318 protein-coding genes, 7 tRNA genes and 8 pseudogenes (2 of these 333 cut by a window edge) are annotated in these 461373 nt (G+C 68.3%); 201 read left to right on the plus strand and 132 right to left on the minus strand.

Going from position 1 to position 461373, the window contains the following annotated elements; translation table 11 throughout:
* On the plus strand, positions 1-47 hold the final stretch of the coding sequence (locus OZ403_RS17160) for a DUF2314 domain-containing protein (protein WP_174259283.1). The gene continues 1129 nt to the left of window position 1, outside the view; 47 of the gene's 1176 nt are visible here — the last part of the coding sequence; its start codon lies off the left edge, out of view; the stop codon is at positions 45-47.
* A gap of 56 nt (positions 48-103) precedes the next feature.
* Positions 104-1804 (plus strand): FHA domain-containing protein, encoded by a 1701-nt coding sequence (locus OZ403_RS17165; RefSeq protein ID WP_268784623.1) that lies wholly within the window; start codon positions 104-106, stop codon positions 1802-1804.
* A 15-nt stretch (positions 1805-1819) separates the two neighbouring features.
* Here the strand turns inward: OZ403_RS17165 and OZ403_RS17170 are convergent, their stop codons facing one another.
* Positions 1820-2731: a DMT family transporter gene (locus OZ403_RS17170; protein ID WP_140796475.1), complete on the minus strand. Its 912-nt coding sequence runs from the start codon at positions 2729-2731 to the stop codon at positions 1820-1822.
* Positions 2732-2806: 75 nt separating this feature from the next.
* Here OZ403_RS17170 and OZ403_RS17175 point away from each other — a divergent pair, with 75 nt between their 5' ends.
* On the plus strand, positions 2807-3718 hold the full coding sequence (locus OZ403_RS17175) for a pseudouridine-5'-phosphate glycosidase (protein WP_140791212.1): 912 nt from the start codon (positions 2807-2809) through the stop codon (positions 3716-3718).
* A gap of 21 nt (positions 3719-3739) precedes the next feature.
* Here the strand turns inward: OZ403_RS17175 and OZ403_RS17180 are convergent, their stop codons facing one another.
* Positions 3740-4225, minus strand: a complete 486-nt coding sequence (locus OZ403_RS17180; RefSeq protein WP_268784624.1) for a GAF domain-containing protein — start codon at positions 4223-4225, stop codon at positions 3740-3742.
* Between the two features lie 99 nt (positions 4226-4324).
* Here OZ403_RS17180 and OZ403_RS17185 point away from each other — a divergent pair, with 99 nt between their 5' ends.
* Positions 4325-5062, plus strand: a complete 738-nt coding sequence (locus OZ403_RS17185) for an SIR2 family NAD-dependent protein deacylase (RefSeq protein ID WP_268784625.1) — start codon at positions 4325-4327, stop codon at positions 5060-5062.
* 60 nt (positions 5063-5122) lie between these two features.
* Here the strand turns inward: OZ403_RS17185 and OZ403_RS17190 are convergent, their stop codons facing one another.
* Entirely contained in the window at positions 5123-6682 is a 1560-nt protein-coding gene (locus OZ403_RS17190; RefSeq protein ID WP_268784880.1) for a serine/threonine protein kinase, read from the minus strand.
* A gap of 254 nt (positions 6683-6936) precedes the next feature.
* Between OZ403_RS17190 and OZ403_RS17195 the strand changes: the two genes are divergently transcribed.
* Positions 6937-8904, plus strand: coding sequence for an ABC-F family ATP-binding cassette domain-containing protein (locus tag OZ403_RS17195; RefSeq protein WP_268784626.1), 1968 nt, complete (start codon positions 6937-6939; stop codon positions 8902-8904).
* A gap of 23 nt (positions 8905-8927) precedes the next feature.
* Here OZ403_RS17195 and OZ403_RS17200 read toward each other — a convergent pair whose 3' ends face one another.
* Together OZ403_RS17200 and OZ403_RS17205 are read right to left on the minus strand one after the other, a co-directional pair.
* Positions 8928-9590 carry a TFIIB-type zinc ribbon-containing protein gene (locus tag OZ403_RS17200; protein WP_140791220.1) on the minus strand — a complete coding sequence of 221 codons (663 nt, stop codon included), beginning with the start codon at positions 9588-9590 and terminating at the stop codon, positions 8928-8930.
* An 85-nt stretch (positions 9591-9675) separates the two neighbouring features.
* Positions 9676-11919: an ATP-binding protein gene (locus tag OZ403_RS17205; RefSeq protein ID WP_140791222.1), complete on the minus strand. Its 2244-nt coding sequence runs from the start codon at positions 11917-11919 to the stop codon at positions 9676-9678.
* A 107-nt stretch (positions 11920-12026) separates the two neighbouring features.
* Here OZ403_RS17205 and OZ403_RS17210 point away from each other — a divergent pair, with 107 nt between their 5' ends.
* From OZ403_RS17210 to OZ403_RS17245, 8 genes are all read left to right on the plus strand, one after another.
* Positions 12027-14432: a lytic transglycosylase domain-containing protein gene (locus tag OZ403_RS17210; protein WP_268784627.1), complete on the plus strand. Its 2406-nt coding sequence runs from the start codon at positions 12027-12029 to the stop codon at positions 14430-14432.
* A gap of 230 nt (positions 14433-14662) precedes the next feature.
* Positions 14663-14866 (plus strand): cold-shock protein, encoded by a 204-nt coding sequence (locus OZ403_RS17215; protein WP_011553379.1) that lies wholly within the window; start codon positions 14663-14665, stop codon positions 14864-14866.
* 135 nt (positions 14867-15001) lie between these two features.
* The gene (gene selA / locus OZ403_RS17220) at positions 15002-16399 is read left to right on the plus strand and encodes an L-seryl-tRNA(Sec) selenium transferase (RefSeq protein ID WP_140854599.1); all 1398 of its coding nucleotides are present in this window, start codon (positions 15002-15004) and stop codon (positions 16397-16399) included.
* Positions 16396-16989 (plus strand): HNH endonuclease, encoded by a 594-nt coding sequence (locus tag OZ403_RS17225; protein WP_140791228.1) that lies wholly within the window; start codon positions 16396-16398, stop codon positions 16987-16989. Before selA ends, OZ403_RS17225 begins: the two co-directional genes overlap by 4 nt.
* Positions 16990-17209: 220 nt before the next feature.
* The gene (locus tag OZ403_RS17230; RefSeq protein WP_268784628.1) at positions 17210-18163 is read left to right on the plus strand and encodes a P-loop NTPase; all 954 of its coding nucleotides are present in this window, start codon (positions 17210-17212) and stop codon (positions 18161-18163) included.
* Positions 18160-19986, plus strand: a complete 1827-nt coding sequence (locus OZ403_RS17235; protein ID WP_140854603.1) for a helix-turn-helix domain-containing protein — start codon at positions 18160-18162, stop codon at positions 19984-19986. The genes OZ403_RS17230 and OZ403_RS17235 overlap by 4 nt, the downstream gene beginning before the upstream one ends.
* 85 nt (positions 19987-20071) lie before the next feature.
* A complete protein-coding gene (locus OZ403_RS17240; RefSeq protein ID WP_011553384.1) occupies positions 20072-20335 on the plus strand; it encodes a hypothetical protein in 264 nt (87 codons plus the stop codon).
* A gap of 8 nt (positions 20336-20343) precedes the next feature.
* On the plus strand, positions 20344-21381 hold the full coding sequence (locus OZ403_RS17245) for an RluA family pseudouridine synthase (protein ID WP_140854605.1): 1038 nt from the start codon (positions 20344-20346) through the stop codon (positions 21379-21381).
* On the opposite strand, the gene OZ403_RS17250 is transcribed toward OZ403_RS17245, so the two are convergent.
* Both OZ403_RS17250 and OZ403_RS17255 read right to left on the minus strand, forming a co-directional pair.
* Positions 21362-22672 (minus strand): HD-GYP domain-containing protein, encoded by a 1311-nt coding sequence (locus tag OZ403_RS17250; protein ID WP_140791236.1) that lies wholly within the window; start codon positions 22670-22672, stop codon positions 21362-21364. The two genes, OZ403_RS17245 and OZ403_RS17250, sit on opposite strands and share 20 nt — an antisense overlap.
* A gap of 4 nt (positions 22673-22676) precedes the next feature.
* Positions 22677-24443: a HEAT repeat domain-containing protein gene (locus OZ403_RS17255; protein WP_268784629.1), complete on the minus strand. Its 1767-nt coding sequence runs from the start codon at positions 24441-24443 to the stop codon at positions 22677-22679.
* Between the two features lie 158 nt (positions 24444-24601).
* On the opposite strand from OZ403_RS17255, the gene OZ403_RS17260 reads away from it, so the two are divergent.
* Complete coding sequence (locus tag OZ403_RS17260; protein ID WP_140791240.1) at positions 24602-24937, plus strand: hypothetical protein; 336 nt, start codon at positions 24602-24604, stop codon at positions 24935-24937.
* Between the two features lie 163 nt (positions 24938-25100).
* Here the strand turns inward: OZ403_RS17260 and OZ403_RS17265 are convergent, their stop codons facing one another.
* From OZ403_RS17265 to OZ403_RS17295, 7 genes are all read right to left on the minus strand, one after another.
* A complete protein-coding gene (locus tag OZ403_RS17265; protein ID WP_140791242.1) occupies positions 25101-27563 on the minus strand; it encodes an OPT family oligopeptide transporter in 2463 nt (820 codons plus the stop codon).
* A gap of 161 nt (positions 27564-27724) precedes the next feature.
* On the minus strand, positions 27725-28612 hold the full coding sequence (locus OZ403_RS17270) for an RNA polymerase factor sigma-32 (protein ID WP_020478755.1): 888 nt from the start codon (positions 28610-28612) through the stop codon (positions 27725-27727).
* Between the two features lie 432 nt (positions 28613-29044).
* Entirely contained in the window at positions 29045-31099 is a 2055-nt protein-coding gene (locus OZ403_RS17275; RefSeq protein WP_268784630.1) for a transglutaminase TgpA family protein, read from the minus strand.
* The gene (locus OZ403_RS17280) at positions 31096-32064 is read right to left on the minus strand and encodes a DUF58 domain-containing protein (protein ID WP_268784631.1); all 969 of its coding nucleotides are present in this window, start codon (positions 32062-32064) and stop codon (positions 31096-31098) included. Before OZ403_RS17280 ends, OZ403_RS17275 begins: the two co-directional genes overlap by 4 nt.
* Positions 32061-33041 (minus strand): AAA family ATPase, encoded by a 981-nt coding sequence (locus OZ403_RS17285; RefSeq protein ID WP_140854613.1) that lies wholly within the window; start codon positions 33039-33041, stop codon positions 32061-32063. The genes OZ403_RS17280 and OZ403_RS17285 overlap by 4 nt, the downstream gene beginning before the upstream one ends.
* A 95-nt stretch (positions 33042-33136) precedes the next feature.
* Positions 33137-33460, minus strand: a complete 324-nt coding sequence (locus tag OZ403_RS17290) for an STAS domain-containing protein (protein WP_020478756.1) — start codon at positions 33458-33460, stop codon at positions 33137-33139.
* Between the two features lie 185 nt (positions 33461-33645).
* On the minus strand, positions 33646-34386 hold the full coding sequence (locus OZ403_RS17295) for a lytic transglycosylase domain-containing protein (RefSeq protein WP_268784632.1): 741 nt from the start codon (positions 34384-34386) through the stop codon (positions 33646-33648).
* Positions 34387-34689: 303 nt separating this feature from the next.
* On the opposite strand from OZ403_RS17295, the gene OZ403_RS17300 reads away from it, so the two are divergent.
* From OZ403_RS17300 to cglE, 14 genes are all read left to right on the plus strand, one after another.
* Positions 34690-34848: a lmo0937 family membrane protein gene (locus tag OZ403_RS17300; protein ID WP_020478757.1), complete on the plus strand. Its 159-nt coding sequence runs from the start codon at positions 34690-34692 to the stop codon at positions 34846-34848.
* Positions 34845-35411 carry a hypothetical protein gene (locus OZ403_RS17305; RefSeq protein ID WP_140791252.1) on the plus strand — a complete coding sequence of 189 codons (567 nt, stop codon included), beginning with the start codon at positions 34845-34847 and terminating at the stop codon, positions 35409-35411. The genes OZ403_RS17300 and OZ403_RS17305 overlap by 4 nt, the downstream gene beginning before the upstream one ends.
* A gap of 47 nt (positions 35412-35458) precedes the next feature.
* Positions 35459-36529: a HupE/UreJ family protein gene (locus OZ403_RS17310; RefSeq protein ID WP_140791254.1), complete on the plus strand. Its 1071-nt coding sequence runs from the start codon at positions 35459-35461 to the stop codon at positions 36527-36529.
* Between the two features lie 58 nt (positions 36530-36587).
* Positions 36588-37061, plus strand: a complete 474-nt coding sequence (locus OZ403_RS17315) for a hypothetical protein (protein ID WP_140791256.1) — start codon at positions 36588-36590, stop codon at positions 37059-37061.
* Between the two features lie 66 nt (positions 37062-37127).
* Complete coding sequence (locus tag OZ403_RS17320) at positions 37128-37898, plus strand: hypothetical protein (protein ID WP_140791258.1); 771 nt, start codon at positions 37128-37130, stop codon at positions 37896-37898.
* Between the two features lie 146 nt (positions 37899-38044).
* A complete protein-coding gene (gene rplC / locus OZ403_RS17325; protein ID WP_268784633.1) occupies positions 38045-38719 on the plus strand; it encodes a 50S ribosomal protein L3 in 675 nt (224 codons plus the stop codon).
* A gap of 387 nt (positions 38720-39106) precedes the next feature.
* Positions 39107-39928 carry an outer membrane beta-barrel domain-containing protein gene (locus OZ403_RS17330; protein ID WP_268784634.1) on the plus strand — a complete coding sequence of 274 codons (822 nt, stop codon included), beginning with the start codon at positions 39107-39109 and terminating at the stop codon, positions 39926-39928.
* Positions 39929-39940: 12 nt separating this feature from the next.
* A complete protein-coding gene (locus tag OZ403_RS17335) occupies positions 39941-41269 on the plus strand; it encodes an outer membrane beta-barrel domain-containing protein (protein WP_140854617.1) in 1329 nt (442 codons plus the stop codon).
* A gap of 23 nt (positions 41270-41292) precedes the next feature.
* Positions 41293-42831, plus strand: a complete 1539-nt coding sequence (locus OZ403_RS17340; RefSeq protein ID WP_268784635.1) for a tetratricopeptide repeat protein — start codon at positions 41293-41295, stop codon at positions 42829-42831.
* A gap of 214 nt (positions 42832-43045) precedes the next feature.
* Entirely contained in the window at positions 43046-46654 is a 3609-nt protein-coding gene (locus OZ403_RS17345; protein WP_268784636.1) for a tetratricopeptide repeat protein, read from the plus strand.
* A gap of 47 nt (positions 46655-46701) precedes the next feature.
* Positions 46702-48096 carry a tetratricopeptide repeat protein gene (locus OZ403_RS17350; RefSeq protein WP_268784637.1) on the plus strand — a complete coding sequence of 465 codons (1395 nt, stop codon included), beginning with the start codon at positions 46702-46704 and terminating at the stop codon, positions 48094-48096.
* A gap of 220 nt (positions 48097-48316) precedes the next feature.
* Positions 48317-48601 (plus strand): hypothetical protein, encoded by a 285-nt coding sequence (locus OZ403_RS17355; RefSeq protein ID WP_140791270.1) that lies wholly within the window; start codon positions 48317-48319, stop codon positions 48599-48601.
* Positions 48602-48656: 55 nt separating this feature from the next.
* On the plus strand, positions 48657-50708 hold the full coding sequence (locus OZ403_RS17360) for a TonB family protein (protein WP_140798358.1): 2052 nt from the start codon (positions 48657-48659) through the stop codon (positions 50706-50708).
* Positions 50709-50860: 152 nt separating this feature from the next.
* The gene (gene cglE / locus OZ403_RS17365) at positions 50861-51463 is read left to right on the plus strand and encodes an adventurous gliding motility protein CglE (protein WP_140791273.1); all 603 of its coding nucleotides are present in this window, start codon (positions 50861-50863) and stop codon (positions 51461-51463) included.
* Between the two features lie 89 nt (positions 51464-51552).
* On the opposite strand, the gene typA is transcribed toward cglE, so the two are convergent.
* The 3 genes from typA to OZ403_RS17380 all read right to left on the minus strand — a co-directional run bounded on the left by typA (position 51553) and on the right by OZ403_RS17380 (position 56124).
* Complete coding sequence (gene typA, locus OZ403_RS17370) at positions 51553-53400, minus strand: translational GTPase TypA (RefSeq protein WP_140798359.1); 1848 nt, start codon at positions 53398-53400, stop codon at positions 51553-51555.
* A gap of 199 nt (positions 53401-53599) precedes the next feature.
* Positions 53600-54541, minus strand: coding sequence for an alpha/beta fold hydrolase (locus tag OZ403_RS17375; protein ID WP_268784638.1), 942 nt, complete (start codon positions 54539-54541; stop codon positions 53600-53602).
* Positions 54538-56124, minus strand: coding sequence for a sigma 54-interacting transcriptional regulator (locus OZ403_RS17380; RefSeq protein ID WP_140791279.1), 1587 nt, complete (start codon positions 56122-56124; stop codon positions 54538-54540). The genes OZ403_RS17375 and OZ403_RS17380 overlap by 4 nt, the downstream gene beginning before the upstream one ends.
* A 116-nt stretch (positions 56125-56240) precedes the next feature.
* Between OZ403_RS17380 and OZ403_RS17385 the strand changes: the two genes are divergently transcribed.
* The 5 genes from OZ403_RS17385 (at position 56241) to OZ403_RS17405 (ending at position 60721) form a co-directional block, all read left to right on the plus strand.
* Positions 56241-57245 carry a cation diffusion facilitator family transporter gene (locus tag OZ403_RS17385; RefSeq protein WP_140791281.1) on the plus strand — a complete coding sequence of 335 codons (1005 nt, stop codon included), beginning with the start codon at positions 56241-56243 and terminating at the stop codon, positions 57243-57245.
* A gap of 91 nt (positions 57246-57336) precedes the next feature.
* Positions 57337-58371, plus strand: a complete 1035-nt coding sequence (locus OZ403_RS17390) for a hypothetical protein (RefSeq protein ID WP_268784639.1) — start codon at positions 57337-57339, stop codon at positions 58369-58371.
* A gap of 25 nt (positions 58372-58396) precedes the next feature.
* Positions 58397-58954, plus strand: coding sequence for a 16S rRNA (guanine(966)-N(2))-methyltransferase RsmD (rsmD, locus tag OZ403_RS17395; RefSeq protein WP_268784640.1), 558 nt, complete (start codon positions 58397-58399; stop codon positions 58952-58954).
* Between the two features lie 46 nt (positions 58955-59000).
* Entirely contained in the window at positions 59001-59483 is a 483-nt protein-coding gene (coaD, locus tag OZ403_RS17400; protein WP_140791285.1) for a pantetheine-phosphate adenylyltransferase, read from the plus strand.
* Positions 59484-59530: 47 nt separating this feature from the next.
* Entirely contained in the window at positions 59531-60721 is a 1191-nt protein-coding gene (locus OZ403_RS17405) for a pyridoxal phosphate-dependent aminotransferase (protein WP_140791286.1), read from the plus strand.
* 4 nt (positions 60722-60725) lie between these two features.
* Here the strand turns inward: OZ403_RS17405 and OZ403_RS17410 are convergent, their stop codons facing one another.
* The gene (locus OZ403_RS17410) at positions 60726-61496 is read right to left on the minus strand and encodes a hypothetical protein (RefSeq protein ID WP_268784641.1); all 771 of its coding nucleotides are present in this window, start codon (positions 61494-61496) and stop codon (positions 60726-60728) included.
* Between the two features lie 122 nt (positions 61497-61618).
* Between OZ403_RS17410 and carB the strand changes: the two genes are divergently transcribed.
* Positions 61619-64870, plus strand: coding sequence for a carbamoyl-phosphate synthase large subunit (carB, locus tag OZ403_RS17415; RefSeq protein ID WP_268784642.1), 3252 nt, complete (start codon positions 61619-61621; stop codon positions 64868-64870).
* A 77-nt stretch (positions 64871-64947) separates the two neighbouring features.
* Here the strand turns inward: carB and OZ403_RS17420 are convergent, their stop codons facing one another.
* Entirely contained in the window at positions 64948-66033 is a 1086-nt protein-coding gene (locus OZ403_RS17420; RefSeq protein ID WP_140874992.1) for an NADH:flavin oxidoreductase, read from the minus strand.
* Between the two features lie 254 nt (positions 66034-66287).
* On the opposite strand from OZ403_RS17420, the gene OZ403_RS17425 reads away from it, so the two are divergent.
* Positions 66288-67439 carry a fatty acid desaturase family protein gene (locus tag OZ403_RS17425; RefSeq protein ID WP_140791293.1) on the plus strand — a complete coding sequence of 384 codons (1152 nt, stop codon included), beginning with the start codon at positions 66288-66290 and terminating at the stop codon, positions 67437-67439.
* Positions 67440-67454: 15 nt separating this feature from the next.
* Here the strand turns inward: OZ403_RS17425 and OZ403_RS17430 are convergent, their stop codons facing one another.
* From OZ403_RS17430 to OZ403_RS17440, 3 genes are read right to left on the minus strand one after another with little or no spacing between them, the layout of a single operon-like run.
* Positions 67455-67937: an SRPBCC family protein gene (locus OZ403_RS17430; RefSeq protein ID WP_140874996.1), complete on the minus strand. Its 483-nt coding sequence runs from the start codon at positions 67935-67937 to the stop codon at positions 67455-67457.
* A gap of 29 nt (positions 67938-67966) precedes the next feature.
* Positions 67967-68446: a hypothetical protein gene (locus OZ403_RS17435; RefSeq protein WP_140798362.1), complete on the minus strand. Its 480-nt coding sequence runs from the start codon at positions 68444-68446 to the stop codon at positions 67967-67969.
* A 17-nt stretch (positions 68447-68463) separates the two neighbouring features.
* A complete protein-coding gene (locus tag OZ403_RS17440) occupies positions 68464-69702 on the minus strand; it encodes a TonB C-terminal domain-containing protein (protein WP_268784643.1) in 1239 nt (412 codons plus the stop codon).
* A 305-nt stretch (positions 69703-70007) separates the two neighbouring features.
* On the opposite strand from OZ403_RS17440, the gene OZ403_RS17445 reads away from it, so the two are divergent.
* Entirely contained in the window at positions 70008-70721 is a 714-nt protein-coding gene (locus tag OZ403_RS17445) for a ferritin-like domain-containing protein (protein WP_237080388.1), read from the plus strand.
* 22 nt (positions 70722-70743) lie between these two features.
* Positions 70744-71349 (plus strand): peptide deformylase, encoded by a 606-nt coding sequence (gene def / locus OZ403_RS17450; RefSeq protein ID WP_268784644.1) that lies wholly within the window; start codon positions 70744-70746, stop codon positions 71347-71349.
* 18 nt (positions 71350-71367) lie between these two features.
* On the opposite strand, the gene OZ403_RS17455 is transcribed toward def, so the two are convergent.
* Positions 71368-71862 carry a PaaI family thioesterase gene (locus OZ403_RS17455; RefSeq protein WP_140791301.1) on the minus strand — a complete coding sequence of 165 codons (495 nt, stop codon included), beginning with the start codon at positions 71860-71862 and terminating at the stop codon, positions 71368-71370.
* A 104-nt stretch (positions 71863-71966) separates the two neighbouring features.
* Between OZ403_RS17455 and OZ403_RS17460 the strand changes: the two genes are divergently transcribed.
* Positions 71967-72815: an MBL fold metallo-hydrolase gene (locus tag OZ403_RS17460; protein WP_140796478.1), complete on the plus strand. Its 849-nt coding sequence runs from the start codon at positions 71967-71969 to the stop codon at positions 72813-72815.
* 166 nt (positions 72816-72981) lie between these two features.
* The gene (locus OZ403_RS17465) at positions 72982-74109 is read left to right on the plus strand and encodes an FAD-dependent monooxygenase (protein ID WP_237078344.1); all 1128 of its coding nucleotides are present in this window, start codon (positions 72982-72984) and stop codon (positions 74107-74109) included.
* A 19-nt stretch (positions 74110-74128) separates the two neighbouring features.
* On the opposite strand, the gene OZ403_RS17470 is transcribed toward OZ403_RS17465, so the two are convergent.
* The 6 genes and pseudogenes from OZ403_RS17470 to OZ403_RS17495 form a co-directional block, all read right to left on the minus strand.
* On the minus strand, positions 74129-74839 hold the full coding sequence (locus tag OZ403_RS17470; RefSeq protein WP_268784645.1) for a hypothetical protein: 711 nt from the start codon (positions 74837-74839) through the stop codon (positions 74129-74131).
* A gap of 93 nt (positions 74840-74932) precedes the next feature.
* The gene (locus tag OZ403_RS17475) at positions 74933-76489 is read right to left on the minus strand and encodes a DUF4139 domain-containing protein (RefSeq protein WP_268784881.1); all 1557 of its coding nucleotides are present in this window, start codon (positions 76487-76489) and stop codon (positions 74933-74935) included.
* Positions 76489-78698: pseudogene (locus OZ403_RS17480) on the minus strand (DUF4139 domain-containing protein). Before OZ403_RS17480 ends, OZ403_RS17475 begins: the two are co-directional and overlap by 1 nt.
* Positions 78699-78821: 123 nt before the next feature.
* A complete protein-coding gene (locus OZ403_RS17485; protein ID WP_174258801.1) occupies positions 78822-79370 on the minus strand; it encodes a M15 family metallopeptidase in 549 nt (182 codons plus the stop codon).
* Positions 79371-79454: 84 nt separating this feature from the next.
* Positions 79455-79859: an MGMT family protein gene (locus tag OZ403_RS17490; protein WP_140791311.1), complete on the minus strand. Its 405-nt coding sequence runs from the start codon at positions 79857-79859 to the stop codon at positions 79455-79457.
* Between the two features lie 73 nt (positions 79860-79932).
* A complete protein-coding gene (locus OZ403_RS17495) occupies positions 79933-80463 on the minus strand; it encodes an FHA domain-containing protein (RefSeq protein WP_140791313.1) in 531 nt (176 codons plus the stop codon).
* A 185-nt stretch (positions 80464-80648) separates the two neighbouring features.
* On the opposite strand from OZ403_RS17495, the gene greA reads away from it, so the two are divergent.
* The 5 genes from greA to thrC all read left to right on the plus strand — a co-directional run bounded on the left by greA (position 80649) and on the right by thrC (position 86844).
* Positions 80649-81167, plus strand: coding sequence for a transcription elongation factor GreA (gene greA, locus OZ403_RS17500; RefSeq protein ID WP_140791315.1), 519 nt, complete (start codon positions 80649-80651; stop codon positions 81165-81167).
* 112 nt (positions 81168-81279) lie between these two features.
* Complete coding sequence (recG, locus tag OZ403_RS17505) at positions 81280-84177, plus strand: ATP-dependent DNA helicase RecG (RefSeq protein WP_268784646.1); 2898 nt, start codon at positions 81280-81282, stop codon at positions 84175-84177.
* Between the two features lie 27 nt (positions 84178-84204).
* Positions 84205-84843: a protein-L-isoaspartate(D-aspartate) O-methyltransferase gene (locus OZ403_RS17510; protein WP_140798369.1), complete on the plus strand. Its 639-nt coding sequence runs from the start codon at positions 84205-84207 to the stop codon at positions 84841-84843.
* 100 nt (positions 84844-84943) lie between these two features.
* Positions 84944-85507, plus strand: a complete 564-nt coding sequence (locus OZ403_RS17515; protein WP_140791319.1) for a hypothetical protein — start codon at positions 84944-84946, stop codon at positions 85505-85507.
* Positions 85504-86844 carry a threonine synthase gene (gene thrC / locus OZ403_RS17520; RefSeq protein ID WP_140798370.1) on the plus strand — a complete coding sequence of 447 codons (1341 nt, stop codon included), beginning with the start codon at positions 85504-85506 and terminating at the stop codon, positions 86842-86844. The genes OZ403_RS17515 and thrC overlap by 4 nt, the downstream gene beginning before the upstream one ends.
* 33 nt (positions 86845-86877) lie before the next feature.
* Here thrC and ribB read toward each other — a convergent pair whose 3' ends face one another.
* Positions 86878-88029, minus strand: a complete 1152-nt coding sequence (gene ribB / locus OZ403_RS17525; RefSeq protein WP_140791323.1) for a 3,4-dihydroxy-2-butanone-4-phosphate synthase — start codon at positions 88027-88029, stop codon at positions 86878-86880.
* Positions 88030-88206: 177 nt separating this feature from the next.
* Between ribB and OZ403_RS17530 the strand changes: the two genes are divergently transcribed.
* Together OZ403_RS17530 and tmk are read left to right on the plus strand one after the other, a co-directional pair.
* Entirely contained in the window at positions 88207-88545 is a 339-nt protein-coding gene (locus OZ403_RS17530) for a hypothetical protein (protein WP_268784882.1), read from the plus strand.
* On the plus strand, positions 88542-89207 hold the full coding sequence (tmk, locus tag OZ403_RS17535; protein WP_268784647.1) for a dTMP kinase: 666 nt from the start codon (positions 88542-88544) through the stop codon (positions 89205-89207). Before OZ403_RS17530 ends, tmk begins: the two co-directional genes overlap by 4 nt.
* Before the next feature lie 153 nt (positions 89208-89360).
* On the opposite strand, the gene OZ403_RS17540 is transcribed toward tmk, so the two are convergent.
* The 7 genes from OZ403_RS17540 to OZ403_RS17570 all read right to left on the minus strand — a co-directional run bounded on the left by OZ403_RS17540 (position 89361) and on the right by OZ403_RS17570 (position 99240).
* A complete protein-coding gene (locus OZ403_RS17540; protein WP_268784648.1) occupies positions 89361-91826 on the minus strand; it encodes a heavy metal translocating P-type ATPase in 2466 nt (821 codons plus the stop codon).
* 354 nt (positions 91827-92180) lie between these two features.
* Positions 92181-92681: a DUF305 domain-containing protein gene (locus OZ403_RS17545; protein WP_237080392.1), complete on the minus strand. Its 501-nt coding sequence runs from the start codon at positions 92679-92681 to the stop codon at positions 92181-92183.
* Positions 92682-92947: 266 nt separating this feature from the next.
* Complete coding sequence (locus tag OZ403_RS17550; protein WP_268784649.1) at positions 92948-93976, minus strand: YncE family protein; 1029 nt, start codon at positions 93974-93976, stop codon at positions 92948-92950.
* A gap of 95 nt (positions 93977-94071) precedes the next feature.
* Positions 94072-95472 (minus strand): sigma-54-dependent transcriptional regulator, encoded by a 1401-nt coding sequence (locus tag OZ403_RS17555; RefSeq protein WP_140791333.1) that lies wholly within the window; start codon positions 95470-95472, stop codon positions 94072-94074.
* Positions 95469-96896, minus strand: coding sequence for a sensor histidine kinase (locus tag OZ403_RS17560; protein WP_140791335.1), 1428 nt, complete (start codon positions 96894-96896; stop codon positions 95469-95471). Before OZ403_RS17560 ends, OZ403_RS17555 begins: the two co-directional genes overlap by 4 nt.
* Positions 96897-97058: 162 nt before the next feature.
* Positions 97059-98411: a multicopper oxidase family protein gene (locus OZ403_RS17565; protein WP_237078350.1), complete on the minus strand. Its 1353-nt coding sequence runs from the start codon at positions 98409-98411 to the stop codon at positions 97059-97061.
* 373 nt (positions 98412-98784) lie between these two features.
* Positions 98785-99240, minus strand: coding sequence for a cupredoxin domain-containing protein (locus OZ403_RS17570; RefSeq protein ID WP_140791339.1), 456 nt, complete (start codon positions 99238-99240; stop codon positions 98785-98787).
* Between the two features lie 354 nt (positions 99241-99594).
* Between OZ403_RS17570 and OZ403_RS17575 the strand changes: the two genes are divergently transcribed.
* The 5 genes from OZ403_RS17575 to OZ403_RS17595 all read left to right on the plus strand — a co-directional run bounded on the left by OZ403_RS17575 (position 99595) and on the right by OZ403_RS17595 (position 106492).
* Positions 99595-101880, plus strand: coding sequence for a heavy metal translocating P-type ATPase (locus OZ403_RS17575; protein WP_140791341.1), 2286 nt, complete (start codon positions 99595-99597; stop codon positions 101878-101880).
* 187 nt (positions 101881-102067) lie between these two features.
* Complete coding sequence (locus OZ403_RS17580; protein ID WP_140791343.1) at positions 102068-102448, plus strand: cupredoxin domain-containing protein; 381 nt, start codon at positions 102068-102070, stop codon at positions 102446-102448.
* 523 nt (positions 102449-102971) lie between these two features.
* A complete protein-coding gene (locus OZ403_RS17585; protein WP_140791345.1) occupies positions 102972-104432 on the plus strand; it encodes a TolC family protein in 1461 nt (486 codons plus the stop codon).
* Between the two features lie 133 nt (positions 104433-104565).
* Entirely contained in the window at positions 104566-105798 is a 1233-nt protein-coding gene (locus OZ403_RS17590; protein WP_442929790.1) for a multicopper oxidase family protein, read from the plus strand.
* A 58-nt stretch (positions 105799-105856) separates the two neighbouring features.
* The gene (locus tag OZ403_RS17595) at positions 105857-106492 is read left to right on the plus strand and encodes an RNA polymerase sigma factor (RefSeq protein WP_140791349.1); all 636 of its coding nucleotides are present in this window, start codon (positions 105857-105859) and stop codon (positions 106490-106492) included.
* A gap of 176 nt (positions 106493-106668) precedes the next feature.
* Here the strand turns inward: OZ403_RS17595 and OZ403_RS17600 are convergent, their stop codons facing one another.
* Complete coding sequence (locus OZ403_RS17600) at positions 106669-106893, minus strand: heavy-metal-associated domain-containing protein (protein WP_140791351.1); 225 nt, start codon at positions 106891-106893, stop codon at positions 106669-106671.
* A gap of 558 nt (positions 106894-107451) precedes the next feature.
* Between OZ403_RS17600 and OZ403_RS17605 the strand changes: the two genes are divergently transcribed.
* The 3 genes from OZ403_RS17605 to OZ403_RS17615 all read left to right on the plus strand — a co-directional run bounded on the left by OZ403_RS17605 (position 107452) and on the right by OZ403_RS17615 (position 110601).
* Positions 107452-107613, plus strand: coding sequence for a heavy metal-binding domain-containing protein (locus OZ403_RS17605; RefSeq protein WP_268784883.1), 162 nt, complete (start codon positions 107452-107454; stop codon positions 107611-107613).
* Positions 107610-109118 carry a TolC family protein gene (locus tag OZ403_RS17610; RefSeq protein WP_268784651.1) on the plus strand — a complete coding sequence of 503 codons (1509 nt, stop codon included), beginning with the start codon at positions 107610-107612 and terminating at the stop codon, positions 109116-109118. Before OZ403_RS17605 ends, OZ403_RS17610 begins: the two co-directional genes overlap by 4 nt.
* A gap of 274 nt (positions 109119-109392) precedes the next feature.
* Positions 109393-110601 carry a multicopper oxidase family protein gene (locus tag OZ403_RS17615; protein ID WP_328285533.1) on the plus strand — a complete coding sequence of 403 codons (1209 nt, stop codon included), beginning with the start codon at positions 109393-109395 and terminating at the stop codon, positions 110599-110601.
* 118 nt (positions 110602-110719) lie between these two features.
* Here OZ403_RS17615 and OZ403_RS17620 read toward each other — a convergent pair whose 3' ends face one another.
* The 3 genes from OZ403_RS17620 to OZ403_RS17630 form a co-directional block, all read right to left on the minus strand.
* Positions 110720-111877: an aldo/keto reductase gene (locus OZ403_RS17620; RefSeq protein WP_268784652.1), complete on the minus strand. Its 1158-nt coding sequence runs from the start codon at positions 111875-111877 to the stop codon at positions 110720-110722.
* A gap of 14 nt (positions 111878-111891) precedes the next feature.
* Positions 111892-112134: a hypothetical protein gene (locus OZ403_RS17625; RefSeq protein ID WP_201799759.1), complete on the minus strand. Its 243-nt coding sequence runs from the start codon at positions 112132-112134 to the stop codon at positions 111892-111894.
* 261 nt (positions 112135-112395) lie between these two features.
* Positions 112396-113301: a LysR family transcriptional regulator gene (locus OZ403_RS17630; RefSeq protein ID WP_140791361.1), complete on the minus strand. Its 906-nt coding sequence runs from the start codon at positions 113299-113301 to the stop codon at positions 112396-112398.
* Between the two features lie 221 nt (positions 113302-113522).
* Between OZ403_RS17630 and OZ403_RS17635 the strand changes: the two genes are divergently transcribed.
* The 3 genes from OZ403_RS17635 to OZ403_RS17645 all read left to right on the plus strand — a co-directional run bounded on the left by OZ403_RS17635 (position 113523) and on the right by OZ403_RS17645 (position 116156).
* Positions 113523-114626 carry an alpha/beta hydrolase gene (locus tag OZ403_RS17635; RefSeq protein WP_268784653.1) on the plus strand — a complete coding sequence of 368 codons (1104 nt, stop codon included), beginning with the start codon at positions 113523-113525 and terminating at the stop codon, positions 114624-114626.
* Positions 114627-114735: 109 nt separating this feature from the next.
* Complete coding sequence (locus tag OZ403_RS17640) at positions 114736-114921, plus strand: hypothetical protein (RefSeq protein WP_268784654.1); 186 nt, start codon at positions 114736-114738, stop codon at positions 114919-114921.
* Positions 114922-115118: 197 nt separating this feature from the next.
* On the plus strand, positions 115119-116156 hold the full coding sequence (locus OZ403_RS17645; protein ID WP_237081914.1) for a (R)-mandelonitrile lyase: 1038 nt from the start codon (positions 115119-115121) through the stop codon (positions 116154-116156).
* Positions 116157-116471: 315 nt separating this feature from the next.
* Here the strand turns inward: OZ403_RS17645 and OZ403_RS17650 are convergent, their stop codons facing one another.
* Complete coding sequence (locus tag OZ403_RS17650; protein ID WP_268784655.1) at positions 116472-116888, minus strand: hypothetical protein; 417 nt, start codon at positions 116886-116888, stop codon at positions 116472-116474.
* Positions 116889-117052: 164 nt separating this feature from the next.
* Positions 117053-117643, minus strand: coding sequence for an AAA family ATPase (locus OZ403_RS17655; RefSeq protein WP_268784656.1), 591 nt, complete (start codon positions 117641-117643; stop codon positions 117053-117055).
* Between the two features lie 317 nt (positions 117644-117960).
* Between OZ403_RS17655 and OZ403_RS17660 the strand changes: the two genes are divergently transcribed.
* From OZ403_RS17660 to OZ403_RS17685, 6 genes and pseudogenes are all read left to right on the plus strand, one after another.
* Positions 117961-118098 (plus strand): hypothetical protein, encoded by a 138-nt coding sequence (locus tag OZ403_RS17660; RefSeq protein ID WP_161606768.1) that lies wholly within the window; start codon positions 117961-117963, stop codon positions 118096-118098.
* 28 nt (positions 118099-118126) lie between these two features.
* A pseudogene (locus OZ403_RS17665) lies at positions 118127-118675 on the plus strand (transposase); the annotation flags it as partial.
* Between the two features lie 284 nt (positions 118676-118959).
* Positions 118960-119301, plus strand: a complete 342-nt coding sequence (locus OZ403_RS17670; RefSeq protein WP_140791367.1) for an ArsR/SmtB family transcription factor — start codon at positions 118960-118962, stop codon at positions 119299-119301.
* Positions 119302-119304: 3 nt separating this feature from the next.
* Positions 119305-119826, plus strand: coding sequence for an SRPBCC family protein (locus OZ403_RS17675; RefSeq protein WP_237078352.1), 522 nt, complete (start codon positions 119305-119307; stop codon positions 119824-119826).
* A complete protein-coding gene (locus OZ403_RS17680; protein WP_237078488.1) occupies positions 119826-119966 on the plus strand; it encodes a hypothetical protein in 141 nt (46 codons plus the stop codon). Before OZ403_RS17675 ends, OZ403_RS17680 begins: the two co-directional genes overlap by 1 nt.
* Complete coding sequence (locus OZ403_RS17685) at positions 119963-120133, plus strand: hypothetical protein (RefSeq protein WP_328285534.1); 171 nt, start codon at positions 119963-119965, stop codon at positions 120131-120133. The genes OZ403_RS17680 and OZ403_RS17685 overlap by 4 nt, the downstream gene beginning before the upstream one ends.
* A 335-nt stretch (positions 120134-120468) precedes the next feature.
* Here the strand turns inward: OZ403_RS17685 and OZ403_RS17690 are convergent, their stop codons facing one another.
* Both OZ403_RS17690 and OZ403_RS17695 read right to left on the minus strand, forming a co-directional pair.
* On the minus strand, positions 120469-121026 hold the full coding sequence (locus OZ403_RS17690) for a dihydrofolate reductase family protein (protein ID WP_174260050.1): 558 nt from the start codon (positions 121024-121026) through the stop codon (positions 120469-120471).
* 295 nt (positions 121027-121321) lie between these two features.
* Positions 121322-121900, minus strand: a complete 579-nt coding sequence (locus OZ403_RS17695) for a hypothetical protein (RefSeq protein ID WP_237080397.1) — start codon at positions 121898-121900, stop codon at positions 121322-121324.
* A gap of 297 nt (positions 121901-122197) precedes the next feature.
* Between OZ403_RS17695 and OZ403_RS17700 the strand changes: the two genes are divergently transcribed.
* Both OZ403_RS17700 and OZ403_RS17705 read left to right on the plus strand, forming a co-directional pair.
* Positions 122198-123811, plus strand: a complete 1614-nt coding sequence (locus OZ403_RS17700; protein WP_268784657.1) for a M20/M25/M40 family metallo-hydrolase — start codon at positions 122198-122200, stop codon at positions 123809-123811.
* Positions 123812-123937: 126 nt separating this feature from the next.
* The gene (locus tag OZ403_RS17705) at positions 123938-124771 is read left to right on the plus strand and encodes a hypothetical protein (RefSeq protein WP_268784658.1); all 834 of its coding nucleotides are present in this window, start codon (positions 123938-123940) and stop codon (positions 124769-124771) included.
* Between the two features lie 49 nt (positions 124772-124820).
* Here OZ403_RS17705 and OZ403_RS17710 read toward each other — a convergent pair whose 3' ends face one another.
* The 3 genes from OZ403_RS17710 to OZ403_RS17720 are packed head-to-tail and all read right to left on the minus strand — an operon-like array spanning position 124821 to position 130412.
* Entirely contained in the window at positions 124821-128822 is a 4002-nt protein-coding gene (locus OZ403_RS17710; RefSeq protein ID WP_268784659.1) for an IPT/TIG domain-containing protein, read from the minus strand.
* Positions 128823-128873: 51 nt separating this feature from the next.
* A complete protein-coding gene (locus OZ403_RS17715; RefSeq protein WP_268784660.1) occupies positions 128874-130004 on the minus strand; it encodes a peptidoglycan-binding protein in 1131 nt (376 codons plus the stop codon).
* Between the two features lie 18 nt (positions 130005-130022).
* The gene (locus OZ403_RS17720; protein WP_268784661.1) at positions 130023-130412 is read right to left on the minus strand and encodes a hypothetical protein; all 390 of its coding nucleotides are present in this window, start codon (positions 130410-130412) and stop codon (positions 130023-130025) included.
* A gap of 413 nt (positions 130413-130825) precedes the next feature.
* Here OZ403_RS17720 and OZ403_RS17725 point away from each other — a divergent pair, with 413 nt between their 5' ends.
* Positions 130826-131566, plus strand: a complete 741-nt coding sequence (locus OZ403_RS17725) for a competence/damage-inducible protein A (RefSeq protein WP_140798386.1) — start codon at positions 130826-130828, stop codon at positions 131564-131566.
* Positions 131567-131591: 25 nt separating this feature from the next.
* Here the strand turns inward: OZ403_RS17725 and OZ403_RS17730 are convergent, their stop codons facing one another.
* The 4 genes from OZ403_RS17730 to OZ403_RS17745 form a co-directional block, all read right to left on the minus strand.
* Positions 131592-136670, minus strand: a complete 5079-nt coding sequence (locus OZ403_RS17730) for an Adventurous gliding motility protein K (RefSeq protein WP_268784662.1) — start codon at positions 136668-136670, stop codon at positions 131592-131594.
* Between the two features lie 165 nt (positions 136671-136835).
* Positions 136836-137387, minus strand: coding sequence for a GNAT family N-acetyltransferase (locus tag OZ403_RS17735; RefSeq protein ID WP_140791385.1), 552 nt, complete (start codon positions 137385-137387; stop codon positions 136836-136838).
* A gap of 62 nt (positions 137388-137449) precedes the next feature.
* Positions 137450-137650, minus strand: coding sequence for a hypothetical protein (locus OZ403_RS17740; protein WP_140791386.1), 201 nt, complete (start codon positions 137648-137650; stop codon positions 137450-137452).
* 62 nt (positions 137651-137712) lie between these two features.
* Entirely contained in the window at positions 137713-139857 is a 2145-nt protein-coding gene (locus OZ403_RS17745; protein ID WP_140791387.1) for a M13 family metallopeptidase, read from the minus strand.
* Between the two features lie 244 nt (positions 139858-140101).
* Between OZ403_RS17745 and OZ403_RS17750 the strand changes: the two genes are divergently transcribed.
* The 3 genes from OZ403_RS17750 (at position 140102) to OZ403_RS17760 (ending at position 142093) form a co-directional block, all read left to right on the plus strand.
* Positions 140102-140707 carry a DUF4136 domain-containing protein gene (locus OZ403_RS17750; protein ID WP_140791389.1) on the plus strand — a complete coding sequence of 202 codons (606 nt, stop codon included), beginning with the start codon at positions 140102-140104 and terminating at the stop codon, positions 140705-140707.
* A gap of 101 nt (positions 140708-140808) precedes the next feature.
* On the plus strand, positions 140809-141333 hold the full coding sequence (locus OZ403_RS17755) for an aromatic ring-hydroxylating oxygenase subunit alpha (RefSeq protein ID WP_268784663.1): 525 nt from the start codon (positions 140809-140811) through the stop codon (positions 141331-141333).
* Between the two features lie 109 nt (positions 141334-141442).
* The gene (locus OZ403_RS17760) at positions 141443-142093 is read left to right on the plus strand and encodes a TetR/AcrR family transcriptional regulator (RefSeq protein ID WP_268784664.1); all 651 of its coding nucleotides are present in this window, start codon (positions 141443-141445) and stop codon (positions 142091-142093) included.
* Between the two features lie 25 nt (positions 142094-142118).
* Here OZ403_RS17760 and OZ403_RS17765 read toward each other — a convergent pair whose 3' ends face one another.
* On the minus strand, positions 142119-142526 hold the full coding sequence (locus OZ403_RS17765) for a hypothetical protein (protein ID WP_268784665.1): 408 nt from the start codon (positions 142524-142526) through the stop codon (positions 142119-142121).
* A gap of 173 nt (positions 142527-142699) precedes the next feature.
* Here OZ403_RS17765 and OZ403_RS17770 point away from each other — a divergent pair, with 173 nt between their 5' ends.
* Positions 142700-143914 (plus strand): MFS transporter, encoded by a 1215-nt coding sequence (locus OZ403_RS17770; protein WP_268784666.1) that lies wholly within the window; start codon positions 142700-142702, stop codon positions 143912-143914.
* A gap of 12 nt (positions 143915-143926) precedes the next feature.
* Here OZ403_RS17770 and OZ403_RS17775 read toward each other — a convergent pair whose 3' ends face one another.
* Entirely contained in the window at positions 143927-145285 is a 1359-nt protein-coding gene (locus OZ403_RS17775; protein ID WP_237078355.1) for a hypothetical protein, read from the minus strand.
* 481 nt (positions 145286-145766) lie between these two features.
* Here OZ403_RS17775 and opgC point away from each other — a divergent pair, with 481 nt between their 5' ends.
* The 8 genes from opgC to uvrA all read left to right on the plus strand — a co-directional run bounded on the left by opgC (position 145767) and on the right by uvrA (position 157075).
* Positions 145767-146879 carry an OpgC domain-containing protein gene (gene opgC / locus OZ403_RS17780; RefSeq protein ID WP_237078356.1) on the plus strand — a complete coding sequence of 371 codons (1113 nt, stop codon included), beginning with the start codon at positions 145767-145769 and terminating at the stop codon, positions 146877-146879.
* 68 nt (positions 146880-146947) lie between these two features.
* Positions 146948-148156 carry a TolC family protein gene (locus OZ403_RS17785; RefSeq protein WP_237081916.1) on the plus strand — a complete coding sequence of 403 codons (1209 nt, stop codon included), beginning with the start codon at positions 146948-146950 and terminating at the stop codon, positions 148154-148156.
* Positions 148153-149262 (plus strand): efflux RND transporter periplasmic adaptor subunit, encoded by a 1110-nt coding sequence (locus OZ403_RS17790; RefSeq protein WP_268784668.1) that lies wholly within the window; start codon positions 148153-148155, stop codon positions 149260-149262. The genes OZ403_RS17785 and OZ403_RS17790 overlap by 4 nt, the downstream gene beginning before the upstream one ends.
* Positions 149259-151652, plus strand: a complete 2394-nt coding sequence (locus OZ403_RS17795) for an efflux RND transporter permease subunit (protein ID WP_268784669.1) — start codon at positions 149259-149261, stop codon at positions 151650-151652. The genes OZ403_RS17790 and OZ403_RS17795 overlap by 4 nt, the downstream gene beginning before the upstream one ends.
* Entirely contained in the window at positions 151619-152347 is a 729-nt protein-coding gene (locus tag OZ403_RS17800; RefSeq protein WP_268784670.1) for an efflux RND transporter permease subunit, read from the plus strand. The genes OZ403_RS17795 and OZ403_RS17800 overlap by 34 nt, the downstream gene beginning before the upstream one ends.
* Positions 152348-152369: 22 nt before the next feature.
* The gene (locus OZ403_RS17805) at positions 152370-153050 is read left to right on the plus strand and encodes a response regulator transcription factor (protein ID WP_174258803.1); all 681 of its coding nucleotides are present in this window, start codon (positions 152370-152372) and stop codon (positions 153048-153050) included.
* Positions 153047-154405 carry a sensor histidine kinase gene (locus OZ403_RS17810; RefSeq protein WP_140798394.1) on the plus strand — a complete coding sequence of 453 codons (1359 nt, stop codon included), beginning with the start codon at positions 153047-153049 and terminating at the stop codon, positions 154403-154405. The genes OZ403_RS17805 and OZ403_RS17810 overlap by 4 nt, the downstream gene beginning before the upstream one ends.
* Positions 154406-154522: 117 nt before the next feature.
* A complete protein-coding gene (uvrA, locus tag OZ403_RS17815; protein WP_140791408.1) occupies positions 154523-157075 on the plus strand; it encodes an excinuclease ABC subunit UvrA in 2553 nt (850 codons plus the stop codon).
* 73 nt (positions 157076-157148) lie between these two features.
* Here uvrA and OZ403_RS17820 read toward each other — a convergent pair whose 3' ends face one another.
* Positions 157149-159248 carry a methyl-accepting chemotaxis protein gene (locus OZ403_RS17820; protein WP_418764026.1) on the minus strand — a complete coding sequence of 700 codons (2100 nt, stop codon included), beginning with the start codon at positions 159246-159248 and terminating at the stop codon, positions 157149-157151.
* Between the two features lie 347 nt (positions 159249-159595).
* On the opposite strand from OZ403_RS17820, the gene OZ403_RS17825 reads away from it, so the two are divergent.
* Positions 159596-160462: a 2-oxo acid dehydrogenase subunit E2 gene (locus OZ403_RS17825; RefSeq protein WP_140791412.1), complete on the plus strand. Its 867-nt coding sequence runs from the start codon at positions 159596-159598 to the stop codon at positions 160460-160462.
* A gap of 22 nt (positions 160463-160484) precedes the next feature.
* On the opposite strand, the gene OZ403_RS17830 is transcribed toward OZ403_RS17825, so the two are convergent.
* From OZ403_RS17830 to OZ403_RS17840, 3 genes are read right to left on the minus strand one after another with little or no spacing between them, the layout of a single operon-like run.
* A complete protein-coding gene (locus OZ403_RS17830) occupies positions 160485-161534 on the minus strand; it encodes a formylglycine-generating enzyme family protein (protein ID WP_140798396.1) in 1050 nt (349 codons plus the stop codon).
* Positions 161525-162826: a radical SAM protein gene (locus tag OZ403_RS17835; protein ID WP_140791416.1), complete on the minus strand. Its 1302-nt coding sequence runs from the start codon at positions 162824-162826 to the stop codon at positions 161525-161527. The genes OZ403_RS17830 and OZ403_RS17835 overlap by 10 nt, the downstream gene beginning before the upstream one ends.
* The gene (locus OZ403_RS17840; protein WP_140875049.1) at positions 162823-163419 is read right to left on the minus strand and encodes a hypothetical protein; all 597 of its coding nucleotides are present in this window, start codon (positions 163417-163419) and stop codon (positions 162823-162825) included. The genes OZ403_RS17835 and OZ403_RS17840 overlap by 4 nt, the downstream gene beginning before the upstream one ends.
* A 275-nt stretch (positions 163420-163694) precedes the next feature.
* Here OZ403_RS17840 and OZ403_RS17845 point away from each other — a divergent pair, with 275 nt between their 5' ends.
* The 7 genes from OZ403_RS17845 to OZ403_RS17875 all read left to right on the plus strand — a co-directional run bounded on the left by OZ403_RS17845 (position 163695) and on the right by OZ403_RS17875 (position 177110).
* Positions 163695-164186: a GFA family protein gene (locus OZ403_RS17845; RefSeq protein ID WP_174258804.1), complete on the plus strand. Its 492-nt coding sequence runs from the start codon at positions 163695-163697 to the stop codon at positions 164184-164186.
* A gap of 113 nt (positions 164187-164299) precedes the next feature.
* Positions 164300-165415, plus strand: a complete 1116-nt coding sequence (locus OZ403_RS17850) for a Gfo/Idh/MocA family protein (protein ID WP_174259287.1) — start codon at positions 164300-164302, stop codon at positions 165413-165415.
* Between the two features lie 134 nt (positions 165416-165549).
* The gene (locus OZ403_RS17855) at positions 165550-167055 is read left to right on the plus strand and encodes an SDR family oxidoreductase (RefSeq protein ID WP_140798399.1); all 1506 of its coding nucleotides are present in this window, start codon (positions 165550-165552) and stop codon (positions 167053-167055) included.
* A gap of 23 nt (positions 167056-167078) precedes the next feature.
* Complete coding sequence (locus OZ403_RS17860; protein ID WP_268784671.1) at positions 167079-173825, plus strand: type I polyketide synthase; 6747 nt, start codon at positions 167079-167081, stop codon at positions 173823-173825.
* Between the two features lie 24 nt (positions 173826-173849).
* On the plus strand, positions 173850-174956 hold the full coding sequence (locus OZ403_RS17865) for a fatty acid desaturase family protein (protein ID WP_140791426.1): 1107 nt from the start codon (positions 173850-173852) through the stop codon (positions 174954-174956).
* 27 nt (positions 174957-174983) lie between these two features.
* Entirely contained in the window at positions 174984-175832 is an 849-nt protein-coding gene (locus OZ403_RS17870) for a class I SAM-dependent methyltransferase (RefSeq protein WP_268784672.1), read from the plus strand.
* Positions 175833-175955: 123 nt separating this feature from the next.
* On the plus strand, positions 175956-177110 hold the full coding sequence (locus tag OZ403_RS17875; RefSeq protein WP_268784673.1) for an alkaline phosphatase PhoX: 1155 nt from the start codon (positions 175956-175958) through the stop codon (positions 177108-177110).
* Positions 177111-177243: 133 nt separating this feature from the next.
* On the opposite strand, the gene hutH is transcribed toward OZ403_RS17875, so the two are convergent.
* Positions 177244-178770 (minus strand): histidine ammonia-lyase, encoded by a 1527-nt coding sequence (gene hutH / locus OZ403_RS17880; RefSeq protein WP_140791431.1) that lies wholly within the window; start codon positions 178768-178770, stop codon positions 177244-177246.
* A gap of 135 nt (positions 178771-178905) precedes the next feature.
* Between hutH and OZ403_RS17885 the strand changes: the two genes are divergently transcribed.
* Positions 178906-180183 carry an aspartate kinase gene (locus tag OZ403_RS17885; RefSeq protein ID WP_140791433.1) on the plus strand — a complete coding sequence of 426 codons (1278 nt, stop codon included), beginning with the start codon at positions 178906-178908 and terminating at the stop codon, positions 180181-180183.
* A gap of 4 nt (positions 180184-180187) precedes the next feature.
* Positions 180188-180604 (plus strand): ComEA family DNA-binding protein, encoded by a 417-nt coding sequence (locus OZ403_RS17890; protein ID WP_140791435.1) that lies wholly within the window; start codon positions 180188-180190, stop codon positions 180602-180604.
* 104 nt (positions 180605-180708) lie between these two features.
* Here OZ403_RS17890 and OZ403_RS17895 read toward each other — a convergent pair whose 3' ends face one another.
* On the minus strand, positions 180709-181035 hold the full coding sequence (locus tag OZ403_RS17895; protein ID WP_237078360.1) for a hypothetical protein: 327 nt from the start codon (positions 181033-181035) through the stop codon (positions 180709-180711).
* Between the two features lie 652 nt (positions 181036-181687).
* Between OZ403_RS17895 and OZ403_RS17900 the strand changes: the two genes are divergently transcribed.
* Both OZ403_RS17900 and OZ403_RS17905 read left to right on the plus strand, forming a co-directional pair.
* Positions 181688-182929: a tetratricopeptide repeat protein gene (locus OZ403_RS17900; protein WP_268784674.1), complete on the plus strand. Its 1242-nt coding sequence runs from the start codon at positions 181688-181690 to the stop codon at positions 182927-182929.
* Positions 182930-183095: 166 nt separating this feature from the next.
* Positions 183096-184277, plus strand: a complete 1182-nt coding sequence (locus OZ403_RS17905) for a glycosyltransferase family 2 protein (protein ID WP_268784675.1) — start codon at positions 183096-183098, stop codon at positions 184275-184277.
* An 18-nt stretch (positions 184278-184295) separates the two neighbouring features.
* On the opposite strand, the gene OZ403_RS17910 is transcribed toward OZ403_RS17905, so the two are convergent.
* Positions 184296-185144, minus strand: coding sequence for a CHAP domain-containing protein (locus OZ403_RS17910; RefSeq protein WP_140791439.1), 849 nt, complete (start codon positions 185142-185144; stop codon positions 184296-184298).
* 51 nt (positions 185145-185195) lie between these two features.
* On the opposite strand from OZ403_RS17910, the gene OZ403_RS17915 reads away from it, so the two are divergent.
* The 6 genes from OZ403_RS17915 to OZ403_RS17940 all read left to right on the plus strand — a co-directional run bounded on the left by OZ403_RS17915 (position 185196) and on the right by OZ403_RS17940 (position 191685).
* Positions 185196-186971: a HEAT repeat domain-containing protein gene (locus tag OZ403_RS17915; protein WP_442929792.1), complete on the plus strand. Its 1776-nt coding sequence runs from the start codon at positions 185196-185198 to the stop codon at positions 186969-186971.
* Positions 186972-187015: 44 nt separating this feature from the next.
* Positions 187016-189094 (plus strand): ATP-dependent helicase, encoded by a 2079-nt coding sequence (locus OZ403_RS17920; RefSeq protein WP_268784677.1) that lies wholly within the window; start codon positions 187016-187018, stop codon positions 189092-189094.
* Between the two features lie 90 nt (positions 189095-189184).
* Positions 189185-190807 carry an Hsp70 family protein gene (locus OZ403_RS17925; protein ID WP_140791445.1) on the plus strand — a complete coding sequence of 541 codons (1623 nt, stop codon included), beginning with the start codon at positions 189185-189187 and terminating at the stop codon, positions 190805-190807.
* An 8-nt stretch (positions 190808-190815) separates the two neighbouring features.
* Complete coding sequence (locus OZ403_RS17930; protein ID WP_140791447.1) at positions 190816-191241, plus strand: SCP2 sterol-binding domain-containing protein; 426 nt, start codon at positions 190816-190818, stop codon at positions 191239-191241.
* Positions 191242-191253: 12 nt separating this feature from the next.
* The gene (locus OZ403_RS17935; protein ID WP_268784678.1) at positions 191254-191523 is read left to right on the plus strand and encodes a hypothetical protein; all 270 of its coding nucleotides are present in this window, start codon (positions 191254-191256) and stop codon (positions 191521-191523) included.
* 90 nt (positions 191524-191613) lie between these two features.
* A tRNA-Val gene (locus tag OZ403_RS17940) sits at positions 191614-191685 on the plus strand.
* 147 nt (positions 191686-191832) lie between these two features.
* Here OZ403_RS17940 and OZ403_RS17945 read toward each other — a convergent pair.
* Positions 191833-192792 (minus strand): TerC family protein, encoded by a 960-nt coding sequence (locus OZ403_RS17945; RefSeq protein ID WP_268784679.1) that lies wholly within the window; start codon positions 192790-192792, stop codon positions 191833-191835.
* Between the two features lie 349 nt (positions 192793-193141).
* Between OZ403_RS17945 and OZ403_RS17950 the strand changes: the two genes are divergently transcribed.
* Positions 193142-194230 (plus strand): carbohydrate-binding protein, encoded by a 1089-nt coding sequence (locus OZ403_RS17950; protein WP_268784680.1) that lies wholly within the window; start codon positions 193142-193144, stop codon positions 194228-194230.
* A gap of 268 nt (positions 194231-194498) precedes the next feature.
* Positions 194499-196105 (plus strand): annotated as a pseudogene (locus OZ403_RS39475) (Rieske 2Fe-2S domain-containing protein).
* A gap of 145 nt (positions 196106-196250) precedes the next feature.
* Here OZ403_RS39475 and OZ403_RS17965 read toward each other — a convergent pair.
* From OZ403_RS17965 to OZ403_RS17980, 4 genes are all read right to left on the minus strand, one after another.
* Positions 196251-196820, minus strand: a complete 570-nt coding sequence (locus tag OZ403_RS17965; protein WP_268784683.1) for a hypothetical protein — start codon at positions 196818-196820, stop codon at positions 196251-196253.
* Positions 196821-196984: 164 nt separating this feature from the next.
* Positions 196985-198124 carry a hypothetical protein gene (locus OZ403_RS17970; protein WP_268784684.1) on the minus strand — a complete coding sequence of 380 codons (1140 nt, stop codon included), beginning with the start codon at positions 198122-198124 and terminating at the stop codon, positions 196985-196987.
* 51 nt (positions 198125-198175) lie between these two features.
* Positions 198176-199276, minus strand: a complete 1101-nt coding sequence (locus tag OZ403_RS17975) for a hypothetical protein (protein ID WP_140791461.1) — start codon at positions 199274-199276, stop codon at positions 198176-198178.
* The gene (locus tag OZ403_RS17980; protein WP_140791462.1) at positions 199273-200526 is read right to left on the minus strand and encodes a glycosyltransferase; all 1254 of its coding nucleotides are present in this window, start codon (positions 200524-200526) and stop codon (positions 199273-199275) included. Before OZ403_RS17980 ends, OZ403_RS17975 begins: the two co-directional genes overlap by 4 nt.
* A 201-nt stretch (positions 200527-200727) precedes the next feature.
* On the opposite strand from OZ403_RS17980, the gene OZ403_RS17985 reads away from it, so the two are divergent.
* Entirely contained in the window at positions 200728-201504 is a 777-nt protein-coding gene (locus tag OZ403_RS17985) for a 4'-phosphopantetheinyl transferase family protein (protein ID WP_140791463.1), read from the plus strand.
* Between the two features lie 9 nt (positions 201505-201513).
* Here OZ403_RS17985 and OZ403_RS17990 read toward each other — a convergent pair whose 3' ends face one another.
* A complete protein-coding gene (locus OZ403_RS17990) occupies positions 201514-202299 on the minus strand; it encodes a thioesterase II family protein (RefSeq protein ID WP_216608500.1) in 786 nt (261 codons plus the stop codon).
* A 106-nt stretch (positions 202300-202405) separates the two neighbouring features.
* On the opposite strand from OZ403_RS17990, the gene cysC reads away from it, so the two are divergent.
* Positions 202406-202963 (plus strand): adenylyl-sulfate kinase, encoded by a 558-nt coding sequence (gene cysC, locus OZ403_RS17995; protein WP_268784685.1) that lies wholly within the window; start codon positions 202406-202408, stop codon positions 202961-202963.
* 58 nt (positions 202964-203021) lie between these two features.
* Here the strand turns inward: cysC and OZ403_RS18000 are convergent, their stop codons facing one another.
* Both OZ403_RS18000 and OZ403_RS18005 read right to left on the minus strand, forming a co-directional pair.
* Positions 203022-204611, minus strand: coding sequence for an MBL fold metallo-hydrolase (locus OZ403_RS18000; RefSeq protein WP_140791466.1), 1590 nt, complete (start codon positions 204609-204611; stop codon positions 203022-203024).
* A 557-nt stretch (positions 204612-205168) separates the two neighbouring features.
* Complete coding sequence (locus OZ403_RS18005; RefSeq protein ID WP_140798410.1) at positions 205169-205441, minus strand: hypothetical protein; 273 nt, start codon at positions 205439-205441, stop codon at positions 205169-205171.
* A gap of 344 nt (positions 205442-205785) precedes the next feature.
* Here OZ403_RS18005 and OZ403_RS18010 point away from each other — a divergent pair, with 344 nt between their 5' ends.
* The 5 genes from OZ403_RS18010 (at position 205786) to OZ403_RS18030 (ending at position 210666) form a co-directional block, all read left to right on the plus strand.
* Positions 205786-206517, plus strand: a complete 732-nt coding sequence (locus OZ403_RS18010; RefSeq protein WP_140875079.1) for a hypothetical protein — start codon at positions 205786-205788, stop codon at positions 206515-206517.
* The gene (locus tag OZ403_RS18015) at positions 206514-207590 is read left to right on the plus strand and encodes a S66 peptidase family protein (RefSeq protein ID WP_268784686.1); all 1077 of its coding nucleotides are present in this window, start codon (positions 206514-206516) and stop codon (positions 207588-207590) included. The genes OZ403_RS18010 and OZ403_RS18015 overlap by 4 nt, the downstream gene beginning before the upstream one ends.
* On the plus strand, positions 207587-208984 hold the full coding sequence (locus OZ403_RS18020) for a His/Gly/Thr/Pro-type tRNA ligase C-terminal domain-containing protein (protein WP_268784687.1): 1398 nt from the start codon (positions 207587-207589) through the stop codon (positions 208982-208984). Before OZ403_RS18015 ends, OZ403_RS18020 begins: the two co-directional genes overlap by 4 nt.
* Positions 208985-208996: 12 nt before the next feature.
* Positions 208997-210037 carry a hypothetical protein gene (locus OZ403_RS18025; RefSeq protein ID WP_268784688.1) on the plus strand — a complete coding sequence of 347 codons (1041 nt, stop codon included), beginning with the start codon at positions 208997-208999 and terminating at the stop codon, positions 210035-210037.
* Between the two features lie 86 nt (positions 210038-210123).
* Positions 210124-210666, plus strand: a complete 543-nt coding sequence (locus tag OZ403_RS18030) for a GNAT family N-acetyltransferase (protein WP_268784690.1) — start codon at positions 210124-210126, stop codon at positions 210664-210666.
* Between the two features lie 34 nt (positions 210667-210700).
* Here the strand turns inward: OZ403_RS18030 and OZ403_RS18035 are convergent, their stop codons facing one another.
* The 5 genes from OZ403_RS18035 to OZ403_RS18055 form a co-directional block, all read right to left on the minus strand.
* The gene (locus tag OZ403_RS18035) at positions 210701-211657 is read right to left on the minus strand and encodes an asparagine synthetase A (protein WP_268784691.1); all 957 of its coding nucleotides are present in this window, start codon (positions 211655-211657) and stop codon (positions 210701-210703) included.
* 213 nt (positions 211658-211870) lie between these two features.
* Entirely contained in the window at positions 211871-212782 is a 912-nt protein-coding gene (locus OZ403_RS18040) for a hypothetical protein (protein ID WP_140875091.1), read from the minus strand.
* Positions 212779-214638 (minus strand): hypothetical protein, encoded by a 1860-nt coding sequence (locus tag OZ403_RS18045; protein WP_268784692.1) that lies wholly within the window; start codon positions 214636-214638, stop codon positions 212779-212781. The genes OZ403_RS18040 and OZ403_RS18045 overlap by 4 nt, the downstream gene beginning before the upstream one ends.
* Positions 214639-215276: 638 nt before the next feature.
* Positions 215277-217001, minus strand: a complete 1725-nt coding sequence (locus tag OZ403_RS18050; protein WP_268784693.1) for a B12-binding domain-containing radical SAM protein — start codon at positions 216999-217001, stop codon at positions 215277-215279.
* Positions 217002-217162: 161 nt separating this feature from the next.
* Positions 217163-218104: a class I SAM-dependent methyltransferase gene (locus OZ403_RS18055; RefSeq protein ID WP_268784694.1), complete on the minus strand. Its 942-nt coding sequence runs from the start codon at positions 218102-218104 to the stop codon at positions 217163-217165.
* Between the two features lie 733 nt (positions 218105-218837).
* Between OZ403_RS18055 and OZ403_RS18060 the strand changes: the two genes are divergently transcribed.
* Positions 218838-218978 (plus strand): hypothetical protein, encoded by a 141-nt coding sequence (locus OZ403_RS18060; protein ID WP_268784695.1) that lies wholly within the window; start codon positions 218838-218840, stop codon positions 218976-218978.
* A gap of 197 nt (positions 218979-219175) precedes the next feature.
* Here the strand turns inward: OZ403_RS18060 and OZ403_RS39740 are convergent.
* A pseudogene (locus OZ403_RS39740) lies at positions 219176-220764 on the minus strand (IS3 family transposase).
* Positions 220765-220924: 160 nt separating this feature from the next.
* On the opposite strand from OZ403_RS39740, the gene OZ403_RS18075 reads away from it, so the two are divergent.
* From OZ403_RS18075 to OZ403_RS18115, 8 genes and pseudogenes are all read left to right on the plus strand, one after another.
* Entirely contained in the window at positions 220925-221479 is a 555-nt protein-coding gene (locus OZ403_RS18075) for a Mu transposase domain-containing protein (protein ID WP_140875099.1), read from the plus strand.
* 46 nt (positions 221480-221525) lie between these two features.
* Entirely contained in the window at positions 221526-222239 is a 714-nt protein-coding gene (gene istB, locus OZ403_RS18080) for an IS21-like element helper ATPase IstB (protein WP_268784696.1), read from the plus strand.
* An 877-nt stretch (positions 222240-223116) separates the two neighbouring features.
* Positions 223117-224619 (plus strand): IS21 family transposase, encoded by a 1503-nt coding sequence (gene istA / locus OZ403_RS18085; RefSeq protein ID WP_268781592.1) that lies wholly within the window; start codon positions 223117-223119, stop codon positions 224617-224619.
* The gene (istB, locus tag OZ403_RS18090; RefSeq protein ID WP_140876531.1) at positions 224616-225377 is read left to right on the plus strand and encodes an IS21-like element helper ATPase IstB; all 762 of its coding nucleotides are present in this window, start codon (positions 224616-224618) and stop codon (positions 225375-225377) included. Before istA ends, istB (OZ403_RS18090) begins: the two co-directional genes overlap by 4 nt.
* 73 nt (positions 225378-225450) lie before the next feature.
* Positions 225451-225621 carry a hypothetical protein gene (locus OZ403_RS18095; RefSeq protein WP_268784697.1) on the plus strand — a complete coding sequence of 57 codons (171 nt, stop codon included), beginning with the start codon at positions 225451-225453 and terminating at the stop codon, positions 225619-225621.
* A gap of 48 nt (positions 225622-225669) precedes the next feature.
* Positions 225670-226178 (plus strand): annotated as a pseudogene (locus tag OZ403_RS39745) (transposase); the annotation flags it as partial.
* Positions 226179-226222: 44 nt separating this feature from the next.
* A complete protein-coding gene (locus OZ403_RS18110; RefSeq protein WP_140791477.1) occupies positions 226223-226477 on the plus strand; it encodes a hypothetical protein in 255 nt (84 codons plus the stop codon).
* A 782-nt stretch (positions 226478-227259) separates the two neighbouring features.
* The gene (locus OZ403_RS18115) at positions 227260-227805 is read left to right on the plus strand and encodes a hypothetical protein (RefSeq protein ID WP_268784699.1); all 546 of its coding nucleotides are present in this window, start codon (positions 227260-227262) and stop codon (positions 227803-227805) included.
* A gap of 222 nt (positions 227806-228027) precedes the next feature.
* On the opposite strand, the gene OZ403_RS18120 is transcribed toward OZ403_RS18115, so the two are convergent.
* The 4 genes from OZ403_RS18120 to OZ403_RS18135 all read right to left on the minus strand — a co-directional run bounded on the left by OZ403_RS18120 (position 228028) and on the right by OZ403_RS18135 (position 232799).
* Positions 228028-228101, minus strand: a tRNA-Arg gene (locus OZ403_RS18120).
* A gap of 175 nt (positions 228102-228276) precedes the next feature.
* Entirely contained in the window at positions 228277-229305 is a 1029-nt protein-coding gene (locus OZ403_RS18125; RefSeq protein ID WP_140875112.1) for a fatty acid desaturase family protein, read from the minus strand.
* A 182-nt stretch (positions 229306-229487) separates the two neighbouring features.
* Positions 229488-230144, minus strand: coding sequence for a cell wall protein (locus OZ403_RS18130; RefSeq protein WP_140791483.1), 657 nt, complete (start codon positions 230142-230144; stop codon positions 229488-229490).
* A gap of 477 nt (positions 230145-230621) precedes the next feature.
* Positions 230622-232799 (minus strand): ATP-binding protein, encoded by a 2178-nt coding sequence (locus OZ403_RS18135; RefSeq protein ID WP_268784700.1) that lies wholly within the window; start codon positions 232797-232799, stop codon positions 230622-230624.
* Positions 232800-232950: 151 nt separating this feature from the next.
* Between OZ403_RS18135 and OZ403_RS18140 the strand changes: the two genes are divergently transcribed.
* The 6 genes from OZ403_RS18140 to OZ403_RS18165 all read left to right on the plus strand — a co-directional run bounded on the left by OZ403_RS18140 (position 232951) and on the right by OZ403_RS18165 (position 238034).
* Positions 232951-234219: a CCA tRNA nucleotidyltransferase gene (locus tag OZ403_RS18140; RefSeq protein ID WP_268784701.1), complete on the plus strand. Its 1269-nt coding sequence runs from the start codon at positions 232951-232953 to the stop codon at positions 234217-234219.
* Positions 234220-234315: 96 nt separating this feature from the next.
* On the plus strand, positions 234316-235362 hold the full coding sequence (mnmA, locus tag OZ403_RS18145; RefSeq protein ID WP_140791488.1) for a tRNA 2-thiouridine(34) synthase MnmA: 1047 nt from the start codon (positions 234316-234318) through the stop codon (positions 235360-235362).
* A 28-nt stretch (positions 235363-235390) separates the two neighbouring features.
* A complete protein-coding gene (locus OZ403_RS18150) occupies positions 235391-236173 on the plus strand; it encodes a hypothetical protein (RefSeq protein WP_268784702.1) in 783 nt (260 codons plus the stop codon).
* Positions 236174-236247: 74 nt separating this feature from the next.
* A complete protein-coding gene (locus OZ403_RS18155; RefSeq protein WP_268784703.1) occupies positions 236248-236631 on the plus strand; it encodes an integration host factor subunit beta in 384 nt (127 codons plus the stop codon).
* A gap of 134 nt (positions 236632-236765) precedes the next feature.
* A complete protein-coding gene (locus OZ403_RS18160) occupies positions 236766-237644 on the plus strand; it encodes an SPOR domain-containing protein (RefSeq protein ID WP_268784704.1) in 879 nt (292 codons plus the stop codon).
* A gap of 27 nt (positions 237645-237671) precedes the next feature.
* Positions 237672-238034 carry a cupin domain-containing protein gene (locus OZ403_RS18165; protein ID WP_011553533.1) on the plus strand — a complete coding sequence of 121 codons (363 nt, stop codon included), beginning with the start codon at positions 237672-237674 and terminating at the stop codon, positions 238032-238034.
* Positions 238035-238058: 24 nt separating this feature from the next.
* On the opposite strand, the gene OZ403_RS18170 is transcribed toward OZ403_RS18165, so the two are convergent.
* Positions 238059-238658, minus strand: a complete 600-nt coding sequence (locus tag OZ403_RS18170) for a hypothetical protein (protein WP_140798420.1) — start codon at positions 238656-238658, stop codon at positions 238059-238061.
* A 94-nt stretch (positions 238659-238752) separates the two neighbouring features.
* Here OZ403_RS18170 and OZ403_RS18175 point away from each other — a divergent pair, with 94 nt between their 5' ends.
* The 9 genes from OZ403_RS18175 to OZ403_RS18215 all read left to right on the plus strand — a co-directional run bounded on the left by OZ403_RS18175 (position 238753) and on the right by OZ403_RS18215 (position 248343).
* A complete protein-coding gene (locus tag OZ403_RS18175; RefSeq protein ID WP_002640579.1) occupies positions 238753-238932 on the plus strand; it encodes a ribbon-helix-helix domain-containing protein in 180 nt (59 codons plus the stop codon).
* 23 nt (positions 238933-238955) lie between these two features.
* On the plus strand, positions 238956-239915 hold the full coding sequence (locus OZ403_RS18180) for a UDP-glucuronic acid decarboxylase family protein (RefSeq protein ID WP_140796491.1): 960 nt from the start codon (positions 238956-238958) through the stop codon (positions 239913-239915).
* 45 nt (positions 239916-239960) lie between these two features.
* Positions 239961-240905 (plus strand): NAD-dependent epimerase/dehydratase family protein, encoded by a 945-nt coding sequence (locus OZ403_RS18185; protein ID WP_268784705.1) that lies wholly within the window; start codon positions 239961-239963, stop codon positions 240903-240905.
* 271 nt (positions 240906-241176) lie between these two features.
* Complete coding sequence (gene lepA, locus OZ403_RS18190) at positions 241177-242988, plus strand: translation elongation factor 4 (protein WP_140791498.1); 1812 nt, start codon at positions 241177-241179, stop codon at positions 242986-242988.
* A gap of 3 nt (positions 242989-242991) precedes the next feature.
* Positions 242992-244248: a signal peptidase I gene (gene lepB, locus OZ403_RS18195; RefSeq protein ID WP_140791500.1), complete on the plus strand. Its 1257-nt coding sequence runs from the start codon at positions 242992-242994 to the stop codon at positions 244246-244248.
* 85 nt (positions 244249-244333) lie between these two features.
* The gene (locus OZ403_RS18200) at positions 244334-245227 is read left to right on the plus strand and encodes an aspartate carbamoyltransferase catalytic subunit (RefSeq protein WP_140791502.1); all 894 of its coding nucleotides are present in this window, start codon (positions 244334-244336) and stop codon (positions 245225-245227) included.
* Positions 245224-246537, plus strand: coding sequence for a dihydroorotase (locus tag OZ403_RS18205; RefSeq protein WP_140791504.1), 1314 nt, complete (start codon positions 245224-245226; stop codon positions 246535-246537). Before OZ403_RS18200 ends, OZ403_RS18205 begins: the two co-directional genes overlap by 4 nt.
* Positions 246537-247661 (plus strand): glutamine-hydrolyzing carbamoyl-phosphate synthase small subunit, encoded by a 1125-nt coding sequence (gene carA, locus OZ403_RS18210; protein WP_268784706.1) that lies wholly within the window; start codon positions 246537-246539, stop codon positions 247659-247661. The genes OZ403_RS18205 and carA overlap by 1 nt, the downstream gene beginning before the upstream one ends.
* A gap of 16 nt (positions 247662-247677) precedes the next feature.
* Positions 247678-248343, plus strand: a complete 666-nt coding sequence (locus OZ403_RS18215; RefSeq protein WP_090491433.1) for a hypothetical protein — start codon at positions 247678-247680, stop codon at positions 248341-248343.
* Between the two features lie 57 nt (positions 248344-248400).
* Here OZ403_RS18215 and pyk read toward each other — a convergent pair whose 3' ends face one another.
* The 3 genes from pyk to OZ403_RS18230 all read right to left on the minus strand — a co-directional run bounded on the left by pyk (position 248401) and on the right by OZ403_RS18230 (position 251231).
* Positions 248401-249801 (minus strand): pyruvate kinase, encoded by a 1401-nt coding sequence (gene pyk, locus OZ403_RS18220; protein WP_140791508.1) that lies wholly within the window; start codon positions 249799-249801, stop codon positions 248401-248403.
* Positions 249802-249988: 187 nt separating this feature from the next.
* The gene (locus OZ403_RS18225; protein WP_140791510.1) at positions 249989-250675 is read right to left on the minus strand and encodes a bifunctional nuclease family protein; all 687 of its coding nucleotides are present in this window, start codon (positions 250673-250675) and stop codon (positions 249989-249991) included.
* Between the two features lie 181 nt (positions 250676-250856).
* The gene (locus OZ403_RS18230; protein WP_174257006.1) at positions 250857-251231 is read right to left on the minus strand and encodes a hypothetical protein; all 375 of its coding nucleotides are present in this window, start codon (positions 251229-251231) and stop codon (positions 250857-250859) included.
* An 80-nt stretch (positions 251232-251311) separates the two neighbouring features.
* Between OZ403_RS18230 and OZ403_RS18235 the strand changes: the two genes are divergently transcribed.
* Positions 251312-253132, plus strand: coding sequence for an AMP-dependent synthetase/ligase (locus tag OZ403_RS18235; RefSeq protein ID WP_268784707.1), 1821 nt, complete (start codon positions 251312-251314; stop codon positions 253130-253132).
* A gap of 102 nt (positions 253133-253234) precedes the next feature.
* On the opposite strand, the gene OZ403_RS18240 is transcribed toward OZ403_RS18235, so the two are convergent.
* From OZ403_RS18240 to aroF, 8 genes are all read right to left on the minus strand, one after another.
* Entirely contained in the window at positions 253235-254536 is a 1302-nt protein-coding gene (locus tag OZ403_RS18240; protein ID WP_140791512.1) for a citrate synthase, read from the minus strand.
* A gap of 77 nt (positions 254537-254613) precedes the next feature.
* Positions 254614-255906 (minus strand): 3-phosphoshikimate 1-carboxyvinyltransferase, encoded by a 1293-nt coding sequence (locus OZ403_RS18245; protein WP_174259291.1) that lies wholly within the window; start codon positions 255904-255906, stop codon positions 254614-254616.
* Complete coding sequence (locus OZ403_RS18250) at positions 255903-256973, minus strand: 3-dehydroquinate synthase (RefSeq protein ID WP_140791516.1); 1071 nt, start codon at positions 256971-256973, stop codon at positions 255903-255905. The genes OZ403_RS18245 and OZ403_RS18250 overlap by 4 nt, the downstream gene beginning before the upstream one ends.
* Positions 256970-257989, minus strand: a complete 1020-nt coding sequence (gene aroC / locus OZ403_RS18255; RefSeq protein ID WP_140854816.1) for a chorismate synthase — start codon at positions 257987-257989, stop codon at positions 256970-256972. The genes OZ403_RS18250 and aroC overlap by 4 nt, the downstream gene beginning before the upstream one ends.
* Positions 257986-259257, minus strand: coding sequence for a shikimate dehydrogenase (locus tag OZ403_RS18260; protein ID WP_268784708.1), 1272 nt, complete (start codon positions 259255-259257; stop codon positions 257986-257988). The genes aroC and OZ403_RS18260 overlap by 4 nt, the downstream gene beginning before the upstream one ends.
* Entirely contained in the window at positions 259254-259799 is a 546-nt protein-coding gene (locus OZ403_RS18265; RefSeq protein WP_237078364.1) for a shikimate kinase, read from the minus strand. Before OZ403_RS18265 ends, OZ403_RS18260 begins: the two co-directional genes overlap by 4 nt.
* 37 nt (positions 259800-259836) lie before the next feature.
* Complete coding sequence (gene ubiE / locus OZ403_RS18270; protein WP_140854820.1) at positions 259837-260526, minus strand: bifunctional demethylmenaquinone methyltransferase/2-methoxy-6-polyprenyl-1,4-benzoquinol methylase UbiE; 690 nt, start codon at positions 260524-260526, stop codon at positions 259837-259839.
* The gene (aroF, locus tag OZ403_RS18275) at positions 260523-261422 is read right to left on the minus strand and encodes a 3-deoxy-7-phosphoheptulonate synthase (RefSeq protein WP_228559141.1); all 900 of its coding nucleotides are present in this window, start codon (positions 261420-261422) and stop codon (positions 260523-260525) included. Before aroF ends, ubiE begins: the two co-directional genes overlap by 4 nt.
* A 116-nt stretch (positions 261423-261538) precedes the next feature.
* On the opposite strand from aroF, the gene OZ403_RS18280 reads away from it, so the two are divergent.
* Genes OZ403_RS18280 through menE form a run of 6 tightly spaced genes read left to right on the plus strand, consistent with a single transcriptional unit; the run spans position 261539 to position 269048 of the window.
* The gene (locus OZ403_RS18280) at positions 261539-262849 is read left to right on the plus strand and encodes an isochorismate synthase (protein WP_140791529.1); all 1311 of its coding nucleotides are present in this window, start codon (positions 261539-261541) and stop codon (positions 262847-262849) included.
* Positions 262833-264602, plus strand: a complete 1770-nt coding sequence (menD, locus tag OZ403_RS18285) for a 2-succinyl-5-enolpyruvyl-6-hydroxy-3-cyclohexene-1-carboxylic-acid synthase (RefSeq protein ID WP_140875122.1) — start codon at positions 262833-262835, stop codon at positions 264600-264602. Before OZ403_RS18280 ends, menD begins: the two co-directional genes overlap by 17 nt.
* On the plus strand, positions 264593-265450 hold the full coding sequence (gene menH, locus OZ403_RS18290; RefSeq protein ID WP_140791533.1) for a 2-succinyl-6-hydroxy-2,4-cyclohexadiene-1-carboxylate synthase: 858 nt from the start codon (positions 264593-264595) through the stop codon (positions 265448-265450). The genes menD and menH overlap by 10 nt, the downstream gene beginning before the upstream one ends.
* Positions 265447-266370: a 1,4-dihydroxy-2-naphthoate polyprenyltransferase gene (locus OZ403_RS18295; protein WP_140791535.1), complete on the plus strand. Its 924-nt coding sequence runs from the start codon at positions 265447-265449 to the stop codon at positions 266368-266370. Before menH ends, OZ403_RS18295 begins: the two co-directional genes overlap by 4 nt.
* 9 nt (positions 266371-266379) lie before the next feature.
* Entirely contained in the window at positions 266380-267540 is a 1161-nt protein-coding gene (gene menC / locus OZ403_RS18300) for an o-succinylbenzoate synthase (RefSeq protein ID WP_140875128.1), read from the plus strand.
* 59 nt (positions 267541-267599) lie between these two features.
* Positions 267600-269048 carry an o-succinylbenzoate--CoA ligase gene (gene menE / locus OZ403_RS18305; protein WP_268784709.1) on the plus strand — a complete coding sequence of 483 codons (1449 nt, stop codon included), beginning with the start codon at positions 267600-267602 and terminating at the stop codon, positions 269046-269048.
* Positions 269049-269076: 28 nt separating this feature from the next.
* Here the strand turns inward: menE and OZ403_RS18310 are convergent, their stop codons facing one another.
* On the minus strand, positions 269077-269289 hold the full coding sequence (locus OZ403_RS18310; protein WP_090491451.1) for a hypothetical protein: 213 nt from the start codon (positions 269287-269289) through the stop codon (positions 269077-269079).
* A gap of 492 nt (positions 269290-269781) precedes the next feature.
* On the opposite strand from OZ403_RS18310, the gene OZ403_RS18315 reads away from it, so the two are divergent.
* Complete coding sequence (locus OZ403_RS18315) at positions 269782-271407, plus strand: bifunctional 3-(3-hydroxy-phenyl)propionate/3-hydroxycinnamic acid hydroxylase (protein ID WP_268784710.1); 1626 nt, start codon at positions 269782-269784, stop codon at positions 271405-271407.
* A 75-nt stretch (positions 271408-271482) separates the two neighbouring features.
* On the opposite strand, the gene OZ403_RS18320 is transcribed toward OZ403_RS18315, so the two are convergent.
* The gene (locus OZ403_RS18320; RefSeq protein ID WP_237078365.1) at positions 271483-272229 is read right to left on the minus strand and encodes a hypothetical protein; all 747 of its coding nucleotides are present in this window, start codon (positions 272227-272229) and stop codon (positions 271483-271485) included.
* Between the two features lie 5 nt (positions 272230-272234).
* Positions 272235-274385, minus strand: coding sequence for a hypothetical protein (locus tag OZ403_RS18325; RefSeq protein WP_237078366.1), 2151 nt, complete (start codon positions 274383-274385; stop codon positions 272235-272237).
* A 408-nt stretch (positions 274386-274793) separates the two neighbouring features.
* Here OZ403_RS18325 and OZ403_RS18330 point away from each other — a divergent pair, with 408 nt between their 5' ends.
* The 17 genes from OZ403_RS18330 to rsmI all read left to right on the plus strand — a co-directional run bounded on the left by OZ403_RS18330 (position 274794) and on the right by rsmI (position 290743).
* Positions 274794-275345, plus strand: a complete 552-nt coding sequence (locus OZ403_RS18330; RefSeq protein WP_268784711.1) for an ATP-binding protein — start codon at positions 274794-274796, stop codon at positions 275343-275345.
* Positions 275346-275623: 278 nt separating this feature from the next.
* On the plus strand, positions 275624-276922 hold the full coding sequence (icd, locus tag OZ403_RS18335; RefSeq protein WP_140791549.1) for an NADP-dependent isocitrate dehydrogenase: 1299 nt from the start codon (positions 275624-275626) through the stop codon (positions 276920-276922).
* A gap of 33 nt (positions 276923-276955) precedes the next feature.
* Positions 276956-277900 carry a malate dehydrogenase gene (gene mdh, locus OZ403_RS18340; RefSeq protein ID WP_140791551.1) on the plus strand — a complete coding sequence of 315 codons (945 nt, stop codon included), beginning with the start codon at positions 276956-276958 and terminating at the stop codon, positions 277898-277900.
* A gap of 222 nt (positions 277901-278122) precedes the next feature.
* Positions 278123-280000, plus strand: a complete 1878-nt coding sequence (sdhA, locus tag OZ403_RS18345) for a succinate dehydrogenase flavoprotein subunit (protein WP_140878366.1) — start codon at positions 278123-278125, stop codon at positions 279998-280000.
* Positions 280001-280044: 44 nt separating this feature from the next.
* Positions 280045-280854, plus strand: a complete 810-nt coding sequence (gene sdhB, locus OZ403_RS18350) for a succinate dehydrogenase iron-sulfur subunit (RefSeq protein WP_140791553.1) — start codon at positions 280045-280047, stop codon at positions 280852-280854.
* Between the two features lie 286 nt (positions 280855-281140).
* Positions 281141-282301: an ADP-forming succinate--CoA ligase subunit beta gene (gene sucC, locus OZ403_RS18355; RefSeq protein ID WP_140791555.1), complete on the plus strand. Its 1161-nt coding sequence runs from the start codon at positions 281141-281143 to the stop codon at positions 282299-282301.
* Positions 282302-282330: 29 nt separating this feature from the next.
* A complete protein-coding gene (gene sucD / locus OZ403_RS18360; protein ID WP_140791556.1) occupies positions 282331-283230 on the plus strand; it encodes a succinate--CoA ligase subunit alpha in 900 nt (299 codons plus the stop codon).
* Positions 283231-283263: 33 nt separating this feature from the next.
* Complete coding sequence (gene ndk / locus OZ403_RS18365) at positions 283264-283701, plus strand: nucleoside-diphosphate kinase (RefSeq protein WP_140791557.1); 438 nt, start codon at positions 283264-283266, stop codon at positions 283699-283701.
* Positions 283702-283898: 197 nt separating this feature from the next.
* Positions 283899-285035, plus strand: a complete 1137-nt coding sequence (gene rlmN / locus OZ403_RS18370) for a 23S rRNA (adenine(2503)-C(2))-methyltransferase RlmN (RefSeq protein WP_268784712.1) — start codon at positions 283899-283901, stop codon at positions 285033-285035.
* Between the two features lie 90 nt (positions 285036-285125).
* A complete protein-coding gene (gene rpsP / locus OZ403_RS18375) occupies positions 285126-285386 on the plus strand; it encodes a 30S ribosomal protein S16 (protein ID WP_011553574.1) in 261 nt (86 codons plus the stop codon).
* Between the two features lie 11 nt (positions 285387-285397).
* The gene (locus tag OZ403_RS18380) at positions 285398-285682 is read left to right on the plus strand and encodes a KH domain-containing protein (RefSeq protein ID WP_011553575.1); all 285 of its coding nucleotides are present in this window, start codon (positions 285398-285400) and stop codon (positions 285680-285682) included.
* The gene (gene rimM / locus OZ403_RS18385) at positions 285679-286245 is read left to right on the plus strand and encodes a ribosome maturation factor RimM (RefSeq protein ID WP_140791561.1); all 567 of its coding nucleotides are present in this window, start codon (positions 285679-285681) and stop codon (positions 286243-286245) included. The genes OZ403_RS18380 and rimM overlap by 4 nt, the downstream gene beginning before the upstream one ends.
* Entirely contained in the window at positions 286242-286985 is a 744-nt protein-coding gene (gene trmD, locus OZ403_RS18390) for a tRNA (guanosine(37)-N1)-methyltransferase TrmD (RefSeq protein WP_268784713.1), read from the plus strand. Before rimM ends, trmD begins: the two co-directional genes overlap by 4 nt.
* 117 nt (positions 286986-287102) lie before the next feature.
* On the plus strand, positions 287103-287486 hold the full coding sequence (rplS, locus tag OZ403_RS18395) for a 50S ribosomal protein L19 (protein WP_140791565.1): 384 nt from the start codon (positions 287103-287105) through the stop codon (positions 287484-287486).
* An 81-nt stretch (positions 287487-287567) separates the two neighbouring features.
* Positions 287568-289469, plus strand: coding sequence for an ATP-binding protein (locus OZ403_RS18400; RefSeq protein ID WP_268784714.1), 1902 nt, complete (start codon positions 287568-287570; stop codon positions 289467-289469).
* A gap of 50 nt (positions 289470-289519) precedes the next feature.
* Complete coding sequence (locus OZ403_RS18405; protein WP_140791569.1) at positions 289520-289900, plus strand: YraN family protein; 381 nt, start codon at positions 289520-289522, stop codon at positions 289898-289900.
* A gap of 12 nt (positions 289901-289912) precedes the next feature.
* Entirely contained in the window at positions 289913-290743 is an 831-nt protein-coding gene (rsmI, locus tag OZ403_RS18410; RefSeq protein ID WP_268784715.1) for a 16S rRNA (cytidine(1402)-2'-O)-methyltransferase, read from the plus strand.
* Positions 290744-290786: 43 nt separating this feature from the next.
* On the opposite strand, the gene OZ403_RS18415 is transcribed toward rsmI, so the two are convergent.
* The 5 genes from OZ403_RS18415 to encB all read right to left on the minus strand — a co-directional run bounded on the left by OZ403_RS18415 (position 290787) and on the right by encB (position 296137).
* The gene (locus tag OZ403_RS18415) at positions 290787-292082 is read right to left on the minus strand and encodes a hypothetical protein (protein ID WP_140791572.1); all 1296 of its coding nucleotides are present in this window, start codon (positions 292080-292082) and stop codon (positions 290787-290789) included.
* 96 nt (positions 292083-292178) lie between these two features.
* Positions 292179-293216 (minus strand): peptidoglycan DD-metalloendopeptidase family protein, encoded by a 1038-nt coding sequence (locus tag OZ403_RS18420; RefSeq protein WP_174258811.1) that lies wholly within the window; start codon positions 293214-293216, stop codon positions 292179-292181.
* Between the two features lie 76 nt (positions 293217-293292).
* On the minus strand, positions 293293-294717 hold the full coding sequence (locus OZ403_RS18425) for a sigma-54-dependent transcriptional regulator (RefSeq protein ID WP_268784716.1): 1425 nt from the start codon (positions 294715-294717) through the stop codon (positions 293293-293295).
* A gap of 30 nt (positions 294718-294747) precedes the next feature.
* On the minus strand, positions 294748-295611 hold the full coding sequence (gene encA / locus OZ403_RS18430; protein ID WP_141254361.1) for an encapsulin nanocompartment shell protein EncA: 864 nt from the start codon (positions 295609-295611) through the stop codon (positions 294748-294750).
* Between the two features lie 46 nt (positions 295612-295657).
* Complete coding sequence (gene encB / locus OZ403_RS18435; protein ID WP_174258812.1) at positions 295658-296137, minus strand: encapsulin nanocompartment cargo protein EncB; 480 nt, start codon at positions 296135-296137, stop codon at positions 295658-295660.
* A 105-nt stretch (positions 296138-296242) separates the two neighbouring features.
* Here encB and murJ point away from each other — a divergent pair, with 105 nt between their 5' ends.
* From murJ to mepA, 7 genes are all read left to right on the plus strand, one after another.
* Positions 296243-297940: a murein biosynthesis integral membrane protein MurJ gene (gene murJ / locus OZ403_RS18440; protein ID WP_140875145.1), complete on the plus strand. Its 1698-nt coding sequence runs from the start codon at positions 296243-296245 to the stop codon at positions 297938-297940.
* Between the two features lie 272 nt (positions 297941-298212).
* Positions 298213-300153 (plus strand): S1 RNA-binding domain-containing protein, encoded by a 1941-nt coding sequence (locus OZ403_RS18445; protein ID WP_268784717.1) that lies wholly within the window; start codon positions 298213-298215, stop codon positions 300151-300153.
* A 101-nt stretch (positions 300154-300254) separates the two neighbouring features.
* Positions 300255-300328 (plus strand) — tRNA-Met (locus OZ403_RS18450).
* A 67-nt stretch (positions 300329-300395) separates the two neighbouring features.
* A tRNA-Met gene (locus OZ403_RS18455) sits at positions 300396-300469 on the plus strand.
* Positions 300470-300534: 65 nt separating this feature from the next.
* Positions 300535-300608 (plus strand) — tRNA-Met (locus tag OZ403_RS18460).
* A 219-nt stretch (positions 300609-300827) separates the two neighbouring features.
* Complete coding sequence (locus OZ403_RS18465) at positions 300828-301772, plus strand: aromatic alcohol reductase (protein ID WP_268784718.1); 945 nt, start codon at positions 300828-300830, stop codon at positions 301770-301772.
* Between the two features lie 601 nt (positions 301773-302373).
* The gene (gene mepA / locus OZ403_RS18470; RefSeq protein WP_140791586.1) at positions 302374-307716 is read left to right on the plus strand and encodes a myxosortase-dependent M36 family metallopeptidase MepA; all 5343 of its coding nucleotides are present in this window, start codon (positions 302374-302376) and stop codon (positions 307714-307716) included.
* Positions 307717-307887: 171 nt separating this feature from the next.
* On the opposite strand, the pseudogene OZ403_RS18475 reads toward mepA, so the two are convergent.
* A pseudogene (locus tag OZ403_RS18475) lies at positions 307888-308780 on the minus strand (patatin-like phospholipase family protein).
* A 78-nt stretch (positions 308781-308858) separates the two neighbouring features.
* Between OZ403_RS18475 and OZ403_RS18485 the strand changes: the two are divergent.
* Positions 308859-310538 carry an amidase gene (locus OZ403_RS18485; RefSeq protein ID WP_268784721.1) on the plus strand — a complete coding sequence of 560 codons (1680 nt, stop codon included), beginning with the start codon at positions 308859-308861 and terminating at the stop codon, positions 310536-310538.
* A 1-nt stretch (position 310539) separates the two neighbouring features.
* Here OZ403_RS18485 and OZ403_RS18490 read toward each other — a convergent pair whose 3' ends face one another.
* Both OZ403_RS18490 and OZ403_RS18495 read right to left on the minus strand, forming a co-directional pair.
* Complete coding sequence (locus tag OZ403_RS18490; RefSeq protein WP_140791590.1) at positions 310540-310917, minus strand: DUF1330 domain-containing protein; 378 nt, start codon at positions 310915-310917, stop codon at positions 310540-310542.
* Positions 310918-310943: 26 nt separating this feature from the next.
* Positions 310944-311669 (minus strand): 2OG-Fe(II) oxygenase, encoded by a 726-nt coding sequence (locus OZ403_RS18495; protein ID WP_140791592.1) that lies wholly within the window; start codon positions 311667-311669, stop codon positions 310944-310946.
* A gap of 166 nt (positions 311670-311835) precedes the next feature.
* Between OZ403_RS18495 and OZ403_RS18500 the strand changes: the two genes are divergently transcribed.
* From OZ403_RS18500 to OZ403_RS18515, 4 genes are all read left to right on the plus strand, one after another.
* Positions 311836-312816, plus strand: coding sequence for a methyltransferase (locus tag OZ403_RS18500; RefSeq protein WP_140878370.1), 981 nt, complete (start codon positions 311836-311838; stop codon positions 312814-312816).
* A gap of 421 nt (positions 312817-313237) precedes the next feature.
* Positions 313238-314080, plus strand: coding sequence for a hypothetical protein (locus OZ403_RS18505; protein ID WP_140875152.1), 843 nt, complete (start codon positions 313238-313240; stop codon positions 314078-314080).
* 114 nt (positions 314081-314194) lie between these two features.
* Positions 314195-316357, plus strand: coding sequence for an SPFH domain-containing protein (locus OZ403_RS18510; protein ID WP_174258814.1), 2163 nt, complete (start codon positions 314195-314197; stop codon positions 316355-316357).
* Between the two features lie 142 nt (positions 316358-316499).
* Positions 316500-322067, plus strand: a complete 5568-nt coding sequence (locus OZ403_RS18515) for a DNA repair ATPase (protein WP_268784722.1) — start codon at positions 316500-316502, stop codon at positions 322065-322067.
* A gap of 15 nt (positions 322068-322082) precedes the next feature.
* Here the strand turns inward: OZ403_RS18515 and OZ403_RS18520 are convergent, their stop codons facing one another.
* Positions 322083-322778, minus strand: a complete 696-nt coding sequence (locus OZ403_RS18520) for an expansin EXLX1 family cellulose-binding protein (protein WP_140791597.1) — start codon at positions 322776-322778, stop codon at positions 322083-322085.
* Between the two features lie 92 nt (positions 322779-322870).
* Positions 322871-324655, minus strand: coding sequence for a vWA domain-containing protein (locus OZ403_RS18525; protein WP_268784723.1), 1785 nt, complete (start codon positions 324653-324655; stop codon positions 322871-322873).
* A 143-nt stretch (positions 324656-324798) separates the two neighbouring features.
* On the opposite strand from OZ403_RS18525, the gene OZ403_RS18530 reads away from it, so the two are divergent.
* On the plus strand, positions 324799-325287 hold the full coding sequence (locus tag OZ403_RS18530; protein ID WP_171410362.1) for a VOC family protein: 489 nt from the start codon (positions 324799-324801) through the stop codon (positions 325285-325287).
* Position 325288: 1 nt separating this feature from the next.
* On the opposite strand, the gene OZ403_RS18535 is transcribed toward OZ403_RS18530, so the two are convergent.
* From OZ403_RS18535 to OZ403_RS18545, 3 genes are all read right to left on the minus strand, one after another.
* On the minus strand, positions 325289-326410 hold the full coding sequence (locus tag OZ403_RS18535; RefSeq protein ID WP_140854842.1) for a heparan-alpha-glucosaminide N-acetyltransferase domain-containing protein: 1122 nt from the start codon (positions 326408-326410) through the stop codon (positions 325289-325291).
* Positions 326411-326430: 20 nt separating this feature from the next.
* Entirely contained in the window at positions 326431-327882 is a 1452-nt protein-coding gene (locus OZ403_RS18540; protein WP_328285535.1) for a metallophosphoesterase, read from the minus strand.
* 113 nt (positions 327883-327995) lie between these two features.
* Positions 327996-328919: an SDR family oxidoreductase gene (locus OZ403_RS18545; RefSeq protein WP_140791606.1), complete on the minus strand. Its 924-nt coding sequence runs from the start codon at positions 328917-328919 to the stop codon at positions 327996-327998.
* A 391-nt stretch (positions 328920-329310) separates the two neighbouring features.
* On the opposite strand from OZ403_RS18545, the gene OZ403_RS18550 reads away from it, so the two are divergent.
* From OZ403_RS18550 to OZ403_RS18560, 3 genes are read left to right on the plus strand one after another with little or no spacing between them, the layout of a single operon-like run.
* Entirely contained in the window at positions 329311-330477 is a 1167-nt protein-coding gene (locus OZ403_RS18550; RefSeq protein ID WP_268784725.1) for a hypothetical protein, read from the plus strand.
* The gene (locus OZ403_RS18555; RefSeq protein ID WP_268784726.1) at positions 330467-331144 is read left to right on the plus strand and encodes a hypothetical protein; all 678 of its coding nucleotides are present in this window, start codon (positions 330467-330469) and stop codon (positions 331142-331144) included. Before OZ403_RS18550 ends, OZ403_RS18555 begins: the two co-directional genes overlap by 11 nt.
* Before the next feature lie 11 nt (positions 331145-331155).
* Entirely contained in the window at positions 331156-332706 is a 1551-nt protein-coding gene (locus OZ403_RS18560; protein WP_140791610.1) for a hypothetical protein, read from the plus strand.
* Between the two features lie 13 nt (positions 332707-332719).
* Here OZ403_RS18560 and OZ403_RS18565 read toward each other — a convergent pair whose 3' ends face one another.
* Together OZ403_RS18565 and OZ403_RS18570 are read right to left on the minus strand one after the other, a co-directional pair.
* Complete coding sequence (locus OZ403_RS18565) at positions 332720-333277, minus strand: DUF3105 domain-containing protein (RefSeq protein ID WP_140854848.1); 558 nt, start codon at positions 333275-333277, stop codon at positions 332720-332722.
* Positions 333277-334476 carry a hypothetical protein gene (locus OZ403_RS18570; RefSeq protein WP_268784727.1) on the minus strand — a complete coding sequence of 400 codons (1200 nt, stop codon included), beginning with the start codon at positions 334474-334476 and terminating at the stop codon, positions 333277-333279. Before OZ403_RS18570 ends, OZ403_RS18565 begins: the two co-directional genes overlap by 1 nt.
* Before the next feature lie 245 nt (positions 334477-334721).
* On the opposite strand from OZ403_RS18570, the gene OZ403_RS18575 reads away from it, so the two are divergent.
* From OZ403_RS18575 to OZ403_RS18585, 3 genes are all read left to right on the plus strand, one after another.
* On the plus strand, positions 334722-336596 hold the full coding sequence (locus tag OZ403_RS18575; protein ID WP_140791616.1) for a M2 family metallopeptidase: 1875 nt from the start codon (positions 334722-334724) through the stop codon (positions 336594-336596).
* Positions 336597-336711: 115 nt separating this feature from the next.
* On the plus strand, positions 336712-336915 hold the full coding sequence (locus OZ403_RS18580; protein ID WP_011553608.1) for a cold-shock protein: 204 nt from the start codon (positions 336712-336714) through the stop codon (positions 336913-336915).
* A 33-nt stretch (positions 336916-336948) separates the two neighbouring features.
* Entirely contained in the window at positions 336949-339159 is a 2211-nt protein-coding gene (locus tag OZ403_RS18585) for a hypothetical protein (protein WP_268784728.1), read from the plus strand.
* Position 339160: 1 nt separating this feature from the next.
* Here the strand turns inward: OZ403_RS18585 and OZ403_RS18590 are convergent, their stop codons facing one another.
* The gene (locus OZ403_RS18590) at positions 339161-339895 is read right to left on the minus strand and encodes an FKBP-type peptidyl-prolyl cis-trans isomerase (protein ID WP_268784884.1); all 735 of its coding nucleotides are present in this window, start codon (positions 339893-339895) and stop codon (positions 339161-339163) included.
* Positions 339896-340124: 229 nt separating this feature from the next.
* Here OZ403_RS18590 and OZ403_RS18595 point away from each other — a divergent pair, with 229 nt between their 5' ends.
* The 14 genes and pseudogenes from OZ403_RS18595 to OZ403_RS18660 all read left to right on the plus strand — a co-directional run.
* A complete protein-coding gene (locus OZ403_RS18595; RefSeq protein ID WP_171410519.1) occupies positions 340125-340460 on the plus strand; it encodes a PilZ domain-containing protein in 336 nt (111 codons plus the stop codon).
* 120 nt (positions 340461-340580) lie between these two features.
* Positions 340581-341396, plus strand: a complete 816-nt coding sequence (locus tag OZ403_RS18600) for a hypothetical protein (protein ID WP_268784729.1) — start codon at positions 340581-340583, stop codon at positions 341394-341396.
* A gap of 22 nt (positions 341397-341418) precedes the next feature.
* Positions 341419-341781 (plus strand): PEGA domain-containing protein, encoded by a 363-nt coding sequence (locus tag OZ403_RS18605; protein WP_140791624.1) that lies wholly within the window; start codon positions 341419-341421, stop codon positions 341779-341781.
* A gap of 281 nt (positions 341782-342062) precedes the next feature.
* Positions 342063-343166, plus strand: a complete 1104-nt coding sequence (locus OZ403_RS18610; RefSeq protein ID WP_418766709.1) for an AI-2E family transporter — start codon at positions 342063-342065, stop codon at positions 343164-343166.
* Positions 343163-343870 carry a uracil-DNA glycosylase gene (locus OZ403_RS18615; protein ID WP_140791626.1) on the plus strand — a complete coding sequence of 236 codons (708 nt, stop codon included), beginning with the start codon at positions 343163-343165 and terminating at the stop codon, positions 343868-343870. Before OZ403_RS18610 ends, OZ403_RS18615 begins: the two co-directional genes overlap by 4 nt.
* 73 nt (positions 343871-343943) lie before the next feature.
* Positions 343944-344015: transfer RNA gene (locus OZ403_RS18620), tRNA-Val, on the plus strand.
* Between the two features lie 73 nt (positions 344016-344088).
* Positions 344089-346017, plus strand: a complete 1929-nt coding sequence (gene thrS / locus OZ403_RS18625; protein WP_011553616.1) for a threonine--tRNA ligase — start codon at positions 344089-344091, stop codon at positions 346015-346017.
* 167 nt (positions 346018-346184) lie between these two features.
* Positions 346185-346391 carry a 50S ribosomal protein L35 gene (gene rpmI, locus OZ403_RS18630; protein WP_140791628.1) on the plus strand — a complete coding sequence of 69 codons (207 nt, stop codon included), beginning with the start codon at positions 346185-346187 and terminating at the stop codon, positions 346389-346391.
* Positions 346392-346490: 99 nt separating this feature from the next.
* Positions 346491-346838 carry a 50S ribosomal protein L20 gene (gene rplT / locus OZ403_RS18635; RefSeq protein WP_013940187.1) on the plus strand — a complete coding sequence of 116 codons (348 nt, stop codon included), beginning with the start codon at positions 346491-346493 and terminating at the stop codon, positions 346836-346838.
* Positions 346839-346998: 160 nt separating this feature from the next.
* Positions 346999-348048, plus strand: coding sequence for a phenylalanine--tRNA ligase subunit alpha (gene pheS, locus OZ403_RS18640; RefSeq protein ID WP_140791630.1), 1050 nt, complete (start codon positions 346999-347001; stop codon positions 348046-348048).
* A gap of 61 nt (positions 348049-348109) precedes the next feature.
* A complete protein-coding gene (gene pheT, locus OZ403_RS18645; protein ID WP_268784730.1) occupies positions 348110-350524 on the plus strand; it encodes a phenylalanine--tRNA ligase subunit beta in 2415 nt (804 codons plus the stop codon).
* Between the two features lie 90 nt (positions 350525-350614).
* Positions 350615-351004 carry an integration host factor subunit alpha gene (locus OZ403_RS18650; RefSeq protein ID WP_002639669.1) on the plus strand — a complete coding sequence of 130 codons (390 nt, stop codon included), beginning with the start codon at positions 350615-350617 and terminating at the stop codon, positions 351002-351004.
* Between the two features lie 88 nt (positions 351005-351092).
* A tRNA-Pro gene (locus OZ403_RS18655) sits at positions 351093-351169 on the plus strand.
* A 66-nt stretch (positions 351170-351235) separates the two neighbouring features.
* Positions 351236-351780 (plus strand): annotated as a pseudogene (locus tag OZ403_RS18660) (IS3 family transposase); the annotation flags it as partial.
* Between the two features lie 154 nt (positions 351781-351934).
* Here the strand turns inward: OZ403_RS18660 and OZ403_RS18665 are convergent.
* From OZ403_RS18665 to OZ403_RS18675, 3 genes and pseudogenes are all read right to left on the minus strand, one after another.
* A pseudogene (locus OZ403_RS18665) lies at positions 351935-352624 on the minus strand (IS3 family transposase); the annotation flags it as partial.
* A 69-nt stretch (positions 352625-352693) separates the two neighbouring features.
* On the minus strand, positions 352694-353518 hold the full coding sequence (locus tag OZ403_RS18670) for an IS3 family transposase (RefSeq protein ID WP_268784731.1): 825 nt from the start codon (positions 353516-353518) through the stop codon (positions 352694-352696).
* 48 nt (positions 353519-353566) lie between these two features.
* Positions 353567-355164, minus strand: a protein-coding gene (locus OZ403_RS18675) for an ISNCY family transposase (RefSeq protein WP_268784732.1) whose coding sequence is annotated in 2 segments (ribosomal slippage) — positions 353567-354198 and positions 354198-355164 — 1599 coding nt in all. Because the reading frame shifts where the segments join, the coding sequence is not laid out codon by codon here.
* Positions 355165-355576: 412 nt separating this feature from the next.
* Here OZ403_RS18675 and OZ403_RS39750 point away from each other — a divergent pair.
* From OZ403_RS39750 to OZ403_RS18710, 8 genes are all read left to right on the plus strand, one after another.
* Positions 355577-356005, plus strand: coding sequence for a CHAT domain-containing protein (locus OZ403_RS39750; protein ID WP_442929814.1), 429 nt, complete (start codon positions 355577-355579; stop codon positions 356003-356005).
* Between the two features lie 94 nt (positions 356006-356099).
* The gene (locus OZ403_RS18680; protein WP_268784734.1) at positions 356100-356822 is read left to right on the plus strand and encodes a hypothetical protein; all 723 of its coding nucleotides are present in this window, start codon (positions 356100-356102) and stop codon (positions 356820-356822) included.
* Between the two features lie 9 nt (positions 356823-356831).
* On the plus strand, positions 356832-360965 hold the full coding sequence (locus OZ403_RS18685) for a protein kinase domain-containing protein (protein WP_268784735.1): 4134 nt from the start codon (positions 356832-356834) through the stop codon (positions 360963-360965).
* The gene (gene pglX / locus OZ403_RS18690) at positions 360965-364549 is read left to right on the plus strand and encodes a BREX-2 system adenine-specific DNA-methyltransferase PglX (protein ID WP_268784736.1); all 3585 of its coding nucleotides are present in this window, start codon (positions 360965-360967) and stop codon (positions 364547-364549) included. Before OZ403_RS18685 ends, pglX begins: the two co-directional genes overlap by 1 nt.
* Complete coding sequence (locus OZ403_RS18695; protein WP_268784737.1) at positions 364546-368184, plus strand: hypothetical protein; 3639 nt, start codon at positions 364546-364548, stop codon at positions 368182-368184. Before pglX ends, OZ403_RS18695 begins: the two co-directional genes overlap by 4 nt.
* A 3-nt stretch (positions 368185-368187) precedes the next feature.
* On the plus strand, positions 368188-370794 hold the full coding sequence (gene pglZ, locus OZ403_RS18700) for a BREX-2 system phosphatase PglZ (RefSeq protein ID WP_268784738.1): 2607 nt from the start codon (positions 368188-368190) through the stop codon (positions 370792-370794).
* On the plus strand, positions 370791-372143 hold the full coding sequence (brxD, locus tag OZ403_RS18705; RefSeq protein ID WP_268784739.1) for a BREX system ATP-binding protein BrxD: 1353 nt from the start codon (positions 370791-370793) through the stop codon (positions 372141-372143). Before pglZ ends, brxD begins: the two co-directional genes overlap by 4 nt.
* A gap of 3 nt (positions 372144-372146) precedes the next feature.
* On the plus strand, positions 372147-374267 hold the full coding sequence (locus OZ403_RS18710; RefSeq protein ID WP_268784740.1) for a DEAD/DEAH box helicase: 2121 nt from the start codon (positions 372147-372149) through the stop codon (positions 374265-374267).
* Positions 374268-374348: 81 nt separating this feature from the next.
* On the opposite strand, the gene OZ403_RS18715 is transcribed toward OZ403_RS18710, so the two are convergent.
* From OZ403_RS18715 to OZ403_RS18750, 8 genes are all read right to left on the minus strand, one after another.
* The gene (locus tag OZ403_RS18715; protein ID WP_268784741.1) at positions 374349-377030 is read right to left on the minus strand and encodes a DEAD/DEAH box helicase; all 2682 of its coding nucleotides are present in this window, start codon (positions 377028-377030) and stop codon (positions 374349-374351) included.
* 722 nt (positions 377031-377752) lie between these two features.
* Positions 377753-381553 (minus strand): AAA family ATPase, encoded by a 3801-nt coding sequence (locus OZ403_RS18720; protein WP_268784742.1) that lies wholly within the window; start codon positions 381551-381553, stop codon positions 377753-377755.
* Positions 381554-381589: 36 nt separating this feature from the next.
* Positions 381590-382258 carry a hypothetical protein gene (locus OZ403_RS18725; protein ID WP_268784743.1) on the minus strand — a complete coding sequence of 223 codons (669 nt, stop codon included), beginning with the start codon at positions 382256-382258 and terminating at the stop codon, positions 381590-381592.
* 271 nt (positions 382259-382529) lie between these two features.
* Positions 382530-382922 (minus strand): helix-turn-helix domain-containing protein, encoded by a 393-nt coding sequence (locus tag OZ403_RS18730; protein WP_268784744.1) that lies wholly within the window; start codon positions 382920-382922, stop codon positions 382530-382532.
* A 108-nt stretch (positions 382923-383030) separates the two neighbouring features.
* Positions 383031-383333 carry a hypothetical protein gene (locus OZ403_RS18735; RefSeq protein WP_268784745.1) on the minus strand — a complete coding sequence of 101 codons (303 nt, stop codon included), beginning with the start codon at positions 383331-383333 and terminating at the stop codon, positions 383031-383033.
* Positions 383334-384113: 780 nt separating this feature from the next.
* Positions 384114-386246, minus strand: coding sequence for an Ig-like domain-containing protein (locus OZ403_RS18740; protein ID WP_268784746.1), 2133 nt, complete (start codon positions 386244-386246; stop codon positions 384114-384116).
* Between the two features lie 302 nt (positions 386247-386548).
* On the minus strand, positions 386549-400252 hold the full coding sequence (locus OZ403_RS18745) for a non-ribosomal peptide synthetase (protein ID WP_268784747.1): 13704 nt from the start codon (positions 400250-400252) through the stop codon (positions 386549-386551).
* A gap of 59 nt (positions 400253-400311) precedes the next feature.
* Positions 400312-404919 (minus strand): type I polyketide synthase, encoded by a 4608-nt coding sequence (locus OZ403_RS18750; RefSeq protein WP_268784748.1) that lies wholly within the window; start codon positions 404917-404919, stop codon positions 400312-400314.
* Positions 404920-405434: 515 nt separating this feature from the next.
* Between OZ403_RS18750 and OZ403_RS18755 the strand changes: the two genes are divergently transcribed.
* Both OZ403_RS18755 and OZ403_RS18760 read left to right on the plus strand, forming a co-directional pair.
* The gene (locus tag OZ403_RS18755) at positions 405435-409958 is read left to right on the plus strand and encodes a type I polyketide synthase (protein WP_268784749.1); all 4524 of its coding nucleotides are present in this window, start codon (positions 405435-405437) and stop codon (positions 409956-409958) included.
* Between the two features lie 55 nt (positions 409959-410013).
* Positions 410014-413208: a type I polyketide synthase gene (locus tag OZ403_RS18760; protein WP_268784750.1), complete on the plus strand. Its 3195-nt coding sequence runs from the start codon at positions 410014-410016 to the stop codon at positions 413206-413208.
* Positions 413209-413455: 247 nt separating this feature from the next.
* On the opposite strand, the gene OZ403_RS18765 is transcribed toward OZ403_RS18760, so the two are convergent.
* Together OZ403_RS18765 and OZ403_RS18770 are read right to left on the minus strand one after the other, a co-directional pair.
* The gene (locus tag OZ403_RS18765; protein WP_268784751.1) at positions 413456-414694 is read right to left on the minus strand and encodes a GNAT family N-acetyltransferase; all 1239 of its coding nucleotides are present in this window, start codon (positions 414692-414694) and stop codon (positions 413456-413458) included.
* Between the two features lie 31 nt (positions 414695-414725).
* Positions 414726-415412 (minus strand): glutathione S-transferase, encoded by a 687-nt coding sequence (locus OZ403_RS18770; RefSeq protein ID WP_140791645.1) that lies wholly within the window; start codon positions 415410-415412, stop codon positions 414726-414728.
* A gap of 71 nt (positions 415413-415483) precedes the next feature.
* Here OZ403_RS18770 and OZ403_RS18775 point away from each other — a divergent pair, with 71 nt between their 5' ends.
* Positions 415484-417820 carry a lantibiotic dehydratase gene (locus tag OZ403_RS18775; RefSeq protein ID WP_268784752.1) on the plus strand — a complete coding sequence of 779 codons (2337 nt, stop codon included), beginning with the start codon at positions 415484-415486 and terminating at the stop codon, positions 417818-417820.
* Positions 417821-417875: 55 nt separating this feature from the next.
* The gene (locus OZ403_RS18780; RefSeq protein ID WP_268784753.1) at positions 417876-419315 is read left to right on the plus strand and encodes a hypothetical protein; all 1440 of its coding nucleotides are present in this window, start codon (positions 417876-417878) and stop codon (positions 419313-419315) included.
* Positions 419316-419330: 15 nt separating this feature from the next.
* On the opposite strand, the gene OZ403_RS18785 is transcribed toward OZ403_RS18780, so the two are convergent.
* The 9 genes from OZ403_RS18785 to OZ403_RS18825 form a co-directional block, all read right to left on the minus strand.
* The gene (locus OZ403_RS18785; RefSeq protein ID WP_140791651.1) at positions 419331-420197 is read right to left on the minus strand and encodes a cupin-like domain-containing protein; all 867 of its coding nucleotides are present in this window, start codon (positions 420195-420197) and stop codon (positions 419331-419333) included.
* Between the two features lie 22 nt (positions 420198-420219).
* The gene (locus OZ403_RS18790) at positions 420220-420549 is read right to left on the minus strand and encodes a hypothetical protein (RefSeq protein ID WP_140791653.1); all 330 of its coding nucleotides are present in this window, start codon (positions 420547-420549) and stop codon (positions 420220-420222) included.
* 26 nt (positions 420550-420575) lie between these two features.
* Entirely contained in the window at positions 420576-421328 is a 753-nt protein-coding gene (locus tag OZ403_RS18795; protein ID WP_268784754.1) for a thioesterase II family protein, read from the minus strand.
* Positions 421325-422602, minus strand: a complete 1278-nt coding sequence (locus OZ403_RS18800) for a glycosyltransferase family 4 protein (RefSeq protein ID WP_268784755.1) — start codon at positions 422600-422602, stop codon at positions 421325-421327. The genes OZ403_RS18795 and OZ403_RS18800 overlap by 4 nt, the downstream gene beginning before the upstream one ends.
* Positions 422603-422635: 33 nt before the next feature.
* On the minus strand, positions 422636-425695 hold the full coding sequence (locus tag OZ403_RS18805) for a type I polyketide synthase (RefSeq protein WP_442929815.1): 3060 nt from the start codon (positions 425693-425695) through the stop codon (positions 422636-422638).
* Positions 425696-425734: 39 nt separating this feature from the next.
* The gene (locus OZ403_RS18810; RefSeq protein ID WP_268784757.1) at positions 425735-430339 is read right to left on the minus strand and encodes a type I polyketide synthase; all 4605 of its coding nucleotides are present in this window, start codon (positions 430337-430339) and stop codon (positions 425735-425737) included.
* Positions 430340-430485: 146 nt separating this feature from the next.
* Positions 430486-431517 carry an LLM class flavin-dependent oxidoreductase gene (locus tag OZ403_RS18815; protein ID WP_140875402.1) on the minus strand — a complete coding sequence of 344 codons (1032 nt, stop codon included), beginning with the start codon at positions 431515-431517 and terminating at the stop codon, positions 430486-430488.
* Between the two features lie 229 nt (positions 431518-431746).
* Positions 431747-433195: a hypothetical protein gene (locus OZ403_RS18820; protein WP_268784758.1), complete on the minus strand. Its 1449-nt coding sequence runs from the start codon at positions 433193-433195 to the stop codon at positions 431747-431749.
* Between the two features lie 85 nt (positions 433196-433280).
* The gene (locus tag OZ403_RS18825) at positions 433281-433424 is read right to left on the minus strand and encodes a hypothetical protein (RefSeq protein ID WP_268784759.1); all 144 of its coding nucleotides are present in this window, start codon (positions 433422-433424) and stop codon (positions 433281-433283) included.
* A gap of 74 nt (positions 433425-433498) precedes the next feature.
* Here OZ403_RS18825 and OZ403_RS18830 point away from each other — a divergent pair, with 74 nt between their 5' ends.
* Both OZ403_RS18830 and OZ403_RS18835 read left to right on the plus strand, forming a co-directional pair.
* Complete coding sequence (locus OZ403_RS18830) at positions 433499-450652, plus strand: non-ribosomal peptide synthase/polyketide synthase (protein ID WP_268784760.1); 17154 nt, start codon at positions 433499-433501, stop codon at positions 450650-450652.
* Positions 450645-461373, plus strand: partial view of a non-ribosomal peptide synthetase/type I polyketide synthase gene (locus OZ403_RS18835; RefSeq protein ID WP_268784761.1) — the 5' portion only. 2417 nt of this gene lie beyond the right edge of the window; only the first 10729 of its 13146 coding nucleotides appear in the window; the start codon lies at positions 450645-450647; its stop codon lies beyond the right edge, outside the window. Before OZ403_RS18830 ends, OZ403_RS18835 begins: the two co-directional genes overlap by 8 nt.

The following is a 461373-nucleotide window of genomic DNA, read 5'->3' on the forward strand; positions in this document are numbered from 1 at the left end:
ACGAGCGGGAACTCCGTGAACTCCTGAACGCCGAACGGCCGATGTAGCAAGCGGCGCCGGGGGGCCTTGCCCAGCCATCGCGGGGCGCTAGGCTCCGCGCCCCATGCCCGCCCTCCTGCTGCTCACCGGTCCTTCCGCGGGGCGTCGTCACGACGTGCTCGCGGAGGTGACGATTGGCCGCAGCCCGTCGTGTGAAATCCCGCTGGATGACCACCAGGTCTCCCGCAAGCACGCGCTGATTTCCGTTCTCGACGGGCAGGCGCGCATCCGCGACTTGCGCTCGCGCAACGGGACGTTCGTCAACGGCGAGCGCCTCGTGGATGAGGTGGTGCTCAAGCCCGGGGACCAGGTGCGCGTGGGCGCGACGACGGCCCTCTTCGAGCCGCCCCCGGTGACCCTGGTGGCCGACGGGCCGGAGAAGATGGGGCAGGTGCCCATCGAGGAAGTGTTGCCTCACGTGGGTACGGCGGCGGCGATTTACTCGGCGGGCATCGCTCTGCTGGGAGCGACGAGTGGCGCCCTGGTGCTGCGGCGCCTGGCGGATGAGGTCGCGCACGCACTCAATGCCGACCGCGCGGCCGCGCTGCTGGGGAGCAGTGATGGCTTGCTCACCGCGGCGGTGGCGGGCGCGGAGGCGCTGACGATGCCGCGCGCGCTGGCGCAGGCCGCGCTGGAGCGCAAGGAGTTGGTCCAGACGGATGACGTCCTCTGCGCGCCCCTGGTCGCCTCAGGCGGCATGCCCTTCGGCGTGCTGTACGTGACGCGGGCGGAGCCGAAGTTCAGTGAGGGCGAGGGCCAGTTGCTCGCGGCGCTGGGACGGTTGGGTGGCGAGGCCTACACCACCGTGCGCTCCCGCGTGGATGCGGAGCCGCCCGTGGCCGCGCTCTCCGGTACGTCCCGGCCGCTGCGGGCCTTGCTGGAGCTGGCGCGCCGCGTGGCCGCTAGCGCAGCGCCGGTGGTGATTCATGGCGAGCCGGGTGTGGGCAAGTCGCTGCTGGCTCGCTTCGTCCATGCGCGTTCACCTCGGGCCCTGGGGCCTTTCATCGTGGTGGACTGCCGGGAGCCGGCCGAGGCCGTGGAGGAGGCGCTGTTCGGCAGGGCGAGCGCGCCCGGGCAGCCGCCTGTCGTGTCCGCGCTGCTTCGCGCGGACGGGGGCTCGCTGGTGCTGCTTCATGTGGAATCGCTCGCGCGGCCAGCTTCGGAGCGGCTTGCGAGGGCCCTGGCGCGTCGCTCGGCGCCCGCGCGGCAAGGCGGCGAGGAGCCCGTGGACGTGCGGGTGCTGGCCACCGCGCCTGCGTCGGTGTCGTTGCTGGCGGCGCGCGGCGACGTGGAGTCCTCGTTGGCTCGGGCGCTGTCGGGCTTCGAACTGGACGCTCCGCCCATCCGTGAGCGGCGCGCGGACGTGCTTCCGCTGCTGGAGCAGTTCGCGGCGCGCGCGGCCCGCCGGATTCGCAAGGAGCCACCGACGCTCAGTCCCGAGGCCCGGCGGCTGCTGACGGAGTACGCGTGGCCGCAGAACCTGCGGGAGCTGGAGCTGGTGGGGGAGCGACTGGGCCTGCTGTACGCGGCGAGCCGAGTGGGCGCGCTGCAACTGCCCCCGGAGTTCCAGGAGGGCGGCGACGAGGGCGCGAAGACGCTGCAGGGACGCGTGGCTCGGCTGGAGCGCGATGCCATCGCCGAGGCTTTGCGCGAGGCGTCGGGAAAGAAGGTTCGCGCCGCGGCGCTGCTCGGCATCAGCCGGCCCACGCTGGACAAGAAGATCGAGGAGTACGGGCTCGCGGTGGAGCGGGGTCGCCGGGAGTGAGTCGGGCCGCGGCGCCTACGACTTCCGCCGGCTGAGCAGCACGCCGGAGAGGACGAGTCCCGCTCCGAACACCTGCATCCAGGTGGGCCGCTCTCCACGCACGGCCCACGCCGTGAGGGCGGCCACCACGGGGATACCCGTGTTGTAGAGCCCCGCGCGGCTGCTGCCCACCTTCTGCACGGTGCGGCCCCAGATGAAGTACGCGAGCACCAGCGGCACCAGCGCCGAGTACACGACGCCTGCCCAGGCGCTGGCGCGGATGTTCTCGGTCTCCAGGCGCAACAGCTCGGGCACTCCCGCGAGCACCACGCCCGGTGCGCCCGTGAGCATGCTGATGGCGGTGATGCGCAGCGCGGACACCTCCGGACCCACGGTGCGGATGCCCACCGTGTAGATGGCCCAGCAGAGGCTCGCGCCGACGATGAGCCCGTCGCCAAGCAAGGACGCGCCATGTTCGGACGCGCCGCGTCCCCCCAGCACCAGCAGCATCCCCAACACGCCCAGCGCCAGTGCCGCGACGAGCGGGCGGGTGAGTCGATCCACGCCGAACATGGCGCCGAGCGTGGCCACCAGCACTGGCGTCACCGCCGTCAGCATCCCGCTGTTCGCCACCGAGGTGTTCGCCAGGCCGAGGATGAAGCACAGCTGGTACACGGTGTTGCCCACCAGCCCCAGCCCCAGCAGCTTGAGGAACACCGGGCGGGGAAGCGGCTTCCAGCCTTCGACGCCGAGGAGCAGCGCGCCCATGGCCAACGCCGCGATGGTGAAGCGCAGCGACATGAAGGCCAGGGGAGGGAGCGTCTCCATCGCCTCCTTCACCACCGTGTAGTTGGTGCCCCAGGCAATCACGACACCGACGATGGCCAGGTCGGACACGGAGAATCCGCGTGAGGGGGCGGGCACAACGGCGGTGGTGGGCGTGGACACGGCGGCAGGGGAATAGGCCCGAGGGGTCGCGCGCGCAAGCCGACGTTTGGAGCCGGGCATGCTAAACGCCTGGGCATGGACCTACGCTTTTCGGAAGAGGTGCGCCGCGCGCTCGAGGCCGGCCAACCGCTGGTGGCCCTGGAGACGAGCGTCGTGGCCCAGGGCCTTCCGTATCCGGACAACCTGGCCGCGGCCCGGGCATGCGAGGAGGCCATCCGCCGCGCTGGCGCCGTTCCCGCCGCCACCGCCCTCATCGACGGGCAGCTGTGCATCGGGCTGGAGGAGCCGGAGATGCGCCGGCTGGCGGAGGGCAAGGAGCGCCTGCTCAAGGTGGGGTCCCGGGACCTGGCCATCGCCATGGCCACGCGCGCCACGGGAGGCACCACCGTGAGCGCCACGTGTGAGATGGCCGCCGCCGCGGGCATCCGTGTCTTCTCCACCGGTGGCATTGGGGGTGTGCACCGCGGGGCGTCGGAGCACTTCGACATCTCCCAGGACATCGCCGCGCTGGCTCGCTTCCCCGTCGCCGTGGTGTGCGCGGGCGCGAAGTCCGTGTTGGACCTGCCCAAGACGATGGAGCTGCTCGAGACGGCCGGCGTGCCCGTCATCGGCGTGGGGACGGACGAACTGCCGTCGTTCTACAGCCGGGGTTCCGGCATTCCCCTGGAGCACCGCGCGGATGACGTGGACACGGCCGCCCGCATCGCCCGCGCCCGCTTCGAGACACTGAAGCAGGGTGGGGTGCTCTACACCGTGCCTCCACCCGAGGAGACGTCCCTGCCTCGCAACGAGGTGGAGTTGCACATCGCCGCGACGCTCGCCGACGCGGACCGGCAGGGCATCCGCGGCAAGGCCGTGACGCCCTTCCTCCTGACGGAGATGGCGAAGCGCACCGGGGGCAAGACGCTCAAGGCCAACCTGGCGCTGCTCACCAACAACGCGCGCTTCGCCGGTCAGCTCGCCGTGGCGTACGCACGCGCGAGCTGAGTGTCCGGACGCGGGCCGCCGCTACTTCTGGAACCAGCGCACCAGATCTTCCAGTTCGCGGCGGTCCACCTCGTCGAAGATGCCCTTGTGCTCGGAGTCGATGTCGAGCACGGCGAGCAGCTCCCGGTTGCGGCCGAACACCGGGACGACAATCTCCGACGCTGAGCGTCCGTCGCAGGTGATGTGACCGGGGAAGGCGTGGACGTCCGCCACCACCACCGTCTCGCCCTTCGCCGCGGCGGCGCCGCACACGCCCTTTCCGAAGGGGATTTCCAGGCACCCGAGCGTGCCCTGGTAGGGGCCCACGCGGAGCAGCTTGCCCGGCGTGACGACGCGGTAGAAGCCCGTCCACAAGTGCCCGAAGGCGTGGTGCAGCAGGCAGCTCATGGTGGCCATGCCGGTGATGTCGTCATCGATGCCCTCGAGCACCGCGCGCGCATGCTGCTTCAGCTCGGCGTAGGCTTCGGCCTTGGGCATGCCGCGCAGATCCAGGGTGACTTCCGCCATGATGGGACCTCGCAAGGCGACCCCCCGCGAGCGTCAGGCCCCGGTAGGGTCAGCGCCCCATCCATAGCTTGATTCGCTTTCCACCGCACAGGAGCCGACATGGATTCGCTCATCCTCGATTCGAATACCTGGCTGCTCGTTCTCACGGGCGCGGGAGTCTCCGCTGAAAGCGGAGTTCCCACCTTCCGCGGGATGAGCGGACTCTGGGAGGACCAGCCCGTGGATGCCGTGGCGTCGCCCGAGGGCTTCCGGAAGGACCCGGCGCTGGTGTGGCGCTTCTACTCGGAGCGCCGCAAGGCCGCCGCCGCCGTCCACCCCAACCCGGGCCACGAGGCGCTCGTCGCCTGGGAACGCCATCTGGGGGACCGCTTCCTGCTCGCCACCCAGAACGTCGACGGCCTGCACACGCGCGCCGGAAGTCAGCGGGTGGTGGAGATGCACGGCAACCTCTTCAAGACGCGCTGCAGCGGCTGCGAGCGGCCCCCGTTCGAGGACACCACCGTGTACCCCACGGGGTCGGTGCCCGAGTGCGACGCGTGTGGAAAGCGGCTGCGGCCCCACATCGTCTGGTTCGGCGAATACCTGGACCCGGCGGACATCCAGCGCATCGAGGACTTCTCGCTGCGGGCCGCCACCTCGGGTGGACGCTTCGTCTTCCTGGCGGCGGGGACTTCTGGCGCTGTGTACCCGGCCGCTGGAATCGTGGACCAGGTGCGCAAGGCGGGCGGGAAGACGTGGCTCGTCAACCTGGACCCGGCGGAGAACTCCAACCGCTTCGAGCACCGCGTCGTAGGCAAGAGCGGGGAAGTCCTCCCGACACTCGCGAAGCTCGCCTGACGCGGGTGGCGGAAGGACAGGCGGGCACCGCGGCGCTTCCGCGTGCCACCCATGGGGGGACTACTCGAAGACGGAGATGTCCGGACCGGACGGGCTCGACGGCTTCGGCGGGGGGCGAGGCGAACGCCCAGGGGCCGCGGCTCGCACGGGCTCCAGCACCACGTTTGCCGTCTGCGTATCCCCGGCCACCCGGCGCAGGTTGAGCGTGAGCTCCTTGTCCTGGTGCCCCAGCATGCGGAAGCTGAAGGAATGCACCTTGTCGCGGCGGAGCTGGAGCTTCGTGGGCGTGGTGCCCACCATCTCTTCGCCTTCGTAGATGGATGCGCCGGACGGCGTCGAGTCGAGGCTCACCGTGAGGACGGACGACTCCTCGGGCGTTCCCGTCGTGCCGGTCGCGACCTGTGTCGTGGTCGGTGACGCATCGCGGGGGACGTTCACCACCACCGGCGTCGCGGGTGCGCTGCCGCCACCCTGGTTGCCCAGGACCACGGCCGCGCCAATACCCAGCAGGACCAGCGGCACGGCGATCAGGGCCACCTTCTTGCCGGTGGACATGCCCTCCGGCTCGGGAGGCGGGGGAGGCGGCGCGGACCGCGACGTCTGTGCGCGGACGCGGCTGGGAGAGGACGAGGTGGCGCCACCGCCGCCCTGGGCCCTGGCGACGACGACGTTGGACGGCGTGGAGCCCCGGCCCAGGGTCGGCGAGGCGCCCACCCGCGAGGAGCGGATGCCGCTCTGGCTGCCCTGACGGCTGGAACGGCTGCGGCTGTTGCTGCCGCGCTCGCTGGCGCTGGCGACGCCGCCGCTCGGCATCGCGTCGAGCTCCTCGGAGGAGAGGTCCGCCACGGTGTCCAGCATCGCGTCGATGAACTCCTGCGCGTTCTGGTACCGGTCCTCCTTCTCCGGGGCGAGCGCCTTCTTGAAGAAGGCATCCAGCGTGGCCGGCACGGGGGCGCCCTGGCGCTTGGTGTTGACGGAGGGCACCGCCTGGGTGAGCGACGCCGTCAGCGCCTTGCGCACCGTGTTCGCGCCGAAGGGCGAGCTGCCGGTGAGGCAGAAGTAGAGAACGCCCGCCATGGAGTAGAGGTCGGAGCGTTGGTCCACGGACTCGCCGCCGGCCTGCTCGGGCGGCATGTACTGGGGCGTGCCCAGCACCTGTCCGGTCGAGGTGAGCTGCTCCTCCTCCTCGGACTCCATGGCCTTCACCAGCCCGAAGTCCAGCACCTTGACGAAGTCCTGGCCGCTGAGCTGCTGCACCATGATGTTGTGCGGCTTCAGGTCGCGGTGGACACAACCTTCCGCGTGCGCGTGCGCCAGGCCCTGCGACGCCTGCTCCACGAGGCTCAATGCCCGGCGCAGGGACATGGGGCCCTGGCGCTTCACCGTCTCCTTCAGGCTTTCGCCTTCCAGGAGCTCCATCACGTAGTAGCAGGTGCCGTCCGGCGACCGGCCGAAGTCGAAGATGGTGATGACGTTGGGGTGCCGCAGTCGGCTGGCGAGCTCCGCCTCCCGGCGAAAGCGCTCGAAGAACTGGGGGGCGGCGGCCAGCGACGGGTTGAGCGTCTTCACCGCCACCGGTCGTTGCACGGACGTCTGGGTGGCGCGGAACACCATGCCCATGCCGCCCTGGCCCAGGACGCTTTCGATTTTATAACGGCCGTCGAGCACCTGGCCGAGGAGCTGGAGGCTCTGGCCTGAGCAGAGGTGGTCGACGCCGTCGGTGCTTCCACAATGGGGACAGGGGGCAGCCATGTAGGGTCGGAGTATAGACAGGCCCCGGCCCAACCCGGAAAGCCCCTGTAGGGCCCAAGGGCGAACGGGCAGGCACATCCGACATTCCCGAGGGGCTCGCGGGCTGTTACATCCCCGGCGCCATGAGCCTCGTCATCGCCCAGGACCTCAGTCTCTCCTACGGAAAGAAGGTCCTCTTCGATCAGGACAGTTTCACGCTGGGTCCCAGGGACCGGGTGGGCCTCGTAGGGGCCAACGGGACGGGCAAGAGCTCGCTGATGAAAATCCTGGCGGGCGTGGCCCAGCCCGACTCCGGGACGGTGCAGTACAGCCGCAAGGCCCGGGCGGGCTACCTGCCGCAGGAAATCGCCGGCCTGCCGGATGGCACCGTGGTGGAGGCGGTGATGAGCACCGTGCCCGGCCGCGATGCCATGGAGGCGCGCCTCAAGGAGACCGAGGAGGCGCTCGCCGCCGCCACGGACGAGGAGGACCAGCTGGAGCTGTCGCAGTCCCTGGCGGACCTGCACGCGGAGCTGGACGACTTCGAGAACCGCTACGGCCGCCACCACGCCGAGCGCATCCTCAAGGGCCTGGGCTTCCGCGACGCGGATCTGGCCAAGCCCACCTCCGCGCTGTCCGGCGGCTGGCGGATGCGCGCGGCCCTGGCGGGATTGCTGCTCCAGGACCCGGACCTGCTGCTGTTGGACGAGCCCACCAACCACCTGGACGTGCCCACGCTCACGTGGTTCGACGACTTCATGCGCCGCTCCAACAAGGCGCTGGTGCTCATCTCCCACGACAAGGACTTCCTCAACCGGCAGATCAACCGGGTGGTGTCCCTGGAAGTGGAGGGTGTGCGCGAGTACGCGGGGAACTACGACGAGTACAAGCGCCTGCGCGCCGAGGAGAAGGAACTGTTGAGGGCCCGCGCGGAGAAGGTGGAGTCGCGCCGCGCGGAGCTGCAGGGCTTCATCGACCGCTTCGGCGCCAAGGCCACCAAGGCGCGTCAGGCCCAGAGCCGCGCCAAGATGTTGGAGAAGCTGGAGAAAGTGCAGGTCCTGGAGGAGCGGACGTCGATGAAGTTCCGCTTCCCCGAGGTCGAGCGGAGCGGGCGCGACGTGGTGACGCTGGAGGGCATCACCAAGCGGTACGGCGCGCAGACCATCTACGACGGCCTCACCGGGCGCGTGGAGCGTGGGCAGCGCATCGCCGTGGTGGGCGCGAATGGCGCGGGCAAGACGACGCTCCTGAAGATGGTCGCTGGCGAGCTGGCGCCGGACACCGGGACGGTGACGCTGGGGCACAACGTGGTGGTGGGCTATTACGCGCAGCACCACGCGGACAAGCTGAACCGGCAGAACACCATCATCGAAGAGGTGCGCCCGCTGGCCGCGGACAAGCCGGAGAGCTACGTGCGCGGCGTGCTGGGCGCGTTCCTCTTCAGTGGCGACGATGTGGAGAAACCCATCGGCGTGCTGAGTGGTGGTGAGCGCGCGCGGGTGGCGCTGGCCAAGCTGTTGCTGGTGCCGTCCAACTTCCTGCTGATGGACGAGCCCACCAACCACCTGGACCTGGACTCGGCAGAGATGCTGATTGACGCATTGAAGGGCTACGGCGGCACGTTGCTGTTCGTCAGCCACAGCCGGAGCTTCATCAACGGCCTGGCGTCGCACGTGTGGGAGGTGGCGGACGGGAAGCTCACGCCGCACCCGGGCAACCTGGACGACTACCTGTACCACCAGCAGAAGCTCCAGCAGGCGGAGGCCTCGGCCATCGCGGCGGGTCAGGCGCGGGGCGAGAAGGTGGCCTCCGGGCCGATGACGGAGAAGGACCGCAAGCGGCTGGAGGCGGAGGCGCGCCAGCGCCGCAGCGTGGTGGAAGGGCCCCTCAAGAAGGAGATCGCGAAGCTGGAGGCGCGCATCGCCGAGGTGGAGGCCGGACAGAAGGAGCGCGAGGCGCAGCTCGCGGACCCGGCCCTCTACAACGACTTCGCGCGCGCCAAGCCGCTGATGGAAACGCACCGCGCGGGCAAGGAGGAGCTGGAAGACCTCTATGCCCGCTGGGAGGCCGCGCAGGAGAAGCTGGCCGAGGCGTCCGCGTCACTGGGGTGAGGGCCGCGTGGCGCTCGCCCGGCTCATTGGGTGAACATCCGGTGGAGCAGCCACATCAAGCCCTGGGAGGCATACCCGCCCAGGTTGAAGGCCTGGCCTCCACGCCGGGTGGGGACGAACATCGGCATGTCGTGGCTGCTGAACCTTTCCCGGTAGGGGGTGGCGCCACTGGGCGCGCAACTCCCGCAGTAGAGGCGCTCCTCCGCGACGAAGCCGTGCTCCAGCCGTAGCTTGCGTCGGCACGCGGCACAGCAGGGGGGCCCTTCGAGCCGCACCGTGGCGCGGGCATCCAGCGGCTCGTTGCGGTACGTCTCCACAGCGTCTTGCAGTTGCTGGAGCTCGCCCGCGTCCAGGGCCACGCCCGCGCAGCCCGAGCACACCTCCATGGGGACCCCGAACACCTCCACTACGGGCAGGGGCGCGCAGCCACAGCGTGGACAGGTAGGGGCGCGGGTTCCGCAGTGTGTGCACTCCGGGACGAACTGGAGCTCGCCCTGACAGCCCTTGCAGCATCCTGGGCGGTTCTTCGCGCGTCGCAGGAGCGCATCCGACACGGAGCCTCCCATGACTTTCGTGAGCGCTTCGCCCTCGAACCACACCGCGCCACAGGCGCCACAGGTCTCCAAGGGAAGCTCACCGCTGGGCGTGAGCTGCATTGAGTTCTGGCAGAAGGGGCATGCGCTCATGGGGATGATCTATAGGCGCTCGCCCCCAGGGGCGAAAGCAGCAATGTCCGGAAGGTGCGTTCCCCAGGCTCGCCGCCCGGTGTCGTCAAGCGCGGAGCCGCTTGCGGCGCTCCCGCTTGGCGCGAGCTTCCGCGTGCGATGGCTTGCCCGCGTCGCGCAGTTCGTCGGACACGGGCAATGACTGCGACGGCCGCTTCCCGTCAGGCAGGCCGTCCACGGAGGTGGCCTCCGCGGGTGGTTGCTCGGAGGGGAGGGCGGGGAGGCGGATGACGAACATGGTGCCTTCGCCCACCTTGCTCTGCACGGAGATGCTGCCGCCGTGGTTCTTCACGATGCGTTGGCAGATGGCCAGCCCCAGGCCGGTGCCTTTCTGCTTCGTCGTGTAGAAGGGCACGAAGATGTGCGGGTGCTGGTCCGGAGGAATGCCGGGCCCGTTGTCGGACACCTGTACCTCCACGAACTCGGCGCCGGCGCTGCGCAGCTCACCGAAGCGCTCCGGCTTCTCCGTGCGCACGCTGATGCGGCCCTCGCGCGTCTCGAGCGCCTGCACCGCGTTCTGCACCAGGTTGATGAGCACCTGCTTGAGCTGTTCCGCGTCGCCGTCCACGCGCGGCAACATCAAGTCCAGCTCCACGGCCAGGTGGAGGTTGGGCGGCACGTCGTTCTGGATGAGCCGCATGGTGCGCGTCACCACCTCGTTGAGGTCGGTGGTGCCGAAGCTCTGCTTCAGCGGGCGCGCATAGTCGAGGAACGCCGTCACCACGCCGTTGAGCCGGTTGACCTCCTCGACGATGACTTCGAGGAACTCGGCGTCTTCGCCCTGGAAGTGCGCCGGGTCCAGGCACTGCGCCGCGCCCTTGATGGCGCCCAGCGGATTGCGAATCTCATGCGCGAGACCCGCCGCCATCTCACCCAGCGCGGCCAGGCGGTCCCGCTCGCGAATCTTCTCGTAGAGCTTGGAGTTCTCCAGCACCGTCGCCAGCCGCTCCGCCACCTCCAGGATGATGGCGATTTCGTCGGACGCGAAGGCCTCCGGCACCCGTTCGTCCCACAGGTTGAGGAACCCGATGACGCGGTCATTGCCCATCAGCGGCACGGCGATGCCGGCCTTCACCTGCACCAGCGCCGTGCGCGTGTCGTTGAGCCGCTTGAGCTCGTCCCGGTAGCGCTTGCCCTCCACCGCCTGCAGCCGCATGGTGGCCATGCGGCGCTCCACGTTCTCCCGCAGCACCGCCTTCTGCCCGCTGGCCGCCGCGAAGAGCAGGCCGCGCGCCGCCGCCGTGTCCAGGAAGGCCACCGGCAGCGGGCCGCGCGAATCCAGCAGCCGGTATCCGGGCCGGTCCTCCGCCAGCAGGTACACGGAGGCGTGCGTGACGCGGCCCGTCTCGTGGAGCGTGTCCAGCACCAGCCGGGCCAGCTCGGAAATCTCGATGACGTTCGCCATGCGCGCGCGCAGCGAGCCCAGCGAGTCCAGGAGGGCGAAGCGCTCGCGGAAGAAGATGCGCACCACCATCTCCTCCACCTTCACCTTCAGCGGCTCCAGGAGGATGAGGATGACGAACGCGGCCACCACCGTGTTGAAGAGGAAGAGGCCGGTGTTCTCCTTCCCCCACGCCGTCAGCACCGTGAAGACGGCGGCCAGGATGCTGGCCAGCACCGTCTGCGAGGCGATCTTGCCCAGCAGCTCGTGCAGGTCCATGAGCCGCAGACGCAGCAGCGTGTGGGCCAGGAAGAACAGGTACAGCGTGGAGAAGACCGACCCCAGCGTGGGGAAGGGGATGCCGAAGCTGACCAGGAAATCCAGCGCGGAGAAGAGGATGGCCGCGCCCGCGCCAATGGCCAGGTACGCCAGCCGGAACTTCTCGATGCGCGACTCCGTGGTGCGGACCCGGTGGAGCAGCAATGAACCGTAGGTCAGCAACGTGCCCAGCACCCACACGCCCATGCCCACCCGAGCCCAGAGCTTGTCGGCCAGGGGGGTGACAGCCACGGTCAGCCCCAGGACGGCGGACAGCAGGGCGAGCCGGCGGCCCACCAGGTTTGTCCCCTTGCTGACGCCCAGGAACTCCAGGAAGAAGGCAACGGCCGCGCCCGGCACCAGTGAGCCCACCAGGATGGTGGCGCCCACGAAGATGCGGGATGTCCACGGGTAGTCGCCGGCCGGGAAGACGCTGTGAAAGAAGAGCGAAAGGTAGTAGCCGGCCACCGTCAGCGCGAAGACGGAGTACAGCGTCAGTACCCTGGGCCTGCCGGGCCGCAGCAACATGGACACGCCCAGGGCGAGCCCGATGATGGATGCCAGCAGCGCGCTCTGTGTCCGGATGTCCATGAGGAGGCGGACAGTCTAACCTGTGTCAGCCTCCGGAAATTTTCCATGACCTGCCGGTTGTCCTGGGGCGAGCCCGCGCGCATTTCCCTGGGACCCAGCCCCCGCGTATGAAGCCCTTCCTTTCCAAGCTCGCCGTCGCCGCCTCCGCGCTCCTGATGACCGCGCAGGCACCCGCCCCGAAGGCGGTTTCGTCCACCCCGGCCGAGCCCGAGGCGTCCGAAGCGCCGGCCCAGCACCCCAGCAACGCGCCTCCAGAGGCGCAGCTGTCGCCCCCTCCCGACTCGGAGAAGGCGCCGCTGCCGGTGGGCTACGTGGAGGTGCTCAACCCCGCCTTCCCCAATGCCGCGCCGCCCACGCCGGTGGTGCACCGGGGCCGCCGCTACGCGCTGGAGGACCTGGCGCCGTACTTCGGCGAGGGCAAGAAGAAGGAGGCCCGTGACGCGTTCGACCGTGGACAGTACACGCGCGCCCGCGAGCTGCTGAAGGACGAGGGCGACAGCCCGCCGGTGCGCTACCTGCGCGCCCTGGCCGCCGTCCGCGCCGGAGATGACGCGTCCGCCGCCAAGGAGTTCGCCGAACTGGCCCCGGACTACCCCGCGCTGAAGGACCGCTGCCTGACGCATGGCGGCGTGGCGCTGGAGAGCCTGCGCCGCTTCGATGAGGCCGCGGTGCTGCTGGAGCAGGTGCCACCCGAGTCCAAGCTGTACGTGGACGCGCGGCTGGCCCTGTCGCGCGTGCTGCGCAAGAAGAAGGACGCGGCGGGCGCCATGGCCGCGCTGGAGCCGCTCACGTCGCGCGCGGCGCCCAGCTGGGGCCGCAACGTGGGCGCCGAGGCGCTGATGGCCATCTCCGACATCGCCGCGGAGAAGAAGGACAAGGCCGCCGAGCGCGCCGCGCTGTGGCGCCTGTGGGCCGCGCACCCGCTGTCCGCCTTGTCGAAGCAGGCCGAGAAGCGCCTCAAGGGGCAGACGCCGCCCGTCGATGCGAGGGTGGGGCGTGGCGAGGCGCTGGTGGAGTTGCACCGGAACAAGGCCGGCCTGGAGCAGTTGGAGCCGCTGCTGCCGAAGCTGGAGCTTCCGGACCCGCTGGCCTGCCGCGCGCACTTCGCCTTCGGCAAGGGCATGCGCAAGGAGCGCCAGCACACGCGCGCCATCCAGGTGCTGACGCCCGTGGCGGAGAAGTGCCAGGACCGGGACCTGCTGGCGCGCGTGCTGTACGTGCTCGGCTCGTCGCGCTCCATCGTCGACCAGGCGCGGGGCACGGAGACCTACGAGCGGCTGGCGCGCGAGTTCCCGGACCACTCGTTCGCGGATGATGGCCTCTTCTACGCGGCCGACCTGTACCTGAAGACGGGCCGTCCGAAGGAGGCCATGGCCCGCCTGGACACGCTGGCCCGGCTGTACCCGCAGGGGGACTTCCTGGGCGAGGCGCTCTTCAAGGCGTTCTGGATTGCCCGCACCACGGGCGTGGAGGACTCCGGCCTGTCGTTCCTGGACCGCATCGAGGCGCAGTTCGCCAAGGCGGACGAGAGCTACGACGTGGAGCGCGCGCGCTACTGGCGGGCGCGGACGATGCAGGAGAAGGGCAACATCCAGGGCGCGGCGGAGCTGTTCGAGAAGCTCTCCGTGGACCACCCGGCGACCTACTACGGGCTGATGGCGCGCTCGCAGCTGGCGAAGGTGGATCCGCCTCGGCTGGAGAAGGTGTCCGCCGAAATCTTCACCGTGCCCGAGGCCGCCAGCCCCTGGCCGCTGTTCGCCGGCCCCATGGGCGAGGACCCGCACTTCCGCGCGGGCGTGGAGCTGTACCGCCTGGGCTTCAAGGAAGCCGTGTCGTCCGAGATGCTGGCCGTCAACCGGACCAATCTGCCCGCGGAGTCCGTGCGCCTGCTGGTGCTGGTGCTGCACGAGGCAGGGGACGAGCGCTCCGCCCACGCGGTGGCGCGGCTGGCGCTGCGGAAGGACTTGAGCGGGCGCATCACGCCGGAGACGCGCGTGGTGTGGGAGGTGGCGTATCCCAACGCCTTCCGCGACAGCATCGAGAAGCACACCGCGGACGTGGGCGTGGAGCCGGACCTGCTCCAGGCGTTGATGCGGGAGGAGAGCGCGCTGGACCCCAAGGCGCTCTCGTGGGCGGGCGCGATGGGCCTCACCCAGTTGATGCCGTCCACCGCGAAGGGTGTGGCGCGCGAGCTGAAGCTCAAGCGCTTCAGCGTGGACCAGTTGCTCCAGCCCGACCTCAACATCCGCATGGGGGCCCACTACCTGGGCGGCTTGCTCAAGCGCTTCAACGGGCACACGCCCTATGCAGTGGGCAGCTACAACGCTGGCCCTGGCGCGGTGAATCGTTGGAGGTCCGACAGGCCGGACCTGGCGCTGGACGCATGGGTGGAGGAAATCCCCATCTCCGAGACGCGCGGCTACATCAAGCGCGTGCTGCGCTCCTTCAACACGTACCAACTGCTGTACGGGCGGGCGCCCAAGCTGCCGGTGCTCAAGAGCGCCGCGAAGTAGGTGGGCCGCCGGCATTCGGGCGCATGCTGGGTGGTGTCGGTGGAGAATTCGTGCGGAATGGGGCGCGAATGCCGCGGGTTATGTCCACGCCCGGAAAAAGGGTGCCTACGTGTGGGGGACCCCCTATGCAACTGGCCGGAAACGTGACACATGGCCAAGGCCGCACCCTCACACGGCGTGGCAACCAGCTCAATTCATGAAGCTGGTAGAGAAAGACGAAGAGAAGCGTAATGGCGACTGGTACCGTGAAGTGGTTCAACGACGCGAAGGGCTTTGGGTTCATCATGCAGGACGGCGGGGGCGAGGATCTCTTCTGCCACCACACTGCGATTCAGACCCAGGGCTTCCGCACGCTGCAGGAAGGCCAGAAGGTCGAGTTCGATGTGGCCCGTGGCCCCAAGGGCCTGCAGGCTCAGAACGTTCGCCCGGTCTGAGTACCTACTGAGCGCTCATAGCGCTTAGTCCGAAGGCTCAGTCTCCCCGAGGGAGGCTGGGCCTTTTCCTTTTTGTCACCCCGATGTTCCAGGGCTCGCCTGGAACTTGCCCGGCGGCTCCCCTAGACTCCGGGCGTGGGCGCCCCGTCGAACAGTGGAGACGGTGGGAAGAATGCGCTCTTGCGCGCGCTCCCCTCCGTCGAGCAGCTCCTGCGGCGCCCGTCGCTGGAACCCCTGTTGAGTGGAGTTCCCAGGGCCCGTGCCGTGGCCGCGCTCCGGCTGGCGGTCGACCGGGCCCGGGGCCGGTTGGTGGCCTCAGGCGGGCCAGGCTTCGAGGATGCGGACGTCCAGCACGCCCTGGACACGCTGGCCACACCGGGGCTGCGGCCCGTGCTCAACGCCACCGGGGTGGTGCTGCACACCAACCTGGGACGCGCACCCTTGGCGGCCTCGGCCGTGGCGCGCGTGGCCGAGGTGGCACGGGGGTACTCCAACCTTGAGTACGACCTGGATGAGGGAGAGCGGGGCAGTCGCTACGCTCCGTTGGTGGGCCTGCTGCGCTCACTGACAGGCGCGGAGGACGCGGTCGTCGTCAACAACTGCGCGGGCGCGGTGCTGCTGGTGCTGGCGGCGCTGGCGTCCGGCCGCGAGTGCGTGGTGTCGCGCGGTGAGCTGGTGGAGATTGGCGGCGGCTTCCGTGTCCCGGAGGTGATGCGGCAGTCGGGCGCGAAGCTGGTGGAGGTGGGCACCACCAACCGGACGCGGCTGTCGGATTACTCGGCGGCGCTGGGCCCGGAGTCGGCGCTGCTGGTGAAGGTGCACCGCTCCAACTTCGCGTTGGTGGGCTTCACGGAAGAGGTAGCGGTCGCGGAGCTCTCGGCGTTGGGCCGCGCGCGCGGCGTGCCGGTGTTCCAGGACCTGGGCGCGGGCGCGCTGGTGCCGCTGCAGGGCGAGGGCCTGAGCCAGGAGCTCACGGTGGCCCAGGCCGTGGCGGCGGGCGCGGACGTGGTCGCCTTTTCGGGAGACAAGCTGCTGGGAGGACCCCAGGCGGGCATCGTGGTGGGCCGGTCCGTGCTGCTGGCACGCATCAAGGCCCACCCGCTCATGCGGGCCCTGCGGGTGGACAAGCTGACGGTCGCCGCGCTCGAAGCCACCCTGGTGCTGTACCGGGATGGTCGGGCGGAAGAGGTTCCGGTGAATCGCCTGCTTGCCCAGTCGCCGGAGGACCTTCGCGCCCGGGCGGTACGGCTGCAGGGCCTGCTGGCGGGGCGGGGTGTGCGTGCGCGGGTGGCCAGCGTGGTGGGGCAGGTGGGTGGGGGTGCCATGCCGCTGGCCAGGTTGCCGTCCTCCGCGTGCATCCTCACCCTAGAAAAGCCGGAAACATTCCTGGACTGCCTGCGCGGGGGAATGTCGCCGGTTATTGGCAGGATCGCGGATGGCGAGGTGCTCCTCGACGTCCGGTGTCTCAAGGAGGAGGAGCTCCAGGCTGTCGCGGATGCCGTCGCGGCCGCCATTCCAGGGAACCCGCCATGATCAACAGCGCCGTGCTTGTCCTCAACCGGTACTACCAGCCGGTGCATGTCACCTCGGTGAAGCGGGCGTTCTCGCTCCTGTACCTGGGGGTGGCCAAGGCCATCGACTCGCAGTACCGGCTCTACGAGTTCGCGGATTGGGCGGAGCTGAGCGCGACACAGGACTGCATCACCACCATCGAGCGCACCATCCGCGTTCCCCGTGTCCTGGTGCTCAGCGCGTATGACCATCTGCCCCGAGGGCGGGTGCGCTTCTCCCGGCTCAACATCTACGCGCGCGACAACGACACCTGCCAGTACTGCGGCAAGAACCTGCCGCGCAGCGAGCTGAACCTGGACCACGTCATGCCGCGCACGCAGGGCGGCAAGACGACGTGGGAGAACGTCGTGTGCTCCTGCGTGCCCTGCAACCTGAGGAAGGGTGGGCGGACGCCGGAGCAGGCCCACATGAAGCTGCTCAAGAAGCCCGTGCGCCCGCGCTGGACGCCGCTGTTCCGCGGCGCCTCCCGCAAGGTGACGTACCGGGAGTGGCTGCCGTTCCTGCACCTGGCGGATGCGTCGTACTGGAACGTCGAGCTGCTCGACGAGTAGCGCCTGCCTGGTGGGCATCCGGGCTCGCCGCAGGGGCTGGAAACACCGGGAGTGACGGGTTTCCGGCGCATGCGCGGGCCAGGATGTTCCACTGAACGGATGCAGAAGGTCGGGGAGTCGACGCGACCCCGGGTTCGGGATTTGATGGGGGGGCATGTCCCAACCCTCGCGAGCGCCCCGGACCGAATCCCGTGTCCTGGGCCCCACGGAACCAAGCCCCATGGTCTCCGGTCCTCCTGGTCTGTCACGCCGTCCTCGCCCCCGGCGCATCATCGCCGTAGGAGGCGGGAAGGGCGGTATTGGCAAGTCCATGGTGTCCGCCAACCTGGGCGTGGCCCTGGCCCAATCCGGGGCCAACGTGCTGCTCGTGGACGTGGACCTGGGCGGCGCCAATCTCCACACATGCCTGGGGGTGGGGCAACCCAACGCGACGCTGTCCGACTTCCTGCGGCGGAACAAGGCGCAGCTGGAAGAGGTCATCGTTCCGACGGGCGTGCCCCGGCTGTCGCTGATCGCCGGCGCGCAGGATGCGCTGGACGCGGCCAACCTCAAGTACGCGCAGAAGCAGAAGCTGCTGCGGACGTTGATGGGCACGTCGGCGGACTACCTCATCCTGGACCTGGGCGCGGGGACGAGCTTCAACACCATCGACTTCTTCATCCTCGCCGACCACGGCGTGCTGGTGATGCTGCCCGAGCCCACGTCGGTGGAGAACGCCTACCGCTTCGCGAAGGCGGCCTTCTTCCGCAAGCTCCAGCAGGTGGAGTCGCAGTACGGCATCGAGGACCTGGTGGAGGATGCGCTCACCACCCGCGAGGGGGCGCTGCGCACCCTGCATGACGTGCTGGCGCAGGCCCGGCGCAAGGACCCGGTCATCGCGGACCGCCTGGAGCGCGAGCTCTCCGCGTTCCGCATCCGGCTGATCGTGAATCAGGCGCGTACGGACGCGGACCTGTCGGTGGGCGCCTCGGTGGCCGCCGCATGGAAGAAGTTCTTTGGCATCGAAATGGATGTCCTGGGTGCCATTCGCTACGACGACGAGGCGTGGCGAGCGGTGCGCAAGCGCAAGCCCGTCCTCATCGAGCGACCGGATTCCGCGGCGGCCACTGCCATTCAGGGCATCGCAACGCGTATCCTCACACTCGACGGCTCCCCCCAGCGCTCCACACCATGAAGCCCTTCGAGCAGCAGACCTATTACGAGATTCTCGAAGTCCCCGTCACCGCTCCGATGGAGGAGATTCGGGCGGCATACGAACGGCTGATGGAGCTGTATTCGCCGGACTCCATCGCCGTCTATGCGCTCGTGGACGAGGGCCAGGTGGATGGGCTCCGCACTCGGATGGCCGAGGCGCTGGAGATTCTCTCCGACGAAGAGCTGCGTGCCGAGTACGACAAGGATCTGGGGCTCCCGGCCCGCCGGTTGATGGACGCGGTGTCGACCGGGGGCGAGGTGGCCCACGCCGAGGCGCCGGTGGAAAAGCGTGCGGAGCCGGAGCTTGTTGGGGTTGCCGCATCCGGCGCGGAAGATCAGACTGGCGGCCTTTTGACACAGGTCCCCGAAACGGGGACGAACGGGAGGCCAGAAGCAGTGCGAGACGTGCCGGTGGAGGACTCGGAGACCGCGATGACGGGGCGGGACGGGGAAGGGGAGGCCGCGGCCAATGCGACGGAGCCTCGAGTGGAGCCGGTGCCGGCGTCCTCGGGGCAGGCGGACTTCCGGGCGTCGTTCTTCCGTGGGTTCTCGTTCGCGTATGTGTCCAGCTCGTTGCAGGACACGCAGCGGCTGGGGAGCGCGGTGGATGTTCCCGCTTCGTCGATTCAGCCCCAGGTTTCCGGTGGTGGGACGGGCACGATGGCTGTGAGCGCTGAGTCGCAGCGCGAGGCCTCCGGGGCGGTGCCTGCGGCGTCGGTGGGTGAGACGGCTGTGACCCAGGGGGCTGCTGCGGTGGCGCCTGTCACTGTTCCGGCCAGCGAGGCTGCTTCGGTTTCCCCGAGCGCCCCTTCGGTAACGGGCAGCGCGCCGATTCCGGCGACGTCTCCGCAGGTCAACGTCAGCGTCCCTGCTTCGGGCAGTGATGCCTCGGTGCCTGCTTCTGCCGCTGTGCCGACGCCTGCTACGGCAGCCACTGTCAGCGCGCCGGCTTCGGTCAGCGATGCACAGGTGACTGCTTCTGCCGTGCCGCCGCCTGCATCGGGAGCGGCCGTCAGCGCGCCGGCTTCAGTCAGTGATGCCCCGGCGACGGCTTCGGCCGTCGCACCGACTCCCGCCTCGGCCGCTCCCGTCAGTGCCCCGGCGTCGGAAAGCAGTGCCACGGTGATTGCCCCGGCAGCTCCGGCCAGTGGCCCAGCCGCCGCGTCGGTTCCCACGCAAAGTGCCACGGTCAGCGCCGTAGCGGCGCCATCCCCCTCGGCGCCTGCTACCGCCGCGCCTGGCGCCCCGACATCGGAAGCCAGCGCGGAGCCCCTCCCGCCGGTTCTAGCGAGCGCCAGCCCGGTACCTCCGGCCCCCCAGGCACCCGAGGCCGACTCGACCGCCCTCGTCCCTGTCCGTCCGTCGCCTGCCTCGGAGGCTCCGTCCGAGCCGGGCCGGGCTGGGGCGCGTCCCGGGCGGCCCCTGGGAGACGCGCCGCAGATCGCCCAGGACTCCGCCATCGCCACGGCGGAGGCGGCGCTGGCGCAGGTGTCCCAGGCCGCGTCGAGGGCCCGTGAGCCCCGGCCTCGCGTCCCGGACATCCCATCCGACGCCGAGTTCAACGGCGAGCTGCTCCGCCAGGTCCGAGAGGCCCGGGGGATGACCCTCCAGCAGGTGGCCGACCGCACCCGCATCACGCGCATGCACCTGGAGAACGTCGAGGCGGACCGCTACAACCTGCTCCCGCCCTCGGTCTACCTGCGAGGTATCCTGATGAGCCTCGCCCGCGAGCTGGGGTTGGATCCACTCCGCGTCTCCAAGAGCTACCTGGCCCTGTCTTCTGAGAAGTCAGGCCGGAAGTAGGGGAGGCGCCCGGAAGTGCTCGGATGTCACCGGCGTTGCGAGGAAAGTTGACTCGCCTCCAGCCGCTGCCTAAGTAGGTAGCACGATGACGGACGAGGAAAAGGTCAAGGCGATGCGGCTCGCCCGTGCGATTGCCTCGGATATCTCGCTCTACAACGAGCAGAAGATCATCAAGGGAATCGAACAGGACAACCTCTTCGAGGTCCTCAAGGAGGAACTGGAAGAGGGCCGCGAGCTCTACAAGAGCCGCGTCAGCCAGGAGATCTTCACGAAGATGAATTTCTTCGAGCGGGCGATCAACGACATCGTCCTGCGCTCGAAGGCGCATGTGAAGTCGAAGATCTGGTAACCCCTCCCGTGGTAGCGCCTGACACGCGAGAGCACCGCGCTCCGCCCGAAGCTCGCGGCGAGCGCGTCGATCAGTACCTCGCGCGCGCGTTCCCGGACCTCACGCGCTCTCGCATCCACGGCCTCATCGAGGCCGGGCATGTGCTCGCGGACGGCCAGCCGGCGAAACCGGCCCGGCGTCTGCGCGGCGGTGAGCTGCTCGTCCTCCACATTCCGGCGCCCGTTCCCGCCGTCCCGTTGGCGGAGGAGCTCCCGCTCGCGCTGCTGCACGAGGACCGCGACCTGGTCGTCGTCGACAAGGCGGCGGGCATGGTCGTCCACCCCGGCGCGGGCCATGCCTCTGGCACCCTGGTCAACGCGCTGCTGCACCGGGTGAAGGACCTGGCCGGTGTCGGGGGCGAGCTGCGGCCGGGCATCGTCCACCGGCTCGACAAGGACACCACCGGCTGTCTCGTCGTGGCGAAGAACGAGCAGACGCTGGTGGCGCTCCAGAAGGCCTTCAAGACGCGCGCGGTGGAGAAGACGTACCTGGCGCTGGTGCACGGCGTGCCGCCGGCGGAAGGGCGCATCGAGACGCTCTACGGCCGTCACCCCATCCACCGCCAGCGCTTCACGGGCAAGGTGAAGGAGGGCAAGAACGCCATCACCGTGTTCCGCGTCCTCGAGGCCTTCGATGGCGCCGCGCTGGTGGAGGTGGACCTGCTCACCGGCCGCACGCACCAGATTCGCGTGCACCTCGCAGAAGCCGGCCACCCCCTGCTGTGCGACGCGCTCTACGGCGCCGGACGCAAGGCGAAGGGCGCCGCGTCGGAGGCCCAGGAGCGGCTGGGGCGGCAGGCGCTCCATGCGTGGCGCCTGTCCTTCGCGCACCCGCGCTCGGGCAAGGTGCTGAAGCTGGAGGCGCCCATTCCCGCGGACCTGGAGGCGGCCCTGACGCTGCTCCGGGCCACCGTCCCCGCGCCGGAAGCCCCGCCTGCCACCCGGAAGCAGCCCGCGCCCCGGAAGGCGGCGGGCGGCTCGAAGCGGACTACAGGCCGGACACGCTGAGCGACTGCTGGCGCTTGGACAGCACCTTCACGGGCTGGATGGCCATCACCCGCATGAAGACGGCCAGCAGCTCCGGGTCGAACTTGTTCCGCATCTCCGACCACATCAGCATCAGCGCCACCTCCGGGCCGTAGGCATCCCGGTACGGGCGCTTCGAGGTGAGGGCGTCGTACGCGTCGCAGATGGCGATGATTTTCGCGTACGCCCCGAGGTTCGTCTTCGGGATGATCATCTGGATGTTGCCGCGGGAGTCGCGCACGGCGGTACCGAAGTCCGTCTTGTGCTCGAACGTCGTCACCACGCGCAGCAGCGTGGAGCGGCTGAAGCCCTTCTCCATCAGGATGTTGCGCACGGAGATGAGCGGCGCGCGCTGCACCGTCTGCTTCTCCTCGGGCGTCAGCGCGCCTCGCTTCGTCGACAGCTCTTCCGACAGCGTGGCCATGCCGGCGTCGTGGAAGAGGGCGATGTAGCCCAGGTCACGCAGTTGCGGCTTCGTCAGCCCCAGCTCCGCGCCGAAGACGACGCTCATGAGGCACACGTTGACCTGGTGGTACACGAGGTAGTCGTCCTCGCGCCGCATGGTCGTCATGCCCAGGAAGTGTGTCCGCTGCTCGTAGGAGATGTCGACGAAGTCCTGCACCAGGCGCAGCGCCTTGGAGGCGTTGATGGGCTTTCCGGCGCGCACCGACTGCAGGTACTTCGTGAGGAAGAACACGGCGCGCGCGTAGATGGTCATCGCGTACTTCTTGCGGTCCACCTTCTGGTCGCCCGGGTTGTCCAGGTCCTTGTTCAGCTTCTCCTTCAGCTTGGAGAACTTGGCCACCCGCATGTTGAGCAGCTTGCGGTTGGACAGGCCGTCCTCTTCGGACGCGGTCGTCTGCTCCTTGCTGAAGATCCAGATGAAGTTCTTCAGCTCCGGAACGGTGACGGGCTTGGTGAGCGTGAAGCCGCCCACGTCCTTCGAGCGCAGCTCCGTCAGCAGGTATCGCTGGTTCTCGATGGAGTTGAGGTCCACCTTCACCAGCATGCCGTTCAGGTAGAACGACTCCTTGACGCCCGTGAGCTCCAGGCGGCCTTCCTTGCCGATGATTTGATTGATGATGTCCTGGAGCTGGTGCAGCGGCTTCTGGAAGACCGCGTTCTCCGGGTCATACATCTTCACCGAGCGCACCAGCATGTACATGCCGGCCACCAACGAGCGCGCCAGGCTCTGGAGCTTCTCGTTGTGCTCGCGGCCGAACTCGCTGGTGTTCTCGTCCTGCGACTGGGTGATTTTCAGGTTGTCGGCCATACGCCTATGCCTCCTCCGACAGCGCCGAGTCTCCGAAGAGCGCCTTCTTCGTCTGGTACATCGCCTTGCGAGCCGAGGTGAGGACCTCCAATGGCTGGTTCTTGTCCTCCACCACCGCCTGCAACAGTTTGTAGCCCTGGATGGAGCACGCGCCGCCCAGGCCGTGGATGGCCAGCAGCTTGTCCTCCAGCACGCGCTTCTTGTTGAGCAGCGAGGGCTTCGTCGCGAGCATCTGCTGCATCATCGACAGGGCGCCCGGGGTGCCCGTGGAGCCGATGGCCGCGTACACCGCGGCGCGCTCGTCGGGCGTCTTCTTGTCGAAGCCGGGCTCCCGCACCAGGCGCATCAGGTCCGCGTAGCCCTTGTCGCGGTCGAACTCCGGCAGCAGCTTCGCCGCCAGCATGCGCACCTGGGAGATGGAGTCCGTGAGTGCGTCCATGATGATGCGCCGGGCCTCGCCCGTGCGGCCGCGGCCGATGATGTTGAGCACCTCCAACTTCACCACCAGGTTGGGGCTCTTGAGCACCTGGCCGAACATCTTCACCCGGTCCGGGTGGTTGCTCTTCTCCAGGATGTAGACCATGTCGCGTACTGTCTGCGGCCGCTCTGACATCAGCCGCGCGACGAAGGGCTCGGGCACCTCGCGCGCGAAACCCGCGAGGGCGTCACATAGCAGGGTGCGGTTGTCGGCGACCTCGATGCTCTCCAGCACCGACAGCAGGGGGATGATGGAGTCCCGGTCCAACACCTGGAGGTAGCGCGACACGTCCGCGGGGTTCTTCGGTCGCGTCGACTTGAGCGACTCGCCCACCCGCATCAGTCGCTGCTCCTCGCCCATCTTGTGGAGGAAGTTCTCCAACATCTTCGCCAGGTCCTCGCTGCCTTCGCGCTGGGACAGCGCGCGCAGCTTGAGGACGATCTGGTTGATGGTGCCGAAGTCGTCCTGGAGGAGGAGCATGTCCAGCAACTGCACGAAGATTTCCTCGAGCAGGGACGCGTCATCCACGCCGCCTTCCACCACCTGGAACACGGCGCTCACCAGCTTGGGAAACAGCCGGGAGTTCTCCTCCTCGGAGACTTCGCGCTGCAGCTTCGCCTTCAGCTCGTCCGAGGCATGCCGTCCACCCACCACGAGTCCGCGAATCTGCTCCACGCCGTCCAGCTTGGCGTCCAGGTCCTCCGCGGACACGCGCGCGAAGCGCAGGTAGTCATCCGAGTTCGTCTGCAGGCGCGAGTAGAGGTAGCCCACCACCTTGTCCACCTCGACCTGCACTTCCTCCTCGCTGGCGTTCTCCATGGAGAAGCCTTCCACCACCACGTACTCCACGTGCTCCATGCTCGCGCGCCACAGCTGCGCCAGCACGTCCTCCGCGCCGCGCTCCGGCTCGGACAGGGCGATGAGCGTGAAGGTGGTCAGTTCCTCCACCGTGAGACCCGGGCGGAAGATGAGCTGCCGGATGCCGTCGCGGAAGAACTTGTAGGGCAGCGGGGTGTCCTCGGAGAAGAGCGACTCACCGAGGAGCAGGAAGTTCTGCTGCTCCACCTTCATCGACAGGGGACCGAACTTGTCTGTGTAGGAGGCAATCGACTCGAGCGCCTTCCCGAGGAACTCCGGGAAGCGCGACTCGTTGTGGCGATACATCCCGATCTGCTTGATGCCCTTGAGCAGGTGGAAGGCGAACGTCTTCGCCAATTCAACCTTCTCGCGTGCCTCAGGCGAAAGCTGGGGCTCCGCGCTGGATTCTTGGATGGCTTTAGGGGGGTGGGCCATGCTGTCGCCCAAGCCTAACCCGATTTTGGACGGCGACCCAGGAGACGGCCCGTAGCAGTCTCATGGCTTGGGTGTCGTCCCCGTGACGGGGCATGAGAATGACGGGGATTCCCGGTTGTGTTGCCACATGCGTCATCCGCCGGAACGGGGCGACGTCCATGGCGCGGTTGCTGACGTGCTCGCTGCTGCTGCTTTCGTTGACGGGGTGTTTCCGGATGAGCCTCCGTTCCGGCGCGCCGCGCGGAGGCGCGCCCGAAGAGCAGACCGGCGTGAGCCTGGTCGCCGGGCTGACGACCTCGAATGTGGTGACGCCGGAGTGCCAGCACGGCTTCTCCCGCGTGGATGTGTATTGGCCGTGGTGGGGCCCCGTCGTCTTCGCGGCGACCTTCGGCATCGTCGCGCCGCTGCGCACGGAGTACGTGTGCGCGGAGGCCGCGGAGGCCGCTGGCCTCGTGCCGCCGGAGCCCGTGCCGTCCTCCCACTCGCCGCTCTGAGCGTGACGGCCCGGGTGGGTGCTCGCCGCCTCCTGGACGGGGTTTCAGGAGGCACGCCGCACCCGCCCCGGAAATGAGCGAGGCGGCGAGGATTGCGCCTCGCCGCCCCGGGTGTCTCAGCGGTGTTTCACCTGGCCTCCAGGCGGAGGCCCGGGCACGTGGCCTACGCCTCCTTCTGCGGCGGGGACACGGCGGCGCTCGGGCCCTTGAGGGCGGAGCGCAGCAGGAACAGCGTCAGGCCGGCGAAGAAGAGCAGGCCCCAGAGGTTGGACCACAGCGGGTGGGCGTGCTCGCTCTCGCCTACCATGTTGAGGAAGCTGCCCAGGCCGCCCTGGTTGCCCAGCAGGGCCGGCAGGTTCAGCGCGCGGGTGCCTGCTCCGTCGGTGACGATTTCCAGGAAGGCGATGAGCACGCCCGCGATGGAGCCACCGGCGATGAAGCCGGAGGAGAGCAGGGTGCCCGGCGAGAAGTCGGACTCGCCGCCGCGGATGCGGTCCACGAAGTAGCGCACCATGCCGCCCACGAAGAGCGGCGCGCTGCTGCTGATGGGCAGGTACACGCCCACCGCGAAGGGCAGGGAGGACACGCCGCACAGCTCCAGCATCAGCGCGATGAAGACGCCCAGGAGCACCAGGTCCCACGGCAGCTTCTGGGTGAGGATGCCGTCGATGATGAGCGAGAACAGCTGCGCCTTGGGCGCCGCGTAGCGCGTCAGCTGCTGGCCTTCGTAGACGCTGATGCGGCCGCCGATGCCCGGGTCCACCACGTACTGGATGGTGTCGGACTCATCGAGCAGGTACTTGCCCGCGGGCACCGGCGTTTCCGCGCCGCGCACGTAACCTTCCTTGTACGTGCGCTCCGGTCCGTCCGTGACGGCGCCCAGGTCCGCCACCTTGATGGGGGCGCCGCTGGGAACGTTGAGCGTCACCGCGCCCACGTCCTGCGAGGACACGTCGCGCCAGCTGCGCAGCTCCATCGCGCCGCTCTGCGTGTTCAGCTCGTAGCCCTTCGCCCAGACGGCCTTGCGCAGCGCCGCCTCGTCCAGGCCGCGGGCCGCCATCGTGTCGGCGGAGACGGCCCAGGGGAAGGTGTGCTGGACGCGCGTCTCGTTGGAGAACTCCGTCACCTTCACGCCCGGGTGGGGCTCGGGGATGGTGACGGTGGCGCCGCGGTTGAGCGTCACCAGCACCAGGCCGATGAACATCGCGCTGGTGAGCACACCGACGAACAGCGCCATCTGCTGGCGCCGGGGCGTGCCGCCCACCAGGAAGGCCGTCTTGAGGTCCTGCGCGGTGGTGCCGCCGTTGGACGCGGCGATGCCGACGATGGCCGCCGTGGTGAGGGCCATGAAGCGGTCCTCGGACGACGTCCAGCCCATGAGCAGGTACACGAGGCAGGTGATGAGCAGCGTGGCCACCACCATGCCGGAGATGGGGTTGGACGAGCTGCCAATCTCACCGGTGATGCGCGCGCTCACCGTGACGAAGAAGAAGCCGAAGATGACGATGAGGATGGCGGAGATGAAGTTCACCTCCAGCGGCGGCGCAAGCCAGATGGCCAGCACCAGCAGCGCGCTGCCACCCAGCACCACGGTGATGGGCAGGTCCTGCTCCGTGCGCAGCAACTGCGGCATGGCGCCCTGGCCCCGCGACGCCTTCAGCGACTCCAGGCTGCGCTTGAAGGCCCCGATGATGGTGGGCAGCGAGCGGATGAGGCTGATGAGACCGCCCGTCGCCACGGCGCCCGCGCCGATGTAGAGCACGTACGCATTGCGAATCTGGTCCGGCGACATGTCCCGGATGAGCTGGCCGTTGTGCATCAGCAGCGGCGTCTCCAGCCCGCTGCCGAAGAACGAGATGGCCGGGATGAGGATGAGGTAGCTCAGCACACCACCGGCGAAGGTGATGGCCGCCACGCGGGGGCCGATGATGTAGCCCACGCCCAGGAGCTCCGGGCTCACCTCGGTGGAGAGGGTGGCGCTCTTGAGCCCCTGCAGCGGCGTGCTCAGCACCTCACGGAACAACTTCATGCCGGAGTAGGCGAGCTTGTAGACGCCGCCCACCACGAAGCCGGTGATGACGGTGCGGGCGTTGGTGCCGCCCTGCTCGCCGACGATGAGCACGTCCGCGCTGGCGGTGCCCTCCGGGTAGGGCAGCTTGCCGTGCTCCTGGACGATGAGGCCCTGGCGCAGCGGAATCATCATCAGCACGCCGAGCACGCCGCCCAGCGCCGCCGTGAGGAAGGCGTGGGTGAGGCTGATGTCGTAGCCCAGCAGCAGCAGGGCGGGGAGCGCGGCGGCCACACCGAAGGAGATCGACTCACCGGCCGAGCCCGTCGTCTGGACGATGGTGTTCTCCAGGATGCTGGAGTTGCCCAGGGCCCGGAAGATGGCGATGGAGAGCACCGCGACGGGAATGGACGCGGAGACCGTGAGGCCCACCTTGACGGCCAGGTATACGGACGAGGCGGCGAACACGATGCCCAGCACCGAGCCGAGCACCAGGGCTCGTATCGTCATCTCCGCCGGAGACTTGTCGGGGGGGACGTACGGGGTATGGGCGACTGTCGCGAGCATTTGCGCGATCGGGACGCGATCCTCGGAGATCGGCGGCGAACCGTGGGCCAAGCAGGGGGCTCCTTCGAAGGGAAACCGGCTCTTTCTAGCAGGCCCCCGGCTGGCCGTGAAACAACGCCCTCAAAAGGCAAGCGCCCCCGCCGGTAGGGCGGAGGCGCCTTGATGCGGGCCTGCCCCGGAATGCCGGGACAACTGGCCGGGTCAATCCAGGCTCACTGCTGGGCGGCGACGGCCTCCGGGTCCACCTCGGCCATGAGCGCGGCCAGCTCCGACTTGAGCTTGTCCTTGGCGCGAATCTCCAGTTGGCGGGCGCGCTCGCGCGAGAAGCCGAAGTGCTCACCCAGCTCCTTGAGCGTCATGGGGCGCTCGTTCATGACGCGTTGCTCGATGATGAAGCGCTCACGCGGGTCCAGGCGCATCAGCGCGGTACGGACGCGGGCGTTGATGAGGCCTGCCTCCTCCTTGTCCGCGAACTCGTCGTCCTGCGGGGCCGCGGCGCTCACCACGAAGTCCACGTGGCTGTTGCCGCCGTCCTCGCCCATGGGCGCGTCCAGCGACAGGTCACGGCCACCCATGCGTTGCTCCATCTCCCGCACCTCGCCCGGCTTCACGTGGAGCCTGCGGGCGATGTCATCCACGTTCACCGCCGCGTCACCGCTGCCGAACTTCTCCAGCTCGCGGCGCGTGCGGGCCAGACTGAAGAACAGCTTCCGCTGCGCCTGGGTGGTCCCCAGCTTCACGAGCGACCAGCTCTTGAGGATGTAGTTCTGGATGTACGCGCGAATCCACCACACCGCGTAGGAGATGAGGCGGATGCCCTTGTCCGGATCGAACTTCTGCACGGCCTTCATCAGGCCGATGTTCCCCTCCTGGATGAGGTCGGACATCTTGATGCCGTAGGAGCGGTACTCATAGGCGACCTTCACCACGAAGCGCAGGTTGGCCGTCACCATCCGGTGCCCGGCCGCCAGGTCGCCCTTGAGGAAGCGGCGAGCAAGCTCCTGCTCCTCCTCCACCTTGAGGAGGGAGTAGTGGTTGATCTCCGAGAGGTACATCGCCAGGGAGCCGGAGTTGGACGACTGCTCGGTGGATGCCTGCATGAATGATTTCTCCGACGGTGAGCCTCGCGGTGAGGCTGGGATGGATGGATTTCGTCTGACGACGTGACGAAGGGAGCTTGAGCAACAGAAATGCCAACCTGCCCCGAAGGGCCATTCCCAATGTCTGCGAGGGGTTGGCGTGCTCCAGCGGCGTGTACAGCGCCGCAATCCTGTAACCGTTACGTTGCACCGGCATGAATCGCCGGATGCGCTAGCTGTAGGAGATTCAGAACTGTTCGCATTCAAGCCTCCCGGGGGCTGCGCAGGGCCGTGCTCCCAGTGAGGGCGCGGCCATTGGAGCGATGCCCGTCACACGACGTGGCCGCCCCGCGGGAAAAGGCGTAACGACGCCTCAGGCCGCTGACACACCCGGGCCGCCGGCACGCGCGGTGAGCGGCCTGGCGGTCAGGCGCGAGGACCGAGGTCTGGGTGTCAGGAAGCGCGCGCTTGGGGCGGGCGAGTGCCCTCGCTGGCGACGCGCTGGGACTCCGTGAGAACAGCGCGTCTCAAGTCCGTCAGCAGCCGCGCAGCCTCTCCCTGCTGGAGCGGGCGACCGCCGAAGCGGGCTTCCAGGTAGCGCCGGGCGACGGGCGCCAGGGCGGGGGACAGCGGGTGCCGCTCCCGGGCAAGCCGAGCGTCCAGTGCTTCCAGTGTCTCCCCGTCGACGCGTGTGATTCGCGCGGAGGCGAGCTGCGCCTCCACCGCGTCCGCGAAGCGCGTGGCCTCCAACGGCCGCTCACGCGACAGGAACTGCGTCAGCAACCGCCAGGCGGTATAGGCCGCGGCGGCGGCGAGCAGCGCGGCACCAAAGGCCCGGGGGGGCGGCGCGCGGCTGGGCGGCTCGTCCTTCTTCGGGACCTCGTGCGAGCGAGTGAGCGAGCGGACGACCGTCAGCTGATCGCGGAAGTTGTAGTCCAGGACGACGTCACGCCACTGCGACTCCACGACTTCATAGAAGTTGATGAGCTGCTCCAGCAGGCGAGGGGACTGGTTCGCGCGGTGGGCCGGCGGCGTCGCGTCCACGGTGATGAAGCCGCGCCCCGGCACCAGCACGTGCGTCCAGGCATGCGCATCACCCGCGCGGACCACGTAGCCGCCCGTCACGCGCTCGCCGCCGAAGAAGCCGGTGGCCAGCCGCGCCCGCATGCCCTGGGTGCGCAGCATCAACGTGAGCGCGGTGGCGAAGTGCTCGCAGTGGCCCTGCTTGCGCTGGAAGAGGAAGTCGGCGACCGGGTCCGGCACGTCGCCGCTCAACTCCAGCGTGTAGCTGTATTCGCGTTGCAGCCACGCGGACAGCTTCCGCGCGGCGGCCAGCGGGTCGCGTTCGCCATTCAGCACCCGCGCGGCGGTCTGGCCAACGCGGACGTCCAGTCCCTCCGGCAGCGACAGCAGCGCATCCTGCTCCTCCGGGGGCAGGTCCTGGACGTCGTCGCCGCTGGCACCGGGCGGGAGGCTGTAGGCCTCATAGGAATACGAGATGCCGGAGTCGCGGAAGCGCACCTCGCCGCCGCCCAGTTCGTGGATTTGCGTGCGCCGGGAGCCCACCTGCGTGTTGGCCACGGCGTTGCCCAGCCGCGAGGGCGTCTCCAGCGCCACCAGCGTGCGCGCGCCGTACGCGGGCATCAGCTCCACGCGCTGATGGATCAGGTTCTCCCGGCCCGGCCGCAGCGTCGTCATGGACTCGGAGCCGTCGCTGGTGGCGCGCGCGTTGGACCACTCCATGCCGTCGAAGACGTCATAGGTGCGGCCCACCCAGTACGCGTCGAGCGCTTCCTTCTCCGGGTCCGGGGACAGGGTGGCGCGCAGCACGATGCGCGGGTTGCCCTTGATGGTGCCCGCGCCGCCCAGGCGCACGGTGTTGGAGAAGCCCGCGGTGGCCACGCCCAGGCCGGGCGAGGCGCTGGGGCCAATCATGTTCCAGTTGAGGCGAGGGAAGAGGATGAAGAAGGCCACCGCGCCCAGCACGGCGAAGCCCACGCCCGTGGCCAGCGGGCCCATCACCGCGCGCACCGGCACCGGCTCGCCTTCGGGGACCGCGGACTCCACCACGCCCAGCGCCAGGGCGATGCTGGCCAGCACGCCGAAGGCAATCAGGAAGAGGCCGTAGACGAGCTCGCCAGAGAGCGCCGCGCCGCCCGCCACCATCAACAGGCCGGACAGGTGGACCTGGCCGTCGGTGGCCGCGTCCGGCGTGGACAGCAGCCGCTGCGCGGAGATGAGGCCCGCGAAGGCACAGGCCGCCACCACCAGATTGAGCGAGCCCGCGAGCACGTTCGTGCCCAGCGTCAGCGCCACGGCCAGCAGCAGCAGCGCGGTGAGCGTCACCCGGTTGGCGAAGGGCCGCCGCCCCGCAAGCGCGACCACCAGGGCCACGCCGTAGAGGACCAGCGACCAGATGGGGAGCTGGCCCGACACCGCCATGGAAGCGAAGGCGAACCCGGAGCCCAGGTCTCGCAGCACCAGCCTCAGCCGCGTGCCCTTCCTCATGCCGCCTCCTCGTCACCGCGAGGGCGCTCGTGCCCCAGCCACGCCAGCGCCCGCAGGAGGCGCCGCTCCTGGGCCATGCCCGCAGCGGGCCGGATGCGCTCCTCCGGCGTGTCCAGGCCCACCTCGTGACCTTCCTCGATGAGCCGGCGGGCAAGCGCTGCCACTTCCTCGCAGCGGCGCTCGAGCGCCTCCGCGTCGAGCCCGTCCGCTACCGTCAGCACGAAGGTGCGCCGCTCCTCGCGTTCGCGCTCCACCCGCAGCAACTTCCCGGCGGAGGCGCTCTTGAGCCAGTGGATGCGCCGCGCGTCCTCACCCGGCGCAAGCTCCCGCAGGCCGCTCAGGTCCCCGTTGCCGTCATTGCGGTGGGGATTGCCCGCGTCGCCCACGGGGCCTTGCTCCGGCGCGCCCGGGTCCTGACAGGCGTAGGTCCGCCGCGGGTAGATGAGCAGCGTGCTCTCCAGCGGAAAGGTGCGTGTCTTGGCGAACAGCCCCAGCGGCCAGGTGGTGGTGACGCGCACGCCCGTGAGCCGCACGGGACCTCGCTGAGGCGCGGAGAGGTCCGCTCGCACGACGTGGTCCACACCCGTGGGCAGGTAACCCACGCCGCCCGCACCGGTGAGCGGCGAGTCCGCCTCCGACAGCGTGAGGGCGAAGGCGTGGCCCTGTCCGCGGGAGATGGCCCACCGGAAGGTGAAGGGCTCCTGGGCGAAGGCCGCGTCCGCGCCCACGCGCCGCACCGACAGGTAGCGCAGGCAGCGCTCGGACAGGACGCCCGACACCACCACCATGCTCAGCAGCAGGCCCAGCAGCAGGTAGAGGAGGTTGTTGCCGGTGTTGAGGGCGCCCAGGCCCACGCCGAACGTCACCACCAGATAGGTGCGTCCGATGCGCGTCACCTTGAGGGTGCGCGGCGGGCGGAGCCGCGAGCGAACCCGGGCCCACCATGACGGCAGCCGGGGCTTCACCGGGGTGCCGGGACCTTTCGGGCAATCTCCTCCAGCAGGTGCGCCGCCTCGTCGCGCGCGGACACGCCCTGCACGGCGCTGCGCAGCAGGATGCGGTGGGCCCAGCAGGGCACCAGCACCGCGTGGACGTCGCCGGGCGTGGCGAAGTCCCGGGCGTCCCACAGCGCGTTGGCCCGTGCGGCCGCGCCCAGCGCCAGCACCGCGCGGGTGGAGGCGCCTCGCTCCAGGTCACCGTGCGAGCGCGTGGCCGTGGCCAGCCGCACCACGTAGTCCGCCACCGACGCGTCCAACCGCAGCGCCGCGGCGAACGAGCGCAGCGCCGCCAGCTCCTCGGGCCCGGAGACGGTCTCCACCGCGTCCAGGGGCGGCGTGCCGTCGCGGGTGACGAGCAGCCCGGCCTCCACCTCCGGCGTCGGGTGGCCCAGGGACATGCGGACCATGAAGCGGTCCAGCTGCGAGTCCGGCAGCGGGTAGGTGCCGGAGAAGTCCACCGGGTTCTGCGTGGCCACCACCGTGAAGGGCGCGGGCAGCGCGTGCGTGGCGCCGTCCAGGGAGACCTGCCCCTGGGCCATGGCCTCCAGCAGCGCGGACTGGGTGCGTGGCGGGGCGCGGTTCAGCTCATCCGCCAGCACCAGCTGCCGGAAGAGGGGACCGGGACGGAACTGGAAGGTGGCCGTCTGCGCGTGGAAGACCTGGGCGCCCAGCACGTCGGCGGGCATCAGGTCCGCGGTGAACTGGACGCGGGCGAAGCTCAGGCCGCAGGCCTTGGCCATGGCCTCGGCGAGCGTCGTCTTGCCCACGCCCGGGACGTCCTCCAGCAGCACATGGCCGCCGGCGACCAGGGACGTCACCACGAGCTGGAGTTGGGAGGATTTTCCCTGCACCGCGCGGCCCAGCTGGGTGGCGATGCGTTCCATCGCCGAGCGCGCGTTTGCGAGGGAAGGCACCGGGGAGAGGGCGCGGGCAGGCTGGTTCATCTGCCGCCACTGTAGCCGACTCCCTCGATTGCCAACACGCCTCGCGTCCGGGCTTGCTCCGCGGACGCTCCCTCCCTCCCGAGGCGGCGAAGCGCCTACGCCAGGAAGACGTCCTCGGGCGTGTAGTAGGCAGGGCGCGGCGACGTCCCTGTGCCCACACCGAAGTACCGGAACATCCGCTCGTGGTGGGTGGCCAGGCCGCGCAGCTGGACGGGGCGCTCCACCAGGCCTCGTGTCAGGACTCCCACGGCGCTGTCCTTGAACTCCCGCAGGTGGGCGAAGTCCAGGACGACCTCACACCCACTCAGGGCGCTCAGCGAGGTCCGGACCTCTTCTGCCGTCTTGCCGTCCAGCGTGCCTTCCAGTCGCAGCGTCACGGAACCTGCGGACTCCTCACGATGGATTTGTAGCCCCGACATTGCTGTGCTCTCCAAGTTGGCGCGGAGCCCTGGTTGGAGCGTCATCGCTCCAGTCCTTCCACGGAGGACCCGTGGGGTTCTCCCGCCCGGCGCACAGTGCACATGGTCCGCGGGTTTGGTTACCCCCCACATCGCAACTTTCTCGCGACTGTCGTGCAGCCGTCGCAAGGCTTGTTGCTCAGCGCTCAGCTCTTCTGGCCATGCGCCTTCTGGGCCTCTCGCAGTGTGAGCTGCTTCTCCTGCGCGGCCTTCAGCTTGCGGAATTCCTTCACGACCTTGGCGGGGTAGCCGGCCATGAACTTCGTGCGCGCTTCCTTCTTGGCCAGGATGCGGCGGGCCAGCCCGGGGCCGGCGTTGTAGGCGACCAGGGCCTTCTCCACGGTGCCGAAGCGCTGGATGAGGTCCGCCAGGTACGCGGTCCCCAGCTCCACGTTGGTCTCCGAGTCGAAGAGGTTGCTGGTGCGGCCCAGCCGCCGGCCGGCCTTGTCCGCCAGCCAGGTTCCAGTGTCCGGCATCACCTGCATCAGGCCCATGGCCCCTACGTGGGACACCGCGTAGTTGTTGAAGGAGCTCTCGCAGCGGATCACCGCCACCACCAGGAGCGGGTCGACGTTGTTGCGAGCCGCCTCGCGGACGATGGCCACCGCCAGCCGGCGCTGCTGCCGGGCGGGGAGGCCAGAGGCCTTCACCATCTCCGTGATGCCCAGGGCTTCGGCCTCGGCGTAGTGGGCCTCATCCTCGTAGAGGTGCAGCTTCGCCAGGGTCGCCTTCAGCTCGGCGTCGCGCTCGGCCAGCTTTGCGCGCAGCTCCGTCACCTCCGGCCCCTCGCCCTGGGCACCTTCCGGCACCTGCACCGGAAACGCGACCGCCGCCGTCCCCGTCCCCACCCACCAAGCCGCCGCCACCGCCACCGTCCAGCCCCTCATCCCACCCCTCCCGGCGCCGCCGTGCCGCTCGCGCCCCGTGCGCTCATACGGATGTACAGACCTGCCGACGGAGCAACGCCTAAGCAGCCCGCGTGCCAGAGGTCGCACGCGGCGTGTCTCTCCTTAAGAGCGCCAACGAATTTGCCGTTACTGGCGCGCTGGATTCCCCGGCGGATCTGAAAAAATGCCCGGGTGGAGAAGTGCCGTTCCCAACGGGAGACTGTGAAAAGGACCGGGTTGCCCGTCCGGGTTCCTGTTCCTAGGTTTGCCCGCGCCAGGCTGTGGTGCGTGTGGAGGTGCGGCGTGTACTGGACGATGGGAATCATCCTGTTGGTGTTGTGGGGGCTGGGGCTGACCACCGGCTCCACCGAGGGTTACTGGGTCCACCTGCTGCTGCTGTTCGCGATGGTGGCGCTCCTGCTGGCGGTGGTGTCTCAGGGCCGTCGGGCGGCCTCGGCGTGAGGCGCGGGGCGCCGGAGGTGACGGGGGTAGAGCTGCCCCGGGACTCCGTGGGCTTCACGCGCCGCGAGTGCCCGGAGTGTCAGCGGCCGTTCAAGACGCGTCCGGGGCCCATGGACTCGCGCGCGGTGCTGCACAAGCTCCTGGGCTTCTTCCCCTTCGAGAATGCCCACGAGTGCGTGGAGGGCATTCCCGTCTGGGGCTGCCCGTACTGCGGCTACCGCGCGGAAGCGGACGCCTTTCTCACGCCCGCCCAGCAGGGGCACCTGGAGGCCGTGGCGCGCGCCTGGGCCAACCACGTGCGGTACGAGCAGCTGGCGCACGTGGCGCGCACGCTGTCCGTCAACCCCAGGCCGACGTTCGTGGCGGTGGAGCCGGAGGCCCTGCCGGGCCCCATGGAGCCGGAGCCGGACGAGCTGCTGCGCGTCATGCCCATGCTCTGCTGTGGCGAAGAGGTGAAGGTGGTCTGGGAGTGGGACCAGGCACTCCACTGCTTCTCCTGCGGCGCGCGGCATGATCCGATGAGCGGCCGCCAGCAGGTGGAGCTGCGCTTCGTCTCGGAGTAGCGCCCGGGGTGGACGCGGGCGGGCGGTGACGGCAGGCTGGAGGGGACATGACGTGGGTCTCCCCCCGGGCCATGCTCGCGTGCCTGCTCTTGGCCGCGGGCGCCGCCGCCGCGCACGACGCCGACATCCTTTATGTAGAAGCGCACCGCGCCCGGCCCGAGGCGCCCGAGGTCCGTCAGATTCTGACGATGACGCCGGAGACGCTGGCCTTGCTCCTGGCCGACGCGGATGGGGGCTCGCTCCTCACGCGGAATGGACTGGACGCGCGTCGTGACGCCATCGCCACGGGCATCTGGGATGCGATGCCGCTGGCTTCCGGAGGCTTGCCGTGCGTGCGGACCGCGCACGCCGCGGCGCCGAGGCAGTCCTTCGTGGAACTCTCCGCCACCTTCACGTGCCCGCCGGGTGGAATGCGCCAGCGCTTCCTGGTGCTGACGCGGCTGCCGGCGGAGTACCGGGTGATCCTGGGCAGCGTGAGGGAAGGGGAGGTTCCAGGCGCCGTGTTCGCGGATGCCACGCGGCCGGAAGTGGACGTCCCGGAAGGCGGACGCGGCACGCCGCTGCTGAGCCGCTTCGCGGGCTGGGTGGGCCTGGGCATGCGCCACATCTTCGAGGGCGTGGACCACCTGGCCTTCCTGCTGGCCGTGCTGCTGGTGGGGGGCGGCTGGAAGCGGGTGTTGTTGCTGGTGACGTCCTTCACGGTGGCGCACTCGCTGACGCTGGGGGCCGCCGCGCTGGGCTGGGTGGTGTTGGACGGAGCCCAGGCCCGGTGGGTGGAGGCCGCCATCGCCGCGTCCATCATCTATGTGGCGGTGGAGAACCTGGTGCTGCGCGAGCACCGGCACCGGGTGCTCGTCACCTTCCTCTTCGGGCTGATCCACGGCTTCGGCTTCGCGGGCGTGCTGGCCGGCTACGGCCTGGGCGAGTCCGTGGTGACGGCGCTGCTGGGCTTCAACGTCGGCGTGGAATTGGGCCAGGCGGTGGTGGTGGCGGTGCTGCTGCCCGTCCTCCGCATGGTCCAGCGCCGTCCGGCTTTGCACACGAGGGCCGTGAGGGGACTGTCCATCGGAATCCTCGCGGCTGGTGGGTACTGGATGGTTGAACGCGCCCTCGGTTGAATCCCGCGCGAGGCGTTCCTACGTTGGCGGATTGAAGGTAGGGAACAGGGGGACGTCAATGGGTGCGAGGCATACCCGGTTGGCCGCGGCGCTGGCCGCCGCGTGGGAGGCGGAGGTCGTCTCCGCCCGGCGGATGACGGCGCTGGCGGAGCGAATCGCGGATGCGAGGGTCCGGGCACGGCTGATGGTGTTGGCCGCGTTCTGCCGGGCTCACGCGTCGCGATTGCTCGCACGGCTGGCCGCGCTGGGCCGAGGTCCACTGCCGGTTCCTCCCGAGGACATCGAGCTGGATTCGGATACGTTGCTGGAACTGCGCCGGGAGGGGGCCTTCGCCCGCGCGTCGGCCGCCCGCTACGAGACGACCGCGGAGCTGGCCCGTCAGCAGGCGGACCTCTCCTCCGCGTGGGTCTGCGAGCTGAACCGCACCGAGGAGCAGGACCGCTCCCGGGAGCTGCTGTCCCTGGCCGAAGGGGCCCTGGGGCCCGTGGTCCACGCCGACGCGCCGGCCAGCGCCGTCCCGGGTGACTCCTGAGGGAATGACACGGGTTTCTCGCTCTGCCGGTGACAGTTACCGAGCATTGGGCGTAGAAATCCGTTCATGGCGAAGGAGAGCTACAACGATCTCATCTTCCAGCTGGGCGATCTGGCTCGGGACAGGTTGCCGGGCAAGCCCACCTGTCCTCGTTCCATGGACCGCGTCTACCGCGCCGAAGAGGCCGTGGTGGCGCGCCGGGATGAACTGGCGGCGCTCGAGCAGGAGATGAACGACGAGGACGCGGCGTATTCGGACTTTCTCGCCGTGCAGGACGAGGAGCGGGCGAAGCACGCCGTCATCGTCAAGAAGTGGAAGAAGGCGGTGGACGCCATCGACGGCAAGGTGAAGGAGCTGCGCAAGACGCTCGCGTCTCGCAAGGCCGAACAGCGCTACGCCGAGGATGGTCTGGTCAAGCTCGAGAAGAAGATCAGCGACATGGAGCTGACCGGCGAGCCGCCCGACAAGATCGAACTGGCCCGCGGCAACCTCAAGAAGAACCGGCTCCAGCAGATGCGGCTCGGCCGGCAACTGGAGGATCTGGAGTCCAACCTGGCCACCGCCCTCACGCCCGTGCCCGGTCAGCCCGGCGCGGCCGGCATCCTGGCGCACAAGCGCATGCTGGAGATGGAGGACGAGGCGGAGGAGCGGAAGCTCGACCACGAGCACCGCATGGCGGAGATCGACCAGGCAATCGCCGCCAAGGAGGAACAGGTCCAGGCCTCGGAGGATTATCTGGATCAGGCACTGTTCCTTCTGGGCGAAGACGTGTATGCACAGCGCATCAACGATGCGCAGCTCGCACCGTTCTACCCGCGGTTGGATCGCGCGCAGTGAGAGAGGCACCCGCCCGTAGTGCTTGACGGCGGGGACCTGTCTGCTACATTGCGCCGCTTCCTGGCGACCGCGGGGACGCGTGCAGTCCAGGTCATTGAACTTATTGGGTTTTTCCGCGCCACCAGCGCGCTGGCAGTGAGGACGACGTGAAGGGTCTGATTGGCAAGAAGATCGGCATGACCCAGGTGTTCAACGATGAGGGCAACCTCATCCCGGTCACGGTGATCGACGTGGGCACCTGCCAGGTCGTTGGCAAGCGCACCCCGGAGAAGGACAGCTACTCCGCGGTGACTCTGGGCTTTGGTGAGATCCGCGAGAAGATTCTCAACCTGGCCGAGCGCGGCTTCTTCAAGAAGGCCAACGCGCCTTACCGCCGCCACCTGAAGGAGTTCCGCGTTACGCCGGAGGAGGCTGCTTCCTTCAACGTGGGCGACGCCGTCAAGGCGGACATGTTCACCAAGGGCGAGCTGGTCGACGTGACCGGCATTACCAAGGGCCGCGGTTTCGCCGGCGTCATGCGCCGCTGGAACTTCAAGGGTTCGCAGACGAAGACGCACGGTACGCACGAGTACCAGCGTCACCCGGGCGCCATCGGTCAGCGTAAGACGCCGGGCCGCGTGTACCCGAACAAGAAGATGCCCGGTCACTACGGCGTGGATCAGGTCACCACCCAGAACCTGACCGTGGTGGACGTGGACGTGGAGAAGGGCCTGGTGCTCGTGAAGGGTGCCGTCGCCGGCCACAACAACGGCGTCGTCTACATCCGCCCCAGCATCAAGGTGGCCATGCGCGCGCAGCACAAGGCCGCGCGCGGCGCGTAGTTCGCTGCTGAGCGTCTGAACGCTCGAAGCGCCCCGCTTCCGGGCCCGATTCGTCGGGCATCCGGGCGGGGCGTTTGTCTTGCGGGGCAGGGTGGCGTGCGGTTTCCGCGGGTGGGCAGGTGTCTGCCCCGCGTGACGACCCGCCTGCTTGCTTCATCACGTCCCGTGCCGCGGGATGCCCCGGAAACGTTGACCGGTGGGCGTCCGGTGGGGACGACCGTGAAAAGAATTCCGACTCCAGGCCATCTCGGCTTGTCGGTCGTGGAAGCCGTGCGCACATCCAGGCCCCACGAAGGAGTCTGAGCGTCAGGTGACGCGGACTCCGTGGCTCGGGGAGTTCCTTGCACTCCCGCTCATGGCGGCCCACCCCACGGGCCGGGCAGGATTATGATCGCACGCACGCTCTGCGTCTTTGCTTCGTTGGCCGTCTCGCTGGCGGCACCGGTTGCCGCGGCACAGGACGACGAGAACGTCCTGGACAACGTCGTCGTCCGCAACCGGCTGTACGAGCCGGGCGGCAAGTTGGAGGTGTCCTTCGGGGTCGGTCTGCCGCTGCAGACGCACCTGACGGCGCACTACGTCTTCAACGCCGGCGTGGCCTACAACCTCTTCGACACCTTCGCGGTGGAGGCACGGGCCGGCTACGCGGCCAGCCGTCACACGGGCCTGGCGCGTTCCATCTCCGAAAGCTTCCTCAACCGCGAGGACAAGCGCGTCACCGACGAGCTGGAAGACCTCTGGCAGATGAACGTGCACGGGGTGGCGGGTGTCCGCTGGGCGCCCATCTACGGGAAGCTCAGCCTGCTGTCGGACCTGCCAGCCCACTTCCAGGCCTACGTCTGGGCGGGCGGGGGCCTCGCCTCGCTCAAGCGCAACTCCGTGATCCAGTGCGCGCAGGTGGTGAACCGCGAGCTGGGCATCTGCGACAACCGCACGTCGGTGGATGATCGCGGGTCGGCCACCCAGAACTTCTGGGTGAGTGAGTCGCGGGTCGCCCCGGTGGTGTCGGCGGCGGTGGGCTTCCGCTTCTTCATCCTGGACAAGCACGGCGTGCGCCTGGAGCTGCGCGACTGGGTCTTCCGGGACAACTACCGCGTCAACCTGGTGCGCGATGCGTGGGAGGCGGGGCAGGCGACGGGTGAGCCCGCGCGCAGCCCTGGCCTCACGCACCTGATGCAGTTCGACCTTGGCTACACCTTCTCCTTCTAGGTCCACCTGACTATGCGACCGTTCCTGTCCCTCGCGCTCCTTGTCGCCACGGCCACGCAGGCCGCGCCACGCGTCCCGGCTCCGGCCTTCGCGCTGGCGCAGGTCCAGCAAGTGCCCGCGCCCGGTGCGGAGACGTCCGTGCCGCCACCATCCACGCAGTCCCAGTCGCTTCCGGAGGCCCCTGTCGGGCCCTCGTCCCGGCCCGAGCCGCTGGTGCCCGCCGAAGCGACGGAAGCGTCCGCGCCGCCCGCGGGTGTCCGCCCCAACTCGGCCCCGGCGCATGGCACCGACGAGGTGCCCGCGAGCGAGCCTTCCCGTGTTGACGACACCGCGCCGGTGCCCGCCGCCGAGCCCACGCCCACCGTGGAGACGGACTCTGCTCCCGCGACGACGGGCATGGCCGGGCAGGAGGCGCCGCCGGCTCCCGATGATGCGCCGGTGCTGGCGTCCGACCTGGGCTCCGATGCGCCGCGCACCACGGATGCGCAGCAGCAGCGACTGGTGAACGGAGCGCCGCTCTACAACCCCAACGTGTCGGTGCACATCGTCCAGAAGAAGCGCTTCGCGGACGAGGGCCGTCACGAGCTGACGGTGTACCCGGCCACGGTGCAGGTGAACGGGAAGTACACCCACCACGTGGGCACGGCGGCGCACTACACCTATCACCTGCAGGAGAACTTCGCCCTCCAGGTGATGGGCCAGTACAACTGGCACTCGAACGAGAGCGCCTTCAACATGGAGCTCATCGACAAGGTCCGTGAGCAGGCGCAGGCGGCCTCGTCGCTGCTCCTGGTGTGGGGCGCCCATGCGGGCGTGGAGGTGACGCCGCTCTACGGCAAGTTCGCCTTCCTCAACAACTCGCTCGCGCAGTTCAGCGTGGTGCTCAGTGGCGGCGCGGGCATCGGCTCCACGCGCCACCTCATCCGCCCCGAGGTGACGAACGATGTAGAGGGCGAGTCGTTCCGGGTGCCCGCGCGCTTCGGTGACACGGGCACCAAGTTCATGGGCTCGGTGGGTGGCGGCTTCCGGCTCCAGTTCGGCGAGTCGTACGCGCTGCGCGTGGAGGTGAGGGACCTCATCTACACCGCGCGCGTGGACCGGGTGGATGGCTGCAACCTGGCGGACTTCGAGGCGCTCGAGGCGGCGCGTTCCACCAACCAGTCCTTCGCCTCGCTGAACCTGAGCGGCGGCTGCCGCTACGAGAAGTTCGACGGCATCGACCCGAAGACGAAGAAGAACTACCGCGAGGACATCATCCTGGGCCGCGACCTGGTGGCCGAGCCGTCCTCGGACGTCCTCAACAACGTGAGCTTCTACGCCGGCTTCTCTGTCCTCTTCTGATGCGCAGGAAGGCCCGAACCGCCATGAAACGACTGCTCAGCCTCTTCGTCGCCCTGGCGCCGCTCGCGGTGTCCGCCCAGCCTGATTCGGGTGGCTACAACCGCGCGCTGGCCGCCTTCAACGCCGGTGACATGGACACCGCCGCGCCCCTCTTCTTCGAACTCGCGGAGAGCACCTCCGACGCGGAGGTGAAGGGCAAGGCGGAGTACTTTCTCGGACAGGCCCTGGCCCAGAAGGGCCTGCCCGTGGCCGCCTTCATCGCCTATGCGGCCATCGTCAACGCCGGGCCCTCGCACCCCTCGTATCTCAAGGCGGTGGAGGGGCTGGTGGACATGCAGCAGCAACTGGATGAGCACAACCTCATCCCCAGCATCCTCAACCAGGCCTACACCGACGAGGTGCGCGACCGCTGGGTGACGCTGCCCAAGGAAGTGCTCGCGCGCATCAACTACCTGGTGGGCACGGTGAGCCAGCGCAAGAGCCGCTTCGAGGAAGCGCGCTCGCTGCTGGAGGCGGTCCCCCAGGACAGCCGCGTGTACGCGAAGTCGCGCTACCTGCTCGGCGTGGTGCTGGCGGACCCGCGCTTCCCGGGCCGTCCCGGCGAGTCCACCGGGTTGGACAAGGACGCGCTGGCCGCCTTCAACGCGGTGCTGGCCGCGAAGGAGGGGCAGCTGGACCTGCGCGCCACGCAGCACCTGGCGCTCCTCGCCCTGGGCCGGCTCCATTACCGCCGCGGCGAGTACGCCAACGCTAGCGCCGCCTATGAGCGAGTGCCGCGCTACTCGCGCTACTGGGACCAGGCCCTCTTCGAGAACGGCTTCGCGCGCTTCCAGAACGAGGACTTCGGTGGCGCGCTCGGCAGCCTCCAGGCGCTGCACGCGCCGCAGTTCGCCGGGGCCTTCCAGCCCGAGTCGTGGATCCTGAAATCGACTGTCTATTACTACTCGTGTCTCTACGACGAGGTGAAGACGACGCTGGCGGCCTTCGACGAACTCTACGGCCCCATGGAGAAGCAACTGGAGCCCTTCACCGGGGAGGACGTGCCGCTGGTGCAGTCCTTCAATCTGGTGGCGGCGGAGAACCGCCGGCTGCCGCGCCCGGTGTACCTGTGGCTGCGCAACAACGAGCGCATCCGCGAGGTGATGCGGATGCTGGAGCGCGTGGACAACGAGAAGCGTGCGCTGACGAACGGACGCTGGCGCGGCACGCCGCTGGCGGCGCAGTCCACCGCGTCGCTCGAGGAGGTGCGCGGGACGCTGCTGCAGGTGGGCGGAACGCTGGCGCAGAGCCGCATCCGTGAGGCAGCGGACAATCTGCGGACCTTCTCCGACCAGGCGGAAATCATCCGCGTGCAGACGGCATTGGATGAGAAGGATTTGCTGCAGGCCGGCGTGGACCAGAAGGCGCTGCTGACGCGGCAGTCGCTGTATCGCCCGAAGATGCCAGGCGCGGCCTGGAACTACTGGAAGTTCCAGGGCGAGTTCTGGATCGACGAGATTGGTTATTACCAATACACGCTGAAGCGCGGCTGTCCGACGAAGACCGCTGAACAGCAGCCGTAGGTTCACGAGCGCCGCTGTCACGCATGCACGTACCTTGAGGGGCCGGCTCCACGCGACACCGCGTGGAAGCGGCCCCTTCGTCGTTGTTGACAGTGCGCAAGCACCGTTCCACCGCCACTTCTCAATCCAGAAGTGCGCATCTACTTTCCGTCGTCCCTCGTCAGTGGGTGCTGGATTGCCCGCATGCCGGGTCGGCTTCACGGCAGGAGCTCGCATGAAGGTGGTTCTTCGTTTCGGTGCGCTGGCGGTGGGCGCGGTGCTCATCACTAGCGGGGTGGGAGAGGCGGCGGAAACGCAGGCCCGCAAGGGGGGGAAGAAGCCCGCCGCGGCGTCCGCGTCGAAGACCTCCGGTGCGTCCAGCAAGGCGGGCGGGAAGAAGAAGTCCGCGAAGGCCCAGGTTGACCGCAAGGCAGGGGAGAAGGCGCCGCCGCCGGGTGTCGCGCCGGAGGACGTGCGGCAGGGGCCCGCGCGTGTTCAGCCCGCGTCGGCGAAGTTCGCGGAGCTGCCCCGCATCCCGGACGCCAAGCGGGACGCGCTGGCGGACAAGAAGCGCGACGAGGCCATCGCCGCCTTCAAGCGCCTCATCCCCAAGCTGCGGGACGGCAATCCGCAGAAGGCGGAGATGCTCTACCGCCTGTCGGAGCTCTACTGGGAGAAGTCCAAGTACCTCTACCAGCTGGAGATGACGCGCTTCCTCGCGGCGGAGAAGGAATACGACGCGGCCGTGGCGCGCGGCGAGAAGGTGGAGCCGCCCCAGAAGAACCACGCGGACAGCGAGCGCTACCGCACCGAGACGATGGACATCTACGAGGACATCCTCCGCGCGTACCCGGACTATCCGCAGCGCGACGAGGTCCTCTTCTCCATGGGGTACAACTACTACGAGCTGGGACGCCGCGAGGACGCGGTGGCCCGCTACGAGGAGTTGATCCGCGACTTCCCCAAGTCGCAGTTCGTGCCGGACGCGTACATCCAGCTCGGCAACCACTACTTCGAGAACAACAAGCTCATCCCCGCCAAGGCGAACTACGAGAAGGCGCGGGACTCGCGCGTGCCGAAGATCTACGGCTACGCCGTCTACAAGCTGTCCTGGTGTGACTTCAACACCGGCGACTACGAGCCCGGCCTGAAGAAGCTCCACGAGGTGGTGGACTACGCCGCGAAGAGCCCCGAGCTGGGTGACCTGCGCACCGAGGCGCTCAACGACCTGACGGTCTTCTACGTCCAGTTGGATCAGCCGAAGGAAGCCATCGCCTACTTCAAGGAGAAGGCGCCGGCGCAGCGCGTGGGCCGCCTGCTGGCCAAGACGGCCGCGGGCCTGGTGGACGCGGGCCACTTCGACAGCGCCATCCTCACGTACCGCACGCTCGTGGACGACGCGCCCATGGGCGCCAACGCGCCGGAGTACCAGCAGGCCATCGTCCGCGCCCACGAGGGCCTCCGCCAGCGCCAGCTGGTCCGCAAGGAAATGAAGCGGATGGTGGACCTCTACAGCCCCGGTGGCGAGTGGTGGAAGGCCAACGAGGGCAAGACGACCGTCCTGCGCAATGCCTTCAACGTCACCGAAGAGGCCATGCGCGTCATGGTCACCGAGTACCACCAGGAGGCGCAGAAGACGCGCCAGGTGGAGACCTACCGGCTGGCGCGTGACATCTACAAGCAGTACGTGGAGGCGTTCGCCTCCAACGCGAACCCGGACTTCGTGGCGGACTCCGCCTTCAACCTCCGCTTCTTCTACGCGGAAATCCTCTGGGCCCTGGAGGAGTGGGAAGCGGCCGCGGCCGAGTACGACGCCGTGGTGGCCTTCAAGATTCCGGACCGCGACACAGCGCGCGAGGTCTCCAACGAGACGTACCGCAAGAGCGCTGCGTACAACGCCATCCTCGCCTACGACAAGCTGGTGAAGATCGAGCGCGGCCAGCTCGCCAGGAGCGACCTGCGTGACGGCCAGAAGGTCGACGAGAAGAAGGACAAGGGCGACGTCACCAAGCAGAAGATCGTCAAGCGCGACGCGAAGGACCGCCAGGAGGAGGCGCTCACGAAGTTCGAGGACCGGCTGGTCGCCGCGTGCGACGTCTACGTGAAGCTGTATCCGAACACGCAGGACGAAATCGACCTGCGCTACCAGGCCGCCGTCACCCTCTATGACCGCAGCCACTTCGTGGACGCGGCCCGGCGCTTCGGCGAAATCATCGAGAAGTTCCCAGAGGAGCGCCGCTCGCGCGACGCGGCCGACCTCACCATGTATGTGCTGGAGAGCCGCGAGGAGTGGCTTGAGCTGAACACGCTGTCGAAGAAGTTCCTGGAGAACAAGAAGCTGTCCAAGCCCGGAACGGACTTCGCCGTGCGCGTCAGCCGCGTCGTCGAAGGCAGCCAGTACAAGTGGGTGGACGAAGTCGTCTACAAGAAGGAGAAGAACCCGAAGAAGGCCGCCGAGGAGTTCCTCCGCTTCGTGTCGGACTTCCCCAAGTCGGAGAACGCGGACCGCGCGCTCACCTACGCGATGGTCATCGCGCAGGAGGCGGGCGAAATCGACAAGGGCTTGGCCGCGGGCGAGCGGTTCCTCAAGGAGTACCCGCGCAGCCCCTTCGAGCTGAAGGCGCGTTACTCGCTGGCGGGCCTCTACGAGAAGGTCGCTGAGTACCGAAAGGCCGCCGTCATGGCGGAGTCCTTCGTGGCCAGCTACGACGCCGCGATGAAGGTGGACGACGCCAACGGCAAGCGCAAGGCGACGAAGACGGCCGCCAAGGCGGCTGTCGCTCCGGGCGCCGAGGACGCGGAGTCCAAGCGCGAGCGGAAGGCCGCCGAGCGCAAGGCGCTGCTGGAGGAGGCCGACGCCTGGGTGGCGGATGCGCAGTTCAACGCGGGCGTCTGGTGGGAAGGCGCGGGCGAGCCACAGAAGGCCGTGGCCGCCTACAACTCCTACGTGTCCCGCTTCAAGGACCGCAAGGACGTGCCGCAGGTGGCCTTCGCGGCGGCGCTCGCGTGGGAGAAGGAGAAGCGGTGGAGCGAGGCGGCCCGGGCCTTCGGCGTCTTCGCGGAGACGTACGGCCGGGACTCGCGCTCCAGCTCCGCGCAGGTGTACCAGGCCCGCTACCACGAGCTGCTGGCGTACGAACAATTGAAGAACGCGCGCGAACAGGAGCGCGTGCAGGGCGAACTGGTGCGGGCCTGGAACCGGTTGCCGGAGAGCGCGCGCAAGGACACGGCGGTCCTCAATGCCTACGGCCATGCGCGCTTCCTGTCGCTGGAGCCGGCGTGGAAGCGCTACACGGGCATCCGCTTCTCGCGGGTGAGCACCATCCGCCGGGACCTGGCGGCGAAGCAGAAGGAGATCCAGCGGCTGGAGAAGGAGTACCTCGCGGTGCTGTCCACCGGCTCCGGTGACTGGGGCATCGCGGCGCTCACGCGCATCGGCCTGGCCTATGCCGACTTCGCGCGCAACATCATGGACTCGCCGGACCCGTCCGGGCTCGACGAGGAGCAGCTCGCCATGTACCGCGGCGAGCTGGAGAACCTGGCGCTGCCGCTGGAGGACAAGGCCTCCGAGGCCCTGGAGAAGGCGCTGGAGAAGGCCTACGAGCTGGGCGTCTACAGCCCGTGGACCCTGGCCGCGCAGGACCAGGTGAACCGCCTGCGTCCGGGGGCCTACGCGCAGGTGCGGCAGGTGAACTACCGCGGCAGCGACACGCTCGTCCGGTCGGACCTGGTGCGCGTGCTGGAAGGCGCCACCGCGACGACGCCGGTCCCGGCGGATTCCTCGAAGCCCTCGGATGGCGAGGCGCAGGCACCCACGGCGGCGCGCGGGGAGGTGCTGCGATGAAGCCGTTTCGCATCGATTCCTTTCAGGTTGGGGCGGGGAAGACGCAGATGACCTGGTTCCGTTCGCTCCTCGTCGGCTCGCTGGCCTTCACGGCGGCGTGCGCGTCGGGGCCTCAGAAGAAGCAGACCGCCGTGCCGGAGGTGCCTCCGCCCGCGGCGCAGCAGCCCGCGCCCGAGCAGAAGCCGGTGCCGCCTCCCGCGCAGAAGTCCGGCAGCGCGAAGTCCGCCTTCGCGGCGGCGCTCCAGTCCTATGAAGCGGGGGACCTGGACGGTGCGCGCAAGGGCTTCGAGGCGGTGGTGGATGAACTGCCGCAGAGCCTCAACGCGCAGTTCAACCTGGGCGTCATCGCGGAGCGCCAGGGCCGTCCGGATGACGCGCGCGTGGCCTACGAGAAGGTCCTCCTGCTGGACCCGGCGCACGTGCCCGCGGTGGTCAACCTGGGCGTCATGTACCGGGAGCAGGGGCGGCTGGACGAAGCCATCGCGTTGTTCGAGCGGGCGCTGAAGATGCCTGGTCGCGAGTACGACGCGTCGCTGCTCAACAGCCTGTCCATCACCTATCGCGTCGCCGGAAAGCTGGACGAGTCCGAGGCCGCCGCGCGCCGCGTGCTGGTGCGCAACAAGGACAACCCGGGGGCGTACAAGAACCTGGCGCACGTGGCCTACGCACGGGAGAAGTACCGGCTGGCGGAGTTGCTGGCCGGCAACGCGCGCAAGCACTCGGAGAATGACCCGGCGCTCTACAACCTGCTGGGCATGGTCTACCTGAAGCTGGACGACCGGGCGCGCGCGCTGGTGCAGTTCCAGAAGGCCATCTCCCTGGATGCGAAGTTCACCCCGGGCTACCTCAACCTGGGCGCCCTGGCGCTGAGCTTCCGCGACTACGTGGGCGCCGAGCGCTCCTTCGGCAAGGCCGCGGAGCTGGAGCCGGGCTCGCCGGACGTGACGCTGTACCTGGCCTGGGCGCTGGACGGGCAGAAGGGGCGCGACCCGAAGAAGGGCCTGGCCGCGGGCGAGGCGTTCGAGAAGGTGCTGGCCACGCGCTCGGACCTGCCGGAGGCCGTGTGCGGCGCGGGCTGGGCGTATGCGTCGGACCGCGCGGGCTGGCAGAAGGCCATCGCGTTCCTCGACCGCTGCAAGGGTCTGGAGACGACGACCGACAATGACAAGCAGATGATCACCGCCAAGGTCCAGGGCCTGCAGAACATGCTCAAGGCTCCACCGCCCGCCACCGCGCCCGCCACCGCGGAAGGCGAAGGCGATGGCGCTCCGGCGGATGAGGCCATTGGCGGCGGCGGTGCGCAGCCCGCGCAGGGCGCCGAGGGTGTGGCGCCTGGTCAGGGCTCGGATGTGGCGCCGAAAGGCGATGCCACGGGCGGCGCGGGCGCACAGCCAGGGCAGGGCGCGGGCACCCAGCCCGAGCAAGGCACCACGGGCGAGTGAAGCGGCTGCCCTTGGGGAGCGGCGTGCGTCGCTAGCACCGTGGGCGGGGGCTGGGTTGGACAGGCACCCGTGGCATCACCCCAGCAGGCAAGCTGGAGTTTTGACGAAGAGGGACGGAACTTTTTTCCTCTCTCCAGGCTGCAACACCCGGATGAGCAGGCGAGCTCCTCTGGATTCAAGGACTTGAGGTTGGATCGCGCTGTGCATTGGGAGGTTGAGCATGAGGCGACTGGTATCAGCGGTGGTGGTGCTGGGTCTGTGGGCGGCACCCTCGGTGGCGATGGCACAGGCGTCGAAAGATACGGTGAAGGTCGTCCAGGAGGAGGACCGCACTGTCTTCCAGAAGAAGACGGTCATCGACTTCACGGATGTCGCGGTGGAAGGCGAGCTCACGAAGCCTGAGGGCTCGTACGTCCTCCACCGGAAGAAGACGGACTTCCAGAGCCTCATCAAGGTCCGGGACAACTTCGATCCAGAGTTACAGAAGTCAGTCGACAACCTCTAGCGGCAGTGGGCGGCGGCAGTCGTTCTAAGGGCGGAAGGGAAGAGGGAAAATCCTCATGGCGGCGGCGAAGAACAACGGCTTGACGCTTCGGATCACCGGGCCGGATGGCTCCACGGCGGAAGCCGTGTCGGAGGCCGAGAGCGTCATTGTGGGGTCGGGCGCTCAGGCGGCAGTGAAGATTCAGGACCCGGGGGTCTCGAATCTCCATGTGATGCTGAAGGTGGACAAGGATGGCTCGGTCACGGCCATCGACCTGGGGAGTGAGGGTGGCACGGAGGTGCGTGGACAGCGGCTCGTCCTCCCCACGGCGCTCAATCCCGGGGATGTGTTGTTGGTGGGCGGCAGCCGGGTGGAGGTGCTCTTCGGAGCGACCCAGCCCGAGCGTCCGCTTCCCGCGGGTGCGCGGGTGGCGGGGCCGGTGTTCCAGGGGCCGGTGGCCACGCCACCGCCGCCGCCGCGTGCCATGCAGATGCAGACGCAGGCGCGCGCGGATCTACCGAACCTGGTTCCCACGCCGCCGCCGCCCATGCGCCAGGTGTCCACGGCGCTGGGCAACCGCGTGGAGCGGGTGGCCTCTCCCGGTGTGATTCCGGTCGAGCCGCCCCGGCAGGTGCCTCCGGGGCTCCAGCCTCGCACGACACCCTCCACGGCGCGGACGTCCACGCCGAACGCGGCGAACACGGCCACGACGCGGCGGACGGTGGCGCCGCACCTCCAGGAGCCGCTGCCTCCCGAGGCCATGCCCACGCCCGAGGCGCGCGTCCTCCAGGTCGCGCTGCTGTGGGGCGACACCATGCTGGAGGTCCAGCACTTCAAGGACGGCGTGCCCGTCACCATCGGCGAGGCGAAGAAGAACTTCTTCAACGTCTTCGCGCCGTCGGTGGGCAAGAGCCATGTGCTGGCCGTCAGCGAGAAGGACGTGCTGGAGGTGCGCGCTCCCGCGGGCTCGCGCGCCTTCGTCACCAACCAGGGCAACGTGCGCACCAAGGACGCGCTGCGGGCCGCGGGCGCGCTCTCCGGCCAGGCCGGTGACGACGCCGAGCAGCGCTTCACCCTGGGGCTGCACGACCGGGTGGAGGTGTCGCTGGGCACGGTGTCCTTCGTCGCGCGCTACGTGAAGCCGTCTCCGGTCATCACCGCCGCGTCGCTGAAGGACTCCGACTTCACGTTCTTCAAGATCACCAGCATCTGCATGCTGACGGGCCTGGCGGTGGTGCTGGCCATGGTGCTGACGCCGCGCCAGGAGCTGCCGCAGAGCGCGGACATCTTCGAGTCCCAGCAGCGCGTGGCGAAGTTCCTCATCACCCCGGAGAAGAAGCTGGAGGCGAAGAAGCTCCAGCTGTCCGCGCCGGAAGAGGGCGCCAAGGCGAAGGACGAGGAAGGCAAGTTCGGCAAGGAGGAGGCGAAGCAGCAGGAAGCGGCGCCCTCCAAGCCCGGCACGCCCGTGGTGGACAAGAGCAAGAAGGAGAAGGACCGTCAGGCGGTGGGCAAGGCCGGCCTGCTGGGCGCCTTCAAGGGCATGAAGGGTGGGGCATCGGACGTGTTCGGTCCCGGCGGCTTCGGCACCGGCATCAACGACGCGCTGGGCGGCCTCAAGGGCGGCGCGGCCATGGGTGACGCGCAGGGCGTGGGCGGCCTGGGCTCGCGTGGCACTGGCAAGGGCGCTGGTGGCACCGCGCTGGGCATCGGTGGTCTCGGGACGCAGGGCACCGGCCGTGGCACGGGAGGGTCGGGCGGCATCGACCTGGGCGGCCGTGGCAAGTCCATCACCAAGGTCATCCCTGGCAAGACGACGGTGGTGGGCGGCCTGGACAAGGACGTCATCGCCAAGGTCATCCGGCGGCACCAGGGGGAGATCAAGTACTGCTACGAGTCGGAGCTGAACAAGGACCCGAGCCTCGCCGGCAAGGTGGCGGTGGCCTTCGTCATCGACCCCACGGGCGCGGTGTCCGACGCGAGTGTCTCCGAGACGACGCTGAACAACGCCGCGGCGGAGCGCTGCATGCTGTCGCGAATCCGCCGCTGGAAGTTCCCGGAGCCCAAGGGCGGCGGCGTGGTGTCGGTGACGTACCCCTGGCTCTTCTCGCCCGCGGGCGCGGGAGGGTGAGCGGCGGTAACGGCCCGTGAAGCATTCGAGTGGCGTGGACGAAACGGTCCACGCCACTTTCGTTTTCCCCCACTGCCGGTTCCGGGGGGGCGTCATTAACGTCTGCGGCGCTCCCGCGTTGCGCTGGGAGGGCACGTCTGTCGGGAGGACCCGTGAAGAAGTCTCAGTTGATTGCCGCGCTCGCGCTGCTGTCGTCTCCGGTTCTTGCGGCCACACCGCCGGAAGGGGTGGCGTTCGAGCCGCGCCGTGGTTTCTTCACCGAGACGGACATCGGCGTGTTCTTCACCGTGGGCGGGGAGAACGTCTACTCCAACGCCCAGACGTACCTTCAGCTCGGCGTGGGGTACGACCTCACGGAGAAGCTGTCGCTGGGGGCGCACTTCGGGCTCGGCTCGTCCGCGCAGAACTGCTTCGCGGGCTACTTGCCTGGCACGGAGACGTGCGCGCTGTCGGACAACTTCACCATGGCCTTCTTCAACGCGTCGGCGGCCTACCACGTGCGCGTCATGGACCGGCTGTTCCTCACGCCCAAGGTCGTGGCGGGCTACACGCGGCTGGATCCGGCGCCCGTGGACCCAGGCGAGGGCGACCCGGGACGCGCCGTCAGCGCGCCCAACGCGGGCCTGGGCTTCGGCGTGGAGTACGCCACGGGCATGGACCACTTCTCCGTCGGCGCGGACCTGCTGGCCCGCTACATCATCGGGCCCAACATCACCTCCTTCGCCATCTTCCCGAAGGTGAAGTACACGTTCTGAAGCCCGCATACACGAAGGGCCCGTCCCCAACGCAGTGGGACCGGGCCCTGGTGATGCGGGGCGCCCAGTGAGCGCCCCTGAGCGAAGGCTTACTCGCCTTCGGCCGCGCGCTCCTCGCGCTTGCGGTCACGCTCGGCGCGGTAGCGCTCGCCCACCGCCAGCGCCTTCTTGCGCATGCGGATGGACTTGGGCGTCACCTCGACCAGCTCGTCGTCGGCGATCCACTCCAGCGCCTTCTCCAGGCTGATTTCCCGCGGCGGGGTGAGGATGACGTTCTCGTCGCGGCCGGCGGCGCGGATGTTGGTGAGCTTCTTCTCACGGCAGCAGTTCACGTTCAGCTCGGACGCGTGCGAGTGCTCGCCGATGATCATTCCCTCGTACACCGTGGTGCCGGCGCCGATGAAGAGCGAGCCACGCTCCTGGATGCTGAAGAGCGCGTAGGGCACGGTGTCGCCCAGGCGGTCGGAGACGATGGCGCCATTCTGCCGCTTGGGGATGTAGCCGAACCACGGCTCGTAGCCGTCGAACTGGCTGCTCATGATGCCCTCGCCACGGGTGATGGTGAGGAACTCCGAGCGGAAGCCGATGAGGCCGCGCGCGGGGATGCGGAACTGGAGCCGGGTGCGGCCCGAGCCCAGGGTGCCCATGTCCACCATGCGGCCCTTGCGGGGCCCCAGGCGCTCCGTCACCGCGCCCACGCTGTTCTCCGGCACGTCGCAGAAGAGCAGCTCCATGGGCTCGTGGACCTGCCCGTCGATCTCCTTGGTGATCGGCTCCGGGTTGGAGGCCGTCAGCTCGTAGCCCTCGCGGCGCATGTTCTCGATGATGACGGCCAGGGCGAGCTCGCCGCGGCCCACCACGCGGAACGCGTCCGGCGTGTCGGTGTCCTCCACGCGGACGCCCACGTTGCGGTAGGCCTCGCGGTAGAGGCGCTCGCGCAGGTTGCGGGAGGTGACGAACTTGCCTTCCTTGCCCGCCAGCGGCCCGTCATTGACCTTGAAGACCATCATCATCGTGGGCTCGTCCACGGTGATGCGGGGCAGGGGCACCGGCTTCTCCGCGTCGGCGATGGTGTCGCCGATGGAGATCTCCTCGATGCCGGCGATGGAGACGATTTCACCCGGACCCGCGTCCGGGATCTCCACGCGCTTCAGGCCGGAGAAGCCGTACAGCTTGACGATCTTGCCCGGCTGCACCTTCCCACCCTCGCGGCAGACGGCCACGGGCATGTTGGCGGTGATGCGGCCGGCCTGCACGCGGCCCACGGCCAGACGGCCGACGTAGTCGTCGTAGTCCAGGTTGGCGACCAGCAGCTGCAGCGACGTCTCGTCCGACTTCGGCGGAGGCGGGATGTGGTTGATGATGGCGTCGTACAGGGGCTCCAGCGTCTTGCCGGGGACCTCCAGCTGCGTGGACGCCTGACCCTGGCGGGCGATGGTGTAGAGGACGGGCATCTCCAACTGCTGCTCGTCCGCGCCCAGGTCGATGTAGAGCGAGTACACCAGGTCCAGCACGTCCTTCGCGCGGGCGTCCTGGCGGTCGATCTTGTTGATGACCAGCACCGTCTTCAGGCCCATGGCCAGGGCCTTGCTGAGCACGAAGCGCGTCTGGGGCAGGGGGCCTTCGGCGGCGTCCACCAGCAGGATGACGCCCTCAACGAGGCGCAGACCACGCTCCACCTCACCACCAAAGTCGGCGTGACCCGGGGTGTCGATGATGTTGATCTGCATGCCCTTGTAATTGACCGCGGTGTTCTTCGCGAGAATGGTGATGCCCTTCTCGCGCTCGAGGTCGTTCGAGTCCATCACCCGTTCGGCGACGTGCTCGTTGCTACGGAAGGTGCCCGCCTGGCGAAGCAGGTGATCGACGAGCGTGGTCTTGCCATGGTCGACGTGAGCGACAATGGCGACGTTACGAATATTTTCGCGAGGAATCATACGAACCGAACTGTGATGGCTGGTGGGGAACGCCCGAGGAGGCCGGGGCTTCCGAACCCCACCGGAACCCGGGAGGTCGGCGCTTATATGCCGCGAGTGCGTCCCCTGCAATGCAGCCGGAAGCCCAGCGTCCGTGCGGGCGGGTTTTCACTCCTGTCACCCATGAACAACGCCAGGGGCCCGGCCTCTTCCGGAGGGCTCAGGGGCCAGCGGGAGGGCTCACCACCGGTGTAGGCGTGGGCGAGGGGGGGCCGGTACGCACGTTCAGTCGCTCCCGGAGGAAGCGCTCGACGCGGGCCTCCACCCGCCCGGGGGCTTCGAGTGGGGTGGTGTGGGTGCCGTCGGGGATGAGCTCCAACTCGGCGCCGGGGATCCGGTCGGCCATCTCCTCGGAGATCCAACCCGGCGTGAACTTGTCCTGGCCGCCCGCCACCACCAGGGTGGGGACGTCCACGTAGGGCAGGTGGTCCCACGCGTTGTGCTCCGCCATGGACTCCAGGGTGCGCACGAAGACGACGGGGTCCATCCGGGCCAGGTGGTCGAAGTAGGGCGCCAGGTCGTTGCGGGCGATGCGCTCCCGGTTCATCTCCAGGGTGATGGCCAACTGCACGGCCAGCTCCGTGCGCAGCACCGTGTGGATGATGCGGGCGGACTGCCCCGGGTAGCGCTCCACCACGCGGCGGATGAGCGGGAACGCCCGCTTGAGCACGGTGGAGTCGTGGAAGGTGTCCAGCGGGTTGCCGTAGCTGCCGCACACCAGGACGAGCCCGCACACGCGCTGGGCGTAGCGGCGCTGGAACTCCAGCGCCACCTGGACGCCCATGGAGTGGCCGAAGAGGACGACGCGCTCCATCCCCACGGCGTCGAGCATCCGCCGCAGGTCATCGCAGGTGTACAGCATGCCGATGCGAGAGCGGTCCTCGGGGACGGTGGAGCGGCCGTGGCCCCGGTAGTGCCAGCGCAGCACGCGGTGGTTCCGGACCAGGTAGGGCGCCAGGTACTTCCAGGCGAAGCCGTCACAGCCCAGGCCGTCACAGAAGACGATGCCCGGAAGGCCGTCTCCCTGGACCTGGTAGTACAGCTCCGCGCCGTCCGGGACGCGCAGGCGGTCCTGGTGGAAGTACCGCGCGCCGGGACTCATGCGTCGCCCATCTCCGCCTCGTCCTCGGGCAGGCCCTTGTCCAGGCCGTAGCGGGAGATCTTCAAGATGAGGTTGGAGCGGCTGATGCCCAACTCTCGCGCCAGCCGGCTCTTATTGTGGCGCGTGCGCATCAGTCCCTGCTGGATCATCTCCCGCTCCAATGCCTCCACGGCCTCGTGCAGCTTGCCGTGGGCGCGCGGAGAGATGAAGGGGCCTCCGCCGGGCAACACGGCGTCGCGGATGCGGCTGGAGATGAGCTCGGCGGGAATGGACTCCAGCTCGCCCCCCAGCACGAGCAGGCGTTCGATTTCGTTCTCCAACTCGCGGATGTTCCCCGGCCACGCGTAGGCGCCCAGGATGGCCAGTGCCTCCGCGTCCAGCCCTCGCGCGCGCTGGCCCTCGCGGTGGTGCTTGCGCAGGAAGTGGTCGATGAGGACGGGCATGTCGTCGCGCCGCTCCCGCAGGGGGGGCAGCTGCACGCGGATGACGTTGATGCGGTAGTAGAGGTCCTCGCGGAATTCGCCCCGCTTCACCAATTCGCCCAGGTCCTTGTGGGTGGCGGCGATGACGCGGACGTTGACCTCCTTGAGCTGCGTGCCGCCCACGGGCAGGAAGGTGCCCTCCTGGAGCACGCGCAGGAGCTTCACCTGCAGCGCGGCGGACATGTCGCCCACTTCATCCAGGAAGAAGGTGCCGCTGTCGGCGACCTCGAAGAGGCCCTTCTTGTCGCGCAGCGCGCCGGTGAAGGCGCCGCGGGTGTGGCCGAAGAGGGCGCTCTCCAGCAGGTTGTCGTTGAAGGCGGAGCAGTTCTGCACCACGAAGGGCTGCTGCGCGCGCGGGCCGCTGAGGTGGATGGCGCGGGCCACCAGCTCCTTGCCGGTGCCGGACTCGCCGTTGATGAGGACGGTGGAGTCGGAGTTGGCCACCTTCTCCATCAACCGGAACACCTCCATCATGGGCCCGGAGCGCCCGATGATCTTCTCGAAGCGGTAGCGGTCGCTCAGCTCGCGGGACAGCACGGGCGCGCCGTCCTCCTGCCGGGAGGCCTCCGCCGCTTCGTGGTTGGCGATTTCATTCGCCGCGCACTCGAGCAGGTCGGACAGCTTGCTCAGCTCGGCGCCGTCCAGGACGGGGACCTGCTCGCTCAACCCGTCCAGATCCACGTGCGACGGGGCGAACTGGCGCACCTTCGACTTGAGGACGTCCGCTTCGCGCGCGTCAAGAGGCTGACGGGCAAAGCCCTCGACGAAGAGGAAGCCCTCGTATTCGTTGGCGATGTAGAGGGGCGCGCCCACGATGCTGAAGTTGAGGTGGCAGTCGTGGATGAGCGAGCGGCGCACCTTCTTGTTGGCTTTGAACTTCTCGTTCAGTACACGGACGGACTGGCCGCAGCGCCGCAAGCCCTCCTTCGAGGTCAGGGCGGCACGGCAGAAGGCGTTCGGCGGCGGGCTGACGTCCCCGCGCTGCCACTCATGCACCACGCCGTGGCGGTCCGCGAACGCCAGCTCGACCTGCCACCACTTGCGGATGACATCCCTGAGCATGATGATGGTGTGCAGGTTCAGATGCTTCCCGTAGTCCATCCCCACCTCCGTCGCGTCTCCCCACGCTCCGGAGCAGGGGACGCCGGGCCTGGCGGCAGCCAGATTCCCGGCCTCTCATACCTCATGAACGGGCATTATCCGCACCCCCCTCTCCCGTGACTACTTCCCCTTACACCCGCGGTGAATCCGGGCATGGCCACGAGCATGACCACGGCGACGGCCATGGCCACCACCATCATCATGGCCATGGGCACGGCCATGGGCACGGTCCCCGGAAGGGCGGACTGGCGGAGGAGCGGAAGAAGGACAAGCGCCGGCTCATCTTCGCCCTGGTGCTGACGGCCACCATCGCGCTGGCGGAGGCGGTGGGCGGCTGGCTGACGAACTCGCTGGCCCTGATGTCCGACGCGGGCCACATGCTGACGGACGTGTCCGCGCTGGCGCTGAGCCTGGTGGCGCTGTGGTTCGCGGGCAAGCCGGCGGACGTGAAGAAGACGTACGGCTACTACCGGATGGAGATCCTCAGCGCGCTGCTCAACGGCGTGCTGCTGATGGGCATCACCGGCTTCATCCTCTATGAGGCATGGGAGCGGGTGCGAACGCCGGCGCCGGTGGACATCGGGCCCATGGCCATCGTGGCCTCGGTGGGCTTGTTGGCCAACCTGGGCGCGCTGGGGTTCCTGCACCGTTCCCACTCCATGAACGTGCGCGGGGCCTTCCTGCACGTGCTGGGAGACACGCTGTCATCGGTGGGCGTGCTCGTGGGCGCGGGCATCATGGCGTACACGGGCTGGTACGTCGTGGACCCCATCATCTCGGTGGTCATCTCCATCGTCATCGTCATCGGCGCGGTGCGGCTGGTGCGCGACGCGGTGGACGTGCTGATGGAGGCGGTGCCGGCGCACGTGGACCTGGCGCAAATCAAGGAGCTGATGCTCCGCGCGCAGGGCGTCACGGCGGTGCATGACCTGCACGTGTGGACCATCTCCAGCGGCGTGTATGCGCTGTCCGCGCACCTGGTGGTGCAGGACCCCATGGTCTGCAACAACGACGAGATTCTCTCCGCGGTGAAGCACGACCTGTACGACCGCTTCGGAATCGACCACACCACGATTCAAATCGAGAGCGAGACCTACGCCCACCTGGGCGAGGTCCACTGACGGCCCGCGGCCGGGGGGGCGTGCCCCAGCGGACGCTCCCAGCAGCTTCGCCTTGCCTCGGGCGGCGCGGGCGGATGATTCTCCTCGCTCCATGAACGTGTTGGACAAGGTGCTGACGTTACGGCCGGGGAACACGGTGGCGCGGGTGGGCGCGGGTTCGCGCGTTCCGCTGCTCAATCCCCGGGAGCTGCTGCGTGCCCTGGCGGAGGCGCCGGTGGCGCTGCCGTGTCTGCCGGTACAAGCGAAGGGCGCCTTGCCGGGCCTGCTGCGCGCGGCCCGGTCGGAGGACGCCCTGCTGGGGCTGGCCTGCCCACACCCTTTGTCGGACCGGGGGGCGCCCGAGCGCTTCGTCGTGGCCGCGCACCAGGCGGCCGCCGAGGCCGAACACGCGCGGCCCCTGTTCCTCCAGGCTGGGCCCATTCGGGTGGCCCGGGCGGACGCGGACACGCTGGACGCCTTGAAGGACGGCATCTACCGCGTGGTGGACGCCGGCTTCTCGCTGGTGTCGCTGGACCTGTCCCGGCTGGACTCCTACGAGGCCGTGGAGGCCGTGAATGCCCTGGTGGCGCCGGTGACCGAGCGCGAGCTGGCGCTGGAGCTGACGGGGCCGGCCGCTTCTGGCGGGTTCGTGGACGCGTACCGGACGCTGCTGGAGGGCCTCAGGCAGTGGAAGGTGCCGGTGGACTTCGTCCGCGTGCCGGAGTCCGCGCTGGGCGAGGGAGAGCCGGATGTGCGGCTGCTGCGGAGCCTGGTGGAGCTGGCCGCGGAGTACGACGCCGTGCTGTCGGTGGGCGAGGCGGGCGCGACGCTGGCCGGCGGACTGCCCACGTATGTGGCGGCGGGCGTGCGTAAGGTGGACTGCGTGGGCGGCTTCGAGCGGCTCTCGCTGGGGGCGTGGCCCCTGGATGTCCGCGCCAGCGTGGAGGAGAAGGCCGCGGCCGCCGGCCTGCCCGCAGGACAGCTGCTCAGCGTGCTGGAGGAGCAGCTGCCACCGCTGGACGACGCCGCGCGGGAGAAGCTGGAGGCCCTGTCCTTCATGGAGGCCACCGAAGTCCTGTCCGCGCTGGGCGCCACGCGCACGGGTCAGGCGTCGCTGCGCTTCCTGGCGGAGAAGCGGGGCGACTGAGCCCGGAGCGGTGTAGAAGGGGCCCATGCGAATCGTCGCAGGCACCGCCAAGGGCCGCGCCCTGGCCGGCCCCAAGTCCTCGTCCCTTCACATCCGTCCCACGGCCGACCGCGTCCGGGAGACGCTCTTCAACGTGCTGGGCCAGTTCCTGGACGGCCAGCGGGTGCTGGACCTCTACGCCGGCACCGGCGCGCTGGGCCTGGAGGCCGTGTCTCGCGGCGCGGGGCAGGCGGTGCTGGTGGACCAGGACCGCGAGGCGCTCACCCTCTGCCGTGAGAATGCGCGGGCCGTGGGGCTCGCCGGGCAGGTGGAGGTGCTGTCCGCGCCGGTGGTCCGGGCGCTGGAGACGCTGAAACGGCGGGGCGACCGCTTCGAGCTCATCTTCGCGGACCCGCCATACGCCGCGCGCGTGGTGGAGACGGTGCTGGACGGCATCGTGGCCGCCGGGCTGCTGACGCCCTCCGGCATGGTGGTGGTGGAGCACGACAAGCGCGAGGCGGCGCCGGACACACATGCCGGGCTTGACCGGGAAGACCAGCGCCGCTTCGGGGACACGTTGGTGAGCTTCTATCGGGCGCCGTGAGCAGTCCTTGACCGGCTCCCGGGGGGCATCCGAGACTTCCAGGCACATGCTGGTCGCCATCTATCCTGGTTCTTTTGATCCGCTCACCAACGGGCACCTGAGCCTCATTCAGCGCAGCCTGAAGATGTTCGATCGTCTCATCGTGGCCATCGCGGTGAACCCGAAGAAGACACCGCTCTTCTCCGAGGACGAGCGGCGCACGTTGATTCGCGAGGCCATCCAGGACGACCGGGTGGAGGTCGACGCCTTCCACGGCCTGCTGGTGGACTACGTGCGGCGCCGCAACGCGGGCGTCATCGTCCGCGGGCTGCGGGCGGTGTCGGACTTCGAGTACGAGTTCCAGCTCGCGAACATGAACCGCAAGCTGGCGCCCGACGTGGAGACCGTCTTCATGATGACGGGGGAGGACTACTTCTACATCTCCTCCAACCTCGTCCGGGAGGTGGCCTCTTTCGGTGGGGACGTCACCGGGCTGGTGCCGCCCAACGTGCACGAAGGTTTGAAGGCGAAGTTCGCTGGAAGGAAGTAACAGGAAGGCCCCTTGTCCCGCGTGGTCCTCCGCGTTAGGCAGGGGACATGAAACTCGCTCGCCGGCTCCAGGCCATCAAGCCGTCTCCGACGCTCGCTCTCAACTCGCGCGCCAAGGCGCTCGCCGCCAAGGGTGTGGATGTGGTGGTCCTGGCCGCGGGAGAGCCGGACTTCGACACACCGGACTACGTGAAGCAGGCCGCGGTGGACGCGCTGCGAGCGGGCTTCACCAAGTACACCGCCACCAACGGCATCCCGGAGCTGCGCGAGGCCATCTGCGCCAAGCTCGAGCGGGACAACGGGCTGCGCTACATGCCGGACCAGGTGCTCGTCACCTCCGGTGGCAAGCAGGCCCTCTACAACTTCTGCCAGGCGGCGCTGGAGGAGGGTGACGAGGTCATCATCTTCGCGCCCTTCTGGGTCAGCTACCCGGACATGGTGCGGCTGGCGGGCGCAACGCCCGTCATCGTCCCCACGCGTGAGGAGGACGGCTTCGCGCCGGACCCTGACGCCATCCGCCGCGCGCTCACGCCGCGCACGCGCGCCGTCATCATCAACAGCCCGGGCAATCCCACCGGCGCCGTCTATTCGCGCGCGGCGCTGGAGCGCATCGCGGAGGTGCTGCGGCCCCACGACTGCCTCATCGTCACGGATGACATCTACGAGAAGCTGCTCTACACCGATGAACGCCTGGGCATCAGCGACGTGGCGCCGGACCTGGTGCCGCGGCTGGTGGTCGTGAACGGCATGAGCAAGGCGTACTCCATGACGGGCTGGCGCCTGGGCTACATCGCCGGGCCCAAGCCGCTGGTGGCCGCCATGCAGATGGTGCAGGACCAGTCCACCTCCAACGCCTCGTCCATTGGCCAGAAGGCGGCGTTGGCGGCGTTGCAGGGACCGCCGGACACCATCACCAACATGGTGAAGGAGTACCGCGAGCGCCGTGACTTCTTCGTCGCGGGACTGAACGCGCTGGACGGCGTGCGCTGCCGGATGCCCGAGGGCGCCTTCTACGCCTTCGCGGACGTGCGGGGCCTGCTGGGCCGGTCGTACAAGGGCAAGCCGGTGACGTCCGCGATGCAGCTGTCGGAAATCCTCCTCGACGACTTCCGCGTCGCCGCCGTGCCCGGTGAGCCGTTCGGCGCGGACGGCTACGTGCGCATGAGCTTCGTCACCTCGCGTGAGGTGCTGCAGAAGGGCCTTGCCCGGCTGGGTGAGCTGGTCAAGGCCCTGAGCTGACCGCTCAGTCCGTGTAGGCGAAGGCGCGGAACTCGTCGCGGTACTGGCGGTAGACGAGGACGGCGGGGCGGCCGGAGAGGTTGCCCACGGCCGTCCACACGTCCTTGGGGTTGCGCAGGTCCAACCCCAGCCGCGCCGGCGCCTTGCCGTACTTCTTCTCCATGGCCTCCAGCGGCATCACCTCCACGTCATAGAGGGTGATGAGGTCCGTGCGCTTCAGCCGCAGCTGCTTCACCCATGCCGAAACCAGCTCCTCCGGCGTGGCGTAGCGCTCCGCCTCCAGGCTGAACGGGTAGAGCAGCTCGTTCGAGGCGGTGCGTACGTCCCCCGTCAGCAGGGACTGGAAGAGGAAGCGAGCGTCCGCTTGGATGTCCCTGCGGATCTGCTCCTCGGGCGACAGCGGCGGCGCGTCCGGGATGGGGTCGCGCTTGAAGTCGGCAAGTCCGGGAGGCAGGTCGACCGGCGGTGCGTCCGCAGGGGGCGGTGTGGGCGCCGCGCGGGTCGGCTGGGCGGCGGCTGCCGACTTCTTGGCGGCGGTGCTTGCCTTCTTGGCGGGTGCCTCAGAGGGAGCCGGCACAGCGGGCGCTTCTGCGGCCGGAGGCGTCGCGGGGGCCTCGGTCTTCTTGGGCTCCACCTCGGGCGTGGGCTCCGCGGGTGTGGGGGCCTTCACCTCGGGTGGTGGGGGCTGGGCGCTTTCGGGCGCGGGGGCGGCGGCATCCTGGGCGAGGGCGGGTGACGCGAGCGAAACGAGCAGTGCCAGGGACCAGTGGCGCATGGAACCTCCGTGGGCCGCCGAGCCTAGCAGAGGACAGCGGGTGGGGCCCGGCGTCCGTGCGAGCGGGCGGCTTCAACACAGTCCTCGCATGTGGGGGCGGAGGTTGGTATGGGGGCGCCCCGATGCCCAAGCGTACCGATATCCGCAAGGTTCTGGTGATTGGCTCGGGTCCGATTGTCATCGGGCAAGCCGTCGAGTTCGACTACTCCGGTACACAAGCCATCAAGGCGCTCCGGGATGAAGGCGTGGAGGTGGTGCTGCTCAACAGCAACCCCGCCACCGTGATGACGGACCCTGAGTTCGCGCATCGCACCTACATCGAACCGATTACGGTGGAGGCGGCGGAGCGCATCCTCGCCTTGGAGCGGCCGGACTCACTCCTTCCCACCATGGGTGGCCAGACGGCGCTCAACCTCGCCAAGGCCCTGGCGGAGCAGGGCATCCTGGAGAAGTACGGCGTGCGCCTCATCGGCGCGTCCCTGGACGCCATCAACAAGGCCGAGGACCGCCAGCTCTTCAAGGCGGCCATGCAGAAGATTGGCGTGGCCCTGCCCAAGAGCGGCTACGCGACGACGCTGGACCAGGCGATGAATCTGGTGGAGGACATCGGCTTCCCGGCCATCATCCGCCCGTCCTTCACGCTGGGTGGCACCGGCGGTGGCATCGCGTACAACCGCGAGGAGTTCGAGACCATCTGCCGCTCGGGCCTGAAGGCCAGCCCCACCACCACCATCCTGGTGGAGGAGAGCGTGCTGGGCTGGAAGGAGTACGAGCTCGAGGTGGTCCGCGACACGGCGGACAACGTCATCATCGTCTGCTCCATTGAAAACCTGGACCCCATGGGCGTGCACACCGGTGACTCCATCACCGTGGCGCCCGCGCAGACGCTGACGGACCGCGAGTACCAGCGGATGCGGCAGGCGTCGCTGGCCATCATCCGGGAGATTGGCGTCGATACGGGTGGCTCCAACATCCAGTTCGGCATCCACCCGAAGGACGGCCGCATGGTCGTCATCGAGATGAACCCGCGCGTGTCGCGCTCCAGCGCGCTGGCGTCGAAGGCGACGGGCTACCCCATCGCGAAGATCGCCGCGAAGCTGGCGCTGGGCTACACGCTGGATGAGCTGCGCAACGACATCACCCGCGACACGCCGGCCTCCTTCGAGCCGACGCTGGACTACGTGGTGGTGAAGGTGCCGCGCTTCAACTTCGAGAAGTTCCCGCACGCGGACCGGACGCTGACCACGAGCATGCGCTCGGTGGGCGAGGTGATGGCCATTGGCCGCACCTTCCCGGAGGCGTACATGAAGGCGCTGCGCTCCATGGAGCTGGGCCGCGTGGGCCTGGAGTCCCCGGAGCTACCGGCGGAGAAGGAGGAGCGGGAGAAGGTGCTGCGCGAGGCGCTGCGCATCCCTCGCCCGGAGCGTCCCTGGTTCGTGGCCCAGGCCTTCCGCGAGGGCCTGACGGTGGAGGACGTGCACGCGCTGTCCGCCATCGACCCGTGGTTCCTGCGCTACATCCAGATGCTGGTGAACGAGGCGCAGTCGCTGCAGGAGTACGGCCGCCTGGACCAGCTCCCGGACGAGGTGCTCCGGCAGGCCAAGGCGCACGGCTTCTCCGACAAGTACCTGGGCAAGCTGCTGGGCTACCCGGAGGAAGAGGTGCGGGCGCACCGGCACGCGCGCAGCATCCGGCCCGTCTTCAAGCGGGTGGACACCTGCGCCGCGGAGTTCGAGGCGTACACGCCCTACCTGTACTCCACCTATGAGGAGGAGGACGAGGCGCCCCCCACGGACCGTCAGAAGGTCCTCATCCTGGGCAGCGGCCCCATCCGCATCGGCCAGGGCATCGAGTTCGACTACGCCTGCGTCCACGCGGCCTTCGCCCTGCGCGAGGCTGGCTACGAGACGGTGATGGTCAACTGCAACCCGGAGACGGTGTCCACCGACTACGACACGTCGGACCGCCTCTACTTCGAGCCGCTGACCATCGAGGACGTGCTCGAGGTGTCCCAGCGCGAGAAGCCGGTGGGCGCCATCGTCCAGTTCGGCGGCCAGACGCCGCTGCGCATCTCCGTGCCGCTGGAGAAGGCGGGCCTGCCCATTCTGGGTACGCCGCCGGACGCCATCGACCGCGCGGAGGACCGTGAGCGCTTCTCCAAGCTCATCGAGAAGCTGGGCCTGAAGCAGCCGGAGAACGGCGTCGCGCGCAGCCACGCGGAGGCCTTCAAGGTGGCCGAGCGCATCGGTTACCCCGTCATGGTGCGGCCCTCCTACGTGCTGGGCGGCCGGGCCATGGAGACCGTCTACGACGTGTCCAGCCTGGAGCGGTACATGCGCGAGGCGGTGAGCGCTTCGCCCGAGCACCCGGTGCTCATCGACCGCTTCCTGAAGGAAGCCATCGAGGTGGACCTGGACCTGGTGGCGGACCGCACCGGCGCGGTGATGATTGGCGGCGTGCTGGAGCACATCCAGGAGGCGGGCGTGCACTCCGGTGACGCCGCGGCCACGCTGCCGCCGCACTCGCTGTCGCCGGACCTGGTGGAGCGGATGAAGGACCAGGCCATCGCCCTGGCGCGCGAGCTGGGCGTGGTGGGCCTGATGAACGTGCAGTTCGCCATCCAGGGGAAGACCATCTACATCCTGGAAGTGAATCCGCGCGCGAGCCGCACGGTGCCCTTCATCTCCAAGGCCACCGGCGTGGCGATGGCGAAGATCGCCGCGCTCTGCATGGTGGGCAAGACGCTCAAGGAGCTGGGCGCCACGCATGAGCCGGAGTTCAAGCACGTGGCGGTGAAGGAGAGCGTGTTCCCCTTCGCGCGCTTCGCGGGCGTGGACGTCATCCTCGGGCCGGAGATGAAGTCCACCGGCGAGGTGATGGGCCTGGCGAACGACTACGCGTCCGCCTTCGCCAAGAGCCAGCTCGCCGCGGGCGTGAAGCTGCCCAAGAGCGGCAAGGTGTTCATCTCCGTCAAGGATGACGACAAGCCGGCGGTGGTGGACCTGGCGCGGCGCCTGCGGAGCATGGGCTTCTCGCTCATCGTCACCTCCGGTACGCACACCTACCTGGCGACGAAGGGCATCGAGGCGCAGGTGGTGCAGAAGGTGAAGGAGGGCCGCCCGAACATCGTCGACAAGATTGTCGACGGCGAAATCGTGCTGGTCATCAACACCACCTTCGGCAAGCAGGAGATCGCCGACAGCTTCTCCATCCGCCGCGAGTCGCTGATGCACTCGGTGCCGTACTACACGACGGTGCAGGCGGCGCGGATGGCGGTGGGCGCGCTGGAGTCGCTCAAGCGCACGGAGCTGGAAGTGAAGCCGCTCCAGGAGTACCTGGGCATCACCGCGGCGCCCCCGGGCACCCGGCGCTGAACCGCAGCGCTCATTTGACGTGAGTCATGCGGCCCCGCTCCTCCTGGGAGTGGGGCCGTCTGCGTTTCGGGGCCGCCTCAGGCCGGTTGGTCCGTCACGAAGCCGCGCCAGTTGCGCATGTAGTTCACGAAGACGTCGGACAGTCCCTCGGCGTTGAGCGCGGTAGGGGACAGCGGCGGCACCTGGAGCGCGTCGCCTCGCTGCACGCGGCGCGGCCAGTCATGATTCGCGATGGCCGCTCGGCCCACGGCCACGGCATCCGCGCCGCGCGCGAGCTGGGCCTCTGCCTCCTCGCGCGTGCGCACCTCGCCCGCGACCACGATGCGAACTCCGGCGCCCACGGCCTGCCGGAAGAGCGGCGTCGCGTGCTGGTCCGGCCGCTTCTGGGTGTTGAGGGCCGCCTTCCACAGGGACAGGTGGAGGATGTCCACGCCCTCGCGCGTGAGCATGCGCGCGACCTCCAGCGACTCGTCCAGGTCCAGGCCCTTGGCCTGCCCCGCGTCCTCCGGTGACAGGCGCACGGAGAGGACCAGGGAGGGCGCCGCGCGCCGCACCGCGCGGACTGTCTCCTGAAGCAGACGCCAGCGGTTCTCCAGCGAGCCGCCCCATCGGTCCTTCCGGCGGTTGAAGACGGTGCTCAGGAACTGCGAGAACAGGTAGCCGTGCGCCCCGTGGAGTTCCACGGCGTCGAACCCCGCCTCCGCGCAGCGGCGAGCCGCGTTCGCGAAGGCCGCGATGACGCCCTCGATGTCGGCCTCGGTGGCTTCGCGGCAGCGGAGGCCGTCCGCGTCATACGCGCTGGCGCTCCACACCTCTCGCTGGCTGACCTCGGCGTTGGCGCGAAGTCCTCCGTGGAAGAGCTGCGCGGAGAGCAGGGCGCCCCCTTCATGGATGCGCGCGGCCATGCGCTTCAGTCCGGGCAGCATCGCGTCGTCGTGAACTCCCAACTCGCCTGGCCACGTCTTGCCGTCCTGCGAGACGTAGGCGGCGCACGTCTCCACCATGCCGAACCCGCCGTCGGCGCGCATCGCGAGGAAGCGGAGCTCCGCATCGGAGAGCGTGCCATCGGGATGGCTCTGGGTATTCGTCAGCGGCGCCAGCCAGATGCGGTTGGGCGCGATGACACTCTTTCGGAGCTCGAGGGGAGCGAACAGGTCCGTCATGTCGGCATCTCGCTTTCGAAGTGGGTGCGTCCGTCACGGCGGCCTGCTTCCTCTTGACGTCGGAGCCACCCCGTGGGCCGGAATCAGGACGCGGGGTATAACCTGTGCCTCGTGCCTCCGCATGGCCTCGTTCGAAAGCAGGGGCCGAGGGAAAAGCGTGGCTGGACGCCCGCGGACCCTGGCGGCTACCGTTCGCGCCGAGCCGTTGCCCCCCCTTTCCCCCGCGCCACCACCGTGACCGAGGAGAGCCCTTGATGCCGTCCCAGGCCGCCCCCGACTTCGACATTTCTTCCGTGGACGTGGAGGGGTTTCACCGTGAGTTGAAGGCGTTGCGTGAGCAACTGGACGCATCGCTCGGCGAGGCGGATGCGGCGCACCTCCGGAAGATTGAGCGTTGGGGCAGGGCGGCGACCGCGCTGGGCGCGGCGACCTGTTGGCTGGCGCCGAACCCGCTCAGCGCGGCGGCGCTCAGTGTGGGGCGTTCCACGCGCTGGCTGCTGATGCACCACGTAGGGCACCGGGGCTACGACCGGGTGCCGGGGCTTCCGGCGTCTCGCACGGGTAAGGGCTTCGCGAAGGGGAGCCGCCGCTATCTGGACTGGCTCGACTGGATGCTTCCGGAGGCCTGGGTGTACGAGCACAACGTGCTCCACCACTCGCACACTGGAGAGGATGCGGACCCCGACCTCCTGGAGCGCAACGCGGAGGGGACGCTGCGCAACCCGGAGCGCTCGCTGGCGCTGCGGTACGTGCAGCTCGCGCTGCTCGCGCTGACGTGGCGGGCCAGCTACTACGCGCCGGAGACGCTCAGCTCGCTGCGCCGGAAGGGCCGGCGCAAGGGTGGGGAGCTGACGCGCGAGGAGCTGAAGGAGCTGCTGCTGAGCTGCTATCTGCCGTATTCGGCCGTGCAGTTCGGGCTCTTCCCGGCGCTCTACCTGGTGTTGGGGCCGTGGGCGTCGTTCAGCGCGTTCTGCAACTCCGTGATGGCGGACATCCTCACCAGCCTGCACACGTTCCTGGTGGTGGGGCCGAACCACACGGGCGAGGACCTGTACCGGTTCGACTCGAAGCCGGAGAGCCGTGGCGAGCGCTACGTGCAGCAGGTGATTGGCAGCGCGAACTACCGCACGGGCGGGGACCTGAACGACTTCGCCCACCTGTGGCTGAACTACCAGATTGAGCACCACATCTGGCCGGACCTGCCGATGCTGAAGTACCGCGAGGTGCAGCCGCAGGTGAAGGCGCTTTGCGAGAAGTACGGCATCCCCTACGTGCAGGAGAGCGTCTGGACCCGCGCGAAGAAGATGGTGGACGTCGTGGTGGGCAAGACGTCCATGCGGAAGCTCGCGCCGAAGCGCCAGGCCAGTGATGCCGGAGTGGCCGCAGCGCCTGCTCCCGCGGCGTGAGGCAGTGACGTTCGGCTACTCGGTGTAGGCCGCGAGGTTCGCCAGGGTCGAGGTCAGTCCCTCGATGTGGTCTTCCTGGCGAATGCCTTCGGGCACGTCTACACAGATGATGGTGACACGCGTGCCCCCGGCGACGGGCGTCAGCGTCCAGGTCATGGTCATCGTGCCCGCGTAGGCGGGGTCGTCCGATTCGAACTCGAATCGCTGCACGACGCGTTCGTTGGGGACGAGCTCCACGAAGAGGCCCTCGACGACGTCCTCGTGCGCGGAGGTCTTCCCGGGCGCGGTGTGGTCCGCGTTGTCGTAGGAGAGTGTCATCCGGTACGTCCCGCCCGCGCGTGGCTCGAACGCGTGGATGTGGCCTTTCATGCCTTCTGGTGGGAGCCAGGTCGCCACGGCCGCGGGCTCGACGAAGGCCCGGTAGAGGGCTCCTGGCGAGGCCGCGATGACTCGCGAAGCCGTGTCGGTTCTCTTCCCGGGGCCTGTCGTGTTCGTCACGGGGGCATCCTGTTCGTGAGCGGTGCGGCTTACGCGCGCCGCGTGGTGCGTGTCAGCGTCTTCCGCGGCGGCGCTTCGGCGGCGTCGTGCCGGACGGCCTCGACATCCACCACGCGCGAGCCATCTGGCGGAACCGGTGGGCCCAGCGTCACCACGAGCACGCGGTAGGACTCCTCCAGCCGCTTGTGCAGCTTGGAGAAGATCACCTGGGCGGTGCCGGGCATGTCCTCGGTGTACGTGAAGTACCAGCGCAGTTCGTCCAGGCGGCCGTAGAAGTGGTCCACGACGGCTTGTTCCTGTTCGGGCAGGTGGATGAGCTGGTCGAACGCGCCGTCGGCGTACCGTGACGCGATGGTGCCCAGGAGCGGTTCGCGGCTGCGCAGGCGGGAGAAGAGGGCGAACATCTCATCCCGGCGGGCATCGAGCCTGCGCATGATGCCCGCGGCGTCCATCGCGAGCAGGTTTCGGACGCGGGAGGCCATTTCATCGGCCTTCTTGCGACGAGCCATGGCGCGTCAGCCTAGCATCAGTAGACGCGCAACAAGTGGGACCGGCACACGAACCGCGGGTTGCGGAAGTCGATGACCTCGACCTCGCCCGTCGTCTCCTCGAAGCGTCCGGCCAGGATGCCAGCAGCGCTCGTCGCGGCGATGTACCAGGCGTCCTGTCCCTTCAGTTCCTTGAGCTTGCGCAGGTACACGACGCGGCCTTCCACGGCCCACAAGGTATGGATGCCGTCGGCTCGGACACCGCGCGCGCCAGCGGGTGGCCCAGCGAGCTTCGCCAGTGACGCCGGGATGGCGTTCAGGACGTAGGCGTCGTAGGCCGGGTTGCCACTCAGCGAGATGAGCTTCGCATCGCGCAGGGTGCCATCCACTTCCTGCGTCAGCTCCAGCGTCACGACGAGCTTCGAGCCGCCACCCGTGGCCAGATGTTGGAGCTCCTGACCCGCCTGGGCGAAGAGGCGCGGCCGCTCCATGGATTCGTCTCCGGCGCGCTGCTGAATGTCATAGAGACGTTCGGTCGTGGTGGGCGCCTTCGGCGGTGGGCCGGCTCCTGGATTTCCAGTCGCTCCGAAGCTGCTGGCTCGGGAAGCCCAGGCGGTCCCTGCCTGATTCACCAGGCTGGTGCCTGGGAATACCGGCGCATCTTCGAGGCCCTTCTCAAGCGCTTCTCGAAGGCGGCTGAAATACGGGTCGATGAGACCGTTGGCGACGCGAAGCTGGGCCTGATCGTCGACGATGAATTCCTCCACACGCCCCGCGACGGTGGCCTCCTCCTGCGCGGCGAGCTGCTCTCGGGAAGGTGCCGGGTCGCCAGGACGCAACGTGCGTCCACTCGGTGTCTTCGGACCGGCGAGCGGCGCTCCTCCTGGCACCAGGAACGAGGGCAGGGAATCGGCGCCAGCCTGGAGTTGTTGCGGCCTGCGCGGGGCGTCCGGCGGCGATGCGGTGGTCTCCGGCGCAGCAGCAGTGTCGGGTGCGTCGGGAGGGGCAGGGGATGGCGCTGCGGCGAGGCCATCCCCGGCCGGTGTCTTTCTCACCTGCTTTCCCTTGGGACGAGGCGTGGACGCCGAAGGTGCAGGCTGCCCCACGAGCGGTGGAGAAGTCAGGACAGGCGGTGTGGTGACGATGTCCACCGAGAGCGGCTTCGACGTGACGGCCTGGCGAGGCGCACGCTCCGGCGGGTCGACAGACCCAAGCAGCATGAGCAGCCCTACGTGGATGACGAGCGATGCCAGCGCGGCCCCGCCGAGTCGTCGCATTCGCCGCATCTCGACTCCCACGCTCCCCGGGACGGGGCCTCCACGTCCCGCCAGCATAACCGGCACGGACCTTGGCTTGGACACGTCTACGTCCCGCCGTGCGCGACATTGCGTACAGTCCCCATCAGGGCATGGGCTGCGACCGTGGGGTGCCCAACGCGATGACTCACTGCGACAAGTGATTCCTTTCGCGCGGTCTGTCTCGCGCGTCGGTTACGCTCAGTGCTTCGAGGCCACCATGAACAACGCTCCTGATGATGGCTGTCCGGCCGACCAGCGCTTGCTCCGGAGACCGGGGGAGAACGATGCCAGACGCGCTCCGGCAGTTCATCGCGGAGACCTGGGTCTTCCGCAGGCAGGAGGAACTGGCCGCGGGGCTGCGTTTCGCCCGGCTGGCAGGAGCGCTCGAGCAGTTGGCCACGCCCGAAACGCTGGTGGAACTCGCGCGCCGCGCGTCGGAGGACGAACGGCGCCACGCGGGCATGTGCGAGCTGATGGCGCGCACCTACGGGCAAGAGGTGATGCCGCCGGTGCCCCTGGAGGCGCGGGAGACCGCTCCGCAAGACCTCAGCTTCCGCGAGCGCGTGCTCTACGAAGTCGTCGCCGCCTGCTGCATCTCGGAGACGGAGAGCACGGCCGGGTTGACCTCGGTGTTGGCCGTGGACGGACCACCCCGGGTGCGCGCGGTGCTTCGAGACATCCTTCGGGACGAGGTCGCGCACAGCCGTCTGGGGTGGGCCTACCTCGCGCATGCCGCCGAATCGGGCTCCGTGGCATTCCTGTCGCCGTACCTGCCTGAGATGCTGGAGGACAGCGTGTCGCCCAGGCTCTTCGCGAAGGGCCTGTCCGATGCGGAGGGTTCCATGCTCCTGGCGCACGGCGTGTTGCCGCATGCGCGCAAGAGCGAGGTGTTCATCCAGGCCCTGCACGACGTCGTCTTTCCCGGGCTGGAACGATGCGGAGTGGACACCACTCCCGGACGGCAGTGGGTGGAGCGTCGTCGTCAGTCCGGAGCGTAGCGGGCCCTGCTACGCTGGCGGCATGGTGCTCAAGATTGTCCAGGCAGGGGACCCGGTGCTGCGTCGGAAGGCGCGCGATTTGACGCCGGAGGAGCTTGCCAGCCCGGAGACGGCACGGCTCATCGAGCAGATGCGCGACACGATGCGGGACGCGCCCGGTGTCGGGCTGGCGGCGCCCCAGGTGGGCGTGGGCCTGCGAGTCATCGTCATCGAGGACCGGGCCGAGTATCAGGCGGGCCTCTCGGAGAGAGAGCTGGCAGCGCGAGGACGGAAGCCCGTGCCCTTCCACGTGCTCATCAATCCCAGGCTGGTCGTGGAGGACGCGGCACCCGCGGAGTTCCACGAAGGGTGCCTGAGCGTGTCGGGTTTCGCGGCCCTGGTGCCCCGCGCCAATGCCGTGCGCGTGGATGCACTCGATGAACACGGCCAGCCCGTGACGGTCCAGGCCCGGGGCTGGTACGCGCGCATTCTCCAACACGAGCTGGACCACCTGGACGGCACGCTCTACGTGGACCGGATGGAGACACGGAGCTTCTCCACCGCGGAGAACCATCGCCGGTACCAGGCGGGGCGCAGCACCGCGGAGCTGCGCGCCGAACTGGGGCTGCCAGTGCCCGACAGGGGGTAGGGCACGACGTCTTTCGCGTCAGCCTTCGCGGCCGTGCGCCGCGGCCTTCAACTGGGCCGTGTCGACGCGGACGAAGATGGAATCACCCACCGCGGTCAGCGTCTCGCCCGCGAAGACTTCACAGAGGACTCGGCTCTTGCGTCCGACTTCGCCCTCGACGCGTGCACGGAGGGTGAGCGGGACGCCCATGGGCGTGGGTTTGATGAACTTCACGCCCAGGCTCCCGGTGACGCATTCAATGGCAGGCGAGCTGCCAGGAGAGCGGCCTTCGGCGCGGTAGTGGTACGCCATGGCCGTCCAGTTCGAGTGACAGTCGACCAGCATGGCAATCAGGCCGCCGTAGACGAGTTCCGGCCAGCCGCTGTACCGGGCATCGGGCGTGTGACGTGCCACCACGTGGATGCCGTCCTCATCCCAGTAGCTCTGGATGTGCAGGCCGTGAGGGTTCTTGCTGCCGCAGCCGTAGCAGATGCCTTCCGGCGCGACGACTTCCTGGAGAGATGAGGTTTCCATGTGGGGCCCTGACTGGAGGGGAGGTGCAACGATGCGCACATCCTGGCCCAGCAGGCGCCTTTCGTCGCGTGTCTCGACCAGGGCCCGGGATAGTGTCCATGTCGATGCTCACTGAAGTCCAGGCAGGTCCCTACACAGTCCGAGGCGTGTCCGTGGGTGGCGTGTACACGTCGCTCCAGGTGCCCGAGCTGGACGTGGTGCTCGACGTGGGGCTGCCCATTCGTTCCTTCTGTGGCTCGGACCGCATCTTCTTGAGCCACGCGCACCCGGACCATGCCAGCGGGCTGGGCTCTCTGCTCGGCATCCGTCGGCTCATCGGCAAGGGTGCACCCCAGGTCTTCCTGCCCGCGGAGATCGAGGAGAACGTCCAGGCGTCGCTCGCCGTGATGTCGCGGCTGCATCACACCTCCATGGAGGTGCACACGGTGCCGATGCTGCCTGGGGACGTGCGGCCCCTGGGGCAAGGTCTGTTCGTCCGCGCGTTCCGAACGCATCACCCGGTGCCGTCGCTCGGGTATCAGTTCTTCCGCCGTGTCGCGAAGCTCCGTCCCGAGCACCAGTCTCTGCCGCCCCAGGAGATCGCCAGGCGGAGGCAAGCGGGCGAGGCGCTCTTCGACGAAGTCGAGCGGCTGGAGCTGGCCTATGCCACCGACACCGTGTCCCGCGTCCTGGACACGGAGCCGAGTTTGTTCGACTCGCGAGTGCTCATCCTCGAGTGCACCTTCGTCGACGCGCGCCACTCCGTGCAGGACGCTCAGGCGAAGGCGCATCTCCACCTGGACGAACTCCTCGCGCGCGCGGACCAGTTTCGCAACGAGGCCCTGGTCCTCATGCACTTCAGCCAGGCGCTTCCTCCTGAATCCGTCCACGCCACGTTGCGCGCGCGACTGCCGCCGTCGCTGGCCGAACGCGTCCGCGTCTTCGCTCCCGAAGCGGGCCGTTGGTTCGGGTGAGCCGCGCCCGTGAAGTACGTGTCGGAGATCCAGACCCGGGACGGCAACGACGTGGCGGTGGTTCAGCACTGACCTCCCGTCACTGCGTTGCACATGAATCGCGACTCGCCGCGGCATACCTGTTAAATCGCGGCGCATGAGCACGTCATCGCCCAGGCATGTTCTCGTGGCTGGGGCTGGAATTGGTGGACTCACGCTGGCCTGCGCGCTTCGGCGCGCGGGCCTCTCCGTCACCGTCTTCGAGCGCTCCGATGCCCTGAAGTGGGTGGGCGCGGGCCTCACGGTGCAGATGAACGCCACGGCGGCCCTGCGCCGCATCGGTCTGTGTGACGAGGTGGTCCATGCCGGTGCGTGTCCCACGGACAGCGCGATTCTGAAGCCGTCGGGTTCGGCGCTCACGCGGCTTCCGGTGACTCGGATTCAGGAGGAACTGGGGCTGCCCCTGGTGTGCATCCACCGGGCGCGGCTCCAGTCCGTGCTGCTGGCCCATGCCGGGGAGGAGAACGTCCGGCTGGGGCTCACCGTGACGGCGTTTCACGACGACGGCCAGACAGTGACGGTGCGGTTGTCGGACGGCAGCTCGGTGACGGGCGATGCGCTGGTGGGCGCGGACGGGCTGCGCTCGGTGGTGCGTGGGGCGCTGCTGGGCGACGCGCCGCTGCGCTATTCGGGTTACACGAGCTGGCGGGGCGTGTGCTCAGACGTCCCGAGCGCGACGCCGGGACTTGTTTCAGAGACGTGGGGCCCGGGGGCGCGCTTCGGTGTGGTGCCCATTGGCTTCGGACAAACGTATTGGTTCGCCACGCAGAATGCGCCGGCCGGAGGGCAGGATGCTCCCGGGGAGACACGGGCCCGGCTGCAGTCCATCTTCGGCGGGTGGCACGCGCCCGTCGCGGACCTGATTGCCGCGACGGATGAAGCGAACATCATCCGCACGGACATCCACGACCGGCCGCCTGTCAGCCGCTGGAGCCGGGGCCGGGTGACTTTGCTGGGAGACGCCGCGCACCCGATGACGCCCAACATGGGGCAGGGCGGGTGTCAGGCCATCGAGGATGCCGTGGTGCTGGCGGAGTTGCTGGCCGGGGAGGGCCCCGTGGACGCGGCGCTGGCGGCCTACGAGCAACGCCGGCTCGCGCGTGCCAACAGCTTCGTGACGCGTTCCTGGAGCCTGGGGCGCGTGGCCCAGTGGGAGAGTTCAGCGGGGCGCTTCATTCGCAATGCGCTCTTCCAACTCGTGCCTCAAGGGCTCGCCGCCCGGCAGGTCCGAGAGTTGGTGCGCGACGCCGCGTAGGGCGCTCTAGGAGCGGTTTCTAGAGGTTCAGTCCAAGCAGCGCCCCCGCGAATGGGCCGTCGAGCGAAACCGTGAACGCGGCCGCATCAGGAGTCGGCTGAAGCCCGTACGCCTGTTCGAAGTAGTGCGTATAGCCCCCATGAACGCGAGCATGCACGTAGCGACTCAGCTTGACCTGGATCGCAGCCAGTCCGCCCGCGCCGAAGGCCCACTTGCGTATGCGGCCCTCGTAGAAGTTGTTGCCGCCAATGGGTGTGTAGCCCGGCTCCCCTGGCTGCACCTGACCAATCTGCCCCGTGGGCAGTGAGACCTCCGCCGCGCTGCCGAACGCGCTCACCCCGAGCGTCACGTTTCGTGTCAGCGAGAACCGCTTCTCCAGCCCCGGCCTCAGCGCCAGGACCTGGACGTCACCACCCGCCAGGTACCAGTCGATGCCGTTCGTCCACCACCAGTCGCTCCGCTCGGAGCCACGGACGAGGTTGAAGTGAAGCCCGCCGGAGAGGCGCGCGGCTCCGCTTCGGACGTTCACCGTCTTCACCCGTGAACGCAGCGTCGGCACCTCCGTCGCGGGATGCCGCATTGGAGACAGCGTCCCACCGACCTCCACCGCGAGCTGTGGCGGCGGGAGCGTCGCTTCCTGCTCCGGGGACGGCGCTGCCCCCAGGGCCGGAGAACACAGGCAGGCAGACACCAGCAAGCCGAAGGTGGACACCGCGCGAGTGACGCTCATGAGGCTTCCTCCCGGGGGGATGAATGCTGCCGCCTGAACCATGGCGGAAGTCCCGGCCCCCCAGGGCTGTTTCGCGGTGGAACCCGAGCCAGCTCAGAGCCCGGCCACCTTCGCCGCGCTCGTCACCACGTAGTCCATCGCCAGCTCCTGCTGCGAACGGGGCGACGCCGTCAGCTCGAAGCGGACGATGCCCTCCTCGCTGACACGCGCGGGCGCGGGCTTCGTGTGCTCCCTCACCAGCTGTATCTCCACCGACTCCACCTCGGAGACGGGAATCCGTTCCTCGATGGCCACCGGCACCGCCTTCGCGCCCATGTTGGAGAGGAACAGCCGCACCTTGTGCGTCGTCACCTTTCGGCCGGTGAGCCGGCTGGTCTCCCGCCCCACGTCCTCCGTTCGCGCCACGCGCAGCGCGTCCTCGCTCCCGAAGCCCAGCTTCACGCGCTCACCCTTGCCGGTGAAACGCAGCTGCGCACGCCCCACATAGCCGTGGGTACGCACCAGCTTCACGGGGCCCGCGAGCAACACCGTGGGGCCCGTGTTGTCGAACCGGGCCACTCGGTGCACCAGGGGGGACTGCTCCGGCATGGCCACCAGCTCGGATGCCGCGGGCGCGGTGAACTGGAACAGAGGCACGCGGTAGGGCTCGCCGTCCGGTGGCACACTGGCCCGATGCGGGGCCGTCACCGTCAGCGGCTCACCTCCGTCGTCCATGCCTGGCAGCGCATCCTCCCGCCGGGCAGAGCCGGGCTCGCCCGCGGTCTGGATGACCTCCTCACGGATGGCCACCTCCACCACCTGCTTCTCGCGCTCCGTCTTGTCCCGCAGCCACAGCCGGTCCTCCTGGAGCCGCGGCGGCGTGGCGCCCAGCGTGGGCCGCGCGGTGGAGAACGCCAGCTCCACGTCCTTCCACTCCTCACCGGTGCGCTGCCAGACGACGGCCTCGCACTCCAGTGTGACGGACTCACCGGAGGCTTCGGGAGACAGCGTGGCGCGGTAGGAAGGCCGCCAGGCCGTGCAGGGCACCAGGTACGTGACGGACAGCGTGGCGGGCCCGCCCGTGGGGTGGCCCACCTCCAGCTCGGCCTGGACGTCGACCGTTGGCTCCAGGATCTCGACTGCCGTCTGCGAGGCCCGTGCTGCGTCGAGCTGCTCCCGCAGTCGCAGCGTCCGGCGTTGAGCCTCACGGAGCGCCGAGTCCGCCGACAGCTGCTCGCGGCGCATGGTCTCCAACTGCTCCCGCCACGTCTCCGGCCGCGACTGTCCGGCGCCTGCCTGCTCGGAGATGGCGCGGTGGACATCGGCGCGCGCGGTGTCCAACAGCCGCAGCCGCGCCGCCATTCGGGTTTCGTCCGCGACCATGCGCTGGAGCTCCTGCTCCAGCTCCGCGACGCGCTTTCCGAGCGCCGTGCGGTGTTCGCGCTCGGCCTCGGGCGGTTGTGGTTTCGTCGCCCGGCGGATGCGTGCCTGGGAGATGGTGCCACCCGCGACCTTCGCCTGGAGTGAGCGGTCCACGGCGAGCGGGGACAGTCCCTGGATGACCAGGCGCTGCGTTCCCACGGACAGGGGAATCTCCCCCCGCCGCTCGACGAGCGCCCGGTCCTCGAGGACGGTGACCTTGACCACGGGCAGGATGAAAGGGGTGCCCATCATGTCCTCCGGTTGCCGCCGCCGAGCATCTTGTTGCCCGGAATCTTGACGGTCCATGTCGCCTTCAGCGTCTGCGCTTCACCTGGCTGGAGCACCACGCGCCACGCGCGCTCGCCTTCCACCTTCGCTTCACCGGGCAAGGGCAGGCGCTTCTGCCAGAGCGGGGCCACTTCCAATTCCTCCACCTTGATGTCCTTTTCCGTGCTGAGGGGGACGGTGGGCACGCGCTCGCACACCTCGACCAGGATGCGATTGCTCAGGCGGTTGGCCAGCTCCACCGACACGTGGTGCGTCAGCATCGTCGAGCCGCCGAACATGCCGCCCGTCGCCTCGTCGAACCGCGTGTTGCGCGCGACCTTGATGGACTCCTCCACGCCGAGCCCCAGCCGCTGCGTCGAGCCCGGGGCCATGGTCGGGAGGGGAGACGTCATCAGGAACTCGTTCTCCAGCGTGACGTCCACGGGACCTGCCAGCAGCGGATACGGCGTCCGGTTCTCCACGCGCACCGTGCGGAACGCACGCGGCTCCACGGAGGGGACGCAGACGTATTCCGCGGACAGCCCCACTGGCACCGACAACACCGGCACGGTGTGCCACGCTCCGTCCGAAGGCACGTCCGCGCGCGCCTCCACATCGAAGCGCGCATCGAAGTGAGGCGAGGACGTGCGTGGCGGCTGGGACCACGCCGGCGCGGGGGCCGCCCAAATGGAAGAGGTCTCCTGCAGACTCAGGGCGACTCGCACGGTGATGTCGATCTGCGCGTGGACCTCCGCAAGGGCCACCAGCTCCCGGGTGAGGTGCCCGGGGCGCGGTTGCAGCCTGCCACGCGCGCTCAGGTCATCCGCGGGCGGCATGGTCAGGCGGTCGTAGTCCAGCAGTGCGTCGGAGGGCTCCTGCCTCGGAGGTGTTCGCTCGCCACCACCACCACCACCGCCCAGAGAGGCGGCATCCATGCTGAGCCCGTCCTCGTCATCGTCGAATGAGCTCTCGGGCGCCTCCTCGAGCTCGGCCGGAGGTGGCGGTCGGCGCGCGCGCGACATCAGGCCACCGCCTCGCGATCGCGCTCGCGTCTCCTCTTCCTCGGGGGCAGCGGCACTGGGGCGCATTGGAGCACTTCGAGGGGCCGCCGCCGGCGGAGGCGGTGGCGCGGCCGCTCCCGCCATGGCGAAGTCGGGCTCGGGCGCCATGGGCACGGCACTGCGCTTGTTCTTCTTCTGGGGCTGATCGAGGACGGCGGGCATGGGCTCGGGTTCGGCGCGGACCTCGGGCTGAACCGGCGTGGGCGGCCGCGTGGCGTCGTAGCCCGCGAACAGCTCCTCGAGCCCCGGTGGCGCCTCCCTCCAGCCCGAACGCGCGGGAGGCGGTTGATGGCGGCCAATGCGCAGCGCCTTCAGCTCGGGGACCTCCGCGTGCCGGGCGAGGTCCGCGGTGGAGACGGCGAGCTTCACCCCCGTCCAGTCCTCGCCGGTGCGCTGGAGCACGGAGGCGCGCATTCGCAGCGTTCCTCTTCCAGCGTGCGCGGCAGGCGCAAGTCATAGGTGGGCACCCAGCGCGCCCCCTGGACGGCGTACTCCAGCGCGAGCCGCGCACCCTGGTCCGCGGGAAGGGGGCCCGACAGCGTCAGCACGACCGCGCGGTACACGAGAGCGCGCTGGCCTCGCACGGACGAAGAGGCTTCGGCGACGCGGTCGCGCCGCAAGCGCAGCTCGGCTTCGGCGTCACGCTGCTGCCGCTCCAGGTCCAGCTTCCGCGAATGGAGCGCGGTGAGCTCGGTGTCCACGAAGGACATGAGCGACAGCATCGCGGACACGGGGGCGTCCCGGGGCTCCTGCGCTTCCTTCGGCCGGGGCGGGAACCCAGGGGACAGCTTCGACAGCGCATCCAACTCCTGACCTACGCGCGCGAGCTGTTGGGTGAGGTCGGAGAGGCGGTGCTCGGCTTCCTCCAAGGCGAGGTGCTCCGCGGGCACGTCGACTTCTGGCGGAAGCTGGACGTCATAGGTGGGACGAAGGTCGCGCACGGCGAGTCCCGACGGGCCGTGCACCACGGACGCCCGGAGCGAGCCGGGTTGCAAAGACAGCGGCAGGCCATTGATTCGCACCTGCGAGGGCAACATCCCTCCCGCCGTGGGAATCGTGGCGCCCCGCGTACAAAGCGCCCCCTCCGCGTGGACGGTGACGGCTTCGAGGTTCGATGTGACGACGAGCATGGCTGCTCACCGTAATCGAGATGTCTTATAAAAATCAGTCCCCCCAGACAAAAGGCCCCAACCCGTGAGGTCGGGATGCCCTTGGGCCGGATTGACGACACGCCGCATTGGAGCTAGCGCGCTTCAGCTCTTCTCGGTGCTCGCCACGGGCGGAGACTGGGTCCGCTGACGCTTCAAGGGGCGGCCCACGCAGTCACGCCCCGGCTCCGGCTCGCGGGTGCTGCGCGGGCGGTACTCCCAATGCCAGGGCTCGGAGCGCACCGTGCGCTTGAAGCCGAAGCGGCATGCATTCGACATGAGCCAGTCATAGGTCGGCGTCTTGACGCCGCCGATGACCAGGTCCACCGCGAGGCCCCGCTGATGGTTGGAGCGCCCGGGCCGTGCCGCCTGGGGCCCCTTGCCCTTGCGGTAGCGCTCATAGAGCCGCCGCTGCTTCGCGGGAGAGCGGTAGCCGCTGCGGACCCAGAGGTAGATGTTCTTCGAGCGGGCTTCGGCCTTCATCCGCCGGTATGCGTCCGCGGCGTCGTGATGGAGCATCTGCCCGTTCTTGAGACGAACGAGCCGAGCCCCCTTCGCCTCACTTCGCCGGGGCTTTGCGTCGCCGGCGACGGCTTGGGGCGCGAACAGGCACAGGAGGATGAAGACTCCCCAGCGGAGCAGCGCGAGCGACATGTTTGGACGCCGGCCCCTTGGCCGGAATCCGAACTTTCGCGCGTCTGTGCCTCGACGCAAGCAGACGGGAAGGCGAGCGCCTGTTCAGAACAGATTCAATTGTGCGTCCGGAGTCTTCACTTCACGCGGAGGCAACGGCTGGAACCCATGTGCGCGGGCCCACGTCTCACTGGGGCCCGTCCAATGGTGTGATGCCATCCGGACGTGGTCGCGCTCGTCGAAGGTGACGCCCTCCGCCTCCAGGGCCTCGCGCTGTCCGTAACCGGAGGTGCTGATGCCACCCGTGCGGTTGATGACGCGCTGCCAGGGCACGCTGTCCGCGCGGGCGCCCAACGCGCCCAGTGCATGTCCCACGACGCGGGCATCGCAGCCATCACCGACGATGACGGCGATGTCCCCATATGTGGCCACCTGCCCATGCGGCACCTGCTGGGTGACGGTGTAGATGCGCTCGAAGTAGTCGCGCTCATCGCGTGGCGGTGTGGACATTCGGGCTCCTGTCCCGTTCGGAAACGGCGTGGGGGCGGCGTCAACCCTTGCGGTCCCGCAGCCGGGTGAAGGCTCAGCCGCTGCGCGAGCCCAGCCCGGTGGCCTCGCCCGCGCGCAGGCGCTCATGCAGGGTGCGGGTGAGCAGGTACCAGAACTGCACGTTGCCCACGCTCAGGATGTCGCCGTCGCGCAGCACCGCCTCGCGGCCACTCAGGGAGCGGGCGTTGAGGAAGGTGCCGTTGGTGGAGCCCAGGTCCTGCACGGTGCAGCGCTGGTCGGCTTCGTTCCACCGCAACTCCGCGTGCATCTTGGACACGGACGCGTCGTCGACGACCAGGTCGCAGTCCATGCGGCGGCCAATGCGCAGCCGGTCGGTGGCGTTGAGCGGCGGCAGGGTGGCCACGCGCAGGTGTTCGAATTCGAACAGCAAGGCCAGCATGCCCTGCTCGATTTCCGAGGGCGCCGCCATGCGGGTGGGGGCGAGCACGGCGGTCGAGGCCTCGGAAGGCGGGCGCTGGATGAGCGCGAAGGGCCCCAGTTGACGCTGGAAGGCACTGGAGGGCAGGGCGGCACCGAGCCCGCGCAATTCCTGGACGGACAGCACGGGGGGCAGACTAGCGGGTCAACGGGCGCGCGCCCAGCCCATCTCCCGTTCCCTGTACGGGTTTCATTGACCAACTTGTCAGTGGTTCCTTACATTGGGCTTTTGGTCGCGGGGGCCGGGCTCCGGAAGAGGAGCGCCGGCCCTCCATCGTCTTGAACCTGGGAGTGGTGGAAGGAGCTGTGTCGATGAGCAGCGGGAGCGACAACATCCCGATGACCCCGTCCGGACTGCGCAAGCTGAAGGAGGAGTTGAAGCACCTCCAGTCCGTCGAGCGGGGGAAGATCTCGCGCGAGATCGAGGTCGCTCGCGCACATGGCGACCTGCGCGAGAACGCGGAGTACCACGCGGCGAAGGAGAAGCAGTCGCACATCGAGGGGCGCATTCTGACCCTCAACGACTGGATTGCCCGCGCGGAGGTCATTGACCCGGCGAAGCTGGGCGGCGACAAGGTCATCTTCGGGGCGACGGTGGACCTGCTCGATACCGAAACCGACAAGCCGGTGAGCTACCGGCTCGTGGGGGAGATCGAGGCAGACCTGAAGAAGCGGTGGATTGCCGTCACCTCGCCGGTGGCGCGCGCGCTCATCGGCAAGAAGGTGGGTGACATCGCCACGGTGCAGAGCCCCGGCGGCGTGCGCGAGCTGGAAGTCCAGGAGATCCGCTTCGAGGAGCCCGAGGAAGAGGCAGCGGCGAGCGAGAGCTGAACCTCGGAAGCCGCAGTGAGTTGCCGGGGGAGCGGGCCAGGGCTCGCTTCCCCGGTCTCGTTTTGTGGGAGACGTCATCCCCGTTCCGTAGGATGTACGGCGGAACCCCCGCGTGAACCACCCGCTCGCCAGCCTTGTTGGACCCCTCCGGTACGTGTGCCAGCGCGACTTCGCGATGCTGGCCACCGTGAAGTCGTTGCGCCCGGTGTTGGAGCGCGCGCTTGCCGGTGCCAGCGGCGTGGATGCACGGGCACTGGACCACTTGAGGGCCGCGCTGCCCGACGTGGACCACGCCATGCCCGAGCGCCGCAAGGCCGCGCTGCGGCGAGTCGTAGCCGGGCTGAAGGTCAGTGGTGTGGAGCTGCCCGCGGAGCTGCACTGCGTGACGATGGAGGGCGCGGTTCCGGCTCGGCCGAGGTCCACGCAGGGCGCTCCGGTGGGCGCGGGAGGCACGACGCCGCCGGGGTATGTGCCGCCCTGGAAGTCGGCGGAGCCACTGCCCACGTCGCGCCCGCGGCCAGACGCGCCTCGAGGACCGGCTTCGCCTGGAGCCGCGGCCCCTGCGCGCGGAAGCAGCGTTGATGGCCCCATGCCGCGCATGAGTCCTGATGGGCCGCGGGGACGTCAGGCCGGGATGGACTCGGACCTCCTGTCTGCCCGTCCACCGCGGATGGCGCCGACGACGCGGCCTCCGCAGTCGAACGTCGCCGCGCCGCAGCCCGCCACCGGGCGGCAGGGCGCGCCGTCGTCTCGGGCGAAACCGGGTCCCCGTCAGGCCGCGCTCGACACGGGGCCAGAGGCGGTTCCCGGAGCGAAGACGCGCAAGGAGAAGGCTCAGCGAAAGAAGAAGCGGGCGGTCGCGGCGGAGGCCTCTCGCTCCGAGGCGAAGCTCCTCTCCATCGCGCCGCGCACCGGGCCGCTGTCGTCGCCGCTGAAGACGCTGGGCAAGCGGCTGGGGCCCAGGCTCGTCTCGGCGCTCGACAAGAAGGGGCTGCGCCGCATGGGCGACATCCTCTTCATGCTGCCGCGCTGCTACGAGGACCGCCGCCAGTTGCGCACCATCGCCGAACTGGAGCCCGGCGAGCGAGGCGTCACGGTGGGCATCGTCAAGGTGGCCGACTTCGTGGCGGGCCGTCAGGGCCGGCGCATGTTCCGCGCCGTCGTGGGGGACCGCTCGGGCAGCATCGCCGCCACGTACTTCAACGCGGGCCCCTGGTTGAAGAGCCGGTTCACCGTGGGCAAGCGCATCGTCCTCTCCGGCGAGGTCCGCGCCACCATGACGGGCCGGGAGATGCCCCATCCGGAAATCGAACCGGCGGAGGACCTCGAGTCCACGACGTCGGTCCACTTCAACCGCATCGTCCCCGTGTATCCGGGCTTCGAGCGCGGCGAGCAGCGCTCCTTCCGCGAGCTGACCTCCCGCGTGGGCGAGCAGTACGCGCACGAACTGGATGACCCGCTGCCCGCGGACCTGCGCCGCCGCTTGGACCTGATGGGCCTGCCGGACGCGCTGCGCTTCATCCACTTCCCGCCAGGGGACGCGGACCTGGAGGCGCTCGACGCGCACCAGAGCCCCGCGCACCGGCGGCTCGCCTTCGACGAGCTGTTCTTCCTCCAGCTGGGCATGGCGCTCAAGCGTCAGGGCGTGAAGGCGGAGGTCGGCATCTCCTTCGACGTGTCCGAGCCCCGGCTGGCGAAGGCGCGCAACGCGCTGCCGTTCCAGCTCACCGGCGCGCAGGCGCGGGTGGTGGAGGAGCTCTGCTGGGACATGGCGCGCCCGGAGCCCATGAACCGGCTGGTCCAGGGAGACGTGGGCAGCGGCAAGACGGCGGTGGCCATGGTCTCCGCCCTCATCGCGCTGCAGGCCGGCTACCAGGTGGCCGTCATGGCGCCCACGGAAATCCTCGCCGAGCAGCACGAGCGCAACTTCCGCAAGGTGATGGAGCCGCTGGGCTACCGCGTGGGCCTGGTGAGCGCGGCGGGCACGGCGAAGGCCAAGCGCCAGGTGCGTGAGGCCGTGGCCCGAGGTGAAATTCATCTGGCCGTGGGCACGCACGCGCTGCTTCAGGCAGACGTCTCCTTTGAACGCCTGGGCCTGGCCGTCATCGACGAACAGCACCGCTTCGGCGTGCTCCAGCGCCACACGCTGATGAGCAAGGGGCCCAAGCCGGATGTGCTGGTGATGACGGCCACGCCTATTCCCCGCACGCTGGCCATGACGCTGTACGGCGACCTGGACTTGTCCGTCATCGACCAGCTTCCGCCGGGCCGCACGCCCATTCAAACGCGGGTGTTCAACGACAAGCAGCGCGCGCTCGTCTACGAGTCCGTGGGCGCGCAGCTAGCCAAGGGGCACCAGGCCTACGTCGTCTACCCGCTGGTGGAGGAGTCGGAGAAGCTGGACCTGGAGGACGCCACGCGCGGCGTGGAGAAGCTCCGGAAGGTGTTCCCCGACGCGAAGGTGGGACTGCTGCACGGGCGGATGAAGGCGGAGGAGAAGGACTCCGTCATGGAGGACTTCCGCGAGAAGCGCCTGCACCTGCTCGTCTGCACCACGGTGGTGGAGGTGGGCGTGGACGTGCCCAACGCCTCCGTGATGGTGGTGGAATCCGCCGAGCGCTTCGGCCTGTCGCAGCTTCACCAGCTCCGGGGCCGGGTGGGGCGCGGCGCGGCGGCGAGCTTCTGCCACCTGGTGGCCGGAAGCGCCCGCTCCTGGGAGTCCGCCGAGCGCCTGACGGTGATGGAGCAGAGCAGCGACGGTTTCGTCATCGCGGAGAAGGACCTGGAGATTCGAGGCCCGGGTGAATTCCTGGGCACGCGCCAGAGTGGCCTGCCCGAGCTGGCGGTGGCCAACCTGGCGCGGGATGGCGACCTGCTCTCCATGGCGCAGTCCGAGGCCCGGCGCATCCTGGAGAAGGACCCGGACATGAAGGCGAAGGAGAACCAGGGCCTCGTGAAGGCGCTCGAGGAACGCTGGGAAGGGCGGCTCGCGCTCGCGCGGGTGGGTTAGGGCGCCTGTCATGACTAGGCTAGGAGCATGGGTGACTGGGGAAGGGCCGACTACCTGTCGCGGCACGGCATCAAGGACGCGCGAGTCCTGGAGGCCATCGCTCGGCTGAACCGCGCGGAATTCGTGCCGGAGGACCTGCGCGAAGAGGCGAGCGCGGACGCGCCGCTGCCCATCGGTCATGGGCAGACCATCAGCCAGCCCTACATCGTGGCGCTGATGACGGAGGCGCTCCAGCTCCAGGGGGACGAGCGCGTCCTCGAAATCGGCACCGGCTCGGGCTACCAGACGGCGCTGCTGTCTCTGCTGTGCAGAGAAGTCTACTCCGTGGAAATCGTCCCCGAGCTGGCCCAATCGGCGCGCGAGGTGTTGGGGCGGCAGGGCTTCGAAAACGTCTCGTTCCGGGAAGGAGACGGCTCACTGGGCTGGCCGGACCAGGCGCCCTTCGACGCCATCCTCGCCGCCGCGGCGCCACCAGACGTTCCGCTTCAGCTCCTTTCACAGCTCAAGCCGGGCGGACGCATGCTCATCCCGGTGGGCCCCCAGGGGGGCGCCCAGCAACTGCTGCGTATCCAACGCGCCCTCCGGCCCGGCGAGGTGCCCCAGGTGGAGTCCCTGCTGCTGGTTCGCTTTGTTCCCATGACGGGGCAGCCGCTCTCGCAGGGGTGACATCCTGGGCTCGGGTGGCTCCTGACCCAGCGAGGCGGGAGGCAGGCTCTCTGTCCGCTTGCTCGCCATGTCGGCGGCGGCCCGCTAACGTTCGCACATCATGATTATCTGTCCGCTCTGCGACCACGTTCAGCCCGAAGGGACGGAGTGCGACGTCTGCGGCAAGCGGTTCCCCGCGGCCGTGGCGGAGACCGCGCCCATCGCGACGTTGCCGGAGCTGGAAGTGACACCGCATGCCGGAGGCCGCGCGCCGGTGGACGCGGCCGTGTTGCCCGACCTGGACGTGACGCGGCTCCGTTCAGGGCCAGATCTGCCGGCGCAGGTGGTTCCCGACCTGCAGCTGACACGCGCCAGGGACATGGGGGCCGTTCCGGTGACGCCCATGTCAGAGCTGGACACCGGACGTGCCCCGGACGACGGCGTACGCACCGCCGCGCCGACGGGCGCCGTCGTCTGCCGTTACTGCCGCAACACCCAGGCGGCGGGGCTGCTCTGCGACAACTGCGGCATGCGGTTGCCTCGGGTGAAGCCCACGGTGGCGGCGGCGCCTGGAAAACCTGCTGGCGACGACGATGGCTGGCTCTCTTGCGCGTCGTGTCATACTCGCGTGCGGCCCGGAAGGAGCTGCCCGGAGTGCGGCACGAGGGCACAGGAGGAGGCATGAGCGAGGGGTCGGCTTCGGAGTTCCGCGCGGAGTACGCGTGCAGTGAGGGCTGTGACTTTCGCGCCTCGCTGATGGAGGTGGTGTACCGGTGCCCGCGCTGCGGCGGCCTGCTGGAAGTCGCGCACGACGTGAAGGCCCTGCGCACGGTGTCCGCGGCGGAATGGAAGCGCCGTTTCGAGACGCGCTTCGGCTCCGCGCGCCTGCCGGATGGCTCGGGCGTGTGGGGCAAGCGGGAGTGGGCGTATCCGCAGCTGCCGGCGGAGGACATCGTCTCGCTCGGCGAGGGCCGCGTGCCGCTCAAGCCGTTGCCGCGCATGGCGGCGGAGCTGGGGCTGGCCGCGCTGGACTTGAAGGAGTGCGGCGTCTCGCCCACGGGCAGCTTCAAGGACTGGGGCATGACCGTCCTGGTCTCCGCGGTGAAGCACATGCGCGCCCAGGGCGTTCCGCTGCGCGCGGTGGCGTGTGCCTCCACGGGCGACACGTCCGCGGCGCTCTCCGCCTACTGCGCGGCGGCGGGGATTCCGGCGGTGGTGTTCCTGCCGCGCAACAAGGTGTCGCTCGCGCAGCTCGTGCAGCCCATTGCCAATGGGGCGCGGGTGCTGTCGCTGGACACGGACTTCGACGGCTGCATGAAGCTGGTGCAGGCGGTGACGGCGGACACGGGGCTGTACCTGGCCAACTCGATGAACTCGCTGCGCATCGAGGGCCAGAAGATGGTCGCCGTGGAGCTCTGCCAGGACCTGGGCTGGGAGCCGCCGGACTGGGTGGTGATTCCCGGCGGCAACCTGGGCAACGCCAGCGCCCTGGGCAAGGGCTTCGAGCTGATGCTGTCGCTGGGGCTCATCACCCGCCGACCGCGCATCGCCGTGGCGCAGGCCCAGAAGGCCAATCCGCTGGCGCGCTCGTTCCGGGGCGGCTTCCAGGAACTGGTGCCCCTGCAGGCCGAGCCCACGCTGGCGTCGGCCATCCAGATTGGCAACCCGGTGTCCTTCAAGCGCGCGGTGAAGGTGCTCAAGGCGTTCGACGGCGTGGTGGAGGACGCCAGCGAGTCCGAGCTGGCCAACGCCGCCGCGCGCGCGGACCGCGAGGGGACCTTCACCTGTCCGCACACGGGCGTGGCGCTGGCGGCGCTGGAGAAGTTGGTGGCGCAGGGCGTGATTGCCCGGGGCTCGCGCGTGGCGGTGGTGTCCACCGCGCACGGCTTGAAGTTCGCCGACTTCAAGGTGGGCTACCACCGCGGCTCGCTCGCGGAGGTGACGAGCCAGTTCGCCAACCCGCCTGTGGAGCTGCCCGCGACGCTGGACGCGGTGAAGGGCGCGCTGGCGGACCTGGGCTGAATCACGGGCCCGGTCCGCCCGGCGAGGGGCGCGTCAGTCCGGCTGGAGGGGGACGCGCTTCTCGATGGTGAGACCGAAGCCCGCGAGCCCGCGGTAGGTGATGTCCGAGTTGGTCATCACCTGGAGCGTGCGGACGCCCAGGTCATTGAGAATCTGGCAGCCCATGCCCAGGTCGCGCGACTCCTGCGGGCCCCGCGTGGGGCCGCTGCTGCCGTCGGTGTTGCGCTTGTGGTGGATGCCGAAGTCGTCTCCGTGCATGCCCGGCAGGTACACCAGCACGCCGGAGCCCTCGCGGGCGATGCGCGCCAGCGCCTGATCCAGCAGCACGTTGCAGTTGCACGACGGGGAGCCGAACACGTCACCCAGGGCGCAGGCGGCGTGCAGGCGCACCAGGGTGCTGGGCCGCGACGCCGGGTCGCCCTTCACCAGGACCAGGGACTTCACGCCGTCGGGCAGCCACGAATAGGTGAGGGCGGTGAACTCACCGTAGCGGGTGGTGACGGTGTGCTGGCCGGGCTCGCGGCGCACCAGCCGGTCCTTGCGGCGGCGGTACTCGATGAGGTCCGCGATGGTGATGAGCGACAGCTTGTGCTCGCGGGCGAAGACCTTGAGGTCCGGCATCCGCATCATGGTGCCGTCGTCCTTCACCAGCTCGCAGAGGATGCCGGAGGCGGACAGGCCGGCGAGGCGGGACAGGTCCACGGTGGCCTCGGTGTGGCCGGCCCGTCGGAGGACGCCGCCCTCGCGGTAGCGGAGCGGGAAGATGTGCCCGGGGCGCAGGAAGTCGTCGGCCTTGCTGGAGGGGTCCACCAGGGCGCGGATGGTCTTCGCGCGGTCCGCCGCGGACACGCCCGTGTGGGTGCCGTGGCGGTAGTCCACGGAGACGGTGAAGGCGGTGCGATGGGATTCGGTGTTGTCCGACACCATCTGCGGGAGGTGGAGCTCGTCCAGCCGCTCCGCCAGCATGGGCATGCAGACGATGCCGCTGGTGTGGCGCACCATGAAGGCCAGGTGCTCGGGCGTCACCTTCTCCGCGGCCATGATGAGGTCTCCCTCGTTCTCACGGTCCTCGTCGTCGGCGACGATGACGAACTTGCCCTCCTGGATGTCACGGATGGCGTCGTCGATGGAGGAGATCTCGCTGTCGTGACTCATGGAGGTTTCGGTCCGGGCGGAGGGCTGCATGAGTCGCGCATGTAGCGTGGGCGAGGGTGGCTCGCAAGCCAACCGGTAGCCGGGCGCATGTGGGGATGATGGCGGGGATGAGGTGGGCAGGGGGCCGTTGGAGGGCCTACGGCCGGCCGGTGGGTAGGCGCCGACTCGACGCGACGGGCGCAGTGATGTAGGGTGTTTGGCGCCGTGATGACTTCCAATACCCAGGAACTCCGGGCTCGGCTCGACCAGCTCCAGGCCAATCTTTCCACCCGCGAGAGCACGACGCGCTTCGCCCATGCGGGCGTGTCCACCGTCATCGCCACCCTGGTGGGTGGGGCGTCGGGCAAGCTCTTCTACGATTCTCTTCGCACGCCCGTGCTGGCGTGGGCGGCGGCCCTGGTGTCCGTGTCGCTGCTCGTCTACGCCTTCATCAGCTACCGCGCGGGCCGGAAGGTCCTGGTGGAGGAGCTGAAGCAATACGAGTCGATGCTGGCCCTGCGCAGCGAGCTGCGGCTGGACGACCCCTCGGCGCTGCTTCCCCGGTGAGCGCCGCACGGAAGAAGGCCGCCGCGCGCCGTCCAGGGCGTTTCGTCGTCCTGGAGGGACTGGATGGGGCTGGTACCACGACGCAGGTGGAGCGGCTCGCCGCGGCCCTGCGCGCGGAGGGGCACTCGGTGCTGACTACACGGGAGCCGTCTGACGGCCCCGTGGGGACGATGATTCGCCAGGCGCTCACGGGCCGGTTGGGACTGCCCGGTGGGGCGGGCCCGCTGGCGCCAGAGACGCTGGCGTTGTTGTTCGCCGCGGACCGGACGGACCACCTCACGGCCCGGGTGCTCCCGGCGCTGGCGGCGGGCCAGATTGTCCTGTGTGACCGCTACGTCCTGTCGTCCCTGGCCTACCAGGGCGCGTCGCTGCCCATGGAATGGGTGGAGGCGGTGAATGCGTGCGCGGTGTCGCCGGACCTGACGCTGTTCGTCGGCGTGGCGCCGGAGGTGGCGGCGCGGCGCCGCAAGGCACGCGGCGGGGCGGCGGAGCTGTTCGAGGCGGACGAGGCACAGCGGCGGATTGCGAAGCAGTACGTGGCCGCCATCCGCCGCAGGGAGAAGCACGAGCGCATCGTCCACATCGACGGCGAGCAGGGCATCGAGGCCGTGACGGCCGCGTCGTTGGTGGAGATTCGCAAGCTGCTGGCCCGCAAGCGCTGAACTGTCTGGGGCGGTATTCCCCGCCCGGCGGTTGCGGGAGGACCACGTGGTGGACCCAAGCCTTGCCTCGCGGACAAATCCACCTCCTGCTGCTTCTTGGCGCTCGTCTCCAGCACGAGCGCCTCCCGGGTCGAGAATCCGGCGGGGCGGCGGTCAGAGGTCCAGCCGCCTCAGCCGCAGGGCATTGGCGATGACGGAGACGGACGAGATGCTCATCGCCGCGCTGGCAATCATGGGGCTCAGCAGCAGTCCGAAGAACGGGTAGAGGACCCCCGCCGCGATGGGGACGCCGAGCACGTTGTAGATGAACGCGAAGAAGAGGTTCTGGCGGATGTTGTGCACGGTGCCCCGGCTCAGGTGCCGGGCGCGGACGATGGCACGGAGGTCACCCTTCACCAGCGTGACGGCGGCGCTCTCCATGGCGATGTCAGTGCCCGTGCCCATGGCGATGCCCACGTTGGCCTGGGCGAGCGCGGGCGCGTCGTTCACCCCGTCTCCGGCCATGGCCACCACGTGCCCTTCGGCTTGGAGGCGCTTCACCATCTCGTTCTTCTCCTCGGGGCGCACCTCAGCGTGGACTTCGTCGATGCCCAGGCGACGGGCCACCGCCTCCGCCGTCGTCCGGCTGTCACCCGTGAGCATCACGAGGCGCAGCCCATCGGCACGGAGCTGCTGAACGGCCTCGGGGGTGCTGGCCTTCACCGGGTCGGCCACGCCGAGCAGCCCGGCCGGCTTGCCGTCCACGGCGACGAACATCACCGTCTGCCCTTCTCGCCTCAGGGCCTCCGCCCTCTCCAGGAACGCCCCTGCCTCGATGCCGAGTCCCTCGAGCAGCCGGGCATTCCCGAGCGCCACCTGCGCACCATCCACACGCCCCGTCACGCCCTGGCCCGTCACGGACTTGAAGCCGTGCGTCTCAGTGAGGACGGCACCTCGTGCCTCTGCGCCCTTCACGATTGCGGACGCGAGCGGGTGCTCGCTCCCGCGCTCGATGCTGCCGGCCAGGTGAAGCAGCCGCGCCTCGTCGAAACCGGGGGCGGCCACCACCGTGGTGAGGCTTGGCCTGCCCTCGGTGAGGGTGCCCGTCTTGTCGACGACGAGGGTGTCCACCTTCGCCAGTTCCTCGAGCGCCGCCGCGTCCCGGATGAGGACGCCGGCCTGCGCGCCACGCCCCATGCCCACCACGATGGAGATGGGCGTGGCCAGGCCCAGGGCACACGGGCACGCGATGATGAGGACGGCCACGGCGTTGACCAGCGCGTAGGCGAGCCGGGGCTCTGGTCCCCACATGCTCCAGATGAACGCCGTCAGGACGGCGATGACCACCACCGCGGGCACGAACCACCCGGAGACGGTGTCGGCCAGACGCTGGATGGGGGCCCGGCTGCGCTGGGCCTCGGCCACCCGCTGTACGATTTGAGCGAGGAGCGTGTCGCGGCCGACGCGCTCGGCCCGCATCACGAAGCCGCCGGTGCCGTTGACCGTCCCTCCTGTCACCCGGCTGCCAGGTGTCTTCTCGGAGGGAATCGGCTCACCCGTCACCATGGACTCGTCCACGGCGCTCTCGCCCTCCAGGACCAAGCCATCCACGGGCACCTTCTCGCCCGGTCGGACGCGGAGGCGGTCACCCACGTGGACCCCGTCCAGCGCCACGTCCTCTTCGCGCCCGTCCTCGCGCAGCAGCCGCGCCGTCTTCGGAGCCAGCCCGAGCAGCGCCTTCAAGGCTCCCGAGGTGGCATGGCGGGCCCGGAGCTCCAGCACCTGCCCCAGCAGCACCAGCGTGGTGATGACCGCCGCAGCCTCGAAGTACAAGGGCACGTGGCCACCGTGGCCGGTGAAGGCGTGGGGCAGGAGGCCGGGGAAGAAGGTGGCGAAGACGCTGAATCCGTAGGCGGCGCCCGTCCCAAGGGCAATCAGCGTGAACATGTTGAGGTGCCGGTTGCGCACCGACGCCCAGCCCCGCTGGAAGAAGGGCCAGCCCCCCCACAACACCACGGGCGTCGCCAGGGCGAACTGCACCCAGGCCATGAGCGGCCCTGGGAGGAGGCGCTGGATGGGCTGGCCCGGAATCATCTCGGACATGCCCAGTACGAACACAGGGAGCGAGAGGACGACGCTCACCCAGAAGCGCCGCCGCATGTCGAGGTACTCCGGGTCGGGCGCGTCCTCGAGGGTGATGGTCCGTGGCTCCAGGGCCATGCCGCAGATGGGGCACGCCCCCGGCTCGGGGCGCACGATTTGCGGGTGCATCGGGCAGACGTACTCGGTGCGCGTCTGGAGGACTGGCTGCTCGGGCTCGAGGGCCATGCCGCACTTGGGGCAGGTGCCGGGATGGTCCTGGCGCACCTCCGGGTCCATCGGGCAGATGTACATGGTGCCCGCAGGGGCAGGCTCCGGTGTCTGGGGCTCAGGCGCGAGGTACTTTCGCGGCTCTGCCGTGAACTTCTCGCGGCACTTCGGGTTGCAGAAGAAGTACGTGTGCCCCTCGTGCACGTGGCTGCCGCCCTTCGGTGCCTGGGGATCCACGAACATGCCGCAGACGGGGTCCTTCGCCTTGCTCTCCGGCAGGTGTGGAGGGTGGTGCCCGGTGTGAGCTTCTGGGGGGAGATGAGTCGTCATCGTCGCGCTTCCTTTTGCCGGGGATCACGAAGCACCCCGTTCCTTCTTACAGTTCCGAGCGAAGCGGCCTGTTGCCCCAAGCGGGCCCATGGCTGCCTGCCAGGAATGCTCTCAGGGCGAACCCGTGCGGCTTGTCAGCTCGGGTAACAAGCAACCCCGAGGCCAGCCGTGCCAACGGGCAACCTCCGAGATTGACTCGGGCGTGCCTCCCTCTGGCGTAACCCGCGCTGTTACACCCGGATGAGGTGGGTCACACCCAGTTGGTGCGGTGACGGAGACGGGCTCGTGGCGGCCATCCGCGCGGCGGTGGAGGCGGTGGCTCGCCGCCTCCAGTCGTGAGTGCGCCAATGCCCGCTACGGTTGACTGCCGTACCAGGACTTGCGCCACTCAATCAGCTGACCGATCTCCTTCGTCTGTGCGTCGATGATTCCGCGGGCAAGTGCGCGAATATCCGCGTTGCTGGTCCGCCGAAGCGCGACGCTCGCCATCAGAATGGCACCTGAGTGGTGCGGCATCATCGAATCGATGAACGCCTTGTCGACGTCCGGTTGTCGCGCGAGCTCGGCGGTCATCAGCATGCCGCTGTTTTGCATCTCGGACTCGCTCATCATCGTCGGCACATCCGAGGAGCCGAAGTGGGCCTGCTTGAGGGCCTTCAGTTCCTCGATTTCTTGACGTTGGTCCTGAATCATTTTCGTGGCCAGCGCCCGGAGCTCCTGACGCGTGCCGCGTTGCTCCTCGACCATGGCCATCTCGGTGGCCATTTGGTGGTGCGCGGCCATCATGTCGATAAACCGCTCGTCGGAATAGTTGCCGTCCACGACGAGCCGATCGGGGGCAACGTCACTGTCCATGGACATGCCCTCGTGCGACTCGTCATCTCCACACCCCGCTACCGCTGCGAGGAAGACGACCGCCAGGGCGCTGCATAGCATTGAGGATTTCATACGTTCACAGCCTCCAGGTCGGACGCCTGGCATCCGCGGTGTGCCGAATTGCCAGGGGCGTCCGCCGCGCCGGATGCTGTGCATGGAGGTGGCCCGTGGCACCTGTGAGCGGCGGGGTTACAGGCCACTTCACAGGGGCGCGCCGCGGCAATCACCCCGCACCTCGAGACGGGTCAGTTCTCGCGGAAGACAAGTCCGTTGGGCTGGGTGCCCACGGTGAGCGTCTTCCGAACGGTACGCGAGGCTACGTCGACGATGCTGAGCGTCCCCGCGGTCTGGTTGGTGATGAATGAGGTGGCGCCATCGACGGAGAACGCGATGCCATGGGCTCCGGCGCCAGTGGCCAGTTCCCCCTGACGTGTCGTCGTACCTGCGGCGAAGAAGATGACCTTGCCGTTGTCGGTGTCCGTCACCCAGAGGTCCCCATTGGGGGCCGTGGCGGCCATGGCCGGCGTGAAGCCCAGCGGATAGGTACGCGCCACATCGAGGGTGCTGGCATCAATGCCGGTCAGGCTCTTGCCGTCCTCGTTGTCCACGTACATGAGGCCGTCGTTCCCCGGCCAGGCGCCTACCGGGTTGGCCCCGACGGTCACCGTCTTCACCACCGCCTTGGTGGCCGCGTTGATGACGGAGACGTTGTTGGAGTCGCCATTGGCGACGAAGGCGTAGCGCCCGTCCTGGGAGAACGTCACCTCCGCGGGCATGTCGCCCACGTTGATCGTTTGCTTGGGCTCGAGCGTCTGGCTGTCGAGCACGACCACCGCGCCCGGCTCCGCCATCAGGGCCGTCCACACCTCGGTGCCGTCCGGCGAGAAGGCGCCGTTGTGGGTCATCGCGTCGAACTGCCGCGTGGCCCGCGTCTTACCCGTCTTCGCGTCCAGCAGGAGGAGCTTGCCACGCATGGTGTGACCGCCGTGCCCGCCGCCGTGCCCGCCGCTCAGATCCATGCCGGGGACCGCCACCACGAGCAAGCTCCGGTCCGGGCTGAGGCTGATGTGGTGGGGATAGGTCATGTCCTTCAATCGAAGGGTGCTGGTGACCTCCTGCCGCTCCACGTCAATGACGCTGAGGGAGTTGCTGCCACCATTCACGACGAACACGGCGTCCTTTTCGAGGACGGGGAACGAGTTCGAGTCCTTGTCGGCGCAGCCACTCATCGCCAGCGCAGTCAGGAAGGGCATCATCCACAGTGTCGGCTTCATGCGTTCCATATCGACGGTCCTCTCGGCGGAATCATGTCGACGGCATCTACACAGGCTGTGTTCGGTTGTGAATGCAGCTTGATTGCATGTATTGCTTAGGGTGACTCCTTGAAGTCATCGGAGCGCAGGCCAAAGCGCTTGAGGAGCCGGTGGAGGCTCTCGCGCTCCATGCCCGCGCGTTCAGCAGCCCGCGTCACATTGCCCCCGAATTCCCGCAGCAGGGCGATGAGGTAATCGCGCGATGCACGGTCCCGCGCCAGGTCCACCGCCTCCCGGAAGGGCATCTTCACCAGATGGTCTGCGGGCAGTGCTCCCTGTTGTCCGCCCGTGACTTCAGGGGGGAGCGCGTCAGCGCCCACCCGGGAGCCAGTGGTGATGGCCACCGCGCGTTCGATGGCATTCTCGAGCTGGCGCACGTTGCCCGGCCAGCTGTACCCGGTGAGCGCACGCAACGCGTCCGGCTCCAGGCCATCCACCGGCTGCCGGTAGGTCTTCGCCGCCTTCTGTACGAAGTGCATGGCCAGCAGGGGGATGTCCTCGCGCCGCTCCCGCAGGGGCGGCAGATGCACCGGGAAGACATTGAGCCGGTAGTAGAGGTCTTCGCGGAAGCGGCTCGCCGTCACTTCGGCCTTGAGGTCGCGGTGGGTGGCGGTGATGACACGTGCGTCGATGCGGCGCGCAACCGCGTCTCCGACACGGCGCACCTCCTTGTCCTGGAGCGTGCGGTTGAGCTTCACCTGGACGGACAGGGGCAGCTCTCCAATCTCGTCCAGGAAGATGGTCCCCCCGGAGGCTGCCTCGAAGAGACCGGCCTTGGTCTCTACCGCGCCGGTGAATGCACCCCGGGCGTGACCGAACAGCTCGCTCTCGATGAGTTCGGAGGGCAGCGCGCCGCAGTTGACCGCAATGAAGGGCCGGTCCTTGCGTGGGCCGTGGTGGTGGATGGCTCGCGCCACCAACTCCTTGCCCGTCCCCGTCTCCCCGGTGATGAGTACCGTGATGTCCAGCTCGGAGGCGCGCTCCAGCAGGCCGTAGAGCGCACGCATGGGCGCGCTCCTGCCAATGATGTTCTGGAAGCTGTAGATGCCCTCCAACTCGCGCCGCAGTGAGGCGGCCTGCTCCTTGAGCCGCTTGCGCTCGAGGGCGCGGGCTACCACCAGGGACGCCTCGTCCGGGTCGAAGGGCTTGGGCAGGTAGTCATAGGCCCCCTCCTTGATGGCCTCTACCGCCTTGGGGACGGAGGCGTACGCCGTCATCAGGATGACCTCGGTGGTGGGCGAGTGCTGCTTGACTGCCTTGAGCACCTCAAAGCCGTCCGCTCCCGGCATTCGGATGTCCGTCACCACCACGTCGAACGGCTGCGTCTGGATGAGGGAGAGTGCACGGCCTCCGTCTTCAGCCGTCCTCACCTGATAAGCGTCACCGAGAATGCGGGTGATGAGGTGGCGCATGTTCTCCTTGTCGTCGACAACGAGAACACTCGGTCTGTCCGTCACGGCGTACTCCGGGGGAGATGCAGGGTGAATTCCGCACCACGGCCAGGCAGGTTGCGCGGCTGGATGCGGCCACCATGGGCCTGGGCGATGGCCTGCGACACCGCCAACCCCAGCCCGGTGCCTTGGGGTTTGGTGGTGAAGAAGGGCTCGAACATCCGCTTCTGTGCCTCGGGAGAGAGGCCGGGCCCGCTGTCGCGGAATGAAAGCGCCACCTCGCCTTCGTGGGCGTGGATGGCCACTGTCACCTGTCCCGAGGGACCTGCGGCCTCCATGGCGTTCTTGACCAGGTTTGTGACCACCTGCCGCAGCCGCTGCGGATGCCCTGCCACCCGGGCTTCGCCTTCCACCGTCAGGGATGCCTCGGTGCGCTGGGCGGACTCCCGCAACCGGGAGAAGACTTCCTCCACCAGCTCTCGCAGCTCCAGCGTCTCGCCCGGGACCTGGAGTGGCCGCGACAGGTCGAGCATCCCCTCCACGATGTCGCGGCAGCGCAGCGTCTCCTCTTCGATGATGCGCAGGTCGTCCGCGAGCGCACCCTCCGCCTTGCGCTGAAGCAGGCGCACGTAGCCGAGGATGACCCCCAGGGGATTGTTGATTTCATGCGCCACACCCGCCGCCAGGCGGCCGATGCCCGCCAGCCGCTCGCTTTGAACCAAGCGCTCCTGGTGCTCACGTAGCGCGGCGGTCATCCGGTTGAACTGCTGCGCCAGCCTTCCGAACTCATCCGGGCGGTCCAGCGCGATGCGAGTCATGAGGTCGCCCGCGGCGATACGGGCCGCGCCGGCCTCCAGCAGCGAGACCGGGCGGGCCACCGAGCGGCCGATGTAGAGGCCTACGCCCGCCGCGAGCAGGGCTGCACCGGCCAGGATGGCGACCGTCCACTGGAAGCTGGCGTGCTGGACCGTGCTCGCGTGCTCCTCGAAGTTGCCAATGGCACGCTCGTAGTGCGAGGCCAGGGTGTCCGCGCTCTCCTGGATGACGCCGACCAGTTCCAGGGCCCTGGAGTGTTCCCGGGCCGCGGTGGCATGGTCCTCGCGCAGCACGGCTGGCACGAGTGCCTCGCGGAAAAGCCGGTCCAGCTCCGTCGTGGTGCGGCGCATGGTCTCCACCTGTGCGCGTTCCTCGGAGGTGGTGGCCTGGGCTTGGACCGCTTCGAGCCGCTCCATGGCACGGTGATAGGCGCTGTCGTAGAGCGGCAGGTGGCTGGCGTTGCCGAGGATGACGGTGTGGGCCTGGTGTGCGTAGAGGTCTCGCACCGAGGTCGCGAGCGACAGCGTGGTGCGCACGGCCGTTTCCTGCCGCCGCACGCTGTGCAGGGCCTCGTGGATCTCCGCCATGCCCTCGAGCGCGGCATAGGCTGCCGCGCCGAAGGTCAGGACGAGGAGCGAGAAGGCGTAAAAGAGCCTGCGGGCGGTTCCGGACACGACATCCCCTGGCGAACGGAGGTAGGGGTTTAGCAACAGGCAGGCCAATGTGGTGCGCGCTGCAAGTGGCTGAACTCATTCCTGGGCGGCGCTCCCTCATCGTTGCGAGAAAAGGGCCGGGTGTGACCAGGCTGGTCACACTGTAATGGGCCGGGGGCTCGCTTACTGGGAACCCTCCGTATGGACGTCCACGAGCGTCATCATCCCGGCCTCGGCGTGCTCTTGGATGTGGCAGTGGAGCATCCAGGCCCCCACGTCCTGCGGGAACATCGCCACATCCACCGTCTCCCTTGGACGAACCAGCACGGTGTCGCGCCAGTGTCCCTCGTCCACCGATGCACCATCGCGCGCCACCACGCGGAAGAACTGGCCATGCACGTGCATGGGGTGCAGGCGGGAGGACTCGTTGACGAACCGCAGCGTGGCCCATTGGTGGGCAGGGAGCCGGTAGACCTTGTGGTGCGCGGAGGCATGCTCCCCCTCGTGGTGGAACGCCTCGTCATTGATGGTCCACTCGATGCCGAAGGGGCCTCCCCGCCTCGCATTCAGCCGGAAGGTCTCCGCGGGTAGCAGTGCACGCGCTGGAGAGAGGTCAGGGCTCGGGGGTGGGGCAAGTGCTGCCACTTCGGGCGGCCGCACGACCTCTCCAGACACCACCAGCGTTGCGAGAGGGAACGGCCTGCGAGTGAAGTGGTCCATCACCTCCAGGCGCTCGTTGCTCGGCGCCTCGGGAACGGTGAAGTCCAGGTCGACGCGGTTCCCTGGCGCGAGCTCCAAGCGGGAGGCCGGCAGCGGCCGGTCCGTGGCCAGCCCGTCGACCGCGATGACAGATGCGTCCAGCCCTTCGAAGGAAGGCGCGAACACGCGCCCGTTTGCAACGTTGACCATCCGCAGCCGCACCCGCTCGCCGGGCCGCAGCGGGACTTCTGGCTGGACAGTCCCGTTCACCGTGGAGACCTGCCCCCAGCGGCCGTCGTGCGCGAGATCCTGGCGCGTGTTGAATCGGCCATCAATCTGGCCACCCGCGTCGAGGCGCCAGTCGTCGAGCACCCAGACGAGCTCGCGTGAGAATGGGCCGGGCTTCTGGTCCTCCACGATGAGCACGCCGAACAGCCCCCGCTCGACTTGCTCGCTCCCGCGAAGGTGCGGGTGAAACCAGTAGGTTCCTGCGTCCTTCACCTTGAACTCATAGACGAAGGTTCCCCCAGGTGGGATGGGAGGCTGGGTCACCCCGGGCACGCCGTCCATTCCGTTCGGAAGCCGGATGCCGTGCCAGTGAATGGTCGTCGGCTGAGGCAGCTTGTTGGTGAAGCGCACGCGGACCGTGTCGCCATGGGTGGCGCGAAGGGTGGGGCCGGGTACCTGGCCGTTGTATGCCCAGACCTCCAGACTCCGGCCATCCAGGAGCGGGAGGGCTGTCGGGGCCGCGACGAGCTCGAACTCGCGCACGCGGCCCGTGGACGGCGTGTCTTCAGGGTAGGGCGGTGCCGCGCGCGGCTGCCGGTGCGTCGCCATGGCGGCATCCTCCTGGCCGAGGCCGAGTGCCGCGAGCATTGCGAGGAGGGCAACGAGAGCTGCCCCGATGAACCAGCGATTGCGATGCATGAAGCCTCTTCACGAATGGATGGAAGGTGCAGGAGCCCTCGCTCCGCCTCCGTGAGCGGGCGAGGAGGGGACCAGGCCGCCGTGGTGGCGTGGCCCAGCCCCCAGGCGCGCGACCTGGGTGCGCAGCCTTCGCTTGCCTGGGAAGGGTACCGCCTGAGAGGCCACGATGCTGGAGTCACGGTGTAACCCCAGGAATCACACCACGAGTTGCGTGCCGCACCGGCCCTGCGACGCTGCCTCGAGGCCGGGTTCTCCCGGCGCAACATCGTCCCGGAACGGCGGTCTACTGGATGGTGACGAGCCCGCTGATGTGGTCCATCGCGCAGGCGTAGCGCAGCGTGCCCGACTTGCTGGGGGTGAACTCCACGGTCACCGGCGTGTCCATGGGGAGCGGCTTGTTGATGCCCAGGTCGGCCATGACGATTTCCGTGGCGCACGTCTTGGCCGTCTTGCGCGTGACCACGAGGCGGACGGGCTGCCCCGCCTTCACCTTCACGTTCGAGGGCTCGAAGCCCTGGGGGGTCACTGTGAGGTCCACGGTCTGGACGCCGTTCTTGGAGGCCGGGGCCGAGGCGGGCTTCTGCGCGGGCGCAGCGGCCTTCTTGGCCGTGCCTCCGTGCGCGGAATGCTCGCCGTGCCCGGCGTGCTCGCTCTGTTTGGCGTGCTCGTCACACGCGACCGCGGGGGCCGCGGCAATCAGGGGGAGTGCGGCAAGGAGTCCCATCAGGCTCTTCTTCATCGCTTGGTTGCTCCCAGAGTGAGGATGCCCTCGGGGACGTCCGGCATCCTGTGAAGTCGGTCCGCTGGAGCACAACGCGTGCCGATGACTGAACGCGCCTGTTCATGCGGGGTTGCCGTGGCGCGGCGCCTGTCCGGAGTACCCAGACGGGTTTCGCTGTAACTGGCCCGGTCACAGGTGGAGCGTGAAGCAGCGTCGTTTCACGGCGCCGTGAAGTGCGGTTCATGGCCGACACGCTGCGGGTGGCGCACGAGGCGCTGACCACCGCGGCTGGACCTCTTCGCAGGTGTAAGCCTTTCGGGGGAGGCGCGTCAGTGGGGGGAACCCGCTAGCTCGCGGGCAGGAGGAAGCCCCATGAATGCCGTTGAAGCAGCCTCGTCCCGGTCTCCCGCGGGCGCCCTGGAGCGGATGGACCTCGCCGTGTCGGGTATGACGTGCGCCGCATGCGCGCGCCGCGTGGAACGCACTCTGAGCGAGGTGGAGGGGGTCCAGGAGTGCAGCGTCAACTTCGCCACCCGCCGGGCCAGCGTACTCTTCGACGCTCAGACCACGTCCGTCAGTGCACTGGCCCATGCGGTGGCCGACGCCGGCTATCGCGCCGAGGTGCCGCAGGCTTCCACCGCCGAAGAGACGGACGCCGCGGAGGAGCGAGGGCTCCGGCGCCGGCTCGCCGTGGCCGTGCTCTTCGGCTTGCCGGTGGTCGTCCTGGCCATGTCCCACGGAGCGCTCGACTTCACCGGTTCCACCTGGGTGCAGCTCGGCCTGACGCTGCCAGTCATGGTGTACAGCGGTGGTCCCATCTTCCGGGCGGCGTGGGCCGCGTTGCGGCACAGGTCGGCCGACATGAACGTCCTGGTGGCGCTCGGGACCGGCGCGGCTTTCATCTACTCGGTGGTGGCCACCGTGTGGCCGACATTCATGGTCGCCGGGGACCACGGTGGTCATGGTGGGCACGGAGCCGCACCTCCCATCTACTTCGAGGCTGCGGCCGCGGTGATTGCCTTCGTGCTGCTCGGGCGCTTCCTGGAATCGCGAGCACGCACCCGGGCAGGGGATGCCATCCGGCGGCTTCAGGCGTTGGCCCCTTCCATCGCCACCGTGCTGGAGAATGGCGTCGAGAGAGAGGTTCCACTCGCCGAGGTGCGGGTGGGGGACCGTGTGGTGGTGCGTCCGGGGCAGTCCATCCCCGTCGATGGCTCCGTCGTGGACGGAGCCTCCTCGGTGGACGAATCCATGCTCACGGGGGAAAGCCTGCCGGTGGAGAAGGCAGCGGGCGCAGAGGTCTTCGCCGGGACGATGAACGGCACGGGCCGCCTGGTCTTCCGTGCGGCCAAGGTGGGGAGTGACACCGCGCTCCAGCAGATTGTCCAGGTGGTGGAGCGGGCCCAGGGCACCAAGGCGCCCATCGCGCGCCTCGCGGACGTGGTGAGCGGCGTATTCACCCCGGTGGTGCTGCTCATCGCCATCGCCACGTTCGCGGCCTGGTTCGTCCTGGCCCCCGAGGAGACGCGCCTGACGATGGCCCTGCTCAACGCGGTGGCCGTACTGGTCATCGCTTGCCCGTGCGCCCTGGGCCTGGCCACGCCCGCGGCGCTCATGGTGGGGATGGGACGTGGTGCGCAGCTCGGAGTGCTGGTGAAGAGCGCCGCTTCGTTGGAAGGAGCGAGTCGTATCGACACCGTGGTGCTCGACAAGACGGGAACGCTGACCCAGGGGCGCCCGGCGGTGGTCCGCGTCCTCGCCGCGAGCGGCATGACGGAGGAGGAAGTGCTGACCCTCGCCGCCGCCGCCGAGTCGGCGAGCGAGCATCCGCTGGCCCGCGCTGTCCTGTCCGAGGCCTCCAACCGGGGCCTGAAGGTCGGAACGCCCGAGTCGTTCACCTCCACTCCGGGACATGGTGTGGAGGCCCAGGTTGGCGGGCGCAGGGTGCTCGTGGGCAGTCGTCGAATGCTGGACGGACGGGGCGTGTCCGGGAGCGAGGACGCCGAGCGTGTGCTCACGACGGACGGGCAGACGCCCGTGCTCGTCGCGGTGGACGGGCGCTGGGTCGGCGCCATCGGCATCGCGGATCCGGAGCGGGAGGAGGCCGCCACGGTGGTCCAGTCCCTGCGGAGCATGGGGCTTCACGTGGTGATGCTCACGGGCGACCATGAGGGACCGGCCGCACGGGTGGCGCGCGCTCTCGGCATCGACCGGGTCTTCGCCGGTGTACTGCCGTCCGGCAAGGCGCACGTGGTGCGTACGCTCCAGGCGGAGGGACGGCGCGTGGCCATGGTGGGGGATGGCGTCAACGACGCGCCGGCCTTGGCGGAGGCGGACCTCGGAGTTGCCATGGGGACGGGGACGGACGTGGCCCGGGATGCCGCGGGCGTCGCGCTGCTGCGCTCCGATTTGCGAGGACTGCCGGCGGCACTCGGGCTGGCTCGCACCACGATGCGGGTCATCCGACAGAACCTGTTCTGGGCTTTCCTCTACAACGTGCTGGGCATCCCGGTAGCGGCGGGGTTGCTCTACGGCCTGACAGGATGGCTGTTGTCACCGATGCTGGCGAGCGTGGCCATGTCCCTGTCGAGTGTGTCGGTGCTGCTCAACAGCCTGCGTCTGCGGCGCCTGCGCCTGCCAGCGCCCCAGGCGGCCTGAGCCAGACCTTCCTCACGAAGTCCCCACGGCGCCACGGTCCTCCATTCGGGACCGTGGCGTTCGTGCATTCACGGCACCTGTAAGAGCCCGGCTCTTGGCCCGTCAACAGGGGTGAACGCGGTGGACATGAGGGCGCGACCTGCTCCCTGGCCTGCCGCGTGAAACCTGCGTCCAGGGAGAGAGCGTCATGTTGGATTCTATCGAAGTGGGAGTCGTCTCTGGCAGCGTGCTGGCCGCGGCGGCCACCGTCCTGTTCTTCTTCGGCCCGCGCCAGCGCACCCGGGCCCGGAGCGAGGTCGGCGGCGCGCAGGAAGTGGACCTGATGGTGGACGGCGGCTACCGCCCCGACCGCATCGTGGTGCGCGCGGGCGTGCCGGTGAAGCTCAATGTCCTGCGCACGGACCGCTCCGCGTGCTCGGAGCAGATCGTGCTCGGCGACCTCGGCGTCTCGCGCACCCTGCCCACCGGGCGCGTGGTGACCATCGAGCTGCCCGCGCTCACGCCCGGCGCGTACGACTTCACCTGCGGCATGAGCATGCTGCGCGGCCGCCTCATCGCAGAGGTCTGAGCCCCGAGCCTGTAAGTCGCCGGCCCCTGCCGCGTCCAAGGGGCTGAAGCCGGTCACCTGCTCCGAAAGGAATCCCATCATGAAGAAGCTCCTCGTCCTCTCCTTGTTGTCTCCCCTCACCGCCTGCGCCGCCGCTCCCTGGAGCGCGCTCGATGAGGATTCCACGTCGCCCACTTCGCTGCGTGCTCCGGAGGCCCCCCGTCCGAATCTGGTCGCAGTGCTGACAGATGCTGATCCGCTGCGTGCGCCGTCGGGGATTGCCTCCGAGGACGGAATCAAGGGGAGCGACCACTCGGGTCATCAAGGGCACTCAGGCGGTCATGGTGGCACCGCTCGGCAAGGCAACGCGACGGGGCATACCTCTGGGCACTCGGGCCATGGTGGACACACGGGGCATGGCGCGAAGCAGGGGAGCGCTCACGATGGACACGGGGGGCACTCTGGTAGCGCCCCGGATGCCGGCATTCCCGCCCCCAGCCACGACCATCACCAGCACTAGCTGCCCGCGACGGAGAGAGGCACCATGAAGACCTGGTCATCGTCACGCTGGAAGCGGCCCGCCGCAGGCACCCTCGTGGCATCCATGTTCGCATTGGGGGGATGCGTCACCGTTCCCCTGGCGAATGATGCGCGTGACGTGCACACGACGCTCGGCGCTCGTTGGATGCCTGGGGGCCCGGTCGTCGGGCTCACCAGCGAGGCCCTCCGGGGAGAGGACGCGGACCCGGCCGTGCGGGCGCTGCTGGCCCAGCCGCTCACCGCCGACGCGGCCGTCCGCATCGCCCTGCTGAACAACCGCGACCTGCGCGCCGCGATGCACGAGCTGGGCGTCGCCACTGGCAACCTGGTGCAGATGAGCCTTCCTCCAAATCCAGAGGTGGAGCTGGAGATGCGAAAGCCCACCCGTGGCGGGCAGCCCCTGCAAGGGGACATCGGGATCGAGTACGACCTGTCCGGGCTCATCCTCCTGCCGCAGCGTCGCGGGGTGGCCCAGGCCGAGCGCACGGCCGCGCGCGCACTCACGGCGGGCGAGGTGCTGCACCTGGCCTACCGCACGCGCCTGGGCTTCTACGAGGTCCAGGCCCGGCACCAGCAACTGGAGCTGCGCAACCGGGCTCTGCAAGTCGCACAGGCGGGCTACGGCACGGCGGTGGAGCTGGAGAAGGCGGGCAACGTCCGCGCGCTGGAGGTGGCCACCGAGCGCTCCGCCGTGGAGTCCGCGCGCCTGGCCGTGGCCGAAGCCGAGAACGCCCTGCTGGACTCGCGCGAGGCCCTCAACGTGTTGCTGGGCCTCTTCGGTCCCCGCACGCAGTGGACGGTGGATTCGCCGCTGGCCGACCCCGTCAACGACCTGGATTCGGGGGAGGGGCTGGAGGCGCGCGCCATCGAGGCGAGCCTCGACCTGGCCGAGCTGCGCGGCCGCATGGATGCCGCCGACCGGCGCCACGGGCTCGCGCGGACGGAGGGTTTCCTGCCCCACCTGTCCGGCGGCTTCCACGGCGAGAAGGACGAGGACCGGTGGGAGATGGGGGCGCACCTCACGGTGGGGCTGCCGCTGTTCGACCGCAAGCAGGGCGTGCGCATGGCGGCCCTTTCTTCGCGCGAGTCCCTGAAGGCCCGTTACGAGGCCACGGCCACCGCCATCCGCGCCTCGCTGCGCCAGGCCCGCGGCCGAGTGGAGTCCACGGGGCGACGAGCGCGGCACGTCCGTGACGTGCTCCTTCCGGCCCGGCGCCAGGTGCTCGACGAGACGGTGCTCCAGTACAACGCAATGCAGGTGGGCGTCTTCGAGGTGCTGCGTGCCCAGGCCGCCGTGACGGACGCGGCCAGCACCTACGTGGAGACGCTGCTCGACCACCACCGCGCCCGCTCAGCGCTGGAGCAACTCCTGGCGGGCCGTCACCAAGGCTTGGAGCTGGGCTCCATCCGCGTTTCGTCGATGAGCGCGAGCTCCGGTCCGGCCGCCGCGGCGGACGCGCACTGACCTTCGCATTCACGGCACTTCGACATCGAGAGGACACACCACCATGGACCGCAGGCAGTTCATTCAGCTCGGCGCACTCGCTGGGGGCACGCTGGTCGCAAGCCACGCCCTCGCGCAAGGACAGTCCCACGCCGTGCCTTCCGCTCCCGTCAGCGCACGCGCCAGGACGCCGAGCATCGTCGCTCCGGGCGGGCAGGTGGCCGTCACCACGCCCAACGGCTCCACGCTGCCGTGGAGGAAGGTGGGTGGCGTGAAGGTGGGCCACCTGGTGGCCATGCCTGTGAAGCACACCTTCGCCCCTGGGCTGGAGGTGGAAGCGTGGGGCTACAACGGCTCGACGCCGGGGCCCACCATCGAGGCGGTGGAGGGAGACCGCCTTCGCATCTACGTCACCAACCGGCTGCCCGAGCCGACCACCGTGCACTGGCACGGGCTCATCATTCCCAATGGCATGGATGGCGTGTCCGGGCTGAACCAGCGCCCCATCGCCCCCGGAGAAACCTTCGCCTACGAGTTCACGCTGAACCAGCCGGGCACGTACATGTATCACCCGCACTACGACGAAATGACCCAGATGGCGCTGGGGATGATGGGCATGTTCATCGTCCATCCGAAGCGTCCGCGCGGCCCGAGAGTGGTCCGCGACTTCGCGCTGATGACGCACGAGTGGAAGGTGCTGCCAGGCATGCGCCGGCCGGACCCCAACGCGATGAGCGACTTCAATGTCCTCACGTTCAACTCCAAGGCCTTCCCGGCCACCGAGCCGCTCGTCATCGGACGCGGGGAGCGGGTGCGCATCCGCCTGGGGAATCTGTCCGCCATGGACCACCACCCCATTCACCTGCACGGCCTGTCCTTCGAAATGACGGGGACGGATGGGGGCTTCGTCCCCGAGTCCGCCCGCTACCCGGAAACCTCGATCCTGGTGCCGGTGGGGAGCACCCGGGTCATCGAGTTCGTCGCGGACGAGCCGGGTGATTGGGCCATGCACTGCCACATGACCCACCACGTGATGAACCAGATGGGACACGCGGCTCCGGTGACGCTGGGCGCTGACGCACGGGCCATCGACCGGCGGGTGCAGGCGCTGGTGCCGGGGTACATGACGATGGGGCAGGATGGCATGGGCGGCATGGAAGAGATGGGCATGCCAATGCCGGCCAACAGCATTCCCATGAAGGGCGGCAAGGGGCCCTTCGGCCCCATCGACATGGGCGGCATGTTCACGCTCCTCAAGGTGCGCGAGAACCCGGACACCGAGGATGGAAGCGGCTGGTACGTGCACCCGAAGGGGTCGGTGGCGGACAAGGCCGACCCGGTGCGCATGGACGCGGACGGCATCAATCCGGACGTGCGCTTTGGTTGATGACGCAGGGGGCGGAGGACGGCTTGCACCAGGTCCTCCGTCCCTGTACCTGAACGGCATGAGTGACATGAATCAGGGAGCGGACGCGGAGACCGATGGCGCGGTGCGGCCTCTGTCCGCCGACGTCATTTCCAGTCTGGTGGAGAACCACCGGGAGTTCTTGCGCTTTCTCGAGCGGCGGGTTGGGAGCCGCGCGGTGGCGGAGGACATCCTTCAGGATGCGTTCGTCCGCGGCATGGGCAAGGCGGAGACGCTCCGCGAAGATGAGTCGCTGACGGCATGGTTCTACAGCGTGCTGCGCAACGCGGTCATCGACCATTACCGGCGTCGTGGCACGACGGAGCGCGCGCTGGCTTCGCTGGCCAGCGAGCTCGAGGAGGGCCATGCACCGGAAGCGGAACTGGCGCAGGCTGTTTGCCAGTGCGTGGGCCGGCTGGCCGGCACCCTCAAGCCCGAGTATGCCGAGGCGCTGCGGCGTGTGGAGGTGGAGGGCGTCAGCGTCCAGGCTTTCGCCCTGGAGGCGGGCATCACCTCCAACAACGCGGCGGTGCGACTGCACCGTGCTCGCAAGGCGCTCAAGAAACAGTTGGAGGTTTCGTGCGGTACGTGCGCCTCGCACGGCTGTCTGGACTGCACGTGTGGGACGCAGGGCGCCGAGAAGAAGGCCGGGGGTTGCGGGAGCGCGACGGCATGACCTGACCGCAGCTTCTAATCGATGGGCGCAGCCGAGCCGCGCGGAGCCCGAGTCCTTCTGGCTTCACGCGCAGGTTGGCTGTCATTGCCGCGACGGCGGCTCACACGAGGGGTTTGGTGTGGGGAGGGGCTGGTGGTGCGGACGGGCAAGGGGGCCCGTCCGCACACGGGGGCAGCTCATGCGGTGGGGGCGGACTCGTACCCGGCCTCGCGGAGTGCCTCGATGAGGGTGTTGACGTTCGCGGCTGCGGCGTCGTGTTTCACGAGTACCTGGCCGTGCTCGAACCGCACGTTTACGTCCTGCACGCCTTCGACTTCACGCAGCGCGGTGTTGATGTGGCTGACGCAGGACCGGCAGGACATTCCCTCGACCTTCAGGAGGGTCTCATCATTCGGGTTCATCGGGTGGCTCCATCATCCAGCGGCGTTCATCGCCGCCTCGAAGAGGGAGACGCAAACTGTCGCGTGTACTTACAGTTGCGCGGCTCATCACCCGCGCGGCCCCGAACTCACTGCTGACAACCGGCGTGCCAAACCTTCTGGCGCGACGACGTCTACGTCAACGAACCAACCTTGGTTTGAGCGTCGTGCTCCGTGTTCTCGGCCTAAACTGCGTATTCCTGACAGTTTCAATGTCCCGGAGAGGCAGTGCGCCACCGGTGGCTTTTGCCGAGCGGATGCAGGTGGTACGGCACCCCCATCGAGGTCCCCATGTGCCGAAACCTATGGCTGCTGGCGAGCATCGTTCTCTTCGCTGCCTGTGTCTCCGAGCCGAAGAGGCTGCCCGCCTCCATGGACCCATCGAATCCGGATGCACCCGAGGCCCCTCCTGCGCCCCAGTTGACCGCATTCGCGGCCTCCACTCCGGAAGTGCCTGCGCCTGACATGTCGCAAGACGAGATGGGGCACTCCCATCGCGGTGCATCCTCGGATGGAGGCGTTGTCGTCTACACGTGCCCCATGCACCCTGAAGTGCAGTCCAACAAGCCAGGAAGGTGCCCGAAGTGCGGTATGGAGCTGGTTCCGGAGAAGCCTGGAGACACGGAGTTAAGGGACGCAGGGGCACCCGGCGCTGCACCGGCCGACCATGACCACGCCCCCGGGCACGGAGGGCATCCGTGAGGCTGTCTTTGCTCGTGGGCGCGGCACTGCTGGCAGGAGGTTGCGCGTCCATCCAGAAGGAGCGAGGCCACGCGGAGGTCGCGGCGCTCGTCGAGGAGCGGCTGGGCCGCAAGACGCGCTGGAACCAGGGCACTCCAGAGGACGCCGAGGTCGCGCGCCATCTCGACGCGCTCCTGAAGGAGGACCTCACCTCGGACCATTCGGTGGAGGTGGCCCTGCTCAACAATCCGGCGCTCCAGGCCACCTACGAGGACCTGGGCGTCTCGCAGGCCGACATGGTTCAGGCCGGCCTGCTCTCCAACCCGACTTTGGACGGGAGCATCGGCTTTCCCATTTCCGGGCGTGGCGTGTCAGAGCACGAGGTCTCGCTGGTGCAGGACTTCGTGGACCTCTTCACGCTGCCCCTGCGCAAGCGCGTCGCCCGGGAGCAGTTCATGGCGGACACGCTACGGGTGGCGCACGAGGCGCTGGCCACCGCGGCCAAGGTGCGCAAGGCCTTCAGCGAGGTGCAGGCCCTCCAACAGCTCATGGAGCTGCGCCGCATGGCGCTCCAAGCAGCCGTGGCGGCGGCGGACCTCTCCGCCCGGCTGCGCACCGCGGGCAACATCACCGAGCTGGAGCTTGCGAGTGAACAAGCCGCCGCCGAGGGAGCCCGGCTCGAGCTGGCGGAGAGTGAACTCGCCTTGGTGGAGGCTCGGGAGCACCTCAACCGCCTCATGGGGCTGTGGGGGCCCCGAACGCAATGGACTCTCTCCGAGAAGCTTCCGCCGTTGCCTGACCAGGAGGTCTCACTGGCGCACCTGGAGTCGCTCGCCATCCGTCAACGGCTGGACATCGACGCCGCCCGAAAGCAGGCCATGCTGCTCTGGAATGCGCTGGAGCTCGCGCGGAGTGCTCGCTTCTTCGGGCGCGTGGAAGTGGGCGTTCACGAGCACCGGGACGCGGACGGCCCCAGGCTCTTTGGCCCGACCCTGTCTCTGGAGTTGCCCATCTTCGACCAGCGTCAGGCCCTCATCGCCCGGCTGGAAGCTCAGCACCGCCAGGGTGAGCGGCGGCTGATGGAGCTGTCAATCAACACCCGCTCGGAAGTGCGCGCCGCCCGCGCCCGGCTGCTGGCGCTTCGCCTGGTGGCCGACCGTTACCGGCGAGTGGTGTTGCCCCTTCGTGAGAAGGTCGTAGAGCAGTCGCAGCTTCAGTACAACGCCATGCAGATAGGCCTCTTTCAACTGCTCTCCGCCAAGCGCGAGCAGGTGGAGGCGTATCAGGGCTACATCGAGGCCGTCCGCGACTACTGGATGGCGCGGGCCGACCTTGAGCAGCTCGTGGGTGGCCGGCTGCGGGAGGGCAGCGCGGCACCCACGCCATCGCCCTCGCAGCCGTCCCAGCACGTACCACCTGGGCCGCCCGGCCCACCCGCGCAGCCAGCACAACCCGGGACACCCACCGGGCACGGACAGGACGTCACCCATGGCACGGAGAGCCCCCATGAGCACCCGCACGACTGAGACCGAGCGCGCACCGGGCCGTGAGGATGACGCCCCTGGGACTCTGGAGCGGAGGGGCGCCCCTGGAAACGCTCCGGCGATTGGAGCCGATGGAACGCTGACGCGGCGGAGCATGCTAGCCACGGCGGGAGCCACGCTCACGGGAGGATCGCTGCTGCTGAGTGGTTCCGCGGCGCGCGCCCAGTCAGCCGTCCCAGGAGCACGCGGGCCTCGCGAGGGCTCCGCGGCTGACACCGGCCAGCGGTATGCGCGGCAGGACTGGCAGCGCCCCGGAATGCCCGACCGGGACTACCGGCCCGTGGTGGTGCCCAATGGCTCCAAGCTGCCGTGGAAGGTCGTGGACAACGTGAAGGTCTTCCACCTGGTGGCCGAGGAGGTGGAGCATGAGTTTGCCCCGGGACTGAAAGCCTTCTGCTGGGGCTACAACGGCCGAGTCCACGGGCCCACCATCGAAGCGGTGGAGGGTGACCGGGTGCGCATCTACGTCACGAACCGGCTACCCGCGGCCACCACCGTCCACTGGCACGGACTCCTGCTTCCCAGCGGTATGGATGGCGTGGGCGGCCTCAGCCAGAAGTCCATCGCTCCAGGCGAGACGTTTCGGTACGAGTTCACCCTGCGCCAGGCGAGTACGAACATGTACCATTCGCACCATGACGAGATGACGCAGATTGGCCTCGGGATGACGGGCATGTTCATCATCCACCCGCGCCGACCCGTGGGGCCCCGCGTCGACAGGGACTTCGTCATCCTCCTGCATGAATGGCGCATCGATGTCGGCACGGAGCGGCCCAATCCGAATGAGATGACGGACTTCAACGTGCTCACCATGAACGCGAAGGCGTTCCCGGGCACGGAGCCGCTCGTGGTGCGCCAGGGCGAGCGGGTGCGCATCCGGCTGGGCAACCTGAGCCCGCAGAACCATCACCCCATCCACCTGCACGGCTTCCACTTCCGTATCACCGAGACGGATGGCGGGCGCGTCCCCGAGTCCGCGCAGCATCCGGAGGGAACGGTGCTCGTCCCCGTGGGCAGCACACGTGTCATCGAGTTCGTGGCGGACGTGCCCGGGGACTGGGCCATGCACTGTCACATGACGCACCACATGATGAATCAGATGGGCCATGAGTTCCCCAATATGATTGGCGTGAAGCCGGGGGGCCTGGACGCGAGGGTCCGCACGTTGCTACCGGGCTACATGACGATGGGCCAGACGGGGATGGCGGAGATGGGCGAGATGGGGATGCCCGTTCCGCCCAACTCCATTCCCATGCTGGGGGCCCAGGGCAAGCACGATTACATAACGGCGGGGGGCATGTTCACCGTGCTCAAGGTTCGCGCACGGTTGGAGAGCTACGCGGACCCAGGCTGGTACGACAACCCGCCCGGCACGCTGGCCGTGGCGGCCACCTCGGACGAGCTGCGCCGGGACGGTATCGACGTGAATGCCCCGGCCCTGGTCAATCCCGGCGCACCGGCCTGACCCTTCCCATGATGAGGCGGGCTCCGCCTCCAACTCACGCAGGGGCACCAGCCGCTTCAGTTGGTCCGGAAATCGGGGGGCAGACCACCCGTCGCTCTTGAACCAGGTCCTAACGGCCTCACTTCTTCGGGGGCGCCTCCACCCCCGAGAAGACCAGCACCTGTTCCGGGAGCCGGGCGCCGCGGATTTCGATCGCTGAGACGGCGCTATTCAGCTCAGCCAGTTCGGCCGGCGTGAAGCGCACATCAGCCGCCCCAATGTTCTCGAGCAGGTGTGCCATCTGTGTCGTCCCCGGGATGGGGACGAGCCAGGGCATTTGCGCCATCAGCCAGGCCAGCGCGATCTGGGCGGGCGTGGCACGCTTCCGCTCGGCCCAGCGCTTGACGAGTTCAATGAGGGTCAGGTTGTGCGGCAGGTTCTCGGGAGCGAAGCGGGACTCAATGCCGCGAATGTCGCCTGGAGCGAAGCGCGTCATTGCGTCGATGGCCCCCGTGAGAAACCCCACGCCGAGCGGGCTCCACGGCACGAAGCCGATGCCCAGTTCCTGGCAGAGCGGGATGATGACCGCTTCGGGGCCACGCCACAGCATCGAGTATTCGTTCTGGACGGCGCTCACGGGCAGCGCGGCATGAGCGCGGCGCAGTGTCTTGGGCCCCATCTCGGACAGGCCCCAGTGCATAACCTTGCCCTGGGCCATCAGGTCCTTGACCGCCCCGGCGACGTCTTCGATTGGGACCTCGGGGTCGACCCGATGTTGGTAGAGGAGGTCGATACGGTCGGTGCGGAGGCGCTTGAGCATGCCCTCGACGGCCAACTTCACATGGTCCGGGCGGCTGTTGAGGCCTGGGCGGCGCTCGCCGGTCTCGAGGTCGATGTTCCAGCCGAACTTGGACGCGATGACGACCTTGTCTCGGAAGGGGGCGACGCCCTCGCCGAGAATGCGCTCGACCTCATGAGGACCGTACGCCTCGGCTGCATCGAAGAAGGTGACACCCCGGTCAAAAGCGGCCCGGATGATGTTGAGCATCTCGGGCCGGCTCGGGACCGTGGTCTGGTAGGTGCGGCTCATATTCTGGACGCCGAGCCCAACGCTGGAGACCTCCAGTGAGCCCAGTTGTCGCCGTCCGAACGCCTTGGGGGCAGGCCGCCTGCCCGGCGCCGTCGGCTTCGCGGAGACCTGTGAGGCCGCACAGCCCAAGAGCGGCGTGGTGGCCAGGGCTCCCGCCGACAGCAGGAAGGAGCGGCGTTCCATCTTGTTCTTGCGTCCTGATGTCATGTGCAGTCGTTCCCTCAATGCAAGGTGCGCAGTGCGTTCAGTCCGTCGAGCACCTGCTTCGGCTCGCCCTCCAGCGGCATGTTCGCCATGTCGCGCACGCCATCCAGCGCGCCCGGAGATTCCGCATCGAGCGAGGCGAACAGTGCGTCGACGTCCTTCGGTGCCGGGCCGGTCGTGGCGATGAGTTCGAACGTCTTGCCCAGCGCATCACCTGGGCGACCAGGATTGGGTCGCGATCCCGTGCTTCTCGTGCACATGGGCCTGTCTTTCTTGCGCGTCCGTTGCGCGGTTTGCGGTGGGCCTCGACTCGAGGCTCCGCACCGCCGCAAACGAAAGTAGCCATGCGGGCTGCACCGAACTAGATGGCGCGAGGGCGAAGGGCCTTGAAGCTGTGATTGAAAATGGCTGTTGCCAAGACACTGCCCAATCGGAGCGTCAGCGCCTGGGTGCGGTGCGGTTCTCGGCGTTCACCCGGCGGGTGAAGGCGAGCGCGGGACGCTCCGCGACACGGGGCTGGCTCATACCGTCTTGACGGCCAGTTCCTTGGCTACATCGATGAAGAGGCGCAGCGGCGCCGAACGCTGCGCCCGGCTGGGGAAATAGAGGAAGTAACCGGGTACGGTGGGCGCGTACTCCTCAAGCACACGCACGAGTCGCCCCGTGCGCAGCGCCTCTTTCACCAGCGGCTCGAAGGCGTAGGCCAACCCCAGGCCCTGCTCCACCAGTGCCAGCGTCAGCTCACGGTGGTTGGTGACGATTCCGCCGCGTACCGGCACCCGCCAGTTCCTCTTTCCCCGCTCCAACTCCCAGGCGTAGAGCCCTCTGCTCGAAGGCATGCGGATGGTGAGGCACTCGTGGCGCAGCAGGTCCTCGGGCTTCTGGGGCGTGCCGTGCCTCGCGAGGTACGAGGGGGCGCCCACGACAACGAAGCGGAAAGCTTCGGTGAGGCGTACCTGCACCATGTCGCGCTCGATGGCCTCGTGCAGGCGCACACCCGCGTCGTAGCCCTCCGCCACGATGTCGACGAGGCGGTTCTCGACGACGACCTCTACCTCTATCCGCGGGTGGCGTTTGCGGAATGCAGGCAGCACCGGTGTGATGACGAAGGGCACGGCAATCTCGGGCACCGTCAGCTTCAGCCGCCCCACTGCTTCGCCCGGCTGAGCCGACACTTCCATGAGGCTCGCGAGCACCTGACTGAGGCCTGGACCTGCGCCCTCCAACAGCCTCCGTCCTGCGTCGGTGAGTGCCATGCTTCGGGTGGTGCGGGCGAAGAGCACGACGCGCAGCTGCGTTTCGAGCTGGCGCATGGACTGACTCACCGCTGCGGGGGAGACGCCGAGTTCGCGGGCCGCGGAGCTGAAGCTCCCAAGGCGCGCCACCACGAGGAACACTTGGAGCTGCGGGAGGAGCGTCGTCTTCATCGCGTGCGTCCCTTCGGGCCTCCGACGCCGTGCTCTGCCTGCAGGTGGCACCCTGGGCGTCGGTGCGCGTTCAATGACGAAGTTCTATCAACCGCCCATCTTCAAGCACGGCTTCAAGGCCCTTCGCTCCTCCGCCACCTGGTCCGACGCGTCCGGAGCGGATACTTCTCCTTGCGTCGGCGAGGGCAGTCAACAAAGGCAAGTCAGGGAGGCGCAAAGCCATGAACCGAAGCGCATGGGTCCACCTGTTGCTCGTCGCGAGCGCGATGACGACGTCGTGCGCGAAGTCCGCCGCGGTCCGCGCTGAAGGCCGCGAGTCACCGGGCACCGTCGCGTCGGGCAACGGGAACAATTCCTTCACCCTGGTCTACGAGGGGGCGATTACGAAGAATGAGCCCGGCAAGGTCAACATGCAGACCGTCACGTACAAACTGAACGGCCTGGATATTTCGGCCAACGTCTACACCCCTGCCAACTACGAACCGAAGAAGGCTTATCCGGCCGTCGTGGTTGCGCACCCGAACGGTGGGGTGAAAGAGCAGGTGGCGGGCCTGTATGCGCAGCGATTGGCGGAACATGGCTACATCACAATCGCAGCCGACGCGGCATACCAGGGGGCCAGCGGCGGTCAGCCGCGCAACGTGGACAAGCCCGCATACCGCATCGAGGACATCCACGGCATGGCGGACTTCATCGCCCGCTATCCGGGCGCCGATGTCGCGCGTCTGGGGTTGCTCGGAATCTGTGGTGGCGGCGGCTACTCGTTGAAAGCCGCGCAAACCGACAAGCGATTCAAGGGGATCGCGACCTTGAGCATGTTCAACTCCGGGCGGGTGCGTCGTAATGGCTACATGGATTCACAACCGTCCACCATCCAGGAACGCCTGCAGCAGGCTTCGGCTGCCCGCGCCCAGGAAGCGGCTGGCGGGGAAATTCTCTATTCAGGGGATGCCAATCTGACCGATGAGCAGATCGCCCAATTGCCGTTCGATCTGTATCGGCAGGGTTACGAGTACTACTGGAAGACGCACGCGTACCCCGGCTCGACCTTCAAGTACACGACGAGCAGTTTGCTGGACCTGATGAGCTTCGACGCCACCGACCAGCTCGAACTGCTCGACAAACCCTTGCTGATGATCGCGGGCAGCAAGGCCGACAGCCTCTACATGACCGAGGATGCGTTCGCCAAGGCCACCGGCACGAAGGACAAGGCGCTCTTCAAGATCGACGGTGCCACCCATATCGAGACCTACTGGGTCCCCAAGTATGTGGACGCCGCCATGAACAAGCTGACGGAGTTCTTCGGAAGGTCGCTCGGGAGGTGATGCCAATCCGGACGCTATCTTCTTCATGGTGGAGCCGACTGTGGCTCGTCGCGTCCTCGAGGGGGCGTCGTCGAACCCCGGGCAGGACAATTGACGCGTCCGGCTCTCGATGGCGTGGTTCTGGCGCGACGCGATCAATCGCCACGGTGGCGACGCCACCGTCGTCCACCTGCCGGAACTCGGGATCCGGGGCAACACCCACTTCCCGTTCTCCGACACGAACAACGTCGAGATCGCCAATTTGCTGTCGAAGTTCCTTGCGGAGAAGCACCTCGATGGAGGCGGACGCCCATGACGGAATGGGGTGACCGCTATTTTGAGCACGCTCAGCGAGATAGGACCCTCCTCATGAATAAGTCCCTCTGCGGAGTCGCGGTTTGCGCAGCGGCCCTCTTCACGGGCTGCGCAGCCGCCCGACATGGCGCTGCGAAGTCCCCCGCGGCCGCCCAGCAGATCATTCGCGCAGGCACCCAAGCATCCACAGCCGGGTCGATGGATTACTTCACCGGGCGAGTACGCGTCGAGCCGTTGTCTCCCGCCAGCAGCGACATCAATGCCTCGACCGCCTACGTGACCTTCGAGCCTGGCGCCCACTCGGCATGGCATACCCATCCCAGGGGGCAATTTCTCATAGTGATTGCCGGTGCAGGTTTGACGCAGGAGTGGGGAAGGCCTGTTCAGGAAATCCGCCCCGGCGACGTGGTGCGGTGCCCACCCGGTGTCAAGCATTGGCACGGTGCCGCGCCGACGAGTTCGATGACTCACCTGGCCGTGACCGGTTCTGTGGATGGCAAGAGTGTGACCTGGTTGGAGAAAGTGACGGATGACCAATACAACGCCGCCGGCGCTGCCGCACCCCAGGAGCACAAGGCGATGACGGCCGAACAAGTCCTTTCAGCCAAACAGCAGGCCATTCCACTGATCGCGTCCTTCATGGCCGCGAGCGACATGCCCAAGCTCAACGCCGCCTTGAACCAAGGTCTGGACGCGGGACTGACCATCAGCGAGGCCAAGGAGGTCCTCGTGCAGCTCTATGCCTACGTCGGTTTTCCGCGCAGCCTGAACGCGCTGGGTGAGCTGATGAAAGTGGTGGAGGAGCGCAAACAGCGCGGTATCCAAGACGCACCTGGGCGTGAGCCCAGCCGAGCCATTCCCACTGGGGACGAGCTTGTCGCCATCGGGACAGCCAACCAGACCCAGATTTCTGGCGTGCCGGTTCAGGGGCCGCTCTTCGACTTCGCGCCGGTCATCAATCAGTATTTGCAGGCGCATCTGTTCGGCGACATCTTCGAGCGTGACAATCTCGACTGGCAAAGCCGCGAGCTGGCCACGGTCGGCGCGTTGGCCGCCACGCCGGGCGTGGAGCCACAGTTGCGCTCGCACATGGCCGCCAGCATGCGGGTAGGCCTGACGGCTGGACAATTGCGCCAATTGACGGAGGTGCTGGCCGAGCGTGGTGATGCGGATGCCGCCAGGCGTGCGACCAAGGCGCTGACGCAGGCGCTTGCCGCGATGAAGGGACAGGACTGAACAACACTGACCTGCTCAGCGTGCGGTGTATCCGCCGTCGACCGGGAGCGCCACACCAACGACGAAGGCTTGACGCGTGATGGACAGGTCGACCAGGCAGGCCGACGAGGCCACCGTGCAGCGCGCTTCGGGTTTCGACGCCCCTTCGCCAGCTCGCTGGCGCGCGCCGCGAAGCTTCAGGAGCGCGCCGACGGACAGAACGGGTGGACCGACCTCCTGGGGGCAGCCGTCGAGCCACTGACGGCCCTCAACGCCGTGGTTGAGGGTGGAGCCGAGAGTGCTTCAACTCGCTCACGTGTGGCCCTCCGCGGGCTGCTAGAGAATCGCCTCAAGGGCCGACTGAAGTTCAGAGTCGCCGTAAAGCTGGTCCGAGTAGCCGTAGAAGCTTTCGCGCACAAAGAGGGTTTGGTCTTTGATTTCAAGACTCTTCTGACCCGGGTCGTCGGCATTCTTGGCGACATTCAGGAAAACAATCCTGTTGAACTTTGCTCTGACGGCCTCACGGCCCATGTCATCCTTGCAGATTTCCTTCATCACATTGACGACGAGGCCCGGGCCATATGACTCGTAGTAGCTGTCGTAGCAGTCAAGGATCGTCTTGTCCTCGGGGAAGCTCGCAATGTCAATCTCAAACGGCAATTCGAATCCAATCGCTGCGTTGAGTTCTGACTGGAATCGAGCGGAGTGAGAGTCTTTGATGGCGGCGATGCGCCGACGCTCGGCGAGTCCCATGGTGTCGTCCTTGTAATCGAAATGCCTGATTGTTACTCCGAGTATTCTCGGGGAGCTTTTGTGCGTCAACCTGTTTCTTGCCGCACCCATGTCGAGACAGCATCCCGTCACCAGCTCCCTGCTCCCGTCTCGGCGTGCGGCACTGCGCTGGAAGTCAACTGTCCTCAGTCAGCTTTTGGCGCTTCCGGGACCGGCATCGCCTGTATTGAACGCGTGGCCTGCTCGATACTCGAGCGCACGAATCGCACCCGCTCCGGGAGCGATGCCTGGGGTAGGGGGAGCAGCTCGTAGCCAAGGCTCGTGTAGACCTCTACCATCGAACGATAGGTCGCCTTCGCCTCGTCGGGGGCCTGTTTGCGCTCGGCATCTTGCCCGAAGATTTCGGGCCAATGCGGCGCGATGAATACACGTCGATTGTAGCGAAACAGCTCCGCGGCCTTCCAGAGGTGTGGCGGCACTGGAAGACCACACACCCGAAGGTATCCGATGACGTCGGGAACGCCGCGATCCAGGATGACAGGACGGCGTAGCTCGCAGGCCTCCTTGTGGGTTCGCATCTCCCATCCCAGCATCAGCTCGGCGAAGGCCGCCCGATCAGCCCAAGGGAGGGCGGCACCGCCTATGGCGACCTGATGCTGAATGATGGCACGGCCCGCCTCGGGCATGTGCGCGAGTCCCTCCACCGCCAGCGCCTGGATGAGACTGCTTTTGCCGGAGCCGGGGCCGCCTGTGATGACATGAAGATGAACGGTCATGGTCTCCTTCGAATGGGCGGGTATGTACCGCACCGGATTGTCGAGACACCAGGTCGGTCGCAATCAGGCCGCTCGCTTCGTCTGCGGCAGCTCGCGGCCCACTGCTTCGCACGGGGATAGTGGGGTTACACGACCACGATGTGCGGTAGCTCGACCTCACCTTCGCCACGGCTCAATGGCTGCAGAAAGGCGCGCTGACCGTCTACGGGCTGCGCTGGCCTTCGCCTGCGCTGGATGAACGCCTGCGCCGGGAGGACACCCTGATTGAAGAGCCTGAGGTTGCGAGTGAGTCATTCGCGCAGCTCTGGCGGGACACCTTGGCGTTCGTGAGCACGGGGGAGTTGGTGTTCACGCCCGACGGCCGCTACGTCCTCCTGGCGGACAAGCGAGGAACCCTCCACCGGCTCTTCCTGCCCCCGATGACTGCCGAGGACCGCGACGGCCTCCCACGCTGAATCGTGAGTACCGAGCCTCGAGCCCAACCACAACGAACGCGAGGAGAGCACGGCGGCGGGCCCGGTGCCGGTGCGGGCGCCGCGGGTCAACGGCAAGCGCACCGAGCCGGCTACTGGGGAGCGGAAACGGTTCGCGTCGGCGATCCTGCCCGCGTGAGCCCGCAAGTCGCCGCGGGTGGCCGAGGTGCTGCCGCTGCTGTACCTGCACGGCCTGTCCAGCTCGGATTTCGGTCCGGCGTTGACGCAGTTCCTGGGCACCAGCCACGGCCTGTCGGCGGCGACGAGCACGAGGTTGACCAAGGACTGCATCAAGGAACTCATCGCGTTTGACGACGGGCACCGCGAATCGACCGAGTCGTGGCTCGATCTGCTCCGCGGCTGTAATCGCCGTGGCTTGGCCGCGCCGGTGCTCGCGGTCGGCGACGGTGCCCTGGGGTTCTGGTCCGCGGTCCGCGAGGTGTTCCCCGAGACCCGCGAGCAGCGGTGCTGGTGGCACAAAATCGGCACCGTGCTCAACGCGCTGCTCAAGTCCGCCCAGCCGGGCGCGAAGAATGCGCTCGCCGAGGCCTTCTCGGCGTTGGGGAACACGGACGCGCTCGCGACGAGCCGCCGGATGTCACGGCCCGACATCGGGTTGGCGATGACGCCGACCGTGGCGTCGGCCACCAGCCAGTGGCGGCACACCCGCCAGCCGTTGGCGTGCTGCTCACCCATCGCCCTCCCTGCCCGCCGCCGTCGCGTGTGCCGTCTCCCGGATGCGCGTTTCCGCAGCCGCTGACAAGGGGCACGATCGTCATCTGACAAGACCCGCCTGATGCCTCCGGCTTGACGCATGCCGATATCGGCATATGATGGTGACCCATGGCACGAGCAGCGACGACGTCGGACGTCTTCAACGCGATCGCCGAGCCGCAGCGCCGGGAGATCCTGGTCCTGCTGCGGGCGGGGGAGCGGCCGGTGACCGAGGTGGCCCAGGAGCTGGGGATGACCCAGCCGGGGGCGTCCAAACACCTGCGGGTGCTCCGGGAGGTCGGGCTGGTGCGGGACCGCAAGGCAGGCAAGCAGCGCCTGTACGGCCTTGACGCCCGCAAGCTGCGACCGGTCCACGAGTGGACCGGCGGGTTCGAGCGGTTCTGGAACGAGAGCTTCGACCGGCTGGACGCGTACGTGCAGGACCTCAAGCAGGCAAGGCAGGAGGAGTGACCGATGGCAGCGACACCAATGGCAGTGACAGGACGGAACTCGCCGGCGCAGTCAGCGACGGCCGATCGCGAGATCGTGATCTCCCGGGTCATCAATGCTCCACGGGAGCTGGTGTTCGAGGCGTTCACCGAAGTCCGGCACCTGTCGCGATGGTGGGGACCGGAGGGGTTCACCACCACCACGCGGGCGTTCGAGTTCCGCGTCGGCGGGGAGTGGGACTTCGTGATGCACGGACCGGACGGGACGGACTACCAGGAGTGGATCTCCTGGACCGAGATCGCCCCGCCGGAGCGGATCGCGCTGCTGCACGGTGAGTCCCGCGGCGACCCGAACGCCTTCGAGTCGGTCCTCACGTTCGCGCCCGACGGCGCGGCGACGCGGATCGAGATGCGCACGGTGTTCCCCACCAAGGAGCTGCGCGACGTGGCTGTCGAGAAGTACCACGCGATCGAAGGCGGCCAGCAGACCCTGAGTAAACTGGCTGCCTACGTCACCGAGATCGTTCGGAAGGGAGTTGAGGACTGATGGCCGGAAAGGTGTTCTTCAGCGTGACGATGTCGCTGGACGGGTTCATCGCGCCCGAGGAGCGCACCAGGCCCGCGAGGCCGCCGGTGACCGAGACGTCCGCGTCGCGGGCGGCGGCGCAACGATCCTGGAGTACGTGAACGCCGGCCTGATAGACGAGTTCTCGATCGCGCTCTCACCCGTGCTGTTCGGCTCCGGAATCCGCCTGTTCGAGGGCGTGGACGAGGGCCGCGTGGCCCTGGAGCCGGTCCGCGCGGAGCCGACGCAGCGGGTGACCCACCTGACCTACGCAGTCCGGAAGCGGTAACTGTCTCGACCTCGGCGCCCCCCCGCCGAGGTCAGCAGCGCGGTTGAGATCCTCGACGCTCTGAGCGTCAGGACGGGCGCGTGTTCGGGCCGCGAGCTCGGCCGCGCGCTCCTCCGGGAGGGACCTCACGGCGTTGTCGTGGAACTTCCTCGCCAGCTCAGGCTTCGCCAGCGAGTCACCAAGGGCCCCGGCTCCCGCGCCGCCGGTGTCGCGATGGCGTTCAACCACATGACGTCGCGCACCTCGCTCATTCGCCTTGATGCGCTTATGTCGCGGCGCCCGAGTTTTGGGTCGGCACACTCAGCTGGACTTGAGCGACATCGAGCGGCGCTTGCTCAGGCCCGCTGGTAGCGGAGGTACAGCGCGCCAGACTGGAAGGTGCGGGTTTCTTTCAGTCGCAGCGGGACGAGGTGATCGAGCTGCGGGAAGTATGGCTTGCCTCCGCCCACGAGAACCGGAGAGAGGACCAGCCGGTACTCGTCGAGCAGCCCCAATCGCGCGAACGCCGATGCGAGGCCCGGGCCGCTGACCGCCAGGTCTCCGTGATGCTCCTGCTTCAGCCTCGCCACCTCGGCGGCGATGTCGCCCCGGACCAGCAGACAGTTCTCGCTGACCTTTTCGAGCGTGGTGGAGAACACGACCTTGGGCTTGCTCTTCCAGATGCGCGCGAACTCCGCCATGAAGCCCGAGGCCGACGGTTCCGTGTCGACGGTCTGCCAGACCGACATCACCTCATACATGCGCCGGCCGTACAGGAACGCGCTGAAGTCCTGGGCCTGTTGGTTGAAAAACTGATGCAGCTCCTCGTCCGGCCGGCCCCACGCGAACGACCCGTCAGGGCCTTCGATGAATCCGTCCAGCGAGAGGTTCATCAGATAGACGATGTGACCCATGATACCCGCTCCTTCTTGGTTCATCTGGAGCCCAATCATTAGCATGTTTTCACCTGGCAATTGTGTGCGAATACTGCCGATGACGTCCACACGCAGGTGTTCCTTAGTGAACTGGCTGCCGTTGTCGTATCGGACGCTCAGCTCCCTCGCCACGCCCCGACCGTACGCACCGAAGCGAGCCTTGACGCGCTCATGACGCAGCGACCGAACTGTGGATGGGCACACCGGGAAGGGCGCCGCCAAGTTCCGAGGCGAGGGCGACGAAATTGACCAACTTCGTGATGTCCGAGGGGACCTACCTGTCCACCATCCCAGTTCGCGGGATGGAGGGTGGGAATCTCCTTGAGCCTGTCGATGACCCACGCGTGTGGCACGGCGTCGAGGCTGTTCCAGATGTTCCGGTTCCAGGCGTATTGGGGGTGGGGCAGGAGCAGGCTGACCGGCGGCCGGGAGCACGTAGACGTGGCCCCAGTCCCCGGTGCTGAATGGCCCGCCTGATGGATTGAACAGGGCCAGTGCGAGCGTCGGCGCTAGCGTCGCCCAGGCAGTGGCCACTGAAGATGAGCGTCTTTGAACCTGTCGCGCTCAGCGATCGTAGAAATTCCACCAAGGTTTGCTGGGTCGTCAGCTTGTCGGTCATGCCCAGCAGCTTGTTGTTGATGCTGTTGTCCTTGTTATTCTTGTCATGGTCGGAAGACGCGTTTGTTCCCGCGATGTTCTGGACGTCCGACAGGGCCAGGAAGGTGGTGAGCTTGGTTTGCGGTGTCTGGGCCAGCGTCTTGGTTTCGCCTGGCGTGTCGCCGACACCGATGGACTCCCAGGCGAGGAGGAAGGCCTTCTGACAGAGATTGAGGGGAAGGATGGTGGATGACATAGGAGCCCTCTGCGCCGTTGTGGGACCCACTCAGGGATACTGAGTGTGGGATGGGCCTCCAGGGCTTTGGCCCGGGTGCCCACTCGCCGGAAGTGCAGGGGAGGTGTCAGCCCTCTGCTTTGACGTGTCTGTTCTCTCAACGATTTCTATTGCTTCATCGGAAAGCGGGATCGCCCGTGAGGAGTTGGCCGTTGATGCGTCGTCTTGGCGCGCGCCTGCCTATGATGTTCCCGGGCCGAGGCAATCGCGACGCCCGTCAGGCGTACTTGATGCAGGCCATTGCCATGGAGTGCTCCCATGTTCCGCCGCCCGTTGCCGTTCGTACTGCTCGTCCTTCTGCCCGCGATGGCTTCCGCCGCCGCATCTCCAGAAGCGGAGCGCTGGTGGGGTCACGTTCGCGTGCTCGCGGATGACGCGCTGGAGGGGCGGGAGACGGGCAGCGAGGGCTATCGGAAGGCCGCGAGCTACGTGGTGGAGCAGCTCTCGGCGATGGGAATCAAGCCGGGAGCGGGGGAGGGCTACGCTCAGGAGGTGGAACTGGTCTCGCGGCGACTGGTGGATGCGAGCTCGGGGCTGGCCCTCGTGCGGGGTGGCCGGCGCATGCCGCTGGTCATCGGCCGCGATGCCATCATCGCCTCATACCTGGGGGAATCGGGGCAGGTGGATGCCCCGTTGGTGTTCGTGGGGCATGGCCTTTCGATTCCCGAGGCGGGACATGACGACTTCGCGGGGCTGGACCTCCAAGGGAAGGTGGTCGTCATCCTCTACGGCGGGCCCGACCACATCCCCGGTGCGCTCCGGGCCCACCACAGCTCGCTCGAGGAGCGGGTCAAGGTGCTCCGGAAGGCAGGCGTGGTGGGGGTCGTGGTGTTGCGGAATCCGAAGAGCGAGGAGCTGCCCTGGGCGCGCATCGCCACGTCGCGGTTCGAGCCGGCCATGACCTTCGCCGACCCGTCACTGGTCGAGAATCAGGGCCTGAAGGTGAGTGTCGTCTTCAACTCCCGCCACGCTGAGAAGCTGTTCGCTGGCGCGCAGCACTCCTTCAAGGAGGTGCTGGCGATGGCGGATGCGAACCGGCCGCTGCCACACTTCGAGCTGCCCACCCGGCTCGAGGCGCGGGCCGAGTGGAAGGAATCTCCGGTGAAGTCCGCCAACGTCGTGGGCGTGCTGCCCGGCAGTGATGCCACGTTGGCGCAGGAATACGTCGTGCTCACCGCCCACCTGGACCACATCGGCGTCGGGGTGCCGGTGAAGGGCGACGCCATCTACAACGGCGCCATGGACAATGCGACGGGAGTGGCCGCGGTGCTGGAGGTGGCACGGGCCCTCCAGGCACTGAAGCCGAAGCGCTCCGTGCTCTTCCTGCTGGTGACGGGAGAGGAAAAGGGGCTCTTGGGGGCCCGCTACTTCGCGGCGAGCCCGACGGTGCCCCTGTCCTCCATCGTCGCCAACTTCAACATGGACATGTTCCTTCCGTTGTTCCCACTCCGCCACCTCTTGGCCCTGGGGCAGGAGGAGTCCTCCCTGAAGGCGCCGCTCCAGCAGGTGGCCACGGCCCATGGGGTGACGCTGGTCCCGGACCCCGAGCCCGACCGCATGCTGTTCATCCGCAGCGACCAGTACGCCTTCATCCGGAAGGGCGTGCCCGCCCTGTTCTTCAAGTTCGGCCATGCGCCGGGCTCTCCCGAGGAGCGCACGGTGAAGGCCTGGCACACCCGGCACTACCACGCGCCCTCCGATGACCTGCGCCAGCCGATGGACCGGGAGGCGGCGGCGAAGTTCGTTCGGCTGCTCTCGGACCTCACCCTCACCGTGGCCAACACCCCCGAGCGCCCGCGTTGGAACGACAACAGCTTCTTCCGGAGGTTCGCTTCAACGCCGGTGGAGGAGGCTCACCAGCGGATACCGTGAGCGCGGTGAAGCTGCCAGTCTCCAAACCTGCCTCCTTTTGCGATGCGCGGAGTGCGTGCAGAGTTCCGTGAAGCGCTTCTCGCGGAGGCCCAGACGGCCATGTCCATGCTCCAGGTTCCCAGTCTCATGCGCCGACGTTCGGGCGCCATCCTCGTCCTCTCCACCGTCGTGCTGCTCATCGGAGCCGCGCCGGAGAGCGCCCAGGAGCAGGTGCTGGGTTCAGCGGGAAGCGACCCGCGTATCGAGGCCGTGGCGATGCCGTGCAAGAAGGGCCAGCGTGCGCTTCGTGTTCGCCGCGGCGACGCGAAGCGCACGGCGACGCTGTCCGAGCCGTATGATGCACTCACGTGCGACGTGGCGAAGGCCACGGCGCCTGAATGGAACTGGACCGGTGGCGATGAGTCGACCTCCTGGGCCCTCCATCTCCGGGCCGTGGACCTCCAGGGAGGGCCGACGGCGCTTCTCATCACCCACGCGGCCGGCTACGAACATGTGCACCGCCAGCATGCCCTGTTCCTCGCCGACGCGAAGGGCGTGACCCGGGCCTGGGAGGGGGCCGAGGGGCAGGGCCCCACCTCCTCCAGTGTGGAGGTCCAGGACGGCCGGCTCCTCTTCTCACGCACACTCGACATCGGCGTGGGAGATTCGACGGACAGATGGGCCCTCTCCGAGCTGCGCTGGGACGTGGGACGGAAGAAGGTGGTGGAGCGGCCTGCCGAAGCCTGGGCCGTCATCCTCCGTACGGAGGACTCGGTGCCGGCGGCCCGCGCGGCCGAGGCGCAGTTGGAAGCGGACTGCAAGGGCTCGACGCTGCTCACGGTGGACACCAACGACTTCGCGCGGCTCACCCGGGACAAGTGGGTGGTGGCCAGCTTCCTGCCGACACGCCAGGGCGCCGAGGCCGCGCTCAGGCGGCTGCAGCCGTGCGCACCGGACGTGTACCTCAAGCGCGTCCAGTGAGTGCTGCCGCACGCGGTGGAGGGTCTGCTGTCGGATCAGTTGTCCTGCTTCAGGTCCACGTAAAGTTCGGCCCGTCGTTGGCGACCTCTGGCATGGCTCTCCCCATGTCGAGTCCCGGCGTCAGGTGGTGAAAGAGCGGTAGCAAGGCATAGGCGGCACCGCCGTAGTGCGCTCCGTGCGTCTTGAAATGCGTGAGGTTGTAGTCCGCCGCCGCCTCGATGTTGGAGGGGTTGACATGGTGTCCCGGGTTGTAGTGGTTGAGCAGGTTCGTCAGCGCACCTTGCGCGACGTGGGGTGAGTCGACGAAGGCGGCGATCTCCCCGTCGTACTGCATGCTGCGGAAGGACCAGTTGGCGGTGCCACACACCAGCCAGCGGTCATCGAAGACCGCGACCTTGGAGTGAACATAGACGTTGGCCGCGCCACCCGCCCCGAAGCAGGAGTAGAAGTGGAGATCCCCCTCCACCGTGGTGATCTTGTGAAGGGGCACCGTCGTGGTGGGGCTGGCCAGGGTCTGCTTGAACTGGATGCAATCTTGTTCGAGCCACCGGTTCCTCAGTCCGGGGGTCGGACTGTTGGTGTCGAAGCTGTCCACGACGTTCCATGTGGCACACGTCGTGCGGTCGACTTGCTGAGGCGTGCCCGCGTCATCGAGATATCTGACGATCCGGCAGTAGGGCGTCCCAATGGGCTTCAGGAAGCGCAGCACCATGTGCAGCCAGGCACGGCGAGTCATGTACGCCATGGAGCCGCCCTGCATGGGCACGACGATGACGACCTTCAGTTCGTGATTCGCGAGTCTTCGCGCCTCATGGCGGCGATAGACGGCCTGGAGCAGGTCAGGGTCCGCGAAGTGGTAGTTCTCGAAGTAGAGGTAGTCGTTCGCCGCGTTGATTCGCTCGATGACCTTGTCTCGGATGTGGCGGTAGCGGGTCGACCCCACGGAGCGCGTGAGCGCGATGCTCACGCTGCGGTTGTCAGGGTGGCGAGCCTGCCGGGTGGTGTTCTCGTGGATGCTGACGGCCTGCTGCTTCACGGTCGTGCTGGACCAGTAGGCGTAGTTACGCGCCACGACGTCGCCGCCGCTCCCAAAGGCGTTCCACACCCATTGGGTGGCCACGTCGTTGGTCCGTCTCCAGCGCCGCATCCACTCCGCTTCGACGTCATCGGTCACCGGACCCCGGAGGCGCACGGCGGTGTCGTGCCAGGTCTGGGCCCCGCCATGGTCGTGGGGCGCGAAGTAGTGGTTGGAGAGGTTGAGCCCGCCAACCAGGGCCGTGCGCTGCCCCGCGATGGAGACAATCGCGATTTTCTGATGGTTCGCCGCGCCGACGAGGTCCCCCTCGTAGTGTTCCAGGAACATTCGCGCGCGTCCCACCCCGGGGCCCGTGGCGAGGGCGTCGGTGTCGATGCGCCGGATGGCTTCGGCGAAGGACTCGTTTGCCTTCGCGACTTCGTCTGCCATTCCGTTGAACTGCCGCTCATGCCTCGGGGCATGCCAGGCGATGACGTCGACGTCGTGACCCGCCCGCACGATCTTCTCGATGTAGGTCAGCAAGCGATGGGCGGGCTGCTCGAAGCAGGTCGCGTCACCCACCGTCACCGAGGGCTCAATCATCCAGAAGGCCAGGCGAACATACGTGTTCGGGTTCCGCGGAGCCTGCCGGACCTGCTCCAGCATCAACCGGAGCTCACGGAAGTACGCCTCCCCATCCAGGATGAACACCACCTCGTTGTCACCCGACTCGACGGGCGTGGTCATGTAGGTGAAGGCGTTGTTCAATCTCGCGGGACGGGGCTCGTCGGGGTTCCGTACGGAGAGGTTGACCGCACCCGGTTCGTGTCCCGGAAGCCGGACTTCCAGGTGTTGGTCATCGACGAACGTCACCCCGGTGAGCTCGGTGTTGTCCAGGAAGACCCGCGCGCCCGCGGTGAAGTTCTGTCCGGTGAGCGTGACCCACCGGCCACCGACAGGGCCTCGCGCCGGGGCCACCGAGACGAGCCGCGCCGCGTCCCGGTAGGTGTAGAGCCCGGCACCGATGACCGCCGCGGCGCCTGGGTTCGTGACACCGACATTCGAGGCGACCCGCAGCCCTCCCATGCCTGGAGGTGGGCCGAAAGGGGTCCTCGCGGTGATGGTGGTCGGCGACACCACCTGGACGTGGGTCGCGGGCTGCCCGTTGACCGTCACGGCCGCGCCTGCCTGGAAGTGGTCGCCCGTGAGGGTGATGGTGGTGCCGCCATCGAGCGGGCCCTGGCTCGGCTCGACGGCGTGGATGACCGCGAGCCCCTGATAGACGAAGCCACCGGCGACCCGGTTCACCGCCGCGTTGTGGCGCACGGCGATGTCGACCGGGCCGATGCCGGCTCCCACCGGCGTGGTGGCCGCGAGCTCCTGCGCTGAGCGACGGACGAGCGCCGCGGCGGCGAGCCCTCCAAACTCCACCGTCGTCCCATCGGCGAAAGGGCCACCGCGGAGGACCACCACGGTCCCTCCCGCGAGCGGGCCGGCGGCGGGCTCGATGGCGGTGACGGGCGAATAGGAGAAGCCATTCGCGAGGCTGAGCGCACCCGCGAGGTTGTGCACCTGGAGGTCCACCGTCCCCTCGACGTGCGCGGGGGTCGTGGCGACGAGCTCGTTGGCCGAGCGCCAGACCACCCCCGTCGCGGGGACTCCTCCCAGGGTGACGGTCGCGGCCGGGTCGAAGCCGCTCCCTCGGATGACAATGGCCGTTCCTCCCGCGACAGGGCCCCGGCTCGGCTCCACGGCGCTGACGTCCGAGTAGGTGAAGGCGTTGGCGAGCGTGACCCAGGTGCCGCCAGCATTCTGGACTTCGACATCAACCGTCCCCGCCGCGTGCGCGGGCGCGGTGGCCGTGAGGGTGCTCGCGGAGACCCTGACGACATTCGTGGCCGCGACCCCTCCGATGCGGACGTTCACCTCCGCGGCGAAGTGGTTGCCTGTGAGCGTGACGGCTGTCCCGCCGGCCGTCACGCCTCGCGGGGGCTGGACCCCAGCGGCCACCGGGGCGCCAATGGACTTGAAGCGCCGGGGCAAGGTCACCGCGGCTTCGCCCGGGTTCTGGACGACGACATCATGCTCGCCCGCTGGGAGGGCGGGGGCCGTCGCGGTGAGGGTGTTCGCGTTGCCCCAGGTCGTGGGCACGGCGTTGATTCCGCCGATTGTAACGACGGCGCCGTTGGCGAAGCGCTGGCCTTGGACCGTCACGACCGTGCCACCGGCCGCCGGTCCCAGCACGGGCGTGATGGTGGTCACCTCCGCGCCAACGTACGTCAGTCCACCCGCCAGCGTGCCGACGGGGGCGGCCCCCATGGTGACAACCACGTCCGCGGCCCCGGCTGCATGCGCGGGCGTGCGCGCGGTGATTCGCGTGTCGGACTGAACGACGACATGGGTCGCGGGTGTTCCTCCGATGGTGACGGTCGCACCCGCGCCGAAGTACTGCCCCTGAATGGTGATGTCCGTCCCACCTGCCAGCGGCACTTCGCGCGGACTGACCCCCGTGGTCGCCGGTCCACTGAAATGAAAGCCGTTGTCGCACCGTCCCCCCGCGGTGCGCGCCGCGGTGGTCCAGACGTCGACGTGTACCGCACCCACGGCGTTGGGAGGTGTCTGACAGGTCAGCTCGGTGGCGGAGACGATGTTGACGGCGGCCGCGGCAGCGCCGTTGAAGTTGACGACCATGCCGGCGACGAAGCCCCGGCCGGTGACGGTCACCTGGGTGGCGCCCGCGATTGAACCCGCGTCGGGACTGCACTTGCTCACGACCGCGTAGTATTCGAAGGGGTTGGCCCACGGGGCCGACGTTCCGTCGGGGTTGGTCGCCGTGACAGTGACCTGACCTGCCCGCTCCCGCTTGGGCGTTCGCACCCTTATCTGGGTGGGCGGCGTGACCTGGATGACCGTGGCGCTGGTGCCCCCAAAGCTGACCCGGGCCCCCGCCTGGATTTGCGTTCCCGTGAGGGTGAGCTCAACGCCTCCGTCCACGGAGCAGCCGTTGATATCGAGATGGGTGATGGTGATGGGCACGCTTGTTCCCCCGGGCCATGCGTGCACGGCCCATGGCTTGCCGCGCCGTTGCTAGGCGAGGTGTTTTTCTTCGATGGTCGCGCGGGTGCTTGCGTCCGGCTCACCGGTCACCGTGAGCCCCTCATCACGCTGAAAGTCCTGCAGCGCGCGGCGAGTCAAGGCGCCCAACTTCCCCTCATCCTTGGCGCAGGGATAGCCCAGGTTGGTCAGGCGTCCCTGCACTCCAGAGAGTGTGTCGAGCGGGTCGAGATGCGCCGCGCGGAAGATGAACGTCTCGCGTTCGAGATCCTGGCCCAGGGTGACCCTGACCTCGGTGGTGGTCGCTGACACGGACTCCCGCACGAAGCCCTCCCCATCCGTCTTCCCCGTGCGCTCCTCGGTGCCATTCGGGCCGTCAATGGCTATCAGATAGGACGCTCCGCTTCGGGGCCGGTCCTGCCGGTCCAGGAAGCGGATGCGCAGTTGCTCGGACGCATCCTTGCGGCGGATGCGATAGGCGTTCGAGGGCTCCACGTCCCGCAGCGCGAGCTGTCGCGGAGGAAGGATGACGGTGTCCCCCGGCAGGAGGATGTTCTTGTTCTTCCGCCGGCTCTTGAGGTCGCGGTTGTCCGGCAGGTCCCAGACCGTGTCCGCGTGGAGCCCATGCTGGTGGGCGAGCGTCGAGAGGCACTCGCCTTGCTGGATGACGTGAGAGGTGGGGCCCGTCCGTGCCACGGGGCGCGGCGCCGTCCAGGCGGCTTCGTCGCGGCAGGCGGCCCGCTCCGCTGACAGGGGCTCACTGCCGAGAATCTCCCAGCGGTCCTGGTCCAATTCGAGGAGCCCGAGCTGATACGTCCCCGGCGCGAGGCCCTGGAAGCGCAGCGTCCCCGCCACATCGGTCCTGGCGGACAGGGCTTCGGTGGGGCTCTTGCGCAGCTCGATGAGGATGTCGTCGAGCGGCTTTCCCTCCATGTCGACGACCGTGGCCTCCAGGGTCTGCAGCGCCGCTTTCATGCAGGGCAAGATGACGTCGCCCCCGGAGGAGATGGACGCGGCGGCGGCCTTCGCGGCCTTCAGCTGGGTGAGCTTCGCCTCGCTCGAATCCTGGGGGCTGGGAGGGGGCTCTGTCGGGCCACACTTGCTGAAGTACGCCCGCTCCGGGTCGAAGACCGCCGAGGGCTTGAAGACGATGTCATGCGCCATGGGGGGCCCTCCGCCGCGTTACGCTGCGATGCCGAATGCCATGCGTGCCTTTGCGTTGCGCGCGGACGTCTCCAGCCGCCGCTGGAAGCGGGTCTCGACCCTGTTCATCCGCTCATCGGGTTCAAAGGTCGTGTCGGAGAGGGCCTCCGCCACCCAAGGCTCGTCCTGGTCGAAAGCCCAGCCAAAGAGGGCCGCGAGCCCGATGAAACGCGTCTGCAGCTCGCTACTGGCGAGTCCGTAACCGCGGGCGCGGGTCAGCCCCTTCCGGAGCTCCTGTCGCAGCGAGTCCCCGGAGAGGTCCTTGACCTCCTCCGGAAAGTGGGTGTGCAGGTGCACCACCAGCTCTTCGACGAAGTGCGTCTCCCTGACGTCGCGCAGTGCTTCGACCTGGGCGTCACGGATGCGCACTTCACTCTCCCGGAATTGCTTGATTTGAACGCTAACTGACAGTGAAGTCGAGTTCAAGCACGTTACGGGTTGACCGCCTCCGAGGCCACCGGGAGGCGCCTGCTTTCAAGGCCCGGGGGCGCGCGGATGCGGCGTGAAGGTCATGCATCAAGTCACCGCATGGCGACGGTTCCACATGACGTGCTCCTGCTCGATGAGCTGCACGGCGCGCCACGCCACGTCAACCGTCGGCCTACACCGTGGCCGCGCGTGGGGTGAAGCTGTGCAGCCCAGTTCGCTCGGCACGTCAGTCCAGGCAACTGCATCTCTGACACGGGGGGCACCAAGCCGTCGCTCAGCACCTCCGGGGTGAATTTGACGCGGCCTTGACGCGGCACCATCCCCACTCGGATTCGACTAGAATCCCGCCCCTTATGGAGCGGACCGGCGCAGCGGCAGTCATCATCGGCAACGAGGTCTTGACGGCGAAGGTCCATGACCTGAACGGGCCGCACCTCATCAAGCGCCTGCGCGAGGTGGGCATCCCGCTGCACTCGGTGGAGACGGTCCTCGACGACGTGGACGCCATCGTGGACGCCGTGGCCCGGGCCCGGCGCAAGGCGCGCTACGTCTTCACCAGCGGCGGCATCGGCCCCACCCATGACGACGTCACCGTGCGCGCGGTGGCCCTGGCCATGGGACGGAAGGTGGTTCGGCTGCAGGAGATGCTGGACCTCATCATGTCCCGTGCCACCGAGGAGCGGCCGGTGACGGCGGAAGGACTGCGGCTCGCCGATGCCCCGGAGGGCGCCGTGCTGCTTCCCCAGGCAGACATGTGGTTCCCCGTGCTCACGGTGGAGGACATCTTCCTGCTGCCCGGTGTGCCGCAGTTGTTCCGGATGCAGTTGGAGACGGTGCTCGCGCGGCTGAGCGGGTCGCCCGTGGCCGTGAGCTGCCTCTACCTCCGGTTGGGCGAAAGCGACATCGCCGCCGTGCTGGACCGGGTGGCGCTCGACATGCCGCACGTGGCCATCGGCTCCTACCCGGAGTTCGACACGGACAAGGACTACCGGGTGAAGGTGACGGTGGAGTCCGCCCAGCGCGGGCCCGTGGATGACGCCCTGTCGCGCATCCTCACGGGCCTGCCGGAAGGCGCGGTGGTGCGGCGGGAGTAGGGCTCCCGCCGCGTTCCGAACGCGCCTACAGCCCCAGTCCCAACCGCTGGCGCAGCCGGAAGAAGTCGTCCGTGAAGGCCCACGCCAGAATCGTGCGCAGGCGCTCGCCTTCGCGCACGGCCTGGATCATGGGCTCGGGCGTATCCAGCCGGGCACCCGCGAAGTTCGGGTCCTCGCGCAGCACCATGCCCAGGCCCACCGCCACGTCGCCGCACATCAGCAGGCCCGCGCGGTCCGCCGAGTAGTCGATGGCCTCCAGCCAGGGCGCCAGGTCCACCTTCTGCGCGTCGCCCAGCGACATCGCCGGAATCTCCAGCGCCTTGAGCGCCTTGCGCGGGAAGGCCCGCTTGAGCTGCTTCACCGACTCGTCGTTGCGCCGGCCCAGCGCGCTGAACTGCGGCGCGTGCAGGCGGACGGCGCTGCCGAAGAGGTCCGCCGTTTCGCCCTGTGACAGCTTCTCCAGCACCGCGGTCTTGTTGAGCAGCCCCAGCGCCGCGCGGCCCAGGAGGAACTTCTGCTCGCGCGCGTTGAAGCGCCGCACCACGTCCTGGCCAATGCACACCGACATGGGCTCCGTGGTCTCCAGCACCGTCAGTCCGCGTCGCGCCTGGTAGGCCTCGAAGCTCTCCACGCCGAAGACCTGCGCCACGGCGCGGATGGCCTTGTACACGGCCGAGTCCGGCTTGAGCCGGTCCGCCTTCGGATTGACGCCCACGATTTCGAAGTTGGGCGGGTACACCTTCTCCAGGTGCTCGCCCATCGCGCGCAGCACCTCGAGCAGCGGGCCCCGGGCCCCCGGGTGCATCAGCACCGAGTCCACGTCCGTCTGCGTGAGCGCCTCGCGCGCCTCCTGCGCCAGCCTCGTGCGGGCCTCCATGTAGAAGGCCAGCTCCACCTCGTTGGCGGAGCGCAGGAAGTGCAGCGCCGCCGCCGCGCAGAACGCCTTGTCGAGCTGCTTCAGGCCCTCCCAGAGCTTGAACAGCGCGTGCAGGCTGTCCACCCGCGTCGGGTCCTGCCGGAGAATCTGCCGGTGCTCCTCGATGGCCATCGGCACCGATGACGAGTCCCGCGCGTACAACTCCGCGAGCACCGCGCGGGCCTGGAGGTTCGTGCCATCACCATCCACCACCTGCCGGTACAGCGCGGTGGCGCGAGCGGGCTCGGACAGCGGACCCGCGTACAGGTCCGCGGCCCGCATCCGCAGCGTCGCGGCGCGCTTGGGCTCCACGGCCAACTGGCCCGCGGCCTGGGCCTCCAGCAACTGCGCCAGCTCCGGCAGATTGCGAGCGCGCTCGTAGAGGACCACCAGCCGGTCCACCAGGGCGGGGTTGCCCGGAGACAGCTCCAGCGCGCGGCGGTAGAGCGGGGTGGCCGCGCCCGCGTCGCCCAGCCCTTCGTCATACGTACGCGCCAGTTCCAGCGTGAAGCGGGCCCGCGGCTCCGGCGGCAGCTCCTGCTGGAGCAGCTTGTGCAGGCAGTCCACCGCGCCCGCCCAGTTGCGCGCCTGCGTGTGAAGTCCGGCCAGGCGCTCCAGCGCCTCCAGGTGACGGGGCAGGGTGGCCAGCACCGTCTGGTAGTGCGCCGCGGCCCGGCTCGGGTCATTGAGGTGCGACGCGTACAGGTTCCCCAGCGTCATGTGGAACTGCGCCAGGACGCGTGGGTCGCCACCCAGTTGCACGCGCTGGCTCAGCATGGCCGCGGCCTCGGGGTACTGCTGCGCCTCCAGCAACAGCGCGCCACGCAGCTCCAGCGCCTCCGGGTGCCCCGGCTGCGCGGACAGTGCCTTCTCCAGCAGGGCCAGCGCCCGCGCGCGGTCATTCAGCGTGGTGTGGTGCAGCCGCGCCGCGCTGACGAACGCCGTGGCCGCCGCCAGTCCGTCCCGCTGCGCCAGCTTCGCCTCGGCGCGCCGCTCCTGCAGGGCCGCCAGGTCCGCGGAGCCACCGCGCTGCGCCAGCAGCTCCTCCAGGCCAGCCTGTGCGCCCGCGTGCAGCGGATCCTTCTCCAGCGCCTGCCGGTACAGCGCCGTGGCGCCGTCCGCGTCATTCAGCCGGCCCACGGCCAGCTTCGCCGCGCCGATGAACGCCTCAATGGCGCCACGCGGATCGCGCGACACTCGGGCCTCGGCCTCCAGCGCGGCGCGGGCTCCCGCGAAGTCGCCCCGCTTCAAGGCCACGCGGCGAGCTCCCTGAATCGCGGGCAGGCACTGCGACTGGAGCTCCAGGGCCTGCCGGTACAGCGCCGCCGCCCGCTCCAAGTCGTTGAAGCGCGTGTCCGCCAGCTCGGCGGTGCGCAGCAGCATCTCCAGGGCCTCTTCGGCGTCCTGCGCGGACGCGAGCCGCATGGTGTACAGGCGCGCCAGTCCCGCGGCGTCACCCGCCTGTCGCAGGCCGCGCTCCAGCACGAAGGCCAGCCGCGCATCGCCCGGGTCGGCCTCGAATGCGCGCTTGTAGGCCTCCAGCGTGCCCTCGGCAGGGCTGCGGTCCAGGTCCACCGCGGCGGACAGGCGGAGGGCCGTGGCCAGCCGCGGGTCATTCACACGGTCGGCGATGCGCTGGCGCAGCTCGGCGCGGCGCGGCCGGTCCGAGGCGCGGATGCGCTCCAGCAGCGTGAGGGCGGTGAGGTTGCCGGCGTCCAGCGCCAGCACGGCCTCGCAGCACTGGGCCGCGCGTGAGGGCTCCTGGAAGCGGTCCAGGTACAGCCGCGCCAGCTTCAGGTACGCCGTCACCTTGGCCGCGGACGTGCTGCCCACCTGCGTCTCGCGGTCCAGGATGCCGACCAGCTCCTTCACGTTGTCTTGCGCCAGGTACAGCCGCTCCAGCGCGCGAAGCGTGGCGGCATGGGCCGGCGTCAGGCGCAGCACCTCTTGATACGTGTCGATGGCCAGCTCGGGCCGAAGGAGCTGCTCCTCCCAGATGGCCGCCGCCTGATACAGGGCGTTGGCGCGCTCCAGCGGGTCGGTGCGGTTGGCGGCCTCGGCGCGCAGCACTTCCACCAGGCTCTCCCACGCGGCCTGCGCGCGGTAGATGCGGGCCAGCGCGCGCAGCGCCGGGAAGTAGCTGGGCGCCAGCATCAGCGCCTCGTTGTACGAAGCGATGGCCTCGTTGTCCTGGTTCAGCCGCTGCTCGTACAACTCGCCAATCTTGTAGATGAGCGCGGCGGCCTGCTCGGTGGAGGCGGAGCTCTCCGACTCCGCCCGGTACATGTCCACCAGCTTCTCCCACCGGCCATCCTGCGCGTACAGCCGGCCCAGCGCCTTGAGCGCGGGGAGGTAGGACGGGGACAGCGCCAGCACGCGCTCATACGCGGAGATGGCGCCCGCGCGGTCCTTGAGGTTCTCGTCGAGAATCTCCGCGTTGCGGTGCAGCAGCGACAGCACCTGCTTGGTGTCACCCGCGAGCGACGCCTCCAGGTCGTGCGTCTCCAGCAGCTCGCGGAAGCGGCTGGCCCGCTCGTGGAGCCGCGCGAGGTTGCGGATGGTGGGCAGGTGGTCGGACGCCAGGTCGAGGATGCGCTTCATGCACTCGATGGCGTGGTCCAGGTCGCCCAGGCGGTCCTCGTACACCACCGCCATCTTGTTCAACGTAATGATGAGCTGATCCCGGTCGCTCGTCTGGAGCAGGTCCTGCTCGTACATCGCCACCAGCTCCGCGAAGCGGCCCTGGCGCTCGTAGAGGCGCGTGAGGGCCTTCTGCGCGGGGAGGTAGCCCGGCTGCAACTGGAGGCAGGCGTTGTAGCGGGAGATGGCGTCCTCCTGCCGTCCCAGCCGCTCCTCCAGGATTTCGGCCGCCTTGTACATGCGCGCGGCCTTCTGCTTCGCGTCCTCGGCGGCGGCGACCTCCGCGTCGAAGACGGCGACCAGCCGCTCCCAGTCCTGCATGCGGTAGTAGAGCTTGCCCAGGCCCGCCAGCGCGGCCGCGTGGCCGGGGATGCGGGCGACGATGGCCTGATACCGCGCCGCCGCGTCCGACTCGCGCTTGAGGACCTCCTCGTACAGCGCCGCCAGCCGGAGGTTGGTGGCCACCAGCTCGCTCTCGTCGTTGAGCGAGCCCACGCGCGCCAGCAGCACGTCCGACAGCTCCTCGAAGCGGCCTTGCGTCTCGTAGATGCCGGCCAGCTCGCTCAGCACCAGCGGTTCGTTGGGGGACACCTGCCGCGCGGCGAGCAGCGCGGCCAGCGCGTCGTCCTTGCGGTCGTTGCGTTCGTAGACCTTGGCGATCTGCAGATACGCGGGCGCCGCCTGCGCGCCCAACGCGGCCGCCTCCGCACCCAGCGCGGCGAGCAGCTCATCCACGCGCCCCTCGCGCTCGGCCAGCCGCTTCATGGCCGCCAGGAGCTGGAGGTCCGACCGGTCCAGCGCGAAGGCCTCGCGGAACAGGGCCGCGGCGCCTTCCTTCTGCTTCAGCCGCTCTTCCAGCAGCAGGCCCGCGGCGGTGAGGTAGTGCGCGCGCAGCGAAGGCTGCTGCACGGTGGCGGCGATCAGCCGGTACACCTCCACCAGCGCGGGCGCGTCATTGCGCGCGGCGTAGACGGACTCGAGCTGGGTGAGGACGACGACGTCCGTGGGCCGGCGCTCCAGGCACTGCTTCAGGCACGCGGCGGACTCCTCGTCCCGCGACAGGCGCTCCTGGAGGATAATGCCCTTCTCGAAGAGCAGCGCGGCCTGGTGGCGCGCGTCGTCGGTGGCCGCCAGCTCCGCGTCCATCAACTGGAGCACCATCTGCCAGTTGCCCACGTCCGCGAAGAGCCGGCGGGCGGCGCGGATGTTGACGAGGTAGCGCGGCGCCAGCTTGTACGCGTTCTGGAACGCCACCGCGGCGTTGCGCGGATTCTTGAGCGGCTCCTCCCAGAGCAGGCCCACCTCGTGGAAGAGCAGCGCCGCCGTGTGGGGCTCCGTGGTGCTGAGGGCCTTGGCCTCGCGCTCCAGGGATGCGATGCGCTCTCGCGCTTCATCCTCGGCGCGGGTGTTGGCGGCAGCCGCGGGTGCGGTGGGCGCGGCCTGGGCCTGCGTCTCCGTGACCGGAGCGTTCGGGCTCGCGGGCGCGCCAGACACAGGCAGGGGGGCCACGGGAACAGTGGTCCTCGGGACGTCGTTGCGCTCGCTCATGGAAAGCCGGCTCCGAATGGCCAATACGGGGGAGGAAGGACTGGCCGTCGCCGGTCGTAACATGCGCTTGGCCGATCCCTCAACTTCCCGTCTTTCCTGGCGATTTGGGTGCCAGCCGCCCCAGGGAGCGGGCAGGCGAACCCCTGCTTTGGGGCAACGCGGCGCCTACTTCCGCCGAGCGCGCCACTCGTCGCGGCTCTGCCCCCAGCGGTCGACGAAGAGCGTGTCGTGCGGCGGTGGCATGTGTGCCTGTCCCAGCACGCGCGACCCCAGCCGGAGCGCGACCTGCTGGGACGGGGTGTTCTCCGGCACGATGCAGTGGATGACGTCGGTCCAGCCGAGGTGGTCGAAGGCCCAGTCCAGGGTCGCCGCCGTCGCCTCCGTGGCGTAGCCCCGGCCCCAGTACTCGCGGAGCAGGCCCCAGCCAATCTCTGTTCCCGGCCAGCCCTCCGGTTTCCACGGGCCCACTCGCCCCACCCACGCGCCCGTGGACTTCTCCAACACGGAGAACATCGCGAAACCCTGGAGCGACCACGAGCCTGCCATCACACACAAGTTGCGCCACGCCATCGTGCGCGGCTGGACCCCTCCGATGAAACGCGCCGACTCCGGGTCGGCCGACAGCGCCGCGAAGCCATCCAGGTCCTCGGCCAGGGGAGGCCGGAGGATGAGACGCTGTGTTTCGAGCACGGGGCCATTGCTTGCCAGGTGGGACATTCAAAACGCCTTCATGTTTGGCATTGAATTCGAACCGCTAGGCGGGAACGACGGCAGCGTGACTACAGGCCGGGCCGGCACACCTTGCCCACGCAGGTGAAGCCGTCCGGACACGGCTTCGGCTCATCCACCTTGCACATCGGCAGTTCCTGCTCCTGGTCCGCCAGCATCGGGTCCAGGTTGTCGTCCACGGGGCCACCACAGCCCACCATGGCCAGCACTGCCAGGACTCCCAAGCCACTTCGCAGCATGTTGCGCATCATTCGGCTCCTCCTGGGTGAGGGCATTACAGTCCTTCAACCCAGGAGAAGCCGTCAAATGACGCTTACCAGATGCGGACGCGCTGCTCGGGCGTCAGGAACAGCGTCTGCCCGGGCTTGACATCGAACGCGCCATACCAGGCATCGAGGTTGCGCACGGTGGCGGTGCGGTACGGGCCCGGCGCGTGGCCGTCCGTCATGATGATGCGGCGCAGGTACGGCTCGCGGTAGTTGGCGCGCCACACCTGACCGAAGCCAAGGAAGAAGCGCTGGTCGCCGGTGTAGCCGTCGATGACAGGCGCGGGCTTGCCGCCCAGGGAGAGCTGGTAGGCGTCATAGGCCACCGCCACCCCCGCCATGTCCGCGATGTTCTCACCCAGCGTCAGCTCGCCATTCACAGACAGGTCCGGCAGCGGGCGGTAGGCGTTGTACTGGGCCGCCAGGGCCTTCCCCGCGGCCTGGAACTTCGCTTCGTCCTCCTTCGTCCACCAGTTCTCCAGCTTGCCGCGCGCGTCGAACTTAGCGCCCACGTCGTCGAAGCTGTGGACGATTTCGTGACCGATGACCGCGCCGATGCCGCCGTAGTTGACGGCCGGGTCCGCGTTCGCGTCGAAGAAGGGCGGCTGCAGGATGGCGGCCGGGAAGATGATGGAGTTCTGCTGCGGTGAGTTCAGCGCGTTCACCAGCTGCGGGACCATGTACCACTCCTTCCGGTCCACGGGCTGGCCCAGCTTGGCGACGTTGCGCTGGTACTCGAAGCGGACGGCGCGCTCGGCGTTGCCGTAGGCGTCACCGGCCACGATGTCGAGCCCCGAGTAGTCACGCCACTTCTCCGGGTGACCGATGCTCGCCTGGAGCGTGCCCACCTTCTCCTTGGCGCGGGTCCGCGTGTCGGGCGACATCCACGTCAGCGCGTCGATGCGCTTCTCGAACGCGGTGATGATGTTGCGGACCATGGCCTCCGCTTCCGCCTTCACCTCCGGCGGGAAATACTTCGCCACGTAGAGCTTGCCCACCGCCTCGCCCATGGAGAGGTTGGTGGCGTCCACGCCACGCTTCCAGCGCTCCTTCTGGGCGGGCGTTCCGCTCAGCGTCTTGCCGTTGAAGGCGAAGCTCTCGTCGACGAAGGCCTTGGACAGGTACGGGGCCGCGCGGGCCACCGCATGGAAGGCCAGGTAGTCCTTCCACGCCTGCAGGGGCTCGCTCTGGGCGAGCTTCGACAGGGCCGTCAGCGCGCTCGGCTGCCAGACGATGACCTGCTCCTGCGTGCCCAGGCCCGCGGCGTCGAAGAACTCCTTCCAGGCGAGGCCGGGCGCGCGCTTCATGAACTCCGCGCGCGGCCAGGGGTTGTTCGCCTTGGAGATGTCCCGCGTGTCGACCTGCGACACGTGCGCCTGGGCCATCTTCCGCTCCAGGGCGAAGACGCGACCCGCGCGGGTCTCCACGTCATCGAAGCCGGCCAGCTTCAGCATGGCCGCGATGTGGGCCTGGTAGCGCTTGCGCAGCTCGGTGAAGCGCGGGTTGTCGGCCAGGTAGTAGTCCCGGTCCGGCAGCCACAGGCCGCCTTGCAGCAGGTAGGGGGCGTAGCGCGACGGCTCGTTCAGGTCCTCGGCCACCCAGAGGCCGAAGAGCCGGTCCGTGGTGACGTCGCCCATGTTGAGCGCGTCCACGTCCGCGCGGAGGGTGGCGCCCAGCACCGTGGCCAGCTGCTTGCGCTGCCCGATGGCGGCGATGCGCTCCAACTCCGGCTTGAGCGGCGCCACGCCCTTGGCCTCGATGGCCGCCTCATCCATGAAGCTGGCGAAGATGTCGCCCACCTTCCGGGCTTCGCTGCCCTCGGGGGCCTGGCGCTGCGCCTCGATGAGCTCGCGGTTGCGCTGGTCCGCCTGCTCCGCCAGCGTGGTGAACATGTTGTAGCTGGAGCGGTCCGGCGGAATCTCCGTCCGCTTCGCCCAGGTGCCGTTGGCGAAGCCGTAGAAGTCGTTGCCCGGCACGATGTCGCGGTCCATGCCGTGGGTGTCGAAGCCGAACGTCCCATACGTGGGCTTCGGCTTGGACGCGGGCGCCTCGGCGGGCGCCGTGGCGACAGGCGCGGGCGGTTCTGTTTTCTCCGCGGAGGTGGAAGACGCACAGGAGGTGAGCAGCGCAGTGGTGCACGCGGAGACCAGCACATGCCTGGCGCCGGGGAAACGTCGATGGGGATGTGTCAAGGAGTGCTCCTGAAACAGGGGCTGCGAGCCGAAGACCGGGGATATAGACGGTCTGGCGTACGAAGGCGCGGACCGAACAACGGATTCGGCGGTTTCATCCCGAGCGGGCGGACCTTTCGCTCGGACCGGCTCCGCCACAGTCGCCGAACGGCCGGGCCGTACCCGAGGGGCGCGTGACGGACGCCTAGGTTTGCAGGGAGCCGGGGCCGCGATGTGTCCGCGCCCCGACATCCAGGAGGCTCCCATGCGGCTGTTGTTCCGAATCACCCCCGTGCTGTTGGGGCTGGCGCTGGCGGCCTGCTCGGGCATCCGCGTCAACACCAACTACGACCCCACGGCCGTCGAGCGCATCGAAGACTTCCGCCGGTACGCCTGGCTGCCGCAGCCCCAGGGCAAGGACGCCCGCGTCTACAACGACATCGTCGACGTGCGCGTGCGCATGGCGGTGGACCAGGAGCTGAAGGCTCGCGGCTACCAGAAGGTGGACATGAACGAGGACCCGGACTTTTTCGTGGGGTGGCAGGGCGCCATCGACACCAAGTTGTCTGTCGACACGGTGGACTCCTTCTATGGCTACCCCTGGGGCCCCTACTGGAGCCCCTGGAGTTCCTTCTACGGGCCCTACGGCTATCCGTACGGCATGGGCGGCCCGCGCACCTATGTCCGCGAATACGACGTAGGCACGCTCATCCTCGACGGCGTGGATGCCCGGGAGCAGCGGTTGGTCTGGCGTGGCACGGCCCAGGCGGAGCTCCACCGCGACCTGTCACCCGATGCACTCCAGAAGAAGATCAACGACGCCGTGCACAAGCTGCTGTCGCGCTTCCCGCCCCGCCCGGAAGCGTCCTGAGCCGGCCAGGCAGCCACTCCCGCACGTTTTCGGTTGCGAGCCCCCAGGCCGGTCGCCAGTATTGAACCGATGGTCCAACCGCCGGTCCAGGGTGGGGTTCGATGAACGAGGCGACAGGCTCGAAGCACGCCGAACAGTGGGCGGCGCATTGGTACGCGGTGGCGCGGTCACCGGCGCTCGGGAAGGGACGGCCCTTGGGAATCCAGCGCCTGGGGCGGCGGCTCGTGCTCTGGCGGGACGCCGCGGGCGAGGCCCACTGCGCGGATGCGGCCTGTCCCCACCGGGGCGCGGACCTCGGGCTCGGACGCGTGCAGCAGGGGGCGCTCGGATGCCCCTACCACGGCTTCCGTTATGGCGGTGGCGGCGCCTGTCTGGCCATGCCCTGTGAGGGGCCTGACGCGAAGCCCTCGCGAGGCCTCGCGCTGCGCATGCATCCGGTGCGAGAGGCGCATGGGTTCATCTGGGCGTGGCTGGGGGGTAGGGCGCCCGCGTCCCTTCCCGCGCTGCCCTGGCTCGCGGACGCGCCGGAACCTGATTCGAGCAGCGCCGCGGTGGAGGAGGTCTGGAACGCACGCTTCACCCGGGTCATGGAGGGGACTCCAGCCTGCCTCGCTCAGGTGCGCTGACCCACGGCACGCTCATCCGGGCGGACCGCGCCATCGTCGCGTGGCATCAGCTGCATCGCGCGGCGCTCGGCGACACTCCTGGCGCATCCTGATAGAAGCGCTGCGTCCGATGCCCCGTCCCCGCGCCAGCAGGCTCGACCCCGAGCGCAGACAGACACTCCTCGCCGTGGCCGCGGAGGAGTTCGCGGAGCACGGCTTCGATTGGGCCTCCTACAACCGCATCCTGGAGCGCGCGGGCTTCTCGAAGGGGGTCGCGTACTACTACTTCGAGGGCAAGGACGACCTTTATGCCGCCGTGCTGGCCCTCACGTTGGACACGCTGGCGCAGCGCTTCGGGGCCTGGCAGCGTCCCGCGGACGCGGACGGCTTCTGGCACACCCTGCGTGAGCGTTACTTCGCGCTGACGACGCACATCGTGAACGACGAGCGCTCGGCCCGGCTTCTCCGAAGCATGTCGCAGGCGCGCACTCACCCGAAGCTGCAGGAGGCGTGGCTGCGCTTCGAAGGGCCGCTGGTGGCGTGGTTCCAGCGCGTCCTCGCGGACGGGCGCGCGCTCGGCGCGGTGCGTGGCGATGTGCCGGAGTCCCTGCTGCTGACGTCCCTCATGGGCATCGGACAGGCCACGGATGGGTGGCTGCTCGAACAGTGGGCGCACAGCGGAGTGCCGGCGCTCCAACGCGGGGCGGAGCAGGTGTTCTCCCTCTTCGAGGACCTGCTTGTCCCCAGGCCCGTGGGCCCGCCTCCCGCGAAGCGGCGCTGAGGCGGACCCTGGCGGGCAGTGCGTCTCAGTAGGCGCAGGCCCGGTTCGCGCAGTACCCCTGGACGCCGCGGCAGACACAGTCCGCGTCATCGCTACACTTCGTCACCGGGCACTTCGGACCGCCGCCGCCTCCTCCTCCACCACCGCCTCCACCGCCGTAGGTGTAGCTGCAAGCGTTGCGGGAACATGTCGCCGTTCGCGCCGTTGGGCATGCGTCCCAGCACTGCTGCTCGGAGCTGCACCGGACGATGACACAGGCGAGGCCCGAGAGGTCCGGCTCGCTGACCTCCGCGTCGGACTGCACGCTCTGCGAGCACACCGCCGCGCTCGCCACGGCGACGTTGGGCTCAGGGGACTCCGCGCTCGCGGCGGTCGCCGCGAAGGTCAGCAGGACGGCGACGCTCCAGGACAGACTGTGTCGGCGGGAAGGCATGGCGACGTTCCTCTCAATCCCCGAGGCTGGGTCCCTGTCGCTGCGCAGGGGTTCCGGGGATGTGAAGTCTATCACAGCTGGGTCTGGCCATTCGCCGAGCGCGAAACCTGTTCCCCTGGCGGGCGGGGCCGTCAATCATCAGGCGCATGCCCCCGCCATCATGGACTTCTCCCGTGCCCCTGAACGTGCAGCGACGGGTACGGGCGCTCGTCTTCGTCACGGTGTTCCTGGACCTGGTGGGCTTCGGCCTCATCATCCCGTTGCTGCCGTTCTACGTGGAGTCCATGGGCGGGACGGCCACGACGGCGGGGGTGCTGCTGGCGTTGTTCTCCTTCGCGCAGCTCGTCGCCTCGCCGGTGCTGGGGCGGCTGTCGGACCGGGTGGGGCGCCGCCCCGTCATCCTGCTGAGCCTGCTGGGCAACGCGATTTCCATGGCCCTGTTCGCGTACTCCACCCACGTCCAATGGCTGCCGTGGTTGTTCGCGTCGCGGCTGCTCGCGGGAGCCACCGCGGGCAACCTGGCGGCGTGTCAGGCGGCGGTGGCGGACGTCACGGACGAGCGTGGGCGGGCGGCGGGCATGGGGCTCGTCGGCGCGGGCATTGGCCTGGGCATGGTGCTGGGGCCCGTCATCGGCAGCCTCCTCCATGTGCATGGCGCCTGGGCGCCACCGCTGGCGGGCGCGGTGATGGCGGCGGCGGCGATGCTGGGCGTGCTCTTCTTCTTTCCGGAGACGCACCGACCGCAGGCGGAGCGGCACGAGGAGCAAGGCCGTCCCCGGGTGCGGCTGGCCGACGTCCTGGCTCGGCCCGGGTTGGGCGCGGTGCTGGCTTTGACGTTCCTGGTGTTCATCGGAATGACGAACCTCCAGGTGTCGCTGGGGCTGTTGGCCCAGGCGCGGTTCGGCTGGGGCGAGCTGGAGATCGGGCGGCTCTTCGCGTTGATGGGCCTGGTCACCTTCGTGCTTCAGGCCTTCGTCATTGGCTGGCTGACGCGCCGGGTCCGGGACACGACGTTGGTGCTGGTGGGCGCCGCGTGCATGGGGACCGGGCTCACGTGCATCGCCGCCGCGAGCCACGGTGCCATGTTGGTGCTGGCCATGGTGCTGGTCGGCTCGGGGACGGGCCTGTTGCAGCCGCTGATGGCCAGCCTGGCCTCCGGGTACGCGGGGCGCGAGCTGCGTGGCGGGGTGCTGGGCGTGGTGCAGTCGGCGGGAGGGCTCGCGCGCGTGGTGGGGCCGGTGTGGAGCGGCTTCCTCTACTCACGGCTGGGGCCTGGTGCGCCCTTCACCAGTGGGGCGGTGGCGGCGGGCGTCGCGCTGTTGGTGGGGGCTTCGCTCCTGCGGCGGCGCGTTCCGGACGCGCCGCCGCCATCGAGCTTGAAGGTCTGAGCGCGGGGCCGCTTACAGGCAGTACTGCGCGAACGTCGGGCTGCTGCACAGGCTCTGGAAGGCCGCCAGGTTGCAGGTGTCAGCGCCGGGACCGACGTTGCACGGATTGCCATGCGGGCTGCCGTAGTCGCTGCACGTGAACTCGACGCGTTCGCCGAACAGGTAGGTGACGGCCACGGTGTTGTTCGCGTACTGGCCGTTGACGACGCAGCGGTCCAGGTTGCCCGAGTGGTCCACGGTGTAGACACCGTGGGACAGGAAGCCGGGGCACTCCACCGTGCAGCTCGTCGGCGACTCCGGCGGGCGGAAGCCATACATGAAAGTGTTCGGCTGGCCGGTGGTCGCGCCGAACGTCCCCGTCGGTGCGCCGGTGGGGCTCAGCGGGTCTCCGGTGCCGTTCCAGTTTCCCTTGGCCAGCGAGTACGTGCTCGCGCCCACGGCCGACAGGGCATTGAGCGCGTCAGCCTGATTGCCCGCGGCGCCGTAGAACGTCCGGAAGGAGCGGACCTGTCCGACGGCGAGCGAGCCCAGCCGGAAGTCGAGCTGCGCGCCCAGGTCCCCAGGGCCCACGTTGGTGAAGTCACCCGTGCCGCCCATGAGCGAGTAGTTGATGGCCAGCGGGTTCAGTGACACGAAGTTGTTGTCGACCGCGCTCACCACCCAGGGGTTGCCCGCGGTGCCCGCGACGGTGACGTATTCGGAGAAGGTGTTGGGCAGGATGTCGTAGTCGATGCCGCGCGTGTAGCGCAGGTCGGAGATGAAGGCCGTGCCGATGTTCTCGATGAGGACGTCCACCTGGTACAGATGGTTCGTCACCGGCGACGGCGTGTAGATGTGCGTCACCCGGAACGTGTTCCCCACGCGCACCACCGACATGGTGGAGATGGGCGACGGCGCGTTGATCTCCACCGTGAGGTTGGAGGACGCGCCGCAGTCCGCGGAGCTGTAGCCGGAGATGCCCAGGTCGGCGCTCGCGACGCCCCAGCCCTCACACGCGCTGCCTGGCGCGGCGGCCTCGCCGTTGGTGGGCAGGTAGCGCAAGCCAATCGTGCGGGTGCCGAAGGTGCCGCTGGAGACCGCGTTGGTGGGGCAGGGGAGGTTCAGGTGGCCCGCCGGTGCAACGCCGAGCCGGACGACGCCGTTGTCGATCATCCCGGGACAGTCGGGCAGCGGCGGCGGGAGGAAGTGAGGCTCGGACGCGAGGAGGCGCTCCGCGCGCAACAGGGCCCTCGCGTTCTGGGGATGGATCCGCGCCTTCGCGTCGGCGGGGGCAAGCTCCTCCGCGCCGGAGGCCATCGCCTGGCCGCTCCAGGACAGGGCGCAGAGGAGTGCCGCGTGCAGAAAGCGCTGGGGATTCTTCGATGTGAGCATCCAGGTTCTCCTGTACCCGGCGGGACCGGGCAGTGAGAGGGCCATGACCGGCCCGCCGTGCAGCCGCGGGGCCTGACCTGGATGCGCTGCCACTGGCGGCGGCGCCCGGTGGACCCGTGGCGCGCATAGCCTAGCCAGTTACAGAGCGTGCGTGTGTGCTGTGCTCGCTGTTACACAGACTGCGTGTGTAGTCCGCTCAGACGGGAATGAAGACGCGCTGCGTACCGCCCGTGCTGAGCTTCATGCTCGCCGCCATGGAGCGGGCCGAGGCGGCCAGCCGCTCCGCGTTGGGGCTCGACTCGCTCTGCTGAGCAGAGGACGCGCGCTGGCGGACGTTCCACTTCCTTGGAGGGTGGAACCCTGCGTGCGGGCGCTGGGCCTGACCTGTCGGAATGGGTTATGGACGGTGTGGAATCCTCCGTTGTGGGCATCCTCAACGGCCCACCTGACCCGAGAACCCTTCAAGCCGACCTTCGTCCACATGAATCGCAGACCCGAGTTCGACAGCCTGCGCGGCATCCTGCTCGTGTTGATGACGCTGACGCACCTGCCGACGCGACTGAACACGATCAGCAACCAGCCTTTCGGATTCGTCTCCGCGGCCGAGGGCTTCGTCTTCCTGTCCGCGTTCCTCGTGGGCGTGGTGTACGCCAACAAGATTGAAGCGGCGGATCCGAACGTGCTGTGGCGCAGCCTCTGGCAGCGTGCGCTCAAGGTCTACGGCTACCATGTGGCGCTGCTGGCGTTCGCGTTCGCGGTCATCGGGACGTTGGGCATGGCGACGCACCGTCCCGCCATCCACAACCTGCTGGGCTTCTTCCACGAGGACCCCGTCACCGCGCTGTGGAGCAGCTTGTTCCTGCTCTATTGTCCACCGCTGCTCGACATCCTCCCGCTCTACGTCGTGCTGCTGTTGCTGACCCCCTTCATCCTGCTGGGCGCGCGCAAGGCGGGGTGGACGCGCATCCTGTGTCTGAGCGGGTTGGTGTGGTTGTCGGCGCAGCTGGGCTTGAAGCGCGCGCTCTACGATTTGTTGGTGTTCATCCCGGTGCTGCCGTGGCCACCGCTGCGCATCGAGCTGTCGGGGGCCTTCGACTTATTCGCCTGGCAGTTCCTGTGGGTGCTGGGCGTGTGGCTGGGCGTGGGCCGTGCCACGGCGCCGGAGAAGCGCGAGGTCGTCTCGCCCGTGCTCCTCAGCGGGGCGCTGGTGGTGAGCGTGGCGTTGCTGCTGATGCGCTACCAGGTGGGCATCTTCAGCATCGACATGGACCTGTATGGCGCCCTCGTCGACAAGTGGACCCTGGCGCCCGTGCGGCTGGTGAACTTCCTGGCCGTGGCGCTGCTGGCGAGCTGGCTGAGCCCCAAGGTGTTCCGCTGGCTGCGCCCCCGCGTGCTGGAGGCGCTGGGTCGTGCGTCCCTGCCCGTGTTCTCCGTGCACCTGGTGCTGTGTCTGCTCAGCCTGGCGCTGCTCAATGAGAACGAGGACCCGCTGGCCGACTGGGAAGAGGTCGTCGTGCTGGTGGCCACGTTCACCGTGATGCTGCTGGTGGCGTGCAGACAGGCGGCCGCGCTGCGCAACAGTCACACCCCATAGGGCTTCTCTGAGAATTCTCTCAGGATGCCCTCAAACGGCATGCGCGCGCCCTCCTTAGGGTGCGCGGCATGTGGGTCCTTCTCGTCACACTCCTCGCCGCGGCCCCGGCGCGAGAGTCCCCTCCACTCACCTTCGCCGAGTCCCAGGCGCTGGCCGCGAAAGCCGCGCTGCCCGCGAGCCTGGCGCGCGCCGTGGAAACGCGGCGTGTGTGGGACGCGCGGTTGCCGTGGCTCGCCGCCAACCCCACGCTCAGCGTGGTGCCGGGGCGGCGCGCCCAGCCCGAGGGCCCAGGCTTCGAGCTGACGGTGTCGGTGGAGCAACCGCTCTTCCTGTCGAACCTGGCGGGGGCCCAGCGCGACGCGGCGAGCGCGGAGACCCGGGCGCTGGAGCGGGAAGCCGTGGCCGCGCTGCTGAACCGCCGGCTGGAGGTGGCGCGGGCCTGGCTGACGCTCTGGTCGGCCCAGCAGGCCGCGGCGACGGCCAAGCAGGAAGCGACGTTGGCGGGTGCGCTGCGCACCTCTGTCGCGGATGCGCTGGCGCTGGGCGGCGCCACCCGGTTGGAGCTGGCCGAAGCGGAAGGGTTCGAGGCCGAGGCCCAGGTGGCGCTCCTGGCTCGCGAGGCGGAGGTGACCCACGCGCGGCTGTCGTTGGCGGTGCTGGTGGGCCGTCAGCCCGATGCGCACCTGGTGGTCGCGGAGGCGCTGCCGGAAGTGGCATTGCCGCCGTCTTCTGAAGAAGCGCGCTGGCTGGCGCGCGCCTCCGAGCTTCCAGAGGCGGAGGCCCGGCGCCTGCTGGGTGTGGCGGAGCGGGCCCGCGCGGCGGAGGTCCGGGCCGCGCGGGGCTGGCAGGTGACGGTGGGCGCGCAGGGCGTGCGTGAGTACTACGGCGGGCTCAGTGGCCTGCTGATGGTGGGTGTGACGCCGCCGATGTTCGACGCGGGTCAGCGCGAGCGTGGCGCGCTCCTCGCCGCCGCTGAACGTCTGGAGGGCGAGGCCCAGGAAGCCGCGCTGCGCGCCGCCGCGGAGCTGGCCCTGGCGTTCCGTGAGCGCGAGCACACCGCAGCGCAGCTCTCCGTCGTCGAGAAGTCCCTGGCGCCCAAGGCCGAAGAGGCCGCGCGACTGGCCGACGTGTTGCTGCGCGCGGGCCAGAGCACGCTGCCTGACGTCCTGCGCGCCCGCCGCGCCCGGGCCGCCGCCAACATCCGGCTCGCGCTCGCCCGTGGCGAAGCCTCGCTCGCCGCCGCGCGGCTCCACCTCCTGCTCTCCGCTCTGCCATGACGCCCTTCGTCCGTCGTTTCGTCGCTGTGCCGATGCTCGTCCTGTCCGGGGCGTGCACGTCCGGTTCCTCCACCGCGGAGGTTCCTCCCGCGCCGCCCCCCGCGCGCGCCTCCGCGGCTTCGGCGTGGGTGCCCGTGCGCGCGGCGTCTCGCGTGGCCCTGGCGGAGGCTCCCGCGCTGGTGCTGTCCAGCCCGGACGCCGTCGCCGCGCTCTCCGCGCCGTTCCGCGCCCGAGTGCAGCAGGTGCGCGCGCGGCCGGGGCAGCAGGTCAAGGCGGGAGACCCGTTGGTGGAGGTGCTGATGCCGGAGGTGGTGGAGGCGGCGGGGGCCGCCAGCGCCGCCTCGCTGCGGCTGGAGGCCTATTCGCGGCAGGTGGAACGCCTGGAGGCGCTTCATGCCCAGGGCCTGGCGAAGCTGCCCGACCTGGCCGACGCCCAGACGCAACAGGCCGAGGCCCGCGCCGCCCTGGTCGCGGCGCACGCGGTGCTCCGCGTGGCGGGCATTTCTCCCGGGGAGGCCCGGGGCGTGGCGGAGCGCGGCACCGTCTGGCTCAAGAGCCCCATCGGAGGAATCGTCACGGAGGTGCGCGCGGTGCTGGGGGAGATGCAGCCGGAGGCCAGTGCCGCCTTGGTGCGGGTGGCCGCCGACGGTCCAGCGCGCCTGGAGGCCCGGCTGTCCGTGCGTCCTCCCGTGGACGCCAGCTTCGCCTTCGTGTCGTCCCAGGGCCTCGCCGTTCCGGTGCGGTGGGTGGGGCAGTCCCCGGTCGTGGACGCCGCGGATGGAACGTGGCGTGCGTGGTTCGAGCCAGAGGACACCGCCGCCGTGCTGCGCGCTGGGCAAGGTGGCCGGTTGCGCATCCAGGCCGCCGCGGGCGAGGACACGGTGCTGGTACCCGCGCGCGCCCTGGCCTTCGACCGCGCGCGCACGGTCGTCTTCACGCGCGGCGGTGAGGGACAGTCCGTGCTCCAGGAGGTGGAGGTGCTGGCCACCTCCGGCGCGGAGGCCTTGGTGAAAGGGCCGCTGTCTGCCCGGGACGCGGTCGCCGCTGACGGCGCGGCGCTGCTGTTGGAGTCTCAGGCCGGTGACGGCGATGAGGTGACGCCGTGATTGAAGCCCTCGTGCGCTGGTCGGTGCGTCACCGGGTCTGGGTCCTGGCCCTCACGGGCGTGCTCGCGCTGGCGGGCGTCGCGGTGTCGCTCCGCCTGGAGCTGGACGCGATGCCGGATATCACCACGAACCAGGTGCTCGTTCTCACGCGTGCGCCCGGCCTGACGCCCGAGGAGGTGGAGCGGCTGGTGACGCGGCCGGTGGAGGTGGCCCTGGGCGGCATGCCAGGACTCGAGGAGCAGCGCAGCCTGTCCCGCTATGGCCTTTCCTCCGTCACCGCCGTGTTCGCGGACGGCGTGGACCCGTACCGGGCCCGGCAGCAGGTGCAAGAGCGCCTCAACGTGCTCGGCTCCACGCTGCCCCCGGGCGTGGACCCACCGGAGCTGGGGCCGCTCACCGGTGGGTTGGGCGAGGTCTTCCACTTCACGCTGTCCTCGCCGGAGCGCACGGGCGCGCAGTTGCTCGAGCTGACGCAGTTTCGCGTGGCGCCCCGCCTGCGTTCGGTGCCGGGCGTGGTGGAGGTCAACAGCTGGGGAGGCCACCAGCGCACGCTGGAGGTGCGCGCGGACGCGGTGCGTCTGGCCCAGCGGGGCGTGACGCTCGCGCAGTTGCGTGACGCGCTGGAGCGAGCCACCGGCAGCGCTCCGGGCGCGAGCCTTCCGGTGGGAGAGCGCCACGTCCTGATTCGCGCCGTGGCGCGGCCTCGGGCGCCGGCCGACCTGGCGGAGGCGTTGATTCCCCGGCCTGGGGCCATGGCCGTGCGCCTGGGCGACGTGGCCGAGGTCACCGAAGGCGCGCTGCCTCGCATTGGCAGCGCCACCTCCAATGGGCGCGGCGAGACGGTCTACGTCATGGTGCAGATGCTCCGGGATGCCAATGCGCTCGCCGTGACGAGCGCCATCTCCGACGCGCTACCCGATGTGCGAGCGCTGCTGCCCGAGGACGTGCGGTTGGACGTCGTCTACGACCGCGCCACGTTGGTGCGCGGCACGGTGCGCACCGTGGGCAAGAACCTGCTGGAAGGAGGGCTGCTCGTCGTGGGCGTCCTCTTCCTGTTGCTCGGCAGCGTGCGCGCGGGCCTGCTGGTCGCTTCGGCCATTCCGTTGTCCATGCTGGGCGCGACCACGGCCATGGTGGCGCTGGACATCCCCGGCAACCTGATGAGCCTGGGAGCCATCGACTTCGGCCTGCTGGTGGATGGCGCGGTGGTGATGGTGGAGGGCCTGTTCCACCGGCTGGCGCATCTGTCGCCGGAGGAGAAAAAGCGACCGCCCCGTGAGCACGTCGAGGAGACGGCCGTGTCCCTGGCCCGTCCCGTCTTCTTCTCCGTGCTCATCATCCTGCTCGTGTACCTGCCCATCCTGTCCCTGCGAGGCGTGGACGGGAAGATGTTCCGGCCCATGGCGATGACCGTCGTCTTCGCGCTGGCCACCGCGCTGCTGCTGTCGTTGACCTTCATCCCCGCCGCCGCGAGTTGGCTGATTCGCCCCGAGCACGTCCCCGCGCGCGAGCCACTGCTGGTCCGCTGGTTCGAGCGTCTCTACGCCCCGGTGTTGCGTCAGAGCGTGCGCCGGCGCGTGCCCGTGGCCGCCGTGGCCGTGTTCCTGTTGGCCGTGGGTGGGTGGATCTTCGCTCGCGCGGGCACGGAGTTCACGCCGCAGTTGGACGAAGGCGACATGGTGATTCAAACCACGCGTGTCCCCGATATCAGCCTGGACGCGGCGGTGAGCGAAGCGGGCCGGATGGAGCGAGTCCTGCTCGAAGCGATTCCGGAGGTCCGCCAGGTCGTCTCGCGCGTGGGCAGCCCCGCGGTGGCCACGGACATCATGGGCTTGGAGATGGCGGACGTCTTCGTGTCGTTGGCGCCGAGGGATGCGTGGCGGCCCGGGCTCACCCGTGAGTCGCTCATCGAGGAGATGGGGCAGGTGCTGGAAGCCCGTGTCCCAGGTGGAGACCCGTCCTTCACGCAGCCCATCCAGATGCGCTTCAACGAGCTGCTCGGGGGCGCGGTGACGGACGTGGCGCTCAGCATCTACGGCGAGGACCTGACCGAGCTCGGGCGCCTGGCTCGCCGGGCCGCGGCGCTGTTGAGCCAGGAACCGGGTGCCGTGGACGTGCGTGTACTCGCTCCGCCGGAGGTGCCGCTCTTCGAGGTGACGCCGCGCTCGCTGGATTCGGCCCGTGCGGGCCTGGGCGCGGTGGATGTGCTGGAGGCGGTGAGCGCGGTGCGCAGTGGCGTGGAGGTGGGCGCTACCTGGGATGGGGCGGTGCGCGTGCCCATCGTCCTGCGGTTGACGGGCGCGTCCGATGCCTTCTCCTGTCCGAGTTGCCGCTCCCCACGGAGACGGGGGGCCTGGTGCCGCTCTCCCGCGTGGCCGACGTGCGGTTGACGTCCTCGCCCGGGCTGGTGAGCCGGGAAGGGGGCCAGCGCCGGCTCGTGGTGGGCTTCAACGTGCGAGGCGCGGACCTGGGGACGGTGGTGGAGCGGGCACGGAGCCGCGTGGAGCAGGCGCTCGCTCCGCCTGATGGCTATCGGCTCGAGTGGGGCGGTCAGTACGAGACCTTGACGGAGGCACGGCAAAGGCTTTCGCTGGTGCTTCCCGCCGTGGCCCTCCTCATCTTCGCCGTGCTGCTGTTCGCCTTCCGCCGCATGCGTCCCGCTTTGGCCATCTTCGCCAACGTCCCCTTCGCGTGCGTGGGCGGGATGATGGCGCTGGCGGCCCGGGACCTGCCCGTGTCCATCTCCGCGGCGGTGGGCTTCATCGCGCTGTCCGGCATCGCGGTGCTCAACGGCGTCGTGCTGATGTCGCGCGAACAGCGGCTCGAAGCGGACGGCCATGCTCCCGGCGAGGCGGTGGTGATGGCGGCACGCGAGCGGGCCCGGCCCGTGTTGATGACGGCGCTGGTGGCGGCGCTGGGCTTCATCCCGATGATGCTCGCTCGCGGGGTGGGCGCCGAGGTGCAGCGGCCCCTGGCCACGGTGGTGGTGGGCGGGCTCGTCACCTCCACGCTGTTGACCCTGGTCATCCTCCCCACGCTCTACCCATGGTTCGCGGGTGGGACGCGCACGCAGACGCGTGCATGATGGGGCGAGGGAGGCCGGTGCCGTGAGGCTGCTGCTGGTGGAAGACGAGGAGCGGATGGCGAACCTGCTCCGGCGAGGGCTCGGGGAAGAGGGCCACCTCGTGGACACCTGCCGCACGGCGGAGGACGCGCTCGACCAGGCAGGCGAGGTGGCCTACGACGCCATCATCCTCGACTGGGCCCTGCCCGGCATGGACGGCGTGGCGCTGCTGCGGCGCTGGCGCGAACGCGGCTTGATGACGCCGGTGCTGATGCTCACCGCCCGCGGCACGGTGGGGGAGCGAGTGACGGGCCTGCGCGCTGGCGCGGATGACTACCTGGTGAAGCCCTTTGCCTTCGAGGAGCTGCTCGCGCGCCTGGAAGCGCTGCACCGCCGCTCCGAGGGCCAGACGCAGTCCTGGGGCGGAGGGTCCATCCACATCGATGCCCGGCGGCGGATGTTGACGTGTGGCGACCGTGAGGTGGCCTTGACGGGCCGCGAGTTCGCCCTGCTGGGTGAGCTGGCTTCGCGCGCGGGCGAGGTCCACACCCGCTCCAGCCTGCTGGCGAAGGTGTGGGGCCCCAGCTTCGATGGGCCTCCCAACATCGTGGACGTCTACGTGGGCTACGTGCGCACGAAGCTGACCGAGGTGGGCGCGGAAGGGGTGACCATCCAGGCGGTGCGTGGGGTGGGCTTCCGGTTGGTGATTGAGGGCGCTCGGTGAGGTTGGTCCGGCGGATGTGGCTGTGGGGCGCGGTGGTTCCCGTGGTGGCGGTGGTCGCCGCGCTGGGCGTGGCCGTCCAGGTGTTCCGCGTGGTGCTCGAGCGGACCCTGGACGAAGCCTTGCTGTCGCAAGCCGCGGCGGAGAGCGTGAGCCTCTTCGACGCTCCGGATGGGCGCCCGCATCTGCACGTGGAGCCCTCCCCGTTGGCGGGAGAGGTGCGTGCCTTCGTCCCCGCGACCCGGCTCTACGGACCGGATGGGACGCTGCTTTCCGTCTTTCCGCCTGAGTCACCCACTGTCTACGAACGGGTGCTACCCGAGGACGGGCCCACGTCGCGGCTGGAGACGCAGCGTCTGGGCACGGGCCTGCGGCTTCGCGTGCTGACGGTGCAGGTGCGCTCGCCGAAGGGCGTGCCCCATGTCCTGCAGTTGGTGGCGTCCCTGGGGACGGTGGACCAGGCGGTGGGCACCTTCACCTCCGTCGCGACCGTGCTGGCGCTGCTCCTGGGCGGGGTGCTGATTGGCATCCAGGGCTGGCAGGCGAGGGGGCTCGCGCGACGGCTTCACGGCATCGCGGACCAGGTGGCTCGTTCGCGCGACGGAGGCATGGTGGCACCCGTGCCCGTGGATGAGCCCCGGGACGAAATCATGGAGGTGCGCCTGGCGCTGACGGAGGCCGCGGTGCGCGTGCGCGCGGCGCGTGAAGCGCAGGAACGCCTCATCGCGCGCGCCGCGCACGAGCTGCGCACGCCGCTGGCCCTCATGCGCACCGGCTTGGACCTGGCGCTGCGGCGCGAGCGTGGCGCGGAGGAGCTTCGCACCGTGCTGGAGGAGAACCGGCGCGAGGTGGACCGGCTGGCCAGCGTCGCCGGTGCGCTGTTGGAGCTGTCGGCGGCGGGCGGTGCCCTCGATTTGCAACAGGGGGATTTGCGCGGGCTGCTCGACGAAGCCGCCGCGGGGGCTTGGGCGGAGGCGGACCGTCGCGGTGTGTCGCTGCGCGTGGTGGGCCCCGACGAGGCCGACTGCCGGATGGATGCGATGGCCGTTCGTCGAGCGGTGGACAACCTGCTGGCCAACGCCCTCCGTTACGCGCCTCGTGGGTCCGAGGTGCGAGTGGAGCTGGTGCACCGGGACGCGCATTGGGAAGTCGCTGTCCAGGACGAGGGGCGCGGCATCCCGGAGGCGCACCGTGAGGACGTCTTCACGCCTTTCCACCGCCTGGAGCGGGACGCGGGGGGCGTGGGGCTGGGACTCAGTCTCGTGCGCGAGGTGGCGCGAGGCCATGGCGGCGACGCGCGCGTGGTGGAGAGCCCGGGCCCGGGCGCGCGGGTGCTGCTGACGCTGCCTGGCAGGTGAGCCCGGGAGCGTTCGTGGGGTCCTGGGCCATGGCCCGTGTTCCCGCGTGTCTCCCACATCCGCCTCGGGTACAACGCCGCCGGAATCCATCCCTTCCGACAACTCAGCGTGGGGCGCATGGCCAGGGCTCGTCGTTCGAAGCAACACCCAGCTTCATCAGGTTCCGCCGAGCAGGGCTTCGTGGCGGTGCGCGGCGCCCGCCAGCACAACCTGAAGAACATCGACGTCCGAATTCCTCGTGACGCGTTCGTCGTGTTCACCGGCGTGTCGGGCTCGGGCAAGTCGTCGCTGGCGTTCGGCACGCTCTACGCGGAGGCGCAGCGGCGGTACTTCGAATCCGTGGCCCCCTATGCGCGCCGTCTCATCGACCAGGCCGGTGTGCCGGAGGTCGACGCCATCGACGGGCTGCCCCCGGCCGTGGCGCTCCAGCAGCACCGGGGCGCGCCCACCACGCGCTCGTCCGTGGGCAGCGTGACGACGCTGGCGAACTCGTTGCGGCTGCTGTACTCGCGCGCGGGCACGTATCCGCGGGGGCAGCCGCACTTGGATTCGGATGCCTTTTCCCCCAACACGCCCGCGGGCGCGTGCCCCAAGTGCCACGGGCTGGGCCGCATCTACGACGCCACCGAGAAGTCCATGGTGCCGGATGACTCGCTCACCATCCGGGAGCGGGCGATTGCCGCCTGGCCGCCCGCGTGGCACGGACAGAACCTGCGTGACATCCTGGTGACGCTGGGGCACGACGTCGACCGGCCGTGGCGGGAGCTGCCGAAGAAGGTCCGGGATTGGATTCTCTTCACGGACGAGCAGCCCACGGTGCCCGTCTACGCGGGCTTCACGCCGGCCGAGACGCAGCGGGCGCTCAAGCGCAAGGAGCCGCCCAGCTATATGGGGACCTTCACGGGTGCCCGGCGCTACGTGCTTCAGACCTTCGCCACCACGCAGAGCGCGCTGATGAAGAAGCGCGTCTCGCAATACATGGTGAGCGGCGACTGTCCCGAATGCCACGGCAAGCGGCTGCGCCGCGAGTCCCTGTCCGTCACCTTCGCGGGGCTCGACATCGGCGAGCTGTCGCGCCTGCCGCTCAGCGAGCTCACGGACCTGCTCGCGCCCGTGGCGGATGGAACGGCCAAGGACGTGGCCACGCTCGCCCGCGCGCATCCGGAGAAGGCGCTGGTGGCCCAGCGCATCGCCCATGATGTGTTGGAGCGCGTCAACGTCCTGACGGAGCTGGGCCTGGGCTATCTGTCGCTCGAGCGCGGCACGCCCACGCTGTCTCCTGGCGAGCTTCAGCGCCTGCGGCTGGCCACGCAGGTGCGCTCCAACCTGTTCGGCGTGGTGTACGTGCTCGATGAGCCGTCCGCCGGGCTGCACCCCGCGGACACCGCGGCGCTGCTGAAGGCGCTGGACCAGCTCAAGGGCCAAGGCAACTCCTTGTTCGTGGTGGAGCACGAGGTGGACGTCATCCGCCACGCGGACTGGATTGTCGACGTGGGGCCCGACGCGGGCGAGCAGGGCGGACAGATTCTCTACAGCGGCCCGCTCGAAGGCCTGAAGGCGGTGAAGGCGTCCCGGACGCGGCGCTATCTCTTCGGCGACGCGGAGAAGCACCGCGGCACGCGGCGTTCGCCCAAGGGTTGGCTGCGCCTGCAAGGCGTGTCGCGCAACAACCTGAAGGAACTGGACGTCGACTTCCCGCTGGGCGTCCTCACCACGGTGACGGGCGTCTCCGGCTCCGGGAAGTCGAGCCTCGTGAGCCAGGTCCTGGTGGAGCTGGTGGCCGGACACCTGGGCCACGCGGTGCCGGAGAACGAGGACGAGGGAGAGTCGCTGGAGCGCACGGTCATCCACACCACCGGCGGCAGGATTGCCTCCGGCATGGAGGGCATCAAGCGCCTGGTGCAGGTGGACCAGAAGCCCATTGGACGCACGCCGCGCTCCAACCTGGCGACGTACACGGGGCTGTTCGACAACGTCCGCAAGCTCTTCGCCGCGACGCCCGCCGCCCGCTCCCGGCGCTATGACGTGGGCCGCTTCTCCTTCAACGTGGCCAAGGGCCGCTGCGAGACGTGTGAGGGCGAGGGCTTCGTCAGCGTGGAGCTGCTCTTCCTGCCCAGCGTCTACGCGCCGTGCCCCACGTGTCAGGGGGCCCGCTACAACGCCAAGACGCTGGAGATTCAGTACCGGGGCAAGAACATCGCCGAGGTGCTGGGCATGACGGTGGACGCGGCCCACGACTTCTTCAGCGAAGAGCCCCTGGTGCAGCGCCCCCTCGCCGTCCTGCGGGAGGTGGGGTTGGGCTACCTACGGCTGGGGCAGCCCGCGACCGAGCTGTCCGGCGGCGAGGCCCAACGCATCAAGCTGGCCACGGAGCTTCAGCGGGCCCAGCGCGGCAGCACGCTGTACGTGCTGGACGAGCCCACCACGGGCCTGCACCCCTCCGACGTGGACAAGCTGATGACGCAGTTGGAGGGACTGGTGGCCTCCGGCAACACCGTCATCCTCGTCGAGCACGACATGCGCGTGGTGGCCGCCAGCGACTGGGTCATCGACATGGGGCCGGGCGCTGGGGACAAGGGTGGGCGGGTGGTGGTGGCGGCGCCACCGGAGGAGGTGGTGGGCCTGCCCTTCAGCCAGACCGCGCCCTTCCTGGAGGAGGCGCTGGGCTGAGCTTCCAGCGCCCGCCGGAGCCTCCGAGCCTTGGCCTTGAGGGCCGCCGGGCTCGGAGGTGGAGGCCGCGGAATCAGCGCGCCTGCGCCTGCGTCGCGGGCACGGACAGGCCTTCCGCCTTGAGCGTCTGGCTGGCCATGCCGGACATGCTCTCCGCGAGCGACTGCACGGAGCGGGTGGCTTCCTGCGTCTCTTGCACCGTCTTCAGCGTGCGCTGCATCTGTCCGGACAGCTCCTGGATGGCCTGGGCCATCTGGTGGGTGCCCGCGTCCTGCGCGCTGACGGCGGCGGTGATCTGCCGCACGCTGGAGCTGGTGTCGCCGATGATGTCGGCTAGCTGCTGGAACTGCGCGCTGGAGGTCCGCACGGCGTCAAGGCTCAGCCGCACGCGCTCGTCGCCCTTCTCACTGGAGCGGGCCGCCTCACGCATGCTGTTGCTGACGCCGTCGAGCACCTCGCGGATGCGGTGCGTGGCCTGGATGGACTGGTCCGCCAGGCCGCGCATCTCCCGGGCCACCACGCCGAAGCCACGGCCGCTCTCACCACTGCGCGCTGCCTCGATGGCGGCGTTGATGGCCAGCATGTTGGACTGGTCCGCCAGGTCCTTCACGGAGTCCACGATGCCGGAGACCTCGCGGGTGCGCTCGTCGAGCGCGAAGATGCGCCGGGCCATGTCGGAGACCTCGGTGCGGATGGCCGCTAGGTCCGACAGCGTGCGCTCCAGGGCGGCCGTTCCCTCGCGGCCCACCTGTTCGGCGCTCTCCGCGGAAGCCGCGAGCGCGCTGGCCTTCTCCGCCGTCATCTGCGAGCTGCGGCGGATCTCCTTCACCGTCTGCTCCGCCTCCTGGAGCGCCACGGCCTGACGGCTGACGCCCTCGGTCTGCTCGTCGCTGGACGAGCGGAGCTGCTGCACCACCGTGGAGAGCTCGCCAGCGCCGTTGCCCATGCGCTCGGCCAGGTTGCGCACTTCCTGCGCGCGCGCCTCCAACTGGTGGGTATGCGCTTCAAGCGTGCGCACCACCATGATGGAGCGGCGGGTGACGATGCCCAGCAGCGACAGCGTCAACGCGACGTAGCCCCAGTGCGTGACGTTGCCCAGCGACCAGCCCACCAGGCCGATGACGGGGAGGATGGTGAGGACGATGGAGAGGACGAGCCCCGCGAAGCCACCGACGAAGAGGCGCGCGTCCGGGTTGCCCAGCCACGCCTGGGTGAGGGCCACCGAGAGCACCACCAGCAGCACCACCATCGCCATGGGGAGGAAGGGAACGAGGATGCGCTGCCCGATGCCCAGGTCCAGGAGCGTCGCCAGGGCGCACACGCCCGCCACGGGCGAGAACACCATGGCCGCCTTCTGAAACCAGCCGCGCCGGTTGTCGAGCAGCGCGTCCGAGACGAACTCCATCAGACCGGCGACGAGCAGGAAGATGCCCATCGTGGTGCCCAGCGTCGCGGTGGCGGACGAGCCCCACAGCGCCGTGGGCATGCCGCTCAGGCCCAGGAGGATCAGGCCGCCGCTCGCCGCGGAGACCGCCAGACCCGCCAGCATCCGGCGCCGCCAGTGGAGCGCGAAGGCACCACCCGCGCCGAGCGCCACCGCCAGCAGCAGGCAGCAGATGACGAAGGGCGCCTGGCCCTGGCGCGTCACGTAGACCAGCAGGTCATACTTCGAGCCCACCTGCGCGGCCTGGGACACGCCGATGTTGGGATTGCTGGACTGGATGCGCAGCAGCACGCGCTTGCCCTGCGCGTCGCGCGGCAGGGGCACGATGTGCCAGGACAGGTTCTCACCAATCTCGTAGCTGTCCGGCCGGATCTTGCCACTCGTGTAGATGTGCTGGCCGTTCGCGTACACCTCGATCGCGTGGGTGATCTCGCCCAGGTACAGCGCGGGGTCCGTCCAGCCGCCGTCGGGGATGGGGATGCTGAGCCACATGAACTTGTGGTCGCCGCGTCCCTCCGGCGCCGCGAGCGCGGGGGTGGTCCGCCATTCCTTCGAGTCCCCCGTTTCCTTCGCCCACAGGGGCGTGCCCTCCGAGCCCACGGGGGAGTCACCCCACCGGAAGCGCCACCCGTCGAGCACGTTGACAGGAGGTCCCGCCTCGGCGGCATGGGCCGAGGACGTGAGGGCAAACATCAGCAAGAGGGCGGAACAGAAGCGGAAGCCAGCCATGGAGTGCGTATGGTCTTCCGCCCGGGCACCGAATGTAAATGGGTCTTCCCGACCTCTCCCGAGAATCGATTGCCGTTGCTTGGAATTGGCGTCCACAGAGAGCGTGTCAGGCAATGAATGCCGCGAATTTTATACTTCCGGTGAATTCCTCGTTCCGGCAGGTCATGGCAGAAGCGGCCCACTGGCAAGGTTGTTCCTGGAAAGCAGGGTGATCCTCCGCGTCCGGACCACGTTCCGATCGGGTTTGAACGGCGACCCGGTGCGTCATGTTGAGTCCGAGGCGGGCAGGGGCGTCAGCCGGGGGCCCGCCCTTCCCTTGGGGTGGGCCAAGCGGCGACACTGGGGCCATGGCGCATCTGGAGTTGATCCCCAAGCGGGACCTGTCGAGCTTTCGCAAGCTTGCGATTGGAAGTTGGAAGACGGCGTACGACCCCACCGTCTACGGAACGCTGACCGTCCGCATGGACAAGGCGATGGCCTACATCGAGGCCTTCCGTCAGCGCACGGGCGTGCGGCTCACGGTGACGCACCTGGTGGCCAAGGCCATGGGCGAGGCGCTGCGCCGCTGCCCGGACGCGAACGCCATCCTCCGCTTCAACCGCATCTACCTGCGCCAGCGCGTGACGCTGTCCACGCTCGTCGTCCAGACGGACGGCGGCAAGGTGGACCTCACGTCGGCCCGCATCGAGGACGCGGACAAGAAGAACCTGAAGGAGATTGCCAACGACCTGGAGGAGGCGGTGCGCCGCGTCCGCGAGCGTCGGGACGTGGCCCTGGAGAAGGGCAAGGGCACCATCCAGAAGATTCCCTACCTGTTCCTCAACACCTTCACCTGGCTGCTGTCCTTCTTCATGTACACGCTGAACCTGGACATGAGCCGGTTCGGCATGCCGAAGGACGCCTTCGGGTCCGCCATCATCACGAACGTGGGCTCGCTGGGGCTGGACACGGCCTACGTCCCGCTGGCGCCGTACACGCGCGTGCCCATCTTCGTCGCGCCCGGCGCGGTGAAGGAGGTGCCCGTGGTGGAGGACGGCAAGGTGGTGCCGGGCAAGGTGATGAACATCAACGCCACGTTCGACCACCGCTTCATCGACGGGTTCCACGCGGGCGTGCTCGCCAACACGCTCCGGGAGATGCTGGAGAACCCGTTCGAGAATTTCGACGCGCTTCCGGAGACCGCCGATGCGGCTCCGGTCGCCGCCGTGGGGTAGGGCGGCCCACTGGCCGGCTGAGTCACCTCCGCGAGGGAACCCGGACCAGGCGGAAGCCGATGTTGGGCGCCGCCCCGGTGTCGCTCGCGGAGCGGAAGCTGACCCGTAGGGCGTCCGCGCAGTCCGCCCATGAGCCGCCGCGCAGGACGTGGACGCGCTCGGGGATGCGCTCGCCCAGCACGCACAGGGGGGACGTCTTTGGCGAGCGCCGGTAGTAGTCGGCGTCGTAGTGGTCCTGGCACCACTGGCTCACGCCGCCCGCCATGCCGAAGAGGCCGTAGTCGTTGGGCGGGAAGGCGCGCATGGGGCGCAGAGAGAAGTCGTTGAAGCGGTCGAAGTCCGCGCGGCTCGCGTCCGGAGGTTCGTTCCCCCAAGGGTACGCCGCGCCCCGGAAGCAGCCCCGCGCCGCGCGCTCCCATTCGGCTTCGGTGGGCAGGCGATAGGTGACGGAAGGCGTGCTCAAGCGCCGCGCGAACCGTTCCGCGAGCGAAGGAGCGACCGCGACCATGGGCTTCTGGTCGTAGCGCAGCGGGCCCTCGCCCGCGCGCGCTGGCGTGCCGAACAACTCCTGTGAGGTCTTGATGACGCCGTCGCCCGTTTTCCACTGGGTGTGGATGGCGTGGGCGTGCCAGTCCCTGGCCTGCAGGGTGTCGTTCTCGCAGTACTGCAGACGAATCTTCGAGTCGTTGAAGTACGCGAAACTGTCGGCGAATCCGCCGAGCTGTTCGTCCGTGGGGAACTCGGGCGGTTCAGGCCAATCCAGGAGGCGAACGAAGGCGCTCCAGGACAGCGGCGTGTCGCTCATCCAGAAAGCGGACAACGTCACCGCGTGGGCGGGGCGCTCGTCGGGCTCGCCGTCGTCGCTGCCCATGATGAACGTGCCCCCAGGGACATAGCGGAACACGAAGCCGTTCTCGATGACGGTGAGCTGTTCCAACACGTCCTGGAGCAGCGGTAGAGCGTCCTCGCGCGCTTGCCAGGCCACCGCGTCCAGCGTCGCGGCGGCGCCTTCCAGGTCTCCACTGGCACGCTGAGCCCGGGCTTTTCCCAGCGCGGCTTGAATCACCGACATGCGCCCCCCTGTCCCCGCGCTACGCCGAGCACGGGCAGTGGATGTGACGCCTGGCCAGGTCCCTGGGCCTGGGCCTGCCAGGGATCCTCCGCGAACGCGGAGCCATTGTAGAACTGCGCACGCGCGCGGCAGCCCCCGGTGAAGCGGTCTCCCACCTGCTTCGCCCGGAGGCGCTGGAAGGCCTGGCCGTCTCGCCAGATGTCCTCGAACGGCCGCGTCCGGATGTTGCCGGACTCGAAGGCCCGGCCCAGGAAGCTGCACGGATTCACGTTGCCCTGGACGGAGACGGAGGCCACCGTGTTCGCCGCGCCGCAGCCCGGGCCCTCCGTCACCACGCCGCGCAGCTCCTCCCGCGCCGAAGGACTGAAGGGGTCGAGCGCGAAGAGGTCCGAGTCGGCTTCGACGCGCTCCAGCCGCGCGAGTGCGTCCACGTAGCCGTCGAACGTGGGCATCAGCTCCGGGTGCCGGGTGGCGGTGCCGACGGGATACAGCGGGCGGAAGACTGCGGTATGCGCGCCCACCCGCCGGGCCAGCGCCACGCAGGCCTCGACTTCCTCCACGTTGTCGCGCGTCAGCGTGAAGGCGAGGGTGAAGCGCGCATGTTGGCCGAGCAGTGCGAGCTTCTCCATCACCCGGTCGAAGACGCCAGCGCCTCGCACGGCATCGTTCGTCCCCGCCTGGGCGCCTTCCAGCGACACGTTCAGCCACACCAGCTCGCGCTTGCCGAGCTCACGCGCCCACCGTTCGTCGATGAGCAGCGCGTTCGTGGTGATGCAGGGGTGGAGCCCGTGGCCCGTCGCCGCGTCGAGGATGTCCAGCAGGTCCTTGCGCATGAGCGGCTCGCCGCCGGTGAGCCCCAGCCGGAAGCTGCCCAATCCGGCGAGCTGCGCGAAGAGCGCGTCCATCTCCTTCACGGAGAGCGGGGACTGGTTGCGCGGCAGCTCGCCCGCGAAGCAGTGCGTGCACGTGAGGTTGCACGCGCCAATGACCTCCAGGTGGACGGCGAGCGGGCCCAGCAGGTGGTCGGGTGGAGGCGCCCGGTCGATGCGGGCCGCCGCCAGCCGGCCATCCATCCGGAGGTAGCCCTTCGTGGACAGGTGCTGGACGAACCCGATGATGGCCTCCCGGTCGTCATCCTCCGCATCGCCGATGACGTCGTCCGCGGTGTGCTCGGTGAGCCGGGTGAGGACGGCCGCTGTGGGGGCGTCGAACGGCATGTAGCGAGAGGAGCGCCGGTCGAAGAGGAGGGCGCCGAAGTGCTGCGGAATGAGCACCAGGGAGGGGCGGCTCATTTGAAGCCCTCGTTGTCTACGTGGAATGTCCACCGCACCCAGGCCTTCGTGGCGCTCGAGGCCAGGCCCAGGCCCGTGACGTCGTCGGTGAGCATCTGCCATCGCCAGCGCTCGTTCGTCTTCGGTTCGGGAACGGGCCGTTGCACCAACGGCGCGAAGCCCGCGTCGGCGAAGTCCGGTAGGCGCCAGCCTTCGGGAGGTGGCCGCGTCGTGGCCTTCCATCGGCCATCCGGAGCGGATGCCAGTTCCGGGTGGAGCGCGCTGGCGATCTCCGGATTCAGCCGGGCCTGCATCAGGACGAAGCCCTTGTCACCGGGATGGTTCACTTCGAAAGACAGGACGTGCGCACCCGGGGTGACGTTCACCCGTTGTTCCATGAGGGGATTCCCATCGAGGAACAGGCCATCTGGGACGCCTTTCAAGTAGGAGGACAGCGACAGGCCGATGGACGCACCGGGCCTTCGCCAGCGAAGCACCACACCGCCACAGCCCGCGGGCACCTCGCAATGGCTGTGGACCTCCAGCGCGAGCTGGCTCGACGTTTTGCGGTAGCGCGCCAACGCATTGAGACGGAAGTCGTCCGAGTCCGACATGCCGGCGTTCTACCGCGCGCCGCGCACCTCCGCGAACCGCGCTCGAGCCGAGCATTCACGGCATTCCTGGAAGGTGTCGGGTCAAATGTCGGACATCGGCGGAAAATTGCGCCATGTGCACGCCCAAGATCTCCGCCCCCAGCGCGAAGGTGAAGGACTTCTTCGACGACGCCCGTCAGACGCGCAACTCGGAAGCCCAGCGGCACAATGCCGGCCAGCGGCACGCTGAATAACTTGGGACCCTATAGCGTGCTCACTCTCTCCTAGGACAAGTGATGAAGCTCGAAGGCTCCTGCCACTGTCGTGGCGTGCGGTTCAGCGTGGAGACGCATCACCCGTCTCCCTTCATGCGGTGCTACTGCTCCGTGTGCCGCAAGACGCAAGGGGGCGGAGGCTTCGCCATCAACCTGTCGGGGGACGCGCGCTCGCTCAAGGTGCGCGGCCGGCAGCACCTCAAGGTGTACCGGGCGCGCATCCAGAATCCGGAGGACGCGAAGGCGTACAAGAGCAAGGGGCAGCGCCACTTCTGTGGCCGCTGCGGCTCCGCGCTGTGGCTGTATGACCCGACGTGGCCGGAGCTCATCCATCCGTTCGCGTCGGCCATCGACACTCCGCTTCCCGAGGCGCCCGAGCTGGTCCACATCATGCTGGAGTTCAAGCCGGACTGGGTGCCCGTCCATGCGGGCAAGAAGGACAAGAAGTTCCAGCGCTACCCGCAGGAGTCCATCGCGGAGTGGCATCAGCGCCACGACGCGGAAGTGGACTGAGTCGGCTCGGGGGGCCGCCTGCTGTCCGGACGGGCGGCGCGACGTTGCGCGGAGCGTGGGTTGTGGCGGGTGCCTCCGGGGCCCAGCGTGTCTCTCACACGCGGAGGCAATCGATGGCACAGGGCAGCTCGCGGCGAATCCGGTATGCGGTGGTGGGGGCGGGGAATATCGCGCAGGTGGCTGTACTTCCGGCCTTCCAGCACGCCCGTGAGAACTCGGAGTTGGTGGCGCTCTTTTCCTCCGACGCGGAGAAGCGCGACGTGCTGGGGAAGAAGTACGGCGTGCGCCACACCGCGAGCTACGACGACCTTGAACAGGTGCTGCGCGACGCGGACGTGGACGCGGTGTACATCGCGCTGCCCAACACCCAGCATCGCGCCTTCACCGAGCGGGCCGCTCGCGCGGGTGTGCACGTCCTCTGCGAGAAGCCCATGGCGACCTCGGTGGAGGACTGTGAGGCGATGATTCGCGTCACGGACGAGAATCACGTCAAGCTGATGATCGCCTACCGGCTCCACTTCGAGGAGGCGAACCTGCGGGCCATCGACCTGCTGCGTTCGGGGCGCCTGGGTGCGCCGCTGATGATGTCGGCGCTGCTGACGCAGCAGGTGCGGACCGGGGACATCCGGACGCGCGTGGACGTGGGCGGAGGCGCGCTGCTCGATGAAGGGCCGTACCCCATCAACGCCGCGCGCTACCTCTTCCGTGACGAGCCCACCGAGGTGTTCTGCTACACCAACGGGGAGCAGGACCCTCGCTTCAAGGGCGTGGATGCCACGGCCTTCGCGTTGATGCGCTTCTCGAATGGGCGCATCGCGCAGTTCGGCATCAGCCACGCCGCGTCGGCGGTCTCCAGCTACCGCGTTGTGGGGGAGAAGGGCGATCTGCTCGTCGAGTCCGCGTTCGGTTACGAGAAGGAGCGCAAGCATGTCCTCACGCTGGAGGGCAAGACGGAGGAGCGCGTCTTCGCGACGCACGACCAGTTCGCGCCGGAGCTGATCTACTTCTCGAAGTGCGTGCTGGAGGACCAGGAGCCCGGGCCCTCCGGCCGGGAAGGGCTCGCGGACGTGCGCGTCATCACCGCGATGCAGGAGTCCGCGAGGACGGGGCGCCCGGTGAAGCTGGATGCATTCCCGATGAAGCGGCGGCCGTCCTTGGACCAGCTCATCGTCCGCCCCGCGGCCAGGCCGCCAGAGCCGGTGAACGCGCCCGCGCCAGCGCAAGGATGAACTCGCGTCCACTGGAAATATTTCCCGCGAGCGAGCTTTTTCGCGCGCTGAATGTGCGGCGACATCCGCCTCCGCAAGTCGTGTCAGACCCCTGATGCATTCATTGCCGCGAACCGGGAAACCAGGGGTCGGCAATGACAACGCACGCATCTCATCAGGGCACTTACGCGGTCGAGCACGTTCTCCAGCGGATTCGCCGTTGTGCCGCGGACGTCACGCGGTATCCCATGGACATCCTGACGGCGGACGCGCAGCTCGAGGACGAACTCGGCATTGATTCCGTCAAGCTGGCGGAGATCGCGGCCGTGGTCGGGCGCGAGTTCAACACTCCGCCCGAGCGGCTGCCACGAGGCGCTCAGGCGCGTACATTGGGCGCGATGGCGGAGGTGGTGGCGCGGCTGCTCGCGGACGCGCAGCCTGCCGCCGTCGCTACGCCTCCGCCAGCGCCTGTCGCGGCTCCCGTGTCCCCGGTGGCATCAGCGGGCCCCCCGGTGGAGAACCTGGAGGCGCGGGTCCGTGCCGTCTTCGCTCGGGTGACGCGCTATCCGGAAGAGCTCTTGACGCCGGAGGCGGACCTGGAGGACGAGCTGGGTATCGACTCGGTCAAGCAGGCCGAGGTGATGGCCGTGCTCATCAAGGAACTGGGCCTGACCGATGCTCCGCAGCCTTCGCAGCGGCTGCGGACGATTTCCTCTATCTGTGAGATGGCGCGCGCTCGGCTGGCGGTCGCGGCGCCCGTGCGCGAGGACCGAGCGCCGCGTCAGTCGCCGCCGTCAGCCGTGCTGCCCTTCGCGGGGAAGGTCGCGTTCGTCACGGGCTCTGGGAAGGGGATTGGCAAGGTCATCGCGGCTCGCCTGGCCAGCTCGGGGGCGACGGTGGTGGTGAACTCGTTCCACTCCCGTGACGAAGGAGAGCGGACGGTTCAGGAGATTGTTGACGCGGGGGGGAAGGCGTTCCACGCCTGGGGCTCGGTCGCGCAGGAAGAGCACCTGGACCGGATGTTCGCCAGCATCGAGGCGCAGTTCGGTGGGTTGGACTTCCTGGTGTGCAACGCGTCCAACGGCCTCATCGGACCGTTCGACCGGATTACTCCGCGCGACTGGGACAAGGCGTTCCGCACCTGCATCACGGGGACCTATGAGTGCGCCATGCGCGCGCGGCCCCTGATGGCCCGGCGTGGCGGCGGCAGCATCGTGACGATGTCCACCTCCATGTCCCAGCGGTACATGCACGACCTGGGCTGTCAGGGCGTGGTGAAGGCCGGGGTGGAGTCATTGACACGCTACCTGGCCGCTGAGCTGGCACCGGATGGCATCCGGACCAACTGCGTGTCCGCGGGACCGGTGCATGGCGAGCTGCTGCGCATGTTCCCCGACGCCGCGAGCCGGGTCGCGCGCTGGGAGTCGGCAACGCCGGGCGGGGAGATCTGCACCGCCGAGGATGTCGCCGACGTCACCGAGCTCCTCCTGGGGCCCAAGACGCGCCGGGTGAACGGCGCCATCTGGGTGGTGGATGCGGGACTCTCCGGCACGGTGGACGGGTTGCTGCCGGGCGCGCCGGAGGCACGGCGTCCCGAGGGGCAGCGCTGGTCTCACAGCAGTGAGCACGACGTGCGAGCGCTCCTCGCGCTCGATTCCTGAACCTCGTACCGGAGCCAATTGCCATGGGCTACTTCGCGGTCCCGTACGACATTCATTTCGATGACACGATGGCCTACGGGAGCCATCACTTCCTCACGAACTTCAAGTTCCAGTGTGCTGGGCGGGAGCACTTGCTCTTCAGCCCGGACGTGTTCGACGTGCCAGAGTTCCGGCGCGACTTCGACCAGGTGCTGCTGCTCACCTACGAGGGCTACTCGCGCAACCTGGCACCGGCCAACCTGGGAGACCGGTTGGTGGTGCTGACGACATTGGAGGAGCGGGGAGAGGTCTCCATCCGCTTCTGCTTCCGGACCCTCAAGAGCGATGGGACGCCGGTGGCGTGTGGCTTCCAGACGGTTCTCTGCGCGGACCGGACGTCGGGCGCCCTGTGTTCGTTTCCCAAGTCTTTCCTTCGGTGCTTCGACTCACTGTCGGGCATCTTCGAGCGCGCCGGGGCACGGAGCTTCCGGGACTGTGTCCAGAAGGGAGGCTCCGCACTCAAGGACGTGTTTCCGGAGACCATCCGGGCGCTGGCGAAGTCGCTGCTCGCGGACCCGGCGTCACTGGGGGCGTCCCGCGTCGTTTCGTTGGAGGGGGCGCCCGCGGCGCGTACTGCCGAGAGTCCCGACGCGCTGGTGCTGCCGCAGGGGGCGACGGCATTTCTGTTCGCCGGGCAGGGTTCGTTTGAGCCAGGGCTCTATCTCCAATTGAAGGCGCTCGACCCTGACCTCGGAGACGAGCTTCAGGGTGTCGCCGCCGCATGTCGTGCGGTCGGAGTGGAGGCGGAGCCGTTGCTCGCCGCGCGTGACGTCTCGGACGTCCGGCGTGCGCTGGAACAGCTGCCTCAGCTCGACCAGCTGGGCATCTACCTGTCCGGAGTCCTGGGCGCCCGGTGGATGCAGCGCCAGGGGGCGAGCCCGGACGTGTTCGTGGGGCACAGCTTCGGGGAGATTGCCGCGATGGCGGCGGCGGGTGCGCTCGACTTGCGCGCTGGCGCGCAGGTCGTCTGCCAGCGCATCCGAGCGCTTCAGGTTCTTCCCGACGACTTCGGAACGCTGGCGGCGGTGGCGCTCGGGGAGTCCGAGGCCGTTCGCGCCATCGCGGAGTGCGGCGCTTCGGGGTTGCACATCGCGGGCCGCAACCACGCGCGGCAGACGGTGGTCGCGGGAGCGCGCGGTCAGCTCGCGCGACTCCGCGCGCTGCTGGAAGGCCGGGGGCAGGGATTCACCTTCGTTTCGAGCCGGTACCCCTTCCACCATCCGGACATGGCCCCGGCCGCGAAGGCCTTCCGCGAGATGCTGGGCCGTGTGCCCATGCAGGCGCCGCGGGGCCGTGTCTATTCGCCCATTGAACGACGCGCCTATGTGGGCGGGCAGCCAGAACTGGCGGATGCGCTCGCATCGCACCTGGTGCGGTCGTTCGACTTCCTGGGGACGGTGGAGACGCTCTCCCGCGCGGGATGCACGCGCTTCGTCGACTGCGGAACCACGGGCGTCCTGGCGCGCATCGTCCAGAAAATCATCCCGGCGGAGACGGCCGCGGAGGTGAGCGTCATCAGCAACCTGCTTCCGGCGGAGCGGTCAGCCCCGTCGGCTGGCATTGAGCCGAAGTCCGTGGAGGCCGCCGCGGTCGACGACAGCGGCATTGCCGTGGTGTCGCTGGGCTGCATCCTTCCGGGGGGAGCGAAGGACCCGGAAACGTACTGGCAGAACATCCGGAAGGGCATCAGCGGCATCGTCGACCAGGGCCTGTTGCAGCCCGAGTTGGTGACGGACTTCGCGGGTCCCGCGGGAACTCCAGACCGGACGTACACCCTGCTCACGGGGTATGTGCGGGATGAGGACCTGGTTGCGCCGCCGGGCTTCGACCCGACGCGTTTCCAGCAGTACGTCCGCGAGCAGAAGCTGCTGGCCATCGCCCTCTCGCAGGCCATGCAGGGACTGAAGCCGGTGGCATCGAAGTCGCCGGGGCGCATCCAGTGCCTGCTCGGTTCGACGGCGGAAGGGTCGGCCGAGTACGACGCCGCGCTGAGCGTGGAGGCTGGAGAGGCGCTGCTGAGTGCCCGGGGTGAGCGGGTTCATGACGTCGCGGCGCTTGCGAGCGCGGCGCGTGAGGCACTTGGGGTGGAGGCCATCTCCCGTGACCTGGCGCCGCATCCCACCCTGCAGGCCGTGGTGACGGACGTGGTGGGGCAGGGTGTCGCCACCACGCTGCTCGACGCTGCTTGTGCATCGTCGCTCTATGCCATGGCGCTGGGCATGAAGGCGCTGGAGCGAGGGGACTCGGACCTGATTCTTGCTGGCGGCGTGTTCTCGCCGGGGCCTGGCAACAGCTGTCTGTTCTCACAGTTCAACGGACTGTCTGCCACGGGGAGCCGGCCCTTTGACGCGCGCGCGGACGGCGTCATCTTCGGTGAAGGCGCGGGCGTCGTTGGGCTGATGCGCCTGAAGGACGCAGTCGCGGCGGGGCACCGGGTCCATGCCGTCATTCGAGGCGCGGGGCTCTCCAGTGATGGGCGGAGCAGTTCGGCGAACGTGCCCCGGTCGGAGGGGCAGGTGGCGGCGATGGAGGCGTGCTACTCGGGGGCCCAGGTTGACCCGGCGAGCGTGCAGTACATCGAGGCGCACGGAACGGCGACTCCCGCGGGGGACGCCACCGAGCTCAGGTCGATTGCCCGCGTCTTTGGTGGCAAGCGCAGCGGCGTTCAGCTCGCCAGCGTCAAGGCACTGATTGGCCACGTTGGTTGGGCCGCGGGTGCTGCTTCGGTCATCAAGCTGTGCAAGGCGATGGAGCACCGGCTCTTCCCGGTGCAGTCCAACTTCGATGCGCCCGGTGCCGCGCTGCGCGCCATGGGGCCCGGCTTCGAGGTGAACACGCGCGAGCAGCCTTGGCCGGAGAATGGCGAACTGCCTCGTCGTGCCGCCACCAATGGCTTTGGCTTTGGCGGAACCAATGCGCACCTGGTGCTGGAGGAGTACCGGGGGCCTTCGTCGGCGCCGAGGTCCCGTGAGGGCATCCCAGCGGAGGCCGAACTCGTGGTCGTGGCCACGGAGGGCTTGTTCCCGGATGGGCGCGGGCGGCCCGAAGCGGGTGTTCCTGTCGAAGTGGGCACGCGCTTCGACCTGAAGGCAATGCGCCTGCCGCCCACGGTGCGCCTGCTGCCCGACATCTCCGAGGACATGGATGCGACGCAGCACCTCGGGCTCGTGGTCGCGAGTGCGCTCGCCCAGAAGCTGGGGACGTTCGACGCGCTTCGCTCGGGGACGGCCATCGTGCTGGGGCTCGAGGGCAAGACGCGCCGTGGTGTCGAGGCGGTCCAGCGCGTCCTGGCTTTCACGCTGCAACGGCGCTTGAGAGAGAAGGCTCGTCGCGAGCCAGCATCCGCCGCGGTGCTGCCCCTGGCGGAGCGTCTTCACTCGGCGGTGATGGGGAGCCTCCGTCCCTCGGGGCCGTACACGCTCCAGGGGATGATGCCGAACGTCACGCCCGGCCGTGTCGCGGGGGCGCTCGACGTCAAGGGGCCCAATTTCGTGGTGGATGCGGGGGCGGCGTCGTCTTCAGCGGCGCTCCAGGCCGCGCGGGGGCTGCTGGAGAGCGGCTTCGAGCTGGTCCTCGTGGGCAGTACGCACATTGGCAGGCCGGGTGAAGTCGGAGGGGCGCAGCAGCCCGAGGAAGGCGCGGCGCTCTTCGCGGTGACGACGGCGGAGAAGGCCCGAAGGCTCGGCTTGAAGCCCATGTGCCACCTTCAGCTTTCCACCCGTGGCACGAAAGGAACAGGTGCGGGTGTCGACCTGCCACCGCACTCGGCGGCGGAGAGCCTGGCGTTGCTGCGCGCCGTACAAGCGGCGGCGGATGGTCGTGCTGGCACGCTGCGGTTCCACCCCGATGCCGCGACAGGTGTCCGGCTCGAAGTGCGGCTCCGTCCGATGGCGGATGTGCAGGATGTCGAAGGCTCGCTGCCTTCGCTGAGAGCACGCTCCGAGGCTGCGACGGGGGGCTCGTTCGAAGCTCAACCTCGGCCGATGTCGGACGGACAGCCCGTGGAATCAATGCAGTCGTCATCGCGAGCCCACGCCAATGCCGCAACGGAGGGCCGGCTTGGCGTGTCATCTCGGGCAGCGGAGCAGGGAGGGCGGATTGACGCCTCCACGTCACCTCTTCGGACTCATCCTGATGCCGTGACGGACGGTCGAAGCGAACTGCCGTCCCGACCGTCAGAGGGGATGCGGATTGCTCCTTCCCGTCCTGTTGAATCCGCGTCGTCACCAGTCGACGGCGCATCGGGAGCCGAGTCGCAAGCCGCATCGGGAGGCTTCGACCACGCCGCGCCCATTCAGTATCTGTCGCCTGTGCTGGTGGAGCGGCCAGCTCGGAAGACGCAGCCGTCGTATCTCAGAGGCCGTCGGGTGCTGTTCATCGCGGAGGACGTGGCGCTCGCGCGCGAGCTTGCAGCTCGGGCGGAGGCCCTGTGCGGAACGGAGCACGTGATTCTCTGTCCGGGAACAGGTTCGGATTCGGGACGCCTCCGGTACGTCGACCTCACGACCGAAACCTCCGCGGAGGCCGGGCTGGCCGCCCTTGGCTTCGAGCCCGAGGTCATCCTCGCGGTCAGCCGCATCGAGGCAGGGGCGCTCGAGGCCGCGGTGGTCGCGGACACGGCCATGAAGCACGGGGCCCTGGAGTTGCTCTTCCTGGCGGCCCGTCGCGCCTATGAGCGCCTGTCTCGTGGCGAGGTGGCGCTGGTGAGTCTGTGCATTGGCGCTGTGGGCCCACGGCGGTGCCTGCATCCAATGTCGGGATTGTTCGCAGGAATGCTCAAGTCCATCGGGCGGGAAGTGCCTGCCCGGAACGTTCGTGCCGTCTCCACCACGGCCATGCCGATCCAGAAGGCGCTCGAGCTGGCCGAGGCTGAGCTGGGCTCGGATGTGGACGGGAATCACTCCATCGAGGTTTGCTTCGAAGGTCCGGTGCGCTGTGTCCGCGTGTTGCGGGTGACGGACGTCACCGCGGACCAGGCGGCGACGCTCGATTCGCGCTCGGTGGTCCTGCTCACGGGCGGGGGACGGGGCGTCACGGCAGTCCTCGCGGGAGCCCTGCTCAAGCGGTTTGGATGCAAGGTGGTCCTCGTAGGGCGGAGCGATCCGGATGAGGCACCCCTGCGCGTGCTCCAGGCCCGTGAGGAAGACCTGCCGGCGATGGAGCGGGAGTTCTACGCCTCGGAGTTGGCCAGCAATCGGGGCGTGCGCATGCCAGAGCTGCGCAAGCGCTTCGAGCGCTTCCTGGCCGCTCGCGAGCTGAAGGCCACGCTCGAGGGCCTGGGCCGGCTCCCGGGCGAGGTGCTCTACCGGGCCGTGGACGTCACGCGAGCGGCGGACGTGGAGCGCGTGGTCCAGGAAATCGTCGATACGCATGGGCGGCTGGACCTGGTGGTGCATGGGGCGGGCACGCAGACGTCCAAGAAGCTGAATCGCAGGCAACTCGGAGAGTTGCGCACGAACCTGGGCACCAAGCTGCTGGGGCTCCGGAACCTGCGGGAAGCCTGCGTGAGTCGGCTCGCGCGGCCGGTGCCGTTCCACGTCCTCACGTCCGCGTTCAGCTACATCGGGAATGACGGGCAGGCGGACTACGGCGCGGCGAACGAGGCGCTGGACCGGCTCTGCGCCTGGGTCAGCGACGCGAGCCAGGAGGTCCGCTGGTGCAGCGTGGGCTGGCTGGCCTGGGACGGAATTGGCATGACGCGGGGCTCGGAGTACCGCGTGCTCGGTGCCAGCCGGCATCTGCGTGGCATCCGCGCGGAGGAGGGCGAAGCGCTCTTCCTCCAACTCGTGGATGGGCGGCCTCGACAGGCCATCAACGTCCAGCTCACGGAGAGCGAGCGTTCCTACTACGCACTGGAGGTCTTGCCCGCGGAGGAGGCGCGTTCTCTGTCGGCCGGGTCCGTGCAGCGCGAGCTGGTCGTGGATGCGGCGAGTGTGCCGTGCCTGGAGGACCACCTCGTGCGTGGCACGCCCACGTTGCCTGGGGCCTGGGCGTTGGACCTGATGCTGCAAGCCGCGGTGGGCAACGGGCGGCCAGAGCTGCGCACCGTCACCATCGAGGACGTCCGGTTCTCACGCTTCATCCGCGTCAAGCCGGGGAGCCGCCAGCATCTGCGCGCCGAATGCACGCCCCTCGTCGATGAGCCCGGACGGCATGGCGTGCGGGTCCGGCTGATGGGGGACATCGTCCATGCGTCGGGTGTCGTGCTGGAGAAGGACCTCGTCTATGCGGAGGCGCGGTTCACGCTGACGGCGGAGCCGCCTCGGGGCACGCCGGAGCTGGATGCGGCGGCGCCGTCGGGACAGGCACTGCGGGTCCACGACCCACACTGCGCCGCTGGTGCGCCCATCGAACTGCGGAAGATGTTCGACTGCCTGGAGGAGATTCACATCGAGCCGTCGGCCCGGTTCGCGCGGTTGGGCCTGCCGACCGAGCCTCGTCAGGCGGGAAGCACCGTGCCCGCGCTCGTCCTGGATGCCGCCTTGCGGCTGAGCGCGATGCATGTGGATGGGGAGTCGAGCGCGGTGTTCGCGCCCATCCAGTTCCAGCGGGCCACGTTCGACCGGGGCCTGGTGGACGTCCGGGGGGGAGCGCCGCTTCACCTCTCGTTGAAGGCACTTCCTCCGCGAGTGGATGGCGACCTGCTGGAGTGCGGCACCGTCGCTGCGCTCGACGAGGCGGGACGGCTTCGGATGTTGCTCGAGGGCGGCCTTGCGCGGCCCATGGCTTGAGACCTCCTTCCTTCGGGTGAACGCATGAATTCTTCCACTCCCCAGGCGGGTCCCATTCCCGCCGATGACCCACGGCGGCTGCGGTCGGAGCTGCGCCGGGTGATGCCGCCGGAGTCCTTCCAGCCGCAGCCCCTGCGAGGCATCGTCGCGTTCGGGCTGGTTCCGGTGATGGTGGTCTTGATGTGGGCCGCGGGAAGCGGGCGGCTGCCGTGGTGGGCGTGCCTGCTCAGCTCGTTCGCGCTCGGGCAGATGGTGACGGCCGTGGGGCTGGCGGCGCATGAGGCGCTGCACCACGCGGTGTTCCGCAGCAGGGCGCTCGAGAGTCTCCTGGGCTGGGTGGGCTTCAGCCCGTTCCTGGTGACCCCCGGGAACTGGCGGGCGTGGCACGTCCAGGCACACCACAGCGCGGCGAACGTCCTGGTTCGGGACCCGGACATCCTGCCGCGTCAGAGCGAGTGGCGGACCCAGTGGTTCGCGAAGGTGTTCCACGCGATGTCCCCGGGATCGGGCTCGTTGCTGAGCTTCGTCAGCTTCAGCTTCTTCTTCACCGCCCAGGGACAGGCCTTCCTCTGGCACCACAGCCGACTGCCGCAGTTCAAGCATGTGCACATGCATCGAACGCGGGAGCGCATCCTCACGGTGCTCGTGACGCTGGGGTGGGTCGCGGTGGGCTGGTGGATGGGGCCAATGGGGGCGCTCTATGCGCTCATCCTCCCGCTCCTCATCGGCAACATCACCTTGATGATCTACATCGCCACCAACCATTGGCTGCTGGCCGCGCACGAGGAGTCGGACAACCCCTTCGTGAACACGGCCAGCGTGGCGACGCATCCGGTGATGGACTGGCTGCACTACAACTTCAGCCACCACCAGGAGCACCACATCTTCCCGGCCATGAGCCCGAAGTTCGCGCCGCTGCTTCGCAAGCACCTGCGCGAACTCAACCCCGAAGCGTCACAGGTGTACCCGCACCTGCACGCGCTCCGGATGCTGTACCGGCGCCCGGCGCTCTATGCCGAGGACGGACAGACGCTCATGGCACCGGAGGGGACGCCTTCGATTTCGACGGAAGCGCTGCGCAGCCAGCTCAAGGGAGGTGATTCAAGTCTTGAACACGGCCTGCCCCGGTGAACGGCTACGCCTATGTTATGGGGCACCATGCCTCCGTCCGACACCGAGTCCTACCTCCTCGATTACCACCGCCGGCTCGCGGGCGTGACCGCGCGGTGGTTCGCGAAGACTCCCGTGATTCGGGGCGACAGCCGATTCGCTTCCACCTATGAGTTGCTGGCGGCGGAAGTCCCCCAGGACGCGCGGCCGAGGACCGTGCTCGACCTGGCTTGCGGCGATGGCTACCTGCTCGAGTTGCTCGCTCGGCGGGCGCCTCAGTGTCCGGGACTCGTTGGCCTGGACATGAGCGAGGACGAGCTCGCCCAGGCCCAGGCGCGATTGAAGGGGGCCGCCACGCTGATTCGAGGCGTGGCGCAGTCGCTCCCCTTCGAGGACGCCAGCCTCGACGTCGTGCTCAGCCACCTGGCGCTCATGCTGATGGATGACTGCGAGAAGGTCCTCTCCGAGATTCGCCGCGTCCTGGCGCCTGCCGGGAAGCTGTCCTGCGTCGTCGGCGGAGGCTTCGTGCCTTCCGGGGCGCTCGCGGTGTTCCGCGCCCTGATGAAACCCGCCATCGAGGCGCAGCCGCGCCCCCTGCTGAGCCTGGGCGACACGCGCTTCCGCTCCACCGAGGGGCTGAGGGCACTCTTCGACCTCGCCTTCGAGCATGTCGAGGTCTTCGACCTCGAGGTCCAGGAAGGCGGGCCGCCCGAGCAGGTCTGGGCTTCCCTCTCCACCACCTACGACGCCGACCAGCTCTCGCCCGACGCACGCGAGGACGTCCGGCGCGCGTTCCTCGCGGCCGTGGAGCCCATGAAGGATTCAACTGGAAACATCACCTGTCTCTGGAGCATGCGGCAGGTGACGGCAAGCGCGCCACGACGCCGCGGCGTGTAGGGCCTGTCGTGACCTGTCTGGCGCCTTGTCGCCCAAACGACAAGGTGACCGACTCGTGATGAGTTGGCGCGCGGGCATGTGCCATCCAATCTCCTGGGCCTTCTGGCGAATGGAGACGTGCCCATGCAGCGCAGGAGCTTCCTTCGACTCACCGCGATGAGCAGCGGACTCCTGGTCCAGGGGCCGGGTTTCTGGCGTTCCGTCTATGCCGCTCCCGCCCGGCCGGGGCCTGGCCCCTACGGTGCCATCTCCGGTGCTCCGGATGCTCAGGGGCTGAGGCTGCCCGCGGGTTTCAGCTCACGCATCATCGCTCGCACCGGACAGCGCGTCCCCGGCACCCACTACACGTGGCACGCCGCTCCGGACGGCGGCACCTGTTTCCCCACCGACGATGGCGGCTGGGTCTACACCTCCAACTGTGAGTTGCCGCTGATTGGAGGCGCCTCATCGATTCGCTTCGATGGAGGCGGCAACGTGACGAGCGCCTACCGCATCCTCGAGGGCACCCAGCTCAACTGCGCCGGAGGGCCCACGCCCTGGGGCACCTGGTTGTCCTGTGAGGAGTGGGACGGGGGCCATGTCTGGGAATGCAATCCCCAGGAACCCTCACAGGGGCAGCGGCGTAGTGCCCTGGGCACCTTCGCCCACGAAGCCGTCGCCGTGGACCCGGTGGGCATGCGCCTGTACCTGACGGAGGATCGGCCGGAGGGGCGGTTCTACCGCTTCACTCCCGCCCAGTGGCCCTCGCTGTCCTCGGGCACCTTGGAGGCCGCGAAGCTGAACGGCAGCGCGCTGGATGGCACCGCCACCTTCAGCTGGGTGAGGGTCTCCGCCTCGCTTCCCGCGTCTCTGCAGCTCGCCCGTTTCCTGACCACCGCGTTCGATGGCGGCGAGGGTTGCTGGTACGACTGCGGAACCATCTACTTCACGACCAAGGGCGACAATCGCGTCTGGGCCCACACCCCGGCCACCGGTACGGTGGAGCTCCTCTACGACGACGACCTCTACCCGGAGTCGCCGCTGCGCGGCGTGGACAACATCACCGTGTCCCGCTCGGGTGACCTCTACGTGGCTGAGGATGGTGACGACCTCCAGCTGTGCGTCTTCACCCCGGGCCCTGAGCGCTCCGTCGCGCCATTCCTCCAGGTGGTGGGGCACGCGGGCTCCGAACTCACCGGCCCCGCCTTCAGTCCGGATGGCCAGCGGCTGTACTTCAGCTCGCAGCGCGGGACGGATGGCAACGGCGTCACCTTCGAGGTGCGTGGCCCGTTCCGCTGAAGCAAGGGCGCGTCTCGCGCGGCGTTGTTCGTCGCGTGGGGCCGTGTCACGGCGGTGGGCCCGAAGCCATTGAGAGCAAGCTCTCGGCTCCGGGCCCTGCGTCAGTGGAGACGCCGATGCCACTCGTACGACGTCAGGCCGTGGCGGAGCGCACCGCCGCGAGCAGTTCGCCGGAGTCGACGAGCTGGCTCACCGCCTCGATGTCCCGGTGCAGCTCGCGGTCCTTGTCCATGTGGGGGACCTTCGAGCGCACCAGCTCATACGCCGCGAGGGCGCCCTTGCCGGGCTTCAGCGGCAGGCGGAAGTCCAGGGCCTGCGCCGCCACCAGGATTTCAATCGCGAGGCACGAACGGGCGAAGTCGCTGACCTGACGGCCCTTGAGCGCCGCCGTCATGCCCATGGACACGTGGTCCTCGCGGCCCGCGGATGACGGAATCGAATCCACCGACGCGGGGTGGCTGAGCACGCGGGACTCGGCCACGAGTGCGGCGCTGGTCACCTGCGCGATCATGAAGCCGGAGTTCAACCCGGAGTTCTTCGCCAGGAACGCCGGCAGGTTGGACAGCGACGGGTTCACGAGCTGCTCCACGCGTCGCTCGCTGATGGACGACAGCTGCGTCAGTGCCATGGCCACCACGTCCATGGCCAGGGAGATGGGCTGGCCGTGGAAGTTGCCTCCCGACACGATGCGCTCCGTGTCCGCGAAAACGAGCGGGTTGTCCGTGGCGCTGTTGACCTCCACCTCCAGGATGCGCCGGGAGAATGCGATGCCCTCGCGCGCCGCGCCGTGCACCTGCGGCATGCAGCGCAGGGAGTAGGGGTCCTGCACCTTGCTGCAGTTGACGTGCGACTCCACCAGCTCGCTGTCCACCAGGATGCGCCGCAGGTGCGCCGCGACGTCCTTCTGGCCCGGGTGCGCGCGCACGTCGTGAATCTCAGGGATGAAGGGCTTGTGGCTTCCCAGCAGGCCCTCCAGCGTCATGGCGCCCGCGACGTCGGCGATGTCCGCCAGGGACTCCGCGCGAAGCTGGAGCAGGGTGCCCACTGCGCACATGGCCTGCGTGCCGTTCACCAGGGCGAGGCCCTCCTTGGCCTCCAACACCACCGGTTGCAGGCCGGCGCGCTCCAGCGCCTGCTTCGCGGGCATCCGCTGGCCCTGGTGGAAGGCTTCACCTTCGCCGATGAAGACGAGCGCCAGGTGCGCCAGCGGGGCCAGGTCTCCGGAGGCGCCCACGCTGCCCCGCTCGGGGACCACGGGCACGACGTCCCGGTTCAGCATGTCCAGCGCCAGGGCCAGCGTCTCCATGCGGATGCCGGAGTAGCCCTTGGCGAGCACGTTGCAGCGGAGCAGCAGGAGCGCCCGCGCCTCCGGAAGGGGGAGGGGCGTGCCGACGCCACAAGCGTGGGAAAGGATGAGATTGCGCTGGAGGTCGCGCAGGTCCTTCTTGTCGATGCGGACTTCGGCCAACGTGCCAAAGCCGGTGTTGATGCCGTAGGCGGGCGTGTCTCCGGCGGCGACGCGGTCCACCAGGGCGCGCGAGGCCCGCACGCGGGTGGCGGCGTCGGGCGACAGCTCCACAGTGGCCTCGTTGCGAGCCACCTGGAGGATTTCCTCGAGCTTCAGGGTGTCACCGTCGATGAGTATACGGGGGCGCGACATTCGGGGCTCCAAGGGGTGCGGCGAAAGGGCGGGCACCCTAGCGTAAACGGGTGCGGTGGTGCTGGCCGGCGCTTTACACCCGCTAGCCGGGCTCGTATAGCTCCCGCCCGTCTGAAGAGGGAGGTTGCAGGCGCCATGGCACTCATCGTCCAGAAGTATGGCGGTACCTCCGTGGGTGACGTGGCCCGCATCAAGAACGTGGCCCTGCGCTGTCTGGCCGCCCAGGAGGCGGGGCATGACGTGGTCGTCGTCGTGTCCGCCATGTCCGGCGAGACGAACCGGCTGCTGAAACTGGTGGCGCAACTCACCGACCGGCCGGACGAGCGCGAGCAGGACGTGGTCGTGGCTACCGGTGAACAGGTCTCCATCGGCCTGCTGGCCATGGCCATCCATGCCCAGCAGGGGAAGGCGACCAGCTTCCTCGGCCACCAGGTGCGCATCGTCACCGACAGCACCTTCTCCAAAGCGCGCATCAAGAGCATCGACGCGCAGCCCATCCGCGCCGCGCTGGCCCGGGGCCACATCGTCGTGGTGGCGGGCTTCCAGGGTGTGGATGAGTCCGGCAGCGTCACCACGCTGGGCCGTGGCGGCTCCGACACCACCGCCGTGGCCGTGGCCGCCGCGCTGAACGCGCACGCCTGTGAAATCTACACGGACGTGGACGGCGTCTACACCACCGACCCCAACATGGTTCCGTCCGCGCGCAAGCTGGACCGCATCACCTACGAGGAGATGCTGGAACTGGCCAGCGTGGGCGCCAAGGTGTTGCAGATCCGCTCGGTCGAGTTCGCCATGAAGTACAAGGTGCCGCTGTGGGTGAAGTCGTCCTTCACCGATGACCCCGGCACCCTCGTGTGTGAGGAGGACAGTTCCATGGAGGATGTGCTGGTCCGTGGCGTCGCGTATGACCGCAACGAGGCGAAGATCACGGTGTGTGGTGTGCCGGACGTCGCGGGCGCCGCGGCGAAGATCTTCGGTCCGCTCGATGAGAAGCACATCGTGGTGGACCTCATCGTGCAGAACCCGTCCAAGAATGGCCGCACGGACCTGACCTTCACCGTGGGCAAGGCGGACTTCCTCACCGCGCAGGAAGTGGTGCGGAAGGTCGCCGAGGAGATTGGCGCGTCCGGTATCGAGACTGACGGGGACATCGCGAAGGTGTCCATCGTGGGCGTGGGCATGCGCAATCACTCGGGCGTGGCGGCGCGGATGTTCCAGGCGCTGTCCGCCGAGGGCATCAACATCCAGATGATCTCCACATCGGAGATCAAGGTGTCGTGCGTGGTCCACGCCAAATACACGGAGCTGGCCGTGCGCGCGCTGCACACCGCCTTCGGGTTGGATCAGCCCATGCCTCCGGAAGGGGTCTCCGCCGTCTCGGAGACGGCGGCCCTGATGGGCGAGAAGGTCTGAGCACATGGCGAGCCGCACCGCCGCGCTCGCCGCCGTCGCGCTGGGGGTGCTGGGCGTGGGCGTCGTCGCACGCCTGCGCTGGCCGGATGCGGCGCCCGCGTTGGACTGCGCCGCTGAGTCAGTGCGGATCCGTCCGGATGGTGTGGCCCTCTGTGGTGACGGCGCCGTGCCGACCGGGGCTCAGGCGCTGGCCCTGGGGCGTCCGTTGGATTTGAACTCGGCGACCGAGGAGGAGCTTGCCCTGCTCCCGGGCGTCGGGCGTTCTCTGGCGCGGAGCCTCGTGGAGGCACGCGAGGAGCAGGGCGGCTTCAAGAGTTGGGATGACGTGGATGCCGTCCGTGGCGTGGGTGCTGCCAAGTTGCAGACCCTCCGGGCGGCCACGGCGCTTGGAGCGCCTCCCGACGCCGGGCCCGTGTGGTAAGCACGTCGAGTGCAGATCTCGTGCCCTCAGTGCTCGATGCAGTACGTCCTCGACTCCCGCTTGCTGCCGCCGGGGGGCGCCTCCGTCCAGTGCACGCGCTGTGGTCACGTGTTCATGGCCGCGCCACATGGTGCGCCGCCGCCCTCGCGATCGACTCCGGCGGTGACGGGTGGGGCGGGGCCCGCGCGCTCGAGCATGAAGTCCACGCAGCTCTTCGCGGGAACTCCGCCTGGAGCCACGGCGGGTTCGTCCGTGACGACGACGACGCAGGTGTTCGGCGCGGGAGCCGCGGAGCGTTCGGCGCAAGCGCCTTCGTCGGGGGCGCCGATGGGTACGACGCAGTCGTACGGTGCGGTGGCGTCGAAGGGGCAGGGTGCCGGCAACGCGACGCAGACATTCGGGGCGGTGCCTCCCACGGCGAGCAACGCCACTCAGACCTTCGGGGCAGCGCCCCCAGTAGCCCCCGTGGGCGTGACGCAGGCTCCTGGCGCAGTTCCTGTGGCGAGCAACGCGACGCAGACGTTCGGAGCGGTGCCTGCCGTTGCACCCGTTGGAGCCACGCAGACGTTTGGGGTCGCTCAGGCGACTGGACGGAGAGCTGACAACGCGACGCAGGCGTTCGGGACGATGCCTTTCAGGGGACCGGCGGCTGATGCCGGCACCTCGTCGCAGGGCGGAACTCCCGGGGTCGGGACACAGGCGTTCGGCGCGGTTCCTCCAGTGGCACCTGTAGTTCCCCCTGTAGGAAGGACGCAGACCTACGGCGCGGTTCCCGGACAGCAACATGGGTCGCCAGGGAGTGCCGGACAGGGCTCCGTGGCACCAGGCAACGCGACCCAGACCTTTGGTGCGTACGCACCTCCGCAGGCTGGCGCCTTCATGACGCCAGACCCGGGTTCCGTGCCCACGCCTCCTCCCGTGAACCCGAGTCACGTCGGCGGGGCGCGGGTTGCATCCCAGGGCTCCGCCTCGACGGACGGCGTCCCCGTTGGATTCTCCGCGCCACCCGCGAGCGATTCCGTGGCCCCACTAGGGCGCAGCCAGACGTTCAGCGCCGTTCAGCCGTCTGCCTCCGAGGCACCGGTGGGGTCGAAGCGTGTCTTCGGTTCCGTGCCGCCCGTTCCCGCGCCCGCGAGCCTGTCCGGAGACGGCGCCACGGACGCACCCTTCTCGGGCGTCCGAGCGACGAGCCCCTTCGGCCTGTCACCGCTGTCCGGCGCCGACAGTGGCATCCAGCTCCCGCCAGAATCGGACCCCACTGCGACGCCGGGCGCCGGGGCAGGGGGGCTGAGTTCCCTCGATGACTCCAGTGCCTCGGACCTGGGCCCTGTGGCCGGAGCCGCATCGCGCCGGGCCCCACTGGAGCTCCCTCCGGACCTGATTGCGTCGACCCGTCTGTCGATGGTCGGAGCGCGGACGTCCGAGAACGGCAGCTCCCAGCGAATCCGTCCCCGGGTGGTGCTGGCCATCCTGGTTGGACTCATCGTGGTGGCCTCGCTGGGCTACGTCGCGCTGAAGAATCGCGGGGTGGAGATCCCCGCCAATGTGGTGGATTCGACGGACCGTGCGTCGGTGCTGCTCCGTCGGGATGACGCCACCTCTCGTAAGCAGGCCATCGAGCGGCTGCGAAGCATCGCCATCGAGAATCCCGACTACGTCGACGTCCAAGCCGAGCTGGCGGTAGCGCTCACGCTGAACCTGTCCGACGTCCAGGCCGATGCCGAGCGTCTGCGTCTCCGGGGCGATGCCATCGCCCGGGGCCTGGAGGCCGCGGCGAAGATGCGCGTCCTCGCCGACCAGGTGGCTCGCCGCACCTCCCTCCAGCAGGAGCAGGAGGCCACCGCTCGCGACATGGCGTCCCTGCGTGTCACCACCGCCACGCTTCGCAAGGAACTGGACGTGCAGTTGGCCCAGCTGAACAAGGCGCCGGAGTCCGAGCCGCCCAGCGCCGCGGCGGCACGGCTCAAGGCACGCGCCCTCCATGCCTCCGTCCTGGCGGCGCCGGACTCCCTGGCCCTGGCCGAGCGTCTGCGCAACGTGGAGAGCGCGCCGTACCCGTGGAGCACGCTGGCTCGGGCCGAGTACGCGCTGGTCGCCGGGTCGCCGCCGGAGTCGCTCCAGGCGGTGGCCAAGGACTTGGAGGCGCTGCGCCAGGCCGACAGCACGCTCCTGCGCGCCTACCTGCTCGGTGCCCGCGTGGCGCTGAAGCTGAAGGACACAGCCGCCGCCCGTTCACTCCTGGACGACGCCGTGGCGTTGAACCCGAACCACCAGGCGGCGGCTCGACTGATCGCGCAGATTGACGCGGACGCCGCCTCGCCCTGAAGCGACGACCGCTTCCTCGGTCTCGAGGGCTGGAGAAAGTCCAGTCCTTCACCCGGTGCCGAGCCCTCCGTGGTGCCACTGCGTGTGATTTCAAGCGCGTGGACGAGGCACGCCTCTTGCTGAACCCGGACCCGTTTCGAGGAATGGGTGCTGGGAGGCAGGGGTGATGGCGGAGGTCTTCTTCTGGTGTGCCGTGCTGCTGCTCGCACACACTTACTTTCTCTACCCCTTGAGTCTTTTCTTGCTCGAAGGGGCCGCGCAAGTGCTCAAGAACGCCCGCGATGTACGGCGCGCGGAAACAGTCAATCACGGCTCCGGTGGGCAGCGGGCGTTGCCCTCGGTGAGTCTGGTGGTGGCGGCCTACAACGAGGTTTCGTGCATCCAGCAGAAGCTGGAGAACAGTCTCGCGCTGGCGTACCCGGCGGAGCGGTTCGAGGTGCTCATCGGTTCGGATGGTTCGTCGGACGGGACGGATGACATCGTCCGCGGTTGCTCCGACGCGCGCGTGCGGCTGTCGCCGGCGCCTCGGGCGGGCAAGACGACGGTGCTCAACCGCTGCATCCCCATGGCGCAGGGGGACATCGTCGTTCTTTCCGACGCCAACACGATGATCGAACCCGAGGCCATCGAGCGGCTGGTGCGCCACTTCGAGGATCCGGAGGTGGGGGCCGTCTGCGGCAAGCTGCGGCTCTACAACCCCACGAAGCAGGACTACGAGGAGAGCGCGTACTGGAGCTACGAGTCGCTCATCAAGATGTACGAGGGGCGGCGCGGCGCGGTGGTGGGGGCCAACGGTGGCCTCTATGCCATCCGGCGCTCGCTGTTCACCCAGCTGCCGCCGTCCACCATCGTGGACGACTTCGTGATTCCGCTGCGCATCCTGGATCAGGGCTACAAGGTCGTCTACGAAGAGCACGCCGTGGCGCACGAGGAGACCACGGAAGATTACGGCAAGGAGTTCGGCCGCCGGGCGCGCATCGCCGCGGGCAACTTCCAGAGCATCCGCATGGTGCCCGGGCTGTTGCTGCCGACCGCGGGCTTCCCGGCCTTCGCCTTCTGGTCGCACAAGCTGCTGCGCTGGTTCGCTCCCGCGTGGATGGGGTTGGCGCTGGTGGCGAACCTGTTCCTGCTGGACCGGCTCTTCTACCAGTTCACCCTGTTCAGCCAGGTGCTGTTCTACGCACTCGCGTACCTGGGGAAGACGGGGGTGCTGAAGCGGGGCACGGCGAAGAAGGCCGCGTCGGTGGCGTACTACTTCGTGACCATGAACCTGGCCATCGTCGTGGGGTTCTGGCGCTTCCTGCGCAACTCGCAGCGCGCCGCGTGGGACCGGACGGCGCGCGCGTAGTCGGAATCCAGGAGCCCGTTACCGCAGTGCCACGGGGACGGGCTTCTGGGCCTTGGGGCTCTTGGGCAGCACGCTGCCGTAGCCCCCGAAGAGCTGCCCGGTGAGGACGGGCTCGCGGTTGGGGCCTGGGTGCCGGAGCATGTCGTTGAGCACCTCGCCCGTCTTCGGATCCCTCCGAAGGTGCGGGCGTTCCAGGTTCATGCGGTAGCGCACGACGCCTCGGCGCACTCGGTGGATGACGGTGACCGTCCCGCTGGCGCTCACGTTCTCCACGATGCCCACGTGGGTGAGGCCGTCATTGCGGCGCCCGTCGCGGTTCTGGTCATACGTCTCGTTGAAGAAGACGAGGTCGCCCGGGGTCGGCCGCTCTTCCGCGTACACGCGGCCTCGCGAGCGGGCGAAGCGGTACATGGCGGTGACGCCGTTGTCGCCGGGCTGCACCGTCCCCCGGAAGGTGACGCCGGCCTGGGCGTAGACGCCTTCGATGAGGCCCGTGCAGTCGGACGGGTACTTCCGGCCGTTGAGTGCAACCTGCGTCTTGCCCACCAGCGAGCGCGCCGTGGTCACCACCTTGGCGCGGGCATCACCGGCCACGGGGGTGGGGCGCGTGGCCCGGGCCGGCGTCGCGCGGGACTTGCCACCCGGCGCCTTGGCCGGGCGGGCGGCCACCGTGCCGGGACGCTCCGCGGGCGCCTTGGGGGCCGCGGTGGCCACCTGCTTGGAAAGGGACTCGCGCGGGAATGCGGGCGGGGAGGCGGAGCGGTAGCGAAGACTGTAGGAGTCCAGCCATGGCTCCAGCGGCGCGCCCGTGGTGGCGCAGCCGGTCGCCAGCGTGGCGAGGATTCCCATCAGCGTGACTGTCCTCATGGTGCGACCTCCCTGTAGCGTCCTGGGGGCACATGGTCCGCCCGGGAAGCTGTGTCGTCAAAAAACCTACCCAGGCAACCGTCCGTCCACGCTCGGGTTTCCGGGTGGGCGCGGGTGCGGTATTGCTCCAGGGACATGGCCTCCTTTCGCCGAGCCCTCGCCGTCCTGTTGCTGGCCACTGGCTGCATCCCCTCGCCGTATGACCGCGCGGCGAAGAAGGACACCATCGACGGCTATCGCGCCTTCCTTCGCGAGTACCCCACGCACGCGGACACCGACGCGGCCGAGGCGCGGCTGGAGGAGCTGGAGTTCGAGGAAGCGAAGCGCCTGCACACGGTGATTGCCTACAAGCGCTTCCTGGAGGCGTACCCCGACGCGGCCCAGGCGCGCACGGCGAAGACGCTGTTGGAGGGCCTGCGCTTCAACGGGGCGAAGGAGACGGACACCGTCGCCGGCTGGCGCCAGTTCCTGCAGGAGCACCCGGAGGGCGTCCAGCGCGACGAGGCGAAGCGCCTGCTGTCGGAGGCGGAAGCGCGCGAGCTGGCCACCACGGAGGATCCGCGCAAGCTGGCGGAGTACCTGCGCGCGTCGCCGGATGATCCCCGCCGCCAGGACGTGGAGGCCCGCCTGGATGCCCAGGCCTTCGCGCAGGCCAAGGCCTCCGGCGCGACGAAGCTCTTCGCGTACCTCAAGGAGCACCCGGCCGGCGCGCACCGCGAGGAGGCGCGCGTCCTGCTGCTGCTGCTGGAGGTGGAAGGCCTGCTCGTCTCCGGCCTGGTGGACGAGGCCGAGGCCCGGGTGAAGGCCCATCCCCTGGGCCCGAAGCTCACGGCCTTCCCGGAGCGGCTCGCCTCCGCCCGCGCCGAGCGCGCCGCCCTGGCCCGGCCGGAGCCCCTGGCCCAGGCCGCCCACGTGGGGCACTACCTGCGCGGAGTGGAGGACCTGAACCGCGCGCTGGTCGCGCCCGACGCGCTGGACCGCTGGCAGGCCGCGGAGGAGCTGGGGCAGCACGTGTCGGTGCGCGTGTTGGATCCGTTGTTGGAGAGCCTTCGCGCGGCGCGCAACCCGCTGATCCGTCAGCACGCCCTGGAGTCCCTGCGCACGGTGCTGGCGGCGCTGCCCAAGCCGGTGGCGGAGTACGAGGTGTCCTCGCGCCTGGACGCCCTTCGCGAGCGCGCCACCAGCGCGGAGATGTACCTCACGGTGGCGGTGCTGTTGGACCTGTCCGGCCAGCTGGCCCAGGCGTCCACGGAGTACCAACGCGCCGCCGAGTCGGGCGTGCCAGATCCGGTCATCCTGCGGCGCTGGGTGCAGATTCGCGAGGAGCGGCGCCAGCACTTCTCCGCGGCGGTGGCGGCGCGGCAGCTGGCGCTGTGGTCGCTGGAGGTGGCGCAGGAGGAGCCGGTGACGCCCGAGGGCCGTGTTCCCCTGGCGTCGGCGCGGCAGCTCTGCGCGGCGGCCGTCAACGCGAACTTCGCCGTGGCGGCCATTGCCCGCGCCCGGTCCGAGAGCACCGAGTTCCCCGAGGACCTGGCGGAGTTCGAGCGCAAGGCAGCGGACGCGAAGCGGCTGGCGGACGCGCGGCTGGCCGACGCGGAGCTGCTGCTGCGTGAGCAGTCGCCCGGCGTGAAGACGTGCGCGGACCGCGGCGTGCGGGACCGCCTGGAGAACGCCGTGAAGGAGCGCACCGCCGCGCTGGACTCGGTGGCGACGAAGCTGCCGCAGGTGGGGCGGCTGCTGCTGGAGGTGGCCCGGCAGCGGGATCCGTCGCCCCAGGTCCGCGCGGCCGCGTCCGCCCGGCTGACCGCGCTCAAACCGGTTCCCTGATCCGGGTGTCCCGGGGCGCCGGGCCGGTTAGAGTCTGCGCCCCCATGTCCTCCCGCACCGATACGCTCCAGGCTCCGGCCACGACGCCCTCGCTGCGGATCGACTATGCCGCGCTCCTCAACGAGGAGCAGCTGCGGGCGGTGGAGGCAGGAGAGGGGCCCGTGCTGGTGATTGCTGGCGCGGGCTCCGGCAAGACGCGCACGCTGACCTTCCGGGTGGCGCGAATGCTGGAGCGAGGCGTGCCCCCCGAGGGCATCCTCCTGCTCACGTTCACCAACAAGGCGGCCCGGGAGATGACGCGCCGGGTGGAGGAGCTGGCCGGCGCCTTCGTGGACGTGCGGCGCATCCTGGGTGGCACCTTCCACCATGCCGCGCACGTGCTGCTGCGCCAGTACGCGGGCGTGCTGGGCTTCTCCACGAACTTCACCGTGCTGGACCGCGAGGACTCGCGGGACTTGATGGTGACGTGCATCGCCGAGCGCCGCCTCAAGAGCGACAAGCGCTTCCCCCGGCCGGACCTGGTGTTGGACCTGGTGTCCCTGGCGGCCAACCTCCAGCAGCCCGTGTCACACGTGCTGATGGACCGCCGGCCGCAGATGTTGCCGCTGGCGCCCGAGGTGCTCGCCGCCGCCGCGCGTTTCCAGCAGCGCAAGGCGCAGATGCACCTGATGGACTTCGATGACCTGCTGGTGCACCTCAAGCGCCTGCTGACGCACCATCCGGACGTGAAGGCGCAGCTCACCGAGCGCTTCCGCTGCGTGCTCGTGGACGAGTACCAGGACACCAACCGGCTCCAGGGCGACCTGGTGGATCTGCTCGCCGGGGAGCGCAAGGACCTCACGGTGGTGGGGGACGACTGCCAGTCCATCTACAGCTTCCGGGGGGCGGACTTCACCAACATCATCGGCTTCCCTGAACGCTACCCGGGCTGCTCCGTCCACGCGCTGACGCGAAACTACCGCTCCACGCCGGAAATCCTACGGCTGGCCAACACCTCCATCGCCCTCAACACGAACCAGTTCCCCAAGGTGCTGACGGCGGCCCGGTCCCCGGGCGTCAAGCCGCTCATCGTCCCCGCCCGGGATGCCGGGGAGCAGGCCGCCGACGTGGCCCAGCGCATCGGTGAGCTCCGTGACCAGGGCCTGTCCCTGGAGGCCATGGCGGTGCTGTACCGGGCCCACAATCACTCGCTGGAGCTCCAACTGGAGCTGACCCGGCGCGGCATTCCTTTCCGGGTGCGCTCCGGCGTCCGCTTCTTCGAGCAGTCCCACATCAAGGACGTGCTGGCCCACCTCCGGCTGGTGAACAACCCCGGGGATGAGCTGGCCTTCAAGCGTGTCATCCGGCGCGTCCCAGGCGTGGGACCGGCGACCGCCGAGCACCTCTGGACCGCCCTGCGCGCATTGCCGGAGGGGACACCGCTGGCGGAAGCGCTGGCCCATGCGGACGTCCGTGCGCACCTGCCACGCAAGGCGCAGAAGGGATTCCAAGCCTTCGGTGACCTGATGGGGCGGCTGACCCTGCCGGAGGCGTCCCCCTCACCGGGACGGCTCATTGAGGACGTCCTCGCCGGGGGCTACGCGGACTTCCTCCGAGCGGAGTTCTCCGAGGAGGAGCACCGGGAGGACGACGTCCGCCAACTGGCGGAGTTCGCAGGCCGCTTCGAGGACGTGGCGCGCTTCCTGTCGGAGATCGCCCTGGTGTCGGAGTTCGCGGCGGGAGAGGCCCTGAGGGAAGAGGGGCCGGAGGCGTGCCTGACGCTGTCCACCGTCCATCAGGCCAAGGGGCTGGAGTGGCGGGCCGTCTTCGTCCTGTGGCTGGCGGACGGGCGGTTTCCGCTGTCACTGGCCACGCGCCTGCCTGAGGAGGAGGAAGAGGAGCGGCGGCTGTTCTACGTGGCCCTGACCCGGGCGCGGGACACCCTGGTGCTGGTGTACCCCCAGTCGGTGCTGCCCCGGGACGGGGAGCGGATCCTCCTGCGGCCGTCCCGCTTCCTCCAGGAACTGCCCGGCGGGGAGGACGCACCGTTCGACCGGTGCATCCTGTCCACCCTGGAGGCGGAGCCCGAGGCGGCCGTGGGGCAGGACGGGCCCCCTCCGGGTGGATCGGACCCGGTGGACTGACACCGTCGCCCAGAAACGCGCACTCCTGTGCGCGACGTGATAGACAGTGGAATCAGGGGCGGCGTCTTCCGGCACGAGCCCCCTCACTTCATGGCGGACAGACCTCGCATCATCGGGATTGACCTCGGCACCACCAACACGCTGGTGGCGTCCGTCCGCAACCGCATCCCGAAGATCGTCCCCACCGATCGCGGCAACCTCACGCTGCCCTCCGTCGTGGCGCTGTCGGCGCGCGGCGATCTGCTGGTGGGCGGGGTGGCCAAGGATCAGATGGTCACCAACCCCAAGAACACGCTCTGGGGGACCAAGCGGCTCATCGGGCGGAAGTACAACTCCAAGTCGGTGGAGGAGCTCAAGGGCTACTTCCCCTACGACATCGTCGAGGGAGCCAACGGGGACACCGCGGTGATGATGGGCGGCAAGCTGTACTCGCTGCCCCAGGTGTCCAGCTTCGTGCTGGGCCAGGTGAAGACCATCGCGGAGCAGTTCCTGGGCGGCCCCATCGAAGGGGCGGTCATCTCCGTCCCGGCCTACTACAACGACAACCAGCGCAACGCGGTGAAGGAGGCCGGCCGGCTGGCGGGCTTCGACGTGAAGCGCATCGTCAACGAGCCCACCGCCGCGGCGCTGGCCTACGGCTTCAACCGGGGCCTGGATCAGAAGGTCCTCGTCTACGACCTGGGCGGCGGCACCTTCGACGTGTCCGTGCTGCACCTGGCGGGCAATGTCTTCGAGGTCCTGGCCACCGGCGGCGACACCTTCCTGGGTGGGGCGGACTTCGACAACCGCATCATGGAGTACGTGCTGGAGCGCTTCCGGGAGGAGACCAAGGTCGACCTCAACACGGAGAACCCCATCGCGATCCAGCGCATCAAGAACGCGGCGGAGGCGGCGAAGATCGACCTCACGCTGATCCCCAACGTCGTCATCGACCTGCCCTTCATCGACGAGCGCAAGGGCAAGCCGGTGGATCTGCGCATCCCCCTGACGCGCGAGTTCCTCAACAGCCTCACCGGCGACCTGGTGGACCGCACGTTCGAGATCTGCGACCGCGTGCTGGAAGAGAAGGGCATCTCCCGCGCGGAGATCGACGAAATCATCCTGGTGGGCGGCCAGAGCCGCATGCCACTGGTGCAGCAGAAGATCCAGGCGCATTTCGGCAAGGCGCCGCGCAAGGGCGTCCACCCGGACGAGTGCGTGGCCCTGGGCGCGGCGCTGCTGGGCGACTCGCTGGGCAGCATCGACGCGGTGACGCTGCTGGACGCGCTGTCCATGCCCATCGGCTACGCAATGCCCAACGGGCGCGTGAAGCGCATCATCGAGAAGAACTCGCTGATTCCCATGGTGAAGAGCTTCCGCCTGCCTCCGCCGAAGGAGCCAGGCTCGCCCTTCATCGAGCTGGACATCTACCAGGGGGACAGTGACCTGCTGGTGGACAACGAATATCTGGGCACGGTGCGCGTGCCCTCGGCCGCCGCCGGCCGGAAGATCGACTTCCGCCTCACCGAGGAGTGTCTGCTCCAGGTGACGGTGGAGGAAGCGAGCGGCATGCGCAAGGTGGACCTCGCCACCCGCGACACGCCGGAGCAGCTCAAGCGGGCGCTCCAGGAGGTCGCGTCGCGTCACTCACAGCAGGTGCCCAGCTCCAGCAGCAGCGGGAGCGACGACCGGGGGCTCTTCTCCAGTATCAAGAGCATCTTCCGGAGGGGCTAGGAGTCCAGATGGCGAAGTTCCCGTCGAAGGAGTGGGTGGACGAAGCGGTCCGCCTCACCAATGAGGATCCCGAGTGCGCCATGGCCGGCAAGGGCTGGAAGGGCGACTTCGGGGCGGTGGTGGAAGCCGAGCCCGGCATGCTGGCGAGGGCTTTCGTGGTGCACGTCGTCCCCGGTGACTGCCGCATCGAAAAGGCGCGCGTCCTGGCGGATCCAGACGACCTGGACGAGCTGGAGCCGGTGTACCTGGCCCGCGCGCCCTACAGCGTCTGGAAGCAGCTCCTCAAGGGGACGCTGGACCCGGTGGAGGCGGTGCTCAAGCGCCGCATCTCCATGAAGGGCGACCTGCAGCCGCTGATCGAACGCATGAAGTACAAGGGCATCGCCGACCGCGTCTTCGCGCAGCTGCAGACGCAGTTCATCGACGAGCCCTGAGCGAGGCACCCCATGGGAATCACGGACGACCTGAAGAAGCAGGCCCTCAACGTGTCGGGCAAGGCCATGGAGAAGCTCATGGCTGACGACCGCCGCGCCATGGCCATTGCCAACGCCATTGGGAAAGCACAGCGCGGCAAGCAGGCGCTCGACCGGGGGCAGGAGGAGCTGATGAAGGCGCTGAACTTCGCGCCCCGCAGCGAGTTCAGGGCCCTGGGCAAGCAGCTGTCCGGCCTCAAGCGCCGGCTGCGCGAGCTCGATGAGAAGCTCGGCGCGCTGTAGTCGAAAATGCGTTGACACCTGAGCGGGCGAATGGCATCTACACCCGCGTTCGCCGCTGGCAACACCGGCGGCGGGCAGCAGACAGCAGAAGGGCGTATAGCTCAGCGGTAGAGCACTGCCTTCACACGGCAGGGGTCGCAGGTTCAAACCCTGCTGCGCCCACTCAAGAAAGGCCGTGAGTCCGAATCGGGACTCACGGCCTTTCTGCTTTTCGGGCTCCGTCTCCGCCGCTGCGCCGGACGCAAGAAAGCCCACCCCGCATACCGCGCGGAGTGGGCTTGGGATTGCGGCGTGAGGCCGCGGTGCGGCTCAGACCTTGGGCGCGTCGGCGTCGCCGGTGGGCGTGTTCCGGGACTTGATGAGCGACGCGACGATGCTCGCGCCCAGCAGGCCGGCGATGACCGACAGGGACACCTCGGGCGGCACCTTCACGAAGTCGATGAGCGCCATCTTCGTGCCGACGAAGACGAGCACCGCGGAGAGGCCCACCTTCAGGTAGCTGAACTTCTCCACCGCGCCGGCCAGCATGAAGAACATGGAGCGCAGGCCGAGGATGGCGAAGATGTTGGACGTGAAGACGATGAAGGGGTCCGTCGTCACGGCGAAGATGGCGGGGATGGAGTCGAGCGCGAAGAGGATGTCCGACGCCTCCACCAGCAACAGCGCCATCAGCAGCGGCGTGGCCAGCTTGCGGCCGTTCTCCACGGTGAAGAAGTGGTGCCCGTCGAAGTTGGGCGTCGAGGGGATGGTCCGCCGGGCCAGACGCATCAGCGCGCCTTCCTCCGGGTTGTCCTCCTTGTTGCGCTGGAGGAAGAGCTTCACGCCCGTGAGGATGAGGAAGCCGCCGAAGACGTAGATGAGCCAGTGGAAGCGGGCCAGCATCGCCACGCCCGCGAAAATCATGATGGCTCGCAGCGCCAGCGCGCTGAGGATGCCCCAGAAGAGGACCCGGTGCTGGTACAGCGAGGGGATTCGCAGCGCCGAGAAGATGACGACGAAGACGAAGATGTTGTCGACGGAGAGCGACTTCTCGATGAGGTAGCCGGTGATGAACTGGAGGCCGGGCTCGGGCCCGAACTTCCACCAGACACCCGCGCCGAAGACGAGCGCCAGGCTGACCCACACCGCGCTCCAGCCCAGGGCCTCCTTGAACTTCACCACATGGGCTTTGCGGTGGAAGACGCCGAGATCGAGCGCCAGCATCGCGATGACGAAGGCGACAAAGCCGGCCCACAGGCCCGGACTGCCGACGCTTGGGAAGGTTTCCATATGGGAGCGTCAGATAAGAGTCATCCGAGTCTTCCACAAATAGGAATTCCAGCCGAACTCCATCGGGAAAATCGAATGACCCGGGCAAAATGCGACCGTGCTCCCTCTGTCGCTCAGGGGGCATACGGTCAGTCAAAAACATCCCAAATGTTTGGGAAGTGGTTTTGAAGGCGATGGGTTTGGAACCGTCCCGGTTGGAAAAATCAAACACGGGGCTATGAGACCAGCCAGGCGTCACCGTCCCTGAGGGCAGTTACTCCTCCCGGCGGAAGGACGCGTCGAGCCGACTCCAGGCGATAGGCGCCTGGGGACTCGTCACCCTCATGCCTCAAGCAGTAAGGACGCTATTTTGACTCGGAATCGTTTTCTGTCCTCGACGTGTGGTGCGCTCTTCGCTCTCGCCGCCATCACGGGCTGCGGGAATGAAGCTGGCAACGAGGATTCGAATACGCCAGGGCGGACCGAGCCCCCTGGTCAGTCTCCGCAGGTGCCTGCTCCCTCTCCGTCCGAGCAGACGCCCGGTGGCCAGACCCCCGGCACCCCGGAGCCTGGGGACTCTGACACGTCGCCGGATGACCCTGTCGCCACCACGCCGCCCGACGAGCCCTCGACCAATCCCGAGGACCCGTCGACCGAGCCCGAGCAGCCTGTCGAGTCGGGCGCGGACAAGTTTGGCGTGACGATGATCCACCCGTCCGCCGCCGGTGGTGAGCAGTGGTTCCTGGCCGACGACGCGATGTCCGACAGTCGTTTCGATCCGCAGGACGACCTTACGCGCAACTCGGACGGCTCCTGGAATCTCAAGAGCGACAAGGTGCGCATGAACGTCTTCACGTCCACCGGCTACAAGCCGAAAGAGATCGCCACGTATGACCGTGACGTGCTCGCCAGCCGTGGCTACATGCAGTCGCCAAACGACTGGAAGAACGTCGAGATGACGGGCTTCGTGAAGCTCAACTCCGCGTCCGATGAGTCCGACAACTTCGACATGTATGCGCGTGGCGGGAAGCACAACGACGACCACGAGGGCTGTGAGGGCAGCAGCTATAAGGGCGCGCTACACTTCAATGGCCAGGCTCGTTTCCAGAAGGAGGCGTGGCACGTCTCCTACGAGCAGGCGCCGTACAAGAAGGTGACGGAGCCGCTGACGGGCCGCTGGGTGGGCTTCAAGACGGTGATGCGGAACACGCAGGTCAACGGCAAGGAGGCCGTGCACCTGGAGATGTACCTCAACGAGAACGCCGACAAGGTCTCCTGGGAGAAGGTCTACGACTTCGTGGACGCCGGTGACTGGGGTGGTGACGCCGAGCACTGCGGCGGCGCGGATGGCGCGATTCCGCTCACGTGGGGCGGCCCCATCGCCACGTTCCGTTGGGACAGCACCGACAACGTGGACTTCAAGTGGCTGTCCGTGCGCGAAATCGCGCCGGAGCAGTGAGCCGCTGATTCCTGGCGCGTCCGCTGAACGGGGGCGCGCCTGAACACGGAAGTCCGCGGTCCCACGAGGGCGTGGGGGACCCGACGAGGTCCTCCGCGCCCTTCGTGCGTCCATGGACGGGAAGGTCCACCTCCCGGGCGGGTGGCGAGTGTGGCTTCGGCCTCCCCACCTTGCGGGCGTCGACGCGCCAGCCAGCCGCCGGCAGCCCTGTTTCGTCGGGGCTCGGCGCTCAGGCCGGCCCACTGGCTGTCAGAGAGGAAGACTTCCCATGCACATCACTTTCCTGGGCCACGCCGGGTTCGTCGTGGAGACGGCGGGGGCCATTGTCGTCATGGACCCGTGGCTGTCGTCCCGCGGGGCATTCGACTCGGCGTGGATGCAGCTGCCGTGCAACCACCACCTGGCGCCGCGCGTGCGGGAGAAGCTGGAGACGCCCGGCAAGGAGCGCTACCTCTACGTCAGCCACGAGCATAAGGACCACTTCGACCCGGAGTTCCTGGCCACCATCCGCCAGAGGGACTTCACGGTGCTGGTGCCGCGCTTCCACCGCTCCGAGCTGCAGGACGTGTTCGCCAGGTATGGCTGCAAGCAGGTCCTCGCCTGCGAGGACGGCCACGAGGTCCCCATCAAGGGCGGCTACGTGAAGCTGTTCGTGTCGGAGCAGGGGACCAACCGTGACTCCGCGGTGATGGTGCGCGGTGACGGGCAGTGTTTCCTCAACATCAACGACTGCAAGCTCCATGACCGGATGGGGCGCATCGTCGCGGAGGAGGGGCCCATCGACGTGTTCTCCGCGCAGTTCTCCGGGGCCATCTGGCACCCCACCTGCTACGAGTACCCGGCGGAGACCTACGCGGCCATTTCGCTGAAGAAGCGGGAGAGCAAGTTCGGGCGGTGGCGCGCACGCTCGAGGTGATTCATCCGCGGGCGTACATCGCGGCGGCCGGGCCCGCGGCCTTCCTGGACCCGGCGCAGTTCCACCTCAATTTCGAGAAGGTGAACATCTTCCCGAACGCGACGCAGCTCTTCGCCTTCCTGCGGCAGCGCCTGCCCCAGGGGAAGACGCGCTACCTGGAGCCGATGCCCGGGGACGTGCTGGACGCGAAGTCGCTGGAGTTCGTCTCGCAGGTGGCCGAGCGCGTGACGCCGGAGAACCTGAAGGCGTACCTGCACGACTACGCGAAGCGGCAGGAGTCCGTGTTCCGCGAGCGGCGGCGCAACCTGCTCGTCGCGGAGGTGGCGGAGATTCACGAGCGGCTGCGCGTGGAGCTGCAGCGCAAGCTGGACCTCCTCGACCTGCACGAGCGCGTGGGCATGCCGCTCTACGTGGAGCTGACGGAGCTTCCGGAGCAGCTGCTGCGCGTGGACTTCAAGGCGCGCCGTGTCCACGTGGTGGCGGACATCCAGGAAGAGGTCCGCTACACGCTGAAGACGAGCGCGGCCGACGTGGGGCGCGTGTTGGACCGCAAGCTCACGTGGGAGGACTTCCTGCTGTCGTTCCGCCTGCGCCTGAGCCGCAACCCGGACGTATACGAGCCGGTGCTGCACGGCTTCCTGGGTGTGGAGATCGAGGACATGCGCGAGTTCTGCGAGGGCATCCGCTCCACCGAGTCCCAGCGGGAGCGCACGGTGGTGGAGGCCGGTGGGCGGCGCTTCTCCATCCAGCGCTTCTGCCCCCACCAGGGCGCCGACCTGTCCGAGGGCTGGGTGGAGGAGGGGCGCTACCTGGTGTGCCCGCGCCACCGTTGGCAGTTCGACCTGGACGCCGGAGGCGTGTGCACGCAGAACACGTCCACGCTCTGCGCGGAGCTGCTGCCCGAGCGCGAGCAGGAGAAGCCCCAGACGCCGGCGGCGGACCCGCAGCCTCAGCTGTAATTAATGCCGTGTTCCCTGGGCGCCGCGCGGTTGCCGTGGCGCCCGGGGGGACGCGCAAGCGCGGATCCGGTGACGGCGTGTCCCTGGCGCGCCTCCCGGATCGGCCGTGGGCGTTCTGTGAGCTGGCGCGGAAGGTCCGCACACTTCAGGGCGGCGGCGTGGAGAGCTGAAGACTCAGCCGAACGTTGTCCGAGCGCAGGCCCACCGGGGCATCCGGCGCGAGCGCCTCTTCGGGCACCTCGCCCGTCCACGCGAGCGTGTCGTCCGCCCAGACGCGGAGGACCTTGCCGTCGAGCTGGGCCCGCAGCGTGTGGGGCTCGCCTGTCGAGGGCGCTTCGAGCCGGACGTGCTGCTCGGGGTGCAGGATGGTGTAGCCTCGGTTGCCGCACTCGCGGCTGGTGTGCTGTCCCGGGTTGCGCTTGAAGTTGACGACGATGCCCGGCTTGGGTGCCAGCCGCCACATCGCGTACAGTACGTTGCAGGCATCCACCGCGAAGAGCTTGAGACCCACCTGCTGGCGCTGCTCCCCCGATGCCAGGGCCACCTGGCGCTCAGTGGGGCCTAGAATGGTGAAGCGCAGCGCCACGTTGCTCGTCGTGCTCCCTGGAACGATGGCGCGCATGCGCGGCCCGTCGACGAGGAACTGCTCGCCGGGGCCGGGCTCCAGGCTTCCTTCAGTGACCGTCAGTCGGGACAACGGGACGCGCGTCAGCATGGGCCTGCCTTTCTTCCGGTGAGCCCCTGGGAGGCGCGGCTCATCCCGTTCCTTCGGCGCGAGCCGTTGCCCCATACCGCCATCCCGGCCTCCATCCGCCGGACTGGAGCCGGCGCCCAGCAGCGCGGCCAGGACGCCGCAGCCCACGATCAGCCGGCGCGGTGTCACGGCGACCGGGCACCCAGGAAGGACTGAAGCGATTCCACATGGGCACGCAAATAGGCCTGCTCCGCGCGCAGGCGGGTGAGTTCCATCATCAGGTAGCCGCGGAAGCGGCGAATCTCCCGCGTCTGGAGCGCGTCCATGGACTGGAGCTGCGCTTCCAGGTCCGACACCAGGGTGCTCACCTCACGCAGCCGACCCTCCTCGGTGCGGTGGACGGTACGCAGCTCGGCGACCAGCTCGTTGATCCGCTGGGGCACGCCCGACACGTCATCGAGCGTCGCGCGGCGGCGGCCCTCCCTCGCCCGTGCGTTGGCCGAGCCCTGCCACAGGTGGCCCAGGTTGTAGGACAGCGTGAGCTGCCCGAAGAGGGGCAGGTTCTGGTCGACGTCGATGAGCTCGTCGTACCCACCGCGCACGTTGATGCGCCAGGCGCGCGAGCGGCGCAGCGCACCGTTATACGCCTCGAGCTGGTCATCCGCGGCTCGCAGCTCGTTCAGCACGCTCTCCAGCCGCTGACCTTCTTGAAACGAAGGCCGGGCCGCCAGCCGCTCGCGAGCAATCTGTGTGTTGCTAGAGAGCTGTCGCAGCCCATCCAGCCGGACCTGCACCGCGTTCAGCTCCTCCAGCGTCACCATGCCCTGCTTCATGTCGTTGCGAAGCGACGTGAGCAACGCCTCGGCGTGGGGCAGCGCCTCCTCCAGCACGCGAGCCCGCGCCTCCAGCGCGGCCTGTTCGCCCAGGCCGCTGCCCTGGCGGATGGCGGACTCCAGCACCGTCACCGCGCGTTGCCGGCGGCACTCCGCTTCCGCGCGCTTGTGGATGGTACGGCCGCGGTAGATGCCCAGGAAGTCGTACATCAACCCCGCCGTCACACGCGGGGTGGGCTCACCCAGCGGCGTGGTGCCGGCGCCTCCGCTGGCTTCGCCCGCGTTGACCACGCCGAAGGCCCCGAACAGCTCGGGCGCCAGCTCGAGCGCGGCCTCCGCGCTGCCCACGCCGCGGACGAAGTCGCAGTAGCCGGCGGCCCGGTCCTCGCTGGACGGCGACGTGAGTTCTCCCGCGGGAGGAGGCGCCGGCTGGGCCAGCGCCAGCCGCGCGGCGAGTGACAGCAATGCGCCACAAGTGACGGTCATCCGCATAGTCGAGTGTCTCCGGCTCCGAGGCCGTCTCCAGGCAAAGGGGGGTGGGACTCACAGCAGCAGCGGCGGCCGGCCCAGGTGGAGCAGGTCTTGCCGGGCGGAAGGAGCGTCCGACAGTTGGACCTCCACCATGACGCCGCGGAGCATGTACTGGCGGATGGGGTGCTTGAGGGACACCTCACCCTCGAGCACGCGCCCGATGACGCCCACCTCGTGGCACCAGAAAACACTGGCCGCGCACGAGTACAGCGGCGTGCCCTGCTCGGCGTTCGGGATGTTCTCGTACGGGACGAAGGCGACCGTGAGGTCCTTCTCGATGGCCTTGAGGTACGGCGACGCACGCAGCGACGCAATCAGCGTGTCGTAGCGCAGGGCCACCTCGTCCAGGGCGGCCAGGTCCGTCTGGAGGCTCTTCAGCGTCGCCTCCGCGCGGGCCTGCTCCAGGACGGAGTGCGTGTACTCGCGCTCCAGCAGCAGCACGTCGGACGTCATGCCCTGGGGCGTCTCGTCCTTGCCCATGCCGGACTGCACCGCCGAGAGGCCGGCAATCTCCCGCTGGAGCGAATCCAGCCGCGTCTCCAGGTCCGCCGAGGACTGCGCCAGTGACAGGTTGCTCTGCGCCAGCTGCGCCAGGTGGTGGTTGATGGTGAGCTTCTCCTCCTGCTCCATCAGGCGCGCGTCGTACAGCGCGTCGGTGCGCGTGCGCGCCAGTCCGGCGTAGGCGCGGTTGGACTGGAGAATCTCCGCCCGGGCGTTGCTGTACTCACGCCGCAGCAACGACAGGCGCCGTGCCACCCGGTCCTTGGCGTCGCGCTCGCCGCGCAGGGCGACGAGGAAGCGCTGCTGGAACGCGCGCTCCGCGGCGATGGAGCGCTCGGCGTCGGCGATGCGGTTCTCCACCGACCGACGGTCCGACAACACGTGGTCGCGCGCGGACGTCTGCGCGGCCACCTGGGTATTGAGCGTGAGAATCTGTGGGTCCGTCGGCGAGATGACCGTGGGTGTCACCCAGCTGCGGCTCACCAGGAAGAAGCCCTGGACGGACAGGAAGGACACCAGCCCGAGCATGATGAGCGTGAGCAGCAGGGAACCGATGAACTTGTAGGCCGAGACGGCGATGCTGTTGACGCGATTGGCGACGCGTTGGTTCATGGTGTAGTGCCCTCACCAGCATGGGTGGGAGGAAAGCGGCCCCCGGAGTCGGCCGGCGACGTCTCGGGAGCGGTGTTGGCGCTGCCCCGTGTCTCCCAACTCCCCGAGTCCAGCGTCAGAAGTGCCAGCGGTGTGAAGAGCGCGTACGTCACCGGCATCAGCAGGGCCATGGGCAGGAAGCTGGCGCCGTGGACCCGGCGGTCCGCGGGAAGGTGCCGCGTTTCGATTCGATAGATGACTCCCAGCAATCCGATGATGAGGAAGTGGAAGGCGAGGATGTCCCAGAACTCGCCGGTCAGGACGTTGTGCACGATGACCAGCGGGTAGGAGAGGAGCAGCGCGAGCTGTGACACGTAGTGGACCGTCACCACCGGATGGAGCCGCCAGGCGTGTGACAGGCCGCCCAGCAGGTCCACCAGGTTGGAGCGGCGCCACCGGAGTTGCTGGGAGAAGTACCCGGCCAGCGTCGACGGCGCGGCGGTGAAGCAGAAGGCGTCCAGCGTGTAGACCGTCTCGTAGTCGTGCTTGACGATCTGCCGCGTGAGGAACCGGTCCTCGCCGTACTTGATGGGGATGCCCGCGATGGCTCGCGCCTCGAGGATGGGCTCCAGCTCCAGCAGCACGTGGCGGCGGTACGCGGTGAGGCAGCCCGACAGGCACATCACCTGGCGGAAGCTGCGCTCCAGGTCCTTGAGCCACTCCTGGGCGAAGTGGAACTTGATTTCAATCATCCGCGTCATCCAGTTGTGATGACGGTTCGTCACGTAGGTGCGGCCGCCCACCGCGGCGATGCGCGGGCTGACGAAGCGGCGCACCAACTGGCGGACGGCGGCCTTGTCGACGATGACGTCCGAGTCCACCGAGACGATGATTTCCGCGTCCGTGGCGGCCTTCACCGCGCGGTTGATGCCCTTGCGCTTGCCCATGTTCTCCGGGTTGCGCATGACGATGACGTTGGGATTTCCCTCCGCCGCCTTCAGTGCCCAGGCGTAGCTGTCATCCTTGGAGCAGTCATCCACCACCACGATTTGCAGCAGGTGGCTGGGATAGTCCTGCTCCAGGAGACTGCGAACGCCGTGGTAGATGCCTTCGCCTTCGTTGAACAGCGGGATGACGATGGCGACTCGTGGGAGGTAGGTGTCGTCGACTCTGTCGAACTGCCGCCCCTTCAGGCGCCGTAGCAATGGCCCGAGGACATAGCGGTTCATCAGAACCACCATGAAAAGTAACTGAATTGGAAAGAGCTCCATCCGTCCCTGCCCCCCATCACGCCACTAGCAGCCCTTGTCGCTGCCCCTGCATCCGCCACGACCCCCAAGATGGGCGAGCGAAAGGTTGGCGGGGACGACGGTGTGTGCCAACTGCCTCGGGGGTCAGAGACAGTGGCCATCAGTGGCCATGCCACGCAGAAGCACGCAGGAGCGAGCAGGCGGCGGTGGTAGAAAGGGGGCATGCCGACAGACTTCCAGCCCCTGGCGCTGCGTCCGGATGAAGTCCATGTATGGATTGTCGAGCCCGAGCGCATCGACGACCGGCGCCTCCTGGATGCCTACTGGTCGCTGCTGGACGCGAAGGAGCGCGACAAGCAGCAGCGCTTCCGCTTCGAGCGGCACCAGCGTCAGTACCTGGTGAGCCATGCGCTGGTGCGGTTGACGCTGTCGCGCTACGCGCCGGTGCCGCCGGAGGACTGGGCCTTCGACACCAACGCGTATGGCCGGCCGATGGTGCGGGGGGAGTGGGGCCCGAAGCTGCGCTTCAACCTGTCCCATACGGACGGCATGGCGCTGGTGGCGGTGGGCTGGGACGCGGAGCTGGGCGCGGACGTGGAGGACGCGCAGCGCAAGGGGGAGACGGTGGAGATCGCCGACCACTACTTCGCCGCGTCGGAAGTGGCGGCGCTGAAGGCCCTGCCGCCGGAGCGGCACCGGGAGCGCTTCTTCGAGTACTGGACGCTGAAGGAGTCCTACATCAAGGCGCGCGGCGCGGGGCTGTCACTGCCGTTGGAGCAGTTCGCCTTCCACCTGGAGCCGGGACAGGCGCCGCGCATCTCCTTCGACCCGCGGATGCAAGACGTGCCGGAGGCGTGGCAGTTCGTGCAGCTGCGCCCGTCGGAGCGGCACCAGGCGGCGGTGGCGGTGAACCGGCCCCGTGGGCAGCCGCTGACGGTGCGCTGGCAGTTCACCGTGCCGCTGGCCGGGGACACGCCGCCCCGGTTCCAGGCGGCGTAGACGGCGGACTCAGGGCGCGCGGCCCATCCACCGGTTCAGGTCCTCGCTGATGTGCGCGAGGAGGGCGTCCCGCTGCGACTTGATGAAGAAGTGGCCGCCGGGGAAGAGGCGGACGCGGACGTCCTCACTCCGCGTCTCGTCGCGCCAGCGCTCCAGGTTCGCGGTGGGGACGTGCTTGTCCTCGGGCGAGCCGACGACGGAGATGGGGACCTCCAGCTTCGCGGGCTGGGGGCCGTCCTCCGTGAAGGCGATGCCGAAGTCGGCGCGCAGCATGGGCAGCACCAGCTCCAGCAGCTCGCGGTGCTGGAAGATCTCCTCGGGCGTGCCGTCGTAGCGCCGCAGCTGCGCGATGAACTCCGGTTCGGGCAGGTGGTGGATGGGCTCGCGGGTGTTGACGGACGGCGGCCCGGCGGCCCCCAGGAACAGGCCCACGGGGCGCGGGCCATTGCGGGCCTGGAGGCGCCGAGCGAGCTCCAGGGAGATGCGAGCGCCCATGCTATAGCCGAAGAAGGCGAAAGGCCGGTCCAGCAGCGGCGCGATGGCGGGCAGCAGCGCGTCCACCAGGGCAGGCAGGCTGCCAATGGGCTTCTCCGACAGGCGGCGCTCGCGCCCGGGGAGCTGGACGGGGCACAGCTCCACACCCGCCGGCAGGCCCTGGCTCCACTGGTTGTAGATGGCCACGCTGCCACCGGCGTACGGCAGACAGAACAGCCGCAGCCGCGGATCCGTCAACGGCTTCCGGGTGGGGAACCAGCGGTCGGGGGCATGAGGGCTCGAGTTGGACGCGCTTTGCATGACGTGAAGGCTCTGTCGCATGGCCACGGAAAACGGGTCAAGTCCCGGAGGCCGCGTGGCGTGTTAGCGTTTCGGGGACGCGCAGGGGCGTCATTCTGGAGTCACAATGGGGCGTTCCGCGGGCTTCATACTCTGGCTGACAGGTCTGTCAGGTGCGGGCAAGAGCACCTTGTCCCGTGCCCTGCGTGCGCACCTGACCTCGTCGATGCCCGTGGAGGTGCTGGACGGGGATGAGGTGCGCACCTGGCTGTCCCGCGGACTGGGCTTCACCCGCGAGGACCGCGAGGAGAACGTGCGCCGCATCGGTCATGTGGCCCGGCTGCTGGCGAAGCACGGGGTGGGCGTCATCGCCGCGGCCATCTCGCCCTATGCGAGCTCGCGCGCCGAGGTGCGCCGGCTGGCCGAGGAGGCGGGCATCCCCTTCGTGGAAGTCCTTGTCCAGGCGCCTCTGGACGTGCTCATCGCCCGGGACGTGAAGGGGCTCTACAAGAAGGCGCTGGCCGGCGAGCTGGCGCACTTCACCGGCGTGTCGGACCCCTATGAGGTGCCTGACGCGCCCGACGTCACCGTCCGCTCGGATGTGGACACCGTGGAGGCGGGCCTGCGGCGCGTCTTGGAGACGCTGCGAAGGCGGGGCCTGCTCGACGCCGCGGCGGCGGCGTGAAGCGCGTCCCCGAGGTGGCGGAACGTCCGCGCACCTCGGGGGGACCGGAGCCGCGGACTCAAGCGAGGATGCGCTCCATCTTCACGTAGGGGCGCTCGGCCTGAATGCCCTTCGTGCGGCAGTGCTCCAGGAACTTGTTCGACTCGACAATCTGTGGGGCCTTGTCGTCGTAGACGAGGATCATCACGTGGCGCAGCCACGGCTCCTGGCCCATGGCGTAGACGTAGACCTCCTTGGGCGACAGGTAGTTGGTGATTTCGATGGCGCGAGCGCTGTCGGAGCCGTTGAGCCGGCGGGCCTGGTCCATCTTCCGGGGCAGGGGATTGCACAGCAGCGGGCCGTACATCCAGCTCATCGGGCCGCCTTCGCACTCCATGCCGAGGAACAGCACGTCGATGGTGCCGACGATGTCGCGCAGGTGCTGGTACATGCGCGGCTCGATGGCGTTGGAGTCCGCCGCCATCAGCATGGACTTGCCGCCCAGGCGCACCAGGTGCGCCGTCTTGGCCTGGATGGCCAGGTCGCTGTGCTCGCCCAGGAAGGGCAGGCCGGTGATGGAGCCGCCCGGCACGGGGATCTCCTGGAGGTCGTCGATCTCCACCACGTTCTTGAAGCCGTTGTGGTGGAGCATCAGCCTCAGCGATGGGTCCGCCAGCGAGTTGCCGTTGTTGCGCGGGACGATGATGCAGCCCACCCGGTGCCGAAGCTGGATGAGCGTCTCCATCATCAGGTGGTCGGCGTGGCCGTGGGTGAGGACCACGTAGTCGATGCGCTCGGGCAGGTCGGAGTGGGTGAAGCGGGGGAGCTCCGTGGGGAACTCGTAGCTGATGACGGGGTCGGTGAGGATGCTGACGTCCTTCGTCTCCAGCAGCACGCAGGCGTGGCCGAAGTAGCGCACGCGCACGCCCTCACCGGTGTAGCGCTCCGTGCGGCGGGGCTCGGTTTCGGTGAAGAGCGCGGCGAAGGCGTCCGCGGCGGAGGCGGGCACGCCGAGCATCTCCGCGACCTGGCCGGGCGAGCCCGGCGTGTGGCGCATGCGGAAGAGGGCGTCCAGGCCTTCGTGCTTGTAGGGGACGCGCAGCCACAGGGGCGTGTCCTCCTCCAGGCGGGGCGTGCTGAAGATGTAGGGCCGCCAGTCGCCGTCCACCTGCATGAGCGTCACGCTCTGCGAGGACTCCTTGTGGAAGGGGCTGCGGTACAGGAGCGGCTCGATGTACCTCGCGCTGGCGCGGTTGCTCAGGTCGTACGTGAGCTCCACGTAGCCGCGGAGGATGTCGGGCACCTTGGCGTAGAGGCCCTCCAGGGAGCCGCCGTTGTTGGGCGCCATGAGCTGCTCCAGCTCGGCCACCGCCTTGGTGTACGCGAGCATGTTGGCCTGCTCCTTCTGCGTCCGCTCCAGGAGCTCCTTCACGCGCGGGGCCTTCGCCGCCGGGTGGTTGATGAACGGGCCGCCCATCAGCATCGGGTTCTTCAGGGCCGCCACGTGCACGTCCGGATTCGCCACGAAGGACTGCATCAGCTTCTGGTGCAGGTTCGTCACGAACAGCGGGGCCGTCGCCGGAGACAGCAGGTACCACCACGCGTACCACTGATTGTAGAGCGGCTCGATGGCGACGTTCGGCTTGAGGTACATGGGTCGGTCCAGCATGGCGAGCTCCTCCGAGCGAGGTCCGGAAAACGTCGGGAACTTGGCAAACTTGGAGCCCGTAGATACACGGATTCGAAGGGTGATGCACGGGACCAACGCAGCGCAGCTTTTGCGTTAGTGCAACCGTGCGAGCATTCGGGCGCATCCCTTTCATCGTGCAGCTCGAGCAAGGAGCGTCCCATGAAGGCAGCTTGGAATGTTGTGATGGCCCTGATGGTGGGAGTGGCTGTGGGCTGTGGCGTTGGCGCCATGGATCCGGAGGGCGCGCAGGATGAGGCGCTCGACACGTCGGAAGCCACGCTCGCGGTCTGTGGAGATGGTGTCTGCGAAATCGGAGAGCGGTTGAGCTGTCCCCTGGATTGCCCACGTGGCGAGTTCTGTGGAAACGGCGCGTGCTGCCCTGGGGAGACGGCCCGGACCTGTCCCGAGGACTGCACGCAGGGGGACCCCGGGCGTTACTGCTATCGATCGCACTGAGTCGCCGCGGGCGCGCGAGCAGCGAGGTTCTCTTTGTTCGCGCGCCGTTCCGCCGTGTCAGGTAGGGCGGGGCGTCTTCGCTACATCGCGAAGCAGCCGTAGACCTTCTCGTAGTAGGAGGTCTTCGTTCCGTTGAGGACCGTCTCTGGCGTGCTGCAGCCGCAGAGGAGCTCACCGACCTTGGTGACCTTCGCGGGCTCCGCGTAGTACGTGATGACGTAGTCCCGGCCGGTGATGTCACGACAGGGGATCGCCTGGGCCTCCGTTTCGAGTCCGGCGGCCTCCTCTTCGATGCCGCCACAGCCCGTCATCAGCCCTACTGCCAGCAGACCCACCATGATGCCCGTACGCATGAATTCCCCTTTTGTGAGACGGTGGTGCGCTCCTAGAATAGCCGGAGATCGTGTCAATGGCACGTGAGGGCTGCGGACTGTCGGAAGGCAAACGGGCCCGCTCTGTCAACGAGGGGGCCGCGAGGGAGGTGCTCCACTCAGTGGTGGGTGCCCTTCACGGTGAGGTAGTCGGGCTGCGTCTGGATGCTGTTCATGACATTGATGGGCGCCAGGCGTTGGAGAGCCATTTCTCGTCAAGCTGTTCTCGTGAGGAATCAATGCCCGTGGACCCTGGGGCCCTGAGTACGCGGCGCGGGCGCAGTGATGACGATCCTCTTGGCGCGAGGTAGAGTTGCGGCATTGTCATGAGCGAACTACGTGAAAGGCTTCGTCTCCGCGGTATCCTGAGTGATGAATACCCGGTGCCGGGGCTGCATTATCTCCCAGGGCCCAGCATGAAGGCACTTCGGCTTGTGCTCGATGCCACTGCCTCCCTATTGGCGGGTAGACAGCTTTTCCCCTCACAGTTCCCGTTCGTGATCCCGACCGAAGTGGCGAAGCCATTCTTTCGCCACTTCCGCGATGCAGTCGTACCAACCGTGGTAAGCGACGGCCGTTCCCATCACAAGCACGGCATACTCCCTCTGGCAGGTGGTTGCCTGCAGGCCATACCGTTCCTGACTAAGCAGACGCGCAGTTATCGGCAACTGCCTGGTGGCGTATATTCAACCGACTTCGCCTGCGCTCCATTCACCCAGGCCCATGGTGCCTGTGGATGGGAGGATGTTCATTGCATCAATGGCCTGGATCTCCGCCATTTCGATGCCGCCCCTCGTGGGCAAGAATTAATCGAGCAATTCCTTAATTACTTCGGCCTTGCGGCCGTGCGTACCGAGGAACCTTGGTGGTTTGAGACCAACGCTACTGTATTCCGCACTCATGGCGGTGCCTTGTTGGCCGTGGCTCAGCCGGATGTTCTGGAGTGCGTCGCGGGCATTCGTTACCTCGACGCGAAGAACCAGTTCCGTCAAGGCAAGGCGGAGTTCTTCTACATTTCCGAGGACGCGTTGCTGCTGGCAACGGGGGAGCTCAAATGATGTCCCGGGAAGAACTCGATAAGTGGCGGCGCGGGAAGTCCTTCTTCGTCACGAGGCGAAAGCCACCCGCGCTGCCGCCTCATGGTGGCTGCATTGCCATCTTCAGCCCATCTACCCCTGCGTTGGCGCAGTATCCCGCTCGTGCCGAGGTTGCCCTCCGTTCGCTCGCTCAGGAGATGGACTGCCGTGTCGTGGTTCCTCCCGCTGCCAATTCAAAACAGGGCTATACTGCTCTATCGCCCGAAGCTGCAGCCCGCGAACTTCATCGCCTCGCGCTCGAACCGGATATCCACGTAATCATGATGGCGGTAGGAGGCTACAACTCCAATCGGATACTCTCCTTCCTGGATTGGGAGCTTCTCGCCGCCCATCCGAAAATCTATTGCGGCTATAGTGATGCCAGCATATTGTTAATGGCAATCCAGCATATGTGTGGCTTGGTCACCTTGCATGGCCCGGCCCTATTACCGCAATGGGGGGAGCCGGGCGGACCGTTCGTGGAAACCGTTGAGGCGTTTCGTTCGGTGGTGCATGGAGAGCGTGTTCCACTTAGACTCCGGCCTCCGGCGGGCTGGACCGCCGAGCGACTTGATTGGGCTGGGAGTCAATCTCAACTCCGTCGCGCACTGCACCCCTCCTCAGGCTGGCAGGCTTGGCGCGAAGGAGTTGCCGAAGGCGTCCTGATGGGAGGAAACCTCGCCACCCTCAATGGTCTGCTTGGAACGCCGTGGGAGCCACGGTTCCAGGATGCCATCCTCTTGTGGGAAGCAACGGGAAGCGAAGCCTTCTTACCTCAGCTGGAGCGATCGTTGACCCATCTGGTCCAATCAAACGCGTTCGAAGGGGTGACGGGGATGTTGGTTGGTCGCTGTCCCGATGCCTTTCCGGTGGAAGGCGTGACCTTGCGGGACGTGGTCCTGACTCTGACGGAGCGATACGGCTTTCCCATCATCGCGGACGTCGACCTGGGCCATACCGATCCCATTCTCACGTTTCCCTTGGGCGCTCGTGCCTCCATCTCCGCTGCCGCGCTTGGCTGTGAGATCACCCTTGTTGAAAAGAGCGTCGAATGAGCGCTCCGGGCTTCGAAGCATGGCGCAGCACCGGGATGGTCGCGGCTGAACTGCTGGATCCCACCTACCCGACCCGTGGCGCCAGCACATGGTTTCCCCATGGCTATCGTCTCGCCGGGGCAGTCGTCCGCACCGCGGCAGAGCACTTGGAACGTCTGGGGTATGAAGAGCTAGGTTTACCGGCATTCGTCTCGACCAAGGACTTTCAGCGACAAGCCGAACACATCAAGAGTTTCCTCGACCGGGTCTACTTGGCGCGCCCCGCCCCATGTGATGGGGAGCAGATCATCAAGTCCACCGTTGAGGCCCAGCTTTGCGCTATCTTTTCGAATTGGTGCAAGCAGGGCCGTCCAATGCCCTACCGCGTCCAGTCTGTCAGGGCGGTAGGGCGCTATGAGACAGGCAAGACCGCGCCCCTGTGGAAGGAGCGCGTGGTCTGGCCCTTCTTCGAGGCGCATGCCGCACTCGTTGGCGATGTCAACGACGAGCTCGCCGCGCTCAATAGAGCGACCTATGCCTTTTGCTCCCAGATTTGTCTGCCAGTCATTGGTGTCGAGCGCGTCAAGGTCAACAGGCGTCTGACTGAGTATGCGCACCGGCGGTTGGAGGGAATTACGGTGATGCCCTCTGGCCGGATTACTGTGCTCACCTCCATTTACGACCTTGGCGATCGTTTCAGTCGGGTGTTCGATGTCCGTGCGCCCGATTGGCGCTATCCCGCAATGGCAAACTTCGCTTTTTCCGGAAGGTTGGTGCTCGCGATGCTCGGTCACTGCTTCCGGGAACGAGCGCCCATCCATGCCCCGGCGGTGGCTCCCATCCAGGTAGCCGTGCTCCCAACCCGCTCGGATGACGTGTTGCTCGTCCGAGAGGCAGAGAGACTCGTTGAAGTGCTTGGCCAGGCGGGAGTCCGAGCCAGGGCATTCATGGACGCCCGCTCGTTTCAGGCGCGGCAGGAGTACGCGCAAGCACTTGGTGCGCCAGCCCACCTGCTTGTAGGGCCCAGGGAGATGGAAGAGCACCGCGCTTCTGTGCGCCTGGGTCCCGATAAGACCGTGAAGCAGCTTCCTCTAGATCATTTCCTATCGCATCCGTCGCGGTTGCTGGAGCAGGCACACGAGGAACTCTGGCGCGTTAACCGCGAGCGAATGCGGGGACAGCTCGTGGAGGTAGAAGAGTTCGCGCACCTATCTGGGCTGCTGGCCGAGGGGCGGACCGCCATCATGGGATTGTGCGGTGAGCAGGAGTGTATCGCCAGACTGGATCAAGAGCCTGCGGGAGAACTCATAGGGCGAATGCTTGAGCCCGATCGCCCTGCGGCTTGCTGTGGCGTCTGCTTCGCGAAGGCCAACCAGACCATTCTGTTCGGAGTCAAATACTCCGGTGAGAAGTAAAGGGGTGTTCGCGTGTTCGCTGCCTATTCTGGTCAGCCCGCTGGTCTTCTTCGAAACGAATTGCTGGAAAAGCTCCAGAAGACTCGTGCGGTCGTCAGCGTTCACGAGCATATCGGCGTCGAGCATCTCGTTCACGCGAGTGGACGCCGGGTGGAGTACCGACAGTCCCTCTCCCAATGGGCGGAGTTGTGTGGATCGATCCACTGGGGAGACCTCCTTCCTGGCGCAAAGCTGTTTGCCGCAGCTGTCTTCGCCATGCCCATCTACGAATCCTCTCGAGGGCGGAGGTTGGATGTTGAAGGGGGACGAGATGGCGACATTTATTGGACTCGCAACAGGTTCATCGTCGCTGCGTGCGGGGCGCATCAGACCAGGCCATTGCACGACATTGACGACGGGAAACCCCAAAGCTTGCCGCTGCCTGTACTTTTCGTGGACCCCAGTCAGTCCGCAACAGATTTCGAGCGTGCATATGAGGACCTGCTTCCATTCATCTGCGGCCTCAAGTGGCATCCCTATGCGCAGGGAGCCTCAATTGCGACATTCATCCAGCAGGGTTACCTAGACCTTGCCGCCTCTCGCGGATTGCCCACGGTGGTTCACTGCGCGCGGCCGGGAATGCAGGACGACTTCGGCGAACTCTTCAATACGCTCTTCGTAGCAACACGCAGGTCACGCGCGGTCGTTGACGTGGCGCATGCAGGCTTCCTGCACGACAACATCCATCGCATCCAGGAAAACGAGTACCTGTATCTGGACTGTGGGCCATGGAGCATGATCTGCGACCATGCGATGCCCGGCACCAGGCCGTCCGAGCGGGCGGCGCGGCTGGCACGCATCCTGAAAACGTTGCCGCAAGCCTTCTTGTTCGCAATGGACACTCCGTGGAACCTCATCACATGGATTGACGGCACGCTGCATGGTGCTGAGGTCGCGCGGGACGTGGACATCGTCCGTAGCGCGCTCGCGTCCCTGGAGGACTCCATGCGCGAGCAATGGTTCCACAATAATCCGCTTCAGTTCCTTCACGGGCGGCCCTGGAGGGCGCCCTGAGCCTTCCGCAAACTCGCCGTACTTCGCGCGCGGACCTGTTTCATTCGGTGTGCGCAGCTTGCGAGAGCCCTCTGTTTGGAGAAGACATGTTCCGCCTGCCGGTTGACGAAACACTGGAGTTGGGGCTGCTCGAGCCGTACCACGCCCCAGCGCTTTTTGGTCTGATTGATGAGGGCCGCGACAAGCTGCGCCGCTGGCTCACGTGGGTAGACACTACTCTCACGGTGGAAGACTCCCGCAGGTTCATTCATCATACGCTGGAGCAGTTCTCGCGCTGCACCGCTCTCACCGTTGGTGTCGTATACGATGGGGCGCTCGCGGGAATTTGTGGCTTCCATGCCATTGAGAGGACTCATCGCTCCTCTTCCATTGGGTATTGGCTTGGAAGTCGGTATGAGGGGCAGGGATTGATGACACGTGCGGTGCGTGCACTCACCACATATGCGTTCACCACTCTCGACCTCAATCGGTTGGAGATACGCGTTGCGGTGGAAAACACCCGGTCCCGCGCCATCCCAGAGCGATTGGGCTTTCAGCTTGAGGGTGTTCGCCGTGACGGGGAGCGGTTGTATGACCGCTTCGTGGACTTGGCGGTATACAGCCTCCTTGCTCGTGACTGGAGGGGTTGAGCACCTTGGACGGTGTTTGGCGAAAGAGCGCTCACTAGGGTATCGAGTCGTACCCCTTCAGCCGAGTGATGAGGTGGATGTCCCGGACGTCGTCATGCCTGAGCACCCAGGCCAGGTACCTCTCAAGGCCGAGTCCGAAGCCGGCCGTCCGTAGTGGATACTCGCGCTTCATCCTTAGATACCAGTCGTAATCATTCGGGTCCACTTGGTGCGTTCTGAGCGCAGCCATTGTCTCGGCGTACCCGAGGTGCCGTTCGCCGCAACCCACCACCTCTCCCAATCCAAAGAGCAGATCTGCACAGAGCGCATACTCACCATCCGCCATGACCGCTTGGTAGAATGGCACAACCTGGCTGGGAAGGTGTGTGAGCCAAACAATTCCTCCAAATAATTCCATCAGGCGCTTTTCCCCTGCCGGGGAGATGGTGCAGATCCCCGGCAGGGGCCTGCTGTAGTTAATCGGCTCGTCTCCCAGGAGCTTTCGTGCTTCCTTGAAGGTGACACGCGGAATGTCGCCATTGAGCGCGACCATCCGCTCAAGGTGGGCTACCGAGCCCAACTGGGCTTCCAGCACCTTCCCGTGGGATTGAAGCAGACTTCGCGTGCACCAAGCCACATATCTTCCGACCAGTTCGATAACGTCTTCCAATCCACCCACCAACTCTGCCTCCGAGTGGAAGAACTGGTTGAGATGCCGGTGGTCCGGGTCTTCCCCCCGGAAGGTGGGCATGATGTAGAATACGCCGTGCTGGCCATGCCGGAGCATGTACTCGAGCTGGAACTGCATCGAATCAACCAAGTAAGTGTGCTTGCCAAAGAGCTCGATCTTGACCGGGAGGCTGTCGCTGCCAAGCCCCATTGGGCTGGAAATGGAATTGCTGGTGATAGGCAGGAGGGCCGGCACGAACTGCTGCTGCTGGTAGAAGCGATATGTCGCATAGCAGAAGTCACCCACCAGTTCGCAGATGAGCCGATACCAGGGGTTGTTCAATGCCTCCGAGAAATGGTGCGCTGGATCGGCCCAACTGCGCGGAGGTGAGAGGCGAGGCGCCTTTGAGCGTGGAGGATCCCGCTGGGCCTTGAGTGGTGGGTGATCTTTCTCGTTCGCCATGGTTTCCGCGTCCCTTGGTATTGAACTTAAGTTTTTTGCCATCCCAGTCCTCATGATGCCAACCAGTGGCCGGTATCGACAGAAAAGCCCTGCTCATGTGCAATGTTTCGCCAGCTTCAATTTGCTCGAAGGCCTCAAGCTGTTTTGTATCGGAATTCGAGGGCTGGGATGGAACAGGCCTCTTGATGAGGACGTGAGCTCTGTATGGGGTAAGTCTGATTTTTCTGTACTCCGGTATCTTCTGATGGGTTGGCGGATGACCATGAATTCACAGCCGTAGACCAGGGCAATCGCGAGAACACGAAGGCCGTGCATTGTGACGTCGGGACGGATGTCAAACTTGAAGCCATTGAGTAGGCTCGATGGGGGCACAGTCCCGGCGTGAAGAGTCTCTGCCTGTAGGGAGCCGAACGGCTCCACGACGACTCCGACGAATACATCACCCTCGTCGAGCACTGTCCCATCTACCTGGAGGTGCGCGGCATGATCCTCGAAGAAGACGTCGGGAAGGGGGCACCCCGCTTCGCTCTCACCCACGAGTCCACAACCGGCACAAACCCAGAACGTACGATGGCCGCATCCAAAAATGGTGTTCTCGACCTCCGCGGCGAACAATCGTTCTCCGCAAGCATGCGGGAGACTGGCGACACGCTCGGGCCGCGGTGAACCGATGCCACTCATGTACGGATAGACATAGCCGGCGCGGATGCGGAGGATCTGCACCAAGACCTCGCCATAGCGATGGTCAAGCTTTGCCATCTCGGCACGGAGTGATGCCCGGCGTTGCTCGTCACCGGCATCGTTCAAGGAGAGGACATCTGCAAGTGCGAGTACCGATGCGTCGAGTTCACGGGCGAGAAGTGTGCCTGGCCCAGGAGTGACGATGCCATCGGCAACCGCACTACGGACCACCGCGGCCTGCGCCGTACGGCTGGCGCAGCGCTGCGCCAGCCAGCCGGCACTCTCATTGGCCTCATTGGGCGACTTACCAGACGTGCCCATCATGCGTCTCCTCGCGACATCACCGGAAGGCAAAGGTAACCGGCATGTCCCTGGTGTGAGTACGCTACATAGACCACTTCGCGAGAGTCGCGATTCGTCCCCTTGCGCTCAACGGTGAAGGTCACCTCCCCGGTGCGACTCACCTTGGTATCCGATTCGGAAGCCTTGACCGCCTCGTCTCCGCACCGATAGCTGACCGCAATGCCTTGAACGCGGTGTTCCGTGGGGGGGGACAGCATCACTCGCAAGTGATGCGCCTCGACCGTCAGAGATGCGCCCACATCCTCACCGCCGGTCCCAATGGGATGGTCGGCGAGGACACCGTGGTTTGTACAGGTCATCAACCTACGGGAGTATCCCCAATGCAACAGCGCAGCGTACTCACCGATTATGGTGCGACCTCCACAGACGCTACAATTGGGGCCGGGGCGCTGCTGAAGAAGCTTGTAGTGGGAGAAGAGCGGCTGGGCCAAGTGCGTGTCGTAGACGGGGAGCGTTCCCGCGAGCGTTTGGGCAATTCGAGCATCCAGGGCCAGTCGTTGCCTGCTGGAGGGGAGGCCCAGATTGCGGAGCGCGGTCGCAATCGTGCCGCGCAGTTCGTCCATGAGCACCCGGTGTTTTTCGGAAGGTTCGGGCCCTACGTCGATGGCAAGAAAGAAGTCGGCGATGCTCAAGTAGCTAGTGAGCGCGGGAATGACTTTGGGAGAAGTCACCTCTAAACGTCCAGGTGAAGAACGGGGGAGGGCCTCGGAGCGTGACTCCACGAGGGAGGCGGAATGAGCCTGGTTTGGAGCAAATGGCCTGAAGTCAGGATCGCCAAGGCAAACGTACGCTTTGCATTCTGCGTGGAAGTGTTTGTTTAGGCTCAAGGTGAGCTCGCCAAGACTCGCGCCAGCTCGGAGAAGCCGGGCAGCTTCAAGGCAGGCATCAGGCGTCAGCACGATGTAGCGATAGGCCGCCACCACGCCACGGACATGCTCTCCTCGAAAAAGGGCTTCAGAGAAGCTAAAGCGGGCATCAAAGACTCCGCCCTTCGGTACGATGCCGGAGCAGCTCAACATGACCACAGCGGCGACTCGGAGCGCGCCAGGACCGACGAACTCGGCCCGGGCGTGGGTAGGCTCGCGTAAGCACGCCCCCCCTGTCTGGCAGGGCAAAAAAGTTTCGCCAGGCTGCCCTGGTTCCGGAGCCAGTCCGTCCGCCTGTACGCAAAGCACGCGCTTTCCCACCTTGAAATCCGCGCCGTTGCCGTGTGCCGACAAGACAAGGGCATTCGCACCTTCGGATATCGCATGGATGAAATCATCGGCGCGCGCACTCCCGAAATATGAGCCGGTGCCGTGGGAACTAGATGGAAAGTCGTTGAATGTAAGGACTCCATGAGGGTAGGGCGTCGCTCGAATCTCCAAGGCAATCAAGCGACAGGCCTTGAGCATCGCTTGAGTTGGGTCCTCAGGGACAGGCATGATGCCCGAAGCGACACCATGCTCCCCAGCCCATTGAATGAACTCGTGGCACAGTCGAAGGTCGAGTTCATTCTCTGGAATGAAGAAGAGAAGCGAAGGTGGGAAGTCTTCACCTTCTAGCCAAAAGTCCATGGCTTGCGTCGAATTGTCGAGTATTACAAGCTTGCGGCCGGATGCGGCTGCGTAGGCCCGGGCCGCGATTTCACAAGGCCCCTTGAGCCCCAGGACAACTGCACCCGAGCGTGTTGGACACTCCGGGCGGACGAACATTTCAATAAGACTCGCGTCGACGCCGTAGTTGCGCAAGCGGGCTGAGAGAATGTGTCCGTCCACGTCGCTGGGGAGCTCTAGTACGATTGCACTCTGACCAGCGGATATTTTCAAACCATTCACGAAATCCAGCTCCTTGGATGCCCCAAAAGTGCACCCACGAGGAAGCGCCCTTCATGAAAAGCCTGGTATCTCGATGCCTTGCGTTGAGTTGATTCCAGGCGACAAGGCATACCTTCTAGGTATGTGGAGCAAACTTCGACCTGTCCTTTTGGCGCCCCAGGGTGTGTGTCTGCCTACATCTTGACAGGCTATCGAACCCCGGAAATGATTGTGGGGCAGTCATTCCATTGCTTCGACTTTCAAAGGGAGGCACGATGACGAGTCCAAAGAAGACGGTTGTGAGCGGCGAAGATCTCAAGACCCTGGCGCGAATCCTTGGAGTATCGGTGCCGAAGTCCGGGAAGATGAGCATCACAATGGAGGATTCCAGTGCGAAACAGTTCGCGTCACTGCAGCAAGGGCAAGCAGACGACGAGATTACCCTGCTAGCGCACCGATCTGTTCTGGCCTGTTGGTAGAGGGGGATTGCGGCGATTTAGGCTTATACATCCAGTGGTTGCAGTTCCTGGCCTCCGTCGCGCAAGCGGTCGGAGGCTTTGTTCTTTGGTGGTGGCGAGGTCCCTTGAGCCCAGCGACAGGCTGGACTCGTAGGGTGTGGGTTGGATTGGATGGCCTGAGCCGTGCGGATCAAGGAGGGCTCAAGCAGGGCCAACTGCCTGCGCAGGTCGCACTGCGACGCGTGGAGCGGATTGCTCGGGTTCTCCCATGGGGTCGATGCGCGAGGCGATCTCGTGCGCTTGCTCAAGCCCGGTCTTGACGAAACCGCTTACATCCTCGTAGGAGCGCAGGCGCCCGTCCTGAACGTGCGTATAGAGCTCATTGAAGAAGCGGAAATGATGCTCGGAAAGCTCTCGTCGCGCGTCCGGGCTGATGTTGCGATGATTTCGCGTGAGGTATTCGTATAGAACATAAAGGTGGTCCCGGAATTCAGACATTCCGACAAACAAAAGGCGCGTTGCTGGATGCTCGAAATACGTTTCGGGATCGATCTTGACATCGATGGCGAGGGCCTTCTGGTAGTCCTCATCTGGTAGGTTCCAAGTCGAGGCCCCGTCGGAGTCGACATCGGTGGCAGCGCAGCCGCAGCCTTCCTCCGTCCCAGGCAGCATTACAAGACGGCGAGTGAACACGAAGATGTCGTAGTAGTCGATGAGCTTGATGACATCGACATTGGCCTTGACCTCCTCGGGGGTGCTTTCGGGCACGAAGGTGATGAGACCTGGATTTATTCTGATGTTGTACTTGTTGAGCTCCCCGACAATGCGCTGAAGGCCTTTGATCGTGAAGCCTTTTTTGAAGCGTTTCAATATGTGGTTCGACCCTGACTCGATCCCGACGAAGAGGTATCTGAGGCCCGACTCAGCCAAGATGGGCAAATGCCCGTTTTTCACCAGGGAGAAGACGCTCAGGACGAGGCAATTCGCGTACCAGGTAACGTTTACCTTTCGTTCGATGAGCAACTTGGCGAAGGCAACAGCACGGGCAATCCCGTCAAAGTTCGGGCCCATGAAGTCTTCGTCCACGAAGGTGATGTGCTTGATGCCGTATCGCATCTTGAGGTCTTCGATTTCCGAAACGATCATCTCTGGGGGTTTCCCTCGCCATTTCGGAATATTCGAAATCTTCTGGTACTCAGGAAGGTAGCAGAAGGTGCAAACGCCAAAACCACAACCGCGGCTTGAGTGGAGGCTGAAGGAGAACTCGTTGGCAAGCACTTCCTTCGCGAAGTCACGGGCGAGAGGTTGCACCGTGGCGATGTCTGGAATGCGCGGTGGATTGAGCTTGATCCTTCCTTCAGCCCCCTGGCTCATGAGCGCGCTGTTTGAGCGGTATGCTACGCCTGGCACCGTCGTTGGATCCTCCTTCGCGAGGATCTTCTTGCACGCGGCTGGCAGGGCGTCGTCGGACTCACCTACGACAACGTAATCAATCTCGGGGTTGCGTGAGAGTAATTGTCCGTAGACAAGCGTCGCGTAATTTCCGCCCGTGATGATGACCGATTTGGGGTTCCGCGCGCGGATGGCCCTCATGATATCGATCACTGGAAAGTAGCTTGAGTGGAAGATGCTGAAGCAGTAGATCTCCGCATCCCAACGAAGGATCTCTTCGATCAGCGCATCCTTGTTCATGTTGCCAAGCAGGCCGTCAAGGACAGCGACCTCAAGGCCTTGTGCGCGCAGTGCCGCGGCTATCTGGATGCAATTCACTGGCTCTGCGCAGAAGGTGTGATAGAAATGGCTTCGGAGATAGGTGGGCGCCAGAGTTTGAAGATATGTCGGACCTTTGTCTTCGTATGTGAATCCGCCGGTCTGCGAACCCTCGATCTGGTTGACCACCAGAACCTGGACCTTCTTTTCGGTCACGGGTCACCTCCTCATTGATGTTGCTTGTCAGGGCTATGCGTGGACTGTGCAATTGATCGTACTTGCGCGATTCTTGAGCGTCAAGAATCGCCGATTTCCTGTCAGGCATGGATTTGTGCGCCGTGTCAGCAGCGGGCTGTCCATGGCCTGTGGAACATTGACTACGGGTGAAGGGCGGCTGCCTCGACAAGGTAGTAGTTAAGGAAGCCAAACCGAAGACGTTCGTGAGCGGACACATTGGCCTCCACGCTCTGGAGGATTGGAATGTCATCCGGTCGGAGATCCAGCCGCGGAAAATTGCGGTAGCGCTCTCCGCCCTGGCAGATCAGCAGTTCGCGAAGTCGGGCATAGAAGGCGTCGAGCTCGGGGTCGCCCTCAATATAATACTCAGCCCTACTCAGGAAGAGGTGGCAGCCATCACTTCTCAGTAGCCTTCGCCCGCTTTTCACCGCCAAGCTCGGCACCGAGACGGGAAAGTGCTCTTCTTCGTAGAGTCGGCCCGCCCGGCGCGCCCATTCGATGAAAGATCTGAAGATGGGAGACTCTAGGTTGGGTAACCCGATCAGGACCCATTGCCTGGAGAACTGGCAGTGGATTTCGAACACCTCCTCTTGCGCCGCCCCGTCGAAGTGCTCGAGGACGCCAATGCTGAACACAAGGTCAGCAGGGCCGATCTGGTGCTTGAACTCCGGCGACAGGAAGTCAGCCAGCAAGAAGGATGGTGTGTTCGACAAACATAAGCTTTCCGCTGCCTCGCGCGCGAGCATCAGTGCAGAAGGAGCGCAGTCCACTCCCACGCATTTCCATCCTCCGGCGGCGAGTTGGGTGAGCAGTGTGGCGGAACCACACCCCAGCTCCAACGCTGTTGGCATCCTGAGCGTCTCGCGCCCGGTGGCGACCAACTCCGCGCTCACTCGCGCAAGCGACTGCCATTTTGTAGGTTGCCAGTCCCGGTAGTTTGCCCCCGGACGCTCTTTGATGTAGCCACGGAAGCTTGCAAGTTCCTTGCTCCAATACGCCTCTTCCAGTGGTTGAAGGGGGGCATTCAAGACAGGCCCAGGATGAGTCTGACTAGGAGAGGTTGAGTTCTCGTTCACTGCCATGGACACCTAGCCTTCGTCATGCTCGGAAGTGTACAGCACAGAACTCAAACTCCAGTCATCTCACTGGTTGTGAGTGTTGTCAAGGTATGGACTCGTTTGGACTGCCTTCTCTTGCTGCTTCGTCAAGGTAGTTTGATCTGCGGAGGCGTTTGGCGTAGTCATGGGGTTCGGCGCTGATTCGTGCGGTCATCGTTTAAGCGGCTAAGACACTGCCACGCCATGGTAGAGATCCTGGTTCGAGACCGGGTGACCGCTTGCTGAGGGATGTGGGCGTAGATCCAACGCCAAGTCTATTGCCGGTGATTGCTGAGCGCCGTTCCTGAATGCGCTTGGGTGCTTCAGTGGCCACGAGCGGTACCCAGCTGAGGGCTACCGCTGAGGTTGGCTGAGTTGCAGGCGTGATAGGTAGTCGCGAAACCAGCCGGCGAGCTGTGCGAGAGGCGTTGCCGCACTGAGTCGCTGCTCTGTCCACGTCCGTTCGTCGACGATGCGAGTGGCCAGGTTGCGCAGTTGCCGATTCAGGCCTGTTACCATTACACAATGAGGTTGCAGTCAGGACTGTAGGGCGGCAGGGTACAATGCACGCTCTTGTCGCTCCAGCGCCCCAGGATTTCTGGTTGTGTCCCTGTAAATGTATAGATAGCGAGGAGGGACGAGCCGGAAAAGGGAGGCTCCTTGACGAAACCAACCAAGACGGTCCCTCTGCGGTGAGTAGTCCAAGGAATTCCTCGCCATGGACGAGAAAGCCTTTGGGTTGCCCCCGCATGAGGCTGGGCGCGCCGATGTGCGTGCCCTTTTCCAGGAGGCTCTCCGCATGAAGCTAAAGATGCTGCTGGAGGAGGTGGAACCGGTGAGCGTCAAGGTAGTTGCGTGATGCCTGGAGGAACTCATGCACCCGTAGGGTGAGAGTCCCGAAGCGGCAACAGGTCGAAACCGCATCGCTGGGGTTGCTCCGACAGGGGAGACCCCTCCGGTGAAGGCCACTGACAAAGCCCCGTTTCAGCGGGGTGAGCGCGTGCGCGGGTCGTAACGATGCCGGTGAGCGTCAAGGTAGATGTCGCGTGAAAGGGTTCAACCGATGCGCTTCAACTCCTGCACTGCTGGGGTGAGGTTCGGAGAGGGGCCGAGGCGGACGGGGCCCGCGGGCGTCCAGTCGCGCGTGTCGCGGCTCCACCGCTCGGGGTGACGGGCTTTGGCGCGTTGGTACACCTGGTGCCGTCGGGCCAGCAGCGCGCCCTCGCGGCCGAAGTGCCTGTCCTCGGGCGTGACGAAGCGGATGGCGCAGTGGCGGTGCTCGGTGTTGTACCAGGCCACGAAGCGCGTCACCCAGGCACGCGCGTCCTCGACGGACGCGAAGGGGCGCTGAGGGAAGCTGGGGCGGTACTTCAGCGTGCGAAAAAGGGCCTCGGAGAAGGGGTTGTCGTCCGAGACGCGGGGCCGACTGAAGGACGGGGTGACGCCCAGCCACTGCAAGGTGGCCAGCAGCGTAGCGCCCTTCATCGGGCCGCCGTTGTCCGAGTGCAGCACCAGCCCCTCGGGGCAGCCAGCCTCCTGCCAGGAGCGGCGGATGAGGGCCGCGGCGTGCTCGGACGACTCCTCTTCGTGCACCGCGAAGCCCATGCTGCGCCGGCTGAAGACGTCCACCACGAGGTACAGGTAGAGGAAGCTGCCCTTCACCGGGCCGCGCAGGTAGGTGATATCCCAACTCCAGACTTGGTTCGGCCCGGTGGCGGTGTGCTCGGCCCGAGGCCTGGGCACAGGGGCCTTGGCGCGGCCGCGGTGGGCCAGCTGCCCTGCCTCGCGCAGCACCCGGTAGAAGCTCGCCTCGCTGGCGACGTACTCGCCCCTGTCGGCCAGCCTGGGGACAATCTGCTTGGGCGAGGCGTCCCGGAACTCCTCGCTGTTGGCCACCGCCAGGATGCGGCGTCGCTCCACCTCGGACAGCCGGTTGGCCGGCCGGGTATGCGGGCCACACCGCCGGTCCTCAGCCGTCGCTGGCTTCCTCCAGCGCTGAATGGTGCGCGGAACGACTCCGAGCCGCGAGCAGATGGCCTCCAGCCGCACGCCCTTCTCCAGCGCCTCGTCGACGAGCGCGAGCGTCATTTCTCGCACGTCTCGTCCGCTGCGCCGTCCTCGTCGCCCGAGTCCTTCTCGTCCCAACCCATCGCCTGAAGTTTTTTTTCGAGCACCAGCAGTGCGGCCGCCTCAGCCAGCGCCTTCTCCTTGCGGCGCAGCTCTCGCTCGAGCTCCTTCACTCGCTTCTCCGAGACGGCCAGCCGCCGACGCTGGCCGGCCGTCAGGGCCCCGGACGGCGCCTCCTTCGTGCCCTGAGAGAGGGCTCCAGCGGCAGCCGCCCGCCACTCTGCCAGGTGCCCCTCGTGTAGCCCCTCTCGGCGCAGCAGCGCTCCCAATGCCTCGCCCGCCAGTCCATGTGCCTCCGCCAGCACGCGCAACTTCTCCTCGGGCGTCCACTTCTTGGGGCCGACGGGCTTCTCCTCGGGCGGGGGCGTCATGGCCGCCAACTTATTCGCCTCCCGCAACCACTGCGACAGCGTCGGCTGCGAGACTCCCACCTGGCGGGCCAACGCCGCGGCACTCACCGCGCCGGGGCCCACCATTCGCTTCACCATCTGCGCCTTGAATGCATCCGTGTACGGCACTGCGTTCTGCCTGCTCTCGCCCCCAGGGCGTCGTCAGCTCGGCACGTCAGCCGAGGCGACATCTTCCCTGACACAGGGGGATGCGTGAACGCCCAGTCGAGGCCCCGTCAATTGATACCTCCGGGGGCTGAGCCGTCACAACTACGCCTATGGTGAGCGCGTGGTGCACCTGGACGGGCACGTCGAGGTGGACGGCGCGTACTACTCGGTGCCCCCGGGACACATCGGCCGCAAGCTGCACGTGCAGTGGGACTGCCTCCACGTCCGCCTGCTGCTGCCCGCCTCGGGGCAACTGCTCCGGGAGCACACCCGGGCCCCTCGCGGCCACCACCGCACCCGCGAGGAGGACAGTCCTTCCCACGCGCCGCGCACCACCGTGCAACTGCTCGAGCACGCCGCCAGGGCTGGACGGGGCGTCGCCGCCCTCTGTGCCGAGATGCACCGTCGAGAAGGTGAGGCGGGCACTCGCCGCATCCTGGGCGTGCTGTCCCTCGCGAAGAAGCACGGCGCTGCTGCCCTGGACGACGCCTGCCAGGTGGCTCTCGAGGTGGGCGTCCCCACCTGCCGCTTCGTCCGCCGCTACCTCGAAAGACGCACTCCCACTCCCGTCACCTTGCGCCAGGTCGCCCCGCTCATCCGCGAGCTCACCCACTACCGCGACGTCATCGCCCGCCTCACTCAACCCACCCCTCACCCAGGAGACCCCGAGACATGAATTTCGTCGAAATCACCCGGCCCTCACCACCCTGCGCCTGTCAGGCATGGCCCAGGCCGTCGAGGCCCGCATCCTCCAGGCGCAAGCCGAGAAGCTCACTCCGCTCGACTTCCTCTCCGCCCTCGTCAACGACGAGTTGACTCGCAGAAGCGACAGCTTCATCCAACGCCGCCTCAAGCAGGGCGCCTTCCGCGACGCGGGCAAGACGCTCGACGGCTTCGACTTCGACTTCAACAAGAAGATGAATCGCCGCCTCGTCTTCGAGTTGGCCACCGGCGGCTTCGTGGAGCGGCGCGAGGACGCGCTCTTCCTCGGCTCTCCAGGCACCGGCAAGAGTCACATCGCTCAGGCCCTCGGCCGTGCCGTCATCCAGTCCCCGGGTCACCGCGTCCTCTACCGCGAGGCGCACCACCTGCTCGAGGAGCTCGCCGAATCCAGCCTCGAGGGCACTCGACGCCAGACGCTCGATGCGCTCACCAGCGCTCCATTGTTCATCATCGATGACCTCGGCATGCGCAAGCTGCCGGCCACCGCCGCCGAGGACCTGCTCGAGCTCATTATGCGCCGCTACGAGAAGGCCTCCACCCTCATCACCTCCAACCGGCCAGTGGAGGACTGGGGGAAGCTCCTGGGCGACAACGCCGCCGTGGCCGCCATGCTCGACCGTCTGCTGCACCATGCCCACGTCGTCCAATTCGGTCCCCGCAGCTGGCGCACCAAGGGGGCCATGGAGTTGCGGACCTCCGAGTCCGCGGGGTAGGAGTCCTCGTGTCTCGGTCCTCTCCCATTGGCCGGTTTTGAAGGGCCCCTCTTTGGCCGGTTTTCCCGTGACCATTGAGGCCTACGGCCGCGGCGTGGCGACGGGGCTGTCCATCCGCCACGACAATGGTGTTGATGGTCACCAGGAAGCGCGGATTTCTGGTCATGGACGGCGAGAAGTTCGAGAGCTCTGCTGCCAGGGGCAGCGCTGGGTGCCGCCGAAAAGTTGAGGAGAGGAGCGCGAGCCGGTGGAGTCCGGGGCTGCGCGCGTCCTGAAAAGTCAGAAGGCCCACCAGCGACACCTGGAGGGCCTTCCTGGGGGCGCGCCCTGGTGTGCGAGAGGGGCGAGCCGGTGAGGGAGGGGTAGCGCACTCCGCGGCGCGGCGCCAGAAGTCGGCGCGCACGGGAAGGTGTGCGTGGAGTCATTGCGTCTGGTGGTGTGCGGGCGGCCGGAGTGCCGGAGGCTGTTTCAGCTGTGCAGCCGGTGCGACAGGGGGCAGCGCTACTGCGAGCGCAGGTGCGGGGTGCTGGCGCGTGCGGAGTCGGTGCGCGCGGCCGGGCGGCGATACCAGCGCACCCGAGACGGACGGCATGCGCACGCCGAGCGCCAGGCCGCGTACCGAGGACGGCGGCGGAAAGTGACGCATCAGTCTCCCCCGCCAGGGGCCTTGGAGGTGACGGTGCCGCCCGCGCCGGCCCAGGCCACCACGCAGGTGTCCGCGGAGCCGAGCGCAGCGAGGCCACCTGCGTATGCACCACCGTCCATTCCGGCTTGCACGTCCTGCGGACGCGCCAATCCATTCCTCCGTCACACCACCCTGGCGCGCACCCGAATGGGCCCGCGCTGGCGGCGCTGCCCACCCTGAGGAGGTGGGAGGATGATTGGCCTCGAGGTACGCGCCCGGATTCGCCAGTTGCACTACGCGGAAGGCTGGCCGGTGGGCACCATCGCCACGCAGTTGGGGCTGCACCACGACACCGTGGAGGCGGCCCTGGAGGACGTGCCGGTAGCCAGTGCTGACAGAACGGCGAAGCCCACGGTGCTGGGCCCGTACACGGACTTCATTGACGTCACCCTCAAGGCCCACCCGCGCCTGAGGGCCACGCGCCTCTTCCACATGGTGAAGGCCCGTGGCTACCTGGGCGGCTATGAGCAGGTGAAGCGCTACGTGCGGCGGGTGCGTCCGGGGCCCCAGGCCGAGGCCTTCTTGCGCCGCAATACCCTGCTGGGCGAAGAGGCCCAGGTGGACTGGGGCAGCTTCGGCAAGGTGCGGGTGGGGCGGGCCACCCGGACGCTCTCCTGCTTCGTCCTGGTGCTGGGCCACTCGCGCGCCATGTACGCGCGCTTCTTCCTGGGCCAAACCATGGAGTGCTTCCTCCAGGGCCACGTCCAAGCCTTCGAAGCGCTGGGCGGCGTGCCTCGCAACCTCCTCTACGACAACCTGAAGTCCGTCGTGCTGCAGAGGGCCGGAGACATCATTCACTTCCACCCGCGCATATTGGAAGCCGCCGGCCACTACCACTTCGTCCCCAAGCCCTGCGCCCCCTACCGCGGCAATGAGAAGGGAAAGGTGGAGCGCACCATCCGCTACCTGCGCGACTCCTTCTTCTCTGCGCGCACCTTCCACGGCCTCGACGACGTCAACCGCCAACTGCAGCGCTGGGTGGAGGAGGTGGCCCACCAGCGCCGGGTGCCCGGCGACGCCTCGGGCCGCACGGTGGCGCAGGCCTTGGAAGCCGAGCGCCCCCTGCTGCTGCCGCTGCCCGCGCACCCGCTGCCCACCGACGTGGTGCGCCCCGCCGCCTCCGGCAAGACGCCCTACGTGCGCTTCGACGGCAACGACTACTCCATTCCCGAGGGCCTGGTGCGCCGGCCCCTCACGCTGGTGGCCTCGTCCACCACGGTGCGCCTCCTCGACGGCGCCGTGGAAGTCGCCTCGCACGTGCGCAGCTGGGACAAGGGCGCCGTCGTCGAGGATGCCAGCCACCTGGCTGCCCTGGCCAGGCGCAAGGCCCACGCCCACGAGCTGCGTGGCAGGGACTTGCTGCGCGCACGCTGCCCGCACGCCGAGCAACTCCTCCAGGCGCTCACCAGCCGCGGCGACAACCTCGGCAACCACACCGTGAAGCTGCTGGCGCTGGCCGACAGGTACGGCTCCGCCGAAACCGACGCCGCCATCGCCGAGACGCTCGCTCGCGGCGCACTCGGCCCCGCCGCCGTTGCCCACGTCCTCGACCAACGCAGCCGCAAAAGGGGCGCCCCTCCGCCGCTGCCCCTGGTGCTGCCGGATGACCCGCGCGTGCGCGAGCAACGCGTCCCCCAGCACTCCCTCAACCCCTACGACGCCCTCCTCGGGCGCGACACGGAGCAAGTGTCATGAGCCCCTTGAAGGAACGCCTCAACACCCTGGGCCTGCATCACACCAGTGCCGCGCTCGATGACCTCATTGCCCTGGCCACCAAACGCAGGTGGGGCCCCACCGAGTTGCTGGAAGCCATCACCGAGGAAGAGACGAAGGACAGAGCCCGGCGCAGCGTGGAGCGGCGCCTGTCGCGCAGCAAGCTCGGCGCGCTCAGGACGATGGCCGACTTCGACTGGGGCTGGCCCAAGCGCATCGACAGGACGGCCGTCGAGGGCGCCCTGGCGCTGGACTTCATGGCCCGCCCCGCCAACGTCGTCCTCGTCGCGCCCCAGGGACTGGGCAAGACGATGATTGCTCAGAATATCGCCTACAACGCCGTGCAGGCTGGGCACTCCGTCCTCTTCACCACCGCCTCCCAGTTGCTGCTCGACTTGGGAAGCCAGGACTCCGCTCGCGCTCTCGACAGGCGCCTGAAGCACTACTGCACTCAGGCGGGGTTGCTCGTCATCGACGAGATTGGCTACCTCTCCTACGACGCCAGGAACGCCGACCTCCTCTTCCAGGTGGTGTCGCGCAGGTATGAGAAGAAGCCGATTGTCCTGACGACCAACCTCCCATTCTCCGAGTGGACCACCATCTTCCCCAACGCCGCATGCGCCATCGCCCTCATTGACCGCGTCATCCACCACGCGAGCATCATCAGCATCGAGGGCGACAGCTACCGCAGGCGTATGGCCGAGGAATCACGCGCGGAGCGCAAGGCAAGGAAGAGCTGAGCGTCCCCGCGACTCACCGATGCCCACCGGCCTCGCTCTGCGCCCCGCAATCGGAGCGCAGCGCGGGGCCGTCTTGCGTTGCCTCGACTCGATACCTGCGCTCGCCGATGACCCGATTTCCGCGCTCCGCGATGACCGCGTCGATGACCAGAATCCCGCGCTCTTTGATGACCGCCAACACAATGGCAATCAGTACACCTCCGACGCCTTCCAGGACGAGCTTCGCTTCCTGGGCGCCAGGTGAGCGTCACCCGCTTCCGTGGACACCCCCGATGTGATGGAAGGGTGTTCGATGTCGGAGCGCGAGAAGAAGAGGCGGCAGCGACGTAGCTTCACCCCGGAGTTCAGGTCCGGAGCGGTGAAGTTGGTGCTTGAGGAGGGCAAGTCCGTCGCGGAGGTGGCGAGGGACTTGGACCTGACAGAGACGGCCTTCCGCCGGTGGGTGGAGCAGGCCCGAACGGACCGGGGCGAGGGCAAGCCGGGTGCCCTCACCAGCGAGGAGCGGGCGGAACTCTCCCAGCTGCGCAAACACGTGCGGCAGCTGGAAATGGAGAAGGAGCTACTAAAAAACGCGGCGGCCTTCTTCGCGAAGGAGATGAAGTGAAGTTCCGCTTCATCCACGTGGAGAAGGCCTCCCTGTCAGTCGCATTCCTGTGCCGCCAGTTGGGCGTCTCCCGCTCCGGCTACTACGCCTGGGCGAAGCGGCCCGAGTCCCAGCGCCGACAGCGCGACCGCGAGCTGTCCGTGGAAGTGGCGGCCATTCACCAGCAAAGCCGAGGTACCTACGGCAGCCTGCGTATTCCGGTGATGGTGAGCACCTCAAGCGGGTGACGCGGGGCCGGTCGATGTCAACGCCCCTGGCGCCGGCATATGAGTCCCCCTGGGAGCGCCTCACCGCCGCCGCCCTGGCTTACGCCGATGCCAGCGACGACGAGGAGGAGTTCGCCAAGGCCCGGGACAGGCTGCGCAAGGCGGCTATGGCCTACGCGCGCACCGCTCCGGCGCACCCGATGCCGCCCGCGCCATTTGCACCTCGGGTGCGCAAGGCGCGCACGCCGGGACAGCTTGAGTTGTGGCCAGGCCAGGCGGAGCGGCCGTAAGTCAACCGCAACCGCCTGGCACACGCGTTCATCGGAGAGCAGGCCAAGGGCACGACAGCCGTTGGCTGCTAAGGCTTAGCAGCACCAGCAACTCGTTTCGTTGCGGCAACAGCCGGCCGTGCAGTAGCAGTCCTGCGCCCCGTTTCTGGCTGAGCAACTCTTCCCGGGAGGCGGGGGAGGCGGGCGCGCCGAAGTCGAGTCCCCAGAGGCGTCGACGGCAGGGTTGGCGGCCATCGACAGCAGTTCCTCGCCTTCTTGCGACTCTGGCGCGAAGGTCGCCGCAGCGTCCTCACCCGAGACAAAGCGGTCGATGGGCGTACCGTCGTTGAGGGACGCATTCCCACAGCCGACCATCACAGCAAACGCCACCGACAACAGCAGTGTGCGACCGACACTCATATTCCCCTCCCTGATTGAGTGCAGATGAGTCCGGGCCAATCCGCGAGGCTCGTCCGCAGACAACGGTGAAACGTCGTGGCGCACGTCCCTTGTGGGAATTCGCCCTCGTACTCCGGGGAGGGGTGGTGAGCGTCACCCGCTTCCGTGGCTCTCCCGCACTTCGTGTGGTTCCCCTCGGAGGAATGGGCAGATGCGGCAGACGGCCAGCAGGGCGAATACACCCAGGGAATGGAAACGCTGTACTCCCTTCCTGGCTGTCGCGTGGAGCGGGTGATGCTCAGTATTGGCGCGGCGAGGCAGCGTGCCGCGCTCGCGGAGTCGCAAGGCGGCCGCGCGAGTACGTTGGGGGCGTTGACGGGCGTGCGAGTCATGTCGCCCACCTTGTGGCGGGTGACGAGTACCGCCAGGGTGTCACCGCGCCGGGCCCGGACGATTTCGCTCTCCGGACGGCGGACGAAGTGTTCCAGCTCCGTGACGTGCCAGCCAGTCCCGGCAAGCACAGTGAGCATGTCGCGCAGTTCTTCGGTGAGGATGCCTGCGACGACGGTCACGGACTCGCATGGCACCGCATTCCGCTTCTTCCGCTTCGCTGGCACGGCCAGGGGCACGGGCAGGTCCAGCGTCGGGTCGTCCTTGCTGGTGAGCAGGTGGCGCTCTTTGCGGAGCCAGCCGAAGAAGCCCTTGAGCGCAATGATGCGGTGCGGACGTCCCACGCGACGCCGGTCGAGAGCTGGCTTGATGTGGTCTCGCAGGGTGACCTGGCGCAGGTCTTTGCCGCTGAGGTCCTCTATCCAGTCAGCGAGGCGCGAGGCCATCTCGTTCGCATGCTTCCGGGTGTCGCCCTTGGCGAGCTGGAATGCATGGTACTCGCCGACCAGTTCGGCGGTCATGGAGAGGGGGCTTCGCTGGCCTCGCCCTCGGGGGCATAGCCGAGTGGGTCTGCCTCGAACCGATCGAGCTGCTTCATGGCAAGGCGGAGGTTGTGGCACCGCGTCGAGACATGGAACCGCTGCCCGCGAACGCGACGCTCGATGATGAAGAGGGGCTGTCCATCCTGCTGCTTGTGGACATAGCCGCCTGGCCAACGCTGCTTGCTGCTCACCGGCACCTCGGCCACAAAGGTGCCACAACGGAGGCCGACATGAATGCAGTGACCCCGACAGGAATCGAACCTGTGGCCTGCGGTTTAGGAAACCGCCGCTCTATCCAACTGAGCTACGGGGTCGTGCTCTCAAGTCACTGCACTTTCTGGAGGAGGCCCGCCAGAAAGGTCCATCCATGCTACCCAACGCGGGGGCGCATGCACAACGACGTGCGTTATAGCAGGCGGCCCGGCGCGCGCAACGCGCCAGCATCACCGTTTCCATCCTGCCGCCCCCTAGGGGCCCTGCCGGGCGCCCTCAGCGTGACGCGGGAACGTCCCGGAACCGGACCATGCGGCCCCGCTCTCCGTCCCAGACGTTGAGTCGCAGACAGGCCAGCACGTCCCTGGGGTGCAGGGTGGTGGTGCGCGGGTTCTGCAACTCGGGGATGGCGGCCATGGCCTCCGGCAGCCGGTAGAAGGGGATGCGCGGGTTGAGGTGGTGGACGTGGTGGTAGCCGATGTTGCCGGTGAACCACGCCATGACGGGGCCGCAGGCCAGGTAGCTCGAAGCCTCCAGGGCCGCGCTCGCGTGCGTCCAATCCTGGTCCTCGCGCAGCGCGACGTCCGGGAAGTTGTGCTGGGAGAAGAAGAGGTACGCCCCCAGCGCGTAGCCGATGGACAGCGGCAGCACCATCGCCGTGAGGTACACGCCCAGGCCCCCGAAGTGGAACACCGCCACGCTGATGGCCACGTGGAGGAGCACGGCGAAGCCCGCGCTCCAGTAGCGCAGCGGGTGCTTCACGAACGGCACGAAGCACAGCCCACCCAGGAACGCGAGCGGGTACGCGAAGATCATCACGAGCGGATGCCGCTCCACCACGTAGGCCAGCCGCTCCAGCGCCGTGGCCTCACCCCACTGCCGCGCCGTCCACGTGGTGAACGTCCCTGACGCGGAGGCAGCCAGCCGCGCCGTGTTCGCATGGTGGTGGTTGTGCGTCTCGCTCCAGACGCGCGGCGGCGTGAGCAGCAGCACCGCGTGGGTGTGGAACAGGGCCTTTCCGAGCCGCGAGCCCGACAGCAGCGAACCGTGCAGGTAGTCGTGGACCAGGATGAAGGAGCGGATCAGCACCAGCGCTTGCACCACGCTTCCCACGACGCGCAGGGGCCACCAGGAGGGAAGGGTGGCGAGCGCGATGGCGCTCAGCAGGGCCACGAAGGTGGTGCCCACTTCCCACCAACTCCGCCGCGTGTCCTGTGCGGCGAAGGGCCGCGTGCGGGCGATGAGGTTCCGCTCGGCGTCTCGGGAGAGTGAGGTGAAGGCGCTGCTGCGGGTCGCGGAGTCCATTCGGAGGTCCAGGGCTGGCACGGCGGCGGCTGCCGCCGATTCGAGTCCCTGGAACCATGCCCGCCCACTGTCATGCGCCCGTCATGGGCGGTGCTATTGGCAGACACTACTCACGGATGCTGTGATGCGTCGGAGGCCGCGCTGCCCCGTCGGGCCCATGGGGCTCGACGGGGCACGGCACGTCACGAGCGATGCTTGTTGGCCCGGAACTCGCTGGCCCACTGCTCGACGATGGATGCCACCTGCTCGCGCTCGGAGCGCTGCGCGGTCGGAATCACCAAGGCCTGGGCCAGCTGCTGAAGGACCGGCGGGCTGTCGCCACTGGGCGTCGGGACCACGGGGCTGGCGCCCTTCTTGCGGACCCAGACGCGGGGCCCCTCGCTGGGACGCACGGGCTCCGGGGTGACGGCGATCTCCGGCGCCTCCGAAGACTCGCGGCGCTTCCGGCCCAGGATGACGTCCGGAATGCTGTTCGGTGCGGCTTCTTCCGTCCACGCGTGGTGCAGGCGGCCGGACGCCACCATGAGGCGCCGCTTCTGGTAGTGGGCCGCGCAGTAGCCCAGGCTGCGCACCGGCCGCTTGCAACCGATGACGGCGCAGGCCCGGGCTTCCGGGGCGGCTTCTTCCTCGGCGGTGTCGTCGGGCCCTGCATCCAGGGTCGCGAGCGATGACGCCAGGGCGTCCAGGGCCGCGTTCGGCAGCTCACGCCGCGGCTGGCGGCGGGGGGCGCTGGGGGACAGGCTCTCCGCGATGCGCAGAAGCGTGTCCGTCAGCGGCGACAGTTGCCCGGCGAGTTCCTCGGCCAGCACGGTGCGGAACGCGCGTTCCAGCGGCGGCAAGGATGACGCGGGAACGCGAGTGATTCGCGTGGATTGATGAGAAGGGGCGGAACGAAGGCTACGGGGTCTTGGCATGTGGATGAGTGCCTGTGGTCGCTGCCGGTTGCTTCAGGGGACCGTGGAGCGGACGGCCGTTGCGTTAGCACACCTGAGGCCGACCGCCCAGGACAGCCTGTCAAAGGGCTCGTGAGTGGATGTTTCGCGGCGATGACCCAAGCGGTGCGTCCCCATGTCAACACGGCCCACGTCCATTCAATCCCGAGCCGCACCCGCACCTTCCCAGGTATGTCGGAATCCTACCTGTCAAGTGGTCGGCACGACATAGCTTCCAGGGAGCACGCTTCTTCCTCGGCTGAAACAGACTACTGCGGAAGGATGCGCGTGTCGTGCAACTTCACTGAGAGGATTTGCCCGTGCGAAACATCTCGACGGTCGCGGTGTCCGTGGTTGCGCACCTACTGCCCCTGACGTGACGTCTCAGCGCTCCACGTGGGAGGCACCCTGCGTGGATTTGCTTTCCGACTGGCGGCATCGCGATTCGGCCGCGCGAGCGTTCGCGGCCTCGTAGCCGCGACCCGCGGCTTCGAGCAACGCCGCCGCGCGAGCGTAGTGTCCGGCGGCCTGTCCCTTGGGCAGCAACTGTTCGTCCGCGTGCGCGGCGGCGAGCAGGAAGGGCAGGGCGCGGTCCTCCTGCCCCGCTTCCATCCAGTGGTGGGCCAGGATGATGGCGGGCGCGCCATCCCGTTCGAAGACGCGTGCAAGCCGGCCGTGCAGGAAGCGGGCGGCGGAGTCGGACACGCTGGCGTGGACCGCTTCCAGGACCAGGTCGTGGGTGAAGCGCTCCGCCACGAGGAGCTGCGCGGACTCCAGCTCGGACAGCGCCGCGTGCAGCTCCGCCACGCTGACCTGGAGCGCCTCGGGCGCCAATGCGGCTCGGAAGTGGAGGTCCGCTCGCGCCGCCAGCTGCGCCGTGAGCCGGGCCAGGGGTGTGAGGCGCTCCAGACGGCGTTGGATGAGCGGCCCCACTCGGCCCGGAGGTGGGAGCCGGCGCGGCCAGTCCCGGTGGAGAGCGTCCGTTTCGATGAGGTGCTTCAACGTCTCCACGATGTACAGCGGGTTGCCCCCCGTGTAGCGCGTCAGCGCCTCGGCGTGAGGTTCCGCGCCCGGAAGCTCCAGGCCCGCGAGCAGTTGCCGGACCTCTTCGAGCGCGAGCGGTCCCACCTCGATGATTCGCGCGAGCCCCGTGTCCACGAGCTTGCGCACGTTGGCTTCGGAGTAGGGCGGGAGCTCTCCCTTGCGGTAGCAGTCGATGAAGGCGGGCGCGCGGGCCGGCGCTTCGTACTTCCGCTCCATCAGCCGGGCCAGCGAGTACATGAACAGCTTTGCGCTGGCCTGGTCCCAGTATTGGACGTCGTCGACGACGATGACCTGGTCACCTTCGTGCAGCAGGGTCATCGCCTCCGAGTGGGCCTCGTAGAAGCGCAGCTCGTCGGCCTCGGAGGCGAGCGGTGGCAGGGCGGTCCCATTGCCCAGCTCTGGCACGATGCGCGACAGCTCCGTCCGGACCCAGTCCGGCATCACGATGCCGGGCCGCCGGGCCAGGTGGGCTCGGACCGCGCGCGTCTGGGAGGCATAGGGCACCTCCTGGTCACCCGGGCGTGCTTCGAGCCGGAACCACGTCCCCACGGACGCGGCGAACTCCTCGGCGAGCCGTGTCTTTCCGCTGCCCGCGTCTCCCGCCACGAAGAGCAGCTGCCCCGCCTCCAGACCTTCCTGGAGCTGGCGCAGGGCGTGCTGCCTGCCCGCGAGGACGGGCGGGCGCATCACGCTCATGGGCAGCGGTGCTCGGGTGGGCTGGGGGGAGGCGGTCCACGCCGCATCCTTTTCGATGTTGCGCACCAGGGTGAGCGTCTCCGGCATGGGAGAGACGCCCAGGTCGTGTGACAGCGTGCTGCGCAGCCGCTCGAAGGCCGCGAGCGCCGCGCCCCGGTCACCCCGGAGGTAGTGCAGGCGGATGAGGTGGCGGCCGGCCTGTTCGGACTCCGGCTCATGCTGCACCCAGGCCTGGGCCAGGGCCAGCGCGGTGGGCCAGTCCCGCGCGTCCATGCGGTGTTGGACTTCGGCCTCTCGGGCGTTGCGCACCCATCCCTCCACGGCGGCACGGGCTCCATCCAGCCACCGCGACAGCTCGTCGCAGTCGTCGAAGCTCACCCCCGTCAGCAGGCCGACGCCGGTGCCCTGCAGCAGCGCTTGGAGGACATCGGGGGATAGGGGCTTGCCCGCGGCGCACTTCAGCCTGGCGAGGTCCAGCGTGACGTCTGGTGACAGGCCCAGTCGGTGGGAGTCCCCATCCACCAGGTCCGTGCCGCCGCAGCTCAGCCGGAGCCGGCGCAGCAGTTGGCGCATGTTGTTGCGCACGGAGGCGGGTGGTGAGTCCGGCCACAGCAGGTGGGACACGGCGGCCTTCGACGCGGGGCCCTCCATGCCCAGGTAGGCCAGGAGGGTGGCGGCTCGGCGGTCCATCCTCACGCGCTGCCCGTCGGGACCCTCCAGGTGGGCATGGCCCAGGACCCGAGCGCTCCATCCCGGCAGCTTCACCTGCGCCACTCCGTCATGAGACTCCGCTTCCGGCCAGTTCGACCCCATATCGAACATACGGAACGGTACCGGAAACAGGTCTTTGGATTAGTGGTTTTATTTGAATTAACTGTTAGGGCCCACGCCGTCTCGGGGCTTGGAACGCGGGAGTCTGGCCGGTACAACGCGCCCCTGGGCCCGCGGGCATGTCGTCCTGGCCCCGGCTGTCATGATCGCGAACCTCCACAACGCCGACATCCCCCAGCCCGTGCTGGACGTCATCGCGCGGCTGCGCGAACTGGGCCACGCCGTCTACCTGGTGGGTGGCTGCGTCCGGGACATGGTGCGCCTGGTCCACCCCAAGGATTTCGACGTGGCCACCAGCGCGCTGCCGCAAGAAGTCCAGGGCGCCTTCCGCAAGGTCATCCCCACGGGCATCCAGCACGGCACCGTCACCGTCCTCCAGAATGGCACGCACGTGGAGGTGACGACGTTCCGCTCGGAGGGGGATTACCTCGACGGCCGCCGGCCCAGCTCGGTGGCCTTCGAGCGCGACATCGTCAAGGACCTGTCCCGGCGCGACTTCACCATCAACGCGATGGCCTACAACCCGCTGGACCGCGAGTTGGTGGACCCGTTCGGCGGACAATCGGACCTCCGGGCGCAGCTCATCCGCTGCGTGGGCTCCGCGCAGGAGCGCTTCTCCGAGGACGGCCTGCGCCCCTTGCGCGCCGTACGCTTCGCCGCGGTGCTCGGCTTCGCGCTCGATGCCGCCACCCGCGACGCCATCCCCGCCACGCTCGGCGTCTTCCGCAAGGTCGCGCTGGAGCGGGTGCGTGAGGAACTGGTGAAGCTGCTCCTGTCACCCCGGGCGGAGAGCGGCCTGCGGTTGCTCGCGGACACCGGGCTTCTGGACGTGTTCCTTCCGGAGCTGGCGCGCGCGGAAGCCTCGGCCGCCGCGTCCGTCCGGGCCGCGGTGCAGGCCTCGCCGCTGGAGGTGGAGGTCCGCGTCGCGGTGCTGCTGGCCGATCTGGTGGACCGCGCCCAGGCGCGCGACGTCGGCCTGCGGCTGAAGTTCCCCAACAAGGTGGCGGACCTGGTGGCGCTGCTCGTCGAACACGCGAAGGCGGAGACTCGGGTGGGGGAGCCGGACGCCGCGCTTCGCCGGCTCCTGGCTCGCCTGGGCCCGCCGCAGCTTCCGCTGTGGGCAGCGGTCGTTCGCGCCCGGGTCGGCGTCCGCCAGCCGGACGCGCTCCCAGCGGTGGAGGCGCTCATTGCCCGCGTGGAGGCGCTCGCCGCCGCGAAGCCGCCGTTGACGGCGAAGGACCTGGCGCTGACGGGAGGCGACATCATGGCCGCCCTGGGCGTGGGGCCTTCTCCCATCGTGGGCGAGGCCACCCGGTTCCTCGTCGAGTCCGTCCTGGATGATCCAGGCCTGAACACGGCCGACGCCTTGCGGCAGCGGTTGCAGGCGTGGCAGGCGCAGGCTGCTCGCTGAGCCGGCGGGCTGCGCGGGGTGAAGGGGGTCGGGAAAGGGCGCCCTCCGCGTCCCCCCGCGTGCGCCCGGACGCGCGGGCGTGTAGGAAGGAGCACCATGCGAGTCGTCGTTGCAATGAGCGGCGGGGTGGATTCCTCGGCCGCGGCTGCCCTGCTCAAGGAGCAGGGCCACGAGGTCATCGGTATCACCCTGCGCGTCTGGTCCTACGAGGGCAAGGCGACGTGTGGGAGCTGCTGCAGCCCGGATGACATCGATGACGCGCGGGCCGTGGCCCAGACGCTGGGGATTCCCTTCTACGTGGCCAACGCGGAGGAAATCTTCCAGGACCGGGTCATCAACCCCTTCGTCCAGTCATACCTGGGCGGGCGCACGCCCATCCCCTGCGTCGCCTGCAACCGGGACGTGAAGTTCAACTTCCTCCTCAAGCGCGCCCGCGCGCTCGGCGCCCGGCTGGCGACGGGACACTACGCCCGCGTGGAGGAGGTGGACGGCCGCTATGTGCTTCGCCGCGCCGTCGATGCCGCCAAGGACCAGAGCTACTTTCTCTTCACGCTCGGCCAGGACGAGCTGCGCGACATCCTCTTCCCCGTGGGCGGCATGACGAAGGCGGAGGTCCGCGCCGTCGCGGAGCGGCACGGCCTGGTCACCAGTCAGAAGCCGGAGAGCATGGAGATCTGCTTCGTGCCGGACGGCGACTACGCGGGCTTCGTGGAGAAGGTCGCCGGGCCGCAGCCGGCCGGGGACATCGTGGACACCGAGGGCAACGTGCTCGGCACCCACCAGGGCATCCACCGCTACACCGTGGGCCAGCGCAAGGGACTCAACCTGGGGGGCGGCGAGATTCGTTACGTCCACCGGCTGGAGCCGGAGACACAGCGTGTGGTGGTGGGCCCCGCCGAGGGTACCGGCCGCGACAACTTCGGTCTGCTCCAACCCCACTGGGTGGACGGGCCGCCTCCGGCCAGTCAGCCGGTGGAGGTCCGCATCCGGCACCGCCACTCGGGCGCGCAGGGGCGGGTGCATGTCTCGCCGCACGGGCTCGTCTCCGTGAAGCTGGATGCGCCCGCGCGCGCGGTCACCCCCGGGCAGGCCGCGGTGGTCTACGATCAGGACCGCGTGCTCGGCGGCGGTTGGATTGTCTGACCCCGCGTTGCCTCGGAGGGTGCAGCACATGGCACAGCGCCTCGTGGGATGTCTGATCGCGGTCGTCACCGTCTTCGTGGCCGCTGGCTGCAAGGATCGCTCGGACAAACCCGTCGCGGGGCTGCTCGCCGCTGGTGCGCCGGTGCTGCGCGCGGAAGGCAAGCAGTGGCGGCCCATCGCCGTCGGCTCACAACTGCTGGGGCATGACGAGCTGAAGGCCACCGGCCCCGCGGTGCTGGAGTTCTTCGGCGGTGGCCTGCGCTTCCTGGAGAAGGGCGACACGCTGGAGGTGGGCGAAGCGGACGAGGCGAAGCTCCATGGTGTCAACCTGCCGTCCCGCCACATCGTCGAGGGCAAGCTCCAGGAGGCGCCGCGCCCGCTGCGCATCATCGCCGCGCGTTACACCCACGTGCAGGTGACGCCCGCGAGCGCCCAGCAGGAAGACCCGTACAGCTCCAACGGCTACTTCGCCGCCTTCTTCACGCCCAACGGGCTGTCGCCCAACAAGGCCTCTGACGAGCCGTCGCGCGATGGCCCTCGCAAGCCGTTGCCGCCTCCGCCACACCGCCCCCGCGTGCCCCACATCCACGCAGGCAACCTGGGCGAGGGCGGTCTGGTGGCCACCGTGGAGGACGGCTTCATCGTGGCGGAGACGGACGACCTGGCCACCGCCGTGCTGATGGAAGGGGGCGATGTGCCTCTGGGCCGCACTGTGCGACTGATGGTGCCCGACGGCGCGGAGGTGGTCCTGCGCACGCAGCAGGGACGCAAGATTGAAGTCGAGGGGCCCGCGGACGTCCGGTTGCGGTGAGGGGACGGGGAGGGCGGTTTGTCCTTTGGGGGCCCGCTTCGCTAGAGTCCTCGGTCGCCCAGCGGGAGGTGTGCATGACGCGCAGTGAGCTCATCGAGCGCATCGTGGAGCGTGCCCCGCATGTTCCACGGCGTGAGGTAGAGGCCATCGTCCACGCCGTCTTCGATGAAATGTCCCAGGCCCTGATCGCCGGACGGCGAATCGAGCTGCGGGGCTTCGGCGTCTTCTGCGTCCGCACGCGCCGGGCTCGCACGGGCCGTAACCCCAAGACGGGCCAGCGCGTGTCGGTGCCCGCGCGGCGCACGTTGTCCTTCGCCGCCGGTAAGGAGTTGCGGGAGCGGCTCAATGCCCCACCCGCCACGGCGGCGTCGCCCGTTCCGGACACCCCACCCGGCGAGGCGCTGTCGCCGCTGCCGCTCGCCGCGGGGGCCTCGTTCTCCGTGCCCGTCACGGGTTGACGGTGAGGCTTGGAGTCGTTCCGCGAATTTGACCGGCCCAGGGGTGGGGCGTACTTTGCCCTCCATGCCGTCGCTACAGGCCGCAACACGGATTTCGTGTGGCCGTTGCGACCGCGCCCGAGGACTTTCAAGCCATGCGTGATGCTCACCGGATGAAGGAGAAGTTCGACGTCTCTCTGGACAACCGGCAGATCGTCAGCCTGCTCATCGCCGGCATTGTCGTGATGGGCGCTGTCTTCGTGCTGGGGGTCGTCGTCGGCAAGAAGCTCGCGGGCAACGCGGATGCCGTGGCCGCGCCGGACCTGCTCTCCGCGTTGGATGCCAACGCGCAGGCGCTCCAGAACGTGCAGCAGGAGCAGCCGCTCACCTTCCCGGACGAGCTGACCCGCAAGGCCGCTTCCGAGCCGGTGGCCCCGCCGCAGCCCAAGCCCGCCGTCGCCAAGGCCCCGCCGCCGGCGGAGAAGCCCGCCGCCGCGAAGCCGCCCGAGTCGAAGCCGGCCACCGCGCAGCGCGCCGCGCTGGCGCCCACGCCGGACCCGGACACGGGGGAGCTGCCGCCGGAGGAGCCCAAGGCCGAGCCGGAGCGCGTCGTGGTCGCCGAGGCCCCCACCGCACCGACTCCCGCGAAGGCCGTGCCGGTGTCGGGCAAGGTGGAGGCGTCCGCCGTCCCCACGCGCACCACCACCACGGAGGGTGGCGGCCTGAAGGAGGCCATTGCCCGCGCCACCCAGCAGCCGGCGCAGCCCGCCTCGCCGCCCGCGCAGGCCGTGAAGGGTGGGGCCTTCACGCTCCAGCTCTCGGCGTTCCAGGACAAGCAGGAGGCCGACCGCTTCGCCGCTCGGTTGCGTGATCGGGGCTATGCCCCCTATATCCTGACGGCCGAAGTGGCCGGTAAGGGCACGTGGTACCGCGTCCGCATGGGAAGCTTCGCCTCCCGGGATGCGGCCACCCGGTATCTGTCAGACTTCAAGCGTGAGACTTCGCTCGACGCATTCGTGGCCGGCACGAACTAGAGCGGGACGAGGAAGACGGGAAGCGCCATGACGACGACGAAGCGGGTGGAGAAGCCCTGGGGATACGAACTCATCTGGGCTCACACCGAACGCTACGTGGGCAAGCTGCTGCACGTGAAGCAGGGCCACAAGCTCAGCCTGCAGTTCCACAACCGCAAGGATGAGACCATCCACGTGCAGAGCGGCAAGCTGCTCTTCGTCGTCGACGAGGGCCAGGGGCTCATCGAGAAGGAGATGAACCCCGGTGAGAGCTACCACATCAAGCCGCTCACCAAGCACCGCATGGTGGCGCTGACCGACTGTGACATCCTCGAGGTCAGCACCCCGGAGCTGGACGACGTGGTCCGGCTCGAGGACGCCTACGGGCGCACCGGCACCAGCAACCCGTAGCCGCTGTCCACCGCGGCGGCCCGCCTACTCGCGGGCCGTGTTGTTCGGGTTGCGGGTCCACTTGTCCACCGTGCCGTCCCCGTCCAGGTCCTCGCCGATGCGATCCACCTGGCCACCTTCCCAGTACTCCCAGTAGTCGATGCGGCCCGTCCCGCGCGTGTCGCGCTCCTTGCGCACCAGCTTGCCGCCTTCGTAGTAGGTGAAGCTGTCCGGGCGGCCGTCACCGTTGGTGTCGCGCTCGCGGCGCGTGTTGACGCCCTTCTCGTGGAAGTAGGTGGCGTCCACGCGCCCGTCGAAGTCCAGGTCCAGCGACTCACGCGCCTTGTCGCCGTTGGCGTCGAAGTAGCGCGTCAGGTCCACGCGGCCGTCCCAGTTCAGGTCCAGCTCCTGGCGCACCTTCCGCCCGTCCACCGTGTAGGTCCACACGTCCGGGCGGCCGTCGCCGTTGGCGTCCTGCTGCGTGACTTCCTCGTTGGCCCCGCCTTCCGGGCGGATGGCCTCGCCGGCCTGCCGGGCCCTCGCGGCGCCCGCGCCGTCCTGCTCCGCCGACTTGCTACTGGCGCAGCCAGCCAGGGCACCCGAGGCCATGAAGCCCAGGAAAATCAACTGCTTGTAGCGTGGCATTGAGAACTCCCAGTGTCTGGGGGCCGCCTGGCGACGTCATTCGCACGAGATGCTTTCGCGCGACACGTCATTCCATATATTTTCACATATCGCCATGGCCCGAAAGAAAGTCAGCACCACCATCTACATCACCCCGGAGCAGAACGAGCTCCTCAAGGCGCTGAACCAGAAGACGAAGGTGCCCGTGGCCGAGTACATCCGCCAAGGCATCGACCTGGTCCTGGAGAAGTACAAGGCGCAGCTGCCGGGGCAGTCGACGTTCGACGAGCTGTGAGAGAGAGGCGTGACGTGAAGAGCATGCGTGGCAAGCGGGTAGCGGTCCTGGGCGGCGCCGGCTTCGTCGGGTCGCACCTGTGTGAGCGTCTTCTGGATGATGGCGCGGCGGTGGTCATCGCCGTGGACAACCTCATCACGGGCAACGAAGAGAACCTGCGCACGCTGAACGGGCGGCCGGGCTTCTCCTTCGTCAAGGCGGACATCACCGAGCGCATCCCGGTGGAAGGGCCGCTGGACTACGTCTTCAACATGGCCTCACCGGCCTCGCCCATCGACTATGCGCAGCTCCCGCTGGAAACGCTGCGTGTGGGCTCCATTGGCACGGAGAACGGGCTGAAGCTGGCGGAGGCGAACAAGGCGGTGTTCCTGATGGCCTCCACATCGGAGGTGTACGGGGATCCGCTGGTGCATCCGCAGCGCGAGGACTACTGGGGCAATGTGAATCCCATTGGCCCCCGGTCCGTGTACGACGAGGCCAAGCGCTATTCGGAGGCCATCACCGCGGCCTACGGGCGCACCAAGGGCGTGCAGGTCCGCATCGTCCGCATCTTCAACACCTACGGTCCGCGCATGCGCCTCAATGACGGCCGCGTAGTGCCGGCCTTCGTGGGCCAGGCCCTCAAGGGCGAGGACTTCACCGTTTTCGGGGACGGCAGCCAGACGCGCTCGTTCTGTTACGTGAAGGACCTGGTGGACGGGCTGGTCCGGCTGATGCTGTCGGATGAGCCGAACCCGGTGAACATCGGCAATCCCCGGGAGATGACCATCCGTCAGTTCGCGGAGGCCGTGCGCGCGGCGGCGGGCGGGGGCGGGACCATCATCGAGAAGCCGCTGCCCAAGGATGATCCGAAGCAGCGTCAGCCGGACATCACCCGGGCGCGGACGCTGCTGGGCTGGGAGCCGAAGGTGCCGCTGGAAGAGGGTCTTCGGGAGACCATTGCGTGGTTCCGAGAGGTTGCCGGTACGAGGCCCCCGGCATAGTTTGCCGGCGCGAAGATCCTGCAAGGCCTGCAGGCGGGAGGTTGCGTGAAGGTCCTGGTGACAGGTGGCGCGGGCTTCATTGGCTCGCATGTGTGCGAAGAGTTCCTGCGCGGTGGACACGACGTCATCGCGTTGGATGACTTGTCCGGCGGCAAGCGGGAGAACCTGGACCCGCGTGTGCGCCTGGCGGTCCACGACATCCGCAGCCGCGAGGCGTCGGAGCTCATCAAGTCCGAGAAGCCCGACGTGCTCTGCCATCTGGCGGCACAGATGGACGTGCGCCGCAGCGTGGACGACCCGAGCTTCGACGCGGACGTGAACATCCGCGGCATGCTCAACCTGCTGGAGGCCGCCCGCGTCTCCGGGGTGAAGAAGGTCATCTTCAGCTCCACCGGCGGCGCCATCTACGGCGAGCAGGACGTGTTCCCCGCGCCGGAGAATCACCCCACGCGGCCCATTTCTCCCTACGGTGTCTCCAAGGCGTCCGGTGAGCTGTACCTGGGCTACTACCGGGCGCAGTACGGCCTGCCCTACGTGGCGCTCCGCTACGCCAACGTCTACGGCCCGCGGCAGAACCCGCACGGCGAGGCGGGCGTGGTGGCCATCTTCAGCCAGCGGCTGATCGCCGCTCAGGGCTGCACCATCTTCGGCGAGGGCAAGCAGACCCGCGACTTCGTCTTCGGTCCGGACGTGGCCCGCGCCAACCGGCTCGCCTTCGAGAACGACTACGTGGGCGCCATCAACATCGGCACGGGTGTGGAGACGGACATCAACCGCCTCTACGCACTGCTGGCCGAGGCGGCGGGCTCCAGCGTCTCCGTCGCCCACGCGCCCGGCAAGCCGGGGGAGCAGATGCGCTCCTGCGTGGACAACGCGCTGGCGAAGAAGGTGCTTGGCTGGGAGCCGAGCGTCGACGTGCGGGAGGGCCTGCGCCGCACCATTGAGTACTTCCGCCAGAAGGCCGGCGCGCCCGCTCGCGCGCACGGCTGAGTGGCGTCCAGCGCCCCCGCTCGCAGACGAGGCGGGGGAGGGCGGTACCCCATCCCACGAGCGTACCCGGGCCGGCCCTGAGGGCCGGGGACCGGGCGTGCCGGGAGGGCGCTCAGGGCCTGTCCCAGGGGAGTTCGCCCGGGACGGGCGCTGATGACTGGGGAACAAACAAGCTCCCCCGGTGGGTTGCTCATCGGGTGTACGCGTGCGCGTAGATTTTCGCGCGATTCCCTGTTACGCACGCCCGCTTCTTCCGACGAGCGCCCTGAACATGCCGGCTGAAAACGCGCACATCCGCAACTTCTGCATCATCGCCCATATCGACCATGGAAAGTCGACGCTGGCGGATCGTCTCCTCGACAAGACGGGGACTCTGACCAAGCGCGAGGCGCAAGCCCAGTTCCTCGACAACATGGACATCGAGCGCGAACGGGGCATCACCATCAAGGCCCAGTCCGTGCGGATGAACTACACCGCGAAGGACGGCAAGCAGTACGTCCTCAACCTCATCGACACGCCGGGACACGTCGACTTCGCCTACGAGGTCAGCCGAAGCCTGGCCGCGTGCGAAGGCGCGCTCCTGGTGGTGGATGCGTCGCAGGGCGTGGAGGCCCAGACGCTGTCCAACGTCTACATGGCGTTGGACCACAACCTGGAAATCATCCCGGTCATCAACAAAATCGACCTGCCGAGCGCGGACGTGGAGCGCACCCGGTCGGAGATTGAAGACGTCATCGGCATCGATGCGTCCGTCGCCGTGCCGTGTTCCGCCAAGGAGGGCATCGGCATCCAGGAGATCCTGGAGTCCGTCGTCCAGAACGTGCCGCCTCCGAGCGGCTCCGCGGACGCGCCGCTCAAGGCGCTCATCTTCGACTCCTGGTACGACAACTACCGGGGCGTGGTGACGCTGGTGCGCGTGCTGGAAGGCACGCTCAAGCTGAAGCAGAAGATCAAGCTGTTCAGCAACAACAAGGTCTTCGAGGTCCAGGAGCTGGGCGTGTTCAGCCCGTTCTCCCGCCCGGTGCAGCAGCTCATCGCGGGCGAGGTGGGCGTGCTCGTGGCCAACGTGAAGGAGCTGCAGGACGCCAAGGTCGGTGACACCGTCACCGATGAGGCGCGTCCCACGGCCGAGCCGTTCCCGGGCTTCAAGGAAGTGAAGCCCATGGTGTTCTCCGGCATCTTCCCGGTGGACTCCGCGGACTACGAGAACCTGCGCGACGCGCTGGCGAAGCTGGTGCTCAACGATTCGGCCTTCACCTATGAGCCGGAGTCGTCCACCGCGTTGGGCTTCGGCTTCCGCTGCGGCTACCTGGGCCTGCTGCACATGGAGATCGTTCAGGAGCGCCTGGAGCGCGAGTACAACCTGAACCTCATCACCACCGCGCCCAGCGTGGTGTACCGCATCACCACCAGCAAGGGTGACACGCTGCTGGTGGACAACCCGGCCAAGCTGCCGCCGGTGCAGCACATCGAGAAGTTCGAGGAGCCCATCCTCACCTGCCACATCCACGTCCCCAACGACCACCTGGGCGCCATCCTCAAGCTGTGCCAGGAGCGCCGCGGTGTTCAGAAGGACATGAAGTACCTGGGCAGCAGCGGCCAGCGCGTGCAGGTCACGTACGAGATGCCGCTGGCGGAGGTCGTGTTCGACTTCTTCGACAAGCTCAAGAGCGTGTCGCGCGGCTACGCCAGCCTCGACTACGAGCTGGCTGGCTACATCGAGTCCGACCTGGCCCGGCTGGACATCCTCATCAACGGGGACCCGGTGGACGCCCTCAGCGTCATCGTGCACCGCGAGCGCGCCTACCTGCGCGGCCGCGAGGTGTGCCAGAAGCTGAAAGAGGTCATCCCGAGGCAGATGTACGAGGTGGCCATCCAGGCGGCGATTGGCGCGAAGATCATCTCGCGTGAGACCATCTCCGCCATCCGCAAGAACGTGCTCGCCAAGTGCTACGGTGGTGACATCAGCCGCAAGCGCAAGCTCCTGGAGAAGCAGAAGGAGGGCAAGAAGCGCATGAAGCAGGTCGGAACGGTGGAGATTCCGCAGGAGGCCTTCCTCGCGGTCCTCAAGTCGGAGCAGTAGTCCATGAACGCGGCCATGCCTTCCGCCACCCCTCCCGCGAAGCTCTCCGAGGCGATGTCGGCCCGCCGCACGCCGGAGATGCTTCGCGCCCACCGTGTGCTGGTGTGGCGCGAGCGCCTCACCAGCCTCTGGGCTCCGTTGATCATCCTGGCGCTGCTGTACGTGCCGTATACGGTGATCATCGAGTACTCGCGCGCTTCCGCCGCGTGGGCCCAGCCGGTGATGAAGGGGCTGGGGCTGTTGCTGGTCCTCTACTTCGTGGCCCTGCTGGTGTGGCGCAACGTCTCCCCCAAGGAGAAGGCGCTGCGCGGCGTGCGCCACGAGGCGAACGAGCTGTTGGAGGAGAACGAGCGCATCCTCCGCAAGCCCGGCGTGAGCGCGAAGGTGGCGGGGCCGGTGCTGGACCGCATCGCCGAGCAGGCGCTGCGCGTGGAGCAGGCCTCCGCGGCGGGTGACGCGGAGCAGTTGCGCACCGAGGTGAAGGGGCTGGAGGCGCTCACCGCGCAGCACCTGGGGGCGTTCCGCAAGCAGTCCGCCATGGACTTCCTGGGTGGGTTCGGCAAGGCGCTGCTGGTGGCGCTGGTGTTCCGCACCTTCATCGTGGAGCCGTACCGAATCCCCTCCGGCTCCATGCTGCCCACGCTGGAGATTGGCGACCAGGTCTTCGTCAACAAGTTCATCTACGGCGTGCGCGTCCCGTTCCTCAACTTCGTGCCGTTCGTCATCGTCCGGCCGCCGGAGCGTGGAGACGTCATCGTCTTCAACAACCCGGTGAACGAGTCGGTGGACTACATCAAGCGCGTGGTCGGCGTGCCGGGCGACGTGGTGGAGTTCATCAACGGCGTCATCCACATCAACGGCCAGCCGCAGAAGCGTGAGCTCGTCTCCAACGAGTTCACCGTTCACAACATCACCGACGACGGGCGCTGGTACGACCAGCAGGAGACCCTCTACGAGGAGAACCTGTCCGGCGTGGCGCATTCCGCGCTGCAGACGCTGCCGCGCATGCCGCGCCGGGAGGGCCCCTACGAGGTCCCTCCGGGCCACGTCTTCGCCGTGGGTGACAACCGGGACAACAGCGCGGACAGCCGCCACGGCCTGGGCGTCACGGGGTACGGCAAGGCGGAGTACGTCCCCTACGGCCACATCAAGGGCAAGGCGATGGTGGTGTGGCTGTCGCTGGGCTACCACGGGCTGCTGCACGGCCTGTTCGGTGGCACGGGCCTCCGCGTGGATCGGTTCTTCGAACCGGTCCGTTGAGGCGTTCGCTGGAAGCAGGCAGGCCGGCGCACCGCGCACGACGCTTGACGTGCCGCACGCCCCGGGGTACGCGGCGCCCCCGGCCATGAGACACCTGCTTGGAATCGAAGGCTGGCGCCGGGACGAGCTGGAGTCACTGCTCGACCGGGCGAAGGCACACCTCCCCGGCGCTCCCGACACCACCCACCTGCTTCGCGGCAAGGTGGTGGCAAACCTCTTCTTCGAGGACTCCACCCGGACCCGAACGTCGTTCCACATGGCGGCGAAGGGGCTGGGGGCCAGTGTGCTCAACTGGACGCACACCGGCTCCTCAGTATCCAAGGGTGAGACGCTGCTGGACACCGCCCGCAACATCGAGGCGACGGGGCCGGTGGCCATCGTCATGCGTCACCGCTCGTCCGGAGCGCCGCACCTGGTGGCGAAGCACGTGAAGTGCGCCGTCATCAACGCGGGTGACGGCACGCACGAGCATCCCTCCCAGGCGCTGCTGGACGCCTTCACGCTGCGCCAGCGCTGGGGCTCGCTGGACGGGCGCACGGTGCTCATCGTAGGGGACGTGCTGCACAGCCGCGTGGCCCGCTCCAACCTGCACTGCCTCAAGGCGCTGGGCGCCCGGGTGGTGATGTGCGGCCCGCCCACGCTGATACCGCCGGGGCTGGAGTCGCTGGGCGCGGAGGTGACGCACAACCTGGACGCGGCGCTCCCTCGCGCGGACGCGGTGATGTGCCTGCGCGTCCAACTGGAGCGCCAGGAGCAGGCGTTCCTGCCGTCCACGCGTGAATATGCACGGCTGTTCGGCCTCAACGCGGCCCGAGAGGAGCGGATGAAGGCGGGCGCGGTGGTGATGCACCCGGGCCCCATCAACCGGGGCGTGGAGCTGGCGCCGGCGGTGGCGGATGGCGCCCGCAGCGTCATCCTGGAGCAGGTGTCCAACGGCGTCGCCGTGCGGCGGGCCATCCTGGAGGTGTGTACGGCATGAGCTCCACGGTGCTCTTCAGACGGGGGCGTGTCATCGACCCTCGCAACGGGGTGGACGGCGTCCGCGACGTGCTGGTCCGCGACGGCAAGGTGGTGGAGGTGTCGGAGACCCTGCTGCCAGTGCCCTCCAGCGCCGAGGTGGTGGATGCCACCGGCAAGTGGGTGCTGCCGGGCTTCATCGACCTGCACGTCCACCTGCGCGAGCCGGGCGAGGAGGGCAAGGAGACGGTCCTCACCGGCTGCCGCGCCGCCGTGGCGGGTGGTTTCACCGCCGTGGTGGCCATGCCCAACACCAAGGTGGTCAACGACAACGCCATGGTGACGGAGCTGGTGCTGAACCGCGCCCGCGCCGCGGGCCTGTGCCACGTCTATCCCGCCGGGGCCATCACCAAGGGCCTCAAGGGCGAGGAGCTGGCGGAGATGGGCGAGCTCGTGTCCGCCGGCTGCGTGGCCATCACCGACGACGGCCGCCCGGTGATGAACGCGTCGCTGATGCGGCGCACGCTCCAATACGCCACCCAGTTCGACGTGCCCGTCATGGTCCACGAGGAGGACCTGACGCTGTCCGCGGGTGGGGCCATGCATGAGGGCACCACCTCCACGCGGCTGGGGCTGCGCGGCATCCCCGCTTCCGCGGAGGTGGCCATGGTGGCGCGAGATCTGGTGCTGCTGGAGGAGACGAAGGGCCGGCTGCACGTGGCGCACGTGTCCTGCGAGGGCAGCGTGCGGCTCATCCGCGAGGCCAAGCGCAGCGGTCTGCGCGTCACCTGCGAGGTGGCGCCGCACCACTTCATCCTGGATGACCGTGCCGTGGGGGACTACGACACCCACGCGAAGATGGCCCCGCCGCTGCGCGCGGACACCGACGTGCAGGCCCTGCGCGAGGCGCTGGTGGACGGGACGGTGGACGCCATCGCCACGGACCACGCGCCGCACGGCGTGTTGGACAAGCAGGTGGAGTTCGAGAAGGGCATCAACGGCATCGTGGGGCTGGAGACGGCCCTGGGGCTGACGCTGGAGCTGGTGCATGCGGGCGTGCTCACCGCGAACCGCGCGGTGGAGCTGCTGACGCACGGGCCCGCGAAGGCGTTCGGCCTGCCGGGCGGTCACCTGGCGCCTGGGGCGCCGGCGGACGTCACGGTGGTGGACCCGGACGCGGAGTGGACGGTGGACGCCCACCAGTTCCATTCCCGCAGCCGGAATACACCGTTCCATGGCCGGAAGCAGAAGGGGCTCGTTATCCAGACGTGGGTCGCGGGCCACAAGGTGTTCGACAAGGGCCAGGTCGGCCAGAGCAAGGAGTCGCGGTGATGACAAAGCGGGCAGTGCTCGCCCTGGCGGATGGCACCACGTTCGAAGGCCGTGCGTTTGGCGCGGTGGGCGAAACGGTGGGTGAAGTGGTGTTCAACACGACCATGTACGGTTACCAGGAGGTCCTCACGGACCCCTCGTACGTGGGCCAGATTGTCACCATGTCGTACCCGGAGATTGGCAACGTCGGCGCCAACCCGGAGGACGAGGAGGGCGCCCGGGTACACGCGGTGGGCATGGTGGTGCGTGCCCTCAGCGCGCAGCCGTCCAACTGGCGCGCGAAGGAGTCGCTGGACGCGTACCTGAAGCGCAACGGCGTCGCCGGTATCGAGGGCATCGACACCCGCCGCCTGGTGCGCCACCTGCGCACGCACGGCGCGCAGATGGGCGTCATCTCCAGCGAGGGCCTGTCCCCCTCGGCCCTGGTGGAGCGTGCCCGCTCCGCGCGCGGCATGGAGGGCCTGGACCTGGCCACGGGCGTGTCCACGAAGGAGGCCTACACCTTCACCCAGCCCTCGCCGGACGTCTTCACCGGCTTGGGAGAGGTGCGGGTGCCGGCCGAGCCCCGCTTCGACGTGGTGGCCTACGACTACGGCCTGAAGAAGTCGATGCTGCACTTCCTGGTGGACGTGGGCTGCCGCGTGACGGTGGTGCCGGCCACCACCACGGCGGAAGAGGTGCTGGCGCGCAAGCCGAACGGCGTCTTCCTGGCCAACGGCCCTGGAGATCCGGCGGCGGTGAAGGGCGCGGACCGCACCGTGGCGGCGCTGCTGGGCAAGGTGCCGGTGTTCGGCATCTGCCTGGGGCATCAAATCATGGCGCTGGCCCTGGGCGGCCGGACGTACAAGATGAAGTTTGGCCACCGGGGCGGAAACCAGCCGGTGAAGGACCTCACGACGGGCAAGGTGGAAATCACCGCGCAGAACCACGGCTTCGCCGTGGATGACGCCAGCCTCAAGGGCCTGGCCGTCGTGACGCACATCAACCTCAACGACGGCACGGTGGAGGGTCTGGCTGTTCCGGACGCGCGGGCCTTCAGCGTGCAGTACCACCCCGAGGCCTCGCCCGGCCCCCATGACGCGCGCTATCTCTTCGACAGGTTCGCGAAGCTGATGGCGGGGTAGGATGGCGCCACCGAATATGACCTCGTCGCTGTCACCGCTCTCCTATCAGCCGTATCTGGATCAGCTCATCGCCTTTGGCAGTGCCGAGTCGCGCAAGGAGGACCTGCTCCAGGCCAAGGCGGAGTACTTCCGTCTGACGGGCGAGGTCTTCGAGGACGACAAGCTCTTCGAACTGCGGATGGCGTCCTTCCTGGACTTCTACCTCTATGACCGCGTCTCGCCGCTGACGAACAAGACGCCGGCCACGGAGTTCTACGAGCAGCGCCTGGCCGGTTCCGCGCCCGAGGAGGCCAACGCCTTCCGGAGCTTCACGGAGACGGTCCATGGTCTCTTCGAGGTCCGCAAGCTGGGCAAGGGCGAGGTCCGTCTGCGCGAGCTGTACTCGGGCAAGGACTTCGACGTGACGGAGCGCCGCCACGTCGCGGGCCTGGAGACGGGGGACATCATCGAGGCGCGCCTCATCCCCTTCGGTGGGCACCTGCTGTTCTCCTCCGCGTTTTGCTACCACCCCCGCATGGCCGTGAAGGCCATCAAGGCGGAGGTGAAGCGCCGAAAGAAGAAGGAGCCGGACCGTACGCCCAACGAGCTGGTGTGGGAGTGCGCCCGCCGTGCGCTCAACATGGAGCGCTACCGGCAGCTCGCCGTCGAGAAGATCTACGACTTCGAGCAGAAGGTCCTCTGAGCCCGCTGGCCGCGGAGCGCCCCGGTGACGGCATGTCCCGGGGCCCCGCTGGCCCGCTCAGATGCGGTGGATGCTCATCAGGTTGGTGTTGCCCGGGACGTTGAGTGGGACCCCGGCCACCACCACCACGGGCGTACCGGGCGCGCCGATCTTCTCCTTCCGGCACAACTGGCGCACCTGGCTGAGCATGGCGTCCGTGGTGGAGACGCGCGCCACCTGCAGGCCCGTCACGCCCCAGTAGAGCGCCATGCGATTCACGGCCGTCTCGCTCGGCGTGAGGGCGATGATGCGCGCGCGGGGCCGGAACTCGGAGATGAGGCGCGCGGTGTGGCCGCTCTCCGTGTAGGCGACGATGGTGCCAATGCCCAGCTGTGTCGCCGCCGCCACGGCCGCCGCGGCCACGCCGGTGCCCAAATCCTCGGAACGCTCGAAGGGGGAGTGGTGCTGGTGCTTCACCACGCCGCGCTCCGTCTCCTCCACGATGCACGCCATGGTGGACGCCGCTTCGATGGGGTAATTGCCCGCGGCCGTCTCGCCGGACAGCATGACGGCGTCCGCGCCGTCGAGGATGGCGTTGGCCACGTCGGACACCTCGGCGCGGGTGGGGCGCGCGTTGGCCACCATGCTCTCCAGCATCTCCGTGGCGACGATGACGAGCCCGCCCATGCGGTTCACCGCGCTCACCATGCGCTTCTGGATGGCGGGCAGGCGCTCCAGGGGCATCTCCACACCCAGGTCGCCACGCGCCACCATGATGCCGTCCGCCACGGCGGCAATCTCCTCCACGCGCTCCACCGCCTGGGGCTTTTCAATCTTCGCGATGAGGGGCGTCTTCAGCTTCGCCACGTGCGCGCGCGCCTTCTTGATGTCCTCGGGCGTGCGGACGAAGGACAGCGCCACGTAGTCCACGCCCACCTCCTGGCCAAAGGCCAGGTCCACCGCGTCCTTGCGGGTAATCGTGGGCACCGACATGGGCGAGCCGGGCAGGTTGAGGCCCTTGTGATTCTTGAGCACGCCGCCCACCTCCACACGGCACTGCACGTCCTGCCCTTGGACGCGCAGCACCCGCAGCCGCACGCGCCCGTCATCCAGGAGGATTTCGTGGCCCTTGGCCACGTCCTTCACCAGCGTCTTGATGGGCGTGGGGATGACGCCGTCCTGGCCCAGGACGTTGCGCGTCGTCACCGTGACGCTCTGGCCTTGCTTCACCAGCAGCTGGCCCCCTTCGAAGCGGCCCAGGCGGATCTTCGGCCCCTGGATGTCCTGGAGGATGGCCACCGGCGTGCCCAGGCGCTTCGCGACCTTGCGGATGGTTTCCACCCGGCGGCGGTGCTCCTCGTGCGTGCCGTGCGAGAAGTTCAGCCGCGCCATGTTCATGCCCGCGCGGATGAGCCCTTCGATGACCTCGGGCGAGTCCGAAGCGGGGCCCAGGGTGCAGATGATTTTCGCCTTGCGCATAGGGCCGCGCATCCTAGGCGGCGGGGTGCCCGGCTTGACAGCCTTGCGCCCACGAGACTAACTCTTCTGCCAACGCGGGCCTCTCACCAGGCGCCGCGGAGCCTTTGCGCTCTCGATGGCAGAGAGAGAAAGCCCGGCATCCCTGGGAGGGGGGCCGGGCTTTCTTGCAAGTGCTCCGCGTCAGGACCTAGAGCTCGATTTCCTTGCCCGTGCCCAGCGGCGCCTTGGGCATCGAGTGGCCCGGCGGCAGGCCCCGCATGTCCATGTCGATGGGCGGCTCGCTCGGGGCACCCGGGGCAGGGAAGCCGGGCGCGTCCAGCGGCCCGCTGCCGCCCACGCCGGGGCCTTCCTGCTGGAGGCCCTCGATCTCCTCGCGGGTGATGCCGGCCAGCGTCAGCACCTTGCGGGTGACGCGGATGCGGGCATGGCTGGTGAGCGCCATGGCGATGGAGTCCGACGGCCGGGCGTCCAGCGTCATCTTCTTCTTGCCCTGCTCCAGGAAGACGCGGCCCGAGTAGACGTTGTCACGCAGGTCGTCGATGCGGACCTCCGTCACCTTGGCGCCCAGCTCCGTCACCACGTCGTCCAGGAGGTCCTGTGCGAGCGGCTGGGGTGGCTGACGCTCCGCCAGCCGGAAGGCGATGGAGATGGCCGAGGCCTCGTCCACGAACACCGGGAGGACGATGCCCTTGTCCTTGGTGGCCAGGACCACGGCGTGGGCCTGGGCCTCCTCCAGCGGGACGACATCCTGCACCTCGAGCTCGACGAGCTCGGAGCAGGCCTTGGGGTCGTCTTCTCCTTCGGTGATGCAGGGCTGACCCTGAGCCTTTCCCAGGGCCGCCAGTGCTACCGGTGGAGTGAAGGCGGGAAACATCAGCAGCCCTCCGAGCGCCAGAAGCACGGCCGAGAGAGGTGCGACGAACAAAGTGGCGCGGTTGGGCGTTTTCACGCCTTTAAGCTACGCACCCGGCCATCTGCCGGGAGGGTTGCGCTCCAGGCCCGGTTACCCCCTGCTGCGTGGGGCGCTCCCCGGGCTGGAGGGCAGGCGAACAGGCTCAACGACGGTCGTCGTCGTCCTCGTCCTCGTCGTAGTCCTCCTCGTCGTCGACGTCCTCGTCCTCGTCCTCATCGAGGTCGTCGTCCTCCGAATCGTCCTCGTCGTCTTCCTCGTCGTCGTCGTCGAGCATGTCCTCCAGGTCCTCGGACTCCAACGTCATGGACACGGCGAACCGCTTGTCGAGCGCGGCGATCTGCGCGCGCATCTCCGTGAGCGCTGCGACGAAGTCCTCCGTGAGGTTGGCGGGCGCCTTGGCGTCGCAATGCGGGCAGACGATTTTTTCAGTCCCTTCGATGAGGTCCTGAGCGTCCAGCTCGAAGCTCGCCTCGCACTTCTGGCAGGTGAAGTCGATGCTCATGGTCGGGCGCGGCATACAAAGCACTCCAACCAGCTGTCAACGTCCGAGACGTGGGGACATTGGTCGGGGGCCTTGCTTCCGCTAGCGTTCAGGGCATGGACCTTCCCAAGACGGTGGTGCATGCGCTCCATGACCGGGCCGCCCAGCAGGAGCAGCGCCCAGCCCTGTGGACGCGCCGTGGGGGCGCCTATGCGCCCACCTCATGGTTTGAATATGCGCAGCGGGTGCGGCGCTTCGCCCTGGGGTTGCACGCGCTGGGCGTGGGCACGGGCCAGCCGGTGGGCATCCTGAGCTTCAACCGCGAGGAGTGGCACGTCGCCGATCTGGCGGCCATCGCCATGGGGGGCGTCCCTGTCGGTCTCTACACCACCAGCGCCTCGGAGCAGTTGGAGTACATCCTGGGGCACTGTGAGGCCACGCTCGTGGTGGTGGAGAACGAGAAGCACCTGCGCACCGCCCTGGCCCTGCGCGAGCGGCTGCCCAAGCTGCGCCACGTGGTCGTCATCGATGCGCCCACGGTGCTTCCGGAAGGCGTGCTGCGTTACTCGGACGTCATGGCCCTGGGCACCGGCGCGGACGAGAAGCCCTATTGGGACAGCGTCCACTCCCTGACGCCGGAGGCCATGGGCACGCTCATCTACACCTCTGGTACCACCGGCCACCCCAAGGGGGTGATGCTCAGCCACCACAACCTGGTGTGGACGGCGAAGCAGCTCACCGACTCGGTGACGTTCGGCCGGCCCGACGCGTCCTCGCTTGTGTCGTATCTGCCGCTGTCGCACATCGCCGAGCAGATCATCTCCCTCCACAGCCCCTTGCTGAACGGGGTGCAGGTGTACTTCGCGGCGTCGGTGGACACGATGCCGCAGAGCCTGCGGGAGGTGCGCCCCTCATTCTTCTTCGGCGTGCCTCGCGTGTGGGAGAAGTTCAAGGCGAAGGCGGAGGAGGGACTGGCCTCGCAGCCGCCCTCGAAGCGCCGGGTGGTGGCCTGGGCGCGTCGAGTCGCCTCGGAGCGGCATGAGCGGGTGATGCGCCACCAGAGCGTCCCGATGACGCTGGAGGCCCAGTATCTGCTCGCCCGGCGGCTCGTCTTCGCCCCGCTGAAGGAGCGCATCGGCATGGAGCGGGTGTCCTTCTTCGCCACGGCGGCGGCGCCCATCGGCCGGGACGTGCTGGACTTCTTCGCCTCCATCGACATGGTCATCCACGAGGTGTGGGGCATGACGGAGGTGACGGGCCCCGGCACGGTGAATACCGAGTCCCACACGCGGCTGGGCTCCGTGGGCCGGGCGATGATGGGGGTGGAGCTGCGCATCGCGGACGACGGCGAGCTGCTGGTGCGCGGCGGCAACGTCTGCATGGGGTACTACAAGAACCCGGAGGCTACCGCCGAGCTGCTGGTGGACGGGTGGCTGCACTCCGGTGACGTGGGCCAGCTGGACGCGGACGGCTACGTCCAGATCACCGGCCGCAAGAAGGACATCATCGTCACCTCGGGCGGGAAGAAGACGTCACCCTCCAACATCGAGGAGTTGCTCAAGGCCCTGCCCGGCGTGGGCCAGGCGGTGGTGCTGGGCGAGCGCCGCAACTTCCTGGTGGCCTTGCTGACCTTGGACGCGGAGAAGGCGCGGGCCCTGGCCAAGGCGCAGGGGTGGCCGGAGGACGCCGCCCAGCTCGCGGAGGACGCCCGCCTGCATCAGTTCCTCCAGGAGCTCGTGGAGCGCGACGTGAATCCGAAGCTGTCCCGCTTCGAGACCATCAAGCGCTTCGCGGTGCTGCCGAAGGACTTCTCCGTGGAGGGCGGCGAGCTGACGCCGAAGCTGAGCGTGCGCCGCAACGTGGTGGCGGAGAAGTACGCCGACCTCGTGGAGTCGCTCTACGACGAGTCCCCGCAGGGCGGTTCTCGGACGGGCTGAGCGCACCGGCGCCGCGGGAAAGCGAAAGGGGCGGGAAACCTCGCGGTTCCTCGCCCCTTCGTGCTCTGGCCCACGCGAGAAGCGCGGGCCTTGTGTCACGGTCTACTTGGCGGCGCGCTTGTCCATGGGGACGTAGTCGCGGCGCGGGGCGCCCGTGAACACCTGGCGCGGACGGGCAATCTTCTGCTCGTTGTCCGTCACCATCTCCTCCCACTGCGCGCACCAGCCCACCGTGCGGGGGATGGCGAAGAGCACCGGGAACATCTCGACCTGGAAGCCCATCGCCTCGTAGATGAGGCCCGAGTAGAAGTCGACGTTCGGGTACAGCTTCCGCTTCACGAAGTACTCGTCCTCGAGCGCGATGCGCTCCAGCTCGACGGCGATCTCGAGCAGCGGGTTCTTGCCCGTCACCTCGAAGACCTCGTCGGCCACGCGCTTGATGACCTTGGCGCGCGGGTCGTAGGACTTGTAGACGCGGTGACCGAAGCCCATCAGCTTCTTCTCACCCTCGCCGCTCTTCACCGACTTGATGAACTCCGGGATCTTGGAGATGTGGCCGATGTCGCGGAGCATGCGGAGCACCGCCTCGTTGGCGCCGCCGTGCAGCGGGCCGTAGAGGGCGCCGATGCCCGCGCTGACCGCCGAGTACGGATCCACCTCGGACGAGCCCACCGTGCGCACGGACGTGGTGGAGCAGTTCTGCTCGTGGTCCGCGTGCAGGATGAAGAGGATGTCGAGCGCGCGCTCGAGCACCGGGTGGACCTTGTAGGTCGACGTGCCGATGCGCTTGATCATCGCCAGGAAGTTGGCGACGTAGGACAGGTCGTTGTCCGGGTAGATGTACGGCAGGCCCATCGTGTGCCGGTAGGAGAACGCGGCGATGGTGGGCATCTTCGCGATGAGCCGCGTGATCTGGATGCGGCGGCTCAGCGGGTCCTTGATGTTCTTCGCGTCGGGGTAGAAGCTGGACAGCGCCGCCACCGTGGAGCTCACCATGGACATGGGGTGCGCGTCGTAGCGGAACCCGTCCATGAAGCTCTTCACGTTCTCGTGCACGTACGTGTGGTGCGTGACGAGGTGGTTGAACTGCTCCAGCTCCTTCGGCGTGGGCAGCTCGCCGTTGAGCAGGAGGTAGGCGACCTCGAGGAAGCTCGACTTCTCCGCGAGCTGCTCGATGGGGTAGCCCCGGTACTCCAGGATGCCCTTGTCCCCATCGATGAAGGTGATGGCGCTCTTACAGTTGGCTGTATTGAGGAACGCCGGGTCGTATCCCATCAACCCAAAGTCATCGTCGCCCGCTTTGATCTGGCGGAGAGCATTGGTGCGAATACAGCCGTTCTCGATCGGGACCTCGTAGGTCTTCCCGGTCCGATTGTCGGTGATCGTCAGCGTGTCCTTGGCCATGGGGCGGAGATTTCACAGGGCGGAGAGTGCTTTCAACAAAAAAGAACGATAAGTCTGCTGGTCGGACACTGAGGGTCTCAGCGTGCATCAGTTATCCGAACACCCACCCCCGACAACTGCCGCCAGAACCCAGGAAAGCTCTTTTCAACGCACTCCGGACCGGTGAGCGTCAGCGGCGTGCCGGACAGGACACACAGTGTCGCAGCTGTCATCGCGAGACGATGGTCCCCCTCGCTGCTCATCTCGAAGCCCGAAGGTGGCGTGCGGGGTGGTTGGATCTGCAGCCGTTCCCCCTGAAGCTCCGTGGTTCCGCCGAACGCCTTCACGAGCGTCCGGATGCCCTCAAGACGGTCGCTCTCCTTGACGCGGAGGATGCCCACCTCCGTGAGCGTGGAGGGCGCCGGAAGCACGCAGGCGAGCGCGGCCAGCGTGGGGAGCAGGTCCGGGCACTCCTCGCCGGAGGCGCGCAGGCCTCCTGACAGTTGGCCCTCCACCTTCAGCGTGAAGGGCGCACCGGTGGGCACCGCGCGCAGGCCCACCTGCTCAATCAACCGGACAATGGCGTCGTCCGGGTGGGCACTGTCCGTGTCCGCGCGGACCACGGTTCCGCCCGTCTTCCACGCCACCAGCAGCAGGTAGCCCAGGGACGACCAGTCTCCCGGAAGCGTTGGGACGGCCGGGGGCGCCACGTACCCGGCGACGGTGTAGCTCGACGGTGAGCGCTGGATGTCGAAGCCGAAGCGCCGCAGCCACGTCAGCGTCAGCTCCAGGTAGCCCGCGCTGGTGAGGGGGCCGTCAATCTCCACGCGCCAGGGGCGGCGCTCGCGCAGGTACAGCGCCGCGCAGCCCAGCAGCAGGCTGGAGGCGTACTGGCTGCTCTGGGCGCCGGGCACGCGGAACACGGGAGCGATCGTCGACGTGTCACGGGGCGCGCGCAGCTCCACCGGCCAGGGCGAGCCCTCCGTGAGCATGAGGCCCGCGGGACCCAGGGCCTCGCGAAGGGACGTGAAGAGCGGGCCGTGGGGCCGCTCGCCCAGGCGGGGCGTGCCGGTGAAGCGCGCCTGTGCGCCGGGCGTCACCGCCGCCTGGGTGGCCAGGATGCGGAAGGGCGCACCGCCGTCCGCGCAGTCGATGTCGCGCACGGCGTCCGGAGGCAGGCGCAGGGCCTCGATGCCCTGGCGCAGCACGCGCACGTCGGCGGGGAGGTCCTCGTTCGCCTCGGCCTGCACCGAGGGCAGCGGCCACGAGCCCGTGAGGTGCCCCAGCACCAGCGCCCGCTGCGCGTCTGACTTGGACACCGGCGGGGTGAGGGGCGCGGCGTGCAGCGCGGAGGGGTCCACCCGGATGCGGGAAGCCTTCGCCGTGCTCATGGGCGCACCCCCTTCGTCCACGCGGGCCACAAGGCACGCCAGCTCGGTTCGTCCACGTCTCGCACCTCGGTGGCGCCAATGGCCGTCAGCAGCACCATGCGCAGCTCGCCCTTGGCGCCGGCCTTCTTGTCGGCGGTGAGCAGCGCCAGCACGTCCTTCATCGGCGCGCGGCGGAGCAGAGCGGCGGCGCGCTCGCGGCCCAGTACGCCAGGGCCATTGGCCAGGGCGGCTTCGACCTCGGCGGCCACGGGCTCCGGTGTCACGCCCAGGTGACGGCCCACGTCCAGGGCCAGCAGCATGCCCAGGCCCACGCCGTCGCCGTGGGACAGCTTGAAGCGGGACACGCTCTCCAGCACGTGGCCGAAGGTGTGCCCGAAGTTGAGCACCCGTCGCAGCCCGGTGTGCTCGTACGGGTCCTGCGCGCAGATGCTTTCCTTGAGGGCGCGGGCGTCCTTCACCAGCTTCTCGAGCGCGGGCGGCTTGCGCACGTAGCGGCGGAAGAGTGGCGCGTCGAGGCTGGCCACCATCTTCCAGGCCTCCAGCGCGCCTTCGCGGCGCTGCGCATCGGAGAGGGTGTCGAAGAACTCGGGGCACACCCAGCCTTCGTCCGCGTAGTGGAAGACGCCGGCGGGGTTCTTCACCACGCGCCCGCGCACCGTCATGTCGACAGCGCCCTTGCCGCCGACGCTGCTGTCCACCGCCGCCAGCAGCGTGGTGGGGACCTGCACCAGGCGCACGCCGCGCTTGAGGAGGTGCGCGGCCACGGTGGAGACGTCACCGATGGTGCCGCCGCCCACGGCCACGAGCGTGCCGGAGCGCGGGAGGGCCAGGCCGTTGGCCAGGACCTTCTCCAGGGCGGTGAATGTCTTGGCGCTCTCGCCGCCGGTGAGCTGGATGATGGCGCGGGGGCTGCGCGCCTCCAGGGTGGGGATGAGGGTGGGGTGGAGCTTCGCGACCGTGCGGTCCACCACCGCCACGCTGCCCTCGGGCAGGTTCTTGGCGAGGCGGGCGAAGGTGCCCCAGCGGTCGGACGGCGGACGGTAGGCCCCGGGAGGAAGAGCACTCATGGCGCGTGGGGCCTCGCGTTGAGGTGGAGGACGAGGTCGGCGATGACGAGCGACACCATGGCCTCCAGCACCGGGACGGCGCGGGGCATGATGCACGGGTCGTGACGGCCACCCTTCGCATGCTCCTGTAGCGTCGCGGGCGGCTTGAAGAAGGTTCGGATCTGCATCGGCTCGCCATTGGCGAGCCCGCCCTGGATGCCGCCGTACGCGTCCTTCACGGCGTGGAACTGGATGCCGGGCTGGCCAATGCGCTCGAGCAGGTCCGGCGGGCCCCAGACGACGCCCGTGACGGCGCCGATGCTGCCCAGGGCCTGGGCGATGCGCGCCTTGAGCTTGCCGAAGATAGGCTCGCCCAGACCCACGGGCAGGCCCTCCACGCGCACGTCAATGGCGCCGCCCAGGCTGTCGCCCGCCTCCTTCGCGGTGAGGATGCGCTGGGACATCTCGTCGCGGATGGCGACGTCCGGGCAGCGCGTGGCGTGGGCGTCCACCTGCTCGCGGGTGAGTCCCGGCGCGGGTACGGCGGCCACCAGGTTGCCCACCTGGGACACGTAGGCGACGGTGCGGATGGAAGGCACGTCACGGGTGAGGTACGCCTCGGCGATGGCGCCGCCGATGACGCGGCAGAGCGTCTCGCGCCCGCTGGTGCGCCCGCCGCCGCGGTGGTCACGGTGCTTGAATCGCTCGCGCCACACGGCGTCCGCGTGGCCGGGCCGGTCCTCGGCCTTCAGCTTCTCGTAGTCCCCCGAGCGCTGGTTGGTGTTGCGCACGATGGCGGCGATGGGCGTGCCCAGCGTCTTGTCCTCGAAGACGCCGGACAGGATCTCCACCTGGTCCGGTTCGCTGCGCGCGGTGGTGATGGTGGACTGGCCGGGGCGCCGACGGTCCAGCGCGACTTGAATCTGCTCGCGCGTCAGGGGCACGCCGGCGGGGCAGCCATCCAGGATGGCGCCGAGCGCGGGCCCGTGGCTCTCTCCAAACGTCGTCAGGCGAAACAGTTCGCCGAAGGTATTCATGTCGCGGACTCCCAGAGTTGGCGCTGACGCCGGGCTTGCGCGATGAACCACGCCGCACCCAGCAGCACCGGAGTACCGCCGCGACGGACAATCTCCGCGGCGATGCGCCGGCCCGGGGCGCCGTAGGCGATGACCGCCACACGGGCCCCGTCGAAGCGCAGGTCGTCAGGAGCGGGCACCCTATCGGGCCAGGTCCAGACGCCCGCCCCTGTGAGAGGCGCCTGGATGTCGGCGCGTCGCAAGACGCGCAAGTCGCAGCTCAGCTCCGCCGCCACGGACCGGAGCGCCGAGGTGGCGCCACCGTCCCCCAGGACGAAGACTTCGCGAGCCCCGAGCCGCTTGAGCACCGTGCGGGCGCCGAACGTGTCGGTATTGAAGGATTCCCACCGGTCGCCCCGGCGGACCAGCGTGTTGATGGCGTCCAGCGAGGACCCCGTGTGCTTCGCCAGCCGCAGCTTGAAGGGGCTGGTGACGGCGAAGCCCGCGTAGTGGGGCAGCAATGCGTCCACCACGGCCTCCACGGGCCCGTCCTCTGGCAGGTCGATGCGGTCGAAGGGCTGACGGTGGATGCGCGGCGAGCGCGAGTGGACGATGGACGTCCCCAGGATGCCCAGCCGCAGCGGCGGCGCCACTGTGTACCGGTCCGCGCCGCGCAGCTCTCGCACGGCGTCGTCCAGCAGCCGCTGGCCGGGCGCCGCGACCCAGGCGCCTCCCGCCGCGACATAATCCAACACGTTGTTCCGGGCGAGCAGCGCCCGCGTGGGCAACGCCACCGGGCCCATGCCCAGCACCGTGACACGCGTGGCACCGAAGCGCTCCACCATCCGCCGCTGCGTCTCCATCAGTGTGACGAGGTGTGCCGGGTCTGCCATCGGCTCCACATGCTTCACCAGGGCGTCGGCGGGCAGCTCACGTTCCCACAACTGGAGCGCTTCCTCGGTGGATAGCTGCCGGCTCGCGTGGTGCGACGCGAGCAGCTTTCCCGGGGGTGCCGCCAGCGATGCCTGCTGCCCCGACGCGTCCATCAAATCCCTGTCCACGCGCCAGGCCGCGGCCACCCAGGGGGCGGGCAGCGGCTTGCCCCGCTCGGAGACGAGCAACGGCAGCACCGCCGCCAGCGCCTCGGGCGAGATGGCGTCCGGGGCGTGCAGGTCCGTGCGGATCTCCAGGACGTCCGCCCCACGGCGCTGGCCGTCGCGCGCGAAGCGGACAGCGTCTTCGCCGATCAGGGTGGGGGGCAGGGTGACGACGCGCCGGGCGGGCGTCACAGGGGCACCTCGGGGGCAAGGCAGCCTCGGAGGAAGTCCTCCAGGGCCACGGTGGGGACGCGGGCGTGCAGAACCTCGCGCTCATTGAACACGGAGGACAATTCTTCTTCGAGCGACACCTCGGCACGCAGCCGCGGGCGTGTCCGGTCCGTGAGCAGCCGCTCACGGTAGGTGTCGAAACACACGGGGACGACCAGGGTGAAGAGCCCGGTCAGCGCGTCCGGATGGTGGGACAGGAAACCGCCTCCCACGGCCACCAGCCCTCCGGCCGGCAGGGCTAGGAGGGCGCTTCGTTCAGCGGCCCGGAACTCTTGCGGCGCTTCGGCCACCCATCTGCGCAGCGGGCGCCCGTGCAGGCGCTCCAGGTGCGCATCCAGGTCCAGCCCGGGCCGCGCGAGCATGCGGGCCACCATGGGCAACAGACGCGACTTGCCCGCGCTCCGGTGGCCGGCGAGCACCACCGTCTGTCCGGAGACGGGGAACAGGGAGGGGCCCGGGCGGGCTACCGCCTCCCTCAGTCCCGGCGCGAGCCGGGGATCCACCGAGGCGAGAATCTGTTCAACGAGGTGCCGCCGCTCCTCAGCGGACGGTGCCGACATAGACGTAGGCGGTGCCGAACGTGAGCGCATGCGCGGACTTTGCCGCGTAGGCCCCGGACTGGTCCATCAGCTCCAGGAACTTGTCACCGGCCGGGAAGGAGGCGGATGTCTTGGGCAAATATTGGTACGCGGCGCGGTTGCCCGTCAGCAGCCCACCGATGGTGGGCATCACCGTCTTGCTGTAGAAGCGGAACAATGCCCCGAAGGCGCCCGTGGGCTGGCCGAACTCCAGCACCACCACGTGACCACCGGGGCGGACCACTCGCGCCATCTCCTTCAGGCACTTCACCGGGTCATCCACGTTGCGGATGCCGAAGGAGATGGAGGCCACGTCGAAGCTGTCGGCCGCGAAGGGCAGGTCCATCGCGTCGGCCACCTGAAAGTCCACCTGGAGGCCCGCCTTCTCCGCCTTGGCGGGGGCGCTCTCCAGCATCTCCGGGCAGAAGTCCGTGCCCACGACACGGCCGGAGACGCCCACCTTGCGCTTGAAGGCCAGGGCCAGGTCGCCAGTGCCCGAAGCGCAGTCGAGGACGCGGTCTCCATCCTTCGCGGTGCTGAGCCGGACGGCCGTCCGGCGCCACAGCCGGTGGATGCCGAACGAGAGGACCTCATTCGTCACGTCGTACTTCGTGGCGATGGAAGAGAACATCTCACGGACTTCAGTAGTCATCGTGCCCTCACGACCTGGGCCGGGCTTTCCGGCCGCCAAAGGTGTCGGTCCACCGCGTCTAGCACGGCTGGCAGCCGTCGCATCAACGTCTCGAAGCGTTCGGGCGTCAGGGCCTGGTGCCCATCGCACATGGCCAGCTCGGGCTTCGGGTGGACTTCAATCAACAATCCATCCGCCCCCGCGGCCGCGGCCGCCAGCGACATGGGGAGGATGAGCGCCGGGTCGCCCGTCGCATGGGACGGGTCGACGATGACGGGCAGGTGGGAGCGCTGCTTCGCCCAGGCCACCGCCGCCAGGTCCAGCGTGTTGCGCAGCTCCGTCTCGAAGGTGCGGATGCCGCGCTCGCACAGCATCACCTGTTCGTTGCCACCGTCGAGGATGTACTCGGCGGCCAGCAGCCATTCCTGCAACGTGGCCGACAGGCCTCGTTTGAGCAGCACGGGCTTGCGCACCTTCCCCAGCGCCCGAAGCAGCGAGTAGTTCTGCATGTTGCGCGCACCCACCTGGAGGATGTCCGTGGACTCCTCCATGAGGGGAATCTGCGCCGACTCCATCACCTCGCTGATGATGGGCATGCCGTGGCGGCGCCCGGCCTCCGCCAGGACGTGCAGGCCCGGCTCGCCCATGCCCTGAAATGCGTAGGGACTGGTGCGAGGCTTGAATACGCCACCGCGCAGGACATGGGCACCCGCGGCGGCCACCACCGAGGCGGCGTGCTGCACCTGCTCCGCGCCTTCCACCGCGCAGGGGCCAGCCATGACGACGAACCCGGGGCCTCCGATTTCCACGGGGCCCACTCGCACGCGAGTGCCTTCGGGCCGCTCCACGCGAAGCACCCGCAGCGCGCCCGGGGCCCGTCCGGACCCGGCTGGTTCGTCTGGCCGCTTGCCTCCCACGGACCCTCCCATTCATGGAGTTCAAGAGGTTTTGAACTCCTTGGTGCATGTATAGCCGAGATGGCTTAGAAGACAACCGAAGGTGATTGCGACGCAATCGCCGATGAGGAACGCTGATGAAGACGCACAATCCCGTTGAGAGCCAGCGCTGGGTGGCCGGAATGACGCCCCTCGCGGTGGTGGATCCGCTCGCGGGTGCGGACGTATTGGGCGTTCCGACCGTCTATTGGGAGCGTCCGCTGGCGCAGGACGCGGCGGCGGGGTGGGGTGAGGCGGCGGTGGTGGAGGCGCAGGACGCCTCCGACATTCCTGGCGTGCTGGCCTCGCTGGGCCGCGCGCAGGTGCGCTGGCTGGGCGAAGCCCCGGAGTCGATGCCGGGCCCCTGGTTTGGCGGCATCCGTTTCGGTGACTCGGGCACGGTGGACACGGCGTGGGCGTCGCACGGTGTGACGCGCTGGACGCTGCCCGAGGTGCTGGTGTTCCGCACGGCGCGCGGCGTGTGCCTGGTGGCTTTCGCGCAGGAAGGCCGCGGGGGTGAGGACCTGGTGCGCTCGCGGCTGGAGCGCGTCCGTGCCTGCTTCCCGGAGGCGTACCGGCATGCGCGCGGCGAGCCCGTGGCGTTGGAGTTGCGCGCGTCGCGGCCGGACTTCGAGGCGCGGGTGCAGCGCGCGCTGGACGCGATTGCGTCCGGGCACCTCCAGAAGGTGGTGCTGGCGCGCCCGCTGGATGCGGAAGGGCCCGCGCCCTTTGATGTGGTGGACGTGCTGGCGCGGCTGCGTGAGCAGAATCCCCGCTGCGCCACCTTCCTGTTCCGCGCGCCGGACGACACGTGTTTCCTGGGCGCGACGCCGGAGACGCTGTGCCGGGTGGACGGTCAGGTGCTGGAGACGGAGGCCCTGGCGGGCACGGCCGCGCCCGGCCATGCGGACGGGCTGCGGGGCCATGACAAGAACGTGCGCGAGCACGCGTCCGTGGTGCGCTACCTCGTCACCGCGTTGACGCCGCTGGCGGAGCAGGTGTCGTCGGACGCGGAGCCCGCGCTGCTGGCCTTGAAGAACGTCGTGCACCTGCGGACGGGGTTTCGCGCCGAGCTGCGGCCGGGGGTGACGCCGGCGCAGGTGGTGGAGGCGCTGCATCCCACGCCGGCCGTGGGTGGTACGCCCCGTGAGCGCGCACTGTCGTTCCTGGTGGAGCACGAAGGCCTGGACCGTGGGTGGTACGCGGGGCCGGTGGGCTGGGTGGGGCCTGGGCGGGCGCACCTGATGGTGGCGCTGCGCTCGGCGCGCGTGAAGGGCGCGAAGGCCCGGCTGTTCGTCGGCGTGGGGCTGGTGGCTGGCTCCAACGCGGACTCGGAGTGGCGGGAGACGGAGATGAAGAGCCTGGCCATGTTGCGGGCCTTGGGAGGCGGGGATGTCGTCCGACGCTAACCTCAACGTGCTGTGGGCGCGCGCGTTGCTGGAAGAGCTCGTGCGCGGTGGGGTTCGTCACGCGGTGGTGTGCCCGGGTTCCCGGTCATCGCCCCTGGCCCTGGCCTGCGCCGGGACGGAGGGGCTGCGCACGTGGTCCGTCATCGACGAGCGCAGCGCGGGCTTCTTCGCCCTGGGGCTCGCGAAGCAGTCGCGCGCGCCGGTCGTGCTGGTGGCGACCAGCGGCACCGCGGGCGCGCACTTCTACCCGGCGGTCATCGAGGCCGCGCTGTCTCACGTGCCCCTGGTGGTGCTGACGGCGGATCGGCCCCTGGAGCTTCAGGGTTGGGGCGCGCCGCAGACCGTGCCACAGGCGCGCTTCTTCGGAGAGCACGCGCGCTTCTACGCGGACCTCGGTCAGCCCGAGGCGCATGACGCGGCGTTGATCCACATGCGTGCCACCGTTGCCCGCGCGGTCGTCAGCGCGTGGCGCACGCCGCGGGGCGCCGTGCAGCTCAACGTCCCGTTCCGCGAGCCGCTGGCCCCCATCGCCGAGCCCTTCGCCGAGGCGTCGCTGAGCGCGCTGGCGAAGTCGGGACGCGCCGGTGCGCCGCTGACGCGCATCGTCCCGCCCGAGCCGGTGCCGGACGCGGCCACCCTAGACGAGGTCCGCCGTAAGATTGCCGCGACCCCTCGCGGCGTCATCGTGTGTGGCCCGCGCGATGAAACGGATGGATTCGCGGCGGCCATCAGCGCGCTGTCGCAGGCCACGGGCTACCCCGTGCTGGCCGAGTCCACCTCGCAGGCCCGTTATGGCGGCGGCCCGCTCACGCTGTCCTATTACGACGCGATGTTGCGGCACGCGCCGTTCGCGAAGGCGCACCGTCCGGAGCTCGTGTTGCGCTTCGGGGGTGGGCTCACGCCGAAGGTGCCTCAGCAGTGGCTGGACGGCTCGGGCGCGGACATCGTCCTCTTCAGCGACGGGGGCGGGCTGTTCGACCCGGCGCACCGCGCATCCACGGTGGTGGAGGGCTCGGCGGTGGCGGCCTGTGAGGCCCTGACGCGAGGGCTCGCGCGTGGCGCGGGTCCATGGGCGCGAGGCTTCCTGGCCGCGGAGCAGCGGGTGCGCACGGCGCTGGAGTCCGCGTTCGCGGAGCAGCCCGACATTCTCTCCGAGCCGCGTATCGCTCGCGAGGTGGTAGCGGCGCTTCCGGCGGGCGCGCCGCTCTTCGTGTCCAGCAGCATGCCCATCCGCGACCTGGACGCCTTCGCTCCGGCAGGCACGGTGCCGCTGCGGGTGCTGGCCAACCGGGGGGCCAACGGAATCGACGGCATCGTCTCCAGCGCGCTCGGCATGGCAGCGGCGGCGGGACGTCCCGCGGTGCTGCTCACGGGGGACCTGGCGTTGCTGCATGACGTGGGAGCCTTCGTCACCGCGTCGCGCACGCGAGTGCCGCTCACGGTGGTGGCGGTGAACAACGATGGCGGCGGCATCTTCTCGTTCCTCCCCATCGCCCAGGTCGCGCCTCGGGACACGTTCGAGACGCTCTTCGGCACGCCGCACGGTGTGGACCTGTCCCACGCGGCGGCGCTGGGCGGCGCCCGGTTCCACCGGCCGGAGACGCCCGTTGCGCTCAGGTCGGCCGTGCGCGAGGGCCTGGAGGGCGGACTCCACCTGGTGGAAGTGCGCGTGGACCGCAACGCGAATGTGGATGAGCACCGGCGGCTGTTCGCTCGAATGGCGGCCTCACTGGGAGAAGGACCATGGGCGTGAAGCTGGCTTACGAGACGTGGGGTGAGGGCTCCCGTCCGCTCGTGTTGCTGCATGGCTTCACCGGCAGCCGCAGGGCCTTCGACGGGCTGCGTCCGCTCCTGGGCCGCGACGTGCGCGCGGTGGCGGTGGACCTTCCCGGCCATGGGGCCACGCCGCTGCCGGACCAGCGGGGGCGTGAGGCCTTCGTGGAAACGGTGGACGCGCTCGTCGCGCTGGTGGACTCGCTGGGCCAGGGGCCCGTGGATCTGCTGGGCTATTCGCAGGGGGCACGCGTGGCGCTTGCGGCGGCCGTGCGCGCGCCGGACCGCTTCGGCCGGCTCATCATGGAGAGTGGTTCGCCCGGGCTGCACCGGCGCCAGGAGCGCGCGGCCCGGCGTGAAGCGGACGGACAGCTGGCGGCCTTCATTCGTTCGCGAGGCGTGGACGCCTTCGTGGACCGCTGGGAGCAGCTGCCGCTGTTCGACGGCCTGCGCCAGCTTCCGCAGGAGCGCAAGGACGCGCTGTGCTCACAGCGCCGCGCCTGCACGGCGGAGGGTCTCGCTGGTGCGCTGGAGTGCCTGGGCCTGGGCGTCCAGCCGGATTTCTGGCCCGCGCTGCACGCCCAGCGGCTGCCCACGCTCCTGCTGACGGGCGCGGCGGATTCGAAGTTCACCCAGATTGCCCGCCGCATGGCCACGGAGCTGCCGGTGGTCTGGCGCCACGCTTTCGAAGGCTGTGGCCACGCGCCGCACCTGGAAGCGCCGGAGGCCTATGCCCGTGAAGTCCTCGGGTTCCTCCAGACGCCCTGGTACGAGGCCCCGCAGTTCGACAGCCCCATGACCGTGAGCGAGGGAAGGGTGACGTCGTGAGCACGTCGGTTCCGGCGCCGGGCCCGCTGTCGGTGAAGCCCCGTCCCGGGGTGAAGCACTGGGTGATGGCGGCGCGTCCCAAGACGCTGACGGCGGCGCTGGTGCCGGTGTTGGTGGGCACGGGGCTCGCGTTCGGCTCGGGCGTGGGGCGCCTGCTGCCCGCGCTGGCGGCGCTGCTGGGCGCGGTGCTCATCCAGATTGGCACCAACTTCATCAACGACTACTACGACTTCAAGAAGGGCGCCGACACGCACGAACGGCTGGGCCCTCAGCGCGTGACGCAGAGTGGCCTCATCGCGCCGGGCACCGTGCTGGCGGGCGCGGGTGTGTGCTTCGCGCTGGCCACGGCGGTGGGCCTGTACCTGGTGGCGGTGGGGGGCTGGCCCATCATCGCCATCGGCCTGGCGTCGCTGCTGTGCGGCTACGCGTACACGGGCGGTCCCTTCCCCCTGGGCTACAACGGCCTAGGAGACGTGTTCGTCTTCATCTTCTTCGGCCTGGTGGCGGTGACGGGGACCTACTACGTGCAGGCGGGGACGGTGGACCCCGCGGCGTGGTGGGCGGCGGTTCCCGTGGGGGCCAGCGGCACGATGCTCATCGTCGTCAACAACCTGCGCGACGTGACGACGGACGTGAAGGCTGGCAAGCGCACCCTGGCGGTCCGCTTCGGCACGGGCGTGGGGAAGGCGGAGTACATCCTGCTGCTGGTGCTGTCGTACGCCACGCCCTTCGCGATGTACGCGCTGAAGCTGGCCAGCCCCTGGGTGTTCCTGTCCCTGCTGAGCCTGCCCCTGGCGGTTCCCCCGCTGCAGCGGGTGCTGAGGCAGGAGGGCGCGGCGCTGAATCCGGCCCTGGGGTCCACGGCCAGACTGCAGCTCGTGTTTGGAGTGCTGTTCGCGTTGGGCCTCTACCTGCGATGATGTGAGTCCATGCGGATTGCCCAGGTTTCGCTCATTCCCCTCCGGTTGGAGCTGCGCCAGCCCCTGAAGACGTCTCAAGGGGCGCACGCGGTACGAGAAGGCTTCCTCGTTCGCGTCCTCGACGAGGAGGGGCGCGAAGGTCTGGGCGAAGCGATGCCGTTGCCGGCGTTCGGCACCGAGTCGCTCGAAGATTGTGGCGTGACGCTGAACGCCTGGCTGTCCGAGCTGAAGGGCCAGTTCCTGGGCGACTCGGTCCGGGCCATCGAGGACACGTTGTCGCCGTTCCCCCCTGCCGTGGCGCGAGGCGACGGCGTGCGCATCCGGGCACGTCAGGTGACGCCAGTGGGCCCCATGCCGGCCGCGGAACACGCGCTGGAGCTGGCGCTGCTGGACCTGCTCGCGCAACGCCAGGGTGTGCCGCTGTGCTGGCTGCTGGCGGAGGAGTCGCGGACGGAAGTGGCGGTGAACGCGCTGCTGGGCGCCGACACCCCCGAGGCCCTGGCGGAAGAGGCCCGGCAGGCCGTGGCCGAGGGCTTCGGTACGTTGAAGCTGAAAGTCGCCGGCCGGTCGCTGGACGCCGACGAGGCGCGAGTGAAGGCCGTGCGCGACGCGGTAGGGCCGGACGTGAAGCTGCGGCTGGATGCGAACGGCGGCTGGTCCGAGCCCGACGCGAAGCGCGCCCTGGACCGGCTGGGCTGGTACGGCCTGGAGTTGGTGGAGCAGCCCACGCCGCCGGAGGACCTCGCGGCACTCTGGCGCGTTCAGCGCCGCGCCCCCTGCACGGTGGCGGCGGACGAGTCCCTGGCTTCTCCCGATGCGCTGCGGGCTCTGCTGACGGTGGACCCGTTGCTGGGCGGTGGACCGGCGGTGGGCGCGGTGGTGCTGAAGCCCATGGTGCTGGGCGGACTGTTGCCGTGCCTCGTGGTCGCGATGCGCGCGGCGCGGCTCGGAATGCAGGCCTATGTCACCAGCTCCATTGATGGCGTGGTGGCTCGGGCTGGCGCGGCACATCTCGCGGCGGCACTGCCATCCGGAGCGCTGGCCTCCGGGCTCGCGGTGGGGCGCTTGCTGGCGAAGGAGCCGGAAGGTCATCCGTACCATCCGCAGCGAGGCGTCATTCGCCTGTCGAGCACCCCGGGGCTCGGACTGAACTCCCAGTCACTGGTGTGATGGCTCGACGCACGGGAGCCCAGGGATTGGCCTCCGTTAATGAAGCCCAAGGTGACGGAATGTCGGTCCTGCTGTGTCCCATTCGAGTAGGCGCTCGTCATCAGCCCGAGGCGGAGGCCCTGACGTTCGCGGGCCGCTCCTGGTCCTACGAAGCGCTGGATGCGGAAGTCTCCCGATGGGTGGCCGCACTCGAAGCGGAGGGCGTCGGAGCTTCGGACCGGGTGGCGTCGCTCGCGACGAACCACGTCGCCTCCGTGTGCCTCTTCTGGGCGCTGGGCCGGCTGGGCGCGGTGTTGGCGCCGCTCAATGCCCGGCTCACGTCCGCGGAGTTGGCGCCCATGGTGGAGGACATCCAGCCCCGTTTGAAGCTGGCGCTGGGCACCCTGGTGGAGAGGCTCCCTGGAGCCCGGCCACTCGAGTCCTTCGCGGAGGCTGTCTCCACGGGGTCTTCGACGTGCCAGCCCCTGGAAGGGACGTCGCCCCGGGTCGTGCTCTTCACCAGCGGGACAACGGGCCGGCCCAAGGGAGCGGTCCTCACAGAAGGCAACTTCCGGGCGTCTTCACGGGCGTCCGCGGCCAACCTGGGGGCGCATCCAGCCCCGCGTTGGCTGGGCACATTGCCGCTCTTCCACGTGGGGGGCATCGCCATGCTCACTCGCACTGCCTACGAGGGAGGCTGCCTCGTCCTGCACGAACGCTTCGACGCCGATGCGGCCAACGGGGCCATCGACGGGGAGGGCGTGTCCCACGCGAGCCTCGTGGCCACGACGCTGGAGCGAGTGCTGGACGCTCGAGGGGACCGGCGCATGCCGGACTCCTTCGCATTGGCGCTGATAGGCGGAGGTCCGGTGCCGGTGCCCCTCCTCGCACGAGCGAGGGCCGCGGGCCTGCGAGCCCTTCAGACGTACGGCCTGACGGAGGCCTGCTCACAAGTAACGACCGAGCGCCCCGACAAAGCGGACGGCCGCACCGCCGGCGTCCCGTTGCCGGGTGTCGAGGTGCGCATCGTCGGCGTGGGGGGCGAAGTCCTCGGCGCAGGGGTGGAGGGCGACATCGAGGTACGCGCGCCCACGGTGATGGCCGGGTACTGGCAGCGCCCGGAGGCCACCCATGAGGCGGTTCGGGGCGGCTGGCTGCGCACGAAGGACGTCGGTGTGTTGGATGCTCGAGGGCGGCTCACCGTGCTGTCACGCCGCACGGACCTCATCGTCCGAGGTGGGGAGAACATCTACCCGGCGGAGGTGGAAGCGGTGCTCGTCAATCACCTCGCGGTGCAGGAAGCCGCCGTGGTGGGCTTCCCGGACGACCGCTGGGGCGAAGTGCCCGTGGCCTTCATCGCCCCGCGCCCGGGGCAGTCGCAACCCGGGGAAGAGGCACTGGCGGCGTGGTGCCGTCAGTCCCTGGCGGGCTTCAAGACGCCCGCGCGATTCGTCTGGGTGGACGCGCTGCCTCGCAACGCCATGGGGAAGGTGGAGCGCACCGTCCTGAGACGGCACGCCCTCCGCTGACCCACGGGGGTGGGGCGGGCGCCCTGTCTCAGCACTCCGAGATCGGGTGGCCCCAGGGGTTGGTCCGCGGGAACTGCCGCAGGACGGTGCTCAGCCGGCAGGTGGCCGACACGGTGGTGGCAGCCGCGGACCGACGGGAGGCCTGCGGGCCCCGGTGCTCGAAGGTACCCAGTCGGGCCGCCTGCATCGCCAGTTGCTTTTCGACCTCCGGGGACCAACGGGAGAACTCAAGCCATTCCATGTGCGTGCTCCTTCGCGCCGCAGTGTTCGGGCACATCCGACCTCTTCAAGTCGCGAAAATCACGACGCCGCGCGTTGAAGCCGGCGACCAGTGGCGATTTCCCGACAAGGGTCGCCGTCTCAACCCGGGGACGTGGTCGCCATCTTTCAAAAGCCACTCCGGGATGTCGTGTTCCCGCGCGGCCGCCTGCCCTCCGAGGAGGGGCCTGCATTTCCTGCGCGGACCTGGGACACGTGGACATTCTTGCGCCGTCCGCGTCGTGCCCTCGTCGTGATTGCTGATACGGCTGCAACCTTTCACTCCCAAGGTCAAAACTCAAACATGCAAGGATTTCCACACCCAACGTTGAAGAGTTGAAGAGACAACGCAGGGGGAGGGTGGGGAATGACGCCGGCTTCCGAGTGAAAACAGGACATTCCAGGTCGTGGCTGATTTTGATATCGAAATGACTCAAAGGCAGCTCAGCACACGTACTCGCAACGGGAGGGAGAGATGGCTCCGGAGTCCGTTGATGTCATCATCGTGGGTAGTGGTCCGGTGGGAGCGATGGCGGCGAATCTCCTGGGACAGCAGGGGATTCGGACGCTGGTGGTGGAGCGTGAAGTCACGCCTCATGGCCAGTCCCGCGCCATCAGCGTGGATGACGAGGGCCAGCGCATCTTCCAGTCCGCGGGGCTGGTGGGCGACCTGGGCGCGGGCTTCTATCCGTGCAAGCGGCTGCAATACCTGAATGACTCGCTGCGCTCGCTGGCGGAGGTGGACTTCACCCGGTTGGACCGGCCGTTCGGCTACGTGCCCGCGGCCTTCTTCCAGCAGCCGCGCATGGAGGCGGTGCTTCGTCAGGGACTGAAGCGCTTTCCGCATGTGGACCTGTGGCTGGGCTACGAGGTGGAGTCCTTCGTCCAGGATGAAGACGGAGTCACCGCTCGCGTGAAGGAGGTCGCGGGGGAGCGCGCCGTCAATGTGCGCGCGCGCTTCCTGCTCGCGTGCGACGGCTCGCACAGCTCCATCCGCCGGCGGCTGGGCCTGAAGCTCGTGGGGACGACGGCGCTGGAGCACTCGCTGGCCATCACCGTGAAGGCGTCCTCACCCGAGCCCGACTTCACCAGCTACCTGTGCGGTCCCGTGCGCCGGGGGTTCATCGCCCGCACCGCGCCGAACGAGATTCGCTTCGACATCATCCTGGAGCCGGATGCGGACCTGAAGGCGGCGCGCTCGCCCGAAAACGTGCGGCGGCTGATTGGCTACTACCTGGACCCGGATTCGGTGGAGCTGGAGTCCGTCAAGATCTTCTCGTACCACAGCCGCATGTCCGAGCAGTGGCGGGTAGGCCGCGTGTTCCTCCTGGGCGACGCGGCGCACCTGATGCCGCCGTTCCTGGGGCAGGGGCTCTGCGCGGGCCTCCGGGACGCGGCGAACCTGACCTGGAAGCTCGGGCTGGTGCTCGCGGGCGCGGCGGATGCGTCGCTGCTCGACACCTACGAGGAAGAGCGGCGTGGCCACGTGTCGGAGGTGATTCGCGGCTCGGACGCCATGGGCCGGGTGATGATGTCGGGCGGGCGGGTGATGGCTCGCGTCCGCAACGCGCTCATCCAGGTGATGTACCGGCTGCCGGTGACGGGCGACTTCATCCGCGACTACAAGGTGAAGCCGCAGATGCCGCTGCGCCGGGGCTTCATGCACGGCGCCCAACGCGAGAAGGGGGACGTGCCGGAAGGCTCCTACTTCCCGCAGCCACGCGTGGAGCGGCCCGACGGGGAGACGGCGCTGCTGGATGACTGCCTGGGCGAGGGTTTCGTGGTGCTGACGCGTCCAGGCGCCTCTCAGGAGGCCCAGCGCGAGGCACTGGCCCTGGCGGACGAACTCGGGGCACGCTGGTGGCAGGTGGCCGCGGCGGACCGCGCGGGAAGTGGCGGGCCGGACACGCTGGTGGACCTGGACGGCCGGCTGGGTGCCTGGTTCGCGCAGTACGCGGCCGACCTCGTGGTGCTCCGGCCGGACCGCTACGTGTTCGGCGTCGCAGGGGGTGGCAAGCGGGGCCACCTCCTGGGCTCGCTCAAGGGCCGCGTCCGCCCTCACTCGCGTCCGAAAGGCGCGGAGGTCCGGCGGGCGGGCTGAAACGCGGGGGAACGGAAAACAACAGGCGCCCGGGCCGGGGCGCCACACGACCGCGAAGTGGGGCCGCGGGGAGGCTCAGGCCGCGGCGGCGGACTGGACCAGCTTCCCGGCGCGCTCCACGCAGTCGCCCATGAAGCGCAGGTAGATGTCGAGCGCGCTGGCGCCCGTCTTGGCGATGATGGGCGCCTTGTCCGGCACCTGCGACAGGAGCTTGTTGAGCATCACCTCGTTGAGCGCGGTGTGACCCACGTCAATCTCCGTGTGCTCCTTGAGGAAGGACATGCCCTGGAGGATTTCCTCGCCACAGACGCGCTTGGCCTGCTCGAGAATCACGGGGCCGAGCACCGTCGACAGGCCCTCGATTTCGTACTCGATGGCCACCTGCGCGGCGGGCATCTCACCGGTGATGGTGTTCTCGTGAATCTCCCGGTACTCCTTCATCGCCTCCGTGGGCGGCTGGGCGATGAGCTCCTCGGCGTTCAGCTTGGGGCTGCGGCGCTCGTTCCACCGGGCCACCAGGTGCTTGGTGTCCTCGACCATCATCAGATGGTGGCCTGCCTCGTGCTTGGCGTGGGCGATGAGCTTCTGGCCCACGTCGTCCAGGCCCACCTTCACGGTGGCCTCACCGGCGCGGCGAATCCACCCGTCCACTGGCTCCGTCATGTAGACGCCCAGCGAGTTCCAGGTGATGAGGAAGGCCTCGAAGAGCGCGGGGTCCGCCTTGTCGTCCAGCAGCACCTTCAGCCGGGGGTCCGTCTTGATGCGCTCACGGGTGGCAGTCAGGTTCGGCGTGTACAGCTCCTCCACGAGTTGCTTGCTCATATTCATTACCCCTGGCGAGTGTTGGGAGCGCTTCGGCGCCCGATGGAGACTTCACTGATGTGTTCGAGATAGTCGGGGATCAGCTTCGCGGAGATGATCCACATGTACGGGTCCGGACCTGCGTGAATCCCGGCGTCCTGTACGTACTGCCCACCGTCGTCCTCACAGAGGTAGTGGAACGAACGGCGGTGGCGGGCGGCGTACCAACGGCGTGCCGCGTCCACCAAGGCGACGTAGGTGGACGGCCCCGCGTCGCTCAGGGGGAACAGCCGTGCCATGTCGAGCAGGCTGTAGAGATTGGTGCCCGGCTGGCCCAGCTCCAGGACGGCGGCGCCCACGGCCACGCCATTGCGGCGCGCGATGAGGATTTCGCGCTCGCGCTCCAGGCCAAAGGTGTTCCACTGGCCCTGCACCGCGCGCATGTCGATGCGGTCGCGCGTGAAGTCGAGCGCCTCCACGTAGCAGGACGGGCGCGAATGGGCGATGTGGTCCGTCAGCAGCGTCAGCTCGGCGGAGGTGGCGGGGCTGATGGTGATGCCCTCGTGCAGCCGGCCCGTCTGCTCGTGCGTGTAGACGTCCATCATGTGGACCTTGCGCGTGAAGGCCAGCTCCGGGTTCGCCGCCATGTGCCGCTCGCCGTAGCGGACGTGCGCGCGCGCGATCCAGGGGTTGAGGCCTTCCACGTAGGCCACGGCCCAGCGGAAGTCGGAGTCGCTCTGCGGGTGCTCGAAGCAGCGCACGTACAGGTCGTGCATGATGCGGCCCGGCTCCAGCCCCTTGAGGGCGGGCTTGCCCGGGCGCTTCGCCACCTGGTGTCCCATCCAGGTGTGCCGGTACGACTTCATGATGGACAGCGTCGCCTCGGGGCCGCGCTCGGACGGCCAGACGGCCTGGCAGAAGAGCTGCGGAACTTCCGCGGCGCGCTTGGCCATGTGGCTGAAGGCTTGCTTCAGCGCGTCGAATTCCTGAGAGGACTTGTTCGCCAGGCTGAAGAAACCAGACAGCGTGAAGACATCCCAGAGCCCCTCTTCCTGCACATCACTGGTGCAAGTGTTGGGATTGGTCGTCTGGGAGACGAAGCGCACCCAGCGCGCCTCGTCGGAAGAGTAGGGCGACACGCTCAGGCCACACAGCACGGTGCCGTCAGCGCGCGCGCTGGTGACGTAGCGGATTTCACCGCGCAGGCTGATGGACTGGCCGTCCGGCGTGTGGAGCTCGAGCAGGGGCGGCAGCAGGCCCGGGAACAGCAGGTCCTCCGGGCGGCAGCGGATGCACATGCCGGAGAAGGACAGGTCCAACACCGCGCGCTCCATCTCCCCCTGCTCGCGCCACAGCGGGTGGTGGAAGGTGACGCGCACGCCCTCGGGCGCGGGCGTGCGGCGGTGCCAGCGGTGACGGATGCGGAAGAGGACGTCGGGCAGCGGCGACGTGAAGCGCTGGCCTTCCGGCGTTCCCGCCTCCAGGCGCATGCGGTACGCGCTGTTGTGGCCGATGACGTCGATGTCGTAGGGCGCCTCGCCCCAGTCGCTCATCGGGTCCTCGGCGTGCCACTCCAACTGCTCCGTCTCCGCGTTGTAGCGCTCCAACACCAGGCGGACGGTGCGGCCCATGCGGCGCAGCACACCCTTGTTGCCCGCGGTGCTGATGGCCAGGAGGATGGCGCGGATGCGCTCGGCCTCGTCGATGGTGTCCTGCACCGGAAGGGCAGACGCGGCCGGCTCCGCGACGCCACGCTTCAGCGCGTCCGCCAGCAGCGCCAGGATTTGACGGCCCTGCTCCAGGGAGACGTTCACCAACTGCAGCCCCACCGGGGACACGGCCGTCTCCGCGTCCGTGCGGATGAAGGCGCCCCGGATGGGGCCCAGCGTCACGCCACAGCCAGACAGATAGACGGGCAGGCCGCGCGCGTCGGAGGTATCCACCTCACCCTTGGGCATCACCCACACCACGGTGGGGCTCAGCCGCGTCACCACGCCAATGGCGCCATCCGGCGTGCCCACGGAGCAGGTGATGGCATCCGAGCCCGTCCCGTGCAGGGAGTAGCCCGAATCATCCAGCGCGGCCTCGGCGGGCGGCAGCGGAATCACGTTGAACAGCGCGTCACGACTGCGGAACTCGACCGACCGACGGTCGGAGAGCGGGTTTCCCCCTTCCATGATCAGGCGCCCCCTTCTCCGGTGCTGAGGAACCCCTGATGCAGTCGTCGAAATTGCAAGCACGGTTGTTCCTCCCTGCTCCAGCGGTGCTGCGTTAGGCGGCGAATCGCTATAGGTCCGTATCATACGGATTTCCGAGGAACAGTCAAATCGGATTTGTGCAGTCAGGCTGTTTTCTGGCTGGCGGAATGGACGTCCGTGGGTCGTAGGTGACAGCAGCCCACTTCCAAGTCTTACGAAGCGATTCGCCGCGACGGCACACTCATACGGCCAAGATGCTGCGCGGCTGTAATGTCATAAGTCTGGCAGGCTGTGCGTACTTTCTCGTAGTGAAATGGCGTTCGTCAGACCGGCTCGTTAGAGTTCCCTCAGTACAGCGAGCGGGAGGTGTGAGGGATGAGTGCTGTCGTGAACGCTGTGGGAGGGACGCAGGCTTCGGAGCAACTCCAAGCGCCTGTTCACGGCCGCGCCACGGGCCTGATGCCGGTGGACTCGCCAGACGTACTCCGAGTGGATGTCGCGGAGGTCGTTGGCGGTGCGGTGGAGCTCCTCTCAGTCACGCGCCGCTTGCGAGGAGTACAGGTTTCCCTGGAGCTTCCTGAGGATCCGGTCCCCGCTAATGTTAGTCACCGGCGGCTGCAGCAGGTGCTGTTGCTGTTGCTGGCGCACGCGGCGGATGCATCGAACGGGCAGGGCGTTCGCGTGATGGTGGATTCCGCTGATGACTTCGGGGACCTGCCGCCCCGCTTCCAGGTCCAGGTCGCGGGGGCGTCGCTGTCCTCGCGGGAACTCCAGGCTGTCTTCCTGTCGCCCATGTTGGTGGGGCCGCTGCACCGCAAGCTGGCCCGGGCCCGGGAGCTGACGGAGTCCATGGGGGGCACCTTGGAGGTGGCCAGCAGCGCGGCCTCCGGCATCACCGTGACGGTGGAGCTGCCCGCGCCGGGGATGTCCAGCTGGTAGTCCGTGCGGGCCGCCGTGCCCGCCGCTGAGCCACTCATTGAAGAGGAAGAGGAGGGCAGGCCACCAGTGCCTGGCCCTCCTTTTTCGTTGAGCCGCCGGGGATGCCGGCCGCGTCGTTTCGTGCACTCGCGGGTGCCGGCCGTTATTCCGCGCCCGGCCGTTGGCTCCGATAAGTCGTTCCGCGTGAGCCCGTGGCCAAACTCCTTGACGTCTCGGGGCGGGTTCTCGACTATCCCGCGCCGATTCTTACACGGTCACACCTTCTCAGGAGCACATCCATGGCGCCCCCGTCATCCGGAGAAAAGATCTCCCTGCAGAGCGGCAAGCTGTCCGTCCCGGACAACCCGATCATCCCCTTCATCGAGGGCGACGGCACCGGCCGCGATATCTGGCGTGCGTCCCAGGCGGTGTTCGACGCCGCGGTGGAGAAGGCCTACAAGGGCAAGAAGAAGATCGCCTGGTACGAAGTCCTGGCCGGCGAGAAGTCCTTCAAGGCGGTCAACAGCTGGCTGCCCGACGAGACGGTCGAGGCGTTCCGCACCTATCTGGTGGGCATCAAGGGCCCCCTGACGACGCCGGTGGGCGGCGGCATCCGGTCGCTGAACGTGGCCCTGCGGCAGATGCTGGACCTGTACGTCTGCCTGCGCCCCGTGCGCTACTTCAAGGGCGTGCCCAGCCCGGTGAAGACGCCGGACAAGGTCGACATGACCATCTTCCGTGAGAACACGGAAGACATCTACGCGGGCATCGAGTTCGAGGCCGGCACGGCCGCCGCGGAGAAGTTCCTGGGCATCCTGAAGCAGGAGTTCCCGAAGGAGTTCGGGAAGATCCGCTTCCCGTCCGACGTGGGCCTGGGCGTCAAGCCGGTGTCCCACGAGGGCAGCGACCGGCTGATCCGCGCCGCCATCCAGTACGCCGTGGACCACAAGCGCAAGAGCGTCACGCTGGTCCACAAGGGCAACATCATGAAGTTCACCGAGGGCGCCTTCCGCAAGTGGGGCTACGAGCTGGCCGCCCGGGAGTTCGGTGACAAGGTCTACACCTGGGACCAGTGGGAGGCCACCAAGGCCGCCAAGGGCGAGGACGCCGCCAACGCGGAGCAGAAGGCCGCGCTGGCCGCCGGGAAGATCCTGATCAAGGACTCCATCGCGGACATCACCCTGCAGCAGGTCCTCACCCGTCCGGACGAGTTCGACGTCATCGCCACGCTGAACCTCAACGGCGACTACCTGTCGGACGCGCTGGCCGCGCAGGTGGGCGGCATCGGCATCGCGCCGGGCGGCAACATCAACTACGTCACGGGCCACGCGGTGTTCGAGGCCACGCACGGCACGGCGCCCAAGTACGCGGATCAGGACAAGGTGAACCCGGGCTCGGTCATCCTCTCCGGTGAGATGATGTTCCGGCACCTGGGCTGGCACGAGGCGGCCGACCTGATGATCCAGGGCATGGACCGCGCCATCGCCAGCAAGACGGTCACCTACGACTTCGCCCGCCTGATGAAGCAGGAAGGGCAGAGCGGCGTGTCCGAGGTCAAGTGCTCCGAGTTCGGGCAGGCCATCATCAAGAACATGTAGTCCCCCCTCTGGGGACCAAGGAGAGGCGAATCCATGGCTCAGAATGGCAAGAAGAAGATCGGCCTCATCGGTGGCGGTCAGATCGGTGGCAACCTGGCGCTGCTCGCCGTGCAGAAGTCGCTCGGTGACGTGGTGCTGTACGACATCCCGGCGGCCGAGGGTCTGGTCAAGGGCAAGGCGCTGGACATCAACCAGCTGGCCGCGGTCGACGGTTACGACTGCCGCGTGAAGGGCACCACGGACTGGAAGGACGTGGCCGGCTCGGACGTGATCATCATCACGGCCGGCATGCCCCGCAAGCCGGGCATGTCCCGCGAGGATCTGCTCGAGATCAACCTGAAGATCATGACGGACGTGGCGGGCAACATCAAGCAGCACGCCCCCAACGCCTTCGTCATCAACGTGGCCAACCCGCTGGACGCGATGGTGTTCGCGCTCCACAAGATCGCCGGTCTGCCCAAGCACATGGTCGCGGGCATGGCGGGCGTGCTGGACACCAGCCGCTTCAAGTGCTTCGTCGCCGAGGCGCTCGGCTGCTCCATCCGCGACGTGGAGGCCCTGGTGCTGGGCGGCCACGGCGACGACATGGTCCCGCTCGTCCGCCACAGCACGGTGGGCGGCGTGCCCCTGACGGAGCTGATCGCCAAGGACAAGCTGGACGCCATCATCAAGCGCACCCGTGAGGGCGGCGCGGAGCTGGTGGGCCTGTACAAGACGGGCAGCGCCTACTTCGGCCCCGCGGCGTCCGCCATCGCCATGGCGGAGAGCTTCCTGCAGGACCGCAAGCGCGTGCTGCCGGCCGCCGCCCTGCTGGAGGGCCAGTACGGCATCAACGGCTACTTCTTCGGCGTCCCCGTGCAGATCGGCGCGGGCGGCGTGGAGAAGATCCACACCGTCGAGCTGAACGACAGTGAGAAGGCCGAGCTGGAGAAGTCCTTCCAGTCGGTCAAGAAGACGGTCGACTCCGTCAAGCTGTAGTCGCTGGACAGTCACGTGCGGCCCGCTGGGGAAACCCGGCGGGCCCTGTGCCTGATGCTGTGGATGACGCGGGCTAATTGCCCCGGACGCCATCATTGCAGCGCGTTTTCACCAAGTTAACTAGCCTGTAGAACTCGCACGGGACGTCTGGGCCCTGGCGCGCCACCTGGCGGGCCGGCTCAACCGAGCAGTGTCCGGCGTCCGGCAGTCAAGGAGACGATGATGGCAGCAGCAGCGCGGTTCACGGTGGTGGGCGGCGGTCTCGCCGGGCTGATGACGACGATCAAGCTCGCTGAGGCGGGCCACCAGGTGGATGTGCTCTCGCTCGTCCCGGTGAAGCGTTCCCACTCCGTTTGTGCCCAGGGTGGCATCAACGGCGCGGTGAACACCAAGGGCGAAGGTGACCACCCGGACATCCACGTGAAGGACACGCTGCGGGGCGGCGACTTCCTCGCGGAGCAGGTCTCCGTGAAGGGCATGTGTCACGCGGCGCCCGGCATCATCTACCTGTTGGACCGTATGGGCGTGACGTTCAACCGCACGCCGGAAGGTCTGCTGGACTTCCGCCGCTTCGGCGGCACGCTTCACCACCGCACGGCATTCGCCGGCGCCACCACCGGCCAGCAGCTGCTGTACGCGCTGGACGAGCAGGTCCGCCGCTACGAGGCCGAGGGCAAGGTCACCAAGTACGAGTACTGGGAGTGGCTCGGCACGGTGAAGGACGACAGCGGGCGCTGCATTGGCAGCGTGGCCGTCGACCTGCGCACCATGGAGATCCGCACCTTCCCGGCCGAGGCCGTCTGCCTGGCCACGGGTGGTCCGGGCATTGTCTTCGGACGCTCCACCAACTCCATCATCAACACCGGCACCGCCGCAGGCCGCGCCTACATGGAGGGTGCGCACTACGCCAACGGTGAGTTCATCCAGGTGCACCCGACGTCGATTCCGGGCGAGGACAAGCTCCGCCTGATGAGCGAGTCGGTGCGTGGCGAGGGCGGCCGCGTCTGGGTGCCCCGCAAGAAGGGCGACACGCGGGCGCCTCAGCAGATCCCGGAGGCGGAGCGCTGGTACTTCCTGGAGGAGAAGTACCCCAAGTACAAGAACCTGGTGCCGCGCGACGTGGCCACCCGCGAGATCTTCATGGTCTGCCGCGAGCTGGGCATGGGCATCAACGGCCGGGACGGCGTGTACCTGGACGTCACGCACATCCCCGCGGCGGTGCTCGACGCCAAGATCAAGGGCGTCATGGAGATCTACGAGAAGTTCGTCGGTGACGACCCGCGCAAGGTGCCCATGGTCATCTTCCCGGGCATGCACTACTCCATGGGCGGCCTGTACGTGAACTTCGAGGCCGACTCGAAGACGCTGACGCCGGCCGAGGGCAGCCCCAAGAACCAGTCCACCACCATCCCCGGCCTCTACGCCGCGGGCGAGGCGGACTACGCCTTCCACGGCGCGAACCGCCTGGGCGCCAACTCGCTGCTGTCGTGCATCTACTCCGGCATGATCGGCGGCCCGGCCATGGCGTCCTTCGCCAAGAGTCAGGGCACCAGCGCCGCGGCGATGCCGGAGAAGCACTTCCAGGCCGCCAGGCAGTACTGGCAGGACCGCTTCGCCACCATGATCAAGATGAGTGGCACGGAGAACCCGTACGGGCTCGCCAAGGAGCTGGGCGAGACCATGACGGAGAACTGCACCGTCGTGCGCTACAACGACCGTCTGAAGAAGACGATCGAGAAGATCCGCGAGCTCAAGGAGCGCTGGAAGAACGTCAACGTGCTGGACACGGGCAACGTGGCCAACCGCGCGCTGTCGTACACCAACCAGCTGTGGAACATGTTCGAGCTGGGCGAGGTCATCGCGACCAGCGCGCTGCTCCGCGACGAGAGCCGTGGCGCCCACTACAAGCCGGACTTCTCGCTGCCCGAACCGAAGACGAAGGACCCGACGCAGGACCCGGAGTGGATGAGCCTGTGGCGTGCGCGCCACGAGAAGTGGGCGAAGACGACCGTCGCGACGTACAGCGAGGCCGGCCCGAAGATCCACTACGAGGACATCCCCACGCCCGTGCTGGACCCCGAGCCGCGCTGGTACGCCTGAGACGGGAACCACTCAACCGATTTGGAAGTGAAGGGTCGAGCCACATGGACAATGCACAAGCATCCGCTGTCACCACCAAGACCATCACCTTCCGCATCTGGCGGCAGGATGATCCCGCGAAGCCAGGCCACTTCGATGAGTTCAAGGTTCCCTATGTGAAGGGCGCCAACGTCATCTCGTGCCTGATGGAGATCCAGCGCAACCCCGTCACCGTGGAGGGCAAGAAGGTGGCCCCGGTGATCTGGGACGCCGCATGTCTGGAGGAGATTTGCGGCAGCTGCGCCATGAACATCAACGGCCGCGTGCGCATGGCCTGCTCGGCGCTGATCGACAAGCTGGAGCAGCCGATCACGCTGGAGCCCATGAGCAAGTTCCCCGTGGTGCGTGACCTCACGGTGAACCGCGACCGCATGTTCGACGCGCTCAAGCGCATCAAGGGCTGGGTGCCCATCGACGGGACGCACAACCTGGGGCCGGGTCAGCGCCAGTCGCCCGTGGACCAGTCGGTGATGTACGTGCTGTCCACGTGCATCACCTGCGGAAGCTGCCTGGAGGCGTGCCCCCAGGTGACGCAGGAGAACGACTTCGTGGGCGCGGCGGCCATCAGCCAGGCCCGCCTGTTCAACATGAACCCCACGGGCAAGATGAACTCCGAGGAGCGCGTGCGCTCGCTCATGGGGCCCGGCGGCGTGCAGGACTGCGGCAAGGCGCAGAACTGCGTGAAGGTCTGCCCGAAGGAGATTCCGCTCGTCACGTCCATCGCGGTGATGAACCGCGAGGTGACCAAGCTCACCATCAAGGACATCTTCTTCCAGGACGAAGCCCCCAAGGCCCACGGCAGCGGTCCGGGGTAGGGCGCTCGCCCGCGGCTTCTAGGCTTTCTCTGGCTTCAAGCGGCCCCGGGCCGGCGTCCAACTGCGACGCCGGGCGGGGCCGCCGCCGTCTGGGTGTCCGTGGCTCGTTCCGTAGTGAAGGAAGCCTCATCTTCGCGGACATCCCTGGTTATCTGCCATGCACCCTGTCGGACGGTGCAGGTGTACCGGGGTCAAACGGTCTTGCACTCCGTCGTTTTCTGCGCAATGAGGGCCCGGCGCTGACGCCTCTATTCAGGCTGTCTCCCTCGTCTCCACCGGAGCCTCGATGAAGATCCACGAGTACCAGGGCAAGGAAATCTTCCGGAAGTACGGCGTGCCCACGCCGAAGGGCATCCTCGCTCTTTCCGCCAACGAAGCGGAGGCCGCCGCGAAGGAACTCGGCACTTCCGTGGTCGTCGTGAAGGCCCAGATCCACGCGGGTGGCCGCGGCAAGGGCGGCGGCGTGAAGCTGGCCAAGAGCCCCGCGGAAGCCAAGGAGCTGGCCAAGCAGATGCTTGGCATGAAGCTCAAGACCATCCAGACCGGGCCGGAAGGCCAGACGGTCCACAAGGTCTACATCGAAGAAGGTCTCGCCATTGGCCAGGAGCTGTACCTGGGCGTGACGCTGGACCGCGCCACCAGCCGCATCACCTTCATGGCCTCCCGCGAGGGCGGCGTGGAGATTGAGGAAGTGGCGGAGAAGCACCCGGAGAAGATCCTCCGCGAGTCGGTGGACCCGGCCGTGGGCTTCCAGGACTTCCAGGGCCGCAAGCTGGCCTTCGGGCTGGGCCTGTCGGGCCCCACGGTGAACAAGTTCGCCCAGTTCTGCTCGGCGCTGTACCGGATGTTCATCGACACGGACGCCTCGCTCGTGGAGATCAACCCGCTGGTCATCCTGAAGGATGGCGGCGTGGTGGCGCTCGACGCGAAGGTGACCTTCGACGAGAACGCGCTCTACCGGCACAAGGACCTGCTGGAGTACCGCGACCTGGCCGAAGAGGAGCCCCGTGAGATCCAGGCCAAGGAGTGGGACCTGGCCTACATCGCGCTGGATGGCAACATCGGCTGCATGGTGAACGGCGCGGGCCTGGCCATGGCCACCATGGACACCATCAAGCTGGTGGGCGGCAGCCCGGCCAACTTCCTGGACGTGGGCGGCGGCGCCAACAAGGAGAAGGTCACCGCGGCCTTCAAGCTCATCCTGGCGGACCCGGCCGTGAAGGCGGTGCTGGTCAACATCTTCGGCGGCATCATGAAGTGCGACGTCATCGCCGAGGGCATCATCGCCGCGGCGAAGGAGGTCCAGCTCAAGGTTCCGCTCGTGGTGCGGCTGGAAGGCACCAACGTGGAGAAGGGCAAGGAGCTGCTGAGCAACTCCGGCCTCGCCATCACCCCGGCGGACAACCTGCGTCAGGCGGCGGAGAAGGCCGTCGCCGCGGTGAAGTAATCCCGCGCACTCTTTCCTGAAAGAACGCCATGGCCATCCTCGTCAACGAAAACACGAAGGTCCTCTGCCAGGGCATCACCGGCTCGGCGGGTTCGTTCCACGCGAAGCAGATGCTCGAGTACGGCACGAAGCTCGTCGCCGGTGTGACTCCGGGCAAGGGCGGCACCACGTTCGAGGGCAAGGTCCCCGTGTTCAACACGGTGGCCGAGGCAGTGAAGGCGACGGGCGCGAACACGTCCGTGGTCTTCGTGCCGCCCCCCTTCGCCGCTGACTCCATCATGGAGGCCGCTGACGCGGGCGTGTCCCTCATCATCACCATCACCGAGGGCATCCCCGTCAACGACATGGTGCGCGCCAAGCGCTACCTGCAGGGCAAGCCGGGCGTCCGGCTGGTGGGCCCCAACTGTCCGGGCGTCATCACCCCCGGCGCGCTGTGCAAGATCGGCATCATGCCGGGCCACATCCACAAGCCGGGCCGCATCGGCGTGGTGTCCCGCTCCGGCACGCTGACCTACGAGGCCGTGCACCAGCTCACCCAGTTGGGCCTGGGCCAGTCCACCGCCGTGGGCATCGGCGGTGACCCGGTCAACGGCACGGACTTCGTGGACGTGCTGAAGCTCTTCAACGCGGACCCGGACACCGACGCCGTCATCATGATTGGCGAAATCGGCGGTGACGCCGAGGAGCAGGGCGCCGAGTACGTCGCGCGCGAGTTCACCAAGCCCATCGCCGGGTTCATCGCGGGCCAGTCCGCGCCCCCGGGCAAGCGCATGGGCCACGCCGGCGCCATCATCTCCGGCGGCAAGGGCACTGCGACCGAGAAGATCAAGGCCATGGAGGCCGCGGGCATCCTGATGGCCGCCAGCCCCGCCGAGCTGGGCACCACCCTTCAGGAGGCCCTCAAGCGGGGCGCTCCGAAGAAGCGCTAAACCCCAACGAAAACACGAGAAGGAGCCAGTCACATGGCGATTGAGCGTACGCTGTCCATCATCAAGCCGGACGGCCTGGAGAAGGGCGTCATCGGGAAGATCATCAGCCGCTTCGAGGAGAAGGGGCTGAAGCCGGTCGCCATCCGCCTGCAGCAGCTGTCCCAGGCTCAGGCCGAGGGCTTCTACGCGGTCCACAAGGCCCGGCCCTTCTTCAAGGACCTGGTGCAGTTCATGATCTCCGGCCCGGTGGTCCTGATGGTGCTGGAAGGTGAGAACGCGGTCCTGGGCAACCGGGACATCATGGGCGCCACCAACCCCGCGCAGGCGGCCGAGGGCACCATCCGCAAGGACTTCGCCACCAGCATCGACAAGAACACGGTGCACGGCTCCGACAGCCTGGAGAACGCGAAGATCGAGATCGCGTACTTCTTCCGGGAGACGGAGATCCACGCCTACCCGTACCAGAAGTAGCCGGCCGGCCCCCTGGCGGGGCCGCTGTCCCTGGCCCGGTGTCCGCGCTTCAGAAGGCGCGGGCCCGGGCCGCTGTTCTTTCAGGAGACGAACCGGGTAGTGTCCACGAGGCGGGCAGGGGAGCATGGGCTCCTTTGACTTGCCGTGCCCAGGTGTGGGAAGGGACGCCCCTGGGCCCACCGTTAAGCGCAACGACGATGTCAGAGACCTCCGCCACCTCCCTGCCAGTCACCGAGCCGCTGCCGGCTCCCGCGCCCGCCAAGCTGGTGGACGTCGCCAGTCTGTCGTTGGAGGCGCTGTCGCGCTTCGTCACCGAGGAGCTGGGTGAGCGCGCCTTCCGTGCCCCGCAGCTCTACCGCTGGCTGCACCAGCGCGGCGCCACCTCGTTCGACGAGATGACGGACCTCTCCAAGGTCCTTCGCGAGAAGCTCAAGGCGCGGGCGGAGATCATCCCCCTGGTGAAGGACTGCGAGCTGCGCAGTATCGACGGCACCATCAAGTACCGGTGGAAGACGCGGGACGGGCGCTTCATCGAATCCGTCTACATGCCCACCGAGGACCGCCGGACGTTGTGCGTGTCCACGCAGGTGGGCTGCGCCATGGCCTGCGGCTTCTGCATGACGGGCACCATGGGGCTCAAGCGCAACCTGACCCCCAGCGAGATTGTGGCCCAGGTCCACGCGGTGAACCGCGAGGTCCGCAAGAACGAGGGCCACGAGACGCTGCGCCCGCTCTCCAACCTGGTGTTCATGGGGATGGGGGAGCCGCTGCACAACTTCGAGAACCTCAAGACGGCGCTCTCCATCCTCCAGTCCGAGGACGGGCCGAACTTCAGTCACCGGCACATCACTGTCTCCACCGTGGGGCTGGTGCCGATGATTGAGCGCTTCGGCAAGGAGACGGACGTCAAGCTGGCCATCTCCCTCAACGCCAGCACCGACGAGCAGCGCAGCAAGACGATGCCCGTCAACCGCAAGTGGAACATCGCGGCCCTGTTGGACGCCTGCCGGAAGTTCCCGCTGCGTCAGGGCCGCCGCATCACCTTCGAGTACGTCCTCATCAAGGGCTTCAACGACGCGGACGAGGACGCGCACCGGCTCATCGAGCTGCTCAAGGGCATCCCGGTGAAGGTGAACTTGATCCCCTACAACGAGAATCCCGGTTTGGGGTTCCACACCACTGGCGAGGAGCGGGCGGAGGAATTCCGCGCGATCCTCGCGGACGGCCATGTCGCCGCCTACATCCGCAGGAACCGGGGCCGGGACATCGCCGGCGCCTGCGGGCAGCTCGCCAATCGCGGCGAGACACAAGCCGGGGCCGACAGTACGACATAAGGTCCCGAGCTTCCTTGACAATCCAGCGGGAGCGGCGTTAAGAGCGCCACCCCTTTCCTAAGACGTTTCCTGTTCGTTGGAGAGCATTCAATGGCCGTAGTCCTCCGTCTTGCCCGCGCGGGCGTCAAGAAGAAGCCGTACTACCACGTGGTCGCCACCGATTCCCGCAACCCCCGGGACGGCAAGTTCATCGAGGCCGTGGGCGCGTACGACCCGAACCAGGAGCCGCCGAAGGTGGAGTTCAACGAGGAGCGCCTCAACTACTGGCTGAAGACTGGCGCGACGCCGTCTGAGACCGTTGCGGACCTGATCAAGGTCGCCGGTAAGGCCAAGCCCGCTCCCGCGGTCTGAGCCACGCCCGAGTGGACGTGGAGCAGCTTCTCAACTATCTGGCGCGGGCCCTGGTCGATCATCCTGACCAGGTCAGCCTGCGCATTTCCGAGGCGGAAGGGGCCCGGCTCTTCGAGCTGAAGGTCTCCGCCGAGGACGTCGGCAAGGTCATCGGCCGTGACGGGCGCACCGTGAATGCCCTCCGGACGCTGCTCAATGCCGCCGCACAGAAGTCCGGGCAGAAGGTCCGCCTGGAGATTCTCGACGACCGGCGCAATGCAGCAGGCGCTCCGGTCGCGCCGGACTCCGCGCAGTGACGGCCACCAGTCCCTATCTGGAGTTGGGATACGTCGCGCGCGCTCACGGGCTGCGTGGCGAGGTCGCCATTCGCGCGTTGGATCCGGCGTCGGAGACGCTCGACACCGTCGATCGCATCTGGGTGCGGACGCGCGCCGGTGTGGAGCGGGAGATGCGGCTGGAGGCGCTCCGGCCCACGCCCAAGGAGGACATCGTGGTCCTCGAGGGCGTGGAGTCGCGGGAAGACGCGGAGGCGCTCGTGGGCGCCAAGGTGTTCGTCTTCCGCGAGGATCTGGAGCCGCCCGCGGAGGGCGAGTTCTTCCAGGGTGACCTGGTGGGGCTCGATGCCGTGGACGCCAACGGGAACGCGTTGGGCCGGGTGGAGGAAATTTGGGCCACCGGCGAGGTGCCCAACCTGGTCATTCGCGCTTCCGGGCGCGAGGAACTGGTGGTTCCCTTCGCCGACGAGTTCGTCCCCACCGTGGACATCGAAGCGCGGCGAATCGTCATCCGTCCGCCCGAGTACGTGGATGCGGGACGCAAGGGTGCCGAGTCGGGTGGAGGCCCGGAGGACGCGGAATGAGCCCACCGTATCCGGTGGAGATCCTCACGCTGTTCCCCGGCATGGTGACCGGTTACCTGGGGGCCAGCATCCTCGGGAAGGCTCAGGAGAAGGGCCTGCTGGCCACGACCATCACCGATATCCGCGAGTACGCCGAGGGCAAGCACCGCGTCACCGACGACGCGCCCTACGGCGGTGGCGCCGGCATGGTGATGAAGCCGGAGCCCCTGGTCGCCGCGATCGAGGCGGCCAAGGCGCGGCATCCGGGCGCACGGGTGCTGCTCATGAGCCCCCGAGGGCCCACCTTCACCCAGGCCACCGCGCGTGAGTTGGTCCGTCACGAGCCGGGGCTCATCCTGGTCTGCGGCCGCTACGAGGGCGTGGACGAGCGGGTGATGGCGCACCTCGACGGGGAGCTGTCCATGGGTGACTTCGTCCTCACCGGCGGCGAGCTGGCGGCCATGACGGTGGTGGACGCGGTGGCGCGGCTGGTGCCCGGGGTGCTGGGCAACGTGGACTCGTCCGTCACGGAGAGCTTCGAGGAAGGCCTGCTGGAGCATCCCCAGTACACCCGCCCGCCTGTCTTCCGGGGCGTCGAGGTGCCGGCCGCCCTCCAGTCCGGAGACCATGCGCGGATTGCCCGCTGGCGGCGCTGGAAGTCGTTGGTGCTCACCCATGAGCGTCGCCCGGACCTGTATGCCCGCGTGGCGTTGTCGAAGGCCGACCAGAAACTTCTGGCCCGGCGGGAGGAAGAGCTGTAACCCTGAGCGTTGCTAGCGGGTTGGATCATCAGGGCTTGTCCGACACCGCTCTCTCTGTTAGTACGGCCCGCTCTTCACGCGACCATCGCGTCAGTTCAAGTTTTTCCGGAGTTTGTCATGCGCAACGCCGCCATTCAGCACATCGAGGCCAAGTTCCTGCGCCAGGATGTCACCGTGTTCAATACCGGTGATTCCGTGCGCGTCCACTGGAAGGTCAAGGAGGGCGAGAAGGAGCGCGTGCAGGCGTTCGAGGGCATCGTCATCCGGAAGACCAAGGGCGCCCACCGCGCCACCTTCACGGTGCGCAAGCTCTCCTTCGGCGTCGGCGTGGAGCGCGTGTTCCCGCTGCACAGCCCCCGCTACGAGAAGATCGAGGTCCTGTCGCGCGGTGACGTGAACCGCAAGCGCCTGTTCTACCTCCGTGACCTCAAGGGCAAGGCGGCGCGCGTCGACGTCATCGAAGAGCCGAAGCCCGCCAAGAAGGCCGCCTCGGCCTCCTGAGCGCTTTCAGCGTCTCGGCAGTGAAAAGGAGCGTCCGATCCCGGACGCTCCTTTTTTCATTCGCGCTAACATGCGCGGGCCATGCAATTCGCTGAAGTCGCCGTCCAGAACGTCCGCGGTTTCTCCCCCGCGGGGCGCTTTGCCCTGAAGGCGGGATACCTCGTCCTCAAACCGCCCTCGGCGGAGTCGAGCCCCCTGGCGGGCCTTTCCCTCGCGCTGCTCTTCGCGGACGGGCGCGGCAGTGATGCCAGCTTCATCGCTTCCGGTGCGAAGTCTGGCAAGGCGGCCCTGACGTTCGTCGGAGTGGATGGAGTGACGTACCGCGTGCTGCGCGACCTCGGCGGCTCCGGGACGTTGCACCGGATGAATCCCACGACACAGCAGCCGGAGCTCGTCTCGTCGGATGCGTCGGAGATCAGTCAGTTCCTTCGCGGACAGGCGGGACTTCCACCGAAGACCACGTTCGAGCAGGTGTACTGCCTTCAGTCCGCGCAGCTTCCCTCGCGACGCCCGAGGAAGTCCGCTGCCGCCGGGGCGAAGGTGGACCCCAAGACGTCCGGCAGGTACCCGTCGCTGGCGTCCGCGTCCACGGTGCTGCCCGCGGAGGACATCCCCGCCGCCGAGGCGAAGCTGCGCGCGCTGGAGCAGGAGCTGAGCGCCTCCACGGAGGTGGACAGCCTTCAGTTCAAGGCGGATGGCGTGGCCTCCCAGATCTTCGACGCCGAGCAGCGGCTGAAGGGCACCGAGGGGCTCAAGGTGGCCATCGCCGAGGCAGAGGCCGCCTGGCGCGCGGCGCCGACACCCGAGTCCCTGGGGCTGCCCCAGGACATCGTGAATCGCCTGAAGCGCCACCCCAAGGTGATTGCCAGGCGTGACGAGGCCCTGGCGCGCCTCAACGCGGACCGGGAGAACGAGGCGGAGGCGCGTCCCGCCTCGGTGCCACCCCTGACGCAGCACATGGGGTTCTGGGCCGGCCTGGGCGCGGGAGTGCTGTTCCTGGCGCTGGCCGTGGGCCTGGGCTTCGGTGTGGACCGGACCTTCCGCTATCTGGCGCTGCTGGACATCCCGGCCTTCGGCGTCGCGGCCTTCCTGGCGCTGCGCTACGTGGATGACCTGCAGAAGGCCACGCGCCACGGCAGCAAGGAGAACCGCTTCGACATCCGGGAGAAGAAGATCCTCGAGGAGTACGAGGCGGAAGCCGCGCCGCTGCGCATGGCGCAGAAGGCGCTCGACGTGGAAGAGCTGGACGGCATCGCCCCGGCCCTGGAGCGCAAGGAGCTGCTGGGCGCGCGCGTCGCGGAGCTGCGGGACCAACTGCATACGATGGAGTCGGATCCGGACTACCTCGCGGCGGCCGCCCAGGTGCAGTCGCTGAAGGCGGAGGCAGAGGCGCTCAACGAGGAGCTGACGCAGAAGGGCACGTACGTCCGCGACATGCGCGAGGTGGAGCGTGAGATGGGGCGGCTGAAGGAGTCCATTGCCCTGGCCAAGGCGCCCCCGCCACCAGCCGCGCCGGGCCCGGATGGCTCCGTGCCCGTGGAGACGCTGGAGGATCCGTCGCCCGTGCTGCTGTCCCAGGCGGCGGACGTGTTCACCACGGACATCCTGTCCGTGCAGGCGATGCTGAAGGAGCGGTGCGTCCAGTACCTCACCGCGCTCACGGACCGGCGGTACCAGGGCATTGAGTGGGACCGCGAGGGCAAGGCCTTTGCCCTGACGGCGGGCCGGCGGGTGCCGGTGGGCGAGCTCCCCGCGAAGGACTTGGACTTGTACTACCTGGCCCTGCGGCTGACGGTGGTGGAGAAGACGAGCGCCCGCGTGAAGCGTCCCTTCCTGTTGGAGGACGTCTTCACGGGGATGGAGGAGGTGAAGCTGCCCCTCATCGCCCGGATGCTGAAGCACCTGGGCACGCTGACGCAGGTGCTGCACGTCACCTCGCACCCGGGCTTCGCGCAGATGTCGGACGGCCCCGTTAACGTCTGAGGCGACGTGGCGGGTTGCCTCCAGTGGGAGGGCCGTCAGGGGAGGGGTGGATGCGACGGGCGGCGCCGGCTGAGCGGCGGGAGTACGGGAATGCGGGGGAGGAGGCGGCTGTGCGCTTCCTGGAGGCGCAGGGGTGGCGGGTGCGGCATCGCAACTGGACCTGCCGCTTCGGGGAACTGGACGTCGTCGCCGAACGTGACGACCTGGTGTGCTTCGTGGAAGTGCGGATGCGCTCCACGGCCACCTGGGGCGACCCCTCCCACAGCGTGTCTTTCGCCAAGCAGCGCCGGGTGGTGAAGGCGGCGCTTCGGTACCTGTTCGCGCATGACTTGCGTGGACGGATGCTCCGTTTCGACGTGATTTCGGTGGTGGGGCGCGGGGAGCGCGCCACCGTGGAGCACATCCCTGGCGCCTTCGACGCGGGGATGTGAGAGGACGACGCCATGGCTGGAACGCTCTATCTGGTGGCGACGCCCATCGGGAACCTGGGGGACGTCACGTCGCGCGCGTTGGAGACCCTGCGCGCGGTGCGCTTCATCGCGTGTGAGGACACGCGGCACTCGCGGGTGCTGCTCGACCACTTCGGCATTGGCGGGAAGGACCTGGTGAGCCTGCCTGCCTTCGCAGAAGGGCAGCGCGCCGGACGCATCTTGGACCGGATAGGGGAAGGGGAGGACTGCGCGCTCGTGACCGATGCGGGCAGCCCCGCCATCAGCGACCCGGGCGAGAAGCTGGTATCCGAGGCGCTGGAGCGCGGATTGATGGTGGTGCCGGTGCCAGGCCCCACGGCACTGGTCGCGGCGCTGAGCGCCTCTGGATTGCCCACGGGGCGCTTCCACTTCCTGGGCTTCCTCCCGCGCAAGGGCGCCGAGCGCCGGGCGATGCTGGAGGAAGTGGCGCAGCTGTCCGCCACCCTGGTGCTCTATGAGTCCCCACGCCGCCTGTCGGAGACGTTGCCCGACCTGCTCGACGCCTGGGGCGACCGGCGCGCGTGCGTGGCGCGGGAGCTGACCAAGCTGCACGAGGAGTTCGCTCGGGGCACCTTGTCCGAGCTGGCCGCGCGTTACGCGGCGGAAGAGCCCCGCGGCGAGGTGGTGGTGCTGGTGGAAGGCCGCACTGGCGAGACGCGTTGGTCCGAGGAGGAACTGCGCCGGGCCCTGGAGGAAGGGCTGTCTCGCGGCGAGAAGCTCAAGGCGCTGAGCACCGAGCTGGCCCGCCGCGCGGGCTGGGCCGGTCAGGACGTCTACCGGCTGGGGCTTTCGCTGAAGCGCTGAGTCCCTGGGTGGGCGCCGTCATCGGCGCCCACCGGGCCACTCATTAGAAGCTGAACGTGGCGCTCAGGTCGAAGCGGAACGTGGTGCTCTCCACCGCGCGGAAGCGGCGGGACACCAGGTCATAGCGCCAGTCGAAGTTGGGGTTGAGCTCGGGGGAGTTGAGCGCAAGGTCCACGGCGCCGTCGTTGTTCACGTCACGCCCCGGCTCCTCGGCCGTGATGGCGTGGTTGGTGTTGTAGAGGAACATGCCGGACGCGCGAATCTGGAAGGCCTTCGACGCGTTCGCGGTGACGCCCAGCATGCCACCCACCTGGAAGTAGTCCTCGGAGGTGAGCAGCTTGCGCAGGGCGGCGCTCAGCTCGTTGTAGTAGCGGCCGCTGCCCACGTAGTTGCCAATGCCTCGGACGTCCAGGGCGAAGCGCTGCGACTTCGCTGGCCGGTTGAAGGGCACCAGTTCCACGCCGAAGAGCATTCCCGCGGTGTGAGGGGCGTTGATGCCCGTCTCCTTGCGGTTCCACGGGCCCGTGAAGCAGTTGCCCGGGGCGCCCAGGTTGTCCGGGTTGGACTCGGCCTGGGCGCAGTTGGAGTAGGCGCCCGGACCGCGCACGGGGATGGTGTAGTGCGCCTTGAAGTACGGCTCTGCCGCACCGATGCGGCGCGAGAAGGCCGTGTAGAGCTGGTACTTGTGGACGCGGTCGCCGATGTTGCCGCGGTTGTCCGAATCGGTGGTGTCCGCGGCCGCGTCGCGCAGCTTCGCGGTGGGGGCCTCGTACTCCAGGCCGACAATCCAGGTGGGCTTCGTCTCGTCCTTCTCCTGGTTGAAGAAGGCGTAGGCCAGGCCGAAGCGCATGTTGCCCAGGCCGCCGCGGAAGCTCTCCTGCGGTACGTCGAACAGGGCGTTGCCCGGTGCCGAGCCCTCCAGACAGCCCGGGATGGCGGAGCCGTTGGCGTTCAGGCAGTTGTTGGTGATGGTGGACGTCTCGGGCGACGAGTTGGACGTGAAGTCCCAGCGCTCGTTCTGCGAGAAGACGACGGGCAGGGCGAAGGAGAACTCCAGGTCCCTGTAGAGGCCGACGGACAGCTCCAGGTTGAGCCGGGCGTCCACGCCCTTGTACCAGAGCTCCGACGCATCCACGCGGCCCCCCGGTTGCCCGGCGGGGGCCAGCTGCTCGCGGATGATCTTCGCGCGGTTCTGCGTGCGCTCGAAGCCGACGTCGATGAAGAGGTCGAATGGGTCGTCCTCCTCAAGCGACGACGCAATCCGGGTGATGTCCGCCGCGGTGGCGGCGAACGGCGCGCCCAGCGTCAGCGCGGCAAGTACGACGCGAAGCCTGTGCATCCGACCTCCGACGGCAAATCTCCCCGGCCTTCCGGCAAGCCCGGGGGGCTTCCAGCTAGCCGTGCCGTCGAAGGAGTGTCAAGAAACGGGTGGCTTTTACTTGCCGGCCACCACGGACGCGCTCAGCAACCCGTCCATCCGGCGCATCTCCGCCTCGAAACCCGACCGGTGCTGCGCGGCCAGTGAGCGGCGGTAGGTCTTGTGCTGGTCGTAGGGGTCCAGCACCCGGTCATCCTGCGTCATGAGCTGGTAGTGGAGGTGGGGGGCGAAGCTGCGGCCCGTGTTGCCGCTCTTGGCGATGACTTGCCCCACGGAGAACCGGGTGCCCGGCTTGACGCTCTTGTCCACCTCGTCCAGGTGGAGGAAGAGCGCGCGGCGACCCTTGCCGCCCGACTCCACCAGCTCGATGCAGTTGCCGTTGCTGCTGAAGTTCCAGTTCTTCCGCTTCACCACGCCGTTGAAGGGGGCCTTGATGGGCGTACCCACCGGGGTGCGGAAGTCCACGCCCTTGTGCTTGCGGCCGTCGCGGAGCAGGGACGTCACCTGCTCGTAGTCGTCGATGGGGGAGCGCTCCAGCCTCAGCTCCAGCTCGTCGCCGCCGGACAGGTAGTACCGGGCATTGGGCTCGCCGCTGCCCTGGTAGCGGTACGCGCTCATCGTCTTGCCCAGCTTGGCGCTGGTGAAGCGCACCGCGTGCACCAGGGGCTCCTCATTGGTGCGGCGCTGGTAGAGCACCTCCAGCGTGTCACCGCGGAGGATTTCCCCGGGGACGGAGACCCACCACACCAGGGTGCGCGTCACCACCTGCGCCAGCGCCGGACCCACGTCCGAGCCAGCGGCGTTGACGAGCGCGGTCTCCAGGGGGCCGTTGATGCTCACCGACACGCGCTCCAGGCCGGCGGCCTTCACCGGGTCCGTGGCCACGGGCGCCGGCGTGGGCGCCGCGGCGACGGCGCCCGCATCGGGGACGGCGTTGGGCATCTGGGCCGCGGCCTCTTCCGTCGCCTGAACCATCCGCTGCTTCCACCACCACACGCCGCCGGCGGCACCGCCGAGGATGAGTGACACGGCGACCACCGTGCCGAAGGGACTGCGCTTCGGAGGGGCACCGAGGGTGGGAAGGTTCGGCCGCATACAAGCTCCCTGAGTTGGAATGGGTGGGCGGGCCCGGAACCGACGCGCGAGAAGCGGAATTCCGCCTCCTCGCGGTCTATTCGTCCGGGCCGTCTTCCTGCCCGTCTGGTGTGGTGTCGCGCAAGCCGAACTCCTTCATCTTCGTCTGGAGTGACTTGCGGCTGATTTGAAGCAGGCGAGCGGCCCGGGTGACATTGCCACCCGTCTCCTCGAGCTTCTTCACGATGAGGTCCCGCTCGAGCTCGGCGGCCTTCATCCGGACGATGTCCTTCAGGCCGACTTCCCCCGTGGGAACGTCGATGGAGGCCACCGCGCTGGCCAGGTTGGCGCCCGCCTGGACGCTCGTTCCCTGGCGGACCGGCTCCGGCAGGTCGCGGGCGGTGATGAGGGGCCCGTCTGCGAACAGGAGCACGCGCTCGATGAGATTCTCCAGCTCGCGGATGTTGCCCGGCCACCCGTAGCCCTGGAGCAGGGCCATGGCGTCGTCGGCGATGCCTTCAATCTTCTTGTTGAGGCGCCGGTTGTACTTCTCCACGAAGTGCCGGGCGAGCATGGGGATGTCGCTGCGGCGCTCACGCAGGGCGGGCAGGGAGATGGGGACCACCGCCAGGCGGTAGTAGAGGTCCTTGCGGAAGCGGCCGGCTTCAATCTCCGCCTGGAGGTCGCGGTTGGTGGCGGCCACGAGCCGCACGTCCACGCGCGTCGTCTTGATGCCGCCCACGCGCTCGAACTCGCCCTCCTGGAGCGCGCGCAGCAGCTTCACCTGCATCTCCACCGGAATCTCGCCGATCTCGTCCAGGAAGAGGGTGCCCTCGTCGGCAAGCTCGAAGCGGCCGGGCTTGGACGTGACGGCACCGGTGAAGGCCCCTCGCTCGTAGCCGAAGAGTTCGCTCTCCAGCAGCGTGTGGGGAATGGCGGCGCAGTTGATCTTGATGAACGGCTTGTCCCGGCGGCTGGAGGCCCCGTGCAACGCGGTGGCGATGAGCTCCTTGCCGGTGCCGCTCTCTCCGGTGATGAGCACCGTGGACGGCGTGTCCGCCACCTTGTCGATGATCTTGTAGACCTCTTGGATCGTCGACGAGTCGCCGATGATGGCCGCGCGCGCCTTCACGTCCGGGCGCACGGAGCGGCGGGCGCTCTCGTTCGTCTTCGCGGCCTTGGCGACGACGGAGGACAACTCCGCCTGATCGAAGGGCTTGGTGATGTAGTCGAACGCGCCCGCCTTGATGGCGTCCACGGCGGAGTCCACCGTGCCATGCGCGGTGATGATGATGACGGGGACGTCCGGGTTGGCGGCGCGGATGGTGCCGAGCACCTCCATGCCGCCCACCTTGGGCATCACCAGGTCCGTCACCACGATGTCCGCGCCGTTCTTGTGGAACTCGGCGAGCCCTTGCTCGCCGTTCTCCGCCACGGTGACGTCAAAGCCGTCCCGGCGCAGCATTGTGGCGAGCACCTTGCGGAGGTTCGCCTCGTCGTCGATGACCAGGACCTTGGCCATGGTGGAAGTCGTGACCGCGGGCGACCGGAACTAGCGACGTTCCGTGGCGCCGGCGCCCTCCAGGGTGCAGATGGCGTCCGGGTGCTTGATGCGTAGCAGCAGCGCCTCCAGCACGCGGAACGGGTGGTTCATCCGCGACGCGCCCAGGTACGCCGCCACCATGTCCATGGACACAGCGAGGTCCATGTTCTCCCGGCCGGTGGACACCACCACGCCGGAGTCCCCGCGCAGGCGGTTGGACTGGTAGACGCCGTCCGACGCGAGCTGGCGGATGGTCTCAATCTCCAGCACGCCCGTCTTCTCGTAGATGCGGTGCAGCTGCGAGTACAGCCGCGGCGACAGGACGACGGCGTAGGGGCCGAAGTGGCCCTGCTCATTGAGCTTGCGCGAGGCCTCGACGATGGCCTGGAACCCACCACCCGGCGACGTCCAGTCACCCAGCGGCACCGTGAGCCGGCCATTGGCCGTCATCAGGCCTTCGTAACCCAGGCGCGCGTCACCGTAGAAGATGAGCTCGTCTTCCTGCTGCGCGCACAGGGCGGCGGCGCCGGCGGCGGCCGACACGTCCAGCGGCATGTTGTGCGTGCGCGCGGCCTCGATGTCGCGCCAGTGCAGCAGGAAGTCCTTGTAGATGATGGGGATGGTCTTGAACTTGCGAGCATCGGTGAAGACCATCGCGGTCTCCTGCTCGCCGACGATGTCCACGGCGCCGGGCGACACGCCCTGGAACTCGTCGTAGGGCACCGTCTGCACCCCGGCGCCCAGCGGCCCGTAGATGTCCAGGATGCGCCTGCCCACCAGCGAACGCCGGGCGACCTGGATGACAGTCTCGTTCAGACGCGCCCACTCCTCTTCGCGGAGCGGGTTCTCGGCATGTCCAAGGAAGTCAGGCATGAAATGGGGCTCCAGAGGCATCGACTAGAGAAGGGGGAAGAAAGCTTCAGCGACCGCTGCCGGAACCACCACCCCGGCGCAGCGAACCCACGGTGAGCGGGTGCGACTCCACGGCGGGCGGCGGCGCGGGCAGGCCATACAGCAGCCGCTGGGGCGGCAGGGACGTTGGCGGCTCGGAGGGGAGCCGGCCGTTGCGGCCGTTGACGGAGAAAGCCGGGCCGTCCGGTGCGGGCACATGGACGGAGGCGGGGGTGGGGGCGGGGGGCTCGGCGGCCTGGAAATGACCGGGGACGAAGGGCTTGGCGAAGTGGTCGTTCTGACCACTGTCCAACATGCGGAGCATGTGAACGGCCTCGGAGACGTGCTCCTTCTCCTCGGCGGCCAGGTGCTGGAAGAACGCGCGGACCTCCGGGTGGGAGGAGGCCCGAGCGTAGGCTTCGTACTCGTTGATCGTCTCCAGCTCACGTGCCAGCACGAGGCGGATGCGCGCCACGTCGTCCAAGTCACTGTCGGGAGGGCCGGCCATTGGAATGGACCCTTGCAATCCAGGGGGTTCGCCGTCAAGCGAAACAGGGGGACGGGGTTTCGGGCTTCATGACACCGAACGGCCCGCGTAGAGTCCGCCGCTCTCGTGACCACGTCCTCGCCCGAGTCTCCGCCCCCGCCGATTGCGCCGGTCGCGCCTCCTCGTCCCGAGCGTTCAGGGGGCGGCGCCGCGCTGGTAGCGGCTGGCATCCTTGCTTCCCGGCTGATGGGCCTGGTGCGCGAGCGCGTCTTCGCCCACTACCTGGGCAACGCGGAGGCCGCGGCCGTCTTCAAGGCGGCGCTGCGCATTCCCAACTTCCTGCAGAACCTGTTCGGCGAGGGCGTCCTCTCCGGCTCGTTCATCCCCGTCTACGCGCAGCTCTTGGGCCGCAAGGACACGGAGACGGCGGACCGGGTCGCGGGCGCCGTCTTCGGCATCCTGTCCCTGGTCACGGCGGTGGTGGTGGCGCTGGGCATGGTGTTCACCCCGCTGCTGGTGGATGCCATCGCGCCCGGCTTCCGGGGACAGGAGCGGGAGCTGGCCGTCCACCTGGTGCGCATCCTCTTCCCCGGCACAGGCATGCTGGTGCTGAGCGCCTGGTGCCTGGGCATCCTCAACAGCCACCGGCGCTTCCTCCTTTCGTACCTGGCGCCCGTCGTCTGGAACCTGGTCATCATCGCCGCGTTGGTGGCCGCGGGAGGCCGCTACGAGGAAGAGGCGTTGGTCTCGGTGCTGGCCTACGCCGTGGTGCTGGGCAGCTTCCTCCAGTTTGCGGTGCAGGTGCCCTCCGTCCTCAAGTTGCTGGGCCGCTTCCGCCCGACGCTGTCGCTGGCGGCGGAGCCCGTGCGGCAGGTGCTGAAGAACTTCGGGCCGGTGGTGCTGGGGCGCGGCGTGGTCCAGTTCAGCGCCTGGGTGGACACGGCCTTCGCGTCACTCATCTCCAATCGCGCGCTGTCCTCGCTGCTCTACGCGCAGACCATCTACCTCATCCCGGTGAGCCTCTTTGGGATGGCGGTGTCCGCGGCGGAGCTGCCGGAGATGTCGCGCGCCACGGGGGAGGGCGCCGACGTGGCCGCCAGGTTGCGCCAACGCATTGACGGAGGCGCACGCCGCATCTGCTTCTGGGTCGTCCCGTCGGCGGCGGCCTTCCTCTTCCTGGGGGACATGGTGGCGGCGGCGTTGCTGCAGACGGGGCGCTTCGATGCGGCGGACTCGCGCTACCTCTGGTACCTGCTCATGGGGGCGGCGCTGGGGTTGGTGGCCTCCACGGTGGGCCGCCTCTATGCCTCCGCCTTCTATGCTCTGAAGGATCCGAAGACGCCGCTGCGCTTCGCGGTGGTGCGCGTGCTGGTGGGCACCCTGGGCGCATGGGTGTTGGGCCTGCGGCTGCCGGGCTGGCTCGGGGTGCCGCAGCACCTGGGCGCCGTGGGCCTCACCCTGGCCAGTGGCCTGGTGGCCTGGCTGGAGGCGGGACTGCTGCGCCGCAAGCTGGTGAAGCAGCTGGGGCCGGTCGGCGTCCCGTCTGGCCTGCTGCCTCGCTTGTGGGGCGCCGCGGTGGTGGCTGGATTGGTGGCGGTGGGCATCAAGGTGGGCCTCACCTCGCTGCTCGGGCCGATGCCCGGCGTGACGGCGGAGTGGGGGGGAGGCTTCCTGATGCCGCCGCGCCTGCACCCTGTTCTGGGCTTCGCAGCGGTGGCGCTCCCGTTCGGTGCTGTTTATTTCGGGATGTCAGCGGCCCTGGGCATCCCGGAGGCGGGAACGGTGTTGCGCAAGGTGGGGCGGAAGCTGCGTCTGGTGCGCTAACCGCCGGGGATTGCTTGGCTCTCTGCCCGGCGAGCGGCCGCTATTTGGTGTTGCAATCATCGGGTCCGGGATGCTCTGACGCGGTGCCTCCGTTATGGACGGAGCGTTGGCGTCAAAGACATGTGCGTCATCTGGCTTCCTCCGGACATGGCGCGCGTGTAGAGTGCGCCGCCTTTTTCACCGGGGCCCGGCTTCTCGGGAAGCCAGGGTCGAATTCGCTTCAGGAAGGTCTCGCAGTGAGCGACGAGAAGAACGGTTCCAATTCTGGCGGGATGGGTCCCAAGAAGCCGAAGGCCACCTTCGGTGACGTGATGCTCGGCATCCCTTCCGGGGGAGCTCGCAGCGAGGGCGGTCGGGGCGAACAACGTGGCGGTGGCCGTGGAGGCGAGCGCGGCGGCAGTGGCCGTGGCGAGCGCGAGGCCCAGCCGCGTCCGGCGGGTGGTGCGCCGCGCGACGAGCGGGGTCCCCGTGGCGGGGGCGAGCGCCGTGGCGGAGGCGACCGTCGTCCGTCAGGCCCCATGGTTGTCGTGAAGCGGGCGTCGGGTGCCATCGAGACGCGCGGCCCGGTGGGGGATGCTCCCGCCGAGGCGACCGCGACGGCCGAGGAGACGACCGCCGCCGCCGAGTCTTCCGCCGCGACGCCGGCCCCCACGCCGCGTCCGGTGACGCCGACGCCGGCCCCAACCAGCGCGCTGTATGAGGAAGTCCCCGAGGCCCAGTCCTTCGCCGAGATGTTCGAGGCGCAGGCCAAGGAGGGTGGAACGCCCAGCCGCAAGGGCCTGCGCGTGGGCGAGAAGGTCCGTGGCACCATCTTCCAGCTCGGCGCGGATACCGCGTTCGTGTCGGTGGAAGGCGCTGCCAAGAGCGAGGCGATGATCGAGCTTCGCGAGCTGAAGGACGATGAGGGCATCCTGCGCTTCGGCGTGGGTGACACCATCGACGCGCACGTGGTGGAGGTGGGCGCCAAGGGCATCCTCCTCAGCCGCGCGCTGGCCAAGGGCAGCGCGAACCTGGCCCTGCTGGCCGAGGCCCGCGCTTCCGGCATGCCCGTCGAGGGACTGGTGCTGAGCGTGAACAAGGGCGGTGTGGAGGTCGCCATCGGTGACATCCGCGCGTTCTGCCCCATCAGCCAGCTGGACCTGCGCTACGTGGAGAAGCCGGACCAGTTCATCGGCGAGAAGCTCCAGTTCCGCGTGAGCGAGGTCCGCGAGCGCAACGTGGTGCTGTCGCGCCGCGCGCTGTTGGAGGACGAGCAGCGTCAGCTGGCCGCGGAGACGCGCAAGAACCTGGCCCAGGGCAAGATCGTCAAGGGCAAGGTCACCGGCGTGCGCGACTTCGGCGTGTTCGTGGACCTGGGCGGCGTGGAGGGCATGATTCCCGTCTCCGAGCTTTCGTACACCCGCGTCGGTCACCCGAGCGACGTGGTGAAGGTCGGTGACGACGTCGAGGTCGAAATCCTCCGCATGGAGGCCGGCCAGCCCAACTCGCCGGACAAGTCCAAGCAGAAGGAGCGCATCACGCTGTCCATGCGCTCGCGCCAGGAGGATCCGTTCCAGAAGGCGCTGTCCGAAATCAAGGAAGGCGACCGCGTCCAGGGCAAGGTCGTCCGCCTGCAGCAGTTCGGCGCCTTCGTGGAGCTGCGTCCGGGCGTGGACGGTCTGGTCCACATCTCCGCGCTCAGCGACCGCCGCATCGCGCACCCGCGCGACGTGGTGAAGGAAGGGGAGAGCATCTGGGTGTCGGTGGAGAAGATCGACACGCAGGAGAAGCGCATCGGCCTGCGCCGCATCTCCGAGGAAGAGGCGCAGCGTCCTCCCGAGGAGCGCTCGGCGCCCGCAGCGGAGGCCGCCGCTCCGGCGCAGCCCGCCGCGCCCCGTCCCAAGGTGGGCCAGGTCGTCGTGGGCAAGGTGGATCGCATCGAGCCCTACGGCGTGTTCCTCGCGTTCCCGGGTGGCAAGGGCTTGCTGCCCGCGAGCGAGACGGGTACCGAGCGTGGCACCGACCTGCGCAAGCACTACTCGCTGGGCCAGGAGGTGAAGGTGGCCATCCTGGACATCGACGCGTCCGGGAAGATCCGCCTGTCCGTCACCGCCGCCATCCGCGCGGAGGAGCGCGCCGAGGTGGAGGCCTGGCAGAAGACGCAGCAGCCGCAGGGCGCGGGCAAGAAGGGCTTCGGCACCTTCGCGGATCTGCTCAGCAAGGCGCGCAAGTAATTCCCTGTCTCCAGCGCTGATTCCGTTGATGTGGTCAGCGCTGGAGAAAGGTGTTGACGGTACAGGCGAGGGACGGTACTTACCGCCTCGCCTCTCTCTGCCGCGGGGTGGAGCAGCCTGGTAGCTCGTCGGGCTCATAACCCGAAGGTCGCAGGTTCAAATCCTGCCCCCGCAATTCGTTGTACTTCGAAACTTGATTGGAATCGCAGTCAGGTTTCGAGTAGTTGAGCCTCAAGACATGTCGCGGGGTGGAGCAGCCTGGTAGCTCGTCGGGCTCATAACCCGAAGGTCGCAGGTTCAAATCCTGCCCCCGCAACTCGTTGTACCTCGAATTCTGATTGGAATCGCAGTCAGGTTTCGAGTTGTTGAACCCAAACATGACGCGGGGTGGAGCAGCCTGGTAGCTCGTCGGGCTCATAACCCGAAGGTCGCAGGTTCAAATCCTGCCCCCGCAACTCAGGTCGGCCCGGTCATTCTCATGGAATGGCCGGGCCGATTTCTTTTGCACGTCTCGACACGGCGACCGTCCTCCGCCACGGCTGCCCTGCGTCCGGCCGAGCGCGTTGTGTTCGCTGGTGAAGGCGTACCTGGCACCACGGTCCATCTTCCTCGTAGGGGATTACCCCCACCGGTGATGCGCGGCTCACGCCGCCGACAACGACGAGGAGGAGTCCATGGACACCGAGATCACGCATGTTCTGCTGGTCGGCGGTACGGGGCGTTTTGGCGGCAGGTTGGCGTCGGCGCTGCTGGCGCGTCCCGGCATCCACCTGCACGTATTGGTACGTCCGGGCACGCGCAGTGATGCGCTGGTGCGCCTGGCGGAGCATGGGGTGACGTTGGTGAGCGGGACGCTGGATGACATGCGCTCGCTCGATTCGGCGTTGGAGGGCGTGGACGCGGTGGTCGCCGCCGTGAGCGGACCACCCGAGGTGCAAGTGGAAGGGCAACTCCGCTTGCTGGACTCCGCGCGGCGGCATGGCGTCATCCGCTTCATCCCTTCGGACTACTCGCTGGACTACACCGATGCGGACGCGGGTGACGCCTTCATGGATGCGCACCGCCGTGTCGCCGACGCCGTGGTGAAGAGTGGCGTGCCGTACACCTTCGTCCTGTGCGGCGCGTTCATGGAGACGGCGCTGTCGCCGCAGGCGCAGGTGTTCGACTTCGAGCGCGGCGTTGTCTCGTACTGGGGCACGGGAGACGAGCCCTTCGACGTCACCGCGATGACGGATGCGGCGCGATGGGTGGCGGAAGTGGTGGTGGATCCTCACGCCGCGGGCCGGCGGCTGGAGTTCGTGGGTGACGTGGCGACGGTGAATGACGTGGCCGCCCTGTACGAAGCGCTGACCGGTCAGCGCCTGCGCCGCGTGTGCAGGGGAAGCGTGGAGGACCTTCGCCGGCAACTCGTTCGCGCGCGTCCCGAAGGCGTGTCGGTCCAGGTGTCGTCCGCGCAGCTGAGTCTGCTCTCGCAGCTTGCGGGGAAGGGGAGACTGCGCGATCCGGCCAATGCCGAGTACCCGCGGCTCCGGCCCACGACGTTGCGCGACTTCCTTGAAGCACGGTGGATGGTGCCAGCATCCGCGCGGGAGACGTTGCCACTCGCTTCACAGCCGTAGCCCGTGTGCATCGCGGACACTCGGTGGTGTCAGCGCGTCTCGGTGGCGGTGCGCTGCGGGCTCGGGTCGCACGCAAGCAGGGCGCACTGCGTCGCGGGCGCGCACTGATCATCACAGCAGCGCAGATGTCCCCAGGCGCAGCCACGGGATGTGGCCGTGCTGTTTTTCTCCTCGGAGGCGGATTGCGTCGCGCTGCCTGAGTCCTTCGCGCCTCCGTTGCCGCGCGTCATGGACTCAGGTGTCGCGTTACCCGGGTCCCTGGCGGCCTCGGCGCGCGGGAACGGGCGTTCCGCGGTGCCCAGACACCCAGTCGCGCCAAGCACAAGTGCCCAAAGCACCACTCCCCAAGCCCCTGCGCGTCCATAACCAGTGCTCATGGCTCCCCCATGTTCGACGCAACCTGCCGTAATTGCGGAATTCTGCGCTGCATTGGAAAAAATGCGCGTGTCGCCTTTTAACTTACATCCGATCGGGCACTAATCTCTCCGCCAGGTGACAATCTGTCACTTGGTCGCCTTCTGACCGTGACTGGGAGTTTCGGCGATGGGGCCGGAACCTTCGACCCAGGCTGTAAGGAAGGCGGCCACCCCCGCCGTCGTAAATGGAGTCTCCCCACGTGAGAAGGTTGGTTGCCACGCTGTCCGGGCTTGCCCTGGTACTGTCCGGTACCAGTTCCGTCGCCCGGACGTTGCCGAACTACGATGCACTCCAGGACGCGAAGCCCGCGGGCCGTGCCGCCGCGGGATTCAAGCCGGTCAACAGCAGCCTGAAGGGGGCGCGGGTCGCCCACAAGGACTCGCTGACCGGTTCCCCGACGTTCATCTGGACGCACCCGACCTCGGAGCAGACGAAGCTCCGTGGCGAGTACGCGAAGATGTCTCCCGCCAAGGCGGCGCTGGCGCAGATTTCTGCCCACGCTCCTCTTTACGGTCTCGCTTCGTTTGAGGCCGCGGGCGCGAAGGTCACCAACGTCAGCACCAACACGCAGGGCGTGAAGGTCGTGACGCTGGCCCAGGAGTCCTCGGGGATCGAGGTCTTCCGCCAGTCGCTGAAGGTGCTGCTGAACAAGCACAACCAGGTGGTTGCCATCTCCGGCAGCCTCTCCAAGCACGCTTCCGTGGAGATCCCGAAGGGCAAGGCGCGCTTCACCGTGCCCGCGGCCGAGGCGATCGCCGTGGCCTACAAGGACCTCACGGGCGCCGCGCTGGACCGCAACCTGCTCACCCGCGTGAGCGACGCGAAGAAGGGCGACAAGTACTCGCACTTCACGCTGGCCAGCTACGCGCGTCCGCTCGAGGAGGGGTTTGTCATCCCCGCCCGCGCGAAGCAGGTCTACTTCCCGCTGCCTGGCAAGCTGGTCCCCGCGTACTACGTGGAGATCAACACGGGCCGCGCGAACAGCGTGGACTCGGACTACTTCGCGTACGTCGTCTCCGCCACCGACGGTCAGTTGCTGATGCGCAACGACCTGAAGGCGCACGCGGAGTTCAGCTACCGCGTGTTCTCGGACGCGACGCCGCCGTACACGCCGCACGACGGTCCGATCGGCAGCGGCGGTACGCCGCACCCGACCGGCACCCCGGACGGCTACGTCTCGCCGTACGTTCCGGCGAACCTGATCACCCTCGAGAGCCTCCCGTTCAGCCGGAACGATCCCTGGCTGCCGGACGGCGCGACGGAGACGCAGGGTAACAACGTCGACGCGTACGCGGACCTCACCGCGCCGGACTACTTCAACGCCGGCGACCTCCGCGCTTCCGTCACGGCTCCGGGCGTGTTCGACCGGACCATCGACTTCGGCATCCAGCCGAACGCCAACGCGGAGCAGATCGCCGCGGCGACGACGAGCCTGTTCTTCCTGAACAACTGGCTCCACGACTGGTACTACGACGCCGGCTTCGACGAGGCCTCCGGCAACGCCCAGCATGACAACTTCGGGCGTGGCGGCATGGGTGGTGACCGTCTGCAGGCGCAGGCGCAGGACTACAGCGGCACCGACAACGCCAACATGCTCACGCCGGCGGACGGTGCGTCGCCGCGCATGCAGATGTACCTGTTCGCCGGCCCGCGCAACTCGCGCCTGACGGCGAACGCTCCGGCGCAGGTCGCGGGTGACTACCAGGGTGGCGTCTCCTCCTCCTTCGGTCCGCAGACCTTCAACGTCACCGGCGACGCGGTAGCGGCGCTGGACGCGGCCAACACCGCGGGTCCGACCGACCGTGACGGCTGCACCGCGCTGACCAACGCGGCCGAGGTCGCTGGCAAGATCGCCATCATCGACCGCGGCGGCTGCGACTTCGTCATCAAGGTGACCAACGCGCAGAACGCGGGCGCCATCGGCGTCATCATCCACGACAACGTCGCGGGTCCCACGATCGACCTGGGTGGCGACTCCACCACCATCACCATCCCCACGCTTCGCGTGAACCTGGATGATGGCAACGTGCTGCGCAGCGGCCTGCCGGCGCTCAACGTCACCCTGTGGCGTGGCCCGACCACGTGGATCGACGGCACCATCGACAACGCCATCGTGGCGCACGAGTGGGGCCACTACATCAGCAACCGCCTCGTCGCGAACTCGTCCGGTCTGGTGAACAACCAGGGCCGCGCGATGGGCGAGGGCTGGGGTGACTTCACCGCCCTGCTGATGATGGTTCGCGCCGAGGACATCAACGTCCCGTCCAACGCGAACTGGAACGGCGCCTACGCCGCCGCGGGCTACGCCACGCGCGCGGACGCGAACTCCGAGTTCTTCGGTATCCGCCGTGGCACGTACTCGTCGGACCAGACCAAGAACGCGCTGTCGTTCCGTCACATCATGGACGGCGTGGCGCTGCCCACGGGCGTGCCGTTCAACGGCAACACGGGTCTGCCGAACTCGCAGGTCCACAACTCCGGCGAGATCTGGGCGACGATGCTGTGGGAGTGCTACACGTCGCTGCTCCGCGCGCATCCGTTCCAGGAGGCGCAGGACCGGATGAAGAGCTACCTGGTGAACGGGTATAAGCTCACGCCGGCGGCCCCCACCTACCTGGAGGCGCGTGACGCCGTCATCGCGGCGGCCTACGCCAACGACCCGGCGGACGCCGAGCGGTTCTGGACGGCCTTCGCCAAGCGCGGCGCGGGCGTCGGTGCCGTGGCTCCGGACCGCTACTCCACGAACCACGCCGGTGTCGTGGAGAGCTTCGTGGTCGGCTCGGCCATCCAGATCGTGTCGGCCGAGTTCATCGACGACGTCGAGGCTGGCTCGTGCGACCTCGACGGCATCCTGGACAACGGTGAGACGGGCCGCATCGAGGTCACCGTGCGCAATGCGGGCGCGCTGACTGCGTCCGCCTCCAGCGTCAACCTGTCCTCCGCCTTCTCGGGTCTCGAGTTCGGCAACGGTGGTCAGGCGAGCTTCCCGGCCATCCCCGTGTTCGGTGAGGCCACGGTCTCCATCCCGGTCTCGCTCACGGGCGCGACGGGCCAGCAGGACGTGACCATCGACATCGCGGCGCGTGATGCGGGCCAGGCGATCCCCGGCGACATCACGGATAGCATCATCCTCACGACGCACTTCGACGAGCGTCCGAACTCCTCCAACATCGAGGACGTTCAGATCACCCCGTCCAAGCTGCCCTGGACCACCGAGTACGACGAGGCCCTGACCCCGGCCGTGTTCAGCGTGGTCACGTTCGACGACGGCAACCGCACGTTCTACGCGGAGAACACCGCTTCCTTCGCCGACGTCCGCCTCATCTCGCCTGAGCTGCACGTCAGCGCGACCGAGCCCTTCGTGATCAACTTCCTGCACGCTTGGGACTTCGAGGATGACTACGACGGCGCCACGGTCGAAATCTCCGAGGACGGTGGCAACACCTGGGTGGACATCGGCGATCCGATCCACAACACGATTCTCGAGACCTACCCGGGCAACGATAACCCGCTGGCTGGCAAGCCCGCGCTGTCCGGTTACAACCCGCAGTTCCCGGGCATGCTCCCCGCGACCATCGATCTGGGCACGGCCTACGCCGGCAAGACGGTGCAGGTCCGCTTCCGCGTCGGTACGGACATGAGCTTCGGCTACACGGGCTGGCTGCTGGACGACCTCGAGTTCAACGGCATCACGAATACTCCGTTCACCACCATCGCGGCTGAGGATGGCGTCTGTGTGAACCCCTGGCCCATCGCCAACGCCGGTCCGGACCGGTCCATCGCGCCGGGTGAACTGGTGAGCCTCTACGGTTCGGCTGCCGATCCGGAAGGCCAGCCGGTGACCTTCACCTGGGCACAGACGTCTGGCCCCGCGGTCACCCTGGCGGGTGCCAACACCCTGACGCCGTCGTTCACGGCGCCGCAGGTCACCGAGGCCACCGCACTGGTGTTCACGCTGACCGTCTCCGACGGCGTCAAGACGGCCACGGACTCGGTGACCGTGACGGTGGCGCTGCCCAACCATGCACCCACCGTGAACGCGGGCCTCGACGGCATTGTCGAGGAGCGCGCTGCGTACACGCTGAGCGGCTCCGCCAGCGACGAGGACGGCGATGCCCTCACGTACCTGTGGACCCAGGTCTCCGGTACGCCGGTGGCGGTGAAGGACTACACCACGCCGACGGCGACGTTCATCGCGCCCGAGGTCACGCTGGATGAGCCGCTGGTCTTCCGTCTGACGGTCAGCGACGGCATCGCCACGGCGAACGACACGGTCACCGTGACGGTCACCAACGCGAACCGCGCGCCCATCGTCTCCGACACGTCCGTGGCCTTCGCCGCGGGTACTGTCACCGTGACGGCCTCCGCGGTCGACCCGGATGGTGATGCGCTCAGCTATAGCTGGGAGCAGACGGGTGGTTCGACGGTTGCCATCAATGGCGCCGGCACGTCCGCCATCTCCTTCGCCACCCCGGTCCCGGGCTCGTACGAGTTCACCGTGACGGCGACGGACGGCTCGGCCTCTGCCTCCAAGGCGGTGCCGGTGACCATCATCGATGGTTCTCTGCCGGCGAACTCGGCGCCGACCGTGAACGCGGGTATCGATGCCACGGCGAACGCCGGCGACACCGTGACGCTCAGCGGCTCCGCGAGCGACGCCGAGGGTGACACGCTGACGTATCACTGGGAGCAGATCGGTGGCACGGATGTGACCCTGACGGGCGCCGACACCCTGACGCCGTCGTTCACCGCGCCGAGCACGGTCAACGGTGACACGCTGGGCTTCATCCTGACGGTCAGCGACGGCACCTCGACCACCAGCGACGTCGTGCGCGTCCTCGTGGCGGCGGACCCGGGTGCCAACCCGAGCAACACTGCTCCGGAAGCGGACGCGGGCGAGTCGGCCGTCGTGGCGGAGGGCGCCACCGTGACGCTCAACGGCACGGCGACCGACGCTGACGGTGACACGCTCGTCATCGTCTGGACGCAGATCGGCGGCACGCCCGTGACGCTGTCTGACGCGTCCTCGCTGACGCCGACGTTCACCGCCCCGGCCTCCTCCGAGCCGCTGACCTTCCTCCTGACGGTCAGCGACGGTACGGCGACTGTGGTCGACGTGACGTCCATCAGCGTGACCGAGGAGAACGTCGCGCCGGTGGCGTCCGCTCGCGCGGTGCTCTCTGGCAACCAGACGTCGGCCACGCTCGACGGCTCGGCTTCCAGCGACGCGAACGGCGATGCGCTGACGTACCGCTGGACGCAGGTCTCCGGTCCGAACGCGACCATCTCCGGCGCGGACCAGGCGGTTGCGGTCGTCAACCTGCCTGACCTCGACGACAAGACGGCGTCGTTCTCGTTCCGCCTGACGGTGACGGACTCCGCGGGCGCCGAGAGCAGCAACACCGTGCAGTTCTCCGCCCGCAACGGCGGTGACAGCGGTGGCTGCTCCGCGACGGGCGCGGGCGCTCCGGTCGGCATGATCGGCCTGGCGCTGCTCGGCCTGCTGCGCCGCCGTCGTCTGAACTGAGACGCGCGGGTCCTCCTCCTGCCTCCGGGTGGGAGGAGGCCTCCGCGGGGCCCGGATGAAGTAAGTGTCCGGGCGTCGCGGAACGCCGACTGAAGATGAACTTCCTGGCGGCCGGCTCCCGGATTCAAGGGGGCCGGCCGTCGACTTTTCCGGGCCGAGGGGCTGCGGACCTCAGAGGGGCCGCACGTGCTCCGCGAGGCGTCCGGTGGCCATCAGCTCGTGTAGCTCGTCGCCCATGCGCTCGCTCTCGGAGACCACCTGGTTCCAGGCGCGCATGCGCTCGGCGTCCTTCATCCGTTCGAAGTCGACCCGGTCCGGAATCCGGCCTCCGGGAAGGCGGGCCACCAACGCCTGGGACGGGGCGATGAGCAGCGCCCGGCGGAAGTTCTGGGGCCGTGCCCGCCGCCACCGCAGCGACTTGTCGAACCAGCCCGGCACCACGTACGGGTAGAAGTGCGGGTACAGCACCAGGCCCGTGCCCGGGCCGAAGTCCAGGTCCAGGTGGTAGTCGACCACGCCGCCGTCGCGAAACACGCCCGCGGGCGCGCCAAGAATACGCACGCCGCTGAAGAGCAGGGGGATGGAGCCTGACGCCAGCAGCGCCAGTCGCAGGTTCTCCCGCGTCAGTGGCAGGTGGGTGGAGGGCAGGTCCTTGAGCCCGGCGAAGGGGCTGGTGTCCCCGGCCGTGTGGAAGATGACGCGCTCCATGTGGAGCCCCAGCGTCCGCCGGCTGACCATGTTGCCCAGGGCGCAGAGCACGAGCCCTAAGAGCTGCGCCCCCGGGCGATGTACGCCGCCTCGAAGCGGCGCAAGGCCAGCACCGGGTCCTTCTGGGCCACGCAGGCGAGCCGCCAGCTTCCAATGGAACTGCCGATGAGGTGGAGGGGGCGCGAGCGGTTCTGGAAGAGGCTGGCGAAGAGCGCCCGGTCCAGTCCCGCCAGCACCAACCACTTCGGACCGCCGGAGGCGCCGGGGACGACGTCCACGTCGTCTCCGCGCAAGCCTCGTTCGCGAATGAGCCGGAGCGCGTCCGGCCCGGCCAGGAGCGTGAGGTGGGAGGCCATATCGGCTCGCCAACCTAACGAAGCCCCACCGGGGTTGCGACTCTTCGCGTGCCGCCGGGGTGCTGTAGCCTCCCCACCATGAAGAAAACCGCAGCCTCTCCCGGCTCCCCGGTGGGCCTCAGCCGCCGCACCCTCCTGGGCGGAACGGCCGCTGCCACGGCGCTCGCCTCACTGGATGCCCCCGCCTACGCGGCCCCGACGCCCGCGCGGCCCTTCGAGCTGGCCGAGGCCACCGTGGTGGACCTCCAAGCCGCGATGAAGGCAGGCGAGCTCACCGCGCAAGGCCTCGCAGAGCGCTACCTCGCGCGCATCGCCGACTGGGACTCGCGCGGGCGCCTCCCTCTGCGCTCCGTCATCGAGCTGAACCCGGACGCGCTCGCCACGGCCGCCGCGCTCGATCAGGAGCGCCGCGAGAAGGGGCCCCGGGGCCCGCTGCACGGCATCCCAGTGCTCCTCAAGGACAACATCGCCACCGCGGACCAGATGCAGACGACGGCGGGTTCCCTGGCGTTGGTGGGCGCGCGGCCGCCTCGGGACGCGTTCATCGTGGAGCGCCTGCGAGCCGCGGGCGCGGTCATCCTGGGCAAGACGAACCTGAGCGAGTGGGCCAACTTCCGCTCCACGCGCTCGGCCAGTGGCTGGAGCGCGCGGGGTGGCCAGACGCGCAACCCGTATGCGCTCGACAGGACGCCTTCGGGTTCCAGTTCGGGGGCGGGCGCGGCCACGGCGGCCAACTTCTGCGCCGTGGCCGTGGGCACGGAGACGGATGGCTCCATCGTGTCGCCTTCGGCGGCCAGCGCGTTGGTGGGGCTCAAGCCGACGGTGGGACTGGTGAGCCGCTCCGGCATCATTCCCATCTCCCACAGCCAGGACACGGCCGGCCCCATGACGCGCACCGTGGCGGATGCCGCGGCGCTGTTGAGCGTGCTCGCGGGCGTGGACCCTTTGGACGCGGCGACGGCGGCGAGCCGGGGCAATGCCCATGCGGACTACACCCGGTTCCTCGACGTGGACGGGCTGAAGGGCGCTCGCATCGGCGTGCCCCGGGAGCGCTTCTTCGGCTACCACCCGGCCACCGACGCGCTCGTGGAGGAGGCCCTGGCCTTGATGAAGTCCCGCGGCGCCATCCTCGTGGATCCGGCGCCGATTCCCGCGGCGGCGCAGGTGGCCGCCCCCGAACTGGAGGTCCTCCTCTACGAGTTCAAGGCGGGGCTGGAGGCCTACCTTGCGACGCTGGAGGAGGGGACGGCCCCTCGCACGCTCGCGGACCTCATCCGCTACAACGAAGCGCACGCGCCGTCGGAGCTGCCGTACTTCGGCCAGGAGCTCTTCCACATGGCTCAGGCCAAGGGGCCCCTGACGGACAAGGCCTATCTCAAGGCCCTCCAGGCCTGCCGCCGTCTGTCGCGCGCGCAGGGGCTGGACGCGGTGATGAAGAAGCACAAGCTGGATGCGCTGGTCGCGCCGACGCAGGCGCCCGTGGGGCTCATCGACCCCATCAACGGTGACCACTGGCTGGGCAGCAGCTCCACGCCCTCGGCTGTATCAGGCTACGCCTCCATCACCGTGCCCGCGGGGTTCGTGTACGGCTTGCCCGTGGGGCTGTCCTTCGTCGGCGGGGCCTGGAGCGAGCCCGTCCTGCTGAAGCTGGCCTATGCCTATGAGCAGGCGTCGAAGCACCGGCGTCCGCCCACCTTCGCGGAGACGGCGGACCTGCGGGTGCACGCTGGCGCGGGAGGCCCAACCGCGAAGCCCTGACTCAGGGCTCCGGCGACGTGGCCCAGGGCGTGGTGGCCTGGAGCACGGCTTCCTGGAGTGCCTCCGTGCGCAGGTGCGCGATGTGCTGGTACTCCGGGTCCGCCACCATCTGCAGGAAGGCGGCGCGGCTGGGATAGCGGACCAGGAGCACCGCGTCCCACGTCTGTCCGGGATCGGCCACCAGCGCCGTGGAGCCGTCTCCAGCGTAGAGGGGCTGGGCGCCCACCTTCTGGATGAAGGGCATCACCGCGCTCGCGTAGGCCTCGTAGGACGCGCGGCCGCCTTCCTTGAAGCGCACCAGGTTCAGGATGACCACGGGGCCTCCCGGATCCTCCTGCATGAAGCGTTCAACGTCGGTGTGCTGGGGATCGACGGCCATGGTGCCTCCTCGGTTCGGGATGAACGCTATTCCAATGTGCCCACGGAGCCGCCACCGGGCTGCTCGCGCTGGTGGTCGAGATACGCGGCGAAGCCTGCCTTGGATTGGATGCGGAAGGCGGGGATTCGGGCGAGCGCCTCGGGCGGGAAGACGTATTGCTCACACACGAGGCTGGCGCGGCTCGCGCCTTCCTGGCTGCCAGTGAAGGGCCGCACCTCATGTTGGAGGTCGCCGCGGAAGTGCACCAGCAGGCCCTCTCGAGGGCGGATTTCACCCACGGGGGTGTCATTCTGGAGCAGGCGCAGCTCGCCGCCCTGGGCGCGCTCGGGGACCTGGAGATACAGCACACTCACGTGCCGGGGCGTCGCATCGGGGACGCCGCTGGGCTCCTGCAGTGTCGCGTCGATGTGTCGCCCCACGCCGCGCCCCGCATCGAGCAACAGGAGGTTGAGATAGAATGCATTGGGGACAGGCCGCTCCCGCCGCGAACCCCAGAGCCGCTCATGCCAAGGCAACAATCCTGTCGCACTGGCCGGGTCCAGCACGCGGCCCAGGTAGGGCACCAAAAAGGGGAAGCGGGCCTCCAACGTGGCGCGGCCCTCATGCGTGAAGATGAAGGCAAACCCCCGGCTGGCCTGGAACGTCCCCATCAACGGACTGCGTGCCACGAAGCGCGAGCCGAGCAGGGCGGTCCGCAGCTCAAGAAGCGTGCTGCGGGGCAAGGCCTCTCGGCGGGTGATGTAAGCGCGCACGGGGAGACTCGGCCTTCAGGGTGAATGAGAGAACCGTAGCAGTTTTACAGCCTACCTTATAGGTTGCAGCCTTGCCGATGCTACTCAACTCCTTGGAGACGGACACATGAGCCAGCAACCTCGATCCTCTCACGCGCCTCCGCCCGCCGCTCTGCAGATGACGCAAATGGTCTATGGCTTCTGGGTTTCCCGAAGCCTTCAAATCATGGCGGAACTCGAGCTCGCGGATACCATCGGTGATACGCCCAAGACGGTGGAGGAGCTCGCCGAGGCCAGTGGGACTCATGCGCCCACGCTGCGCCGGCTGTTGCGGCTGCTCAGCGGCCTGGGCGTGCTCGTGAAGGATGAGTCCACGCAGCGCTGGGCCCTCACGGAGCTGGGCGGAATGCTTCGCAAGGACAACCCCGGCTCTGTGTATGGCTCGCTCCGGGCGCATGGACACATCCTGTCGTGGCAGGCGTGGGGAGACCTGGCCACCGCCCTGAAGACGGGCAAGCCCACGGTCGAGAAGTTCATGGGCGACACGTTCTTCAACTACATGACGACGCATCCCGACGTCGCCGCCATCTTCAATGGCAGCATGGCCGCGTACCAGACGCTGAACGCGCCCGCCGTGGTGAACGGATATGACTTCTCCTCCGCGCGCAGCATCGTCGACGTGGGCGGCGGTACGGGCATGCTGCTGACGCACATCCTCAAGGCCAATCCCGGCGTCCGCGGCACCGTCTTCGAAATGCCTCACGTGGCGGTGGAAGCCCGCGAGCGAATCGCCGAGCAGGGGCTGTCGCCGCGGTGTGACGTCGTCGCCGGTGACTTCTTCGAGCGCATCGTTCCCGAAGGCAAGGACGTCTACATCCTGTCGCAGATCCTCCATGACTGGGATGACGAGCAGAGCCTGCGCATCCTCAAGTGCATCCGCGCGGCGATGCGTCCCGACTCGCGGTTGCTCATCGTGGAGACGGTGCTGCCCGGCGACAACGTGCCGCACTTCGGCAACCTCTACGACCTGGCCATGCTCGTGCTCGTGGGCGGCCGGGAGCGCACGGGGCCGGAGTACACGGCGCTCTTGGAGAAGGCGGGGCTGAGACTGTCCAACGTCTTCCCGACGACGATGCCGCCCAGCGTCGTCGAAGCCGTGGTGGCCTGAGCCACCACCGGTCGCCGTGAGGCGGGGGCTCACTGGTCCGCCCGCCTCCGGCGCTGCCGGGACGTGTCGAGCATGTTCAGCAGGGCCCAGGCACCTTCAGTAGGCGGCGCACCAGCGTGGCCTCGCGCCGGTCCCGAAGCTGCCTCCGTTGCTGTTTGCCGCTCTTGCCCGGGACGTCGAAGTACCTCTCGGGCCGGGTTGCTGGCCGGGGACTGGGCTACCGGGCTGGTTCCGCTTGAGGGGCCATGCGCCTTGCGTAAGGGGAATCCCGCCCCCCCATGTGAGCCGTCCTCCTGTAGGCCTCAGGGGGGCCGCGCGGCAACGCAGGTGCTGCCCGGCCGACCGCCCAGGGACGGGGCAGAAAAGCGCAAGGTACGTTTTCGATGGGAATGACATTCGTTTAGAGTGGGGCGCAAGCCGTATGAGCGCCTTCCTCGACACCATTCTGGCCTTCCCGACCGCCATCTTCACCATCGTCCTCGGCGTGGTGATGACGTACTGGCTGTTCGTCATCGCGGGCGCGGTCGGCATCGACCTGTTCGATGGGGACATCACGCTGGAGTCGGGCGGCAAGGCGCTGAGCGGGGCCATCGAGGGCGGTGGCAAGGCATTGGGCGGGGCCATCGAGGGTGGTGGCAAGGCATTGGGCGGGGCCATCGAGGGGGGTGGCAAGGCATTGGGCGGCGCGAAGGCGCTGGGTGCCCATGATGCGGATTTCGACGTCGATGGTGGCGGAGTCCTGGCCGCCATGGGCTTCGCCGGCATCCCCATCACCGTGTCCGTGAGCTTCGTGGCGTTCATCGCCTGGTTCCTGTCGGTGATGAGCGCGCAGCCGCTGCACGAGGCGCTGGGCGGGGTGGTGCCGTCGTGGCTGCTGAGCAGCGGGCTGGGGCTGGCGTGTTTCGCGGCGGGAACGGTGACGGCGGGCTTCGCGGTCCGGCCCCTGCGGCCGGTGTTCGTGACCAGGCGCGCCCCGGGGCGCGACGCGCTGATGGGCCGCGTGTGCACCATCTCCAGCGGCAGCGTGACGGCCAAGACGGGCCACGCGACCTTCGAGGACGGCGGAGCGGGCGTCATCCTCAACGTCGTCTGCGCGAAGCCCAATGAACTCAAGCGAGGCCAGCCGGCGCTGATCCTCGCGTACGACGCCGAACGGCGCGTCTACGAAGTGGAGCCGGTCGACTGGCTGCTGCCGGAGGAGATGGAACAGCTCCAGGACCCGGCCCGCGCCGCGGCATTGGCTCGCGTGAAGGCACGAGGCTGAGTTTTACCGGTCGCGCCGAGGGGGCGACCGTCACATTCGACGCCGGAGGGCTTTTGCGGGGGACCTCCGGCGCCTGATACAAGGCCCGCTGTCATCATCAATCAGGAAATGGCCATGGACCCCATTACCGCGGTCGCTGCCGGCATCGGTGGCATCATCCTTCTCGGAGGCATCCTCCTCACCATCGTCCGGCTCTACCGGCAGGTGGACCAGGGCAAGGTGCTCATCGTCAACACGCTGAAGAACGAGCCGGTCGTCACCTTCACCGGCGCGGTGGTGTTCCCCATCATCAACCGGGCCGAGGTGATGGACATCTCCTTGAAGACGGTGGAAATCGACCGCCGTGGCAAGGAAGGCCTCATCTGCAGGGACAACATCCGGGGTGACATCAAGGTCACCTTCTTCGTCCGCGTGAACAAGACGCGCGAGGACGTGCTGAAGGTGGCGCAGACCATCGGCTGCGCGCGCGCCTCCGACCAGGAGACGCTGGAGAACCTCTTCGAGGCCAAGTTCTCCGAGGCCCTCAAGACGGTGGGCAAGAGCTTCGACTTCGAGGAGCTCTACACCAAGCGCGAGGAGATCAAGGACCAGGTCGTCAACGTCATCGGCCGTGACCTCAGCGGGTACATGCTGGAGGACTGCGCCATCGACTTCCTGGAGCAGACCCCGGTCGAGATGCTGGACAAGGACAACATCCTCGACGCGCAGGGCATCCGGAAGATCACCGAGCTGACGACGAAGCAGAACGTCTTCACCAACGAGCTGCGCCAGGACGAGCGCATGGCCGTCACCAAGCGCAACGTGGAGGCGGATGAGGCCATCTTCGCCCTCGAGCGTCAGCGTGAAGAGGCCGCCGCGAAGCAGAAGCGCGAAATCGACAGCATCCAGGCCCGCGAGACGGCCGAGGCCGAGCGCGTGAAGCAGGAGGAGTACGCCAAGGCCCAGCTGGCGCGCATCAAGGCCGAGGAAGAAATCAACATCAACGAGCAGAACAAGTCCCGGCAGATCGAGGTCGCGCAGAAGAACCGCGAGCGCGTGGTGGGCGTGGAGACCGAGCGCGTGGAGAAGGACCGCGCCCTGGAAGCCATCAACCGCGAGCGTGAGACGGAGCTGCAGCGCATCGCCAAGGAGAAGGCGCTCGAAGGCGAGAAGAAGCTCATCGCCGACGTGGTGCGCGCCCGCATCGCCGTGGAGAAGACGGTGGCGGAGGAGGAGGAGCGCATCAAGGACCTGCGCGTGAAGGCCGAGGCCACCCGCCGCAAGGACGCGCTGCTCATCACCGCCGAGGCGCAGGCGCAGGAGAAGCTGGTCAAGGACATCAAGGCGGCCGAGGCCTCCAACGAGGTGGCCAAGTTCACCGCCAAGGAGAAGCTGACGCTGGCCGAGGCCGAGCTGGAGGCCGCGGACAAGACGGCGAAGGCGAAGGTCCGTCTGGCCGAGGGCATCCAGGCCGAGGCCGCCGCCGAGGGGCTTGCCGAGGTCCGCGTGAAGGAGGCCGACGCGCAGGCGCAGGAGAAGCTCGGCATGGTCAACGTCCGCGTGAAGGAAGCGGAGGCGGGCGCCATCGAGAAGCAGGGCCAGGCGCAGGCGAACATCGTCCGCGAGAAGCTGCTGGCCGAGGCGGCGGGTGAGCAGGAGAAGGGGCTGGCCCACGCGCGCGTGCTGGAGGCGGAAGCCAGCGCCATCCAGAAGCGCGGCGAGGCGGAGGCCATTGCCACGCGCGAGAAGCAGCTGGCCGAGGCCGCTGCCATCCAGGAGAAGCTGCTGGCCGAGGCCCGCGGCCTGGCGGAGAAGGCCGCGTCCATGAAGCTGATGGATGGTGTCGGCCGCGAGCACGAGGAGTTCCGCCTCAAGCTCAACAAGGAGCGCGACGTGGAGCTGGAGGCCATCCGCGCGAAGAAGGACATCGCGCACGCGCAGGCCGAGGTGCTGGCCAAGGCGTTCGCCAACGCGAAGTTCAACATCGTCGGTGGCGACGGCCAGTTCTTCGAGCGCTTCGTCAAGGCGGTGTCGTTCGGCACCGCGGTGGACGGCGCGCTGGACCATGGCGAGGCGCTGAAGACGGCGCTGGGCGGCTACCTCAACGGCGAGAAGGACCTGCCGGCCGACCTGAAGGAGATTCTCTCCAAGCCGGGCCTGAGCAACGACGCGCAGAACCTGGCCGTGGCCGCGCTGCTGCACAAGATGGCGGCCAGCCCCGTCGCCGCGACCTCCGCCGGCCTCAAGGCGCTGGTGGAAGACGTGGCGCGGCCGGGCACGGTCGACAAGCAGGGCTGACAGTCCCAATGGGCCACCGCCGTGAACAGGCGGCGGTGGCGCGGCCGTAAGACGACCCTCACTCCGGCCTCCCCTCCGGGGTGGCGCCCCTCCGCTCGGGAGGGTGCGGGGGTGGGGGTCTTCGCTTTTCCGGTGAACACTCATGGCAACTGACGGTGGCAAGGGCGCGGCGCCCGCGGGCGAGGCGGCGCTGGAAGGCGGCAGCTACGAGGTCATCCGTTCGCGGCTCCTGTCGCAGGCGGATGTGCTGGGCGCGAAGGCGACGGACCTCAACGGGCGGCGCAAGGCGCTCTTCGGTGGGACGGAGCTGGCCGTCATCGGCAACGAGCGGGTGCGCACCGAGCACAACTGCGTCCCGTGCGACATCGCCAGCGTCGGCAAGTACCTGCTCTTCGGCTACAACGTCTTCATCGGTCTGAAGCGGGAGACGTCGGTGTCCGACGTGTTCTCCCTGCACAAGTTCGAGAAGACGGCCGATGGGTACGACTTCTCCACCGTGCCCAACTCCGAGGCCGGCGGGTTCCTGGCGGACCCGCGCTTCGTGAAGGACTTCGGCGAGCTCTACAAGTACTACAAGGACGCGAAGCTCCTTCAGATTCGCAAGCTGGACTCGCGCCTGCTGGCCATCTTCCAGACGGGCCAGTCGCTGCGCGACATCAAGGTCTTCCGCTTCAGCCTGGACCTGGAGGGCCGCGCCACCTATCTGGACAACCAGGGCGAGCGCGACCACGTCTTCCCGCCGTCGCACGACTTCGAGTGGACGGTGGCCACGCGGGACAACTACGTCACCGGCCAGCACCCGCACGTCAACGTGCTGGACCAGGTGTTCGTGGAGACGGTGAAGGGCGACCTCACCATCAAGGTGGAGGACAACACCTCCACCGGCATGGGCATCTACAGCGAGCCCGTGGACGACCCGGACCAGTCGCTGGACGACGCCGAGTTCGCCTGGGCCCAGGTGGGCACGCTCATCCTGCTGCGGGTGCTGCCGTTCCGGGAGAAGGCGCACCGCTACCTCGTCTTCAACTCGCGCACGCAGCACGTGGTGCGCATCGACGCCATTGGCCAGGCGTGCGTGCGGCTGCCGGAGGACCAGGGCATCGTCTTCCCGGGCGGCTATTACCTCCAGACAGGGGACTTCAAGGTCTTCGATGGCGCCGCGGCGTCGGAAGGCATGGAGTTCAAGCGCGCCATCCGCTCGCCCAACGGCGAGGACGTGCTCTACATCTTCCACCGGCGGACGGACGGCTGCTACGTCCTCTTCCCGTACAACCTGGTGCGCAAGGAGGTGCAGAACCCCCTTGTCGCGCACGGCATGAGCCTGTTCTCCGACGGGCAGCTCGTCATCTTCCGCTCCGCGTCGGAGGAGCCCACGCGCGTCCACCCGATGCAGGTGTGGCAGACCCCGTTCGTGTCCGCGGAGCACGCCGCGGCGGCGCCCTCGGCCCCGGGCTATCTGGGCAAGGTGGGCAACGCGGAGCTGGTGCGCGGCATCTCCGACGCGCTGACGATTCAGCGGGTCGCGAAGTCGGAGAAGCCCACCCGGCGCACGTATGAGGACCTGGTGTCCTCGGCCACCCGCGCGCTGGACGCGTACTACTGGCTGGGCCATGAGGAGACGGGCCTCCAGGAACCGGTCGAGACCCTGCGGCGCACCGCCGAGCTCATCATCGATGAGTTCGAGAAGGTGGTCGCGATGCAGAAGCGCGCCACCGAGTCGCTGGCGGTCGCGGAGGTGGAGCAGGAGACGCTGCTGCTGCGTGTCCAGCCGGAGAACCTCACGCACGCGGAAGCCTTCATGCAGGCGCTGGCGGACCTGCGCAAGCAGCGCGGGCACCTGATTACGTTGAAGGACATCCGCTACATGGACCTGGGACGCGTGGACGTCCTGGAGACCGCGGTGGTGGAGGCGTCCGACCGGGTCAGCACGGCCTGCGTGGATTTCCTCCAGACGGGCGAGGCGCTGGCGCCGCTGGCCTCGCGCCTGGATGAGCTGCTGGCGCAGTTGGAGCCGGTGCAGACGTCCGTGGAGCTGGCGCCCCTGGGCGAGGACATTGACCGGACGGCCCACGGCCTGGAGGTCCTGGGCGAGGTCGTTGGCGGTCTGCAGGTCGGTGACCCGCTGGCCCGCGCTCGCATCCTGGAGGGCATCTCCGAGCTGTTCAGCCGCCTCAACCGCGTGCGCGCCAGCCTCGCGGCCAAGCGCAAGGAGCTGTCCGGCCGGGAGAAGCGCGCGGAGTTCGGCGCGCAGTTCAAGCTGCTGGGGCAGAGCATCGAAAGCTCGCTGTCGCAGGCGGACAGCCCGGAGCGCTGCGACGAGGCGATGTCCCGCCTCACCGTGCAGTTGGAGGAACTGGAGGGCCGCTTCGGCGAGTTCGACGAGTTCCTGGAGCAGATCACCCAGAAGCGCGAGGAGCTGCTGGAGGCCTTCGGCGCGCGCAAGCAGTCGCTGGTGGACGAGCGGCAGCGCCGCGCGCAGAGCCTCTTCGGCGCCGCGGAGCGCATCCTCCAGGGCGTGCAGCGCCGGGCCAAGTCCTTCAAGACGGACGACGAGCTCAACGGCTACTTCGCCTCCGACGCGATGATCCTCAAGCTGCGCCAGCTGGCCGACCAGCTGATGGAGCTTCAGGACAGTGTCCGCGCGGACGAGGTGCTGTCGCGCGTGAAGTCCGCCAAGCAGGACGCGCTGCGCGCCCTGCGGGACCGGCAGGACCTGTTCGCGGACGGCGACAACGTCATCAAGCTGGGGACGCACCGCTTCAACGTCAACACGCAGCCGCTGGACCTGACGTTGCTGCCGCGCGACGGCGAGCTGTACCTCCAGCTCACCGGTACGGACTACGCGCAGAAGGTGGATGACGCGGAGCTGCTCAAGTACCGCGACCTCTGGGACCAGCACCTGGCCTCCGAGTCGCCGGGCGTCTACCGCTCCGAGTACCTGGCGGGCTGCCTGCTGGCGGACGCGGAGGACGGCAAGCGTGGCCAGTCGCTGGACGCGCTGCACGAGGCGCTCATCAGCGGCACGCTGCTGGAGAAGGTGCGCGCGTACGCGGCCGACCGCTTCGACGAGGGCTACGAGCGCGGCGTCCATGACTCGGACGCGGTCTCCATCCTGGAGAAGCTGCTGGGCTTGCACCAGGGCGCTGGGCTGTTGCGCTTCGCGCCGGTGCCGCGCGCCTGGGCGGCGCTGTACTGGGCGTTCGACGCGGACGAGGCGGCCCGCACCGTGTTCCAGCGGCGCGCGCGCAGCCTGGCGCGGCTGCGCACCACCTTCGCGTCCGGTGGCAGCCTGGCCGAGGTGGGCGAGTCACTGGGCGCACGCATCGCCGCGTTCCTCACCGCGCACGGCCTGGAGCACTCGCCAGCCGAGCCGCTGCAAGCGGGCCGTTATCTCGTCGAGGAACTGGGCGCGGAGCACCCGCGCTTCACCACCAGTGGCGAGGCGGTGGCGCTGCGGGACGCTTTCCTGCATGAGCTCGACCGGCACGGGACGCGGTCCGCGTTCGAGGACGACCTGCGCGGCCTGGAGAAGGACCTGGGCGCCCGGTTGGAGCTCGCCCGGGTGTGGCTGGACGGCTACCTCGCGCAGCGCGAGGGCGGTCCGGGGGATTCCGTCCATGTGGCGCTGGAGACGGCGGTGTTGCTGCTCACTGGCTCCAAGCTGGACCGTGAGACGGCGGGCGCGCTGACGGCCACCGAGGTCTCCGCGCTGCTAGGCAACCATTCGCGCATCCACGACCGGAAGCTGCCGCTGCGTCTGGACGAGTTCCTGGCCCGCCTGGGCGAGTTCCGGCAGGTGCGGGTGCCGCAGTACCAGGCCTACCGCGCGCTGCTGAGGGACTTGCTGGAGCGCGAGCGCCGCAAGCTGCGCCTGGAGGAACTGACGCCGAAGGTGCTGTCGTCCTTCGTGCGCAACCGGCTCATCGACGAGGTGTACCTGCCGCTCATCGGCGCCAACCTGGCGAAGCAGTTGGGCGCGGCGGGCGAGGGCAAGCGCACGGACCGCATGGGCATGCTGCTGCTCATGTCGCCTCCGGGCTACGGCAAGACGACGCTGATGGAGTACGTCGCCAGCCGCCTGGGACTCACCTTCGTGAAGGTGAACGGCCCGGCGTTGGGTCACTCCGTGAAGTCGCTGGACCCGGCCGAGGCGCCCAACGCCACGTCCCGGCAGGAGGTGGAGCGCATCAACCTGTCCTTCGAGATGGGCAACAACGTGATGCTCTACCTCGACGACATCCAGCACACGGACCCGGAGCTGCTCCAGAAGTTCATCTCCCTGTGCGACGGCCAGCGCCGCGTGGAGGGCGTGTGGAACGGCCGGACGCGCACCTATGACTTGCGCGGCAAGAAGTTCTGCGTGGTCATGGCTGGTAACCCGTACACGGAGACGGGTGAGCGCTTCCGCATCCCGGACATGCTCGCCAACCGCGCGGACACCTACAACCTGGGTGACATCCTCGACGGCAAGGAGCACCTGTTCGCGCTCAGCTACATCGAGAACGCGCTCACCTCGAACACGGTGACGGCGCCGCTGGCCACGCGCGACCCGGCGGACACGCACCGCCTCATCCGCATGGCGCAGGGCGAGGAGGTCCAGACGGGCGAGTTGAAGCACGGCTACGCGGCGGCGGAGCTCCAGGAAATCGTCGCGGTGTTCCAGCGCATGTTCCGGGCGCAGTCGGTGCTGTTGAAGGTGAACCTGCAGTACATCGCCTCGGCGGCGCAGGACGAGCGCTTCCGCTCCGAGCCCGCGTTCAAGTTGCAGGGCAGCTACCGCAACATGAACAAGCTGACGGAGAAGATTGTCTCCGCGATGACCGACGACGAACTCGAGCGGCTCATCGACGACCACTACCAGGGCGAGTCCCAGACGCTGACGACGGCGGCGGAGCAGAACCTGCTCAAGCTGGCGGAGATGCGCGGGCGCCTGACGCCGGAGAAGGCGAAGCGCTGGGAGGACATCAAGCAGGGCTTCGCGCGCGTGAAGCGCATGGGTGGCAAGGACGACGACCCCGTGGCCCGCGTCACCGGTCAGCTCAGCGGCATCGAGGAGCAGCTGGGCGCGGTGCGGGACGCGGTGGTGCAGGCAGCCAACCACGTCTCCGCCAGCCATGCGCGTGACGAGCAGCCGGGGCCGGTGGTGGAGGTGCTGCCTCGCCTGGAGTCCCTGCGTGAGGCCGTGCTGGAGGTGGCGAAGGTGGGCCGCGAGTCCGTGAAGGCCGCGAAGGCCACCCCGGCGCCCGTGGTCGCCGCGCCCGTGGCCGCGGGGCCGGACCTGACGCCGTACCTCAAGCACATGGCGCACCTGCTCAAGGCGCTGACGGAGCGGGTGGCGGCGCAGGCGGAGCGGCCGCCCGAGCCTCCGGCGGAGTCCGCGCCCACCGTGCGGATGGCGGCACTGGCGCCTTCGCCTGACTTCGGCGCGTACATGGAGCAGCTCTCCCGCGCCATCACCGCGCTGGCGGAGCGTCCCGTGAATGTGTCCGCCAACGTGCCCGCGGAGGCCCTGCAGCGCACCGCGCTGACCGGGCCTTCACCCGCCGAGCTGAGCCGTCAAATCGAGCTGGTGGAGGGCGTGCTGCTTCCGCTGGAGCGCGCCTCGCGCCGCGCCATCCAGGGCGAGGGCGAGGGCGTCATGAAGTCGCTCCAGGTCTGGCAGAACGTCACCGAGGCCCTGGAGCTGTTGCGCTCCATGCTGCGGCGCTGAACCGCGCGCCGCGCGCTAGCGGAACTGGCCAGAGCCCTCGGCACTGCGGTTGTCGAGGACTCTGTCCAGCGTGTCTTCCAGTTGCTGGCCGTCCACGGCGGTGACGCGCACGGAGAAGGGGCCGTCGCCCATGCCGCTCAAGTTGACAAAGTAGTTGTAGCTCTCGCGCGGGACGTCCTGCCATCCGCCGGTGCCGCGCCGCCACTCCAGCTTCTGGATGGGCAGGCGGTGGTTGCGGACCTGGATGGCGGTCCACCAGGGATTGCTGCCGTTCTTGAAGTGGTACTCGATGTTCCCCGCCACGTCGCAGGACACCGGCGTCCAGGTGATGTTGACCCGGCCCTGCTGCATCTCCGCGATGCGGGCGAAGGCCTGCCGGCTCAGGTCCAGGTGGCCGGATTCGCACTCCGGGCAGCGGTCCACGATGCGCACGCGGACCGAGCCCTTGGGCCCGGTGATGTCCACGCACTGCCCACAGGCCGCGCTGTTGGCGTACTGGGGCGTGTTCATGGCGGCCACCATCAAGTCGCCGGTCGGCTCGTAGCTGCAATTGCCGGAGCCGTCGGCGTCGTAGAAGGTGGCGATGCCCTGTTGCTCCTCGCCCAGCGGCGCGCCGCCGCCAGACGGGTCGTCACTGCAACCGCCACAGGCGACGAACGCCGTGGCGACAGGGAGGAGGAAGCGTCGGGACTTCGAGCGAAGGGGGTGCATGGCCGCTCAGCATACCCCGCCAAAACGGCATCGGGGTGGAAGGGCCCCAGGCACCCTCCACCCCGACGTGTGTGCGGGCTCGCGCCCCGATGTCAGCGGCCCCGGACGGAGGCACCCTTGAGGGCGCGGGCCTGCGTCACCAGCCGCACGAACTCCTTGCGGTCGGCGTCACCCTCGGTGGCGCCCTCGGCCAGCTTCTCGGCCGTGGCCAGGCTCCAGCCCTCCGCGGCGGGGCTGTCGCGGAGGACGTCCGCGGTGGCGGCCACGGCGACGGCGAAGCGGAAGTCCGGCGACGCCTGCGCCAGCGTGTCACGCAGCTTCGTGCGCTCGAAGGGGAATTCGCGCTCGGAGGCCTCGGTGCCGTTGGGCGCCTTGGCGCGGACTCGGACGGTGGCCAGCGGCTCGGTAGCCTCACCCGTCAGCTCCACCTCGTACACGGCGGTGACGTTGTGGCCGGCGCCAATCTCGCCCGCGTCCACCTTGTCGTTACGAAAGTCGTGGTCGGCGACGTCGCGGTTCTCATAGCCCACCAGCCGGTAGCGGCGGACGGCGGCGGGGTTGAACTCCACCTGGAACTTCACGTCCTTGGCGATGACCTCCAGCGTGCCGGTGAGCTGCGTCTCGAACACCTTCTTCGCCTCGCGCAGGCTGTCCACGTAGTAGCAGTTGCCGTTGCCCTTGTCCGCGAGCTTCTCCATCAGGTCGTCGCGGTAGTTGCCCATGCCGAAGCCCACGGTGGTGAGGGTGACGCCCTCGGCCGTGTACTTGTGGATGCTGTCCAGCATGGCATTGGCGCTGACATTCCGGCCGATGTTGGCGTCACCGTCGGTGAGGACGACGACGCGGGACACCACGCTGCCGGAGGCCTTCTTCACGGCGTGGCGGTAGGCCATCTCCATGCCGGAGCCCATCGCCGTGCCGCCACCGGCCGTGAGCGAGTCGAGCGCGGCGTGGATGCTCTTCACGTCGGTGGCGGGCGTTGGCGGCAGCACGTCCCGGGTGTTGCCCGCGTAGGTGACGATGGCGACGGTGTCGTTCTCGTTGAGGTTCTTGACGGCGACCTTGATGGCCTCCCTCGCGAGCGGCAGCTTGTCCTCCGAGTGCATGGAGCCGCTGGTGTCCACGAGGAACACGAGGTGCGCGGGCTTGCGCTGCGAGCGCGAGACCACCTTGCCCTGCACGCCCACGCGCAGGAAGTGGCGCTTGGAGTCGAAGGGCGAGGGCGCGCCCTCCAGGTGCACCGCGAAGGCGCCCGTCTCCGGGGGCGCGTAGCGGAACTTGAAGTAGTTGACGAACTCCTCCACGCGGACGGCGGACGCGGGCGGGAGCTGGCCGTTGACGAGGTAGCGGCGCGACACCGTGTACGACGCGGTGTCCACGTCCGCGGCGAACGTGGAGAGCGGGTCCTTGGCCGTCTCGACGAAGGCGTTGGCCTTCCATGCCTCGAAGGTATTGCCGCCCGCGGGAGCGGCGTCCCGTGGTTTGGACTCGAGGGGGGCACCCGCCAAGGCGTCCGCCGACGGCTTCGCGGGCCCCGGTTCGCGGCGATGCAGTTCGGCTTTGCTCCTGGAGACCTTCTTGGCGGCTTCAGGCGCCGGCGCGGGCTGCATGGGCATGGCGAGAGAGGGCGCGGCCGGCGGGGCGCCGGCGAGGGTGGCTGCGCCCACGGAGGGCTCGGCGCTGTCCCGGTCACTGGTGAACTCCTCATGTTCCGGGGCGCGTGCGGCGCTCTCCGTCTGGGCCGCGGGACGGGGCTTCTCGAGGCTGGCGCGCTCGTCGTTGGCGGGGCTCCGGTTGTGACACGCGGACAGGGTGCTGGCGACGAGAAGGGCACTTCCCCAGGCAGTCAGTTGGCGCTTCAGCGAGAAGGGGGACATCGGGGCTCCAAGGTCGGTGAGTAGGTCGCCTCCCGAAAACGCATGGCCTGCGAAAAAGGGTCTAAAGCCGAATGAATTTTCCGGCGAACACCCGGGCCGGGCGTCCTTGTCTGGGGCACCCCCGTCTGACAGGGTGCCGCTCCATGCAGACCGCCAGGCCATTTCGAATTCTGGGTGTCCAGCAGATCGCCATTGGAGGCGCGGACAAGGCGCCGCTCCGCAAGCTCTGGGTCGACCTGCTGGGCTTGACGCCCCACGGCACCTACCGCAGCGAGCGCGAGAACGTGGACGAGGACATCGTCACCGCGGGCGCGGGCCCCTTCAAGGTGGAGGTTGACTTGATGCAGCCCGTGGACCCGGAGAAGAAGCCCCGCGTCCACGAGACGCCCCTCAACCACGTGGGCCTCTGGGTGGACGACCTGCCCGTGGCCGTGCAGTGGCTGGAGTCCCAGGGCCTTCGCTTCGCCCCCGGCGGCATCCGCAAGGGCGCCGCGGGCTTCGACATCTGCTTCATCCACCCCAAGGGCAGCGAGCAGTTCCCCTTCGGCGGAGAGGGCGTGCTCATCGAACTGGTGCAGGCGCCGAAGGAGGTCATCGCCGCCTTCGAGTCGCTATCCGCCGCGGGTCACTGAGTCAGCGTCCGGCGGGGGCGTGCTGGCCCTGCCGGAACAGCCGTCCCGAGAGGTTCCGGAGCGCGGGCCGCAGCACGCGCTCCAGCCGGTCCAGGGCGACGCAAAGCACGAAGGTGAGGCCGATGATGACGGCCGTCAGCACCCAGTACTGGAGCCATCCGCTGCGGTCTCCCCAGAAGCGCTGGAAGGAGAAGACGCCGCCCAGCCGGTAGAACAGCAGCATCTCGTGGAAGAAGTACGCGGACAGCGACGACGTGCCGAACACCTCCACGAAGCGCCGCAGCCGGGACGGCGCCGCGTCCACGGGGAGCCGGGCCTCCAGCCACGTCAACACGAGCAGCACCGTGCTCACCCAGCCGAAGCGCGCCGCCGCGTTGGAGGGATTGGCGACGAAGAAGCGGTGGGGCGGATAGAGGCCGTAGAGGAAGTCACCGAGCACCGCGCCCGTGAAGCCCAGGCCCATCAGCACCCACAGCGCCTTGATGAGCCCGGCGCGGCCCCATGCGCCCGCCACCGTTCCCGCGAAGACGCCCAGCCATGCGTAGCCCAGCCAGGGCAGCAGCGGGAAGGGCGCGAAGGAGGACTTCTCCGTCAGCGTGGCCCAGGGGCCATCCACCTGTTCGCCCAGGGGCGACACGGCGAACGTGGCCATGGCCAGCACGAAGGCGCCGGTGCCCAGCACCTTGGGACGCGCGGAGAGCAGCGCGGCCACCGGCAGGACGATGAGCAGGCACAGGCCCACGCACTGGAGGATGTCCATGCGGAAGATCCACTGGGGCTCGCGCAGCAGGGGGAACCACGCCCAGTTGACCAGGGTGGCCACCGCGAGCACCTCGCCAGCGCGGCGGAGGTTGCGGTGGACACGATCGCGGAGCATGCCGCTGGCGGCGCTGCGGACCATCATCAGGGCGGTGGCGAAGCCGGCCGAGAAGATGAACGCGGGGGCCACCAGCCCGTCGACGCGCAGCAGCCGCGCCACCCATTCGCTCTGCCGCAGCTCGGGCGTGAGCAAGGCCAGGGTGTGCGTCTGGACCATGAAGAGCACCGCGATGCCCCGGAGCCAGTCGATGGCTCGGATGCGATCACGGGAGACGAGGGCAGGGGAGGCGGGCGTGGACGTCACGGCCCGCCTACCCTAGAGCATCAGCGGACCCAGCTCACGTTACTGATGGAGAATTTGGAGCCGTCCTGCTTCTCCGCGTTCGTCATCGGCGAGTACACCCGCGTGGAGAAGGTGTTGGCCGCGGTGTCCACCTCCACCAGCCGCGTCAGGTTCGATGCGTTCTCGTGGTACGCCGTCAGGATTTGATGGATGGTGTTGCCGTGGACCCCCGTGCTGGCCCGGTATGCGGCATTACCCGTGTGCCCGGAGAAGACGAACCGCACGTTGGCGTACTGCTTGATGAGTTGGTCGAACACGTACTGCGGGCTGTTGTTGCCATAACCGCCATTGCTCTGCTCAATGGCGCCGCTGCCGTTCAGGTGGGAGTGGGTGTTGATGATGACGTTGTGACGCGGATGTTGCGCCAGCACCGTCTTCGCCCAGTCCACGGCGCCCGTGCGGGCCCACAGCTCCAGGTTGAGCACCAACCAGTCCAGGCCGCCGGCGGAGAAGGTGTGGTAGGAGTTGTCGATTCTCCCCGGCTCGTAGACGCCACCCAGCGCGGTGAAGCGCGTGAGCGGGAAGTGCGTGTTGAAGGTGGTGGTGTCGCGCAGGTTGGCGTTGACGTTGCCCGGGCAGGCGCTGCCGCCGGGGCACACGGCCGCCGTGTCATGGTTGCCAATGGCGTAGACGTAGGGGAGGTTGGCGGCGTCCAGAATCTCGGTGGCTTCGCTGGCGCGCACGTACTGGATGTGGTCCGGCGTGTCCCAGTTCACGACGTCGCCCGTGTGCAGCACGAAGCGCAGGTCGAGCGAACTCCGGTTGTCCACCAGCCACTGGTACCGGTGGCTGAGCCTCGCGGGGGGCGTCGCGAGGACCTCGTTCTGCGTGTCGGGGATGACGGCGAAGGTGAACTTCGTGTCGACCGGCGGCGCGGACTCTGGTGCGGCGTAGAACTTGATGCCCTGGTCGACCCAGCCGGCGGAGGTGAGCGCATTGCGCTGGGCCTCGGTGATGGCGAAGCGGTGCTTGCGCAGCGTGGTGTTGGAGAAGCGGTACACGGGAACGAGGCACGCCGCCGCCGTCTTCGACGCGTAGAAGCCGACGTTCTCGTTCGTCGTGTAGCCCCCGTTCTGCATGAGGTCGTTCCGCTCGGCCTCATCGATGGTCCAGAAGTGCTCCTGCTGGCTGGGGCTGTAGATGCGGTAGACGGGGGACAACCCCGTCCCCGTGGAGGCCGCGGCGAGGAAGGCCACGCCCCGGTCTTCCGTGTAGCCCCAGGTGGTGGCGGCGTTGGCGGCCTCGTTCGCGTTGAGCGTGTAGAGGCTGTCTCCGTTGGCCGGCTTGATGCGGTGATGGACGGCCCGGCTCAGTGAGGCGCAGTTCAGCGCGGACTCGGCGCTGGTGACCTCGGGCTGCGACTCCACCGGGCCGCCGCACGCCGCCAGCAGGCCCAGCAGTGCCATAGGGACCGCGGTTCTCAGGTGTCTCAAAGGTGTCTCCTCGCAAGGGGGGTGTCGCGGACAGGGATGGCTGCAAAACGTGTATTGCGAGGAAGTCAATAGCACCTGGGTTGCGGTCCTGGAAGACCCACCCTGGGCAGTGTCTACCGGTAACCAGTGGCGTCGGCGGGCTTGCCCGCGTCCTGGACCTCGACGACGTAGCGCCAGGCATCGGGCTGGCTGCCATCCAGGTCCGTGAAGCCGTAGACGCGTGCGAGCTGGCCGCTGGACAGGGACTGTCCGTTCCACCGGGCCTTGTCCGCGTCCGATGCCAGCGCGGCCACGGCACGGCCGACATAGGCCGGCGTCTCCGAGATGACGAAGTGGGGCTCCTTCACCGTCGCATCGCGCCAGTTCGCCTCCGTGACGCCGAAGTGCTCCAGCATGCCTTCGGAGCGCATCCAGCCCGGCGTCAGCGAGACGGCGGTGGCGCCATGGGGCTTCAGCTCCCGCGCCTGGCTCCACGCCAGCCGGAGGACGGAGGCCTTCGCGAGGTCATAGAACGTGGAGATGCGGTAGTTCGTCGCGTTGTAGTCGGCGGTGCCGTCGGTGACCTCGACCACGAGCCCTCCCGGGCGGCGGATGAGCAGCGGCAGGGCGAAGTGGCTGGTGATGAGGTGCGTGTCCACGCCCAGCCGGAGCAGCCGCAGCCCCTTGTCGAGCGAGTGCTCCCACACGCTCTTGTTCCACTCGAAGATGTGTTCGCCGCCCCAGATGTCGTTCACGAGCACGTCGAGCCGGCCCTGTTCCCGGTCGATGCGCTCCACCAGGGCCTTCACCTGTTCGGGCACCAGGTGGTCCGTTTGCACGGCGATGCCAATCCCACCCGCCGCCGTCACCTGTTCGGCGGTGTCCTCGATGGTCTCCGGCCGGTTCTGCTCCGAGCGCTGCGCCCGTGTCGTCCGGCCCGTGACGTAGACAGTGGCGCCCGCCGCGCCGAGCTGCACCGCGATGCCCCGGCCCGCCCCGCGCGTGCCGCCCGCGACCAGTGCCACGCGTCCCTTCAGGGAATCTTTCATGTCCCGCATGCCTGCCTCCTTCTGGAATGTGCGCACAACGGGGAGAGCCTACGGAGGATTGTTGACACCTCTTGTCATGATTGGGCGAGTTGGCGCGGTTCGCGCAAGAACGCACCGCAACCTTTTCACGGCTCACCTGTTCGACGTCTCGCGAGGAGGTTGCGTGATTCGACGACTCATTCTGGGCGCCGTCCTCTGTCTGCCGGGGGAAGCGCTCGCCAAACCGCCAGCGGGAGGCGTCGTCTGTGCCACCTATCCCTCGGCCCCCGCGTGCGCCGGACAACAGCCAGCCTGCACGCTCTGTCACACGGCCCCTCCGCAACGAAACGCCTTCGGGACCTCGCTGGAGCCGCACCTGGTTCCGGGCGCAGCGCGGCCGCTTTCGGATGGCGATTTCTCCATGGCCCTGCCTGCCGCGCTGCGCGCCGTCGAGCCAGAGGACGCGGATGGCGATGGCGTGACGAACGTGGAGGAGTTGTCGCGGGGCACGCTGCCCGGGGACCCGGCCAGTGTGCCCACGGAGCTAGGGGGCTGCGTGGCGGGGCAGAACCCCGGTTACGACATCTGCCGCTACGACTTGCGCTTCGCCTACCGGCGCGTGCTGCTCGACTTCTGCGGACGGTCGCCGACCTACGCGGAGCTCCAGGCCTTCGCCGCGCGCGGGGACGACAGCAAGCGCGAGTTCATCGACGCGGAGTTGGAGCGCTGCACGGGCAGCGAGTTCTGGCGGGGCAAGGACGGGCAGCTCTGGAAGCTGGCCCACCCGAAGATCCGGCCCGTGGGCTCCATCAAGTCGGGCGAGGACGCGGGCCCGATTCCGCTCGCGGACTACTACGACGACTACGCGCTCTACGCCTACGCCCAGCTCGACCACCACGATGCGCGTGAGGTGATGACGGCGACCTACTACGTGAGCCGTCAGACGGAGCCCACGCGCTACACCGCGACGCCGTCATTGCCCTCCCAGTTCGTGGAAGAGAGCCGTCGCGCCGGCAACCTCACATCGGCGTGGAGTCTCACGTCCTTCGTGATGTTCACCGCGCTGCCTCGGAACGCCGCGTCCCAGAGCTACCGCGCCTACCTGGGGCTCGACATCGCGCTTCAGGAGGGGCTCTACAGCATTCCGGGTGAGCCTCGGGACTACGACGCCAAGGGTGTGCAGGCGTCTGCCTGCGCCGCCTGCCATGCGACGCTCGACCCGCTGAGCTATCCCTTCCGTAACTACAACGGCATCGCCGCCGGGGCGTCGGCGCGCTACGTGCCCGGCCGAATCGAGCGGTACTTCAGCACCGAGGCTCCCAACATCACCCAGATACCGGAGTCTGGCTTCCTGCTGGGCCAGCCCGTGAGGGACCTGCTCGAGTGGGCCCACGTCGGCGCCAACAGCGACGCCTTCGCCATCTCCGCCGTCACCGACTACTGGAAGCTGCTCGTGGGCCACCCTCCGACGGCGGAGGAGCAGGCCGAGTTCGTCACCCTGTGGCAGCGCTTCAAGGGCACGCATCAGTACAGCGTGCAGCGGATGCTTCATGACCTGATTCGCACGGAGGCCTACGGTGCGCCCTGAAACGCTGGTGGTCACCGCGGTGCTCGTGCTCGCTGGCTGCACGCAGCAGCCGATTGCCACGGTGCTGGACGTGGATGCTGGAGTCCCTCCGGTGGGGAACGAATCGGACGCGGGCACGCCCGTGGCTGTCGCCAGGTCGACCCGGAACAACCTTCGCTTCAAAGGGCCCGAACGACTGACGACGGACTTCGCGGCGGCGCTCGAGCTTCCTCCAGCGGGGCTGTGTAACGAGCTGGGACAGTACCCGTGCGCGACGTTCGTCCACACCGTGACGCTGGGCGGCGTGGACCCGTACCGGAGCGGCTTCTATGAGCCACTGCCCGTCACGGGGGTGACGACGCCCATCGCCGTGGAGCGGATGGCCCTGGCGGGCTGCACCCAGCGCGTCGCGCTCGATGTGAGCGCGCCAACGGCGGCCGTCATCTTCAAGGGCGTCGGATTGGATGCCCAGGGCCGACTGGAGGACCGGTCCGGGCCGCCGGTCCGAGCCGCCATCCACGCGCTCTACCAACGCGGCCTCCTGCGTGACGCCGAGGAGGCAGAGGTGAATGCCTGGATTCAACTCGCCGCTGACATCGAATCCTCGGGCAGCACGCGTCCGGGCCGCGACTGGATGACCGCGGTCTGCTTCGCCGTCCTTTCCTCCGCTGAGTCCGTCTTCTTCTGAGGGAGCCTTCCATGTCACTTCGCAAAGATGGCCGGCTCTCGCGCCGGGAGTTGGTGAGGGCGATGTCTCTGTGCGCCGCGGGCTCGACGGTGTTGGGGCCGCTGTTGACTGGATGCCGCGAGGCGCTCGATACGCCCGATTCGCTGGGGCAGCGTGGCGGCGCCCGTCGGGCACGGCTCGACGGTAAGCCCCGCTTCCTCATCGTCGTGGGGGCGGCGGGCGGCGCCTCCATCATCGACAGCTTCCTGGCGGTCCGGGCGTCGGAGGCGGGGCCGGATGCGGCGCGGCTCAACACGTTCGCGGATGGTCAGGTGCAGAGCGTGCTGGACTCGCCTTTCAGGGCGGTTCAGGTGAGCAGTCCGCGGCTTGGAAACATCCCCGTGCCGGTGAGGACGGACCAGCTGCCTTTCGTGACGAAGCACAAGGCGTCGATGCTGGTGGCGACGTCGGTGGGGACATCGGTCAACCACGTCATCGCGCAGAAGCGGAGCCTGACGGGGAACTCGGCGTGGCGGGGAAGGACGCTTCAGGAGTGCGTGGCCTTGCAGTACGGCGCGGGCTTTCCCATCCCCAACGTGAACATGGGCATGGGCGGGTACGCGGAGCGGGGGACGGACACCTCCCTGCCCGCGCACTGCTACGGCGAGGTGGTGACGAATGCGTCGCTGTGGCCCCTGGGGCTCGACGGGCGCAAGGGGCTCAAGGACGTGCCGCCGGAAGACGTGGTGGCCCTGGCGCGCCAGACGCGGAACGCGCTCGATGCGAGGTCCGTCTTCGGCCAGACGTTCGAGAACGCGCCCGCGCTCCGGCGGTGGAATGAACAGCGCATCGTTGGGCAGCCCGCGCTGGAGATGAAGGACCTCATCAACCGCCTCAGCGTGCTGCCGGACGCGCCGCCGCGGATTCCCCTGTCCGAGTTCGGCCTGTCCAGCTCCCCGGACGGAGCGCGCCTTCGCGCGGCCTTTCCGGACTACTTCACGGACCCGGTGGAGGGCCAGGCGGCGCTGGCCTTCCTGCTGCTCAAGTACCGGGTGTCGGTGACGGTGACGCTGGGGCCTTCGTTCAACGTAGCGGTGGGCGGAGAGACTGGCATTGCCAACCCGCCTCTGGCGTTCGACTTCAGCCACAACGACCACCGGACCGGGCAAGCCTTCATGTGGGCGCGCGTCCTGGGCGTGGTGGACCGGCTCATCGGCCTGCTCAAGGAGGAGCCGTTCGACGAAGCGTCCGGTGAGAGTCTCTGGGACCGCACGCTCATCTATGTCGCCACTGAGTTCGGCCGCACACGGCCCCGTGCATTGAATGCCACCGAGTTCGGCACCGGGCATGACCTCAATAATGGCTTCCTGATGCTCTCACCCATGCTCCGGGGCAACACGGTGCTGGGGGGAATCGACTCGCGCACGACGTTGACCTACGGCTTCGACCCGCGCACGGGAGCGCCCGCCCAGGGGAAGCTGGCGTCGAACGAGGCGGACATCTTCTCCGGCATCCTGACGGCCATGGGCGTCGATACATCCGGCAGTGGGCTGCCCGATGCGAGCGGATTCCTGCCCACGTGACGGCACGCGCGGCTCAGCGCGCGGGGCACGTCAGCCCCGGCTCCGGCGCACCGCGGTCCTGGAGCTGCATCAGGCAACGAAGGGCGTCGGGGTCCGCGGAGTCAGCCAGGTACGTGCGGCGCCACAGCATCGCGGCCACTCTCCGGGGAAGCTGGGGATCCGGCGCCACCAGGGCCCGGCGGACGCCGTTACCTCCGCGAGGCGCTGCCGCTGCCGCGGCTTCGAGCTTTGCCACTTCGTCAGGACAGCCGTCCGGGCAGTTGTAGAGGAACACCGCGTGCCCGTGCTCCAGGTTGTGGACATAGAGGCAAGGGGCCACGGGCTCGGAGGAGACCCCGCACGGAGCCACGTTTCCGCAGTGGAGGCCGGAGTTGGGCGGATTCTCCCCGTTGCCGCACCCTTCACTCGAACAGCTGTCGAGGTGGTGCGAAGGGCTCGGCTCCGACAGCGGAAAGCTGAATCGCTCACACGCGTCGCCATCGTCGGAAGTGGTGTCGCCGCAGCCGGTGAGCGCGAGGACCGTGAGGAGGGGGAGGAGAGGACGGGGCATCACGGCCGCGTCATACCGCATCAGCCCGGGAATGCGCCTCGCCGCTCCACGTCGATGTCGCGTAGGCCCTTGAAGCCCAGGCGGGCGGTGAAGCGGAGGAATTCCTCTCGGGACAGGCTGCCCCCGGTCGCGTTCGGAGAAAGCACGTCGAGGTCCATCGGCACGCGGCTGCGCACAGCGAAGTCCACGCGGCCCGGCAGGTAGCCCGCATTGGCGGCGATGATGATGTGCTCCGGGAGCCGCTGGGCCCAGCGCACCGCGACCTGCGGATGCACCTGGGCCTCCGAACTGAACAACAGCAGCGCGACGGGGCTGGCAATGCGCGGCGGCGTCTTCGAGCACCGCAGCACCTCACGCTGCACCTCCAGCCGGCAGTCATGCAGCGTATCGACGCCGGGGACATTTCCCCGGGTGATGTCCGTGGCGCTTCCCGCCCGGAGGAGGACCTCCAGCGCCACCGGTGCCGCGAACCGGGAGGACCGCCGGGCCGCGTTCAGCAGGGCCACGGATTCCGTCACGGCAGTGCGTCCGGCTCGGCGGAGCGCGTCCTTGAGGAACGGGATGGGGGCATCCACGCCCTGAGCCGCCACGGTGCCTAGAACGGCCAGCCATTCCAGTGGGCCCGGTACCACGTGGGGTGACACGAGCGCGTAGGCGAGCAGGCTGCAACTGACCGCGGGCTCCAGGTCCCTCGCGGAAAGCACCATTGAACCAGAAGCCCTGGCCGCCTCTGCCTGCGGGGCAATGACGAGCGTGGGGACGGCCGGGGAGACGCTAGGGGCGCCCCTTGGCGCAGGCATCAGACCTTCTGGAGGCCCGGCATGCGAGCGGCCCTGGACGCCAGCTTCGAGCGTCCAGGGCGCGGGGGACGTCTCGGCGGAGGCTCCGGGGTGGTGGGCCTCCTCAGCCGTGGCACGCGGCGGTCCGGGCTTCGAGCCACGTTCGAGCACCACCAACGAATCGGGCGGCGGCGCGCGCAGGCGCTCCTGAAACGCCGGCGAGTACGCATGCTCGCCCTTGCCTGGCACCCGCGCCGTCACGCGCGCCCCCACGGCCTGAAGCGCTCGGATTACCAGCACCGCCGCAGCGAGCCCGTCCACACCGGGGTGGGGCGCCACCACCACGCGGCGGCCCTTCAACTCCGTCAGGAAGCGGCGAGCATCCTCCAGGGCCTCTTCCTCGGCGGGCCAGCGAGGGTCCTTCATATGTCCGAGCAACATGAGGCGAAGGTGTAACGCCGCCGGGTGACATGAGAGGTCGGGCACGGACCGCCCGCACGCTACCCGGCCGGACGGAGTCGGGACGGGGGAGCGTGGGTTGTCGCGGGTCGTCACCGGACGCGAACCAGGCGTGTCGCGCCGCATCGGCGGAGTACGCTCTTCGCGACAGTGCGGGGGCGCTACGGGAGGGAGACCACCCAGTTTCGGAGTGTCATCAGTCGCGGGTTCTTCTACGGTCCGCAGCCATGAACCGGAAACGTCCCCTGAATTCCCTCCTGCGTGTGGCCGCGGCCATGGCGCTGCCCGCCTTCCTGGGGTGTGCCCAGGATTCGCAAGTGACGCGCGAGGCGCCCACGCCCGCCGAGTCTCCCGCCGCCGCGTCGCAGCCCACGCCGGAAGAGGCGAAGGCCTTCGCGGAGAAGGTGAACGCGGACCTCAAGCGCCTGTGGACGAAGCAGGCCACCGCGGAGTGGATCAAGTCCACGTACATCACCGATGACACCGAGCAGAACGCCGCCTTCGCCAACGAAGAGGTGCTGGCCTACGTCAACGGCGCCATCAAGGAGGCACGGCGCTTCGAGGGCCTGACGTTGGACGCGGACACCGCGCGCATTCTGCACCTGCTCAAGGTGTCCCAGGCGCTGCCGGCGCCGTCGGACGCGGAGAGGCGGTCCGAGCTGGCCGCCACGGCGGCGAAGCTGGAGGGCCTCTACGGCAAGGGCAAGTACTGTGGGCCGGACGGGAAGGGGAAGTGCCGCGACCTGGAGGTGCTGTCCGACGTCATCGCGGAGAGCCGCAACTACGACGAGTTGCTGGACGCGTGGCAGGGCTGGCACTCCGTGGCCCGTCCCATGCGGCCGATGTACGAGCGGCTGGTGTCCCTCTCCAACGAGGGCGCGAAGGACATCGGCTTCAACGACCTGGGCACGCTGTGGCGCTCCGCGTACGACATGCCTCCGGCCGAGTTCGAGGTCGAGGCCCAGCGCCTGTGGGGCCAGGTGAAGCCGCTCTATGACGACCTGCACTGCTACGTGCGCGGCCGTCTGGCGAAGCAGTACGGCGCCGACAAGGTGCCCGATGGCAAGCCGATTCCCGCGCACCTGCTGGGCAACATGTGGGCGCAGGAGTGGAACAACATCTACCCGCTGGTGGAGCCCTTCCCCGGGCAGGCCAGCCTGGACGTGGACTCGGCGCTGAAGCAGCAGAAGTATGACGCGCTGCGCATGGTGAAGCTGGGTGAGAAGTTCTTCACCTCGCTGGGCCTCAAGGAGCTGCCGCAGAGCTTCTTCGAGCGCTCGCAGTTCACCAAGCCCGTGGGGCGCGATGTCGTCTGCCACGCCAGCGCCTGGGACGTGAACTTCAGCAACGACCTGCGCGTCAAGATGTGCATCAAGCCCACGGAGGAGGACCTCGTCACCATCCACCACGAGCTGGGCCACAACTACTACTTCACGTACTACTACCAGCTCCCGGTGCTCTATCAGGCCGGCGCGAACGACGGCTTCCACGAGGCCATTGGTGACGCGCTCACGCTGTCCATCACCCCGGGCTACCTGCAGCAGGCGGGGTTGCTGAAGGCCGTTCCGAAGAACGAGAAGAACCTCATCAACCTGCAGATGAAGGACGCGCTGGAGAAGATTGCCTTCCTGCCGTTCGGTCTGCTCGTGGACCAGTGGCGCTGGGAGGTGTTCTCCGGCCGCGTGCAGCCGGCGGACTACAACAAGTCCTGGTGGACGCTGCGAGAGAAGTACCAGGGCGTCGCCGCGCCGGTGGCCCGTTCGGAGCAGGACTTCGACCCGGGGGCCAAGTACCACGTGCCCGCAAACGTTCCATATACGCGGTATTTCCTGGCGCGCATCCTCCAGTTCCAGTTCCACAAGGCGCTCTGCGAGGCGTCCGGCTACAAGGGCGCCCTCCACGAGTGCTCCATCTATGGGAACAAGGAGGCCGGCAAGCGGCTCCAGGCCATGTTGGAGCTGGGTGCGAGCAAGCCGTGGCCCGACGCGCTCCAGGCCATGACGGGAACCCGGCAGATGGATGCCACGCCGCTGCTCGACTACTTCAGCCCGCTGCGCACCTGGCTCCAGGCGCAGAACAAGGGCCAGAAGTGCGGTTGGTGACGGTCTGGAGTAGACGCGCCGGGCGGCCACGCTTAAATTGCGGCCGTCTAGGCGGGTTCGCTCGTAGGACCGGACGGCGGATATTCGCGTCCGTGACGAAAGAAGAAGAGAGCAAATGGCTACTGGTACCGTGAAGTGGTTCAACGATGCGAAGGGTTTCGGCTTCCTCACCCAGGACGGTGGTGGTGAGGACGTGTTCTGCCACCACACCGCCATCAACATGGATGGCTTCCGCACCCTCCAGGAGGGCCAGAAGGTGGAGTTCGAAGTGACCCGCGGCCCCAAGGGCCTGCAGGCCCAGAACGTCCGCGCGGCCTGAGCCGAGCGTCGTTCGAACTGCTTCTGTTGCATCATGAGGGTCCGGCCCCACGGGGTCGGGCCCTTCGTGCTTTCTGGAGAGCGCTCCGTGCCTTTGTCGACGAAGTTCCGCCGCTCACGCGTCTGTCTGTTGCCCGTTCTCGCCGCGCTGGGTTGCTCCACCACGCCAGCCGTGCCGTCGAGCACGGGCACGGCCGCCCTCCCTGCCGGGTCGTCCAAGGCACCACCCCCCATCAACGTCCCGGAGAAGGAGCCCACCGCCATGACGTCCACGTTCGACGCCGCGGCCCTGAAGGCGGAGCTCGTGGCGCGGCACGGCGAGGCGCAGCGGGGCCGCATCGAGCGGGGCGTGGATCAGGTGGTGGCGATGTGGCGGCCGGAGGACGGAGACCTCGCGGCGTTCGCACGTGAACAGTTCCTGTCGGACCCGAAGGCGCTCGACGCGACCTTCCAGCGGCTGGAGCGGCTGTTCGAGCAGCTCGACGGGCACCTGTACGAAATCGGGCGCGAGCTCCAGTGGTACACCGACCTGGACCTGGGGCCGTTGCTGCCAGTGGAGCCTCTGGTGGCGGCGTATGATCCGGCCGCCCACGTCACCACGGACCTGTTCCGCGCACGCGTGGGGTTCGTGGTGTTGCTCAACTTCCCGCTCACCACGTTGGCGGAGCGCGTGGAGCAGGGGCCGTCATGGACGCGGCGGCAGTGGGCCGAGACGCGGCTGGCCGGGCGCTTCAACCAGCGCGTCCCCGCGGAGATTGAACAGGCGTCCTCGCGCGCCATCGCCGCGGCCAACCTGTACATCGCCGAATACAACATCTGGATGCATCACCTGGTGGATGCGCAGGGACGGCGCCCCTTCCCAAAGGGGCTGCGGCTCATCAGCCACTGGAACCTTCGTGACGAGCTGAAGGGGGACTACTCCGACGCGGTGACGGGCGCGCTGAAGCAGCGGATGATCGTCCAGGTGATGGAGCGCATCATCACGCAGACGATTCCCGCGGCCGTCATCGACAACCCGCGGCTGGATTGGGACCCCTTCACCAACACCGTCACGGTGGCGCCGTCGGAGACGGTGGAGGCGGATGCGCCCGCACGCACGACGAAGCCGGATGCGTCGCCGGAGCCGGACACGCGCTACACGCACCTGCTGGCCACCTTCCAGGCGGCGCGTCAGGCGGACCCCTACGTGCCGGTGGCGCCCACGCGAATCGCCCGGAGCTTCGAGCTGGGCCGCGAGCTGCCGGAAGCGCGCGTCCGGTCGCTGTTGACGCAGGTGCTGGAGTCACCGCTGGTGCCGCGCGTGGCGAAGGAGATTGAAGCGCGCCTGGGCCGGAAGCTGGAGCCGCAGGACCTCTGGTATTCGGGCTTCAATCCGGGCGGCAAGCGGCCGGAGTCCGACCTGGATGCGCTGACGCGCAAGCGCTACCCCACGGCGGAGGCGTTCGCGAAGGACCTGCCGCGCATCCTCCAGGGCATGGGCTTCACGAAGGCGAAGGCCGTGTGGCTGGCGGAGCGCATTCGCGTGGACGCGTCGCGCGGTGCGGGGCACGCACAGCCGGCGCTTCGGCGAGGCGACTTCCCCCGGCTGCGCACGCGCGTGGAGAAGGGGGGCATGGACTACAAGGGCTACAACATCGCGGTGCACGAGCTGGGGCACAACGTGGAGCAGGTATTCAGCCTCTACGGAGTGGACCACACGCTGCTCGCGGGGGTGCCCAACAACGCCTTCACGGAGGCGCTGGCCTTCGTGTTCCAGTCGCGCGACCTGGAGTTGCTCGGGCTGGGCAAGCCGGACGCGGCGAGCGAGCGGGAGCGGGTGCTCGGCGAGCTGTGGCAGACGTGGGAGCGCGCGGGCATCGCGCTGGTGGACATGTCGGTGTGGCACTGGATGTACGCGCACCCGGACGCCACGCCGGCCCAGCTTCGCGAGGCGGTGGTGGGCATTTCTCGCGACGTGTGGAACCAGTACTTCGCGCCGGTGCTGGGAGGGGAGGGGAGCTCGCTGCTGGCCGTCTACAGCCACATGATCAGCTACCCGCTCTACCTTCCCGACTATCCGCTGGGCCACCTCATCGCGTTCCAGATCGAAGAGCACCTGAAGCGCAAGGGACCGCTGGGCGCCGAGTTCGAACGCATGGCCACCTACGGTTCGGTGACGCCGGACCAGTGGATGATTCATGCGACCGGGGCCCCGGTGAGCGCGGAGCCATTGCTCCGCGCCGCCGAGGCCGCCCTGAGTCGCTGACCTACGGCTGCCGGGACGTGTCGCCGGGGATGTCGATGAGCTCGACGTCGAAGGTGAGGACGGCGTTGGGCGGAATGCGCGAGCCGGAGGGCGGCCGCTCGCCGTAGGCGGTGTTGCCGGGGCAGGTGAGCTTCGCCTTGCCGCCCACCTTCATCTTCGCCACGCCCTGCGTCCAGCAGGGGATGACGCCGTTGAGCGGGAACTCAACGGGGATTCCGCGGCGGGCGGAGGTGTCGAAGATGGTGCCGTCCACCAGCCGGCCCTCGTAGTGGACCTTGACGGTGTCGACGGCGCGCGGGCTGCGGCCGGTTCCCGCCTGGACCTGCTTGTAGACGACGCCGGAGGGAAGCACCTCCGCGCCGGGCTCCTTCGCGGCGCGCTCCAGCGCGGCCTTGCCCGCAAGCGCCTGCCGGCTCTTTGCGAAGGCCTGAATCCGCTGCGCCTGCTCCTTCGGGTCGATGTCGGACGTCTTTCCACCGAGTCCGTCGGCCAGGCCCTGTTGCAGCACCTTCAGCTCCTCGGGCGACAGCGCGAAGAGGGACAAATCACGGCCAATGGAGAGGCCGAGCGTGTAGAGGGTCTGCTGGTCTTCCTCGGACAGCGCAGCGGGCGCCGCCGGCGCGGCGGCCGGAGGAGTCGCCGGTGCGGCCTTGGCCGCGGGCTTCTTCGCCGACTTCGAGTCCTGCGCCTGGGCGCCCGTCGCGCCGAGCGCGAACACAAGGGCCGCCGTCCACATCGATCGCATGCATCCACCTTTCATGAGAACCGGCGCACTATAGAGCGTGGCCGTGCGCCCGGAAGACACAAGCCCGCGCGAAGAATTCACCGAGGAAGCACAGCGAGCGCGCGAGGCCTCCGCGCGCCGTCCGTTTTCTTGCGAGTTCAGCGCGCGCCTCTACCCTGCATCCAGGTTGCTTCACCCCCGGAGCAACCTGTTGCACCACCTGACCGGAGGCGAAGAAGCCATGAGCGACAAGCGGAAGAACAAGCGGGCGCCCCTCGACATCTACCTGAACAAGTACATGGGTGGCGTGCCGTACATGTCGCGGGCCGCGGACATCAGCCAGGAAGGGCTGAGCCTCGCCCGGCTGCTCGAGCCTCAGCACGAGGCCAAGCGCATCGGTCTCCAGTTCCAGCTCCCGGGCTCGGAGGAGATCATCTACGCCGAGGGTGAAGTGGTCCGTGAGTGGGCCGAGCTGGGGGCCAAGCGCGAGCGCTCTGGTGTGCGCTTCACGCTGCTCACCGACCGTCACCGCAAGATGATCGACGCCTACGTCGACCGTCACGGCAACGAGAACTGACGCATACCCGCCGTGCCGCAGGGGCCTGCCTTGACTTCCCCGGAAGCAGGCCCGTTGAATGGGAAGCCATTCTGCCCTGACACGACCCGCGACGTCGGACGAGGGGCTGGAGGATTTCCCGTGAGGCACTCGCTGTGGGGGATATTGCTGGCCGTGCCACTGACCGCGTCTGGCCAGGGCAAGGAAGCGAAGGCCCCGAAGCCCACCGTCGCCGCCGTGAAAACGGCACCGGGGGCACCGGGCGTCAATTGGGAAGGGCAGGTGCTGCGGGCCACGGGAGCGGGTGCTCCCGACCTGAAGGCCTCCAACCCCGGACAGGCCCGGCTGGGCGCCGAGCGGACCGCCAAGCAGTCCGCCATCCAGAATCTCATGAACCAGGCCGGGCGCCTTCACATCAGCGCGGGCCGCACCGTGGCGGACGAACTGGCCCGCGAAGACGTCCGCAAGCGGGTGGAGGCCGCGATGGGCGGCTACAAGGTCGTCGCCCGGCGGTTCTTCTCCGACAGTGGCGTGGAGATTGACGTGGAGGTGCCGCTATCGGCCCTCACCGCGTCGTTGTTCTCGCCGCCCGCCGCGGACACCGTCATCGCCGTCAACGGCGCGGGCGCGAAGAAGTACACGGGGCTGGTGGTGGATGCGCGAGGGCTCGGTGTGCAGCCCGTGCTGGCGCCCCGCCTGCTGGATGACAGCGGCAAGGCGCTGTACGGCGCGGCGGCGCTGGCCAACGAACGCCGTGCCGCGACAGCCGTGGCCGCGTGGTTCCAGAGCCTGGATGCGGCGAAGAAGGCCTCGCTGGTGGGGGACAAGCCCCTGGTGGTGAAGGCCACGGGTTCCAAGGGTTCCGACCTGGTGCTCGCCTCGGAGGACGCGAAGGCGCTCGTCGAGGCCAACACGCGCTTCCTGGCCGAGGGCCGGGTCGTGATTGTCACGCAGTGACTACGAGGTCCTCGGCGAGCTGATGCGGAAGCTTCTGCTGTTGGTGATGGTGTCCACGTTCGCTGGGTGTGCGAAGCGTCAGGAGCCCGAGTCCCTGCTCAAGGCCCGCGAGCTGATGGCGGAAGCCCAGAACTCCAGCGGCAACCTGGCCCTGCTCTGCGAACCCGTGGACGCGGAGGTGTACCTGGATGGCGTCTGGCAGGGGCTCTGCAGCGACTTCTCGGGTTCCCCCAAGGCGCTGCGAGTGGGCAGCGGCCTGCACGAGATTGAAGTGAAGAAGCAGGGGTACTGGCCCTATACGACGTACTTCGAGCCCAGCCGGGCCCGAGCGCGGCTGACCATCCAGCTCCGCGCCTCTGGGCCGAAGGCCGGCGGTTCGGAGTGACGCCGGGCCGGGTGTAAAACGAGCGGGCTTCCACGAAAGCCCGTTTCCTGTGCTTTCGTGAAGTGCAATCAGGACATGACGCCGCCGTAGCTGGGACTGAAGAGGAGAGCGCCATCGGACGACGCAGGAAAGGTCATTCCCCCGCCGCCGTGAAACCCGCCGCCGCTGCCGTGCCGCCGTCGGCACGGCCTGCCCCCGTGCTTCACGAGGTGCCGCCGCCGCGGGGACAGGGCAAGTCCGCGGCCGAGACCGCCCGTGTGCAAGTCGCCGAGCCCATGGCGATGGCCGAGAACGCCCTGTCCGAGACGGACGCCCGGCGCATCGACCTGTGGTGGTCGGCGGTGATGGTGGGCTCGCTGGGGCTGGTGTTCGCGCTGCTCTCCGTCTTTGGCGGTGTGGCGGTGCCGGTGCTGCTCGCGCTGTCGGGCGCGTACATCTTCAACCCCATCGTCACCGAGCTGGAGAAGCGGCGGCTGGACCGCACGTGGGGGACGACGCTCGTCTTCGCGGCGGGGACGCTGATGTTGGTGGGCGCGGTGCTGTACCTCATCCCGGTGTTCCGGGAGGAGGCGTCGAAGCTGCCGGATTTCTTCAACCGCGCGAGCACCCAGGTGGTGCCGAAGGTGGAAGGGCTGGTGGGGCATTCGTTGCCGGACCTGGTGCGCCAGCGCACCACCGAGCTGGGAAAGCAGGCGTCAGAGCTGGTCCAGAGCGCGGGGCCGGCGGCGGCGCGCATCCTGGCGAGCTTCGCGGGCAACACGGCGCGGCTGGTGGTGACGTTGCTGGGCCTGTCGGTGGTGCCGGTGCTGGCCTTCTTCTTCCTGCAGGACTACCCCCGGCTGATGGGCATGGTGAAGGACCTGCTGCCCCGGCGCGCGGTGGGGCTGGTGAGCCGGCGCTTCGCGGAGGTGGACGAGGTGCTCTCCGCCTTCGTGCGCGGCCAGCTCATCGTGGGCGGCGTGCTGTCGGTCATCTATGCGGCGGGCCTGTCCGCGGCGCGCATCGACATGGCCATCGTCATTGGTGTGATTGCCGGCTTCGGCAACATGGTGCCGTACCTGGGCACGGGCGTGGGCATCGTGCTGTCGCTGGTGGGGCTCATGCTGTCGTGGCAGGGGCCGTGGCAGCTGGCGGCGGTGGCGGCCACCTTCGTCATCGGGCAGATGCTGGAGGGCTTCGTCATCACCCCGCGCATCGTGGGGGAGAAGGTCGGGCTGGCGCCGGTGGCGATCATCCTGGCCATCCTCGCCTTCGGTGAGTTGTTCGGCTTCGTGGGCATCCTGCTGGCGGTGCCGGTGGCGGCCATCCTCAAGGTGGTCCTGAGCGTGGTGGTGGAGCGCTACCGCCGGACGCGGCTCTACACGGGGGAGCCCAAGTCGCCGTGACGAAGCTGGAGGCGCTGCACAAGGAGATCACCAGCTGCCGGGCCTGTCCCCGGCTGGTGGAGTGGCGGGAGGAGGTGGCGCGGGTGAAGCGCCGCGCCTACCGCGACTGGAACTACTGGGGCCTGCCCGTCCCCGGCTTCGGTGACCCCAAGGCCCGGCTCATCATCGTCGGGCTGGCGCCGGCGGCCCATGGGGCGAACCGGACGGGGCGGATGTTCACCGGAGACCGGTCGGGCGACTTCCTCTATGCCGGGCTGCACCGCGCGGGCTTCGCGAATCAGGCCCTCAGCGAGCACCGGGATGACGGGCTCCGGCTGAAGGACGCCTTCATCGTGTCGGCGGCGCGCTGTGCTCCGCCCGACAACAAGCCCCTCCCAGAGGAGCTGGCCCGCTGCGCGCCGTTCCTGGATCGCGAGCTGGCGCTGCTGCCGGGCCGGGTGATGCTCGCGCTGGGGGCCATCGGCTGGAACGCCGCGCTCGTGGCCCTGGCGCGGCAGGGGATGGAGGTTCCGTCGCCTCGGCCTGCGTTCGGGCATGGGGCGGAGCTGCCCCTGCCGGGCGGCCGGACGCTGCTGGGCTGCTACCACGTCAGCCAGCAGAACACGCAGACGGGGCGGCTGACCCCGGCGATGTTCGACGCCGTCATGTCCCGGGTCCACGCGCTGCTGGAAACGTCGAATCCGAAGGCGCGCGGGAAGAGTTGAAGAAGCCTTCTGTGTTTGCTTGACAGTTGGGGGAGCCCGCTGTTATTCCCCGCGCCACCGAAGCGGCTGCAACGGGTCGTTAGCTCAGCGGTAGAGCACTACCTTGACACGGTAGGGGTCAGTGGTTCGATCCCACTACGACCCATCATCAAAGAGTGACTTCAGCGGGCGGCACGGCTTTAAAAGAGCCTGCCGCCCGTTTTTTTTCCGAGGTTCGTATGTCCGACATCATCACGGTGACGCTCCCCGACGGCTCGCAGAAGCAGACGGCCCGGGGCACCACCATCGCGGACTTCGTGCGGGAGAGCATCGGTCCCGGCTTGGCGAAGGCCGCCCTCTTCGCGCGCGTGAATGGCCAGGACATGGACCTGGCCCGTAAGCTGGACGAGGACGTGAAGCTGCAGATCTTCACGCCCAAGAGCCCCGAGTCCCTGGAGTTGATCCGCCATGACGCCGCCCACGTGGTGGCCAGCGCGGTGCAGAAGCTCTTCCCGGGCACGCAGGTGACCATCGGTCCCGCGACGGAGGAGGGCTTCTATTACGACTTCTTCCGCGAGAAGCCCTTCACGCCCGAGGACCTGGAGAAGATCGAGGCCGAGGCGAACGCCGAGCTGAAGCGGGACATGGCCTTCGTCCGCACCGAAATCTCCATGGACGAGGCCGTGCGCCTGTTCGAGGAGAAGGGCGAGAAGTTCAAGGTCGAGATCGTCAAGGACATCGCGGCCAAGGGCGCCAAGACGCTGACGCTCTACACGCACGGCGACTGGGTGGACTTCTGCCTGGGGCCCCACGCGCCCAGCACGGGGAAGATCGGCATCATCAAGATCCTCTCCTCCAGCGGCGCGTACTGGCGCGGTGACCACCGCAACCCGATGCTCCAGCGCGTTTACGGCACGGCCTTCTTCGACAAGAAGCAGCTGGCGGAGTACCTGACGCGCATCGAGGAGTCGAAGAAGCGCGACCACCGCAAGCTGGGCAAGGAGCTGGACCTCTTCCACTTCCACCCGTACTCGCCGGGCTCCGCCTTCTGGACCCCGAAGGGCACCACGCTCTACACCACGCTGTCGAACTGGATGCGTCAGCTGACGCAGAACGACGGCTACGTGGAGATCAAGACGCCCCTGATGTTCAACAAGGGGCTGTGGGAGACCAGCGGCCACTGGGGCAAGTACAAGGAGAACATGTTCCTCGTGCTCGACAGCGAGTCGGGGGAGCATGACTTTTCGCTCAAGCCGATGAACTGCCCGTCGCACCACCTGTTCTACGGCTTCAAGAAGCACAGCTACCGCGACCTGCCGCTGCGCTACCACACGCAGGACGTGCTGCACCGCAACGAGGCGGCGGGCTCCCTGGGCGGCCTCACGCGCGTGCGCCAGTTCGCGCAGGACGACGCGCACATCTACTGCACGGAGGCGCAGATCACCGACGAGGTGCGGCGCTTCGTGAAGCTGCTGGACCACGTCTACAAGGCGGTGGGCCTCACCTACGCGGTGAAGCTGTCCACGCGACCCGAGCAGCGCCTGGGGGATGACTCCCTGTGGGACCGGGCCGAAGGCGGCCTCAAGGCGGCGCTGGAGTCGTTGGGCCTCGAGTACGAGCTGGCCCCGGGTGACGGCGCGTTCTACGGCCCGAAGATCGACTTCGCGGTGTCGGACAGCATCGGCCGCCGGTGGCAGCTGGGCACCATGCAGCTGGACTACCTGGCGCCCGAGCGCTTCGACCTGACCTACGTGGGCGAGGACAACGCCGAGCACCGCCCCGTGGTGCTCCACCGCGCCATCTTCGGTTCGTTCGAGCGCTTCACGGCCATCCTCATCGAGCATTTCGCTGGCGCCTTCCCGGCCTGGCTGGCCCCCATCCAGGCGGTGCTGGTGACGGTGGCGGATCGGCAGAACGACTACGCCCGGAAGGTTCGGGACTCCTTGAGGGCGAAGGGTTACCGGGTGGAGTTCGACGAGCGCGGCCTGTCGATGAACGCCAAGATCCGCGAGGCCCAGCTCCAAAAGGTGCCGTTCACCCTGGTGGTGGGCGACAACGAGGTGTCGGGCGAGGGCGTGTCGCCGCGGCGGTACGGCGGCGAGGACCTCAAGACGATGAAGGTGACGGACTTCGAGGCCCTGCTGGCGAAGGAAGCGGCCCTGCCGTGATCGGGAGGTCAGGACGCCTGGCAGCTTGCTGACGGGCCTTGACTCCCTGTTGCACCTAAGTATCTTGACGCACTTTCGAGGGGAACCTGCCCAAGTTCCCCAATTTTCGAGAGTTCTCGCACCTGCCGCTCAAGTCCAACGGCACGGGGCATGGAAGGATCAGGACGATGCCGAAGTTGAAGACCCGCAGCAGCGCGAAGAAGCGCTTTGAAGTGAAGAAGAGCGGCAAGGTCAAGCACGGCAAGGCCTTCGCGAAGCACCTCTTCACGTTCTCGAAGACGCCGAAGTCCAAGCGCAGCGGCCGCGGCACCGGCCATCTTCGCGACATGGACGCGAAGAAGGTCATCAAGGAGATGTTCCCCTACGGGGGCTGATTTCGCGGTTCTGAAGTCAGGGATTACGTGGCCTCGTTGGAGCGGCGGTAAGCCTGCGCCGGGGGGCTTCTCAACTACGCAGTCCGAAGTGAGGCAGTCATGCGCGTGAAGAAGGGTGTAAAGGCTCGTCGTCGTCGTAATAGGATTTTGAAGCTGGCCAAGGGTTTCCGCGGCCGTCGGAAGAACTGCTACAAGCGCGCCAACCAGGCGGTTGAGCGGGCGCTGGACTACGCCAGCCGCGACCGCATGCAGCGCAAGCGGGACTTCCGTCGCCTGTGGATCGTCCGCATCAACGCGGCCGCCCGCACGGTGGGCCTCTCCTATTCGAAGCTGATCGCGGGCCTCGCGAAGGCGAAGATCGGCTTGGACCGCAAGGTTCTGTCCGACATGGCCATCGCGGATCCGTCGGGTTTTGCGGCCGTCGCCAACATCGCGAAGGCGGCCTGAGACACATCCAGCCCGCAAGGCTGGAGACAGAACGGGTGGGGTGGTGGGCTGACGCTGGCCACCCTTTCCGGATGTTTGAACGGGCTGCCTCTTCGGGGCGGCCCTTTTTTTTGCCTCGGCGCCAAGGGCGCGCGGGGAACTGGAACGGAGGCGGAAGTCCATGCGGGATCGGTTGCTGGCGCTCGCGGAGTCCGCGAGGCGGGAGATTGGCGGCGCGTCGGAGCTGTCCGCGGTGGAAGCACTGCGGGTCCGCTACCTGGGCAAGAAGGGCGAGCTGTCCGGCGTGCTGGGCGGTATGGGCAAGCTGCCCCCGGATGAGCGGCGCTCGCTGGGCGAGGTGGCCAACAGCGTGAAGGCGGAGCTGGAGAAGCTGCTCGCCGAGGCCGTGGAGCGCGCCGAGGCGGCCGCGCTGGAGGCCCAGCTTCAGGGCCCGGGCCTGGACGTGACGCTGCCTGGACGCGGCGTGGCGCTGGGCAGCCGGCACCCCGTGTCGCGGACGATGGAGGAGATTGTCCGGACCTTCTCACGGCTCGGCTTCGACGTGGCCAGCGGCCCGGAGATCGAGCTGGATTACTTCAACTTCGAGGCGCTGAACCTGCCGAAGGACCACCCCGCGCGGGACATGCAGGACACCTTCTACGTGGACGAGGCCACGCTGGGCCACGCGAAGAAGGCGGACAGCTCGGCGCTGCTGCGCACGCACACGTCCCCGGTGCAGGTCCGGTACATGCTCAACCGCAAGCCGCCCATCCGCGCGGTGATGCCGGGCCGGGTGTACCGGCGCGACTCGGACATTACGCACACGCCGATGTTCCACCAGGTGGAAGGCCTGCTGGTGGACAAGGGCGTGACGTTCGCCGAGCTGAAGGGCTCGCTGGCGGCGTTCGTGACGGCGTTCTTCGGTTCGGACACGCGCACGCGCTTCCGCCCGTCCTTCTTCCCCTTCACGGAGCCCTCCGCGGAGGTGGACATCACCTGCACGAACTGCGGTGGGAAGGGCTGCCGCATCTGCAAGCAGACCGGGTGGTTGGAGGTGCTGGGCAGCGGCATGGTGCACCCGAACGTCTTCACCTCCGCCGGGTATGACCCGAACGAGGTGACGGGCTACGCGTTCGGCATGGGCGTGGAGCGCATCGCCATGCTGCGCTACCGCATCGACGACCTGCGGATGATGTTCGAGAACGACGCGCGCTTCCTCGAGCAGTTCTGAGATTCCAGGGGGCCCCTCGTGGGCCCCCGTGTTCCAGCCGATTGAAGAAGAGGGTGGACCTGTGAAGATTTCGGTGAAGTGGCTGGGCGATTACGTGGCGCTGCCTCCGTCTGTGGACGAGCTGGCGCGCAAGCTGACCGCCGCGGGCCTGGAGATTGAGGGAATGGAGCGCCCCGCGGAAGCCCTTCGCGGCGTGGTGGTGGCGCAAATCAAGGAGTCCGTGCAGCACCCCAACGCGGACAAGCTGTCCGTCACGCAGGTGGACATCGGCGGGACGGCGCTGCTCCAGGTGGTGTGCGGCGCGAAGAACTTCAAGGTGGGCGACAAGGTGCCGCTGGCCACCGTGGGCGCGAAGCTGCCCAACGGCATGGACATCAAGCAGGCGGCCCTGCGCGGCGTGGACAGCTTCGGCATGCTCTGTTCGTCCAAGGAGCTGGGCCTGAGCGAGGAGTCCAGCGGCCTGCTCATCCTCCCGGTCGATACGCGCGTGGGCACGCCCATCGCGGAGGCCGTGGGGCTGGATGACGTGGTGCTGGAGGTGAACGTCACGCCGAACCGTCCGGACGCGCTCAGCCACCTGGGCGTGGCGCGTGAGGTGAGCGTGGTGACGGGCTCCGCGCTGAAGGTGCCCCAGCCGAAGCCTGCGGAGTCGGACACTCCCGCCGCCGAGCAGGTGAAGGTGCGCGTGGAGGCCCCGGACCGCTGCCCGCGCTACGTGGCGCGCGTGGTGGAGAACGTGACGATTGGCCCGTCTCCGCAGTGGATGCAGGACCGGCTGAAGGCGGCCGGGGTGCGCGCCATCAACAACGTGGTGGACGTCACCAACTACGTGAATCTGGAGTACGGGCAGCCGCTGCACGCCTTCGACCTGGAGAAGCTGGCCGGGCAGGAGATTGTCGTCCGCACGGCGACGCGCAGCGAAAAGCTCAAGACGCTGGACGGCAAGGACCGCGTCCTGGACGCGGATGACCTGGTCATCGCGGACAAGGACCGGGCGCAGGCCATCGCCGGTGTCATGGGCGGCGGCGACAGCGAGGTGACCGAGGGCACCAAGCGGCTGGTGCTGGAGTCGGCGAACTTCCAGGGCTCCACGGTGCGGCGCTCGTCGAAGCGGCACGGGCTGCACACGGAGGCGTCGCATCGCTTCGAGCGCGGCGCGGACATGGACGCGGTGGTGCCTGCGATTGACCGGGCGGCGCAGCTGATCGCGGAGCTGGCGGGGGGCACTGTGGCTCCTGGCCGCGTGGACGTGTACCCGGCGCCGAAGCCGCCTCGAAAGGTGACGCTGCGCTTCGCTCGGGTGGGGCAGGTGCTGGGCGTGTCCGTGGCGGAGCAGGAGGTCCGTCGCATCCTGGAGGCTCTGGGCTTCAAGGCGGTGGAGGAGGGGACAGGGCAGGCGACGTACGAGGTGCCCCGGGCCCGGGTGGACGTGGAGCGCGAGGAGGACCTGCTGGAGGAGGTCGCGCGCATCTATGGCTACGACAACATCCCTGCGACGCTGCCGCGGGGACTGGCCACGCTGGCCCCAGAGCCCGCGCATGCCGAGGCCGAGCGCCGCATGCGTCAGGCGCTGGCCGGGGCGGGCTTCGACGAGGTGGTGAACTACTCGTTCGTCGCGCCGCGAAGCCTGGAGGTGCTGGGGGGGGCGGAGAAGCCGGTGGCGCTGCTCAACCCGCTGAGCACGGAGCAGTCGGTGATGCGCACCAGCCTGCTGCCGGGTCTGCTGGAGAACCTGTCCCGCAGCGTGCGGCACCAGGTGGAGGCGGTGGCCATCTACGAGACGGGCCGGGCCTACTTCCAGGAGGCGGAAGGCGGGCAGGGGCAGCGTCCGGCGGCCCGCGAGGTGCCTCGCGTGGCGGGCCTGGTGTGGGGCCTGCGCGGGGGCGGCCGGAGCTGGACGCACAAGGATGCCCGCGCGGACTTCTACGACGCGAAGGCGGCGGTGGAAGGACTGCTGGGCGCACTCCGCGTGGAGGACGTGACGTACGTGCCTACGGGGTCGGCGGCGTACCACCCGAAGGCCGTGGCGCAGGTGAAGACGGCGGACGGCACGGTGCTGGGCCACGTGGGCGAGGTGCACCCACGGGTGGTGAAGGCGCTGGGACTGCCGGACGGGGTGTTCGTCTTCGAGTTGGATACGGAGCCGCTGTACGCAGCCTCGAAGCTGGTGCCGGCGTACCGGTCGCTGCCGCGTTTCCCGGCGGTGCTTCGGGACCTGGCGGTGGTGGTGCCGCTGGAGTTGCCCAACGACGAGGTGCGTCGGGTGATCCTGGAGGTGGGCAAGCCGCTGGTGGAGGACGCTCAGGTGTTCGACGTGTACACCGGTGAGCAGATCCCCCAGGGGCGGAAGAACCTGGCGTATGCGCTGCGCTATCGCTCGTCCGAGCGGACGCTGACCGACGTGGAGGTCAACGAGGCGCACCAGCGCATCGTGGACGAGGTGAAGCAGCGACTGGGAGCTGCCTTGCGCGCCTGAATTCCTGAATGAAGTCAGAGGGTTGACACGTCTTCGGGAAGGCTGCAACAGTGCCCGGCGTTCAGCCCCGAGGGCTTCCCGAGGATTCGCATGACGAAGGCGGACATCATCGAGGGTGTCTACGAGAAGGTCGGCTTCTCGAAGAAGGAGTCAGCCGAGATCGTGGAGCTCGTGTTCGACACGCTCAAGGAAACCTTGGAGCGCGGGGACAAGATCAAGATCTCTGGGTTCGGCAACTTCCAGGTGCGCCAGAAGAAGGCGCGCGTGGGCCGCAACCCGCAGACGGGCAAGGAGATCGAGATCTCGGCGCGCCGGGTGCTGACCTTCCGGCCGAGCCAGGTGCTGAAGAGCGCCCTGAACGGCGAGGCGCCGCCTGAGGATCATGCGGAGATCGACGCCCGGGAGGAGGCCGCCGCCGACGCGGCCGAGGCCCGTGGCGAGGACTTCGACGAAGAGGGAATGGAGGACATGGAAGGGTGAGTTTTTTGGACGGTGCCCTGCTGCTCTTGCTTGACCTGAACGTCATGTGGGGGCATAAGGGCGCACCCTTTCACGGCAGCAGCAGTGCCGGGGCGTAGCGCAGCCTGGTAGCGCACTTGCTTGGGGTGCAAGTGGTCGCAGGTTCAAATCCTGTCGCCCCGACCATCGAAGGCCCTGGAGTTCTTGGCGAAAGCTAAGGATTCCAGGGCCTTTGTTTTGGGTTCTGGAGGGGAGCGGTCGCGGCCGACTCCGGACCTGGTCGACCGCTGGTCTGAGGCTCCCTGGCCCGACCAGCTTTGGGTGGCCGATATCGCGTACGTGCCTACCTTGGGCGGCTTACTTCTACTTGGCCGTGGTGATGGGATGTCTGGAGCCGAAAAGTTGTCGGCTGGGCCATGGCCACGCACCTGCGGACCGAGCTTGTCCTGCATGTGCTCAGGATGGCTCTGCGGCAAAGGCGCCCTACTGGTGTCATTCACCACTCGGACCAGGGCTCCCAATAGCCCGCGCTGGCTTTCGGAGTACGCCGCGGGAAGGCCGGCGTGCGTCCCGCCATGGGCAGCCCGGCGATACCTACGACAACGCCAAGTGCGAGAGCTTCTTCGCCACGCTCGAATGCGAACCCGCTGGACCGTCGTAGTCTTCGCTCCCAGGCCGAGGCCCGGACAGCCCTCTTCGAATTCATCGAGGGCTGGTACAACGCACACCGGCGACACTCTGCGCTCGCCTACGAATCGCCCGCCAACTACGAAAAGAAGCAGCGGGCTGCTGCCTGATGGCGAAAGCCCGGAGCGCTTTGCGGAACTGGGGCAACGTCACGTTCGCATATTCCCGGAGCGTGGTGTCCCCGAGGACCAAGTCACATTGGGCTTCCCTGTTTCCGCGCCATCTCGCTACACCACTGGAGTTGCCCCCGTCAAATCGGACAGCTCAGGGATGAGAGTTAGCAGTACGGAACTCGTGGGGTGACTTCATCTTCAGCCCGCGGTGCGGGTGGCAGCGGTTGTAGTCGTCGAACCAGAGGGGCAGTTGGGCGAGGACGTGTGAGGCCGAGGGCAGTTCGTTGACGTAGACGTAGTCGCGCTTGAAGGTCTTCACGAAGGACTCGGCCATGCCGTTGCTCTGGGGGGAGTAGGCGGGCGTGGTGCACACCCGCAGGCCGAGGCTGAGGCCGAAGTCACGGGTGTCCTTGGCGGTGTAGACGGGGCCGTTGTCAGACAGCCACTCCACCGGGTGGGGCGCCTTTGAGATGCCCGGGCCGAAGCGGGCTTCGAGCGTCTCGGCCATGAGTTCCTGGATGGTGAGCGAGGTGGGAGGCTGGGCGGCGGCCTGGAAGGCGATGGCCTCCCTGTCGCAGCAGTCGAGGCTGAAGGCGACGTGAACGACTTCGCCATTCCAGCAACGCACCTCGAAGCCGTCGCTGCACCACCGCAGGTTGGACTTGAGGGTGACGACCTGGCCCTCATGAGTACGCGTCGGCTTGCCGGTATGCCGTTGCAGCAGCAGGCGGCCTTGGCGCATGAGACGGTAGACGCGCTTGTGGTTGAGGGCGGGCCTGCCCTCCTGGCGGCGCTGCCGGTTGAGGACGGCGCCGGCTCGGCGGTACCCGTAGGTGGCGCGTTGGCCGACAACGGCCTTGAGTTCCTCCAGCGCCTGGTGGTTGGAGTTGCCCCCGTCAAATCGGACAGCTCAGGGTTGTGAATTAGCAGTGCGGAACTCGCGGGGTGACCTCATCTTGAGCCCGCGGTGCGGATGACAGCGGTTGTAGTCGTCGAACCAGACAGGGAGGCACGCCAAGAGGTGGGCGGCCGAGGGCAGCTCATTGACGAAGACGTAGTCGCGCTTGAAGGTCTTCACGAAGGCCTCGGCCATGCCGTTGCTCTGAGGGGAGTAGGCGGGCGTGGTGCACACCCGCAGGCCGAGGCGCTGGCCGAAGTCGCGAGTGTCCTTGGCGGTGTAGACGGGGCCGTTGTCCGACAGCCACTCCACCGGGTGAGGCGCCTTGGCGGTGCCCGGCCCGAAGCGAGCCTCAAGCGTCTCGGCCATCAGGTCCTGAATGGTGAGCGAGGTGGGAGGTTGAGCGGAGGCCTGGAAGGCGATGGCTTCGCGGTCGCAGCAGTCCAGGCTGAAGGCCACGTGGACGCGCTCGCCATTCCAGCAGCGCACCTCGAAGCCGTCCGAGCACCAACGCAGGTTGGACTTGAGCGTCACCACCTTTCCTTCGTGGGTGCGCGTCAGCTTGCCGGTGTGGCGCTGCAGCAGCAACTGGCCCTGACGCATGAGGCGGTAGGCACGCTTGTGGTTGACGCCGGGCTTGCCCTCGGCCCGGCGCTGCCGGTTGAGGACAGCGCACGCCCTGCGGTAGCCGTAGGTGGCTCGCTGCCCGACAACAGCCTTCAACTCCTCGAGGACTTCGGCGTCGGACTGGGCGTCCGGCCGGCGGGGCTGCCGAAACGAAAGGGGGCGGTGCAGCGAGGAGCGGGCTACGGCCAGCGCCCGAGCCACCGCGCTCACAGAATGCCTCCCAGCTTGGACAAGGCCGCGGGCGACAGTAGTTTTTTTCTACGCCGGCAAAGCTCTCCTGAGCTCCCGCTCAATCGCTGCGAGGTAGGCGTTCGGATTGGCCCGGAATCGACGGCCCAAGACTCGCGCGTGTTGTCGTCTTCGAAGGGAGGCACGCAGCTTCCTCCACGCGATGATGTCTTTGGGGGCCAGTTCCGCGCCGACAGTGGGGGCAAGTCGGGTCGCCACTGCGGCGACGACTCGCACCTGTCCGCGCACCACCAGGCCCTCGCTTCCGCGGCGCCGACCCGAGGCCCGGCGCTCGTGGTAGCGGCAACTGCCAAACAGGTGCTCCAGGTCATTGTCCGTGCGAGGCAGGCCGGGTACGTCGTAGCAATGGAAGAGGCCGGGCCAATAGCGACGCGTCTCCAGGAGGAAATGTGCAAGCGCCGCGCGGTGGGGGGAGCGGGTGCGTCGCACGGCATGCTCCAGTGCGCCGACAAGGCCGGCCATGCGCCTTTTGACGTGACAGCCTTTCTGGCCGGAGGCATTGGTGAGGATTTCGGCGACACGCTCTACCCACCGGTAGGCCGCCTTCAGTGGTGGCCACATCCTCGCCGTCTGCATCAGGCCGCGCCTCAATAGCAGGCGCAGCCGTGTCAGCCCTCTGGCGCGCGCCCCCCTTTTTCTGCCCGGCGGAGACTCGCTTCAATCACTCGCAGTCGCCGGTGCAACTCCAAACCGGAGGGCTTCAGGGGTGGGCGCCTGTCGTCCGTCAAGGCGCTGCGCACTGCGGCGCAGTAGCCGCGGACGGCTTGTGCTTGGGCGTCCTGGCGCCCTTCGACGGCGCGCTCGATAACCCGCACTCCTCGCACATGACTCTTCAGCAGCTTCTTGGCGTGCCGGTCCGCTTCGTAGAGGGGGCGGGCCGCCTCACGCAGGTAGTGGAAGTGGCAGAGTTGGTGAGGCACCCCAGGCAGCGCCGAGGCCACCGCGTTGCGGATGGAGCGCTGGCCATCCGAGACGACGCCGGCAATGGGCACTGCCAGCGCCGCTTTCACCTCCAGGAGCAGCGGAGCCAACTCCGCCTCACCACTGCCCAGCAAGCTACGGGCTGCCAGCACCTCGCCGGAGAGGCAGTCGCGCACCACCCACAACACCTCATGGCCTACCTCGGGCTGCAATCCGTCCATGGCTAGCACCACCCGGCCCTGTTGACGTGTCACCTGCTGCAGTCGCCGACTGTCTGTCATTCTCAGTGCCAGCAACTCATCGTACCGGTCGAGTTGGTTGGTGACACTGCGCTCGGAAATGGAGACGCCCCGTGCGCGAAGGACTGCATGGATTTCCGGGACGCTGCGATGCTCGTGGTAGCGCAGTGCACCAATCAAGGCGATGACGTCCAGGCCAAACTCATGGTCCGGCAGCGCCCACCGGCCCTCTTCTTCGGCACGCACAGGTCGCAAGTACAACGGGCACCCCTTCCGGTGGCACACTCGCACCTGTACCTTCAGGGCGACCACCGCCTCCAGCGTCACCACGTTCCGCCGTGCCCGGTAGTCCGCTGGGGCGGGCCCTCCGCACGCGGAGCACCGCCGTCGATGGTTCTCCAACCCCACCTGCCTGCTCGCCGGTGGGTGGGCAGTCGTGCGTCCCATGGTGCCACCTCCCCATGGAGGCAACACCGCGGAGGGCAGGAGGTATTTGCCGGCGTAGAAAAAAACTACTGTCGCCCGCGACCTTGTCGAAGCTGGGAGGCATCCTGTGAGCGCGGTGTCCCGGGCCCTCGGCGTGGCCCGCTCCACCCTGCATCGCCCCCTGAGCCCTCGGGAGCCCCGCTGCCCAGGCGCTCATGCCGACCGCCGAGGTGCTGGAGGGACTCAAGGCCGTCGCCCAGCAGCGCGCCACGTACGGCTACCGCAGAGCCTGTGCCCTCCTCAACTGTCGTAGCTCGGCGTAACAGGTACTCCGGAGTTCGGCGAACCCGGTCGGTGAAGTTGTCCCGGCCTCGTGGAGCGCCCGGCTTCCGCTGGCGACGTCCTTCGAGAACTCGCCGAGGCGGACGTGGTGATGTTCCTGTGCCACGGCGGGGTCGCGGGCCCGCGAAAGGCGACGCTCCAGTTCCTCAATGAGGTGGGTTCGGACTCGGAGCTCGCGCTGGAGCAGGTCGGCGCAGACCCCCGACGCATCGCAGGTGCCTCGATCGTACTCCTCTCGTGTGAGACAGGGCGGGTGGGGGATTGGATTCACCGCGCAGCGGGGCTGGCAGGGGCCTTTCTGGCGAGCGGTGCCCGGCAGATCATCGCCCCACTTTGGGCGGTCCCTCTGGGGGGCGCGCTGCTCGTAGGACGGGCGGTGTTGGAAGCGCTCACACAGGGGGGAGACCCGTCCCTGGCGCTTCACGCACTCCAGCGTCAGCAGTCACAAGGGGGTGGTGCTACCTCCCGGCACTTCGGTCGTGCCTGGGCCCTCAAGGCCTTTGTGCACTGGGTCGCGTAACTCTTGAACCTGCCCATTCAGGAAGTCAGACTCTGCCTCCACTGCGCGGGCAGTCTGTTCACCTGTGAATGGTAGTGCGCCCGCTGGGGAACCCATGACCGAGCAGACCCAGACGGCACTTCTCTTCGCAGAGGTGGCCCTCCATGCCCTCGTCCGTGAGGAAGTCACGGGGCGCAAGAACCAGCGCCTGTTGGAGGCCCAGCGCATCTCCTGGGAGCGCTTTCGGGGCAGGCTGGGCAGCGCAGCGCTTGCCTCCCTGCTGATCGAGGATGGAGCCGTCACGCACCCCGCAGCCTTCGATGCCCCCACGCTGCTCGGCGCGCCCGAGCCTCTTGCCTCCCTGACGGACGCCCAGGCGGAGCCTCTGCTCGCGGGGCTCAACAAGGACTCCGTCTCCGGCGCTGGGACCGACTATCTCCAGGCCCAGGCGCAGCGGCTCGGTGTCTCCCATCGCTTCGCCCGCTCCAGCCTTCCTCGCGGTATCAAGGCCCACCACAAGGTGCTGGAGCTGCCCGGCAGCGGCGGCCTCATCGCCCACCACGTGTGCAGCACACTGGAGGGCGTCTACTTCCAGGACGTCTTCACCGTGGCTTGCAGCGACTGGAAGGATCGATTCCTGGCCGGGCTCGTGGCGCTGGAGTTGGGAGTGGGCGGGGCGCTCCCCATCCACGAGGACTCCTCCCTGGAGCAGGTGCGCCAGCGCCTGCCCATGCCCGACTTCATCCTGGGGCTTTCGAAGGAGAAGGGAGGGCGCTTCACCGAGGAACAGCTTCGTCCCTGGTTCCCCTCTCCCTCGACGACGTTTTTCCTGATCTGAGCCGCCTCCATGCCCGCACGCCACTTCCCCCTGGGCGAACCCGCCCATGAGGCCGAACGTCAGGCCATCCGCCTTGTCGTAGAGGGCCTACCAGACGACTACACCGTCTACTCCAATGCCTGGCTCGTGGAGCGCACCGGCGTGGTGCACGAGTTGGACGTCGTCGTGGTTGCCCCACACGGCTTCTACGTCGTGGAGCTCAAGGCTTACCGGGGGGTGGTGCGCGGCACGGACCACGACTGGGATGTTCCTCAGGGCCCAATCCGCAGCCCGCTGAAGAAGAACCGGCTGACGGCCCAGGTGCTGGCCTCCGAGCTCAAGCGCTTGTCCGCCGAGGCCGCCCGCCGTTGGGTGGAGCACTTCGTGTTCCTCTCGCATGCCAGCGAGCAGAAGGTGGATGGCCCCGCCAGCCGCGGGCGCGTCCACACCCGTCACACCCTCCTGGAGGCGATTCAGGACGCCCGCGGCTTTCATGACCGGTGCCCGCGTGGCGGTTGCCCCGAGGTGGACGAGCACACCCAGCGCACCATCCACACGCTCCTCACCCAGCAGGACCCGGCCCTGCGCCCCCCGGAGCGCATTCGAGGATGGCGCCTGGAGTCGACCGTTGAGGCCACCGAGCGTTGGGTGGACCACCTCGCCGTCAATGACCTCACCCACACGCGAGCCCTGCTGCGCGTCTATGCCCTATCGCCGCTGGCCACCGACGCCGAGCGCCAGCACTTGCTAGAGCGCCTGCGCTGGGAAGCCCAAGTGCTCAACCGCGTGGGCCAGCACCGCTCCATCCTCCGCGCTGAGCCCTTCTTCGAGGACGACGCGGGCCGCTTCTGCCTGCCGCTGGAGGACTTCCGCGGCGTGACGCTCCCCACCTGGCTCACGCGCCACCGGGCGCAGCACCCCGGGCGCGATGGCCTCAAGGTCCTGGCACGCCTGTGGGACGAGGTAGCCGACGCCGTGGCCCACGCTCATGGCCAGGGCGTGGTGCACCGCTTGCTGCGCCCCGATGTGGTGCTGCTGGAGGACAAGGCTCCCGGCGCCCAGGTGCGTCTGACGGGGTTCGACCTCGCCAAGCAGCTACAGAGCGGCCGCACTGTGCATGTCACCTCACTGCAGGACGAGCGGCTGCGCTGGGCCGCGCCGGAGGTGACCCAGAGCTTCACAAATGCCTCGCCACACTCGGACCAGTGGGGTCTGGGCCTGCTGCTGGGCTGGCTCCTCACCGGCCGCGCTCTCTTCGAATCCACCGCGGAGCGCATGCGCCGGGGCGGGCCGTTGCTTCACGTGGCCGTGCACAACGCCCTGGTGCCGCGCTCGCTGGACGAGACCGTGGAACGCATGTTGTCCCTGCGCCCGGCGGACCGCTTCGCCTCACTGGAGGAGGCGCGCGAGGCGGTGGCCCTCGCCGTGGACCCCGCGCGCCGGGGCGCCCGCCGTCCCGAGGCCCCCCAACTCGACCCCGACGACCTGCCCGAGGGCACTCGGCTGGGCGCGGACTACGAGGTGCAGAAGAAGCTCGGCGCTGGCGGGCTCGCCACCGTCTACGCCGCTCTGCACCTGGTCAGCGGGCAGATGCGAGCCCTCAAGGTGGCGCGCAACACCTATGAGGCCGAATCCGCGCTGGAGGCGGAGTGGCGCGTCCTCGAGCGGCTGGACTACAAGAACATCGTCCGGGTGCGGCAGGACATCAGCGCTGGCCTGGTGCCGGGCCGCCGCACCCTGGTGATGGACCGGGTGCGGGGCGAATCGCTCTCGGCCTGGCTGGCCGCGCACCCCAGTCCGGACCGTGACACGCAGCGGCGCTTCGCCGAGGACCTCTTCTCCGCCCTGGAGTACCTGGAGGCCCAGGGCATTACCCACAAGGACCTGAAGCCAGAGAACCTGGTGGTGGGCGATGGCGGCCTCACAGTCATCGACTTCTCGCTCGCGGGGGATGCGCCGGAGGCCATCCTCGCGGGCACCGCCCTCTGGCGCGATCCCACCCTCAAAGCCTGGGATGCCGCGGCGGATCGTTACGCGGCGGCGCTCGTCCTCCACCTGCTCTACACTGGCCGTCACCCCTTCGACGGGCGCGTGCCCTCGCCGGACGAGGTGCCGCCCATTGATGCGGACGACTTCGACTCACCGGGGCTGGCTCGCTTCTTCCAAAAAGCGCTGCACCCGGAGCGCCGCCAGCGATTCACCTCGGTGCGCGAGATGCGGGACTTCTTCCGCGAGGCGCTGGGCGACCGCGAACGTGGCCGCCACGCGGAGCCTCTGCAGGAGGAGGCGAGCGCGTCCACCAATCCCGAGGCCCCCCTGAGCGCCAGCCGGCTGTCGGGCACGGCGGTAGCGGTGCTCGGCCGGGCAGGGGTGCGCACCTTGGGGGAGTTGGTGGCGCTGCAGGGCACGCAGCTCGCCGCCATCAGCGGATTGGGAAAGAAGCGGCGCGAGGAGGTGTTCGCATTCCAGCAAGAACTGCGCGCCCGGGGCATCCAGCCCTCCGCGCCACAGGGCGTCCGCCGCGTCCTCTTCTCCGATGCGGAAGGGGATATCGCCGCGCTCTCCGCGCTCCAGTTGCCGCGGGCCTTGGAGGAATCCCTGGCGGCAGCGGGCTTTCGCACCGTGGGCCGGCTGGCGGGGGCTACGCGTGAAGACCTCACCGCCGTGCCGGGTGTTGGGCGAGGGCGGCTGGCGCAGGTGGTTGAGGCGCTGGAGGCCCATGTCATCCGAAGTACGAGCGCGGAGGCGCCGGGCCCGCGCCGCTCCACTGTGGAGTCCCTGTGGGCCGAGGCCCGCCTCAAGCTGGAGACGCGCGAGGAGCAGGTGTTGGCGGAGACCTTCGGCTTCTACGAGCCGCCCGCCCTCCGCCAGCAGGACGTAGCCGGCACCCTCGGCATGTCCCAGCCTGAGGTGAGCCGCACCCTCAACACCGCCCTCGTCAAGGTGGACCGCGAGGCGTTGGAAGATCTGCGCGAGAGCCTCCACGCGGAGTTGGAGTCCGCTGCGGGCGTAATGCGGCTGCACGAAATGGTGGAGCGCCTGGAGGAAACGTGGGAGCCCTCGCCGCGCTTACGGACGGCGGGGCTGGTACGGCTCCTCCAGAGGATGAACGAGACGCGGCTGGGACGCATGCCGCTGCCCGAGGAGCCCGAGCTGGAGGTGTTCTTCGCCGCGCCGCTGGAGGAGAAGGCGCTTAAGGTCTTCATCGACACGGCGCTGAAGCTGGCGGGGTGGGACGATGGCGAGCCCACCGAACCGGCCGCGGCCCGCCGCACCCTGCGCGGAGTACTCCCCGAGTACCCGGGGGACTTCCTGAAGCTGGCCGTCTACCTCGTGCCCTCCCTGCACCTGACCGCGGACGGGGAGCTCTTCCAGGCCCCGCTGGAGGGCCCACAGGTGCTGCGCCACGTGCTGCGCCGTGCCCGTCTGCCGCTGAAGGTGGACGACCTTTATCAGCAGATGCGGGCCACCTTCGGTGAAGAGGGCTGGAACGAGCCCCGGCGCGAGGCGCTGCCCGAGGTGCTGGCCCAGGTGCTGCCCGACTACCGCGTGGTGGGAGAGGAGGTAGTGCCTGCAAGCGCGAGGGTAGAGACGGAGCAGGCTCCTCGGCAGGACCCGTTGCCCTCGGATTTGCTCGTCCCCCAGCGCTCCTACGCGGAGGTGGTCGCCGAGCGGCTGCGAGAGGCGTCCCGAGGCCGCGGCTACCGGCTCGTTGTCGCGCCGCCGGAGAAGCACGTCGAGGTGGCGCGCAGCTTGCGCCGGGCCCTGGGGCCCACGGCGGAGTTCGTCAGCTTCGAGGGGCGGCTGATCCAGCGAATGGAGCCGGACTTCCCGACCTTCGAGCGCGCCGAGCGCTTCCTCGCGCAGAAGCCGAAGCTGAAGAAGGAAGCTGGAGCGCTGCTGGACGCGCTGCTGGATCAGCATGGCCGCCCGGGTAAGGTGGTGGTGCTCGGGGACACCGGGATTCTGGGCGTCTGCGGCGTCGAGAAGGACGTGCCGCGCCGGCTGTACGACCGGGTGACGGAGCGTGACCTGGGCTTCTGGGTACTTGTCATCCCTGGCGTGGTGAGCGAGCGGCAGCCGCTCTTCAACGAGCATGAGCCCGTCTTGAACCTGCAGGTGCTGCCCGTGCCGGAACCGTTGGACGTGGAGGCGAGGGAGTGATGGAGCTGGAGAAGCGTGTAGCACTGACCAAGGCGCTGGCAAAGCTGACCGAGCGCATCGCCGAGGACATTCGCGAGCAGGTGCGCCGCCCCGGGCCCGCGCAGGATCGTGCCCGCTCCCTCCATCGCGATGAGAGGGTGGGCGAGGACTTCATCGTCTGGACGGACGTGCTGTCGCGGCGCGCTGCGGTGCTGTGGGTGCTCAAGACGGTGTACGTCCGCATTCTGGAGGACCGCGGTCTGATGCGCCCGCTGCGCCTGGTGAACCCGGACCCAAAGGCGCAAGAGGTGGAGTCGGAGAAGCTCTTCCGCCACCTCGCGCCTAACCTGGGGCCCTCGGCGTACCTCGCGTGGGTGTTCCGGGACCTGTCCAGCGCGCGTGGCGGCCTGCCAGAGCTGTTTTCGCCCCAGCCGGCCGAGGTGGCACGGCCCTCGGATGCTCGCTCGCAGGAGTTGCTGGAGTTCTGGCGCCGGTGTGATGTGGAGTCAGGCGATCTCGCCTTTAGCTTCGACGGAGAGCAGTTCGACGGCCGGCTGATGGGGGACCTGTACCAGGACCTCGATCCGGTGGTGAAGGAGCGCTATGCGCTGCTCCAGACGCCGGACTTCGTGCTCGACTTCATTCTTGACGAGACGCTCACGCCTGCCATTACCGAGTGGGGCGTGGAGAAGGTGAGGGTGCTCGACCCGGCGTGCGGATCGGGGCACTTCCTGCTCGCGGCCTTCAAGCGGCTGGTGACGGGAATGCGCGAGAAGTTCCCCGCGCGTCCGATGCGCGAGGTGGTGGACGACTGCCTTGCGCGGGTGGTGGGCATCGACCTCAATGACTATGCGTGCGGACTGGCCCGCGCGCGGCTCGTAATGACGGCGCTGGAACTGGCCGGGGAGACGGACCTTGGGGCCGCCAGCGATTACCACCCACAGGTGTACTGGGCGGATGCGCTGGAGCAGGTGGAGCGCGACCCCGAACTTGAGCAGATGGGGCTCTTCACCGGAGAGGTGGAGAAGAAGCCCTACAACATGCTCACTCGGCCTGAAGTGAGGGCTCGGCTGAGACCTCTATTGAGGGCAGGTTTTGAGGTGGTGGTGGGCAATCCGCCGTACATCTTGGAGAGGGACGAGGCTAAGCGCGAGTATCACCGGGAGAAAGTGGGTAGGGAGCGACGGTACGTATCGGCCGCTGGCAAGTACTCGCTGGGAGCGCCCTTTACGGAACGGATGTTTCAAATAGCCGTACCTAGCGGCTTTGTGGGAATGATCACTGCCAACTCTTTCATGAAGAGGGAGTTTGGCAAGGCGCTTATTGAGAAGGTCCTGCCGAGAGAGGACCTCTTCTTGGTGGTCGATACGTCGGGGGCGTACATTCCTGGGCATGGCACGCCCACGGTGGTGCTATTTGGTAGGCATCGCAGGCCACAGAACAACGTGGTGCGCGTTGTAATGGGGAAGCGCGGCGAGCCTGGAATACCTGTCGACCCAACTCAGGGACGGGTGTGGCGGAGCATTGTCGAGGAATGCAGGACGCCCGGAGATAGGTCTGAATTTGTTTCGGTGGCGGAAGTGGCATGCGCCACTCTCCAGAGGCATCCTTGGAGTATTGGGGGCGGGGGGAGTGCTGAACTGAAGGAGGCTCTCGATCGGGCAGGTTCAAGGCTCGCAGAGCACAGTAGTGAGATAGGGTTTGCATCTTTTCCTGGGGCCGATGAAGTCTTTGTTGTGCCCCGCTTGGCTGCGCTTAGATTGGGCGTGCCGCCCAGGTTGGTGCGGACGTTCGTGCCAGGTGATGCGGTTCGTGACTGGCGTATTAATGATAGTCAGTCGGCGATTGCTCCTTACGACGACGCGCAATCTGTTGTGTCGGAGACCGATCTGGGCAGGGCGCGAGAGCACTTCTGGCGAATGCGAGCTGTGGTTCTTGGAACCATGGATTTTGGTGGATCCACTAGGCGTGACAACGGCGATGTTGAGTGGAGTTGGTATCGCTGGCAGGCAGCGAGGTATCGTATTCCGCTGTCCATCACGTTTGGTGAGGTGGCTACGCATAATCATTTTGTGCTTGATCGCGGCGGGAAGGTATTTAAACAAACGGCGCCAGTTATCAAGCTGCCGCCCGAGGCGTCGGAGGTGGAACATCTTGCTCTCTTGGGGCAGCTTAATTCGTCTGTTGCGTGCTTCTGGCTGAAGCAGGTGTGTCAGAACAAGGGGCTTCGAGGGCAGGGTGGAGGGATTACTTCGGAAGCTTGGGAGCAGTTCTTTCAGTTTGGTGGCACTAAGCTTGGGGCATACCCGCTTGCTCGAGTGCGGTGTGCTCAAGTTGAAGAGTTTGCTGTGGCTCTTGATGCGCTTGCACGGGAGCGCATGTTGGATTCGGTTGAGAAATGTGTTAGTGAGCAAGCCGATGCAGGAGCGACAGCCTTGAGGGTGGCTTTGTCTGGGCGTAGTAGGCGCGATCTCACGCGCCTGTACCGGATGGTGGGCTTGCAGGAAGAGCTTGATTGGTTGTGCTACCGCCTTTATGGCATTGCTCCCGAACTTGAATTGCGACGCCCGGGTGACGTTCAGTCGCTCGTTCCTGGCCAGCGTCCGTTTGAGATTAAATTCGCGCGTGAGGATGCCGAACGTCGAGCGGTCCTTGCTCACGGGGATGAGGCGGAGGAGGCTCCGACTGCATGGTTTGAGCGCCATGGTTGGCAGCCCGTGGGTTCTCTCGATGCCATTGCCGATGCCAATGAGCGCCGCATTATCGAGCAGCGCATGGCTCTCACCGCAGCCAGTCGGAACCTCGGACTCATCGAACAGCCCACCTACAAGCGCCGCTGGCACCGCCCGGACTACGTCGCCGAGGAGACGCAGGCGCTCGAAACGTACCTTTCGGACCGGATGGAGGCCTGGGTGAAGGAGCGCGCCACACCCTTTACGCTGCGACAGATGGTCGCGGCCCTCCAGTCGGATGCGGGCGTGCTTGCCGTCGCCGAGTGTCTCGCCGGCAACGCCCAGTTCGACCTGGAGGCCCTGCTCTCTGAGCGCCTGCTCGCCGACAGCGTCCCCAACAACAAGCACCACGTTTTCAAGCTGTCGGGCCTGGACAAGCGCGCCGCCTGGGAGGCGACGTGGGAGATGCAGCGCCGCGAGGACGCCGGGGAGAAAGTGACGCCCCCGGTGCCGCCCAAGTACGCCTCTGCGGACTACCTCCGTCCTGAGTACTGGTCCCTACGCGGGGCGCTCGACGTGCCCAAGGAGCGCTTCATCACCTTCACCGAGTTGCCCTGGCGTGACGGACCTGAGCGTCTGTACGGCTGGGCCGGCTTGACGCCGCGGCAGCGCTCCAAGGTGCTCGTCGAACTGGACGAAGAGTCCGAGGGCAGCGGCGTGTCCCTGGCGGACCGCTACGGCCTGCTCTACGGCGCGCAGATCCTCGTGCCCTACGTGGCCTCGGAATCCAAGGAGGCGGCCGCAGAGTTCGACGCCGTGGTGCGCGGACTGGTAGGCAAGGACGGCGTTACCGAGAAGATGCTGGCGGAGTGGGCGGAGCGCTTCCCCGCCACGCGTCCGCGTGCCGCGAGAACCCGCAGGAGGACAGCGTGAACATCTCCGAAGCTTACAACCTGCCTAGCCGCGAGGACCTGACCGCGCTGGGCTTCGTCGTGCGCCTGGACGTGCCGCAGAGCGATGAGGAGCGGCGCCGGCTGGTGGATGAGTACGTCTTCACTCCTGCTGTGCGTCAGTCGCTGCCCGTCATCTTCGACGGCATGAAGCACGCGCTGGCGCGCGGCGAGCCGCTGGGCCGCTTCATCCACGGCTCGTTCGGCTCCGGCAAGAGCCACTTCCTGTCCATGTTGGGCCTGCTGCTGGAGGACGATGCGCAGGCGTGGGGCAAGCCGGACCAGCTGGTGCGCGAGCTGGCGGAGAAGCATCGCAACTGGGTGTGCGACGCGCGGCTGCTGACGGTGCGGCTGCACATGCTGTCGGAGGCGGGCGGCAGCGGCTTTGACCGGGCCGTCTACGAGGCTTTCAACCGGGCGCTCGCGCGGCACAGCAAGCCGGCCTTTGAGTACCTCTACGTCCAGGGGGTGCTGGACGAGGCCCGGCGCGAGGCGGAGCTTTACGGGCCGGCGTTCTGGCGGAACCTGGAGGCCGGCAGGGTGGTGGGCTCGCACGAGGACTTCGAGGCGCTGGCGAGCGGCGGTCCCGAGGAACGGGAGGCGCTGGCGCGGGCGCTCTTGCAGTTCAAGGGCCGGGACGCGGCGAGCGCTGGGGTGGACCCGCAGTGGGGAGAGGGGCTGCGGCGCCTGACTCAACATGCGAAGGCGCAGGGCTTTGGTGGGGTGGTGTTCCTGGTGGACGAGTTCCTGCTGTGGCTGAGCGACAAGGCGGCCACGGAGTTCAAGGCCGCCATCAACCAGCTCACAGTGATGGTAGACTACGCGGGTGGCCAGCGGCCGCTGCCGGTCTTCGCGTTCATCGCCCGGCAGCGCAACATCCAGGAGTTCTTCCCGGACCTGACGTACGACCACGAACTGCACGAGCACCTGCGCCACCACACCAAGCGCTTCGAAGAGACGATGCTGCAGGACGTGGAGCTGCGGCACATCTGCAAGGAGCGCATCCTCAAGCCGCGCCGCGCGGCGGAGGTGCGGGCCGCGGTGGAGCAGCTCGCCGAGTCGCAGAAGAAGGTGCTGCCCGCGGTGCTGCAGAGCGCGGACGTGGAGTACCTGAAGGACGTCTACCCGTTCCACCCGGCGCTCATCGAGGCGCTCATCGACGTGTCGAGCCTCCTCCAGCGCGAGCGCACAGCGCTGCGGCTGCTGTACGAGCTACTGGTGGTGCACAACCCCACGCTCGAACTGGGCAAGCTGCTGCCTGTGGGGCGGGCTTTCGACGCGCTATTTCCGCCCAGCGGCGTGGAGGCGGGCAAGGGCGCGGATGACCTGAAGGCCATCCACCGCCTCTTTTACGAGAGCTTCCGCCCGGCCATGGACGCCATGCTGCGCGAGGCGGAGGAGTCCGGCGGCACCTTCGACGCGAAGCGCCGGCAGGTGCTGGAGGAGATCGTCAAGACGGTACTGCTGGCGGAGGCCTCGCCGCGCCTGAAAGGCTCGGGGATGAAGGTGTCCCGGCTGGTGCTCCTTAACGACGCGGAGGTGTCCGGCGAGACGGAGCGCAGCCGCCGGGCACGGGTGGCGGAGGACCTGCTGCTGCTCAGCCGGCGCGTGGGGATGCTGCAGGTGTCCGGCACGGCGCCGGACTATGACGTGTCCGTGGTGCTCAAGGGCGCCAACTTCGGCGAGGTGCTGGAGCGGGCGCGCGGGCGCACCGGGGGCGAGCACACGCGCTACGCCACGTTCTTCTCCGTCTTCACGGAGGCCATGGGCCTGGCGAGGACGCAGGGCTTCCGGGAACTCACGGAGGGCCAGGAGGGCGACCTCAAGGTGAAGTGGCGCGGCACGCAGCGGCGCGGATCGGTGAAGCTGTGCAATGTGCGCGAGCAGCCGTACGCCGCCTTCCGGCCTCAGCCTGGCGACGAGTTCCGCATCCTCGTGGACTACCCGTGGGACGAGAAGGGCCACACGGTGGAGGAGGACCGGCAGCGGGCCCGGGACTACACGCGGCGCAATGGTTCGGCCTGGACGCTGTGCTGGCTGCCGCGCCACCTGACGCCCCAGGAACTCGGGTTGCTCAAGGACCTGGCCGCGGTGCGATTCCTCCTTACGAAGGAGGGCCAGGAGGAACTGCTCGCCAACCTGTCCATCGCGGACCGGCAGAGCGTGGTGGACCGGGCGCGGGCGCAGGAGGCCACCTTGGCACGCTCCTTCCAAGACACGCTGAAGGTGGCGTACAAGGACCACGGCGCCATCGAGTCACTCGCGCTGGACGTGACATCCGAGCTGTCCCGACCGGAGCTGCACGAGAACTTGGAGCAGCTCGGCTGCGCGGTGCTGGAGCGGCACTATCCGCAACACCCCGTCTTCGGCGTGGAGCCACGGGTGGAGGAGTTGCAGGTGCTCAGTGACTGGATGGTGAGGGCGCACGAGGCGGGCACGCCCCTGGAGTTCGACGAGCGACAGGGCAAGGTGCTCGTCAACCTGGGGCGTCCGCTGGAGTTGGTGGAGCTGGGGCAGACGCGGGGCACTCTGCGGCGGGACACGCGCTACGTGAAGCCGGTGGTGGACTCGGCCACCTCGGAGTCGCTGATGTGGGGATCGGTGGAGCAGCGGCTGGAGGAGACGTTCGGGCTGCCGTCAGCGGTGCGCTGCTTCTTCCTGGCCTTCTTCGCGCGGGCGTACGGCTACCGGGTGATGGACGGAGCGGGTAGTCCGTGGGAGCCGCGGGTGGAGTCGTCCGTGCGCGCCAACCTGAAGCTGGTGCGCGCGCCGCTGCTGTCCGTGGCCATGTGGGGGCAGGCGGTGGACCTCGCGGTGCGGCTCTTCGAGTTGCCGCGCCCCGGGCAGCGGACGTTGGGCGAGCAGGACAAGCTCGTCGGCCTGCTGCGCGAGCGCGGGGAGGAGTGCCGCAAGGCGCTGGTGGGCGTGCGCGAGCGGCTGGTGCAGCTCGGGGTGGGGGGCCGGCGCGTCGCCGAGGTGGATGACGCCATCGTCCGTCTCAGACCGCTGGTTTCGCGGGAGGTGGAGGCACATGCCCTGCTGGACGCGCTCCTCCACGCGTGGAGCGGCGAGGGGCGGGATGCCGCCCTCGTGGCGGTGCAGCGCGCCGAGGCCATGCGGTCGGCCCTTCAGGTGCTGGGCGACCGGCTCCGCACTCAACTCCAGACGGCGGCGGGCAAGGTGCCCCGGTTGGAGCCCGAGGCCCGCGCGTGTCTGGCCGACCTGGAGGCGCTGCTCGGCGCCAGCGAGCTGGCCCGGTCGCTGCGCAAGGACGCCGTGGATGCGTGGAACCGGGGTGCGGAGACGCTGCTGTCGCGCATCCTGGAGGCGTTGACGCCGGTGGTGCCCCCGCCATCGGGGGGGCAGACTCCGGCGGGCGCGTCGGGGGGGAGAGATGGGCGCCCCCTGTCTGGTTCTGAGAACGCCGTTGCCGATGCCAGCCAGGGCACGCAGGCGGGAGGGACCTCGGGGCCGTTCGAGGTGGTGCTGGAGGGCATGCGCGTGCAGCTCGGTGGCAATGGGGCGGAGCTCGACTCCCTGCTGTCAAGGCTGCGCTCCCGGCTGGTGACACTAGAGCCGGGGGCAGTGGAGGTCATCGTGACGGTGCGGAGGAGCTAGCCGGTGAAGGATGCCCTGCTGCGGAAAATCATCGAGTTGGCCGGCGGCCCGGCCGAGCGGGGTTATGTCCTGGCGCTCGATGGCGAGTTCCTGCGCGAGATGCCGGAGCGGCTGGACTTCCCGCGCCAGAGCTACAGCTACACCGTCACCCGGCCCGGCTCCGAGCTGGCCCTGCGCCGCCTCATCATCCGCTCGGGAGGCGAGCCCTTCATCGCGCTTGTGGACGAGAAGCTGGCGCGCCGGTTGCCGCCGGACCTGGTGCGGCGGGCTCGCGGTCAGCGCGTCCACTCGGTGGACATGAATGATGTGCTGGTGCTGGCGCTCGGCACGCCGGTGGTGGGCGCGGACGCGGAGACGAAAGAGTTGGCCCTGCGGCACCTGGACAACCTGCGCGACACCATGCGCGGGCGCACGCTGCCCACCGTCATCGACCGGCGGATGCTGGACGAGCTGTTGCTGGACGCGTGCATGGGCGCGCGCATCCGCAGCGAGCGGGCGGGACGGCTGCTCGCCGAGTGGCTGCGCCAGTTCCCCGACGCTGAGCCCGCGCTGATGGGTCTGCTGCGGCGCGTCCTGCCCACGCTGCATGGCGGCGAGGGGCGGGTGCTCGCCTGGGCGCTGGAGGACTCGCGGCGATTGAAGGCGCGCGAGCGGCTAAGCGCGCTGGTGGTGCATGGGGCGCTCTTCGAGATTGACGAGGAGCTGCCGCCGAGCGTCTGGGGGCCGCTGCAGGGCGTGGACTCACACCCCCTGGTGCAGCTCACACCCGAGTCCTTCCGCGCCACGGTGCGCGACCTGGCCCAGGACGCGCTGGACACGCTGGGCGAGCAGGCGGCGCCCTTCCTCTCCGACGCGGAGAACCTCGGCCGGCGCGTTCTGACAGCGAAGATGCTGGAGAAGAGCCGATTGTTGCCGCTGGGCCTGTCCAACCGGGTCAGCCGGCTGGCGAAGCAGGCCGCGCAAGGGGAGCCCATCCCTGGCGCGGAGTTGGAGGAGTTACGAAAGCACCGGGCCGCCCCGCTCAAGCGCGGCGAACTGGAGGTGGTGGAAGGGATGGCGCGCCTGAGCCGCTACCTCGCCGAGCCCCTTCCTGCCGACGGGGATGTGGCGGCGCGCGTGCGGCGCTACCAGGAGAGCGGAGCCTTCGCGGACTGGGCCGCCCTGAAGCTGCGGCGCGTGCTGGCCACGACGGCTGAGTTCCAGAAGGAGGCCCAGTCCGTCCTGGCGGCGTACCGCACCAGGCGTGACGAGGAGAACCTGGCCTTCGCGCGCCTGCTGGCGGAGGGCTATACCCGCGCCCTGTTCGCCCCGGGCGTGGTGCCCCTGCAGCGCGTGTGGGGGCAGGTGGTGTCGCAGGTCCCGGCGGAGCCGCTCTACGTGGTGGTGTTGGACGGGTGCAGCTATCCGGTATTCCTGGAGTTGCTCGATGAGCTGGCGCAGGAGCCGCTGGAGCCCCTGGGCCTCGTTGCCTCGGGCGCGGCGAGTCTGGACCGGGCTCATGGCGTCCCCGCGCTCGCCCCGCTGCCCACGGTGACGAGCCACGCCCGGGGAGCGCTGTTCCTGGGAGAGATTCCGAAGGATCCGCTGCGTGCCGAGTCACTGTGGCGTGAGCAGGAGGAGCGCACAACGGACCCGGCGCGCTTCCGGCAGAACGGGGCTCTGGGGACACGGAGCCGGCGCCTCTTCCTCAAGGGAGACCTGGCCGACGGGGCCCAGGCGCTGCTCGCCGCCCTGAGGGAGCCGGCGCTGGAGGTGGTGGCCGCCGTCTTCAACGCCGTGGACGACCAGATTGGTTCGGCCAACACGGGAGCGGCCTTCCGGGTGCACGCCAGGGACATCGCGGGCTTTATCCCCAGCCTGAAGGCGGCCCTGGCCGTGGAGCGCCGGGTGCTGGTGACGGCGGACCACGGCCACACTCCCTACTGGACGCGCGAGTTGCACACGGGGCCGGGGGCCTCCGCCCGTTGGTGCGAGCTGCCAGCGGGGGCCCCGTCTCCGGAGGGCTTCATCGCCCTGGACCTGGAGGGACTGGGCGGCACGCCCGGGCGCAAGGCCTTCGCATGGAAACTGGGTGTCCACCAGGGAGGCCCGCAGGTGGGCTTCCATGGGGGGTGCAGCCTGGAGGAGATGGTGGTTCCGCTGGCGTGGCTCGGCCGGCAAGGGGTGGCGGCGGACGAGCCTGCCTGGTGGCTTGGGCGCACGAGGCCGCAAGTGGCGGAGGTGGCGCGGCCGGAGTCCCGTTCGGTGTCGCCGCCGAAGCCAGCCGCGGCGCCTGTGCCCTCCCGGATGCAAGGGGACTTGTTCGATGCGCGTGCCGCAGTGGCCTCGGTGGCCGCGGGGGCGAGTACCCTGGGGCTGGCTGAGAACGTGCTGACGTTGCTGGATGCGGCCGAGCGCGCTGCCCTGGTGGTACTGGCGCAGAATGGGAGCGCCCGCGGAACGGACCTGGCGCCGCGCATCGGCAAGCCCGTGGGGCGGGTGGCAGGCTTCATGACCCAACTCCACCGCAAGCTGCACAGGGCGGGCGTGGCGTTTTTCAAGGCGGAGACGCTGCCCACCGGTGACGTGCAGTACCACCACATCCCCCAGGCGGGGGCGGAGCGCTCATGAAGGTGACGGAGACCGAGGCTCGCGACATCGTGGCGGCCCTGCGCACGGGGGCCGTACCCCACAGTGGCCTGCACCACTTCGCCACGGGGGTGGACGCCCTGGTGCGCGTGGTGGACGAGGAATTGGATGATGTGGCGCGCGGGGCCGGAAGCGGGCGCGCCAAGTGGATCCGCGGCGAGTACGGCAGCGGCAAGACATTCGTCACGCGACTGCTGTGTGCGCAGGCGAGGGAGAAGGGGTTTGCCACCGCGGAGGTGCAGATCTCCATCAACGACACCCCGCTACACCACCTGGAGACGGTGTACCGCCGGCTGGTGGAGCGGTTGGCCACGCCGGCCGAGGGAGTGGGCGCCTTCCGCGCGGTGGTGGACGGGTGGCTCTTCGAGGTGGGCGAGGAGGTGACGCGTCTCAAGGGGCTGTCCGAGGACGACCCGGCCTTCGCCGAGGCGATAGAGGAGCGTCTGGAGGACAAGCTGGCTGAGTTGAGCGCGCGCAACCCGGCCTTCGCCCAGGTGCTGCGAGGCTATGCTCGGGCGCAGGCTGCGGGGGACATGGGCGTGGCGCAGCAGCTCCTAGGGTGGCTTGGAGGCCAGCCACACGTGGACCGCGGCATCATCGCCCGCGCCGGAGTGAAGGGGGCCGTGGATGGGCAGGCAGCCCTGGCCTTCCTGCGGGGGCTGCTGTTGCTACTGCGCCAGTCGCGCCACGCGGGGCTGGTGGTGGTGCTGGATGAGGTGGAGACGCTCCAGCGCATGCCGGCGCCTACCCGCGAGAAGGCCCTCAACGCGCTGAGGCAGCTCGTGGACATGCTGATGAATGGAGAGCTGCCAGGCCTGTACCTGGTGGTGACGGGGACGCTGGAGCTCTTCGAAGGGCCCAAGGGCCTCAAGGGCCTCTCGCCCCTGTACCAGCGTGTCTTCACCCGCTTCGACGCGGAGCCCCGCTTCGACAACCTGCGGGCCCCCCAGGTGCGCCTGCCTCCCTTCGACGTGGGGCGGCTGCTGGAGGTAGGGCGCAAGGTTCGGGCCCTCTTTCCCGCGCGGGAGGCGGGGCGCGTTCAGGGAACGGTGGATGATCGCTTCCTGGAGGGGCTTGTCGGCCGCGTTACCGAGGGCTTCGGGGGCAAGGTGACGGTGGCCCCGCGCCTCTTCCTGCGCGAGTTGGTGGACGTGTTGGACAGGGTGGAGCAGTTCCTCGACTACTCGCCTCACCAGCACTACCGGCTGGAGGTGGACGAGGCCAGCCTGCGCCCCGAGGAACTCGCCGCGCGGCGGGGAACGTCCGAGGTGGAGGGGGCGCCCGAGGCGGAGACCCCTTCCCCGCGCCCGAAGCGGCGGCTGGAAGGGTAGGGTATGAGCGCCTTCCATCGGCTCCACCCCCAGCTGCGCCATGGTTTGGTGAATGAGTTGGGCTGGCGCAGCCTTCGTCCGGTGCAGGAGCTGGCCACAGAGGCCATCCTCGATGGGTGCAATGCGGTGGTGTTGGCTCCCACGGCGGGAGGCAAGACGGAAGCGAGCCTTTTTCCCGTCCTCTCGCGCATCCTCTCTGAGGAACTGGCGCCCGTAGCCGCATTGTACGTGTGCCCCATCCGCGCCCTCCTCAACAACCAGGAGGCCCGGGTGCAGCGTTACGCACGCATGGTGGGTCTGGACGCATTCAAGTGGCACGGGGACGTCCCCGGCACCGCCCGCGCCCGCTTCCTGCGCGAGCCCGCCCATGTCCTGATGATTACACCCGAGTCTCTCGAGGTGATGCTCATCAGCCAGAAGACGGACGCGCGCTCGCTGTTCCGCGGGCTTTCAGCGGTCATCATCGACGAGGTGCACGCCTTCGCCAGCGACGACCGGGGGGCGCACCTGGTCAGCGTCCTGGAGCGGCTGGTGCACTTTTGTGGACGCGACGTGCAGCGAATCGGCCTCTCGGCCACGGTGGGCAACCCAGACGCTATCGGGCAGTGGCTCATGGGATCGAGCCGGCGTCCCTACCGGCGAGTGGATCCACCCCGGCCCCCGGCCTTGAGGGATCTGCGCCTCAACTTCCTGGAGAACACCTCGGACGTGGCCGCGGAGGCCGCGAGGTTGGGGCAGGGGAAGAAGAGCCTCGTCTTCGTGGAGAGCCGCGCTGAGGCTGAGCGCATCGCGGGGGCCATGGCAGGCCGGGGCGTGGAGGTGTTCATCCACCACAGCGCAGTAAGCCGCTCGGATCGTGAGCTCGCGGAGGAGCAGTTCGCGCGCGGGCACAATACGGCGATTGTCTGCACCTCCACCATGGAGCTGGGCATCGACGTGGGGGATTTGGATCAGGTGCTGCAGGTGGATGCTCCGATGTCTGTTGCGAGTCTGCTTCAGCGAATGGGTCGCACGGGGCGGCGCGAGGGAATGCGCTCGAACTGCACCTTCCTGTGTCAGAGCCCGGAGACATTGCTTCAGGCCGCGGCGCTCGTACGGATGGCGGAGCGTGGGTGGGTGGAGGATGTCCGCCCGCCCGCCAAGGCCACGCACGTGCTCGCCCACCAGGTGCTGGCCCTGGGGCTTCAGGAGGGCGGGGTATCCCGGCACCAGGTGCTGCCCTGGGTGGCCGCGGCGAGCCCCTTCCGGGGCCTGGAAGCGGAAGATGTCAGCGAACTCGTGGAGACCATGCTGGCACGGCGCATCCTCCACGAATCCGAGGGGTTGCTGTCCCTGGGCCTGGAAGGGGAGCGACTTTTTGGACGGAAGAACTTCTTCGAACTGTATGCGGTGTTCTCCTCGCCACCACTGCTGCGAGTGATGCATGGCCCAACAGAGATTGGGACGGTGCAGGCCACATTCGCGCGCAGCCAGGAGGACGGACATGGGCCGCTGTGCTTCCGGCTCGGTGGGCGGCCGTGGCTGGTGGTGCACGTGGATTGGGAGCGGGGCACCTGCCAGGTGCAGCCCGCCGACAAGGGACGGGTACCGAGCTGGCTGGGGCCTCCGCGGAACCTGTCCTGGACACTGTGCCAGGAAATGAAGCGCACGCTTTCCGATGAAGCGCCTACCGTGGTGCTGGGCAAGGCCGCGCAGCTGGAATTGGAGGCGCTGCGGCGGGAGTACGAGGGGCTGGTGGGGGAAGGGGAGGCGCCGCTGGAAGTGACGGACGAGGGGGTGCAGTGGCACACCTTCGCGGGCGGGGCCATCAACCGGCTGCTGGCCGCCGCGCTGGAGGTGGAGACAGGACGGCGCTGGACGCCGGGGAATCTGTCTCTGAAGGTGAAGGACGCGGGCCTGTCCTGGGCGGCGCTGGCCATCGAATCGCTTCCACGGGTGGACTGGCGCGAGCTGGCATCCGCTCAGGTAGGCGAGGAAGTGAGGGGCCACCTGTCGAAATTCCAGCGCTGCCTGTCACCCCGGCTTGAGGTAGCGCTGCTGGTGGAGCGCCTGTACGACGTGGAAGGGACTCGCTCCTTCATAGCAACCCACCGGGTGCCAAGCGCTGTGCGAGACGGAGCGTAATGACAGAAGCATCAAGGGCTTGCACGCGTTGCGTGCTTACCCCTGTTGGTCAGCAGTCTTTCTGATTCCGCACTGTTCTCCTCATCCGCATATCAGCGCGGTTACGAAGTCTGCATAGTCCGGCTGCTGTGTCATAAAAAACGCTTGGTGGTACTCCCGAAGTGCCTGCACACGGTGCTCACTGCGAAGGGTCGCGAGTTCCTTACGGACTTCCGCAAGTGGAGGCACCGCTGCCAGTTCATCATCCGCGACAGGCTGGGGCATGGTGCCGCCGTTAGATCCTGCGGCCCGTATCAGGGACTCAGCAATGCTGTGCGGTACGTCGGTCATTTCGGGGAATCGATCCTTCGCGGCCAGGACTCCTGCGACGAAGCGGGTGATAGATTGTTCGTCAGGGCTTGAGCCCAGCAACATCATTCCCATCTGCCGCCAGATGGCACCGACCGCGTCGTAGTCCCGGCGACACACATCGACGGACTGACCATTCAGTGGAAGCAGGACCTTGCTCGCTCGTTCCGGGCTGTTGAGCCAGCGTGCTCGGGCGAGCAGCGGTACCTCCATCTTCCCAGCCGTTCCGTCCAGTTCCACTGCGCCGGCCAGCCTACGCAAGTCTCCCTTGTCGGCTCCGATGACGCTGCAGTACTGCGTGGTTCTCGGGGCTACCTGGACCGTGGCTACGAAGGCACGCATCACCGCTTCGGGAACGGAGATGCCGTCGAACTCGAACTCTTCCGAGAGCGTGTTGGCGAGGGATTCGTGGAGCACCCGCGCAACGAACGCCCCACAGTTCTCAAGATCATCCTCGAAGACCGGAAGTGCCCGCAGCGCACCAGCATCGCCCGCCTGCCACCAGCCGACGAGGCGTAGGGCGCTCACGTCCACATTGCTCCCGCCCGAATCGAGTCCCCTCAGGGCCACGATGAGCTCTTGCATCCGCTGTTCCGCAGGGCGTGCATCGACGGTGCTGCTTTCGTCGCCCTTCTTATCCACCGACTCCACCAGATCATCGGTTTCTTCACCGGTGATCGCTGCGAGAGCGCTTCGTTCGGAACTGAAGGACGAGGCGAGTTGGTCCTGCACGAGCCCTCGCACGTTGTCGTAGAAGGCAACCACGTTACAGTCGGCTGTTCCCCCGAGCGCTGGGCCGCGCAGGCCGCGTCCCACCATCTGCTGGAACAGGATGCGGCTCATGGTAGGCCGGGCGAGGAACACCGTCTGGACGCCAGGAAGGTCCGTTCCCTCGGTGAAGAGCCCCACATTCACGAGCACCGGTAGGCTCTTGGTCTTGAAGCGCTCGACGACGGCGAGGCGCCCCTCACGGGGGGCGCTGCAATCCAAACTCTCCGCTTCGAGCCCTACGTCGCGGATGCGTTCCACGAGGTCCCTTGCGTGTTCGATGGTCGCCGCGAAGATGAGCGTCTGGCCCCACTTCACCGCGTCCTTTACGACCTTCGATGCAATCAATGCGTTGCGCGTCTCGTCTTCCGCGATCCTTTTCACGAGCGATGGCGGAAGGTCCTTGAACTTCGCAAATAGCCTCCGCTCCTCGCCATTGGCCTCAAACGTTTCGTTCGTGGGAACCGTCACTACCCGGGGGTGGGCGAGGATGCCGCGCTCCATCAGCGGAAGCAGAGGCTCTTCGTGAATGATGTCGCCGAACAGTTTCCACAACTGACTGACTTCGCCTTCCGCGGTGCGTGTCGGCGTCGCGGACAGGCCCAACAGCTTCTCCCCAACGATGACGCGCCCAAGGTCCTGAAGGAGTTGCTTCCATGACGGGGCCACGGCGTGGTGGCACTCGTCGACGATGATAAGCGAGAACGACTCATGAATACCGATCAGCCTGTCCACGTTTTCCGCTCGGGCCAGGGTGGGGATGGAAGCGACGACTACGTGCGCCGGCGCCTCCAACTTCCTCGTCCCCGCCTCGAACCGGCCGATCCGGAAGTTCGTCGCGGCTACGTGGCCATTCTGGAGAAACGCCGCCACCGCCTGGTTCACTAGTTCATGCCGATGGGCAAGCCAGAGCACCTTGCCGCCCTCTGAGAGTACGGATTCGAGGGCGAAGTGAACCGCTGTGCGTGTCTTGCCTGCCCCCGTCGGAAGGCAGAGCACACCTTTGTCCTTATCGCTATGCCACCAGCTAACCAATGCGTCGACACTCCGACGCTGGTGATCAAATAGTGAGCCGCTAGTCCGCGTCAGCCCATCCGGCAGTTCCCCAGCAGGCCCCGCATCAAACGATAGCGCGTGCAGCCACTCTGGCTCGCTCTCGATATCCTCTCCGAACATCAGTTCGCCTTCATCAACGCCCTCGCCCTCTGATGTTCCGCCCTGGACTTGGTCCGGCCCTTCGTACTCGGATTCGTTGAAGTACTTGCGCCACTTCTTGGAATGGCAGATTGCGTCCAGAACGGACTCGTTCTCAGCGACAGCAAGCTCTATCAGGAGGTCTCGGGCTGGGTCTGCATTCAGCTCGTAGACGGCCCCCGAGGACGAATAGATAAACTCCTCACCGTAGAACTTTGTCGATTTCAGGATGTTGATGGCTTCGACGCGCGTTAGTTTCTCGCAGATAAGCTTCGCGGCCCCCGTGCGGCCAAACGCATTTCCATTGTCATCTGATCGTTTTGCGAGCGATAGCGAAATGCGAGTGATGAGGTTCTTCTTTGATAAGTTGCTCGTGTCGATACCGAACTGGTCGGCGATAGAGGCGATGCGCGACTTGGGGAGAGGGCTGAGCAGGTTTTTGGTGGCGAGCATGGAGTCCTCGGTCTACTCGTTTCAGAGAGATTGGCGGATGCGCGCGGCCACGTCCCCGAGTCGCTGGGCATTAAGACTTCCAAGCATCTCGTCGGGGTTGTCCCGCACGCAGTTAAAACTCTCGGCGGCGGCGAAGAAATTTCTACCCTGTGTAGCTGAGATTTGCATTGCGCGTCGCGTATCCGCTGCACGAGCCCGTCTTCCATAGGCCCTGGTGGTCGTTCAAACTGACGGGGTGAACGGGACGCTTTCATCGCGGCGACGACTGCTCTTCGGACGAGGCCGCAACCGGCTCCGGTACGGTGAGTTCGCCCACCCCTGCGTCGAGTGCGGCGGCCAGGAGGGTTGAGGGCGGGGTCGGGCGCCGCCAGCAACTGCGCGGCGCTCACCTCAAACGAACCTGTCGGCCTTCACCGCCCTTCGGGTCTGACGGCGCGGCTGGCGCGCGGCCAACGTCTGGGCCTTTAATGCGGCACGGCCCACCCCCAACGTGCGAGCGACATGGGACACACCATAGCACTGCGCTGCCGAAACCGCGCCTTCACAGCTTTCTCCGGCATCTGTCCCTGCCGGGTGCTCGTCAGCCGCCACTGTTGAACGCGTCCGCACAACTCTTCGACCTCTCCTGCTTCTGCTGCTTCTTCACATCCACCTCACGAGGGGGAGGTTATTCCCCAGAGAGGTGTCTCAAAAAATCCTGGGGCGGAGGACTCATCCCTTCCTCACAGGGAGAAGATGCGACGCATCTGGCGGTCCAGCGCAGCCGCGTCAATGCCTCCGGCCGGCGTGTCCTCGCTCACGACCAACATGCCGTTGCGACCGCCGCCTTCAGCTTCCGGCAGGATGTGGTTGCGGCGGTACCACGCGAGCTTCTCTTCCCAGCGGCGTCGATACGTGGTGTCGGGCAGCATGCCGAGGTGCTCCCAATAGACCTTGAGCCCCGCAGCTGCGTCCTCGATGGTGAAATCCGGGTAACGACGACTGCCGTCTTCCCCCACGAGCTCGAGCTCATACTGATAATCCAGCCCGAGTTCGTGCAGCCGGTTGGCCACGATGACCTCGGACTTGGACCGCACCATCTCCCCTCGCAGGGTGCGATGGATGAGTCGTTCCTCGAAAAATGCGCCCTCCACATCTACCGGCCGCGGGTCGGCAAAGAGGTTGGTGACACGACGGGCGATCTCGGAGCGATGGCCGTCCGCGTAGCGCAGGTAGTCCCGAATTTGTCCCTGGTGGAAGACGACTACCCGGTCCTTCTGGCGCGTCAAGGCTGTGTAGAGCAGCTCGCGTGACAGGAGGTGGCAGGGGTTGGGCAGGATGACGAAGGTGCGCCCGAACTCACTGCCCTGAGTCTTGTGGACGGTGAGCGCGTACGCGAGCTCGAGCGGCGGGACACGCTCTTCGCCGAACTCTCCCTTCCAGTAGCCCACCTGCAGACTCTGGTGCGTGACGAACTCGACTTGCAGCTTCCGGGGGAAGCCCTTGAAGCTCTTGGTCTTGAACTGCCCCACTACGATGCCGATGTCACCGTTGGAGACGTAGACGCGCGCGTCAGACTCGGGCCAGACGTCACGACGTGCCTCGTTGACGACGCTGATGACCTTATCCCCGTAGAGAATGCCTTCGGGTCCCATGGGCTCGCAGGTGCGGCGCTCGTAGAACTTCTCCGGCTGAGCCCACCTCTTAGCACGAGGGCGAAACCGAGTCTGAAGGAGGCGGTTGAGCGCCTCGACGCCATGCTGGCCGCTACGTACGGGCGAGAGGATCTGCCAGGCCTCAGCCTTTGCGGCCGCGCCCGATTCTCCATTCCGGCCAGCCCAGAAGTAACAAGTCTTCCCCTCGTAACGAGAGCCGCCGAGCGACTCCCCGAAGCCGTCCTCATCGTCAAGCGACTTGAGCTTCAGCTCCTCCACCAACGTCTGCAGGAGCTTTTCCTCGAGGTCCGCAGGCGTGGACCAACTCACCAGGCGCAGGGAGTCATTGCCCCCCTTCTCGAGTCGTTCCCAGATGTCGTCCGCTCCCGCGTCCACCGGCCTACCGCTAAACCAGTGGGCGAGGACAAGATCGTCTCGCAGCGCCGAACCGGTTTGGCGTCTCGTCACAGTCAATTCCGCATAGCCCGGCGCCATGCGTGGGAATCGGGTTTCCACGTCGGGCGGAGCCAGGTGTGCGACGGTATCGACGAACGGTCGCCCGCTTCCAATCGGCGGCAGTTGGCGTGGATCGCCGACAAGGATGAGCCGTTCCACTCCGGATAGCGCATCGACCACGGCTGCGAGCTGCTCCTCCGTGAGCATCGAGCATTCATCGATGATGACGGTCTTGGCTTCTTTCGACCGCTTCGCCTCACCCGTCACCTTGTAGCTGCCGGTGCTGCCGTCATACCTCCTGAGGGGTAAGAGGAATTGAGCAATCGTGCGCCCGCCCTCAACTTCCGTCTGTTGCTCCAGCCGGACGCGCGCCTTGCCAGTTGGGGCCAACAGCGTGACACCGCCTCGCCTGACCTCGGGCAGCTCGCAGAGCATCTTCAGCAACGTCGTCTTGCCGGTGCCTGCGGGGCCGAGCAGCACGCTGATGCGTGACGCGAAAAGCGTTTCGAGCGCTGCGGCCTTTTCCTGGCGGGCCCGCTCTTCGTCCGCGTCGATTCCCTTCTTCCCACCGAACTGCTTGTCGATCAGCGCTCGCCAGTCGTGCTTCCCAATATGTGGCGGGGCCTTGCGCCGCTTATGCACTTCTCCCCGGATGACATCTCGGGTACGCACGTACCGGTCGAGCTGAAACGCCTGTTGTCCTGTCGGAAGCTCAATGGGGCTGACGAACGGCTCAAGCGGCTCCTCGGTCGCGGCGAGCACATCGGTGCTCAACAGCATGTCGGGCTTCACTTCGACCCGTCGCACCGACTCGATGACCTGCTCGCGCAACTGGAGTGTGTGGCCATCAAGCGCAGCGCGCTCCAGCGCGTCCACGATGAAGGCACGCACGCGCCGTGGGTCGAGTGGTCCCTCCAGTGCGGAAGGTGGCGGGAGGGGGTGCTTCTCGCGCACGACCGGGTCCGGGAAGAGACCGCGATCCACGGTGAGCAGTGCCACGGGATCTACCTGGCTGCGATCCAGCTCGTACAGCAGGTACGGGTTCTCAAGCAGCTGCGCGTCCGTTACCTCGATGCCGGCCTCCTGCCGCTCGGTGGGCTGGTAGAAGCGCAGCGCCTGCTCCTCAGTGAGGGCAAACCGGCTCAGCAGCTTTAGCAGCGCCCGGCGCTCCGCGGGCAACTTCTTGTAGAGGCGCTGTACGTCTTTTCCGAGATGCTCGCCCAGTCCCGCGCTCAAGCGGGACGGGTCGGCCAGCGCCGCCTCGAAGTGTTCCCAGGGGTCTTCATTCCATGCCCCACTGCGGCCTTGGGCAGCAGCGATGTCGTAAGCCACCAACGTGCCGTTGGTGATGCCGAGGGCCGTGAGTGCCGATCCCAGACCCGGGCAGGGCCCGCGCATGCTCCACAATCGGTTGAGCTGCTGGTCGATCCACCGAAGCGCACGGTCCCATGCCCCGTCGACGACGCTCTTCGTTCGCTGGAGAGCTCCCGCGCATGCCAGCAGCCCGGCAATGGCGGCGTCGTGCGAAACGTGCTCGGTGACATAGGAGAACTGCGGACGGTCGGTGTCCGGCACGAATGCGACGCACGAGCCCGGGTCGATGCTCGGGTCCTTTTCGGCAGCCGCGAGCACTGCCTGGTAGGGCATGACGAAGCCTTCATCTCCATCCGACCGGATGGAGTGCAGGACGTTGCGTTCGAACGTCACCGCACGCGGCTTTCCCTTGGAGGCCGTCTCATATTCGACTGCCTCCCCAACGCCCGTTACGAGCCCAACGGCGACGATGACACGCCGCCGGTCGTCCGGGGCGAGCGGGGTGCGCTTGGCGTAGAAGAAGCAGAGCGACTGCTTCGGCACCGCCGCGCTGAAGAACGTGTCGAGCAAGCAGAGTTGGTTGCCGCGCTCGTTGACCCACGTGCCTTGCTTATCAGCGCCGTCCGGACCCTTGCCCTTGTCGAAGTCGAGCACCTGCTCGCGCTCGGGCTGGAACCCGAGCCCGAGCTTCTCGGCCAAGCCGGGTTCGTCGTTTTCGCCCTCGACTCGTGCGCGCCGGAGCCAGTCAAACGGAATGGCGGGAGCAGAGTAGGGAGGCTGACGGTATTTCGTCGGCAAGAAGTGCCCATGCGTGTTCGGGCTCATCTTCGCGTAGACATGCTCGATCGTGCGGGTCAGCTCGAAGGGCGCCATGAATGTCGCGCGCTCTGCCACGCAAGGTGGCGAGGCCTTGTCGGGCAGTTGGTCGAGCCGCTTGCCAGCGCAAGCCGTCTCGTGCGCGTCGTCCCGCTTCTCACCGATGTTCACCAGCGCGAGGCAGGACGTATTGGCGAGTGGGTTCCTACAGACCGTCCCATTCCACCCCGAGTCGTGCCAAGGCACGCGAATGGACAGGTGTACGACCGGAAGTTGGCGGGCACCAAGGGAGAGCTTGGCCATGGAAGTACAAGTCCTGAAAATTGATGTTCGTGAGGGTCAGCCGACCCAGTTCCTGAGGGGCAAGAATGCGTCGTTCCAGAAGCGAATGGGCGTCCACTCGCTGTGCACGTCCAGACCTGGAGAGGGGCCAACGAGCACGGGCACGTAGACGATGACGTTGACCCAGTACCAGGGCTCCTGGGTGGCGTGAGTTAAGCGGTCCGCGAGCGCTTGCAAACTGCGGACGGCCTCCAAACCCGAGAGCATCTTCTCCCGAGGCGACGCCTCGAAGCAGTCGAGGTCTGATGTCCCGCCAGGAACGTACCGGAAGGAGAATGAGGTGCTGGCGCTACGTGGTGCTCCGGCCTCGAAGGGAGTGGGGCCCGCATCCACTTCGAGCTCTACGGGAGCACGGGCGGCAAGAAGCTTGAGCGCACGGGCAAGCCGGTCCGTGCGAAGGTCATTGAGGAAGCTGTGCCAGCGCCACTGAGGTGTCAGGGCGTAATGCTTGCGGTTCGCCGCGCCGTGAAGAGCTGCGAGCTCGAGGCCCAGTCCCTTCTCAATGTGGACGCCTAGCCGCAACCGTCCGGAGCGCTTGTCCACGAAGTACTTACCCAGGTGGTACGCGGGCCAGTTCGCCCTGCCCTTGGGCACTTTGGGGAAAAGCCACCAGATGCTGCGCTCCGGATCATGCTGGTTGTACGGGATGCACGCCAGCTCGCCCATTTGGTCTCGGAATTCTCGGAGTGCCGTCACTGCGGTCACGGCGTCTCCGGGTACCGCCAATCGCGTCCATCCCTGCACGTGCAGCCCCCATGCGTCAGCCACCCGCCTACAGCTCGGGTCGTGGCATCCGCGACGATACCGAATGCGACGTCGCTCAAGATAGAGGGGCTGACAGCTCCCGAAGTGCGATCTCCAGTGCGGATCCTGGAAGGCTAGAGGGAGGGAAGGGGGGGATGGGACAGGTCCAAAGTGGCAGGACCGCAGGGGCTGTTTACGGCACTTCTTTTGGGTGCTCGCGCAGGAACTGTTCCAGGGCTTCAGCCTTGACTCGAACCGCGTTGGAGATTCGGATGTGGGGCAATGTGCCTCGTTCGCATAGCCGGTACACAGTGACCCGGCACACCTTCAGCGGCTCCGCGACCTCCCGGACGGTCAGCAGCCGGCCGGAACCCGAGGCTACTGGCGCCACAGGGGCGGGGCCCAGCAGCAAACTAGCAGCAAGAATCTTGGTGTCCTGGGGTACTGGATGGGACGGCTGGGTAACCCTTTCCGAAGAAACCAGAGTATTTGCGATGGGTTGTGAAGGGTTGGTAACCGCTGGACGGCTCCCCGGGTTCCTTGAGGTGCAAGTGGTCGCAGGTTCAAATCCTGTCGCCCCGACCATCGAAGGCCCTGGAGTTCTTGGCGAAAGCTGAGGATTCCAGGGCCTTCACCCTTTGGGCTCCGGGACTCCAACCGTTGCTTCCCACGGCTCGGAGTGAGAGCTCCCATCCTATTGAGCTGGCGCGTTGTAGAGCAGCAGGCCGGTGTCGCATTCGTCCTCGGGCCGGAAGGGCAGGGCGTACAGCTCGCGGCCATGGCTGCCGTCATCGGCGGTGAAGAAGATGTCCCAGCCGGACTGGACGAAGCCCCGTGGTGACGAGGAGAGGGGGCCCGGAGCGATGTCCCGCAGCGGCACGGTGCCCTCAGGTGTGCCGTCACTGACCCACGGCTCGCAGCCCCGCCCCCGCGTCTCCGCGCTGAAGAAGAGGTAGCCGCCAGCCACGGCCAGTGCCTCCAGGGCGGAGCTGAGCACTCCGGGAGCCAGGTCCTTGAAAAGAGGACGGTGCCCGCCGCCATGCCGTCGCTCACCCACAGCTCGCGACCGTACGTGGCGTCCTCGGCGGTGAAGAAGAGGCGTCTTCGGAAGGCCGTCACCTCCCGAGGGGGCGAACCGACGTCCCGAACGAGCACCGTTCCCGCCACCGATCCATCGCTCCTCAGCAACTTGGTCCTCGTCCGGTAGCGGAAGAAGACGCCGCGGCCCACCGCTGTCAGCTTCGCGAGGTCCCGGGGAGCGGTCTCCAGGAGGGTGCGGGTGCCCGCGAGCGTCCTGTCCGTCCTGCGCAGCGACTCGTCGCCCTCGTCACCGCCGATATAGAAGAGCAGGCGGTCCCCCGCGGGCGTCAGCTCGCGGATGTCGTCGGGGCCGTCGTCCAGGGAGAAGGTGCCGCCCGGCGTGCCGTCGCTCCGCCACAGGCCGATGAAGTCGCTGACATCCTCGTCGGCGGTGAAGAAGAACAGGTCGTTCCTGAGGGCGGTCAGGTTGCGCGGGGTGGTGCTGACCGGCCGGCCCAGCGAGTCCGTGCGCGGGGTGAGGTCCACCAGCAGCGAGGTGCCGCCCCGGTGGAGATTCAATCTGGAGGGTGCGCCGTCCGCGGCCAGCTGCTGAGGGGGCGCAGCGGCGGGGGCGCGGGAAGACGCTCGGGCCACCTCCGCGGGCACCGCGCCGGCATCCCCACGGCTCGCCGCCGAGCGGCGCGAGCTGGCCCGGACGCTCGACGTCATCAAGAAGCAGAGGAGGCCCGTCTCCTGGCTAGCGCTCCGTGTCGAGCCGAACGTCGTCGAGTGTGACGTCCCGCGGGGCCACCGTGCTGCCGAGCCGGACCTGGTCCACCCGGGGCTCCGACATGCGCACCCAGCTGGACGCGAAGGGACACTCGAACTCCACGCCTGGTCCCCGGAGGTAGAGGTCCAGAATGGCGTAGCGCCCCCCGCCATCCCGCTGCCGCAGCGCGACGCTGTACACCTCACCCACCGTCATGAAGTTGGTCCGTGTGCCCACCGGCGTGTCCTCGTTCATCAACTGCAGCGAGAGGTTGGGGCGCAGCAGGACATGGGGCAGCACCTCGCCGTCATCCAGGTAGGCCAGCAGGTCCGCGTCCACCGTGGGCGTGCTGTCCATGCGCAGCAGGAAGGAGGTGTAGATGTCGTCCGTGCTCCGGAAGGACTCAGCCAGGAACGCGGGCGCGGTGCCCGGCAGCTTCACGGAGTAGCTCCCGCGCAGCGCCGCGGCCCCCGACACGAGCGTCACGGGGCCCGCCACCCGGTCCACGCCGGCCAGGGTGCCGCTCTCGAAGTCGAAGAAGCGGTGGTCCACGCGGGACGGTGGGCCCACCTCGGTGGTGAAGGTCCACCGCTGGAAGCCGAGGGAGCGGCGGTCGGGACCGGTGATGTCCTTGGAGAGTATTACTGCGTACTCGGTGTCATGGCGCAGGGGCTCACGCGGGCGGAGCACCGCGACGCGGCTGGCCCCGTCGTAGGAGACCTCCGCCGCCACGAGGCTGGAGCCGCGCTTGAGGAGGAAGGACGTGTCGTCCACGCCGCGCATGGGCGCGGTGAAGTAGACCCGCACGTTCGCGTCCACGGAGACGACAGGGGCGTCCGGCATCGGCGTGCGCGTGGCGATGAGCGCGGGCGGAAGCTCCACGTCCCACGAGGTCAGGCTCCGGTGGCGGGCTACCCGGTACCGCAGCAGCGCCTCGAGGAAGTAGTAGTCCGCGTAGACCAGCCCGATGTCGGACCGGCCACGAGGCTTGTAGGCCGTGCCGTGCAGGAGGATGGACTGGAAGGGCGTTCCCTCTGACAGGTACGCGGGCGAGGACAGCGCCAGCAGGATGTCGCGCGCGGCCTTGAGGTAGGCGTCCGCGCGCCGGGACTCGGATTCCAACTGGCTCAGCTCGATGAGCGCGGACGCGGCGGCGGCGGAGACGTCACGCGGCGCGGTGGGGATGTCCGGCGGGAAGAAGTCCCAATAGGCCACCAGGTCCCCGGGCACATGCGAGAGGTAGAAGTCGGCCGCCTTTCGAGCCCCTTGGAGGAAGCGCCGGTCCCGCGTCTCGCGGTACGCCACCGTGTAACCGTAGATGGCCCAGGCCTGCCCGCGGGACCAGACCGTCTCGTACCGACAGCCCTGCTCCTTGCCCTGCTCCTTCAGCGCGCCCGTGAGTGGGTCGAACCGGGCCACCTGAAAGGTGCTGCCATCAGAGCGGGAGTGGCTCTCCAGCGTGTTGAGGGCGTGGCGCGTGGCCATCTCCCGCAGCGCGGGCGAGCCGCCGTTGCGCGAGGCCCAGAACAGCAGCTCCAGGTTCATCATCGTGTCGATGATGAGGTCCAGGTCCCGCAGGTCGGTGATGTCCCCGCGCGAGCGCACATAACCCAACGGCGCGTAGTAGCGCTGGGAGAGGGAGTTGGCCGCGGTCAGCAGCAGCGCGCGGTAGGACGGGTCGCCCGTGAGCCGGTAGCCGTTGCCGAAGCTGCTGTAGAGGACGAAGCCCAGGTCATGGTCGTCCGTGCGCGTCGCTTGGCCCCGTAGGGGTGCCTGCCACCGCTCGGCCTGGGTGTGCCAGTACGCGTCCCCCGTGTACTCGTACATGTACCAGAGGCTCCCAGCCAGGAAGCCGCTGGTGAAGGAAGTGGCATCCGAGACGACCCACGTGCCGTCCGCCCGCGTCTCCTGCGGAAAGGCGCCGGGGGGCAGAGACTCGGCCGTGGTGCGAAGGCGTGACGCCGCGAAGGCGAACGTCGCCGGAAGGCGGGCCTCCAGCGGATCCGGGCTCGGGGCCGCGTCGAGGGATTGGGCGTTCGCGGTGTTTGCGCAGCCCAGCACCACTGCGCAGAGAATGACTCGCAACCGTGAGCGCTCACGCCGAGCTTCCAACAATGACATGGGATTCCCCTGGGGCTGCCCGGAAAGCCAGGCGGGGAGGCAGTTGAGCACCTGGCCGCCAGTTCGGCAGCAGGCTGGCAGGCGCGAGGGGCTGTCACGCGCGCGACAGGGGGCTGCCTCCGGGGCCAGGGGCGCCAGGCCCCTTGTGCGACGCGGCATTCTCCATCGCCACGGCCCCCGTCACCGGCACGGTCATCCCCGAGGGCGCCACCTGGAAGTAGGTATCCCATGTTGACGGTTCGACATGTGGCGGCCCGGGTGGGTGGGTGGTTTATCGAAGTCGAAACACCGCCTGCTAAAGGCTACTGGGATACTGACTCGGACGTATCGGCGCGTGTCAGAAGCTCGGTCACGACGCTTGCGAGCGCATCGACCCCGGGGGCTCGCAGGACGCTGTAGTGATCTCCCTGAACGACATGCACCGCCAGTTGAGCTGCATGGCGGCTCCATCCGCGGTCTTCCGTCTCGGAAGGCTCCAGCTCGGTGTCGCTGCCGCATAGGACTGTGAGGGGGCCTGGGAATGTGCCCGGCGTGTGCTGTTGGAGCGCACGGACGTTGGCGGTAAAGACACGAAGCAGCGCGTGGAGTTGCTCCATGCCGGCGTCTGGGATGAAGACACCCGCTTCGCGGCCCTCCTGGAGCACGCGTTCCAGCAGTGCCTGCGGGTTACTCATCGCCCCCTCCAGGGTCGTTGATGAAGCGATTCCTGACATGCGCGCCAGGTCCCGCGCGAACATCGTCGCAGCGGCCATGTCGTCGTCGGTCGTGACACCTTGGGCCCGCGAGGTGGAACTGGGCTCAATCAGGGCAAGGACCTCCACCGCCTCACCACTCTGCTGGAGCAGGCGCGCCATCTCGAAGGCGATGACGGCTCCGAGTGACCATCCTCCCAATCGGTACGGGCCCTGGGGTTGTTGGGTGCGGATGGCATCCACGTAGCTGGCCGCCATGGAATCGATGGACTCGTTCGGCGGCAGCGTCCCCTCCAGCCCCTGGGCTTGCAAGCCGTAGAAGGGCTGATCAGGGCCGAGCCTCCGCGCCAGCTCGGTGTAGCAGAACACCGTGCCTCCCACCGGGTGGACGCAGAAGAAGGGCACTCGCGAGCCACTTCGTTGAATGGGAACGAGCGGCGTCCAAGGCGCGGGTTCGCGCCGCAGGAAGGCGGCCATCCCCTCGACAGTGGGGGCCTGAAAGAGCGCCGTGACTGGCAGCGTACGGCCCGTGCGCGCTAGCAACATGGACAGCAGCCGCATCGCGAGCAGGGAGTGACCGCCCAACTCGAAAAAGTCACTCTTCGCGCTGATTGGCGAGACACCGAGCAGTTCCTCGAAGAGACGCGCCAAATCAAGCTCGTATGCGTCGCGCGGCGGGACGTAGACCTCGTGCCGCGTAGACGTTTCCTCGGGTAGCGGTAGCGCCCTGCGATCCACCTTGCCGCTGGTGTTGAGGGGTAGGGCTTCCAGGGTGACAAAGGCCGAGGGCATCATGTGCTCGGGCAGCCGCTCCTTGAGGAACGGCCGGAACGTACAGGAGTCGACGGGGGCGGCGGGCTCCGCGACCACGTATGCCACCAGGCGCTGGATGCCTGGCACGTCCTCGCGCGCCAGGACCACGGTGTCGCGCACTGCGGGGTGTTGGCGCAGCGCGGATTCAATCTCTCCCAGTTCGATGCGGAAGCCGCGCACCTTCACCTGGAAGTCGATGCGGCCCAGAAACTCGAGCTCGCCCTGCGGCAACCAGCGCGCCCGGTCCCCGGTCCGGTAGATGCGGGCGCCCGGCCCCATGCTGAAGGGGTTGGGGATGAACCGTTCAGCGGTGAGCTCAGGACGATTCAGGTAGCCACGCGCCAGGCCCGCTCCACCAATATAGAGTTCGCCGGGCACACCCACGGGAGCCGGTTGCAAGTGTGCGTCCAGCACGTAGGTCCGTGCGTTCACCAGCGGGCCGCCCAGGGTTGGAGGCAGCGGAGCCTCGCGCACGGAACGAAGGGTCGAATCCACGGTGCATTCGGTGGGGCCGTAGACGTTGAAGCACTCGATGTGGGGATGGGCGGAGAGCCGAGCCCAGAGCGCCTCGTCCAGTGCCTCGCCCCCGGCCAACACTCGCAAGGGCCGGTGGGCCGCGAGGCCCTCGTCCAGCAGCAGGCGCAGCAGCGACGGGGCACAGTCCAGCACGTCCACGTCATGCTGCTCCAGCCACGCCAGCATGACGCGCGCATCCTCGCGAGCGGTCTGCGGCACCACGCACAGCGCATGGCCATCCACGAGTTGCACCAACTGCTGCACGGAGGCGTCGAAGGACAGTGACGCGTAGAGACTGACCCGTAGGGGCTTGTCCACACCTGCGTAGGCGGTGGTCGCCAGCGCCGCGCGCAGGTTCATCACCGAGGCGTGCTGCACCATGACGCCCTTGGGCATGCCGGTGCTGCCCGACGTGTAGATGACGTAGGCGAGGTGCTGGGGCCCGCTGAGCCGCGGTGGGTTGGACGCGTCGCGTGAACCGCCCACGAGCCCCGCGTCATCCATACAGAGGACCTCCACCTTGTGCCCGGCGAGCTTGTCCGCGACGCGCTGCTGTGTGAGCACGCAGCCGACATTCGAGTCGCTCACCATGTAGGCCAGACGCTGGGCGGGATATGCCGGATCCATGGGAACGTAGGCGCCGCCTGCCTTGAGGATGGCGAGGACGCCGACGACCATGTCGACCGAGCGCTCCATGCACAGGCCGACGCGAACCTCGGGCTTCACGCCTCGGGCACGCAGGGCCCAGGCGAGCTGGTTGGCTCGACGGTTGAGTTCGGCATAGGTGAGCGAGTGCTTGTCATCCAGTACGGCGAGGGCATCGGGAGAAAGGGCCGCGCGGTCCTCGAACCGATCATGCAAGCAGCCTTCCCAGGCGACCTCCCGGTGCGTGGCATTCCACGTCTCCAGCAGCGTGTTGCGTTCGGCCTCAGGCAGCAGCGCCGCCTGCTCATAGCGGCTGCTTGGGCCCGTGGCCACGGCCTCCAGCGCGCGCAGGTAGTACTGTCCCAACTCCCGCGTTCGCTCCGCTTCGTGCCGCGTGCCCGTCGTGGAGATGGAAATCGACAGCGACGAGGTGTCCGGGTCCTGGGTGAAGGTGACGCCCAGCGGCAGCTCCATCCAGGCGGCGCCCAGCATCTCATCCACGAAGCGCAGGCCCTTCTGCTGGGACAGCCCTCCCGCGACGTGGAAGTGGATGAAGTTGAAGAGCGTGTCGAACAGTGGCTGACCGCCGCGCTTCTGCTGAAGCCGCGCCATGGGGTAGCGGCGGTGCGGCATCAACTCCTGCTCATGCTTCGCGATCTGCTGAATGAGCTCCAGCCATGTGCCTCCAGGCAGCGTCACCGGGAAAGGCACGCTGTTGAGGAACAGGCCAATCATCCGCTCACCATCGACGACTTCCGGGCGACCATTGGTGACGATGCCGGTGACGACGGAGGTGCTGCCTTCGACGAAGCCCCGGACGCGCAGGTGCACGGCCAGCAGCACCGTCTTGAGGGACACGCCCGCCTCGTGAGCCACGCGTAGCAATGCTTGTTGCAGCGGACCAGGGATGCGCACGTCATGGGTGTGGAGCACGCGCTCATCGTCCCTGGCCCGGTTCGGACGGGGGCTTGGCGAGTCCATGGCTTCCATGCGCTTCAGCCAGAACCGCTCACTCTCCGCGGACTGCTGGGCCTCACGCTCCAACGCGATGAACTGGCGGTAGGTCGCAGCCAGGGGCTGTGCCGGGGGCGTGTTGGAGTCGTCCTGCAATTCGAGGTAGCGGCCCAAGAGCTCCGAGAACAGGGTCGCGGCGCTCCAGCCATCGAGGGTGGCGTGGTGGAAGACGATGGTCAGTTGAACGCTGCGGTCCGTGCGGCGATGCACGGCGACATGGAGCAAGGGCGCCTGGGGCCACTCGAAGGGCTTGATTCGCTCCGCTTCCACCCACTCCCGCAGGAACGCGTCCTGCTGAGAGGGTTCCAGATGCCGAAGGTCCTCGATGCGCAGAGGCGGCTTGACCTCACGGTGGACGAGTTGGAGGGGCTCCTCGTAGCCATCCAGATGGAAGGAGGTTCGCAGGATGGCGTGACGCGCAATCAGTTCCTGAAACGCCTGACGTAGCAGCGGCTCGTGTAGCTCCAGCTCCAGGTGGAAGCTGAACATGTCGTGGTAGATGCCGGCCGAGGCATCCAGCGCGCTCTCGAAGAGCATGCCCGACTGGAGCGCGGCCAGTGGGTAGGCATCCTCCACGTCTTCCGGCAGCCGCTTGCGGTCCGCTTCGGACACGAAGCCGAAGGGGGCCACGTCATGTGCGGCAGGGGCGGACCCTCCGGTGTGCTTCACCGCGCCGGAGAGCTGGCGGATGGTTGGGTGCTGCAGCAGCTCCATGATGGGTAGCTCCAGGTCCCGTTCGCGCAGCTTCGCGATGACCTGGATGCTGCGGATGGAGTCGCCGCCCAGCTCGAAGAAGCTGTCGTCGATGCCGACCTGGCGGAGGCCCAGGACCTCGGCCCAGATATCGGCGATGGCCTGCTCGGAGGCATCCCGTGGTGCCTCGAAGGAGGCGCCCATCAGGGCTCGGTCCGCGTCGGGGGCGGGCAGGGCCTTGCGGTCCACCTTCCCGGTTGCCGATAGCGGCAGGGACTCCATCGGGATGAAGATGGCGGGGGCCAGGTACTCGGGCAGCTTGCGCAGGACGTGATCGCGCAGGGCACGGGGCTCTACAGACTCCACGCCGTCTTCGCCCACGACGTAGGCCACGAGGCGCTTGTCGCCAGGAGAGTCCTCACGAGCAAGGACGACCGCCTCCTGGACACCTGGAGCCTGCTGGAGGACGGCCTCGATTTCGCCCAGTTCGATGCGGAAGCCGCGCACCTTCACCTGGAAGTCGGAGCGGCCGAGGAACTCCAGCGAGCCGTTGGGCTTCCAGCGGACGCGGTCGCCGGTGCGGTAGAGGCGATCGCCCGGGGCGGACGAGAAGGGGTGAGGGAGGAACTTCTCGGCCGTCAACTCTGGGCGGTTCAGGTAGCCCCAGGCGAGGCCGTCGCCACCGACGAAGAGTTCGCCAGGGACGCCGACAGAGACAGGCTCCATGCGCGAGTCGAGGACGTAGGCCGTGGAGTGCCCCAGAGGCCTGCCAATAGGGACGGAGGTGCCGAAGGCCTCACCCGCGCGGAGGGAGTGGGTGGAGGAGAAGGTGGTGTTCTCGGTGGGGCCGTAGCCGTTGACGAGGACTGCGCCGAGGGGGATGCGCTCCAGGTGCTGACGGACGCGAAGCGGCGGCAACACGTCACCGCCAGCGAGCACCTGCCGGACACCGGCCAAGGCGTTACCCTGGTGAAGCACCATCTGCTCGAAGAGGGCAGCGGTGAGCCAGAGGGTGGAGACGCGGTGGTGAGTCAGTAGCGCGGCGAGTTCGTCCAAAGAAGGCGTGTGAGGCGGAGCGAGGACGAGGCGTGCACCGTGAAGCAGGGCGCCCCAGAGCTCCAGGGTGGAAGCGTCGAAGGCGACGGGGGCGAGCTGGAGGAAGACTTCGTCGGGGCCGAAGTGGATGAAGGGGTTGGCGAGAACGAGGCGAGAGACGGCGCGGTGGGGGATGCAGACGCCCTTGGGCCTTCCGGTGCTGCCGGATGTGAACATGACGTAGGCGAGGTCATCACCGCCCACGGCCACTGAAGGAGGCGCGTCATGCGGCATGGCGGCGATGACGTCCGCGTCCGTGTCCACGCACACCATCAACCCGCCCGAGCTGGGCAGCTCATCGGCGAGCGACTCCTGCGTGACGAACACGCTGACGCCGGCCTCCTGAAGCAGCAAGGAGATGCGTTCAGCGGGGTAGTTGTGGTCGATGGGCACGTAGGCGCCGCCTACCTTGAGGATGGCAAGCAGGCCCACCACCATGTCCGGCGAACGTTCCAGGCACAGGCCCACGCGGGTGCCGCGGGAAACGCCATACGCGCGCAAGTGGTGCGCGAGCTGATTTGAGCGGCGGTCCAGCTCCGCGTAGGTGACGACGCTCTCACCGCTGATGAGCGCCATGGCGTCTGGCGTGCGAGCTGCCTGCTCGGAGAAGAGAACGTGAATCGGCGTATCGCGCGGGAACACGGCGGACGTCGCGTTCCAGTCGACCAGGAGTTGCTGACGCTCCTCGGTGCGCAGAAGGGGCAACTCGGCCAGACGCTGGTTCTCATCTGTGACGATGGCTTCCAGGAGCGTGCGGAAGTGCCCCATCATGCGCTCGGCGGTGGAGGCATCGAAGAGGTCGGTGTTGTAGTTCAGCGCGCCGGAGAGCCCTTCCGGGGTCTCTTCCAGCAAGAGACTCAAGTCGAATTTGACGGTCTCCAGCTCCGTCTCCAGCACACGCAACGATAGCCCCTGCAACTCCAGTCGCACGGGCGGAGTGTTCTGCAGGGTGAGGGTGACCTGGAAGAGCGGCGAGCGGCTCGGGTCCCTCGCGGGTTGCAGCACCTCGACCAGTTTTTCGAACGGCACGTCCTGGTGTTCCGACGCGCCAAGCGCCGCTGCCTTTGCCTGGGCCAACAGCTCACGGAAGGTGAGCTCCGGCGACATGCGGGCCCGGAAGACCAGCGTGTTGACGAAGAAGCCGATGAGCCCTTCCAGCTCCGGCCGGGTGCGGCCCGCGATGGGCGAACCGACGCAGATGTCCTGCTGACCAGAGTAGCGAGAGAGCAGCAACTGCCAGGTCGCCAGCAGGACCATGAAGGGCGTCGCCTCCTGACGACGTGCCAGTGCAGTCACAGCCTCGGAGAGCTTCGCGGGCATCTTCACCGGGAGGAGCGCTCCCCGGTACGTATGCACCGCCGGGCGCGGCCTGTCGGTAGGCAGCTCCAGGGCCGCGGGGGCTTCAGCGAGCTGTTCACGCCAGTAGTTCAGCCGTGACTCCAGCACCGGCCCCTGCATCCATTCTCGCTGCCAGAGGGCGTAGTCGGCGTACTGCACCGAAGGCGGGGGGCGCTGTGCCTCGCGGCCCTGGACGGCGGCTTCGTAGCTCTCCGCCACCTCCCGCACCAGCACGCCCACGGACCAGCCATCGGACACGATGTGGTGCATCGTGACGAACAGGACGTGCCTGTCCGAAGCCAGCCGGAGCAAGCGCGCCCGGAAGAGCGGGCCGCGCACCAGGTTGAACGGGAGATGGGCCTCCTCGTTCGCGAGCTGTCGGGCCCGGGCATCACGCTCACCTTCGGGCAGGGTGGAGATGTCCGTGATGGGCAACTCCAGCGTCTTGAGCGGATGGACGACCTGTACGGGCAAGTCCCCCTCGTTCCGGAACGTCGTGCGCAGCGCCTCGTGTCGCTGCACCACCCGCAACAGGGACTGTTCCATCGCGCGAATGTCGAGCGCTCCGTCGATGGCCACCGCCGCGGGGTTGTTGTACGTCGCGGTGTCGGGCGTCAGTTGCTCCATCACCCACAGCCGCTGCTGGACGAAGGACTGGGGCAGTGGACGATCGCGTGGCGCGGCACGGATGGGCGGCAGGGCACTCGCGGTGCCGCGAGCCCGCTCGGAATCCAAACGCGCGGCAAGCGCCGCCACCGTGCTCTGCTCGAAGAGCGCCCGCAGCGGCAGGTCTACGTCGAAGTCCTGCCGCAGCCGCGTCACCAACTGGGTGGCCAGGAGCGAGTGGCCCCCGAGTGCGAAGAAGTCATCCTCGGAGTTCACCGTCTCGACATGCAGCAGCGTGGCCCAGTGGGCGGCGACACGACGCTCCGTTTCCGTGCTGAGCGGGCGCGTGGCGGCGTGCCGAGGAACTTCCGGTGTCGGCAGTGCCTTGCGGTCCAGCTTGCCATTGGGGGTGAGTGGCAGGGCCTCCAATGTGACGAAGGCCGAGGGCACCATATGCTCGGGCAGCCGCTCCTTGAGGAACGCGCGGAACGTACCAGAGTCCACGACGGTGGTGGCCTCCGCCTCCCCGACCACGTACGCCACCAGGCGTTGCAGCCCTGGCGTGTCTTCGCGGACCAGGACCACGGTGTCGCGCACCGCGGGGTGTTGGCGCAGCGCGGACTCAATCTCTCCCAGTTCGATGCGGAAGCCGCGCACCTTCACCTGGAAGTCGATGCGGCCCAGGAACTCGAGTTCGCCCTGGGTCAACCAGCGAGCCCGGTCTCCCGTCCGATAGAGGCGGGCGCCGGGGGCCGTGCTGAAGGGATTGGGAATGAACCGGTCGGCGGTGAGCTCAGGGCGATTCAGGTAGCCACGCGCCAGGCCCGCTCCACCAATGTAGAGCTCGCCGGGCACTCCTACCGGTGCAGGCTGCAGGTACGCGTCCAGCACGTAGGTTTGAGCGTTCGCCAACGGACCGCCCAGCGAAGGAGGCAGGGCCGCTCCGCGCACGGGACGCAGCGTGGAGTCCACGGTGCACTCCGTAGGGCCGTAGACGTTGAAGCACTCGATGTGGGGATGGGCGGAGAGCCGGGCCCAGAGCGCCTCGTCTAGTGCTTCGCCGCCGGCCAATACGCGCAAGGGGCGGTGTGCGGCAAGGCCCTCGTCCAGAAGCAGCCGCAGCTGTGAGGGAGCGCAGTCCAGGACGTCCACGGAATGTCGCTCCAACCACGCCAGCATCAGGCGGGTGTCCTCGCGTGTCGTTTGTGACACCACGCACAGCGCATGTCCGTCCGCGAGCTGCACCAACTGCTGAACGGACGCATCAAAGGACAGCGACGCATTGAGGCTGACGCGGAGGGGCTTGTCCACACCTGCGTAGGCGGTGGCTGCCAGCGCCGCGCGCAGGTTCATCACCGAGGCGTGCTGCACCATGACGCCCTTGGGCATGCCGGTGCTACCCGACGTATAGATGACGTAGGCGAGGTGCTGGGGCCGGCTGAGTCGCGGCGGGTTGGACGCATCCCGTGAACCGATCACGAGCCCTGCGTCATCCACACAGAGGACCTCCACCATGTGCCCGGCGAGCTTGTCCGCGACTCGCTGCTGCGTGAGCACGCAGCCGACATTCGAGTCACTCACCATGTAGGCCAGGCGCTGGGCGGGATATGCCGGATCCATGGGGACGTAGGCGCCGCCTGCCTTGATGATGGCGAGGACGCCGACGACCATGCCGACCGAGCGCTCCATGCACAGGCCCACGCGGACCTCGGGCCCTACACCTCGGGCACGTAGGGCCCAGGCGAGCTGGTTGGCCCGACGGTTGAGTTCGGCATAGGTGAGTGAGTGCTCATCATCCAGCACGGCCAGCGCATCGGGAGAAAGGGCCGCACGGTCCTCGAACCGCTCGTGCAAGCATCCTTCCCAGGCGACCTCTCGGCGCGTGGCATTCCACGCCTCCAGCAGCGTGTCGCGGTCGGCCGGTGGGAGCAGCGCTGCCTGCTCGTAGCGGCCACCTGGTCCCGCGGCCACGGCTTCCAGTGCGCGCAGGTAGTACTGCCCCAACTCCCGCGTTCGCTCCGCTTCGTGCCGAGTGCCCGTGGTGGCGATGGAGACCGATAGCGACGAGGTGTCGGGATCCTGGGTGAAGGTGACGCCCAGCGGGAGTTCCATCCAGGCGGCGCCCAGCATCTCGTCCACGAAGCGCAGGCCCTTCTGTTGGGACAGCCCTCCCGCGACGTGGAAGTGGATGAAGTTGAAGAGCGTGTCGAACAGAGGCTGACCGCCGCGCTTCTGCTGCAGCCGCGCCATGGGGTAGCGGCGGTGCGGCATCAACTCCTGCTCATGCTTCGCGACCTGCTGAATGAACTCCAGCCATGTGCCTCCAGGCAGTGTCACCGGGAAAGGCACGCTGTTGAGGAACAGGCCAATCATCCGCTCACCATCGACGACTTCCGGACGGCCATTAGTGACGATGCCGGTGACGACGGACGTGTTTCCTTCGACGAAGCCCCGGACGCGCAGATGCACGGCCAGCAGCACCGTCTTGAGGGACACACCCGCCTCGTGAGCCACGCGTAGCAACGCCTGCTGGAGCGGCGCGGGGATGCGCACGTCGTGGGTGTGCAGGACGCGCTCGTCGTCCCGGGACCGGAGCGGGCGCGGACTTGCTGCGTCCACTCCATCCATGCGCCGCAGCCAGAACCGCTCGCTCTCATGGGAGTTCTGGGCTTCTCGCTCCAAGGCCACGAACTGCCGGTAGGTGGCGGCCGGGGACGGCGCGGCGGGGGCGTCAGTGCCCTCCAGCAATTCGAGGTAGCGGCCGAAGAGCTCCGAGAGAAGGGTCGCGGCGCTCCAGCCATCGAGGATGGCGTGGTGGAAGACGATGGTCAGCTGGACGGTGGTTTCCGACCGGCGATGCACGCAGAGCCGCATCAGCGGAGCCTGGTTCCAGGTGAACGGCTGAACGCGTTCCTTCTCCGCCCACGCCTGCAAGTAGGCCGTTTGCTGGGTCGCCTCCAGGTGCTGGAGGTCTTCGAACTTCAGCGGCGGTTCCACTTCACGGTGGACGAACTGGAGGGGCTCTTCGTGGCCGTCCAGGTGGAACGACGTGCGCAGGATGGCGTGACGTGCGAACAGCTCCCGGAAGGCTTGTTGCAGCAGCGGTTCGTTCAGCGCCATCTCCACATGGAAGCTGAACATGTCGTGGTAGATGCCGGCTGAGGCATCCAGCGCGCTCTCGAACAACATGCCTGACTGGAGTGCGGCCAGCGGGTAGGCGTCTTCCACGTCCTTGGGCAGCCGCTGACGGTCTGCTTCGGACACGAGGCTGAAGGGCGCGATCTGGCTCGCGGGGGCCACGCTCGTGGCTTTGATGACACCGGCGAGTTCGCGGATGGTCGGGTGCTGGAGCAACTCCAGCGTGGGCAGCTCCAGGCCTTGTTCCCGCAACTTCGCGATGACCTGGATGCTGCGGATGGAGTCGCCACCCAACTCGAAGAAGCTGTCGTCGATGCCGACCTGACGGAGGCCCAGGACCTCGGCCCAGATATCGGCAAGGGTCTGCTCGGAGGCGTTCCGCGGTGCTTCGAACGGGGTTCCTGTCCGATTCAGGTCCGCGTACGGGGCGGGCAGTGCCTTGCGGTCCACCTTTCCGTTGGGGGACAGCGGCAGGTCCTCCAGCGGCATGAACACCGCGGGCAGCATGTATTCGGGCAGCCGCGCCTTGAGGAATGTGCGGATGCCGCCCACGGCATTCGCGGCCTGTTCTTCTGACCGCGCTGCGGCGGTGGGCACGAAGTAAGCCACGAGGCGCTTGTCGCCAGGAGCGTCTTCACGAGCGAGGACGACGGCCTCCTGGACGCCCGGGGCCTGCTGGAGGACGGATTCGATTTCGCCCAGTTCGATGCGGAAGCCGCGCACCTTCACCTGGAAGTCGGAGCGGCCGAGGAACTCCAGCGAGCCGTCGGCCCTCCAGCGGGCGCGGTCGCCGGTGCGGTAGAGGCGAGCGCCCGGGGCGGAGAAGAAGGGGTGAGGGAGGAATTTCTCAGCCGTCAACTCCGGGCGGTTCAGGTAGCCCCATGCGAGGCCGTCGCCACCGACGAAGAGTTCGCCAGGGACGCCGACAGGGACGGGCTCCATGCGCGAGTCGAGGACGAAGGCGGAGGAGTGCCCTAGGGGCCTGCCAATGGGGACAGAGGTGCCGAAGGCCTCACCCGCGCGAAGGGAGTAGGTGGCGGAGAAGGTGGTGTTCTCGGTGGGGCCGTAGCCGTTGACGAGGACGGCGCCGAGGGGAATGCGCTCCAGGTGCTGACGGACGCGCAGAGGAGGCAACACGTCACCGCCGGCGAGCACCTGCCGGACACCGGCCAAGGCGTTGCCCTGGTGAAGCACCATCTGCTCGAAGAGAGCTGCAGTGAGCCAGAGGGTGGAGACGCGGTGGTGAGTCAGCAGTGCGGCGAGTTCGTCCAGAGAAGGCGTGTGAGGCGGAGCGAGGACGAGGCGAGCGCCGTGAAGCAGCGCACCCCAGAGCTCCAGAGTGGAAGCGTCGAAGGCGACGGGGGCCAGCTGGAGGAAGACTTCGTCAGGGCCGAAGTGGATGAAGGGATTGGCGAGGACGAGCCGGGCGACGGCGCGGTGAGGAATGCAGACGCCCTTGGGCCGGCCGGTGCTGCCGGAGGTGAACATGACGTAGGCGAGATCATCACCGCCCACGGCCACGGGCAGAGGCGCGTCATGCGGCAAGGCGGCGATGAGGCCCACATCTGTGTCCACACACACGTGCTTGCTGTTGGATGCAGGGAGTCCTTCCGCCAGTGGCTTCGTCGTGACGAGCACTCCGATGCCGGCCTCTTGAAACAGCAAGGAGATGCGCTCAGCAGGGTAGTGGTGGTCGACGGGAACGTAGGCGCCGCCTGCCTTGAGGATGGCGAGCAGTCCCACCACCATGTCTGGCGAGCGCTCGAGGCACAGGCCCACTCGGGTGCCTCGGGAAACACCGTACGTGCGCAGGTGATGCGCGAGTTGGTTCGCACGGCGCTCCAGCTCCGCATAGGTGACGATGCTCTCACCGCTGACGAGCGCCACGGCGTCTGGCGTGCGAGCAGCCTGCTCGGAGAAGAGCGAGTGAATCGGCGTCTCACGTGGAAACGCCGTGGACTTTGCGTTCCAGTCGACCAGGAGCTGTTGACGCTCCTCGGTGCGCAGCAGGGGCAGCTCGGAGAGTCGCTGGTCGGCGTTCTCCACCACGCTCTCCAGCAGGCGCACGTAGTGGCGCTCCATCCGTTCGACGGTCTTCGCGTCGAACAGGTCCGCGCAGTACTCGATGCGGCCGATGAACCGGTCGGGCCGGTCCTCGCGCAGCTCCATCAGCAGGTCGAACTGAGACGCGCCCAGATCCAACTCCACGTAGCGCGCGAGCAGGCCCGGAATCCGCAGGGCCGGCTGAGGCACGTTCTGGAGGACGAAGACGGCCTCGAAGAACGGATTGCGGCTGGGGGCGCGGGGCGGTTGCAGCTCCTCCACAAGCTTGTCGAAGGGCACGTCCTGGTGTGAGTAGGCATCCAGGCAGACCTGCCGCACCCGGTGCAGGAACGAGCGGAACGTCGGGTCCCCCGACGCATCCGCACGCATCACCAGCATGTTGACGAAGAAGCCGATGAGCGGTTCGAGCTCGGGCGCCCGGCGGTTGGCGACAGGCGAGCCCACCGCGAAGTCCTGCTGGCCGCTGTAGCGGTGCAGCAGCGTCTGGTAGGCAGCCATCAGCACCATGAAGAGCGTGGCGCCTTCCTTCTGCGCCAGCAGCTTGAGCTTCCGTGCCAGCTCTGGCTCGAGCCGGAAGTGGTGCCACCCGCCGCGATACGTCTTCAGCGCCGGTCGGGGATGGTCCGACGGCACGACCAGCGCGGGAGGCTGCGGCGTGAGCTGCCGTCGCCAGTAATCGAGCTGACCGGCCAGTTCCCGCGTTTCGAGCTGCTCGCGCTGCCACCGCGCGTAGTCTGGATATTGGAGTTCCAATTCCGGCAGGGGCGAAGGCAGGCCCTCTTCGAAGGCCTTGTAGAGCGCCATCAACTCCTGGAGGAACACGCCCAGGGACCACTGGTCTGTTACGGAGTGGTGCAGGGTCAACAGCACCAGTGTGTGCTGCGCATCGAGCCGCAGGATGCCGACTCGCAGCAGCGGTCCGGCGGAGAGGTCGAACTCGAAGTTGGCCTCCGCGATGATGCGGCGGCGTACCTCATCTCCCTGTGCCTCCAGGGACAGTGCGGACAGGTCCTCTTCCGGGAGGGTGAGCTCCAGCGAGGGGGCGACCACCTGCACCGGATCTCCGCCGTGGCTCCTCAGCGTCGTGCGCAGGGATTCGTGACGGCGCACCACCTCGTTCACACACCGCGTGAGCAGGGCCCGGTCCAGCCGCCCGAAGAACTCAACGCTCACGTGGACGTTGTAGGCAGCCATGCTGCTGGGATCCAACTCATGTAGGACCCACAGGCGTTGCTGAGGGAAGGATGCCGGAGCAGGCTCGTTGCTTTCGCGCCGGACCAGGACGGGCGCCGCAGCGTGAGGCTGCGCCGACTGCTGCTCCTGGAGGAGCAGGTCGAGAAGGGCGCGCTGCGAGGGAGAAAGCTGCTCGAGGGCCCGAGAGATGTCAGTCATCGAAGTCGATATCCAGAAAGTGGGGGATCGGGTGCTCCAGCGGGGGCTGGAGCTTCCGTTCACGCGGCCTTCACGCCGCGGCGTCGAAGCTCTTCGGCGAGCTCCTGCTCGGAGACGCGGGTGACCCGGTCGAGCAGATCGCGATAGAGGGATTCCTGTTGCCGCGCCTGGAGGTCGGCGATTGCCTTCGCCAGACCCGCCACGGTGGGCGACGTGAAGAGCAGTGCCAGACTCAGGTCCAGCTGCAACCGTGAGCGCAACCTCCCGACGACCTGTGTGGCGAGCAGCGAGTGCCCGCCCAGCTCGAAGAAGTGGTCATGCCGCGCTACCTGTTCAACGCCCAGGATCTCCTGCCACAGGCCCGCGATGACACGCTCCAGCTCATTGGCGGGAAGCTCTTCGTCTCCGGTGCGGACCTTTCGAGCGACCTTGGGCAGAGCACCCGCCCGCTGGAGCCACGCAGTCAGTCGCCGTGATACGTCACCCGTTGCCACCATCACCGGTCCATCCAAACCGCCGGTGACGACTCGCTGGAAGGCCTCGGTGGCTTCATCCTCGGTCATGGCATACGGCTCGAGGTCAGGAGCGCGCGCATCGCTGGCGCCGGCCGCTCGCGGCCACGGGTCCCAGGCCACGCTCATCCAAGGCGTTCCTGTGTCCCGGCTGCGGTGGGCCGCGAACGCATCCACGAAGAGGTTGGCCGCCGTCGAAGGCGTGTCGCCGAACGGCGACAGCACGGCCGCCGACGCGGAGAACAGCATCACGAAGTCCAGCGCCCGACCGCGCAGGACGTCCTCCAGCACGTACGTGCCGCGCACCTTGGCGCGGAAACGGGCCTCCGCGTCCGGGTTCGTCGCGGAGGGCGGGGTCTGTTCGGGCGGGGCCAGGGGAAGGTCCGCGCAGTGCAGCACCCCGTGGAGCGCGCCGAAGCGCTGGTCCACCTCGGCCAGGACTTCCTGCATCCAGTGCGGCTTGGAGACGTCGGCGCTCAGGACGAGCACCTCTGCACCGTGTGACTCCAATTCACGCACGCGCTGGATGAGCAGGCTGGCGTCGTCGTCCTCACCCTGTGTGGCAACCCAATCGTCCCAGAGACGCCGGGGCGGCAGCGGCGTGCGGCCCACCAGCGCCAGCCGCGCCTGCTTCGTGCGCGCCAGATGGCTGGCCAGCAGCAGGCCCACGCGGCCCAGGCCGCCGGTGATGAGGTACACGCCGCGCTCACGCAGAGGCCGCGCGGGGGCGGCCGTCTCTGTCAGCCGAACGGGAGACAGCTCCTGGACCCAGCGGCGTGAACCGCGCAAGGCCACCCGGACGTCTCGTGCCTCTGTGACGAGCTCGGCGACGAGCTGTTCGGCCAGCGCCGCAACGCCTTCGGAGCCAGGGAGGATCACATCGACGCCGCGCGCGGTGATGTGCATCTGTTGCTGCGACAGCACCTGGCAGGGGCCCAACAGGGGCGCCTTCTCCGGCAGCGCCTCCGCTCGGCCGTCCGGGTCGAACAGGTGGTTGGAGATGACCTCCACCCGGAGGGGGCGCGCATCCTTCAGGCCGGCAAGGGCTTGCCCCAGATGCGCCACGCTGTAGTAGCCCAACGCTTGCGCGGCCTGGAATCGCGTCAGCACGGACTCGCGCACGTCCTGCTGCGTGATGCTCCACAGGTGGACGAACACTTCGGGACGGGGTGTCAGATCCTCCAGGGCGCTCAGCAGCGCGACGTAGTCTCCAGGTGCTCCCGGCGCCACGGTGAAGCGCCGCTCGCCGTCACGGGAGAACGCGGCGCCCGCGTGCACGGAGACGACGTACTGTCTCGCCTCTTCCAACCGGGAGACGAGATGCGAGGCCAAAGGGCCTCCATCGGTGAACACCACCCAGCATCGAGGCTGGGCGAGCGCGGTGGGGGCGAGCGTGGCCGGAGGCGTGCGCCGCCACGAGGGCAGGTGGAACCAGTCCCCGATATCGGTCAGCTTGCTGCCGCTCGCGGTCTGCGAGGCCAGCAGCGCGGCGGACCGGTCCAGCGGCGCGACCCAGTACCGCTGGCCCTCAAAGGGATAGGTGGGAAGGGGGATTCGTCGGACCGTCTCCGTCCCGTGCAGACCGCTCCAGTCCACCTCCACTCCCGCGAGCCACAGCCGTCCCAGCGCGTTCAAGAAGACGGCCTCGTCCGGCTGGTCATCCTTGGGATGACGCGCGGAGGAGACGATGGTGCGCGCGCCGACGGGCTCGCCTTGGAGCCTCGCCACGGCGGTCAGCGACTGCGCGGGGCCCACCTCTAGCAAGACGCGCGTCGAGTCCTCCAGCAGCACCTGCATGCCGTCCCGGAAGCGTACCGAGTGGCGCAGGTGGTCCACCCAGTACCGAGGTTGCGTCACTTCGTCCCCCGTGACGGGCTGGCCGGTCCGGCTGGAGATGTAGGGCCGCTCGGGTGGACGGAGCGTCAGACGGGACACGCGCTCGTGGAAGCGCGGCAGGACGTGCTCCAGCATCCGCGAGTGCGCCGCCGCCTCCACGTGCAACTGGCGGTGCTCCACGCCTCGCGCCGTCAGCTCCGCCATCAGCCGCTTCACCGCCGCCCGCGGCCCGGAGACCACGCACTGCGCGGGTCCGTTCACCGCCGCGAGGTCCAGCTCCTGGCCCAGTAGTGGCACCACCTCCGCCTCGGGAAGGCTGATGCTCAGCATGGACCCGGCCGGCAGCTCATCCATGAGCTGGCCACGCAGCGCCACCAGGGCCGCCGCATCCTCCACCGACAGCACACCAGCGATGCACGCCGCGGCGTACTCGCCCAGGCTGTGGCCGAGCATCTGCTCCGGCTCCACGCCGCACGACATCCACAGCCGCGCCAGGGCGTACTCCGTCAGGAAGATAGCGGGCAGCGCGAGCGCGTTGCGGGAGAGCCCCGGCACCTCTTGGAGGGGCTCCTGGTAGAGCACCGTGCGCAGGTCCATGCCCAGGTGCGGGCGGAGGATACTGGCGACCTCGTCGGCGGCCTCGCAGAAGACGGGCTCCGTGCGGTACAGGCCCGCGCCCATGCCCAGGTGGTGGGTGCCACCCCCAGGGAAGAGGAACGCCACGGGGCGGCCTCGCGCCTCCTGCTTCAGTGTGACCAGCCGCTCTGGCTCCTCGCCGCGCAGCACGCGGATGGCGTGCTCCCGGTCCTTCACCACGGCGATGCGGCGGTGCTGGAAGGCCTGACGTCCCACTTGCAGCGTGAAGGCCACGTCCTTCATCGCCTGCTCCGGGTGCTGTTCCAGGTGAGTGGCCAGCGCCTCCGTCGCGGCATGCAGGGCGGTATCCGTCTTCGCCGACAACGGCAACACGTACCAGGGACGGGCGTCCGCGGTGGGAGCGACGGCTGGGGCCTCCTCCAGGATGACGTGTGCGTTGGTGCCACCAATACCGAAGGCGCTGACGCCGGCTCGGCGAGGGGAGGGGCCCTGCGCCCAGTCCCTCAGTGTGGCGTTGACGAAGAAGGGACTGGCGGCGAAGTCAATCTGCGGGTTAGGCGCCTGGAAGTGCAGCGTGGGCGGCAACTTCCGGTGCTTCAGCGCGAGCACCGTCTTGATGAGGCTGGCGATGCCGGACGCGGCATCCAGGTGGCCGATGTTGGGCTTCACCGAGCCGAGCGCGCAGAAGCCCGTGTCCTGCGTGCTCGTTCTGAAGGCGCGGGTGAGCGCGCGCACCTCGATGGGGTCTCCCAGTTGGGTGCCCGTGCCATGGGCCTCCACATAGGAGATGCTCCGCGCGTCCACCTCCGCGGTCAGCAATGCATTGCGGATGACGCGTGACTGGCCTTGGACGCTGGGTGCGTTGAAGCTGGCCTTCTGTGCGCCGTCGTTGTTGATGGCCGAGCCTCGGATGACGGCGTGGATGGTGTCTCCATCCTCCACTGCGTCCTCCAGTCGCTTGAGCACCACCAGACCCGCGCCGCTGCCGAAGAGGGTGCCCTGCGCCTGCGCATCAAAGGCGCGGCACCGTCCGTCTGGCGATGCAACACCACCAAATTGATACAGGTAGCCGGTGCGCTGAGGTGACTGGATGGCCACGCCGCCCGCCAGGGCCATGCGGCATTCTCCGGCCAGGAGCGCCTGGGCAGCCAGGTGCACCGCCACCAGCGAGGTGGAGCAGGCGGTGTGCAGCGAATAGGCCGGACCCTTCAGGTTGAGCCGGTGCGCCACCCGCGTGCTGAGGAAGGCCAGGTCATTGCCGAGGCCCACCTCGAACGCGCCGAGCATCCCCAGCGCGGCCGGGTTGGAGAAGAGATTGAAGACGTACGTATTGGTACGGGCTCCCGCGTAGACGCCGATGTGCTCCCGGTAGCGCTCGGGGTCGTAGCCCGCGTCTTCCAGTGCCGCCCAGGCACACTCCAGGAAGACACGCTGCTGCGGATCCATCACCTCGGCTTCCTTGGGGGTGATGCCGAAGAAGGCCGCGTCGAACAGGTCCGCGCCCTCGATGGGGGCCGCCGCGCGCACGTACTGCGGTGACTTGCGGAGTGCCGGGTCCTCCATGACTGAAGGCTCCAGCTCCGACTCCTGGAGGAAGGTGATGGACTCGACGCCATCCCGAAGGTTCCGCCAGTACGCCTCGGCGTTACAGGCCCCGGGAAAGCGGCACGCCATCCCGATGATTGCAATCTCCAGCCCGTTCCAGTGGGTGTCGCCAGCCATGATTTCTTGAGTCCCCAAGATGTTTTCGGGAGTCGGAGGTCCCGCACGCTCGCGCGCAGCGGTTCCATTCCGGGACGCGCCGGGGCCCTGGCGCGCGCGAAACAGCAAACAACGAAGCGGGCCCCCAGTGCTCCCAGTAAAGCAGCTTTCAAATTGAAAGTCGCTTCAGCCGGAAAAACTTATAAGGTGTGCCAGGAGGCTTTTCCACGTTAAATGGACTAGGCTGTTATCACAGGAATGCGGCTGTGGTTGCCACGGTAGTCAATGTCATACTGGACCAGGATGAATCACCTGGAGTGTAGTGGCCGTTCTCAGAGAGAGCGGGCGAGCAAGCGGCAGGCAGGTGCATGCGTCGGGCATCCGGTGGTTGGGATGCTGGCGTCCCCCTGACGCGAGTCCGTCCAGTCCTTCATTTCATCGAAGCGCCGCCGAGTCTCGTCCCAGGGGCCGCTCGGAGCGGAAGCTCGAGCGACTTGAGCTCCAGCCGCCGCGCAAGGAAGCAGGGGTAGACAAACATGGGTCGTCACACCCGGTATGAGGGGGACGCGAGTCTCGCGGTAGCCATTGTCGGCATGGCCGCCCGCGTTCCCGGTGCCGAAGACGTGGAGTCCTTCTGGCGCCTGCTGCGTGAGGGCAGGGAAGCCATTACTTTCTTCACCAACGAGGCGATGAAGGCCTTGGGCGTGGAGCCCGGCTGGCTCGCCAATCCAAACTTCGTGCGGGCCGCGCCTGTCCTGGAGCGGCCGGGCCGCTTCGACGCGGCCTTGTTTGGATACGCGCCGCGCGAGGCGGAGTTGCTGGACCCGCAGCACCGCATCTTCCTGGAGTGTGCCTGGTCGGCGCTGGAGCACGCGGGCTATGCCCCGGGCCGGTTGACGACCTCCACTGGCGTCTTCGCGGGCTCCAGCCTGAGCACCTATCTGCTGTTCAATCTGCTCTCTCGGGCGGAGTTCCAGCAGGCCGAGGACACGTTCCCGGCCATGGTGGGCAACGACAAAGACTTCCTCGCCACGCGCGTGGCCTATCACTTCAACCTCAAAGGGCCCGCGCTCACCGTGCAGACGGGGTGCTCGACGTCGCTGGTGGCCACGCACCTCGCCTGTCAGTCGCTGCTTGGCTACCAGTGCGACGTGGCGCTGGCGGGCGGCGTGTCCGTGCACATGCCCCAGCGCACGGGCTATCACTATCAGGACGGCGGCATCTCCTCTCCTGACGGGCACTGCCGCGCGTTCGACGCCAAGGGGCAGGGCACGCTCTTCGGCAGCGGCGCGGGCGTGGTGGTGCTCAAGCGCCTGGAGGACGCGCTGAACGATGGTGACACCATCCACGCCGTCATCCGTGGCTCGGCCATCAACAACGACGGCGCCATGAAGGTGGGCTACACCGCCCCCGGGGTTGAGGGACAGTCGGAGGTCATTGCTCGCGCACAGGCCGTGGCGGAGGTGTCCCCGGACTCCATCTCCTACGTGGAGGCGCATGGCACCGCCACGCCGCTGGGAGATCCCGTGGAGGTGCAGGCCCTCACGGAGGCCTTCCGCGCGGGGACGGACAAGCGTGGCTTCTGCGGGCTGGGCTCGGTGAAGACCAATGTGGGCCACCTGGACGCGGCGGCGGGAGTCACCGGCCTGCTGAAGACGGTGCTCGCCCTGGAGCATGGCGAGCTGCCTCCCAGCCTTCACTACGAGAAGCCCAACCCGCGCATCGACTTCGAGAGCAGCCCCTTCTACGTCAACGCCGCGCTCCAGCCGTGGCCGGAGGGGGATACGCCTCGGCGCGCGGGGGTGAGCTCGTTCGGGATTGGTGGCACCAACGCGCACGTCATCCTGGAGGAAGCGCCTGTCACCCTCCCGGGGGATGCGGAGCGCCCATGGCAGCTCCTGGTCCTGTCCGCGAAGACAGCCTCGGCGCTGGAGTCCCAGACGGCCGCGCTGCTGGCGCACTTGAAGGCCCACCCGGAGCAGCAGCTCGCGGACGTGGCCTGGACGCTTCAGGTCGGGCGCAAGCCCATGGAGCTTCGCCGCGTGGTGGTGTGTGAAGACCGGGCGAGCGCCGTGGCGGCGCTGGAGTCCAAGGACCCGCAGCGCATCTTCACCCTGGCCCCGGGCAACGGCACGCCGTCGGCCGTCTTCACGTTCCCCGGCGGTGGCGCGCAGTACCCGGACATGGGCCGTGGCCTCTACGGCTCCGAGAAGGTGTTCCGCGAGGCCGTGGACCGCTGCTGCGAGCTCCTGCGGCCCCGGCTGGGCTTCGACGTGCGGCCCGTCATGTACCCGGACGCGGCGCATGCCGCGGATGCCGTTCAGCGCCTCAAGCGCACGTCGCTGGCGTTGCCCGCGCTCTTCACCGTGGAATTTGCGCTGGCTCAGCTGTGGCAATCCTGGAGCGTGAAGCCCGAGGCGCTCATCGGCCACAGCCTGGGCGAGTACGCCGCGGCTTGCCTCGCGGGCGTCTTCTCCTTGGAGGACGCCCTGGCGCTGGTGGTGCTGCGCGGCCAGCTCTTCGAGGAGTTGCCCGGTGGCGGCATGCTCAGCGTCCCGTTGCCCGAGGCGGAGCTGCGCCCGTTGCTGGGGGATTCGCTGTCCATTGCCGCGATGAACGGACCCGCGCAGTGCGCGGTCGCCGGTACGGTGGAGGCCGTGGAGGTGCTGGCCGCGGAGCTGACCCGGCGCGAGGTGGAGTTCCGTCACATCCCCATCGACGTGGCGGCGCACTCGCACCTGGTGGAGCCCATCCTCGCGCGCTTCCAGTCCTTCGTGGGGACCCTGACGCGCAATGCCCCCACGTTGCCCATTGTCTCCAACGTCACCGGTACGTGGATGACGCCAGCGGAGGCGGTGGACCCGGCCTACTGGACGCGGCACCTGCGGCAGACAGTGCGCTTTGGTGACGGCATCCGCACGCTGGCCGCGCAGCCTGGCCGCGTCTATCTGGAGGTTGGTCCGGGCCGCACGCTGGGGACGCTGGCGCGCCTGCAGCTCAATGGGCCCAAGGCCCCCTCGGTGCTCTCCTCGCTGCGTCACCCGCAGGACCCGGTGCCGGATGACGCGTTCCTCACCACCACCGTCGGCCGGCTGTGGGCGGCGGGCATGGAGGTGGATTGGAGCGCGGTGCACGGCGGTGCTCGGCGTCTGCGCGTGCCGCTCCCGACCTATCCCTTCGAGGGCCAGGATTACTGGCTGGCGCCGGAGGTGTCCTCCGCGCGTCGCAAGGGTACCGCGCGCAAGAGCGCGGACGTGGCCGGCTGGTTCTATTTGCCCTCGTGGCAGCGTGCGCCGTTGATTCCCAAGGCGGGACTGGTGACGCCGCGCGGGTGGCTCGTCTACCAGGACGCGGGGGGGCTGGGGGCGGCCCTGGCGGAGCGATTGGAGCGCCTGGGCCACGGCGTCGTTCGCGTGACACCTGGCACCGGTTTCCGTCAGGTGACGGAGCGCGAGTTCACCGTGGATGGGCGAGAGCGTGAGGACCACGCCCAGTTGCTGCGTGCGTTGAAGGCTCGGGACTTCAACGTAGAGCGCGTGGTGTATCTCTGGAGTCTCGATGTGACTGGGGCGGACTTCGACGAGGCCCAGGCGCGCGGTTTCTTTGGCGTGCTGCGGCTGGCGCAGGCCCTGTCCGGAGCGGAGCTGCCCGGGCCCGTGGAGTTGACGGTGGTGGGGCGCGAAGCGCTGGAGGTGGAGAGCGCCGATGCGGTGGCTCCCGAGCGCGCCACGTTGCCGGCGCTGTGCAAGGTGATTCCGCAGGAACTGGACACCGTGGCGTGCCGCTACGTGGATGTCCGCACGCCGTCGGTGGACGCATTGGTGCGGGAGGTGACGTCGGACGCCCCGGAGCCGGTGGTTGCCTGGCGCGGCCCACACCGGCAGGTGCAGGCGTACGAGCCGCTGCGCATCGAAGCGGACACGCCGGTGTCCTGGCCCCTCAAGCAGCGCGGCGTCTATCTCATCACGGGCGGTCTGGGCGGCGTGGGCTTGCGGATGGCGGACTATCTGGCGCGCACCAGGCAGGCGCGGCTGATCCTGGTGGGGCGCTCCGGCGCGGGGCTGGACTCGGATGGCCGCCGTCAACGTGCGGTGCGGGCGCTGGAGGCCGCGGGAGCGGAGGTGCTGGTGGCTCGCGCGGATGTGGCGGATGAGGCGCAGTTGCGCGCGGTTCTGGCGGAGGTGGATTCCCGCTTCGGTTCGCTGGATGGGGTCATCCACGCGGCGGGGCTCGCGGGCGACGGCGCGGTGTCATTGCTTGGCGCCATGGAGCCGCCGACGTGCGCGCCGCACTTCCGGGCGAAGGTGCACGGCACATATGCGCTGGACCGGGCACTGGCGGGCCGCACGTTGGGGTTCGTGATGCTGGTCTCCTCCAACGCCACGGTGCTGGGCGGCCTGGGATTGGGAGCCTACGCGGCGGCCAATGCCTTCCTGGATGCTTTCGCGGCGGCACGCTCGCGAACTGGAGGCACGCGGTGGCTGAGCACCAACTGGGATGGATGGCCAGTGGATGCCGCCGAGGGTGCGAAGGCCATCCAGACCAGCATCGACCAGTTCGCCATGACGCCAGATGAGGCGGTGGAGGCCTTCCGCCGGGTGGTGGAGGCGCCGCTGGAGGGGCAGGTGTTGGTGTCCACGGGCAACCTGGACGCGCGCGTGGCGCAGTGGGTGCGCCGCGAAGGTGCGGGCGGAAAGAAGGACGCGGGGGGCACGTTGCACTCACGGCCCGCGCTGGGCACGGAGTACGTGGCACCCACTGATGAGGTGGAGCGCGCGCTCGTGCGCGTGTGGCAGGAGCAGCTGGGGCTGGAGCAGCTGGGTATTCACGACAACTTCTTCGACCTGGGAGGGAATTCACTCCTGTGGCTGAAGATCGTCGGGCGCATGAAGCGGGAGCTGGGGCGGGACGTGCCGCTCACCAGCGTCTTCGAGGCCCCCACCGTGGCCACCCTGGCGAAGAAGCTGGGTCAGGGACCGGCCCCAGCGGAGAGCACCGCCTTCGAGTCCAGCCAGAGCCGTGGAGCTCAACGCAGAGAGCGGCGCAGCCGTCGCGAGTAGGGCGCGTGCCCGCGCCGAAGCCCCCTTCGACCTACGAGAACCTGGAGACGACACCTTGGACAGCAAGCTCCCTCAGGAGTTCGACGACGCCGACGTCGCCATCATCGGGATGGCCGGGCGATTTCCCGGCGCTCGGGACGTGGAGACGCTTTGGGCCAATCTCCGCGAGGGAGTGGAGTCCATCCGCTTCTTTTCCAAGGAGGAGGCCCGCGCGGCCGGTGTGCCGGAGGAGCGGCTGGAGGACCCGTCCTTCGTGAGGGCCGCGGCCATCCTTCCGGAGCCGGAGTTGTTCGACGCGGCCTTCTTCGAGATGCCGCCACGCGAGGCGGAAATCACGGACCCTCAGCACCGTGTCTTCCTGGAGTCGTGCTGGGAGGCGCTCGAGCACGCTGGCTACTCACCGCGTGACTACGCTGGCGCCATCTCCGTGTTCGGCGGCGCTACGCTCAACACGTACCTGTTGATGAACCTGGCGCGGAACCCGCGTGTGCTGGAGTCCTTCGAGCCGGTGCAGGTGAACATCGGCAACGGGGGCGACTTCCTGGCCACCCGCGTCTCGTACAAGCTCAACCTGCGGGGCGCCAGCCACACCGTGCAGAGCGCGTGCTCCACATCGTTGGTTGCGGTGCACCAGGCTTGCCAGAGCCTGCTCAACGGCGAGTGTGACATGGCGCTCGCGGGCGGTGCGTCCGTCAACGTGGGGTTCTTCAACGGGTACCGGCATGCGGAAGGCGGGATGGCTTCACCGGATGGTCACTGCCGGCCCTTTGATGCGAAGGCGCAGGGTACGCTCTTCGGCAGCGGCGTGGGCGTGGTGCTGCTGAAGAAGCTGCGAGCCGCGGTGCGGGACGGTGACACCATCCATGCCGTCATCAAGGGCTCGGCCACCAACAATGACGGTGCGCTGAAGGCGGGCTTCACCGCGCCCAGCGTGGACGGCCAGGCCCAGGTGGTGGCGGAGGCGCTCGCGGCGTCGGCCTTGGATGCGGACGACATCAGCTACGTGGAGGCCCATGGCACCGCCACGCCGCTGGGCGACCCCATCGAGGTGCAGGCTCTCACCAAGGCTTTCCGTGCCACCACCCAGCGACGGCGCTTCTGCGCGCTAGGCTCGGTGAAGGGCAACCTGGGCCACCTGGACGCGGCCGCGGGAATCACGGGCCTGATGAAGACCGTGATGGCGCTGAAGCACGGCGAGCTGCCGCCCAGTCTTCACTACGAGCGTCCCAACCCGGCCATCGACTTTGATGGCAGCCCGTTCTACGTCAACGCCGCGCTCAAGCCCTGGCCCGCGGGGGACTCGCCGCGGCGCGCGGGCGTGAGTTCCTTCGGCGTGGGTGGCACCAACGCGCACGTGGTGCTGGAGGAGGCTCCCCAACTGCCCGCGAGCGCACCCTCGCGACGTGCATGGCACTTGTTGCCTCTGTCGGCCCGGACGCCCTCGGCGTTGGAGTCAGTCACGACGCGGCTGGTGGAGTCATTGAAGAACCAAAGGGGTGTGAATCTGGCGGACGTGGCCTGGACGCTCCAGGCCGGACGCCAACGTTTCCTGCACCGTCGCTTCGTATTGGCGCACAGCGCGGAGGATGCGGTCGACGCGCTGTCGCAGCCACAATGCCCTCGCGTGTTCACCGAGGCGCAGGACGCGGTGGAGCGGTCCGTGGGGTTCCTCTTCCCGGGCCAGGGGTCGCAGCACGTGGACATGGGGCGAGCGCTTTACGAGGCAGAGCCCGTCTTCCGCGCCGAGGTGGACCGCTGCGCGGAGTTGCTGAGGCCCCACCTGGACGGACTGGACCTGAGAACGGTGCTGTACCCTCAGCCCGAGGCTGCCGAGGTCAGCGGGACAAAGCTTGCTCAGACGGCGCTCACGCAGCCCTCGCTCTTCACGCTGGAGTACGCTACCGCGCGCCTGTGGATGTCCTGGGGCGTGATGCCGCAGTCGATGCTGGGACACAGCATCGGCGAATACGTGGCGGCGTGCCTCGCGGGTGTCTTCTCGCTGGAGCATGCGCTGAGACTGGTGGCCGCGCGTGGCCGGCTCATGCAGGGACTTCCTTCCGGTGCGATGCTGGCGGTGCCCTTGTCCGAGGACGAGGTTCAGCCATACCTGCGCGCAGGCGGAACCGAGCTCAGTCTGGCGGCCCTCAATGGCCCCATGCAGTGCGTGCTGTCGGGGACACACTCCGCTGTCGAAGCGGTGCGGAAGCAACTCCAGGATGCGGGGATTCAGTGCCAGCCGCTGGTGACGTCGCATGCCTTCCACTCGTCGATGATGGACTCCATCCTCGACGCGTTCGCCGCGCAGGTGGCCACGGTGCCGCTGGCGGCGCCCACGCTTCCATTCGCCTCCAACGTCACCGGTACCTGGGTGACCGCCGAGCAGGCGACGAGCCCTCGTTACTGGGCCGAGCACCTGCGCGGGACGGTGCGCTTCGCGGACGGATTGCACGCGCTCCTCACCGACGCCAGGCGCGTGTTGCTGGAGGTAGGCCCGGGCCAGCTGCTGGGGAAGCTGGCGAAGCGTCACCCCGCCTTCACGGCCTCACACACGGTGCTGGCTTCCATGCCTCCGCCCAAGGACGCCGGGGCCACCGCCGGCATGGCGCCGCTGGCCTATGAGACGCTCGGTCGGCTGTGGCAAGCGGGCGTCCGCGTGGACTGGAAGGGGATCCATGGCGCGGAGCTTCGATATCGGGTGCCACTTCCCACCTATCCCTTCGAGCGCCAGCGCTTCTGGATCGAGCCCGCCGCCGTCGAGGCCGCGCCTCGGGTCACGATTGCATCCCAGCCCGTGACGGCGGTGCCGGACGCCACGCCTCAGGCCTCGCAGGCGGAACCGGGGGGCGAAGCCGTCAGCGCGCGCCCGTGTCAGCCGCGCCCGCAGCTTCGCAGTGCCTACGTCATGCCGGGCACCCCACTCCAGCGGTCGCTGGTGGAGTTGTGGCAGGAGATGCTGGGCGTGGCGCCCATCGGCATCCAGGACAACTTCTTCGAACTCGGTGGCGACTCGCTCATCGCCGTGCAGCTCAGTGGCCGCATCAAGAAGCAGTTGGGCTTGGACCTGCCTGCATCAAGCCTTTACGAAGGCGTCACCGTGGAAGCCCTGGCGGCGCTGCTGAAGCCGGCGGAAGCGGTGGGGCAGGAGCGCCGTGAAGAGGCGCCAGTGGCGGATGCTGCGCTCCAGCGTCGCAAGCAGACCCTGGCGCGGCAGCGCAACCTTCGTCGCTTCGACGACGATGATGATGCATGACCGCTCCACCGATTGCTGCGATGGACGGCTCGCATGATGGGGCCGTCCATCGTGGGAAGCTTCGTGGCGCTCGTAGAGGCACATCGCCGCGAGATATGCTGCTCGTGGCCATGGACCTCCGAGACATCATCCCAGACGTGCGTGATGGGCTCAGCCACGCGGAGCGCGTCATCCTTCACACGCTGCATCAGCTTCAACGGGAGCGGGGTGGCCGCTCCGTTCCCACTGTCATGCTCACATCGACGTTTCAGGACGTCTTGCGGATGCGGCCATTCTGGGTGCCGCCAGCAGCCATGGCCATGGCCACGCGGGAGTAGGCAGACACGTAGGGCTGAAGCACCGTGCGTGACCAGCGCCCCGGAATCCACAGGTAGCTGTACAGCCCGTGCCTGCGCGCGCCACGGCGCCGCTTCGTCTCGTACCCGCTGGCGCCCAGCCAGAGTTTCTTGACGCCGAGCTCATAGGCCCGGCGCAGGGGCTCGTAGAAGGCGAGGTTGAAGTACAGCGGCGTCTCGGATGCCCCGGCCTCGGCGCGGCCGACCCGGTAGAACCACATCTCATCGTTCTTGTGGAGCAGCAGGGAGAAGCCGATGGGGTCGCCGTTCTGGTAGGCGACCACGGCCTCGGCCTCGGGCGAGACGTGCTGGTCGAGCGCTGCCCAGAACGTGGAAGGATGGCGGAGGTGCTCGCTGCCATACTTGGAGTAGGTCACCTCGTAGAACCGCTCCAGTTGCTCCGCCATCTCGCCCATCCGGGAGACGCGCTCGAAGCGAACGCCCGCATCCCGAGCGTGCGCCATCTCCTTCTTGAGCACCCGCCGGACGTCGCTCTTGAACTGGCCCAGGTAGGCGTCGAAGTTGTCCCCCGGGACATCCATGACGTTGTCGTCGTAGATGAAGATCTCCTGGAACGTCGCCGAGGTGAGCGCCTCTCTCAGCGTCGTGTCATCCCGTTCCACGCCGTAGAAATAGAGCGGCAGCCGCTCGCTGGTAGCGAGCTCCCGGAGTCCTTGGAGGATGAGCTCCCGAGCCTGCTTCGCGACGTCCACGGACTGCGCGGCACAGTGGATGCTGCTCCGCATGCTGAGCGGGCTGGTGACGAAAACGCCGCCATCGAAGCCTGCTCCCGTGCGCCAGGCCACGTTGCGGTAGAGGTCCGCCGCCGCGATGGCCACCCGGCTCCAGGCCGGCCCGTTGGCGAAGCCTTTCTTCCAACTGGTGAAGAGGAAATGCTCCAGCGAGTAGGGCGTGTAGATGGTCTTGCTACGGGTGATGAAACACGGGCACATCGCGACGGGAGTGCCCTGCTGATACGCAATGGCATATCGCAGGGACAGCTCCCCCCGGGCCATGGCGGACAGGTCGACCGCGTCCAGCATGCGGAACCAGCGCCGGCCGAAGAAGACGCTCGACTCGGAGGTGAGGGCATCCAGCTCCGCGTCGCTCAGGTGGCTGACGGAGTCGTGGAATTTCAGGGTAAGCGTCATGGCCGGGGGGCTTCGTCGGGCGCGGGTCCGCTCAGCCGTTGAGCAGCTGGACGGCGGGGTGCCGCTTGGGGCTGGCGAGGTGCCGCGCGAGGTTGGGGCGCTGCTTCATGCGCTCGAAGAACCCGAACAGCCCAGGGTAGGTGCTCTCCAGAAGGTCCTGGAGGCCGTTGTCCACGAGCAGCTCCAGGAAGCCGAAGACGCTGGTGTCCGCCACCGTCACGGAGGGGCCGACGAAGAAGCCGTCACCGCTGCCGTTGCTCTTCAGCAGGCGCTCGAAGTGTGAGAGCCACTGCGGCAGTTCCTCGCCCAGGATGATGGGGAGCTGCTCGGAGAGCTGGTCCGGCGTGAGCGAGGTCAGGCTGCGCGCACGGGCCGTCACTTCCTCGACGCCGTCGATGATCATGTCGCAGGCGGCGGTCTCCCGCGCATCCTTCCCATAGAGGCCGCGGGTGCGCGCGACGTGACGCATGATGGCCAGGCTCTGCACCACGCGGAAGCCGTCTGGCTCCTCCCACAGCGGCACCTTGTCGAAGGCCAGCATGCCAGCCGCCTTGATGGCCTCGAAGGCCGGTGTCTTCACCTTGGCCTGCACGTCATAGGTGCCCAGGTCGATGTCCTCGTACTCCGTTCCGGACTCGGCGAGCAGCAGGCGGATCTTCTCGGCGACGCCTCGACCCGTGAAATACGACAGGCGCGGCAATGATGATTGAGCGTTCATACAGGGTTCGTGGTTGGAAGGGAGAGGCTCTATACTAGAGTAAACGTATTATTCGGAAGGGGCAGACTTCCTTGACTGGTGTATCCGAGCCTCTGGATTCCGCGAAGCCCGAAGCACCCGCGCTCGTCTCCCTTGCTCCAGGAATGGCCCTGTGGCCGTGGGCCGCGCTGCGTGGCGCCGGCTTTCCCGCTCAGGATGCGCTCCGGCTCGCGGCTCCGACAGCGGCCGCCGCCGCCGATACATGGCTCGCGTCTGGGGTTGAGACACCCGGTGACGCACTGCGCACCGCGTTCGACTCGGACCTGCTGGGTATCAGCGCGGCGCTGCGCTCGCTGGCGGGGGAGTCCCACCTGAGCGAGGCCCTCCTGTGGCAGAACCGCCATGCCTACAAGACGGGCGTGGAGCCGCTGGCGGCCCTTCCCGCCACCGCTCGGAACAGCAAGGCCCGGCAGCGTGAGCGGCTGGTGGCCTCCTACGTCCAGCGCTACAGCACCAAGAACGACACCATCGGCTTCTTTGGTCCCGTGGGTTGGGCTCGGCTCGCCCCGTCGAATGACGGGCTGCGCTGGACGCCTGGGCAGCAGCTCGTCTCCCGGCGCGCGGTCTATTTCGAGACATGGTGCCTGGATGCGCTCAGCGCAGCCCTGGCGCGCGACGCGTCCCTGCGTCACTGGGCACCGCCCCGGCTGTTGCCTTACTTCCGGCTGGAGGGTCACGTGCTTCACGGTCCCATGCCGACGCCCGTGGAGCTGAGCCCGGAACAGGCGCTGCTGTTGTCGCGGTGTGATGGCTCGGCCAGCGCCGTGAGCATCGCGCGGGAACTCACGGCTGGTGATTCGCCTGCCTTCGCCACGCAGGATGAAATCTACACGGCGCTCGAACAGGCGGTTGGTTTCGGTGTCCTGGTCTGGGGCTGGGAGGTGCCGCTCGTCCTCCGGCCCGAGGTGGTGCTGCGCGGCGCGTTGATGGCCATCGAGGACGCAGACGCGCGGGCCCGTGCGCTGGCGCCGCTGGAGCGCCTGGAGCGCGCGCGTGCCGCGGTCGAAGCGGCGGCTGGGACGCCCGCGGCCTTGGATGCCGCGGTCGCGGAGCTGGAGGCCGTGTTCCAGGAGGTGACGGGGGCGCCGCCGACGCGCGCGGCGGGCCAGACGTATGCCTCGCGGACGCTCATCTACGAGGACTGTGAGCGGGACGGCGCGTTGGCGCTGGGCGCTCCGGTGATTGGCCGGCTCGGAGCCGTGCTGGAGCTGGTGCTGACCGGAGCGCGGTGGCTGGTGGGGGAGGTGACCCGGGGTACGCGCGCGGGCCTGGATGCGCTCTTCGACCGGTTGTCCGAAGGTGGCGCACCCGTGTCGCTCACCGCGCTCCAGCTCGCCTTCGTCCAGGGACTCAAGGACCCGGCCTCTGAAGCGGAGCTGATGCCCGTGGCCAAGGCTGTCGCCGAGCATCGCCGGCGCTGGCGAGAGCTCTTTGCATTGGAGCCGGAGGTCCGCCGCCAGACGCGCACCGTTGATTCGCTCCGGCCCCGCGTGCTTGAGGCCTTCGGCGAGGCGGGCCCGGCGTGGCGGAGCCGCTGGCACGCCTCACCGGACGTGATGATTGACGCGGCAAGCGAGGAGGCCGTTCGTACCGGGGACTACCAGTTGGTGCTGGGCGAACTGCATTTGTGCAACAGCATCTCCTCGCTCTTCGTGGAACAGCACCCAGCGCCCGAGGAACTCTTCGCGCTCGCGGAGCGGTGTGCCACCGGGGCCGACGTGGTGCCCGTGTTCCCGAAGTCCGAGTGGAGCCAGCGGACGCTGCCGTGCCTCTTCCCGCGAGACAGCCTCTACTACCTCTCCGGGCAGGAGCCGCCGCCCCAGCCGGGCGCACGCGCGCTCCGCGTGGGGGACATGGTGGTGGAGCGGCGAGACGGCTCGTTGGAGGTCCTCGACCGCGTGAGCGGGCGCCGCTTTGGCCTGATGGAGTTCATGGCCGTGTTCCTGGAGCAGCGCTGCGCCAGCATCTTCGACCTTGCGCTGGCCGATGACTACTCGCCCCGGGTGACGGTGGATGGCGTGGTCGTCGCCCGTGAGCGCTGGAGCGCGCCTGCTTCCGAGCTGGGCTTCGCCGGCCTCGCGGACCCGATGGCGCAGTGGCTCGAGGCCCGGCGTTGGCAGCAGCGGCTGGGCATTCCGCGCTTCGCGTTCTTCAAGGTGGCGACGGAGCGCAAGCCCTGCTTCGTGGACTTCGACAGCCCCTTGCTGGTGGAGATGATGGCGAAGTTGGTGCGGCGCACGGCGGAGGAGTCGCCGGCTTCGCGCGTCCAGTTCTCGGAGATGCTGCCGGACCCGGAGCACCTCTGGCTCACCGACGTGGCTCATCGCCGCTACACGAGCGAGCTGCGGCTGGTCTGCGAGATGTCTTGACCAGCCCGCGGCCTTTCAACGGTTTCACCCCTGTTCATGAAGGAGCCGTACGCCCATGAGCGTGCCCGAGCCGATTCCCGGTGGACAATTCCCTCCAGAAGTCAAAGCGTTGCACGGCCAGCTTTCCCCTGCCTCCGCTGCGTTCCTGGAGTTCACGGAGCGCGTCCCCGAGGCCCTTTCGCGCCACAAGTTCAATCCACACGAGGCATCGCCGTTCATCACCTATGAGCTGCATGCGTGGCCCACCTTCGTGGGGGGCCCGGTCGCGCGACAGATGCGGGAGGTCGCCCCGGCGCTCTGCCGGCTCATCAAGCGGGCCCCCCGGCGCCTGCTGGGGGCCACGGATCGCGCGGCGGCGTTCTACGGACTGCCGCATGAGCGGGCGCACGCGGCGCTCGAGGCCCTGGCGCGGACGGATGACGCCCGCGGAGCCATTGGCCGTGGTGACTTCATTCATGACGGCACGGCCTTCAAGTGCGTGGAGTTCAACCTGACCGCGGGTGTCGGGGGCTGGGAGACGGCCATCCACGTCCAACAGGTGCTGGCGCAGCCCGCGATGCAGCGCTTCGCCATGGAGCAACGGCTGCGCGTCCGGCAGCCACGGACGCTGCGCGACTTCTTCTCCAACCTCGTCGACACCGTGCGGCGGGACATCGACTGGGAAGGGGAGTGCAACATCGGAATCCTCTTCACCCCCAGCACCTTGCCGGACGCTGGCCCCGCGGAGCTGGTGAGCCGGTTCTTCACCGCCCAGCTCCAGGAACTCCTCCAGCCCGAAGGCGCGCGCGGCGAGGTCCTCCTGGCCGCCTATGGCTCGGTGGAATCCGAGCCCGGCGCCCGCCTCACGCTCCGGGGCAAGCGGCTTCACGCCGTTGTGGAGTACGACGCGCGAGACAGGCTGGCGATGGCGGGAGCGGCCTACGTCGCGCAGGCCCAGGCCGCGTTTGATGCCCGGACGGTCAGCCTCCTCAACGGCCCGGCGCAGGATGTGCTCGACGACAAGCGCAACCTCGCGCTGCTCTGGGAGCACGTGGCGTCGCCCGCGCTGTCCGAGGCGGAACAGGAGTTGGTGCGCCGGCACGTGCCCTGGTCATGCCGGGTCGAACGGACGCACGTCGAGCGCGACGGGACGCGGTACTTCGTTCCGGAGCTGTTGGCCTCACAACGCGAGTCCCTGGTCCTCAAGCCAGGCCGGGACTACGGCGGTGAGTCCGTTCTGGTGGGTGGGGCGACCTCCGCCGCCGACTGGGACACGGCCGTGCGCAAGGCGCTCGACGTGGGCGGCTGGGTGGCGCAGGAGCGCGTGCACCCGATGCCCCTCCACGCGCTGGGACCGGAAGGCACGGTGGTGCCCTACAGCGCCGTCTGGGGACTCTTTGTGCTCGGAGAGACCTACGGCGGGCACTTCCTCCGCATGTGCCCCATGCGGCGGGGCACCGGCGTGGTGAACGTCGCGCAGGGCGCCATCGTGGGCGCCCTCATCGAACTGGAGTGAGGCTTCAGGGCCGCGTTACTGCTCGCGGTACTCGCGGCCCAGCTTCTGCTGCTTGCGGATGCGGCCCGCCGCGCTCAGGGCGATGGAGGGGATGAGCTTCGGGCCCAGCTTGGCCAGCATCGACCAGGTCCACCACCAGTAGTTGGTGGCGATGGCGTCCTCCACCGTGTACACGCGGTGCCACCAGCCGTAGGGCAGGTAGAGAATCTCCCCGGCCTCCAGGACGAAGTCGTAGTCCGGGACGAGGCCGCCGGGGAGCTGGTCCGCCTTGCCGCCGTGGGGCGTCAGGTCGTGGGCGCTCACGACGGACCACGGGTGGCTGAGCTTCGCCGGACTCAGCTCCGCGTCCCGCTTGGGCGAGTACAACTGCCACTGCTTGCGGCCCACCATGACGGCGTGCAGGTTGTGGGCGCGGTCCAGATGGAGCTGGGTGAAGGTGCCGCGCGGGCCCATGAAGAAGAGCTGCTCGGTCAGCTTGCGCTGGACGGCGTAGTCGTCGAAGCGGACGTCCTTGTGCAGCTCCGGCAGGGTGCGGAACAGGTCATTGCCGATGAGGTAGCCCGGCGTCTCGCCGCCCTTCGCCTTCAGCGTGTCGACGTACTCTTGCATGCTCATCTTCCGCACGCGGCCCACGCGCTCCACGCCGCCCGTGTCCTTGGCGTTGTATTGCAGCCACTCCACGGGGACGCTCACGTCGCGGTACTTCGTGGCGAAGTAGTCGAAGGTCCACCGCTCGGCTGCGGGCCAGCCTTTCATGGCGTCGGTGAGGATGACGGGTTTGTTGTTGGCTTCGATGCGCTCGTAGAAGGCCCGGCGGTTGTCGAGCGGCATGCGCTCGGGGACCAGGGGCTCGGCGACCTTCTGGGCAGTGGCGGTGCTCATGGCAGCTCTCCCGGGTGGTGCGTCAGGCCGCGCTCTCGCTTTGGCCCTGGGCGCTCGCCTTCTGCAGGCGCTCGAAGTTGTTGTCGATGCCGTGGCGCACGTCCGCCAGCATGTGGATTTCGAACTCCTGGAACGGGAAGGACGGCCAGGCGCGCAGCAGCGTCAGCAGCGACTCGTGCGAGTCGGCGTTGAGGATACAGAGGCCCATCTTCGGGAGGACGTAGTAGGCACAGTCGAAGGTGCCGTCCTGGAGGCGGGCGCCCACCCAGTCACGGACAGCGCGGTTGAGGGCGATGGGGTCCTGGGGCTGGGGGCCCGAGGTGCGGTCCTTGACGTAGACGAGGTACTTCATCGGGAAGGCTCCTTTGAAAGGTGGGGTCAGCGAGTCGAGGCGGGCCGCAGCCTGGTGAGGCTCCGGTGGATGTTCTGCAGCAGGCCGCGCGGCGTCTGTCGCAGGAAGAAGTGGTCCCCCAGGAACGTCTGGGTGGCGAACGGACCGGAGGTGAGCTGGCGCCACGCCTCCGTCGCGTCATCGGGCACGTAGTCGTCGAAGCCGCGGAAGGCGGAGAGCGGGCACGCCAGGACGGGGGCCGGCTTCCACGAGTAGCCCTCGCACACGGCGGTGTCCGCCAGCATGGTGGTGCGCATGAGCGTCAGCAGCTCTTCCGCCATGGCTCCCGACACGGCGCGCGATTCGCCCAGGCGCCGGGCCTCTGACGCGTCGATGTCATGGGTTGCCGTGGCCGGTGTGTGGGCCTGGAGCGTGTGCGGCGCCCGGTAGCTGGCGACGAAGAGGTGCAGGGGCGCCGGCAGCCCTCGCTCGCGCAGGGCCCGCGTCAGCTCGTATGCGAGCAGCGCGCCCATGCTGTGTCCGAAGAGGGCGTAGGGCTTGTCCGTGTGCTTCGCCAGCACGTCCACCAGGGGCGCGATGACGTCCGGCAGCGCGCGCAGGGGCGGCTCGCGCAGGCGGTTCTCCCGGCCGGGGAGCTGCACCGGGCACACCTCGATGTCTTGTCCCAGCTCCGCCTGCCAGGTGCGGAACAGGGAGGCGCTGCCGCCCGCGTGAGGCAGGCAGAACAGCCGCACCCAGGAAGCCGGGGCGGGGACGTGGAAGGCCAACCACTCCGTCATGACCGCACCTCGCGTCCCTGTCCGCCAACGAGCTTCTGGTACACGGCGAGGTTGGCGGCCACCATGCGCGGCAGGCTGAACAGCTCCACCACACGTTGCTGGCCGGCGAGCCCCATGCGCCGCGCCCGCTCACGGTCTTCCAGCAGGTTGAGCTGCGCGGCGGCGAGCGACTCCACGTCCACTTCGCGCGGACCTCCCGGTGCGCCGGGGAGCACGGGGACGAGCAGGCCCGTCTTCTCGTGGTCGACGATTTCCGACGGGCCTCCGGAGCGCGTCGCTACCAGCGGCAGACCGGATGCCATGGCCTCGATGGCCGTGTAGCCAAAGGGCTCGTAGAGCGAAGGCACCAGCGCCAGATCCGCGATTCGATGGAGCAGCCCGAGTTGCTGGCGTGGCAGCTTGCCCAGCAGCTTGATGCGGTGGCGCAGGTGCGCGTAGCGCTGGGTCAGCGTCTGCACCATCTGCGTGGACTCACGCGAGTCGGTGCCACCGGCCAGGAGGAAGCGCACGTTGGGGCGCCGTTCGAGCACGCGCTCGGCGGCGGCGAAGATGGCGCTGATGCCCTTCATGGGATGGAGCCGGCCCGTGTAGAGAACGACCGGGTCATCTGGCGTGGCCACCGTGGCGCGCAGCCGGGCGTAGTCCTCCGGCGCATGTGAGGGCTGGAGGAAGGGGCCCGCGTCCATGCCGCAGTGGATGGTGTGCAGCAGCGACGCCGGCATCCCATAGGTCTCCCGGATGAGCTCGCTCATGGAGTCACTCACCGAGATGACGTTCGTCGACCCGTCGTAGAAGCTGCGCTCCTCCTCGAGAATCTCCGGGTCGGGCGTCTGTCCCCACCATCGCTCGGCGGGCTCGGAGATGTAGTGGCTGGTCCCCAGCACCGGCACACCGGCCTCGTGGGCCAGCGCTCGCGCGGCGCGGTGGGTGTGCCACTGGTGGAAGTGGATGAGGTCTGGCTTCTCCTCGTGGATGAGCTCGCGGCCTCGGTGAATCAGGTCGTCGTTGAAGACGCGGATGCCGCCCACCAGGGAGAGCTTTCCCGCCTGGGAGAGGCTGCCGCGGCTGGGCGGCATCATGTGCACGGTGAGGTTGGGCTCGCGGAGCACGGCGGGCTCGCCGGGCGTGTACGCCAGGACGGTGACCTTGCACCCGCCGCGCGCCAGCCCGCGGGCCAGCTCGTAGACATAGGTGCCCACACCGCCGGCCACGTTCGGCGTGTACTCCATGGCCAGGAGGAGCGCCTTCAGGGGTGGGGAGATAGGAGGTGCCATGGGCTGTCTCTCAAAAGGGGTGTGGACGCGCGGCTAACGGCTGGCCGCGCCCTCCTTGGCGGTGAGCTCGGCCAGCATTCGCAGCAGGGCCTCCACCTCCGGGTCGTCATGGCCGGGGCTCTTGCGCTGCTCGGCCACCAGGGCCGCCAGTCGAGCCACCGTCGGCGCCTCGAACAGCGATTGCAACGGCACCGTGAAGCCGAAGGTGTCCCGCAGCCGACCCACCACCGTGGTGGCCAGCAGCGAGTGTCCACCGAGCGCGAAGAAGTCGTCGTGGACGCCCACCGGTCGCACGCCCAACACGTCCTCCCAGATGCGCGCCACCACCTGCTGGTCCTCGGTGTCGGGAGCCACGTAGGCCACGGCCATCGCGGGGCGGGAGTAGCCCGCGGCGGGAGCCTCGTCGGGCTCCTCCGTTTCGGGGGCGCGCTCCGCGGACGGCGCGGCGGCCAGGGCGCGGTGCCCGTCGGGGGAGACCCAGTAGCGCTTGCGCTCGAAGGGGTAGGTGGGCAGCCCGACGCGTTGGCGCCGTTCCTCGCCGTTGAAGGCTTCCCAGTCCACATCCACGCCGGACAGCCAGAGCTGTCCCAGCGCGCCGAGCAGCACGGCCGTATCCGCCTGCCGCGTATCCGGATGACGGAGCGATGTCACCGTGGTGGGCACCTGCCGGAGCGCGCCAGGCTGGGACGCGAATGTGGTCAGCGTGCGGCCGGGACCGACCTCCAGGAGCACCTGCGCGGGTTGCAGCTGCGCGAGTCCCGCGGCGAAGCGGACCGGCTGACGCAGGTGGCGAGCCCAGTAGGCCGGGTCCTTCGCCTCGGTGGCCGTCACCCACGTGCCGGTGACGTTGGAGAGGAAGGGGATTTGCGGCGCGGACAGCTTCATCCGCCGCAGGCGCTCGGTGAAGGGCGCGACGATGGGGTCCATCATCGCCGAGTGGAACGCGTGAGAGGTGTGCAGGCGACGCGACTGGACGCCACGTGCGTCGAGCCGGGCCTTCAGCGCGTCCACGGCGTCTTCGGGGCCGGCGACCACCGTCATCGACGGCGCGTTCACCGCGGCCACGGACAGCCGCGCATCCAGCGACGACACCAGCTCCGCCTCCGACAGCGCGACGGAGATCATGGCGCCCGGCGGCAGGTCCTGCATCAGCTGGCCCCGCGCGGCCACCAGGGCCAGCGCGTCCGGCAAGGTGAAGACGCCCGCGAGGCACGCGGCCACGTACTCACCGATGCTGTGGCCCACCATGGCTTCGGGCCGCACGCCCCAGGACATCCACAGCCGCGCGAGCGCGTACTCGATGATGAAGAGGGCCGGCTGGGCCAACCGCGTCTGCTGCAACTGCCGCTGGGCTTCCTCGGCGCGGTCCGTGGCGGGGAAGAGGACTTCGCGCAGATCCAGCTTGAGGTGCGGGATGAGCCGGGTGGCGCAGTCGTCCACGTCCGCGCGGAACCCTCGCTCGTTCTCGTACAGGCCCTGCGCCATGCCCGCGTACTGCGCGCCCTGGCCGGGGAACATGAACACGGTGGGGCGGCTGGTGCGCTCCTCGGTGGCGGAGAGCTGCCGGCTGATGTCGCCCAGCGCCGTGAGCGCGTCCTCACGCCCCTGACAAACGATGGCGCGGCGGTGCGGGTGGCGCCGCCTGCCCACCTGGAGCGTGTACGCCACGTCCGCAGGCTCCAGGCCCTTGTTCGCGCGGAGGTGCTCCTCCAGCCGGGAGGCCTGCGCGGCGAGCGCCGTGGGCGTGCGCGCCGACAAGACCAGGAGTTGGTGCGGGCGCCTGGACGGAACCGGAGCGCGGGAGGGCGGCTCCTCCAGGATGACATGGGCGTTGGTGCCGCCCATGCCGAAGCTGCTCACGCCGGCACGCCGAGGCTCGCGGGCGGGTGCCTTCCACTCGCGCAGCTTCGTGTTGACGTAGAAGGGGCTCGCGTCCCAGGGGATGTTGGGGTTCGGCGTCTCGAAGTTGAGGCTGGGCGGCAGCTTGCGGTGCTTCAGCGCCAGCGCCGTCTTGATGAGGCCCGCCACGCCCGCCGCCGCGTCCAGGTGGCCCAGGTTGGGCTTGATGGAGCCCAGGGCGCAAGTGCGCGGTCCGGCCGCCTCGTCGCCGAAGGCGCGGATGAGGGCCTGCACTTCGATGGGGTCTCCCAGCGCGGTGCCGGTGCCGTGCGCCTCCACGTAGCCGATGCTCCCGGCCGATACGCCCGCGCTGCCCAGGGCCTCGGAGATGACGGCGGCCTGGCCCTCGACGCCCGGCGCGGTGTAGCCCACGCGCGCGGCGCCGTCGTTGTTCACCGCGGAGCCCTTGATGACCGCGTAGATGGGGCTGCCATCCGCCAGCGCATCTTCCAGGCGCCGCAGCGCCACCACGCCCGCGCCGCTGCCGAAGACGATGCCCTTGGCCTGCGCGTCGAAGGGGCGGCAGTGCCCGTCCGGCGACAGGATGCCGCCATCCACGTAGCGGTAGCCGCCCTGAATCTGGAGGTTGATGGACACGCCGCCCGCGAGCGCGAGGTCACACTCCTGGTTGAGCAGGCTCTGACAGGCGACGTGGACCGCGACCAGCGACGTGGAGCACGCGCTCTCGATGTTGAAGCTGGGGCCGCGCAGGTCCAGCTTGTAGGCGGCCCGCGTGGTGAGGAAGCTGCCCGCGTTGCCCAGGTTGAGCTGGAGCGGGTCCGCCGTGCGCATCAGCTCCGCGTTCCCCAGCAGATTGAGCAGCAGGTAGGTGCTCAGGGCCTGTCCGCCGAACACGCCCACCAACAGCTCAGGAGGCGGAGCGCCGTAGCCCGCGTCCTCCAGCGCCTCCAGCGCGCACTCCAGGAAGAGGCGCTGCTGCGGGTCCATGACCTCCGCCTCGCGCGGCGTGTAGCCGAAGAAGGACGCGTCGAAGCCCGCCACGTCGTCCAACCGTGAGGCCACCTTCACGAAGTGCGGATCCTTCAGCACCTCGGGGGGCAGGCCCGCCTTGAGGACTGCCTCGTCCGAAATCGGCTCAATGGACTCCACGCCGTCGCAGAGGTTGCGCCACAGCTCCTCCAGGCTGCGAGCGCCCGGGAAGCGCCCGGCCATCCCGGTGATTGCGATCTCCATCCCCGTGTTGCTGTCCGACACGCTGTCCCCCTCTTGCACTCAGTTTCCCGACTGGCGCCGCTGCTGGATGAGCTCCCGACGCCTGGCTCCGCGGCTTCGCCGGTCACTGGTGGTGGCCGAGGCCTGTTCCTGCCCTCGTGTCAGCAGCCGGGCCATGGCGCTGAGCGTGGGGTTCTCGAAGAGCGCAACCACGGGCAGTTCCTTGCCGAAGCGGCGCTTCACCTCGTTGATGACCTTCAGGCCAATCAGCGAGTTGCCACCGAGCTCGAAGAAGTTCTCGTGCAGCGCCACGCTCTCCACGCCCAGGAAGCGCTGCCAAATGTCCGCCAGCTCGCGCTCCGCTTCGTCCATGTTGGCGGGCACCGTGCGCTCCGTCGTCGGCGCGGCGTCCGTCTCCATGGGGCCCATCAAGTCCTGGAGCAGCGAGGCGCTGCGCGCCATGGCCGCTCGCAGGTCCTCGGTGGACACCACGACGTGCGTGGGGGCCTGCGCCAACACGCGCTCGAAGACGTCCACGCCCTCGGCCGGTGTCAGGGCATGGGCCAGCATCGCCTCCCGCATCGGGTTGGCGCCGTCCGGCATCTGCGTCGTTACGGCCTGGCCCACCTCGCGCCAGGTGTCCCAGCCCAGGGAGATGATCGGCACATTCCCCGTCGCCGCGGCCTGGTGGGCGAAGGCATCCTGGAAGGCACACGCGGCGCAGTGGTCAATCTGCCCGGGCTCCGCCGTGTAGGCGGTGCGAGACGAGCAGAGCACGAAGAAGTCCAAGGGCGTGTCGCGCAGCAGCGCGTGCAGGATCCACGTGCCCGACACCTTGGGGCGCAGGACGTCCTCCACGGCCTTCTGGGTGCGGAGCTGGGCCAGTCCGCCCGCGGGCACGCCCGCGGCGTGGATGACGCCGTGGAGTTCGCCATAGGCCTGCCGCGCCTGGCGCAGCACCTCGGCCATCTGCTCGGCGTCGCCCACGTCCGCCTGGAGGACCAGGACCTCGGAGCCCAGGGACTCCAGCGCCAGCACCTGGCGAATCCGCTGACTCACCCGGTCCTGCTCACCGCGCTCGGTGAGCCAGGTGTCCCAGGTGTCACGTTCCGGCAGGGCATTGCGGCCCACCAGCACCAGCCGGGCCTGGACCTGCCGCGCGAGCGACTCCGCGAGCACCAGTCCGATGCCACCCAGGCCGCCGGTGATGAGGTACGTGCCTCGCGGACGCAGGCGCGACGGCGCATCCGCAGCGGGCGCGGAGATGCGCACCTGCTCGATCGACTGTTCCCAGCGGTTCGGGCCTCGGAGCGCCACGGCGCCGTTGGAGGAACCCGTGGCCAGCTCACCCACCAGCCGTGCCACCAGGGCCTGGAGCGTCTTGCTACAGCTCGGGGCCTCCACGTCGATCGACCGACATGACAGGCCCGGCACCTCGTGCGGCAGCACGCGGCAGGCGCCCAGGAGCGTGGCCTTCTCCGGAGCCAGCACCTCATGTCCGGTGACGGCCTGCACGCCGCTGGAGACCACCGTGATTTGCACGGGCCCGGACGCGCCATGGCCCGCCAGGGCCTGTGCGAGGAAGAGCAGGCTGAAGAAGCCAGTGCGCTGGGCGTGCTCCACGCCCGCCAGTCCTTCTCCCACGGAGTCCACGCTCCACAGGTGGACGATGCGCTCGGGCCGGCAGGAGTCCTCGGCGAGCGCGTTCAGCAGCGCCGCGTAGGTCTCCGGGCGGGTGGGGTCCACTTCGAAGGCGCCGTCATCCACCCGGCGGAAGTCGGAGCCCTGCGACACCCGGGTGACCCGGCCGCCGCTCTCCGTCAGCCGTGTCGCCAAGGCGTCTCCCAGCCCGCTGGTGTCGGTGAAGACGAGCCAGTTCTGGGGCGCGGCGGTGGTTGCGCGCAGTGCGAGCGTGCGCTTCCAGGATGGTAGATAGAACCAGTCCGCCGCGTCCTTGCGCCGGGCGAGCGAGACGTCGCTGGCGATCGCGATGCCGGCTGCATTCGGCTCCAGCCAGTGCCGCTTGCGCTCGAAAGGGTAGGTCGGCAGCACCACGCGCCGGCGCTGCTCTCCGGCCTGGAGACGCCGCCAGTCCATGGGCACGCCCGCCGCCCAGAGCCGGCCCATCGTGGTGAGGACGAAGCGCATGTCGGAGCCGGGCTCACGAGGCGCCCGCATCGACGTGAGCACCACCGTGGGCTGGCCGCGCTCCACCTGCAGGCGCGCGAGCGAGCCCAGCGTCCGCCCGGGACCGACCTCCAGCAGCACGCGCGACGGGTTCTCCAGCAGGCAACGCACGCCCGGACCGAAGCGCACCGTCTGCCGCAGGTGGCGCACCCAGTACCGCGGGTCGGTGGCCTCCTCCTCGGTCACCCATGTCCCCGTGACGCCAGAGACGAAGGGCTGCGTTGGCGTCTGGAGCTTCAGCCGCCCGACGAAGGCCGCGAACGCCGGCAGGATGGAGTCGATGAGGTGGGAGTGCGCGGCCACGTCGATGTGGACGCGGCGGTGCTCGATGCCTCGCGTCGCCAGGTCGGCGGAGAGCGCATCCACCGAGGCGGTGTCGCCGGCCACCACGCATTGCGACGGTCCGTTGACGGCGGCCAGGGACAGGCGCTCGCCCAGCATCGGCAGCAGCTCCTGTTCGGACAGGGCCACGCTCACCATCGCGCCGGAGGGAAGCTGTTCGAAGAGGCGGCCACGCTCGGCCACCAACGCCAGCGCGTCCTCCAGCGAGAAGACACCCGCGAGGCAGGCGGCCACGTACTCGCCCATGCTGTGGCCAATCATCGCCTCGGGCCGGATGCCCCAGGACTCCCACAGCCTGGCCAGCGCGTACTCCACCGTGAAGAGCGCGGGCAGGCCCACGGAGGGACGAGGAAGGGGCGCGCCCGCGTCCGCGTCGCCCGGCGGGTACAGCACCGTGCGAAGCGACGGTCCGCCGCGGCGCTGGAAGATGGCGGCGCACGCGTCGAAGGCTTCGCGGAAGGCGGGCTCCTTCTCGTACAGCTCCTGCCCCATGCGCAGGTGCTGCGCGCCACCGCCGGGGAAGAGGAACACGACGGACCGGCCACCGTCCTTGGCCACGTCCGTGAACACGCGCTCGGGGTTCACCTCGGACAGCACCGTGGCCGCGTCCTCGCCACTCTCGCAGACCACCACGCGCCGGTGCGGAAAGGCCTTGCGGCCAATCTGGAGGGTGTAGGCCACGTCCGCCAGGGACTGCTCGGGGTGCGCCTCCAGGTGCGTGCCCAGGTTTTGGGTGAGCGCATCGAGCGCGGCTGGCTTCTTCGCGGAGAGCACCAGCAGCTGCCACGGCCGCGACGGACCGGAGGGTGCCGGGGGCGGCGGCGCTTCCAGCAGTGCGTGGGCGTTGGTGCCACCAATGCCGAAGGAGCTCACGCCCGCGCGGCGCCGGTGGTCATGCGGCTGCCAGTCCCTCAACGCGGCATTCACGAAGAAGGGGCTGCGTGTCCAGTCGATGTTCGGGTTGGGCGTGCGGCAATGGAGGGTGGGGGGAATGCGTCCGTGCTCCACCGCCAGGGCCGTCTTGATGAGCCCTGCCACGCCGGCCGCCGCGTCCAGGTGGCCGATGTTCGACTTGACCGAGCCGAGCGCGCAGAAGCTGGTGGCCTCGGTGCCGGCGCGGAAGGCGCTCGTCAGCGCGGAGACCTCGACCGGATCTCCCAGCAGGGTGCCGGTGCCGTGCGTCTCCACGTAGCCCACGGTGTCTGGCGTCACGCCCGCAAGGGCGTGGGTGCGGGCAATGACCTCCGCCTGTCCCTCGGCGCTGGGCGCGGTGTAGCCGAGCTTCGAGGCGCCGTCGTTGTTGATGGCGGAGGCCCGGATGACGGCGTGGATGTGGCTGCCGTCCGCGAGCGCGTCATCCAGCCGCTTGAGCACCACCACGCCCACGCCGCTGCCGAAGAGCGTTCCCTGGGCCTGGGCGTCGAAGGGACGGCAGTGACCGTCCGGGGACGCGATGCCGCCGGGCTGGTGCACGTAGCCAGTGCGCTGGGGCACGTCCACGGACACGCCGCCCGCGATGGCCACGTCGCACTGGAAGCCCATCAGCGACTGGCAGGCCAGGTGGGTGGCGACCAGCGACGTGGAGCAGCCCGTCTGGACATCCAGGCTGGGGCCCTTGAGGTCCAGGTGGTACGCCAGCCGCGTGGCGAGGAAGTCCTTGTCGTTGCCAATCATCACCTGGAAGCTGTCGCTCGACTCGAGCAGCTCCGGGTGCGTGCGCAGGTTGAAGAGCAGGTACGTGCTCAGGCTCGTGCCCGCGAAGACGCCCACCGAGCGCGACTCCGTATCCAGTCCGTGGCCCGCGCGCTCGATGGCCTCCCACGCGCACTCCAGGAAGATGCGGTGCTGCGGGTCCATCAGCGCCGCCTCGCGCGGCGAATAGCCGAAGAAGCTCGCGTCGAACGCGTCCACCTGGTCCAGCACGGCCCCGGCGCGCACGAAGCCCGGCTGTCGCAGGCGCTCCTCGGGAACGCCGCGTGCTTTCAGTTCGTCGTCCGTGAAGAAGCGGATGCCTTCCACACCCTCGCAGAGGTTCCGCCAGAAGGTCTCCACGTCGGGGGAGCCCGGGAAGCGGCCCGCCATTCCGACGATGGCAATGGCCAGATCGTCGCCTTCACTCAGGTTGTCTTCGCTCATGGCTGTCGACGAACTCATGTTCAGGAAGCGAGGTGGGGCAGCGGCCCGGCGGCACCACGCACATGCCCCACGGAGCCCTCATGCTGCAGGGCTCAGGGCGGTGACCGTGACGCCGGGCAGGGCTCCACGGTGCGCGGAGGCGCGGCTCAGCTGGCTGCCTGGGCGGCGGGCGGCGTGCTCGTGAGAGAGAACGCGTCAGCGAGCAGCTCGTAGGAGCGCAGCCGGGCGCGATGGTCGTGGACGATGGTGGTGACGAGCAGCTCGTCCGCCTGGAACTCGGCGGCCATGCGCAACAGCTGTTCCTTCACCTGGTCCGGTGAACCACACACGACGCGCTTGCGGTCGAACTCGAGCGTGGCCAGGTCCTCGGGCGTGTAGGCGTAGGCCTCCGCCTCCTCAATGGAAGGAATGGGCGCCTCGGGCCGGCCCCTGCGCGTGTTGATGGTCAGCAGGTCGCTGCTCCGGGCTATTCGCCGGGCCTCCTGCTCGGTCGGGGCACAGATGACGTAGACGCTGACGGCGGAGTTGGGCGCCGCCTGCACGTGCGAAGCCTGGAAGCGCTCGCGATATCCCCGCGTCACCGGGCCACCGTGGATGGGGTTGAAGAAGTGCGCGAAGCAGAAGGACAGACCCAGCCGGGCCGCGAGCGCGGCGCTCTGCTCGCCCGAGCCCAGGGCCCAGACCTGCGGCATGCCCGGCGCCATCGTCTTCAGGCTCAGCTTCTCGAACTCCGGCGTCGCGGGCGTGGTGCCCGACAGGAAGGCGACGAGGTCCTCCAGCTTCGTGGGGAAGTTCTCGTTGTTCATCGGCGGGCCGTAGGCCAGGGCGCGGGCCACCAGGTCCGTGCTGCCCGACGTCCGTCCGATGCCCAGGTCGATGCGGTTGGGGTGGAGCGTCTCCAGCAGCCGGAAGACCTCGGCGACCTTGAAGGGGCTGTAGTTCGACAGCAGGACGCCGCCCGTTCCCACCCGGATGCGAGACGTCGCCGCCGCGACATGCGCGACGAGGATTTCCGGCGCCACGCCCGCGAAGTGTCCTGAGCCGTGATGCTCCGCGAGCCAGAAGCGGTGATAACCGAGCTGCTCGGCGGCTCGGGCCAGCTCCACCGTGTTTTGGAAGGCCGCACGTGTCTGGGAGCCGCTGGCGACGATGGAGTGATCGAGAACACTGAGCTTCACGGCGAGCGTTCCTTCCCGGGCAGACGACGCCCCCGGGGCCGCTTCGAGACGGGCCGAGTCGTCGCGTGTCCGCGTTTCAAGATGGTGACAAAGCCTATAGTAGCGCGGCTAGCTGCGACAAATGGGTTTTGGTTGATTATACTTGAAACTTGAAAATAGGCGGCAGGCCGGAGTGAGCCTGATTGCCAGGGGCTCTTTCATTCCCCGAGGCTCGGTGTGACACGGGCTGTTACTCGACGACGACGAGCGCGCACATCAACGCGCCTTGGGTCGCGTTGACCACGTCCTTGCCCTGACCGGTGGGGTTCAGTCGCACCATGGTTCCGCCATAGCGCTCACCGAAGACAAAGGCGCCCCAGATGAGGATGTGGGGGCCCACGGCGCCGTCGTCCCGCAGGAAGTGGTAGGGGCGGGGCTCGATGCGCTCCTGGACAATCCACCCGCCGTGCTCCAGGGCTTCCTGGATGGCGGCGTCCCAGTCCTCGGCGGTCATCGCACGGCCAATCAGCACCGACTTGCCGCCATAGGCGCGGCCCGCCTTGAGCACCAGGCCTTCGCGCTTCGAGGCGGCGAGCTCGTCGGGCAGCCACACGGAGGCTCCGTCGCGCGTCGTCTGTGCGGAGCGCACGCGGCGCGTCCAGGGAATGTGCCGGCGGATGAGCTCCCGCTCCTCGGGAGTGAGCGCGGGTGACGCCTCGTTCTCCGACAACAGCGCGATGTTGAGCTTGTCGTCGAGCAGCTCCTGCGCTGGGCCGTTGTAGAGACACAAGGTGCGCGCGGCGAGCGCGGCGCGGACGCGGGCGTCGAAGTCCGGGCCCACCACTTCGAGCCGATCTCTCGCGTCATGCTCCTGCACCGCGTGCAGGCGCCGGCCGCGCATCGTGAAGCAGTGGCCCTCCGCGTCCTTCACCTCGCTGTAGGTGCCGATGAGCACCTCGCCCTTCGCGCCTTCAGCAGCGAGCAGCTCGCTCAGCGTGCTGTTGAGCAGCAGCGTCGCCATCTCCCTGCCCGCGGCTTCGGGCAGCTCGTTGTCGGGGAAGAGCACAGCCAGGTTGCATTCGCCCTCCCACGCAACGGTCCGTCGCACGTCCTCGACGACATGCCCCAGGAAGGCGCGCAGCGTGTCCTGAAGCTGGATGCGCAGGCCCTGCTCCTCGGTGAAGCGCTGGAGCACGGGCTGGTCCATCACGACCTGAGCCTTGAGCCCCGTCTCCCAACCGCCCAGGCCCGCCATCATGTTGACCTCAAGGCACTTGAGGCCGTCGGCCGAGTCGATGAAGTCCCCGCGGCTGAGCGCGCCGCGCGCGTCCTCCGTGTTGGCCAGGACCTCCGCCGCCACGCGCGCCCGTTCCAGCGAGACACCGTAGTAGTCGGCGATGCGCCGAGGGTCGCCGTCCAGCAACAGCCGGGGCCCGCGCTTGATGAGCCGGCTGAGCTTCACCGAGACCTCCTCCAGCTCACGGTCGCGGCGCGAGTCGATGAGGAGCGGCCACCGGTGCAGCTCGTAATACATCAGCGGTGATGCTTCGAACTTGTGGAAGCGGTGCCGCGCGAACACCTCGGGCGTCCGCTCCGCGAACTTCAGGAAGGCCACCGCCGCCGCGGACAGCTCACCGTGCAGCGCCTGGATTTCATCGGAGAACTTCAGCTCGCCTGGGTGCCCGTCGATTTGTGACATTTTCCGCGTAATAGCACTTTGTCTCAGAGTGCGTAGAAAGCGGATGTTTTGCGTACCCGAAGCGACGGCGGCTCACGCGGAGGCTTCAACCTTCCGGGGCGTTGGCGCCGGGCTGATTCCGCAGCGCGAACGTGGTGTTCGGCTGGAGCCGCGTCAGCAGCAGCTGCGCTCCGATGCGCGCGAGCCCAGCATCAGGACTCGGGATGAAAACCGGAATGTGGGTGCTCATAGCTTATGCTGAGCGTCCCCCTCTAGCGAAGGTCTCCGGCTTTTCCACAGCTCCGCCCCTTGGAACCTCTCACCATGCGCTCCCACCCGGCCGCGACACTGCTGGAGCTCCTCGATACGCAGACCCAGTCCCTGGGTGAACGGCCGCTGTACACCTTCCTGGAGGATGGCGGGGATGACGCGGTTCTGAGCTATGCCGGGTTGGATTTGCGAGCCCGGCGCATTGGCGCGGCGCTCCAGGCCCTGGCGCGAGCGGGCGAGCGGGCGGTGCTCCTCTATCCACCGGGCCTGGAGTACGTCGCGGGTTTCTTCGGCTGCATGTATGCCGGGTTGGTCGCCGTCCCAGCCTATCCGCCGGACCCGATGCGGCTGGAGAGGACGTTGCCTCGGCTGCGCGCCATCATCCGGGATGCGCGCGCGAGCGTCGTGCTCACCACCTCCTTCATTCAGGAGATGGGGGAGGGGCTCTTCGAAGGCGCCCCCGAACTCGCCGCGCTCCGCTGGGTGGCCACCGACGCGTTGCCCGAGGGGACCGAGGCGGGGTGGCGCCGTCCGGAGCCTTCGCGGGACACGCTGGCCTTCCTTCAATACACGTCCGGCTCCACGGGGGATCCGAAGGGCGTGCAGCTCAGCCATGGGAACCTGCTGCACAACCTGGGGCTGATCTCCCACGCGTTCCAGGTCCGCTCGGACAGCGTGGGCGTCATCTGGCTGCCGCCGTACCACGACATGGGCCTGATTGGCGGCATCCTCCAGCCGCTCTACGCGGGCTTCCCGGTGGCGCTGATGTCGCCGCTCGCGTTCCTTCGCCGCCCACGGTTCTGGTTGGAGTCACTGTCCCGCTTCGGTGGCACCATCAGCGGTGGCCCGTGCTTCGCCTTCGACCTGTGCGTGAGGAAGGTGCCTCCCGCGGAGCGTGAAGGGTTGGACCTGCGTCGCTGGGAGTTGGCCTTCTGTGGGGCCGAGCCCATCCGCCCGGAGGTCATGACCCGCTTCTCGGAAGCCTTCGCGCCCGTGGGCTTCCAGCGCGAGGCGCTCTATCCCTGCTACGGGCTCGCGGAAGGCACGCTGATCGCCTCGGGTGGGCGCAAGGGCGAAGGTGTCCTTACGCGGACATGGGACGCCCAGGCGTTGGAGCGGAACGAGGCGCTGGCGGCCGAGGACGGCCCCGGGGCGCGCCCGCTGGTGGGGTGCGGCCAGACGCTGCCTGAGCAGACGCTGCTCGTGGTGGACCCGGAGACGCGGCGCGCGTGCCCGCCCGAGCGGGTGGGGGAAATCTGGGTCTCCGGTCCCAGCGTGGCCCACGGCTATTGGGAGCGGCCCGAGGAGAGCGAAGCGGCGTTCGGAGCGCGATTGGCGGATTCGGACAGCGGCCCCCGGTTCCTGCGGACGGGAGACCTGGGCCTGCTGAAGGACGGCGAGCTGTTCGTCGTGGGCCGGCGCAAGGACCTCATCATCCTCCGCGGGCGCAACCTGCATCCGCAGGACCTGGAGCTGACGCTGGAGCGCAGCCATTCTGCGCTGCGGCCCGGGTGTGGCGCGGCGTTCTCCATCGACGTGGGCGGCGAGGAGCGGCTCGCGGTGATGTACGAGGTGGACTCGCGCAAGCCGTGGACCGCCGAGGACGTGGTGGGCGCCGTCCGCCGGGGGCTGGCAGAGACGCACGAGGTCCAGCTCCACACGCTCGTCCTCATCGAGCCGGGCGCGCTGCCGAAGACGTCCAGCGGGAAGATTCAGCGGCGTGCCTGCCGGGCCGAATGGCTCGCGGGGACGGCTCGGGCGCTGCTGACCTGGAGCGAGTCGGAAGCAGATGCGCCCCAGGCTGAGGCTCCCGCGCCAGACATCACCGCGTCCGAGCCGCTCACCGTGGAGGCACTGGAGGCGTGGTTGCTGGCGCGGATCGCCGCGCGGCTTCGCGTCCGTCCAGAGGAGTTGGCGACGGATGCGCCCATCACGTCCTTCGGTCTGGACTCACTGGGCGCCGTGGAGCTGGCGAACGACGTCGAGACCCTGGGCGTGGTCCTTCGCATGGAGGTCCTGCTTCAGGGGCCGACGGTGGGGGAACTCGCGCGGACCCTTTTCGCAGCGCGTGGGAAGTCCGCTGGCGCCGAGCTGACGCGGAGCGAGGAGGGGACGCCCGCGCCGCTCTCCTCCGCGCAGCAGCGACTGTGGCTGTTCGAGCAGCTTGCGCAGGGAATCGCCGCGTATCACCTGCCGGCGGCGGTACGGCTCACCGGTGCATTGGATGATGTGGCGCTGGAACGTGCCTTCGCTGCAATCGTTCAGCGCCACGCGGCGCTCCGGGCGACGTTCCGCGACGAAGATGGCACGCCGTCGCAGGTGACTTCGTCGGTGCCGGTGTCATCACTTCGCCGGGTGGACCTCCGCGACGTCCCGGTGGATGTCCGCGAGGAGGCCGCGCTTCGTCTGGCCCACGAGGAAGCGCGGGCGCCGTTCGACCTCGCGCGCGGTCCGCTGCTCCGGGCCACGCTGTTTAAATTGGATGCGCACGAGCACCTGCTGGTCGTGGTGATGCACCACATCGCCTCGGATGGTGCCTCGTTCGCCATCCTGGCCCGGGAGTTGAGCGCGCTGTACGCGGGTGATGCTTCGCTGCCGCCGTTGGCCTTCCAGTATCCCGATTTCGCGCGCTGGCGCCGCGAGGTCGAGGCGGACGGCGCCCTGGCCACGTCGCTCGACTGGTGGAAGGCGCGGCTGGCGGATGTGCCCGCTGCGCTGGAGCTGCCCGCGGACCGGTCTCGACCGCCCATGCCGTCCTATCGCGGTGGACGCGTGGCGGTGCGGTTTCCGGAGGCGCTGACAGCTCGGCTGGAGGCGTTGGGCCGGAGCGAAGGCGCCACGTTGTTCATGACGTTGCTGGCGGCTTTCGAGGTGCTGCTCGCACGTCATTCGGGACAGGAGGACTTCTGCGTCGGGACGGCCGTCAACGGGCGTGAACGGACGGGACTCGAAGGGTTGATGGGATGCTTCCTCGACCTGGTCGTCCTGCGCGCGTCCGTGTCCGGCTCATCACGTTTCCGCGAACTGTTGGGACAGACGCGGGAAGGCGTGCTGGCGGCCTTTGCCCACCGGGGCGTTCCTTTCGAGCGGCTGGTCGACGCCGTCCAACCCACGAGGGACCCCTCGCGCGCCCCCTTGTTCCAGGTGCTGTTCGTGCTCCAGCCGGAGCCCGGCGCGGGACTGGCGCTGCCCGGCCTGGAGTCTCGCCGCGTGGAGGTGGACCCGGGGGCCACGCCCTACGATTTGACGCTGTCGCTTGCCCGCAGGCATGAGGGACTGGGCGGGTGGCTCGAGTACGCCACGGACCTGTTTGATGCGGACACCGCCGCGCGTCTGGTGGCGCGGCTGGGCGTGCTTCTGGAGTCCATTGCCGCGGACCCTGACCAGCGCCTCTCCGTACTCCCGGTACTGCCACAGGCGGAGCAGCGGCAGGTTCTGTTCGACTGGAATGACACGCGGGCGGAGTTCCCTGGGACGTGCATCCATGCGCTCATCGAATCGCAGGCGCAGCGCACGCCGGACGCCGTTGCCGTGGTGTGTGGCGACGTGGCCCTCACGTACCGTGAGCTGAACCAACGAGCCAACGCCGTGGCATGGCGGCTGCGCGAGCAGGGCGTTGGACCTGAAGGCATCGTGGGGCTCTGCGCCGACCGCTCCGCGGACCTGGTCGTGGGCCTGCTGGGCATCTTCAAGGCGGGCGGTGTGTACCTGCCGCTGGACCCGTCGTACCCCGAGGCTCGGCTCGCGCTGATGCTGGAGGACTCTGGCGCCTCGGTGGTGCTCGCGCACCGGCATCTGGCGGGCGCGCTTCCGTTCGGCGATAGGACCGTGGTTCCGCTGGATGTGGCTGGCGAGGCGGACGCCGCGCCGCCGGGAGCCGTGGCGCCCGACAACCTGGCCTATGTCCTCTACACCTCGGGCTCCACCGGCATGCCCAAGGGCGTGCTGATTCCTCACCGCAACGTCGTCAGCTTCTTCACGGGCGTGGACGCGCGCGTGGGGGCCGAACCGGGGACGTGGCTCGCGGTGACGAGCGTCTCCTTCGACATCTCCGTGTTGGAGTTGCTCTGGACGCTGGCGCGCGGCTTCAAGGTCGCCGTGCAGGGCGAGCAGGGGGCCTTGGGGGCCGCACCGCGCCGGGTGACCCGGTCGCGCCAGAAGCCTCTGGGGTTCAGCCTCTTCTACTTCGCGGCGGACGAGGGGGCTCCAGGCGCGGAGCGTTACCGGCTGTTGATCGAGGGCGCGCGGTTCGCGGACCGTCATGGCTTCCAGGCGGTGTGGACGCCGGAGCGCCACCTTCATGCGTTTGGTGGGCTCTATCCCAATCCGTCCGTGACGAGCGCGGCCATCGCCGCCATCACCGAGCGCGTGGCCATCCGCGCTGGCAGCGTCGTGCTGCCTCTGCACCACCCCGTGCGCGTGGCCGAGGAGTGGTCGCTCGTCGACAACCTGTCGAAGGGCCGCGTCGGCATCTCCGTGGCGCCGGGCTGGCACGCGGATGACTTCGTCCTCGCGCCAGAGCGGTATTCGGAGCGCCGGGAGCTGGCGCGGCGGGACCTGGACACGTTGCGGCGGCTCTGGCGCGGTGAGTCGCTGTCGTTCCCCAATGGCGCGGGGACGCCCATCGATGTCCGCATCCGTCCGAGCCCCGTGCAGCGCGAGCTCCCCGTGTGGCTGACCGCCGCTGGCAATCCGGACACCTTCCGCGAAGCGGGCCGGCTGGGCGCGGGCGTGCTGACGCACCTCTTGGGACAGCAGTGGGAGGAGCTGGAATCGCGCATCGCGCTCTACCGCGAGGCCTGGCGCGAGGCGGGCCACGAGGGCGAGGGCCATGTGACGCTGATGCTCCACACGTTCGTGGGGCACGACGTGGAGCGCGTGCGAGAGACGGTCGAAGCGCCGCTGCGGCGCTACCTGAGCAACTCCGCAGACCTGATGCGCGGGTTGGGCCGGACGCTGGGCGTGGACCTGGATCCCGCATCGGTTCGTCCGGAGGACCTGGACGCGCTCGTGGGACGGGCCTTCGGGCGCTTCTTCGAAGGGGCGGGACTCTTCGGGACGCCGCGCACCTGCCGGGAGCAGGTGGCGCGCATCGAGGCGCTGGGCGTGGATGAGGTCGCGTGCCTCATCGACTTCGGCGTGGACACGGATGCCGTGCTCGCCAGCCTTCCGGCGCTGGATGCCGTGCGGCAGCGCTGCGAGCGGGACTTCCGGCTTCAGTCGCAGGAGGAAATCACCGTGCCCGCGCAGCTTCGCCGGCACGGAGTCACGCATCTGCAATGCACGCCCTCCCTGGCCCAGGCGCTGCTCTTGGAGCCCGGTGCGGCCGGGGCGCTCGCGGGGCTGGAGCGCCTGCTCGTCGGCGGTGAGGCGCTGTCCGCGGAGCTGGCGGCACGGCTGCGGGACACCGTGGGCGGCGCGCTGCTCAACATGTACGGCCCCACGGAGACCACCATCTGGTCCTCGTCGCACGCCGTGGATGGTTCGCCGGGGCCGGTGCCCATTGGTACGCCCATCGCCAACACGTCGCTGTACGTGCTGGATGCGGAGCTTCGGCCCTTGCCCGTGGGAGTGCCCGGTGAACTCTACATCGGTGGCACGGGTGTCGCTCGGGGCTACCACGCGCGGCCAGAGTTGACCGCCGAGCGTTTCCTTCCGGATCCGGTGTCCGCCGACGCCGGTGCCCGGATGTATCGAACGGGCGACCGGGCACGGTGGCGCGCGGATGGAACGGTGGAGTTCCTGGGCCGGGTGGACCACCAGCTCAAGCTCCGTGGCTTCCGGGTGGAGCCTGGCGAAATCGAGTCCGTGCTTGCGCGGCACTCCGACGTGGCGCAGGCCGTGGTCGTGGCGCGGGAGGAGTCTGCTGGATGCGCTCGCCTCGTCGCGTACGTCGTCGCCCGGCCGGGTACGGCGCTTTCGGTGGAGGCGCTGCTGGCCTTCTCCCGGCGCTCCCTGCCGGAGCACATGGTGCCTTCGGCGTTCGTGCCACTCGACGCGCTCCCGTTGACGCCCAACGGGAAGGTGGACCGGAAGGCGTTGCCCGCGCCGGAGGGCGTCCGCGACGTCGCTCGGGAGTACGTGGCGCCTCGGACGGACACTGAGCGCCGTTTGGCCGAGCTGTGGGCCTCGCTGCTGGGCGTGGAGCGGGTTGGCGCCGAGGACGACTTCTTCGCGCTGGGCGGGCACTCGCTGCTGGCCACACGCGCTGCCTCCCGGATTCGTGAGGCGTTCGGGGTGGACCTGCCCCTGCGTGAGCTGTTCGAGTCGTCCTCACCCGCGGCCTTGGGGGCGCGCATCGATGCTCGCCTCCTGGGGGCGTCCGGTGTGCCTCCGTTGGTGGCTCGGTCTCATGAAGGGGCGCTGCCACTGTCCTTCGCGCAGCAACGGCTCTGGTTCCTGGAGCAGCTCGAACCCGGCGGCGCCGCGTACAACGATGCGGTGGCTGTCCGTGTGGAGGGGGCGCTCGATGTAGCGTTGCTGGAGCGCTCTCTGAGAGAGGTGGTCCGGCGGCACGAAGTCCTCCGTGCCACCTTCCACGATGAAGACGGAACGCCTTCCTGGCGCATCCATCCCGAGGCCCGACTTGCTCTGGACCGGGTGGACCTGACCGCGCTTTCGGGGGCTGCTCAGGCGGAGGCCCTGTCGTTGCGATTGGCGCAGGAGTCGCTGCGGGCGTTCGACCTCGGCGCGGGACCGCCGCTTCGAGCCACGCTGCTCCAGGTGAGCGCGCGTGAGCACGTGCTCTTGTTGGTGCTGCACCACCTGGTGACGGATGGCGCGTCCATGGGCGTGCTCGTGCTCGAGGTAGCGGCGCTCTATCGGGCCTTCTCCCAGGGGCAGGTTTCGCCGTTGTTGGCGCTGCCGCTCCAGTACGTGGACTACGCGGCGTGGCAGCGCGACTGGCTTCGCGGCGAGGCGCTGGAGGCGCAACTCGCGTATTGGCGGACCCGGTTGGAAGGGGCACCTCGGGCGCTGGACCTGCCCACGGACCAGCCTCGACCGGCCGTGCGCAGCAGCCGTGGCGTGAGCCGAAGCGTGCTCCTGGGTTCGGAGTTGTCGCGTGCGCTGAAAACGTTGGCCCAGCGCGAGGGCGCCACGCCCTTCATGGTGCTGCTGGCGGGCTTCTCCGTGCTGCTGTCCCGTCATGGAGGGCAGGACGACCTGTGCGTGGGAACGCCGGTGGAGGGCCGTGACCGGACCGAGCTGGAAGGGCTCATCGGCTGCTTCGTCAACACGCTGGTCCTGCGCGTGTCGCTGGCGGGCGCGCCCTCCTTCCGGGAGTTGATTGCCCGCGCGCGGGAGACCGTGCTGGGGGCCTTCGCGCATCAGGACGCACCCTTCGAGGAACTGGTGAAGGCGCTCCAGCCCGAGCGCGACCTGGGCCGCAGCCCGCTCTTCCAGGCCATGCTCGTGATGCAGGAGGACCCGCTGCCGGAGTTGGTGATTCCGGGGCTCCGGCTGAACGTCCAGCCGCAGCCGAGTCTCACCGCGAAGTTCGACCTGCGGCTCATCATCACGGACACGACGGCAGGCTTCTCCGCGAACCTGGAGCTGAGCACCGACCTGTTCGAGCCGGACACCGCATCGCGCCTGCTGGAGCACCTGCGCGTCCTGCTGGAGGCGGGCGTCCGTGAGCCGGAACAGCGGGTGCACGCGCTTCCCCTGATGACCTCGGCGGAGCGGCACCGGGTCCTGGTGGCGTGGAATGACACGGACCGTCCTTGGCCGGGAGTGAGCGTCCTGCATCGGCTCATCGAAGCGCAGGTGGACCGCACACCGGATGCGGTGGCGCTGAGCTTCGAGCGCGACACCCTCACGTATGGGGAGCTGGACCGGCGCGCGAATCAGCTCGCGCGCTACCTGCGGGCCCGAGGCGTGGGGTCGGACACGCGGGTTGCGCTGTGTGTGGAGCGTTCGCTGGAGATGGTGGTGGGGCTCCTCGGCGTGCTCAAGGCGGGGGGCGCCTACGTGCCGCTCGACCCGGAGTATCCCCGCGAGCGACTGGAGTACATGCTCGCGGACGCCGCGGCGCCGGTGCTGCTGACGCAGGCTCGGTGGTCGGAACGCCTGCCTCGGGGCGGCGCCACCGTGGTGTGCCTGGACTCGGAGTGGGACGCGGTGGCGCACGAGCGCGAGGAGCGTCTCGACTTGACCGTGGAAGGGAGCGGGCTGGCATACGTCCTCTACACCTCGGGCTCCACGGGCCGGCCCAAGGGGGCGATGAACACGCATGCCGCCATCTGCAACCGGCTCCTGTGGATGCAGGAGGCCTACGGGCTTGATGCGAGCGACCGCGTCCTCCAGAAGACGCCGTTCAGCTTCGACGTCTCCGTGTGGGAGTTCTTCTGGCCGCTGCTGGCGGGCGCGCGGTTGGTGATGGCGCGGCCTGGTGGGCACCGGGAGCCCGCGTACCTGACGGACACCATCGCTCGCGAGCGCATCACCACGTTGCACTTCGTGCCGTCCATGCTCCGGCCCTTCCTGGAGGAGACGGAGCTGGCGGTGTCCTGCGCCAGCCTGAGAAGGGTGTTCTGCAGTGGCGAGGCCCTGCCTCCCGAGCTGCGGGACCGCTTCTTCTCGTGCCTGCCCGCCGAGCTTCACAACCTCTACGGCCCGACGGAGGCCGCGGTGGACGTGACGGCGTGGGCCTGCTCACGTGAGGACCGTGGACATGTCGTGCCCATCGGGCGTCCCATCGCCAACGCGCGGATGTACGTGCTGGATGCGCGGCTGCGTCCCGTGCCGGCGGGCGTTCCGGGTGAGCTGTACATCGGTGGTGCACCGCTGGCGCGCGGCTACTGGCAGCGGCCGGACCTGACCGCTGAGCGATTCTTGCCGGACGCCTTCGCGGCGCAGCCGGGGGCGCGGATGTACCGGACGGGCGATCAGGCCCGCTTCCTGGCGAATGGCGCCATCGAGTACCTGGGCCGCCTGGATGACCAGGTGAAGGTGCGGGGCTTCCGCATCGAACTGGGTGAGATTGAAGCCGTGCTGTCCCTGCACCCCGGCGTGCGGACGGCGGCGGTAGCGATTCGAGAGGACGTCCCGGGAGACCGGCGCCTCGTGGCGTACGTGGTCGCGTCCTCGGGGGACGTGGCATCGGAGCTTCGGGCCTTCCTCGGTGAGCGACTGCCCGAGCACATGGTGCCGTCCGGCTTCATCACGCTGGACGCGCTCCCGCTGTCGCCCAGTGGGAAGCTCGACCGTCGTGGCCTCCCCGCACCGGTGCGGGCAACGCAGGGGAGCGGCGCGGCTTACGTCGAACCCCGTAGCGCGCTGGAGCTTCAGCTCGCGCACATCTGGGCGAGCGTCTTGGGCGTCGAGCGGGTTGGCGCCGAGGACCGCTTCTTCGAACTGGGCGGTGACTCCATCCTCGCGCTTCAGGTGATTGCGCGGGCGCGGCAGGTGGGCATCCACCTCACGGCGCGCCAACTCTTCCAGCATCCGACGGTGGCAGGGCTGTCCCAGGTGGCGACAAGCCGTCGTCGCCTGGGAGACCAGGGCCCGGTTGTAGGGCCCGTGCCGTTGACGCCCATCCAGCGGTGGTTCGTCGAGCGCGAGCTTCCTGAAGCGCATCACTTCAACCAGGCGTTGATGCTGGAGCCCCGTGAGCGCCTGGAGTCGGACGTGCTGGCTCGGGCACTGCGAGCCCTCGTGGACCATCACGATGCGCTCCGGCTGCGGCTGTCACGGAGTGAGACGGGGTGGGCGCAGTCGTGTGCGGAGCCAGGGCTCGACGTGCCACTGCGGCTCGTGGACCTGTCCGGGGTGGAGGCATCCGCGCAGTCCGTGGCGATGGAGCGCACCGCCACGGAGGAACAGGCGGAGGTGGACCTGAACGCGGGGGGCCTCCTGCGGGCGGTGTTGTTCGACCGGGGACCGGACCGGACGGGACGGCTGCTGCTGGTCATCCACCACCTCGCGGTGGATGGCGTCTCCTGGCGCGTGTTGTTGGAGGACTTGGAGACCTCGCTTCGGCAGCTTGCTCGCGGCGAGCCGGTGACGCTTCCCGCGAAGACGACGTCGTTCCAGGCCTGGGCACAACGGTTGGAGGCGCATGCGGCCTCGGGATTGCTCGCGGAGGAGGGAACCTACTGGCGGGATGTGCTGAGCGCGGAAGTGGCTGCGCTTCCTCGGGATGTGCCGGGTGGGGTGAACTCGCAGGATTCAGAGCGCGTCATCACGGTGGCGCTGAATGCCGACGTGACACACTCGCTGCTCCGTGCAGCGTCGGTTGGACCTCAGCCGGGCCTTGAAGACGTGCTCCTCACTGGGGTTGCGAGCGCGCTGGCCCGATGGAGTGGCGGGCGCCGACTGCGCATCGACCTGGAGGCCCACGGGCGCGACGAGCTGTTCGACGACGTGGACCTCTCACGCACGGTGGGGTGGTTCACCGCGTTGTTCCCCGTGCGTCTGGAGTTGCCGGAGGAGATGGCGTCCGCCTCCGTGCTCGCGGCGGTTCGCGCGGCACGTGAGCACCGGAAGGGCAGGGGCCTTGGATATGGCCTGCTGCGCTACCTCCGTCATGAGGCCGGTGCTTCGTCTGAGGTCCTCTTCAACTACCTGGGGCAAATCGACTCAGGTGCGCGGGAATCGGCGCTGTTCACGCTGGCGCCGGAGCCCACGGGCGCCTCCCAGGGGACGCGTGGGCTCCGGAGCCATGTGTTGGAGGTGGTGGCTCGCGTCGTGGGCGGACGCCTGGAGTTGGCCTGGCATTACAGCGAGGCGCTGCATTCGCGTGCGCGCATCGAAGCCCTGGCGCGTCACTGTGTCGAAACGCTGGTGGAACTCGCGGGCGCAACGGAGGAGCGTCATCCGCTCTCACCCCTCCAGCATGGGTTGTTGTTCCAGGTGCTGCTGGAGCCCGGCACCGGCGCGTACTTCGAGCAGCGAAGCTGGACGCTCGCCGGTCCGTTGAATGCCGGGGCGCTACGGCGAGCTTGGGAGGCGGTGTCCGAACGGCATTCCTCCCTGCGCACCTCGTTCCTCTGGGAGGGGCTGGAGGAACCTGTCCAGGTGGTCCATTCACGGGCGACTCCCGTGTGGCGTGAGTTCGATTGGCGCGGGCGCTCCTCGGAGGAACAATCCCAGTCCCTGGCCGCGTTCCTGCGTGAGGACCGGGCGCAGGGCTTTGTCCTGTCGAAGGCGCCGCTGATGCGGCTGGCGCTGATTCGACTGGAGGACCAGGCTTGGCGGTTCGTCTGGAGCTTCCATCACCTGCTGCTCGATGGGTGGAGCCTGGCGCGAGTCCTTGGCGAGGTGCTCGATGCTTACGCGGTGATTTCAGCGGGGGCAGATTGGCGCCCGCCCGCCGTGATGGATTTCCGCACTTACGTTGAATGGCTGGGCCGCCGCCGACCCGAGCAGGATGAAGCCTTCTGGCGGGAGCAATTCGAGGGCATCGACGCGCCGACGCCATTGCCCGCGGAAGGAGGCTCCACCGCTGCGAGTGACACGGGTGAGCACGCACTGGAGCTGGGCGAGGCCGATACCGCCGCACTCCAGGAATTTTCACGCCGCCACGGGCTGACGCCGAGCACCCTGGTCCACGGAGCGTGGGCGTTGCTGTTGTCCCGCTATGGAGGCGGGCAGGACGTCGTGTTCGGGACGACACTCGCGGGCCGTCCGCCTGAGCTGCCGGGCATCGAGGAAGCCGTCGGGTTGTTCATCCACTCGCTCCCTGTTCGCGCCCGTATTCAACATGGCGCCGGGTTGCTGCCCTGGCTGCGCGAGCTTCAGTCCCTGCTGGTGGAGCTGGGGCAACGGGAGCACGTCCCGCTCACCCGGCTTCAGGGGTGGAGCGACATTCCCCGAGGCACGCCGCTCTTCGAGAGTCTCCTCGTGTTCGAGAACTACCCGGTGGATGCGGCGCTCGCGCGCGGTGCGGCCGGGTTGAAGCTGCGGGACTTCGCGGCCTTCGAGCGCACGCACTATCCGCTGACCGCCGTGGTGGTTCCGGGACGCTCCATGCGGCTGAAGCTGCTGTACCGGCAGGAGCGAATCTCAAAGGCCGCCGCCGAGCAGTTGCTGACGCACTGGGGCGGTCTGCTTCAGGCGATGTGGCGTCGTCCTGAGCAGCGACTGGGCGACGTGTCCCTGCTGTCGGAGGCCGAGCGGCGCCGCGTGCTGGTGGAGTGGAACGCCACCGCGACCGCGTACCCCCGCGAAGCCACGGTGCATTCGCTGTTCGAGTCCCAGGCTGCGCGGACGCCAGAGGCCGTGGCGGTGCGGTATGGCGGCACGTCGCTGACGTACGCCGCGCTGAACGCGCGGGCGAACCAGGTGGCGCACCGGCTGGGGGCCTTGGGAGTCCGACGAGGGACTCTCGTGGGCCTCTGCGTGGAGCGCTCCGCCGAGCTGGTCGTCGGGATGCTGGGCATCCTCAAGGCGGGGGCGGCTTACGTGCCCCTGGACCCGGCGTACCCGCGCGAGCGGCTCGCATGGATGCTCGCGGATGCGGGGGCACCAGTACTGCTGACGCAGGAACGGCTGCGGGGTGCGGTGCCTTCGGAGGGCGTGAGTGTCCTCACGGTGGAGGCGGTCTCGGTGCAAGGGGACGCCGCTGTACTGGCGACGCTGGGAGCCGGAGTCGGCGCAGCGGATGCCGCCTACGTCATCTACACCTCCGGCTCCACGGGGACTCCCAAGGGCGTCTGTGTTTCCCATCAGGCCGTGGTCCGGCTGGTGGTGGAGACGGACTTCATCCGCGTGCTGCCTGAGGATCGCGTGGCGCAGGCATCCAACGCCTCGTTCGACGCGGCCACGTTCGAAATCTGGGGTGCGCTCCTCAACGGTGCCCGAGTGGTTGGCGTGGAGCGGGAGACAGCGCTCTCTCCGCGTGCCTTCGCGTCCTGGCTGCGGGAGGAGGGCATTCGCGTCCTCTTCCTCACCACGGCCTGGTTCAACCAGGTGGCCACGGAAGTGCCGGACGCCTTCAGCGGGTTGCGACAGCTGCACTTCGGAGGTGAGGCCGTGGACCCGCGGCCGGTCCGCCGGGTCCTTCGTGAAGGTGCTCCCGAGCGGCTGCTGCACGTCTATGGCCCCACGGAGAACACCACGTTCTCCACGTGGCACCTCGTCACGGATGTGCCCGAGGGCGCCGTATCGATTCCCATCGGGAAGCCGCTGGCGAACACGGTTCAGTACGTGCTCGACGAGGACATGGCGCCGGTGCCGCCGGGAGGCGTGGGGGAGCTGTGGCTTGGTGGCGACGGACTCGCGTGGGGCTATCTGGGACAACCTGCGCTGACGGCGGAGCGCTTCGTTCCGAACCCGTTCAGCGAGCGTCCCGGGACGCGGCTCTACCGGACAGGTGACCGGGTCCGTTTGTTGGCGGATGGCGTGGTGACGTTCGAAGGCCGCGTGGACGCGCAGGTGAAGGTGCGTGGCTTCCGCGTGGAGCCGGGCGAGGTCGAGGCCGCGCTGCTGCGTCACCCCGACGTCCGGCAAGCCGTGGTGCTGGCGCGAGAGGATGAAGCAGGGGGATCGCGGCACCTGGTGGCCTACGTCGTACCGACCGCGGAAGCCGCCGCGCCTCCCGCGCCTTCGCTCCTGCGGACCTTCCTCGCCACGCACTTGCCGGCGTACATGGTGCCTGCCGTCTTCATGGTGCTGGAGCGCCTGCCGCTGACGCCCAACGGCAAGGTGGACCGGCGCGCGCTGCCCGCGCCCACTGGCGAATCGGAGGTCATCGTACCCAGAGGCCCCGAGGAGGAATTGCTCGCGCGGCTCTTTGGCGAGCTGCTCGGCGTCTCCCGTGTCGGAGCCTCCGACAGCTTCTTCGATTTGGGCGGTCACTCCCTGCTGGCCACGCGGGTCGTCACACGGATTCACGCCACCTTTGGCGTTGCCTTGCCGCTGCGGGCCCTCTTCGACGACCCGACCGTGGCCAGGCTGGCCGAGCGCATTCGCGAGGCCCGGCAGTCATCCGGAACGGTGCGCCCGCCGCCCATCGTCCCCGTGTCCAGGGACAACCCCCTGCCACTGTCGACGATGCAGGAGCGACTGTGGCTGCTGGAACAGCTCCAGCCGGGCACGGCCCTCTACAACGTCCCCTGGGCCGCATGGCTCTCCGGGCCGTTGGATGTGCCTGCCCTGGAGCGGGCACTGGCGGGGCTGTTCCTGCGTCACGAAGCCCTGAGGACCACCTTCTCCAGCAACGCGGGAGAGCCCGTCCAGGTCATCCATCCGAACGGCGACGTGGCGCTCCCCGTGGTCGACCTCGAGGGGCTTCCGGAGGCGGAGCGTGAAGCACAGGCCGTGCTCGCCGCGTTGGAAGAGGCTCGCCGCCCGTTCGACCTGGTGAATGGCCCTCTGTGTCGGGCATTGCTGATTCGCACGGCCGGTGATGCGCACCTGTTGGTCCTCACGCTGCACCACATTGTCTCGGACGGGTGGTCGCTGGGCGTGGCCGTGCGGGAGCTGTCGGCGCTTTACGGCGCGGAGCTGCGGGGCCGGCCTTCCTCGCTGCCAGCGCCTGCATTTCAGCCAGCGGACCATGCGGTGTGGCAGCGCCAGTGGCTGCAGGGGGAGGCGCTCTCCGCGCAGGTTGGATACTGGAGAAGGCAGCTCGCCGGGGCTCCGCCTGTCCTGGAGCTTCCCAAGGACTTCCCTCGGCCGAGCTTGCAGCGCTTCAGAGGCGACACGCTGGCGGTGCGTTTCCCCGCCGAGCTGTCGGAGGCGTTCCGCGCGCTGTGCATCCGAGAAGGCGTCACGCCCTTCATGGGCCTGCTGGCGGCCTTCCAGCTTTTGCTGTCGCGGGTGTCGGGCCAGGACGACGTGTGCGTGGGCTCGCCCATCGCGGGCCGGCATCAGCCTGGGCTGGAGAACCTGATTGGCTTCTTCGTCAACACGCTGGTGCTCCGCGCGCGTCTGCCGCGCTCGAGCTCCTTCCGTGAGTTCCTGCGTCAGGTCCGGGAGACGACGCTGGACGCATACGCCCACCAGGACGTGCCGTTCGAGAAGCTGGTGGAGGCGCTGCAACCGCCACGGAGCCTGAGCCATGCGCCCCTGGTGCAGGTGGTGCTTGCGCTCCACGAAGCCACGCACCAGGACGCCGCGCCGGAAGGGCTGGCCCTGCGCCCTGTGGAGCTGGCCTCGGGGATGGCGAAGTTCGACCTCACGTTGTCCCTGACCGACGCACCAGAGGGGGTCACCGGCACCCTGGAGTACGACGCGGACCTCTTCACGCAGGCGACGGCCACCCGGCTGATGAAGGGGCTCCGGGTGTTGATGGAAGGCGCGGTGGCGGACGCCGGCCAACGCTTGGGCGAGCTGCCGATGATGGACACGGCGGAGCGTCAGCGTCTGCTCGTGGCGTGGAACGACACCGCGGTGGAGTACCCCCGAGAAGCGTGCCTCGCGGAGCTCTTCGAGGCTCAGGTGGCGCGCTTGCCGGACGCGGTCGCGGTGGTGTGCGAGGAGGCTCGGGTCACCTATGCGGAGCTGGACCGGGGGGCGAACCAGCTTGCGTGGTACCTGCGCAGGCAGGGGGTGGTTCCGGGGACTCCCGTGGGGCTGTGCGTTCAACGTTCGATCGACCTGGTGGTGGGGATGCTCGGCATCCTCAAGGCTGGTGGCGCCTACGTGCCGTTGGACCCCACGTACCCTCGCGAGCGCCTGGCGTTCATGGTGGAGGACACGCGCCTCCCCGTGGTGGTGGCGCAGCAGGCCGTGCTGGCCCTGCTTCCTTCGGGCAGTGCGGACGTGGTGCTCCTGGATTCGGCCCGGGATGAAATCGCGCGTGAGCCCACGGTTTCTCCTCGCGTGACGGTCCCGGCGGAGTCGCTGGCGTACGTCATGTACACGTCAGGCTCCACGGGAAGGCCCAAGGGCGTCTGCGTGCCGCAGCGCGCGGTGGCCCGGCTGGTGCTGGGCTCCCGCTTCGCGCGGTGGGGCGCGGACGAGGTCTTCCTCCAACTGGCGCCCATTTGCTTCGATGCCGCCACCTTCGAGCTGTGGGGCGCGCTGCTGCACGGCGCGAAGCTGGTCCTCTTCCCCGCGCAGCCTCCCACGGTGGACACGCTCAAGGACGTGCTTGCGCGTCACGGTGTCACCACGCTGTGGCTCACGGCCGCGCTCTTCGACGCGCTCTCCGCCGCGAGGCCGGACGCCCTGGATGGCGTGCGGCAGCTCCTGGCGGGCGGTGACGTGCTCCCACCGGCCGCGGTGCGGGAGCGGCTCGGGCGCGGCGGCATCCTGGTCAACGGGTACGGGCCCACCGAGGGCACCACCTTCACCTGCTGCTATGTGATGGAGGGCGCCGTCGCGCCAGGGGCCATTCCCATTGGCCGTCCCATCGCGAACACACGGGTGTACGTGGTGGACGCGGAGTTGCGCCCCGTGCCGGTGGGCGTGCCGGGTGAGCTGCTCATTGGCGGTGACGGCCTCGCCTGGGGGTACCAGGGACGGCCGGAGCTGACTGCGGAGCGCTTCGTTCCGGACCCCTTCGGCTCGGAGGTGGGCGGGCGGCTGTATCGCACGGGCGACAGCGTGCGTTACCGCGAGGACGGCACGCTGGAGTTCCTCGAACGGCTGGACGGCCAGGTGAAGGTGCGTGGCTACCGGGTGGAGCCGGGCGAGGTGGAGGATGCGTTGCGCCTGCACCCGTCGGTGGCCGAGGCGGTGGTGGTGGCGCGGCCCGACCCCGCGGGAGGCAAGCGACTGGTGGCCTACGCGGTGCCTCGGGCAGGGGAGACGTTGGACCCCCACGGCCTTCGCGGCTTCCTGGCGGAGTCGCTGCCCGAGTTCATGGTGCCTTCCGCGCTGGTCCCGCTGACGGCGCTGCCGCTCACGCCGGTGGGCAAGCTGGACCGGCTCGCGCTGCCGGAGCCGGAGGTCTCACGTCCGGCAGGGAGTGCCTTCGTGGAGCCCACCACCGCGCTGGAGCGTCAGGTGGCGGCGCTCTGGGCGAAGGTGCTCGGCGTGGAGCGGGTCGGTGTGGAGGACCACTTCTTCGCGGACCTGGGCGGCAGCTCCATGTCCGTGGTCAAGGCGTGCGCATTGCTGCGCGACGAGCTGAAGCGCGACGTTCCGGCGACGCGCTTCTTTGAACATCCCACGGTCCGCGCGTTCGTCATGTCCCTGGAGCGGGACGGCGAGCCGGCGGCAGACACCCAGGACAACGAGGCCCACGTGGATCGCGCCCAGCAGCGGCGTCAGGCGATCCGTCGGCAGGGCCGGCGAGGGAATCACGGCAATGGCTGAGCTTGATGACATGCAGGGCGAGGACTCCAGCAGCGACATCGCGGTCATCGGCATGGCGGGGCGTTTCCCGGGCGCTCGTAACCTGGGTGACTTCTGGAACAACGTCCGTGGCGGCGTGGAGTCCATCTCGTTCTTCTCCGAGGACGAACTGGAGCGCTCACCGCTCATTCCCGAGGACCTGTGGCGGCACCCGCGCTTCATTCGCGCGGGGGGCATCCTCGAAGGCGCGGATGGCTTCGACCACGGCTTCTTCGACATCCCGCTGCGCGAGGCGCAGTGGATGGACCCGCAGCAGCGTGTGTTCCTCCAGTCCGCCTGGGCGGCGATCGAGGACGCGGCGTATGACCCCTCTCGTTACAAGGGGCGCATCTCGCTCTACGCGGGCGCCGGTTCGTCCGGCCACCTGCTGAACCTGCTGAGCGAGGCGCGGAAGGACGCGGGCGCGGGCCTGGAGTTGGCCACCGCGGGCCCGGAGAGCCTGGCGATGAAGGCGTCCTTCAAGCTCCAGCTTCGGGGCGAGAGCGTCGCCGTCTACACCGCGTGCTCTACTGGATTGGTCGCCATCCACATGGCCTGCCAGAGCCTGCTGACGCGGCAGTCGGACATCGCGCTCGCGGGCGCGGTGCGCATCGCCAGCCCGCAGCGCACGGGCTACCTGCACCAGGATGGGCTCATCTTCTCGCCGGACGGGCACTGCCGCGCCTTCGACCACCGCGCGGGTGGCACCGTGGCGGGCAACGGCGCGGGCGTGGTGGTGCTCAAGCTGCTCTCGGATGCGCTGCGGGACGGTGACCACATCCACGCGGTCATCAAGGGCTCGGCCGTCAACAACGACGGTCAACAGAAGGTCGGCTACACCGCGCCGAGCATCGAGGGCCAGACGGAGGTCGTCGCGGACGCGCTGGCCTATGCGGGCCTGGGCGGTGACGACATCAGCTACGTGGAGGCCCACGGCACGGGCACGTCGCTGGGCGACCCCATCGAAATCGCCGCGCTGACGCGGGCGTTCCGGAAGACGACGGAGCGTTCGGGCTTCTGCGCCATCGGCTCGCTCAAGACGAACCTGGGGCACCTGGACGCGGCGGCTGGCGTGGCGGGGTTCATCAAGGTGGTGCTGTCGCTTCAGCACGGTGAGCTGCCGCCGAGCCTGCACTTTGAGCGCGCCAACCCGGAGATTGACTTCGAGCGCAGCCCGTTCTTCGTCAACACCGCGCTCAAGGCGTGGCCGCGGGAGAATGGGCCGCGCCGTGCGGGTGTGAGCTCCTTTGGCATCGGCGGGACCAACGCGCACGTCGTCCTGGAAGAGGCGCCTCCAGCGGACGAGAAGGCGCGCGGCCACCGTCCGCTGCACGTGGTGACGTTGTCCGCCCGGACGCCGTCCGCCCTGGAGGTCATGGCTCGCGAGCTGGCGACGCACGTGGAATCCGCGCCGGGACTGGCGCTGGAAGCTGTGGCCTTCACCCGGAACGTGGGCCGCCGTTCCTTCGAGCATCGCCGTGCGGTGGTGGCGGCGGATGGGGCTGAACTGGCGGAGCGGCTGCGCAAGCCCGCGGCGGTGGAGGCGGGGCGGAATCGCCGCGTGGCCTTCTTGTTTCCGGGGCAGGGTGCGCAGGCGGTGGGCATGGGCCGCGAGCTGCACGCGGTGGAGCCGGGTTTCCGGAAGGACGTGGACGCGGCGCTGGCACGGCTGGAGCCTTCGCTTGCCGCCGAGGTGCGCGCGCTCTTGTTGCCCGCGCACGGACAGGAGGCCGTCGCGGCCCAGAAGCTGGCGGACCCTCGTGTCGCGCTGCCCGCGCTCTTCATCGTCGAGCACGCACTGGCCCGACTCTGGATGTCTTGGGGCGTCCGGCCGCATGCGGTGCTGGGTCACAGCTTTGGTGAGTACGCCGCGGCCTGTGTGGCGGGTGTGTTGTCGCCGGAGGACGGCCTGCGGCTCGCGGTGGTGCGTGGCGCGCTCATGGCGCGGATGCCCGCTGGCGCGATGCTCGCGGTGGGGTTGGAGGAGGCGGAAGTCGTTCCGTTCCTCAGCGAGGGACTCTCGCTGGCGGCCGTCAACGGCGAGGGCCGATGCGTCGTCTCCGGACCGGTGGAGGCCATTGACGCGTTGCAGGCCATGCTGTCGAGTCGCGGCGTGGGCATGGTGCGGTTGCCGTCGGCCCATGCCTTCCATTCCAGCGCCGTGGAGCCGCTGATGGTGGACCTGGCGCGGGCGGTGTCCTCGCTGCGCCTCAAGGCGCCGGAGTTGCCGTACGTGTCCAGCCTCACGGGTACGTGGATTCGCCCGGAAGAGGCCACCGACCCCACGTACTGGGCCCGGCAAATGCGACAGCCGGTGCGCTTCGCCGCGGGCCTGGAGACGCTTTTCGGGGATGGGTGCAGTGTCCTGCTGGAGGTGGGACCAGGGACGGACCTGACGTCGCTGGCGCGGGGGCGGGCGCGCAAGGAGCGACAGCTGGTCGTGGCGCCTTCGCTGCGCCGCCGTCCCACCGAAAGCGATGCCCGTGGGCTGTTGCAGTCCCTGGGAGACCTCTGGGCGGCCGGTGTGGACGTCGCCTGGGAGAAGTTCCATGGCGCGGAGCCGCGCCGCCGCGTGTCGTTGCCCACGTATCCGTTCGAGGAGAAGTCCTGCCGACTGGAGTCGTCGGGCGCGCCGCTCGTGTTGCCCATGGCCTCCGTGGCCGTGGCAGGGGCCGCGCTGGCTGGCACCGGCTCCGTGCTCCCCATCGCCCCCCCTGGCGCATCGGCTCCCGTCACCGTGGGGGAGATCCAGCAGCGCGTCATGGATATCTGGCGCGAGCGTCTGGGGGCGGTGGATGTCGGCCCGGATGATGATTTCCTGGAGCTGGGCGGCAACTCACTGATGGCGGCGCAGATGCTTACCCGTCTGCGTGAGACGTTCTCCGTACAGCTTCCGCTGAGCGCGCTGTTCGAGGCCCCCACCGTGGCGGGCATCTCCGCGCGCATCGAGGCGATGCTCCAGGCGGCGGGCCCCCTGGCTGGCAGGGCGGCATCCGAGGTGATGTTCCGCATCGACCGCGCGGGTGAGCTGCCGCTGTCCGTGGTGCAGGAACGCGTCTGGCGGATGGAGCAGCTCGACCCGGGCAACCCGTCCCTCAACATGCCCCTGGCCGTGCGCATCTCAGGCGCGCTGGATGTTCCGGTCCTGGAGCGGAGCGTCAACGAAGTCATCCGCCGGCACGAGATGCTCCGCGCGACGTACCGCGTGGAGGACGGGCGTGTGCGCCAGCGGTTCTCCGCCGAAGTCCGCATCCAGGTGCCAGTGGTGGACCTGCGTTCCCACGGGGGTGACCGGGAGGCGGAGGCGCTGCGGCTGGCACTGGATGAGGCGGTGCGGCCGTTCTCCCTGGAGCAGGGGCCCATCGTCCGCGCCAGCCTGCTGCGACTGGCCGAGGCCGAGCACCTGATGCTGCTCACGGTGCACCACATCGCCTCGGACACGCTGTCCATGGTGGCATTCTTCCGTGAGGCCGCGGCGAACTATCAGGCGTTCCTCGCGGGGCAGCCCGCTCCGTTGCCGGAGCTGGCGGTGCAGTACGTGGACGCGGCGGCCTGGGAGCGCCGCTCGCTGGCGGGTGGAACACTTGCGGCCCAAGAGGCGTACTGGCGCGAGGTGCTGGCGGACCTGCCTCCGTCGTTGGAGCTGGCCTCGGACCGGCCGCGAGGGGCCGACCTGCGGCTGCGTGGCGCCCGCTTCCCGGTGGCCTTCTCGCGTGAGCTCAGCGCGGCGTTGATGGGCTTCAGCCAGCGTGAGGGTGTGACGCCCTTCATGACGCTGCTGGCGGCCCTGGCGTCGGTGCTCGCCCGGTACTCGGGACGCGAGGACATCGTGGTGGGGACGCCGGTAGGCAACCGTGCCCGGGGCGAGCTGGAGCCTCTCATCGGCTTCGTGGCCCATGCGATGGCCCTGCGCACCGACCTGTCGGGTGACCCGTCTTTCCGCGAGCTGGTGGCGCGTGCCCGTGAGACGACGGTCGGCGCGTCCAGTCACCAGGACGTCCCCTTCGAGCACTTGCTGCCGTTGGTGGCCTCCGGAAGGGACCCGGCACGCTCGCGGCTGTGTGACGCGGCGCTGGTGCTACACGCGCACGTCACCACGGCGCCGCCCTCCGTGGCGGGCCTGGACATGCAGTTGGTGGAGGTGCCGGGAACGCCCGCGCAGTTCGGTGCCACGCTCGGTGAGCTGACGCTGCTGCTGAACGAGAGCGAGAGCGGAGGCTTTCACGGCTTCATCGAGTACGCCACCGACCTTTACGACGAGCCGCGCATCGCGCGCCTGTCGGCCCACCTCCAGACGTTGCTGGGGGCGGCCCTCGCGAACCCAGCGCTTCGCGTGTCACGGATGCCGCTGTCGGCCCCGGAGGAACGAAGCGCTGTCGCGCGGGTGCCTGCTTCGTTGGAAGGGGATACCAAGTCTGGTCAGGCCGTGGCTTCCAGCGAGCCGCCTTCCGGTCCGTCATCGAGCATTGGGCATCGGGACCTCGCGGATGCGGCTGTGCTGGCACGGTTTGCTTCGTGGGTGGCACGGACGCCGGACGCGGTGGCCATCAGCATGGGCGACCGTCGCCTGTCGTGGCGGGAGTTGTCGGCAAGGGCCCGAGGTCTCGCGGCCCGGTTGAAGCAGGAGGGCGTGGGCAGTGACGTGCCGGTGGCGGTGCGCATCACGCAGTCAGTGGAGTCGGTCATCGCGCTTTGGGGCGTGCTGGAGGCGGGCGGCGCATGCCTTCCCGTGACGGCCGGAGAGGTCGCGGAGCTGATGTCCCTGTTGCCTGCTCAGGGGCCCCGGTTGTTGCTGGTGCCCCGGACGGAGGACGTGCCGGCGTTGCCGAAGGGAATCCGCGCCCTCGCGGTGGGCTCGGTCGATTCGATCGCGGAGGCGGCGGAGCGCGTGCCCGCGGAGCGGTTGGCCTTCATCGTTCCAGCGCCCGAGGTGCTGGGCGGACACGGCCGGGTCATGCTGAGCCACCGCAACGTCGCGCACGTGCTGGCCGCACTGGATGCCCGGACGGGCGCGGGCGAGGGGGACGTGTGGTTGGCGGCGGGTGGTCCTTCGGCCGACCCGTCGGGATTGGACGTGCTGTGGGCACTGGCGCGCGGAATGCGCGTCGTCCTTCCACCCGAGCGGCTCGCCGCGCGCTTCGCCGTCCTGGGCCGCAAGCCGGACACGCGGCGGCCTCTCGACTTCAGTCTTTCGTATTTCGCCAACGATGAGGACTCGCTGGGCGAGGAGAAGTACGAGCTGCTCCTCGAAGGCGCGAAGTTCGCGGACGCACACGGCTTCTCCGCTGTCTGGACGCCGGAGCGGCGTTTCCACTCCTTCGGTGGCTTGTATCCGCAGCCTTCGGTGGTCGGCGGCGCGCTGGCGATGCTCACGCGGCACGTGCAGATTCGCGCGGGCAGCGTGGTGTTACCGCTCCATGACCCCATTGAAGTCGCCGAGCAGTGGTCCGTGGTGGACAACCTGTCCCGTGGGCGCGTGGGGCTGTCCTTCGCCACGGGGTGGCACGCGAATGACTTCTCGCTCTCACCGGGGACCTTCGACCGGCGGCGCGAGGTGCTCATCGAGCGCCTGGAGGAAGTGCGGCGGCTGTGGCGCGGCGGCACGGTGCTGCGGCGCAACGGCGCGGGCAATGCAGTGGAGTTGGCGCTACGGCCCAAGCCGAAGCAGAAAGAGCTGCCGGTCTGGCTGACGTCCACCGGCAACCCGGAGACGTTCCGGAAGGCCGGTGAGGTGGGGGCGGGCATCCTCACCAACGTGCTCGGACTGGGCTCCAACCTGGACGAGCTGGCGACGAAGGTGGCGCTCTACCGCGAGACGTACCGCAAGGCGGGACACGGCCCAGGCCAGGGGCACGTCACGTTGATGCTTCACACCTTCCTCGGCCAGGACCTGGACGAGGTGCGCGAGGCCGTGCGCGAGCCGCTGCTGCGGTACTTCCGAAGCTCGGTGGACGTGTTCGCCAACCTGGTGGCGAGCCAGGGCCTTCAGGTGGATGTGCGCGGCCTCACGCCGGAGGACGTGGAGGTGATGCTTGCCCAGGGGGTGGAGCACTACATCAAGGAAGGTGGCCTCTTCGGCTCGGTGGAGGACTGCGTGCGCGTGGTGGAGCGCGTGCGCTCCCTGGACGTGGACGAGATTGCCTGCCTCGTCGACTTCGGCGTGGAGCTGGAGCCGATGATGTCCAGCCTCCGCCTGCTGGACGTGGTGCGCCAGCGCAGCCAGGTGCAGGCCCTGCCCGCGGACGCGGTGCTGGCCGAAGGCGATGCTGGATTCGGCGCACTGCTGTCGCTGGTGCGAGACGAGGGCGTCACGACGCTGCGCTGCGCGCCGTCGCAGGCGCGTGCCCTGGCGGAGCTTCCTGGCGCCGAGGCGGCGCTAGGGAGCGTTCGTCTCTGGGTGCTTGGGGGCGAGCCGCAGGACGTCGTCACCTCGGCGCAGCGGGTGGCGGTGGAGTCTTCTTTGGTGGGCGCGGCGTGGCCGTCTCCCGCTTCGGCGCCCGTGTACGTGCGGGATGCGTCCGGCGCCCCGGTGCCCGTGGGCGTGGTGGGGGAGCTGGCCCTGGGCGGCGCGACGGTTCCGCTGGGCTTCTGGAATGACCCGGAGGCCACGCGGGCGCGCTTCATCTCCGTTCCGGGCTCGGATGAGCACTTCTTCGTGACGGGCCAGCGTGCCCGTTTCCGCGACGCCGGCGAAGTGGAGTGCGTGGCCCCCGCGCGTGCGACAAAGGCGCGACGTTCTATCTCGCAGCCAGCTCGCGGCACCGCGGGCACCCAGGCCCCTGCGCAGCAGACGGTGGGACCGGAGGTTTCCTCCGCGATGGCCACGCCCGTGGTGCGCGTAGGTCGGGACAAGCCGCTACCGCTGTCCTTCCCCCAGCAGCGCATCTGGTACCTCCACCAGTTGGACCCGGCGGGCATCGCGTACAACAACACCGTCACCCTGCGTCTCGATGGCGCGGTGGACGAAGAACTCTTGGAGGCCGCGCTGAACGCGCTGGTCCGCCGGCATGAAGTCCTGCGCACCACCTTCGCGCTCGAAGACGGCGGTGCGTACCAGGTGATTGCCGACGCCATGCCCCTGGTGCTGGATCGGCTGGAGGCCCGAGGCGGCACGTTGGAGGCGCGGGAGTCGGACGCGCTGAAGCAGGCCCTGACCGAGGCGCGCAAGCCCTTTGACTTGATGCACGGGCCGGTGATGCGAGCCGTGCTGATTCGTATCAGCGAGTCCGTGTCCGTGCTGCACCTCACGCTGCACCACATCGCCTCGGACGGATGGTCTGGGGGCGTGCTCTTCCGCGAGCTGGTGGCGGGCTACGAAGCGCTCGCGGCGGGCCGGCCGTCACCGCTGCCGGAGCTCCCGATTCAGTACGCGGACTACGCAGTGTGGCAGCGCGGCTGGCTGGAGGGGCCGGGCATGGAGGCCCAGCTCGCGTACTGGAAGAATCAGCTCGCGGGCGCGAAGGTGTTGGAGTTGCCAACGGACCGTCCGCGTCCCGCGCGCTGGACGGGCCGGGGCGGCCGTCTCCAGGTCTCCGTGGACAAGCCGGTGATGGACGCGGTGTGGGCCGTGGGCCGTCGCGAGGGCGCCACGCCCTTCATGGTGCTGACGGCGGCGTTCCAGACGCTGCTGCACCGGTACTCCGGGCAGGACGACATCATCGTCGGAACGTCCGCGGCGGGCCGCAACCGTCCGGAGCTGGAAGGGCTCATCGGCTGCTTCCTGAACACGCTCGCCATCCGAGGCGACCTGTCGGGAGCCCCCACCTTCGTGGAGCTGCTGCGCCGGGTGAAGGCGGCGTCGATAGGGGCGTACGCCCACCAGGAGATTCCGTTCGAGCGGCTGGTGGATGAGCTGCGCGTGCCGAGAGACCCGAGCCGCATGCCGCTGGTCCAGGCGATGCTCACGTTCCACAACACGCCGCCCGTCGAGGTCCACACGCCAGGGCTGGGCGTGAAGATGGTGGAGCTGGACATCGGTGCCACCAAGGTGGACTTGTCGTTGGAGCTGCGTGAGACGCCGCAGGGCCTCACGGGCGCCTTGGAATACCCGGCGGACCTGTTCGACCTGTCCACGGTGGAGTTGCTGTGGGCGCGCTTCGTCCGGCTGCTCCAGGGCATCGCCGCGAATCCGTCGCAGCGCGTGTCGGAGTTGCCGCTGCTGTCCGACGCGGAACGCCAGCGGATGCTGGTGGAGTGGAACGACACCCGCGAACCCTTCGCGGCGGACGCGACCCTGCATGGCTTGTTCGAGGCGCAGGCTGCTCGAACGCCGGACGCGGTGGCGGTAGTGGCTGAGGGCCAGCAACTCACGTATGCGCAGCTGGATGAACAGGCCAACCAGCTCGCGCACCATCTGCGTACGCTGGGCGTGGGGCCCGAGGTCCGCGTGGGGCTGTGCGCGGAGCGCTCCGTGGAGCTGGTGGTGGGGCTCCTGGGCGTGTTGAAGGCCGGCGGCGCGTTCGTCCCCTTGGACCCCGCGTACCCCACGGTTCGGTTGACGCACATGATGCGGGACGCCGGGCTGTCCGTGGTGGTGACGGTGGATGACATCGCGGACGTGCTCCCCGCGGGCGGTGAGCTGCTCGTCGCGGTGGACGGCGACGGACGCCACATCGCGCGCAATCCGTCGGAGCCACCTCGCGTGGGTACGTTGCCGGAGCATCTGGCATACGTCATCTACACGTCCGGCTCCACGGGCACTCCGAAGGGCGTGTTGGTACCGCATCAGGGCCTCTGCAACACCCTGGGCACCATCATCCGGGCGCATGACGTGCGGCCTGGGCGGCGCGTGCTCCAGGCGGCGGCGCTCGGGTTCGATGCGTCCGTCCTGGAGGTGTTGTCCACGCTGGTGGCTGGGGCGGAGCTGCACCTGGCGCCGCGCGAGTCACTGCTGCCGGGAGAGCAGCTGCGCGGGCTGTTGGCGTCGCGGGGCATCACCACGGTGACGCTCACGCCTTCGTCCCTGTCGCAGTTGGAGCCGGAGGGCCTTCCCTTGCTGGAGACGGTCATCTCCGCCGGAGAAGCCTGCTCGCCGGAGTTGGCGCGGCGCTGGAAGCCGGGGCGGCGACTGCTCAACGGATATGGGCCCACGGAGGCGTCTGTCTGCGCGACGCTCTCCACCGAGCTGGACGTGGAGCGCCCGGACATCGGCCGGCCCATCGCGAACATGTGCGCGTACGTGCTGGATGGGTGGGGGCAGCCCGTACCTCCGGGCGTGCCGGGCGAGCTGTACCTGGGCGGACCGGGCGTGGCGCGGGGGTACCTGGGGCGACCGGAGTTGACGGCGGAGCGCTTCGTCCCGGATGCATTCTCGGGAGAGGCGGGGACGCGGCTGTACCGCACGGGCGACCGGGTCCGCTTCCTCGCGGACGGGCGCCTGGAGTACCTGGGCCGCACCGACTTCCAGGTGAAGCTGCGCGGCTTCCGCATCGAACTGGGTGAAGTGGAGGCGGTGCTGCGCCAGTACCCCGACGTGCGTGACGTGGTGGCCCTCGTGCGCGAGGACACGCCGGGAGCGCGGAGGCTGGTGGGGTACGTCGTGCAAGCCGCCGAACTGGACGCGTCGGCGCTGCGCTCGTTCATGAAGGAACGGTTGCCCGACCATCTGGTGCCCGCTGCCTTCGTCGCGCTGGACGCGCTTCCGCTGTCACCCAGCGGGAAGGTGGACCGGGCGGCGTTGCCGGCTCCAGACGCAGCGCGCGGAGGCAACGCAAAGGTGTACACCGAGCCGCGCACCGAGGCGGAGAAGGCGTTGGCCGCGCTCTGGGCGCAGGTGCTGGGCGTGGAGCGCGTGGGCCTGCACGACAACTTCTTCGAGCTGGGCGGCGACTCCATCCTGGGCATCCAGATCGTCTCCCGAGCCAAGGCCCTGGGGCTGGAGCTGGAGCCGGCCATGCTCTTCGAGCGGCAGACGCTCGTGGAGCTGGCGGCCGCCGCGGGGACGGCGAAGGCAGGCACGGCGGAGCAGGGGCTGGTGGAGGGGCCCGTGCCGCTGACACCCATGCAGCGCATCTTCTTCGACGAGTGGGCGTTGCCTCAGCCGCACCACTACAACCTGGCCGCGGTGCTGGAGGTGCGCCGCCCGGTGGATGCCGCGCTGTTGGAGGAGGCGTTGCGGACGCTGGTGTCGCACCACGATGCGCTCCGGCTGCGCTTCACGCGGGCACCGGAAGACTGGCGCCAGTCCGTCGCGGGCGTGCCCGAGCGAGTGCCCGTGAGGCGCGTGGACCTGTCTTCCGTGCCGGAGGCGGAGCAGGGCGCCGCGTTGGAATCCGTGGGCGCGGAGGTTCACCAGAGCCTGGACCTGGGCGAGGGACTGCTGCTGCGCGCTGCCTTGTTCGAGCGGGGTGCGGGCCGTTCGTCCCGGCTGCTGCTGGTGGTGCACCACCTGGCGGTGGATGGTGTGTCGCTCCGTCCGCTGCTGGAGGACCTGGAGACGGCATACTCGCAGCTGGAGCGGGGGGCTCCGGTGTCGCTGCCGCCGAAGACGACGTCCTTCAAGGCGTGGGCGGAGCGGCTGGTAGCGCATGCTCGGACGGACGAGGTGGCGCGCGAGCTGCCGCTCTGGAAGGCCTCGCGTGACGTCCCCTCGCTCCCGGTGGACCTGTCAGGCGGCGACGACACCGCGGGCTCGGAAGCGCTGGTGACGGTGACGCTGGACATGGATGAAACGAAGGCGCTGGTGGGCGAGGTGCCCCTGGCGT

The sequence above is a fragment of the Myxococcus sp. NMCA1 genome (assembly GCF_026810205.1).
GTDB lineage: Bacteria > Myxococcota > Myxococcia > Myxococcales > Myxococcaceae > Myxococcus > Myxococcus xanthus_A.

Coding starts and splice junctions, on each gene's coding strand:
- OZ403_RS17200 (WP_140791220.1), bottom strand. CDS start 9,590: ATGAGCGCATGCCCCTTCTGCCAGAACTCAATGCAGCTCACGCCCAGC.
- OZ403_RS18580 (WP_011553608.1), top strand. CDS start 336,712: ATGGCTACTGGTACCGTGAAGTGGTTCAACGATGCGAAGGGTTTCGGC.
- OZ403_RS18230 (WP_174257006.1), bottom strand. CDS start 251,231: ATGCCGCGCCCGACCATGAGCATCGACTTCACCTGCCAGAAGTGCGAG.
- OZ403_RS18590 (WP_268784884.1), bottom strand. CDS start 339,895: ATGTGGACGGCGGCCCTTGTGTTCGCGCTCGGCGCGACGGGCGCCCAG.
- opgC (WP_237078356.1), top strand. CDS start 145,767: ATGAATCGCAGACCCGAGTTCGACAGCCTGCGCGGCATCCTGCTCGTG.
- OZ403_RS39750 (WP_442929814.1), top strand. CDS start 355,577: ATGTTCCTGTGCCACGGCGGGGTCGCGGGCCCGCGAAAGGCGACGCTC.
- OZ403_RS18280 (WP_140791529.1), top strand. CDS start 261,539: ATGAAGACGCACAATCCCGTTGAGAGCCAGCGCTGGGTGGCCGGAATG.
- OZ403_RS18055 (WP_268784694.1), bottom strand. CDS start 218,104: ATGGCAGTGAACGAGAACTCAACCTCTCCTAGTCAGACTCATCCTGGG.
- OZ403_RS17705 (WP_268784658.1), top strand. CDS start 123,938: ATGCGCCGACGTTCGGGCGCCATCCTCGTCCTCTCCACCGTCGTGCTG.
- encA (WP_141254361.1), bottom strand. CDS start 295,611: ATGCCTGACTTCCTTGGACATGCCGAGAACCCGCTCCGCGAAGAGGAG.
- OZ403_RS17405 (WP_140791286.1), top strand. CDS start 59,531: ATGAAACTCGCTCGCCGGCTCCAGGCCATCAAGCCGTCTCCGACGCTC.
- OZ403_RS18575 (WP_140791616.1), top strand. CDS start 334,722: ATGAACCGGAAACGTCCCCTGAATTCCCTCCTGCGTGTGGCCGCGGCC.
- OZ403_RS18680 (WP_268784734.1), top strand. CDS start 356,100: ATGACCGAGCAGACCCAGACGGCACTTCTCTTCGCAGAGGTGGCCCTC.
- OZ403_RS18780 (WP_268784753.1), top strand. CDS start 417,876: ATGAGCGTGCCCGAGCCGATTCCCGGTGGACAATTCCCTCCAGAAGTC.
- OZ403_RS18400 (WP_268784714.1), top strand. CDS start 287,568: ATGCAATTCGCTGAAGTCGCCGTCCAGAACGTCCGCGGTTTCTCCCCC.
- OZ403_RS17875 (WP_268784673.1), top strand. CDS start 175,956: ATGCAGCGCAGGAGCTTCCTTCGACTCACCGCGATGAGCAGCGGACTC.
- OZ403_RS18150 (WP_268784702.1), top strand. CDS start 235,391: ATGGCACAGCGCCTCGTGGGATGTCTGATCGCGGTCGTCACCGTCTTC.
- OZ403_RS17980 (WP_140791462.1), bottom strand. CDS start 200,526: ATGGAGCTCTTTCCAATTCAGTTACTTTTCATGGTGGTTCTGATGAAC.
- OZ403_RS17930 (WP_140791447.1), top strand. CDS start 190,816: ATGGCGAAGTTCCCGTCGAAGGAGTGGGTGGACGAAGCGGTCCGCCTC.
- OZ403_RS18250 (WP_140791516.1), bottom strand. CDS start 256,973: ATGAGTGCTCTTCCTCCCGGGGCCTACCGTCCGCCGTCCGACCGCTGG.
- OZ403_RS18505 (WP_140875152.1), top strand. CDS start 313,238: ATGAGCGCCTTCCTCGACACCATTCTGGCCTTCCCGACCGCCATCTTC.
- OZ403_RS17925 (WP_140791445.1), top strand. CDS start 189,185: ATGGCGGACAGACCTCGCATCATCGGGATTGACCTCGGCACCACCAAC.
- OZ403_RS17225 (WP_140791228.1), top strand. CDS start 16,396: ATGATCAACAGCGCCGTGCTTGTCCTCAACCGGTACTACCAGCCGGTG.
- OZ403_RS17605 (WP_268784883.1), top strand. CDS start 107,452: ATGCACCCTGAAGTGCAGTCCAACAAGCCAGGAAGGTGCCCGAAGTGC.
- OZ403_RS17695 (WP_237080397.1), bottom strand. CDS start 121,900: ATGTCATCCACCATCCTTCCCCTCAATCTCTGTCAGAAGGCCTTCCTC.
- OZ403_RS17570 (WP_140791339.1), bottom strand. CDS start 99,240: ATGAAGAAGAGCCTGATGGGACTCCTTGCCGCACTCCCCCTGATTGCC.
- OZ403_RS18415 (WP_140791572.1), bottom strand. CDS start 292,082: ATGCACAGGCTTCGCGTCGTACTTGCCGCGCTGACGCTGGGCGCGCCG.
- icd (WP_140791549.1), top strand. CDS start 275,624: ATGGCGCCCCCGTCATCCGGAGAAAAGATCTCCCTGCAGAGCGGCAAG.
- OZ403_RS17585 (WP_140791345.1), top strand. CDS start 102,972: ATGAAGACCTGGTCATCGTCACGCTGGAAGCGGCCCGCCGCAGGCACC.
- OZ403_RS17435 (WP_140798362.1), bottom strand. CDS start 68,446: ATGGCTCGTCGCAAGAAGGCCGATGAAATGGCCTCCCGCGTCCGAAAC.
- OZ403_RS17355 (WP_140791270.1), top strand. CDS start 48,317: ATGAGGCGACTGGTATCAGCGGTGGTGGTGCTGGGTCTGTGGGCGGCA.
- OZ403_RS17645 (WP_237081914.1), top strand. CDS start 115,119: ATGGATTACTTCACCGGGCGAGTACGCGTCGAGCCGTTGTCTCCCGCC.
- OZ403_RS17690 (WP_174260050.1), bottom strand. CDS start 121,026: ATGGGTCACATCGTCTATCTGATGAACCTCTCGCTGGACGGATTCATC.
- OZ403_RS17165 (WP_268784623.1), top strand. CDS start 104: ATGCCCGCCCTCCTGCTGCTCACCGGTCCTTCCGCGGGGCGTCGTCAC.
- cysC (WP_268784685.1), top strand. CDS start 202,406: ATGGGGCGTTCCGCGGGCTTCATACTCTGGCTGACAGGTCTGTCAGGT.
- pglX (WP_268784736.1), top strand. CDS start 360,965: ATGGAGCTGGAGAAGCGTGTAGCACTGACCAAGGCGCTGGCAAAGCTG.
- OZ403_RS18510 (WP_174258814.1), top strand. CDS start 314,195: ATGGACCCCATTACCGCGGTCGCTGCCGGCATCGGTGGCATCATCCTT.
- OZ403_RS18170 (WP_140798420.1), bottom strand. CDS start 238,658: ATGCCACGCTACAAGCAGTTGATTTTCCTGGGCTTCATGGCCTCGGGT.
- OZ403_RS17600 (WP_140791351.1), bottom strand. CDS start 106,893: ATGAACCCGAATGATGAGACCCTCCTGAAGGTCGAGGGAATGTCCTGC.
- OZ403_RS18200 (WP_140791502.1), top strand. CDS start 244,334: ATGAGACACCTGCTTGGAATCGAAGGCTGGCGCCGGGACGAGCTGGAG.
- OZ403_RS17945 (WP_268784679.1), bottom strand. CDS start 192,792: ATGGAAACCTTCCCAAGCGTCGGCAGTCCGGGCCTGTGGGCCGGCTTT.
- OZ403_RS18795 (WP_268784754.1), bottom strand. CDS start 421,328: ATGACGGAGTGGTTGGCCTTCCACGTCCCCGCCCCGGCTTCCTGGGTG.
- OZ403_RS18165 (WP_011553533.1), top strand. CDS start 237,672: ATGACGACGACGAAGCGGGTGGAGAAGCCCTGGGGATACGAACTCATC.
- OZ403_RS17965 (WP_268784683.1), bottom strand. CDS start 196,820: ATGCTGACGCGCGTCCCGTTGTCCCGACTGACGGTCACTGAAGGAAGC.
- OZ403_RS17730 (WP_268784662.1), bottom strand. CDS start 136,670: ATGAGCGAGCGCAACGACGTCCCGAGGACCACTGTTCCCGTGGCCCCC.
- OZ403_RS18310 (WP_090491451.1), bottom strand. CDS start 269,289: ATGGAATGGCTTGAGTTCTCCCGTTGGTCCCCGGAGGTCGAAAAGCAA.
- OZ403_RS18020 (WP_268784687.1), top strand. CDS start 207,587: ATGAGCGCTCCGGGCTTCGAAGCATGGCGCAGCACCGGGATGGTCGCG.
- OZ403_RS17230 (WP_268784628.1), top strand. CDS start 17,210: ATGGTCTCCGGTCCTCCTGGTCTGTCACGCCGTCCTCGCCCCCGGCGC.
- OZ403_RS17840 (WP_140875049.1), bottom strand. CDS start 163,419: ATGTCGGACTCGGACGACTTCCGTCTCAATGCGTTGGCGCGCTACCGC.
- sucC (WP_140791555.1), top strand. CDS start 281,141: ATGAAGATCCACGAGTACCAGGGCAAGGAAATCTTCCGGAAGTACGGC.
- mepA (WP_140791586.1), top strand. CDS start 302,374: ATGGAGTCTCCCCACGTGAGAAGGTTGGTTGCCACGCTGTCCGGGCTT.
- OZ403_RS17260 (WP_140791240.1), top strand. CDS start 24,602: ATGGCGCGGTTGCTGACGTGCTCGCTGCTGCTGCTTTCGTTGACGGGG.
- OZ403_RS17195 (WP_268784626.1), top strand. CDS start 6,937: ATGAGCCTCGTCATCGCCCAGGACCTCAGTCTCTCCTACGGAAAGAAG.
- encB (WP_174258812.1), bottom strand. CDS start 296,137: ATGGCCGGCCCTCCCGACAGTGACTTGGACGACGTGGCGCGCATCCGC.
- OZ403_RS17825 (WP_140791412.1), top strand. CDS start 159,596: ATGGCGCATCTGGAGTTGATCCCCAAGCGGGACCTGTCGAGCTTTCGC.
- OZ403_RS17420 (WP_140874992.1), bottom strand. CDS start 66,033: ATGACGGACCTGTTCGCTCCCCTCGAGCTCCGAAAGAGTGTCATCGCG.
- OZ403_RS18610 (WP_418766709.1), top strand. CDS start 342,063: ATGGCCGAGAACGCCCTGTCCGAGACGGACGCCCGGCGCATCGACCTG.
- OZ403_RS17935 (WP_268784678.1), top strand. CDS start 191,254: ATGGGAATCACGGACGACCTGAAGAAGCAGGCCCTCAACGTGTCGGGC.
- OZ403_RS18570 (WP_268784727.1), bottom strand. CDS start 334,476: ATGTTGCTCGGACATATGAAGGACCCTCGCTGGCCCGCCGAGGAAGAG.
- istB (WP_140876531.1), top strand. CDS start 224,616: ATGAGCCCCTTGAAGGAACGCCTCAACACCCTGGGCCTGCATCACACC.
- mdh (WP_140791551.1), top strand. CDS start 276,956: ATGGCTCAGAATGGCAAGAAGAAGATCGGCCTCATCGGTGGCGGTCAG.
- OZ403_RS18030 (WP_268784690.1), top strand. CDS start 210,124: ATGTTCCGCCTGCCGGTTGACGAAACACTGGAGTTGGGGCTGCTCGAG.
- OZ403_RS18205 (WP_140791504.1), top strand. CDS start 245,224: ATGAGCTCCACGGTGCTCTTCAGACGGGGGCGTGTCATCGACCCTCGC.
- OZ403_RS17490 (WP_140791311.1), bottom strand. CDS start 79,859: ATGTCCACACCGCCACGCGATGAGCGCGACTACTTCGAGCGCATCTAC.
- OZ403_RS17390 (WP_268784639.1), top strand. CDS start 57,337: ATGAACGTGTTGGACAAGGTGCTGACGTTACGGCCGGGGAACACGGTG.
- OZ403_RS17205 (WP_140791222.1), bottom strand. CDS start 11,919: ATGGACATCCGGACACAGAGCGCGCTGCTGGCATCCATCATCGGGCTC.
- OZ403_RS17975 (WP_140791461.1), bottom strand. CDS start 199,276: ATGAACCAACGCGTCGCCAATCGCGTCAACAGCATCGCCGTCTCGGCC.
- lepB (WP_140791500.1), top strand. CDS start 242,992: ATGAACGCGGCCATGCCTTCCGCCACCCCTCCCGCGAAGCTCTCCGAG.
- def (WP_268784644.1), top strand. CDS start 70,744: ATGGTGCTCAAGATTGTCCAGGCAGGGGACCCGGTGCTGCGTCGGAAG.
- OZ403_RS17475 (WP_268784881.1), bottom strand. CDS start 76,489: ATGGGCACCCCTTTCATCCTGCCCGTGGTCAAGGTCACCGTCCTCGAG.
- mnmA (WP_140791488.1), top strand. CDS start 234,316: ATGCGAGTCGTCGTTGCAATGAGCGGCGGGGTGGATTCCTCGGCCGCG.
- OZ403_RS18485 (WP_268784721.1), top strand. CDS start 308,859: ATGAAGAAAACCGCAGCCTCTCCCGGCTCCCCGGTGGGCCTCAGCCGC.
- OZ403_RS18715 (WP_268784741.1), bottom strand. CDS start 377,030: ATGCTCGCCACCAAAAACCTGCTCAGCCCTCTCCCCAAGTCGCGCATC.
- OZ403_RS18710 (WP_268784740.1), top strand. CDS start 372,147: ATGAGCGCCTTCCATCGGCTCCACCCCCAGCTGCGCCATGGTTTGGTG.
- OZ403_RS18720 (WP_268784742.1), bottom strand. CDS start 381,553: ATGGCCAAGCTCTCCCTTGGTGCCCGCCAACTTCCGGTCGTACACCTG.
- OZ403_RS17455 (WP_140791301.1), bottom strand. CDS start 71,862: ATGGAAACCTCATCTCTCCAGGAAGTCGTCGCGCCGGAAGGCATCTGC.
- OZ403_RS18420 (WP_174258811.1), bottom strand. CDS start 293,216: ATGCGGCCGAACCTTCCCACCCTCGGTGCCCCTCCGAAGCGCAGTCCC.
- brxD (WP_268784739.1), top strand. CDS start 370,791: ATGAAGGTGACGGAGACCGAGGCTCGCGACATCGTGGCGGCCCTGCGC.
- OZ403_RS17240 (WP_011553384.1), top strand. CDS start 20,072: ATGACGGACGAGGAAAAGGTCAAGGCGATGCGGCTCGCCCGTGCGATT.
- OZ403_RS17830 (WP_140798396.1), bottom strand. CDS start 161,534: ATGTCGGTGATTCAAGCCGCGCTGGGAAAAGCCCGGGCTCAGCGTGCC.
- OZ403_RS17855 (WP_140798399.1), top strand. CDS start 165,550: ATGACAACGCACGCATCTCATCAGGGCACTTACGCGGTCGAGCACGTT.
- OZ403_RS17775 (WP_237078355.1), bottom strand. CDS start 145,285: ATGCTCACATCGAAGAATCCCCAGCGCTTTCTGCACGCGGCACTCCTC.
- OZ403_RS18245 (WP_174259291.1), bottom strand. CDS start 255,906: ATGAGCACGGCGAAGGCTTCCCGCATCCGGGTGGACCCCTCCGCGCTG.
- OZ403_RS18650 (WP_002639669.1), top strand. CDS start 350,615: ATGACGAAGGCGGACATCATCGAGGGTGTCTACGAGAAGGTCGGCTTC.
- OZ403_RS17870 (WP_268784672.1), top strand. CDS start 174,984: ATGCCTCCGTCCGACACCGAGTCCTACCTCCTCGATTACCACCGCCGG.
- OZ403_RS17255 (WP_268784629.1), bottom strand. CDS start 24,443: ATGGCCCACCCCCCTAAAGCCATCCAAGAATCCAGCGCGGAGCCCCAG.
- OZ403_RS17295 (WP_268784632.1), bottom strand. CDS start 34,386: ATGAGGGGCTGGACGGTGGCGGTGGCGGCGGCTTGGTGGGTGGGGACG.
- OZ403_RS17575 (WP_140791341.1), top strand. CDS start 99,595: ATGAATGCCGTTGAAGCAGCCTCGTCCCGGTCTCCCGCGGGCGCCCTG.
- menC (WP_140875128.1), top strand. CDS start 266,380: ATGCGGATTGCCCAGGTTTCGCTCATTCCCCTCCGGTTGGAGCTGCGC.
- OZ403_RS17630 (WP_140791361.1), bottom strand. CDS start 113,301: ATGAAGACGACGCTCCTCCCGCAGCTCCAAGTGTTCCTCGTGGTGGCG.
- pheS (WP_140791630.1), top strand. CDS start 346,999: ATGCGGGATCGGTTGCTGGCGCTCGCGGAGTCCGCGAGGCGGGAGATT.
- hutH (WP_140791431.1), bottom strand. CDS start 178,770: ATGTCGCGCCCCCGTATACTCATCGACGGTGACACCCTGAAGCTCGAG.
- OZ403_RS18015 (WP_268784686.1), top strand. CDS start 206,514: ATGATGTCCCGGGAAGAACTCGATAAGTGGCGGCGCGGGAAGTCCTTC.
- OZ403_RS18445 (WP_268784717.1), top strand. CDS start 298,213: ATGGGTCCCAAGAAGCCGAAGGCCACCTTCGGTGACGTGATGCTCGGC.
- OZ403_RS17865 (WP_140791426.1), top strand. CDS start 173,850: ATGAATTCTTCCACTCCCCAGGCGGGTCCCATTCCCGCCGATGACCCA.
- OZ403_RS17375 (WP_268784638.1), bottom strand. CDS start 54,541: ATGAGTCCCGGCGCGCGGTACTTCCACCAGGACCGCCTGCGCGTCCCG.
- rsmI (WP_268784715.1), top strand. CDS start 289,913: ATGGCTGGAACGCTCTATCTGGTGGCGACGCCCATCGGGAACCTGGGG.
- OZ403_RS17905 (WP_268784675.1), top strand. CDS start 183,096: ATGGCGGAGGTCTTCTTCTGGTGTGCCGTGCTGCTGCTCGCACACACT.
- OZ403_RS17410 (WP_268784641.1), bottom strand. CDS start 61,496: ATGCGCCACTGGTCCCTGGCACTGCTCGTTTCGCTCGCGTCACCCGCC.
- uvrA (WP_140791408.1), top strand. CDS start 154,523: ATGGCCAGGGCTCGTCGTTCGAAGCAACACCCAGCTTCATCAGGTTCC.
- OZ403_RS17625 (WP_201799759.1), bottom strand. CDS start 112,134: ATGTGCACGAGAAGCACGGGATCGCGACCCAATCCTGGTCGCCCAGGT.
- OZ403_RS18770 (WP_140791645.1), bottom strand. CDS start 415,412: ATGAACGCTCAATCATCATTGCCGCGCCTGTCGTATTTCACGGGTCGA.
- OZ403_RS17670 (WP_140791367.1), top strand. CDS start 118,960: ATGGCACGAGCAGCGACGACGTCGGACGTCTTCAACGCGATCGCCGAG.
- OZ403_RS17680 (WP_237078488.1), top strand. CDS start 119,826: ATGGCCGGAAAGGTGTTCTTCAGCGTGACGATGTCGCTGGACGGGTTC.
- OZ403_RS17345 (WP_268784636.1), top strand. CDS start 43,046: ATGAAGGTGGTTCTTCGTTTCGGTGCGCTGGCGGTGGGCGCGGTGCTC.
- OZ403_RS17250 (WP_140791236.1), bottom strand. CDS start 22,672: ATGGCCGACAACCTGAAAATCACCCAGTCGCAGGACGAGAACACCAGC.
- OZ403_RS17175 (WP_140791212.1), top strand. CDS start 2,807: ATGGACCTACGCTTTTCGGAAGAGGTGCGCCGCGCGCTCGAGGCCGGC.
- aroC (WP_140854816.1), bottom strand. CDS start 257,989: ATGAATACCTTCGGCGAACTGTTTCGCCTGACGACGTTTGGAGAGAGC.
- pyk (WP_140791508.1), bottom strand. CDS start 249,801: ATGCGCAAGGCGAAAATCATCTGCACCCTGGGCCCCGCTTCGGACTCG.
- menH (WP_140791533.1), top strand. CDS start 264,593: ATGGGCGTGAAGCTGGCTTACGAGACGTGGGGTGAGGGCTCCCGTCCG.
- OZ403_RS17845 (WP_174258804.1), top strand. CDS start 163,695: ATGAAGCTCGAAGGCTCCTGCCACTGTCGTGGCGTGCGGTTCAGCGTG.
- ndk (WP_140791557.1), top strand. CDS start 283,264: ATGGCGATTGAGCGTACGCTGTCCATCATCAAGCCGGACGGCCTGGAG.
- OZ403_RS18560 (WP_140791610.1), top strand. CDS start 331,156: ATGTCACTTCGCAAAGATGGCCGGCTCTCGCGCCGGGAGTTGGTGAGG.
- OZ403_RS18740 (WP_268784746.1), bottom strand. CDS start 386,246: ATGTCATTGTTGGAAGCTCGGCGTGAGCGCTCACGGTTGCGAGTCATT.
- OZ403_RS18830 (WP_268784760.1), top strand. CDS start 433,499: ATGCGCTCCCACCCGGCCGCGACACTGCTGGAGCTCCTCGATACGCAG.
- OZ403_RS17540 (WP_268784648.1), bottom strand. CDS start 91,826: ATGACGACTCATCTCCCCCCAGAAGCTCACACCGGGCACCACCCTCCA.
- OZ403_RS18515 (WP_268784722.1), top strand. CDS start 316,500: ATGGCAACTGACGGTGGCAAGGGCGCGGCGCCCGCGGGCGAGGCGGCG.
- greA (WP_140791315.1), top strand. CDS start 80,649: ATGAGCAGCGGGAGCGACAACATCCCGATGACCCCGTCCGGACTGCGC.
- OZ403_RS17760 (WP_268784664.1), top strand. CDS start 141,443: ATGCCCCGTCCCCGCGCCAGCAGGCTCGACCCCGAGCGCAGACAGACA.
- OZ403_RS18325 (WP_237078366.1), bottom strand. CDS start 274,385: ATGGAAGGGGGAAACCCGCTCTCCGACCGTCGGTCGGTCGAGTTCCGC.
- OZ403_RS18320 (WP_237078365.1), bottom strand. CDS start 272,229: ATGAGCAAGCAACTCGTGGAGGAGCTGTACACGCCGAACCTGACTGCC.
- rlmN (WP_268784712.1), top strand. CDS start 283,899: ATGTCAGAGACCTCCGCCACCTCCCTGCCAGTCACCGAGCCGCTGCCG.
- OZ403_RS17275 (WP_268784630.1), bottom strand. CDS start 31,099: ATGAGGAAGGGCACGCGGCTGAGGCTGGTGCTGCGAGACCTGGGCTCC.
- istA (WP_268781592.1), top strand. CDS start 223,117: ATGATTGGCCTCGAGGTACGCGCCCGGATTCGCCAGTTGCACTACGCG.
- OZ403_RS18425 (WP_268784716.1), bottom strand. CDS start 294,717: ATGGCCAAGGTCCTGGTCATCGACGACGAGGCGAACCTCCGCAAGGTG.
- OZ403_RS17595 (WP_140791349.1), top strand. CDS start 105,857: ATGAGTGACATGAATCAGGGAGCGGACGCGGAGACCGATGGCGCGGTG.
- OZ403_RS18595 (WP_171410519.1), top strand. CDS start 340,125: ATGAGCGACAAGCGGAAGAACAAGCGGGCGCCCCTCGACATCTACCTG.
- OZ403_RS17985 (WP_140791463.1), top strand. CDS start 200,728: ATGCCGACAGACTTCCAGCCCCTGGCGCTGCGTCCGGATGAAGTCCAT.
- OZ403_RS18040 (WP_140875091.1), bottom strand. CDS start 212,782: ATGATGGGCACGTCTGGTAAGTCGCCCAATGAGGCCAATGAGAGTGCC.
- OZ403_RS18550 (WP_268784725.1), top strand. CDS start 329,311: ATGGCCCTGCCTGCCGCGCTGCGCGCCGTCGAGCCAGAGGACGCGGAT.
- OZ403_RS17330 (WP_268784634.1), top strand. CDS start 39,107: ATGATCGCACGCACGCTCTGCGTCTTTGCTTCGTTGGCCGTCTCGCTG.
- OZ403_RS18525 (WP_268784723.1), bottom strand. CDS start 324,655: ATGTCCCCCTTCTCGCTGAAGCGCCAACTGACTGCCTGGGGAAGTGCC.
- OZ403_RS17790 (WP_268784668.1), top strand. CDS start 148,153: ATGACGCCCTTCGTCCGTCGTTTCGTCGCTGTGCCGATGCTCGTCCTG.
- OZ403_RS17545 (WP_237080392.1), bottom strand. CDS start 92,681: ATGGACAGTGACGTTGCCCCCGATCGGCTCGTCGTGGACGGCAACTAT.
- OZ403_RS18520 (WP_140791597.1), bottom strand. CDS start 322,778: ATGCACCCCCTTCGCTCGAAGTCCCGACGCTTCCTCCTCCCTGTCGCC.
- OZ403_RS17820 (WP_418764026.1), bottom strand. CDS start 159,248: ATGGCTGGCTTCCGCTTCTGTTCCGCCCTCTTGCTGATGTTTGCCCTC.
- OZ403_RS17235 (WP_140854603.1), top strand. CDS start 18,160: ATGAAGCCCTTCGAGCAGCAGACCTATTACGAGATTCTCGAAGTCCCC.
- OZ403_RS17655 (WP_268784656.1), bottom strand. CDS start 117,643: ATGACCGTTCATCTTCATGTCATCACAGGCGGCCCCGGCTCCGGCAAA.
- OZ403_RS17715 (WP_268784660.1), bottom strand. CDS start 130,004: ATGGCGCATGACATCGTCTTCAAGCCCTCGGCGGTCTTCGACCCGGAG.
- OZ403_RS18225 (WP_140791510.1), bottom strand. CDS start 250,675: ATGTTTCCCGCCTTCACTCCACCGGTAGCACTGGCGGCCCTGGGAAAG.
- OZ403_RS17515 (WP_140791319.1), top strand. CDS start 84,944: ATGATTATCTGTCCGCTCTGCGACCACGTTCAGCCCGAAGGGACGGAG.
- menE (WP_268784709.1), top strand. CDS start 267,600: ATGTCGGTCCTGCTGTGTCCCATTCGAGTAGGCGCTCGTCATCAGCCC.
- OZ403_RS17755 (WP_268784663.1), top strand. CDS start 140,809: ATGAACGAGGCGACAGGCTCGAAGCACGCCGAACAGTGGGCGGCGCAT.
- OZ403_RS17885 (WP_140791433.1), top strand. CDS start 178,906: ATGGCACTCATCGTCCAGAAGTATGGCGGTACCTCCGTGGGTGACGTG.
- OZ403_RS18745 (WP_268784747.1), bottom strand. CDS start 400,252: ATGACTGACATCTCTCGGGCCCTCGAGCAGCTTTCTCCCTCGCAGCGC.
- OZ403_RS17735 (WP_140791385.1), bottom strand. CDS start 137,387: ATGTCCCACCTGGCAAGCAATGGCCCCGTGCTCGAAACACAGCGTCTC.
- OZ403_RS17970 (WP_268784684.1), bottom strand. CDS start 198,124: ATGCGGATGACCGTCACTTGTGGCGCATTGCTGTCACTCGCCGCGCGG.
- OZ403_RS18685 (WP_268784735.1), top strand. CDS start 356,832: ATGCCCGCACGCCACTTCCCCCTGGGCGAACCCGCCCATGAGGCCGAA.
- OZ403_RS17850 (WP_174259287.1), top strand. CDS start 164,300: ATGGCACAGGGCAGCTCGCGGCGAATCCGGTATGCGGTGGTGGGGGCG.
- OZ403_RS18180 (WP_140796491.1), top strand. CDS start 238,956: ATGCGTGGCAAGCGGGTAGCGGTCCTGGGCGGCGCCGGCTTCGTCGGG.
- OZ403_RS18545 (WP_140791606.1), bottom strand. CDS start 328,919: ATGCGGGACATGAAAGATTCCCTGAAGGGACGCGTGGCACTGGTCGCG.
- OZ403_RS18160 (WP_268784704.1), top strand. CDS start 236,766: ATGCGTGATGCTCACCGGATGAAGGAGAAGTTCGACGTCTCTCTGGAC.
- OZ403_RS17750 (WP_140791389.1), top strand. CDS start 140,102: ATGCGGCTGTTGTTCCGAATCACCCCCGTGCTGTTGGGGCTGGCGCTG.
- OZ403_RS18175 (WP_002640579.1), top strand. CDS start 238,753: ATGGCCCGAAAGAAAGTCAGCACCACCATCTACATCACCCCGGAGCAG.
- OZ403_RS18005 (WP_140798410.1), bottom strand. CDS start 205,441: ATGCGTACGGGCATCATGGTGGGTCTGCTGGCAGTAGGGCTGATGACG.
- OZ403_RS17565 (WP_237078350.1), bottom strand. CDS start 98,411: ATGGCGACGCACCGGCAGCCGCGCGCGGCACCGCCCTACCCTGAAGAC.
- rpsP (WP_011553574.1), top strand. CDS start 285,126: ATGGCCGTAGTCCTCCGTCTTGCCCGCGCGGGCGTCAAGAAGAAGCCG.
- OZ403_RS17640 (WP_268784654.1), top strand. CDS start 114,736: ATGGCGTGGTTCTGGCGCGACGCGATCAATCGCCACGGTGGCGACGCC.
- OZ403_RS18060 (WP_268784695.1), top strand. CDS start 218,838: ATGGACGAGAAAGCCTTTGGGTTGCCCCCGCATGAGGCTGGGCGCGCC.
- OZ403_RS17320 (WP_140791258.1), top strand. CDS start 37,128: ATGGCGAAGGAGAGCTACAACGATCTCATCTTCCAGCTGGGCGATCTG.
- OZ403_RS17440 (WP_268784643.1), bottom strand. CDS start 69,702: ATGCGACGACTCGGCGGGGCCGCGCTGGCATCGCTCGTCATCCACGTA.
- sdhB (WP_140791553.1), top strand. CDS start 280,045: ATGGACAATGCACAAGCATCCGCTGTCACCACCAAGACCATCACCTTC.
- OZ403_RS17740 (WP_140791386.1), bottom strand. CDS start 137,650: ATGATGCGCAACATGCTGCGAAGTGGCTTGGGAGTCCTGGCAGTGCTG.
- OZ403_RS17310 (WP_140791254.1), top strand. CDS start 35,459: ATGACGTGGGTCTCCCCCCGGGCCATGCTCGCGTGCCTGCTCTTGGCC.
- OZ403_RS17185 (WP_268784625.1), top strand. CDS start 4,325: ATGGATTCGCTCATCCTCGATTCGAATACCTGGCTGCTCGTTCTCACG.
- coaD (WP_140791285.1), top strand. CDS start 59,001: ATGCTGGTCGCCATCTATCCTGGTTCTTTTGATCCGCTCACCAACGGG.
- OZ403_RS17890 (WP_140791435.1), top strand. CDS start 180,188: ATGGCGAGCCGCACCGCCGCGCTCGCCGCCGTCGCGCTGGGGGTGCTG.
- OZ403_RS17835 (WP_140791416.1), bottom strand. CDS start 162,826: ATGAGCCGCCCCTCCCTGGTGCTCATTCCGCAGCACTTCGGCGCCCTC.
- OZ403_RS18785 (WP_140791651.1), bottom strand. CDS start 420,197: ATGAGCACCGCCACTGCCCAGAAGGTCGCCGAGCCCCTGGTCCCCGAG.
- OZ403_RS17860 (WP_268784671.1), top strand. CDS start 167,079: ATGGGCTACTTCGCGGTCCCGTACGACATTCATTTCGATGACACGATG.
- OZ403_RS17910 (WP_140791439.1), bottom strand. CDS start 185,144: ATGAGGACAGTCACGCTGATGGGAATCCTCGCCACGCTGGCGACCGGC.
- OZ403_RS18125 (WP_140875112.1), bottom strand. CDS start 229,305: ATGGACTCCGCGACCCGCAGCAGCGCCTTCACCTCACTCTCCCGAGAC.
- OZ403_RS18825 (WP_268784759.1), bottom strand. CDS start 433,424: ATGAGCACCCACATTCCGGTTTTCATCCCGAGTCCTGATGCTGGGCTC.
- istB (WP_268784696.1), top strand. CDS start 221,526: ATGGCCCAGGCCGTCGAGGCCCGCATCCTCCAGGCGCAAGCCGAGAAG.
- OZ403_RS18585 (WP_268784728.1), top strand. CDS start 336,949: ATGAGGGTCCGGCCCCACGGGGTCGGGCCCTTCGTGCTTTCTGGAGAG.
- OZ403_RS17215 (WP_011553379.1), top strand. CDS start 14,663: ATGGCGACTGGTACCGTGAAGTGGTTCAACGACGCGAAGGGCTTTGGG.
- OZ403_RS18490 (WP_140791590.1), bottom strand. CDS start 310,917: ATGGCCGTCGATCCCCAGCACACCGACGTTGAACGCTTCATGCAGGAG.
- OZ403_RS18215 (WP_090491433.1), top strand. CDS start 247,678: ATGACCTCGTCGCTGTCACCGCTCTCCTATCAGCCGTATCTGGATCAG.
- carA (WP_268784706.1), top strand. CDS start 246,537: ATGACAAAGCGGGCAGTGCTCGCCCTGGCGGATGGCACCACGTTCGAA.
- OZ403_RS17920 (WP_268784677.1), top strand. CDS start 187,016: ATGTCCTCCCGCACCGATACGCTCCAGGCTCCGGCCACGACGCCCTCG.
- OZ403_RS18240 (WP_140791512.1), bottom strand. CDS start 254,536: ATGGCCAAGGACACGCTGACGATCACCGACAATCGGACCGGGAAGACC.
- ribB (WP_140791323.1), bottom strand. CDS start 88,029: ATGCAGCCCTCCGCCCGGACCGAAACCTCCATGAGTCACGACAGCGAG.
- OZ403_RS17650 (WP_268784655.1), bottom strand. CDS start 116,888: ATGGGACTCGCCGAGCGTCGGCGCATCGCCGCCATCAAAGACTCTCAC.
- OZ403_RS17765 (WP_268784665.1), bottom strand. CDS start 142,526: ATGCCTTCCCGCCGACACAGTCTGTCCTGGAGCGTCGCCGTCCTGCTG.
- OZ403_RS17620 (WP_268784652.1), bottom strand. CDS start 111,877: ATGACATCAGGACGCAAGAACAAGATGGAACGCCGCTCCTTCCTGCTG.
- OZ403_RS17550 (WP_268784649.1), bottom strand. CDS start 93,976: ATGAAGCCGACACTGTGGATGATGCCCTTCCTGACTGCGCTGGCGATG.
- OZ403_RS17530 (WP_268784882.1), top strand. CDS start 88,207: ATGACTTCCAATACCCAGGAACTCCGGGCTCGGCTCGACCAGCTCCAG.
- OZ403_RS17380 (WP_140791279.1), bottom strand. CDS start 56,124: ATGGACTACGGGAAGCATCTGAACCTGCACACCATCATCATGCTCAGG.
- OZ403_RS18605 (WP_140791624.1), top strand. CDS start 341,419: ATGCGGAAGCTTCTGCTGTTGGTGATGGTGTCCACGTTCGCTGGGTGT.
- OZ403_RS17285 (WP_140854613.1), bottom strand. CDS start 33,041: ATGAACCAGCCTGCCCGCGCCCTCTCCCCGGTGCCTTCCCTCGCAAAC.
- OZ403_RS17700 (WP_268784657.1), top strand. CDS start 122,198: ATGTTCCGCCGCCCGTTGCCGTTCGTACTGCTCGTCCTTCTGCCCGCG.
- sucD (WP_140791556.1), top strand. CDS start 282,331: ATGGCCATCCTCGTCAACGAAAACACGAAGGTCCTCTGCCAGGGCATC.
- OZ403_RS17635 (WP_268784653.1), top strand. CDS start 113,523: ATGAACCGAAGCGCATGGGTCCACCTGTTGCTCGTCGCGAGCGCGATG.
- OZ403_RS18730 (WP_268784744.1), bottom strand. CDS start 382,922: ATGGTCGGGGCGACAGGATTTGAACCTGCGACCACTTGCACCTCAAGG.
- OZ403_RS17470 (WP_268784645.1), bottom strand. CDS start 74,839: ATGAGCGTCACTCGCGCGGTGTCCACCTTCGGCTTGCTGGTGTCTGCC.
- OZ403_RS18315 (WP_268784710.1), top strand. CDS start 269,782: ATGGCTCCGGAGTCCGTTGATGTCATCATCGTGGGTAGTGGTCCGGTG.
- OZ403_RS17615 (WP_328285533.1), top strand. CDS start 109,393: ATGCCCGACCGGGACTACCGGCCCGTGGTGGTGCCCAATGGCTCCAAG.
- OZ403_RS18800 (WP_268784755.1), bottom strand. CDS start 422,602: ATGGCACCTCCTATCTCCCCACCCCTGAAGGCGCTCCTCCTGGCCATG.
- OZ403_RS17290 (WP_020478756.1), bottom strand. CDS start 33,460: ATGTCGGGGCTACAAATCCATCGTGAGGAGTCCGCAGGTTCCGTGACG.
- trmD (WP_268784713.1), top strand. CDS start 286,242: ATGAGCCCACCGTATCCGGTGGAGATCCTCACGCTGTTCCCCGGCATG.
- OZ403_RS17675 (WP_237078352.1), top strand. CDS start 119,305: ATGGCAGCGACACCAATGGCAGTGACAGGACGGAACTCGCCGGCGCAG.
- OZ403_RS18500 (WP_140878370.1), top strand. CDS start 311,836: ATGGTCTATGGCTTCTGGGTTTCCCGAAGCCTTCAAATCATGGCGGAA.
- menD (WP_140875122.1), top strand. CDS start 262,833: ATGTCGTCCGACGCTAACCTCAACGTGCTGTGGGCGCGCGCGTTGCTG.
- OZ403_RS17785 (WP_237081916.1), top strand. CDS start 146,948: ATGTGGGTCCTTCTCGTCACACTCCTCGCCGCGGCCCCGGCGCGAGAG.
- rsmD (WP_268784640.1), top strand. CDS start 58,397: ATGCGAATCGTCGCAGGCACCGCCAAGGGCCGCGCCCTGGCCGGCCCC.
- OZ403_RS17180 (WP_268784624.1), bottom strand. CDS start 4,225: ATGGCGGAAGTCACCCTGGATCTGCGCGGCATGCCCAAGGCCGAAGCC.
- typA (WP_140798359.1), bottom strand. CDS start 53,400: ATGATTCCTCGCGAAAATATTCGTAACGTCGCCATTGTCGCTCACGTC.
- rplS (WP_140791565.1), top strand. CDS start 287,103: ATGCGCAACGCCGCCATTCAGCACATCGAGGCCAAGTTCCTGCGCCAG.
- OZ403_RS17445 (WP_237080388.1), top strand. CDS start 70,008: ATGCCAGACGCGCTCCGGCAGTTCATCGCGGAGACCTGGGTCTTCCGC.
- OZ403_RS18765 (WP_268784751.1), bottom strand. CDS start 414,694: ATGACGCTTACCCTGAAATTCCACGACTCCGTCAGCCACCTGAGCGAC.
- OZ403_RS18110 (WP_140791477.1), top strand. CDS start 226,223: ATGTCAACGCCCCTGGCGCCGGCATATGAGTCCCCCTGGGAGCGCCTC.
- OZ403_RS18790 (WP_140791653.1), bottom strand. CDS start 420,549: ATGAAGTACCTCGTCTACGTCAAGGACCGCACCTCGGGCCCCCAGCCC.
- lepA (WP_140791498.1), top strand. CDS start 241,177: ATGCCGGCTGAAAACGCGCACATCCGCAACTTCTGCATCATCGCCCAT.
- OZ403_RS18405 (WP_140791569.1), top strand. CDS start 289,520: ATGCGACGGGCGGCGCCGGCTGAGCGGCGGGAGTACGGGAATGCGGGG.
- OZ403_RS18565 (WP_140854848.1), bottom strand. CDS start 333,277: ATGCGGTATGACGCGGCCGTGATGCCCCGTCCTCTCCTCCCCCTCCTC.
- OZ403_RS18135 (WP_268784700.1), bottom strand. CDS start 232,799: ATGTTCGATATGGGGTCGAACTGGCCGGAAGCGGAGTCTCATGACGGA.
- OZ403_RS17210 (WP_268784627.1), top strand. CDS start 12,027: ATGAAGCCCTTCCTTTCCAAGCTCGCCGTCGCCGCCTCCGCGCTCCTG.
- OZ403_RS17335 (WP_140854617.1), top strand. CDS start 39,941: ATGCGACCGTTCCTGTCCCTCGCGCTCCTTGTCGCCACGGCCACGCAG.
- OZ403_RS18010 (WP_140875079.1), top strand. CDS start 205,786: ATGAGCGAACTACGTGAAAGGCTTCGTCTCCGCGGTATCCTGAGTGAT.
- ubiE (WP_140854820.1), bottom strand. CDS start 260,526: ATGACTACTGAAGTCCGTGAGATGTTCTCTTCCATCGCCACGAAGTAC.
- OZ403_RS17725 (WP_140798386.1), top strand. CDS start 130,826: ATGGAGCGGACCGGCGCAGCGGCAGTCATCATCGGCAACGAGGTCTTG.
- OZ403_RS17425 (WP_140791293.1), top strand. CDS start 66,288: ATGCCGTCCCAGGCCGCCCCCGACTTCGACATTTCTTCCGTGGACGTG.
- OZ403_RS18235 (WP_268784707.1), top strand. CDS start 251,312: ATGGACCTTCCCAAGACGGTGGTGCATGCGCTCCATGACCGGGCCGCC.
- OZ403_RS18820 (WP_268784758.1), bottom strand. CDS start 433,195: ATGTCACAAATCGACGGGCACCCAGGCGAGCTGAAGTTCTCCGATGAA.
- OZ403_RS18140 (WP_268784701.1), top strand. CDS start 232,951: ATGATCGCGAACCTCCACAACGCCGACATCCCCCAGCCCGTGCTGGAC.
- OZ403_RS17315 (WP_140791256.1), top strand. CDS start 36,588: ATGGGTGCGAGGCATACCCGGTTGGCCGCGGCGCTGGCCGCCGCGTGG.
- OZ403_RS18725 (WP_268784743.1), bottom strand. CDS start 382,258: ATGGGCGAGCTGGCGTGCATCCCGTACAACCAGCATGATCCGGAGCGC.
- OZ403_RS17360 (WP_140798358.1), top strand. CDS start 48,657: ATGGCGGCGGCGAAGAACAACGGCTTGACGCTTCGGATCACCGGGCCG.
- OZ403_RS18530 (WP_171410362.1), top strand. CDS start 324,799: ATGCAGACCGCCAGGCCATTTCGAATTCTGGGTGTCCAGCAGATCGCC.
- carB (WP_268784642.1), top strand. CDS start 61,619: ATGCCCAAGCGTACCGATATCCGCAAGGTTCTGGTGATTGGCTCGGGT.
- rplT (WP_013940187.1), top strand. CDS start 346,491: ATGCGCGTGAAGAAGGGTGTAAAGGCTCGTCGTCGTCGTAATAGGATT.
- OZ403_RS17990 (WP_216608500.1), bottom strand. CDS start 202,299: ATGCAAAGCGCGTCCAACTCGAGCCCTCATGCCCCCGACCGCTGGTTC.
- OZ403_RS17485 (WP_174258801.1), bottom strand. CDS start 79,370: ATGTCGCTCGCGCTGCTCCGCTGGGGAGTCTTCATCCTCCTGTGCCTG.
- OZ403_RS17340 (WP_268784635.1), top strand. CDS start 41,293: ATGAAACGACTGCTCAGCCTCTTCGTCGCCCTGGCGCCGCTCGCGGTG.
- OZ403_RS17270 (WP_020478755.1), bottom strand. CDS start 28,612: ATGCAGGCATCCACCGAGCAGTCGTCCAACTCCGGCTCCCTGGCGATG.
- OZ403_RS18810 (WP_268784757.1), bottom strand. CDS start 430,339: ATGAGCGAAGACAACCTGAGTGAAGGCGACGATCTGGCCATTGCCATC.
- OZ403_RS17350 (WP_268784637.1), top strand. CDS start 46,702: ATGACCTGGTTCCGTTCGCTCCTCGTCGGCTCGCTGGCCTTCACGGCG.
- OZ403_RS17580 (WP_140791343.1), top strand. CDS start 102,068: ATGTTGGATTCTATCGAAGTGGGAGTCGTCTCTGGCAGCGTGCTGGCC.
- OZ403_RS18750 (WP_268784748.1), bottom strand. CDS start 404,919: ATGGCTGGCGACACCCACTGGAACGGGCTGGAGATTGCAATCATCGGG.
- OZ403_RS17190 (WP_268784880.1), bottom strand. CDS start 6,682: ATGGGCATGGTGTTCCGCGCCACCCAGACGTCCGTGCAACGACCGGTG.
- thrC (WP_140798370.1), top strand. CDS start 85,504: ATGAGCGAGGGGTCGGCTTCGGAGTTCCGCGCGGAGTACGCGTGCAGT.
- OZ403_RS17460 (WP_140796478.1), top strand. CDS start 71,967: ATGCTCACTGAAGTCCAGGCAGGTCCCTACACAGTCCGAGGCGTGTCC.
- rpmI (WP_140791628.1), top strand. CDS start 346,185: ATGCCGAAGTTGAAGACCCGCAGCAGCGCGAAGAAGCGCTTTGAAGTG.
- OZ403_RS18465 (WP_268784718.1), top strand. CDS start 300,828: ATGGACACCGAGATCACGCATGTTCTGCTGGTCGGCGGTACGGGGCGT.
- OZ403_RS18755 (WP_268784749.1), top strand. CDS start 405,435: ATGGGTCGTCACACCCGGTATGAGGGGGACGCGAGTCTCGCGGTAGCC.
- sdhA (WP_140878366.1), top strand. CDS start 278,123: ATGGCAGCAGCAGCGCGGTTCACGGTGGTGGGCGGCGGTCTCGCCGGG.
- OZ403_RS17510 (WP_140798369.1), top strand. CDS start 84,205: ATGGGTGACTGGGGAAGGGCCGACTACCTGTCGCGGCACGGCATCAAG.
- thrS (WP_011553616.1), top strand. CDS start 344,089: ATGTCCGACATCATCACGGTGACGCTCCCCGACGGCTCGCAGAAGCAG.
- OZ403_RS18000 (WP_140791466.1), bottom strand. CDS start 204,611: ATGCTGGACCGACCCATGTACCTCAAGCCGAACGTCGCCATCGAGCCG.
- OZ403_RS18155 (WP_268784703.1), top strand. CDS start 236,248: ATGACGCGCAGTGAGCTCATCGAGCGCATCGTGGAGCGTGCCCCGCAT.
- OZ403_RS18805 (WP_442929815.1), bottom strand. CDS start 425,695: ATGGAGATCGCAATCACCGGGATGGCCGGGCGCTTCCCGGGCGCTCGC.